Annotated in this window: 416 protein-coding genes, 11 tRNA genes, 6 pseudogenes and 3 riboswitches (2 of these 436 only partly in view); of the genes and pseudogenes, 319 read left to right on the top strand and 114 right to left on the bottom strand. The window is 40.2% G+C overall.

Annotated elements, in window-relative coordinates; genetic code table 11:
• Positions 1 to 1,135, bottom strand: the 5' portion of a protein-coding gene (locus CYCME_RS08600; protein WP_015005620.1) for a NarK family nitrate/nitrite MFS transporter. Its footprint begins 332 nt before the window's first position; 1,135 of the gene's 1,467 nt are visible here — the first part of the coding sequence; it begins with the start codon at positions 1,133 to 1,135; its stop codon lies beyond the left edge, outside the window.
• 304 nt (positions 1,136 to 1,439) lie between these two features.
• Between CYCME_RS08600 and nirB the strand changes: the two genes are divergently transcribed.
• The 14 genes from nirB (at position 1,440) to CYCME_RS08530 (ending at position 17,071) form a co-directional block, all read left to right on the top strand.
• The gene (nirB, locus tag CYCME_RS08595; protein ID WP_020932770.1) at positions 1,440 to 3,974 is read left to right on the top strand and encodes a nitrite reductase large subunit NirB; all 2,535 of its coding nucleotides are present in this window, start codon (positions 1,440 to 1,442) and stop codon (positions 3,972 to 3,974) included.
• An 8-nt stretch (positions 3,975 to 3,982) separates the two neighbouring features.
• The gene (gene nirD, locus CYCME_RS08590; RefSeq protein ID WP_020162008.1) at positions 3,983 to 4,342 is read left to right on the top strand and encodes a nitrite reductase small subunit NirD; all 360 of its coding nucleotides are present in this window, start codon (positions 3,983 to 3,985) and stop codon (positions 4,340 to 4,342) included.
• 13 nt (positions 4,343 to 4,355) lie between these two features.
• On the top strand, positions 4,356 to 5,270 hold the full coding sequence (locus CYCME_RS08585; RefSeq protein WP_015005623.1) for a PhzF family phenazine biosynthesis protein: 915 nt from the start codon (positions 4,356 to 4,358) through the stop codon (positions 5,268 to 5,270).
• Between the two features lie 17 nt (positions 5,271 to 5,287).
• Entirely contained in the window at positions 5,288 to 7,489 is a 2,202-nt protein-coding gene (locus CYCME_RS08580) for a molybdopterin oxidoreductase family protein (protein WP_015005624.1), read from the top strand.
• 5 nt (positions 7,490 to 7,494) lie between these two features.
• The gene (locus CYCME_RS08575) at positions 7,495 to 9,384 is read left to right on the top strand and encodes a DmsC/YnfH family molybdoenzyme membrane anchor subunit (protein WP_020932769.1); all 1,890 of its coding nucleotides are present in this window, start codon (positions 7,495 to 7,497) and stop codon (positions 9,382 to 9,384) included.
• A gap of 264 nt (positions 9,385 to 9,648) precedes the next feature.
• Positions 9,649 to 10,362 carry a thermostable hemolysin gene (locus CYCME_RS08570; RefSeq protein ID WP_016389570.1) on the top strand — a complete coding sequence of 238 codons (714 nt, stop codon included), beginning with the start codon at positions 9,649 to 9,651 and terminating at the stop codon, positions 10,360 to 10,362.
• Positions 10,362 to 11,825 carry an AMP-binding protein gene (locus tag CYCME_RS08565; RefSeq protein ID WP_016389569.1) on the top strand — a complete coding sequence of 488 codons (1,464 nt, stop codon included), beginning with the start codon at positions 10,362 to 10,364 and terminating at the stop codon, positions 11,823 to 11,825. The genes CYCME_RS08570 and CYCME_RS08565 overlap by 1 nt, the downstream gene beginning before the upstream one ends.
• Positions 11,826 to 11,830: 5 nt before the next feature.
• Positions 11,831 to 12,499 carry a TenA family transcriptional regulator gene (locus tag CYCME_RS08560; protein WP_016389567.1) on the top strand — a complete coding sequence of 223 codons (669 nt, stop codon included), beginning with the start codon at positions 11,831 to 11,833 and terminating at the stop codon, positions 12,497 to 12,499.
• Positions 12,500 to 12,650: 151 nt separating this feature from the next.
• Complete coding sequence (locus tag CYCME_RS08555) at positions 12,651 to 13,280, top strand: tetratricopeptide repeat protein (protein WP_020932768.1); 630 nt, start codon at positions 12,651 to 12,653, stop codon at positions 13,278 to 13,280.
• A gap of 16 nt (positions 13,281 to 13,296) precedes the next feature.
• Positions 13,297 to 13,956 (top strand): response regulator, encoded by a 660-nt coding sequence (locus CYCME_RS08550; RefSeq protein ID WP_016389564.1) that lies wholly within the window; start codon positions 13,297 to 13,299, stop codon positions 13,954 to 13,956.
• Positions 13,953 to 15,278, top strand: coding sequence for an ATP-binding protein (locus CYCME_RS08545; protein WP_020162014.1), 1,326 nt, complete (start codon positions 13,953 to 13,955; stop codon positions 15,276 to 15,278). Before CYCME_RS08550 ends, CYCME_RS08545 begins: the two co-directional genes overlap by 4 nt.
• A gap of 8 nt (positions 15,279 to 15,286) precedes the next feature.
• Positions 15,287 to 15,610, top strand: coding sequence for a cupredoxin domain-containing protein (locus tag CYCME_RS08540; protein WP_015005632.1), 324 nt, complete (start codon positions 15,287 to 15,289; stop codon positions 15,608 to 15,610).
• Between the two features lie 4 nt (positions 15,611 to 15,614).
• Complete coding sequence (locus tag CYCME_RS08535) at positions 15,615 to 16,391, top strand: FTR1 family protein (RefSeq protein ID WP_020932767.1); 777 nt, start codon at positions 15,615 to 15,617, stop codon at positions 16,389 to 16,391.
• The gene (locus tag CYCME_RS08530) at positions 16,388 to 17,071 is read left to right on the top strand and encodes a hypothetical protein (RefSeq protein WP_041932942.1); all 684 of its coding nucleotides are present in this window, start codon (positions 16,388 to 16,390) and stop codon (positions 17,069 to 17,071) included. Before CYCME_RS08535 ends, CYCME_RS08530 begins: the two co-directional genes overlap by 4 nt.
• Before the next feature lie 100 nt (positions 17,072 to 17,171).
• Here the strand turns inward: CYCME_RS08530 and CYCME_RS08525 are convergent, their stop codons facing one another.
• From CYCME_RS08525 to CYCME_RS08505, 4 genes are all read right to left on the bottom strand, one after another.
• Entirely contained in the window at positions 17,172 to 19,541 is a 2,370-nt protein-coding gene (locus CYCME_RS08525) for an ATP-binding protein (protein ID WP_020932765.1), read from the bottom strand.
• On the bottom strand, positions 19,525 to 20,481 hold the full coding sequence (locus tag CYCME_RS08520) for an ABC transporter substrate-binding protein (RefSeq protein WP_020162018.1): 957 nt from the start codon (positions 20,479 to 20,481) through the stop codon (positions 19,525 to 19,527). The genes CYCME_RS08525 and CYCME_RS08520 overlap by 17 nt, the downstream gene beginning before the upstream one ends.
• Positions 20,482 to 20,692: 211 nt before the next feature.
• A protein-coding gene (locus tag CYCME_RS08515) for an IS3 family transposase (RefSeq protein WP_420480295.1) occupies positions 20,693 to 21,819 on the bottom strand; the annotation gives its coding sequence in 2 pieces (ribosomal slippage) (positions 20,693 to 21,552 and positions 21,552 to 21,819; 1,128 coding nt in all).
• 457 nt (positions 21,820 to 22,276) lie between these two features.
• Positions 22,277 to 24,340 (bottom strand): TonB-dependent receptor plug domain-containing protein, encoded by a 2,064-nt coding sequence (locus tag CYCME_RS08505; RefSeq protein WP_020932763.1) that lies wholly within the window; start codon positions 24,338 to 24,340, stop codon positions 22,277 to 22,279.
• Positions 24,341 to 24,478: 138 nt separating this feature from the next.
• On the opposite strand from CYCME_RS08505, the gene cysM reads away from it, so the two are divergent.
• The 3 genes from cysM (at position 24,479) to CYCME_RS08490 (ending at position 27,254) form a co-directional block, all read left to right on the top strand.
• Positions 24,479 to 25,366, top strand: coding sequence for a cysteine synthase CysM (gene cysM, locus CYCME_RS08500; RefSeq protein WP_015005638.1), 888 nt, complete (start codon positions 24,479 to 24,481; stop codon positions 25,364 to 25,366).
• A gap of 67 nt (positions 25,367 to 25,433) precedes the next feature.
• Entirely contained in the window at positions 25,434 to 26,762 is a 1,329-nt protein-coding gene (gene rlmD / locus CYCME_RS08495; RefSeq protein ID WP_020932762.1) for a 23S rRNA (uracil(1939)-C(5))-methyltransferase RlmD, read from the top strand.
• Positions 26,763 to 27,254 carry a L,D-transpeptidase gene (locus CYCME_RS08490; RefSeq protein ID WP_016389551.1) on the top strand — a complete coding sequence of 164 codons (492 nt, stop codon included), beginning with the start codon at positions 26,763 to 26,765 and terminating at the stop codon, positions 27,252 to 27,254.
• A 1-nt stretch (position 27,255) separates the two neighbouring features.
• Here the strand turns inward: CYCME_RS08490 and CYCME_RS08485 are convergent, their stop codons facing one another.
• A complete protein-coding gene (locus CYCME_RS08485) occupies positions 27,256 to 27,642 on the bottom strand; it encodes a flagellar basal body-associated FliL family protein (protein ID WP_016389549.1) in 387 nt (128 codons plus the stop codon).
• A gap of 64 nt (positions 27,643 to 27,706) precedes the next feature.
• Between CYCME_RS08485 and nagZ the strand changes: the two genes are divergently transcribed.
• From nagZ to CYCME_RS08465, 4 genes are read left to right on the top strand one after another with little or no spacing between them, the layout of a single operon-like run.
• Positions 27,707 to 28,741 (top strand): beta-N-acetylhexosaminidase, encoded by a 1,035-nt coding sequence (gene nagZ, locus CYCME_RS08480; protein WP_020932761.1) that lies wholly within the window; start codon positions 27,707 to 27,709, stop codon positions 28,739 to 28,741.
• Between the two features lie 4 nt (positions 28,742 to 28,745).
• Positions 28,746 to 29,318 (top strand): hypoxanthine-guanine phosphoribosyltransferase, encoded by a 573-nt coding sequence (locus CYCME_RS08475; RefSeq protein ID WP_020932760.1) that lies wholly within the window; start codon positions 28,746 to 28,748, stop codon positions 29,316 to 29,318.
• A complete protein-coding gene (locus CYCME_RS08470; protein ID WP_015005644.1) occupies positions 29,306 to 30,058 on the top strand; it encodes an S-methyl-5'-thioinosine phosphorylase in 753 nt (250 codons plus the stop codon). Before CYCME_RS08475 ends, CYCME_RS08470 begins: the two co-directional genes overlap by 13 nt.
• A 37-nt stretch (positions 30,059 to 30,095) precedes the next feature.
• Complete coding sequence (locus CYCME_RS08465) at positions 30,096 to 30,803, top strand: DUF3581 family protein (protein ID WP_015005645.1); 708 nt, start codon at positions 30,096 to 30,098, stop codon at positions 30,801 to 30,803.
• 28 nt (positions 30,804 to 30,831) lie between these two features.
• Here CYCME_RS08465 and CYCME_RS08460 read toward each other — a convergent pair whose 3' ends face one another.
• The 3 genes from CYCME_RS08460 to CYCME_RS08450 form a co-directional block, all read right to left on the bottom strand.
• Positions 30,832 to 31,470: a CsiV family protein gene (locus tag CYCME_RS08460; RefSeq protein ID WP_020932759.1), complete on the bottom strand. Its 639-nt coding sequence runs from the start codon at positions 31,468 to 31,470 to the stop codon at positions 30,832 to 30,834.
• A gap of 5 nt (positions 31,471 to 31,475) precedes the next feature.
• Positions 31,476 to 34,871, bottom strand: coding sequence for a transcription-repair coupling factor (mfd, locus tag CYCME_RS08455; protein ID WP_020932758.1), 3,396 nt, complete (start codon positions 34,869 to 34,871; stop codon positions 31,476 to 31,478).
• 358 nt (positions 34,872 to 35,229) lie between these two features.
• Positions 35,230 to 35,532, bottom strand: coding sequence for a hypothetical protein (locus CYCME_RS08450; RefSeq protein ID WP_015005648.1), 303 nt, complete (start codon positions 35,530 to 35,532; stop codon positions 35,230 to 35,232).
• 115 nt (positions 35,533 to 35,647) lie between these two features.
• On the opposite strand from CYCME_RS08450, the gene CYCME_RS08445 reads away from it, so the two are divergent.
• Together CYCME_RS08445 and lolD are read left to right on the top strand one after the other, a co-directional pair.
• Entirely contained in the window at positions 35,648 to 36,895 is a 1,248-nt protein-coding gene (locus tag CYCME_RS08445; RefSeq protein ID WP_020162026.1) for a lipoprotein-releasing ABC transporter permease subunit, read from the top strand.
• Positions 36,888 to 37,568 carry a lipoprotein-releasing ABC transporter ATP-binding protein LolD gene (gene lolD / locus CYCME_RS08440; protein ID WP_015005650.1) on the top strand — a complete coding sequence of 227 codons (681 nt, stop codon included), beginning with the start codon at positions 36,888 to 36,890 and terminating at the stop codon, positions 37,566 to 37,568. Before CYCME_RS08445 ends, lolD begins: the two co-directional genes overlap by 8 nt.
• On the opposite strand, the gene CYCME_RS08435 is transcribed toward lolD, so the two are convergent.
• Entirely contained in the window at positions 37,536 to 38,057 is a 522-nt protein-coding gene (locus CYCME_RS08435) for a DUF2062 domain-containing protein (RefSeq protein ID WP_015005651.1), read from the bottom strand. The genes lolD and CYCME_RS08435 overlap by 33 nt on opposite strands.
• Before the next feature lie 136 nt (positions 38,058 to 38,193).
• Between CYCME_RS08435 and CYCME_RS08430 the strand changes: the two genes are divergently transcribed.
• The 7 genes from CYCME_RS08430 to CYCME_RS08400 all read left to right on the top strand — a co-directional run bounded on the left by CYCME_RS08430 (position 38,194) and on the right by CYCME_RS08400 (position 44,347).
• The gene (locus CYCME_RS08430) at positions 38,194 to 40,485 is read left to right on the top strand and encodes a DNA internalization-related competence protein ComEC/Rec2 (protein WP_041932940.1); all 2,292 of its coding nucleotides are present in this window, start codon (positions 38,194 to 38,196) and stop codon (positions 40,483 to 40,485) included.
• A gap of 87 nt (positions 40,486 to 40,572) precedes the next feature.
• Positions 40,573 to 41,181, top strand: coding sequence for a MotA/TolQ/ExbB proton channel family protein (locus CYCME_RS08425; protein WP_026362587.1), 609 nt, complete (start codon positions 40,573 to 40,575; stop codon positions 41,179 to 41,181).
• Positions 41,182 to 41,186: 5 nt separating this feature from the next.
• Positions 41,187 to 41,606, top strand: coding sequence for an ExbD/TolR family protein (locus tag CYCME_RS08420; protein WP_015005654.1), 420 nt, complete (start codon positions 41,187 to 41,189; stop codon positions 41,604 to 41,606).
• Positions 41,607 to 41,622: 16 nt separating this feature from the next.
• The gene (gene lpxK / locus CYCME_RS08415) at positions 41,623 to 42,621 is read left to right on the top strand and encodes a tetraacyldisaccharide 4'-kinase (protein WP_020932756.1); all 999 of its coding nucleotides are present in this window, start codon (positions 41,623 to 41,625) and stop codon (positions 42,619 to 42,621) included.
• Positions 42,614 to 42,805 carry a Trm112 family protein gene (locus CYCME_RS08410; RefSeq protein ID WP_015005656.1) on the top strand — a complete coding sequence of 64 codons (192 nt, stop codon included), beginning with the start codon at positions 42,614 to 42,616 and terminating at the stop codon, positions 42,803 to 42,805. Before lpxK ends, CYCME_RS08410 begins: the two co-directional genes overlap by 8 nt.
• A 1-nt stretch (position 42,806) precedes the next feature.
• Complete coding sequence (gene kdsB, locus CYCME_RS08405) at positions 42,807 to 43,565, top strand: 3-deoxy-manno-octulosonate cytidylyltransferase (RefSeq protein WP_015005657.1); 759 nt, start codon at positions 42,807 to 42,809, stop codon at positions 43,563 to 43,565.
• Positions 43,566 to 43,864: 299 nt separating this feature from the next.
• On the top strand, positions 43,865 to 44,347 hold the full coding sequence (locus CYCME_RS08400; RefSeq protein WP_035850431.1) for a low molecular weight protein-tyrosine-phosphatase: 483 nt from the start codon (positions 43,865 to 43,867) through the stop codon (positions 44,345 to 44,347).
• Here the strand turns inward: CYCME_RS08400 and CYCME_RS08395 are convergent.
• On the bottom strand, positions 44,344 to 45,171 hold the full coding sequence (locus CYCME_RS08395; protein ID WP_015005659.1) for a cytochrome C assembly family protein: 828 nt from the start codon (positions 45,169 to 45,171) through the stop codon (positions 44,344 to 44,346). The two genes, CYCME_RS08400 and CYCME_RS08395, sit on opposite strands and share 4 nt — an antisense overlap.
• Before the next feature lie 146 nt (positions 45,172 to 45,317).
• On the opposite strand from CYCME_RS08395, the gene ffh reads away from it, so the two are divergent.
• The 7 genes from ffh to CYCME_RS08360 all read left to right on the top strand — a co-directional run bounded on the left by ffh (position 45,318) and on the right by CYCME_RS08360 (position 50,558).
• Positions 45,318 to 46,685: a signal recognition particle protein gene (gene ffh, locus CYCME_RS08390; protein ID WP_020932755.1), complete on the top strand. Its 1,368-nt coding sequence runs from the start codon at positions 45,318 to 45,320 to the stop codon at positions 46,683 to 46,685.
• A 130-nt stretch (positions 46,686 to 46,815) separates the two neighbouring features.
• Positions 46,816 to 47,067 carry a 30S ribosomal protein S16 gene (gene rpsP, locus CYCME_RS08385; RefSeq protein WP_015005661.1) on the top strand — a complete coding sequence of 84 codons (252 nt, stop codon included), beginning with the start codon at positions 46,816 to 46,818 and terminating at the stop codon, positions 47,065 to 47,067.
• Between the two features lie 2 nt (positions 47,068 to 47,069).
• Positions 47,070 to 47,606: a ribosome maturation factor RimM gene (rimM, locus tag CYCME_RS08380; protein WP_020162031.1), complete on the top strand. Its 537-nt coding sequence runs from the start codon at positions 47,070 to 47,072 to the stop codon at positions 47,604 to 47,606.
• Between the two features lie 5 nt (positions 47,607 to 47,611).
• The gene (trmD, locus tag CYCME_RS08375; protein WP_016389535.1) at positions 47,612 to 48,373 is read left to right on the top strand and encodes a tRNA (guanosine(37)-N1)-methyltransferase TrmD; all 762 of its coding nucleotides are present in this window, start codon (positions 47,612 to 47,614) and stop codon (positions 48,371 to 48,373) included.
• 3 nt (positions 48,374 to 48,376) lie between these two features.
• Positions 48,377 to 48,721: a 50S ribosomal protein L19 gene (gene rplS / locus CYCME_RS08370; protein WP_015005664.1), complete on the top strand. Its 345-nt coding sequence runs from the start codon at positions 48,377 to 48,379 to the stop codon at positions 48,719 to 48,721.
• A 166-nt stretch (positions 48,722 to 48,887) separates the two neighbouring features.
• Positions 48,888 to 49,778, top strand: coding sequence for a site-specific tyrosine recombinase XerD (gene xerD, locus CYCME_RS08365; RefSeq protein WP_015005665.1), 891 nt, complete (start codon positions 48,888 to 48,890; stop codon positions 49,776 to 49,778).
• A gap of 78 nt (positions 49,779 to 49,856) precedes the next feature.
• The gene (locus CYCME_RS08360; protein ID WP_015005666.1) at positions 49,857 to 50,558 is read left to right on the top strand and encodes a DsbC family protein; all 702 of its coding nucleotides are present in this window, start codon (positions 49,857 to 49,859) and stop codon (positions 50,556 to 50,558) included.
• On the opposite strand, the gene mutS is transcribed toward CYCME_RS08360, so the two are convergent.
• Positions 50,559 to 53,129: a DNA mismatch repair protein MutS gene (gene mutS / locus CYCME_RS08355; protein ID WP_015005667.1), complete on the bottom strand. Its 2,571-nt coding sequence runs from the start codon at positions 53,127 to 53,129 to the stop codon at positions 50,559 to 50,561.
• Between the two features lie 64 nt (positions 53,130 to 53,193).
• Between mutS and CYCME_RS08350 the strand changes: the two genes are divergently transcribed.
• From CYCME_RS08350 to CYCME_RS08320, 7 genes are all read left to right on the top strand, one after another.
• Entirely contained in the window at positions 53,194 to 53,694 is a 501-nt protein-coding gene (locus tag CYCME_RS08350; RefSeq protein WP_015005668.1) for a CinA family protein, read from the top strand.
• Positions 53,695 to 53,808: 114 nt separating this feature from the next.
• On the top strand, positions 53,809 to 54,837 hold the full coding sequence (recA, locus tag CYCME_RS08345) for a recombinase RecA (RefSeq protein WP_015005669.1): 1,029 nt from the start codon (positions 53,809 to 53,811) through the stop codon (positions 54,835 to 54,837).
• A 56-nt stretch (positions 54,838 to 54,893) separates the two neighbouring features.
• The gene (locus CYCME_RS08340) at positions 54,894 to 55,295 is read left to right on the top strand and encodes a regulatory protein RecX (protein WP_016389527.1); all 402 of its coding nucleotides are present in this window, start codon (positions 54,894 to 54,896) and stop codon (positions 55,293 to 55,295) included.
• A gap of 17 nt (positions 55,296 to 55,312) precedes the next feature.
• Complete coding sequence (alaS, locus tag CYCME_RS08335; protein ID WP_020932754.1) at positions 55,313 to 57,928, top strand: alanine--tRNA ligase; 2,616 nt, start codon at positions 55,313 to 55,315, stop codon at positions 57,926 to 57,928.
• A 65-nt stretch (positions 57,929 to 57,993) separates the two neighbouring features.
• Positions 57,994 to 59,214 carry an aspartate kinase gene (locus tag CYCME_RS08330; RefSeq protein ID WP_020932753.1) on the top strand — a complete coding sequence of 407 codons (1,221 nt, stop codon included), beginning with the start codon at positions 57,994 to 57,996 and terminating at the stop codon, positions 59,212 to 59,214.
• 112 nt (positions 59,215 to 59,326) lie between these two features.
• On the top strand, positions 59,327 to 59,512 hold the full coding sequence (gene csrA, locus CYCME_RS08325) for a carbon storage regulator CsrA (RefSeq protein WP_015005673.1): 186 nt from the start codon (positions 59,327 to 59,329) through the stop codon (positions 59,510 to 59,512).
• Positions 59,513 to 59,527: 15 nt separating this feature from the next.
• Positions 59,528 to 59,619: transfer RNA gene (locus tag CYCME_RS08320), tRNA-Ser, on the top strand.
• A 205-nt stretch (positions 59,620 to 59,824) separates the two neighbouring features.
• Here the strand turns inward: CYCME_RS08320 and CYCME_RS08315 are convergent.
• From CYCME_RS08315 to ectA, 7 genes are all read right to left on the bottom strand, one after another.
• On the bottom strand, positions 59,825 to 60,919 hold the full coding sequence (locus CYCME_RS08315; RefSeq protein ID WP_020932752.1) for an endonuclease/exonuclease/phosphatase family protein: 1,095 nt from the start codon (positions 60,917 to 60,919) through the stop codon (positions 59,825 to 59,827).
• A gap of 402 nt (positions 60,920 to 61,321) precedes the next feature.
• Positions 61,322 to 62,206, bottom strand: a complete 885-nt coding sequence (locus CYCME_RS08310; RefSeq protein ID WP_020932751.1) for a TPR end-of-group domain-containing protein — start codon at positions 62,204 to 62,206, stop codon at positions 61,322 to 61,324.
• Positions 62,191 to 63,624 (bottom strand): aspartate kinase, encoded by a 1,434-nt coding sequence (locus CYCME_RS08305; protein WP_020932750.1) that lies wholly within the window; start codon positions 63,622 to 63,624, stop codon positions 62,191 to 62,193. The genes CYCME_RS08310 and CYCME_RS08305 overlap by 16 nt, the downstream gene beginning before the upstream one ends.
• A 285-nt stretch (positions 63,625 to 63,909) precedes the next feature.
• Positions 63,910 to 64,854: an ectoine hydroxylase gene (thpD, locus tag CYCME_RS08300; protein ID WP_020932749.1), complete on the bottom strand. Its 945-nt coding sequence runs from the start codon at positions 64,852 to 64,854 to the stop codon at positions 63,910 to 63,912.
• Positions 64,847 to 65,266: an ectoine synthase gene (locus CYCME_RS08295; RefSeq protein ID WP_015005701.1), complete on the bottom strand. Its 420-nt coding sequence runs from the start codon at positions 65,264 to 65,266 to the stop codon at positions 64,847 to 64,849. The genes thpD and CYCME_RS08295 overlap by 8 nt, the downstream gene beginning before the upstream one ends.
• A gap of 150 nt (positions 65,267 to 65,416) precedes the next feature.
• On the bottom strand, positions 65,417 to 66,709 hold the full coding sequence (gene ectB / locus CYCME_RS08290; RefSeq protein ID WP_020932748.1) for a diaminobutyrate--2-oxoglutarate transaminase: 1,293 nt from the start codon (positions 66,707 to 66,709) through the stop codon (positions 65,417 to 65,419).
• Complete coding sequence (ectA, locus tag CYCME_RS08285) at positions 66,706 to 67,224, bottom strand: diaminobutyrate acetyltransferase (RefSeq protein WP_020932747.1); 519 nt, start codon at positions 67,222 to 67,224, stop codon at positions 66,706 to 66,708. The genes ectB and ectA overlap by 4 nt, the downstream gene beginning before the upstream one ends.
• 467 nt (positions 67,225 to 67,691) lie before the next feature.
• Here ectA and CYCME_RS08280 point away from each other — a divergent pair, with 467 nt between their 5' ends.
• The 8 genes from CYCME_RS08280 to CYCME_RS08240 all read left to right on the top strand — a co-directional run bounded on the left by CYCME_RS08280 (position 67,692) and on the right by CYCME_RS08240 (position 75,656).
• Positions 67,692 to 68,192 (top strand): MarR family winged helix-turn-helix transcriptional regulator, encoded by a 501-nt coding sequence (locus CYCME_RS08280; RefSeq protein WP_015005704.1) that lies wholly within the window; start codon positions 67,692 to 67,694, stop codon positions 68,190 to 68,192.
• A 195-nt stretch (positions 68,193 to 68,387) separates the two neighbouring features.
• Positions 68,388 to 68,464 (top strand) — tRNA-Arg (locus tag CYCME_RS08275).
• 282 nt (positions 68,465 to 68,746) lie between these two features.
• Entirely contained in the window at positions 68,747 to 70,900 is a 2,154-nt protein-coding gene (locus CYCME_RS08270; RefSeq protein WP_020932746.1) for an adenosylcobalamin-dependent ribonucleoside-diphosphate reductase, read from the top strand.
• 28 nt (positions 70,901 to 70,928) lie between these two features.
• Complete coding sequence (locus tag CYCME_RS08265; protein ID WP_015005706.1) at positions 70,929 to 71,630, top strand: ribonucleotide reductase subunit alpha; 702 nt, start codon at positions 70,929 to 70,931, stop codon at positions 71,628 to 71,630.
• A 223-nt stretch (positions 71,631 to 71,853) separates the two neighbouring features.
• On the top strand, positions 71,854 to 73,344 hold the full coding sequence (locus CYCME_RS08260; protein ID WP_020932745.1) for a hypothetical protein: 1,491 nt from the start codon (positions 71,854 to 71,856) through the stop codon (positions 73,342 to 73,344).
• Positions 73,345 to 73,438: 94 nt separating this feature from the next.
• Positions 73,439 to 73,909, top strand: coding sequence for a bifunctional diaminohydroxyphosphoribosylaminopyrimidine deaminase/5-amino-6-(5-phosphoribosylamino)uracil reductase RibD (locus CYCME_RS08255; RefSeq protein ID WP_020932744.1), 471 nt, complete (start codon positions 73,439 to 73,441; stop codon positions 73,907 to 73,909).
• A gap of 314 nt (positions 73,910 to 74,223) precedes the next feature.
• A protein-coding gene (locus tag CYCME_RS08245; RefSeq protein ID WP_420480295.1) for an IS3 family transposase occupies positions 74,224 to 75,350 on the top strand; the annotation gives its coding sequence in 2 pieces (ribosomal slippage) (positions 74,224 to 74,491 and positions 74,491 to 75,350; 1,128 coding nt in all).
• A gap of 117 nt (positions 75,351 to 75,467) precedes the next feature.
• Entirely contained in the window at positions 75,468 to 75,656 is a 189-nt protein-coding gene (locus CYCME_RS08240; RefSeq protein ID WP_020932743.1) for a hypothetical protein, read from the top strand.
• Positions 75,657 to 75,682: 26 nt separating this feature from the next.
• Here the strand turns inward: CYCME_RS08240 and CYCME_RS08235 are convergent, their stop codons facing one another.
• The 5 genes from CYCME_RS08235 to CYCME_RS08220 form a co-directional block, all read right to left on the bottom strand.
• Complete coding sequence (locus CYCME_RS08235) at positions 75,683 to 76,408, bottom strand: Crp/Fnr family transcriptional regulator (protein ID WP_020932742.1); 726 nt, start codon at positions 76,406 to 76,408, stop codon at positions 75,683 to 75,685.
• Between the two features lie 410 nt (positions 76,409 to 76,818).
• Positions 76,819 to 76,995, bottom strand: a complete 177-nt coding sequence (locus CYCME_RS13100) for a hypothetical protein (RefSeq protein WP_015005723.1) — start codon at positions 76,993 to 76,995, stop codon at positions 76,819 to 76,821.
• A gap of 130 nt (positions 76,996 to 77,125) precedes the next feature.
• Entirely contained in the window at positions 77,126 to 77,290 is a 165-nt protein-coding gene (locus tag CYCME_RS12960; protein WP_016389497.1) for a DUF1328 domain-containing protein, read from the bottom strand.
• Positions 77,291 to 77,368: 78 nt separating this feature from the next.
• On the bottom strand, positions 77,369 to 77,569 hold the full coding sequence (locus tag CYCME_RS08225) for a CsbD family protein (protein ID WP_015005725.1): 201 nt from the start codon (positions 77,567 to 77,569) through the stop codon (positions 77,369 to 77,371).
• A gap of 239 nt (positions 77,570 to 77,808) precedes the next feature.
• Positions 77,809 to 80,223 (bottom strand): fatty acid cis/trans isomerase, encoded by a 2,415-nt coding sequence (locus CYCME_RS08220; protein ID WP_020932741.1) that lies wholly within the window; start codon positions 80,221 to 80,223, stop codon positions 77,809 to 77,811.
• Positions 80,224 to 80,225: 2 nt separating this feature from the next.
• Between CYCME_RS08220 and CYCME_RS08215 the strand changes: the two genes are divergently transcribed.
• Positions 80,226 to 80,894, top strand: a complete 669-nt coding sequence (locus CYCME_RS08215; protein WP_223253178.1) for a DUF502 domain-containing protein — start codon at positions 80,226 to 80,228, stop codon at positions 80,892 to 80,894.
• A 111-nt stretch (positions 80,895 to 81,005) separates the two neighbouring features.
• Here the strand turns inward: CYCME_RS08215 and CYCME_RS08210 are convergent, their stop codons facing one another.
• The 3 genes from CYCME_RS08210 to CYCME_RS08200 all read right to left on the bottom strand — a co-directional run bounded on the left by CYCME_RS08210 (position 81,006) and on the right by CYCME_RS08200 (position 86,111).
• Entirely contained in the window at positions 81,006 to 82,115 is a 1,110-nt protein-coding gene (locus CYCME_RS08210; RefSeq protein WP_015005728.1) for a ribonucleotide-diphosphate reductase subunit beta, read from the bottom strand.
• A gap of 35 nt (positions 82,116 to 82,150) precedes the next feature.
• A complete protein-coding gene (locus CYCME_RS08205) occupies positions 82,151 to 84,943 on the bottom strand; it encodes a ribonucleoside-diphosphate reductase subunit alpha (RefSeq protein ID WP_020932739.1) in 2,793 nt (930 codons plus the stop codon).
• A gap of 100 nt (positions 84,944 to 85,043) precedes the next feature.
• Positions 85,044 to 85,183: riboswitch (cobalamin riboswitch) on the bottom strand.
• 31 nt (positions 85,184 to 85,214) lie between these two features.
• Positions 85,215 to 86,111 (bottom strand): LysR family transcriptional regulator, encoded by an 897-nt coding sequence (locus tag CYCME_RS08200; protein WP_015005730.1) that lies wholly within the window; start codon positions 86,109 to 86,111, stop codon positions 85,215 to 85,217.
• A gap of 97 nt (positions 86,112 to 86,208) precedes the next feature.
• On the opposite strand from CYCME_RS08200, the gene metE reads away from it, so the two are divergent.
• Both metE and dmeF (CYCME_RS08190) read left to right on the top strand, forming a co-directional pair.
• Positions 86,209 to 88,500, top strand: a complete 2,292-nt coding sequence (gene metE, locus CYCME_RS08195) for a 5-methyltetrahydropteroyltriglutamate--homocysteine S-methyltransferase (RefSeq protein WP_020932738.1) — start codon at positions 86,209 to 86,211, stop codon at positions 88,498 to 88,500.
• A 190-nt stretch (positions 88,501 to 88,690) separates the two neighbouring features.
• Positions 88,691 to 89,614: a CDF family Co(II)/Ni(II) efflux transporter DmeF gene (gene dmeF, locus CYCME_RS08190; protein ID WP_020932737.1), complete on the top strand. Its 924-nt coding sequence runs from the start codon at positions 88,691 to 88,693 to the stop codon at positions 89,612 to 89,614.
• On the opposite strand, the gene CYCME_RS08185 is transcribed toward dmeF (CYCME_RS08190), so the two are convergent.
• A complete protein-coding gene (locus tag CYCME_RS08185; protein ID WP_016389488.1) occupies positions 89,611 to 90,267 on the bottom strand; it encodes a glutathione S-transferase in 657 nt (218 codons plus the stop codon). The genes dmeF (CYCME_RS08190) and CYCME_RS08185 overlap by 4 nt on opposite strands.
• A 258-nt stretch (positions 90,268 to 90,525) precedes the next feature.
• On the opposite strand from CYCME_RS08185, the gene CYCME_RS08180 reads away from it, so the two are divergent.
• The 8 genes and pseudogenes from CYCME_RS08180 (at position 90,526) to CYCME_RS08145 (ending at position 96,708) form a co-directional block, all read left to right on the top strand.
• On the top strand, positions 90,526 to 91,344 hold the full coding sequence (locus CYCME_RS08180) for a DMT family transporter (RefSeq protein WP_236886357.1): 819 nt from the start codon (positions 90,526 to 90,528) through the stop codon (positions 91,342 to 91,344).
• On the top strand, positions 91,345 to 91,623 hold the full coding sequence (locus tag CYCME_RS08175; protein WP_020932736.1) for a peptidylprolyl isomerase: 279 nt from the start codon (positions 91,345 to 91,347) through the stop codon (positions 91,621 to 91,623).
• Positions 91,624 to 91,644: 21 nt separating this feature from the next.
• Positions 91,645 to 91,887, top strand: a complete 243-nt coding sequence (locus CYCME_RS08170) for a hypothetical protein (protein WP_015005736.1) — start codon at positions 91,645 to 91,647, stop codon at positions 91,885 to 91,887.
• A gap of 46 nt (positions 91,888 to 91,933) precedes the next feature.
• A pseudogene (locus CYCME_RS08165) lies at positions 91,934 to 92,850 on the top strand (lysophospholipid acyltransferase family protein).
• Positions 92,851 to 92,886: 36 nt separating this feature from the next.
• Positions 92,887 to 94,413 (top strand): AbgT family transporter, encoded by a 1,527-nt coding sequence (locus tag CYCME_RS08160; protein WP_020932733.1) that lies wholly within the window; start codon positions 92,887 to 92,889, stop codon positions 94,411 to 94,413.
• Between the two features lie 63 nt (positions 94,414 to 94,476).
• Complete coding sequence (locus CYCME_RS08155) at positions 94,477 to 94,935, top strand: DMT family transporter (RefSeq protein ID WP_020162061.1); 459 nt, start codon at positions 94,477 to 94,479, stop codon at positions 94,933 to 94,935.
• A gap of 46 nt (positions 94,936 to 94,981) precedes the next feature.
• The gene (gene rssA, locus CYCME_RS08150) at positions 94,982 to 95,884 is read left to right on the top strand and encodes a patatin-like phospholipase RssA (RefSeq protein WP_020162062.1); all 903 of its coding nucleotides are present in this window, start codon (positions 94,982 to 94,984) and stop codon (positions 95,882 to 95,884) included.
• A 41-nt stretch (positions 95,885 to 95,925) separates the two neighbouring features.
• Entirely contained in the window at positions 95,926 to 96,708 is a 783-nt protein-coding gene (locus CYCME_RS08145) for a methyltransferase domain-containing protein (protein ID WP_020932732.1), read from the top strand.
• 277 nt (positions 96,709 to 96,985) lie between these two features.
• Here CYCME_RS08145 and CYCME_RS08140 read toward each other — a convergent pair whose 3' ends face one another.
• Genes CYCME_RS08140 through CYCME_RS08130 form a run of 3 tightly spaced genes read right to left on the bottom strand, consistent with a single transcriptional unit; the run spans position 96,986 to position 99,794 of the window.
• On the bottom strand, positions 96,986 to 97,885 hold the full coding sequence (locus tag CYCME_RS08140; protein WP_015005742.1) for a VOC family protein: 900 nt from the start codon (positions 97,883 to 97,885) through the stop codon (positions 96,986 to 96,988).
• A 28-nt stretch (positions 97,886 to 97,913) separates the two neighbouring features.
• On the bottom strand, positions 97,914 to 98,462 hold the full coding sequence (locus CYCME_RS08135) for a 3-phenylpropionate/cinnamic acid dioxygenase subunit beta (RefSeq protein WP_016389470.1): 549 nt from the start codon (positions 98,460 to 98,462) through the stop codon (positions 97,914 to 97,916).
• A gap of 15 nt (positions 98,463 to 98,477) precedes the next feature.
• Complete coding sequence (locus CYCME_RS08130; RefSeq protein ID WP_020932731.1) at positions 98,478 to 99,794, bottom strand: aromatic ring-hydroxylating oxygenase subunit alpha; 1,317 nt, start codon at positions 99,792 to 99,794, stop codon at positions 98,478 to 98,480.
• A 415-nt stretch (positions 99,795 to 100,209) separates the two neighbouring features.
• Here CYCME_RS08130 and CYCME_RS08125 point away from each other — a divergent pair, with 415 nt between their 5' ends.
• Positions 100,210 to 101,238: a S1C family serine protease gene (locus CYCME_RS08125; protein ID WP_015005746.1), complete on the top strand. Its 1,029-nt coding sequence runs from the start codon at positions 100,210 to 100,212 to the stop codon at positions 101,236 to 101,238.
• A 20-nt stretch (positions 101,239 to 101,258) separates the two neighbouring features.
• On the opposite strand, the gene CYCME_RS08120 is transcribed toward CYCME_RS08125, so the two are convergent.
• From CYCME_RS08120 to CYCME_RS08105, 4 genes are all read right to left on the bottom strand, one after another.
• Positions 101,259 to 101,486, bottom strand: a complete 228-nt coding sequence (locus tag CYCME_RS08120; protein WP_015005747.1) for a FeoC-like transcriptional regulator — start codon at positions 101,484 to 101,486, stop codon at positions 101,259 to 101,261.
• Positions 101,483 to 103,840: a Fe(2+) transporter permease subunit FeoB gene (feoB, locus tag CYCME_RS08115; RefSeq protein WP_020932729.1), complete on the bottom strand. Its 2,358-nt coding sequence runs from the start codon at positions 103,838 to 103,840 to the stop codon at positions 101,483 to 101,485. Before feoB ends, CYCME_RS08120 begins: the two co-directional genes overlap by 4 nt.
• Positions 103,837 to 104,085: a FeoA family protein gene (locus CYCME_RS08110; protein WP_016389466.1), complete on the bottom strand. Its 249-nt coding sequence runs from the start codon at positions 104,083 to 104,085 to the stop codon at positions 103,837 to 103,839. Before CYCME_RS08110 ends, feoB begins: the two co-directional genes overlap by 4 nt.
• Before the next feature lie 69 nt (positions 104,086 to 104,154).
• On the bottom strand, positions 104,155 to 105,021 hold the full coding sequence (locus CYCME_RS08105) for a CPBP family intramembrane glutamic endopeptidase (RefSeq protein WP_020932728.1): 867 nt from the start codon (positions 105,019 to 105,021) through the stop codon (positions 104,155 to 104,157).
• A 96-nt stretch (positions 105,022 to 105,117) separates the two neighbouring features.
• Here CYCME_RS08105 and CYCME_RS08100 point away from each other — a divergent pair.
• The 15 genes from CYCME_RS08100 to CYCME_RS08030 all read left to right on the top strand — a co-directional run bounded on the left by CYCME_RS08100 (position 105,118) and on the right by CYCME_RS08030 (position 122,747).
• Positions 105,118 to 105,202: transfer RNA gene (locus tag CYCME_RS08100), tRNA-Leu, on the top strand.
• A gap of 46 nt (positions 105,203 to 105,248) precedes the next feature.
• The gene (tig, locus tag CYCME_RS08095; protein WP_020932727.1) at positions 105,249 to 106,556 is read left to right on the top strand and encodes a trigger factor; all 1,308 of its coding nucleotides are present in this window, start codon (positions 105,249 to 105,251) and stop codon (positions 106,554 to 106,556) included.
• A 24-nt stretch (positions 106,557 to 106,580) separates the two neighbouring features.
• Positions 106,581 to 107,201, top strand: a complete 621-nt coding sequence (gene clpP, locus CYCME_RS08090; protein ID WP_015005752.1) for an ATP-dependent Clp endopeptidase proteolytic subunit ClpP — start codon at positions 106,581 to 106,583, stop codon at positions 107,199 to 107,201.
• Positions 107,202 to 107,325: 124 nt separating this feature from the next.
• The gene (gene clpX / locus CYCME_RS08085; RefSeq protein ID WP_020932726.1) at positions 107,326 to 108,603 is read left to right on the top strand and encodes an ATP-dependent Clp protease ATP-binding subunit ClpX; all 1,278 of its coding nucleotides are present in this window, start codon (positions 107,326 to 107,328) and stop codon (positions 108,601 to 108,603) included.
• A gap of 125 nt (positions 108,604 to 108,728) precedes the next feature.
• Entirely contained in the window at positions 108,729 to 111,140 is a 2,412-nt protein-coding gene (gene lon / locus CYCME_RS08080; protein WP_015005754.1) for an endopeptidase La, read from the top strand.
• 218 nt (positions 111,141 to 111,358) lie between these two features.
• On the top strand, positions 111,359 to 111,631 hold the full coding sequence (locus CYCME_RS08075; protein ID WP_015005755.1) for an HU family DNA-binding protein: 273 nt from the start codon (positions 111,359 to 111,361) through the stop codon (positions 111,629 to 111,631).
• 17 nt (positions 111,632 to 111,648) lie between these two features.
• Positions 111,649 to 111,724 (top strand) — tRNA-Val (locus tag CYCME_RS08070).
• A gap of 4 nt (positions 111,725 to 111,728) precedes the next feature.
• Positions 111,729 to 111,805, top strand: a tRNA-Asp gene (locus CYCME_RS08065).
• Positions 111,806 to 112,219: 414 nt separating this feature from the next.
• Positions 112,220 to 114,127: a SurA N-terminal domain-containing protein gene (locus CYCME_RS08060; RefSeq protein ID WP_020932725.1), complete on the top strand. Its 1,908-nt coding sequence runs from the start codon at positions 112,220 to 112,222 to the stop codon at positions 114,125 to 114,127.
• Positions 114,128 to 114,133: 6 nt separating this feature from the next.
• Positions 114,134 to 115,396 carry a dicarboxylate/amino acid:cation symporter gene (locus CYCME_RS08055; RefSeq protein WP_016389460.1) on the top strand — a complete coding sequence of 421 codons (1,263 nt, stop codon included), beginning with the start codon at positions 114,134 to 114,136 and terminating at the stop codon, positions 115,394 to 115,396.
• Between the two features lie 66 nt (positions 115,397 to 115,462).
• Complete coding sequence (locus CYCME_RS08050; protein ID WP_020932724.1) at positions 115,463 to 117,550, top strand: ABC transporter substrate-binding protein; 2,088 nt, start codon at positions 115,463 to 115,465, stop codon at positions 117,548 to 117,550.
• On the top strand, positions 117,547 to 118,524 hold the full coding sequence (locus CYCME_RS08045; RefSeq protein WP_015005759.1) for an ABC transporter permease: 978 nt from the start codon (positions 117,547 to 117,549) through the stop codon (positions 118,522 to 118,524). Before CYCME_RS08050 ends, CYCME_RS08045 begins: the two co-directional genes overlap by 4 nt.
• Positions 118,524 to 119,873 (top strand): ABC transporter permease, encoded by a 1,350-nt coding sequence (locus tag CYCME_RS08040; protein WP_020162070.1) that lies wholly within the window; start codon positions 118,524 to 118,526, stop codon positions 119,871 to 119,873. The genes CYCME_RS08045 and CYCME_RS08040 overlap by 1 nt, the downstream gene beginning before the upstream one ends.
• 46 nt (positions 119,874 to 119,919) lie before the next feature.
• Positions 119,920 to 120,747, top strand: coding sequence for a phosphoserine phosphatase SerB (serB, locus tag CYCME_RS08035; RefSeq protein WP_015005761.1), 828 nt, complete (start codon positions 119,920 to 119,922; stop codon positions 120,745 to 120,747).
• 5 nt (positions 120,748 to 120,752) lie between these two features.
• Complete coding sequence (locus tag CYCME_RS08030) at positions 120,753 to 122,747, top strand: dipeptide ABC transporter ATP-binding protein (protein ID WP_020932723.1); 1,995 nt, start codon at positions 120,753 to 120,755, stop codon at positions 122,745 to 122,747.
• 10 nt (positions 122,748 to 122,757) lie between these two features.
• Here the strand turns inward: CYCME_RS08030 and CYCME_RS08025 are convergent, their stop codons facing one another.
• Positions 122,758 to 124,356: a LysM peptidoglycan-binding domain-containing protein gene (locus CYCME_RS08025; RefSeq protein ID WP_020932722.1), complete on the bottom strand. Its 1,599-nt coding sequence runs from the start codon at positions 124,354 to 124,356 to the stop codon at positions 122,758 to 122,760.
• 58 nt (positions 124,357 to 124,414) lie between these two features.
• Here CYCME_RS08025 and CYCME_RS08020 point away from each other — a divergent pair, with 58 nt between their 5' ends.
• The 6 genes from CYCME_RS08020 to CYCME_RS07995 all read left to right on the top strand — a co-directional run bounded on the left by CYCME_RS08020 (position 124,415) and on the right by CYCME_RS07995 (position 128,216).
• The gene (locus tag CYCME_RS08020; RefSeq protein WP_015005764.1) at positions 124,415 to 125,200 is read left to right on the top strand and encodes a class I SAM-dependent methyltransferase; all 786 of its coding nucleotides are present in this window, start codon (positions 124,415 to 124,417) and stop codon (positions 125,198 to 125,200) included.
• Positions 125,169 to 125,606 carry a ribonuclease HI gene (gene rnhA, locus CYCME_RS08015; RefSeq protein ID WP_015005765.1) on the top strand — a complete coding sequence of 146 codons (438 nt, stop codon included), beginning with the start codon at positions 125,169 to 125,171 and terminating at the stop codon, positions 125,604 to 125,606. Before CYCME_RS08020 ends, rnhA begins: the two co-directional genes overlap by 32 nt.
• The gene (gene dnaQ, locus CYCME_RS08010; RefSeq protein ID WP_020162074.1) at positions 125,603 to 126,316 is read left to right on the top strand and encodes a DNA polymerase III subunit epsilon; all 714 of its coding nucleotides are present in this window, start codon (positions 125,603 to 125,605) and stop codon (positions 126,314 to 126,316) included. The genes rnhA and dnaQ overlap by 4 nt, the downstream gene beginning before the upstream one ends.
• 231 nt (positions 126,317 to 126,547) lie before the next feature.
• A complete protein-coding gene (gene gltX, locus CYCME_RS08005; RefSeq protein ID WP_015005767.1) occupies positions 126,548 to 127,966 on the top strand; it encodes a glutamate--tRNA ligase in 1,419 nt (472 codons plus the stop codon).
• A 42-nt stretch (positions 127,967 to 128,008) separates the two neighbouring features.
• Positions 128,009 to 128,084: transfer RNA gene (locus CYCME_RS08000), tRNA-Ala, on the top strand.
• A 56-nt stretch (positions 128,085 to 128,140) separates the two neighbouring features.
• Positions 128,141 to 128,216 (top strand) — tRNA-Glu (locus CYCME_RS07995).
• Between the two features lie 159 nt (positions 128,217 to 128,375).
• Here CYCME_RS07995 and dinB read toward each other — a convergent pair.
• Complete coding sequence (gene dinB / locus CYCME_RS07990; RefSeq protein ID WP_020932721.1) at positions 128,376 to 129,473, bottom strand: DNA polymerase IV; 1,098 nt, start codon at positions 129,471 to 129,473, stop codon at positions 128,376 to 128,378.
• Between the two features lie 536 nt (positions 129,474 to 130,009).
• Here dinB and CYCME_RS07985 point away from each other — a divergent pair.
• From CYCME_RS07985 to CYCME_RS07890, 20 genes are all read left to right on the top strand, one after another.
• Positions 130,010 to 130,303, top strand: coding sequence for a putative quinol monooxygenase (locus CYCME_RS07985; protein WP_015005769.1), 294 nt, complete (start codon positions 130,010 to 130,012; stop codon positions 130,301 to 130,303).
• 127 nt (positions 130,304 to 130,430) lie between these two features.
• Positions 130,431 to 131,501 carry an efflux RND transporter periplasmic adaptor subunit gene (locus CYCME_RS07980; protein WP_020932719.1) on the top strand — a complete coding sequence of 357 codons (1,071 nt, stop codon included), beginning with the start codon at positions 130,431 to 130,433 and terminating at the stop codon, positions 131,499 to 131,501.
• Entirely contained in the window at positions 131,494 to 134,577 is a 3,084-nt protein-coding gene (locus tag CYCME_RS07975; RefSeq protein WP_020932718.1) for an efflux RND transporter permease subunit, read from the top strand. The genes CYCME_RS07980 and CYCME_RS07975 overlap by 8 nt, the downstream gene beginning before the upstream one ends.
• 183 nt (positions 134,578 to 134,760) lie before the next feature.
• Positions 134,761 to 135,357 carry a TetR/AcrR family transcriptional regulator gene (locus CYCME_RS07970; protein WP_015005772.1) on the top strand — a complete coding sequence of 199 codons (597 nt, stop codon included), beginning with the start codon at positions 134,761 to 134,763 and terminating at the stop codon, positions 135,355 to 135,357.
• Between the two features lie 641 nt (positions 135,358 to 135,998).
• On the top strand, positions 135,999 to 136,913 hold the full coding sequence (locus CYCME_RS07965; protein ID WP_020932717.1) for a VOC family protein: 915 nt from the start codon (positions 135,999 to 136,001) through the stop codon (positions 136,911 to 136,913).
• Positions 136,914 to 137,009: 96 nt separating this feature from the next.
• Positions 137,010 to 138,257: an aromatic ring-hydroxylating oxygenase subunit alpha gene (locus CYCME_RS07960; RefSeq protein ID WP_335327542.1), complete on the top strand. Its 1,248-nt coding sequence runs from the start codon at positions 137,010 to 137,012 to the stop codon at positions 138,255 to 138,257.
• A 34-nt stretch (positions 138,258 to 138,291) separates the two neighbouring features.
• A complete protein-coding gene (locus CYCME_RS07955) occupies positions 138,292 to 139,116 on the top strand; it encodes an alpha/beta fold hydrolase (protein WP_015005775.1) in 825 nt (274 codons plus the stop codon).
• 16 nt (positions 139,117 to 139,132) lie between these two features.
• Complete coding sequence (locus CYCME_RS07950) at positions 139,133 to 139,618, top strand: aromatic-ring-hydroxylating dioxygenase subunit beta (RefSeq protein ID WP_015005776.1); 486 nt, start codon at positions 139,133 to 139,135, stop codon at positions 139,616 to 139,618.
• Between the two features lie 47 nt (positions 139,619 to 139,665).
• The gene (locus CYCME_RS07945) at positions 139,666 to 140,838 is read left to right on the top strand and encodes a Rieske 2Fe-2S domain-containing protein (protein WP_020932715.1); all 1,173 of its coding nucleotides are present in this window, start codon (positions 139,666 to 139,668) and stop codon (positions 140,836 to 140,838) included.
• Between the two features lie 12 nt (positions 140,839 to 140,850).
• Positions 140,851 to 142,173, top strand: a complete 1,323-nt coding sequence (locus tag CYCME_RS07940) for an aromatic ring-hydroxylating oxygenase subunit alpha (protein ID WP_020932714.1) — start codon at positions 140,851 to 140,853, stop codon at positions 142,171 to 142,173.
• On the top strand, positions 142,170 to 142,676 hold the full coding sequence (locus CYCME_RS07935) for an aromatic-ring-hydroxylating dioxygenase subunit beta (protein WP_020932713.1): 507 nt from the start codon (positions 142,170 to 142,172) through the stop codon (positions 142,674 to 142,676). The genes CYCME_RS07940 and CYCME_RS07935 overlap by 4 nt, the downstream gene beginning before the upstream one ends.
• A gap of 208 nt (positions 142,677 to 142,884) precedes the next feature.
• The gene (locus tag CYCME_RS07930; protein ID WP_016389441.1) at positions 142,885 to 144,489 is read left to right on the top strand and encodes a DUF1302 family protein; all 1,605 of its coding nucleotides are present in this window, start codon (positions 142,885 to 142,887) and stop codon (positions 144,487 to 144,489) included.
• Positions 144,490 to 144,523: 34 nt separating this feature from the next.
• The gene (locus CYCME_RS07925; protein ID WP_020932712.1) at positions 144,524 to 145,750 is read left to right on the top strand and encodes a DUF1329 domain-containing protein; all 1,227 of its coding nucleotides are present in this window, start codon (positions 144,524 to 144,526) and stop codon (positions 145,748 to 145,750) included.
• A gap of 80 nt (positions 145,751 to 145,830) precedes the next feature.
• Positions 145,831 to 147,048, top strand: a complete 1,218-nt coding sequence (locus CYCME_RS07920; RefSeq protein ID WP_016389438.1) for a Rieske 2Fe-2S domain-containing protein — start codon at positions 145,831 to 145,833, stop codon at positions 147,046 to 147,048.
• 62 nt (positions 147,049 to 147,110) lie between these two features.
• Entirely contained in the window at positions 147,111 to 147,947 is an 837-nt protein-coding gene (locus CYCME_RS07915; RefSeq protein WP_016389436.1) for an alpha/beta fold hydrolase, read from the top strand.
• Positions 147,948 to 148,023: 76 nt separating this feature from the next.
• Positions 148,024 to 148,350: a non-heme iron oxygenase ferredoxin subunit gene (locus tag CYCME_RS07910; RefSeq protein ID WP_016389434.1), complete on the top strand. Its 327-nt coding sequence runs from the start codon at positions 148,024 to 148,026 to the stop codon at positions 148,348 to 148,350.
• Between the two features lie 489 nt (positions 148,351 to 148,839).
• Positions 148,840 to 149,958 carry a hypothetical protein gene (locus tag CYCME_RS07905; RefSeq protein WP_020932711.1) on the top strand — a complete coding sequence of 373 codons (1,119 nt, stop codon included), beginning with the start codon at positions 148,840 to 148,842 and terminating at the stop codon, positions 149,956 to 149,958.
• Positions 149,951 to 152,326, top strand: a complete 2,376-nt coding sequence (locus tag CYCME_RS07900; RefSeq protein WP_020932710.1) for an efflux RND transporter permease subunit — start codon at positions 149,951 to 149,953, stop codon at positions 152,324 to 152,326. The genes CYCME_RS07905 and CYCME_RS07900 overlap by 8 nt, the downstream gene beginning before the upstream one ends.
• A 74-nt stretch (positions 152,327 to 152,400) precedes the next feature.
• Positions 152,401 to 153,162 (top strand): SDR family NAD(P)-dependent oxidoreductase, encoded by a 762-nt coding sequence (locus tag CYCME_RS07895; protein ID WP_223253177.1) that lies wholly within the window; start codon positions 152,401 to 152,403, stop codon positions 153,160 to 153,162.
• Between the two features lie 205 nt (positions 153,163 to 153,367).
• On the top strand, positions 153,368 to 154,264 hold the full coding sequence (locus tag CYCME_RS07890) for an NAD(P)-dependent oxidoreductase (protein ID WP_020932708.1): 897 nt from the start codon (positions 153,368 to 153,370) through the stop codon (positions 154,262 to 154,264).
• A 26-nt stretch (positions 154,265 to 154,290) separates the two neighbouring features.
• Here CYCME_RS07890 and CYCME_RS07885 read toward each other — a convergent pair whose 3' ends face one another.
• Positions 154,291 to 154,959, bottom strand: a complete 669-nt coding sequence (locus tag CYCME_RS07885; protein WP_016389428.1) for a Crp/Fnr family transcriptional regulator — start codon at positions 154,957 to 154,959, stop codon at positions 154,291 to 154,293.
• 89 nt (positions 154,960 to 155,048) lie between these two features.
• On the opposite strand from CYCME_RS07885, the gene hcp reads away from it, so the two are divergent.
• The 3 genes from hcp to CYCME_RS07870 all read left to right on the top strand — a co-directional run bounded on the left by hcp (position 155,049) and on the right by CYCME_RS07870 (position 158,871).
• Complete coding sequence (hcp, locus tag CYCME_RS07880; protein ID WP_020162084.1) at positions 155,049 to 156,719, top strand: hydroxylamine reductase; 1,671 nt, start codon at positions 155,049 to 155,051, stop codon at positions 156,717 to 156,719.
• A 285-nt stretch (positions 156,720 to 157,004) separates the two neighbouring features.
• Positions 157,005 to 158,333, top strand: a complete 1,329-nt coding sequence (locus CYCME_RS07875; protein ID WP_016389425.1) for an aromatic ring-hydroxylating oxygenase subunit alpha — start codon at positions 157,005 to 157,007, stop codon at positions 158,331 to 158,333.
• A 1-nt stretch (position 158,334) separates the two neighbouring features.
• Positions 158,335 to 158,871: an aromatic-ring-hydroxylating dioxygenase subunit beta gene (locus CYCME_RS07870; RefSeq protein ID WP_015005787.1), complete on the top strand. Its 537-nt coding sequence runs from the start codon at positions 158,335 to 158,337 to the stop codon at positions 158,869 to 158,871.
• A gap of 64 nt (positions 158,872 to 158,935) precedes the next feature.
• Here the strand turns inward: CYCME_RS07870 and CYCME_RS07865 are convergent, their stop codons facing one another.
• Entirely contained in the window at positions 158,936 to 159,655 is a 720-nt protein-coding gene (locus CYCME_RS07865) for a Crp/Fnr family transcriptional regulator (RefSeq protein ID WP_016389423.1), read from the bottom strand.
• Positions 159,656 to 159,824: 169 nt separating this feature from the next.
• Here CYCME_RS07865 and CYCME_RS07860 point away from each other — a divergent pair, with 169 nt between their 5' ends.
• Positions 159,825 to 160,328, top strand: a complete 504-nt coding sequence (locus CYCME_RS07860; protein ID WP_016389422.1) for a DUF411 domain-containing protein — start codon at positions 159,825 to 159,827, stop codon at positions 160,326 to 160,328.
• Positions 160,329 to 160,514: 186 nt separating this feature from the next.
• Here the strand turns inward: CYCME_RS07860 and CYCME_RS07855 are convergent, their stop codons facing one another.
• The 7 genes from CYCME_RS07855 to CYCME_RS07825 form a co-directional block, all read right to left on the bottom strand.
• Entirely contained in the window at positions 160,515 to 160,856 is a 342-nt protein-coding gene (locus tag CYCME_RS07855; protein ID WP_020932707.1) for a thioredoxin family protein, read from the bottom strand.
• Between the two features lie 48 nt (positions 160,857 to 160,904).
• The gene (locus tag CYCME_RS07850) at positions 160,905 to 161,330 is read right to left on the bottom strand and encodes a DUF3010 family protein (RefSeq protein ID WP_020932706.1); all 426 of its coding nucleotides are present in this window, start codon (positions 161,328 to 161,330) and stop codon (positions 160,905 to 160,907) included.
• 128 nt (positions 161,331 to 161,458) lie between these two features.
• On the bottom strand, positions 161,459 to 162,358 hold the full coding sequence (locus CYCME_RS07845) for a DUF481 domain-containing protein (RefSeq protein ID WP_020932705.1): 900 nt from the start codon (positions 162,356 to 162,358) through the stop codon (positions 161,459 to 161,461).
• Positions 162,359 to 162,456: 98 nt separating this feature from the next.
• Positions 162,457 to 163,038 (bottom strand): GDP-mannose pyrophosphatase NudK, encoded by a 582-nt coding sequence (nudK, locus tag CYCME_RS07840; RefSeq protein WP_016389414.1) that lies wholly within the window; start codon positions 163,036 to 163,038, stop codon positions 162,457 to 162,459.
• Positions 163,039 to 163,127: 89 nt separating this feature from the next.
• Entirely contained in the window at positions 163,128 to 164,552 is a 1,425-nt protein-coding gene (gene cls, locus CYCME_RS07835; protein ID WP_020932704.1) for a cardiolipin synthase, read from the bottom strand.
• 90 nt (positions 164,553 to 164,642) lie between these two features.
• Positions 164,643 to 165,263, bottom strand: coding sequence for a LysE family translocator (locus CYCME_RS07830; RefSeq protein ID WP_015005795.1), 621 nt, complete (start codon positions 165,261 to 165,263; stop codon positions 164,643 to 164,645).
• A 25-nt stretch (positions 165,264 to 165,288) separates the two neighbouring features.
• A complete protein-coding gene (locus CYCME_RS07825; protein WP_015005796.1) occupies positions 165,289 to 165,975 on the bottom strand; it encodes a class I SAM-dependent methyltransferase in 687 nt (228 codons plus the stop codon).
• A 251-nt stretch (positions 165,976 to 166,226) separates the two neighbouring features.
• Between CYCME_RS07825 and CYCME_RS07820 the strand changes: the two genes are divergently transcribed.
• Entirely contained in the window at positions 166,227 to 167,318 is a 1,092-nt protein-coding gene (locus CYCME_RS07820; protein ID WP_015005797.1) for a peptidoglycan-binding domain-containing protein, read from the top strand.
• A gap of 266 nt (positions 167,319 to 167,584) precedes the next feature.
• Here CYCME_RS07820 and CYCME_RS07815 read toward each other — a convergent pair whose 3' ends face one another.
• Entirely contained in the window at positions 167,585 to 167,893 is a 309-nt protein-coding gene (locus CYCME_RS07815) for a hypothetical protein (RefSeq protein ID WP_015005798.1), read from the bottom strand.
• 216 nt (positions 167,894 to 168,109) lie between these two features.
• Positions 168,110 to 169,291, bottom strand: a complete 1,182-nt coding sequence (locus CYCME_RS07810; protein WP_015005799.1) for an NAD(P)/FAD-dependent oxidoreductase — start codon at positions 169,289 to 169,291, stop codon at positions 168,110 to 168,112.
• A 162-nt stretch (positions 169,292 to 169,453) separates the two neighbouring features.
• Between CYCME_RS07810 and CYCME_RS07805 the strand changes: the two genes are divergently transcribed.
• Genes CYCME_RS07805 through CYCME_RS07780 form a run of 6 tightly spaced genes read left to right on the top strand, consistent with a single transcriptional unit; the run spans position 169,454 to position 176,225 of the window.
• Positions 169,454 to 170,437 carry an AAA family ATPase gene (locus CYCME_RS07805; protein WP_020932703.1) on the top strand — a complete coding sequence of 328 codons (984 nt, stop codon included), beginning with the start codon at positions 169,454 to 169,456 and terminating at the stop codon, positions 170,435 to 170,437.
• Complete coding sequence (locus CYCME_RS07800; protein ID WP_020932702.1) at positions 170,438 to 171,328, top strand: DUF58 domain-containing protein; 891 nt, start codon at positions 170,438 to 170,440, stop codon at positions 171,326 to 171,328.
• Positions 171,328 to 171,792, top strand: a complete 465-nt coding sequence (locus tag CYCME_RS07795; protein ID WP_020932701.1) for a DUF4381 domain-containing protein — start codon at positions 171,328 to 171,330, stop codon at positions 171,790 to 171,792. The genes CYCME_RS07800 and CYCME_RS07795 overlap by 1 nt, the downstream gene beginning before the upstream one ends.
• Positions 171,789 to 172,775, top strand: a complete 987-nt coding sequence (locus CYCME_RS07790; RefSeq protein ID WP_015005803.1) for a vWA domain-containing protein — start codon at positions 171,789 to 171,791, stop codon at positions 172,773 to 172,775. Before CYCME_RS07795 ends, CYCME_RS07790 begins: the two co-directional genes overlap by 4 nt.
• Positions 172,772 to 174,517: a VWA domain-containing protein gene (locus CYCME_RS07785; RefSeq protein WP_015005804.1), complete on the top strand. Its 1,746-nt coding sequence runs from the start codon at positions 172,772 to 172,774 to the stop codon at positions 174,515 to 174,517. The genes CYCME_RS07790 and CYCME_RS07785 overlap by 4 nt, the downstream gene beginning before the upstream one ends.
• Positions 174,492 to 176,225, top strand: coding sequence for a BatD family protein (locus tag CYCME_RS07780; RefSeq protein WP_015005805.1), 1,734 nt, complete (start codon positions 174,492 to 174,494; stop codon positions 176,223 to 176,225). Before CYCME_RS07785 ends, CYCME_RS07780 begins: the two co-directional genes overlap by 26 nt.
• A gap of 294 nt (positions 176,226 to 176,519) precedes the next feature.
• On the opposite strand, the gene CYCME_RS07775 is transcribed toward CYCME_RS07780, so the two are convergent.
• Complete coding sequence (locus tag CYCME_RS07775; protein ID WP_016390781.1) at positions 176,520 to 177,848, bottom strand: LLM class flavin-dependent oxidoreductase; 1,329 nt, start codon at positions 177,846 to 177,848, stop codon at positions 176,520 to 176,522.
• 284 nt (positions 177,849 to 178,132) lie between these two features.
• The gene (locus tag CYCME_RS07770) at positions 178,133 to 179,029 is read right to left on the bottom strand and encodes an alpha/beta hydrolase (RefSeq protein ID WP_016390780.1); all 897 of its coding nucleotides are present in this window, start codon (positions 179,027 to 179,029) and stop codon (positions 178,133 to 178,135) included.
• A 184-nt stretch (positions 179,030 to 179,213) separates the two neighbouring features.
• Between CYCME_RS07770 and CYCME_RS07765 the strand changes: the two genes are divergently transcribed.
• Complete coding sequence (locus CYCME_RS07765) at positions 179,214 to 180,704, top strand: flavin-containing monooxygenase (RefSeq protein WP_020932700.1); 1,491 nt, start codon at positions 179,214 to 179,216, stop codon at positions 180,702 to 180,704.
• A gap of 175 nt (positions 180,705 to 180,879) precedes the next feature.
• On the opposite strand, the gene CYCME_RS07760 is transcribed toward CYCME_RS07765, so the two are convergent.
• The 4 genes from CYCME_RS07760 to CYCME_RS07745 all read right to left on the bottom strand — a co-directional run bounded on the left by CYCME_RS07760 (position 180,880) and on the right by CYCME_RS07745 (position 183,816).
• Positions 180,880 to 181,494 carry a cation transporter gene (locus CYCME_RS07760; protein WP_015005809.1) on the bottom strand — a complete coding sequence of 205 codons (615 nt, stop codon included), beginning with the start codon at positions 181,492 to 181,494 and terminating at the stop codon, positions 180,880 to 180,882.
• Positions 181,495 to 181,574: 80 nt separating this feature from the next.
• Complete coding sequence (locus tag CYCME_RS07755) at positions 181,575 to 181,820, bottom strand: GlsB/YeaQ/YmgE family stress response membrane protein (protein WP_015005810.1); 246 nt, start codon at positions 181,818 to 181,820, stop codon at positions 181,575 to 181,577.
• Between the two features lie 168 nt (positions 181,821 to 181,988).
• Entirely contained in the window at positions 181,989 to 182,342 is a 354-nt protein-coding gene (locus CYCME_RS07750; RefSeq protein WP_020162102.1) for a DUF4870 family protein, read from the bottom strand.
• A 55-nt stretch (positions 182,343 to 182,397) separates the two neighbouring features.
• Complete coding sequence (locus CYCME_RS07745; RefSeq protein WP_020932699.1) at positions 182,398 to 183,816, bottom strand: diguanylate cyclase; 1,419 nt, start codon at positions 183,814 to 183,816, stop codon at positions 182,398 to 182,400.
• Positions 183,817 to 184,272: 456 nt separating this feature from the next.
• On the opposite strand from CYCME_RS07745, the gene CYCME_RS07740 reads away from it, so the two are divergent.
• The 5 genes from CYCME_RS07740 to CYCME_RS07720 are packed head-to-tail and all read left to right on the top strand — an operon-like array spanning position 184,273 to position 194,158.
• Positions 184,273 to 186,969 (top strand): PD-(D/E)XK nuclease family protein, encoded by a 2,697-nt coding sequence (locus CYCME_RS07740; protein WP_020932697.1) that lies wholly within the window; start codon positions 184,273 to 184,275, stop codon positions 186,967 to 186,969.
• The gene (locus tag CYCME_RS07735) at positions 186,962 to 190,342 is read left to right on the top strand and encodes a UvrD-helicase domain-containing protein (protein ID WP_020932696.1); all 3,381 of its coding nucleotides are present in this window, start codon (positions 186,962 to 186,964) and stop codon (positions 190,340 to 190,342) included. The genes CYCME_RS07740 and CYCME_RS07735 overlap by 8 nt, the downstream gene beginning before the upstream one ends.
• A complete protein-coding gene (locus tag CYCME_RS07730; RefSeq protein ID WP_020932695.1) occupies positions 190,335 to 192,476 on the top strand; it encodes an FAD-dependent oxidoreductase in 2,142 nt (713 codons plus the stop codon). The genes CYCME_RS07735 and CYCME_RS07730 overlap by 8 nt, the downstream gene beginning before the upstream one ends.
• A gap of 2 nt (positions 192,477 to 192,478) precedes the next feature.
• Positions 192,479 to 193,432, top strand: coding sequence for an arsenosugar biosynthesis radical SAM (seleno)protein ArsS (gene arsS / locus CYCME_RS07725; protein WP_020932694.1), 954 nt, complete (start codon positions 192,479 to 192,481; stop codon positions 193,430 to 193,432).
• A 33-nt stretch (positions 193,433 to 193,465) separates the two neighbouring features.
• On the top strand, positions 193,466 to 194,158 hold the full coding sequence (locus CYCME_RS07720) for a TIGR04283 family arsenosugar biosynthesis glycosyltransferase (RefSeq protein WP_020932693.1): 693 nt from the start codon (positions 193,466 to 193,468) through the stop codon (positions 194,156 to 194,158).
• Here the strand turns inward: CYCME_RS07720 and glnD are convergent.
• Entirely contained in the window at positions 194,151 to 196,787 is a 2,637-nt protein-coding gene (glnD, locus tag CYCME_RS07715; RefSeq protein ID WP_015005818.1) for a [protein-PII] uridylyltransferase, read from the bottom strand. The two genes, CYCME_RS07720 and glnD, sit on opposite strands and share 8 nt — an antisense overlap.
• Positions 196,784 to 197,587, bottom strand: a complete 804-nt coding sequence (gene map / locus CYCME_RS07710; RefSeq protein WP_020932692.1) for a type I methionyl aminopeptidase — start codon at positions 197,585 to 197,587, stop codon at positions 196,784 to 196,786. Before map ends, glnD begins: the two co-directional genes overlap by 4 nt.
• Positions 197,588 to 197,884: 297 nt before the next feature.
• On the opposite strand from map, the gene rpsB reads away from it, so the two are divergent.
• The 26 genes from rpsB (at position 197,885) to CYCME_RS07580 (ending at position 225,239) form a co-directional block, all read left to right on the top strand.
• Complete coding sequence (rpsB, locus tag CYCME_RS07705; protein WP_015005820.1) at positions 197,885 to 198,682, top strand: 30S ribosomal protein S2; 798 nt, start codon at positions 197,885 to 197,887, stop codon at positions 198,680 to 198,682.
• A gap of 78 nt (positions 198,683 to 198,760) precedes the next feature.
• Complete coding sequence (gene tsf / locus CYCME_RS07700; protein WP_015005821.1) at positions 198,761 to 199,645, top strand: translation elongation factor Ts; 885 nt, start codon at positions 198,761 to 198,763, stop codon at positions 199,643 to 199,645.
• Between the two features lie 4 nt (positions 199,646 to 199,649).
• Positions 199,650 to 200,363, top strand: coding sequence for a UMP kinase (pyrH, locus tag CYCME_RS07695; RefSeq protein WP_015005822.1), 714 nt, complete (start codon positions 199,650 to 199,652; stop codon positions 200,361 to 200,363).
• 14 nt (positions 200,364 to 200,377) lie between these two features.
• Complete coding sequence (gene frr / locus CYCME_RS07690) at positions 200,378 to 200,935, top strand: ribosome recycling factor (RefSeq protein WP_015005823.1); 558 nt, start codon at positions 200,378 to 200,380, stop codon at positions 200,933 to 200,935.
• An 85-nt stretch (positions 200,936 to 201,020) separates the two neighbouring features.
• Positions 201,021 to 201,764, top strand: a complete 744-nt coding sequence (gene uppS / locus CYCME_RS07685) for a polyprenyl diphosphate synthase (RefSeq protein WP_020162109.1) — start codon at positions 201,021 to 201,023, stop codon at positions 201,762 to 201,764.
• Between the two features lie 3 nt (positions 201,765 to 201,767).
• The gene (locus CYCME_RS07680; protein ID WP_020932691.1) at positions 201,768 to 202,589 is read left to right on the top strand and encodes a phosphatidate cytidylyltransferase; all 822 of its coding nucleotides are present in this window, start codon (positions 201,768 to 201,770) and stop codon (positions 202,587 to 202,589) included.
• A complete protein-coding gene (gene ispC / locus CYCME_RS07675; RefSeq protein WP_020932690.1) occupies positions 202,586 to 203,764 on the top strand; it encodes a 1-deoxy-D-xylulose-5-phosphate reductoisomerase in 1,179 nt (392 codons plus the stop codon). Before CYCME_RS07680 ends, ispC begins: the two co-directional genes overlap by 4 nt.
• On the top strand, positions 203,764 to 205,119 hold the full coding sequence (gene rseP / locus CYCME_RS07670; RefSeq protein ID WP_020932689.1) for an RIP metalloprotease RseP: 1,356 nt from the start codon (positions 203,764 to 203,766) through the stop codon (positions 205,117 to 205,119). Before ispC ends, rseP begins: the two co-directional genes overlap by 1 nt.
• 149 nt (positions 205,120 to 205,268) lie before the next feature.
• A complete protein-coding gene (bamA, locus tag CYCME_RS07665) occupies positions 205,269 to 207,497 on the top strand; it encodes an outer membrane protein assembly factor BamA (RefSeq protein ID WP_015005828.1) in 2,229 nt (742 codons plus the stop codon).
• 96 nt (positions 207,498 to 207,593) lie between these two features.
• Entirely contained in the window at positions 207,594 to 208,103 is a 510-nt protein-coding gene (locus tag CYCME_RS07660; RefSeq protein WP_015005829.1) for an OmpH family outer membrane protein, read from the top strand.
• Positions 208,104 to 208,128: 25 nt separating this feature from the next.
• Complete coding sequence (gene lpxD, locus CYCME_RS07655; RefSeq protein WP_016390766.1) at positions 208,129 to 209,151, top strand: UDP-3-O-(3-hydroxymyristoyl)glucosamine N-acyltransferase; 1,023 nt, start codon at positions 208,129 to 208,131, stop codon at positions 209,149 to 209,151.
• A complete protein-coding gene (gene fabZ / locus CYCME_RS07650) occupies positions 209,151 to 209,600 on the top strand; it encodes a 3-hydroxyacyl-ACP dehydratase FabZ (protein ID WP_015005831.1) in 450 nt (149 codons plus the stop codon). Before lpxD ends, fabZ begins: the two co-directional genes overlap by 1 nt.
• Positions 209,597 to 210,367 carry an acyl-ACP--UDP-N-acetylglucosamine O-acyltransferase gene (gene lpxA / locus CYCME_RS07645; RefSeq protein ID WP_020932688.1) on the top strand — a complete coding sequence of 257 codons (771 nt, stop codon included), beginning with the start codon at positions 209,597 to 209,599 and terminating at the stop codon, positions 210,365 to 210,367. The genes fabZ and lpxA overlap by 4 nt, the downstream gene beginning before the upstream one ends.
• A gap of 40 nt (positions 210,368 to 210,407) precedes the next feature.
• Positions 210,408 to 211,586: a lipid-A-disaccharide synthase gene (gene lpxB / locus CYCME_RS07640; protein ID WP_041932935.1), complete on the top strand. Its 1,179-nt coding sequence runs from the start codon at positions 210,408 to 210,410 to the stop codon at positions 211,584 to 211,586.
• On the top strand, positions 211,583 to 212,149 hold the full coding sequence (rnhB, locus tag CYCME_RS07635; RefSeq protein WP_015005834.1) for a ribonuclease HII: 567 nt from the start codon (positions 211,583 to 211,585) through the stop codon (positions 212,147 to 212,149). Before lpxB ends, rnhB begins: the two co-directional genes overlap by 4 nt.
• Positions 212,146 to 215,649, top strand: coding sequence for a DNA polymerase III subunit alpha (gene dnaE / locus CYCME_RS07630; protein ID WP_020932686.1), 3,504 nt, complete (start codon positions 212,146 to 212,148; stop codon positions 215,647 to 215,649). The genes rnhB and dnaE overlap by 4 nt, the downstream gene beginning before the upstream one ends.
• 42 nt (positions 215,650 to 215,691) lie before the next feature.
• Entirely contained in the window at positions 215,692 to 216,651 is a 960-nt protein-coding gene (gene accA / locus CYCME_RS07625; RefSeq protein WP_015005836.1) for an acetyl-CoA carboxylase carboxyl transferase subunit alpha, read from the top strand.
• 60 nt (positions 216,652 to 216,711) lie between these two features.
• Positions 216,712 to 218,040 carry a tRNA lysidine(34) synthetase TilS gene (tilS, locus tag CYCME_RS07620; RefSeq protein ID WP_020932685.1) on the top strand — a complete coding sequence of 443 codons (1,329 nt, stop codon included), beginning with the start codon at positions 216,712 to 216,714 and terminating at the stop codon, positions 218,038 to 218,040.
• A 96-nt stretch (positions 218,041 to 218,136) separates the two neighbouring features.
• Positions 218,137 to 219,783 (top strand): CTP synthase, encoded by a 1,647-nt coding sequence (locus CYCME_RS07615; RefSeq protein ID WP_015005838.1) that lies wholly within the window; start codon positions 218,137 to 218,139, stop codon positions 219,781 to 219,783.
• A complete protein-coding gene (kdsA, locus tag CYCME_RS07610) occupies positions 219,780 to 220,613 on the top strand; it encodes a 3-deoxy-8-phosphooctulonate synthase (protein WP_016390760.1) in 834 nt (277 codons plus the stop codon). The genes CYCME_RS07615 and kdsA overlap by 4 nt, the downstream gene beginning before the upstream one ends.
• Positions 220,614 to 220,634: 21 nt before the next feature.
• The gene (eno, locus tag CYCME_RS07605) at positions 220,635 to 221,915 is read left to right on the top strand and encodes a phosphopyruvate hydratase (RefSeq protein WP_016390759.1); all 1,281 of its coding nucleotides are present in this window, start codon (positions 220,635 to 220,637) and stop codon (positions 221,913 to 221,915) included.
• A 3-nt stretch (positions 221,916 to 221,918) separates the two neighbouring features.
• Positions 221,919 to 222,203: an FtsB family cell division protein gene (locus CYCME_RS07600; protein WP_016390758.1), complete on the top strand. Its 285-nt coding sequence runs from the start codon at positions 221,919 to 221,921 to the stop codon at positions 222,201 to 222,203.
• Entirely contained in the window at positions 222,193 to 222,909 is a 717-nt protein-coding gene (gene ispD / locus CYCME_RS07595) for a 2-C-methyl-D-erythritol 4-phosphate cytidylyltransferase (RefSeq protein ID WP_020932684.1), read from the top strand. Before CYCME_RS07600 ends, ispD begins: the two co-directional genes overlap by 11 nt.
• A complete protein-coding gene (gene ispF / locus CYCME_RS07590; RefSeq protein WP_015005843.1) occupies positions 222,900 to 223,376 on the top strand; it encodes a 2-C-methyl-D-erythritol 2,4-cyclodiphosphate synthase in 477 nt (158 codons plus the stop codon). Before ispD ends, ispF begins: the two co-directional genes overlap by 10 nt.
• 6 nt (positions 223,377 to 223,382) lie before the next feature.
• The gene (truD, locus tag CYCME_RS07585) at positions 223,383 to 224,429 is read left to right on the top strand and encodes a tRNA pseudouridine(13) synthase TruD (protein WP_020932683.1); all 1,047 of its coding nucleotides are present in this window, start codon (positions 223,383 to 223,385) and stop codon (positions 224,427 to 224,429) included.
• 9 nt (positions 224,430 to 224,438) lie between these two features.
• On the top strand, positions 224,439 to 225,239 hold the full coding sequence (locus tag CYCME_RS07580; RefSeq protein ID WP_015005845.1) for an undecaprenyl-diphosphate phosphatase: 801 nt from the start codon (positions 224,439 to 224,441) through the stop codon (positions 225,237 to 225,239).
• Here the strand turns inward: CYCME_RS07580 and CYCME_RS07575 are convergent.
• A complete protein-coding gene (locus CYCME_RS07575) occupies positions 225,236 to 225,784 on the bottom strand; it encodes a Smr/MutS family protein (protein WP_016390754.1) in 549 nt (182 codons plus the stop codon). The two genes, CYCME_RS07580 and CYCME_RS07575, sit on opposite strands and share 4 nt — an antisense overlap.
• Before the next feature lie 64 nt (positions 225,785 to 225,848).
• Here CYCME_RS07575 and surE point away from each other — a divergent pair, with 64 nt between their 5' ends.
• The 20 genes from surE (at position 225,849) to lysS (ending at position 244,844) form a co-directional block, all read left to right on the top strand.
• Complete coding sequence (gene surE, locus CYCME_RS07570; RefSeq protein WP_016390753.1) at positions 225,849 to 226,601, top strand: 5'/3'-nucleotidase SurE; 753 nt, start codon at positions 225,849 to 225,851, stop codon at positions 226,599 to 226,601.
• Complete coding sequence (locus CYCME_RS07565; RefSeq protein ID WP_020932682.1) at positions 226,598 to 227,254, top strand: protein-L-isoaspartate(D-aspartate) O-methyltransferase; 657 nt, start codon at positions 226,598 to 226,600, stop codon at positions 227,252 to 227,254. Before surE ends, CYCME_RS07565 begins: the two co-directional genes overlap by 4 nt.
• An 11-nt stretch (positions 227,255 to 227,265) precedes the next feature.
• Positions 227,266 to 227,841 carry a YqaA family protein gene (locus CYCME_RS07560; RefSeq protein WP_016390751.1) on the top strand — a complete coding sequence of 192 codons (576 nt, stop codon included), beginning with the start codon at positions 227,266 to 227,268 and terminating at the stop codon, positions 227,839 to 227,841.
• A 1-nt stretch (position 227,842) separates the two neighbouring features.
• Complete coding sequence (locus CYCME_RS07555; RefSeq protein WP_016390750.1) at positions 227,843 to 228,598, top strand: peptidoglycan DD-metalloendopeptidase family protein; 756 nt, start codon at positions 227,843 to 227,845, stop codon at positions 228,596 to 228,598.
• Between the two features lie 58 nt (positions 228,599 to 228,656).
• On the top strand, positions 228,657 to 229,520 hold the full coding sequence (gene rpoS / locus CYCME_RS07550; protein ID WP_016390749.1) for an RNA polymerase sigma factor RpoS: 864 nt from the start codon (positions 228,657 to 228,659) through the stop codon (positions 229,518 to 229,520).
• 110 nt (positions 229,521 to 229,630) lie between these two features.
• Entirely contained in the window at positions 229,631 to 230,815 is a 1,185-nt protein-coding gene (gene alaC, locus CYCME_RS07545; protein ID WP_015005852.1) for an alanine transaminase, read from the top strand.
• 64 nt (positions 230,816 to 230,879) lie between these two features.
• The gene (locus CYCME_RS07540) at positions 230,880 to 232,190 is read left to right on the top strand and encodes a homoserine dehydrogenase (protein ID WP_020932681.1); all 1,311 of its coding nucleotides are present in this window, start codon (positions 230,880 to 230,882) and stop codon (positions 232,188 to 232,190) included.
• Positions 232,191 to 232,198: 8 nt separating this feature from the next.
• Positions 232,199 to 233,341, top strand: coding sequence for a threonine synthase (gene thrC / locus CYCME_RS07535; RefSeq protein WP_020932680.1), 1,143 nt, complete (start codon positions 232,199 to 232,201; stop codon positions 233,339 to 233,341).
• A gap of 7 nt (positions 233,342 to 233,348) precedes the next feature.
• The gene (gene recJ, locus CYCME_RS07530; protein WP_020932679.1) at positions 233,349 to 235,109 is read left to right on the top strand and encodes a single-stranded-DNA-specific exonuclease RecJ; all 1,761 of its coding nucleotides are present in this window, start codon (positions 233,349 to 233,351) and stop codon (positions 235,107 to 235,109) included.
• A 111-nt stretch (positions 235,110 to 235,220) separates the two neighbouring features.
• Positions 235,221 to 235,520, top strand: coding sequence for a 4a-hydroxytetrahydrobiopterin dehydratase (locus CYCME_RS07525; protein WP_020932678.1), 300 nt, complete (start codon positions 235,221 to 235,223; stop codon positions 235,518 to 235,520).
• A gap of 3 nt (positions 235,521 to 235,523) precedes the next feature.
• Complete coding sequence (locus CYCME_RS13165; protein WP_020932677.1) at positions 235,524 to 235,877, top strand: transglutaminase-like cysteine peptidase; 354 nt, start codon at positions 235,524 to 235,526, stop codon at positions 235,875 to 235,877.
• A gap of 230 nt (positions 235,878 to 236,107) precedes the next feature.
• Positions 236,108 to 236,329, top strand: a complete 222-nt coding sequence (locus CYCME_RS07515; protein WP_015005858.1) for an RNA-binding S4 domain-containing protein — start codon at positions 236,108 to 236,110, stop codon at positions 236,327 to 236,329.
• Between the two features lie 164 nt (positions 236,330 to 236,493).
• The gene (locus CYCME_RS07510; RefSeq protein WP_015005859.1) at positions 236,494 to 236,964 is read left to right on the top strand and encodes an SUF system Fe-S cluster assembly regulator; all 471 of its coding nucleotides are present in this window, start codon (positions 236,494 to 236,496) and stop codon (positions 236,962 to 236,964) included.
• Positions 236,965 to 238,413, top strand: coding sequence for a Fe-S cluster assembly protein SufB (gene sufB, locus CYCME_RS07505; RefSeq protein ID WP_015005860.1), 1,449 nt, complete (start codon positions 236,965 to 236,967; stop codon positions 238,411 to 238,413). It begins immediately after the preceding gene.
• Between the two features lie 27 nt (positions 238,414 to 238,440).
• Positions 238,441 to 239,193, top strand: coding sequence for a Fe-S cluster assembly ATPase SufC (gene sufC / locus CYCME_RS07500; RefSeq protein WP_015005861.1), 753 nt, complete (start codon positions 238,441 to 238,443; stop codon positions 239,191 to 239,193).
• A 2-nt stretch (positions 239,194 to 239,195) separates the two neighbouring features.
• Positions 239,196 to 240,527: a Fe-S cluster assembly protein SufD gene (gene sufD, locus CYCME_RS07495; RefSeq protein WP_020932676.1), complete on the top strand. Its 1,332-nt coding sequence runs from the start codon at positions 239,196 to 239,198 to the stop codon at positions 240,525 to 240,527.
• The gene (locus CYCME_RS07490) at positions 240,524 to 241,765 is read left to right on the top strand and encodes an aminotransferase class V-fold PLP-dependent enzyme (protein ID WP_020932675.1); all 1,242 of its coding nucleotides are present in this window, start codon (positions 240,524 to 240,526) and stop codon (positions 241,763 to 241,765) included. Before sufD ends, CYCME_RS07490 begins: the two co-directional genes overlap by 4 nt.
• The gene (gene sufU, locus CYCME_RS07485; RefSeq protein WP_015005864.1) at positions 241,765 to 242,211 is read left to right on the top strand and encodes a Fe-S cluster assembly sulfur transfer protein SufU; all 447 of its coding nucleotides are present in this window, start codon (positions 241,765 to 241,767) and stop codon (positions 242,209 to 242,211) included. Before CYCME_RS07490 ends, sufU begins: the two co-directional genes overlap by 1 nt.
• 22 nt (positions 242,212 to 242,233) lie before the next feature.
• A protein-coding gene (gene prfB / locus CYCME_RS07480) for a peptide chain release factor 2 (RefSeq protein WP_096910748.1) occupies positions 242,234 to 243,332 on the top strand; the annotation gives its coding sequence in 2 pieces (ribosomal slippage) (positions 242,234 to 242,308 and positions 242,310 to 243,332; 1,098 coding nt in all).
• 3 nt (positions 243,333 to 243,335) lie between these two features.
• On the top strand, positions 243,336 to 244,844 hold the full coding sequence (gene lysS, locus CYCME_RS07475) for a lysine--tRNA ligase (protein ID WP_015005866.1): 1,509 nt from the start codon (positions 243,336 to 243,338) through the stop codon (positions 244,842 to 244,844).
• 30 nt (positions 244,845 to 244,874) lie between these two features.
• Here the strand turns inward: lysS and CYCME_RS07470 are convergent, their stop codons facing one another.
• Positions 244,875 to 245,471, bottom strand: coding sequence for a Yip1 family protein (locus CYCME_RS07470; RefSeq protein ID WP_016390741.1), 597 nt, complete (start codon positions 245,469 to 245,471; stop codon positions 244,875 to 244,877).
• 197 nt (positions 245,472 to 245,668) lie between these two features.
• Here CYCME_RS07470 and CYCME_RS07465 point away from each other — a divergent pair, with 197 nt between their 5' ends.
• Both CYCME_RS07465 and CYCME_RS07460 read left to right on the top strand, forming a co-directional pair.
• Positions 245,669 to 246,499 carry a cytochrome c oxidase assembly protein gene (locus CYCME_RS07465; protein WP_015005868.1) on the top strand — a complete coding sequence of 277 codons (831 nt, stop codon included), beginning with the start codon at positions 245,669 to 245,671 and terminating at the stop codon, positions 246,497 to 246,499.
• Positions 246,486 to 247,067 (top strand): SCO family protein, encoded by a 582-nt coding sequence (locus CYCME_RS07460; RefSeq protein ID WP_020932674.1) that lies wholly within the window; start codon positions 246,486 to 246,488, stop codon positions 247,065 to 247,067. The genes CYCME_RS07465 and CYCME_RS07460 overlap by 14 nt, the downstream gene beginning before the upstream one ends.
• Before the next feature lie 118 nt (positions 247,068 to 247,185).
• Here the strand turns inward: CYCME_RS07460 and CYCME_RS07455 are convergent, their stop codons facing one another.
• A complete protein-coding gene (locus CYCME_RS07455) occupies positions 247,186 to 248,067 on the bottom strand; it encodes a YgfZ/GcvT domain-containing protein (RefSeq protein ID WP_041932934.1) in 882 nt (293 codons plus the stop codon).
• A 136-nt stretch (positions 248,068 to 248,203) separates the two neighbouring features.
• Here CYCME_RS07455 and CYCME_RS12955 point away from each other — a divergent pair, with 136 nt between their 5' ends.
• Genes CYCME_RS12955 through CYCME_RS07425 form a run of 7 tightly spaced genes read left to right on the top strand, consistent with a single transcriptional unit; the run spans position 248,204 to position 252,436 of the window.
• On the top strand, positions 248,204 to 248,365 hold the full coding sequence (locus CYCME_RS12955) for a DUF1674 domain-containing protein (RefSeq protein WP_015005871.1): 162 nt from the start codon (positions 248,204 to 248,206) through the stop codon (positions 248,363 to 248,365).
• A gap of 30 nt (positions 248,366 to 248,395) precedes the next feature.
• Entirely contained in the window at positions 248,396 to 248,791 is a 396-nt protein-coding gene (gene sdhC, locus CYCME_RS07450) for a succinate dehydrogenase, cytochrome b556 subunit (RefSeq protein ID WP_020932672.1), read from the top strand.
• Position 248,792: 1 nt separating this feature from the next.
• On the top strand, positions 248,793 to 249,173 hold the full coding sequence (gene sdhD / locus CYCME_RS07445; protein WP_015005873.1) for a succinate dehydrogenase, hydrophobic membrane anchor protein: 381 nt from the start codon (positions 248,793 to 248,795) through the stop codon (positions 249,171 to 249,173).
• A gap of 6 nt (positions 249,174 to 249,179) precedes the next feature.
• Positions 249,180 to 250,973, top strand: a complete 1,794-nt coding sequence (sdhA, locus tag CYCME_RS07440; RefSeq protein WP_015005874.1) for a succinate dehydrogenase flavoprotein subunit — start codon at positions 249,180 to 249,182, stop codon at positions 250,971 to 250,973.
• A 20-nt stretch (positions 250,974 to 250,993) separates the two neighbouring features.
• Complete coding sequence (locus CYCME_RS07435; RefSeq protein WP_015005875.1) at positions 250,994 to 251,779, top strand: succinate dehydrogenase iron-sulfur subunit; 786 nt, start codon at positions 250,994 to 250,996, stop codon at positions 251,777 to 251,779.
• Positions 251,779 to 252,015: a succinate dehydrogenase assembly factor 2 gene (locus tag CYCME_RS07430; RefSeq protein WP_015005876.1), complete on the top strand. Its 237-nt coding sequence runs from the start codon at positions 251,779 to 251,781 to the stop codon at positions 252,013 to 252,015. The genes CYCME_RS07435 and CYCME_RS07430 overlap by 1 nt, the downstream gene beginning before the upstream one ends.
• The gene (locus CYCME_RS07425) at positions 251,990 to 252,436 is read left to right on the top strand and encodes a protein YgfX (RefSeq protein WP_223253176.1); all 447 of its coding nucleotides are present in this window, start codon (positions 251,990 to 251,992) and stop codon (positions 252,434 to 252,436) included. The genes CYCME_RS07430 and CYCME_RS07425 overlap by 26 nt, the downstream gene beginning before the upstream one ends.
• On the opposite strand, the gene nadB is transcribed toward CYCME_RS07425, so the two are convergent.
• Complete coding sequence (nadB, locus tag CYCME_RS07420; RefSeq protein ID WP_020932671.1) at positions 252,426 to 254,027, bottom strand: L-aspartate oxidase; 1,602 nt, start codon at positions 254,025 to 254,027, stop codon at positions 252,426 to 252,428. The genes CYCME_RS07425 and nadB overlap by 11 nt on opposite strands.
• A 172-nt stretch (positions 254,028 to 254,199) precedes the next feature.
• On the opposite strand from nadB, the gene rpoE reads away from it, so the two are divergent.
• From rpoE to CYCME_RS07310, 22 genes are all read left to right on the top strand, one after another.
• A complete protein-coding gene (gene rpoE, locus CYCME_RS07415; protein WP_015005879.1) occupies positions 254,200 to 254,769 on the top strand; it encodes an RNA polymerase sigma factor RpoE in 570 nt (189 codons plus the stop codon).
• 24 nt (positions 254,770 to 254,793) lie between these two features.
• On the top strand, positions 254,794 to 255,264 hold the full coding sequence (locus tag CYCME_RS07410) for a sigma-E factor negative regulatory protein (protein WP_020932670.1): 471 nt from the start codon (positions 254,794 to 254,796) through the stop codon (positions 255,262 to 255,264).
• Positions 255,265 to 255,380: 116 nt separating this feature from the next.
• Complete coding sequence (locus tag CYCME_RS07405; RefSeq protein ID WP_020162128.1) at positions 255,381 to 255,824, top strand: SoxR reducing system RseC family protein; 444 nt, start codon at positions 255,381 to 255,383, stop codon at positions 255,822 to 255,824.
• Between the two features lie 41 nt (positions 255,825 to 255,865).
• Positions 255,866 to 257,263, top strand: a complete 1,398-nt coding sequence (locus tag CYCME_RS07400; RefSeq protein ID WP_020932668.1) for a DegQ family serine endoprotease — start codon at positions 255,866 to 255,868, stop codon at positions 257,261 to 257,263.
• Between the two features lie 134 nt (positions 257,264 to 257,397).
• A complete protein-coding gene (gene lepA / locus CYCME_RS07395) occupies positions 257,398 to 259,191 on the top strand; it encodes a translation elongation factor 4 (protein ID WP_096910812.1) in 1,794 nt (597 codons plus the stop codon).
• Positions 259,191 to 259,964 carry a signal peptidase I gene (gene lepB / locus CYCME_RS07390; RefSeq protein WP_015005884.1) on the top strand — a complete coding sequence of 258 codons (774 nt, stop codon included), beginning with the start codon at positions 259,191 to 259,193 and terminating at the stop codon, positions 259,962 to 259,964. Before lepA ends, lepB begins: the two co-directional genes overlap by 1 nt.
• Positions 259,965 to 259,990: 26 nt before the next feature.
• A complete protein-coding gene (locus tag CYCME_RS07385) occupies positions 259,991 to 260,359 on the top strand; it encodes a DUF4845 domain-containing protein (RefSeq protein WP_015005885.1) in 369 nt (122 codons plus the stop codon).
• A 15-nt stretch (positions 260,360 to 260,374) separates the two neighbouring features.
• Positions 260,375 to 261,052 carry a ribonuclease III gene (rnc, locus tag CYCME_RS07380; RefSeq protein ID WP_020932667.1) on the top strand — a complete coding sequence of 226 codons (678 nt, stop codon included), beginning with the start codon at positions 260,375 to 260,377 and terminating at the stop codon, positions 261,050 to 261,052.
• Positions 261,049 to 261,951 (top strand): GTPase Era, encoded by a 903-nt coding sequence (gene era / locus CYCME_RS07375; RefSeq protein ID WP_020932666.1) that lies wholly within the window; start codon positions 261,049 to 261,051, stop codon positions 261,949 to 261,951. Before rnc ends, era begins: the two co-directional genes overlap by 4 nt.
• 43 nt (positions 261,952 to 261,994) lie before the next feature.
• The gene (recO, locus tag CYCME_RS07370) at positions 261,995 to 262,690 is read left to right on the top strand and encodes a DNA repair protein RecO (RefSeq protein ID WP_020932665.1); all 696 of its coding nucleotides are present in this window, start codon (positions 261,995 to 261,997) and stop codon (positions 262,688 to 262,690) included.
• 17 nt (positions 262,691 to 262,707) lie between these two features.
• Entirely contained in the window at positions 262,708 to 263,448 is a 741-nt protein-coding gene (gene pdxJ / locus CYCME_RS07365) for a pyridoxine 5'-phosphate synthase (protein WP_020932664.1), read from the top strand.
• Between the two features lie 10 nt (positions 263,449 to 263,458).
• Complete coding sequence (gene truA / locus CYCME_RS07360) at positions 263,459 to 264,268, top strand: tRNA pseudouridine(38-40) synthase TruA (protein ID WP_015005890.1); 810 nt, start codon at positions 263,459 to 263,461, stop codon at positions 264,266 to 264,268.
• Positions 264,269 to 264,276: 8 nt separating this feature from the next.
• Positions 264,277 to 264,906, top strand: a complete 630-nt coding sequence (locus CYCME_RS07355) for a phosphoribosylanthranilate isomerase (RefSeq protein WP_020932662.1) — start codon at positions 264,277 to 264,279, stop codon at positions 264,904 to 264,906.
• 7 nt (positions 264,907 to 264,913) lie between these two features.
• A complete protein-coding gene (trpB, locus tag CYCME_RS07350; RefSeq protein ID WP_041932933.1) occupies positions 264,914 to 266,125 on the top strand; it encodes a tryptophan synthase subunit beta in 1,212 nt (403 codons plus the stop codon).
• The gene (gene trpA, locus CYCME_RS07345) at positions 266,122 to 266,934 is read left to right on the top strand and encodes a tryptophan synthase subunit alpha (protein ID WP_020932660.1); all 813 of its coding nucleotides are present in this window, start codon (positions 266,122 to 266,124) and stop codon (positions 266,932 to 266,934) included. Before trpB ends, trpA begins: the two co-directional genes overlap by 4 nt.
• A gap of 20 nt (positions 266,935 to 266,954) precedes the next feature.
• On the top strand, positions 266,955 to 267,878 hold the full coding sequence (accD, locus tag CYCME_RS07340) for an acetyl-CoA carboxylase, carboxyltransferase subunit beta (RefSeq protein ID WP_020932659.1): 924 nt from the start codon (positions 266,955 to 266,957) through the stop codon (positions 267,876 to 267,878).
• Between the two features lie 12 nt (positions 267,879 to 267,890).
• Complete coding sequence (gene folC, locus CYCME_RS07335) at positions 267,891 to 269,165, top strand: bifunctional tetrahydrofolate synthase/dihydrofolate synthase (RefSeq protein WP_020932658.1); 1,275 nt, start codon at positions 267,891 to 267,893, stop codon at positions 269,163 to 269,165.
• 40 nt (positions 269,166 to 269,205) lie between these two features.
• The gene (locus CYCME_RS07330) at positions 269,206 to 269,730 is read left to right on the top strand and encodes an SPOR domain-containing protein (RefSeq protein ID WP_020932657.1); all 525 of its coding nucleotides are present in this window, start codon (positions 269,206 to 269,208) and stop codon (positions 269,728 to 269,730) included.
• Positions 269,731 to 269,738: 8 nt separating this feature from the next.
• On the top strand, positions 269,739 to 270,245 hold the full coding sequence (locus CYCME_RS07325; RefSeq protein ID WP_015005897.1) for a CvpA family protein: 507 nt from the start codon (positions 269,739 to 269,741) through the stop codon (positions 270,243 to 270,245).
• A 22-nt stretch (positions 270,246 to 270,267) separates the two neighbouring features.
• The gene (purF, locus tag CYCME_RS07320; RefSeq protein ID WP_015005898.1) at positions 270,268 to 271,776 is read left to right on the top strand and encodes an amidophosphoribosyltransferase; all 1,509 of its coding nucleotides are present in this window, start codon (positions 270,268 to 270,270) and stop codon (positions 271,774 to 271,776) included.
• A 17-nt stretch (positions 271,777 to 271,793) separates the two neighbouring features.
• The gene (locus CYCME_RS07315) at positions 271,794 to 272,984 is read left to right on the top strand and encodes an O-succinylhomoserine sulfhydrylase (protein ID WP_020932655.1); all 1,191 of its coding nucleotides are present in this window, start codon (positions 271,794 to 271,796) and stop codon (positions 272,982 to 272,984) included.
• A 209-nt stretch (positions 272,985 to 273,193) separates the two neighbouring features.
• Entirely contained in the window at positions 273,194 to 273,913 is a 720-nt protein-coding gene (locus CYCME_RS07310) for a YebC/PmpR family DNA-binding transcriptional regulator (RefSeq protein WP_020932654.1), read from the top strand.
• Between the two features lie 230 nt (positions 273,914 to 274,143).
• Here the strand turns inward: CYCME_RS07310 and CYCME_RS07305 are convergent, their stop codons facing one another.
• Positions 274,144 to 274,863, bottom strand: coding sequence for an NRDE family protein (locus CYCME_RS07305; RefSeq protein WP_236886356.1), 720 nt, complete (start codon positions 274,861 to 274,863; stop codon positions 274,144 to 274,146).
• A 203-nt stretch (positions 274,864 to 275,066) separates the two neighbouring features.
• On the opposite strand from CYCME_RS07305, the gene acnB reads away from it, so the two are divergent.
• The 4 genes from acnB to CYCME_RS07290 all read left to right on the top strand — a co-directional run bounded on the left by acnB (position 275,067) and on the right by CYCME_RS07290 (position 283,130).
• Complete coding sequence (acnB, locus tag CYCME_RS07300) at positions 275,067 to 277,664, top strand: bifunctional aconitate hydratase 2/2-methylisocitrate dehydratase (RefSeq protein WP_020932652.1); 2,598 nt, start codon at positions 275,067 to 275,069, stop codon at positions 277,662 to 277,664.
• Positions 277,665 to 278,054: 390 nt separating this feature from the next.
• Complete coding sequence (locus tag CYCME_RS07295; RefSeq protein ID WP_020932651.1) at positions 278,055 to 280,298, top strand: PAS domain-containing protein; 2,244 nt, start codon at positions 278,055 to 278,057, stop codon at positions 280,296 to 280,298.
• Positions 280,223 to 281,470 (top strand): response regulator, encoded by a 1,248-nt coding sequence (locus CYCME_RS13160; RefSeq protein WP_020932650.1) that lies wholly within the window; start codon positions 280,223 to 280,225, stop codon positions 281,468 to 281,470. Before CYCME_RS07295 ends, CYCME_RS13160 begins: the two co-directional genes overlap by 76 nt.
• A 37-nt stretch (positions 281,471 to 281,507) precedes the next feature.
• A complete protein-coding gene (locus CYCME_RS07290) occupies positions 281,508 to 283,130 on the top strand; it encodes an EAL domain-containing protein (protein ID WP_223253175.1) in 1,623 nt (540 codons plus the stop codon).
• Positions 283,131 to 283,370: 240 nt separating this feature from the next.
• Here the strand turns inward: CYCME_RS07290 and CYCME_RS07285 are convergent, their stop codons facing one another.
• The 7 genes from CYCME_RS07285 to sthA form a co-directional block, all read right to left on the bottom strand.
• Complete coding sequence (locus CYCME_RS07285) at positions 283,371 to 285,050, bottom strand: ABC transporter ATP-binding protein (RefSeq protein WP_015005905.1); 1,680 nt, start codon at positions 285,048 to 285,050, stop codon at positions 283,371 to 283,373.
• A gap of 10 nt (positions 285,051 to 285,060) precedes the next feature.
• Positions 285,061 to 286,212, bottom strand: a complete 1,152-nt coding sequence (locus CYCME_RS07280; protein ID WP_020932648.1) for an ABC transporter permease — start codon at positions 286,210 to 286,212, stop codon at positions 285,061 to 285,063.
• Positions 286,213 to 286,285: 73 nt separating this feature from the next.
• A complete protein-coding gene (locus tag CYCME_RS07275; RefSeq protein WP_016390719.1) occupies positions 286,286 to 287,677 on the bottom strand; it encodes a CmpA/NrtA family ABC transporter substrate-binding protein in 1,392 nt (463 codons plus the stop codon).
• A gap of 170 nt (positions 287,678 to 287,847) precedes the next feature.
• The gene (locus tag CYCME_RS07270; protein ID WP_015005908.1) at positions 287,848 to 288,426 is read right to left on the bottom strand and encodes an ANTAR domain-containing response regulator; all 579 of its coding nucleotides are present in this window, start codon (positions 288,424 to 288,426) and stop codon (positions 287,848 to 287,850) included.
• 50 nt (positions 288,427 to 288,476) lie between these two features.
• The gene (locus CYCME_RS07265) at positions 288,477 to 289,763 is read right to left on the bottom strand and encodes a hypothetical protein (protein ID WP_020932647.1); all 1,287 of its coding nucleotides are present in this window, start codon (positions 289,761 to 289,763) and stop codon (positions 288,477 to 288,479) included.
• A 307-nt stretch (positions 289,764 to 290,070) separates the two neighbouring features.
• Positions 290,071 to 290,760, bottom strand: coding sequence for an SIMPL domain-containing protein (locus tag CYCME_RS07260; protein ID WP_020932646.1), 690 nt, complete (start codon positions 290,758 to 290,760; stop codon positions 290,071 to 290,073).
• A 60-nt stretch (positions 290,761 to 290,820) separates the two neighbouring features.
• Positions 290,821 to 292,233, bottom strand: coding sequence for a Si-specific NAD(P)(+) transhydrogenase (gene sthA, locus CYCME_RS07255; RefSeq protein WP_015005911.1), 1,413 nt, complete (start codon positions 292,231 to 292,233; stop codon positions 290,821 to 290,823).
• Between the two features lie 86 nt (positions 292,234 to 292,319).
• On the opposite strand from sthA, the gene CYCME_RS07250 reads away from it, so the two are divergent.
• A complete protein-coding gene (locus CYCME_RS07250) occupies positions 292,320 to 293,141 on the top strand; it encodes a ferritin-like domain-containing protein (RefSeq protein WP_041933036.1) in 822 nt (273 codons plus the stop codon).
• 24 nt (positions 293,142 to 293,165) lie between these two features.
• Here the strand turns inward: CYCME_RS07250 and CYCME_RS07245 are convergent, their stop codons facing one another.
• Together CYCME_RS07245 and CYCME_RS07240 are read right to left on the bottom strand one after the other, a co-directional pair.
• Positions 293,166 to 293,891: a UDP-2,3-diacylglucosamine diphosphatase gene (locus CYCME_RS07245; RefSeq protein ID WP_020932644.1), complete on the bottom strand. Its 726-nt coding sequence runs from the start codon at positions 293,889 to 293,891 to the stop codon at positions 293,166 to 293,168.
• 3 nt (positions 293,892 to 293,894) lie between these two features.
• Positions 293,895 to 294,491, bottom strand: coding sequence for a peptidylprolyl isomerase (locus CYCME_RS07240; RefSeq protein ID WP_015005914.1), 597 nt, complete (start codon positions 294,489 to 294,491; stop codon positions 293,895 to 293,897).
• A gap of 198 nt (positions 294,492 to 294,689) precedes the next feature.
• Between CYCME_RS07240 and cysS the strand changes: the two genes are divergently transcribed.
• Entirely contained in the window at positions 294,690 to 296,081 is a 1,392-nt protein-coding gene (gene cysS, locus CYCME_RS07235; RefSeq protein ID WP_020932643.1) for a cysteine--tRNA ligase, read from the top strand.
• On the opposite strand, the gene folD is transcribed toward cysS, so the two are convergent.
• The gene (gene folD / locus CYCME_RS07230) at positions 296,078 to 296,932 is read right to left on the bottom strand and encodes a bifunctional methylenetetrahydrofolate dehydrogenase/methenyltetrahydrofolate cyclohydrolase FolD (protein ID WP_016390713.1); all 855 of its coding nucleotides are present in this window, start codon (positions 296,930 to 296,932) and stop codon (positions 296,078 to 296,080) included. The genes cysS and folD overlap by 4 nt on opposite strands.
• A 127-nt stretch (positions 296,933 to 297,059) precedes the next feature.
• On the opposite strand from folD, the gene CYCME_RS07225 reads away from it, so the two are divergent.
• From CYCME_RS07225 to CYCME_RS07145, 17 genes are all read left to right on the top strand, one after another.
• Positions 297,060 to 297,136: transfer RNA gene (locus tag CYCME_RS07225), tRNA-Pro, on the top strand.
• A gap of 18 nt (positions 297,137 to 297,154) precedes the next feature.
• Positions 297,155 to 297,231 (top strand) — tRNA-Arg (locus CYCME_RS07220).
• Positions 297,232 to 297,308: 77 nt separating this feature from the next.
• Positions 297,309 to 297,384: transfer RNA gene (locus CYCME_RS07215), tRNA-His, on the top strand.
• Positions 297,385 to 297,480: 96 nt separating this feature from the next.
• Complete coding sequence (locus CYCME_RS07210; protein ID WP_223253174.1) at positions 297,481 to 298,260, top strand: class I SAM-dependent methyltransferase; 780 nt, start codon at positions 297,481 to 297,483, stop codon at positions 298,258 to 298,260.
• Between the two features lie 163 nt (positions 298,261 to 298,423).
• Positions 298,424 to 300,718 carry a DNA translocase FtsK gene (locus CYCME_RS07205; RefSeq protein ID WP_016390711.1) on the top strand — a complete coding sequence of 765 codons (2,295 nt, stop codon included), beginning with the start codon at positions 298,424 to 298,426 and terminating at the stop codon, positions 300,716 to 300,718.
• A 3-nt stretch (positions 300,719 to 300,721) separates the two neighbouring features.
• On the top strand, positions 300,722 to 301,354 hold the full coding sequence (gene lolA, locus CYCME_RS07200; RefSeq protein WP_016390710.1) for an outer membrane lipoprotein chaperone LolA: 633 nt from the start codon (positions 300,722 to 300,724) through the stop codon (positions 301,352 to 301,354).
• Positions 301,354 to 302,652: a replication-associated recombination protein A gene (locus CYCME_RS07195; RefSeq protein ID WP_020932641.1), complete on the top strand. Its 1,299-nt coding sequence runs from the start codon at positions 301,354 to 301,356 to the stop codon at positions 302,650 to 302,652. The genes lolA and CYCME_RS07195 overlap by 1 nt, the downstream gene beginning before the upstream one ends.
• A gap of 64 nt (positions 302,653 to 302,716) precedes the next feature.
• Positions 302,717 to 303,061, top strand: coding sequence for a BON domain-containing protein (locus CYCME_RS07190; protein WP_016390708.1), 345 nt, complete (start codon positions 302,717 to 302,719; stop codon positions 303,059 to 303,061).
• Between the two features lie 10 nt (positions 303,062 to 303,071).
• Entirely contained in the window at positions 303,072 to 303,548 is a 477-nt protein-coding gene (locus tag CYCME_RS07185) for an FKBP-type peptidyl-prolyl cis-trans isomerase (RefSeq protein ID WP_020932640.1), read from the top strand.
• A 53-nt stretch (positions 303,549 to 303,601) separates the two neighbouring features.
• On the top strand, positions 303,602 to 305,002 hold the full coding sequence (locus CYCME_RS07180) for a mannose-1-phosphate guanylyltransferase/mannose-6-phosphate isomerase (RefSeq protein ID WP_020932639.1): 1,401 nt from the start codon (positions 303,602 to 303,604) through the stop codon (positions 305,000 to 305,002).
• A gap of 202 nt (positions 305,003 to 305,204) precedes the next feature.
• Positions 305,205 to 306,614 carry an undecaprenyl-phosphate glucose phosphotransferase gene (locus CYCME_RS07175; protein WP_020932638.1) on the top strand — a complete coding sequence of 470 codons (1,410 nt, stop codon included), beginning with the start codon at positions 305,205 to 305,207 and terminating at the stop codon, positions 306,612 to 306,614.
• 248 nt (positions 306,615 to 306,862) lie between these two features.
• Positions 306,863 to 306,951, top strand: a riboswitch (cyclic di-GMP riboswitch).
• A gap of 33 nt (positions 306,952 to 306,984) precedes the next feature.
• Positions 306,985 to 307,485 (top strand): hypothetical protein, encoded by a 501-nt coding sequence (locus tag CYCME_RS07170; RefSeq protein WP_020932637.1) that lies wholly within the window; start codon positions 306,985 to 306,987, stop codon positions 307,483 to 307,485.
• A gap of 101 nt (positions 307,486 to 307,586) precedes the next feature.
• A complete protein-coding gene (locus tag CYCME_RS07165) occupies positions 307,587 to 308,144 on the top strand; it encodes a polysaccharide biosynthesis/export family protein (RefSeq protein ID WP_051184139.1) in 558 nt (185 codons plus the stop codon).
• 11 nt (positions 308,145 to 308,155) lie between these two features.
• The gene (locus CYCME_RS07160) at positions 308,156 to 309,316 is read left to right on the top strand and encodes an outer membrane beta-barrel protein (protein WP_020932635.1); all 1,161 of its coding nucleotides are present in this window, start codon (positions 308,156 to 308,158) and stop codon (positions 309,314 to 309,316) included.
• A gap of 15 nt (positions 309,317 to 309,331) precedes the next feature.
• Positions 309,332 to 310,933: a GumC family protein gene (locus CYCME_RS07155; RefSeq protein WP_020932634.1), complete on the top strand. Its 1,602-nt coding sequence runs from the start codon at positions 309,332 to 309,334 to the stop codon at positions 310,931 to 310,933.
• A 31-nt stretch (positions 310,934 to 310,964) separates the two neighbouring features.
• The gene (locus tag CYCME_RS07150) at positions 310,965 to 311,792 is read left to right on the top strand and encodes a CpsD/CapB family tyrosine-protein kinase (RefSeq protein ID WP_020932633.1); all 828 of its coding nucleotides are present in this window, start codon (positions 310,965 to 310,967) and stop codon (positions 311,790 to 311,792) included.
• 103 nt (positions 311,793 to 311,895) lie between these two features.
• Entirely contained in the window at positions 311,896 to 312,687 is a 792-nt protein-coding gene (locus CYCME_RS07145; RefSeq protein WP_020932632.1) for an ExeA family protein, read from the top strand.
• Between the two features lie 148 nt (positions 312,688 to 312,835).
• Here the strand turns inward: CYCME_RS07145 and CYCME_RS12950 are convergent.
• Both CYCME_RS12950 and CYCME_RS07140 read right to left on the bottom strand, forming a co-directional pair.
• Positions 312,836 to 313,072, bottom strand: a pseudogene (locus CYCME_RS12950) (integrase core domain-containing protein); the annotation flags it as partial.
• A 41-nt stretch (positions 313,073 to 313,113) separates the two neighbouring features.
• Positions 313,114 to 314,198 (bottom strand): IS3 family transposase gene (locus tag CYCME_RS07140; protein ID WP_144276105.1). Its coding sequence is split into 2 segments (ribosomal slippage): positions 313,114 to 313,943 and positions 313,943 to 314,198, totalling 1,086 coding nucleotides; the frame shifts between segments, so codons are not numbered across the junction.
• Between the two features lie 69 nt (positions 314,199 to 314,267).
• Between CYCME_RS07140 and CYCME_RS07130 the strand changes: the two are divergent.
• A pseudogene (locus tag CYCME_RS07130) lies at positions 314,268 to 314,732 on the top strand (DDE-type integrase/transposase/recombinase); the annotation flags it as partial.
• A 74-nt stretch (positions 314,733 to 314,806) separates the two neighbouring features.
• Positions 314,807 to 315,192: pseudogene (locus tag CYCME_RS07125) on the top strand (transposase); the annotation flags it as partial.
• Between the two features lie 37 nt (positions 315,193 to 315,229).
• Here the strand turns inward: CYCME_RS07125 and CYCME_RS07120 are convergent.
• Positions 315,230 to 316,314 (bottom strand): IS3 family transposase gene (locus tag CYCME_RS07120; RefSeq protein ID WP_144276105.1). Its coding sequence is split into 2 segments (ribosomal slippage): positions 315,230 to 316,059 and positions 316,059 to 316,314, totalling 1,086 coding nucleotides; the frame shifts between segments, so codons are not numbered across the junction.
• Between the two features lie 69 nt (positions 316,315 to 316,383).
• On the opposite strand from CYCME_RS07120, the pseudogene CYCME_RS07110 reads away from it, so the two are divergent.
• Together CYCME_RS07110 and CYCME_RS07105 are read left to right on the top strand one after the other, a co-directional pair.
• Positions 316,384 to 316,848, top strand: a pseudogene (locus CYCME_RS07110) (DDE-type integrase/transposase/recombinase); the annotation flags it as partial.
• A gap of 74 nt (positions 316,849 to 316,922) precedes the next feature.
• A pseudogene (locus CYCME_RS07105) lies at positions 316,923 to 317,308 on the top strand (transposase); the annotation flags it as partial.
• Positions 317,309 to 317,345: 37 nt separating this feature from the next.
• Here CYCME_RS07105 and CYCME_RS07100 read toward each other — a convergent pair.
• Positions 317,346 to 318,430, bottom strand: a protein-coding gene (locus CYCME_RS07100; RefSeq protein WP_144276105.1) for an IS3 family transposase whose coding sequence is annotated in 2 segments (ribosomal slippage) — positions 317,346 to 318,175 and positions 318,175 to 318,430 — 1,086 coding nt in all. Because the reading frame shifts where the segments join, the coding sequence is not laid out codon by codon here.
• Positions 318,431 to 318,719: 289 nt separating this feature from the next.
• Here CYCME_RS07100 and CYCME_RS13095 point away from each other — a divergent pair.
• Complete coding sequence (locus tag CYCME_RS13095; RefSeq protein WP_020932629.1) at positions 318,720 to 320,624, top strand: Outer membrane receptor protein, mostly Fe transport; 1,905 nt, start codon at positions 318,720 to 318,722, stop codon at positions 320,622 to 320,624.
• Positions 320,625 to 320,767: 143 nt separating this feature from the next.
• Here CYCME_RS13095 and CYCME_RS07085 read toward each other — a convergent pair whose 3' ends face one another.
• Positions 320,768 to 322,867 (bottom strand): hypothetical protein, encoded by a 2,100-nt coding sequence (locus CYCME_RS07085; RefSeq protein ID WP_020932628.1) that lies wholly within the window; start codon positions 322,865 to 322,867, stop codon positions 320,768 to 320,770.
• A gap of 103 nt (positions 322,868 to 322,970) precedes the next feature.
• On the opposite strand from CYCME_RS07085, the gene CYCME_RS07080 reads away from it, so the two are divergent.
• The 19 genes from CYCME_RS07080 to CYCME_RS06990 all read left to right on the top strand — a co-directional run bounded on the left by CYCME_RS07080 (position 322,971) and on the right by CYCME_RS06990 (position 343,432).
• Positions 322,971 to 324,347: a hypothetical protein gene (locus CYCME_RS07080; protein ID WP_020932627.1), complete on the top strand. Its 1,377-nt coding sequence runs from the start codon at positions 322,971 to 322,973 to the stop codon at positions 324,345 to 324,347.
• Positions 324,347 to 325,708 carry an oligosaccharide flippase family protein gene (locus tag CYCME_RS07075; RefSeq protein WP_020932626.1) on the top strand — a complete coding sequence of 454 codons (1,362 nt, stop codon included), beginning with the start codon at positions 324,347 to 324,349 and terminating at the stop codon, positions 325,706 to 325,708. The genes CYCME_RS07080 and CYCME_RS07075 overlap by 1 nt, the downstream gene beginning before the upstream one ends.
• Entirely contained in the window at positions 325,705 to 326,604 is a 900-nt protein-coding gene (locus tag CYCME_RS07070; protein ID WP_041932929.1) for a glycosyltransferase family 2 protein, read from the top strand. Before CYCME_RS07075 ends, CYCME_RS07070 begins: the two co-directional genes overlap by 4 nt.
• 1 nt (position 326,605) lies before the next feature.
• Positions 326,606 to 327,676, top strand: a complete 1,071-nt coding sequence (locus CYCME_RS07065; RefSeq protein ID WP_020932624.1) for a glycosyltransferase family 4 protein — start codon at positions 326,606 to 326,608, stop codon at positions 327,674 to 327,676.
• Entirely contained in the window at positions 327,673 to 328,290 is a 618-nt protein-coding gene (locus CYCME_RS07060) for an acyltransferase (protein WP_041932928.1), read from the top strand. Before CYCME_RS07065 ends, CYCME_RS07060 begins: the two co-directional genes overlap by 4 nt.
• 665 nt (positions 328,291 to 328,955) lie before the next feature.
• Complete coding sequence (locus CYCME_RS12825) at positions 328,956 to 329,369, top strand: hypothetical protein (RefSeq protein ID WP_144276112.1); 414 nt, start codon at positions 328,956 to 328,958, stop codon at positions 329,367 to 329,369.
• Between the two features lie 100 nt (positions 329,370 to 329,469).
• The gene (locus tag CYCME_RS07050) at positions 329,470 to 329,829 is read left to right on the top strand and encodes a hypothetical protein (RefSeq protein ID WP_020932620.1); all 360 of its coding nucleotides are present in this window, start codon (positions 329,470 to 329,472) and stop codon (positions 329,827 to 329,829) included.
• A 96-nt stretch (positions 329,830 to 329,925) separates the two neighbouring features.
• Positions 329,926 to 332,061: an FAD-dependent oxidoreductase gene (locus CYCME_RS07045; protein WP_189244272.1), complete on the top strand. Its 2,136-nt coding sequence runs from the start codon at positions 329,926 to 329,928 to the stop codon at positions 332,059 to 332,061.
• A gap of 87 nt (positions 332,062 to 332,148) precedes the next feature.
• Positions 332,149 to 333,156 carry a Gfo/Idh/MocA family protein gene (locus CYCME_RS07040; protein ID WP_020932618.1) on the top strand — a complete coding sequence of 336 codons (1,008 nt, stop codon included), beginning with the start codon at positions 332,149 to 332,151 and terminating at the stop codon, positions 333,154 to 333,156.
• Between the two features lie 23 nt (positions 333,157 to 333,179).
• Positions 333,180 to 334,367 (top strand): glycosyltransferase family 4 protein, encoded by a 1,188-nt coding sequence (locus CYCME_RS07035; protein WP_020932617.1) that lies wholly within the window; start codon positions 333,180 to 333,182, stop codon positions 334,365 to 334,367.
• 103 nt (positions 334,368 to 334,470) lie between these two features.
• Positions 334,471 to 335,679 (top strand): glycosyltransferase family 4 protein, encoded by a 1,209-nt coding sequence (locus tag CYCME_RS07030; RefSeq protein ID WP_041932927.1) that lies wholly within the window; start codon positions 334,471 to 334,473, stop codon positions 335,677 to 335,679.
• Positions 335,676 to 336,398, top strand: coding sequence for a polysaccharide deacetylase family protein (locus CYCME_RS07025; protein ID WP_020932615.1), 723 nt, complete (start codon positions 335,676 to 335,678; stop codon positions 336,396 to 336,398). The genes CYCME_RS07030 and CYCME_RS07025 overlap by 4 nt, the downstream gene beginning before the upstream one ends.
• Positions 336,395 to 337,282 carry a glycosyltransferase gene (locus CYCME_RS07020; protein WP_081651244.1) on the top strand — a complete coding sequence of 296 codons (888 nt, stop codon included), beginning with the start codon at positions 336,395 to 336,397 and terminating at the stop codon, positions 337,280 to 337,282. Before CYCME_RS07025 ends, CYCME_RS07020 begins: the two co-directional genes overlap by 4 nt.
• 31 nt (positions 337,283 to 337,313) lie before the next feature.
• Positions 337,314 to 338,312, top strand: a complete 999-nt coding sequence (locus CYCME_RS07015; protein WP_020932613.1) for a glycosyltransferase — start codon at positions 337,314 to 337,316, stop codon at positions 338,310 to 338,312.
• Positions 338,313 to 338,399: 87 nt separating this feature from the next.
• Complete coding sequence (locus tag CYCME_RS07010; protein WP_020932612.1) at positions 338,400 to 339,287, top strand: hypothetical protein; 888 nt, start codon at positions 338,400 to 338,402, stop codon at positions 339,285 to 339,287.
• A 61-nt stretch (positions 339,288 to 339,348) separates the two neighbouring features.
• On the top strand, positions 339,349 to 340,269 hold the full coding sequence (locus tag CYCME_RS07005; RefSeq protein WP_020932611.1) for a glycosyltransferase: 921 nt from the start codon (positions 339,349 to 339,351) through the stop codon (positions 340,267 to 340,269).
• Positions 340,270 to 340,272: 3 nt separating this feature from the next.
• Positions 340,273 to 341,310, top strand: coding sequence for a methyltransferase domain-containing protein (locus CYCME_RS12820; RefSeq protein ID WP_144276111.1), 1,038 nt, complete (start codon positions 340,273 to 340,275; stop codon positions 341,308 to 341,310).
• Positions 341,307 to 342,350: a Gfo/Idh/MocA family protein gene (locus CYCME_RS06995; RefSeq protein WP_020932609.1), complete on the top strand. Its 1,044-nt coding sequence runs from the start codon at positions 341,307 to 341,309 to the stop codon at positions 342,348 to 342,350. Before CYCME_RS12820 ends, CYCME_RS06995 begins: the two co-directional genes overlap by 4 nt.
• A 38-nt stretch (positions 342,351 to 342,388) precedes the next feature.
• Positions 342,389 to 343,432 carry a Gfo/Idh/MocA family protein gene (locus tag CYCME_RS06990; RefSeq protein WP_020932608.1) on the top strand — a complete coding sequence of 348 codons (1,044 nt, stop codon included), beginning with the start codon at positions 342,389 to 342,391 and terminating at the stop codon, positions 343,430 to 343,432.
• A 41-nt stretch (positions 343,433 to 343,473) separates the two neighbouring features.
• Here the strand turns inward: CYCME_RS06990 and CYCME_RS06985 are convergent, their stop codons facing one another.
• The 4 genes from CYCME_RS06985 to CYCME_RS13320 all read right to left on the bottom strand — a co-directional run bounded on the left by CYCME_RS06985 (position 343,474) and on the right by CYCME_RS13320 (position 346,662).
• Complete coding sequence (locus tag CYCME_RS06985) at positions 343,474 to 344,013, bottom strand: ferric reductase-like transmembrane domain-containing protein (RefSeq protein WP_041932926.1); 540 nt, start codon at positions 344,011 to 344,013, stop codon at positions 343,474 to 343,476.
• Positions 344,014 to 344,351: 338 nt separating this feature from the next.
• Entirely contained in the window at positions 344,352 to 345,149 is a 798-nt protein-coding gene (locus CYCME_RS06980) for an acyltransferase family protein (RefSeq protein WP_236886368.1), read from the bottom strand.
• A 92-nt stretch (positions 345,150 to 345,241) separates the two neighbouring features.
• A protein-coding gene (locus CYCME_RS06975; RefSeq protein WP_420480295.1) for an IS3 family transposase occupies positions 345,242 to 346,368 on the bottom strand; the annotation gives its coding sequence in 2 pieces (ribosomal slippage) (positions 345,242 to 346,101 and positions 346,101 to 346,368; 1,128 coding nt in all).
• A gap of 57 nt (positions 346,369 to 346,425) precedes the next feature.
• Positions 346,426 to 346,662 (bottom strand): acyltransferase family protein, encoded by a 237-nt coding sequence (locus tag CYCME_RS13320; protein WP_020932603.1) that lies wholly within the window; start codon positions 346,660 to 346,662, stop codon positions 346,426 to 346,428.
• A 320-nt stretch (positions 346,663 to 346,982) separates the two neighbouring features.
• On the opposite strand from CYCME_RS13320, the gene CYCME_RS06965 reads away from it, so the two are divergent.
• Together CYCME_RS06965 and CYCME_RS06960 are read left to right on the top strand one after the other, a co-directional pair.
• Positions 346,983 to 348,416, top strand: a complete 1,434-nt coding sequence (locus tag CYCME_RS06965; RefSeq protein WP_020932601.1) for an oligosaccharide flippase family protein — start codon at positions 346,983 to 346,985, stop codon at positions 348,414 to 348,416.
• Positions 348,417 to 348,960: 544 nt separating this feature from the next.
• A complete protein-coding gene (locus CYCME_RS06960; RefSeq protein ID WP_189244271.1) occupies positions 348,961 to 349,773 on the top strand; it encodes a class I SAM-dependent methyltransferase in 813 nt (270 codons plus the stop codon).
• A gap of 208 nt (positions 349,774 to 349,981) precedes the next feature.
• Here CYCME_RS06960 and CYCME_RS06955 read toward each other — a convergent pair whose 3' ends face one another.
• The 4 genes from CYCME_RS06955 to CYCME_RS06940 all read right to left on the bottom strand — a co-directional run bounded on the left by CYCME_RS06955 (position 349,982) and on the right by CYCME_RS06940 (position 355,622).
• Positions 349,982 to 350,644: a ferric reductase-like transmembrane domain-containing protein gene (locus CYCME_RS06955; RefSeq protein ID WP_020932598.1), complete on the bottom strand. Its 663-nt coding sequence runs from the start codon at positions 350,642 to 350,644 to the stop codon at positions 349,982 to 349,984.
• An 87-nt stretch (positions 350,645 to 350,731) separates the two neighbouring features.
• The gene (locus CYCME_RS06950; protein WP_144276109.1) at positions 350,732 to 352,189 is read right to left on the bottom strand and encodes a hypothetical protein; all 1,458 of its coding nucleotides are present in this window, start codon (positions 352,187 to 352,189) and stop codon (positions 350,732 to 350,734) included.
• 290 nt (positions 352,190 to 352,479) lie between these two features.
• On the bottom strand, positions 352,480 to 353,442 hold the full coding sequence (locus CYCME_RS06945; RefSeq protein WP_020932596.1) for an IS1595-like element ISCza1 family transposase: 963 nt from the start codon (positions 353,440 to 353,442) through the stop codon (positions 352,480 to 352,482).
• Between the two features lie 218 nt (positions 353,443 to 353,660).
• The gene (locus CYCME_RS06940; RefSeq protein ID WP_020932594.1) at positions 353,661 to 355,622 is read right to left on the bottom strand and encodes an acyltransferase family protein; all 1,962 of its coding nucleotides are present in this window, start codon (positions 355,620 to 355,622) and stop codon (positions 353,661 to 353,663) included.
• Between the two features lie 295 nt (positions 355,623 to 355,917).
• Between CYCME_RS06940 and CYCME_RS06935 the strand changes: the two genes are divergently transcribed.
• The 5 genes from CYCME_RS06935 to CYCME_RS06915 all read left to right on the top strand — a co-directional run bounded on the left by CYCME_RS06935 (position 355,918) and on the right by CYCME_RS06915 (position 362,994).
• Entirely contained in the window at positions 355,918 to 356,853 is a 936-nt protein-coding gene (locus tag CYCME_RS06935; protein WP_020932593.1) for a UDP-glucuronic acid decarboxylase family protein, read from the top strand.
• A 105-nt stretch (positions 356,854 to 356,958) separates the two neighbouring features.
• A complete protein-coding gene (locus CYCME_RS06930; protein WP_144276108.1) occupies positions 356,959 to 357,822 on the top strand; it encodes a hypothetical protein in 864 nt (287 codons plus the stop codon).
• A 178-nt stretch (positions 357,823 to 358,000) separates the two neighbouring features.
• Positions 358,001 to 358,987 (top strand): glycosyltransferase family 2 protein, encoded by a 987-nt coding sequence (locus tag CYCME_RS06925; protein ID WP_041932924.1) that lies wholly within the window; start codon positions 358,001 to 358,003, stop codon positions 358,985 to 358,987.
• Positions 358,974 to 359,822 carry a sulfotransferase domain-containing protein gene (locus tag CYCME_RS06920; protein WP_020932590.1) on the top strand — a complete coding sequence of 283 codons (849 nt, stop codon included), beginning with the start codon at positions 358,974 to 358,976 and terminating at the stop codon, positions 359,820 to 359,822. The genes CYCME_RS06925 and CYCME_RS06920 overlap by 14 nt, the downstream gene beginning before the upstream one ends.
• 169 nt (positions 359,823 to 359,991) lie before the next feature.
• On the top strand, positions 359,992 to 362,994 hold the full coding sequence (locus tag CYCME_RS06915) for a Tn3 family transposase (protein ID WP_020932589.1): 3,003 nt from the start codon (positions 359,992 to 359,994) through the stop codon (positions 362,992 to 362,994).
• Between the two features lie 16 nt (positions 362,995 to 363,010).
• On the opposite strand, the gene CYCME_RS06910 is transcribed toward CYCME_RS06915, so the two are convergent.
• The 3 genes from CYCME_RS06910 to CYCME_RS06900 form a co-directional block, all read right to left on the bottom strand.
• Positions 363,011 to 363,355 carry a hypothetical protein gene (locus CYCME_RS06910; protein WP_020932588.1) on the bottom strand — a complete coding sequence of 115 codons (345 nt, stop codon included), beginning with the start codon at positions 363,353 to 363,355 and terminating at the stop codon, positions 363,011 to 363,013.
• 44 nt (positions 363,356 to 363,399) lie between these two features.
• Positions 363,400 to 364,857, bottom strand: coding sequence for a lipopolysaccharide biosynthesis protein (locus tag CYCME_RS06905; protein ID WP_189244270.1), 1,458 nt, complete (start codon positions 364,855 to 364,857; stop codon positions 363,400 to 363,402).
• Positions 364,858 to 365,439: 582 nt separating this feature from the next.
• Positions 365,440 to 366,996 (bottom strand): hypothetical protein, encoded by a 1,557-nt coding sequence (locus CYCME_RS06900; RefSeq protein WP_020932586.1) that lies wholly within the window; start codon positions 366,994 to 366,996, stop codon positions 365,440 to 365,442.
• A 200-nt stretch (positions 366,997 to 367,196) separates the two neighbouring features.
• Between CYCME_RS06900 and CYCME_RS06895 the strand changes: the two genes are divergently transcribed.
• From CYCME_RS06895 to CYCME_RS06765, 27 genes are all read left to right on the top strand, one after another.
• Entirely contained in the window at positions 367,197 to 368,129 is a 933-nt protein-coding gene (locus CYCME_RS06895; protein ID WP_020932585.1) for a UDP-glucuronic acid decarboxylase family protein, read from the top strand.
• A 204-nt stretch (positions 368,130 to 368,333) separates the two neighbouring features.
• Entirely contained in the window at positions 368,334 to 369,314 is a 981-nt protein-coding gene (locus CYCME_RS06890; protein ID WP_020932584.1) for a glycosyltransferase family 2 protein, read from the top strand.
• A complete protein-coding gene (locus CYCME_RS06885; protein WP_020932583.1) occupies positions 369,307 to 370,191 on the top strand; it encodes a sulfotransferase family protein in 885 nt (294 codons plus the stop codon). Before CYCME_RS06890 ends, CYCME_RS06885 begins: the two co-directional genes overlap by 8 nt.
• Positions 370,191 to 370,718, top strand: coding sequence for a serine acetyltransferase (locus tag CYCME_RS06880; protein WP_020932582.1), 528 nt, complete (start codon positions 370,191 to 370,193; stop codon positions 370,716 to 370,718). Before CYCME_RS06885 ends, CYCME_RS06880 begins: the two co-directional genes overlap by 1 nt.
• On the top strand, positions 370,715 to 371,713 hold the full coding sequence (locus tag CYCME_RS06875; protein WP_020932581.1) for a glycosyltransferase family 2 protein: 999 nt from the start codon (positions 370,715 to 370,717) through the stop codon (positions 371,711 to 371,713). Before CYCME_RS06880 ends, CYCME_RS06875 begins: the two co-directional genes overlap by 4 nt.
• A gap of 34 nt (positions 371,714 to 371,747) precedes the next feature.
• Positions 371,748 to 373,055 carry a Vi polysaccharide biosynthesis UDP-N-acetylglucosamine C-6 dehydrogenase TviB gene (gene tviB, locus CYCME_RS06870; RefSeq protein WP_020932580.1) on the top strand — a complete coding sequence of 436 codons (1,308 nt, stop codon included), beginning with the start codon at positions 371,748 to 371,750 and terminating at the stop codon, positions 373,053 to 373,055.
• Positions 373,056 to 374,096, top strand: a complete 1,041-nt coding sequence (locus CYCME_RS06865; protein ID WP_020932579.1) for an acyltransferase family protein — start codon at positions 373,056 to 373,058, stop codon at positions 374,094 to 374,096.
• A 100-nt stretch (positions 374,097 to 374,196) separates the two neighbouring features.
• Positions 374,197 to 375,075 carry a glycosyltransferase gene (locus CYCME_RS06860; protein ID WP_051184174.1) on the top strand — a complete coding sequence of 293 codons (879 nt, stop codon included), beginning with the start codon at positions 374,197 to 374,199 and terminating at the stop codon, positions 375,073 to 375,075.
• The gene (locus CYCME_RS06855; protein ID WP_020932577.1) at positions 375,072 to 376,304 is read left to right on the top strand and encodes a glycosyltransferase; all 1,233 of its coding nucleotides are present in this window, start codon (positions 375,072 to 375,074) and stop codon (positions 376,302 to 376,304) included. The genes CYCME_RS06860 and CYCME_RS06855 overlap by 4 nt, the downstream gene beginning before the upstream one ends.
• A 164-nt stretch (positions 376,305 to 376,468) precedes the next feature.
• Entirely contained in the window at positions 376,469 to 377,473 is a 1,005-nt protein-coding gene (locus CYCME_RS06850) for an acyltransferase family protein (RefSeq protein WP_020932576.1), read from the top strand.
• 254 nt (positions 377,474 to 377,727) lie between these two features.
• Positions 377,728 to 378,588, top strand: coding sequence for a WecB/TagA/CpsF family glycosyltransferase (locus CYCME_RS06845; protein ID WP_236886355.1), 861 nt, complete (start codon positions 377,728 to 377,730; stop codon positions 378,586 to 378,588).
• Between the two features lie 39 nt (positions 378,589 to 378,627).
• The gene (gene xrtD, locus CYCME_RS06840; RefSeq protein WP_020932574.1) at positions 378,628 to 380,151 is read left to right on the top strand and encodes a VPLPA-CTERM-specific exosortase XrtD; all 1,524 of its coding nucleotides are present in this window, start codon (positions 378,628 to 378,630) and stop codon (positions 380,149 to 380,151) included.
• A gap of 8 nt (positions 380,152 to 380,159) precedes the next feature.
• The gene (locus CYCME_RS06835; RefSeq protein WP_041932923.1) at positions 380,160 to 382,550 is read left to right on the top strand and encodes a tetratricopeptide repeat protein; all 2,391 of its coding nucleotides are present in this window, start codon (positions 380,160 to 380,162) and stop codon (positions 382,548 to 382,550) included.
• A 39-nt stretch (positions 382,551 to 382,589) separates the two neighbouring features.
• Positions 382,590 to 383,285, top strand: a complete 696-nt coding sequence (locus CYCME_RS06830) for an ElyC/SanA/YdcF family protein (protein WP_020932572.1) — start codon at positions 382,590 to 382,592, stop codon at positions 383,283 to 383,285.
• Between the two features lie 488 nt (positions 383,286 to 383,773).
• The gene (gene rfbA, locus CYCME_RS06825) at positions 383,774 to 384,658 is read left to right on the top strand and encodes a glucose-1-phosphate thymidylyltransferase RfbA (RefSeq protein ID WP_020932571.1); all 885 of its coding nucleotides are present in this window, start codon (positions 383,774 to 383,776) and stop codon (positions 384,656 to 384,658) included.
• Positions 384,658 to 385,233, top strand: a complete 576-nt coding sequence (gene rfbC, locus CYCME_RS06820) for a dTDP-4-dehydrorhamnose 3,5-epimerase (RefSeq protein WP_020932570.1) — start codon at positions 384,658 to 384,660, stop codon at positions 385,231 to 385,233. Before rfbA ends, rfbC begins: the two co-directional genes overlap by 1 nt.
• Entirely contained in the window at positions 385,226 to 386,113 is an 888-nt protein-coding gene (gene rfbD, locus CYCME_RS06815; protein ID WP_020932569.1) for a dTDP-4-dehydrorhamnose reductase, read from the top strand. Before rfbC ends, rfbD begins: the two co-directional genes overlap by 8 nt.
• Complete coding sequence (rfbB, locus tag CYCME_RS06810; protein ID WP_020932568.1) at positions 386,110 to 387,171, top strand: dTDP-glucose 4,6-dehydratase; 1,062 nt, start codon at positions 386,110 to 386,112, stop codon at positions 387,169 to 387,171. Before rfbD ends, rfbB begins: the two co-directional genes overlap by 4 nt.
• A gap of 188 nt (positions 387,172 to 387,359) precedes the next feature.
• Positions 387,360 to 390,113: a YdbH domain-containing protein gene (locus tag CYCME_RS06805; RefSeq protein WP_020932567.1), complete on the top strand. Its 2,754-nt coding sequence runs from the start codon at positions 387,360 to 387,362 to the stop codon at positions 390,111 to 390,113.
• Positions 390,114 to 390,129: 16 nt separating this feature from the next.
• Positions 390,130 to 390,333 carry a YnbE family lipoprotein gene (locus tag CYCME_RS06800; protein ID WP_016390705.1) on the top strand — a complete coding sequence of 68 codons (204 nt, stop codon included), beginning with the start codon at positions 390,130 to 390,132 and terminating at the stop codon, positions 390,331 to 390,333.
• An 8-nt stretch (positions 390,334 to 390,341) separates the two neighbouring features.
• Positions 390,342 to 390,674, top strand: a complete 333-nt coding sequence (locus CYCME_RS06795) for a YdbL family protein (protein ID WP_020162142.1) — start codon at positions 390,342 to 390,344, stop codon at positions 390,672 to 390,674.
• A gap of 327 nt (positions 390,675 to 391,001) precedes the next feature.
• Complete coding sequence (locus tag CYCME_RS06790; RefSeq protein ID WP_159430355.1) at positions 391,002 to 391,643, top strand: ATP-dependent zinc protease; 642 nt, start codon at positions 391,002 to 391,004, stop codon at positions 391,641 to 391,643.
• 3 nt (positions 391,644 to 391,646) lie between these two features.
• Entirely contained in the window at positions 391,647 to 393,170 is a 1,524-nt protein-coding gene (locus tag CYCME_RS06785) for an inactive transglutaminase family protein (protein ID WP_015005926.1), read from the top strand.
• Positions 393,167 to 394,129, top strand: a complete 963-nt coding sequence (locus CYCME_RS06780) for an alpha-L-glutamate ligase-like protein (RefSeq protein WP_020932564.1) — start codon at positions 393,167 to 393,169, stop codon at positions 394,127 to 394,129. Before CYCME_RS06785 ends, CYCME_RS06780 begins: the two co-directional genes overlap by 4 nt.
• Positions 394,130 to 394,217: 88 nt before the next feature.
• Positions 394,218 to 395,975: a CHASE domain-containing protein gene (locus tag CYCME_RS06775; protein WP_020932563.1), complete on the top strand. Its 1,758-nt coding sequence runs from the start codon at positions 394,218 to 394,220 to the stop codon at positions 395,973 to 395,975.
• 26 nt (positions 395,976 to 396,001) lie between these two features.
• A complete protein-coding gene (locus tag CYCME_RS06770) occupies positions 396,002 to 396,424 on the top strand; it encodes a response regulator (RefSeq protein WP_020932562.1) in 423 nt (140 codons plus the stop codon).
• A gap of 82 nt (positions 396,425 to 396,506) precedes the next feature.
• Entirely contained in the window at positions 396,507 to 398,222 is a 1,716-nt protein-coding gene (locus tag CYCME_RS06765; protein ID WP_020932561.1) for a GGDEF domain-containing response regulator, read from the top strand.
• Positions 398,223 to 398,473: 251 nt separating this feature from the next.
• On the opposite strand, the gene CYCME_RS06760 is transcribed toward CYCME_RS06765, so the two are convergent.
• Both CYCME_RS06760 and CYCME_RS06755 read right to left on the bottom strand, forming a co-directional pair.
• Positions 398,474 to 398,561 (bottom strand) — tRNA-Leu (locus tag CYCME_RS06760).
• A gap of 64 nt (positions 398,562 to 398,625) precedes the next feature.
• A complete protein-coding gene (locus CYCME_RS06755; RefSeq protein ID WP_016390669.1) occupies positions 398,626 to 399,273 on the bottom strand; it encodes a response regulator in 648 nt (215 codons plus the stop codon).
• Positions 399,274 to 399,339: 66 nt separating this feature from the next.
• A riboswitch (cobalamin riboswitch) is annotated at positions 399,340 to 399,547 on the top strand.
• Between the two features lie 110 nt (positions 399,548 to 399,657).
• On the opposite strand from CYCME_RS06755, the gene CYCME_RS06750 reads away from it, so the two are divergent.
• The gene (locus CYCME_RS06750) at positions 399,658 to 401,481 is read left to right on the top strand and encodes a TonB-dependent receptor domain-containing protein (RefSeq protein ID WP_020932560.1); all 1,824 of its coding nucleotides are present in this window, start codon (positions 399,658 to 399,660) and stop codon (positions 401,479 to 401,481) included.
• A gap of 37 nt (positions 401,482 to 401,518) precedes the next feature.
• Here CYCME_RS06750 and CYCME_RS06745 read toward each other — a convergent pair whose 3' ends face one another.
• The 4 genes from CYCME_RS06745 to CYCME_RS06730 form a co-directional block, all read right to left on the bottom strand.
• Positions 401,519 to 402,301, bottom strand: a complete 783-nt coding sequence (locus CYCME_RS06745; protein WP_015005946.1) for an ABC transporter ATP-binding protein — start codon at positions 402,299 to 402,301, stop codon at positions 401,519 to 401,521.
• Positions 402,298 to 403,299, bottom strand: coding sequence for a FecCD family ABC transporter permease (locus CYCME_RS06740; RefSeq protein WP_041933026.1), 1,002 nt, complete (start codon positions 403,297 to 403,299; stop codon positions 402,298 to 402,300). Before CYCME_RS06740 ends, CYCME_RS06745 begins: the two co-directional genes overlap by 4 nt.
• A gap of 22 nt (positions 403,300 to 403,321) precedes the next feature.
• Positions 403,322 to 404,167 carry an ABC transporter substrate-binding protein gene (locus CYCME_RS06735; protein ID WP_020932558.1) on the bottom strand — a complete coding sequence of 282 codons (846 nt, stop codon included), beginning with the start codon at positions 404,165 to 404,167 and terminating at the stop codon, positions 403,322 to 403,324.
• A 107-nt stretch (positions 404,168 to 404,274) separates the two neighbouring features.
• The gene (locus CYCME_RS06730) at positions 404,275 to 404,685 is read right to left on the bottom strand and encodes an MAPEG family protein (protein ID WP_016390664.1); all 411 of its coding nucleotides are present in this window, start codon (positions 404,683 to 404,685) and stop codon (positions 404,275 to 404,277) included.
• A 107-nt stretch (positions 404,686 to 404,792) separates the two neighbouring features.
• On the opposite strand from CYCME_RS06730, the gene CYCME_RS06725 reads away from it, so the two are divergent.
• From CYCME_RS06725 to CYCME_RS06715, 3 genes are all read left to right on the top strand, one after another.
• Entirely contained in the window at positions 404,793 to 405,641 is an 849-nt protein-coding gene (locus CYCME_RS06725; protein ID WP_020932557.1) for a fumarylacetoacetate hydrolase family protein, read from the top strand.
• Between the two features lie 194 nt (positions 405,642 to 405,835).
• Entirely contained in the window at positions 405,836 to 406,432 is a 597-nt protein-coding gene (locus CYCME_RS06720; RefSeq protein ID WP_020932556.1) for a LexA family protein, read from the top strand.
• 25 nt (positions 406,433 to 406,457) lie between these two features.
• Positions 406,458 to 407,738 (top strand): Y-family DNA polymerase, encoded by a 1,281-nt coding sequence (locus CYCME_RS06715; protein WP_020932555.1) that lies wholly within the window; start codon positions 406,458 to 406,460, stop codon positions 407,736 to 407,738.
• A gap of 110 nt (positions 407,739 to 407,848) precedes the next feature.
• Here the strand turns inward: CYCME_RS06715 and CYCME_RS06710 are convergent, their stop codons facing one another.
• Together CYCME_RS06710 and CYCME_RS06705 are read right to left on the bottom strand one after the other, a co-directional pair.
• Positions 407,849 to 409,084 carry an ABC transporter permease gene (locus tag CYCME_RS06710; RefSeq protein WP_015005953.1) on the bottom strand — a complete coding sequence of 412 codons (1,236 nt, stop codon included), beginning with the start codon at positions 409,082 to 409,084 and terminating at the stop codon, positions 407,849 to 407,851.
• A complete protein-coding gene (locus CYCME_RS06705) occupies positions 409,078 to 409,764 on the bottom strand; it encodes an ATP-binding cassette domain-containing protein (protein WP_033422337.1) in 687 nt (228 codons plus the stop codon). Before CYCME_RS06705 ends, CYCME_RS06710 begins: the two co-directional genes overlap by 7 nt.
• A 161-nt stretch (positions 409,765 to 409,925) precedes the next feature.
• Between CYCME_RS06705 and CYCME_RS06700 the strand changes: the two genes are divergently transcribed.
• On the top strand, positions 409,926 to 410,537 hold the full coding sequence (locus CYCME_RS06700) for a DUF3299 domain-containing protein (RefSeq protein WP_020162166.1): 612 nt from the start codon (positions 409,926 to 409,928) through the stop codon (positions 410,535 to 410,537).
• 11 nt (positions 410,538 to 410,548) lie between these two features.
• On the opposite strand, the gene CYCME_RS06695 is transcribed toward CYCME_RS06700, so the two are convergent.
• From CYCME_RS06695 to CYCME_RS13150, 7 genes are all read right to left on the bottom strand, one after another.
• Positions 410,549 to 411,553: a CobW family GTP-binding protein gene (locus tag CYCME_RS06695; RefSeq protein WP_020932553.1), complete on the bottom strand. Its 1,005-nt coding sequence runs from the start codon at positions 411,551 to 411,553 to the stop codon at positions 410,549 to 410,551.
• Positions 411,543 to 411,965, bottom strand: a complete 423-nt coding sequence (hisI, locus tag CYCME_RS06690) for a phosphoribosyl-AMP cyclohydrolase (RefSeq protein WP_020932552.1) — start codon at positions 411,963 to 411,965, stop codon at positions 411,543 to 411,545. Before hisI ends, CYCME_RS06695 begins: the two co-directional genes overlap by 11 nt.
• A complete protein-coding gene (locus CYCME_RS06685; protein ID WP_015005958.1) occupies positions 411,962 to 412,390 on the bottom strand; it encodes a MerC domain-containing protein in 429 nt (142 codons plus the stop codon). Before CYCME_RS06685 ends, hisI begins: the two co-directional genes overlap by 4 nt.
• A 19-nt stretch (positions 412,391 to 412,409) precedes the next feature.
• Positions 412,410 to 412,871 (bottom strand): Fur family transcriptional regulator, encoded by a 462-nt coding sequence (locus tag CYCME_RS06680; RefSeq protein ID WP_020932551.1) that lies wholly within the window; start codon positions 412,869 to 412,871, stop codon positions 412,410 to 412,412.
• Positions 412,872 to 412,880: 9 nt separating this feature from the next.
• Complete coding sequence (locus tag CYCME_RS06675) at positions 412,881 to 413,477, bottom strand: DUF2796 domain-containing protein (protein ID WP_020162168.1); 597 nt, start codon at positions 413,475 to 413,477, stop codon at positions 412,881 to 412,883.
• A 402-nt stretch (positions 413,478 to 413,879) separates the two neighbouring features.
• Positions 413,880 to 416,924, bottom strand: coding sequence for a Tn3 family transposase (locus tag CYCME_RS06670; protein ID WP_020932550.1), 3,045 nt, complete (start codon positions 416,922 to 416,924; stop codon positions 413,880 to 413,882).
• Positions 416,925 to 417,061: 137 nt separating this feature from the next.
• Entirely contained in the window at positions 417,062 to 417,292 is a 231-nt protein-coding gene (locus tag CYCME_RS13150; RefSeq protein WP_020932549.1) for a hypothetical protein, read from the bottom strand.
• Positions 417,293 to 417,578: 286 nt separating this feature from the next.
• On the opposite strand from CYCME_RS13150, the gene CYCME_RS06665 reads away from it, so the two are divergent.
• Positions 417,579 to 418,346 (top strand): SprT-like domain-containing protein, encoded by a 768-nt coding sequence (locus tag CYCME_RS06665; protein WP_020932548.1) that lies wholly within the window; start codon positions 417,579 to 417,581, stop codon positions 418,344 to 418,346.
• A gap of 127 nt (positions 418,347 to 418,473) precedes the next feature.
• Here the strand turns inward: CYCME_RS06665 and CYCME_RS13090 are convergent, their stop codons facing one another.
• The 3 genes from CYCME_RS13090 to CYCME_RS06650 form a co-directional block, all read right to left on the bottom strand.
• Positions 418,474 to 418,611 (bottom strand): hypothetical protein, encoded by a 138-nt coding sequence (locus tag CYCME_RS13090; RefSeq protein ID WP_189244269.1) that lies wholly within the window; start codon positions 418,609 to 418,611, stop codon positions 418,474 to 418,476.
• A gap of 57 nt (positions 418,612 to 418,668) precedes the next feature.
• Positions 418,669 to 419,244 (bottom strand): hypothetical protein, encoded by a 576-nt coding sequence (locus tag CYCME_RS06660; RefSeq protein WP_020932546.1) that lies wholly within the window; start codon positions 419,242 to 419,244, stop codon positions 418,669 to 418,671.
• A 645-nt stretch (positions 419,245 to 419,889) separates the two neighbouring features.
• On the bottom strand, positions 419,890 to 420,240 hold the full coding sequence (locus tag CYCME_RS06650) for a hypothetical protein (RefSeq protein ID WP_020932543.1): 351 nt from the start codon (positions 420,238 to 420,240) through the stop codon (positions 419,890 to 419,892).
• A 398-nt stretch (positions 420,241 to 420,638) separates the two neighbouring features.
• Here CYCME_RS06650 and CYCME_RS06645 point away from each other — a divergent pair, with 398 nt between their 5' ends.
• The 5 genes from CYCME_RS06645 to CYCME_RS06625 all read left to right on the top strand — a co-directional run bounded on the left by CYCME_RS06645 (position 420,639) and on the right by CYCME_RS06625 (position 424,645).
• A complete protein-coding gene (locus tag CYCME_RS06645) occupies positions 420,639 to 420,929 on the top strand; it encodes a hypothetical protein (RefSeq protein ID WP_041932921.1) in 291 nt (96 codons plus the stop codon).
• Between the two features lie 110 nt (positions 420,930 to 421,039).
• Positions 421,040 to 422,887 carry a copper resistance system multicopper oxidase gene (locus CYCME_RS06640; RefSeq protein WP_020932541.1) on the top strand — a complete coding sequence of 616 codons (1,848 nt, stop codon included), beginning with the start codon at positions 421,040 to 421,042 and terminating at the stop codon, positions 422,885 to 422,887.
• Positions 422,888 to 422,894: 7 nt separating this feature from the next.
• Positions 422,895 to 423,596, top strand: coding sequence for a copper resistance protein B (locus tag CYCME_RS06635; protein ID WP_223253173.1), 702 nt, complete (start codon positions 422,895 to 422,897; stop codon positions 423,594 to 423,596).
• 59 nt (positions 423,597 to 423,655) lie between these two features.
• A complete protein-coding gene (locus CYCME_RS06630; RefSeq protein WP_144276107.1) occupies positions 423,656 to 424,177 on the top strand; it encodes a cupredoxin domain-containing protein in 522 nt (173 codons plus the stop codon).
• 78 nt (positions 424,178 to 424,255) lie between these two features.
• Positions 424,256 to 424,645, top strand: coding sequence for a CBS domain-containing protein (locus tag CYCME_RS06625; protein ID WP_020932538.1), 390 nt, complete (start codon positions 424,256 to 424,258; stop codon positions 424,643 to 424,645).
• 185 nt (positions 424,646 to 424,830) lie between these two features.
• Here CYCME_RS06625 and CYCME_RS06620 read toward each other — a convergent pair whose 3' ends face one another.
• Positions 424,831 to 425,244: a MerR family transcriptional regulator gene (locus tag CYCME_RS06620; protein ID WP_020932537.1), complete on the bottom strand. Its 414-nt coding sequence runs from the start codon at positions 425,242 to 425,244 to the stop codon at positions 424,831 to 424,833.
• Positions 425,245 to 425,315: 71 nt separating this feature from the next.
• On the opposite strand from CYCME_RS06620, the gene CYCME_RS06615 reads away from it, so the two are divergent.
• From CYCME_RS06615 to CYCME_RS06575, 9 genes are all read left to right on the top strand, one after another.
• Positions 425,316 to 425,549 (top strand): GDCCVxC domain-containing (seleno)protein, encoded by a 234-nt coding sequence (locus CYCME_RS06615; protein ID WP_020932536.1) that lies wholly within the window; start codon positions 425,316 to 425,318, stop codon positions 425,547 to 425,549.
• Positions 425,542 to 425,937: a hypothetical protein gene (locus CYCME_RS06610; RefSeq protein WP_020932535.1), complete on the top strand. Its 396-nt coding sequence runs from the start codon at positions 425,542 to 425,544 to the stop codon at positions 425,935 to 425,937. The genes CYCME_RS06615 and CYCME_RS06610 overlap by 8 nt, the downstream gene beginning before the upstream one ends.
• A 14-nt stretch (positions 425,938 to 425,951) precedes the next feature.
• Positions 425,952 to 426,257 carry a heavy-metal-associated domain-containing protein gene (locus CYCME_RS06605; RefSeq protein WP_020932534.1) on the top strand — a complete coding sequence of 102 codons (306 nt, stop codon included), beginning with the start codon at positions 425,952 to 425,954 and terminating at the stop codon, positions 426,255 to 426,257.
• Positions 426,247 to 426,975, top strand: coding sequence for a hypothetical protein (locus CYCME_RS06600; RefSeq protein ID WP_020932533.1), 729 nt, complete (start codon positions 426,247 to 426,249; stop codon positions 426,973 to 426,975). The genes CYCME_RS06605 and CYCME_RS06600 overlap by 11 nt, the downstream gene beginning before the upstream one ends.
• A gap of 241 nt (positions 426,976 to 427,216) precedes the next feature.
• Complete coding sequence (locus CYCME_RS06595) at positions 427,217 to 427,477, top strand: hypothetical protein (protein ID WP_041932920.1); 261 nt, start codon at positions 427,217 to 427,219, stop codon at positions 427,475 to 427,477.
• Positions 427,478 to 427,568: 91 nt separating this feature from the next.
• Complete coding sequence (locus tag CYCME_RS06590; RefSeq protein WP_020932531.1) at positions 427,569 to 428,846, top strand: TolC family protein; 1,278 nt, start codon at positions 427,569 to 427,571, stop codon at positions 428,844 to 428,846.
• A 2-nt stretch (positions 428,847 to 428,848) separates the two neighbouring features.
• On the top strand, positions 428,849 to 430,081 hold the full coding sequence (locus tag CYCME_RS06585) for an efflux RND transporter periplasmic adaptor subunit (RefSeq protein WP_016390672.1): 1,233 nt from the start codon (positions 428,849 to 428,851) through the stop codon (positions 430,079 to 430,081).
• A 10-nt stretch (positions 430,082 to 430,091) separates the two neighbouring features.
• The gene (locus tag CYCME_RS06580; protein ID WP_020932530.1) at positions 430,092 to 433,283 is read left to right on the top strand and encodes an efflux RND transporter permease subunit; all 3,192 of its coding nucleotides are present in this window, start codon (positions 430,092 to 430,094) and stop codon (positions 433,281 to 433,283) included.
• Between the two features lie 9 nt (positions 433,284 to 433,292).
• A complete protein-coding gene (locus CYCME_RS06575) occupies positions 433,293 to 433,913 on the top strand; it encodes a cation diffusion facilitator family transporter (protein WP_020932529.1) in 621 nt (206 codons plus the stop codon).
• 296 nt (positions 433,914 to 434,209) lie between these two features.
• On the opposite strand, the gene CYCME_RS06570 is transcribed toward CYCME_RS06575, so the two are convergent.
• The 4 genes from CYCME_RS06570 to CYCME_RS06555 all read right to left on the bottom strand — a co-directional run bounded on the left by CYCME_RS06570 (position 434,210) and on the right by CYCME_RS06555 (position 437,914).
• Complete coding sequence (locus CYCME_RS06570; RefSeq protein ID WP_020932528.1) at positions 434,210 to 434,479, bottom strand: hypothetical protein; 270 nt, start codon at positions 434,477 to 434,479, stop codon at positions 434,210 to 434,212.
• 313 nt (positions 434,480 to 434,792) lie between these two features.
• On the bottom strand, positions 434,793 to 435,260 hold the full coding sequence (locus CYCME_RS12815; RefSeq protein WP_020932527.1) for a DUF2231 domain-containing protein: 468 nt from the start codon (positions 435,258 to 435,260) through the stop codon (positions 434,793 to 434,795).
• Between the two features lie 46 nt (positions 435,261 to 435,306).
• Positions 435,307 to 436,071: a copper resistance protein B gene (locus tag CYCME_RS06560; RefSeq protein WP_020932526.1), complete on the bottom strand. Its 765-nt coding sequence runs from the start codon at positions 436,069 to 436,071 to the stop codon at positions 435,307 to 435,309.
• Positions 436,064 to 437,914, bottom strand: a complete 1,851-nt coding sequence (locus CYCME_RS06555; protein WP_020932525.1) for a copper resistance system multicopper oxidase — start codon at positions 437,912 to 437,914, stop codon at positions 436,064 to 436,066. The genes CYCME_RS06560 and CYCME_RS06555 overlap by 8 nt, the downstream gene beginning before the upstream one ends.
• A gap of 250 nt (positions 437,915 to 438,164) precedes the next feature.
• Between CYCME_RS06555 and CYCME_RS06550 the strand changes: the two genes are divergently transcribed.
• Positions 438,165 to 438,458, top strand: a complete 294-nt coding sequence (locus CYCME_RS06550) for a metal-sensitive transcriptional regulator (protein WP_020932524.1) — start codon at positions 438,165 to 438,167, stop codon at positions 438,456 to 438,458.
• Positions 438,459 to 438,488: 30 nt separating this feature from the next.
• Here CYCME_RS06550 and CYCME_RS06545 read toward each other — a convergent pair whose 3' ends face one another.
• On the bottom strand, positions 438,489 to 439,064 hold the full coding sequence (locus tag CYCME_RS06545) for a recombinase family protein (protein ID WP_231580323.1): 576 nt from the start codon (positions 439,062 to 439,064) through the stop codon (positions 438,489 to 438,491).
• Between CYCME_RS06545 and CYCME_RS13145 the strand changes: the two genes are divergently transcribed.
• Together CYCME_RS13145 and CYCME_RS06540 are read left to right on the top strand one after the other, a co-directional pair.
• Entirely contained in the window at positions 439,013 to 439,168 is a 156-nt protein-coding gene (locus CYCME_RS13145) for a hypothetical protein (RefSeq protein WP_020932522.1), read from the top strand. The genes CYCME_RS06545 and CYCME_RS13145 overlap by 52 nt on opposite strands.
• Before the next feature lie 20 nt (positions 439,169 to 439,188).
• Positions 439,189 to 442,077 carry a Tn3 family transposase gene (locus CYCME_RS06540; RefSeq protein ID WP_020932521.1) on the top strand — a complete coding sequence of 963 codons (2,889 nt, stop codon included), beginning with the start codon at positions 439,189 to 439,191 and terminating at the stop codon, positions 442,075 to 442,077.
• On the opposite strand, the gene CYCME_RS06535 is transcribed toward CYCME_RS06540, so the two are convergent.
• The 3 genes from CYCME_RS06535 to dmeF (CYCME_RS06530) form a co-directional block, all read right to left on the bottom strand.
• Complete coding sequence (locus CYCME_RS06535; protein ID WP_051184137.1) at positions 442,045 to 443,784, bottom strand: FTR1 family protein; 1,740 nt, start codon at positions 443,782 to 443,784, stop codon at positions 442,045 to 442,047. The two genes, CYCME_RS06540 and CYCME_RS06535, sit on opposite strands and share 33 nt — an antisense overlap.
• 266 nt (positions 443,785 to 444,050) lie before the next feature.
• Positions 444,051 to 444,269 carry a GDCCVxC domain-containing (seleno)protein gene (locus tag CYCME_RS13270; RefSeq protein WP_073024910.1) on the bottom strand — a complete coding sequence of 73 codons (219 nt, stop codon included), beginning with the start codon at positions 444,267 to 444,269 and terminating at the stop codon, positions 444,051 to 444,053.
• A gap of 39 nt (positions 444,270 to 444,308) precedes the next feature.
• Positions 444,309 to 445,223, bottom strand: coding sequence for a CDF family Co(II)/Ni(II) efflux transporter DmeF (gene dmeF, locus CYCME_RS06530; RefSeq protein ID WP_020932518.1), 915 nt, complete (start codon positions 445,221 to 445,223; stop codon positions 444,309 to 444,311).
• Positions 445,224 to 445,331: 108 nt separating this feature from the next.
• Here dmeF (CYCME_RS06530) and CYCME_RS06525 point away from each other — a divergent pair, with 108 nt between their 5' ends.
• From CYCME_RS06525 to CYCME_RS06455, 16 genes are all read left to right on the top strand, one after another.
• A complete protein-coding gene (locus tag CYCME_RS06525) occupies positions 445,332 to 445,607 on the top strand; it encodes a metal/formaldehyde-sensitive transcriptional repressor (RefSeq protein ID WP_020932517.1) in 276 nt (91 codons plus the stop codon).
• Between the two features lie 165 nt (positions 445,608 to 445,772).
• Positions 445,773 to 446,207 (top strand): BlaI/MecI/CopY family transcriptional regulator, encoded by a 435-nt coding sequence (locus CYCME_RS06520; protein WP_223253172.1) that lies wholly within the window; start codon positions 445,773 to 445,775, stop codon positions 446,205 to 446,207.
• Positions 446,204 to 447,196, top strand: a complete 993-nt coding sequence (locus tag CYCME_RS06515; protein ID WP_020932515.1) for a M56 family metallopeptidase — start codon at positions 446,204 to 446,206, stop codon at positions 447,194 to 447,196. Before CYCME_RS06520 ends, CYCME_RS06515 begins: the two co-directional genes overlap by 4 nt.
• 10 nt (positions 447,197 to 447,206) lie before the next feature.
• Positions 447,207 to 447,551: a hypothetical protein gene (locus tag CYCME_RS12935; protein WP_020932514.1), complete on the top strand. Its 345-nt coding sequence runs from the start codon at positions 447,207 to 447,209 to the stop codon at positions 447,549 to 447,551.
• Between the two features lie 11 nt (positions 447,552 to 447,562).
• Entirely contained in the window at positions 447,563 to 448,537 is a 975-nt protein-coding gene (locus CYCME_RS06510) for a TolC family protein (RefSeq protein ID WP_020932513.1), read from the top strand.
• A complete protein-coding gene (locus CYCME_RS06505) occupies positions 448,534 to 449,772 on the top strand; it encodes an efflux RND transporter periplasmic adaptor subunit (protein ID WP_020932512.1) in 1,239 nt (412 codons plus the stop codon). The genes CYCME_RS06510 and CYCME_RS06505 overlap by 4 nt, the downstream gene beginning before the upstream one ends.
• 9 nt (positions 449,773 to 449,781) lie before the next feature.
• Entirely contained in the window at positions 449,782 to 452,913 is a 3,132-nt protein-coding gene (locus CYCME_RS06500; protein ID WP_020932511.1) for an efflux RND transporter permease subunit, read from the top strand.
• Between the two features lie 156 nt (positions 452,914 to 453,069).
• Positions 453,070 to 453,501, top strand: coding sequence for a hypothetical protein (locus CYCME_RS06495; RefSeq protein WP_041932918.1), 432 nt, complete (start codon positions 453,070 to 453,072; stop codon positions 453,499 to 453,501).
• Between the two features lie 143 nt (positions 453,502 to 453,644).
• Entirely contained in the window at positions 453,645 to 453,956 is a 312-nt protein-coding gene (locus CYCME_RS06490) for a DUF3240 family protein (protein ID WP_020932509.1), read from the top strand.
• Positions 453,953 to 455,125, top strand: a complete 1,173-nt coding sequence (locus tag CYCME_RS12930; RefSeq protein WP_020932508.1) for a HupE/UreJ family protein — start codon at positions 453,953 to 453,955, stop codon at positions 455,123 to 455,125. Before CYCME_RS06490 ends, CYCME_RS12930 begins: the two co-directional genes overlap by 4 nt.
• A gap of 221 nt (positions 455,126 to 455,346) precedes the next feature.
• Positions 455,347 to 455,697, top strand: a complete 351-nt coding sequence (locus tag CYCME_RS06480; protein WP_020932506.1) for a DUF3147 family protein — start codon at positions 455,347 to 455,349, stop codon at positions 455,695 to 455,697.
• 384 nt (positions 455,698 to 456,081) lie between these two features.
• On the top strand, positions 456,082 to 456,471 hold the full coding sequence (locus CYCME_RS06475; RefSeq protein WP_041932917.1) for a hypothetical protein: 390 nt from the start codon (positions 456,082 to 456,084) through the stop codon (positions 456,469 to 456,471).
• 157 nt (positions 456,472 to 456,628) lie between these two features.
• A complete protein-coding gene (locus CYCME_RS06470) occupies positions 456,629 to 457,150 on the top strand; it encodes a DUF411 domain-containing protein (RefSeq protein WP_020932504.1) in 522 nt (173 codons plus the stop codon).
• Between the two features lie 80 nt (positions 457,151 to 457,230).
• Positions 457,231 to 458,583, top strand: a complete 1,353-nt coding sequence (locus tag CYCME_RS06465; RefSeq protein WP_020932503.1) for a TolC family protein — start codon at positions 457,231 to 457,233, stop codon at positions 458,581 to 458,583.
• On the top strand, positions 458,580 to 460,142 hold the full coding sequence (locus CYCME_RS06460; protein WP_020932502.1) for an efflux RND transporter periplasmic adaptor subunit: 1,563 nt from the start codon (positions 458,580 to 458,582) through the stop codon (positions 460,140 to 460,142). Before CYCME_RS06465 ends, CYCME_RS06460 begins: the two co-directional genes overlap by 4 nt.
• 11 nt (positions 460,143 to 460,153) lie before the next feature.
• Positions 460,154 to 461,373: the 5' end (the start) of an efflux RND transporter permease subunit gene (locus tag CYCME_RS06455; protein WP_020932501.1), read on the top strand. 1,921 nt of this gene lie beyond the right edge of the window; the window shows 1,220 of its 3,141 coding nt (coding positions 1–1,220); it begins with the start codon at positions 460,154 to 460,156; the stop codon falls past the right edge of the window.

Raw genomic sequence — 461,373 nt, 5'->3', positions numbered from 1 at the left:
TAACTTGACCGAGTAATAAAAAGGTAACGCTAATACCTGAAAACAAAATAACAAGTGATTTTTTGCGGCCAATTTTATCACTCATCATACCGCCGCCAGGTCGAGCTATTAAGTTCATCACAGGGTAAATGGCGGCTAGTAGCCCAGCTGTTACAGGCGATAAGCCAAACATATCGATATAGAATAATGGCAACATAGAGACTAGGGCTAATTCAGAACCAAATGTCACCATATAAGCAAGATCTAAAATGGCAACTTGTTTAAATTGATAGCGAAATAAATCAGGCACTTCTTTGCTGAAAATATCTTTGTTAACTTTAATAATATGCATCGCTTGATACAGGTAGACAATGGCAATGGATGCATAGGTGATAATGACTACTTGCTCATTTAACCAGCCCATACCCTTTGGAGAGAGTTTCCATGTGAGCAATGCGAGTGCACCATAAATGGGCATGCTCATTATTAAGTAAAGCGTCAAATCAAGCTTACTGGTGACTTCCATTCCACCTACTTTTTTAGGTTTGAAATAGGTTGAACCTTTTGGTGTATCTGTGACACTTAAATAATAAAAAATACCATAGAAAAAAGCGATCACTGCGGTAGCTGTTAATGCATAACGCCAGCCATCCTCACCGCCTATCCATAAAGCTAAAGCGGGTAAAGCCATGGCGGAACCTGCCGAGCCAAAATTACCCCAGCCACCATAGATACCTTGTGCGATACCAGTTTGTCTAGCGGGGAACCACTCGCCGATCATACGGATACCAACAACGAAACCTGCGCCAACAAAACCCAGTAAAAAACGAGCTAAGGCAAGTTGTTCAAAAGTTTGTGCCCAAGCAAAAAATAAACATAAAAAACTAGAGAATATTAGTATGCCTGAGAACATGCGGCGAGGGCCAAAGCTATCCACCATCATGCCTACAATAATGCGTGCAGGGATTGTTAATGCAACGTTCAGGATGAGTAAAACAGACACTTCTTGAGCTGTTAAGTTAAAGACATCTCTGATAACAGACATTAATGGGGCATGGTTAAACCACACCATAAAGCTGATAAAAAAGGCAAACCAAGTTGTATGTAAAATACGAATATTGCCTTTGAACGATAATAAATTTAGTTTTTGCGACATTGCAATGTGTCTCCTTCAATAGATTGTGAGGGTAAGAGCAAAAGCTATGCCAGCTAAGTATTTACTTACTCTTAATGGTCGTTGTAGTTATTTGTTTGGGGTAATGTGCTTTTTTGCACCAAGTTAATGCGATTGGGGTTTTTATTGCACAGCACTAAAGCAAAAAACTGTTTTGACAGTCTTTTTTTATATGTTTTTAAAAATTTTCTGCTTAAAAATCAATTGTTAGAGAGGTGGTGGTTGATGTTGGCATGTTGCGTGCTATGGAGGTGTGACTATAAAGAATTTTGGATATACATAAAGCATGAGTAATAAAAAACAATTAGTTGTAATTGGTAACGGTATGGTTGGGCATAAATTCCTACAGTCCATGGTAAACAGCGATGAAATGCAAAACTACGATATAACAACGTTTTGTGAAGAAACGAGGTTTGCTTATGACCGTGTTCAACTATCGTCATACTTTAATGGTAAAACTGAAGAGGACCTGTCACTTGTTGAGCCGGATTTCTTTGAAAAAAATAATATTACCGTTCATATCGGTGATCGTGCAGCCCACATTGATCGTGACAAAAAAATCGTTACCTCCGAGAAGGGTCAACGTATTTCATACGATAAAATTGTTCTAGCGACAGGGTCCTTTCCCTTCGTTCCACCTATCCCAGGCCATGAAAGGGAAAATTGTTTTGTCTACAGAACTATTGATGACTTAATTGATATTGCGAAAGCAGGTAAGGAATCTAAGGTAGGCGTTGTTATTGGTGGTGGTTTGTTGGGTCTTGAGGCTGCTAAAGCGTTAAAAGACTTGGGGTTGAAAACGCACGTTGTTGAGTTTGCGCCACGGTTGATGGCCGTACAAATTGATGATGGTGCTGGCGCAGTGTTACGTAAGAAAATTGAAGAGTTAGGTGTTAGCGTACATACCCAAAAGAATACACAAGGCATTGTTGATGGTGAGCAGTGTCTGCATCGGATGAACTTTGCTGACGGCTCATATATTGAAACCGATGTTATTTTATTTTCAGCCGGTATTAGACCGCGTGATGATATTGCTCGTGATTGTGGTCTGACACTTGGTGAGCGAGGCGGTATTGTTATTGATGATCATTGTCAAACATCAGATAAAGACATTTATGCGATAGGCGAGTGTGCTTTATGGGATGGCAAAATATTTGGTTTGGTGGCACCGGGTTATCAAATGGCCCAAGTTGTAGCAGACCGGTTATCACTCAAGGAGAATAGTTTTACCGGTGCAGATATGAGCACGAAATTAAAACTGATGGGTGTGGATGTAGCGAGTATTGGTGATGCGCATGCAACCACTGAAAAGGCGAAGATTTACACTTATGTCAATGGTGCAGATGACGTGTATAAAAAGATCGTCGTCAGTGAAGATAATAAACGCTTATTAGGTGCGGTGTTAATTGGCGATACGGTTGATTACGGTAATTTGTTACAACTTAAACTGAACGATATTGCTTTGCCAGAGTATCCGGATGCATTAATTTTGCCACAACGAGATGGCTCAGGCGCAACAGGTTTAGGTGTTGAAGCTTTACCGGATGCTGCGCAAATATGTTCTTGTTTTGATGTATCCAAAGGTGCGCTTTGCCAAGCCATCTCTGATGGCGCTACAACGATGGCAAGCCTTAAAGAGTGTACCAGTGCAACAACAGGCTGTGGTGGTTGTACGGCACTTGTTGGTCAAGTACTGAATAAAGAGTTAGAGAAACTGGGTATGGATGTTAATACAGATTTGTGTGAACATTTTGCGTATACCCGCCAAGACCTTTATCACTTGGTTCGTGTCGGCAAGATTAAAACGTTCGATGAAATGATCGAAAAACATGGTAAGGGGTATGGCTGTGATATTTGTAAGCCAACGCTAGCGTCTATTTTTGCTTCTTGCTGGAATGATTATGTATTAGAAACTCCACATACTGGCCTGCAAGACACGAATGACCGTTATCTTGCCAATATTCAGAAAAATGGCACTTATTCAATCGTACCTCGGATTCCAGGTGGTGAAATTACACCTGACAAGCTGATTACTCTGGGTGAGGTTGGCAAAAAATATAATTTGTATACGAAAATTACCGGTGGGCAGCGTGTTGATTTATTTGGTGCGCACCAAGAGGACCTACCTGTTATTTGGAAAGAATTAATTGATGCGGGCTTTGAAACAGGTCACGCCTACGGTAAATCTTTACGAACAGTTAAATCCTGCGTCGGTAGTACGTGGTGCCGATATGGCGTTGCCGATAGTGTGACAACGGCGATTGATTTAGAGAATCGTTACAAGGGTTTGCGCACACCACACAAAATAAAGTTTGCTGTTTCGGGTTGTACTCGTGAGTGTGCAGAAGCGCAAAGCAAAGATGTTGGCGTGATCGCCACAGAAAATGGTTGGAACTTGTACTTGTGCGGCAACGGCGGTATGAAGCCGAGACATGCGGACTTGTTTGCAACAGGCTTAGATTACGAAACAATGGTTCAATATATTGATCGCTTCCTTATGTTTTATGTAAAAACAGCAGATCGATTACAACGTACATCTACATGGATGATGAACCTAGAAGGCGGCATTGATTATTTGCGTGAAGTGGTCATTGAAGACTCATTAGGGCTTGCTGAAACGTTTGAAACAGAAATGCAAAATGTTATTGATACGTATCAATGTGAGTGGAAGACAACAGTTGAAAACGAAGAAAAATCAAAAACCTTTAAAGCGTTTGTAAATTCTGACAAAGGCGATAGCCAAATTGTATTTGTTTCAGAAAGGGATCAAATACGGCCTGCGCGAAAAGAGGAAATACCAGCACAACTTGAAGAAGTTTAAACAAACGGATGAATACACGAATGGTTAATGAATTAAAAAGTAGTGAAGTGGATGTCTGTGCGTTAACAGATCTAAATGAAAATGCAGGTACAGCTGCTTTGATAGATGAGAGACAAATAGCTTTGTTTTATGTGAAAAAGACCGAACAAGTTTATGCGCTTAGTAATTACGACCCTTTTAGCGAGGTGAACGTTTTATCCAGAGGGATAATTGGCAGTATAGGTGATGAACTTGTGGTGGCATCGCCGATTTATAAACAGCACTTTAATCTAGAAACAGGGCAATGCTTAGAAGACGAGAGTGTTTGTATTAATGCATACCCAGTAAAAATAATAAATGGCCGAGTTGTCGTCGGTACAAACAGTTAATGAAGGCTAAATAATGAAAGTAACTTATTACACTCTCGATGTTTTTACCGATACGCTTTTTCAAGGGGCACAGGTTGCTGTTTTCCCAGATGCAGAGGATCTGCCAGAAGAGCAGCTTGGTCGTATAGCACGTGAAATAAATTTATCTGAAACGGCATTCGTTTATAAAGCAGATGAGGGCCGTAGTACCTTTAAAGCTCGAATTTTTTCGCCCGATGGCGAGAAGGATTTTGCAGGACATCCTATTTTAGCGATTGCCAATGTTTTAGTGGAAACTGGAAAAGTTAGCTTGGAAGGCGACTATACAAGCATTATGGTAAAGCAAAATAGCCAAGATGTTACCGCAAATATTTCTATGGATGCGAATGGTAAGCGGTATGTGCAATTTACATTAAGTAGTATGCCTGTTGTTGACCGATTTACACCCACGGATCAAGAGTTAGCAAAACTATTATCGATTGATGAGAAAGATATAGACCATTCAAGCTATTACACACGCCTTGTGTCGAGTGGCTTACCTTATTTAATTGTGCCACTGAAATCACAGACGGATGTACGTAAAGCATGTTTTGATGTGAAGGCTTGGGCTGAGTCGTCAGCACCCGCTATGGCAGCACAAGAAATTTTAATTTTTAGTGCAAAAACGGACCTAGACGATTGTAATTTCCACGGGCGTTTAATGGGCCCAAATATCAGCGATCGTGAGGACCCACCCCTTGGTTCGGTCTTGCCTACCTTTGCTGGCTACCTAGCTTCTCATGAGCATATACGGCTGGGTACTTATAGTTTTGCAATTGATCGTGGCACAGCAGAAACTCGCCGAAGTTTGTTACATGTAGAAATGGATAAACGAGAAGGCCGCCCAATAACTCTAAGGGTGGGTGGCGATTCATTGTTGGTCAGTAAAAGCGAACTGTTGCTAGGTTAAACGAGGGAGATAATAAGATGCTATTTGGTCGGAATAAAAAAAATCCCATCGCGATCGCGGATAAAAAAATTGAAAAATGGACCTATGCTACTTGTGGCTATTGTTCAACTGGCTGTGCCATTGAAGTAGGCACGGACAAAGATGGTGTGCCAGTAGGAAGTCGAGGAGTGGCTGATGCAGATGTTAATCGAGGCAAGTTATGTGTAAAAGGCCTTTTTGAACACGAATTGTTTGAGTCAGCAGGTCGCGGTGACGTACCGCTGATGCGCTCAAATATTCATGATGAATACCAAGAAGCGAGCTGGGACGAAAGCTTTGAAAAAATGGCCTCTGAAATTAAACGCATACAAGATACCTATGGGCCAGACTCATTTGCCATTGTATCGACGGGGCAAATTTTAACCGAAGGTTTTTATACCTTGGGCAAGTTGGCCCGCGGTGTGATTGGAACCAATAACTACGATGGCAATACCACGCTGTGTATGGCCTCGGCAGTATCAGGCTATAAGCGCTCTTTTGGTTCAGATGGCCCTCCAGGTTGTTATGAAGATTTTGAACATACCGATTGCCTGATTGCTTGGGGATCCAATTTACCAGAACAACACCCTATTATTTATTGGCGTTTTAAAGAAGCGCAGGAAAAACGAAAATTTCCTTTAATTGTTATTGATCCAAGAGTCACCATGCTGGCGCAAAATGCAGATATGCATTTGGCAATTACGCCCGGTACAGACGTTGTGTTAATGAATTCATTAATGCATGTCATTCTGGCTGAAGGATTGGAAGATCAAGACTATATAAAAGCGAATACTACTGGCTTTGACGAATTAGCAGCAGAAGTTAAAAACTATGACCCGATAACGGCATCTAAAATATGCGGTATTGATGAAGATACGATTCGCAATGTTGCTCGTTTGTACGCAAAAGCTGGCGCCGCAATGAATATTTGGACGATGGGTATTAATCAAAGCACGCATGGCTCAGATGGAGTGGTGGGTCTTAATAACCTTAGCTTGCTGACTGGCAACATTGGTAAAAAAGGTGGGACCAGCTTGTCTATTACTGGACAGTGTAATGCGATGGGAACACGAGAGTGGTCATCGTGTTCTGGTCTACCTGGCTATCGTTTATTAGAAAATGAACAAGACCGAATTGATATTGGAAAATACTGGGGCGTAGATCCAGAGTTTTTCCCAAAGAAACGGGGGCTTGCACAAACAGATATATTTCCTGCCATTGAAACCGGCGCAATTAAAGGTCTGTGGTTGGTGGGTACAAACCCAATGACATCAATGCCTAATACGGCGCGTATTCGTAAAACATTAGAAAAGCTCGAATGTTGTGTAGTGCAGGATTCTTACCTTGATGTGGAAACAACGCAATATGCACATATTTTTCTACCAGCGGCTATTTGGGCTGAAAAGGAAGGCGTTTTTACGAATACAGAAAGAAGGGTCAATATTATTCGTAAAGTAAAAGAACCCTATGGCCAGTCAAAAACAGATTTACATATTTTTAACGGCCTAGCAAAACAGTTTGAACAGGGTAGAAAGATGAACTTCCCTGATAATTTTCATGAAGTGTTTGATGAAATGCGCGAACTATCCAAAGGACGGCTGGTTGATATATCGGGTATGACTCATGATTTGATTGAGCAGAATAAGGGCATTCAGTGGCCTTATACGCAAGAGCAGGTGGATAAGGGTGAAAAGCCGCTTAAAGGTGGAAAACGCTTGTATACCGAACCAGCTACTTTTCGCCATCCCGGTGGTCGGGCTAAACTGATTCCGCTACCGTTTATCGATAATAATGAAAAACCAGACGAGCAATACCCGTTTTGGTTGAATTCAGGCCGGTTAGTTGAGCACTTTCACTCACGGACTAGAACTGGAAAAGTCGGTAATAACAATAAATACAGCCCAACGCCATTTATGGAAATGAACCCTGATACAGCAGCTGAACAGGGGATAGAGCATCAGTCCTATGTGCGTGTTATTTCACGTCGTGGTGATGCTGTTGTTATGGTTATGTTGACACAACGAGTACCTAGGACGATGGTGTTTATTCCCTTTCACTTTTTTGATTGCGTTAACCGACTTACATTAGGTCTATTAGACCCACATTCACGGCAACCTGCCTTTAAACAATGCGCAGTACGAATAGAGCATGTAAATCAGGAAGTTGCTGCACGATTAAATTTAGAAGCAAGAACATTTTAAGTCCCATGATTGAAACACGTAGTGATGAACAAAAATATGCTTTTTTAAGGACAGAAGAAAGCCGAGAAAAAAACCGATATGGAGACAATATTGAGCTCGCCGAGGAGGGTAATGCGTTAAGGGAGGTGAGCCTTAATATAAATGGTGATACAGGTATTAGCGAAAACCCAGATCGATATAAACAGCATGGGTTTTATTTAAATGCAGATAACTGTATCGGTTGTCATGCATGTGAAGCGGCATGCAGTGAAAAAAATGATAACCCTGCTCATATCTCATTCCGTTCGGTTGGTTATGTCGAAGGTGGAACGTACCCAGATTATCAGCGCCTTAATATTTCGATGGCCTGTAACCATTGTGATGACCCAGTTTGCTTAAAAGGTTGTCCAACAAGAGCTTACACAAAGTTTGCTGAATATGGTGCGGTGTTACAAGACCCAGATATTTGTTTCGGCTGTGGTTACTGTACATGGGTTTGCCCTTATAACGCCCCTCAACTTGACCCTGTTAAAGGTGAGGTTAGTAAATGTAATATGTGCGTTGATCGATTAGAGGTGGGGTTAAAACCGTCATGTGTATCAGCCTGTTTAGGTAATGCGTTGGATTTTGGAGTCATTGAGAATGTGCCAGAAAATAGGGAACAGGCTCAAGCTGAAATACCGGGTTTTCCAACAACAGATATTACGCATCCGAATATTCGTTTTCAGCAAACGCGACAAAATAAGCGTGAAATGACGCGTACCGACTCGATGCCGCTTAAATATCATAAAGATGAAGAAGTTGGAAAGTATAAACCGGTAGTAGATGAAAAGCATGGAGTCAAAAAGCAATGGAATTGGAAAGCTTTGCTGATGACGCATGAAAGTTCTCATGTCATTTTTACATTATCAACACAAGCCATCCTTGGCGCGTTTTTAATCATTGTGCTTGGCAGTTTTACGGGGGTTGAAGCGATAGTAGCGATTCAGTCGTCTGTTGCGTATCTGCCGTTATTAGTATTGATGAATGTATTGCTGATGTTTGGCTTCTATAAACTCAATATGCATTTGGGCAAACCACATCGTTTTTACCGTGGTTTTTATAATTTACGCCATTCACCGGTAAGCCGTGAAATTGCTGGGGTTAGTTTGTTCTTTAGCAGCTTGCTTGGGTTTAGTGTTTTTAGTTATTTTGAGATTAAGCCATTGATTGGACTGTTTGCCATTATGGGCGTACTCAGTGGTCCGGTAGGCCTGTTCTATATGTATAAACTGTATCGTATAAAAGCACGACCATTTTGGGATCACTGGCAAACAGCGAGTTCTTTTGTTGGAACATGTTTGAGTCTTGGGTCATTAACGATTGTTTTCGTTGCGTTAATAGCAGATGCTCTCAATACTACACAATATATTAGTTTGGTAGTTTTACTATTGCTGGGCTTGCTGCTTGAAGCCATAGGGCACGTCGCGCATGCCGCTGATCTTAAAAATAGTGAGGGAGAAGGTAGTGCTTCATGGTACTTACAAACAACCCGTTTTGCATGGCCTTATATTATTAGTAATGTATTGTTAGGCTCCTCAATTATTGTGTCTTGCTTATTGCTTGATTCTCCATCATCAACGCTGGGTTGGTTGATATTAGGGCTGTCATTACTTAGTACAGCCGTGATTAGGCGTTCTTTATTCTTTGCATTGGTTATTCCTACCACAATGCCGGGTGCATTCTTTTGGAAAAACAAAGCTTTTGAAGAACATGCAAAAGAAACTGGTTTAGCAAATATGCCTCAAGTGGGTGTGCGTTATGAGGAGCATAGAACCTTTAAAGTAGGTGAATTGATAGATACTATTAAAACCACAACCGCAAAAGAAGCGATTGACCAATTGAAAGAAATATTTTATTGGAAAAAGGTTAAATAGAAGCTCGGCTTGAAACTCACGTGACCTTGTTATTTAACAAGGTGTAACTTTTTAGAAAATCCTAATGTGCCTTAAATTTATCAATTCGTTAATACTTGTTTGTAGGCTACCTTAGGCCTACAGCATAAGCTGTAACGTATTAAAGGCGATGTTCAGGGGAATATAGGTTTTTATTATGTTTTTGCATTTATTCCAATTCTCTTAAGATTGGCTTAATTTTCAACAAGTACACTCGTAACCAGTCTATGAGAATAAGGATTGGTTATGAGTGCACTACAAAGTGAATCAGAGGGTAGCAAACAACGTGCTGATTCAGAAGCAAGCAAACGAGTTTTTTTACCTCACTTATCTGTTGTTTTAACAGGCCTTGAATCACCGCAACGAGCTAATGTAGAAGCATATATTACAAAGCAATTTTATAAAAACCATGCCGCGCAGATAAAGAGTTTTTTACCTTATTTATTATCTGCAGAAACCAAAAAAAATATAACATCAGTGCTTGGGTTCTATCCGGCTGAGATCGATAACCCAATGTTTTTAGAACAATATTTAGATGATAAGGCTGAGTTAGTGATTAGTCGGCTGATCAACCTTAATGTTGACCGGCAGAAGATAGCGGAAATTGGTAACTTAACATCGAGTTATCCTAGTACCAGTAAAATGTTGTTTGTTTTAATAGTGTCAACACTCTATCAATTAGATATTGATTGGGCATTATTTACCGCAACTAAGCAAGTTCAATCTATGATTTCGGAACTGGATATTGGGTGTATTGATATTTGTGATGCCCAAGCCGAAAGTCTTGCGTTTGATAGTGGTTCATGGGGCAGTTATTACAAAAACCAACCCAAAGTTATTGCAGGCGATATAAAAAAAGCTTATGCAATATTGAAAAGTCATCCGGTTTCAGGTTTTGTGATGACTAATTATCAGTCCACAATTGATCAGCTTGTATTGCGAGTATCTTTGGACCGGTAATGCTTTGGAACGAAATTAAAGAGCTTGCCAAACAGCGGCCAAGTGATATAGCCATTGTTGGCGAAAAAAAAGCATACACCTATAAAGAATTGCTGAATGGGGTTAATGTTATATCAAGGTTTTTAGTACGTTATCAGCATAAAGTATTGGCCTTGTTTTGTGATAATTCGCCGGAGTGGTTGTTAGTTGACCTTGCTGCTAATGTATCAGGGGTGGCCTTGTTACCCTTGCCGGCATTTTTTTCTCAGCAGCAATTAGCCTTTGCTATTGAAAAATCGGGCACATGTGCGCTGGTTCATAAACGCAATGATAGTTTATCGAACGTTATGGAGTTATTGAATACAGAGGTATTGATTGGGGATTTACTCTGTAGTGATTTGCAAAATATAGCGGATAGCGAATTACCCGTTTCTACTGCGAAAATAACGTTTACATCGGGTTCAACAGGAGAGCCTAAAGGTGTTTGCTTATCGAACAAGCAGCAGTTTGCGGTCGCGAAAGCTACTCATGATTCATTACAATTGCCAGTCGGGAAGCATTTATCAGTATTACCGTTTAGTACCTTACTTGAAAACACAGCGGGTTCGTACGTCACCTTGTTAAATGGTGGAACTATTATTGCCTTACCCAGCAATCAATTAGGCTTTAATGGCAGCAGTGACTTTAAGTTATCAACTTTGCTGGAAACGATTGAAAAATATCAGCCCGTTAGTTTAATTTTATTACCAGAAATACTATTGGCTATCGTTGGCGCTGTAAAAAAAGGTTGGACGCTACCCTCGTCCATAGCGTTTATGGCTGTCGGTGGTAGCAAAGTGTCTCAACAACTCATTCAGCAAGCGCAATCGTATGGCTTGCCCGTTTATGAAGGATATGGGCTATCTGAGTGTGCTTCGGTTGTGAGTTTAAATTCAGCTAAAAATAATAAAGCGGGGTCGGTTGGCAAGCCCTTGCCGCACCTTGAAGTACGCATTGTGGACGATGAAATTATTGTTTATGGAAACCCGTTCCTAGGTTACGTAGGAGAGCCTGCTTCATGGGGAAAAGCAGAAATTGGAACGGGCGATTTGGGGTTTTTAGACGAACAAGGGTATCTATATGTCAATGGGCGTAAAAAAAACCTTCTTATTTCAAGTTATGGTCGGAATATTAGCCCTGAATGGGTTGAAGGCGTTTTATTAAGCGATGGTTTGCTTAAACAGTGTGTCGTGTTTGGCGATCAACGGCCACACTGCATCGCACTAATATCCTTAAGGGACGAAGCAATGCCTGAAGAAATAATAAAGGATAGTATTATCAAAGCGAATCGCTCACTGCCTAATTATGCGCGGGTTAAAAAATGGACGGTACTACCACAACCGATGAGTTTTTCAGCAGGCACGATGACCTCTAATGGCAGACCCGTTAGGGAGGCTATTTTGAGGCAGTATCAATCAACTATACATCAATTATATTCGGAGTAAGGACAATGGCCTTTTTTCATCAATTGCAGCAACAAACCGAGCAGGAGCGTCATCAACTGTTGGCGGCCCCGATTATTAACAAAGCGGTGTCTGGAACAATCTCAAAAGAGGAATATATCGCTTTTTTAGAACAGGCTTATCACCATGTTAAACATACGGTGCCATTATTAATGGCAGCAGGTGCGAGAATTCCAGAGGAAAAAGAGTGGCTACGTAATGCATTGGCAGAATACATCGAAGAAGAGTTAGGCCATCAAGAATGGATTTTAAACGACCTTGCTGTGTGTGGGGTTGATAAAGAAAGAGTTCGGCATGACGCGCCAGCCTTTGAAACGGAATTAATGGTTGCGTATGCCTATGATGTTATTAACCGTGTTAACCCCTTGGGTTTTTTTGGTATGGTTCATGTGTTAGAGGGAACCAGTGTCACAACAGCCGATAGAGCGGCAGATGGCATTCAAGAGGCATTGAGTTTACCTGATGAGGCGTTTAGTTATTTACGCTCACATGGCGCACTCGATCAGGATCATGTTCAATTTTTTGAAAGCTTAATGAATAAAATAAATGAGCCAGCTGAGCAGCAGCTTATTATTCGTTGTGCCAAACAGTTTTATCGACTCTATGGTGATATTTTTTGTAGTTTAACTGAACAGCCTGAAAAGACATTAGCATAGAAGGTAAGCGTACTTATAAATATATAAAACAGCGTGACGAGTAGTGGTGCATTGGCTTATCAATGATGTTATTAAGCGCTGGCTGTTCAATCTACGGATAAACAGTGAGCAAACACTAAAGGTTGCTGAGTAACCTAAACTGGAGTTTGGTATGAAAAATATTGTGAAAATACTGTGTTACGTTTTGCTCTTATCATCAACTGCCGTATTGGCAGATGTTCAACAAGATGTGGCTCTCTTGGCAAAAGCTTGGGCAAAAGCTAACTACCAATTGAATGGGGCGCAGCAAGAAGAAGCGTTTGAGAGCTTAATAGAGCAATCTAACGAGGCAGTTAAGTTGCATCCGGCATCGGCGGAAGTGCTTATTTGGCGGGGTATTATTAAATCAAGTTTCGCAGGCGTTAAGGGTGGCCTGAGTGCGTTATCATTAATAAAAGAAGCAAAAAAAGATTTGGAAAAATCTATTTTATTAGATGATAAAGCGTTGTCTGGCTCAGCATATACAACCTTGGGAACATTATATTTTAAAGCGCCAGGCTGGCCTATTAGTTTTGGCAATGACGAACAAGCAAAAAGGTACCTTCAAAAGGGCATACTCCTTGATCCAAACGGCATTGATAGTCATTATTTTTATGCTTTGTTTTTGCTGGATCAAGGTGAGAAAAAACAAGCTCAAGCTAGCTTCATAAAAGCACTCGATGCTAAAGCAAGGCCAGGCAGAGCGCTTGCAGATAGCGGCCGCCGGCATGAAATAAATGAAGCATTGCATGAAATTAATTAGCATTTAAACTGAACAAGTGAATATTTTATTGGTTGAAGACGATGTAGCATTGGCTAACGCCTTGGTAAAGACGCTCACACACGAAGGTTTTGTGGTTAATCATTTGAAGCATGGCCAACAAGCGATAAACGTCGTTAAAACTGAGCCGACTGATATTGTGATTTTAGACTTGGGTCTGCCTGATATAGATGGCTTGGATGTACTGCGGGCCATTAGGCAGCATACAGCGCAGTTGCCGGTACTTATTTTAACGGCTAGATCATCGATTGATGACAAGGTGTCGGGCTTGGATTTAGGGGCGGATGACTATTTAGCAAAACCATTTGAAGTGGATGAGCTGTTGGCGCGTTTAAGAGTTGTTGAACGCCGTTCTAGTAGCTCCAAACATGCAGGCCTTCAGATCGGCGACGTTGAATTAGACACGGCTTGTTATGGTTTATCGGTTGCCAACGAAGCGGTGGATATATCGCGTCGTGAGTTTACCTTGTTAAAGGCACTGATGGAAAATGCTGGGCGTGTTTTAACACGCGAAAGCCTGGAGTCAAAACTGTATAGCTGGAATGAAGAGGTGGCGAGTAATACGATAGAAGTTCATATTCATCATCTTAGAAAAAAGTTACCTAAAGGTTTTATCAAAACACTTCGAGGTGTTGGGTATATAGTGAAGCCAGCATGAGGTCAATTCGTACCTTTTTATTGTTAACACTGTTAGCGACTATTACCGCGGTGACGTTTTTATCGTTATTGCTAGGCTACCGCTCGAGTCTTGCTAAAACGGATGCTTTGTTTGATGAGCGACTTAAAAACTTAGCCAGCATTATTGTACATGCTAATCATGATCTCACGCCTAGGGTTGAAAAAACACTCGACCTTAAGCCTTCGGTTTTTTTTCAAATTTGGTCGCATGATGGCGTACTTATTGCGCGCTCCGGTAATGCGCCTGAACACCAAATGTTTAACAGTCAATTGTCGGAAGGCTTTCATGATGAAAACTACGCAGACTTTCGTTGGCGTACTTACATATTACAAGACAGGCTTTTTAAACGCTGGGTGATCACAGGGGAACGTATCGACTTACGTTATGAAATAGCCGATAAAATTGTATTATCTGCCATCAAACCAACAGTGATGGCTATCCCATTGGCCGCCTTTATTATTTGGTTAACGGTGGGTTTTGGTTTAAAGCCTTTACGTGAATTAACCACGCAACTCGGTGATAAGAAAGCGGATGATCTGTCTGCAATTTCGATTAAACAACAACCCAAAGAATTAGAGCAATTACTTATAACAATCAATGACTTATTCAATCGCTTAAATGATGCATTCGTACGTGAGCAGCAATTTTCTGCGGATGCGGCGCATGAGTTGCGTACCCCTATTAGCTCCTTAAAAGTGCAGTTACACAACCTAATGTCTACTAAGGACATAACTGATGGCGATCTAGAACCTTTGAAAGAGGGAGTGGAACGAATGGGGCATGTGATTGAGCAGATACTGAGTTTATATCAACATTCAGCCGATCAAGCTGCTCAGCAAATGGAACCGTTAAACTTAACTGATATTGCTAAGATGGTGATTGCCAACGAATACATGCGGTTTGAGTCAAAGCAGCAAAGAATAAGTTTGAATGCAGAGCCTGTATGCCTTATCAAAGGTAATGAATTTGCACTAGAGAGTTTATTGCAAAACTTAATTCTTAATGCCAATAAATATACGCCAGCAAAGGGTGTTATTTCGGTAAATATTAAATCCAAAGACAATGCTGTGATGCTTTGCGTAGAAGACTCTGGGCCAGGCATCGTAGAAGAAGATCGGGTACGTGTTTTTGAACGGTTTTATCGGGTGGGTGGAGATAGACATGCATCCGGTATATTAGGGTGTGGGCTTGGCTTAGCCATTGTGCAGCATATTTCTACTTTTCATGGGGCTAAGGTTGAACTGGCAGTATCAGCTGAATTAGGTGGTTTAAACGTGATGGTAGAATTTCCAGCTATTTAAGGGCATCTATGCGTATATTTATATTACTCATCATCTGCTTAATGTTGACAGTAACCCCACTTTTCGCGGCACCTACAGTTAATATTGTTATTCGTCATCACCTGTTTTACCCGTCCACGGTTGAAATTCCCGTCGATACCAAAGTAAAGCTGTTAATTGATAACCAAGACCAGACAGCAGAGGAGTTTGAGAGTTATGAGCTTAACCGTGAGAAAGTTATTCCAGGACATTCAAAAGGCGTTGTTTTTATAGGTCCATTACCAGCGGGTGAATACCCCTTTTTTGGTGAGTTTTTTCCTAAAACAGCTCAGGGCAAGGTCATTGTAAAGTAACGTTATGCTTATCAATTCAGTCATTATTATCTTACGGGAAGTATTTGAAGCAGCGCTTATAGTCAGTGTGCTGTTAGTGCTATCTCAGAAACTGCAATTACCGCGTCGTTACTTTCTTTCCTCTTTGGGCTTAGGTGGGGTGTTATCAATTTTTTATGCTCGTCATATTGCATCTATTTCGATGTTTTTTGATGGTGTTGGGCAAGAAATTTTGAATGCGTGCATGCACCTAATGACGTTTATTTGTTTGTTATTTTTAATTTTTTCAATGGGTAGGCGACCTTATTACAAAACAACTGTATGGGCGATTGCTGGGTGTTTATCGGCCACTTTAGTGGGCGAAGGGTCAGAAATAATCATTTATATTCAAGGTTTTATAGGTAATGAGCAGCTATTAGAAACAGTGCTTGCAGGCAGCTTTATTGGAGCTGGAGTTGGCTTCAGTGTGGGAGTGTTTATGTATTATTTAATGATCAATTTGCGTCCTAGGAAGGGGGTTGCTGTTTGCTTAGTTGCCTTGGTTCTAATCAGCGCGAGTATGACCACTCAAGCATTTCAATTGTTAATTCAGGCGGATATTTTGATCAGTCAATCACCATTATGGAACACCTCATCATGGGTGAGTGAGGGCTCTGTTATAGGGCAAATTTTATATGCCTTGCTTGGCTATGAATCAACGCCAACGCCTATTCAAGTAGGTGGGTATTTTTTAAGTTTAATGCTTTCATCGGCCTTAGCTTTTAAGACGTTTAAAACCTTCGAGTGGGAAATGGACGAGTGAGAAAGGTAACCGTACTAACGTGTTGCCTAGCATTGTTATCCGTTAGTGTAGCAGCATCGGAATTTTCGGTAGATAAAGTGTATCACCCGTACGTCCAGCCTTTAGAAAGGGAGCTGGAATGGCGAATGTTATCAGGAGATGGGCAGCAACTTCACCGGCTTGGTATCGGTAAATCATTATCGGATAGCTTGTTCGTTGAGGGCTATCTTATTGCAGAAGATAACGATCGGCACTTTTCTTTAGAGGCCTTAGAGCTGGAAGTAAAATGGCAGTTAACTGAACAAGGTGAGTACGATGCTGACTGGGGTGTTTTGTTTGAACTTGAGCATCAGCAGCATGATGATACTTGGGGCTTATCCAGTGGTCTTTTAATGGAAAAAGAGTGGGGGAAATGGGTGGGTGCCGCCAATTTTATTATTGAGTATGAGTGGGGGAATGAAATAAAGAATGAGCTTGAATCGTCGCTAGCTCTTCAGGCACGCTACCGGTATTCAGAAAAGTTAGAACCTGCCATTGAGTTTTATAGTAATGAAAATGGCCAGGCGGTAGGCCCTGTTGTAATGGGTGATATTCGCTTAGCTCATGCGAAAAAAATGCATTGGGAAGTAGGCTCCATATTTGGCTTAGGTTATAAAGGCCCTGATAGTACGTTGCGCGTATTAATAGAGTATGAGTATTAATGCAGAGGGATTAAGGTTTTCTACTTAACTGTAATTAGGGTTTCTTGATTGATTAAAGCGCCATGTCATGGTTGCTATGGGCACGTTATAAGAAAGTTGTTTAAGTTTCTTGATTATTAGTAAGGGTTTGCAGCAAGGTAAGAATGTCGCTTTTTAATGTAAGCAATGTCTGTATTTCATTACAAAAAATCTTGTGGAACTTTTGAATATTATTTTTATCGTTTTCCCTCAATACAAGCTCAAGTTTTTTCGCTGCTGATTTTAATAAAGGTGTTCCACAATATGCTGCCGAACCGTGGATTTTATGGACTGCTTCTGCTGCATCCACTATGTTGTTTTGCCCAATCAGCTCTGAAATGTCTTCGCTTTGTTTAGGAAGTTCAGATAAAAACTTCTCAAGCATAATTAACATAAACGAATGGTCCGCATTCATGCTTTTTTTAGCTAAGTGATAATCAAACGGTTGACTGTTAGAGGCTGAATCGCCATTTGTAGTGGTTGATATAAAAGGCTGCGTATCAAAATCATGTTCGCTAAGTAATTGCTCAATTAAGGCGAAAAAGTGTACTTGATCAATAGGTTTTATTAGGTACCCGTCAAATGAACTGATGTGGTGTGCCTTCTCTTCACCTGAGGTAATGTGTGCAGTAATAGCAATGGCGGGTGTTTTATAGTTAGGGTTTTGTGAGTGGTTACGTATTTCAAAAAGTGCCTCATTGCCCATTTTTAAAGGCATCCTTAAATCAAATAGCATCAGGTCATAGGGGTGCTTGAAGGCTAGTTCAATGGCTTGTTGGCCATCGTTAACACAGGTTACATTAGCGTGTTGTTTTTCTAATAAATGACTCAACAATAAACGATTAATTTCGTTGTCGTCTGCAACTAATATATTTAAAGAACTTAGGTCGGGCAGAGGGTGTTCAATCGCTATGGGTTTATTAATAGCTTGGTAGCTATCTTTCACCTGTGTAAAGGGTAGACTAAAGGTGAAATTAGAACCTTCGCCTAAGGTGCTTTTTACCTTAATGCTACCGTTAAGTGCGTTTAGCAGGCGTTTAGTAATTACTAAGCCAAGACCTGTTCCCTGATCGCTAGTAGCGCCATCAAGTTGAGAGTATTCTTGAAAAAGCTGTTTGAGGTTATGTCCACTGATGCCGATACCGTGATCAATGATGCTAATATCAATAACATCCTGCTTGTAAGGGTTCATTTTTAAGCGAACGATAACAGATGATTGGTGGCTGAACTTAATAGCATTGCTAAGTAGGTTAATAAGTATTTGGCCAAACTTGACGTGGTCTTGATTAATAACCACAGGGACATTGGCATCGTGCTGATAGTTAATACTGACGTGATTTTCCTTTGCTTGGGCAGATAAAAGCAAGATGGCATCTTGTATTGCTTTTTTCAGTTCAAAATTTGTTTTATGAATAAGTACTTTGCCAGATTCAAGCTGGGTAAAATCTAAGACTTCATTAATAATGGTTTGTAAATTTTTTGATGATAAATGAGACGCATTGACCAATTTCAGTTGCTCATCATCAAGAGGGGTTTGTTGAATGATTTCAAGAAAGCCGATAATGCCATTTAACGGAGTTCGTATTTCATGACTTATATGTGAAATAAACCGTGATTTTGCATCGGCGGATTTGAGGATTTCTTCTTGGGCAGAAAAAAGCTTGTCGTTTTGAGATCTTAACTCTTGCGTTGCTTCAAGGACCCTCTGTTTCAGAATCCGTTGGTGATTATTAATTTGCTGAGCCATTTCATGAACACCGCTCTCGAGTGTGGCAATTTCATCTTTGCTACTGATATTTGGGGTGTTAGGTGGTGGAGTATAGTTGCCTTTAGTAATGTTTTTTACATCACGTGTTAATTTTAGAATGGGGCGACTAATTGTTGCGCTGAAGTATTTTGCAATAAGAGCGATTACCAATAGTAAAAATAAGGTGATGTAGATTGTGTTAGATAAAATATTATATTGCCGTTGTTGAATAGCCTCATATGAAAGCGTGAGTGTGACGTAACCAATGGTTTCATTTTTTTCAACCGGTGGGCCAACCAATAAGCTATCAAATTCATCCGTGTTTTCAATTGATTTAAGTGTGATTGGTTGAACAATTTCTTTTGATGGGTTGGATAGTAATGAGGGTGTTGCAATATCACTGTTTGCATAGGAAAGAGCCGTTCCCGCACTGTCTGTAATTTTAATAGAGAGGATATCTGGCTCATTAACTACTGAACGGACAACTGCATCGAGCGCCGCTAAATTCCCAGAAAAGACACCATTAACACTGGATTTGGCTATTGAAAGACATAAGTTCTCATTCGTTTTATGCAATAAATCGTACATGTCATTTAAACGCGTTGAGGTTAGGTAGGTGGCTAATATAATGGCTACGATGGCTGCTGGCATAACGCCTAGGAGTAGCAGCTTATCTTGTAATTGAAACCTACTTATCAAACTCATAGCTGATTAATTGCGCTTGTAATGCTTTATCGTTAGGGAAATGTAGGTTTAAACTTTTTGCGACATTTCTATTGGAAATAACGCTGAAATATTTAGGGTAAACAATACTGTTTGCCAGAGGCTTCTTTGCTTCCTCTAGGGCGAAGATTGTTTCGGTTAAATGCTTAGCCAACTGCTCGAGGCTACTGACTGTTCCTGCAATAGCCCCGGCTCTTATAAAGCCTTTAGAAAAACCTATGATGGGTGTTCCATAACGGTAACTGGTTAGTAGGATTTGTGAAAGAGACGTGGCGTTATAAATATCGGTATCGGCTATTGCGAGAATGATGTCCGAAGATTGTGAAACACGACCTATTTGGGAATTTACATTTTTTGAATTACTAAGGTGTTCGTTAATGGTTAATTTTTTATCCGCGGCAATTTTCTTTAAGTGTGTTAGCTGATCTTTTGATTGATGAGTGACAATAACACCAATGTTTTTAAATAAAGGGCTAAGACGTTGTATTAAATTTAATTGTCTAGCTGGTGGCTGATCCAAGACAAAGAAAAAGTGATTAGGCCGAAGCTCTCGGCATGACGGTAAGCATGGGATGTTCTTTTTAGCATGTGATAATGTTGTTAAGGCGTGAAATGTTGTGGTTTGTATATTCAATTCCACGAGTTTTTTTATGGCTTTATTATCGAGATTAATCAGGATGTCGGGTGAGTCTTTTATTAGCGTTTCGGTGCTTAATGAGCTGGTCGGTATGTTTCGTAATTGTATGCTGGGGTCTTGAGATAGCTGGTTCGTAATAAGTGTTTTATAGCTGGTTTGATAATGGCTAGCGTTATCAGAAATGATAGCCAAATTTTGTGCAAGTAAGGGTATAGGTATCAGCAGTAAAGCCACTGCTAGATAGACACTATAAAATTTTCTGGGCTGATGGGTGTTAATCAGCACGCTATTTTATCCTTTGATGCATTTGGTTATTGGTGACTACGTATTGATGAAGAGGCTGCTTTTTATTGGATGCTAATGATGAGCTAAAACGGATTCCATTAGTTAGCTTTTTCGATAGTTTAAAGTACAGTCGAATATTAGCAATGGTTTGATACGTAGAAGTGGTTCCACTAATTAGGACAACCTGCTTAGGAGTTATTTTCCCAGTTAATCATGCCGCGATTAACGGCATGATGGTTTCATAATATACCTGATCGGGTGTTGCCTTTAAAGTTTGGTGTTTGCGTTGTTGATTGTAGTAATTTACCCATTTTCCTAATGATGATCTGGCATGCGTCATCGACTCATATGCATTGAGATACACATCTTCATATTTCACGCTACGCCATAAACGTTCAACAAACACATTATCGCGCCAAGCGCCTTTACCATCCATACTGATTCTAATTTGGTGGTGTTTTAACACCTGTGTAAATTCACCACTGGTGTACTGGCTGCCTTGATCTGAATTAAAGATATCAGGGCAACCATAGTGGTGAATGGCTTCTTCAAGGGCATCTATACAAAAACTCACGTCCATACTGTTTGATAGTCGCCAGCTTAATACCTTTCGGCTGTGCCAGTCCATGATCACTGTGAGGTAGCTAAACCCTTTATCCATCGGAATGTAGGTGATGTCCGTTGCCCAAACTTGATTAGGTTGGTTAATACTCATGTTTCTGAGCAAGTATGGGTAGACTTTATGGTCAGGGTTACGTTTAGTGGTTCGTGGTTTTGGATAAACTGCTTGAATACCCATTAACTGCATCAAACGAATAACACGGTTACGCCCAATACGATCACCACCTTCTTTTAGGGTGTCGGTAAGCCTTCGTGAGCCTAAAAATGGTTTATCCAGATGAAGCTTATCAATTTTCCTCATCGTCGCCTGATCATCGTCTGAGATGGGCTTTGCACGGTAATACGTACTTGATCGATGAATATTGAGTAGTTGGCATTGCCGGGTACGTGACAACACGGAGTTTGGATTAATCATGACCTTTCTGTGCGCCCGGTCTAATGATCGAGCGCTTTGGACAAAAAATCATTCTCCATTGTCAACTGGCCTATCTTAGCCTGTAGACTTTGTATTTCAGCTTCTCTATCTGGCGCTAAACCTTTACCTGAAGCAAAGACTTCACTGCTTTGTGTTAATAGTAGTTTCTTCCACTTAACAATTAAGTTGCTATTAATCCCGTACCGCTGGGATAATTCAGACAGTGTTTGGTCGCCTTTTAATGCGGCTAATGCTACTTTTGATTTAAATTCTGGTGAATGGTTACGTCTTTTTCTGCTCATCTTCTGTGTCCTCTATTTAAATAATAATACAGAAAATAACTCCTTAACTAACGGCTTTTACTGTCCTAATGAGCGGAACCGCTTCACGTGGGGTTGCCTTTGGTGAGTAGTCTGTTCCTTTTTAGACGTTCTGCGAAAAATTGTTGCTTAACAACATAAGAGAATATGTTATGACTATGACTAAGTTTAATGCCGAAAGTTAGGCAGATAATTTTAGCTATCAAAAAAGCATTAAAAATTATAGTCATCATGTTATTAATAGCTTAGCTAAGGAGCATTGCTGTGTGAGGCTATTCAAAATTAGGTAGAAGAAGAGTAATCGAGGGAACATTGAAAATAGGTATTGATTCTCAACATAAGGAACATAAATAAAGCCGACCAGTAATAAGCTGGTTAGTAAATACCTAGAGTTTTTTGTGCAACATTCCATGTCTTAACTTGTATTACTGTCGTCCTTTTAGTCATACCTATAGGTTAGTTCGACAAATGCTCGGTTATCGAGTTCAAATTCATTCAGGAAGTCTTTGTTTTTATCAAGAGCCAGTTGTAGGTTAAAGCTAAGGTCTATTTCTTGGCGTTGTGATAGGTTAAATGATTTTCCTGTATTAATATCTAAGCGCCTTAACGGACCTTGTGGGTTACCCGAGTCTAAATACTCCATGCTACTAGTGTAGTAGAAAGCAATACTAGCCCATAAATTATTATCAAACGTATGGGAGACCAAAATATTAAAAACATCTTTTGGTACAGAGCTGCGAATATTTTCAATATCATTGTGAGTGATTCTCCCAACATTGGTATGGTTGTATGCATACCCTAGGTGAACTAAGTTATTTGCATCGGGTCGATAGTTCAGTTCAATTTCATAGCCGTTTATATTTGCATAATGCAGGTTGTCGACTGTTTGAACTTTGGTGCCAAGGTCAGCGGTAGCTATAGGGATGCCAAATAGTGACAGGGTCGCGTCAGTTGCTAGGCCCTTTACGTCAATCAGGTTGTCGTACTCATTTCTAAATAACTTAAGGTCTACGGTGAGTGCATTATTAAAAAACAAACCATGGTAGCCTGCTTCGAGTGAGTCTACTGTTTCAGGGTCAAGCCCAGCTTTGGTTCGTAATAAAGGTTGATTCAATACCAGCCCCGGTATGCTAATAGACTCTATTGACGCATCGGCATTTAAATTATTTTCAACTAAGACTGGAGCTCTAATGGAATGAGAGGCAGAAAACCTAATACTTTGTGAAGGCGTTAGCAGGTAGTTTACTGCCAACCGTGGTGACAGATCATCACCTGATAATTGAGAATGCTCCCAAAGTGCGCCCATGTTGATAATTAAATTATGTTCGGGGCGCCACTCAACATTACTAAAGATGCGCTGAATAGAATTATCAAGTTTCTGTGTAGAGTTTTGTAAAAGAGGTAAATAGACACGATCGATTCTACTGCCAAGGCCCCAAGAAACGCGAACTTGATCATTAAAATGAAATTGATGCTCAAATTCCATATCATATCGATCAAAGTACTCGGTGAAGTCGAGACGACTAACGGAGCTCCCCATAAAGCCTAAACCTATATTGTTGGCATCAAAGAAAGTTGTAAATTTGTCTTTGTGTAGGTGTCTGGTATAGGAAGCTTGAGTAATAAACAGTTGATCATCAGGTGTTGAATGTTCCCATTTAGCATGAATTGAATGCTGCGAGTCATCAGTGTTTCTAGGTGGGTCAAAAGGATCTAATAAAGTGCCAGGTGTATGTGTTTCCCTTAAGGTATTGATGATACCGAAATTCAATTGCAAGCTATCGAGATGAGTAATTTGGTAATCCAATCGCCCGGTCAGCGAGTCATGACGGCTATCGTCATCATTATTGGCGTAGCCGTTATCATCAATGTGTGAAGCGGAGAGTCTAACGTCGATATCTCCAAAGGAATGGCTACCAGTTAGGAGCGTGCGTTGATAGCCCCTTTCACCGAGCGTGCTTTTAACTTGAAAATCATTTGTTTGCACCGCATGTGATGTGGTGATATTGATGACTGCTTGGAATGCATTCGAACCAAAGGAGGAGCCGTTCGGACCACGGATAACTTCAATTCTTTCAATATCTTCCATCATGATAGGAAGATTTGACCAGTCAACACCACCAAAAAGGGGACTATAAACAGAGCGCCCATCAATTAATACTTGAACGCCTTGGGGGAATTCACCACTAAGCCCCTGATAAGCAACAACAGGTTCATTGCCACGAAAGTAAGCAACATGAAAGCCGGGTACTAATCTAAATAATTCGGGAATGGCTTTTGCCCCCGATAGTTTGATCAGTTGACGGTCAATGATGGTGATCGTTGCCGGTGCTTCGGTTTGTGGTTGTGCTAACCGAGTGGCAGATAAGACAATAGGAATCTCGGTATTAAAAAAAGATAAATCGTTTATATCATTTGCAACGGCAAAAGGTGTGATGAAGGCAATATAAAAAGCGAATAAGAGATTTTTTCTAGCAAAAAGGGGGCTTTTAACTATCTTCATTAGGCAACTATTTTTTTATGTAATTTTTAAAAAAATTTTAGCATAAGTCGATGGCCTTAAGGACATAACTCAAAATTATTAGCTACGTCGTAAAGGTATGATAGTCTTCTGTGCCAATTTTTGTTTTAAAGAGAGTAAATGACTTACCCAACCATTGAAGATTTTGTTGGAAACACGCCGCTCGTCAGGTTACAGCGGATGGACTCAACAACAAATACTATTTTGTTGAAGCTTGAGGGTAATAACCCAGCAGGCTCTGTTAAAGATAGGCCTGCCATTAACATGATTCAACAAGCGGAGTTACGTGGTGATATTAAGCCTGGAGACCGTTTGATTGAAGCGACTAGCGGAAACACAGGCATCGCTTTGGCAATGGCTGCGGCTATTAAAGGCTACAAAATGACACTCATCATGCCAGATAACATGAGTGCAGAACGGCGTGCATCAATGAAGGCTTACGGGGCCGATATTGTTTTAACACCGGCCGCTGGCAGTATGGAGGCGGCGATCGATCTAGCAAGGCAGATGGAGCAGCAGGGCAAAGGCACGATTTTGGATCAATTTGCTAACCCAGATAACCCTTTATCGCACTATAACGGCACGGGACCTGAAATTTGGCGCGACACGTCAGGAGAGGTAACCCACTTTATTAGTTCAATGGGGACGACCGGAACGATTATGGGTACCTCAATGTACTTAAAAGAAAAAAATAATGATATTCAGGTGATTGGTGTTCAGCCGGAAGGTGATTCTAAAATTCCAGGAATCCGCCGTTGGCCTGAAGAGTATTTGCCAAAAATTTATGATCGTTCACGTGTTGACGACATTCTTGAAGTTAATCAGCAGCAAGCCGAACAGACAATGCGAGCCTTAGCGCAGCGAGAAGGCATTTTTTGTGGTGTCTCGTCTGGTGGGGCCACTCATGTTGCTTTAGAGCTTTCAAAGCGTTTAAGCCATGCAACAATTGTTGTTGTTATTTGTGACAGAGGTGACCGGTATATTTCGACAGGAGTTTTTCCGGATTAAATTTTGTTTAACGTTTAAAATGTAATGCTTATTTAATTTAACATAGAAAGATGGTTTTAAAAGCAACATGGCTAGACGTAGAAATAGAAGAAAGAACTTACCGCCTGAAACGGCAACAGCAACAATAGAATCGTTAGCCCACGATGGTCGCGGTGTGGCACATGTAGATGATAAGGCGGTTTTTATCGCAGGTGCGCTACCAGGCGAAGACGTTGTTTTTGAATACAGTAAAAAGAAAAAAGATTTTGCCGAAGGCCGTGTTACTGAGGTGTTAAAAGCATCTGACGACCGTGTTGAGCCGGGCTGCCAGCATTACAGTATTTGTGGTGGCTGTAGTTTTCAACACCTTGATCCTGAGAAACAAATTCTTGCCAAGCAAGGCATTTTGCTCGATCAGTTTAAAAGCATAGCTAAACTCGAAGATGTTGAGTTATGGCCTGCGTTAACAGGGCCTTTTTGGGGTTATCGTCACCGGGCGCGTTTAGGCGTGAAAGATGTCGTAAAAAAAGGCCGAGTGCTGGTAGGGTTTAGAGAAAAAGCCAGCCCTTTTTTGGCTGAAATTGAAAAATGTGAGGTGTTACATCCCTCAGTTGGGCAACGCCTAATGGATTTGTCATCGTTGATTGGTAACTTATCGATTAAAGATAAAATTCCGCAGATCGAAGTGTCTATTTGCGATAGCCGAACAGCATTAGTTTTTAGAATTCTCGAGTCGTTAAGTGAAGAGGATATAGCGGTATTAAAACGTTTTGAAGTGTCTGCTGATGTAGATATTTATACCCAATCCAAAGGCCCAGATACCATTGTCCCATTAAGCGGTGAAAAAGCACCGCTCAGTTACCAATTGCCGAATAATGTAAGTTTGTTCTTTGGCCCTAGCGACTTTGTTCAAGTTAATGTTGATATTAATCGCTCTATGATTAATAGAGCGCTAGAAACACTAGCGTTAAATGAAAATGATAACGTGCTTGATCTATTTTGTGGTTTAGGAAACTTTACGCTACCAATGGCTCGAGTGGCAGGTCATGTAACCGGTGTTGAAGGCAGTGATGAGCTGATTATACGGGCAAAACAAAATGCCGATAAGAATGGCTTGGACAACGTGGATTTTTATACCGCTAATCTAATGGAAGCTGTCGCTGAGGAACCTTGGACGAAGAAAAAATACAATAAAGTATTAATTGACCCACCTCGTTTAGGCGCAAAAGAAATCCTACCTTATTTGCCAAAGTGGGGCGCTGAACAGGTGCTTTATGTGTCTTGTAACCCATCTACGCTTGCACGTGATTCAGCTATTTTAGTGAATGAATTAGGCTATACATTAAAAAAGGCCGGTGTCATGGATATGTTTCCGCATACCTCGCATGTCGAATCGATCGCGTTATTTGAAAAATAAATGAATCGCCCTAAACTGAACATAATAATCAGTATTAGCGATCAGTTATTAGCGTTATATGATAGTGATCGATTGATTAAGTCCTATCCGGTATGCACCGCAAAAAATGGTGCCGGTGAACTGTTTGGCAGTGAGTGTACCCCACGAGGGAAACATATCATTCGCGCAAAAATAGGTGCTGGTCAGTTGTCAGGCAGTGTGTTTGTAGGTCGCCGTTTTACAGGTGAAATTTACCAACATGGCTTTGCAAAAAGCCAGCCGAATAGAGACTGGATATTGACTAGAATTTTGTGGCTGTCTGGTTTAGAAAAAGGCAAAAATCGTTTAGGTCAGGTTGATACGATGCGGCGTTATATTTATATTCATGGTGCACCTGATGAACTGGTGACCTCTACACCCTCGTCACATGGATGTATTCGAATGTTAAATACAGATGTTATTGAGCTTTTTGATCGGGTATCGGTTGGGTCTAGTGTGTTAATTAATGAATAGTTTATTGAGAAACAAACTCAGTAAAAAAGACAGCTTCTACGCCTTCTTTTTTAGCGTATTTTTTTAGTGTGGTGTTTAGAACTTGCACTGCTCGGTTTTGTAATTCTATTTTATCGCTGCCGCTGGAAATATTTTCCACATAATTATTGCTTAGCAATACAATAAGTGCGTGGCGAATAGCAGGGTTATGAGCCTCTATCGACTCTTTTATTTCATCGTTACGTAGTTGTAATTGAATACTGGTGCGCAAATAATGATTGTCGCCCAATAGGTTTACAGTGAACTGAGGTGTCAGCGGTAGATAGATGGCTTCTGCAGAAGTTTCCTCATTGGCAACAGTGAAGGGGGAAATAAACATAAGGCCTAAAAGTAAAGCAACAAAACGCATAACAGCTCCAAATAACGATGTGTTTGATTTAAGAAAATTATATTGATAAGGATAGACTAAAAAAATGAAATCGCCTATGCCCCTTGGGCCTTTAATGATTGATATTGACAGTGTGGAATTATCGGCCGTTGATCGAGAGGTTCTTAAACACCCTCTAGTGGGCGGTGTTATCCTTTTTTCAAGGAATTATGACAGTATTGAACAAGTCTCAGTGCTTTGTGATGAAATTCATCGTTTAAGAGCAGAGCCGTTGTTGCTAGCTGTTGATCACGAAGGTGGGCGAGTGCAGCGCTTTAAAGAGGGGTTTACCCCCATCCCTTGTATGCAAATGTTAGGTGAGTGCTATCAGGAAGATAAGGAAAATGCTCTCAATTATGCGCGGCAAGTGGCTTGGTTAATGGCAATGGAATTGAGGCAGGTGGGAGTTGATTTTAGTTTTGCACCAGTGCTGGATATTGATTACGCTTGCAGCGATGTTATAGGCGATCGTGCGTTTTCGAGTGATAAAAAAATCGTTGCTGAGGTGGCTGAAGCATTCCAGCAAGGGCTGGCTGAGGCAGGCATGGCAAGCATCGGTAAGCATTTTCCTGGGCATGGTGCAGTAGCACCTGATTCTCATGTTGCGATTCCAATTGATGAGCGATCATTAGAAGACATTTTACAAGATGATGTGTACCCCTTTAGGCAGCTCATACAAGCAGGAATGAAAGGGATTATGCCGGCGCATGTGATTTATCAACAGGTTGATGAAATGCCAGCCGGTTTTTCTGAGTTTTGGTTGCAAACTATTTTGCGTCAGCAATTAGGCTTTCAAGGTGCTATATTCAGTGATGACCTGACCATGCAGGGTGCTAGTGTAGTTGGTGATATTGGGCAACGAGCGCAGCAGGCGTTAAAGGCGGGTGGCGATATGGCACTTATCTGTAATGATCGAACCGCAGCCGAACAGGTTATTGATCACTTAAATGGTGTTGAAATAAACACTAACTCGATCGAAAGGTTAAAAAAAATGCGACCGACAACAAGGCTTCCTGAAGGCCATCTTCAAGATTCTTTAAAGTGGCAACAATGCCGAAAAATCATTGACGGGTTTAACTAAGCTGATGATGCCTTTAACAGAAATAGAGTGGGTAAAGAAAAACAGTACCTGTTTGTTGGATGGCGCAGCTGTAGAGCAGATGTACAATGCACTGGCCGTTGAAATTACTGAAGAATGTGGGGATAAGAACCCACTTATTCTTTGCGTTATGACCGGTGCAATTGTAGCCGTTGGTAGCTTAATACCTAAATTGGATTTCGCATTAGAAGTTGATTATATCCATGTGACACGTTACCACCGTGATCTGGTTGGGGGGCAACTTGAGTGGAAACAACTTCCCGCCACGCCGATACAAGGTCGAACAGTTATTATTGTTGATGATGTGTTGGATGAAGGTATCACAATGGCGCATATAAAAGCGTATTGCGAGGAACAAGGTGCTGTCTCTTGTTATACAGCTGTTTTAGTGGATAAAGATTTAAACAAGCAAAAGCCCTTGCAGGCTGATTTTGTTGGCTACCATAGTGGTAAGCAATATTTGTTTGGTTTAGGCATGGATTACAAAGGCTACCTAAGAAACATAAATGGTTTATATGCCTGCCCAGAAAATATTGAGGAACTAGTATGTCAAAGCTAGCGATTATTGGCGGCACTGGTTTAAGCAAACTTGTTAATTTGGAGCGTGTCCGTAAGCGAGTGGTTAAAACCCCCTATGGTGAACCTTCATCACCGATCACTTTTGGTGAATTAAATGGCGTTGATATTGTGTTTATGGCACGTCATGGGTATGGTCATAATATTCCACCACACAGAATTAATTACCGGGCAAATATGTGGGCCTTGAAAGAAGTGGGTGTAACGGATGTTGTTGCAATCGCTGCTGTTGGCGGTATTAATCGATCAATGCCACCCGCGAGTCTTGTTCTGCCAGATCAGTTAATTGACTATACATGGGGGCGAGCCTCAACGTACTTTGAGGATGATCTAGAGCACGTTACTCACATAGATTTTACAACCCCGTATTCGGTGGAGCTGAGAAAAAAAATAAAGCGCGCAATGTATAAAGCGGAAATCGCTGTTTTCGACAAAGCTGTTTACGCTTGTATGCAAGGCCCAAGGTTAGAAACGGCAGCCGAAATAATAAAATTAGAGCGCGATGGTTGTGATTTAGTTGGTATGACAGGCATGCCTGAAGCAGCGTTAGCTAGAGAGTTGGCACTAAATTATGCCTGCTGTGCTTTGGTGGTTAATTGGGCGGCAGGTTTAGAAGGTGGTGAAATTAGTATGCGAGACATAGAAGGCCATGCAGAAGCGGGCATGATCAAAGTGGAGCATTTATTGAAAGTGCTGGTATATGAAATGAAAGTGGATGAATAACGTATAATTCTGTTGGTCTTAACGAAAAATCATAATCATGGATATAAAAAAGTTTTATAAAATAGACGATCAAAAAGTTAGTTTTACAAGGCAGCAAGCCAGCCTTTTTGCTAAATCAGTAGCTGGTGACTTTAACCCATTGCATGATGTTGAGACAAAACGATTTTGTGTACCAGGGGATTTATTATTTGCGGTAGCGTTAACGGAATTAGGTGTTAGCCAATCAATGCGTTTTAGCTTTGAAAGCATGGTGACCGAGCAAACGGTTGTTACTTTGCCTGAGAAGCTGAGTGAGCAGTTTATTTTGTCTGATCAAAATAATAAGTCGATGATGACGGTTCAGTGTTCTGGGGAACAGAGCAACAACGATAAGTTTATTTCGAGTTTGATTGAGAAATATGTTCAATTCTCAGGTCGAACATTTCCAGAAATACTTATCGATTTAATGCAAAAGAAAGGGGTGATGATTAACCCTGCTCGGCCATTAATTATTTATAAAGATATGGTCATTGAAATTCATTCGTTTCTAGAAGGTTCATTGGATCTCGAGTTTTCTGGTGCGTCGATGCGTGTTGATGGTAAAAAAGGCAGTGTGAAGCTTGAATTTAATTTGTTTGTGGATGGTCAAGCCATAGGGCATGGTACAAAAGATATGGTGGTCAGCGGTTTGAGGCCTTTTGAACAATCGGCGATTGACAGCATTGTAGATGAATATAATGCGGTTAAATTAGCCTATGTGAGCTAGCTGTATCAGTTAACTTTTGTTGAGTGGGTTAATTAGGCGAGTCAATTTTTTTCACAATAGCCAAAATACCAAAACGCGGATGATCAAAATAGTGTGATTCATCCGTTTTTATTCGCCGAGTTTCTGTTAATCGGTATAAGGTAACAGGTTCATGAAAACGTTGTGAAAGATTGGTTTGAGTTATCGCTAACGAGTTCATCTCACTCAACTGCAAATCAATGTCTAGGTGTAAAAACCGTCCACGGTGAAAAGTAAGTGTCCCCTCAAGTTGTAAAGGCCCAGTTTGGTGGCTAATTTGTACAGGCTTCCGCTCGCCTTTTTGTTGAAGTGGTTGAACCCACCCCGCATGAGCGATGGGTGTATATGAGGATAGCTTTTCTAACCGATTATAAACGCCGTAAAGTTGTTGTTGGTTGGGTGCTAAAGGCTTAAAGGCTGTATTGCTAGATACATTGCTCAGCCTGATGGCATTGTCAGGTATTTTGAAGGCTGCGCTTGTCCAAGGCTCTAACGTTTGGTTACTCAATGATTTGTTTTCGAAAATGAGGTACTCAATACTGTACCAAGTGCTTGGCTGAGATGAGCTTTCATTGTCGGCAAACGCCTGAATGTTGTATGAAAGCACAATAAGAATTAAAGCATATGAAAATAATCGTGTTGCTGTCATGTTTATTACTTGCTCAATGCGATAGAGTTAATGAGGTCGAGTATAAACTCAACTTTCTCTTCAGTGGTATTAAGTTTTTTACTAAAACGTAATTTTTGAGGTCCATCCAATTTAAAAATTTGTGGTTGTGTTTGGATCAATTCAATTATTTTTGCAGGGTCTATCGATGGGGCATTTGAAAATATTAATCGCCCATTGGATTTGGCAAAATCAATTTTATCAATACCAATACGTTTAGCCTGTTGTTTTATCTCGCTGATACCAAAGAGGCATTTTGTGCTGTCTGGTAGAAGGCCAAAACGATCTATCATCTCGACTTGTAAGTCCCTTAGTTCTTCTGCATCATCTGCACTAGCAATTCGTTTGTACAACACAAGACGTGTGTGAACGTCCGGTAAATAATCATCGGGGATTAATGCGCTGGCAGACAGGTCTATTTCTGGTCCTGTTTCGATACGTTCTTCAAGTTCTGGTTGCTTACCTGATTTTATTGCGGCTACTGCGTTATCCAGTAACTCGGTATATAAGGTAAAGCCAATTTCTTGGATTTCCCCACTTTGGTTGTCGCCCAATAACTCACCCGCACCACGAATCTCCATATCGTGCGTTGATAAGGTAAAGCCAGCACCTAGGTCGGCACTGCTTTGGATTGCATCAATACGTTTTTTTGCATCTTTAGTCATAACACCTTCTGGCGGTACGATCATGTATGCGTATGCACGATGATGAGAGCGGCCAACCCGACCTCTTAATTGATGCAATTGAGATAAACCGAGTTTATCGGCGCGGTTAATAATAATGGTATTGGCATTGGGTAAATCAATACCATTTTCGATAATCGTCGTAGACACCAGTACGTTAAATCGGGCGTGATAAAAGTCGAGCATGATATGCTCTAATTCGCTTTCACGCATTTGCCCGTGTGCTTTTCGAATATTGGCGTCGGGTACTAGTTCTTCAATGTCACGAATAACCCTATCCATTGTAGCAATGTCGTTATGAAGAACGAACAGTTGACCGCCGCGTCTTATCTCACGTTGGCAGGCCTCTTGAATCAGTCCACTATTCCATTCAGATACAAAGGTTTCGATAGCATGTCTATTCGGTGGTGGTGTTGCAATGATGGAAATATCGCGTAATCCAGACATGGCTTGATTAAGTGTTCTGGGTATTGGGGTAGCGGTGAGTGTAAGCATGTCCACTTCAGAGCGCATGGATTTTAAATATTCTTTATGGCGCACGCCAAAGCGTTGTTCTTCATCAATAATCACTAAACCAAGGTTTTTGTAGGTTAATGATTTTTGTAATAATTTATGGGTACCAATAAGAATATCAACTTTCCCTTCGGCGGTATCAGCAATAATTTGATTTTGCTTTTTGCTGCTGACAAACCGTGAAAGTACTTCAATGCGAATGGGCCAATCGGCAAAACGGTCGGAAAAATTCTGATAATGCTGTTGAGCAAGTAAGGTGGTTGGCACTAAAACGGCAGTTTGGTAGTGATTATTGGCACAGGTGAAGGCCGCGCGCATAGCCACTTCTGTTTTACCAAACCCCACATCACCACAAACAACACGGTCCATTGGTTTAGCAAGGCTCATGTCATGTAGTGTTTGTTCAATAGCGGTTGCTTGATCTTCGGTTTCTTCGAACGGAAATGCACGGGCAAAGTTATCGTACTCGGTTGATTCAGTAACCATTGGGCGGCCAGGTTTGGCGGCGCGTCGAGCATGGATGTCTAATAATTCTGCGGCGACATCGCGTGCACGTTTCAGTGCTTTTTTGCGTGCTTTTTCCCACTGATCACTACCCAATCGGTGTAATGGGGCGCTATCCCCTTGGGTGCCCATGTATCGACCAATTAAATTAAGCGATGAAACAGGCACATAGAGTTTATCGCTATTGGCATATTCTAAGGTTAAAAATTCGGTTTCAATCTCGTCTACAACTAAGTGCTTCAAGCCGATGTATCGACCAACACCATGTTCTTGGTGAACAACAGGGGAGCCGATTTCAAGGTCGGCTAAGCTGTTAAATACATTTTCAAGTCGTTGGTTAGAGGAGGACCGTCTGCGTCTACGTTGTTGAACACGTGTGCCTAATAGGTTGTTTTCCGTAATGATGCTGACGGTAGAGGAGCTAAGGCCTTCGTCTATCGGTGCAACGACAATGCAGGGGGATACATCGTTTTGAACAAACGTCGCCCAATCTTCAACGAGGGTAGGGCGTACATTTAGTTTTTGTAGTTGCTGACGCATTGATTCACGATGCCCCGCAGACTCCGCAACAAACAAAGTTTTATGTTTTTGTATGTTTAATAAGTCTAATAAAGGGTGTGCCTGGTCATTTTTATCGGTATTGATTAAGGCTGTTTTTTCTGTTTCATGGATGTCACTTTGTAATGAAGCAGAGGGGTAGTTGGCCATTCTTTGTTGCAGGCTCTCTAAGTCGTGAAACAGTAATTCTGGGCGTAATGCCGGGCGATCAATATCACGTTGCCTGTGTTGAAATCGCTCAATGACCTGTGTGGCAAATGTTTCTCCAGCAGCTAAGATATCACCGTGCAAGATGAGAGTGGCCTTCGGGATGTAATCAAAAAATGATTCGGTATGTTCTACAAATAAGGGCAAATAGTTTTCTATACCATTAGGGATATTACCTTTAGAGACTTGTTGATATAAGGTGTTCTTATCAGACACATTTGGGAACTGGTCTCTAAATTGTTGGCGAAAAAGTTGAATGCTTTTGTCATTAATAGGGAATTCTCTTGCGGGAAATAGTTGAATGGAGTCAACTTTATCAATGGAGCGTTGGGTTTCGGTGTCAAACGTACGGATGGACTCTACTTCATCATCAAACAAATCAATTCTATAGGGCTTTTTGCTGCCCATTGGGAACATGTCTAAAATAGCCCCTCGAACGGAGTATTCACCATATTCATGAACAGAGTGCACATTCTGGTAGCCTAATTTATCTAGATTTAGGCGGGTTTTTTCAATATTGAATTGTTGACCTGTTGAGAGTGAAAAGCACTCATTTAAAAGTTGATCACGTGGCGCTAGCCGTTGTAGTAAGCAAGCGGTGGTGACAATGAGTATGCCTTTATTTAGGCTTTGCAGTTTGTATAAAGTCGCTAGCCTTTCAGAAATAATTTCGCCTAGAGGAGAAAAGCTATCATAAGGTAAGACTTCCCAGTCTGGAAAATAAATAACCGGCAAAGGCGTGGTTAGAAAAAAAGGAACTTCTCGTTCTAATCTCAGTGCCGATTGGGTATCTGAACAAATAACCACCAGTAATTGCTCCGACTCCATTCCTGCGTTTGCGATGGTTAAGGCATCAGAGCATCCTTCGAATTTTCCCCAAGAAATGGATTGTGTGGATTTTGTAGGTAGGTTTGGCATAGCTGAGTAGACGTAAAAAATGGAAAAAATAAAAGAATTATTTTCTCATAAACAAAACAAGGGGTGTATTTCATTTGGCTTAAATAAAGCGCTAAGTGGAAATAGTTAGGTTGACTGGTTGAGACAGTGCCTTTTGATCATGCCAGCCAGTTAGTGGATGGTTAGCTCGTGTGTAATGTATAGAGTAGGGCTGTGTGTTCAATAAGAATAAGGGGTGTTATTGAGCACCTTAATCTAAAGCAAAGACGGTGAGACCACAGTGGTTATATGCTTTATGAGGGTTTTCTCGTACAGGTATAAAGTCAAATTACAATATAGGTAATTGATTTATAACTGACTTTAGCCTTTGCCGATTATTTTAAAGTGCTTTTTTTGGCTTGTTAACAACACTATGAATAACAAGGTTGTGTTCAAAATAAACAGAAAATTTGACATATTGCCATCGGGTAATCGGTGGTTCGCCAACAGTAGGGTATATTCTTATGGGGTTGCCAAATTGAGAGATCACGGTATCCATTGATTGCCCATTTTTGGGTCTCAATAAGCCGGCTGGCGTGTTCGCTGGTTCCTTGTTAATCACGTCAATAAGTAAAACGTCAGCATGAGTGATCAATGGTGTGAAACAAAAAATGCTGGCTAAAATGATTTTTTTAAACGTCATGTTGATATCCCTATATGTTTTCCAGCATTAATATATCACCTCTTGATGAAATGTTGATAATTCTCTAGACAGTAAGTTAGGTTTACAAATTAAATATATGATCTAATTCGCACCTATGTTTAAACCACTCGAAATTTTTATTGGCCTGCGTTATACACGAGCAAAACAACGTTCGGGGTTTATATCGTTTATTAGCATGACATCTATGCTGGGTGTCGCGCTAGGTGTGATGGCGCTAATTACAGTACTATCGGTGATGAACGGGTTTGAGGCGCAATTACGTGAAAAGATTTTAGGGATGGCGTCCCATGTTACCATTTCTGAATACTACAATGCATTGCAAGACTGGCAAGTCTTAGGTGATACATTAAGTGAAACTGATGATGTGGCTGGCTGGGCACCATTTGTAAGAGCGGAAGTAATGTTAAGTGCTAATCAACGAGTCAGCGGCAGCTTGTTAAGGGGTGTGTTACCCGGGCAAGAAGATCAAGTGTCTGATATTAACCAGAAAATGGTTGAAGGTCGTTTGGAATTATTAAAACCAAAGGAGTTTGGTATAGTCCTTGGGTCGGAATTAGCTCGTTATTTACGTGTGGGTGTGGGTGATAAAGTGACTGTCATCACACCACAAGTTACGCCGACGCCAGCAGGTATATTGCCTAGATTGCGTCGCTTTACGGTTGTCGGTGAGTTTGAAGTGGGCATGTATGAGTACGATCGAAATTTAGCCTTTATTCATCTTGATGATGGTTCAAAACTGTTACGTTTAAACAAAGGCGTGACAGGGGTTAGGGTGAAGTTGCATGACCTGTTTCAAGCGCCTGTTGTAACCGGCAAAATTGCGCAAACACTGACACCGAATTACAGTATTTCTAATTGGACGATGGAACACAGTAATTTCTTTAAGGCGATTAAAACTGAAAAGCGCGTGATGTTTATCATATTGATGTTAATTGTCGCTGTTGCGGCATTTAATATTGTGTCGACGTTAGTAATGGTCGTCACGGATAAACAGTCTGAAATTGCCATTTTAAGAACACTGGGGTTAACACCTCGCTCTGTGATGGGTGTGTTTATGGTTCAAGGTACATTAATTGGTCTGATTGGCACCCTTGTTGGCGTGGCTGCAGGTGTTGGTTTGGCGTTAAATGTTGAAATGATCGTGCATACCATTGAGCAATTCTTTCATGTTCAGTTCTTACCCGCTGATATCTATTACATTAGTGAGTTACCGTCAAAATTAGTTTGGTCGGATGTGACCACCATAGCGACGTATTCATTTTTATTATCTTTTGTTTCAACGCTTTACCCTGCTTGGCAGGCGTCACGAGTGAACCCTGCGGAGGCATTACGGTATGAATAATGACGTTTTTTTAAGTTGTTCAGGACTGACCAAAACGTTTGGTGAAAAAGACCTGATTGTACCTGTGCTCAAAGGGATTGATTTAAGCCTAAAGCAGGGCGATCGAGTTGCTATTATGGGGTCGTCCGGTTCGGGTAAAAGCACCTTGTTGCATTTGTTAGGGGGGCTAGATCAACCGACCTCAGGTGAAGTGATGATGAATGGCGTAAACCTGACCACACTCACAGAAGTGGAGCGTTCATCATTAAGAAATAAATGTTTAGGGTTCGTGTATCAGTTTCATCATTTGCTGGCAGAGTTTAGTGCCTTGGAAAATGTGGCGATGCCTTTGTTGATAGGTGGCGAGAGTGTTGCACTTGCCCAAGAAAAAGCAGACGAGATGCTCAAGCAGGTAGGCTTAGAAAGTAGGATAAAGCACCGTTATGGTGAATTGTCTGGTGGTGAACGGCAGCGTGTTGCTATTGCGCGTGCGTTAGTTACACAACCAGCTTGTGTCTTGGCAGATGAGCCAACGGGTAATTTGGATAAAAAAACAGCCGAGCAAATTTATGAATTAATGTTGGAGTTGAATCAACGCCTCAATATTAGTTTGCTGTTAGTGACACATGATCATGAGTTAGCAAATAAAATGGATAGGGTTTTAACGCTTGATGATGGAATGCTTACGAGCTAACCATTTTTTGATAACAGCAAGTCTCCAAATAATACGAGCAAGAACATAGCCGACGGCAGATGTTGCAGAACCCAATATAAAACAACCAAGTAAAAAAGGCTTCCAGCTAGCCCCCAAAGTGTCGAGAATAAAGGCTACTGAAAATGAAAATTCATGGGCCTCTATTGGGACTTCCATAAGGGTCGCACCAACCGAGTATGCGGCATAAAAAAGAGGGGGCATGGTGACCGGGTTACTGACCCAAACGGTGGCAACAGAAACCGGTAGGTTAACCTGTAAAAAAATGGCTGCCGCTGCGGCAATTAACATTTGTGTGGGTAAGGGAATAAAAGCAATAAATAGACCTGTCGCAATCGCCCCTGCAAAAGAGCGGCGGTTAAGGTGCCACAAGTTTTGATTATGTAATAAGCTACCAAAGACCTTTAGGTGTTTGTGTTCCTTTATCGATGTATTGTTGGGGAAGTATTTTTTAATGAATCTTTTTGGCATGTGACGATAAAAACAGCTTAAATTTAAGATACCTTTGTTTGATTGGGCTTAATAATCAAGGGTGGAAAAGTCATAACGATGGGTGCTTGTGAGTTGACCAAGCAAGCCAAGTGTAGCAGAGCATGGATGCGGCTAAATGAATAAATTTCAACAAATGACGTTGTTTTTTTGCATAGGCATTTTACCGGTGCAATTGTTAATCGCCTTACCACCAATATACATTTTAATTTTAGCCTTTTTTGTTGCATTAGGGGTATATAAGTGGGCCAAATGGTTGAGTTTTTTATTGTTTGGTTTTGTTATGGCTACTGGGTACGCTGCTTGGATAAACAATAATGGTTTGCCAAGAGACTTAGAGTCTAAAGAAGTACTGATAAGTGGCCAAGTCATTGGCCTGCCAATACAAACCGATCGCTCAACTGGCTTTTTGTTTAAGGTGGATAAGGTGCTAAGCCCTGCTAATATCGTTGCCTTCCCAACAAAAATTAGACTCAATTGGTATAACCTAGATAAACAAGTGCGCTCTGCTGAAAGGTGGCAGTTATTAGTAAAGCTAAAAAGACCGCATGGGTTGATAAATCCACATGGGTTTGATTTTGAAAAATGGCTATTTCAGCAACAAATAGGAGCAACCGGTTATGTTCGAAAAAGCACTAACAATCAACGGATGGGTGAAGCTTCTCGTTGGGTTATTGGTTACTGGCGAGAATCGTTAAAAAAATATTTAGAGGAGGCGCTTAATGAGCAACAACAGGCCGGTATTATCAATGCCTTAGTGTTGGGCGATAGGCAATCTATTACGGCTGGTGAGTGGCGCGTTTTTCGGCAAACTGGGACTTCCCATTTGATGGCTATCTCGGGTTTGCATATTGGTTTGGTAAGTGCTTTATTTTTTGGCGTTGTTCGCTGGTTTGTACTTAGACTGCCAACTCTACCTGGGAGCGCGACTCGCTGTGCGATTATTGTAAGCATAGCAGCAGCAACTGGGTATGCAGCGTTGGCGGGGTTCTCTATTCCAACGCAAAGAGCTCTCATTATGTTGGTGGTGATAATGGGAGGTGTTTTTTGGCAACGACATTACAATCCTTTCCATGTGATTTCAATGGCTTTGCTGGCGGTGTTAATTTACGACCCTTTGGCGCCTATGTCGGTTGGTTTTTGGTTGTCGTTTTGCGCGGTTTTTATCATTCTGCATGCTGTGGTAGGGCGTATGGAAAAAGTTGGTTTTATAAAACAGTTATTGTATGCCCAGTGGTGGGTGTCGATTGGTTTGATGCCATTGGTGCTGTATTTTTTTCATGAAGTTTCATTGGTTGCGCCGTTGGCTAATATTGTTGCCATACCGTTTGTAAGTTTTGCTATTGTTCCAATGTTAATTATTGCGTTGTTAATCGCATTGATAGCCCCATCTGCAGGTGCTTATGCCTTAAAGTTTTCAGCGTTGTTAATAGATGTTTTATGGCAGTTTTTAGAGGCCCTCGCTTCAGTAGACTATTCAACCTTAATGATGCCGGAGGTATCCATTTTTGCCTGTATTACCGCAATGGTGGGTGTTGTGTTTTTATTGATGCCTAAAGGTTTTATTCCTAAGTCTTTAGTTTGTGTTCTTTTTTTGCCGGTGTTGTTTCCAATACATGAGAAAAGTTTAGCTTATGGCGAGTTTAAGCTGGTTTTACTGGATGTGGGTCAGGGTTTATCGGCGGTTGTTCATAGCGCAGATAATACCTTGGTATTTGACACAGGTGCTAAATATAGCGAAAAGAGCGATTTGGCATCTCGAGTTCTTGTTCCATATTTGAATTCGGTTAGAACAAAACAAATAAAACAATTAATTATTAGCCATGGGGATAATGATCACGCAGGTGGCGCGCAAACCGTTTTAAATACCTTTGATGTTAATCGCCTTTATACCAGTGTTCCTGAACTATTTAAGGGGTATAACCCTTTGCCTTGTGAAAATACTATCAGTTGGCATTTGAATGGTGTTTTATTTGAATTTATAAACCCTTCTGCGGATAACTTATTTGAAGGGAATAATGCATCTTGCGTGTTAAAGGTCAGTTCAGTAAATGGCAGCGTTTTATTAACTGGCGATATCGAAAAAAGCGCGGAATATTCATTGTTGCAATATAAAGGGCATCAATTGAAGGCAGATGTAATGATTGCCCCTCATCATGGTAGTACTACATCTTCTAGTGAAAAATTTATAAAGGCTGTTGATCCTGATGTTGTTTTGTTTCCAGTTGGTTATAAAAACCGGTTTGGGTTTCCAAAGCAGGAGGTTATCGAGCGATATGAAAAACAAGGTAGTCGTCGATTAGATACGGCTCGTCATGGTGCAATTATAGTACGTTTCTACAATCATCAAGGTCCTCGAATAGAAAGTGTTAGAGAGCAAACGGCTAAGTTTTGGAATTGGAGACATTAAAAAATTTTAACGGGTTGTAAAGGTGAATAGAGTTTAAAAATACAGTAATATGACAGCGTAATTAAATTATTGAAAATTGAGGGTGCTGTGCTAGAAATTTTGATGTCAGGTGGTTGGTTAATGGTTCCAATTATTGCGTGTTCAATTGTTTCATTGGCGATAATTGGTGAACGTTTCTGGTCATTAAATAGTGAGAAAATACTCCCGCGTGAACTGGTTTCTTCTGTATGGTCTTTACATAAGGCTAACCAGTTGGATAACAGCAAAGTGAGAAGCCTCTCGAATAGCTCACCCCTTGGTCGTGTCTTAGCGGCGGGCATTATTAATCAATCTCATGGCCGCGAAATTATGCGTGAAAGCATAGAAGAAGTAGGGCGCCAAGTAGCACACGAGCTTGAAAGGTATTTAAACTCTCTTGGTACAATTGCGTCAATTACACCCTTATTAGGCCTATTAGGCACCGTTATCGGGATGATTAATGTTTTTGCTGCTATTACAGCAAATGGTGTGGGGGACCCTACTGTATTGGCGGGGGGTATTTCTCAAGCATTAATCACAACGGCTTCGGGGATGTCTGTGGCGATTCCTTCATTAATGTTTTATCGCTATTTTAGGGGTAAGGTTGATGAGTTGGTGATAAAAATGGAAAGTGAGGCGCTTAAGTTGGTTGAAATGATGCACGGGGAACGTGAGTAAACCAGATGAATTTTAAGCGTAAAAACAGAGAAGGTTTTGATCTTAATTTAACCCCTCTAATAGATGTCGTTTTTTTATTATTGATCTTCTTCATGGTCACAACAACGTTTGATCGTGAAACACAGTTAAAAATTGAATTACCGCAAGCCTCTGGTGAGCAAAAGCAAGCGACTAAAACCTTAGAGGTCAGTATTGATTCAAAAAGTCGTTTTTTTATTAACGACAAAGAGCTCGTCAACTCAGGCTTGGAGACTATCAAGAAAGCATTAAAGCAGGCTGCGGGAGATCAAAAGAACCCACCGTTGTTAATTAGTGCAGATGGTCAAGCGACACATCAATCGGTGATTACGGTATTAGATGCCGCTGGTCAGTTAGGTTTTGTAAACATTACGTTTGCGGCGAACCAGCCTGTGCCAAAGCAATAACGTAGTTTAACGTTTTATGAGTCATAAAATAAGTCGGTTTATTGATAGTATGTGGTATGGGCAACGCCCTGTTGCCCTATTGTTCGTTCCATTATCATGGTTGTTTGGGGGCATTGTTAAGCTACGTGCTTGGCTCTATAAAAAAGGCTGGTTAAGGTCAACTTGTTTAAATGTGCCGGTTATTGTGGTCGGTAATATTACCGTCGGTGGAACTGGTAAAACGCCTATCGTGATTTGGGTAGCCGAACTGTTAAAGTCTGCTGGCTATAAGCCGGGCGTTATTAGTCGTGGTTATGGTGGTATCGCATCTAGTTGGCCCCAGCAAGTACGAGAGGACAGCGACTCAAGAGTGGTCGGTGATGAGGCAAAAATATTAGCAAGACGAACGCAATGCCCGGTGGCGGTAGGGCCTAGCCGAGCGGATAGCGCACAAGCGTTAATAGACCACCATCACTGCGATATTATTATCTCAGATGATGGGCTTCAGCATTATGCATTGCAACGAGATATTGAAATTGCCGTAGTTGATGGGGAGCGTCGCTATGGTAATCGTTATTTACTGCCCGCTGGGCCATTGCGTGAACCTGTCGAGCGATTAGAATCAGTTGATTTTATTGTCTGTAATGGGCTTGCAAATAAGCATGAATACCCATTGAGGGTAGATGGCAGTGAGGCGGTAATGCTAGTGAATGAGTCTGAACGACTTGATTTGCAGAGCTTTAGAGCAGCAGAATGTCACGCGATAGCGGGTTTAGGTAACCCCTCTCGATTCTTTTCACATTTAAAGAAATTTAACCTTTCTTTTGAACCACATATTTTTCCAGATCACTATAAGTACACCGAAAAAGATATAAACTTTAATGATGAAAAGCAGGTGCTGATGACCGAAAAAGATGCTGTGAAATGTACGCATATGGCGACTAGAAAACACTGGTATGTGCCAATCAAAGCGCAAATGACACAGAATTTTGGCTTAACGTTATTATCATTGATAAAAGAGAAAATAAATGGATAAGAAACTACTGGAAATATTGGCGTGCCCCTCTTGTAAGTCGAGTTTGGTGTACGTACAAGAGGAACAAGAATTAGTGTGTATACCGTGCCGGCTTGCTTATACGGTCCGCGATGATATTCCGATTATGTTGATTAATGAGGCGAGGGAGCTGAGCGCTGATGAGGCTGACGCGCTGAGGTCATAAAATGGTGAATACCTTTAAAGTTGTAATTCCTGCCCGTTATGGTTCATCTCGGCTGCCCGGCAAACCACTATTAAAGATAGCTGGAAAAGAGATGATCTTACATGTTTGCGAGAAGGCCTCCTTAGCGGGAGCGCAAGAAGTTGTCGTGGCAACGGATGATGAGCGTATTGTCGACTGTGTTAAACAAGCCGGCTTTAATGCGGTGATGACATCTGCAAAACATACCAGTGGCACAGAACGTTTAGCCGAAGTCGCGAATACACTGCAATGGAAGGATGACACGGTAGTGGTGAATTGCCAAGGTGATGAGCCGTTAATCCCACCAGAATTAATCAAGCGAGCTGCAATAGCGTTAATGGAGCAAGAGGTGGCTCAAGTAGCTAGTTTATGCGCCCCTATCTTTGAATTGGCAGAAGTTTTTAACCCGAATGCGGTAAAAGTGGTTCGTGATGCAAAGGGGTATGCACTGTATTTTAGCCGAGCCCCTATTCCCTGGGATCGTGATGCATTTCCTGTTAAAGCAGGCAGTGGCCAAGGTGAGCATTTTAGACACATCGGTATTTATAGTTATACCGCCGGCTTTTTGAGGCGTTATATTACATGGCCTGTATGTGCACTTGAACAAATTGAATCGCTTGAACAGCTGAGGATTTTGTACCAAGGCGAGAGAATTATCGTGCCTGCGGTAGAGAAAGTGCCTGAAGCTGGAGTGGATACACAGGCTGATTTAGATAGAATTAATGCCTTATTGAGCGTGTAATAACAACGCATAATATTATACGTGGAGCTGTTTCTAGCTCTTGAGTGCCTAAAAAGGTTCAAATTTATAAGCCGTATACGCATGTTGTCGTGTAGTTCCAGATCAATCGCAAAACCGTGCTGATGTGTAACTCATTTGCTGGTTGAGAAGTAAACTGTCGTGAATTTTGGTCGATGACCATCTCAGTGCTAATATAAAGCGAATGGCATGCTTATTAGAATGATTGAATTTGTAACTAGTTAGCAATGTGTTTTCGCTATTTGTATAAATTTAAACGATTAATTAGTTTTCAAGGTGATATGGAAGCAATAAAAGTACTCTTTATTTGCATGGGTAATATTTGCAGGTCCCCGACTGCTCATGGTGTTTTTCGAGAAATGGTCAAGGCAAAAGGGTTTCAGCATTCAATTCATGTGGACTCGGCTGGGACGCATGCTTATCACATCGGTAAAAGTCCTGATCCAAGGTCAGTACAAGCGGCGCATGAACGTGGCATTGATTTGCACGATTTAAAAGCACGACAGTTAGATGATTATGATTTTGAAGAGTTTGATTATTTGCTGGTGGCAGACAAAGATAACTACTATTTAACTTTAGAATCGTGCCCGAAAGAGCACCGGCATAAGATTAAATTTATATTGGACTTTGCAACACGCACATCGCTTAAGGAAGTGCCTGACCCATATTATGGTCAAGGAAATGGTTTTGAGCGAGTATTAGATTTGATTGAGGATGCTTGTGAAGGTTTGATGCTGGAATTGGAAGAAAAGCTGACGCGTTAACCTTGATTTAAGAGCATTTGTAAGACGAACTTACTGCCAAAATAAGCTAACATCAAAGCAAAGTAACCACCATAGGTCCACTTAACTGCCTTTTGTCCACGCCAGCCAAAAAAATATCGGCCACCTAATAATGCGGCAAATAAAACCCAAGCAATAATTGATAGGAAGGTTTTATGAACTAAATGTTGGGCAAAAATATCATCAAGAAAAATAAAGCCACTTGCAAGAGCAAAGGTTAACAAAAGCATACCTAAAAAGATGGTTCTAAACAGTAGGCTTTCCATCAGTTGCATAGGCGGCAAACAATTGATTAATCGACTTGGGTGACGGTTATGCAATTGTTTTTCTTGAAGCGAAAGCAGAATGGATTGAAACGCGGCAACAGTTAATAAGCTGTACGATAAAACGGATAAAATGATGTGCGCTTGTAAACCACCATCTAGGTTGCTAGTTGGTAAGGGTGGTGATGCATTATTAAAGTTTAGTAAAACAGCGAGCGCAGAAAAAGGAAAAATAATAATCGATAGAGTCTCTATAGATTGATTTGCTGCTGAGATAATAAATAATAAACCGATCACCAAAAAAACCAATGAAAGCATGCTAAATAAATCGTTGGCAATAATTTGGTTGACGCTATAGCTATGGGCAACCAGTGATGTATGTATAACAATGGCTAAAATAGCAGAGATTAAGACCCATTGACGTTGGCTCTTAAACGTAGGCTCTGTGCTATTTAGATTAACAACAATAAGACAGGCGCCAATAATGTATAAAAGGGCGCTAACAACGGTTAAGGTATTAAAAATCGTAAGGGAAAAAAGCATAAACGATAGTGTGTCATAAAGCACCGTTTGGTAGAAGTACTGATGTTCAAAATTATCTCTTTATCTGACTTTTAAGCTATAAAATCAACTGCACAGGACGTAAAGACGTGCGAAAATACCACTAATACATTTTTAAGGTAATAATCATGTTTGATAACTTAACAGACCGTCTTAATGCCACCTTTAAAAATATCCGGGGGCAAGGGCGTTTAACAGAAGACAATATTCAAGACACAATGCGCGAGGTCAGAATGGCCTTGTTGGAAGCAGATGTCGCTCTTCCAGTCGTTAAAGCCTTTACTTATACAGTTAAGCAAAAAGCGTTAGGTCAAGAGGTGATGCAAAGTCTGTCACCTGGTCAAGCGTTGCTCAAAATTGTTAATGACGAATTAGTTAAAACGATGGGCGATGGCAATGAGTCATTAAACCTGTCGGCTACTCCACCGGTCGTCATTTTGATGGCTGGTTTGCAAGGGTCAGGTAAAACCACAACGGTTGCTAAATTGTCTCGTCTGTTAATGGAGCGCCACAAAAAATCAGTAATGGTAGCTAGTGCTGATGTGTATCGCCCTGCTGCAATTGATCAGCTACAAACATTAGCGACAGAAGTAGGGGCGGGTTTTTACCCAAGTTCAGCCGACCAAAAACCAGTTGATATTGTCAATAACGCAATTGCACAAGCAAAAAAGGAATTTAGCGATGTGTTGATTGTTGATACGGCGGGTCGTTTACATGTGGATGATGAAATGATGAATGAAATTCGTCAGGTTCATATGGCTGCTAATCCTGCTGAAACACTTTTTGTTGTCGATAGTATGACCGGGCAAGATGCCGCAAATACGGCAAAGGCATTTAATGATGTGTTGCCGTTGACGGGGGTCGTGTTAACTAAAACAGATGGTGATGCAAGAGGCGGTGCTGCCTTATCTATTCGTCAAATAACAGGTAAGCCGATTAAGTTTTTAGGAGTTGGTGAAAAAATAGATGCTTTAGAGCCTTTCCACCCTGATCGAGTGGCTTCACGCTTGTTAGGTATGGGCGATGCGTTAAGTTTAGTTGAAGAGATTGAACGCAAAGTTGATAAAAACAAGGCTGAGAAGTTAGCAAAAAAAATTCAAAAAGGTAAAGGGTTTGATTTAGACGATTATAAAGATCAATTAAGTCAAATGATGGAAATGGGTGGTATGAGTGCAATGATGGATAAAATTCCTGGTATGTCGAATGTTCCCCAAAATGTGAAAAGCCAAGTCAATGATAAAGAGTTTACAAGACAAATTGCATTAATTAACTCTATGACCAAAAAGGAAAAAATATTTCCAACTTTGATTAATGGTTCAAGAAGAAAGCGAATTGCGGCAGGTGCAGGCTTACAAGTTCAAGATGTTAATAAACTTATGAAACAGTACAAGCAGGCACAAAAAATGATGAAAAAAATGTCAAAAGGCGGCATGGCTAAAATGATGCGTGGATTGAAAGGCCAGATGGGGCAAGGGCAAGGTTTCCCTTTCCAATAACTGCAAAGGCATCGAATTTTAGTAATTATTAGGTGGAATAATGAAAAAAACTTCACCAAATTAAATAATTCGCGTAAAATTAACGAGTTAACCTAATTAAGATTTATAAAACAGAATTTAAGGAAAATAAATGGTAAAGATACGTCTTTCAAGAACTGGCGCGAAAAAACGTCCTTTCTATCACGTTGTTGTTGCAGATAGTCGCAGAAGTCGCGATGGTCGATACATCGAAAGAGTGGGTTATTACAACCCAAGAGCTACTGGTGGCGAAGTTCGTTTAACACTCGATACTGATCGTGTAGACCATTGGGTTGCTCAAGGCGCCCAAACAAGCGAGCGTGTTGCAAAGCTTGTAAAAGAGGCTGCTGAAACTGCCGCTTAAAGGTGACACAAGTAACAAAAAAAGAACAAATACAGAAAGAAAGCAGCTGGCTAAAACTAGGGAATATCTCTGGTGTGTTTGGCGTTAAAGGCTGGTTAAAGGTCTACGCAAACACAGATAAAAAAGAAAATATACTGTCTTACCAACCTTGGTATATAGAGCGAAATAAGGTTCGTAAGCAAGTTAAAATAAAAGCAGGTAAGCCACACGGAAAAACAATCATCGTCCAATTAGAGGATGTTGATGATAGAAATGAGGCTGAATTGTGGGTTGGTTCTGATATTTATATTAAGCCAGATCAGTTGCCAACCTTAGAGAAAGGTGAGTATTACTGGTCTGACCTGATTGGTTTGAAAGTTGTCTCAACAAAAGGAGATGATTTTGGAATGATTGATCATTTGCTTGAAACCGGAGCGAATGACGTTATTGTTGTTAAGGGAGATAAAGAGCGGTTAATCCCTTATGTTACAGGCCAGGTAGTAAGGTCTGTTGATTTGGAAGCGCAACAGATGGTTGTTGATTGGGAGTTAGACTTTTAACGTCCATGCGTTTTGATGTTATAACGTTATTTCCTGAGTTGTTTGAACAAGCGGCATCTATGGGTGTTGTTGGTAAAGCGATAGACGCTGGTAAGGTGCAGTTAAAAACGTGGAACCCTAGGGATTTTACGAAAGATGTACACCGAACGGTAGATGACCGCCCTTTTGGTGGAGGTCCTGGCATGGTGATGAAGGTCGAACCGTTGAAAAAAGCAATACAAACAGCGGTAAGACAGATTGATAAGCCATCAAAGGTGATTTATTTAAGTCCTCAGGGGCGAAAACTAGATCAACAAGGTGTTGAATATTTGGCTGAATTCTCACATCTAGTGTTGTTGGCGGGTCGGTATGAAGGTGTTGATGAAAGGCTGCTAGAAGATTATATCGATGAAGAATGGTCGATTGGTGATTTTGTACTGAGTGGTGGTGAGTTACCTGCATTGGTATTGATAGATGCAGTGTCTAGGAGCTTACCAACGGTGTTAGGGCACGAATGTTCGGCTGTTGAAGACTCGTTTGTTGAGGGTTTGTTAGATCACCCTCACTATACGCGACCAGATGAGTTTGAAGGAAAGTCAGTACCAAGTGTGTTGTTAAGTGGGCACCATGAAAAAATTGCTCAATGGCGAGAAAAACAGCGGTTAGGAAAAACGTGGCAAAAACGACCTGACTTATTAGACAAAATTGTCTTAAATAAGCATCAACAGTCGTTACTTGACGAGTTTATAAAAGAATCAAATAATCAAAGAGTTAAAACTAAGGAATAAAAAATGAGTAATATAATTGCACAAATTGAAGCGGAACAAATGACTAATGAATTGCCTGCATTTAGTTCAGGTGATACGGTCGTTGTGAAGGTTAAAGTTAAAGAAGGCACCACAGAGCGTATTCAGGCGTTTGAAGGGATTGTGATTGCAAAACGTAATCGTGGCGTAAATTCAGCATTTACAGTTCGTAAAATCTCACACGGCGAAGGTGTTGAGCGTGTTTTTCAAACATATAGTAAATTGATTGCTGGTGTTGAAGTGAAAAGACGTGGTTCAGTTAGACGTGCGAAACTTTATTATCTTCGTGAGTTACGTGGTAAAGCGGCTCGTATTAAAGAAAAGCTATAGCATTATATTTAAAGTAACTAAGTTGCTTTAATGACGATTAGTTAATCGTTAGCAGACACATAAAAAAAGGCCGATGTACTGGCCTTTTTTTATGCATGTGGTTTATGTGAATTAGCTGAGTTTTTATTGATATGATATGTTTTTTAATAGCTGAAAGGCCTGCTGCTTGAGTGATAAAGAATATATTGTTTCATTTCTTGATAACATATGGGTTGAATATGGCCTAAGTGATAATACTTTAGCGGCGTATAAAACTGATTTAACATCTTTTTCTAGTTGGTTACTTAAACAGCGTAAGAGCTTATTGACAATAGAGTCATCGGATATATCTTCGTACCTAGCCGATCGATTAGCCCAGGGGGTCTCGGCTCGCTCTTCAGCGCGTTTTTTATCTAGTTTAAAACGTTTCTATTCTTACTTAATACGTGAGGCTGTGATAATCGAAGACCCCACTGCGATAATTGATGCGCCAAAGCTTGCTAGAAGTTTGCCATCAACCTTATCTGAAGCAGATGTAGAGGGCCTGTTAAACGCACCAGATACTTCTACGGCGCTGGGGTATAGAGATCGGGCAATGCTTGAATTACTGTATGCAAGTGGTTTGAGGGTTACTGAGTTAGTGGGCTTGGCGCTATCAGAAATAAACTTTAGACAGGGACTAGTTAGAGTAACTGGTAAAGGCAATAAGGAACGTTTAGTCCCAGTCGGTGAAGAAGCGTTGGATTGGTTGCAAACGTTTATTGAGCGATGGCGTTTAGATATTTTGGGTGACAAAAAAGCGGACGTTGTGTTCCCAACTAATCGTGGCGGAGGGATGACGCGTCAGGCTTTTTGGTACATCATCAAACGTTATGCGGCGAAAGCAGATATTCATAAAGATATTTCGCCACATACGTTGCGTCATGCTTTTGCTACACATTTGTTAAATCATGGAGCAGATTTGCGAGTTGTTCAGTTATTGCTTGGTCACAGTGACTTGTCAACAACACAAATTTATACCCATATTGCTAAAGAACGTTTAAAAGATATCCACGAACGGTTTCACCCTAGAGGTTAAAAAGTTAACGCCGCTGGTATGCTTTTTATCTTTAAACGTGTTTAATACCATCACAGATGAATAAAGAAGGTGTTGTAGATGAATAAGGTTTTGCTTGGTTGGTTTTTATTAGCGTGTTGTAGTGCACCGGTTTTGGCAGATGAGGCTTCTGTTGTCACAGGCTTATCTAAAGTGATACCAAATATTATGGAGAACCATGTTTCTAAAACACCTATAGAGGGTCTGTATCAGGTATTGATAGGGGCTAGGGTTGTTTATGCATCTGAGGATGGACGGTATATTCTTCAAGGTGAAATGGTTGATTTAGTCAGTCGTGAAAATATGACAGATTCTGCGTTAAAAACTGCTCGTCAATCAGAGATGGCAAAGATAGATGAAAAAAAGATGATTGTTTTTCCGGCTAAAAATGAAAAACATGTTATTACCATTTTTTCAGATATTGACTGTGGTTATTGCCGAAAACTACATGCCGAAATCAACGATTATACGGATGCTGGAATGACCGTACGCTATATGTTTTTCCCACGTTCGGGTCCAAATACAGAGTCTTACCATAAAGCGGTGTCGGTCTGGTGTGCAAAGGATAGAAATAAAGCGTTAACAGATGCAAAATTAAACAACAAAGTGGTTGATAAAACGTGTGAAAACCCAGTTGATGAGCACATGAGAATCGCGCAAGTTTTCGGTGTTACTGGTACACCGGCTATCATTGCTGATGATGGCACCATGGTGCCAGGCTTTGTTCCGGCTAACGATTTGATTCAGCACTTAGGCTGGTAATTAATTCGTTAAAGACTTTAACTGATACAAGGCCTCTAGCGCTTCTTTGGGGCTTAAATCATCGGGTGACAGCTGTTCAATAAAATCAGTAGTGGCTTGGTTATTAGCCGTGTTGAAAATATCAAATTGCGTATGCGTTTGTGTGGGGTTTTCTAAGTTGCTTTGCTGGTTTTCAAGGCTTGCCAGTTTTAGGCGAGCATTGCTGATAACTGTTTTAGGCACGCCTGCTAAAGCGGCAACTTGTAGCCCGTAGCTTTGATTGGCTGCACCGTCTTTAACGGCATGTAAAAAGACAATGTGGTCGCCGTGCTCAATAGCATCTAAGTGGACATTTTTGGCTGTGGGGGCTGACTCGGGCAGAGATGTCATTTCAAAATAATGCGTGGCAAATAAGGTGAACGGTTGAGTTTTATTTGCCAGATAATCAGCACATGCCCAAGCCAGTGAAAGGCCATCAAAAGTACTGGTTCCTCGGCCAATTTCATCCATCAAAACTAAGCTTTTGTCACTGGCGTTATGCAAGATATTAGCTGTTTCCGACATCTCTACCATAAAGGTTGAGCGCCCACTGGCAAGATCGTCAGTTGCTCCAATACGCGTAAAAATTTGATCAATAGGGCCAAAATGGGCCTCTGATGCCGGAATGTAACACCCAATGTGTGCCATCAGCGTTAATAAGGCTATTTGCCTCATATAAGTTGATTTTCCGCCCATATTTGGCCCCGTAATAATGAGCATTTTTTGGCTAGAATTTAGTTCAATATCATTAGCAATAAACGGCGTGTCGATAACACTTTCTACAATAGGGTGCCGGCCTTGTTTAATTGATATGCCAGCAGTATTACTTAAAGAAGGTTGATTAAAATTTAAAGTGGCAGCACGTTCTGCGAAATTTGTCAGTAAGTCTATCTCAGCAAGCGCTTCAGCACATGATTGTAATGCGCTAAGTTGTGGGGCCATGCTTAAAAGTAGGGCGTTATATAGCTCTTTTTCATAAGATAAAGCTTGTTCTTTTGCATGCAATACTTTGTCTTCAAATGTTTTTAGTTCAGGCGTAATATAGCGCTCAACATTTTTTAGGGTTTGCTTTCGAATGAAGTAATCAGGTACCTTGTTGGCTTGAGAACGAGGCACTTCAATATAGTAGCCATGCACACGGTTATAGTTAAGCTTTAGCGTACTAATTTGACTAAATTCACGTTCCTTTAGTTCGATCTCTAGTAAAAACTGATCAGCATTCGCACTGATGTTTTTAAGTTCGTCGAGTTTCTCGTCATAACCATTGGCGATCACACCGCCATCACGTATTAAGACTGGGGGGTTGTCAACAATCGCCTTATCTAAGAGCTCGGCTAATGTTTGGTGGTTGCCAGTTTGATCAAGTAAGGTTTTTAGGCGTGGTGCATCGAGGTTAGCTAAGGTGTTTTGGATAGCAGGAACTGCCTTTAGTGTGTCACGTAAAACCACAAGGTCACGAGGTCTAGCCGTTAATAATGCGATTCGGCTTGTGATTCGTTCAATATCACCGGTTTGTTTAAGGCTTGCTTGTAGCTGGTCAATTATTGTTTGGGTTTGTAATTGTTCAACGGCTAAATAGCGGTGCTTTATGATGCTCTGATCACGTAATGGTAAATGAATCCAGCGCCGTAAAAGACGTGTTCCCATTGTGGTTTTGCAACGGTTAAGTAAACCAAATAAGGTGAAATGCATATTACCGCTTGGGTGATAGTCCAATTCAAGGTGCTGACGCGTTGCTGCATCAAGGGTAATGAAATCTGTTTGTTGAATGACCTTAATGGATTGTAAATGCGGTAGCGATGATTGATGCGTATCTTTTAGGTACTGTAGTAATGCACCGGCTGCACTTAGAGCAAGTGTCATCGCATGGCAGCCAAAGCCTTTTAGGTCCTGGGTGCCAAACTGTTTATTTAACAGTCGAGTAGCTGTTTGCTGATCGAAGTGCCAATCAGCCATTAAATTTAGGCCTTTATGCGTTGCTAACAGTGTTGATAAAGAGCTGTCTTCACTTATTAATATTTCAGCTGGATTAATTCGCGCTAATTCGGTTTTTAGCGATGCTTCATGATCTATTTCTTGTAATAAAAAACGCCCGCTAGCTAGATCAAGTGTTGCTAAACCGTATTGTTTTTTTTGTTCGAAAACGGCGCAAAGCAAACTATCGCAATGAGAGTCGAGTAGTGAGTCTTCGGTTAAGGTGCCTGGGGTAATAACGCGAACAACCTTGCGTTCAACAGGTCCTTTAGACGTGGCAGGGTCACCAATTTGCTCGCAAATTGCAACGCATTCACTGGCTTTTAATAGTTTAGCGATGTAACCATCGGCAGCATGATGAGGGATGCCAGCCATAGGAACAGGCTTGTTTTCAATTTGCCCACGACTGGTTAATGTGATGCCCAGTATATTAGACGCTTTGATGGCATCATCAAGAAACAGTTCATAGAAATCCCCCATACGGTAAAATAAAAGAGTATTGGGGTGATCCTCTTTGATGCGCAAATATTGTTGCATCATCGGAGTGATGGCTTTTTTTGTAGGGGTACTTTTAGGCATCGTGATAGTGTAACAACCTTGCAGGTATTCGGTAAATTGTAATAAAAAAATTAGGTAGTGGTGAATGACAGATTCGATATTAAACGAAGCAGGCTTATTAGCGGAAAAATTGGCTGGCTTGCTCATTGAAAAGAATAAAACACTGGCTGTTGCAGAATCCTGCACAGGTGGCTGGCTTTCAAAAATACTGACAGACTTAGCAGGTAGTAGCGAATGGTTTCTAGGCGGCGTGGTGAGCTATAGCAATGATTCAAAGCAGCGGTTAATCGATGTGAATAAAAAAAACCTTGATCAATATGGTGCGGTTAGTCAGGAGGTAGCTGAACAGATGGCTGAAGGTGTGATTGAGGCGTTTAACTCATCCATATCAGTATCTATTACTGGGGTTGCTGGACCATCTGGCGGCACACTAGAAAAACCCGTTGGTTTGGTCTGGTTTGGGCTTAAAGCATCGCCTTATGAGACATATTCAATAAAGAAAAATTTTGAAGGAACTCGAGATCAAGTCCGGCAACAAGCCTTGCTAACGGCATTAACATTATTGGTTGATCATCTAAGTCAATAAGCCACCATAAAATAGTGATTTCATTATGTGCTCATCTTAAGGATGTGTGATAATTCAAGATTATTGACGATAACTAGCTTTTACAGGATGTGGAAGCCTTTAAGGGGATAAAAAATGGATGAAAATAAGAAAAAGGCGCTGAGTGCGGCATTACTTCAAATCGAGAAACAATTCGGTAAAGGGTCAGTCATGCGAATGGGCGATGGTTCAACCATTCCTGATATTGGAACCTATTCAACTGGGTCAATTGCATTGGATGTTGCCTTAGGTGTTGGTGGCTTGCCACGTGGGCGTATTGTTGAAATTTACGGTCCTGAATCCTCTGGTAAAACAACGTTAACTTTAGAAACCATTGCTCAATGTCAAAAAGCAGGTGGTACAGCGGCCTTTGTTGATGCAGAGCATGCTCTAGATCCTATTTATGCCGATAAAATTGGTGTGAATATGGATGAATTGCTCGTTTCGCAACCTGATACGGGTGAACAGGCCTTAGAAATTGTAGATATGTTAGTACGTTCTGGCGCTGTTGATATGGTTGTTGTTGACTCAGTAGCGGCTTTAACACCAAAAGCTGAAATCGAAGGGGATATGGGAGATCACCATGTTGGCCTGCAAGCCCGCTTAATGTCTCAAGCGCTTAGAAAGTTAACAGGTAATATCAAACGCTCAAATACCTTGGTAGTATTTATTAACCAAATTCGAATGAAAATTGGCGTAATGTTTGGCAACCCAGAGACCACAACAGGCGGTAACGCCTTGAAGTTTTATTCATCAGTTCGTTTAGATATTCGTCGTATCGGTGCGATTAAGAAAGGTGATGAAATATTAGGTAATGATACACGTGTAAAGGTTGTAAAAAATAAGGTAGCGCCACCATTTAAACAGGCATTATTTGAAATTTTGTATGGTGAAGGAATTTCACGTGAGGGCGAACTGGTTGACTTAGGTGTGAGCTTAGACCTTGTTGAAAAAGCAGGCTCTTGGTACAGCTATGGCGGTGCTAAAATTGGCCAAGGTAAGGACAATGCCAAAAGTTTCTTTAAGGAAAACCCTGATAAATCAGCCGAACTAGAGGCAAACATTAGGGATGCTTTGTTACCTAAAAAAGAGCAGAAAGAAAAATTAATTGATGAAGGTGAGTAAGCCTGAGTGAAGATAAGAAAAGAGAGCTATCAAAGCTAAGAGCGAGCTGCCTTGCTATGCTGGCTAGGCGTGAACATAGTCAGCTAGAACTTATTCAAAAGCTCACAGGAAAAGGTTTTGCTGAAAATGATATTGAGCGCTTATTAGAAGAGTTTATTGAATTAAATTGGCAAAGTGATCAACGGTTTGCAGAGAGTTACAGTCGTTCAAGGGTTTATAAAGGTTTTGGGCCAACTCGAATAGAATACGAATTAAAGCAAAGAGGCGTTGAAGTCAATATTGACACCGTGTTTGATGAACCACCTGATTGGCAAGCGTTATTAAGCGAATTACATACTAAGAAATACGGGCATCAACCGCCAAAAGATATGAAAGAACGGGCAAAACGTACACGCTTCTTTCAACATAAAGGGTATACCAACGAGATGATTCGGCAATTGTTTAATCAATTGTCTTAATGCAGGTTTTAAACGAGATGAAAAATTTAAGCAGTGCTGAAATTAGATCAGCCTTTTTGACATATTTTGAAAAACGCGGACATCAGATTGTTCCGTCTAGCTCGTTGGTGCCTGGAAACGACCCAACGCTATTGTTTACTAATGCGGGTATGGTGCAGTTTAAAAACGTTTTCCTTGGAGAAGAAAAGCGTTCATACACGATGGCGACCTCTTCGCAGCGTTGTGTTAGAGCGGGTGGTAAGCATAACGACCTTGAAAATGTTGGTTACACGGCGCGTCATCACACCTTTTTTGAAATGCTGGGCAATTTTAGTTTTGGTGAATACTTTAAACGTGATGCTATTAAATATGCATGGGATTTTCTTGTTGAGGAACTTGGTATTCCTGCTGAAAAACTATGGGTGACCGTTTTTGATGAGGACACAGAAGCTGCTGATATTTGGCTAAATGAAGTCGGCGTCGATGCGGACCGTTTGTCAAGAATTGGTGCAAAAGACAACTTCTGGTCAATGGGTGAGACAGGTCCGTGTGGCCCATGTTCTGAAATATTTTATGATCATGGTGAGCAGGTTGCCGGAGGCCCCCCCGGCACACCAGAAGAAGATGGTGATCGTTACGTCGAAATATGGAATTTAGTTTTCATGCAGTACGATCGTAATGATAAAGGCGAGTTAACACCATTACCAAAGCCCTCTGTTGATACAGGTATGGGTTTGGAGCGTGTGGCAGCTGTTTTGCAAGGCGTCCACAATAATTATGATATTGAGCTGTTTAAATCTCTCATTAAAAATGCAGCAAGATTAACGGGCACAAAAGATACAAGTCATACTTCTTTACGTGTTTTAGTTGACCATATTCGCTCATGTGCATTTCTTATCGTAGATGGTGTGCAACCTTCTAATGAAGGTCGCGGTTATGTGTTAAGGCGTATTATTCGCCGAGCCATTCGACACGGCTATAAATTGGATATGAAAGAGGTCTTCTTTCATAAGCTCGTGCAACCCTTAGTGGAGCAAATGGGCTCAGCGTATCCTGAATTAACTGAAAAAGCGGATATGGTGAGTAATATCTTGCTAAAAGAAGAGCAACGTTTTGCTGAAACGTTAGAGCAAGGAATGAAGCTTTTGCAAGATGGTACGCAATCATTAAAAGATAAACTGATTACCGGTGAAACGGCTTTTAAACTCTATGATACCTATGGTTTTCCCGTTGATTTAACCGCTGATTATGCAAGAGAGAATGGCTTAACTGTAGACTTCGATGGTTTTGAAAAGGCCATGGACGCTCAACGTGAACGTGCAAGGTCAGCCAGTTCATTTTCTGCAGATGGCCCCGATTTGCCGCATTTAACACAAGCAACTGAGTTTATTGGCTATGAGTCGCTGCAAGCAGAATCCAAACTGGAAGCTATTTATAAAAATGGTGAACAAAGCTCGACAATTTGTGAGGGCGAAAGCGGTTATTTAGTGTTAGATAAAACGCCTTTTTATGCAGAGTCAGGCGGTCAAGCTGGCGATCATGGACAGATTACTACACCAACGGCAATATTTGATGTGATAGATGTTCAAAAAAAGGCAGATGCCTATTTCCATATTGGTCAAGTCAGCAAGGGTGAGTTTAAAAGCAAGCAGGTTGTACGCGCTGTAGTCGATAAGAATAATCGGCAAGCAACGGCCTCTAATCACTCGGCGACACACCTTTTACACGCAGCTCTTCGTAAAGTGCTGGGTGAACACGTAACACAAAAAGGCTCGCTGGTTGAAGCAAGCAGGCTACGTTTTGATTTTAGCCACTTCGAGCCCATTACAGCTGCTCAGCTTCAAGAAATTGAGCGTTTAGTTAATGCACAGATTCGCTTTAATGAAGAGGTGCAAACACAAGTCACCGATCAAGAAACAGCCATCGCTAACGGTGCTATGGCACTGTTTGGTGAAAAGTATGGCGATAAAGTCCGGGTCTTGAAAATGGGTGAGTTTTCCACAGAGTTATGTGGTGGTACGCATGTCAATCGGGTAGGTGATATTGGCTTAATTAAAATACTCTCTGAAACAGGGATTGCATCGGGCGTACGTCGTATAGAAGCTATCGCTGGAGAAGGCGCGTTATCATGGGTAGAGCAGGGTGATGAGCTACTGCAAAAAATTGCCAAAGTGGTTAAAGGTAATCGTGAATCTGCATTAGAGAAGGTTGTTCAAATTCAAGATAAAAATAAAGCACTTGAAAAAGAACTAGAACAATTAAAAGGTCAATTAGCAACAGCAGCCAGTGGTGATTTGCAAAACCAAGCAGTACAAATTGATGGGCTTAATGTGTTGGCTGCCAATATTGAGGGTGCAGACAATAAAACGTTACGTGATTTAGTAGACCAATTAAAAGACAAATTAGGCAATGCAGCGGTTGTTCTATCAACAACACAGGGTGAAAAAATCACGTTAATAGCGGGTGTTTCTAAAAATCAAACTGACCGTATAAAGGCGGGTGAGTTGGTTAATTCCGTCGCTTTACAGGTCGGTGGTAAAGGTGGTGGCAGAGCGGATATGGCACAGGCGGGCGGTAATGATCTTGCTGCGTTAGAGGGCGCTTTAAAATCAGTACCAACTTGGGTTGAGAAAAAATTAACGGATGCTAGTTAATAAGTATTAGGGTCTAACCTAGTAACGTTCAGACGATAAATTACGCAAGATATGATGAAGCAACGATGAGTTTACATGTACATAAATATGGTGGCACTTCCGTAGGCACTGCTGAAAAAATAAAAGGTGTTGCCAAAAAGTTAGTCCAAGAAAAAAAATCGACACAGCATGATTTAGTTGTTGTGGTGTCAGCGATGAGTGGTGAAACAAACCGTATGACGGAGCTTGCAAAGCAAATGCAGCGCAGCCCCTCTGCGAAACAAATGGATGTATTACTATCTACAGGAGAACAAGTGACCATAGCCTTATTGTGTATGGCGCTTGAAGAACTGGGTCAAGAAGCAACGTCTTATACGGGTGGGCAAGTCAAAATAGTGACTGATGACGCCCATGGGAAAGCTCGTATAGAGGAAATCCAAACAACGAGCATTCAAGCAGATTTAGATAACAATAGAATTGTTGTCGTAGCAGGCTTTCAAGGTGTAACGGCTAGTGGGGCAATAACGACCTTAGGGAGAGGGGGCTCAGATACAACAGCTGTGGCCTTAGCTGCTGCGCTAAAGGCTGATGAGTGTAGAATTTATACTGATGTAGATGGTGTTTATACCACCGACCCAAGGGTTGAACCAAAAGCAAGAAGATTGGACAGAATTACTTTCGAAGAAATGCTTGAAATGGCCAGCTTGGGTTCTAAAATTTTGCAAATTCGTTCTGTAGAGTTTGCGGGTAAATACAATGTTCCATTACGTGTTTTATCGACCTTTGTTGAGGGGGAAGGCACGCTAATTACTTATGAGGACGATGAAATGGAAAAAGCATTAATTTCTGGGATTGCGTTTAATCGTGATGAGGCAAAAGTAACCTTGGCTGGCGTGCCAGATATGCCTGGCGTTGCTTCAGCAATTCTAAAACCGATTTCAGATGCTAATATTGAAATTGATATGATTGTGCAAAATATTGCGGAAGATAAAACCACAGATTTTACCTTTACAGTCCACAGAAATGATTATGAAAAAACGATGCAGATATTACAAAATATTTGCGCTGAGCTAGGGGCTAAAAATGTTGACGGCGATAATAAAATAGTTAAAGTATCGATCGTGGGCGTTGGTATGCGTTCGCACGCAGGCATTGCCAGTCAAATGTTTACAGCGTTAGCAGACGAAGGGATTAATATTCGAATGATATCAACCTCAGAAATTAAAATTTCAGTTGTGGTCGATGAAAAATACTTAGAATTAGCGGTTCGTACGTTGCATGAATCTTTTGGTCTGTCAGGTGAATAATCATCACTTGAGAGCTGTTTGAGTTTAATTAGCTATGGTAGAATACGCCAAATAATAATAAATATATAAATTGGTTGGCAACGCTTCAAAGAAGAAGCAATAAGGAGCTAATATGCTTATATTAACGCGTAAAGTTGGTGAGTCCCTTGTGATTGGAGATGATGTCTCTATCATCGTTTTAGGGGTAAAAGGAAACCAAGTAAGAATTGGAGTTGACGCACCTAAAAGCGTTACTGTTCATCGTGAAGAGATTTATAATAAAATTCAAGATGAAAAAGGTACAGACGGTAACAAATAGTCAGTAATAAATTCCGGAGAGATGGCCGAGCGGCTGAAGGCGCTCCCCTGCTAAGGGAGTATGGGTTTTATAGCCCATCGAGGGTTCGAATCCCTCTCTCTCCGCCATTTGTGAGATCAATCAATAAAGTTCAATTTATTGGTTTCTCTTAGTTAATACATCATTGTTGGTGTGAATTCCCGTTCAAATCGACTTAATTAGCTTTGTTCATCAAAGCAAAATAGCCTAGTAGTTAGCGTACAGTGCAGATCGCTTGTGAAGCAATGAGCTGACTTTCTCTATGTGACTACTCAAAAGCAGCAACATTATTCTTCATTCACGAGATACTTCACCAGGCTTTGGTACATCGCCCTTATTAACGTGTTGTTCGGCAGAAATTTCACTAGCCCATTGATGATCAGCGGCGCGGGAATCTATACTACTTTGTTTGTTGTTTTCTAAAGGCGTTAATGAGAGCCTAGTTAGTAAAGGAAAGTGGTCAGAACCAATAGAAGGTAAGCACTGAATGGCCCGTAAAGTGAAATGTTTACTATGAAATAAATGGTCTAAAGGCCAACGCATAAAGGGGTAATCCACATGGAATGTGTTGAGCACGCCTCGTCCAACTCGCGGGTCTAATAAGCCGCTAATTTTTCGGAAAAGTCGGGTTGTTGCAGACCATGCAACGTCATTAAGGTCGCCAGCTACGATGACAGGCTGGTCACTTTCGGCCACACTTCTAGCTACAATAACTAGTTCAGCATCCCGTTCTGATGACTCAGGGTTTTCCGTTGGACTTGGAGGAGCGGGGTGAAGAAAATGCGCGCGAATTTTGTCACCCGTGCGTAGTTCTAGCGTTGCATGTATCGATGGAATACCTTCTTCAACTAAATAGCATATTTCTGTTTCTGCTAACGCTAAGCGTGAAAAAACGTGCATGCCATAAAGGTTGTCGAGAGGGCACTTAACACTATAAGGCATTTGCGTTGCCAACACTTGAAGCTTTTCTTCCCACCACTGATCTGACTCTAGCGTAACAAGGACATCAGGTTGATGTTTGTTGACCAACGCTATTAACGCATCAGCATTATGGTTTGATTTAAGTACATTAGAGGTCAGAACACTCAGTTGATTATCTGGACTATCATCAGTTGAAGTAAGGACCTCCTTAGGCCAAAAAAGGGTGTAGGGTAATATCCAGCATAATTGCCAGATTAAACAGATAAGCGTTATGCTTATTAAGCATTGAGTGATCAGCAATTGGCTGTCAAGAAAAAGAAAATGTGCTGCTAAAAGGATAATCGCCAACGTGGCAAACTGTAAGCGAGGAAAATCCATCGCTCTAATTAACCAATGTGAAATTTTTAATAAAGGCAGGAAAGTCACCAAAAAAATAAAAACTGTGGAGATTAAGAGTACGGATAACATTCTTCGACTACCTTTGTATGGTTAATAAAATCGTACGTATTTAGGCTCGAAATGGCCAATTTATCGTGGATAAGAATGCCATAAAAATTTATAAAGTGCAGCGTCAGTTGTTACTGGAGATAAGCTTTTGTGCCCAATTCTTATTTGGTAGCGCCATATGAAATAAAATTAGAAGCTTTAAGTCTAATTAAGGTGTGTCGTATATCTGCCTACAGCTTATTAGCTGAAGGCTGTTCCATCAAGTTTAGCAGCACAAGATCTTACCGTTTAAGTAAGCGATTTCGTTTGTGTTGCTGGTGCTGTAAAAATCAGCATGGTTTTTTATGACAGTTATAAAAAAAGGCGCCTTTAAAAACGCCTTTTAATATTTTTAACTGCCAAAAATTGATACTTATCGGTCTTTTAGCTGGTCTCTTTGCCCATTAGGCGAGGTAGTTCACTAAACACTTCATGGTTAACTAATGCTTGCAAGGCTGGGTCATCGTGAATACTCTCCAAGTAACTTTCTCGCCTATTAAGTGCTTCGATTAGAAAGTGAAGTGCTTCATCAAATTGCCTCATAGCGGTATATGCGCAGGCCAATTGATAAAATGCACGACTATTTTCAGGGTCTATTTTAAGTGCTTGGTGACATAAATTAGCCGCCCATTGAGGTTCGTTCAATTCAAGTACTGCATTGGCTTTATAGGTTATTGCCTCGCAATCATCTCGGCGTATTTTAAGAATTTCGTCATAAATGGTTATTTTGTTGGAAGGGGAGTCATCTTGTTGTGCCTGTAGCCAAAGTGATTGGAGTTCTTGTGTTAATTCGATTTCTTCACGGTTTTCATCAATATGTTGCGTTTTTTGCTGTAATTGCTCTTCAATCATTTCTAATCGAGCCTCATATTCATGAATCAGCTTTGATATTTCCTCATCGGCGAGAGAATGTACGCGTTCTTTGATGTCCCTTATTGAGGTCCAGCCGACCAATACTAAAACGGATGTTGCTGCAGCTATCAAATAAAAGAAGTAGGTAACGGTGTCGGTTGCATAAGCCACGGCACGGTCAACGGAGTTATGCTCACGATCTAAAATTTGTTGTAGTAATTCTTGTTTTGATTTGGCTTGATCGATACGCAATTGTTTAATTTCATCTAATACATAGCGTTCAACAAATGGGGAGTAGAGCGGTTTCTCTAAATTATCAATTTTTTCCGGTATAGGGTCATCGACAGTGGTGGCGGCCGCTAATAATATAGGAAACAAGCAACTTAATAGAATCAGATTTTTTATGATGCGAGACATATGGCCCTTCCGTGATCATGAACTTCTACCAGTGCGGCATGTAAGCTTTTCACTGTATTGTCATGGTCTGCTTCGTTGACAATAAATTGCATATCTACTTGGCGCATTGACTGGTGGACAGCCAAAACACTAATATTTTCGTTGGCCACTGCCTGCACCATTTTTGCTAATATCCCTGGAATTTGCATATCGCTGCCTATAGCAGAAACAATGGCTACTTTTTTATGATTTACATCGGCTTCTGGAAAACGTTCTTTAATTAAGTAAAGAATACGTTTTACGGTTTTTAAGTTTGTTGATAAGAAATGGGTAATAGCATTGGCATTGGTGTCCTTAGAGACGATATGTGCATTAAATCGTTTGATAATAGAGACTAATTCGCTATCGTAATTTGATAGATTTCCGGCCATATCTTGATCAAACACCTCAAGCGCATAGATTCCTTTACAACCAGCAATGATTTCAACGCAAGGCGACTCACTAACATAATCGCCAGTAATTAAGGTGCCCGTATGTACTGGCTCAAACGTATTTTTTATACGAAGTGGAATGTCATTTTGTCGTAAGCCTTTGGCTGCTTTTGGGTGAATGGCCTCCATTCCTAGGTTAGCCAGTTGGTCCGCCACGTCATAATTAGTACGGCCGATAGGAACAGCATTTTCTTCACCAACTAATCGAGGGTCAGCGCTGCTTAAGTGAAACTCCTTATGGATAATGGCTTCGCTAGCCCCAGTTAACACAGCTAAACGGCTGAAGGTCATCTCGCTATAGCCTCTATCAAAAGATGACATGAGGCCAGAATCACTGTGTGCGTAGCCGGTCACAATGGGGAGTTGTTTTTCAAGGTTGATGTGTTGGAAGCTTAAACGAATACGTTCGTCTAAAGAGATATGGTGGTCAGCTCGCCACCCGGTTAAATCAACAAAGCAAGCATCAACACCATCCCGGTTAAGTAGCTCGGCGGTGTTCCAAGCGCTATGTGCTTCGCCAATGCTGGCTAACATTTCTCGAACGGTTGCTAAATGCGCATCTAAGGCAAAATGGCCATGTTGGCATAGGCTTTGTAGGTCAGCTAAGCATTTTTTTGCGTCGTCCATCCGTTCGGCCAAGAAAGTGTTAGCCTTATCTAGCAAGGTCGTTTGGCCAAATAGTTCTAGATTAATAGCTTGTAATTGTTGGTGCAATTCGTTACATTTAGTCAGCCAGCTGTCATCTTCTATGCCGTTGGCAAATAGGCCGTAGATGCCCGGTTGGCCACTTTTTTTATGTTCCAGTAAGGCATCAGTAACACCGCCATATGCTGACACTACAAATATTCGTCGGTAAACGCCGTCTAGGTTTTGATTAAGAATGATGTTATCTCGAACGGACACATAATCGCTCATTGATGTGCCGCCGATCTTTTCTACAGTATGCATTTTATCCTCTATGTATTATGTTTAAAGCGCTGAGTTTCAGTGCAAGATGGGCACAATGGTGAGCTCAGTATAGTTATTAGTCTGGTTAATAGACTTTTAAGGTCACACATAAATAGTTCCCCGTATGCTCAGCTATGTATGGTTTAGTTATTGTTCAGAACGCTACTTTTTTCATGATTAATGGGTTTCTTCATGGTTACGCTCCTTTCCTTCGCAGTATCTAATTTGTAATTTGATGTGTTAGCTGGCCTATTGGCTTTTGATGTTTGCCTGTTTCCATAATGGTTAAAATGAACGAGAAGATGTTAATGGTTTGATGTTAGAACGTGCACAAAGATACTCAGGCCGAGGCGGTTGCTCGCAAAATGGCTTGGCAACTTTGTTGCTTAATGCGTTATATACAAAAAACACATTGGCTCTAGGGTGAGGGGTAATATTACCGTTTGAGCCGTGTAGCGTATTACAGTCAAATACAATAACGCTGCCAGGTTTACTGGTCACTGTGGTAATGCCCTGTTTTTCTACCAACATGCTCAGGTGCTCGTTAGAAGGTACGCCATATTCTTGTTTTTTTAGTGAGGCTAGATGATGTTGCCGAGGCGTCTTACCTTCGCAGGCAATAAACTTCTTGTGCGAACCAGGTATCAGCATCAAGGGTCCGTTATGTGTATGGTTTTCTGTCAGCGTGACCGACATACTCAAGGCGCGCATATTAGGCATACCGTCTTCGACATGCCAAGTTTCAAAATCAGAATGCCAGAAAAACTCTTTACCGATAAAGCCGGGTTTGTAATTAAGGCGTGATTGATGAATATATACTTGGTCGTTCAAAATGTACCTTGCGAGACCTGCTAAACGTTCATCCATCATTAGCTTTTTAAAGACCGTACTGTTTTCATGTAAACTAAATATTGAGCGAACTTCGTGATGCCCCGGCTCTGTATATGCTTTTTCAGATTGTTCGTCGTTGCTAGCTGTAGACCGGAGTCGAGCGGACTCATCTTGAAGGGCTTCGATTTCAGCACTTGAAAAGATATTGTCGAGCACAATAAACCCTTGTTGCTCGAACTGCTCAATTTGTGAAGGGTCGATAGGCGGTGTGCTGTTTTGGGGAGCATAAATTACTGGATCCTGCCGATCCGTTATGCTGCTTAGCCCTTTGCGTGATGGGTAAGTATCTTCAACAGCGTGGCTTTGATCAATAGAGTGCCTACTTGCTGTGTTATTCATCAGTGCTATTGTCCTCAATGCCTTGGTCGTTTAATTCATAAGCACCTTCTGCGTTATGCACTTCCTTACCATTAAGTGGCGGGTTGAATACACAAGCCAAAGTCATTTCTTTTGAAGCACGAAGGATGTGTTTATCATGCTTGTCCAAAACGTAAATAGTGCCGGGTTTGATTGGGTGCTTTTTATTGTCGGCTAAGGTTTCAACTTCGCCCTCGCCGGTAATGCAATACACCGATTCCAAGTGATTTTGATAGTGCATTTGAAAATCAGCGCCTTGGTAAATAGTCGTGATGTGAAAGGAGAACCCCATGTTGTCTTCCTTAAGAAGCAATCGGGTGCTTTCCCAGTTTCCATCGGGGGAAATAATTCTTCGGTTACTTTGATTGGCGTCAGATAAATTACGTACGATCATTAGATTATCCTTTGGTTAAGCTCTTTTTACGATGATTGATAAAAATAAGTGATTCAGTAAGCAGGGCTTTATTGCCCCGCTTTTACTGTGTTTTTATCGTTTAAATGGACGTTTAAACGTCACTAGGCCAGCAGTGAAAGCGGTTAAACCTTAACTGGCTTCGAAATACAGATTCTTTTCTGGAATATCTTGTTTTTCACATACTTCTCGAATAGCTTCTTCAATAATATCAATACCTTTTTTAAGGTTCTCATCAGAGATAACTAACGGGCACAAAAACTTGACGACTTGATCATCTGCACCACTGGTTTCAATGATGAGCCCTTTTTGGAAGGCGTGATGTGTAATTTTCCCAGCAATGTCACCATTAACACAGTTAATGCCTTGAAACATGCCGCGACCTTTGGCGGTAAACTGACCTTCACCATATTGGCTGACGATGTTTTCAAGTCGCTCGGAAACATACTGGCCTTTGCGTTTAATCTCTTGCGAAAATTGATCATTTGTCCAATAGTGGTCAATGGCTGCTTTAGCGGTTACAAAAGCAAGGTTATTGCCTCTGAAAGTACCGTTGTGTTCACCGGGTTTCCAGACATCAAATTCGGCTTTTATCAGCGCTACTGCAAATGGCAAACCATAACCACCAAGCGATTTGGATAAGGTGATAATGTCAGGTTCGATACCGGCTTCTTCAAAACTAAAATAGTCGCCTGTTCGGCCGCAACCGGCTTGTATATCATCAACGATTAACAGGATGTTGTGTTTACGGCAGACAGTCTGAAGGTTTTGCAGCCATTTAATACTGGCAGCGTTAATACCACCTTCACCTTGGACAGTTTCAACAATTACCGCAGCAGGGGAGTTAATGCCACTGCTTGAATCGGACAGCACTTTATCAAGGTATTCTGTTGTATCGATGTTATCACCTAAGTAGCCGTCATATGGCATACGGTGGGTACCGACTAAGCTAACGCCAGCCGCATCTCTATGATGTGAGTTGCCTGTTGCCGCTAGTGAGCCCAAGCTGACACCATGAAATCCATTGGTAAAAGTCACAATATTTTGTTGGCCAGTTACATTACGTGCAATTTTCATTGCTGCTTCAACAGCATTGGTACCGGTAGGGCCGGTAAATTGCACCATGTATTCCATATTTCTTGGTTTTAAAATATGGTCATTAAATGCTTGTAGGAACTCACCTTTAGCTTTGGTATGCAAATCTAAGCCATGGGTAATACCATTGCTTTTAATATATTTAAGCAGCGCGTGTTTGAATATAGAGTTGTTATGACCATAGTTAAGGGTCCCAGCTCCAGCGAGAAAGTCTAAATATTGGCGACCTTCTTCGTCCCACATAAACTCTCCTTTAGCGCGATTAAAAACGCGCGGGAAAGAGCGTGCATAGCTTTGTACTTCAGATTCTATTTCATCAAAAATTTTCATAGTAATTTGTTTGTTTGGTTAAGGTTAAAAGGACCGATTCGGACTAAATTCTCAGAATCATGTTGGCCGTCAAAGTGCGTTTGCTTGTCCATCCATGGGGCATGCTGCAACTGTGTCTCTAGACTTTTTGATAAGGCCTTAAAGAGATGCCAAGAGGGCTTGTTATCTTCGGTGATAGTTGTCTCTATGTAATGCACATCCTGACAAAAAGGGCGGTTTAAGATGTGTAGCAACATCTGTGAAGCAAGCCCCCGCCCACGGGCCTGTTCATTAACAGCAACCTGCCAGATAAACAAAGTGTTTGGGCTTTTAGGCAGTAGGTAGCCTGAAATGAAACCGACTATTTCATCGTTCATTTCTGCTGCGACAGAGGTGCTTGCGAAATGCTCACATTGAAGCAGATTACAGTAGCTAGAGTTGGTATCGAGGGGAGGGCAATTTTCGATCAATCGATAAACGGCCATGCCGTCTTCAAGGGTCGGTTCCCTCAAATAAATAGGTTTGGAATATGACAAATTTTTTTATTACGCTATATATTTAGTTAGTGTGCTAATTAATAAAATTTAAAAATAAAGGCAAATTTAGTTTTTTTTGGCTATAAATCCTTGTAAATTTAATATTTTATTTAATTAATCATTAGTACACTAAACATTGTAGCATGAGATCGTAGTTGATTTCCACCTGACCGCCTATGCATCAAATTAAGAATGGGCTAGGAGCTTGATAATTAAGTAGAATATTTTGACGCTAAGGTTTTAGAGAATGGAGATCCTGATCAGAAGGGCTTAAATTATTCATTCAAATTAACTGCTAATGGGCGAGCTGAAAACATGGGTGTTAACCAGTTGAAGGGAAAAACAATACGCAGGTCAGTATGTAGATGGTTTGGGTTAGGCGTTTATCTAGTGGTTTGGTTTTTTTACCATTAAAAATTATCGAAGATATAATGGACTTGAGTATTAATTAATCGAGAGGAGCCCAGTTGAATAACAGTCAAGAAGTATTGATGGCATTAAGGCGTGTAATTAGGGCAACTGACCTGCACTCTAAACACTTAGCGAAAACGACCGGCTTAACGGCACCTCAAATTTTGTTGCTGCAAACTATTCGAGATAAAGGCGAAGTGACCATTGGCGAACTTGCGAGTGAAATAAGTCTTAGTCAAGCAACGGTGACGACGATTTTAGATCGACTGGAAAAGCGTCAGCTGGTGTATCGTGAACGCTCTAAAGCAGATAAGCGAAAAGCGCATGCCTACCTTACAGAGCAAGCTATTGAGATTTTAAAAGACTCCCCAATTCCCCTGCAAGAACAGTTTGCGCGCCAGTTTGATCATTTGCATGAATGGGAGCAAACGATGATTATCTCTTCTTTGCAGCGTGTTGCTCAGATGATGGATGCACAAGATATTGACGCTTCCCCTGTATTGGATCTTGGTGTTTTAGACCGTCAGGGAACAGCGATAACCCCATCTGACGTATAAGCAATAATGAGGCTGCGGTTCCTGAGCTTTATTATTGAGTATTCTGCTGGGATAAATGATTGACGGCTTTGTTTTATTTTTCATTAAACGTTAATGTTTTTTTATGGAGCTGCTTTAATTAATTTAAGAAATTAACTTTCTTTAGTGATTTTTGCTTGACCTTTAGTTCAGTCCGAATACAATAGCCACCTCAAAGCGCCTGTAGCTCAGCTGGATAGAGTACTCGGCTACGAACCGAGCGGTCGGGCGTTCGAATCGCTCCAGGCGCGCCATACATGAAACCCTCCTTTTGGAGGGTTTTTTTGTGCCTGCCGATTAAGTATGGGCGCTTTAATGCCTTCATTTTTTAAGGCAATATTTGTAAATAGGGCCTAACAGGTTGATATATAAAAATATTTTTACAGTTAATTCATTTTGTTTGGAATACAATATATAGTTAATATTAAAATTATTTACACACTATCTTGTGTTTCTATGGGCTTTCTTATAATCTATCTCTACAGGGAATAGGGAGCGCATCCCGAAAACATTACATTAAGATAGATAGGGGAAATATGAGCACAGTCAACTTGAAAGTTATTAAAGAAAATCACGCTGAGATTGAGTTCCAATCGGCCTCGTTAGATATCTGGGATAAAAAATACTGTTTAAAAAAACAGGATGGCTCGCCCGTCGATAACAATATTGAAGAAACCTATGATCGTGTTGCAGCAGCAATTGCTGAGGTGGAAGAAAACGCAGATAAGAAAGAATATTGGCATGATCAATTTGTCTGGGCTCTAAAACATGGTGCGATTCCAGCAGGGCGTATTATTTCCAATGCAGGTGCTAGTGATTATAAACCAGCGACATCGACTATTAATTGTACTGTATCAGGCTCTATTTCTGATTCTATGGACGATATCTTAAGGAAAACACACGAAGCTGGTTTAACCCTTAAAGCGGGTTGTGGTATTGGTTACGAATTTTCTACGCTACGCCCTAAAGGTGCCTATGTATCCGGTGCAGGTGCTAATACCTCGGGTCCATTATCGTTCATGGATATTTTTGACAAAATGTGTTTTACCGTATCATCAGCGGGGGGGCGACGTGGTGCACAAATGGCAACCTTTGATGTTGCTCATCCGGATGTGCGCGACTTTGTTCGTGTAAAGCGTGAAGATGGCCGCTTGCGTCAGTTTAATTTATCGTTGTTGATTACAGACGACTTTGTACAAGCAGTTAAAGACGATGCCGATTGGCCATTAGTGTTTCCTTTGTCAGAAAAAGAATTGGCGTCAGGCGAGATTGATTTAAATGATAAAGACAAGGTGCTATGGCGTGAATGGCCTATTACCAAAGGCTACCTAGTAAATGATGTAGGCTTAGTTGCCTGTCGAATTTATAATCGAGTGAAAGCTCAACGCCTATGGGAAACTATTATGGCGTCTACTTATGATTATGCTGAACCTGGGTTTATTCTTATCGATAAAGTGAACGAGATGAATAACAATTGGTTTTGCGAAAATATTCGCGCAACTAACCCATGTGGTGAACAACCATTACCGGCCTATGGATCTTGCTTGTTAGGCTCCATTAATTTAACTAAGTTTGTATTAAACCCTTTCACCTCAAAAGCGTCTTTCGACTGGGAAAAGTTTCGTAAAACTGTCGGTATTTTCACCCGAATGCTGGATAACGTAGTAGAGATTAATGGCTTGCCTTTGGAAGGCCAACGTGAAGCAATTGAGCACAAGCGTCGCCATGGTATGGGCTTTTTAGGCTTAGGTTCAACCTTAACAATGATGGGTATTCCTTATGGTGAAGATGCATCGGTTGAATTTACTGAAGAAGTCAGTAAGCAACTAGCGGTTACCGGTTGGGAAGCCGGTTTAGAACTGGCTAAAGAAAAAGGGCCTGCACCCATCATGGATGAGGACTTTGAAGTAACTGGAGATATGCTGCGTAAACGCCCAGAAATGTTGGACGATGGTTATCAGGTTGGCGATACAGTAAAAGGCCGTGTTTTACATGCAAAGTACAGTCGTTATATGCAACAAATAGCCTCTGTTGCGCCTGAGCTCGTGGAGCAACTTGCTGAAACGGGTGCGCGCTTTACTCACCATAGCTCTATTGCGCCAACAGGAACTATTTCTCTATCATTGGCCAATAATGCCAGTAATGGCATTGAACCAAGCTTTGCTCATCACTATGCACGTAATGTTATTCGTGAGGGGCGTAATGCGAAAGAAAAAGTTGATGTATTCTCATTTGAATTATTGGCGTACCGCACATTAATTAATGAAAAAGCCATGCCGTATTCAGAGCAGGCAGATGAAAAACTACCTAGCTATTTTGTAACGGCAGAAACCATTACTCCAAAACAGCATGTGGATATACAAGCTGCAGCACAAAAATGGATTGATTCATCTATTTCAAAAACCGCTAATGTGCCGACAGAATTTCCTTTTGAAGACTTTAAAGATATCTATCTTTATGCTCACGAAAAGGGGTTAAAGGGCTGTACAACGTTCCGCTTTAATCCAGATGTATTTCAAGGTGTACTGGTAAAAGACTCAGACCTAGAAAACACAACATATCGTTTTAAGCTTCAAGACGGCTCGACGTTAGAGGTAAAAGGTAACGAGATGGTTGAATATGAAGGTGAATCACATACCGCAGCGAACTTATACGATGCCTTAAAAGAAGGTTATTACGGCAAGTTTTAAGGTTGACGGCAGCGAACAGGAGAAAAAAATGACACACAAAATTACACAAGCCATCACCGGTTACGACGTTGTAAAAGACGATGAACCAAAGGTTGAAGAAGTCGCTCTTCAGAGTGAAGAGAAAAGCAATATCATCCAAATGCACGAAAGCCTAAAAAGGCCAGAAATGTTATTGGGTTCAACCTATAAAATTAAAACGCCGTTATCAGAGCATTCGCTATATATAACGATTAATGATTTGATATTAAACCCAGATACAGATCATGAGCAACGGCGTCCATTTGAGGTGTTCATCAACTCTAAAAACATGGATCACTTCCAGTGGATTGTTGCGCTAACAAGAATTATGTCTGCCGTGTTTAGAAAAGGTGGCGACATCACCTTCCTAGTAGAAGAACTACGTTCCGTATTTGACCCCAGTGGAGGCTACTTTAAAAAAGGCGGTAAGTTTATGCCGTCGCTCGTTGCTGAAATTGGAGACGTAGTCGAATCACATTTAAAAATGATTGGGATGATCAAAACTGAAGAAATCAGCGAGCACCAACAAAAAATCATGGATGAGAAACGGGCTCAGTTTGAAGCAGAAAAACAGGTTAAATCCCCCGAGCATGAAACCACTAGCGAATTTCCAGCAGGCTCACAATTATGTACAAAGTGTAATGTGACCGCCTCCATCCAAATGGATGGCTGTATGACATGTTTGAATTGTGGCGATAGTAAATGTGGCTAGGCTGAAATTAAGCTGATTAACACCTTGGTTATTATTAAACGCTTGGATAGTGGTTGGAAAAAACTGACCTATTCTCTGATGGATTGCTGAAATAGGACATAACGTAAATTACAGCCCTGTTTTGTCTTGATTATCGTATTACAAGGAGTTTTAGCCCTTATAAGTAAAGAAATTACAGGGAAATTTTAGTTCCCTTAATAACTAGTTAAATCGAAGGAAAGCAATGAGTGCAGAGCAAGAAGAAGCACAGGGCGTGACAGCCTCAGAGCGTTATCTCGCTTGGCTAGGTAAAAATACCTTCCTAAGTCCCTGGTGTTATCCGAATCTGTACACAGACGAAGGGAAGAAAGCCGACAGTGGCGATGGTAAAGAACTTTGTGACCTTCTTGTTGTTTTCAAAGAACACGTGATCATTTTCTCTGACAAAGATATTGCCTTTAAAGATACCGGTAACTTGGAAGTAGACTGGGGGCGCTGGGTAAGAAGGGCAGTATTAAAATCCGCTCCACAAGTGTTTGGTGCCGAAAAGTTTATTTGCGAGCACCCTGATCGAATCTTTTTAGATCGTAAATGTACTCAACCCTTTCCGATTGCATTGCCTTCCGACGACCAAATAAGAATTCATCGAATATTGGTCTCAAGAAACGCAGTAGAAAGATTTAGAAAACATGCTTCGGGATCAGGGTCATTGATGCTCAACCCGGCAATAGTTGGTAAGGAAATGGAGAGAACTCCTTTCCAAGTGGGGTCGGTAAATCCTGAGAAAGGCTTCGTTCATGTGCTAGACGATTTAGCACTAGATACTTTGATGCGAGAGCTTGATACAGTTTACGATTTTACTAGTTATCTATCTGATAAGGAGACATTAGTTTCGTCGGGCCGTTTAGGTATTTCGGCAGGTGAAGAGGATCTTCTAGGGTTTTATTTATCGCAATCGAACAAGGATCGTGACCCCGGTTTCTATGTTAACGACGAGGACCTCATTGTTGTGAATGAGGGCGTCTATGACGAGATAAAGGATTTACCTCAATATAAGAAAGGCAAAGAGCTTGACGCCTCTTCTTACTTTATTGACGGATTCATTGAGTATTTCGGTAAGCATGCGAAAAACAATACGTGGCACTTCAGTAACGCTGAAGACTTCGACTCGGTTACCCTTGGCATTAGGGAGTTTGCTTCCGAGTCGAGAGTTGGACGTCGAATTTTAGCAGATTCGATACACGAAAAAATTAGGTCTTTAAATCCAAACGAGAGGGGCGTCCGTCTCCTGCTATCCCCAACCAATCCTGAGACCATGTATGTCTGGCTAGTACTACCTGTTTCCGGACATTTCGAGTCCTACCAGGAATATCGAGAATTTCGAGCTGGACTTTTAATCGCATACTGTCAGTCCGCAAAGCTGCTAAAGCCTGAACGGAGAGTCGTGGCTGGAGTCGCCACCGATCCCCCCGGTTCAAATGGCGGTAGTGAAGATATGATATACATTGATACAGATACTTGGTCTGAAGGTGACTACGCGGAAGCGCGAGACGTGCGTGAAAAACTTGGGCTGTTTAAAGAAAGTAATGTAATAGAGAAAAGCGAGAGGCACTACCAATATCCGGTAAAAAGAAAAATCACTGATGACGGCGCAAAGCGACAAAAAGAAAAAGAACGAAAAAAGAAAAGAAACAGTCAAAAGGGCGCAAGGCGAAAGAACCGGCGCCGAAAATGATTTAACCAGCGCATCAACGGGACCGGTTTTCCGCTGCGCTCCAAACCGGCCCGTTATGCAGGGCGTTATATGCCCGAATGAGGAATACGGAAAAATGTCAGAAAAATATATGCTTAGAGCGTTGGAAGTATCTAGGAAAGCATTACCTGATTGTGTTCCAAACCCGCCGGTTGGCTGCGTCTTAGTCAAAGATAACCTCGTCGTATCTGAAGGTTTTACACAAGTCATTGGTGGAAACCACGCTGAAGTCGAAGCACTAAGTGCGTACAAAGGTTCAATGGATGGTGTTACAGCTTATGTGACCTTAGAGCCTTGCTCTTTTGTTGGTCGAACTCCTGCTTGTGCAGATACGTTGGTGAAGTCGGGTATAAAGCATGTTGTTGTCGCATTAGTTGACCCAGACGAGCGTAATAGTGGTAAAGGTATTTCAATTCTCAAACAAAATGGTATTGAAGTAGGCGTTGGCCTTTGTGAAGAGCAAGTTGCCCGTTTTCTAAAGCCATATTTAGGTAAGTCGAAATCAATGGGGTCAGACTCGATTGATTTTAAAAGGGGGCTAGTTTAAGTCCAGACGTTGTGATTAAAAGGGCTTTATCATGGCGTAATTACTTCGTTGTGTTGTAATGGATAAACCCCAGCACGTTTTCGTTCGTGGTAACAACTCTAAGCTCTTGGTTTCTTAGTCGCGCCTTATGATCTAACCCACATCACTAGGGTACGGGGTATAAGCTTCAACGGCCCAAAGATAACGTATTACTAATAAGTAAACTCAATATTACTTCGTGATGAAATATGAAGCGGTTCCGCTCATTAGGACAGTAAAAGCCGTTAGTTAAGGAGTTATTTTCTGTATTATTATTTAAATAGAGGACACAGAAGATGAGCAGAAAAAGACGTAACCATTCACCAGAATTTAAATCAAAAGTAGCATTAGCCGCATTAAAAGGCGACCAAACACTGTCTGAATTATCCCAGCGGTACGGGATTAATAGCAACTTAATTGTTAAGTGGAAGAAACTACTATTAACACAAAGCAGTGAAGTCTTTGCTTCAGGTAAAGGTTTAGCGCCAGATAGAGAAGCTGAAATACAAAGTCTACAGGCTAAGATAGGCCAGTTGACAATGGAGAATGATTTTTTGTCCAAAGCGCTCGATCATTAGACCGGGCGCACAGAAAGGTCATGATTAATCCAAACTCCGTGTTGTCACGTACCCGGCAATGCCAACTACTCAATATTCATCGATCAAGTACGTATTACCGTGCAAAGCCCATCTCAGACGATGATCAGGCGACGATGAGGAAAATTGATAAGCTTCATCTGGATAAACCATTTTTAGGCTCACGAAGGCTTACCGACACCCTAAAAGAAGGTGGTGATCGTATTGGGCGTAACCGTGTTATTCGTTTGATGCAGTTAATGGGTATTCAAGCAGTTTATCCAAAACCACGAACCACTAAACGTAACCCTGACCATAAAGTCTACCCATACTTGCTCAGAAACATGAGTATTAACCAACCTAATCAAGTTTGGGCAACGGACATCACCTACATTCCGATGGATAAAGGGTTTAGCTACCTCACAGTGATCATGGACTGGCACAGCCGAAAGGTATTAAGCTGGCGACTATCAAACAGTATGGACGTGAGTTTTTGTATAGATGCCCTTGAAGAAGCCATTCACCACTATGGTTGCCCTGATATCTTTAATTCAGATCAAGGCAGCCAGTACACCAGTGGTGAATTTACACAGGTGTTAAAACACCACCAAATTAGAATCAGTATGGATGGTAAAGGCGCTTGGCGCGATAATGTGTTTGTTGAACGTTTATGGCGTAGCGTGAAATATGAAGATGTGTATCTCAATGCATATGAGTCGATGACGCATGCCAGATCATCATTAGGAAAATGGGTAAATTACTACAATCAACAACGCAAACACCAAACTTTAAAGGCAACACCCGATCAGGTATATTATGAAACCATCATGCCGTTAATCGCGGCATGATTAACTGGGAAAATAACTCCTAAGCAGGTTGTCCTAATTAGTGGAACCACTTCTTCATTCGACCAAATTCGTCAGCATGGTAAAAATGACATTGCGGTTGTAATCTGTTTATTACAAATGTTGAATAAGTTAATTCTACAATCTCAAACCAAAGAGCATATGGAGGCGTTGAAGGTTCAAGCTGAAGCCATCTCCTCAGTTAATACCGATGATGTCATTGCTCTAAAAGATAAGGAAGATATTAAAGAGTTATACGATGTGATTAATGTGTCGTTGAATACAAAAGAATCTACACTGCTAACTTAACCTTATTACACTATATTTCCTGCCCTTTATGCGTTTGGAAACCAGCTGGTGTCAATTTCAAAAAAACGATCGATAAAATTCAGGTCCTTCTTGAGCTTGTCCGGATCTAAGATAGTTATTCTTTTTCGATGGTTAAGGATTTTATTTTCTTGTTTTAATTGCGCAAATGCATTGCTGACACTGACATTTGTTAAGCCTAATGCGTCTGCAATAACATCTTGAGTTAACGGCATATTGAAGGTTGTAAATACCGTGTTATTGGTATGGATTTTTTGTCTTGAGTATAGCTCAAGCATGTAGTTTGCCACGCGGTTGACGGCGTTGTTCCTGGCTATCATGGTTATTCTGTCTAGTAAAATAGCTTCTTCTAACATGCCTAAGCTAAAAATGAGTGCCGTTAACCTTGGGGACTGGATAAAGACCTTATCAAGGTGCTTTTTTTGAAAAGGGCACAAGGTAACGTCTGTGGCAGTTGCAAGGTCACCGAATGTTTCGCACATGGCAATATCAGTAAGCCCGATAATATCACCAGGGTAATGAACACGTAATACCTGTCGTCTGCCGTCCTGTAAGTCAGCATAACGATAGAGCCAGCCACGCTTTAATATAAACAAATTGTTTTTTTGTTGTTGTAAATTAAGCGTTCTACGTGCTTTGTAATTAACCTCTTGTTTTTCAAGTTCTAAAACTAGCTTTTCATCATCTTCACTGATGTCTAGGTAGTAACGTAGTCGTGAAACTAAACAACTCATGATGGCCTGCTTGTTTTTGAGTGAGGTGTTGTTTAACGTTTAATGATATCAATGATGTTAAGAACCAATGACATAAACGATAAGCCTTGATCATATTACACCTTTCATCAGTATGCCGGTTAAAGTCTTTTAAGAAGGTGTGGGAAAGGATAATGGAACAAGTGCGTTAGCTGACAATAATGACGCGCTTTATGAAGCGATGGCTTATAACGCAAAAAAGAGGTTTATTACTGCGGCGCTAGAATAAGCTGAGCGACTTAAAAGTGGAAATAATAAGTACTTAGTGTGTCTAGATCGTTAGGCTTACCGTAGCAAGCCTAACGATTAGACCAATACTAAAGAGTATTTGGAAATAAAAACAATTAAAACTGTGGGGTTAATACACTATCTATTGATAGAGTAAATCAGTTTTAATTAACTTTCTCTTGTAGTTTCTCTCCAGCATTTTCGATGCTTTCAGCAGCATCTTCTGTCATGTTGTCGATTTTTTCACCAGCATTTTCAGCAGGGCCGTCTGGCTCACAACCTGACACCGTGATAGCAAATGCAAGTGTGATAATAATGGTAAACATATGTAGTAATTTCATCGTACTCCCTATATTTTTTATTTCATAATGGTAGTGCACTAAAGATACTAACAAAAATTAGGATTTTTGTGACACCTAAGTTTTATTCATTAGCCTTTAGGCTCACGAATTGTATGATTAGCCAAGGTATTTATATCTTTGGTTTACGCCCGGTAATCATAAAAATAATGGCTAAAACAATGCCAACGACGAATAATATCCAAGCTATATTGCTGGCAGTGCCTGCAATACCGCTAAGTCCTAGTACGCCCGCTACTATAGCTATAATCAAGAATATGACAGCCCAATTAAACATATTAGCTTCCTTTTTTAAGTAAACTTTAATGAGTAGCTTTAAGGATCAGTTGCTAGAAACCTTAACCCTTTAGATTAGTTAGTTGTATTTCTTAAACCAGGCCTGAACTTGTCTATCTGCTTCATCTTTTTCAATACCATAACGTTCTTGCAATTTTCCAGATAGTATTTCAGTATTGCCTTCAATAATATCTACGTCTTTATCAGTTAATTCACCCCATTGCTGTTGCGCCTTACCTTTGAGTTGCTTCCATTTGCCTTTTAAAATATCGGTATTCATTTGTTACTCCATTAATAGTTAAACTAACACACAAAATATTGTGCTTTTCGACTTACGGTTTAAACCATAACAAGGCTTGAAATGAAAAACTTTAAAGCAGATTAAAGTTTTCTATCTTTGGCTAAGAAGCTTGTCGGTATGCAGATAGTGAGCTTGGGTGCTCTTTAAAAACAATGACATGTGTTTATTTTTCAGGTAAATAGGGTGTCAGGCTATTTTTAGGTTGGCATTCATCATACCTACCATCGCCCATAACGATTTATGTCATATATTCCTGATTCTAATGGCCGCTTAGTATTAAGTGATGTGGTGAAATCATGCAAAACGTTCCAGAAATTTGGATTCATGCGTCGAATACCCCATTTATTAATCACGGCATCAAATGCCTCAGGGGTGTCTGCTTGAGATAAGGCAAAAACAAAATCATTTAGCTCTTTGATGCTAATAACAAACATTAGGTTAGGGTAGCTGCCAATTAATTCAGGGAAAATAGCTAAGGTATCTTGCTGATCTTGGTGCCTTAAAGATTCACCTAAAATAAAGGAGACACTACTGTGACGACGGTTTTTTAACATGCTGTAAGACAAAAACTGACCGTCTAGCTGTTCAATTTTAATAAAGCTGATTTCTGGTAACCAGTTGATTGCCTTTAATTGCGAAGCAGGGGTGCTGGCAAGCTTAGAGAGTAACTGGTTTATTTGAGTACCTTGATGTTCGAACGTTTCTTTTTTAAGGCTGGCTGCTTCATGACATTCAGCATCACAGCGGTTAATACTATCTTTTGCTTTGCTTAATGCTGGGTAGTCATTTAGTTGTGACGTAAGTAATTCTGAGTAAGGCTCTTTTGTCTCGTAGTTAATGGCTACCGGCGAATCTATATCTATATCATGATAGGTAAACTCGGTTTTAATATTGGCGAAGGTTGGGTACCATTTTTTATACAGTGGTTCTCGGTAATCAGCAGGCATTAAGCGCAAGAAATTAACTTCTGAACTATTACGAATTAAATCAAAATAGAGCCGAGTTTGTGTTTGATGAGAAGCGCTACCAAACACATTAAAACTGACTACTAATTCATAATAGGTTCTTTCGAGTAAGGGGTAATCCATTAGCCACGTGGTTAATGGTAATTCTCCCTTCCATCCCTTTGTAACAGAAGCGTTATCGTGGTGGCGAAACACGGTAAGGAAAGCATTGTCATTGACCTGTTCCCCATTCCATATATGTTCCTTGGTTGCACCTTGTGGAAATGTTTTTTGATAGGTGAGTTGACGCTGACCTATATATTGGTTTCGTTTGGTCTCATATTTCATCCATTGGCTACCAAAATCCAGTAAGGATGTTTTTTCACCTGGCAGCCCTAAGTAAGGATTCATTGCATGTTGGTAATCAGGGTTATTGGTGTAGACCTCATGTTTTGGGTTTTCAAACATAACCCAAAATTGGTCACGGATAACATTGGTTGCTATTTGCCCTCGGCAGACTGGGCCGCGAATAAAGTTGCGTATAAAAAATTCGGCGTTATCTAGTAGAAAACGGTAACGGGCTTTTGCTGGAATAGCCTGATAAGTGATAAAAGGGTTTGACCTTTCTAAATAAGAATAGCCGGGAAGTTTGTCGACAGACCACCCAGGAGTCATGAATAATTGTTTAAAGTGTTTTAAGCGTTGTTGATCAAACCTATATGGAATATGGGTTTTATGCACAATGGTTTCTTCAATAGCTTTTAAACGATAATAAAAAGCCTGATTTACATCGTCAAACGGCCTTGCTGTATTAACAGGCATAATTTTTTGACCGCTGGGAGTATAAGATCTCACCAGTGAATAAAACTGTATGCCTGCGTTGGGTGAGTTACCGGCAGATTGGTTGACTTGATCGAAATATAAATGGCCTAAGAAAAGGTGTTCATATAAATAGCGTGCTACCAATGCTGTACGTTTATCGTTACTGTTTAACCAAGTTTCCCACTGGACAATCATTGCCTGATGTTCTGGTGAAATATCGATGTTCTTTGTGACGATTTTAGCGCCCTCACTAAGCCAAGTGCTTAAGGTCTGTGCCTCGCTTTCATTTAGACCGGCAACAGCTAGCGGCATTCCTCCATGTGGGTTGTTTTTTGCGTAGTCAGAAAACTCACCGGGAGCAGGGCAGGTATTCTCTCGTTTTAAGCCAAGTTGAATATTTTTTGGGATCGGCTGATTAGGTGTTAGCGGGTTTTGTAAGGCTAAATCAATCATGTTTTTAAACAAGGACTGATTATTATTCTCTCCCCCGTGTTGTAGACGTTTTTCTAACACAGAAAAAAAGCCTTTTTCTCGCCATTCTTTTGCACTTTGAGCATCGATTGATAATCGAGTAGGGCTAGCATCATTTAAACGGGTAGCATCGTACACCGATTGCTTTGTTGCTCCACGCTCAAGGCCATCAGGTGACTGCATTTTTAGTTGACAAGGAGCGTCATAACAAGCATGACAAGCAATACATTTCTTTTCAAGAATAGGTTTAATGTCGCTGTGGTAATCGAAGGTTTGATGTTTGCCGATAACCCTTGGGGCCGTTCTATTGTCTTTTTCACAGGCTGCAAGAACTAAAACGAGTGAAAAGAAAACCATAAAGTTCAGGTTTTTGTTACGAATGGTGTTTGTATGCATGAGTGAAAAATTACTACATAATGTTGATTACCTTAAAGACCAACAAGTTTACTCGACAATCGCTGACTGAAAATTTAATTATGAAAAAATTATGGACGATATTACTGAAAGGCAGTGTTGCTGTTTTTCCTGCACTGTTCACTCTGTACTTTTTTTATTGGCTGGTGACGACAATAGAAAAAACGGTGAGTCCTTTAATTATGTTCATTATCCCCGAGCAATATTACGTGCCTGGCATCGGTTTGTTAGTCGGTATTTGCTTTTTGTTTTGTGTCGGTTTATTGGTTAATGCTTGGATCTTTAAGTGGGTATTTGGACTTGGTGAGAAACTGTTAGAAAGAATTCCATTGATAAAGTCAGTGTATGGCGCACTTCGCGACTTTATGCACTATTTTTCACCATCAGGCGAGCAAAAAGAGCTTAAAAAAGTGGTGATGGTTAGCATTAATAATATGCAATTAATCGGGTTTATGGTCAGTGAGGCAGGTGAGCTTCCTGGTGTTGATATGCCTGATGATAAAGTGGCCGTCTATCTACCCATGAGCTACCAAATAGGCGGGTTTACTGTGTATATATCAAAAGAGAATATTCAGCTCATCGATATGTCTGTAGAAGATGCTATGCGCCAAGTATTGACAGCCGGCTTGTCTAAAAAGAAAACAGCTCCATAGTTTATAAAAAGCATCAATCAAGTGTGTTTTTATCTAAGGGTGAAGGTTTGCCGCAACTATCATTGTCGGCAAACCTTTTATTGATAACACCTTTATAAGACGATTTTTAATTTACCAATTTAATGCACCACCAGTTTGATATTCGGTCACGCGTGTTTCAAAGAAGTTTTTTTCTTTACGCAAATTAGCTTGCTCATCTAACCATGCTAGGGTGTTTTTTGCGCCTGGAAAGGGCTCTTTTAATGCCAAGGTGCGTGAGCGTCGGTTGGCAATAAAGCGAAACTGCTCAATATGGTCAGCTTTGTTGTAGCCTAAAATGGGCTTCTCTAGCAGGTAGTTGGCATAGTCAAGCTCGGCGGCTTCAGCTTCCTCCCAAAGTGCTTGTACTGCCTGTGGGTCTAACTGGATATTTTCTTCAATTAAAATTTGTTTGATAACGCGCAGACCAAAAGAGCAGTGCATGACTTCATCGCGCATAATATATTGAAGTTGCTCGGCAGTTCCCTTCATTAAACCACGCCGTTGTAAGGCAAAAATGGGGCTAAAGCCGTTATAAAACCAAGTTCCTTCAAAAATGGCAGCAAAAAAGAAATACGCCATGACAAAGTTTTGCAGTTCATCTTTATTCGTTAAATCAATGTCGGGGCGCATAATTGAGCCCAGCCGTTGATTACACAATTGAATTTTATGATGTATTTGCGGCACAACGCGATAGCGGTTGTAAATCTCCGATTGGTCAAGCCCAATGGTTTCTATGCAATGTTGGTAGGTCCATGTGTGCATAGCTTCTTCATACACTTGTCGAGCCTGATAAATTTGTAGCTCGGGCGCACTCATCTTTTCCATCACCGCCAATCCGATATTTCTCATGGCGAGAATGTCCGAGGTGGTCAGGTAAGCTAAAACATTTTCATAAACATGGCGCTCTTCGGGCGTTAGTTTATGTTGATAATCATGAATATCTTGAGTCATATTGACATCTAACGGTGTCCAATGATTTTTATTCGCATTGATAAAGTAATTCCATGCCCAGTGATATTTAAAGGGGGCCAGTTGGTTAATGTCAGCCATGCCATTAATTACCCGTTTATCTTCTGGGTTAATTGGCGAGTTAGCTGGCCGTGAAGACGTAGCAGCTTGCGCTTGGTTGACAGTGGGTTTGTTGCTTGATGTGTTTTCTTTGCTTGAGTTTTTCGCAAATGGATCATTCCAATTTAGCATCATAATTCCTCTTAATTTACATGTTAGGTGATGGCCTACTGGCAGGCATCACAATCAGGGTCTAAGATAGAGCAGACCTGCGGTGCTTGTTCGGACGTCGCGTCGTTATGATTATCATTTTGTTCCATATGGGTCGCCCCTATGGAGCGCAAATAATAGGTACACTTTAGGCCTCTTGCCCAAGCGAGCATGTAGAGACTATCGAGTTTTTGGCCTGATGCTTCAGCCATATAAAGGTTGAGACTTTGTGATTGATCAAGCCATTTTTGTCGCCGCCCAGCCGCTTCAATGAGCCAGCGCGAATCTATTTCAAATGCTGTTGCATAAAGGGCTTTAAGTGCTTCAGGTACACGTTCAATGTGTTGCACAGAACCGTCGTAGTACTTTAAGTCATTAATCATGACCTCATCCCACAGGCCAAGCTCTTTGAGATCAGCCACCAAATGAGTATTGATAACAGTAAACTCACCAGACAGATTAGATTTAACAAACATGTTTTGATAGGTTGGCTCGATAGATTGCGAAACGCCGCAAATATTTGAGATCGTGGCCGTTGGTGCAATCGCCAAACAGTTACTATTTCGCATACCTGTGTTCATTACTTGCTGGCGTAAGCTGTCCCAGTCTAGGGTTTGACTTTGGTCAACTTGTAAATACTGGCCACGCAGCTCAGCCAGCGTTTTTAATGAGTCAATCGGTAAAATGCCTTTGCTCCATAAAGAGCCTTTGAAACTAGGGTAGGAACCCCGTTCAGCGGCTAACTTACAGGAGGCGCTAATGGCGTAATAGCTGATTAACTCCATTGATTTATCAGCAAACTCAACCGCTTGTTCACTGCTGTAGGGTATTTTTAATTGTTGTAAACTGTCTTGAAAGCCCATTATGCCCAGGCCAACTGGGCGATGCTTTAAGTTTGAGTTGCGCGCTTGCGGGACACTGTAATAATTGTAATCAATCACGTTATCGAGCATTCGCATGGCGGTGGTAATTGTTTTTTCTAAATGTACAAGATCCAGTTCGTTACCCTGTAGATGGGCGGGTAGATTGATAGAACCCAAATTGCAAACAGCAATTTCTTGCTCACTGGTATGTAAGGTGATTTCGGTACAAAGATTCGAGCTGTTAACAACACCGACATGCTGATTGGTATAGCGAATGTTACAAGGGTCTTTAAAGGTAATCCAAGGGTGACCGGTTTCAAATAACATGCCCAGCATTTTTCGCCAAAGATCTACTGCTTTGATGGTTTTATGTAATTTTATCTCGCCTTGCTGAGCTTTCTGCTCGCACAGCTGGTACGCCTTTTTAAAGGCTTCACCAGTTAAGGCATGAAGGTGGGGCACTTCGTCGGGTGAAAAAAGAGTCCAATCATCTTGTTCGATAACGCGTTGCATAAATAGATCAGGGATCCAGTTAGCGGTGTTCATATCGTGGGTGCGGCGGCGCTCATCACCGGTGTTTTTTCGAAGCTCTAAAAAGGCTTCAATATCAATATGCCATGTTTCAAGGTAGGCACAAACAGCCCCTTTACGTTTGCCACCTTGATTAACCGCAACCGCGGTGTCATTGGCGACTTTTAAAAAGGGAATCACTCCTTGAGATTGGCCATTGGTTCCTTTGATCTCAGCGCCTAAGGCACGAACTTGCGTCCAATCATTGCCTAGCCCACCGGCATATTTAGAGAGTAAGGCGTTATCTCTGAAAGAAGAGTAAATATCGGCCAAATCATCGTTAACGGTGGTGAGGTAGCAGCTGGACAGTTGTGGCCTTGGTGTTCCCGCATTGAATAAGGTTGGTGTCGAACTCATAAAGTCAAAAGATGAGAGTAATTGATAAAACTCAATCGCTCGTTCTTCTCGCTCAACCTCATTAATTGCTAAGCCCATTGCCACGCGCATAAAAAAGGCTTGTGGTAACTCAAAACGGGTGTCTTTTGTGTGAATGAAATAACGGTCGTAGAGTGTTTGTAAACCAAGGTAACTAAAATTAAAATCACGCTCACTTTGTAGCGCTTCGGCTAGCTTATCTAGGTCGAATCTTGATAATTCTTCATCTAATAAGTTTAATGAAACGGCTTTGTTGATATACGCTTTGAAATACTCAGGATAGTGGGTGAGCATCTCCGCTTGGCTTCGGCTGGTGGTTTGTTGGTGAGTAAAACTTAATGCCTCGGTGCGTAAATTATTAAGCAGCAACCTTGCTGCCAATTGGCTATAGTCGGGGTCTGTGTCAATCAAGCCTCTGGCACCCATAACAATGGCTTGTTGGAAGGCGGACTCGGGCATTTCATCAAAAAGGTTATTTTTAATTTCGTTGATTACTCGTTCGACTGAAATATCATTAAGCCCTTCGGCGCACTCTGATATTAAGTCGCTCAGCGATTCTTCGTTAAATGGCTGGAGGGACTGGTCAACTTGCTGGATGCTAATTTGCCAGCTGGATTGTTCAGCTGTTTCTTCGGCAGAGCGTTCAGCGGATCGTTGTTCACGATACAAAACATAGGCACGGGCTACCTTATGCAAATCGGCGCGCATCAGTGCTAATTCCACTTGGTCTTGTATGCTTTCGATATGAATGGTGTCACTTATCGATAGATGCCTAACAATAGCCTGTTGTACTTGGCTGCTTAGTTGAGTGGCAAGATCGTGAATATGACTAGATTGTTGTGTATGTTCACCTTCTACCGCCAATAAGGCTTTACTGATGGCAATATAAATTTTATTAACATCGAATTGGGTTAGTTGCCCGTTGCGGCGAATAACTTGATAGTTGACAGCTTGCGCAGCTGCTGGATGATCTGTTGTTAAAGCGACAGAAAGATCGTTCATTGTTAAATCCTCAGGTTGATTATTAGGCAAACCTCGAGGCAACAATGGGAAAAAGTGATATCAATACGGGGCTGATACATCACTGATTACAATCCTTAACGCGAGGCTTGGCAAAAAATAGAGGTAATCGGACTGAGTGAATATAAGATTCACAACACCGTTGCGCGACAGTTCTGGATTCTAACCAGATTCCCCTCAAATACTATATATAGTGCTTAACTATTTATTGGCTAACAAGATAATGTAAAATTAATGTATTTACAAGTGCTTGTTATTTTTTATTTTTGAACCCCCGTGCTAATTCAATAAAGGCACTAATGTAAGGTGTTTCAATATCTTGGTCACGGCAAGCAGCATGTAACATCCCATGCATGCCCTTAGCGCCCAGTGGTTTTCCAATTAATGACTGTGCTGTTGTTGGCGCATCCAATAACCAGTCGGGTAGGGCAGCCACCCCTTGGCCAACGGCAATTAATTGCATCATCATTGTGGTTAACTCAACCTGACGAACTTGCGCGGGTTCTACATTGGCAGGGTCTAGGTAGTGTCTAAATACATCAAGGCGACTACGCTCAACTGGGTAGGTAATAAGCGTTTGCTCGGCTAAGTCTTCTGCGTTAATGAAGGCTTTATCTTTCAATGGATGCTGATCATTCATCACTAACAAGGCTTGATACGGAAACAGCGTTAAGAATGAAAGACCTGGTTTATCAACTGGGTCGGTACTAATAACCAAGTCAATTTCACCACGACTCAGCGCCGGTAGCGGATTAAAACTCATACCGAGTTTGATATCAATATGGATGTCTGGCCATTGCTTGCGGTATTGCTCTAAGGTTGGTAATAACCATTCAAAACAGGCATGACATTCAATGGTAATAAAAAGCCTTCCTGCTTTGCCATTAGCAATTTGTTTAAGCTCATGCTCGGTGTTTTCAACCAACGGTAATACTCGCTCAGCTAGATCTAATAAGCGTTGCCCCGCATCAGTAAGCCCGAGGGGCTTGTGTTGGCGGAAAAACAGCGTCGTTTCAAAGTGGTTCTCAATTGTTTTTATTTGGTGTGATAAGGCCGATGGTGTCAGATGAAGCTTTTGTGCGGCTTGATTAAGGTTTTTACTGCGGGCAATGGTGTAAATGGCCCTGAGGTGTCGAATTTCTAAGATCATGGTGAATTTATTTCAACTTAATGGTGAAAATTATGAGATTGATTCAATTCTATGCTTGCTGGATACTTCTCGCAACATAAAAATAATGAGGTTAAAGATGATTCGTACACATAATTTAGGTTTTCCACGTATTGGCGCGCAAAGAGAGTTAAAAAAATCATTAGAGTCGTATTGGCAAGGAGAGATAGATTCGCAAGATTTGTTTAATAATGGCCAACAATTAAGAAAGAACAACTGGCAAACTCAAGCTGACTCGGGCTTAGACCTTATACCCGTGGGTGATTTTTCGTGGTATGACCATGTGCTAGATATGAGCGCCTTACTAGGCTGTATACCTGAACGATTTAAGCATGATGGTGGTGCAGTGGATATTGACACGTACTTTCGGATGGCGCGTGGCCGTTCTGTTGATGGTGGTGATGTTAGCGCTTGCGAAATGACTAAATGGTTTGATACGAATTATCACTATATCGTGCCCGAATTTCAGCCCGAGCAGTCGTTTAAGCTATCCACTGAAAAGTTGTTTGATGAGGTAAATGAAGCGCTTCAATTAGGCCATCGTGTTAAACCCGTTATTTTAGGCCCGCTGAGTTTTCTTTGGCTTGGCAAGGCAGAGGGCGAGGCGTTCGATAAGTTAAACGTGCTCGATCAACTGCTGGCAGCTTATGGTGAGATATTAAATCGTTTATCTGATCTGGGTGTCGAATGGGTACAAATTGATGAGCCTATTTTAGTCCTCGATTTGCCTGATCAATGGAAGTTAGCCTTTGAACAGGCCTACCATAAATTACAACGAGGCGATCTAAAGTTATTGGTGGCAAGCTACTTTGGCGAGTTAGCTGACAATTTAAAGCTTGTTTGCGATTTGCCCGTGGCAGGGCTGCACATCGATGCGATTAGAAGCCCCGAACAAGTCCAACAACTGATTGACTGGTTGCCCAGTTATAAGGTGTTGTCAGTCGGTATTATTGATGGCCGAAATGTTTGGAAAAACAATTTGGGCGCGACAGTCAGCGTGACACAAGCTATTCAACAACATTGGGCTGGCGAGTTATGGCTGGCACCTTCTTGCTCTTTACTGCATGTGCCTGTTAATTTGGCGTTTGAAACGTCATTATCGGATGATATTAAATCTTGGTTATCTTTTGCCACAGAAAAACTTACCGAGTTACGGTTGGTAAAAGCCGCGGTGTTAGATAATAACTGTTTATCAAGCGATGAGTTTTCACGTAATAGGGAAGCCATTAGCAATAGAGAAAATTCTTCGCTGGTGCATAATAAAGACGTTCAGCGATGTTTAGAGAATGTGAAAAGCTTAAGCTTAAAGCGAGGCTTAGATTTTAACGAGCGGATTAAACTTCAACAGCAGCATTTGCGCCTGCCTAATTTCCCAACGACGACCATTGGCTCGTTTCCACAAACCACCGATATTAGATCAAACAGGCGACGTTACAAACAAGGTGAGCTTTCTCAGGCAGACTACCAATCAGTCATGCAACAAGAGATTGCTGATGTCATTGCCAAGCAAGAAGCGCTAGGCTTGGATGTGTTGGTGCATGGTGAGCCAGAAAGAAACGACATGGTGGAGTATTTTGGCGAACAACTACAGGGTTTTGCCTTTACACAAAACGGTTGGGTGCAATCATATGGCTCGCGTTGTGTTAAACCGCCGATTATTTATGGGGATGTGTCTAGACCTCAAGCAATGACTGTGAATTGGGCTAGCTATGCACAATCGTTAACCGATAAGCCGGTTAAAGGCATGTTGACTGGGCCGGTGACCATTTTGAATTGGTCGTTTGTTAGAGATGATCAAGACCGTGCGACTACATGCCAACAAATAGCCTTAGCAATAAGAGATGAGGTACTGGATCTAGAAAAAGCAGGTATTCGCATTATTCAAATAGATGAAGCGGCTTTAAGAGAAGGCTTACCATTGCGAAAAAAACAATGGTCAGAATACTTAAACAGGGCTATTGAGGCTTTTTGTATTACCACCTCAGGGGTGAAAAATGAGACACAGATTCATACTCACATGTGTTATTCAAACTTTAATGACATTATGAGTTCTGTCAGTGACATGGATGCTGATGTGATTACCATTGAAACCTCACGATCAGACATGAAATTATTAGATGCTTTTGAACAGTTTCAATACCCAAATGAAATTGGTCCTGGAGTGTATGATATCCACTCGCCAAATGTTCCAAAAATTGAGCAGATAGAATATTTAATGCAGCAGGCAGCAAGGCGGATTCCATTGGAGAGACTGTGGGTGAACCCAGATTGTGGCTTAAAAACACGTGCTTGGCCAGAAGTGCAACAAGCGTTACGCAATATGGTCACAGCCGCTAAGCAATTAAGGCAGTCGGTTACAGTGGTTGAGTAAGGGAGCAGTGTTTTCATAGGATTTGTGTGTTACATCACCTAATCGGGTTGTGCCGGAACAAATAGTCATGGTTTGAAAAACATAGGACGTTTAAAATATGAGAAGGTCGGTGCTAGTCTTAATGGTTTAAGGCTGGCATTGATTTTTGTTTTAATACGCCATTGATTAAGTCAAAAATATGAGGGACTGTATGCACGAACGCACGTTAGATCATTTAAAACACAGTCATGATTTCTCGTTGAAAAATGAACGTGGAGAACGGCGCACACAATATGTGTTGATATTGACCGCTATTACCATGGTCGCAGAAATAGTGGCTGGTACTGTGTTTGGCTCAATGGCGTTGTTAGCTGATGGCTGGCATATGGCCACTCACGTAGCAGCCTTTTTAATCACTATATATGCCTATCGTTATGCACGTAGGCATGCAAAAAATAAGGCTTACACGTTTGGTACTGGTAAAGTCGGTGTGCTAGGTGGTTTTGCCAGTGCCGTTGCCTTGGCTGTTGTAGCATTTGTGATGGTGATTGACTCTATCCAACGCTTGATTGATCCTCAAGTGATACAATTTAATGCGGCGATTGGTGTGGCAGTTATTGGCCTTCTGGTAAATTTTATTAGTGCTTTTTTACTTAAAGAAGACCATCATCATGGCCACGCTCATGACCATGGTCATGACCACAATTTAGAAGCGGCTTATATGCATGTTCTCGCCGATGCATTAACATCATTACTCGCTATTGTAGCATTGCTATCTGGCAAGTATTTTGGTCTTAATTGGCTTGATCCAATGATGGGTATAGTAGGGGCAGTAATTATTACTCGCTGGTCTTATGGCTTATTAAAGCAGACGAGCCCTATTTTACTGGATGGCAGTGTTGATGAGAAATATAGGCTTGCCATTAAAGACAGCATTGAAAAAGACGCCGATAACCGTGTTTCAGATATTCATATCTGGAAAGTCAGTGCAAATCATTATGCCGCAATTATTTCTTTGGTCACACATGACCCGAAGCCGACAGAACACTATAAAGATCTATTAGCGGGCTTTCAGCAACTTTCTCATATTACCGTTGAGGTATATGAATGCGCTGATGAGGTTTGCGAAATTTAAACTTTACCGAATACAACGGTTGCTTGATTTTCTGTCCAAGGTTCGTGCTTGACCATTGCTTTTGTAAAAACAGCTTGTTGGTATTGGGCTGTTAACCATCGCTGTAGAGCGGGGTAAGGCGCTTGTAGATACCATTGCCGTTCAACACGAGAGAATTGCCTGATAAAGGGTAAAATCGCATAGTCGACTAAGCTGGGGTTATCGCCCATGATGAACTCATGTCGGTTAAGTCGCTGCTCAAGTTGTTTAACGTATTCTTCACAGTGCCCGCGGTAAGTGTTTTTCTCTTTGTCGTGATATCGAGAGGCCGCTTTATATTTTTTAAGTGAGTCTACGAAGGTGATATCGTTATGTTCAATGAACTTAAGCATATCCTCTAGCATGCTGGCTTGGTGCTTATAAAGTAAGTTACTAGGGTCATTTTTATTTAAGGCCCAAAGCATAATATCGATACTTTGATCGATGACTAAGCCATCATTTAAGACCAGTACGGGAACGGTTGCTTTTGCTGAAACAGATAGCATCTCTTCAGGCTTTTTTTTCATGTTCACTTCACGCAAAGTAACGACTTGTTGAGCCATTAATAAACCCATTCGTGCTCGCATCGCATAAGGGCACTGACGTAATGAATAAAGCGTTGGTAAAGAGGGCATAAAAGAGGTCGTTGTTTTGAATGTAATGGAAATGTCTTGAGTATAAGGGTGATTGTAGCGTCAAGTTGTGAGTGTCACATAGTTTTGATCTAATGAGGCTTAATAAATACCTCAGCATCAGAAAAGACTGCGTTAAACACTGTAAAATGCGGATTCAAGTTTTTTTACATATGCACTTCGGAGATAACCATCAACGCTTTTCTATCTATCCCTCTAGGTATTCGCTACATGATACTCAGTGCTTTTGCATTCAGCATCATGGCATTGTTTGTAAAATTAGTCGGTGATCACGGGATTCCTGTTTTAGAAATAGTTGCTGCGCGCTCGCTCATTTCATTGGTCATCAGTTACCTAGGGCTAAGGCGAGAAGGAATCGCAGTATTGGGTACACGTAAAGGCTTGTTGGCGGCACGCGGCTTAATTGGTTTTGCTGCCCTTATTTGTGTGTTTTATGCAATTACCCATTTGCCCTTAGCCGAAGCAATGGTTTTACAGTATCTGCACCCTATGTTTACTGCGTTATTAGCACTGTTTTTTTTAAAAGAGGTGTTAAGAGTTGGCACGCTGGTATGTATTGTTTTAAGTTTTTTCGGCGTATTAATTATAGTGCAACCGGACGTTCTGTTCTCTTCAACTACGGTTGATTTTGATTTTTTCACAGTGATGATTGCTATTGCGGGTGCGTTTGGTAGTGCCGTTGCCTATACCTTAGTTCGAGCCTTGGGGAAAACAGAGCATCCCTTAGTGATCGTGATGTATTTTCCGTTAATTTCCTTACCGGCTAGTCTGATTTTGCTATGGGGCGACTTTGTCATACCAGTAGGTATTGAATGGTTTTACCTACTAGCCATTGGGGTTGCAACCCAAGTAGGTCAGGTAGGTCTAACGAAAAGTATGCGCACTGAATCTGCCGGCCGTGCTACAAGCTTTGGTTACTTACAAGTTGTTTTTGCGATGTTATTAGGTATGCTTTTTTATCAAGAATATCCAAGTCTAAATACCTTATTGGGGGCCGGTTTGATTATCATAGGCGCATACCTCAATCTCACTTGGAAAGAAAAAGTTAAGGAAATATAAATGGCAAAAGCATGTGCACGACATATATTGGTTAAAACTAAGGAAGAGGCCGAGACACTGAAAAAACAGTTGGCTGGTGGCGCTGATTTTGCAAATTTAGCTAAAAAGCACTCACAGTGCCCTTCAGCAAAAAAAGGCGGGGATCTTGGTGAGTTTAGCCCAGGTAAGATGCTAAAAGCATTTGATAATGTTGTTTTTAAAAAAGCATTGTTAACTGTTCATGGCCCCGTTAAAACGAAGTTTGGCTATCATCTTATTGAAACCATTTACCGGACTTAATGATCAGAAAACTGTCAGATTATGAAAATATTATTTAGTAAACCTCAGCAGTTGAGCGAGGAAAAAAATGTTGAGCTGGTGGCGCAATTGAGCGGTGTCTTGTCATATAAAAACCTTGATGATATGCATACTCACTTCTTATTAGAGTTGGACAATGAAACTGTAGAGTTTGATTCTATTAAGCAGTTGTTTAGTTTATTTGAGCAATGGAATATTGATCAAAGCCCGCTTGAATCTTTATTGCAGATGGTTAATATGAAATAAAAAAATCGCACTGGCTGATAGTTTTAATAAAAAAAGAGGGTCACTCATGGCAACTCAAAAATTTAAATTAAGTTACCTGCATCCTAAATATTGGCTAGCGTGGTTAGCGGTTGGAGTGAGCCGATGTATGGCTATTCTTCCGAGGTCTTGGCAGTTTAGCTTGTCAAAATGGATTGCGAATAGGCTGGCGAGTAAAGAAAATCGTCGCATTAGCACTATTCGACGAAATATTGACCGCTGTTTTGCTAATGAAACAGATGCTTATCGAGAGGAACTTGTTCGCGCTAATATCAAGTCATCAGCCTTAATGTTATTTGATTTGTTTAATATAATTTGGCGGCCACCCGCTGATATGACCGCTAACATTAAGGTTGTTGGTGAAGAATATCTAGAACAGGCGTTGCGTGCAGATAAACCTCTTTTGTTAGTCATTGGGCATTTTACGCCACTTTTTCACGCCATTAGTAAACTGAGTACCTTGGCCCCCTTTGACGTGATTTATAGGCGTATGAATAATCCAGTAATGGAAGCAAATTTGTATCAACGGGGTGCTGGGAAATACCCAATAACCTTATTCCATCGTAAAGATATTCGTAAAATGCTAGAAAAATTGGCTGATAACGGGACGGTTTTTATTGCACAGACCAAGATTTTGGTGTCAGTCGTGGCGCATTCGTTTCTTTTTTTGGTATTCCAACAGCGACGATTACCACTATTCCACAATATGCCCAACAGACGAATGCGCAAGTGATGTTACTTAGCGCATATCGAGATGGTGAAAAAGGTTCTGTAATTGAGTTTGAGCCTGTTTTAGAGAATTACCCAACGGGTGATGATGTGGCGGATACGCAGCGCTGGACGGATTGGTTAGAAGAAAAAATACGTTTACATCCGGCAGACTATTTATGGATGCATAAGCGCTTTAAAACTCGGCCTAAGGGCGAACCTGGTTTTTATAAATGAATACTAGGATTATCATCACTAAAATAACGAGCAGCTATGCAACAAGCTAAACGCCGATTATCGCAACGATTGTTACGTAGAGTTGAGGCGTGGGGTAATACCTTACCTCACCCAACGATGTTGTTTATTTACTTATGTTTTTTAGTGATAGGGGTGTCATGGATAGGCCATTATCTTGGTTTGTCGGCTATACACCCTGTTAACGGTGAACAAATTAGCGTAGTAAACCTGTTTAATGCGGCTGGTTTGCATCAAATACTGGGCAAAATGGTTTCAAATTTTATGACTTTTGCCCCCGTTGGTCCTGTATTAGTCGCAATGCTTGGATTAGGTATCGCCGAACGATCGGGTTTAATTCAAACCGCTTTGCGTTTAATGGTGATGAAGGCGCCGACAAAGTTTTTAACGTTTATTGTTGTGTTGGCGGGGGTGCTATCTAGTATTGCAGTGGACTCTGGTTATGTAGTGATGATACCAATGGCGGGCGTTATATTTTTAGCCGCAGGACGGCACCCATTAGCGGGCATTGCGGCCTGCTTTGCTGGTGTTTCTGGGGGATTTAGTGCGAACTTATTAGTTGGCCCATTCGATGCTATTCTCGGTGGTATAAGCACAGAAGCTGCGCGCTTGATCGACTCGAATTATGACGTAACCGCTACTGCAAACTACTATTTTATCGTTGTTTCTACGCTGCTGATCTCTGTAGTGGCGACGTGGGTAACCGAGCGTTTTATTAGACCGATGTTAGGCGAATACCGTGGTGCAGAACAAGGTGATTTAAAAACGGTGTTAACAAGCGAAGAACAAAAAGGTTTAAAAGGGGCCTTTGTAGTTGGGCTGGTTATTGTCGTGGGTATTTTATGGGGGCTAATCCCTGATCAAGGGTTGTTAAGAGACCCTGTAACAGGCGGTATTATTAAGTCACCATTTATGTCTGGTCTGATTGCCTTAATTGCTTTAAGTGCCGCTCTTATGGGGATAACATATGGCAAATTGTCTGGCTGTTTTAAAACCAATGTCGATGTGATTAAGAGCATGGAAAAAAGCATGGAAATAATGGCTACTTACATCGTTTTGATGTTTTTTGCAGCCCAATTTGTTAATTATTTTAATTGGACTAATCTGGGGTTAATTCTTGCCATTAATGGTGCTGATACATTAAAAAATAGTGGGTTGGGTGCTGTTCCATTAATGTTAGGTTTTATCTTTTTTTGCACATTTGCAAATTTATTTATTGGTAGCGCATCAGCTAAATGGGCCATCATGGCCCCTGTTTTTATTCCGATGTTTATGTTGATGGGAGTGGCACCAGAGGTTGTACAGGCGGCTTACCGTGTTGGGGATAGCTCTACTAATATCATTACACCATTGATGCCTTATTTTGCTTTAGTGTTTGCTTTTATGAAACGCTATGATGATAAGGTTGGTGTGGGGACAATCATGACGCTGATGCTACCTTACTCAGTAGCCTTTTTATTAAGTTGGGGGTTATTGTTAAGTCTATGGTTAATGTTGGGTATTCCATTAGGCCCAGGAGCCTCATTGTTTTTAGCCATACCCTAGTGAACAGGGATCGTGGTGCACATTACTATCAGTATCAATAAATATAATAAAGGGGAATAAGAAGTGAATATAGTTGGTCAAAATTTTATCTACGCTGCAGTGATGTTTTTGGCGGGGGTAGGCATTCCTATCATGGGTGCGCTAAGTGGCGGTTTAGGCGCAAGGTTACAAAGCCCAGCGTTAGCAGCGGTTATATTATTTGTAGTTGGTTTTGTGATTGCAGGTGTTTATTTGTTTGTTGTAGAAGGCTTACCTAGTGGGTTACCTGATGCATCAATACCAATACAGTATTATTTGGGCGGTGTATTTATTATTTTTTACACATTAGGGATTACCTATATAGGCCCTAAATTTGGCATTGGTAATGCTGTGTGTTTTGTGTTGTTAGGTCAGCTTATTTCAATGACTGTGATTGATCATTTTGGTTTATTAAGCTCACTTCAGTATTCAATTACTATGCAGCGTTTGGTAGGCTTGTTATTTATGGCGACTGGCGTTTTTTTGGTAGTAAAGCGTTTTTAATTAAAAGGCTTTAATGAGCTGAATTAAACGTCTCAGGAGAGGTTAAGTGGCAGACATGAAAATAGGGTTGGCATTAGGAAGTGGGGCCTCTCGTGGCTGGTCACATATTGGGGTTATTAAAGCGCTGATTAAACAGGGCATAGAACCAGATATCGTTTGTGGAACATCAATAGGTTCACTAGTAGGCGCATCCTATGTATCGGGTCATTTAGATGATCTGGAACAGTGGGCGCTTTCGTTATCTAAGCTTAATACAGTTAAATTCTTTGAGATTAATCGTTCATTTAATGGGTTTGTTAATAAAGATCGGTTGCATCATTTTCTAAGTCAATATGTTGCTTCAGATAAAGCACTCATTGAAGAATTTGACAAGGACTATGCCAGTGTAGCGACAGACCTTAAGACGGGGAGAGAAATATGGCTGTCTGAAGGATCAGTGTTAGAGGCTGTGTGGGCTTCTATTTCGTTACCGGGTTTGTTCCCAGCGATACAGCATGACAATAAATGGCTGGTCGATGGAGGCTTAGTGAACCCTGTGCCTGTTTCTACTTGTCGAGCCTTAGGCGCGGATGTAGTGATTGCAGTAAATTTAAATGGAGACATTGTCGGTAAGCATATAGGAAAACAAGAGAAAACCATTAAACCATCCGGAAAAGTGGTCGATAAGCTCACCAATTTAGTCGCTGAATATACCGATTCAATTTTTTCATTTGATAGAAACCAAGAACAGACGCCTAGTTTATTTGAGGCGATTGCTGGCTCAGTTAATATTACCCAAGACCGAATTACCCGAAGCCGTATGGCAGGAGACCCCCCAGATATTATCCTGACGCCTAAGTTATCACAAATGGGTTTGTTGGAGTTTTATAGGGCACAAGAGGCAATAGATGAAGGGATGGACTGTGTCGAGAGGATGATGCAAGAGATACAATGTACTGTGGGTAAATAAAAAAATATTGGTATCTAAAAATAATAATAAGAGGGTAGACAATGGCAGAGGGTTTAAAATTTAATGATGAGGTAAGTCATGCATTAAAAATGGCTTATCAAACGCCGGATATTGTGTCAGCGAGAGGTCAAGTGATTGCTTCACTTAAACTACAAAACGGTTTAAAGGTGCTTGATATTGGCTCTGGTCCTGGCTTATTAGCTAAAGATATTAGCCAGCATATAGGTCCTACAGGGTCAGTGGTTGGTGTTGATATGGCAGACAATATGGTTGAGTCGGCTAAACAACTCTGTGCTGATGCTGTGAATGTGACCTTTGAGCAAGGTGATGCAATGTCCTTACCCTTTGCCGACAACAGTTTTGACTCGGTTGTTTCAACGCAGGTCTATGAATATGTTCCTGACTTAAATGCTGCTTTATTTGAGTTCGCAAGGGTACTTCGCCCAGGTGGGCGAGGGGTTATTGTTGATACAGATTGGGCGTTCCCGTACTGGAGCGCAGTGGATGTTGATTGTCGTGACCGTATTATTCATGCATGGAAGCAGCATTGTGCGCAAGAGTCTGTTCCTATGCGTTTGGCTGGCGCCATTAAATCAGCAAGCCTGCAATTAAGTAAGGTGGAAGCGTTGCCAATTATGAACATTGAATATAACGATAAAAATTTTAGTTATTGGTTATCTAAAATTATTGCCTCGTTTGCAATTGACCGTAATGGTGTGACTAATAAGGACTCTGAGGCTTGGTTGGCAGGAATCGAGTCACTTGAGAAAAAAGGGGAATACTTTTTTTGTATTAATCGTTACCTTTTTGAAGTGACAAAATGATTTTTTGTAATGGTATGTTTTGCACAGAAAATTAACGTGATTGCACTTATTTATGTAATAGGTTTATCAAGCGAAAACAATAGCTCATTTCTAATGATTAAACGAGTTAGTACGATGAGGTTGGCATTGGCTACTTCTATTCGATAGATTAAAAGAGGTAGTTTTTTTAATGCCTATGCTATTTAAAAAGAACGCCCACTTCAGTGGGCGTTCTTTACACTGAAACTACCAAAGTTCAGTAAGTGCTAATCAGTGATGGCCTGAATATAGTGCCTTGTTATATATCAATATCCATACCATAACCAGACGCTTCTACACCATGACCAAAAATGTCACCAGCATAATGCTCTTGAGTTTCTGGTTTAACATAATCACCCCAACCCAGTTCCATCAACCAACCAGAAGGAGTAGCTGAATAGAAGGTATACAGTTGATCATTAGCATGTTTACCTAACTGCATAGCAACATCAATACCTTGGTTGCGAATAATATCGTGAGATTGGCCAAAATCGTCTAAGTGACTGTATTGGATATGAAGGTGGTTTAGCCGCTCAACCATGCCATGGAAACCAAAAGCAATGGAATGTTGACGGCTGTTACAGTGCATAAAGCAAGGCTCAGCAAAGTTACCATCGGGCATTGGAATTCTATACTCTACCGAGCCAACTAAGCCTAATAATTTATAGAAGTTATACGTTTCTTCATCGTTATCTGAACGTACAAGTACGTGACCTAACCCTTGGTCGCCAGCAATAAAGTTGCCAAATAATGGGCGTCCCGGGTGAAAGGGTTTCATAACATCTACTTGAGGGCTGTAATAAATTTCATTCGCTGTGCCTGATGGATCTTTAAGTTTTATCAGCGCCAATACATGACGCTCACGCGCTTCTTCAGGCGTTCCAACTTGAAAATCAACGCCAGCATCTGTTAGTTGTTTTTGCATGGCTTTGAATTCTTCTTGCCCAGCGACACGCCAGCCCATATAAGCTAAATCATCACAATCAGCTGTTTCATGAACAGTAATACGATGATGCTGAAGGTCCATTCTTAGATGAAAGCGGTCATCTTGACCACTTTCAACAATTTGAAGACCAATGCATTCTGTCGCGTATTTCCGCCAAGCAGCAGCGTCAGTGACATTAAGACCTAAATAACCTAGTTCTATTACCTTTACCATTTTCTCTCCTCGTTAAGCTTAAAGATGTTTATAAAAATACGTTTAAACTTTTGTTCATAAAGATGTTTTGATCCAAAATAATTTTACGTTTGGCCAGTTTTAATTGCCCATCAACGCGACGTAAAATATCAGTACGATGTCCAACCATTAGGTGTTCTTCATCTTCATTCATATTTCGGTTGACCGTTGTTAATGAATACACTTTGTACTCATCTGGATTCTTTGTATGTTCAACCTCGATATTGCTGATAACATGAGAAGAGCGTGTGGCTGGGTCTTCAGACCAACACGTTCCGGTATCATTTCGTAGAACTCGCCTTTTTAAGTTATGCATATCATCATTGTAATAAGCCATACCCTTCACGGTTGGTTCTACATGGTTTTTACGATAGCGCTGATAACGATAAGGCATCCAGTAGTGAATATCGTCGGTTAGGATACCCAACCAAGCATGAAATTCTTCGGTATCTAGTAAACGAGCTTCTTTATACAAAAACTGCTCAACCTCAAAAGTAAGCTCCATAGAGGCCGGTACTGGTGCTGCTACTGCTGCTGTTTTTTCTGATAAATTTGTCATCGACCTAGCTCCTATTTAGTTGTTTTTTGTATGACGGGGTCTGTAACGTGTTGGTACGTCATTCCATGAATCAGCATTCATCAAGTCAGCCCAGCGGGTATAGAAATGTCGTTGATTGGCGTCGTTAAACTGGCCTTTGTAAATGATGCCCGGTAGCTCTTCGTGCTCAATTTCTCGGGTAATACCGCAGCCATAATGAAGTTTTTCTTGGCGAGTTAAATAACCCTTATTGACCTGTGTATTGCCTTCCCAGTTTTCCCCATCGTCCATCTCAAGAACACCGGCTGGGTTAAAGGTCATCATGCAAGCATTATTAATTTCTTGTTTGATCTCTTCGGGCATGTTTTTATTAACAATGGTGAAAACACGTAGTTCTAACTTTTTAGGCCCTCTAGGTAACCAAACACGAAATGTTTGAATGCCAGGTAAAAATGAAATATTGGGAAATAATGAAACGGAGGCTAATGAACCAAATATATTGGAGCGAAGCTCACCATATTTCTCTTTAATTTTAGGTTTAATGATGTCTCTGACATAATTAAGCCACTTTTCAGACCCACCAATCACTACATCTGCGTAGCCATCGGTTCCAAACTCCCAGCCATGTCCGTTAACACTAGCGTGATAAGAGTTTTCGGTAACCGCTGGGCCAAAGCCTTCACCTTTATTCATGGCTTTAAGACCGGAATCATGATTCCAAAGCGCATGGTAAGCATCACCAACAAAGTTTTCTACGCCAAATTTCCAGTTGGCATTAACATATGATTTAATGCCGCCATCAATGAATTCTGTTTCTCCATCGTTGTCAAACATCATGTCTAAGTACCAACGAAAATCACCGAGCCACTCATCCAGCGAAGGTGCATCTTGGTCAAATGTCGCAAATATTAAGCCCTTATAGGTTTCAACACGCGCTTGTTTTGGGCTCCATTTTTCTTTATCAATATCGCCTTCATCATAAACATGCTCGTTCGCTAAAGCGCCTAGCTTGCCGTCAATACCAAAACTCCAGCCATGGTAATTACATATAAAAGAGCGAGCATTGCCTTCGTCTGCAAAACAGAATTTGTTTCCACGGTGTGGGCATGAGTTTAAAAAAACTTTGACGCTACCATCTTTTTGTCGCGCCCCAATAACACCATCTTCGCCCATATAAGTGGTATAGAAATCATTAGCATTGGGAATCATTGAGTCATGAGCGATGAATTGCCATGATTTAGCAAAAATTTGTTTTAATTCTTGCTCATAAATTTCTTCTTCCCAAAAAATACGGCGGTCGACCCAGCCTTCGTCATTATCAATAAATTGATGGTAGTCGGTATTATTAGTCATAAAGTAGGTTCTCCTAAGTGACGAGTTATAAAATACAGTTGCTTTCAAGTAATATTTGTTTTTACTGTGGCGCAAATTCTAATGTTTAATGCCTATAACTACTCTGATGTAGATCAGGAAAATAAAAAGAAGGAAACCCTACTAAAGCAAGTTCTACTATTAAGTATTTACACAATAAAACTTGTTGAAAAAGCAGGATGAGAAGGGCCTGAAAGCCTTTGAATAATTGATGCTAACCATTGAGACCGATAATAAATTTAAAATTTGAGCTAGATTTTCTTTATCGACAAGGGGATTTTTTTAAGGTCAAATGATCACTGATACGACCATGAGGGCAGTGTTTACACTGATATAAATTATGCGTTTTATAATCACCTTAATAACAGTCTGCTTACTTTATATTCCAAGCACTTGTGTGGCGGAAATATTTAAATATAAGGATAAAGATGGGCATTGGCAGTTTTCTGATTCGCCTATCAATGAGGATGGGGCTACCGAGGTTCGCGCATATAAAAATTCAACCGCCTCTGTCGAGAGGTCGAATGATTTTATAACGCTGCTAAATAGTAAATACCCATTGACTAATCCTGTTCAGCAAGCAACGAAGGCTGTTGTTACTGTTAAAAGTAAACTTGGTTCTGGATCTGGCTTTTTTGTAACCGAGGATTGTTATTTAGTGACGAATAAGCATGTGGTTCGCCCCGCTAAAGGTAAGCAATGGGATGCGACGCAGGCAAAGATCAAAAAAAATAGTTTAATATTTAATAGTAATAAAATACGGCTTAATCAACAAAAAGAGCGGCTCTTTATTAATAAGCAAAAACTCGATGATTTTCGAATATATATAGACGGTTTGAGATCAGACAAAGAAAAACAAATCGCGTTACGCGAGTACGCGCTTTATGAGCAGCAATATCAGCAAGACCTGCAACAACTGAATGAAACGCAGAGGCGCCTGAGCTTGGATGAGGACATCTTTAATCGACAAAAATCTGACTTTAACTTCTCTAGCGCGGTGTCAAATGTTGCTCAGTCATTTGATATTGTTTTAAAAGATAATACTAAAGCAAGAGCCAAGCTAATTAAGGTGGCGTCGACAGATGACTTGGCTTTGCTGAAAGTAAATGCCTGTAAAGCGCCTTACTTAGAAATGGCACCTGGCTCAGTCGTACAGGGTACAACCGTTCATGCAATTGGAAGCCCCTTGGGGTTACGTGATCAGTTAACAGATGGGACGGTAACGCAGGTGTTGCAAAACCAAATAGTCACTGACGCACAGATTTTACCGGGTAACAGTGGTGGGCCATTGATAACCGATGATGGCTATGTGGTGGCAGTTAATACCATCAAAGTAGCAAAAGGGTCTGCGTTAAAGACTGGGTTTGGCGTTTCGATTCCAATTGCTAAGGTTAGGAAAAATTTTGCTGAGTATTTAAATAATTAAATAAAAGGTATTTATTAAGATTAGCGAGGGCCAGTCCATTCATAGATATCTATTGTCTCGGGGTCACAACTTCTACAACCACCTTGGCAAAGTGAGCCAGCTGGAAGTTTTTTTGCATAACCTTTTTTTACCCAGTGTTCGAGCATTGATTTGGCGTCATCTTGAGAGATTTTGAAATGTAAGGCCAAATCACGAACAGGAGCGCTTCGTGCGGCTTGTAAGTAATCACGGACCTCTAATAAAATCATGCGTCTTTAATCAGTGTTGGTTCAACAGCGAGTAATTTCTGGCCAAGTTGGCGAAGCGTAAGCCATATTCCTAGAAAGCCAGCAATGAATACACATAACCAAATCAGTGTTTGTGTTGGATGGCTTGAAAAGTTCGCAATTTGATAGAAAGAAGTCGCCATGCTGTATGCCAAATAAAGGCTCCAGAAAATAGAAAATAAGGCCCAACGTGTTCCTGTTTCACGTTTAACGGCGGCAATCGCAGCAACACAAGGGACATATAAAAGAATAAAGAGTAGATAACTAAAGGCACCAATTTTGCCATCAAAATATTTCACCAAGGTGCCAAAGAGAGCTGAGCTAACTTCTTGCTCAGTTGCGGCTTCATCAAGATTGTCGTTGGCATCAAGTGTCCTTAAACCAAGCGGGTCGCCCATGTTTTGGAACGCATCATTTAAATTATCTTTAGTTGTTGTCACAGCTTCTGAGAACTTATTTTTAAGGCTAAAGTTTTCGTCGTTATCGTCGGTGTTGCCTTCAATATTTGAATAAACTGCATCGAGTGTTCCAACAACCACTTCTTTAGCGAGTAAGCCACTAAAAATACCAACGATGGCGGGCCAATTTTCTTCTTGGATTCCCATCGGTTCAAAGGCAGGTGTGAATGTTTTACTGACTTCACTCAAGACTGATTTTGAACTGTTTTCATTACCAAAACTGCCATCAGTGCCAACGGAATTAAGAATATTGATCACCATGACCATCATGACGATAAATTTGCCAGCCTCTAATACAAAACCCTTTAGGCGTTCCCAAGTGTGGATTAGTAAGCTTTTGATGGCTGGTCGGTGGTAAGGGGGGAGTTCAATGAGAAAACTATCAGATTCACCCTCAAGCACGCTGCTTTTTAGTAACAGTGCGGTAAAAATAGCCGCTGCAATACCTAATAGATATAGTAAGAAAACAATATTTTGCCCAGATTGAGGAAAAAAAGCTGCAGCAAACAAGGCATATACAGATAACCGTGCACCACACGACATAAACGGCGCCATCATCACCGTCATAATGCGGTCACGTTGCTTTTCTAGGGTACGTGTAGCCATGATGGATGGGACGTTGCAACCAAAGCCAATAATTAATGGCACAAAAGCTTTGCCGGGTAGTCCAAGCTTACGCATAAAACGATCCATAACAAAGGCAGCTCTGGCCATATAGCCGGAGTCTTCGAGTATAGATAAACAGAAATAGAGAGTCGCGATGATGGGGATAAAGGTAGCAACAACTTGGATACCACCGCCTAAACCATCAGCGAGTAAGACTTGAAACCAATTGGGAAAATCCAAATTCTGGAGTTGAATTTTAAATCCATCAACAAACAGCGCGCTGGCGGTAATGTCAAAGAAATCAATAAAAGCGCCACCAAAGTTAATGGTTATACTGAACATTAAGTAGATGGCTAAAAAGAAGATAGGTAAGCCGAGATAGTCACTAAGAATGACTTTGTCTACTCGGTCAGACCATGTTTGTTGAATATTTTTGACTTGCTTGACTACCTGTGAGGTTAGCTGATGTGCAAATTCATAGCGGCTGGCAGCAATAAGAGTATCTGCATCTTCTCCAGTTGAATCTTTTATATAGAGCTGTCGGCTAGCACAAATTTCTTCGGTTTGCTGTGTTGTAGTGGGGGAGAAGTACCCCTCTAAGCATTGAAGCGCATGCCATCGTAGAATAAATGGGGAGTTGCGTTGTGTATTTAACGTCGGAATAATTTCATCAAGAGCTGAGGTAACGGCAGTCGGGTATTCAATGTTTAAGTGATGCTTAGGCTGCTCATCAATTACCGTTAATATGCTTTCTAAAAGTGAGGTGATTCCTTGGTTTTTACGTGCAACAATAGGAAAAACAGGGCAGCCAAGAGCGTTAGATAAAGCCTCTAGGTCGATGTTCATGCCACGAGATTTGGCAACATCCATCATGTTTAACGCAAGTACAGCTGGAATGCCGGTTTCAAGTAATTGACTGGTAAGGAACAGGCTGCGTTCTAGATTGGCTGCATCTGCAACAATTAAAAGTGCATCAGCCTCTTCGGATAAAATATATTGGCGAGCTATTTGTTCATCAAGAGCCTCGCGGTCACTATCAAGCGCATAAACACCTGGTAAGTCGACCAAAACAAGCTCTTGGTTGTTAACTTTAGTAAGCCCTTCACGACGGTCCACTGTAACGCCAGGCCAGTTCCCCGTTTTTTGTTTAATGCCTGTAATAACATTAAATAATGTTGATTTTCCGCAGTTAGGGTTGCCAATAACGGCAATGACAGGGCTTTTATTAGAGGGGCGTACGGGCATATTTTCTTCGCAACATTGCTTGGTCATAATGTTTCTATTACTACTTGTTTTGCGAGGGTTTCATTCAGAGCGATACGAGTATTTCCAATACTGACAATAATTCCACCTTTGCTTCTTTGAGTAACCTGAAGGGGAATTAATTTAGAAAAGCCTAGCGTTAGCAATTTTTTTTCTAACGAATGAGCCATTTGATTTTTACACAGCATTACTTCCTGGCCAATTTCAATATCAGCAAGAGTAGCGTACTGGTTTAATGCCTGGTTATTTGACATGTGATCTCAAACGTTAATGATAATGATTCCCATTCTAATCTATGATTGAGTCATGTCAAGGATGTGGAATTAAGAATGCGGTTGATACTTAGGTTTAATGACATAGATCAGGTAAGCAAAAATGATTACGCTAATCCAAATAAAACTAAGAATACCAATTATGCCATCGTATTGCCCAGTTAAGTAAGTCCAGCTTGATGCGGAGTTATGGTCAGTGAGTTCTTTAGTTATTTTTATGAGGAAAACCCAGCTAGCATGTAGACCAATGCAATAAGCAAGAGTACGTGTCTGAAGACGAACTAGGGCAAGGAAAGCGCCAACAACAAAAAGCGCTAGAAAGTCATCAAGCGGCATAAATGCAACTGCTTTAAATGCATTAACGATAACTTCAAAACCAGTGCCTATATATAAAAGGTTTTGATCAATATGTTCAATGGGTTTAATAAAGTGCAAAATGGCATAAAAAAAACTACTAACAACAACCGCCGTAAAACCGTTGTGCCATTGTTGGCTTAGCTTGAAGAATAGCCCTCTAAATAAGGTTTCCTCTATTAAAGCAACGACGATTCCGGCTAATAATGCTTTAGAAACAAGTTTCCATGTGAATTGAGCATCTTCTGACAGTACTCTAATATCAAGAACGATCAGCGTAAACACAACAACGCCAAGAATTAACAGACCAGAAATAAAGCCAAATGAAGTTTTTTTAAAGAAGTTGCTATAGGTATTATCGTGTCCAATGGCGTTTAAACTCAATTTAAAAAACTTAAAACATGGAATCAGTCCTAAGATTAAAAATAAAAGGGCGGCGCGCGTAACCCATTTTTCAAAACGATATTCATTTGTGCCAAACGCTAAAAATAATGGATAGGCGATTAAAGCAGCCAAAACAGAGGCTGTTAAGAAGTAAAAAACAAAAAATATGGTAGCTTTCATATGGTTTTTTTACATTTAAGTAAAATTGTATTCAAAAAGGAGTGCAAAAATGTTGAAAGAGTCGGTATGATACCGCACATTATTTCCAACCAAAATGCGAAAGTGGCGGAATTGGTAGACGCGCTGGATTTAGGTTCCAGTATCGTAAGATGTGAGAGTTCGAGTCTCTCCTTTCGCACCATCTATTTTTTTGAACAATCATCAATAAACTACACTAGAGAATAATTATGCAGGTTTCTGTTGAATCTATTTCTGATATTAAAAAAACATTAACAATCGTTGTCCCTCAAGAAGAGGTCGATACGGCGATCAATAAGCGTTATGACGATGTGAAACGAAACGCACGGATTGATGGATTTAGACCTGGTAAGGTTCCTATGAGCGTTATCAAAAAGAAATTTGGCGCAAGTGTGCGCGCTGAAGCGTTATCAGAGTTAACACAAAGCTTTTTTTATAAAGCAATTATGGAAGAAAAGCTAAACCCAGCCAGTGCGCCTGTTATTAAAGCTAATGAAACTGAGGTTGAAGGGTATGAGTTCTCAGCAAGCTTTGAAGTCTATCCAGAGATTACAGTTAACCCAGTTGAAGACTTATCACTGAATAGCCCAGTAGTGGAAATTGCAGAGTCTGATATAGATAATATGGTTGAAAAGCTGCAAAAACAAAAAGCAAGCTGGAAAGAAGTTAAGACCAAAGCTAAAGACGGTAACCAAGTAACAGTTAGTTTTGAAGGTAAAGTAGGTGATAAGCCTATCTCGGAAGAGCCTATTAAAGGTTTCCCTGTTGTTCTTGGCTCAAAAAGCATGATACCTGGGTTTGAAGAAAACTTAAAAGGCGTGAAAACTGGTGAGAAATTAAGTTTTGAAGTGACTTTTCCTGAAGACTATCAACAAGCTGACTTTGCCGGCAAGGTTGGGGTTTTTGATGTAGAAGTGGATAAGGTTGAAAAGAGCGAATTACCTGAAATAAGTGAAGAGTTTATTAAGGAATTTGGTTTGGAAAGTGGTGATGTGGCTGACTTTAGAGCAGACCTTGCTAAAAATATGGGCGGTGAGTTAACTCGTGCATTAGCAACTAAACGTAAAGAAATTGTCATGGATGCAATTGTTGAAAACAATGAAGTGTCTGTGCCAGAAGCACTTGTTGATAATGAAATTAATCAAATGCTTGCTTCGCTAAATGAAAAAGCAGCTCAGGCAGGTCAACCAGCACAGCCGGATTTACCAAAAGAGCTTTTTAAAGATCAAGCAGCTAAACGCGTTAAATTAGGCTTGCTATTGTCTGAAATGATCAAGCAAAATGATATCAAAGCGGATGCTGAAAAAGTACAAGCACGAATTGAAGAGTTTGCTCAAATGTATCAATCGCCTGAAGAAGTTATCAATTGGTATAACTCTAACCCAGAAGAGCGCAATAAAGTTGAAAGCGTTGTATTAGAAGACCAATTGGTTGATTGGGTGTTAGAAAAGGCTAAAATAACAGAAACTCAGTTAACGTTTGATGAGCTAATGGCACCTACTCAAGCAACTGGATAAATGACAGATAATAAGGGAGTTAAGATGCAAAATAAACTAGAGGCGCAAGCACTTGGATTAGTTCCGATGGTGGTTGAGCAGACTGCACGTGGCGAACGTTCATACGATATTTACTCTAGACTCCTTAAAGAACGGGTTATTTTCTTAGTAGGCCAAGTGGAAGACCATATGGCTAATTTGATTGTTGCTCAGATGCTATTTTTAGAGTCTGAAAACCCTGATAAAGATATCCACCTATATATTAATTCACCAGGTGGTTCAGTCACAGCAGGTATGTCTATCTATGACACGATGCAGTTTATCAAACCAGATGTTAGTACTATGTGTATCGGTCAAGCAGCCAGCATGGGTGCATTATTGTTGACAGGTGGTGCTGAAGGTAAACGATTCGCTTTACCACACTCAAGAATGATGATTCACCAACCGCTGGGTGGTTTTCAGGGTCAAGCATCTGATATTGATATTCATGCGAAGGAAATTCTATTAATCCGTGATCGTTTAAACAAAATTATGGCTTCACATACAGGCCAGCCATTAGATGTTATTCAGGGTGATACCGATAGAGATAACTTTATGGGTAGTCAACAAGCCGTTGAATACGGCCTGATTGACCAAGTATTAAAAACACGTAATATAGAAGAGTAGAATAGTTAGCGCTTGGACTGGACAGATTTATAATCTTTAGCATACTGTATATAGCATGTAACTAAAGATTAAGTGTAATGAAACAGTCAATCCTAATAATGAGTGTTAAAGAAAAGAGGTTTGTATGAGTGATGATAAAGACAATGGCGAGAATGATAGTAAGCTTTTGATTTGCTCGTTTTGTGGAAAGAATCAGCATGAAGTTAGAAAGTTAATTGCAGGCCCTTCTGTTTTTGTTTGCGATGAGTGTGTAGAGCTTTGTAACGATATTATTAAAGAGGAGCTTCAAGAGAATGAAGCGACAGGCGCAGGTGATAAATTACCTAAACCCTCTGAAATCAAAGAATCCTTAGATAAGTATGTGGTAGGCCAGCAACAGGCCAAAAAAATCTTATCAGTTTCAGTCTATAACCACTATAAGCGTCTAAATGCCTCAAAAGGTGTTGATGATGTTGAGTTGGCAAAAAGTAATGTATTGTTAATTGGCCCCACTGGCTCAGGCAAAACATTATTGGCTGAAACATTAGCAAGAATGTTAAATGTTCCTTTTACCATTGCTGATGCTACGACGTTAACTGAAGCGGGTTATGTTGGAGAGGATGTCGAAAACATTATTCAAAAAATCTTACAAAAATGTGATTTTGATGTCGATAAAGCTCAAAACGGCATCGTGTACATTGATGAAATAGATAAGATCTCACGGAAGTCGGACAACCCGTCTTTAACACGTGATGTTTCTGGTGAAGGTGTCCAACAAGCATTGTTAAAATTAATTGAAGGAACAGTTGCTTCAGTCCCTCCACAAGGTGGAAGAAAACATCCACAGCAAGAATTTTTACAAGTAGATACCAGTAACATCTTGTTTATTGTTGGTGGTGCGTTTGCCGGTTTAGATAAGGTTATTAAAGATCGTTCTCAAAAAAATGTCGGCATCGGTTTCTCAGCTGAAGTAGTAAGCGAGAATGAAGCGCCAGATGTTAGTGATGTTTTGCAAAATGTTGAGCCGGAAGATCTTGTTAAATATGGTTTGATTCCAGAATTTGTTGGCAGGTTACCTGTTGTAGCAACGCTTGAAGAGCTAGATGAAGATGCATTAATTCAAATACTCAGTGAACCTAAAAATGCATTAACAAAACAATATGTAAGGCTTTTCGAAATGGAAGGGGTTGAACTTGAATTTAGAGAAGAAGCCTTAAGAGAGGTCGCAAAGAAAGCGATGGCTCGTAAAACAGGTGCTCGTGGTTTAAGGACAATTTTAGAACATGTATTACTAGACACAATGTATGACTTACCTTCGCTAGATAATGTTTGTAAAGTTGTTATTGATGATAAGGTTATTCGGGGTGAGTCTGACCCTATGTTTATTTATGAAAATGATAAAAAAGTAGCATCATCGGAATAAAATAGACTTCAAAGAGAAAAAAAGGCGCTTTAAGCGCCTTTTTTTATGAGTTATGGCTTGAAAATAATGTTCGGTGCCCTGATATTCTTACTAATACTAAATTTAATTCTTTAAGGCGGTAACTAATGAACGAAAAACTAGATCTAACAAACTTACCAATTCTTCCGCTGAGAGATGTGGTTGTTTACCCACATATGGTGATTCCGCTTTTCGTTGGTCGTGATCGATCAATACAGGCGATTGATTTTGCGATGGAAGATAATAAAAAAATTGTTCTAGTTGCGCAAAAAAACCCAGATAACGATGATCCCAAAGAGGGTGACCTTTATCAAGTCGGTACCTTAGCCACTATTTTGCAGCTCCTTAAGTTACCTGATGGAACGGTAAAGGTTTTAGTGGAAGGTGAGCAGCGAGTTAATATTGATAAGATTTATACCAATGAAAAATTGTTTGGTGCAGATGTTAGTTTGCTGGAAGATGCCGTAGACCTTGAAGAGCAAGAAATGGATGTGCTAATTAGGACCGTTAGTTCCGCCTTTGAAAGCTATGTGAAGTTAAATAAAAAAGTACCACCTGAAGTATTAACCTCATTATCTGGTATTGAAGACTCTGGCCGTCTTGCAGATACTATGTCAGCGCACATGGTGTTGAAAGTTGAAGAAAAACAAAAAATATTGGAAACATATAACCTTCGCGAACGTTTAGAACATTTGCTGTTATTGATGGAAGGTGAAGTTGATATTCTGGAAATGGAAAAACAAATCCGTAGCCGGGTTAAGCAACAAATGGAAAAGAATCAGCGCGAGTATTATTTGAGTGAGCAAATGAAGGCCATTCAAAATGAATTGGGTGACATGGAAGAAGGTTCAAATGAAATAGATGAACTCGAAAAGAAAATAGCTGATGCAGGGATGTCAAAAGAAGCAAAAGAAAAAGCTGAATCAGAACTGAGCAAGTTAAAAATGATGTCCCCGATGTCAGCTGAAGCCAGTGTTATACGTAATTACATTGATTGTATGGTTAATGTGCCGTGGAAAAAACGTACGCGTATTAGGCATGATCTCGCTGCCGCACAAAAAGTGCTTGATGCTGACCATTATGGGCTAGAGAAAGTAAAAGAAAGAATTTTAGAGTACTTGGCTGTTCAACAACGGGTTAAAAACATGAAAGGGCCAATTCTTTGCTTGGTTGGGCCTCCAGGTGTTGGTAAAACATCCTTGGGGCAATCTATTGCTCGTGCGACGAACCGTAAGTTTGTAAGAATGTCTTTAGGTGGTGTGCGAGATGAAGCTGAAATACGTGGGCATCGTCGTACATACATTGGTTCAATGCCAGGTAAAATTTTACAAAACTTATCAAAAGTTGAAACAAAAAACCCTTTATTCTTGCTTGATGAAATAGACAAAATGGCAATGGATTTCAGAGGCGACCCTGCTTCTGCTTTACTTGAGGTGCTTGATCCAGAACAAAACAGTACGTTTAACGATCATTACTTAGAAGTGGATTTTGATTTGTCTGATGTTATGTTTGTCGCGACTGCAAATAGCATGAATATACCGGGTCCCCTGTTGGACCGTATGGAAGTGATTAACCTCGCTGGTTATACTGAAGATGAGAAAATTAACATCACGGAGAACTACCTCATTACCAAACAATTAAAAAATAATGGTTTGAAAGAGTCGGAATTGCATGTAAGCCAATCAGCGATTAGAGATACGGTGCGTTATTATACGCGTGAGGCTGGAGTTAGAAATATCGACAGAGAAATGTCTAAAATTTGTCGAAAAGTAGTGAGAGACATTTTACTGAGCAAACCTAAGAAGCGAATCAATGTTACATCGCGTAACCTTAGTAAATACTTAGGGGTTAGGCGATTTGACTTTGGTAAAGCCGAAGAAACTAATCAAATTGGGCAAGTAACTGGCTTGGCTTGGACAGAGGTTGGTGGTGAATTACTAACAATTGAATCAGCTATTAGCGAAGGTAAAGGCAAGTTAACACTTACCGGTAAGTTAGGTGATGTTATGCAAGAATCTATTCAAGCTGCTTTAACAGTGGTCAGAAGTCGTGCTGCAATGTTAGGTGTTCCAGCTGATTTTTATCAAAAGAACGATATACATGTACATGTTCCTGAAGGAGCAACGCCTAAAGATGGTCCAAGTGCAGGTATCGGTATGTGTACGGCCTTAGTATCATCCTTAACGGGTATTCCTGTGTTAGCTGATGTGGCTATGACAGGGGAAATTACGCTTCGAGGTGAGGTGTTACCGATCGGTGGGCTTAAAGAAAAATTGTTAGCAGCTCTTCGCGGTGGAATCACAACGGTTGTAATCCCACACCAAAATGAAAAAGATTTAATAGAGATGCCGGCTAATATTAAACAAAATTTAACGATAATCCCTGTCCGCTGGATTGATGAGGTGCTGGAAGTCGCGCTTGAACGGTCCCCGACACCATTGAAAGGAAGTGAAAAGTTAACAAAAAAAGATGACAAAAAAAGTAAACCTGCAAAAAATAAAACGGTAACCGCACATTAAGCTGAAGTGTTTGATTTAATTGAGGCAAGTAAATTAATTGAAGGTATGCTTTAAAAAAATATAGTCATAAAAACCTTCTGAAGCTTGACACTGGTGGGGGGGAAAGGATATAAAATCTCCTGTTGAGTGAATAGTGAGGTAGATATAGCCGCTCTAAACACCAGTAACAAAAAAAATTAACTTTAAAAATTATTTAATCATCCTATTGGGGAAAATTTATGAACAAATCAGACCTTATCAATGCAATCGCTGAAGAATCAGGACTTACTAAAGCTGACGCAGGCCGCGCATTAGATGCCACTATCTCTTCTGTTAGTAGTGCACTTAAAAGCGGTGACTCAATCTCACTTATTGGCTTTGGTACCTTCTCTGTAAAAGAGCGTTCTGCACGCACAGGCCGCAATCCACAAACGGGTGAAACGATTCAAATTAAAGCTTCAAAAATTCCTTCATTTAAAGCTGGCAAAACTTTAAAAGACTCTGTAAACTAGCGCCTCTTCTGTTCTTGGGGTGCTTAGCTCAGCTGGGAGAGCGTCGCCCTTACAAGGCGAATGTCGGGGGTTCGATCCCCTCAGCACCCACCATTTAGGAGTGGTAGTTCAGTTGGTTAGAATACCGGCCTGTCACGCCGGGGGTCGCGGGTTCGAGTCCCGTCCACTCCGCCATTGGTACAAAAAACCATTAATTTGAAAAAATTAATGGTTTTTTTTTGCTCATCGAAAATGTGAGTTAATTTAGAACGCGATGCAATTAATAGGATGTTTATAAATGTCCCCTATAAAGTGCTATCAGTTGTTTAATAAATGCAGTTGCCAGCAGTAACGCCGCTTAATATCGTTTTCTTGGCTAGTGTCCTTGTTGTTGTAAAGGATAGTTTGTTCAAACTAACGCACACTAGCCTAAAATATGGTTTAATTTCCTCACATATAGTGCAATAGTGAATTCCCCTTTAGGATGCTGCGGCCACTGTCAATAAACATTAAATTGTTAATTCAGTGGTTTTATATAAACTGAGAGTATTGTCTTTTGAAAGCACTGTTAAGCACTATTTTTTTAAATTTTTATGTGGATTATTTTTTATGTTAGATAGATTGCGGGTACACGTTAAAGGCTGGTTGGGTATGGTTATTCTTATAATGATCTCTATTCCATTTGCTTTGTTTGGCTTACAAAACTACACCAATGGTGGGTCCGAAAAAGCGGTCGCTGAAGTAGGGGATTATAAAATTTACCAAGCGGATGTTAATCAGGCTTATCAAAACCGTGTGGCTCAATTAAAAGAGCAATATGGTGATCAATACTCTGCTGACTTATTTAATCAAGAGGCAATACGCCAAGAGTCGTTGAATCGATTAATTCAAGAACAACTTGTTTTGCAAACAGTTAATAAAGATGGCTATGTCGCATCAAACAAGGCCGTTCTTGATGTAATTTCTAATATAGATGCCTTTCATAAAGACGGACGGTTTGATAAAACAACCTATGAGCAATTATTACAAGCAAGAGGCTTAACAACCACTGATTTTGTAGAAACGGTACGTGCAAGCATTGAACGAGAACAATTTATAAACTCTATTATAGGTACGACCTTAGTAGACGAGAGTGAAATAGATGAATTTCATCGTTTAACGAATCAAACTAGGGATATTAAGTATTTGTTGCTGCGTATTTCTTCAGTGGTTAATGAAGTGGTGGTAACAGATGAAGAGCTTAATGAACATTATTCACAAAATAAGCTTCTTTATAGATCACCTGAAGAAGCATCTATTGAATATATTTCATTAAACTTGTCTGACTTGATGTCGGAGGTTTCCCCGTCGAAAGATGAATTGTTAGCGTTCTATGAACGTGAGCGTCAGTCATTTACGGTATCCGGTCATCGAAGAGCGAGCCATATATTGATTGAAGCAACTGCTGATCTCGCAGATGCAGAGAGAGAGGAAAAGAGAGCAAAAGCCGACATGGTTTTAAGCCGACTTAACAAGGGAGAAAATTTTGCAAGCTTGGCTAAAGAGTTGTCTGAAGATATTGGTTCGGCTGAATCAGGTGGTGACTTAGGCATCATCACCGACGGTATGATGGGCGCAGAGTTTGAAAAAACGCTGGATTCTCTTGAAGAAGGCGAGGTTAGTAACGTAGTTCAAACTCAATACGGCTTTCATATTATAAAGCTGGTCTCAAAAGAGGCTGATAAGGTGCAACCATACGAAGCAGTAGAAGAGACAGTAACAGAACTGTTTAAATTAAATGTTGCTAGCGAAAGGTTTTATCAACTAGCAGAGCGTTTTGCTGAGTTAGCGTTTGAAAATCCAGATTCATTAAACCCTATCGCTGATGAATTAGGGTTAACGGTTGAACAACAAACGGGTATTACACGTACTAGTGATGAGGGCATTGCTGCCAGCACTAAAGTGCGTCAGGCTGTGTTTAATGAAGATGTTTTAGCGGGTAATAATAGCGATGCAATTGAAATAGGCTCTGAGCATTTAGTTGTATTACGTATTAATGACTATGTTCCTGAGGCAACAATGCCGTTAACTGCAGTAAAAGATAGAGTTGAATTGTCTGTTAAAAAAGATAAGGCTAATGAATTGTTAACACAGAAAGCGGCTGATTTACTGTCTCAGCTAACATCAGGGGTAACGATTAATACCTTGTCAACGTCAGATGATGTCCTGCTTGAAGATATTGGACCGGTGACAAGGCATGATAAATCGGTTCCAGTAAAATTATTAAACGATGCGTTTAGTATGTCTCACCCAACACAGGGAAAACCCTCTTTTAAATTAAGTACGCTAGACAATGGCGATGTTGCGATTATTGAGTTGAGTAAAGTAACTGATGGCGACCCAACAGAGATGACAGAGACTTCACGCCAAACATTTAAGCAGTTTTTATCACGTTTAACTGGTGAAGTAATGTTGGCCGCAACAATAGAAAATTTAAGTGTTGAGGCAGACGTGGTTTTAGCTAATCAAGCACAATAAGTTGAAATGAAACTACACTGGCAAATTTTTATTGCAATTGGCTTAGCGATTATTGCGGGTATTGCAACAGGAGAAGAAGCGGGTATAGGTTCATTCACTTTTTATGATGTGTATGTATTTTTAGGTACGTTATTTCTTAATGCACTAAAAATGTTGATAGTCCCATTGATCTTGTCATCGATTATTTGTGGAATTGCAAATATGGGTAACTTAGGTGGTTTAGGTCGTTTAGGTGGGAAGACAATTACGTATTATCTGTCGACCAGTCTGGTTGCTATTTTAATCGGTTTGGTTTTGGTTAATATCGTAGAGCCAGGCATCATTGCTGGCGAGCCAGTTCGTGATCGTGTTGGCTTAACGGAAGATATTACAGAGGTTGCTTCAAAGCTAGAAGGAAAAGGAGCTGCTGATATCACCGGTATATTTTTACGGATGGTGCCAACCAATATTGTCGCAGCAGCAGCCAATGGTCAAATGTTAGGGCTGATCTTTTTTGGACTATTATTTGGCTATTTTATGACTCAAATAATCGAACAAAGAAAAACAGTTTTGCTGACATTTTGGAATGCAGTATTGGATGTAATGATGAAAATGACCGATTGGGTCATGAAGTTTGCACCGATCGGTGTTTTTGGCTTAGTAGCTAAAGTAGTTGCTTCAACAGGCTTAGCTGCTTTTTTACCATTAGCCTATTTTTTCTTTACGGTATTAGGTGCTTTAGTTATTCATATGTTTGGTGTTATGCCATTAGTGTTGAAATACCTCGGTGGCGTTAAACCACTTCGCCATTACAAAGCGATGACCCCCGCATTGCTGACCTCTTTCTCAACAAGCTCGTCGTCAGCCACACTGCCCATTACGTTAGAGTGTGTTGAAAAAAACGCAGGTGTTTCAAATCGTACAAGTAGCTTTGTCTTGCCGTTAGGTGCAACTATTAATATGGATGGTACGGCGTTATACGAATGCGTGGCAGCTATGTTTATTGCTCAAGCTTATGGCTTAAGTTTAGGGTTTACTGAGCAGTTTCTTATTGTCCTAACAGCCTTGGTTACCTCGATTGGTGTAGCGGGTATTCCAGCGGCAAGTCTTGTTGCAATCAGTATTATTTTGGTAACAATAGGGCTTCCATTAGAGGGCATTGGGCTTATTCTTGCTGTCGATCGTGTTTTGGATATGTGTAGAACCAGCGTTAATGTATTTAGTGATTCTTGTGGTGCAGTTATTATTGCTCGAAGTGAAGGCGAAGATCAGGTTTTACAATCAAAATAAATCATCGTGAATAAGCCAGTAATTAAACTGCGTAGGGCAGCGGGTTTTCTCTTTTTAGTGCTATTAATGTCTGCTTGTACAGATAAGGCTTTAAATAACCCCTATGTTGAGGATCACGGAGAAGGCAAGGTCATATATTCGTCATTTTCTGAACGGCCTAAGCATCTTGATCCTGCGAAAGCGTACAGTTCAAATGAGTATGCCATTATTGCGCAGGTCTACGAACCTTTATTTCAATACCATTATTTAAAACGCCCTTATCAATTAGAACCGCTAGCGGCCGCTAAAATGCCTTCGGTCAGCTACCTAAATGCGAAAGGTGAATATTTGCCAGACGATGCTGATGTGGCCAATATTGCTTTTAGTGAATATCATTTAACAATTAAAAATGATATTAAATTTCAGCCCCACCCGAGTTTTAATCTTGAATTACATAAAACATTGCCCGAGGGTTGGGATACTCGGTCTTTATACGACTTACCAACGGCAACACGTACATTAACGGTAGATGATTTTATTTATCAAATAAAGCGTTTGGCTGACCCAGCAACACAATCACCAATAGCCAGCTTAATGGCGAACTATATAGTGGGTTTTAAAGAGTTTTCAGAAAAACAAACGGCATTACAAAATAAATCGCCTAGATTAAGTAAAACTCAACGTTTGCACTCTGAGCAAATGACTGGCATCAAAAAATTAACGGGTCAACACTTTACGATTCGCATCAAAGGGAAATACCCACAGTTTATAAATTGGTTAGCAATGCCATTTTTTGCACCAATGCCCTGGGAAGCAGATGAGTTTTATTCAAACCCTCTATTGGTAGAAAAAAACATAACATTAGATTGGTTCCCTGTGGGAACAGGACCATATTTTTTGCAAGAAAATAACCCTAATAGACGAATGGTTCTGGCAAAAAACCCTAATTTTCATACGGAGTATTACCCTTCAGAAGCATACCCTGGTGCAGATATTCAGACCTTATTGATGGATTCAGGCAAACCATTACCCTTAACAGATAAAGTGATTTTCTCGTTAGAAAAAGAGAGCATTCCTTATTGGAATAAATTTTTACAAGGTTATTACGATGTTTCCGGTATTAGTTCAGATAGTTTTGACCAAGCGGTTAGTTTTTCGGCGCAAGGGGATGTTGGTTTAACCGATAATATGATTGCACGTGGCATTGGCCTACAAACAGCGGTGACAACATCGACCTATTATTTCGCGTTTAATATGTTAGATAATGTTGTTGGTGGTGATTCTGACAAGACTAGAAAGCTACGTCATGCTATTTCTATAGTTATGGATTATGAGGAATATATTTCAATTTTTCAAAATGGTCGTGGTGTTCCAGCACAAAGTATTATTCCTCCAGGTATTTTTGGTCATGTTGCTGGTAAGCAAGGGATGAACCCTGTTGTTTATAACTGGCGTGATGGCTTACGCAGACGGACTGTGGCTGAAGCAAGGGAGTTGCTGGCTGAGGCGGGCTACCCGAATGGGTTAGACCCAGCAACTGGGAAACCGTTGGTTTTATATTTTGACACAATGGACAGTGGGCCAGATAGTAAAGCTAGACTAAATTGGTTACGTAAACAGTTTGATAAACTTAATATTCAACTGGTTATTCGTAGTACAGATTACAATCGCTTCCAAGAAAAAATGCGTAATGGTAATGCGCAAATGTTTATGTGGGGTTGGAATGCAGATTACCCAGATCCTGAGAATTTTTTATTTTTGTTATATGGCAAAAATGCCAAATCAATTCATGGTGGTGAAAATGCTTCTAATTATCAAAATAAACAGTTTGATCGTTTGTTTGAGAAAATGAGCGCCATGGAAAATACCCCTGAACGCCAAGCGATCATTAAACAAATGGTAGCAATCAGCCAACAAGATGCACCGTGGTTATGGGGCTTTCATCCAAAAGCTTTTTCACTACATCATGCTTGGTATAAAAATGCATACCCCAATTTAATGGTCAATAATAAAACTAAATACATCAATATTGACCCTGAGATGAGGGATGAATATCAAAAGAAATGGAATGCGCCGGTTTATTGGCCATTAGTGTTCGTTTTATTGGTGATAGCCTGTTTACTATTACCTGCTTACATTATCTATCGGCGAATTGAGCGTTCCACAGCCCTATGATTAATTACATTATCAGACGTTTGTTTTATGTATTACCTGTGTTGCTTGGGGTCAATATATTAACGTTTGTACTATTTTTTATTGTTAACTCACCCGATGATATGGCGCGAATGCAACTGGGTGATAAACATGTGACTCAGGCTGCGGTTGATAACTGGAAGCAACAACGTGGCTATAACTTACCGTTACTGTGGAACAAGCAAGAAGCGGGTGTTAAACAGTTTTCGGAAACAATTTTTTTTGAAAAATCAGTGGGTTTGTTTGTATTTGATTTAGGCGTTTCTGATAGTGGTCGTGATATTGTTGCCGATATTTCGCAACGGATGTGGCCCAGTTTAGCTATCGCTATTCCATCATTAATATTTGGGGTATTAGCAAATATTACATTTGCCCTCTTATTAATATTTTATCGAGGCAGTATTTTAGAGTTTGGTGGTTTGTTTTTATGTATAGCCTTAATGTCTATTTCAGGGCTGTTTTATATTATTGCTGGTCAATATTTTGTAGGCAAGTTGTTAGCGCTAACCCCCATTTCTGGATATGCTCCGGGTGTCGATGCACTTAAGTTTATTATCCTACCTGTGTTGATTGGTGTGGTGTCTGGTTTAGGCTCTGGTGTTCGCTGGTACCGTACGTTATTTTTAGAAGAGGCTGCAAAGGATTATGTTAGAACAGCAAAAGCAAAGGGGCTGTCTGATATCGAAGTATTATTTAAACATGTGCTTAAAAATGCCATGATTCCAATTCTAACCGGCATTGTTGTGATATTACCCTTGCTCTTTATGGGGAGCTTGATTACCGAATCGTTTTTTGGAATACCGGGTTTAGGCAGTTACACCATTGACGCGATCAGTAGTCAAGACTTTGCTATTGTTCGTTCAATGGTGTTTCTTGGTTCATTTTTATACATTATTGGCCTGCTTTTGACCGATATTTCTTACACCTTGGTTGATCCAAGAGTACGGCTAGATTAATGCTGACGCTTTTATGGACAGATATGGCTGTGTTTGCCCTTGTGATCAGTGGGGTATGGGCTGTTTGCTATTCTCGAAAAAAAGAACATTTACGCCGGCCTTGGTTAAAAGTAATGAACAACTCGGTTGGCGTTATATCACTAACCGTTTTATTGGTGTTTTTATTGATTGGTACGTTAGATTCTATTCGGCTTGAGCATCATGAAACATTAGCGAATGGACAAATAAATGAACATGCAGAAGTCGTCAGTGTGTTGGATATCATATTGACGCCTTTGCGCACAAAGGTAGAGAAAACGTACTCTAAGCCTTTTGCACATTTGGCCTATGCTAAAGAAATGCGTGTCGATGCAAGCGGTGTTACTCGCTGGGTTTATCCTCCGTTGCTTCATGGAGGGGCGCATTTAGCTAAACCATCTAATAAGCAAAAAGATATCCTGGTTAAAATCTTACAAGGACTAGCAACGGGGGTTTTGGTCTGGTTCTTCTTAATAGCTATTTTTAAGCTGATAAGTAAACGTGCATTATTTACTGGCTCTAATGGCCTCAAGAGTTGTCTCTTAACGCTATTGGTTATATTTTGCTTAGTGTCTGTTTTAACAATGTTAGCACCTCATTACCATGTTTTAGGTACAGACAAGGTGGGCGAAGATGTGCTTTATCAAGCGATAAAAAGTATTCGTACAGGCTTGGTTATTGGTGCACTGACAACCATTGTTATGTTGCCTATAGCGATTACTTTTGGCTTAACCGCTGGGTTTTTTCGTGGTTGGATAGACGATGTTATTCAATACCTCTATACCACCCTAAGCTCCATTCCTAGTGTGTTACTGATAGCTGCAGCTATCTTAATGGCGCAGGTCTATATGGCAAATAACCCTGAATTATTTACCACAGTAGAAGACAGAGCGGATATGCGGCTCTTGCTGCTGTGTATGATTTTAGGTATTACGAGTTGGACAGGGCTTTGTCGACTATTACGTGCGGAAACCTTGAAAATTCGCGAAATGGACTATGTTGTTGCTGCCCGAGCATTAGGTGTTGGAAAGTTTCAATTGTTGAAGCGGCATGTGCTGCCTAATGTCATGCATATAGTGATGATTACCATTGTGCTCGATTTTAGTGGATTAGTGCTGGCCGAAGCGGTTCTGTCTTATATAAATATAGGTGTTGATCCATCAACCTACAGCTGGGGCAATATGATTAATACATCGCGGTTAGAAATGGCGCGTGAGCCGATTGTTTGGTGGTCTTTAACCGCGGCGTTTATTTTTATGTTTACCTTGGTGTTAGCGGCTAATTTATTTGCGGATGTCGTACGGGATGCTTTTGACCCAAGATCAATATAATTGAAAGCGTAGATTAACTTAAATTAAATTTGTAACGTATTGAATAATGAATAAATATATTTTCCATGATGCTCTTTTTTCTGATCAAGACCTTTCTTATATCAGTAAGGTTTTTGATACAAAAGCTGAACCTAACGATGGGTTTTATAGCTTAACGAGTCCACAGCTTGTTGAGCTTTCAGCAGTACGCCAGGCATTAAACTGCGATGTAAGTCGGTTACCAGATCATTTCGATGGACAGCAAGTACGCTTAATAGTCACTGATATGGACTCAACATTAATTTCTATTGAATGTATTGATGAAATTGCTGATATGTTAGGTATCAAGCCAAAAGTGTCGAGTATTACAGAAGCTGCGATGCGTGGTGAGTTAAATTTTGAAGAGTCGTTGACTCAACGAGTTGCGTTATTGAAAGGGTTACCTGTCGGGGAGTTGCAGCGTGTCTATGATGAACGGTTAAAGCTAAACCCGGGTGCAGAGAAACTTAATGATTATTTAAAGCAGTCAAAGATAAAGTTGGCCCTAGTGTCAGGTGGTTTTACTTTTTTTACTGAAAAATTAAAAAACAGATTAAACCTAGATTACACACTAGCTAATACCTTGGAAGTTGCTGATGGTTGCCTAACCGGTGCAGTGGAGGGTGATATTGTTGGCGCACAATCAAAAGCAGATTTGTTATTAGCGTTGTCTAAGGAATTGGGGTTAGCGCAGCATCAAGTGATAGCAATGGGTGATGGCGCCAATGATTTGTTGATGATGAATTGTGCTGGTTTAAGCGTGGCTTATCATGCAAAACCAACCGTTCAGGCTCAAACGGATATTCAATTAAACCATCGTGGTTTAGATGCTGTGGTTGATCTACTAAAAGCTTAATTAAGATGCGCGCACCGATACTGTCCGTTGACGGACTGATGACTCAATTTAATCAACCGTCTGAAACGGTTAAAGCGGTTGATGGTGTAAGTTTTGACATTGCTGAAGGGGAGACCTTTGCACTGGTTGGTGAGTCGGGTTGTGGCAAGTCAGTGACTGCTTTATCAGTAATGAGGCTGTTGTCTAATAACGCGCAAATAACAGCAGGAAAGGTACTATATCGGGGCGTCGATCTATTACGGATGGCAGAAAAAGATATGCGTCAGGTACGTGGAGTGCGTATATCGATGATATTTCAAGATCCAATGACATCGTTGAACCCAGTGCTAAGTATTGGGGAGCAGATTGCAGAAGCAGTTTTAGTGCATAAGAAACAAGCCGCTGAGGATGTAAGAAAACGTGTCATAGGATTGATTAAACAAGTCGGCATACCGGATGCAGATGAACGTTATGCTGATTACCCCCATCAATTATCCGGAGGAATGAGACAGCGAGTGATGATTGCCATTGCGTTAGCAAATGAGCCTGATTTATTGATTGCCGATGAGCCGACAACAGCGCTAGATGTAACTATCCAAACGCAAATTCTACAGTTGCTTAAAGAATTGCAGCGAGAAATGGGCATGTCGTTATGGATTATCACGCATGACTTGGGCATTGTGTCTGATATGGCTGACAAAGTTGCGGTGATGTATGCAGGGCAGTTAGTTGAAATGGCATCGCGAGATGACTTTTTTAAAAAGCCAGTACATCCTTATAGTCAGCGTTTATTTGATGCTGTTCCTAAAATGGAAAAGCGCAAGGAGTCGTTGGTAACCCTGCCAGGCACAGTTCCTAAGCTATCGCAGCCATTTGCTGGCTGCCGGTTTGCAGATCGTTGTGATTTTAAACAGTCGTCTTGTGTAGATTCGACTATGGTTGAGTGGACCGAGGTATCTAATACACATCAAGTAAGGTGTATAAGAGTAGGCGAGCTTGAACTGGTTGAGAAACTAGGGACTACATTGGCTTCTTCAAATGAAGATGCGGTAAACCATTCATCGTTAACGGTTAATCAACTAAAAGTTTATTTTCCGATCAAGAAAGGCTTGCTAAAGCGCACGGTTGGGCAGGTTAAGGCGGTAGATGAGGTTAGTTTGGAATTAACAGCAGGCAGTACAACTGCGTTAGTTGGGGAGTCCGGTTGTGGCAAAACCACGTTAGGAAAAGCACTGTTACGATTGTTGCCTATTACATCGGGTGATGTTGTATATAAAGGGCAGAATATCGCAAAGCTCTCAGAAAAAGCTTTTCAAGCATACCGCCAGCAGCTGCAAATTATTTTCCAAGATCCATTCTCATCGATGAACCCAAGAATGCTGGTTGGTGATATTTTGGAGGAAGGAATTAGGGCGTTAAAACCTAATTTAAGTGATGCCGATGTTGTGCGTGAGTGCAACAGCTTACTGCTTAAAGTTGGCTTAACAACAGAGGTTAGATTACGTTATCCTCACGAGTTTTCAGGTGGGCAGCGTCAACGTCTTTGTATTGCCCGTGCTTTGGCGGTTAATCCGTCAGTAATTGTTTGTGATGAACCAACCAGTGCATTAGATGTTTCTGTGCAAGCGCAAGTTTTAAATTTGTTGAAACAACTGCAACATGAGCAAGGGCTTAGTTATTTATTTATTACTCATGATCTGTCAGTGGTGGCTTATTTAGCTGATAAGGTTGCCGTTATGTATTTAGGGCGAATTGTTGAATATGGCAAGGTTGAAGAGGTACTTAATCGCCCGGCTCACCCTTATACAAAGGCATTGATTGAAGCAGTTCCTAGCTGGGATAAAGATTTGGGGAAAAAGGTCATTAAACTACCAGATAATACGCCATCACCCGCTAATCCGCCAACTGGCTGCCATTTCCATACACGTTGTGATCAAGCGATGGCTGATTGTAGCCAAATCAAACCGACTGATGTGTTATTGAGTGAAAGCCATAAAGTAGCCTGTTTGTTGTATCGGTAAACGTAGCTTGTTATGTCCTGGTGACATCAACAATAATTTTTAGTTTTTGTCCTGGCTTCAGGTATTTCTTATTTAAGGTGTTCCAACGTTTCAAATCTATAATGCTAACGTTGAACTTCCTAGAAATAAGGTACAAAGAGTCACCGCTTTTTACGGTATAGCGAATAGTCTGGTTTTTACGTTTAGAGGCGAGTTGCGTACGCGGGCTTGGATGTGTTGGGTGCTGACTCCAAATAACCAGCTTTTGACCAATTCTTAAGGTATCTCTGGGGGCCATTGCATTCCATTTAGCTAAGCTGCGAACGCCCACTCCGTATTGTTTAGCAATACTCCAGAATGAATCGCCTGACTGAACGTAATACTCTACTTTTTGCCCCTGGCGCGAGGTGTTAATAATGTCACTTTTACGCATATCCGCATTACTAGCGTATAAACGATTATTGTAATTAGCCGTAGGTATAAGTAGATGCTTGCCAGCTCTGATCAGGTTGTTTTTAATAGGGTTAGCTTGTTTTATTTGTGTAACCGTCGTGCGGTAACGTCTAGCAATTTGTCCCAAAGTTTCGCCGTTTTTAACTTTATGGTGAACCCACTTTAAGCGTTGTGAGTCGGGTAAAGCAGCCAATTTAGTTTTAAAATCGGCAGATTTAGACACGGGAAGTAGTAGGTAATGGGGCCCTTCAGGGCTGGTTGCCCATTGGTTAAATGAAGGGTTAAGAATGTATAAGTCTTCAATGCTAATTTCGGCAAGCTCAGCGGCGCGAGCAAGGTCAAGTTGTTTTGTAATGTTTACTTTTTCAAAAAATGGCTCATTAGGGATATCGATGAGTGTTACATTGTACTTGTCGGCATTTGCAAGAATACTTGCAATGGCAATTAATTTGGGGACGTAATGTCGCGTTTCTTTGCGAAGGCTAAGTGCCCAAAAATCAGTTGGGCGACCGAGTCGTCTGTTCTTTCTCATTGCTGACGACACAGAACCGCCGCCTGCATTATAGCCAGCTAAGGCAAGAAACCAATCATCATCAAATCGTTTAGATAGTTTTGTAAGGTAAGTTAAAGCAGCATTTGTAGAAGCGTACACATCACGTCGCCCATCATACCACCAAGTTTGTTTTAAGCCGTATGCGACACCAGTAGAGGGGATGAACTGCCATAAACCAGCAGCTCTGCCATGCGAATAAGCAAAGGGTTTATAAGCACTTTCAACAATGGGTAAGAGGGCAAGTTCACCGGGAAGTCCGCGTTTTTCTATTTCATTAACGATATGGAAAAGATACGGTTTTGCATTTTGTTGAACGCGTATTAAATAGTCAGGGTGTTTGCTGTACCAGTCAATCTCAGCTTGGATGCGGTCGTTTTCAATGGTCGGGAATTGATACAATGAGAACAAACGAGACCAGAGATTTTTCGACAAATTGACGTTAGATGAAGGCGTTTTTTGAACAGCCTTTATAGTGCTTGAACTGGCTAGCGATTGTGCTTCAGTAGAAGGGTTTAGTTCAGCTGTTGGCGTCGGTTTAAGCTGTATCGGGGTACAAGAAATAAGTATAGTAAAGCTGGCAAATAAAAGAAAACTGATCGTTTTATTTGTGATTAAATATCGCATTGAATTGGGCTAGTTGTGACGGGTTAGTTTAATATTCTAATTATAGGTTGTTTAATTAATGGTAGACAGAAAAAACTCATTTATAGGCAGCACTAGCGAACTTCGTCATTGGTTTGAGTCGCCTATTGGGCAAATTTTTCGGCAAACGGAATCTGTTTTATTAAGTGAAAAACTCAAAGAGGGGTTTCACCCAGAAGTATTACAGCTTGATTTTATCGGTTGGGAAGACGAGCTTCATGAAGCAATGCGTTTTGCTCATTACACTATTTTGGACCATGAGTTAAACAAGACGACAAACTACCCATGCATCGTCGGGGAGGCCGATAGTTTACCGATAGAAACGCATAGTGTAGATGTTGTTATTATGCCGCATACATTAGAGTTTGAAGAAAACCCTCACCAAGTTTTGCGCGAAGTAGATCGAGTATTAAGGCCTGAAGGCATTATCTTATTGATGGGGTTTAATCCATGGTCTTTTTGGCATTTACCTCGATTTTTACCAAAAGTGATGAAAAAAACACCTTGGAACGGTCATTTTATTAGTCGTTATCGGGTGGTCGATTGGTTAAGGTTGTTGAATTTCGAGATTGAAAAAAGCAAAGGTTGCTGTTTGTTTCCATTGCATAAAAAAGAAGCGACGACGACACGACAAAAACTTATTGAAAAGGTACTGGCCTGTTTGCCCTTTTTGCCAGCCGCATATTTTGTAATGGGTGTTAAGCGTGTTTCAGGTGGCACGCCTATTTTTCATTTAAAAGATTTAAAAAAACGATTTATTTCACCTCTAACTGAACCAGCGACAAAGATAATACATGTTAAAAAAGAGCGTACAAATATACACTGACGGCGCATGCCGAGGAAACCCAGGAATAGGCGGTTGGGGCGCCAGTTTGCAGTACAACGGGACTAAAAAAGAAATTTACGGGGGAGAGCTAGAAACGACCAATAACCGTATGGAGCTAACCGCGGTAATTGAAGCGTTGAAACTATTAAAAGAACCAGCGGAATTAACCATCAATAGTGACTCTAAATATGTTTTAAGTGGCATTAATGAGTGGTTACCCAACTGGAAAAAAAGAAACTGGAAAACGGCGAGTAGAAAGCCCGTTAAAAATGTGGATCTTTGGCAACAATTAGATGCATTGGCTCAACCGCACACTATTAAATGGGTTTGGGTTAAAGGGCATAGTGGTAATGTAGGTAATGATAGGGCCGATGAGCTGGCAAATATGGGTATAGATTCATTATGAGACAAATTATTTTAGATACTGAAACCACTGGGCTTGAGCCAAAACAGGGGCACCGTATTATCGAGGTAGGATGCGTTGAGTTGGTTAATAGACGTTTAACAGGGAACAATTTCCATTATTACTTGAATCCGCAGCGAGATATTGATGAAGGGGCTGTTGAGGTGCATGGTTTAACAGCTGAGTTTTTAGCGGATAAACCGTTATATGAGAATATTGCAGAAGAACTTTTCGAGTATCTAAAAGGAGCCGAAGTGATTATTCACAACGCGGCATTTGACGTTGGCTTTATTAATCATGAATACAGTTTGATGGGTTCGGATCATACAGATATGGCATCGTGGTGTGAGGTGACAGACTCTCTGCATATGGCTAGAAAGATGTTTCCTGGCCAACGCAATAGCTTAGATGCGCTTTGCAAGCGCTTTGAGATAGACAATAGCCAACGAACGTTGCATGGCGCTTTGTTAGATGCTGAGATTCTAGCCGATGTGTATTTGATGATGACCGGTGGGCAGAACTCCCTGTTTGCTGATGAGCATCAAACGGATACTGTATTTGAGCCTAAAATGTTAGATAAGAATCGCCAGCTTTTACCAGTTATTAAGGCGAGCAGTGACGAGTTAGAAAAGCACGCTGAGCGAATGGAAATGATTAATAAGGCGTCCGGTGGCCAATGTGTTTGGGATAAAATTAACCAAACTGCTCAGTAGATATAAGGCGTGTAAATATTAAGAAAAGTCATTGGTTTTAAATAGAGACTATTTGTCGATCATGAGCAAATGACTTAATGCGATGTAACGAGCCATTACGGGGCTGCTAAAGCCTTAACGAAAGTTATTATTTTGTGATGGCTTCATTTAGTAACAGTTTTTTGCTGACTTCCATGAAACTTACCCTCGTTGAGTATAAAATATCGCTTTTATTTTATCTGGTGATTTTAAATGACAGTCCGTACACGATTTGCTCCTAGCCCCACAGGTTACCTACATGTTGGTGGTGCAAGAACAGCCTTATTTTCATGGTTATATGCTAAAAAAACAAAAGGGCAGTTTGTATTAAGAATAGAAGACACCGACCGTGAACGGTCTACAGACGAATCGGTGCAAGCTATTTTTGATGGTATGAAGTGGCTTGGACTGTCCCACGATGAAGGGCCTTTTTTTCAAACAGAGCGATTTCCCCGTTATCAAGAAATTATTGAACAGCTATTAGAACAAGGTGATGCTTATCATTGTTATTGTTCTGCTGAAGAAGTAGAAGCAATGCGTGAGCAGCAGCGTGCTAATAAACAAAAACCACGTTATAACGGGAAGTGCCGACACCGTACAGAAGCTGTTGAAGGCGTGTCACCCGTGGTACGCTTTAAAAACCCAGAAACGGGTATGGTTGTTTTTGATGATTTGGTACGCGGCGAAATATCCATTGCTAATGACGAGTTAGATGATCTGGTTATTGCCCGATCAGATGGCACACCAACGTATAACTTAACCGTTGTGGTGGATGACTTAGATATGAATATGACGCATGTGATACGCGGCGATGATCATATCAACAATACACCTCGACAAATCAACATTATGAAAGCACTTGGTGCTCAGGAACCTCGATTTGCACATGTGCCGATGATTCTTGGCGACGATGGCGCACGATTATCCAAACGACATGGTGCGGTTAGTGTTATGCAATATCGCGATGACGGTTTTCTACCCGAGGCCTTATTGAATTATTTGGTTCGTTTAGGCTGGTCTCATGGTGACAAAGAGTTGTTTACACAAGCTGAAATGATTGAGCTATTTGATATTAAAGATGTCAATAGAACCGCCTCAACATTCAATACAGAGAAACTACTTTGGATTAATCAACAATACATTATAAATAGTGACCCTGAGCGGTTGGTTGAGCCATTAAGTGAACAATTAGTAGCGCAAGGTTGTGATGTGGATAAGGGACCATCTATTATAGAGCTTGTAAAAACACAGCAAGAGCGCGCTAAAACATTAAAAGAAATGGCCGAAAAAAGTCTTATGTTTTATAATAACTATGAGGCGTTTGATGAAAAAGCAGCTAAAAAGAATTTAAAGGCAGCTAGTTTAGAACCCTTAGAAATGATGTTAGCAACATTTGAAGCGTTAGATGACTGGTCTAAAGAAAAGCTGCATGAGGTGATTATAAAAACGGCTGAAACTTTGGATTTAAAACTTGGAAAAGTTGCGCAGCCATTACGTGTTGCATTATCAGGTACATCAGTTTCACCAGCATTAGATGCAACGCTTTTCTTGCTGGGGAAAGAAACCTGTATAAAAAACATCAAAAGAGGGATAGATTACATAAAAAATAGAATTCTTCTGCAAGAAGGCTAGACACTTAGTTAATCATTCAGTACAATTCGCGTCCTGCCAAGAGGGGCCATAGCTCAGCTGGGAGAGCGCAACACTGGCAGTGTTGAGGTCAGCGGTTCGATCCCGCTTGGCTCCACCATTTTTTTGGTGATAAAGTGATTTAGACGATTCACTTTTGTAGTAAATATAGACTTAGTCCCCATCGTCTAGAGGCCTAGGACACCGCCCTTTCACGGCGGTAACAGGGGTTCGAACCCCCTTGGGGACGCCATTTAAAAAACCGCTTACAGAAATGTAAGCGGTTTTTTTATGCGCGTAGATATTTCTCAGGTTTAAACAGGCTAGAGTGCTTTAGTAGAAAGATTTTAATAAGGCAGTATTTGTGAGAAACAACAATAAATGCTGAAAGGAGCAGACCTAAAAGGAGGGGTTAGTTTAAATTAAACTCAAGTTGATCAGCGGGCCCATTTTTTGCTTTTTTATCGTTCATACTTTGTAAACCACTGGCACTGATGCCGACTAATCGAACACCTTGTTGACCAGCGTCAGTGCGAGAGAGTAATTCTGTGAGTATGTTGGGTATTTCAGGTAATTGAATAAAAATTTTAGTACTGCTGTACGAACGAGTCACTGATTTAAAATTTGCGTATTTTATTTTTACGGTGATTGTTTTAGCCATGAACTGCTGAGCTGCTAAATTTTCGAAGACCTTTTGCGCTAATTGATTGAGTTTTTCAAGCAGTAAGGTTTTATCATAAACATCCGTTTTGAATGTTTTTTCTTTACCTAATGATTTTCTAATACGTGTGCTGCGTACAGGGCGATGGTCGATACCACGCGCGATTTGGAAAAAGTACTCGGCTGATTTACCAAAATGCTTAGTTAATTCGACAGAGCTTTTAGAGCGTAAATCACGGCCTGTTTTAATGCCTAATTTATTCATTTTTATCTCTGTGGCAGGGCCAACACCGTAAAAACTTCCAATAGGTAGGGTTGCTATAAACGCTTCGCCTTGCTCTGGTCTTATAACATACAGGCCATCAGGCTTATCCATATCAGAGGCTATTTTTGCCAAAAATTTATTGTATGAAACACCCGCTGATGCAATCAGCTGCGTTTCGGCTTTAATGTCATGTTTAATGGCTTCAGCGATCCGCGTTGCTGAGCCTTTATATTCGCTGCTATGGCTAACATCAAGATACGCTTCATCAAGTGATAAGGGTTCAACGTCTGTGGCATAACGCCAGAATATTTCATGGATTATTTTTGATACGGCTTTATAGGCATCAAATCTAGGCGGAATAAATATAGCTTGTGGACAAAGTCTGTAAGCGCGTGAGCAGGGCATGGCAGAATGAATACCAAATTGGCGTGCTTCGTAGCTACAAGCCGCTACCACACCACGACTATTTGGCTGGCCACCGACAATAACAGGTTTGCCTTGTAGTTCAGGCTGGTCACGCTGTTCAACGGAGGCAAAGAAGGCATCCATGTCGATATGGATAATTTTTCGTTGCAAAGGGGTCATTAACTCACATTATGCCGAGTTTTCTTTATTTTAAGATAGGCAAGGCGCATTGTAATAAATAAGCCAGCAATAAAGATAGTGATGCCTGTTATAGAACTGCGATTAAAGGGCCCCCGGAATGGAGAAAGTGTCTAAAGAGAAAAAAATAATGGAAATTGTAACAGAGCCATTTAGTGACGGTGTCTGCAAAAATTAAATCTAGCTTGATGGTGCAGGTGAAATTAGTTTTATAATCGTCGGGCGCGTTATTATATGGCTAATTATGTATCTGCGGTTTAAGTAAATAAGCGTAGGGCTTGTGTGGTTTATCTGTACGTTTATTATAGCTTTACTAATTTTTCAGCTATACATGATGGTGTCAACATGCTTTAGTGGCTGTGAACAGCTAGGCGGATTACGGATGGCTAGTTATGAGAAGTTTTGCTTGCATCTGCCATGCATAGCTCACTTTTCTGTTAGTATTTTTGGCGTCAGGTTATGTTGACTGTTGACCATTGAAAGCAAACCAATAATGAAAATTAAAATAGGAGAAAATAATGTCTATAGATGTAACGCTGGATATGCACGTGAGTGCAGACAATCGTGAAACGTTATTGAATACACTGGAAGCTATTTTGCCAGATACACGGTCCTTTAAAGGTTGTCAGAGTATTGTTGTAACTTGCAATGATGATGACCCTTTAAATATTGTGCTACTTGAAAAATGGGAAACACGTGCAGATCATGAAAGCTATGTTGCTTGGCGTGGAGAACGAGGAGATCTAAAAAAACTGGGTGCTCTGTTAACAGCGCCACCGGCTTCTAAGTTTCTTTCAGCCTTAGATATATAAGCGTTATTAAAAAATAATAGACTGGAGCTAAAGAAGCTTCAGATAAATAAAAATGATACCTTTTCTAGGTATTAATACTCGATAGGGGCTGACCTTCAGCCCCAAACTTTAATAATAATAAAAATTTATGCATATTTTATCCGTTGCTCTGATTGCTATTTTAGCCATCACTCTTAGTGCTTGTGGTGATGTATCGAATAGTCAACCATTAAATAAGCTCGTTGATGTAACTACTTTTTCATATCAACCGGCGACTCGTATTATGGATTACCCGGGTCGTGTTCAAGCTCGATATCAAACTGAGTTATCATTCCAGGTAGAAGGTCGTTTGATTGAGCGCCTAGTTGAAGTTGGTGATGTAGTGCAAAAAGGTGACCTTATTGCAGTGCTTGATGCAAAAGACTATGCGTTGAGCAATGAAAGCTATTCCAATAAGAAAAAGGCTGCTGAAGCAGATTTACAAAGAGCTCAGCGTGATTTGGCTCGGGCTAAAGAATTACGTCAAAAGAAGTTTATTGGGCAATCCGAGCTTGATAAAGCGATTAATATTGAACGAGCCGCTTATGCTGAATTAAACGTGATGAAAGCGGAATATGCTCAACGTGTGAATCAGCATGGGTATACGCAATTATTAGCCCCAGCAGACGGTGTTGTTATTTCACTTGGTAAAGAAGTCGGTGATGTGGTTAAAGCTGGCGCAGCCATTGCTATGTTTGCCTGGAAAGATGGTTGGGAATTTGTTACAGCGGTAGCAGAAAAAGAGATTAATCAATTATCAATTGGTCAGTCAGTCAGCGTTACACTTTGGGCCTATGACGATAAAGAATATGCTGCATCAGTTCGTGAAATTAGCCCTATTTCAACCATTAACGCCCCCTCGTATAGAGTAAAACTGAGTCTTAATGAGCAACCCAACGGGGTAAAACTGGGTATGACAGGGCATGCGTTATTTTCAATAAAAGAGGATCGTGTAGGCTTGTTGCCAACGTCTGCTATTGTTAAGAATGATGGTCAAATGATGGTCATGACCGTTGATTCAACGACAAAACAGGTTCGTGCTAAGCAGGTTACTCTGGGTCAATCACTAGCAGACCATGTGAGCATTGTTGATGGCTTAAAGGATGGCCAATGGGTGGTGATTGCTGGCGCTAATAAAATCGAAGAAGGTAATACGGTTAGAGTTTTAACCAATGAGTGATAAAGAGCGCATAAACCTCGCACGATGGGGAATAAAGCACTCACAGGTGCTGATCTATTTTATGGTTGTTATTTTGGTGGCCGGAACGTTTGCCTTTTTCAAGCTAGGGCAGCGTGATTTACCCGTTTTTGCAATTAAAACTATTGTGGTTAATGTGAAATGGCCCGGAGCGTCGGCAGAAGAAATGTCGCAATTCGTGACAGACCCCATTGAAACAAAATTACTAGAAGTGCCTTGGCTTCGCGAAGTCAGCTCGTTTAGTAAACCGGGTGAGGCGTGGTTAATCGTTAATATTGAAGATTTTATGCCAAATGCCGCGATAGAGATGAAGGATCGTGCGTATGACATACGAAAAAAAATCAATGATATTCAACATCGGTTGCCTGAAGGTGTTCAAGGTCCTTTTATTAATGATGAGTTTGGCGATATTTTTTCAATGGTGTACAGCTTCAATAGTGACGACTACTCATTTGCGGATTTGAAAGATTATGCTGAGAAAGCGCGAAATGCTTTGGTGCGTATTGAGTCAGTGGAAAAAGCTATTTTATACAGCGTACAAAATGAAAAAATATTTGTAGAGATGGATGATAAGCGTATGTCGGCGCTGGGTTTAGATCCTTTGCAAATTGGTATTTTGTTGCAACAACATAATAAGGTGCAAACCAGTGGCCGAATAGAAGGCAAGCAGTCCTATTATAGGCTTAGCCTTAATGATCGTTTTCAATCCATTGACGATATAAAAAAACTGCCTATTAAGCTACAGGATAATAGCGTTATATATCTTGAAAATATCGCCACTATTAGCCGAGGTTACGACGATCCGCCTGTATTCAGGATGCGTGTTAATGGTAACCCGTCTATTGGGCTAGGTATTACGATGCGTAAAGGCTATCAATTACTGACCTTGTCAGATGAGGTTAAGGCCACCATGGCAGAGTTTACAGAACAGTTACCCGCTGGTGTGGAGGTCGTTTTGGTGAGCGATCAGCCTAAATCTGTGCAAGCACAAATTAATCGGTTTTTGCTTAAATTATTAATAGCTGTTTTTATTGTATTGGTGGTTTGCTATTTCTCACTTGGGTTTCGTACCGGCTTTATCGTAGCGCTAGCCATTCCTGTGGTTTTGGGTTTGGTATTTGTCATGATGTCTATATTAGGAATCCCCCTTACCCGTACCTCTTTGGGTGCCTTAGTCATTGCACTTGGCTTGTTAGTAGATGATGCGATGATCGTGGTGGAATTAGTTCATGTAAAACTCGAGCAAGGTTGGGATAGGTTAAAAGCTGCTACCTATGCATATACTGCGACATCGAAACCGATGTTAAGTGGTACCTTAATTGCGGCCGTAGGCTTTTTACCAGTTTATATTGTCGATGCAGCACCGAATGAGATATTGGGTAATCTTTTTGTAGTGATTGGTGTGGCGTTAATTGCCTCTTGGATAGTGGCTGTTTTGTTAACCCCTTATTTGTCTTTTAAATTGCTAAAGGTTGAACACCAGGGTAAGCAGCATATACAAACGGCTAATGTCGACAATTCGGCTATGTATCAGAGTGATTTTTATAATCGGTTTCGCCGCTTAATCGCTTGGTGTATGTGTCATAACAAAACGGTACTAGGGGTCACGGCACTCTCATTCGTTTTGACCATATTTGGAATGCAGCATGTAAAAATGGAGTTTTTTCCAGGCAATGATCGCCCTGAGGCACTGGTCGATGTCTGGTTCCCAGAGGGGACTAGCTACCATCAAATGGAGCGTCAGATCGCCGATGTTGAACGGTTGCTAGACGCACAAGATAATATTGAAAATTACCTTACTTATATCGGCGGGGATTCTTTGCGTGTACAGAATGATATGTACATAGAGCAACCTAATGCGAACTACAGCAAAATTATTGTGATTGCAAAGAACCTAGAGGCACGTGCACAAATAAAAACCTTGTTAAGCGACTATTTTGCAACACATCAACCCAATGTGCGAACCCGTGTGTATAACCTTGTATATGGTTTACCGTTCAACTACCCCGTTCAATATTTAATCACTGGAAATGATGCTGAAAAATTGTCTGATATTTCTGAGCAATTAAAAGACATACTCAGAAATAATCCACAAACAAGAGATGTGCATGATAATCGCCGAGAAAAACGGGTGGTGGTAGATATTAAGCTTGACTTGCCCCGTGTGGCAGCTAGTGGGACTGATCCGGCTCAGTTGAGCAAAACACTCGGTGTTATGCTTAATGGCTTACCGGTGACTCAATATCGCGAGGGTAATGACCATATTGATGTTGTGCTTCGTAATGAATCGGAGAATCGTTATAACCTAGATCGAATTAATTATTTACAAGTGCCCTTAGGCAACGGCACAACCGTTGCGTTGTCTGAGCTGGCAGATATCAGTTTGAAATTTGAAGAAGGTGTTATCTGGCGCTATAACGGATATCGTTCGGTGATTGTGCAGTCATTATTGGAAGAGGGCGTGTTGAATTTTGATGTGGTTAAAGCGTTAAAACCACAGATAGATGAATTACGTGATTCATTACCTAGTGGTTATCGGGTTGAAGTGTTTGGAGAAGTGGATATCTCCAGAGAAGTTGATACACAATTAGCGAAAACAATGCCTTTTATGTTGATTGCGATACTTACCTTATTAATGTTTGAGCTAAATAGTATAAAAAAAATGTTCTTAGTTTTAATGACGGTACCATTGGGACTAATTGGAGTTGTCTTTATTTTATTAGTATTGGACTTGTCATTTGGTCTAGTAGCACGGCTTGGCTTACTGGCCTTGGTGGGTATTATTATTCGAAATTCGATTATTTTAATGGATCAAATTGATCAAGATTTAGCATCGGGTTCATCACCTTGGAATGCGGTATTGGAGTCAACTGTACGACGTGCTAGGCCGATTATTTTGACAGCCTTGGCAGCTATTTTCGCGATGATACCGTTGATTACAGATTATTTTTGGGGTCCAATGGCGATCACTATGATGTCGGGACTGTTAGTTGCGACCTTGTTAACATTGCTGGTATTTCCAACGATGTACGTGGCGTTTTTTAAGGTTAAAGGTTAGTAAAGGATACTGGCTGTGCGCAAAAACTAATAACGATTATTCTGATCGCAGCGGTCTTAAAAGTATTGCTGTATTGAGGAAAGTTATAGGTTCTTGCACTTATAAACTGCTCTATATCAAGGTTGAAGTTCTTTTTTTTTATATTACTTGTATACTATTTCTTTTAGTTTAATAATTTTTGAAATGAAATTATCGAAAGGATTGGATAAGAAAAATAAAATATTTGATGTTGCGTTAACGCTATTTTCAAAATATGGCTTTAAGGCAGTTACTATGAGAGAGATAGCTGCTAAATCATCGACCAGTCTCGGTTCCTTATATATTCACTATAAATCAAAGGCAGAGTTATATGACATGGTTTTAGATAGTGCTTACCTTGAGCACGCTAAAGCATGGCGAGTAACCTCTGATCCTGATGAAACTTTAGAAAGTAAACTGTACCGATTTATAAATAACTTTTGCCACTTTATGAATGATAACGTTGAAGTGGCGAAGCTTTTTAAACGTGAACAACTGGATGCTGATCCTAAGCGTATTAAGAAGCTTGCAGAGAAGGTATTATCCGAAGAATATAATAATTTAAAAGAGCTAGTGATAGAGGCTAACCCTACATGTCATGCAGATGTCACGACGGTTTTGATTTTTGGTATGGCACTAAATTATTATGAAACGATGGAATTTAGAAAATACTTTCCTGGTTATGATGATTCCATCAATAGTCCAGATTTTATTGCAGAGCAAATATTTAATATGGCAATAGCGGGGCTTAAAAGTACGTAAGCGCCTAGTTATTCTTCAATATGTTTATGTTAATTGTTCTTAACAACTGTAAGCAAATTCGTTTAAATATCTAAATTATTTAAATTCCCAAGCTAATTCCAGACTTATTGCGTTGATAATTCCTACTAACGCATTCAGTGTATTGACCACCACGAGTGGTAATAACCTTCATTGTTTTAAGGAATTGATCAGTGAAATCTCATTAATAATCAGATCCATTTAAATGTAATGTGACTCTAAAAAGGGGATGGTTATTTATTTCCTAAGTTATTGATTAATGATGAGTTAGATCGGTTTCAATTATTTCCCTGTGCACACTCCTTATGTAAAGTACTTTAAATATGTATGAACAAATGTTCATTTTGATGTTGAAGTTATAAAAACACGCTGATAATATTTATGTGAACAATTGTTCATATTGATTTAAAAAACATTAAATCTAAAGAACGTGGGTTATGAACAAAAGTTCAAATAATTGTTGCGATGCAAAAAAACAGGTGGTAGGATTTAGTGAACAAGTGTTCATTTGAACCAGAAATGAAAAGGTAGATGTTAATTATTAAGACTAATTAATGAATAGTTAACGAAAAAAGTTTCAAAATTTTAACGTTAAACATTTAATTTATATCAGCAGAGGACGTATGAATTTAGATCAATTAACTCCATCCAGTTTGGGATATTTTGTTTTTAAATCCGATAAATTGGCGGAATGGAACACTTTTTTAAAGGACCTAGTTGGTCTGCAGCTTAGTGACAAAAGTAGTGACGATCAACTTGCTTTTCGTATGGATAAGCAAGAACAACGAATCATTATTGAAAAAGGGTCAGCAAATGATTTATCAGCAGTCGGTTGGGAATATGATAATGATCAATCGCTGAATGAAGTCGTTCTACATATCAAAGGAAAGGGTGTTGAGATTGTAAAAGCAGACCAGAAGTTTTGTGAAAGTAGGGGGATTAGGAAAGCCTATATTTGCACAGACCCGGATGGGGTTGATCATGAACTATATTATGGCGCATCGATTATCCCGATGAATGACAGTTTTAAATCGGATGTTTTGGTTGGGCAATTTTTAGCTGATCGTTTTGGTGCTGGTCACTATGTTGCTAATGCTGAAAATGTTGAGATGAGTCTTAACTTTTATAGGAATGTATTGTGTATTCGATTAAGCGATTATATCACCGGTGAGGTTTTTCCTGGTGGGCCAGTATTAGAAGCTACTTTTTTACATACAAAAACTGGCAGACACCATTCTGTCGCCTGTGCAAGTATCCCAATACCTAAAAAGCTACATCATTTTATGATCGAGTATGAAAATATGAATGACGTTGGTCTCGCTTTTGATCGCTTTAAAAAGGCTGATACACCTTTTTTTATGGAGCTTGGTCATCACCCAAATGATCAAATGTTTTCTTTCTATGTTCAAACACCCGATGGTTTTGGTTTAGAAATTGGTTGGGGCGGAATAATCATAGAAGAAGATAATTGGGAAGTTAAAACGTATTCCCAATTAAGTGATTGGGGTCATGTTGAACCTAGATCAAATGACAACTAAAATTTTTTCAAAAAATGAACGTCTGTTCATAAGTGTGTGAGTTTGGTAACAAATTTGTATTAAGTTCTTTGGAAAATAATGATGAGGGTGAATAAAGTGAATGAAAAAAATAAAGTAATTAATAGCTTGGATTGGAGTGACTCAACAAAAATTCCATTTGAAGTTTATACAGACGAAAGTATTTATAAGCTTGAACAAGAAAATATTTTTCGTGGTGAAACCTGGAGTTTCGTTGCGCTGGAATCTGAATTAGCAGAAGCATTTAGTTATAAGTCGACATTTGTAGGTGATGTGCCTGTTGTCGCAACCCGTGATGATAAAGATAACTTCTATGTATGGGTTAACCGCTGTTCTCATAGAGGTGCAGAAGTTTGTAGAGAACGACATGGGAAGTCTGAAGATGGCGTTTTTACTTGCGTTTACCACCAGTGGGCCTTTGATGCGTCAGGCGATTGTGTTGGGGTTCCTTTTCGTAAAGGCCATGGTGGAAAAGGTGGTTTTCCTAAGGACTTTAAGCCGAGTGACCGACCTTTACAAAAGTTAAAAGTTGAAAGATTGGGTGGGCTTATTTTTGCAAGTTTTGCTGATCAAGGGCCAACATTAGAGGAATACCTAGGCCCTCAAATGCTCAAAATGATGTTGAGGGTGTTATGCAAGCCGATCGAATACCTCGGCGTGACTCGGCAATATGTTAATGCTAATTGGAAGCTATATACAGAGAACACTAAAGACCCTTATCACGCCAGTTTACTGCATCTTTTTCATGCCACGTTTGGTGTTTACCGATCTACTATGGGTGGTGGTGCTGAAATAGGCGGGCCGTTAAATATGCATAGCCTTCTTAGCGCCTATGTTATTGAAAATGAAGATAAATCTGAGTACGAAAAAGGTGATTTAAGAACCTATGATACAGGTGTTAAGTTAGCTGATACCTCTGTTTTAGAAGTTACACCAGAATTAGACCCAGTTTTTACCAATCATATCCAATCTATTTTCCCTTCAATGGTGTTACAGCAAATTCATAACACCTTGGCGGTACGTCAAATTATTCCTAAAGGTGTCGACGAATTTGAGTTGGTGTTCCATTTTTTTGGCTATGAAGATGATACCCCTGAATTAAGAGCTGAAAGAGTTAGGCAGATGAACTTAGTAGGCCCAGCGGGTTATATCTCTATGGAAGATGGTGAAGCCACTGAATTGGTTCAAAACGCCATTAAGGGTGATCCAAGTCATCATTCATTGATGGCAATGGGTGAAGACGGAGATGAAGGTACGTTGTTAACCGAGTCGATATTACGTGCCTATTGGAAAGGTTATCAGCAAATTATGGGTGTGACTCAGTAAAGGTTTATTAATAATTAAATATAAGGATAAAGAGATGAACGAAGCAGATTTCGAAACAAAATATATTGATGTTAACGGTGTTAAGACTTGTTATATAGAAGAAGGGCAAGGTGAGCCGGTCATTTTAATTCATGGTGGTGGAGCAGGTGCCAATAGCTACGGTAACTGGTTTGCAAGCCTGCCTCTTTTCGGTAAGAAGTTTAGAGCGATTGCCATCGATATGATTGGCTTTGGTAAATCTGAAGGCCCTGCTGTCATTGGAGCGGACTGCTCACAAAAAACCCGCTATGACCATTTAGCTGGCTTTATTAAAGCCATGGGGTTTGAAAAAGCAACATTGGTTGGAAACTCTATGGGTGGAGCAACGGCTATGGGTGTTGCGATTGAGTACCCAGAGCTTGTTGATAAATTGGTGTTGATGGGAAGTGCTGGTCTCAATACAGAAATCTCAGAAGCATTGATGCCGATCTTGAAATATGACTTCACTAAAGAAGGTATGGTGAAAATGGTTCAAGCGTTAACCAATGATGATTTTGTTATTACTGATGAGATGATCGATTACCGTTTTGCCAACTCTATAGACCCGAGTAATAAAGAAGCTTATGGCAATGTGATGGAGTGGATTAAATCTCAGGGAGGGCTTTTTTACGAGGATGAATACATTGCGAAAATCACCCAGAAAACATTAGTTGTAAATGGCAAAAATGATCTGGTTGTTCCCTTAACTCACGCGCACAAATTTTTAGAATTAATTAATGATTCATGGGGTTATATAGTCCCTCATTGTGGTCATTGGGCGATGATTGAGCATCCAGAAGATTTTGCATCAGCGGTTAGCCAATTTATTGAATCTCACTAATTCGAAGGAAAATTAGATGCCTAATATACCCTTAACCATAGAATTAAAAAGCGAAGTAGAACAACTGCTTAATAGCTATGTCCAGTGTATTGATGATGATGACCTTGAACATTGGCCAGACTTTTTCACGGAAGATTGTTTGTACCAAATCATTCCTAGGGAAAACCATGAAATAGGCTTGCCAACAGCGGTGATCTGGTGCGATAGCCGTGGAATGTTAGCTGACCGTGTTACAGCTTTGCGTCATGCAAATGTATATCAAGTGCAGTGGTACCGTCACATTATTAGCAACCCAATGATCAGTACAGAAGACGGAGAGACCTTTCATGTGCAGTCTAATTATGCGGTCTTTAAAACATGTAACGACGGTGAAAGTAGCGTTTACAACGTGGGTCGTTATGTCGATGAAATAGTTCGTGATGAAGGGGTTCTTAAGTTTAAAAAGCGTTCTGCTATTTATGACACTCATCGAATTACGACTTTGATGGTTATCCCAATTTAAACCTAAGCATCACTTGTAATTTAAATTTAATTTAAAAGGAAAATGTTATGGATCAAAGTGAAAGAATTTTAGTCAACGAAGAGGTCGTGAAAAAGAACAAGTTATGGCCGAACTTTATTAAGGCCAAGCTGGGGTTTAGAAACCATTGGTACCCCGTCATGTTCGGTAAAGAAATAGAAGAGGGCAAGCCTGTTAAGGCGATGTTATGTGGTGAAAACCTATTACTCAACCGAATTGATGGAAAAGTTTATGCCATCAAAGATAGGTGTTTACACCGAGGTGTTGCCTTTTCTAAAAAGCCTGAGTGTTATACAAAAGAGACCATTACCTGTTGGTATCATGCTTGGACGTATCGATGGGACGATGGCTCGTTATGCGACATTATGACGGACCCTAAAAGCGATATGATTGGTAAGCATCGTCTTAAAACGTACACTGTGCAAGAAGCAAAAGGGCTTGTATTTATTTTTCTCGGCGATATTGAACCTACCCCTCTGATTAATGACGTACCACCTGGGTTTTTAGATGAAGGGCGTGCGATTAGAGGCATTAAACGAGAAGTTGGGTCAAACTGGAGAATTGCTGCTGAAAATGGTTTTGATTCAACACATGTTTTTATTCATAAAGACAGTAAGTTAATACCAAACAATGAGACCGTTATTCCATTAGGGTTTGCGACAGATCGTGAAGAAGAAGCAAAAGGCACCTTATGGGAAGTAGTTAATAACGAAGACGGACCTAAGGGTGTTTACGATAATATCGGCCAGCATGCGGTTCCCGTCGTTGAGGGTAAAGTAGATGGTGAAACAGTTCTTCGTCCGGTTATTGGTGGTGATAAACGCATAGCCAACCAAATCTCAATATGGATGCCAGGCGCCCTTAAAGTAGACCCCTTTCCAGACCCTTCATTGATTCAATTTGAATGGTATGTGCCAAGAGATGAAAACTCACATTGGTATATTCAAACGCTTGGTAAAGAAGTGGCTAATGAAGCTGAAGAGCTAGAGTTTGAAAAAGATTTTAATGAAAAGTGGGAAGACTGGGGGCTACGTGGCTTTAATGATGATGATATTTGGGCCCGTGAAGCGATGGAAGAGTTTTACAAGGATGACTGGGGTTGGATTAAAGAACAGTTATTTGAGCCAGATGGAAATATAGTCGCGTGGAGACAGTTAGCCAGTGAAGCAAATCGCGGTGTCCAAACACTAGAAGATTTATAACTGGGTGATCAAATGAGCACACTCAATAATGATGCTTTAGACGAACTGTTTGATAGGCGCCCCGACGACGGTATCTACAAGGTTAACCGACGTGTATATAACGACCCCGCTCTTTACGAGCGGGAGTTGGAGAGTATTTTTGAAGGGTCTTGGATATATGTCGCGCATGAAAGCCAACTACCGAATAAAGGGGACTTTGTTACAGTCACCATGGGTAGACAGCCTGTCATTATTAACCGCGATATGAATGGGCAAATTAATGGTTTCATCAATGCTTGCCCACATCGGGGCGCACGTTTATGTAGAACAGAACGGGGTAATACGAAAAGCTTTATATGCACCTATCATGGTTGGGCATTTGCTAGTGATGGTGAAGCAAAATGGATTCAGCGAGAAGAAGAGGGCTATCCCGAGCTGCTTGACCATAAGAATGACGTCGGCCTAAAACATGTTGAGAAAGTAGAAAGTTATCGTGGCTTTATCTTTGCAAGCCTATCTGCAGATGTTCCTACCTTAGATCAGCATTTATTGGGGGGTAAGGCTTATATCGATATGTTGGTTGACCAGGCGCCGAACGGGCTAGAAGTGTTAAAGGGCAGTTCGAGTTGTGTTTATAAGGGTAATTGGAAACTGATGCTTGAAAATGGCGGTGGTGATGGATTACACCCAGATTATGCACACAGCTCGCTATTAAAAGTAGCCGATCGAAAATTGCAAAGAAGCACTGCAGTTCAGACCATGCAGGTTTCAAAAATGTATGAGCAAGTTGGTGGGCAGTGGGCTTTTGGTAATGGCCATACTGGCATTTGGTTTAATTTTCCAAACCCTGAAGACAGACCGGCTTATAAGCATTTGGCTGAACTAAGTAAAGCGTACGGAGAAGACAGAGCTCATTGGATGACTGGTGTGTTTCGTAATCTATCTATCTACCCTAATTTACATTTGCTGGACCAAATGGCAACACTTATTCGCACCTTTAGACCTTTAGATGTAAACCGCACAGAAATAACGTTCTTCTGTATAGCACCGGTCGGTGAACCAGTAGAAGATAGGAAAAACCGTCTGCGTCAATTTGAAGAGTTTTTCGCTGGTAGTGGAATGGGTACCCCAGATGATAATGCTGAGTTTGAAGAATGTCAGTCAGGCTCCGAAGGGCGTAATTTAGCCACTAGCTATATTTCTTTTGGCCTACATTCACGTCACGAGGGTACCGATGAAGTTGCTAGCAGCTTAGGTATTGAACTGTCCCATAGTGGAGTCATCGGCTATGAGGGTTGCACAATGACGCAATATGACCGTTGGATAGAGCTGATGACGAAGGAAGACAAATCATGAAAACACAAGTTGTAGATTTTGATACGTGGAACTTATTGTCCGGGGTTTTATATGAAGAAGCGGCTGCTTTAGATGAACAGCGTTGGGAAGATTGGTTGTCCTTGTATACAGATAATTGCGTTTATTGGGTGCAAGCTTGGGATAGTGAACATGAGTTGTCATGTAATCCTGAGAACGATGTATCGCTGATCTATATGGATAACAAATCCATGCGAGAAGACCGTAAATGGCGTTTTACCAGTGGTACATCACCTGCTTCAGTGCCACTACCAAGGACTAATCACCTCATCGGAAATGTACAGCTTGTTGAATTCAGTGGTGAAAAGGCCGTATTAAAAAGCCATTGGCAAGTTGCTTCGTATAGGTTCCGAGAGCTTACCCAAATAGCTGGGCGTAGTCGATATATGCTGACGTTAGACAATGGTCTATGGAAGATCGAACAACGGCAGACAGTTCTTGTGAATGATCAGGTCCAAACAACCTTGGATTTATACCATATATAGATGTTCAACAGAGGTGTTTAAGCATTGAAGTAGGTTTTGGTAACAAAAAGGTGAAAGAAATATTTATTAAATTAACGAGTGATTTTGTACAGATATCTTTTATCCATAAAAAGCTAGAAATTAGTGAATGACAGTTAATGGATATGCAGTTATGGGGATAAGGATTTAAATAGTTTTAAATACTTTAAATGGGAAATAGGAGCATAAAATGCGCACAACTCAGACTATAAAAAAGCTGATAGCAATCGGCCTGACAACGTTGGTTGTCAGTCCATCGGCACAGGCAATTGACTATCTAAACGGAGATTTACGTGTATCCGGATTCGTTCGAGCACAAACCGCTATCTCCACCACCAGTGATAAAAATGCGGCCAACACAGCATTAGGCCAACAAGATAATCCCGACTTTAACTTAAACCGCGTCTGGGGGATTGCAGACTTTGATTACCGTCCATCAAGTTTAAGAAACGGCTTGTTTGATAGCGTTCGTTTATTTTCACGGGTCAAACTGGCGTATGACCTCACCGAAGATTTAAGCGGCGGCGTCGATAGCTACGATGCCTTCTCTGCCTCCAATAACCTTAAAGATCGCGGCACGATGATGAATGCAAGCAACGACACCGCATCAGCCGATATCTGGGAACTCTTTGTCGACATTAAAAAAGGCAAATTATGGACACGGTTAGGTCGTCAAAACATCGTCTGGGGAGAATCTGATGGGGTAAGACTGTTAGATATTGTTAACCCACTGGACAATGCCTGGCACCCATTTGAAGGCGGCGGTGAGCTCTTTGATCACCGTCGTATTCCATTATGGATGGCACGGTTTACCTACCAACTACCCATCAATGATATGAGCGTCGACTTCTTCTATAACCCCGGTGACTTTGTTCCCACAGTACAGGCGGATATCGGTTCACCTTGGAACGTAAACCCCTTACCACGTGATGGTGTTGGCGATCCGGCTGATGGGTTTTTAGTCGTAGGCAGCCCATTTGGACCCACCTTAGCACCCGGCACCACCTTCATCGTGGATGACGACACCAATGATTGGCGCGGCGAAGACCAATGGGGAATACGCTTATTAGGCTCACTAGGTGGGTTTAATTACACCTTAAATTACTTAAGCTTAATTGATCAAGATGGGGTGATTTCAGCGACCAACACACTCCCTGTGTTCACACCAACACCGCCAACAGCACCAGGTGCGCCAGTAGCCGTACTGCCCGTGCTACAAAACACCCATGAGCGCTTAGATATTGCAGGGGCTTCATTTAACTGGTATGCCGACAGTCTTGCCGCGGTGTTTAGAGGCGAAATGTCCTACACCTTTGATAAGCCGTTTGCAAAATCTGCCTCAAACCTACAGTTTGCTGGGCCGGTCCCGCTGAACCCGCAAGATGCACTCGGGGTCGCTCATCGAGATGAAATGAAAGTAATGTTAGGCATAGATCGACCTTCCTTTATTTTCTCAAAAACTAGAACGATGAACATCTCCGCTCAGGTGATCTATATCGAACGTGAAAAAATATCCCTTGATACAGATCTTAACGGGTTAGCGGCAAGAAAAGATGAAACACAACTCACACTGAACTTAAGTCAGCCCTTCGACAATGATCAGTTTTTCGTTGAATTCTTTGGCTTGTATGACATAGACGGCGGTTATTGGTTACAGCCCCAAGTCAGATGGCAGCCGGGTAATAACTGGCGTGTATGGGCTTACTACAACGCCTTTGGCGGAGAAGAAGAACGCAGTATCGCCGTGTATGACCACGCTGACGAAATGAATATAGCCGTGTCATACCAGTTCTAATCAATCATTCATAAAATTTTAAGAGGTCATGAAAATGAATATAAATGAAATAATGAAACATGCTTTGAGCGCACTCATTATCAGCAGTGCATCAACAATGGCATTTGCCAAGGTTCCGCAAGTCGGCGATGTGATTAATGCCAGCAATGTAGACCAATACAGCGAATACTTAATTGAATCAGCGATTGCACTTGTTAAACAAGGTCAGGTACTCAAAGTCACACCGACTTCTGAAAAGGGTACGTTAAGTAACCCAGAGTTTTTGCAAATCACTGAGGCAAACAAAGGTAAAGCCAGAATACTGGACGAATACGGGACATTGGGCCTTGAAGATGGCTCGCCATGGATCGGTGGATTGCCCTTCCCGGTTGCTGAAAAAGGTATCGAGGTGATGGTTAATTATCAGGTCGGTAACCTCGCTTTAGAGGGTGATGACTTTGGTCATGTGAATGGTCCTGATTTTCCGATTAGTCGATTAACCTATATCAATAGCGATGGTGATGTTTATAAAGAAGCGACCATGGGGATGACGCAAATCATGATGACAGGTCGAGTGGCCGCTGAACCAAAACCAAGCATTCCTGGTTATGAAGATGAAACCACAAGAAGGATTATCAAGTTTATTGAACCCTATGATGTGAAAGGTATTATTTCCTTAGATATTCAATACCGAGACCAAAGTAAGTTACCAGAATCTTATGTTTACTTACCATCGTTTAGACGGGTTCGCCAAGTGGCTACAGCGAACAGAACTGATTCGCTTGCAGGCTCAGAATTAACACAGGCAGATTTAAGTGGCTTCTCAGACCCAATGGGCCTGTGGAAATTCAAAATTATTAAAAAAGGTTTAATGTTGGTAAACACAAGGAGCATAACGCCTACGGTTCCTTATCCAGAGCCTATTACACTGCATAATAAGTTTTTCCCACAACCTCAACGTCAAATGGAATTGCGTGAAGCCTATGTAGTAGAAGCGATTCCAAGGTATGACACGGTTTATGGTAAGAAAATTATGGTATTTGATGCTGAGGTTTATCGATTGGGTGATGTGGCTATTTATGACAACGCCGGCAAACTTTATAAAGCTTTTCAGCAAGATTTTGGTGTAACAGATGGTAATCACCCCATACCAACATGGATGGTGGCACTTAACTTGCAAACAGGAAGCGGTACCGTATTTGGTAATTACGATATGGGGCTTAATTTAAACCCATCGGTCACTGTGACAGAAAAATCATCAATGAAAAACTTAGCGAGATAATCAAAATGCCCCTTGGGTGATGAATCGCCAAGGGGCATTAGGTGGCTCTATCCATATTGACTAAATATTAAGGAAAGCAAATGATAAATTTTGATAATGAAAACGATACAGTTGTAGATCAAGAGGTTGTCAAAAAACTTAAAGGTTGGGGCAATTACATCCAAGCAAAACTTGGTTTCCGTAATCATTGGTATCCGGTTGGGTTTAGTGAAGATTTAGAAGAAAACAAGCCCAAGCCAATTCAATTAGGCGGCGAAAAACTATTAATCAACCGCATTGATGGAGAGGTGTTTTGTATTGCCGATACCTGCTTGCATCGTGGTGTGTCCTTCTCAGAAAAAATCGAATGTTACAGTAAAGACACTGTAACGTGCTGGTATCACGGATGGACCTATAATTTTAATGATGGCAAACTTTGCGATATTTTAACCGACCCAAATAGTCAAATGATTGGGACTCGTGCACTACAAACTTATCCTGTAGAAGAAGCAAAAGGGATGATGTTTGTGTTTCTAGGCGATGTCGCAGAAGGCGATGAACCGCCTGCGTTAGGCTTAGATTTACCACCCTGGTTTTTAGATGAAGACCGATATGTCATGGGGATAGGCCGTGAAATTGAATCTAACTGGCGCCTTGGTGCTGAAAACGGTTTCGACACAACACATATTTTTATTCATAAAGACTCATCTTATTTAACAGCACGCGATGCACCTATTCCACTTGGTTTTGCAACTGAGCAAAAATTAGAATTAGGCATTCACGACAAAGATGGAGCACCTAAAGGGGTCGTTGACCCATTAATGGGCAATTACCGACCTGTATTTGATGCAAATATCAAAGGTGAATCCGTTTTATCAAGTGTTCGCCCTGAAGGTGAGCATTCAACTATTTATCAAGTGTCGTTGTGGATGCCAGGCATTCTGACGGTAGAAAATCACCCTGAACCCGATATAACACAGGTTGAGTTTTATGTACCTATTGATGAAAAAAGACATATGTATTTTCAAATTCTGAGTAAAAAAGGGGTCACTGAGCCTGAGCAAATACACCGTTATAAAGAGGAATTCACGTCATTGCATGAACCGTTAGCGCTACGTGGTTTTAATGATGATGATATTTGGGCCAGAAAAGCATCTCAGGCATTTTATGATGATGATTATGGTTGGTTAGAAGAGCAGCTTTTTGAACCGGACCATAATTTAATCGCCTGGAGAAAACTGGCAAGTGAACATTGCCGTGGAATACAACGAGCACCTCGAACAGGGGCCGCTAGAGTAGTTGCACCAAAAAAAGAGTAACGGTTTTAAGTAACGTACTTAAAAGCTAAGAACGTTTAAATTTTATATGAGAGGGCATAATTTTGAATATAGAAAATGAATCACTATATGAAAAGAAATATATTGATGTGGATGGTATTAACACTTGTTATATAGAAGCCGGCGAGGGTGAGCCATTAGTGTTAATACATGGTGGTGGCGCTGGCGCAAATGGCTACGGAAATTGGTTTGCTTGTTTGCCGTTGTTTGCCAAAAGCTTTAGAACCATCGCTGTTGATATGGTGGGCTTTGGTTTAACAGATAGCCCTGACCCCAGTGATTTTGAATATTCACAAAAAGCACGTTATGAACATATTGCTAACTTTATTAAAAAAATGGGGTTAGAGAAAGTCAACCTTGTTGGTAATTCAATGGGTGGAGCAACAGCCATGGGGGTTGCCGTTGAGTACCCAGAACTGTGTGAGAGGCTTATCTTAATGGGCAGTGCTGGGCTAAATACAGAGTTGGATATAGCAGCGCTTAAGCCTGTTTTAGGGTATGACTATACAAAAGAAGGGATGATAAGGCTGATAAAGGTTCTCACTAATGATTCGTTTCAAATTACCTCAGAAATGATTGATTACCGACACGCAAACTCAGTAGACCCAAAAAATGAAGCCTCTTATGCGGCGACTATGGACTGGGTTAGAAAAGCAGGGGGCTTGTTTTATGAAGAAGACTATATTGCCAGCGTGCAACAAAAAACACTGGTTGTGAATGGTAAAGACGACCAAGTGGTTCCTTTATCGAGTGCACATAAATTTTTAGAGTTAATGGATAACTCATGGGGTTATATCATGCCGCACTGTGGTCATTGGGCGATGATTGAGTACCCCGACGACTTTTCTAGTGCCGTGTCGGCTTTTATAAAATCGCACTAGTATGTTGAAGTGCTAATGAATTTTTTAACTAACCATATTATAGATGCCCTGAAAGCTAAGGGATAAAAGGAGTCTTATGTCTGAATTAATGATGCTTTGTAAAACAGCCGAGGTGACCGAAGATGCACCAATTCAAGTGGTGGTAGATGGTTTGCCCCCACTAGCGGTTTATGAGTTTAATAAAAGTTATTACGTTACCAGTGATATTTGCACACACGGAATGGCGTTTATGACAGAGGGTGAACAAGATGGAAATGAAATTGAGTGCCCTTTTCATGGTGGTGCATTTAATTTTGTCACAGGGGAAGTGGTGTCTATGCCCTGTCATATTCCATTAGAGACTTTTCCAGTCGTCATAAATGATGAATACGTGTGTATTGAAAAACCAGTACTTGAGAAATGATTTATTACTCTTAACGGCGAGAGTAATTGTCTGCACGAATACTGGATAAAAGTTTATATGAGCGGGAAGTTTTTAAAAAGTACGATGGATAATACGCAAGCAGTGCTTAGTGTTATTTGAGGGTGAAAAATCCTTAATGAAAAAGCAATGGTATTAAAACCAAATAGGTTTAATCAGATAATAATTTTATTGTGAGGGATTAGAAAACAGTTGTGTTTGTGTAAGTGAGGTGAGAATGGCAGTTTACTGCGAATCGGTTTGATAGATAACACTGGTTAAGTAGTAGGGTGAAGACTCTAACCTTTATTGAAAAACAGTTTAATGAAGAACACCACTCCAATGTCGGGGATACGGATACTTATCTTTTTAGGGTTTGCATAGTGTTTAGGCAATCCCTCATTCGATAAGTTTTAAACAAGTTAAATATCAAATTATTCAGTTGGTATGAATAGTTGATGGGCATTTAAATATCGTTTAAGGAGTGGTTAAGTGAAGAAACGTATTTGTACAAGAAGGGTTATTGCTAGCCTATTGGTTTTTGCTGGGTTCAGCCAGGCATCAGGCGTTTTGTGGGCAGTAGAAGCGCAACAAAAAGTGGACATCAGAAACGGTTCCATGGGGTTAGCCCATATAAAATCGAATCAATTGGATGATCTTGAAAACCCAGTCTTAAAGCCCAGAGATAGCTTATTTGATATCACTCAACTGGCTGATCAATCTTACCTAATGGTTGGAAATGATGGCTTGATCATCAAAGCATCAAAGAAGCAGGCGGCAGAAAGGCTAGATTCCAATATTAACCACGACCTGTTTAGTACGCACGCCACCAAGCAAGGTGACGTGTTTTTAGGTGGTGCAAATGGGTCATTGTATAAGTCTAAAGATCATTTGACTAACTGGTCAAAACAAATAATAGCACCCAATGAATCGATCTTTAACTTTATTGAGTTGAGCACCGCTGAAATTCTTTTATCGGGTAGTTATGGGCTGCTGATGTCAAGTAGGCCACCTTATCAGCAGTGGGAAGCCGTCAATATACCTTGGGCAGACTTTCTAAAAGAAGCGTGGAATGAGTTTGGCGAAGCAGCCCCTCATTTATATGCTGGTTGCACTAACCAACGCGATGAATTACTGGTAGTTGGTGAGTTCGGCTTAGCACTTAAACGTGATACTGACGGGCAGTGGAGCAAAATACATGGGGGGGCTATAGAACCGGCTATTTATGGCTGTCAGCTATCCAATAACGGCAAAAATATCATTTTGGTCGGGCAACAAGGCATGGTTTACCAAACCAGTAATGGCGGTGACACATGGGCTAAAAAAGATATTGCCAAAAGCGTTGATTTATATTCGGTCGAAAAGATCAAAGACCTTTTCATTATTCTGGGCGATAAAAAGAAAATATACACCTCATTAACTTCATCAGACTGGGTGTGTCAGCGATTTATTGGCGACAGGCCTTTGGGTTGGTTTGTTGATATGGCAGTGCAAGGGGAAGACATCGCCATTATCGGCAGTAATGGTGGTTTTAAAGTGACAAGTTATGCGTCATTTGTAACCGCAATAAATCAATTGAATAACTCAAAGGAGCTTGTTAGCTGTGAATAATTGGGCTGAAAAAATACTATCATTACGGATCATATTATTGGTAATAGCTGGCATCATTACGGTTATTGCTGGGTTTTATGCATCCACCATTTCATTTAAAACGGTGTACGAGGAGATTTTGCCTCAACACCATCCATACATTGATACACACCTTGCCTACGAAGGGCAATATGGTGGTCCTTTAACAATCAAGCTTATTTTCGAGTCTAAAGAAGGCTCCATTTATCAGGCTGATGCGCTAAAAAAGATTAAAGCCATTACCGAAGGGCTTGATGCAACGCCTTATGTCAATCATGACCAAGTGTTTTCAATCGCTTCTCGCAAAGTAAGGCGGGTAAAAATTGATGAGTTTGGTGCCAGCAGCATTCCGCTATTGCCGGGTGATGAACCACTACCAAAAACTGAAGAGCAGTTAAAAGCGTTTTCAGAACTGGTTGATAGCACGCCTGGGGTTCTTGGAACGTATGTCTCATTTGATAAAAGCTCTGCTTATTTTCAAGCCAGCTTAATTCCAGGTGAAATAGATTATACAAAGGTATTTAATTATTTAAACGCATTGTCAGAGCAATATAGCAATGAGACGTTCACCTTGCATATGTTTGGCCAACCCGTGTTAACAGGGTGGATCTATATGTACAACGCAGAAGTCATACAAATTTTATGTCTTTCTTTTCTGGTGATGTTAGCGATGCTTTTTTACTTCTCTAAAAACACAAGAATGGTTGTTTTAGCAGGTGTAACCTCTTTAATTAGTGCGGTATGGGGCTTGGGCTTTGTAGGCTTATTAGGTTGGTCTTTAGATCCCCTAATACTAGTGATTCCAATGCTAGTTATGGCACGTACCTTAAGTCATTCGGTACAAATGGGGATGCGTTATTTAGAAATAGCGCATGATCAGTTAAGTAAAATTGATGCCTGCGTTATCTTACTAAAAAAGCAATTTAAGCCAGGTGTTTTGGGGATCGTAACCGATGCAGCAGGTATCTTCTTAATTGCGGTAGCCGATATTCCTGTGATGCAAAAACTAGCCACATTTGCAGGTATTTGGTCGCTTAGCGTGATTGTGACAGTACTTATCTTAATACCGTTAATGTTCAGCTGTGTAAAGCAAGTTGGTAAGGTCAATCTGTCAGTCGAAGATGAGAGTTATTGTCTTACAAAGAAAATATTAAGCGGTATATTCTATCTGTCAGATCATAAAACAAGCCGTGTCATCGTTTGGGTTGTTTTTATTACGGTATCAGCCAGTTCATTTTGGATTTCAAAAGATCTAAAAGTAGGTGAGGTTGAACCTGGCACCAGTTTATTATGGCCTGATTCGCCGTATAACCAAGCGGTGTCACTTCATACCAAAAAATTTATTGGTCCAGATCAATTGCTGGTGGTTGTTGAAGCCACACCAGCAGAAGAAAACAATGGTGCTAAGAAGGCTGACCGTGTGGATATCCGTGAATTGAGTGTTATAAAGAAAATTCAAACCTTTCAGTATATGATGCAAAACACACCTGATATCAAAGGGAGTCTATCATTTGTGGATTTATTGCCCAGTGTAAAACGCAGTTTATCGGGTAACTATCCTAAATTTGAAACGCTTCCCGTGGACGGCCGTGAATCGGGGCAGTTGGTCAATTTACTGCAGGCAAATGCTTCACCAGGCGATTTTAGTTACTTATTTGATAATGAATATAAAAATGCCAGTGTGCGCTTTTTTGTTTCAGACCATAAATCAGAAACGGTTAATAATGTTATTGAAAAGACTAAAAAAGTTATCTCTGAAATAGAAGCCACTGATAGTAGCCCCGGCAAATTACGCATGGCCGCAGGCAGTATTGGGATTGCATCAGCAACAAATAGTGAGGTGTCAAAAGCTCAAGGTTTAAACTTTATCTTAACGACAATGGTTATTATTGTTGCGATATGGTTTGGTTATCGATCCTTGTCAGCGGTATTGATTTTAATTACCCCATTATTATTTACTGATGTGGTTGTCGCAGCCATTATGGTGAAACTCGGGATGAGTATTAATGTAAATACCTTGCCCATTTTGTCGGTTGGCATGGGTATCGGGATTGACTATGGTATTTATTTGCTAAGTCGCTCAATAGAAGAGGGTAAACGTGGAGTACATAGCAGCTTGAACGAGGCTGTGCATCATGCAATTTTAACCAGTGGTCGAGCTATCTTTATTACCGCTATTACGATGGTCTTTGCGGTTGGTATTTGGTATTTCATGTCTAACTTACGCTTCCAAGCTGATATGGGCCTTTTGCTTGCATTAGTGATGATTATCAATTGCTTAGGTGCACTTATTTTGATTCCTTTGGCGATACATACGTTTAAACCAAATTTATTAAAGGCCGATGCGTAATGTTTTGGTTAATAGATCGCACAATTAGTAATGCTTGTTAATATGAATATTATAGGTATGGTTATATTATGAGAATGAGTGGAAAAGTAGCCCTCATAACGGGGGGTGGTTCAGGCATTGGTGAAGCAAGTTGTCAGCGTTTAGCGCAAGAAGGTGCAACGGTTATCGTGACTGATATTAATTTAGACAGTGCCGAACGTGTTGCAGATGCGATAAATAATGAAGGAGGGCAGGCCTGTCCTAAGTATCACGATGTAACCAAGGAAAAAGCTTGGGTAGCTTTGATCGATGAGGTTATCGATCAATTTGCTGGTTTAGATGTATTAGTAAACAACGCGGCTATTGCACCCACAGGGTCGGTAGAAGACACCTCTTTGGACGACTGGCGAAGTGTTCAGCAGGTCAATGTAGAAGGCGTTTTTATGGGTACACGTGAAGCCGTAAAAGCAATGAAAGAGAAAGGAGGCTCAATCATTAATATTTCTTCTGATTTAGGTATTATTGGTGAACCTACAATGGCTGCGTACAGTACGAGTAAAGGGGCTATTAGAGTTTTTACGAAAGCAGCTGCCTTACATTGTGCCAGGGAAGGCTACGCTATTCGGGTAAATTCTGTACACCCAGGTTTTATTGATACACCCGCTGTAACCAGCACGGTAGCGGAAATGAGCGAAGATATGGCGAAGGCATTTAGAGAACGAATTTTAGCTGGAATTCCAATGGGGCGAATGGGGAGGCCTTTAGATGTAGCGAACGGCATTCTTTTCCTTTCTTCAGATGAATCTAGTTATATGACCGGTTCTGAGTTGGTGATTGATGGTGGTTTTATCGCTTAATGTTAAGTTTGCCAAACTGCTAGGTTAATCTGTATGAGGCAAGGCAAGCACTGACAGTTCGCCGAATATAATGCTTTTATTTAATTGCTTCCTTGATTAAAAGTTCATAAGGGATAAATCCCTGAGAATGATGCTGAGCAGTTACATTTATTTGTTATGTTAGACTTCTTTTTCCGTTATTAAAGACTGTGAAGAGGTTAACGAATTGACATTTAAAATTGCTTTTGTCGGGCTTGGTGCAATGGGGCAAGCTATTGTTTCTAGAATTATACAGGCTGGCCATAGCGTTACGGTTCATGACTTATCCGCTCAAGCTGTTAACGCGATGGTTGAGAAAGGAGCAACAGCGCTTGAACAAGGTGTGCCGTTAGGTTGCGATAAAAACCTCGTGTTTGTCAGTGTGTCTCATGCCGATATCATGGAAAAGTTGATCTGTGAAGAAGGTGGTTTGTTAGATGGCATGGATGAGGGAGGCATTATTGTTGATTTAGGCACAACGCCCAGCGGGCAGTGTCGGCAGTTAGCAAAACTGGCCAGTGCTAAAGGTAAAGTTTTTTTAGATGCTCCTGTTAGTGGTTCAACGCCTTGGGCTGATGCTGGTACCTTGGCCATGATGGTCGGTGGTGAAGAGCAAAGCTATCAGCGAGTGCGGCCGATCCTATCCTCATTTGCTAATAAAATTCACTATTTAGGTGGGTCGGGTAATGGGCAATTACTAAAATTGTGTCACCAGTTGACCTTTGTTTCTACCATAACAGGCATATCGGAAGCCATTGCTTTGGCCGAAGCGCACGGGCTTAAGGCTAAAATGGTTCTTGATGTATTGGCAGATTGCGTTGCGCCGAGGCATGTTATTGACTTTATGCTGCCGATGGCTGAAAACGAGCGTTTTGACCAAGGGCGTGGAACCTTAAAACTAGGCCATAAAGACCTACAAGCAGTTAAGCAAAGTGCCGAAGATGTCAGTTTAAAACTACCGCTCGCTGAAGAACTGTTGGGTTATATGGATAAGGCAATGAAAGAGGGTTGGCAAGATGCTGACTTGTTTGCTTTGGTTGATATGGCAAGAGATGAGTTTTATGCAACGATGAAAAGCCGCTAAGAAAAGACCTGTTTTAGATAAACAGGTTAAATGTTTATATGCTGACGTAAAGCCTCTAAATCTAGAATAGTAATTGTTTTGCCTTGTACCTCAATCAGGCCATCGCGTGTTAATTGTTTTAAAATTCTAGAAAAGGTTTCAGGCCGTACGGATAGGCGTGACGCTAGGGTTGCCTTTGGTGCTGTCCATTGTATTTTATAAGGGGATAGGGCATCGTTAGTGATGCCTTGGAGCATAAATTGAACAACACGCATGGTAGCATTTTGTAGGGTTAGCTGATCAATCTCCTGAATACTTCCATGTAAGCGTTGACTCATTTTAGCCAGTATTTTTAAACAAGTGGCGGGTGACTGATCGAGTAGTTTAAGAAACGTACTCATTTTAATTTGTATCAGTTGGCAGTCACTAATCGCTTGCGCATGCACTGGATAATGTTGAAAGTTCATAAACATTACTGCTTCAGCAAATGTTTGTCCTGGACGAATTAATTCGATCACTTTTTCCTCACCATTGGCAGAGAGGCGATACAGTTTAATCTCGCCGGCCTGTAAATAATAAAAGTACTTGGCCGGGTCTTGCTGGTGAAATAAATGGTTCCCATCGTTGAGTGAAAGCGTGCTAGTCGCCGTTTCAATTTGACTAAATTGTTGCTCATTAAAGCTGGCAAATAATAAATGTTGGCGTAATGAAGTCATGTTTTTTAGGTTTCTTGATGTAGGTCAATTACAACGGAAGGAGCGCTGCCTAGAATTCGCCACACATGTAAAAGACAAAGGAGACTAACATGTTTTGTTATCAATGCGAACAAACAGCACATTCAAAGAAAAATGGTATTGGCTGCCAAACAGCGCAAGGGGTTTGCGGTAAAGATGCCACCACTGCTGATTTACAGGATTTAATGACTTATAGCGTTAAAGGCATTGCGCAATATGCAAAGTTGGCTCGTGAGTTAGGCCACACAGACAATGAAGCAGATGTTTTTATTTTATATGGGTTATTTACGACCTTAACCAATGTTAACTTTAATGCAGATCGTTTTGTTGAGCTCATTGCTGAAGCTAAACAAATACGAGATCGTCTTAGGGAAGCGTATGAACATGCCGCCGTAGAACAAAATGTACCTATTGAAACGCCAGAAGGGCCAGCAGTGTGGGAGCCAGCGACGGTTAAAGCAGGTTTGTTGTTGCAGGTTGAACACGCAGCGATTGATAAAGACTTAGACATTGTTGGAGAAGATATTGTTGGTTTACGTGCCATGATGCTTTATGGCCTTAAAGGTGTAGCGGCATATTGCTACCATGCGCATGTTTTAGGTTACCAAAATGAAGAAGTTTTTGAGCGCATTGAAAAAGCGTTAGATTTGTTAGCGAACGAACCAACTGATGCAGAGCTTCTACTCGGAGGTTGTCTAGAAGTAGGGGCTATTAACCTAAAAGTAATGGAATTACTGGATGCGGCTAATACCGGTCAATTTGGTGCTCAAGAAGCGGGTGCAGCAAGAACAACGGCGGTTAAAGGGAAAGCCATTTTAGTCAGTGGGCATGATATGCAAGACCTTTATGACTTGCTTGAACAAACCAAAGATACGGGTATTAATATTTACACTCATGGAGAAATGTTGCCTGCTCATGCCTATCCAAAGCTAAAAGCATATCCTCACTTAATTGGTAATTATGGCACGGCTTGGCAAAACCAACATGTGGAATTTGCTGCCTTTCCAGGTGCCATCATCATGACATCAAACTGTTTAATTGAGCCACAAGATTCTTATAAAGATAGAATTTTTACTGCTGGACCGGTCGGTTGGCCTGGGGTACCACATCTGGAACATGGTGATTTTACCTTGGCGATTGAAGCGGCTAAAGCAGCCGAAGGTTTTACCGAAGATGAAGAAGAAAAATCAGTGATGGTTGGCTTTGGTCGTCATACCGTATTGAGTGTTGCAGACAAAGTGGTTGAAGCGGTTAAAAGCGGCGATATTAGTCATTTCTTTGTAGTCGGTGGTTGTGACGGTGCGGCCCCCGGTCGTAATTACTACACAGAGCTGGTTGAGCAAACACCCGATGATACCGTTGTTTTAACATTAGGCTGTGGTAAATACCGTTTCAATGATCAGGACTTAGGCGATATCGGTGGTATCCCTCGTTTATTAGATGTTGGCCAATGTAATGACACATACTCGGCTATTCAAATTGCCTTGGCATTGGCTAAAGAGTTTGACTGTGGCGTTAATGATTTACCACTATCTTATATGGTTTCATGGTTTGAACAAAAAGCGGTTGCGGTTTTACTGAGCTTGTTATCATTGGGTATAAAAGGCATTCACCTAGGGCCAACATTGCCCGGTTTTATCACCCCCAATCTTCTTAATATTCTTGTAGAAACGTTTGATATTAAACCGAATGGTGTGGCCTCAGAAGATTTAGCAAAAGCATTGGCTCAACAAGCCGCTTAATATTTAACTAATAACATTCTGATTAAAAAAGAGCGCCTAGAGCGCTCTTTTTTATATTAATAACCATTGATGTCACTGATGAATCGAGATGGCTTGTATAAGAAAAAATCACCAGCGGTGAATCTGATCTAGATCATTTAATAAGAAAATAGTGCTCTAAAACAAGGCTTGGCGAGAAAGCCAAAATAAAAAATTGATTAGGGTCAGTTTAATTAATAGGCGTAGCAGATAGAGTCACGTTTTTCGACATGATAATAAAAGTTAGATCATTTCACAGGAGATAAGATGAAGCCAGTTAATAAATTAATCCAACAAGACGGTGCGATTCAAGATCGTGCGATATTTTGGGATGAGGACATTTACCAAAAAGAGATGGAAGAAATTTTTGCTCGATGTTGGTTGTTTTTAACACATGAATCAATCATTCCCGATGAGGGTGATTATCAGTCGACAATGATGGGTGAGGACTCTGTTGTTGTTGCACGCCAGAAAGACGGCAGTATTAAAGCATTTGTAAACTCATGTACACATCGTGGTAATGCCGTTTGTTTTTCAGATGGTGGTAATGCTAAATCATTTACCTGCCCATACCATGGCTGGGTGTTTGGTATGGATGGTAACCTTGTTGATGTACCTTTAGAAAAACAGGCCTATCATAATGAAATTGATAAGGATGCCTTACACCTTAAGAAAATAAGGGTAGAGAGTTATAAAGGCTTTGTCTTTGGTACATTTGATGATGAAGCGCCATCACTAAAAGATTACTTAGGTGGAATGGCTTGGTATATGGATTCATTTATGGACGTGCCCGGTGGCTGTGAGCTAATCGGCCCTCCGATGAAATCTATTCTAGATTGCAACTGGAAAAACCCAACAGAGAACTTTATTGGGGATGGCTACCATGTCGGTTGGGCACATGCGTCCGCGTTAGAAATAGCAGGTGGCCCATTAGCCATTGCCAAAGGTAATGCCGTTTATGATGCTGAAACATCCGGGTTGCAAGTTACCGTACCTGAAGGTCATGGGTTCGGTGTTATTTGGGAAGGCGCGGCTGCGCTTCATGGCGGCCCTGTTTTTGAAGCCTATCAAAAATGGTTGGATGACAGATCGCCACTGATTAGAGAAAAAATGGGTGAGCACCGTGAGAAGTTTTACCGTGGGCACTGGGATGCTGCAATTTTTCCTAATTGTTCATTTTTATACGGCACAAATACTTTCAAAATGTGGCAACCACGTGGCCCGCATAGTATTGAGGTGCTGACATGGACCTTAGTTGAAAAAGAAATGCCCGATCAGCTTAAACAAATGATACATACCGATAATATGCTGACCTTTGGTACAGCGGGTATTCTTGAAAGTGATGATGGTGAGAATATGGAGCAATGCACACAAACTAATCGTGGCTATTCTACACGTCAAGGGACGCTTTATCTTGGTATGGGAAAAGGGCATGAATACCTTGATCCTGAGTTACCCGGTTTGGTTAGTAAAGGATGGGTTAACGAAGCACCTCAACGAGGCATGTATCGTCGATGGGCAGAGTTTATGGAAGGTAAACCTTGGAGTGAATTGTCAACGACGGCTCAATTAGAGCAAAAAAAAGTAGGGGGCTAAAATGAGCAATAAACAACAAGCAGGACAAAGCGTTGATCAATCTACTCACTTTGAAGTTGAGCGTTTTTTAGTACAAGAAGCAAGAGCCTTGGATGAAGAGCGATTTGATGATTGGCTTGGAAATATGCTATGTAAAGATATTAGCTACCAGCTACCAACTCAAGAAGTGCGCTATCGCCGTGACAACAAGGTATTGGGCAATTCCCAAACAACATATTTATATAATGATGACTACGGCATGTTGAGTATGCGTGTGGCAAGAATGGCGACAGGCATTGTATGGGCTGAGGACCCTAGGGTCCGTAATCGTCGTATTATCAGTAATATAGATGCTCAATGGTCTGAGGCCGACGACGAAATTGATGTGCGTTCTGCCTTTATTTTATTTCGTAGTCGTATGCAAAGGGACCAAGCAACACATTACGGTATTCGGATGGATAAATTAAGAAAAGAAAAGGGTAACTGGAAACTAGCATCAAGGGTGATTACCTTAGATCAACGTGTTGTGCTTGACAAAAATATTCACTGTTTCTTTTAGTAAGCCGCCCGTTTAATTCAACTTTACCAACCACCAGCCTAGTTAATATAGGCTGGTGGTTTTTTTAATAACTTTTTTTGGAATGCTCCATAGTAAGGTTAGAACATTCTTGCAAAGCCTCTAAATCTACAATGTGAATCTCTTTATTCATTTTATGAATACAGTTTTTATCAACCAGTTTAGTAAAGGCACGGCTGGTTGTTTCGTTGGCAAGTCCCAAGTAGCTTCCAATATCTTGACGAGACATCGGTAATTGAAAGTCTAATTGGTACTGATCAGATCGGCTGGTACGTTTGGATAAGGTTAATAGAAAAGTCGCTAATCTCGCAACAGCAGTGTGTTGAGACAGACAATTAAAAAAGTCTTGGCCAGAAGCCAACGACAAACTAAATAGGTTGATAGCCCAGTCAGACAAAGCGGGTGTATATTTTCTTAATTCGGCCAGCTCCTGATAATTTACCCTGCAAAGCCTACTGTCTGTGAGTGTTTTGGCGGTGTTTAGGTAGCGCCTTTTTGAAATACTTTCAAGACCCACGATATCTCCAGGCATGTAAAAACCTGTAATATTTTCATCCCCCTTAGAGTTAGTAATATAGGTTTTTAACGCACCAGATTTAACAATATATAAGGCCTGAAAGTTGCTACCTTGATGGTATATATTTCGATGCCGAGGGTATTGCTTAGTGGGCGATACAATTTTATCGAGTTTATGAATATTATGCTCAGCAAAGGCGCTGGGTATACAGGTGTTTGCTAATGAGCAATCCTTACAATCTTCAGGCATAAAAGTATACTGTTTTACAATTTGACAATGAATTTCATCACACTCTTGATCTATTAGCAATTGATAATATAGCTTGCTTATCTTTTAATCTCTATCTATTAACAATTTGTTTACAATAAGGTTATAACAAACATCAAAAACACTTCAGGTTAGAACAAGGAATGAAAATATGTTTAATATAGTAAGGCTACTTTTGCCGTTAGCATTTTTATTGGGGCTAACAGCTTGCTTAGAAACCGAGCAGCAAACACAAAAAAATAATGCCAATGAAGAGCTATCGTCCTTGGTTCAATTAGATGTTTTTAAAAGTCCCACCTGTCAATGTTGTGATGGTTGGGTAAGCCACGCAAAGCAACATGGTTTTATATCGACAACGCATCATCCGCTAGATTTAAATGAACTTAAATCAAAATGGGGAGTTGCCCCGCAGTACCAGTCTTGTCATACGGCGGTATCAAAAGAAGGTTATGTTTTTGAAGGGCATATTCCAGCGCAGGTAATACAACGTTTTTTAGCTGAAAAACCTGCTAATGCATTAGGTCTTGCTGTTCCTGGAATGCCGATTGGAAGTCCGGGAATGGAAATGGGTGACCGACGTGACGATTATGATGTTTTATTGCTGAAAAAAGATGGTGGCTCACAAGTTTATGCACGTATTCGTGCAAATAGTTAGTTTCAATGTATTCACGTCCATTAGGTGCTGCTGTGCTTATTTGTTGCCTTATGCTCACCTAGCGCCATACATGGGCGTTACTTGGACACAGGTGTACGGTAAAAGAGCAGATCATGCAAAAGAAGTTGGCTATCAGTTTTAATTGAATGATTAACGCAGTACTGATATATAGCTTAAATTAAAACTTTAGCCAGCAGACATTGATGAGAGTAATGCATTCACCTGCGCAGTAGACGTTGGGCGAACCACGCGAGCTAATTCCACACCATCTTTTAATAAAATTAACGTAGGCCAGCGTCTAACTTTAAAGGTGCGGCCTAAAGCCAAATCTTTACCGTCATAAACCTTAACGTGCGCAAATTGAAGCGGTTTTAAGGTTTGCTCAATGGCAGATTGTGCCGCTTTGCAATGCTCGCACCATGGGGCTCCAAATTCTAAAAAGGCATAGCCGGACAGTTGGCTAATGTCTTCTAAAATCGGGTTATCTTCAGCGTATAGAGGGTTAAACCCTATTTGACTAGCTTGCATAATGATGGCCTTTTTTAACGAGTTAGTCGAAAAGTTTAATTCTACACCTTATGCCAAAACATGCGCGGCATAAGCGGTGGTAAAGGCGGTTTCTTGAAACACTTTTAATCCAGTATCAGGAAAGCTTATTGGTAAACGGTTTTCAGATAGAGCTAACTTAATTTCTTTTTGAGATAGCATTATTACATCAAGTGTATCAATCAACTGAATAGTTGCTTCTAATTTAAAACCAATGGGGCCACCGGCAAATTTGCCTTTTAAAGCACGCTTTTTAATGGCCACCTTGTTAATGCCATAGTCGGCCATCAATTTAGCAAAAGTTTTTTGGAAGTGTCGTAAGTCATCAGTAGAATGCCCCTTTGGCAAACTTACTTTACGGACTCGACAATCGGGTAAATTAAACGTTTGCTGTTCAAATTGAAGGAAACAAATAACAGCATCATTAGCAGAGAGTTCTACACCACAAATTTTCATAAATAATTTTTAGTTGTTTGAAATAATGTGTGACAGATTAGCATTTTTAGCTTGTATGGTCTTGTTAGATACATACGTTGCAGGCGATTCATATCACGTTGATTGGCGTTATAGGTAAGGTGGTATGTTTAGATATCAAAGGCTAATAAAAGACGATATTGAAAATCATTTTCTTGACTCTCACCGTTCGCTAATGAGTCATAGTCATTAACAAACCCTACTTTTAGATTCAAATTATTAATATCTGCTAGGCCAATTTTCCAATTGAGTTCTGTTAAATTTCTAAACTCGCCTAATTTATCCAAATTTGGGTATAGGCTGTTTTTAAACTCTACCGAATGATGTTTACTAATAGCCCAAAAACTTTCAAGCCCCAAAAGTGCTTCTGGTGTCCAGTCATCATTGTCACCACCAAACTCTTTACTCACACCTAGGCCTGTTCTACCAATAAGTGACCAAGCGTCTTTTTTTATTAATTGGCTACCTACACCGGCCGATAGGTCAATTTGGTGATCCCAATCTTCGAACTCATCCCAGTCATATCGACCCTTTATAAAAGAAAAGTGGGGTGTTGATGGGTTAAGAAAATCTCTTGTAAATTGAGCAAAAAAATCACTTTTTGTCGTTTCAGTATCATCGCTACCATTGTTATATACACTGGATACCGACCAACGTCTTGTTGTGTTTGAAAAATCCCCATTCACACCAATATGAATATCCATATCTTGTGTATTACCTTCATTGCCATTAATCCCTAGTTCAGCGGATCTTTTCCAGTCTTTAAAAAAGCCGGTACCTAATAGGCCGTTATCTTTTTTATCGACTATTTTTTCTTCGCTCACTACAGCTGGTTTAATGTTGGACGAAGGGATAGTTACTAAGCCTAAAATAGGGTGAGAAAGGGTGACTTGTCCATTTTCTGTTTTAATAACATCACCGTTCAAGGTGTCGCCATTGAGTAATTTAATTTCAGTAGCGATTGCGGATTGGAAAAAAGCTAAGCTCAGCAGAAAGATAAAAGGCTTCATAAAATAATAATTAGATAGGGTAGAAAAACAGGTTAAACAAGAATAGTTTTGCTTGATAGGGGGCGCTATGGCCACGTGTGTTTATTGCAAACCGATTATTATAAACAAAGTTGATTTAGTTTTGCGTATTGGAGAAGCATAATAGTTTTGGCATCAACGATATCGCCTGTTGCGATCATTTGATATGCCGCTTCAAAATTAAGCTCTAAGACTTCAATGTTTTCTTGTTCATGCGCGAGTCCTCCGCCTTCACTTATTTTCATTTGCGGTGTGTATTCAGCAATAAAAAAATGCAGTATTTCAGTCACTGCGCCTGGGGACATATAGGCTTGAAAAATTTTCTTAACCGTTTTAACACTGTATCCAGTTTCTTCCTCAATTTCTTTTTTTATACATATTTCTGGTTCGTCGCCGTCTAACAAACCTGCACAGGTTTCAATGAGAAGGCCGTCATTATTGCCATTTAAATAACTGGGTAAACGAAACTGTCTAGTAAGAATAACGCTCTGTTTTGCTGCACTATAGAGCAGTACCGTAGCACCATTACCTCGGTCATAAACCTCACGCTGATGTTGCTCCCATTGACCGTTTTCTTTTTGGAAATCGAAGGTATATTTATTCAATGTATACCAGTTATCGGATAGTAATTTTTTACTTAAATTTTTAATACTCTGAATCATAATATCGAGGGGTATAGATATTTATTTGGCTGTTACTCATTATATTGCAATGTCGCAAGGTGTTCTTGCCGAGTAGGTAAGCTGTGAGTTTATAAATAAGGGGTAAAAAGCCACCAAAAGGCATCCCAAGCTTTTATTACAAAAGAGCGTTTATTGAGTTTTTGGGGCGTTATTTCAATGGCTTGTTGTTTATCGTTGTTTATAATTTTGGCCATTGATTGAGCAAAATCAGCATCAAATATTTCGACATTAAGTTCAAAATTTAATCGCAAACTACGAGAGTCAATATTAGCCGATCCAATTTGGCAATAATGATCGTCTATTAGTAACAGTTTTGAATGCACAAAAGGGCTGGGCTGATAATAAATTTTTACGCCATAGGCTAGAAAATGGCGCATGTTATTTCGCATCGCCCAATGTATATAAGGTTGGTTATTATGGACCGGCAATAATATTGAAACATCTACACCTCTAAGTGCAGCAGACTGTAAAGCAATAATCAGCCCATTAGGCGGTAAAAAATAGGGTGTCACCAGTGTAATACTCGATTGAGCACTGTTAAGAGCGCTAATCATTACTTTTGTTAATACATTTATATTAATGCCCGGACCATCACTGATAGCGCGACAGGATGATTGTCCGTATGTGTTAATGTCATAGTACTTGCTTGGTAGCTTTTCACCACAGGCGTAAAACCAGTCATTCTCAAATATTTGACCGATTTGTTGTACAACAGGGCCTTTCAAGCTAAACATAAAATCTTTAGTTGCCCTGTTAGGCTGGCACGTTTGTACTAAATGACATTGGCGGATATTCATTCCGCCCGTAAACGCATGTTTTCCGTCACATAATAAAATTTTGCGGTGGTTACGCAGGTTAAGTGTAAAGCGCGGTAACATTTTTCCTATGGGTAAAAAGGTAAGTGTCGTTACACCACGAGCAACTAGAGCCTTTCTAGTTTGACCGAGACTGTACCAAGAACCTACACCATCAAGTAACACACGAACATCAACACCACGTTCCACAGCATCAGCCAGTGCATCGATAAACTGTTCACCAACACCGTTAGACTCAAAAATGTACATGGATAAATAAACCCACTCAGTTGCTTCATGAATACTTTTTAACATCGCTGGGTAAGCATTCTCACCCTGACTAAGAATCTGTATTTGGTTGCCTTCGCTTAAGGGTAGTCCGGTAACAGCCAAACTAAGACGTTGATGAGGTGATAAAGGTCTGCTTTTTTTATCAACAGAGGTAATAGGTTTGGGAGTAGTGCTAAGTGAGGTATCAGCAACTGCGCCTAGTGATAAAACTTTATTGTGAGCGCGGTTTATTCCTAAAACAAGGTAGAGAATAGGGCCAACAAATGGAAGAGAAAAGCAGGTAATAATCCAAAGTAGTGATGACCTAGGATCGTTTTTATTCATCAGTGCATGTAAAGCCGTTGAAACCGACAACATAATTAGTAGCAGTTGGATCAGCCAGTTTAGAGTTAGCCAAAAAGTAATCATATTTTTCTTAACGAGAGGCGATGAAAATTAGCCGAGACTGATTAGTCTACGCTGATTTTTTAAAGTCACAAATCAACTTGCCGATGCTTACTAATCTTTAAAAATTAGGTAGCCCCCAGCGGCTAACATAAAACTACCGGCTGTTTTTCTAACCACGTTATCAAACTTATTAGCGGATGCAACAGCAACTATTTTAGCGGCTGAAAACGCATATAGAATTTTTACACTAGCCAGGCTAATAATCATAATAGAAATTAAAATTAGAATATCTGGGGTTTGAACGGTAGACAGATTAACGAATACAGGTAAGAAACTAGCGTAAAAAATAATGGCTTTAATATCGCCCAAAGTTAATATTAAGCCTGCAGCGAAACTAGCGAATAAATTTTGTTGTTTAACGCTTTTATCAACTGATATTGAGCTAGCACCGTTGGACGTGATGAGCGTATAACCTAACCAAAGTAGGTAAGCGGCTCCGAGGTATTTAATAACCATAAATAAGCTACCCAAGGTGTCAGCCACAACCGACAAACCAACAATAGCCAGTAGAATAAATATCAAATCACCCAGAATGATGCCGGCAGTTACAGCAACACCGTTGGCTACACCAAATGTGGCTGAGCGCGTAACAACTAAAGCAACACTTGCACTGGGTAAAGCTGCCAGCGCAACCATCATGCCGAATAGAGTAATAATCTCAATAATGCTCATTCTTTTTGCCTATTGATTGTGCTGGTTATTTATTAGCCGCCAACTGACTAATAAAGATGATAGAAACGGCTTCTTTTATATGTGAGTTTACAGGCTCAAGTATTTCAATAAGCTCAAGCTTATTAAGCTTAAACAGGGCTTTCCATGTTTCTAATGTTCTAAAGTACCAAGGTGGTGGGTTTGTAAACTGCTGATTAAAGCCAGCCCAAGTGCCTTTTCGCCACCCATCCTGGTATTTAACATGTCCGCAGCCGTTAATAGGGTGGATAGTTTGAATAATAAAATAACCTTGCTCATTTAGAACATGTGGTATGCAGTTAAAAACATGATTAACAGATTCATTACCTAATAATGAAAAGTTACAAACAGCCACATCAAATTTTTCTTTAATAACACGTTGGCTTAACTGCTCATAAGGTATTAGCTTAAAGATACCGCCGCCCAGTCTGTTAGCCTCATCAACAAGGCCGGGCACAACATCTATTCCAAGGGTGGTAATACCCGAATCACTTAGCCTTCTAGCTAACCAACCCTCGCCACAGCCAATATCTAATACAGTTTTAGGCTTTTTTTGTAAAATAGTGTCGGTGATTGCCTTATTTGTAAGCAGCGTTCTGCTTGCTATTTCATTATCACGAATAGCAACAACCCATGGTTTTGCATTTTGTAACCACGAATTAATGATATGTTTGTCAGAAAAGTTATCATCCATATTGAAAAGGGGTAGCGTTTCACCTCATTTATATTCTCATAGGAGAGCTAACATTGTGCTGTGTTACACAACACTGTCAATAGGTATTAGAAGCAGGGTGGTTTGAACGGGGGAATAATTGAAGAATTTGCTATACGTTGATTCCCGCATATTAATATGAGTGGGCCACAGAGACCGTTGAGGTCAGCCCAGCTTCAAGCAAACTTGTTGCTGTACCGGCCGTATACGGTACAGAGTCTGATAAAATAAAAATGAGCGATGAACAGCTTGTTTGGAGATTAGACCACAGCAACAATTCAACACCAGCTAGTAGCGAGCTTTTAGCATTAGCAAAAAAATACGGTGCTGATCTTGACTCTGCAACGCCTGGTATGTGCTTCCATGAACATACACTACCAGCTAAGTTTGAAAATTTGACAGAGCAAGTTTTAACAGCAGAGGCATCTGAAACAGTTAAAACAATTCCAACAACCTACCGTACCGTTGAAAAAACCGTTCTTGTTAGTGAAGCGTCAAGCAAAATCATTCAAGTACCTGCTATCTTTAAAACTGTATCAGAAAAAGTACTTGTTAAGCCTGCACACATCATCTGGAAGAAAGGCACTGGCCCAATCCAGCGTATTGATTCTGCCACCGGTGAGATTATGTGCTTAGTTGAAGTACCTGCAGAATATAAAACAGTCAGCAAGAGTGTACTTGCAACACCAGCCACCACTAAAACGGTTGAGATTCCTGCTCAGTATAAAACTGCCTCGGTCCAAGAAGTGGTTAAACCAGCATCAGAATTACGTACAGCAATACCTGCAAAATACGATACGCTAACAAAAACAAATCAAGTGACTGCTGCAACGTTCACTTGGCATGAGATTCATAATAAAAAGCATCCTACTTCTTCACGAACAGGACAAAAGGTATGTTTAACAAAAACGCCTGCTACGTTTAAAACAGTAACTAGACAAGTTGTTAAAACACCTGCAACAACTCGTGAAGTTACCATTCCTGCACAGTTTAAAACGATTAAAGTACGTAAACTAGCTTCACCAGCAACTGAAAAACGAATCGCCATTCCTGCGACATATAAAACAGTTACTCACCAAGAGTTAGTTATCGATGGCTTTATGCAATGGCGCTCTATCTTATGTGAAACCAACATGACTCAAGGTCGTATTTCAAAAATTCAATCTGCGTTAAAAGCAAAAGGCTTCAACCCTGGCAGAATTGATGGCGTGATTGGTGCAGAAACAATCGCTGCAGTTAATGCATTTCAATCAGCTAATAAACTACCCGTCGATAAGTATCTGAATGTTGAAACAGTAAAGGCGTTAGGTGTATCTGTAAAATAACAATGTAATATTAACGATAAAAAACCCGCTACGGCGGGTTTTTTTATACCTTTCTAAAATCAATGGATCAGGCTATATGGGGTTTGTCTGTAAACCGTTTATATCTCCCTTATTAATACTGTAGTTATAGCTATAAGTGATACAAAGAGCTTAATATTTCCACAGTACATTTAAAGTTACTAATAACTCTCCTGAAAAGCTAACGAAGCCAATAAGCAGATGCCAAAAGATGCAGAGCGAAGCGGCGCAGCTTTTGGCAGCCCGAGTTAATTTGCCTTGTTAAGTGATTGCTCTGCTGGGTTGGTTTGTAAGAGCACCAACCTAAACTCCCCATAATCTTTAGCCAAAATCATCTTGACTGGTACGATAGAAATTAGTAGTCCTATTATCATGCCGATTAGTGTTGTAATAAATTGTATGGTTTGACTAGAAACTCCCACAATTGCTAGTATGAATCCAATAATAAAGCCGATGACACCCCCAATTATCATTGCAACTATGATTGCAATGATATTTCTCCAGAGATACGCCCACCATACTTTTGCTGCTCGTTTCCAAGTTACTTCGAGTTCCATTCTTTTCTCCTTTTTGATTCACCTAACAGTGTTAATAAGCAAAACCAATTATCCGCGTATTACTTGCTCTATGCGGATAGTACTTCCATGTATTTTGATATTAAAGACATAAATATGGGTATTACCATGTGCACCAAATACCCTTAACTCAGAGTTTAGGGTGTTTACTCAAAGGGATCAATGTTTAAAATAAACTAATCAAAATAAGAAGTGGTTTTAAACCACTTGCCCTGCACACCAACCTGAAGACCAAGCCCACTGAAAGTTATAACCGCCCAGCCAGCCGGTAACATCGACTACTTCGCCCACAAAATATAACCCTGTTGAGTAATTTGATTCCATGGTTTTTGAAGATAACTCATCACAATTAACGCCACCCAGTGTTACCTCTGCGGTTCTATAGCCTTCGGTGCTGTTGGGTTTTATTTGCCATTGGTGTAGTTGCTTGCTAATAGTTTTAAAGCGATCGTGCGAGATGGATTGCAGCGGTTGGTTTAGGAGTTGTTCATCAAGTAAGGCGGCGATAAATCGTTTGGGTAAATGCTCAGCTAATATGGTTTTTAAATGTGTTTTGGCTTGTGTTTGTTGCTTTGTTTTTAGAAGTGTTTCTATGTCTACATCGGGCAGTAGATTAATGCTGAGCGTTTCGCCAGCGTGCCAGTACGATGATATTTGTAAAATGGCTGGGCCGCTTAAACCACGATGGGTTAGTAGGATATTTTCTCTAAAGCTGTTGCGCTCATTACTCACCACGCACTCTATGGCAATGCCAGAAAGCTCGGCTAGCCAAGCTTTATCGTCCGGTTGTAGGGTAAACGGTACTAGCCCTGCAGTCGTTGGGTGAACAGTATGCCCAAAACGTTTGGCTATGTTATAACCAAAGCCTGTTGCGCCCATTTTAGGAATGGATAAGCCACCGCTAGCAATCACGACCGATTCTGCACTGTAATCGTCTAGAGATGTGTTGATGATATAGTGGTCATTTTCTTTGTGAATGTTTTCTATACTGCAATTAAGGCGAATGTCTACCCCTGCATGAGCACATTCTGATAGCAACATATTGAGAATGTCTTTAGCGCTATCATCGCAAAATAATTGCCCGTGGCTACGTTCGTGATAGGGGATGTTGTAGTCGCACACCAGCGCAATAAAATCCCATTGTGTGTATCGACTAAGCGCTGATTTACAAAAGTGCGGGTTATGGGAAATATAATTGTCTGCACTGATATCCATATTGGTGAAGTTACAGCGCCCACCACCGGACATGAGTATTTTTTTACCCGCCTTATTTGCATGGTCTAATACCACCACATTGCGGCCACGTTTGCCGGCTTCTATTGCGCACATTAAACCAGAAGCGCTGGCACCAATAATAAGAACATCGACGGGTTTATTCATGATGCGAATAGAAAGGTTTAGTTAGAATGGAGAACATTTGTAATGTTGGTGGTTGAATCATGAGATGGTTGCCCCCAATGTTTATAACGGATTAGAAATAAATATTGGGTCCGGTAAACGCAATATTGTATAAAACTCAGCATTAAAAAGGATAAATAAACCATGGTAGAAAGTAGTTTACGCGATTCTAAAGCGGTTATTCAGCAACTTAAAGAGACGATCAGCAAGCAGATTATTGGCCAAGACGTATTAGTAGAAAGAATGTTAGTTGCCTTGTTAGCAGATGGCCATATTTTAGTTGAAGGGGCTCCTGGGCTTGCTAAAACGCGTGCCATTAATGTGTTGAGTAAAGGGATTGAAGCAGACTTTCACCGGGTTCAGTTTACACCAGATTTATTGCCCTCAGATTTAACCGGTACGGATATTTATCGACCACAGCAGGGTACGTTTGAGTTTCAAAAAGGGCCTTTATTTCATAATCTAGTATTAGCGGATGAAATAAACCGTGCGCCTGCAAAAGTTCAAGCCGCTTTATTAGAAGCTATGGCAGAACGACAAATTACTGTTGGTGGTGCCAGTTATCAGTTACCCAGTTTATTTATGGTAATGGCTACGCAAAACCCATTGGAACAAGAAGGCACTTATCCTTTGCCTGAGGCACAACTAGACCGGTTTTTACTGCATGTAAAAATAGATTACCCTAAGGCAGTACATGAAAAAGAGATTTTACATTTAGCCCGCCGCGAGGAAAAAGGCGGTGATACTAAAAAAGCAACAAGCGAGCCGATAACACAGCAACAGTTATTTGCAGCACGTCAGGAAATATTAGACGTGTATATGAGTGACGAACTGGAAGATTATCTGTTGCAATTGATATTAGCAACACGTGAACCGGCTGCTTATGGTGATGATCTAGCTGCTTGGGTTCAATACGGGGCTAGTCCAAGAGCGAGCATTGCGCTTGACCGTTGTTCTAGAGCCAAAGCGTGGTTGAATCAACGTGATTTTGTTACCCCGGAAGATATTCAAAATATTGCCTACGATGTATTACGACATCGTTTAATTATGTCTTATGAAGCCGAAGCAGAGGGCATTACAGCCGATAGGTTTATTAAAGAATTAATTAATAGAGTTGCTGTGCCTTAAATGAAGCAGGCTGTTTTACAAAACGAACGGGTTTCTGTTCAGTTAAAACCCATGGTCGATTTAGCGAAAAAGGCGGGGCTGTTAAAAACTCGTCGGCATCGTATACAGTCGGCCCAAAATGGCGGGTATGTGTCACGTTTTAAAGGCCGTGGAATGGAGTTTGATGAAGTGCGTTTGTATCAAGCAGGGGATGATATCCGTAGTATTGACTGGCGAGTGACTGCTCGTACGAATAAAACACACAGCAAAATATTTCGTGAAGAACGTGAACGACCCATTTTTATTTCTGTTGATTTACGACCCACTATGAATTTTGCAACACGCGGTGTGTTCAAATCGGTACAAGCGTCTAAAGTGGCTGCCTTAGTAGCGTGGGCTGCTCAGTTAAATGGCGATAGAGTAGGCGGTCAGGTTTTTAATCAGCACGGTTGCCAAGAGTTAAAGCCAGCCAATGGCCGCTCAGCTGTTTTACATTTTTTAAATGCGTTGGTTAAACCTACATTATCGATAACAGAGTCTTTCTCGTTAGAGCAAATTCTTAACCGCTTAATGCAACATGCCAGACCTGGTAGCTTGGTATATATTGTTAGTGATTTTCGTGGCTTAAATAATCATGTTGAAAAACAGTTATCTAAATTAGCTAAACACTGCGAACTTCAATTAGTACATATTTATGATCCGCTAGAAAGCTATTTGCCAAGCAGAGGGTGCTATCGTTTTACTAATGGTAAACAGGAAACAGTACTGGATACTGGCGATAACCAGCGGGTATTAGCCTATCAACAACATTTTAAAAACAGGCAACAACAGTTAACAACATTGTGTAAAAAATGGCGAATTTCACTGCTTGAATGTAGCACCGTTGATGATCCATATGAGGTGTTAAGTTAATGAATGAAGCACTGCCCTTAAAAGACATTCATTTACCCGCTGAGGTTAGCTGGTGGCCACCTGCTTTAGGTTGGTGGCTTGTTTTACTGGTTGTTGTTGTGGCTTTGGTTTGTGCTTGGTGGTTGTATAAAAAATTAACACGTCGTACGGCGATTAAAGCAGCATCAGCCTTATTGGTTGATATAAAGCAATCCAAATACAACGATGAATTAAACACACTTAAACAATTATCTATGTGTCTGCGTCGTGTTTCTATCAGTGTGAATCCGCGCAATAAGACGGCAGGTTTAACGGGTAAAGACTGGTTGGAGTATCTAGATCAATCGGTAGACGGTACGCCATTTAGTACCGGTATAGGACGTTATTTATCTGAAGCGCCTTATCGGCAGACAGCGCCAGAAGACATAGAAATAGATGACTTAATTGAATTGTGTGAATGTTGGTTAAAGAGGCAACACCAATGATTCATATCGAGTGGCCTCAATTATTTTTATTATTACCGTTGCCATTGCTATACCGCTGGCTTTTGCCGGCTTATACAGCAGATACACAAGCGGCCCTAAAAATCCCTTTTATAGAAGATTTTGGTGAGGCTAAGGCACGGTATAGCTCAGCAAAACAGCCTTGGCTTTTGTGGTTGGCTGTTATCGCGTGGGTGTTATTAGTGTTGGCGTCTGCTCGACCACAATGGCTGGGTGAGCCTATTGAACAAGCAGTGAGTGGACGTGACTTAATGCTGGCGGTAGATGTATCTGGCAGTATGAAAGAGGAAGATTTTGTTATTGAAAACACCCGTGTGGATCGCTTAACAGCTACCAAATATGTGGCAACAGACTTTATTGAGCGACGCATCGGCGATCGGTTAGGGTTAATATTGTTTGGCACTACAGCCTATTTGCAAACACCTTTAACCTTTGACCGTAAGACAGTTGCAACGTTATTAGACGAAGCATTTATTGGTATTACTGATGATGAGCCGGCAACCTCTATTGGGGATGCAATTGGTTTAGCTGTTAAACATTTGAAGGATGAGCAAGCAAACAGTCGAGTGCTAGTTCTGCTAACAGATGGAGCGAATACAGCGGGTGAAATTACCCCCCTTCAAGCTGCAAAATTGGCAGCTGACCAGCAACTTAAAATTTATACCATTGGGATTGGTGCAGATGAAATGTTGGTACGCAGTTTTTTTGGTAACCGTAAAGTTAATCCATCACGTGATCTTGATGAAAAAACCCTTACGGCCATTGCAGAGGCAACAAATGGTCAATATTTTCGTGCGCGCAGCAAAGAAGAGCTAGAGCAGATATATGAGCTGTTAGATCAACTAGAACCTGTTGAGAAAAATAAGCAATTTTATCGCCCCATGAGTGAACTATACCCTTGGCCATTAGCGCTAAGTTTATTGTTATTGGGCATTATTACTGTGATTCGTTTGAGGCTTATATGAACTGGGCAGACTTTCATTTTATAAGACCTTATTTTTTATTGGCGTTGATTCCGGCGCTGGCTTTAATGTTTGTATCGGTTAAAAACACACTGGCTAAAGGTGAATGGGCCGATGTGTGTGATGCAGCCTTATTGCCGTTTATTTTAGAAGATAAACAATCGTCTAAAAGTTATTGGGTAGTCGGGGCTTTATCAATGGCCGTTTTATTATCAATTGTTGCACTGGCAGGCCCAACATGGGAACGCTTAGAAACACCTGCATTTCGTAATGATGCGGCGTTGGTTATTGCCTTAGACCTTTCGCAAACCATGAATGCGACTGATATAAAACCCAGCCGTTTAGTGCGTGCCCGCTATAAAATTGCAGATATTTTAAGACAAAGAAAAGACGGACTGACGGCCTTGGTGGTGTATTCAGCAGATGCGTTTACCGTTACGCCATTAACTAGCGATGTGGCAACGATTGAGAACCAGCTGAATGCCTTAGAAAGCAGTTTAATGCCACGGCAAGGTAAAGATACACAAGCGGCTTTAACGTTGGCCGTTAATCTTTTACAACAAGCCGGTCAAAAGCAGGGTAATATTTTTCTTATAACCGATGGTATTAAGCAACCGGCAAAAACATTAGAAAAAGAGCTGGGCGATTATGTTGTCTCTATTTTGGGGGTTGGAACAGCTGCTGGTGGCCCGGTTAAACAAGCTGGTGGTGGTTTCTTAAAAGATAATCAAGGGAATATTATTATTGCCAAATTAAACGCTAAAGAACTTGCATCGTTAGCGAGCCGTTCAGGCGGGCACTACGGAACAATGACGGCTGATGATAGTGATATTAAAGCAATGTTATCTAGCCTAGAACGGCCGGTGTTAGATGAACTTGCTAATGATAATAATGGACTGATTGAGCAATGGAATGATAGGGGCGTTTGGTTGCTATTGTTGGTCTTGCCATTGGCTGCCTTTGGTTTTAGGAAAGGGCTACTAATAGGGTTGGTTTTTATTATTATGCCACTGGCCGAAAACAGTTATGCGGTGGAATGGGACGCGCTTTGGTTGAATAAAAATCAGCAAGCAAAACAGCTATTTGAAGAAAAAAAGTTTCAGCAAGCAGCAGAAAAATTCACCTCACCAGAGTGGAAAGCAGCGGCTCAATATAAAGCAGGTGAGTACCAACAAGCTGTAGAGCAACTTGAAGGAATTGAAACAGCAGAGAGTCTGTATAACAAAGGCAATAGCCTAGCAAAATCGGGTCAATTAAATGAAGCAAAACAGGCGTATGAGCAATCGTTAAAATTAAACCCTGATAATGAAGATGCACTACATAATTTGAAACTGATTGAAGAGGCTCAAAACAAATCACAGCCTAAAGGTGATCAAGGTCAAGACAAACAGCAAGAGGGAGAGGGTAACTCTAAAAACGCCGAACAAGCAGATCAGCTATCCAATACACAACCAGCCGATAATAAGGACGATTCGTCCAACGAGTCTAAAGAGGCAGCGCAAGATCAGGCTGCTGAGTCATCAACGTCAGCTAATCAGGAATCGTCTGCAGAAAATACCGAGGAGGAAAGCAGGCCGAACGACAGTAAAGAGGTGGGTGAGCAGCAGCAAGCGGCAACGGCAGAGCTTTCTAATGAAGAACAACAAGCGGCTGAGCAATGGTTAAAACGTATTCAAGATGACCCTGCGGCATTATTAAAACGAAAATTTAAGTATCAATATGGTCAACGACAGCTACAACGTTAAGAAAAAGGCAGCAATGATGAAAAATAACCTGTTGAAATACTTTGTTTTAATATCAGTTTTTCTAGTTAGCACGCATAGTATTGCGCTTGATATAAATGTCTCTGTTGATAGAAATCCAGTCAGTATTAACGAATCTTTTAAGTTAATTTTTAGTATGGAGGAGTCGCCTGATGATGATCCGGACTTTAGCCCATTGGATGATAAGTTTGAGGTGTTAAATCAACAAAAAAGCAGTCAATCTTCTTGGGTTAATGGCCGATCAACAAAGTCTATTTCTTGGACCTTAGATGTCATGGCAAAACAGACCGGTCCACAACAAATTCCGGCTATATCATTTGGTGATGATGTATCAAAAGCGCTGAGCATTACGGTTTTAGCAAACAGCACAAGCGATAAAGTGGACATTGATGATGACCTATATTTACAAGTAGAGGTTTCGCCAGAGCAGCCTTATGTTCAGTCTCAATTATTGTATACCGTACGTTTATTCCAGCGTGTGCAAATTTCAAAAGCATCACTTTCTGAACCAACAATCGACAATGCCATCGTTGAAAAAATAGGTGAAGATAAGCAGTATAACAAGCAGTTAAATGGGGTTAATTATTCGGTTTTCGAACGTAAATATGCCATTTTTCCTCAACAAAGCGGGCCATTAACAATTCCACCCACGGTATTAACAGCACAAGTGGTTACCGGTGCCGGTCGGTCATGGAATGGCAGTCTGTTTAATACTCAACGTACAAAAACTAAACGGGTTCAATCAAAAGCAGTTAATGTTGATGTGCAACCTGCGCCAGCAAGCTTTACAGGTGAGCATTGGTTGGCTGCCAAAAGTGTTCATTTACAACAAACTTGGTCAAACGACGAGTTAAGCGTAACAGTAGGGGAGCCGTTAACTAGAACGTTAACAATGTTGGCGAGAGGTGTAACGGCCAGTCAACTACCAGAGTTAAATACTGATACAGCGTCTTCGCAGCTTAAAGTGTATCCAGATCAGCCCTTGTTAAGAATCCAAAGCGAAGAAGACGGCGTTATAGCGTTGAGAGAACAAAAAGCAGCTATTATTCCTGCTAAGGCTGGGGACTATACATTACCCGCTATAGAGGTGCCTTGGTTCAATACAATAACAGGGCGTATTGAAACAGCCGTTATTCCAGAAATGACCATTACTGCCGTTGCGCTTGAATCGGTCGAAATACCGCAGGTTATAGCCACAGAGCCTAATCAAAAATTAGTTACTGAGATAGACAGGCTTGATCAGGCAGCAACGGTTAATACCACAGAGCATTATTGGAAATGGTTAGCTATTATATTTGCAATAGCTTGGTTAATTACTCTTGTGTGGGTGGTTATAAAGGGACGGTTTAGACGTTCTTCAAGCTCTTCAATAGACGAAGAAAATAGCTCAGTGAAAAAAGCGATTAAAGACCTGCAACAAGCCTGTAAAGCGAATGATCCTAAAGAGTCAAAAAAGGCGTTAATAACTTGGGGCTTTGTACAATTTAACAGCAAAGAACTTGATCAAATAAGCCGGTATTGCAGCAAAGAATTACAAGCAGAAATTGAACAGCTTAATCAGGCGCTGTATTCAAACAATGATATTGAATGGAAAGGTGAGGATTTGGCAGGCTTGGTTAATGAACATAGTCAGCGCTTGCAAAAAAGAGATAAAAAAGCCGAGGGTTTAGAACCGCTTCATAAACTATAGGTCTAATAAATTAAATATTTATCATATAGTTAAAAGATTTTTGTAATGTAATATATTATATTTATTTATTGTTAAAATTTAGAAAATTTGTTGACTGAATTAAGGCAAGGCTAAGTTTAAATGAGCGTGTATAAAGTTAAATTACTTACAACTTAACCACTTTTGCAGCTTAACCAGACTGCGGCTCTAATTAAATTATCTGCTATAAAAAAGGCCCCAGACGGGGCCTTTATATTGTTGACTCATCAGTCTAAATTTAACGGCTTAACAAGGTATTAACGTTGGATGAAAGATTCAATCACAGTACTGATTTTTTGGTCTTGGTAAGCCAAGGTTTTCACGTAAGGTATTACCTTCGTAGCTGGTTCGATAGACGCCACGTCTTTGTAGTTCTGGGACTAGTTTATCAACAAAATCATCTATGCCCTGAGGTAGGTAAGGAAACATGATATTAAAACCATCACAGGCATTAGAATTTAGCCACTCTTCCATTTGGTCCGCTATCATTGAGACGGTTCCTAACATTTCTAAACAGCCATAAGAGCCGCCTACATATTGGGCTAATTCGCGTACAGTCATATTGTCTTCTTTTGCCATATCAACAAGTTTTTGACGACCAGATTTAACTGCGTTGGTTTCGGGTATTTCAGGAAGAGGGCCATCAAGATCAAACTTGCTAGCATCACATCCTAACAAAATGGATAAAGAGCCCATGCCTGTGCTAGGGTCAACCATGCTATCTAGTTGACGTTTTTTATTTTTTGCTTCCTCTAAGGTATCACCAATAATAACAAAGCAACCAGGGAAAACTTTAAGGTGATCTGGGTTTCTTCCGTAGGCTTTAGCGCGTGATTTTATATCGGCATAATATTCTTGTGCGGTACTTAGTGTACTAGCGGCTGAAAAGACCATTTCTGCTACTTCTGAGGCAAACTGGCGTCCTGCTTCAGAGGCACCAGCTTGGACTATAAGAGGCCAACCCTGAACCGGACGTGCTACATTTAAAGCACCTTCAACAGCATAAAACTCACCTTTATGTTTAGGTGGGTGCAATTTATCAAGGTCTGCAAATATGCCCGTTTCAGTGTTTCTAAGAATAGCGTCATCTTCCCAGCTATCCCATAGTTTGGTTACCACCTCATAACACTCTCGTCCGCGTTTATAGCGCTCGTCGTGTTCTACTGCTTCTGGTAAACCAAAATTAAGGGCTTCTAACGGATTAGAAGAGGTCACAACATTCCAGCCAGCTCGTCCTTCACTGATGTGGTCTAGTGAAGCGAATTTTCGTGCAATATGGTAAGGCTGGTTGTAGGTTGTGGATGCGGTAGCAATTAGGCCTATATGTTCTGTAACGGCAGCAAGCGCAGGCAGTAGGGTTAGAGGTTCAAGGGATACAACAGTTGCACTTCGTTTTAATGCCTCATCGGGCATGTTTAACAATGAAACGTGGTCCGCCATAAAGATGGCATCAAAAAGCCCTTTCTCTAGGGTTTGTGCAAAACGAATATGGTGTTTAAAGTTAAAGTTTGCATCTGAAAATGCATCAGGGTAGCGCCAACTGCAACTATGGATGCTGGCTGGGCGCATAAAAGCCCCAAAGTGTAACTGTTTTTTTGTACTCATCGTTGCCTCATTCTTTGTAGTATTAAGTTTTTATTTTAGGTTTGGAGGTTCTTTCCAATTAAGCTACTTCGAGCTTTTATTGGTGTTCTGAGAAAATTTTTTATTGTTATTATATTTTTATATGCGTTGAATCTAACGTTTGAACTGCCCTATATATAAACCATAAAAGTGGGAATAGTCCATACAAAAGCTATATAAATGTCTGTCATTAATTACTCGTAGCTCGTTTAAATGGCACATAGTTGAGTCGTTTTATTAATGACGTTACGTTAATAATTAGCCCTTTAATCATCTATATGGGTTTTGATAAAAGTCCCTATCGAATGAATGGCTTGGTGCGCTTCTGGAATCAATCTGGACATTAACTGCCAGACATGAACTTGGCCATGCCAAACTTCAAGCGTTGTATCGACACCTGCTTTTTTTGCAAATTTGTTCAAACGGACGGCATCGTCCAGTAATACCTCATCACTGCCCACTTGAATTAATAGGGGAGGGAGTCCATTTAGCTCGGCAAAAAGAGGTGAAACTCGTCGGTCATCCGCGGCTACATCACCAAGGTATTGATCAGCTAACCATGTTAAGGATTCCTTACATAAAATTGCATCTGCCTTGGCATTCGTTTGCATCGAGTCACCAGAAAAGCTTAAGTCGACCCAAGGAGACAGGCAGATACCTGTAGCCGGTAATGGGATGGACTGCTCTTTTAAGGCAAGCATCAGTGAAATAGTAAGCCCTCCACCGGCTGAATCACCTGCAATAACAATTTTTTTCGGATCTTTGCCGTCATCTAACAAGGCTTTATATGCAGACACTGCATCGTCCAGTGCAGCTGGGAAGGGGGCTTCTGGTGCTAAACGGTAATCTAAAACAAATACCCTTGCTTGAGCTAAATTAGCTAACATGGCTGCCAAGCCTCTATGGCTGGTAGGCGATCCAACCACGTAGCCACCACCATGCAAATATAAAATAGTCGTTTCTTTACTGCCTAATTGCGCTTCATGCCATTCGCCGGGAACACCCCCTAAGGTAGTCACTCGCCCTCGTTCCGGTTTGACGCTCATGACTGCTAACTTGTCCATGTTATCGCGTTCTTGAACCAAATTACGACTGGCTGTGAATTTCCTTTTAATGGTCATTCGCAAAACCTTCGCTAATAACTGACTTCGTATGCTTGCCATTATTGCCTCCTTTATTTATTGATAGTAAACCATAAACCACTACGTAGTATTTATCAGATATTCTTCATCATTTTAGTAAGCGTATAACTTTTTGCTAATATTTAATATCATTAGCTAAAAAAGTTTTTATAATGAGTGTTAGAATTTGTAATATAAGAATTAAAACAATAACTAAGGGCTAGGCATGTCAACGATAAAAACAATTAAAGCGTTAAAGGATGGAGGCGTTAAGGAACCACGGGTGATTATTATGGGTGCCGGTATGTCGGGTATCTTAATGGGCATTAACTTACTAAAGGCGGGGCTAACAAATTTTAGTATTTATGAAAAACGTAGCACTATAGGTGGCACCTGGCGTGAAAACACCTATCCTGGAATTGCATGTGATATACCATCTTATTTTTATACGTACAGCTTCGAGCCTAACCCACATTGGACGCGGCGTTTTCCCCCGGGTTCAGAAATTCAAGCCTATTTTGAGCGAGTTTTTGAAAAGTACCAATTGGCAAGTTACACAACCTTTAATGAAGAAATAACCAATACCCAGCACAAAGATGGGCAATGGCATGTTGAAACGGCCAGTGGAAAAACAGATACCGCTGACTTTATTGTGGCGGCAACTGGGGTGTTACATAAGATCAACGAACCTAAATTTGAAGGTATTGAGGACTTCGAAGGCGATGTTTTTCATACGGCACGCTGGAATCATGACGTTGAGTTATCAGGTAAAAGGATTGGTGTGATTGGCGGGGGGTCAACAGGCACCCAAATGATCGATCCTTTATCTAAGGTTGCTAAAAAGTTGACTTTATTTCAACGTACGCCGCAATGGATTTTCCCGATTCCTGATAAGGCTTATTCTAAACTGTGGATTCGTTCGGTTAAACGGTTTCCTGTTCTTGGGAAGTCTCTTTACCGGCTTTATAAGTTTATGCAAGAAAGAACAGTCGGTGTTGCAACGGTTAAGCCTGGTTGGAATCGTTCAATACTCAATAAGTTGTGCGAATGGAATTTAAATCATGTGAAAGACCCTGTGTTGCGCGCTAAGTTAACGCATAATTATGAACCTGGCTGTAAGCGCCTTGTGATGTCCACCAGCTTTTATCCAGCCATTCAAAAACCGAACGTTGACTTAGTGACAGAAGGCATCGATAAAATTGAAGCAAAAGGTATCCGTACTAAAGATGGCGTCTTGCATGAGCTTGATCTTATCGTACAAGCGACAGGGTTTGATGGTTTTGCTTTTATGCGCCCGATGACCATGCAAGGCACGAATAACACAACATTATCCGAGGCATGGGAAAGCGGCCCGCGTGCTTTTCGTGCGATTACTATTCCAAATTTCCCCAATTTTTTTATGTTAAATGGCCCCAATAGCCCTATAGGGAACTATTCATTAATTGCCATTGCCGAGACGCAAAGCAGCTATATCATGAAATGTATTCAAAAATATATGGAAGGTGTTTTTGATTATATTGAGCCTAAACAAGAAGCTGTTGATGATTTTTATAAAACAGTTCATGAAGCGCTCCCGGGCACCATTTGGACGACAGGTTGCCAAAGTTGGTATTTAGATGATAACGGTGTGCCATTATTGTGGCCGTGGTCACCACAACGTTATGCAAAAGAAATGAGTCAACCAGACTTTAATAATTATCATTTGAAAAAAGCGTAGCTATTAAGTGGAGACAGCTGTCTGTTCTATAAGGTTTCACAACCTTTAGCCGATACTTAAATAATACTTGTTAAACTGTTTTGAGCCTTAGTCGTTGAGATGAGGCTCTTTTTTGAGGGCTAGACTTTAGGGACGGTTAGCTATTTTTGTATAAATAGGCCAGTTAAAACAACCTTTATGTGGGGTTTGATAATTCAGCCAAGGCACCTTTTATAACATGTGCAGACGATCTTAATAAAATAATGGCCAAGAAAGAGGCAATGATAATATCGGGAATCCCAGAATTAAAAAACCACACGCCAAGGGCTGCTAAAAGAACAGATAAGTTAGATGCGATATCATTTCGTGAGCACTCAAACACAGAGCTCATATTTATATCCTCGTGCCGATGTTGCCAAAGTAGTAAAAGGCATAAGCCATTGGCCAGTAGGCCGGCAATACTAAAAATACTCATTACTTCGTAAACTGGCAGGGTGGGCGTTACTAGTCGATATATTATCTGGGCGATAACAACACTCGCGGCAATAAAGATTAGCCCACCTTTGAAAAGTGCAATGCGGGCTTTTAGTTCGGGTCCTTTAGATACTGCAAATAAACTCAGAGCATAGGTTAGTGCGTCGCCTAGGTTATCTAAACTGTCAGACATTAACGCTGTAGATTGACCATAAAAGGCAGCAGCTACTATTACCACGAACATAATGGCATTTATCCAGAGCACCTTAATTAGCGTGCTACGCTGTCTACCTTCTTTTGCATCTAGTGTGCAGCTATTGTCGCAACATGATCCCATATGGTTACCTTAAAGAGCGAATGTCATGGGTAGAATTGAATTATGAACATTGAGTGTGGGCATAAAGTCACCGGTATTATTTATGCTCTTTTTTTGATTGAGCCGACAATAAAAAGCAGTAATACAGCGCCCACAGTTGCGGTGATGATTGAACCAATCAAACCACCCGCAGAAATACCTAACAAACCAAAGACAAACCCACCAAAGACAGCGCCAATAACACCAACGACAATATTGCCTAATAAACCAAAACCGTTACCTTTCATCAGTGTGCCCGCCAACCAACCAGCAATGCCACCAATGGCTAAAAAAATTAAAATGTCCATTGTTTTATCTCTTAATATATAACGTTTATATAAGTTTACCCTAGCATACGGGATATTAGTTGGCGAATGAAAATATCAATCCGTCACCGGCTTTATTTGGTAGGTAGACATTCTTTAGGCCATGTCGTTTTTAAAATAAGCAAGTTCATTATATTTATTTGAACGAGTTTAAAACAACCATGTTGTTGGGTTTGGGTACTCTTGTTGTTGCTCTATTAATTTTAGGCCTTTTATGCAGCGAATAATCAGCCATACCACAGAAAACATTAGTACTAAGTAACCGATTAGAACGGAGGCTAGTAGAGTGCCGACTAGGATAAAGAGAATACCAATCCAAAAGGTCCTAATCTGGAACCGATAATGGCTTTTTAACCATTCCGGTGAGTCGTTTTGGTTAAGGTAGGCCATGACGATGCCAATGATGCTAGTGATACCAAAAACAAGCCCTACCAGATACAGAATGTAGATAGTTTTAGCGGTTCGATCTGTGCTTGGCCCTAGTTGTGCGATTGGTTTATTCATAACTTTTGTCCATATTAGTTTTGTGGCTCACAGGTTCAACTTAGTTACCCTTATACTAAGGTGAGGGTGGTGCAATCATTACGCGATCTCGACCTTGTTGTTTGGCGTTGTACATAGCCTCGTCAGCGCGAGCTAAGAGGCTTTCAATGGACTCGTTGTTGTCAAACATGGCAACGCCGGCACTGATAGTTATCGTAATAAACTCTTCGCTGTTTAGCTTGACGGGGTGTAAAGCTAAAGTGTGTCTTAGTTTGTTACCAAATTCCTCTGCACGTTCTATGTTTGCACCAATTAGCACAAAGATAAATTCTTCTCCCCCGATTCGTCCACAAAAATCAGTTTTTCGGCCTATACCTGAGGCTATTTGTGCAAATTCTACCAATGCTTGATCGCCTGCGGCATGTCCGTATTTGTCATTAATACTTTTAAAATGATCAAGGTCTATTGACAGTACACAGAGTTTTTTGAAAAACCTATTGGATTGATCGATGAGTTGATGCAAACGCTCAAAGGTGGCACGTCGGTTAGGTAGGCTGGTTAACTCGTCAATTCTTGCTAAGGCTTCTAATTCTTCTTCTGATATTTTTTTGTATAACAGGTAGCTGAAGGTATCAGAGAGTAACTGCATCAAGATGTAGTCGTCCTTACAAAAAGGGTCAACAGGAGAGGAGCTGGTGAAATTTACGGTTCCATAGAGTTTGCCATCCAGTTTTAATGGCGTGCCGATGTACGATTCTAATTGGAAATTCTTGTAGCAAGGGTGGTTTTGAATTTGACTCTTACCTACAAAATGAAAGCCAACAGTTTTATTTTCTTTTAATGTGTGAACACAGTAAGTTCCCTCTAGGTCAAATTGTGTTTTTGGCTTTAATTGACCATTAAAATCGACGCAGTTTTCAACCGTATACTCATTGCCTTCAATATGAGACATTATGGCTGTTTCCAGACCAAAATGATTAAGGCCAATGGTCAATAATGATTCTATTTTTTGCTCATAACTTAAGCTAAGGTCAGAGGTTACATTGTGAATTTTTTGCAGGGCATCTAAAGATTGGTCGGCTGAGCGTGCAGGGCGGATAAGGCCTAAAAATCCAATGACCGCTCCATCAGAAGAATGCATAATGGTCCCTGTTGTTACGCCAAGGAAAATTTCTCCGTCCGAACGGCGATATAAAATCCTATAGTTTTCTGTAGGCTTTTCGCTTGCTAGGTTATAGCGATGCCGACCTTGTTCTGAAAAATCATTTTCATCGGCATAAAGTATTTGGGACACTTTTCCATACAGCTGCTGTTTCGAGTAACCAAATAAACGTTCTGCTGCCAAGTTCATATACACTAGGCGTCGATTGGTATCGGCAACTAAAATAGCTTCTTCAAAACCATGGAATATTTCGGAAAGCAGTGCTGATGAAATCGCACTTACTTCGTCCGCAGCTATCATTGATTGCATATTGTCTAACTTAAGTTCATTCATAATTTACCTCAGTAAAATCTATTGCGATAGTGCTAGCAAATAGTGGACCACGATAGAGACCGAAAAACGTGGCGTATTGTAGGTCAGTTACTTTGAACAGTTGTGTACTGTAAGTTTTGGTGTTTATTGAGACTTCCATAAGAATAACCTGATATAGAGTCCAATAGCCCAACCTAAACTTGCCAATAAATAATCATGGAAAACATCAAATAAGAGATCAACCAAGGGCTTCCTTGAGGGGCACAATACTGCTGAGAACCCACACTACTACAAGGATTAAGGCGGTTGCAAATAGAAAATGTAAATACTTGTGGTTTTTTTAATATGGATCATTTTTAAGGCAGTTTTTAGGCGTATTAAGGGAGAATTAGAATTCAATGATAATGGACTCATTAAGTAGCCTCATAATGAGGCTGTTGTTCTGATTTAATAGATGGATTTTGATACGCTAGTTAAATGAATTTTTCAGATTTTTTTAAAGCAATAAAACAAGGCGCAGTCGTGATTACCGTGAATCAGCGTTTATCACGACACTTAACAAGTTGGGTTGAACAAGCGCTAGTGGATGAAGGTGCGGCTGTCTGGGCTTCGCCTATGATTATGTCGTTTGATGTTTGGTTATTACAGTGCTGGCAACGACGGTTTGATCTGCAAAGCAATGAGGCATCGGCTTCGTTAGTGAATAAAACTCTATTAACACAGGAACAAGCGCTAGTTATTTGGGAACGTGTTATACGACAGACCTTGGGTGCTGAGTTATTAAACGTACCAGCAACGGCCAAAGCAGCCAGTAAAGCCAGACAACTTAGCCTGCAATGGATGATCGCTGAAAACGCAGTGAATGATATTTCTACCGGTGTTGATATGGCCTCGTTTAACCAATGGCATGATGCGTATAAAGATGAATTAAATAAATCAGCTTGGATAGATCGTGCGCAGTTAATAAAGACGGTTAGTGAATTGGTAGATCAAGATTGTTTGCTATTGCCAAATCAGATTATTTTTTCAGGGTTTGAAATTTATACGCCGACACAACAGTCATTGCATGCATTGTTAATAGAGAAAGGGCATCAACTTAGCGAGTTTTCTGCAGAGGCCGCTACAAACCAGACGCATGTGCTTAAAGCGATTGATCGTAAAGAAGAAGTGAAGCTAATGGCGCAATGGGCAAGAGAACGTTTGGATGAAAACCCTGACAATAAGATCGGTATAGTCGTGCCAGATTTGGAAGTCATGCGAGAATCGATTGAGTCAGCCTTTAAAACGGTTTTTTATCCCAGTGTTGTTTACCCAGTAGATGTACCTTTTGAAAAACCATATAACGTGTCGTTGGGCCAGTCTCTATTAAGCTATTCTCCCATTCAACAAAGCCTTCGGTTGTTACAATTTTGTAGCCAACCAATAACTTTTAGTGAACTGTGTCTATTGCTTCGTTCTTCTTTTATTACGGCGGGGCAAAAGGAATGGGGTCAGCGCGCACGATTGGAAGTTGTTCTACGTAAAAAAGGCATCTTGTCCTGCTCGGTCAAGCAGTTACGCAATAGTCTTCAGGCACCTAAAGACGATGAGTCTTTATGCCCGTTACTGCTTAAGTGTTTAAATCAGGTAATAGAGCTGCTAGAGGCAAAGCCAAACCGTGTGCTGCCGTCAGACTGGGTACAGCTGTTTAGGTCTTTTTTAGCCACCATGGGGGTGCAAGGCGATCGAGTATTAAGCTCCACAGAATACCAAGTATTCCAAGTGTGGGACGATGTGTTGAAAAGTTTTTCAACCTTGGATGAGGTGTATAGTGTAATCACCTTTGAAACGGCACTAAATGCATTACGAAAAATACTACTTGAACGTGTTTTTCAACCTGAAACCCCAACAGCAGCGATTCAAATAATGGGTTTAATGGAGGCATCAGGACATACGTTTGATGCGTTATGGGTGTGTGGTTTAGATGATAAAACATGGCCACAATCGCCAAACCCTAGCCCTTTTTTACCGCTTGCCGAACAGCGCAATAAAGGTTTGGTTCAATCATCTGCTGAACACCAATATCAACATGCGAAAATAATCACAAAAAACTGGGCTCGTTCAGCAAAAACAGTGGTGTTTAGTTTTTCTCATGTTAAGGATGAAGCAGTACAAACAAAGAGCTCACTGATAGAAGGTTACCCTGTGATAACAAAGAAGCAGTTATTACAACAACTACCCGTGAATCCAATTGAACACCGAGTAGGTAATAAGAATTTTAAATGGATTGAAGATGTTTCCGGGCCATTGCTAGAAAAAAGCGAAACAGTGCGCGGTGGTGTCAGCATATTGAAAGATCAAGCCGCGTGTCCATTTAAAGCTTATGTGCATTTTCGTTTGCAAACGAACGCTTTACAAGAGCCTGAGCCAGGAATAGATGCACGCTTACGCGGTAGTCTTGTACATCGAAGTTTAGAAGAACTATGGACGAAGATTAAAACGCATAAAGCCTTATGTGATTTATCAGTTGATGAACAATATGAGCTGGTCAAAGCGATTGTGACGGCTGTCGTTCAAACTGAAAGTAAACGGACCGCTATTTTAAAGAAAGCACTGGGTCAGCTAGAAACCGAAAGAATCACGCAATTATTAATGGCATGGCTGAACATAGATCGCCAACGAGAGCCGTTTGAGGTTATTGCAACGGAATTAAAGCAGTTGTTAAGCGTTGGAGAATTACAACTTAACACCATTATTGATCGTGTGGATAAGCTACCAGATGGTTCATTAGCGATTATTGATTATAAAACAGGTGATTGCAGTATTAATAGTTGGTTTGGTCTGCGGCCTGAAGAGCCACAATTACCACTGTATAGTGTATTTAGTGAAGGTAATGTAGGTAGCATCAGCTTTGCGCAACTTAAAAAAGGCCAAACTCAGTATCAAGGTTTAACGGATAGTGACGATCACTTTTCTACATTAAAAAACTTAGCGGATAAAAAAGTAAAAGCAGACTATGATCAATGGAATAATCAAATGGATCATTGGCGTACAGTGTTGGGTGGTTTGTCCGATGAGTTTGTTACAGCTAATGCACGTGTGAGCCCAACGGCCAAGGCTTGCCAATATTGTGATTTGACTAGTCTATGCCGTATTAATGAACAAATAACGCAAAGGGCTGCTGAAGATGAGTAAACCGCATGATATTGCTCAACGACAAGAGGTGCTGGATGTTAGTCAATCGTTTATCGTTCAAGCGCCTGCCGGTTCGGGAAAAACCAGTTTATTAACGCTAAGGTTTTTGCATTTACTAAGTATTGTTAATAACCCTGAAGAAATTTTAGCGATTACCTTCACGAAAAAAGCAGCGGCTGAAATGCACCTGCGTATCATAGAGTCGATTAAGCTAGCGACCAAGCCTTGTCCTGAGAATGAGTTTGAAGCACAAACATGGTTAGTTGCTGCAAAAGTGCTCGAGCGTGATGAAGCCTTACAATGGCATCTGTTACAAAACCCAAACCGTTTACGAGTGCAAACCATTGATTCATTGTGTGCGCACTTAGTGAAGCAAATGCCAATTACTGCACAGTTTGGTTCTTTGCCCAACATTCAACAAGATGCCAGTTCTCTATACACTCAAGCAGCTAGCAACTGTTTAAAAGAACTTGACAGTAATGACCGTGTTGGCGAAGCGATAAGGTTACTGTTAATTCATGTGGATAACCATTTGTCACGAGCTGAAGATTTAATTTCATCGATGTTAGCTTCAAGAGACCAATGGCTACGCCACGTCTTAATGAGTGACTCTGATGCAGCTAAACGTGAAGCATTAGAAAACGTTTTAACGCAAACGGTCGAGTCAACACTGGCTGATATTGTGCGGCATCTGAGTCAACAGCAAGCAGATGTTCTAAAAGATTTACTACAGTTTGCGGCAACTAATTTAAGTGATAAAACGTCACCTGTGTGTTACTTGGCTGAACACGTTGATGAGTTGGACACCTCGGCTGATTCATTAAATGATTGGTTAATCTTGAGGGACTTTTTGCTCACCGGTGCGGGAACTTGGCGTAAACAAGCAGATGCAAAAATGGGTTTTCCACCCGTCAGTCAAGCCAGTAATAAAGATCAAAAGGCTCTGTACACAGATAAAAAGAATGACTACAAAGCGTTGTTGTTGGCCTTACAAGAAAATGATGAATTAACCGAAGCGATGGCTTGGTTGCGTTACCTGCCAAGTCCAGGATATAGCGATCAACAGTGGCAAATTATTCAAGCTTTATTATTGATCTTGCCGCAAGCCGTTGCTCATTTACGATTGGTGTTTCAACAGATGGGTTGTGTTGATTTTTGTGAAGTGTCATTAAGTGCCAGTCGAGCGATTCATGATGCGAGCGGAATGACCGATGTTGGTTTAAAGCTAGATTACCAACTGCAACACATGCTTGTTGATGAGTTTCAAGACACGTCTGAAACTCAATTTATGTTATTAAAAGATTTAGTGGCAGGTTGGCAAGAAGGCGATGGGCGAACATTATTTTTGGTGGGTGACCCGATGCAATCTATTTATCGGTTTCGTCAGGCTGAGGTTGGCTTGTTTTTAAAAACTCAGCAAGATGGTTTGGGTGAAGTTAAGAATATTAAACCGGTTAATATTGCGGTTAATTTTCGCTCGCAAGAAGGGGTTATTAACTGGGTAAATGAGGCGTTTAGCCGGATTATGCCGCCAAGTGATAATATATTCAGTGGTGCTATTTCTTATAAAGCTTCAATAGCATTTAAAACAGCACAAGCTGCAACTAATGGCGTTCAATATTACCCGTATGAAAGCAGAGTTCAAGAGGGTAAAGGCTTATTAGCCTTAATTCAGCAGATTCAACAAACATCGCCTAATGAGTCAATCGGTGTGTTGGTTCGAGGGCGTAAGAGCTTAAGTGAGTTGGTTATCGCGTTAAATGAGGCATCTGTGGCTTATCAAGCCAGTGATATTGACCCACTTAATACACGACAAACAGTGATTGATTTAATGTCCCTGACACGAGCCTATTTACACCCGGCAGATCGGTTGGCGTGGTTATCCGTATTACGTGCGCCATGGTGTGTTCTAAGTTTGGTAGATATGCATTTGTTACTAGAAGGCGAAACGAATGAAACGGTCTGGCAGTTAATACAACACAGTGAACGGATACAGGAATTATCGCAAGACGGGCAAAGGAGTATTGCCCATGTGGTATCACATTTTAAGGTTGCACTCTCGTATCGAGAACAGATGAGTGTGACCGACTCAATACTTGGTTTATGGTCTGAGTTGTTAGGCCCTGAGGGTTTATCGTCTGCTGCTGATTTAGCCGATTGCGAACGGTTTTTTGAGTGTTTGCAAATGTTAGAGCTTGATAAAGGCAGTGTTGATATCACAGAGCTTGAAGAGCAGATTGATAAACTGTACGCAGCTCCAAACACACAAGCGCCTGATACATTACAGATAATGACGATACATAAAGCTAAAGGTTTGGAGTTTGATCATGTAATTTTGCCGGGCTTAGATAGACGCTCAGGGCGAGATGAGTCACGTTTGTTGTCTTGGCTAGAACGCCCTTCGGAGATAGCGGGAGGTAGTGAGTTAATGATTGCACCCCTTAAGGAAGTGGGGGCGAACGAGGATGATGCCATTGTTAATTATTTAAATAGGGTAGAGCAGGAAAAGGCCATTCATGAAAGTCAGCGATTGTTATATGTGGCGGCGACCCGTGCTAAAAAACAATTACATTTAAGTTTTTGCTTAACGCTTAACGAAAAAACACAAGAGGCTAAAACGCCTGCGAGTAATACCTTACTTGGTTTGCTTTGGCCGACAATTAAAGATGAGGTTGTTATTAAATTTTCAGATAACAAACTAGATGATAATAAGGCTCTAACAAATTGTTATTTAAAGGAAATAAATATATACGATATTGATAAAAAAGATTATTCAATGCTGGATTATCAGCATGGTTTAGATAATAGGATACGGCTACAAACAAATATCATTGAATATGATTGGGCCTCAGATTTAGCCGCATCGGTCGGGACTGTTTGTCATCAATGGATGCAAATAATGGGTGAGCAAGGCTGTTTAAAAGTTGATGATGGAATCATGCGAGTAAAGGTTCAACAGCAACTTGTAGAGCTTGGCGTCTTACCTCGGCACCTTGATGAAGCTACTAAGCGTGTTTTACACGTTCTTGATGTTTGTGTGAAAGATTCGCGTGGTCAATGGGTTCTTAATAATCAGCATGAAGATAGTCAGTTTGAATTATCGCTGTCAGGAGTAGTGGATGAAGCGATCATTCATTACCGATTAGACAGAACCTTTGTTGATGAGGGTAAACGTTGGATTATTGATTTTAAAACAAGCCGCCATGATGACGATGATAAGGAGCAGTTTTTGGACGCTGAAGTGACACGATATAAGGCTCAACTTGAACGTTATGCCCAATTGATGAGCAAAAAGGAGTCGCGACCTATTATGTTAGGGCTTTATTATCCAGAATTTGCTGGGTGGCGAAGCTGGGAATATATGGATGTTTAAATCGCGAAAAGTTTGCTTAATAGGCCTTGTAGCGTTGTTGTTTGTAGGTTTTTATTGGTTAGGTTTTGATCAATATATCGATTTAACTGTTTTAAAAGAAAAAAACGATGAATTAGCCGCTTATTACATTGCAAACCCCTGGCAAACTTCCGCTTGGTTTTTTGTTTTTTATATTATTTCAACGGCTATTTCTATACCGGGAGCTAGTATTCTGACCTTGGCGGCGGGTGCAATTTTTGGTTTGTTTTGGGGCGTTATATTAGTTTCATTTGCATCAACAATAGGGGCGAGTTTAGCTTTTTTATTGTCTCGTTATATTTTGAAGGAGACAGTGCAGCTAAAATTTTCCGATAAACTTACCGATGTAAATGCCGGGATCAAAAAAGAAGGGGCTTTTTACCTTTTTACATTACGTTTAATTGTGCTGTTTCCATTTTGGCTTGTTAACCTGTTAATGGGGCTGACACCTATTAAATTAAGGAGCTATTTTTGGGTTAGTCAAATAGGTATGTTGCCAGCCACAATATTGTTTGTTAATGCAGGTACGCAATTAACTAAGGTTGAACAGCTGTCAGATGTTTTATCGCCAGCAGTCGCTATTTCATTTGCGTTACTGGGGCTATTTCCCTTATTCGCCAAAACCGTGCCGACTATTATTCGACGTTATAAAATTTTAACGTCCTATAAAAAACCTAAGGTTTTTGATTATAACTTAGTTGTAATCGGTGGTGGTTCTGCGGGGTTAGTAAGCGCTTATCTTGCAGCAGCAGTAAACGCTAAAGTCTTGTTAATTGAAAAAAATAAAATGGGGGGCGATTGCCTCTATAGTGGTTGTGTGCCCTCAAAATCACTGATTAAGTCTAGCCGTTTTTTAGCAGAATTAAGCAGAAGTAAGCACTATGGTATAAACAGTGCTTCGGCAGAATTTGATTTTGCTGAGGTTATGGAGCGTGTATCGTCGGTTATCAAGCAAATTGAACCGCATGATTCTGTAGAACGTTACACTCAATTGGGTGTTGAGTGTATGCAAGCTGAAGCGCGTGTGTTATCACCTTGGGAAATAGCCGTTGGCGATCGAATCATTAGCAGCCGACATATTATTGTTGCGACCGGTGCTAAACCACGGATACCAACGATTGAAGGGGTTGATCAAGTTCCTTATTACACATCGGACACAATATGGTCATTGCGTGAACAACCGAAACACCTTCTTGTTGTTGGGGCTGGGCCTATTGGTTGTGAATTGGGTCAGAGTTTTAGTAGATTAGGCAGCAAGGTAACCCTTATTGATAACGCCGATCGCATTATGCCGTCTGAGGATGAAGAGTCAGTCGGTGTGTTAATGACTCATTTGGAACACGATGGTGTTGAATTAAAACTACAATATTCGGTTGATTCCTTCGCAATGGACAATAATCAATGTGTCGCCACGCTTAAATCGGCACAAGGTAAGCCGTTAAAACTTATTTTTGATGCGGTACTCTTTGCTGTTGGACGAGAGGCCAATGTTGCTGGTTTAGGTTTGCAAGAGCTTGGGGTTCAATTAACACAATCGGGTACGATAAAGGTCGATAAATACATGAGAACCCATGTGCCCACCATATACGCTTGTGGAGATGTCGCTGGGCCTTACCAATTTACCCATACCGCTGCACATTTTGCTTGGTATAGCGTTGTGAATAGTTTATTTGGTGATTTTTGGCGTTTTAAAGCAGACCGAAGGGTGATCCCAAGGGTGACCTTTACAGAGCCAGAAATAGCCAGTGTGGGTTATAACGAGCAATCAGCAAAAGCGGCGGGCTTGCAAATAGAGACAACAAAATTTGAGTTTAATGAACTTGATAGAGCCATTGTAGAGGGTAAAACAGAAGGGTTTGTTAAAGTGCTAACTGCAGCAGGAAAAGATCATATTTTAGGCGTTACCATTGTTGGAGAACATGCTGGTGAAATACTGCCTGAGTTTGTTTTAGCCATGAAGCATGGGTTGGGCTTAAATAAAATATTAGCAACGATTCATGTGTACCCAACATGGGCTGAAGCAAGTAAATATACAGCGGGGGTCTGGAAAAAGAACCATCAGCCTACAAAATTGCTAAAAATTTTAAAACGCTACCATTTAGCTAGGCGGAGTTAACTATGCACCCAACGTTAGCTAAGCTAGTGGATACAAACTTCCCTGCGATAACACGAACTAAACTTCACACGTTACAAGTAAACATGGGGTATTTGTGTAACCAGTCCTGCTTACACTGTCATGTTAATGCTGGTCCGACACGTAAAGAAATAATGGCGAAAGAAACTATCGATCAAGTCTTTAATTTTATAGATCAGCAGGCTATTAAAACACTCGATTTGACCGGCGGTGCGCCAGAAATGAACCCTTGTTTTCAATATGTCGTTATAGAAGCGAGAAATAGAGGAGTGGAGGTCATTGATCGCTGCAATTTAACGATTCTTGAAGAACCGGGTTATGAATATTTGGCTGATTTTTTAGCATCTAATAAAGTACAAATTGTTGCCTCCCTACCATGCTACTCCAGTGATAATGTAGATGCACAACGTGGTAAGGGGGTCTTTGAAAAGAGTATCACTGCGTTAAAAAAACTAAATACCCTCGGTTATGGGGAAGCATTAGAACTAAACCTTGTATATAACCCACAGGGTACTCAAGTGCCGCCAGATCAGTCGGCTCTTGAAGCGGATTATAAAGACCATTTATTTGAACACTTCGGCATTGTGTTTACGCGTTTGTTCACGATAACAAATATGCCCATTAAGCGGTTTGGTAGTTGGCTGATTTCAACAGGTCAGTTTGACGAATATATGAACGTACTTAAAACGGCGCACCAAGCGGTTAACCTTGATCAAGTGATGTGTAAAAGTACTTTAAGTGTTGATTGGGCAGGTTATGTGTACGATTGCGATTTTAATCAAATGCTAGGCTTGCCTGCTGGCCAGCTTAAATCAAAGAGGCATATTAGCGAGTGTTTAGGGCTTGATTTTGAATCACAAGCCATTACGGTAGCCGATCATTGTTATGGTTGCACGGCGGGTAGTGGTTCAAGCTGTGGTGGCGCCTTGAAGCAGTGATTATAAAATATCCTATAGAAGGGGCTGTTATTAATGCCTGAGCTATCTATTATTATTCCCACGCTGAATGAGGAGACGGCCTTACCGGTAACGCTGGCATCGTTACAATCGCTTAGAAGGGAAGGTGTCGAAATTATAGTGGTAGATGGCGGCAGCACCGATAAGACGGTCTGCTGCACAGAAGGCCTTGTTGAACAGCTGGTGGTCTCTTCAGCAGGACGTGCGGTGCAACTTAATAAAGGTGCACAAGTAGCACGTGGAAAGGTATTGCTTTTTTTACATGCAGATACCCTGCTAGCAGACAGGGCCATTAAAAAACTATTAAAGCAACCGAAACAGCCAACTCTTTGTTGGGGACGTTTTAAGGTCAAGTTGGACGATACAGCAATTGTTTTTCGAATAATTGAAACGATGATGAATTGGCGCTCTTGTTTGACCGGTATCGTAACAGGGGACCATGCAATGTTTGTTTCAAAGCACTTGTTTGAACAGGTAGGCGGCTACCCGTGCATTGAGCTTATGGAAGATATTGCAATAAGCAAAAAACTAAAAAAAGTTTCAAAGCCGATATGCCTTAAAGAAACTGTTACCACATCCTGCCGGCGTTGGCAGGTTAATGGGGTCGTGAAAACAGTCCTGTTAATGTGGTTTTTAAGGTGGGCATATTTTTTTAATGCGGAACCTAAAGTATTGGCGCAGAAGTACCGCCAAATTAGAATCAAGTAGTACTGTTTTGCGACGAAGTCAGTTTTTCAATTAAGCTTTCTTTTAGCTGATCGATGATCTCGGAATCTTCAATCATTTTGTTATCGCTATCGGTAATATAGAAAATATCTTCAGCGGTTGAACCTAAGGTGGTAATTTTTGCATTTCGCACGTTAACTTTACAGGCACTAAAGCATTGCCCAATGGTGGATAAAACACCGGGTTGGTCTTGTGTGCGTATTTCTAAAATGGTGTAGCGTTTTTGATAATCACTTTTAAAGCTGATAGTCGTTTTAATGTTGAAGTGTTGAGATTGGCGAGGCCTATGCCTATCAACCGATAAAACTGATTGGTCTGGCGCTATTAAATTAGCACGTAAGACGTTGACGATAGATTGTTCACGAGTAAGGTCGGGAATAGGGCTGCCGTTATCTTCTAAAACATGGAAACTAATCAATGCGAGGTCTTCATTAGTGGTAATGATTCGAGCATCTAAAATATTAAGGCCAAGCTGATCGAGCGTTGCTGTGCAGATAGCAAATGTGCCAGCGCGATCATCTACGTAAATAAAAATTTCTGCGCCACCGCGATGTGTTTGTGGGCGTAGTAAGACCAGTGGCATCTCTTCTTGACGACAAGATGATATGGCCAATGTGTGCCAAATACTATCTTCAACAGAAAACCGTGAAAAATAATCCTTACTGATTGTTCGCCATACTCGATCAATTTTATCATCACTTAAGCCACGGATATTAAGGCCTTGTCTAGCCTGATACTGCATGTCTTTGATTTCGTCACTTAATTCATCAGTGACCGTTTGTAATCCGCGACGTAAAAGTTGCTGAGTGTTGTTGTAGAGTTCTTTTAATAACGAGCCTTTCCAGTCGTTCCACAGCGTTGGGTTTGTTGCTCTAATATCTGCAACGGTTAGTAGGTAGAGGTAATCAAGGTACTCAAGACTGCCAATTTTAGAGGCAAATTTATGAATAACAGCGGGGTCATTAATATCCTTACGCTGCGCGGTCATTGACATGATTAGGTGGTTTTGAACCAGCCAACCGACAAGGTTGGTGTCATAAGAATTGTAGCCATGCTGGCGGCAAAATTCGATGGCATCATGCATGCCAAGTTCTGCATGGTTGCCGCCGCGGCCTTTAGCAATATCATGAAATAAGCCAGCTAAATAAAGTAACTCAGGTTTGCGAATTTCTTGAAAGACATCGAAACAATGCGGCAGGTCGTCACGGTGCTTTTCTAAGGCAAACCGTCTTAGGTTTCTAACGATAAATAGGGTGTGCTGATCAACGGTATAGGCATGAAATAAGTCATACTGCATACGCCCGATAATATCGTCAAAGGCTGGAATATAAGCCGCTAATAAACCGTAGCGATTCATCCGACGAAATTGATGGGTGATGCCATGCGGTTGGCGAAGAATATCTAAAAATAAACGTTTAGCCCGAGGGTTTGCCCTGAACTCATCATCAACGAGGTGTAAAGACTCGCGTATTAAGCGGATAGTTGCTGATCTGATCCCCTTTACATCTTCATGTTTTTGTAATTGAAGGATAATATCGAGTAGAGCAGTAGGTGTTGTTTTAAAGGTATCTGGATGCGTCACCTCGATATAATCATTAATGATCCTAAAAGATTCATTGATAGGGGTCACATCCATGACTTTATTTTCTAACGCCTCATTAAATATTTGCAAGACCAGTTCATTAATGCGCTCAAGGTCCATCACAGTACGGTAGTACAGCTGCATAAATGATTCGACAGCAAGGTTGTTATCGCCATCTTCAAAACCAAAGGCTAAGGCAAGGTTTTTTTGATAATCAAAAAGCAGGCGGTTTTCAGGTCGATTCGCTAAAAGGTGTAATTCGAAACGGACTTTCCAAAGAAAGCGTTGCCCTTTTACCAGTGAGCGATACTCATTTTTAGTAAGAAACGCATGATTTACCAATTCACCAAGTGAATTGGAACCAAAATAACGCTGGGTAATCCATTGAATCGTTTGAATGTCTCGTAACCCACCTGGCCCTTCTTTCATATCAGGTTCTAGGTTGTAAGCGGTATTGCCAAACTTCAAGTGTCTGTTGTGTTGTTCTGCTACTTTTTCGCGAAAAAATGCAACCGGCGACCAAAGATTATCGATACTGATCTGATCTTGCATGTCAGAAAAGAAAGCCTCTGAACCTGTGATGAGGCGAGCTTCCATAAGGTTTGTAATAACCGTAATATCTAACTTAGATTGTTCTAGGCAGTCTGAAATTGTTCGTACACTTAGGCCCGGCTTAAGACCAATATCCCATAGGAATGTCGAGAACGATTCGAGTTCTGTTTTGTAATTGTCGAGCTCGGATTCATCAAAGATAATGAGTAAATCAATATCGGAAAAAGGGTGCAGTTCCGCGCGGCCATAACCACCGGTGGCAATTAAGGCCAGTTGGTTAGAATAGGGGCCTAATATTTCATTCCAATAGTTGGTAAGTAATTGATCGATAAAATCACTACGAGCTTTTAGAAGTGTTTCTACCGTTTCACCAGACTTAGCGCGTGTATGTAATTCATTATTAAAGGCTTGAATTAGCGCTTTAATATCAGCAATTTTATGCGCGGCTGGTTCATTTTCAGTAGGAAGAGATGTCATGATTTATATAACTCTGGTGGAATATGGGTTGCTTCAATGGCCTCGTTATCTCGAACGGTAAAAATTTCAAACCCAGTGGATGTGACCGTTAAGGTGTGTTCAAACTGTGCGGATAGGCTGCGGTCTTTAGTAACCACGGTCCAATCATCTGCCAGTGTTTTTACATTCCTTTTGCCAGCATTAATCATCGGTTCTATAGTAAAGGTCATGCCCTCTTCTAGTGTGGTACCGGTATTAGGTTCGCCGTAATGTAAAACTTGGGGCTCTTCATGAAAAACGCGCCCAATACCATGACCACAATACTCTCGAACAATAGAGTAACGCCTGCTTTCTGCAAATTTTTGAATAGCATGGCCAATATCACCAAGTCTTGCGCCGGGCTTAACCATGCTAATGCCTAGGTATAAAGCTTTTTGTGTGGTATCGATAAGACGCTTGGCTAAAATGCTTGGTTCACCAACAACGAACATTTCACTGGTATCACCATGGAACTCATCTTTAATAACGGTGATATCAATATTGACGATATCTCCTTTTTTAAGTTTTTTATGGTTGGGGATACCGTGGCAAACAGTTTGGTTAACCGAGGTGCAGATTGATTTTGGAAAGCCATGGTAATTAAGCGGGGCGGGGATTGTTTTTTGGGTGTTAACCATGAAGTCGTGACAACGTTGGTTAAGCTCCTCTGTAGTGACACCTGGAACAACATATTCCCTGATCATCTCGAGAACTTCAGCAGCTAAACGGCCAGCGACACGCATTTTTTCAATTTCAGGGGGTGTTTTTAAAGTAATACTCATATTTTAATAAATAAAGTGGTTTCAGAATGTCAAACAAGTGACAGATTATAACGCTTAATAGATGAATTTAAGGTTTTTTTACAGCTTAGGCATAACACTAATATTTTAGGTTTAAATTGCCGTTTAGCTCTAGATATGGTATAAAGCGTCGCCACTTTTGGCAACAACGATCACATGCATCAACACATCCGGTAGGGTGCTTGAATTAAATCAGGTTACCGTTTGGGATGCGTGGTAGTTATCAACCCGAGTCATGTCAGATTATCTGGCTGGCTATAACATAAGGAATTAAAAGAAATGTCTAAAATCACAATGCGTGAAATGCTCGAAGCTGGTGTCCATTTTGGTCACCAAACGAGGTACTGGAACCCTAAAATGGCCCCTTACATCTTTGGTGAGCGTGGCAAAATTCATATCATTAACTTAGAGAAAACCTTACCTCTTTTTAATGATGCATTAAATTTCATCAACAAACTAGCAGCAAACAAAGGCACTATCATGTTTGTTGGAACAAAAAAAGCAGCTCGTAAAACAGTTGCAGAAGAAGCAAAACGTTGCAGCATGCCATATGTTGATCACCGTTGGTTAGGTGGCATGTTGACAAACTTCGGTACCATCAAAAAATCAATTAATCGTTTAAAAGAACTTGAAACGATGCGTGAAGACGGTAGCTTGAATCGTTTTAGCAAAAAAGAAGGTTTAAAGTTCATGCGCCAGCTGGAAAAACTAGAGCGCAGTGTTGGCGGTATTAAAGATCTTAAAGGCCCACCCGATGCTATTGTAGTAATGGATGTAGGCTATGAAAAAATCGCAGTTAAAGAAGCGGCTAAATTAGGTATTCCAGTGATTGGTATTGTTGATTCAAACAATAAACCTAATGATGTGGATTATGTAATACCAGGTAACGATGACTCAATCAGAGCCTTAACATTATATTGCCAAAGTTTTGCCGGTGCGATTCTTGAAGGTAAAGCCAGCGTAATTAAAGAATTAGTTGATAATAAAGAAGTGGCTAAATCAGTTTCTAAAAAACCGGCTGTGAAAAAAACAGCGGTAAAAAAAGCAGCAACTGAAGAAGTAAGCAAAGAAGGTTAATCGCTACAGCTTAGAAGACAATGAACGCCTCCTGTTGGGGGCGTTTTTATGATTAATTAATATAGACAGAGGTTTAGAATGAGTGTAACAGCTGCAATGGTCAAAGAATTACGTGAAAGAACGGGTTCTGGCATGATGGAGTGCAAAAAAGCATTAGTAGAAACAGGTGGTGATTTAGAAGTTGCGATTGAAAACATGCGTAAATCAGGCATGGCAAAAGCAGATAAAAAAGCAGGGCGTATTGCTGCTGAAGGTGTTTTAAAGGTTGCAACATCCGGTGATGGATCAGCAACAACGATTGTTGAAATTAACAGTGAAACTGACTTTGTTTCAAAAGGTGATGATTTTGTTGAGTTTGCTACAGTGGTTGCAAACACGATTGTTAATAATGACGTCGCTGATGTTGAAGCATTAAATAATGCAACGATTGACGGTGAATCTGTGACAGTTGATGAAAAACGACGTGCATTGATTGCTAAAGTTGGTGAAAACATTAATGTTCGACGTTTTCAAACCATTAAGCCTGAATCAGGCGTTGTCGGTTCATATTTGCACGGTATCCGTATTGGGGTGTTGGTTGAATTGGAAGGTGGGTCTGTTGAATTAGCAAAAGATATTGCTATGCATGTTGCTGCGACGAATCCTTTATGTATTTCTGAAGCAGAAGTACCTGCAGAGGCTATTGAAAAGGAAAAAGAAATTTTTAAAGGGCAAGCTGCTGAAAGTGGTAAGCCACCTGAGATTGTTGAAAAAATGATCGTTGGTAAAGTTAAAAAATTCTTAAAAGAAGTCACCTTATTGGGTCAACCATTCGTTAAAGATGGTGATGTTACGGTTGAGCAATTATTAAAATCTAATAATGCTAAAGTCGTATCTTTCGTACGCTTTGAAGTAGGTGAAGGTATCGAGAAGAAAGAAGAAGATTTTGCATCTGAAGTAATGGCTCAAGTACGAGGCGATTAATTTAATGAGCGAGTTGACATATAAACGAATATTGCTAAAACTCAGCGGGGAAGCCTTTATGGGCGACTCCGCTGGTGGTATTGATGGTAATACAGTTTTAAGGCTAGCAGAAGAAGTTAAGCAGCTATGTGACATTGGTGTTCAAGTTGGTCTTGTTATAGGTGGTGGAAATATTTTACGTGGTTCTGAAGTAGCTTCAGATGTTATGAATCGTGTGACCAGTGATCATATGGGTATGTTGGCGACAGTCATTAATGCCTTAGCGATGCAAGATTCATTAGAGTCTCTTGGTCAGGATGTTCGCGTTATGTCAGCGCTTCAAATTAACCAAGTATGCGAAAGCTTTAAACGTAGAAGAGCGGTTAGACATTTTGAGAAAGGCCGCGTGGTTATTTTTGCAGCAGGGACCGGTAATCCATTTTTTACCACTGATTCGGCAGCGAGCCTCAGAGGTATTGAGGTTGAGGCTGAATTGCTGATTAAAGCAACAAAAGTGGATGGCATTTATTCTGATGATCCGGTTAAAAACCCTGATGCCACGCTGTATTCACGTATTAGTTTTGATGAAGCCATTGATCAGCGTTTAAATGTTATGGACGCAACAGCATTGGTACTTTGTAGGGATCATAAGTTACCATTAAGGGTCGTTAATATTTTTGATAAAGGTGCTATTAAACGTCTTGTGATGGGTGATGATATTGGCACACTTGTAGAATAACGGTAGAGATAATTATGATTGAAGATATTGTTAAAGATGGAAACCTAAGAATGGGTAAATCCGTTGAGTCTTTTCAAAAAGCATTGACAAAAATTCGTACAGGTCGTGCGCACCCAAGTTTGCTAGAGCATATTGTTGTGTCTTACTACGATGTTGATACACCCTTAAATCAAGTAGCAACAGTTAATATTGAAGACGCTAGAACATTGTCTATTATGCCGTGGGAAGCAGGTATGATTGGCCCAGTTGAAAAGGCTATTATGAAGGCAGATCTAGGGCTTAATCCAGTGACTGCTGGTAATGTCATTCGTGTACCAATGCCACCATTAACAGAAGAAAGGCGTCGCGATCTTGTTAAAGTGGTTCGTGGTGAGGCAGAAGCTGCGAAAGTTGCGATTAGAAACATTCGTCGTGACGCAAACTCTGAGTTTAAAGAGGCGTTAAAAGAAAAGATGATTACTGAAGATGAACTTCGCTCTGGTGAAGAAAAAATTCAGAAAATCACCGATCAGCATGTAAAAGATATTGATAAGCACCTTGAGGTAAAAGAAGCTGACTTGATGTCAATGTAGGCAATGAACCAAACATCGTGTGCTGTCGTGTTTAACCTTGATCTAAGTTTTTACGACGTTGTCAAAAGAGATAAAAAGGATTCTTGTGACTGACAACCAAGTTAAAAAAAATATAAAAAAAAGCCCTAAGCACATTGCCATCATAATGGATGGCAATGGGCGTTGGGCTACCGCTCAGGGTAAACCTCGTACAGCAGGCCATAAAGCGGGCGTAGATGCATTAAGAACCACTATCGAAACGTGCGCAAGCTACGGTGTAGAAGTGTTAACAGTGTTTGCATTTAGCAGCGAAAATTGGCGTCGCCCAGCGAAAGAAGTTAATGTGCTGATGGACTTGTTTATGTTGACGCTAAAAACACAAGCAAAACGATTACATAACAATAATATTCGTTTGAAAATAATTGGTGATAAAACCAAACTGTCCCAGTCGTTACAACAAAAAATTATAGATGTTGAGTTATTAACAGCTAAAAATACTGGTTTATTGCTGGTCATTGCAGCAAATTATGGTGGCCAATGGGATATTACGCAGGCAAGCCAATGTATGATGGCACATGCCGTCAGTCAAGACATTCCTTTAACAGACCTGAACATAGAAGACTTTTTATCCACTGCAGCTATACCAGACCCTGATTTATTCATAAGAACAGGTGGTGAACAGCGAATTAGTAATTTTTTACTTTGGCAAATAGCTTATAGTGAACTTTATTTTACAGACACACTTTGGCCAGATTTTGATAAGAATGCTCTTGATGTGGCCATTCAGTATTTCTCTTCTCGTGAGCGTCGGTTCGGACAGACAGGTGAGCAACTTGATGAAGATGGTTAAGGAATGACTAGTCTCGCTAAGAGGCTTCTAACAGCCATAGTATTGATTCCAGCTGTGGTCTGGATTGTAATGTATTCTTCTGAACCATTTTTTATAGGGGTTCTAAGTCTAATTGTTTTGATAGCTGGCTATGAATGGGCTGCTTTAAGTGCTGTAAAAAGCAAGCTATATAAATCTATATTTGCGATAACTGGCTTGCTGTTTTCGTTTGGTTTAACGCTTTTAAATGAACCTTTTTTAAGTGGTTTTTTTTACGCTAGTTTAATATTTTGGTTATTGGCGATCGTGTTGCTGATAACTAAAGCGCAAGATTTACTGGCAAATAAAGTAGCGCGCCCTGTGATGCTTTTAATTGGCTATTTATTGCTTGGTTTAATATTCATATCGCTTTACCAGTTGAGGCTCAATTTTGAACAAGGCCCTGAGCTTTTAATGTACCTATTATTGTTGATGTGGGTTGCTGATAGTGGAGCTTATTTTGCTGGCCGTTCATTTGGGCGTCATAAATTATCACCTCTTATTAGTCCTGGAAAATCTATAGAAGGCTTCATTGGTGGTGCATTAGCTTGTTTATTGTTGGCTTTTTTTGCAGATCAATATTTTGAAATTAACAACGGTACCATGTTTATAAGTGTGTCGGTGTTTGTTGCCTTTGTCTCGGTTTTTGGGGATCTATTTGAAAGCCTTATGAAGCGACGTGTAAACGTTAAAGATAGTGGGGCAATTTTACCGGGTCATGGTGGCGTTCTTGATCGTATTGATAGCCTTATTGCGGCAGCTCCTGTTTATGTTGCTTGTCTGTTAATGACAAAACTGTTCACATGAAAAATGTTTGCTTGCTTGGCTCAACTGGCTCAATTGGAGTTAGTACGCTTGATGTTATAAGACTCAATAAGAATGCTTACAGAGTAGTTGCACTGACAGCTAATAAAAACATTGGGCGGTTATTAGAGCAATGTATAGAATTTAAGCCAACTTATGCAGTGGTTCCAGATGCTGAGCTTGCAGATGCGTTTAGAGGGAAATTGGAACGCTCTGACGCATGTGAAACCCAAGTGTTATCTGGCATGGATTCTTTAGAGTTTGTTGCTAAACATTCAATGACTGATATTGTGGTGGCAGCCATTGTTGGAGCGGTTGGTTTATTGTCAACTTTAGCGGCTGCTAAGGCAGGTAAAACAATTTTACTGGCGAATAAAGAATCTTTAGTTGTATCGGGTGATTTATTGATGTCTGTAGTGAAACAAAATGGTGCCACCTTGCTACCGTTAGACAGCGAACATAATGCTTTATTTCAATGTATGCCCGATGCATACAAGGCTGGGCAACGTGCTGAGGGTGTTAGAAAATTAATTTTAACGGCTTCTGGTGGGCCTTTTTTGAATCTTAATGCCAGTGAGTTGGATAATGTAACGGTCGAGCAGGCTTGTGCACACCCAAACTGGTCAATGGGGCATAAAATCTCTGTTGACTCAGCGACTATGATGAATAAAGGTTTGGAGTTAATTGAAGCGAGTTATTTATTTGATATGCCCGCTGAATTAATAGATGTGCTGATACATCCTCAAAGTATTGTTCATTCGATGATTGATTATGTGGATGGGTCTGTTTTAGCGCAACTTGGAAACCCCGATATGCGCACACCCATAGCACATGCATTAGCATGGCCAAAAAGGCATGAGAGTGGCGTGTCAGCGCTGGATTTTCTAGTGAATAATCAATTAACATTTGAATCAGCCTCATATGAAAAATTCCCTTGCTTACGTTTAGCTTATGAAGCTTTAGATGCTAAAGGAACAGCACCAGCGATCTTAAATGCAGCAAATGAAGTCGCCGTTGAAGCATTTTTGGCAAAAGAATTAGCGTTCACTGGTATTTCCACATTGATTGAGCAGGTGTTGAGTATTACAACAGTGAGCCCTGCTGACTCAATTGAAAGCGTTTTAAGCGCAGATGCACAAGCACGTCAGGTTGCAAAAAATTGTTTGGAGAACGGTTAATGAGCATTATTATTTCAATGGCCTCTTTTATCTTGGCCTTAGGTATTTTGGTTACCGTTCATGAATTCGGCCATTTTTGGGTGGCGCGTAAATGTGGTGTGAAAGTATTACGTTTTTCTGTCGGTTTTGGTAAACCGTTAATTAAATTTAAAAGGAAAAATGACGAGACAGAATATGTCATTGCAAGCATACCGTTAGGCGGTTATGTGAAAATGCTCGATGAGCGTGAAGGAAACGTCGAAGAGAGTGAGAAAAAGCTAGCCTTTAATAATAAACCTCTGCTAAGTCGTTTCCTTATCGTTTTAGCGGGCCCTGTTTTTAATTTGGTGTTTGCCTTCTTGGTTTTTTGGCTAATTCTAACAGTTGGCGAAAGAGGTTTGAAGCCTGTGGTTGGTAAACTAGACCCGGCTGGTGTTGCTATTCATTCAGGTATTGAAGTTGGTGATGAAATTCTTGCTGTCAATGATCGTCCAGCAACTATATGGCGTGTGGCCATTGGCTTAATTGCCAGTGAAATGATTGATAATGGCTCGGTTGATCTCACCGTTGAGACACCTGGTGGACAAACAAAAGACATTCAATTTAACGTCCAATCGGGAGATATTCCTGAGCCAAACGATATTGTTAATGAGCTTGGTATTGAGCCTTTTTTGCCGACATTAAAACCGATGATTGGCAATATTGTTTCTGCTGAGCCAGCTGATTTAGTGGGGTTAAAGAGGGGTGATTTGATTCTGTCTGCCAATAATGAAGAGGTCGATAGTTGGCAACAATGGGTCTCAGTTATTCGTGCAAACCCAGAAAAAAGCATTTCTATAATAGTGCTAAGAAATAATGAGCGCTTAGCATTACGCCTTATTCCGCAAAAAATCATAGAAAATGATAGCCCGATTGGAAGAATTGGTGTGTCCCCATGGGTCGATGAGGTGTCAAATGACTTTTATACTACGTATTCATTGAATGGTTTTTCAGCGATAGTAGAAGCGGCCACTCAAACGGTTCATTATTCAATATTAACTGTTAAGTTAATTGGCAGAATGCTGATTGGAGAGGCATCTGTGCAGAACTTAAGTGGGCCTATTAGTTTGGCTCAATATGCAGGTAAAACGGCCACAATAGGTCTAATACCATTCTTAAAATTTTTGGCATTTGTCAGCGTTAGTTTAGGTGTTATGAATTTATTGCCGATTCCTATGTTAGATGGCGGTCATTTGTTTTTTTACCTCATTGAAGCGGTTAAAGGGAAGCCTGTTTCTGAAAAGGCTCAAGGTCTGTTTATGCGTGTGGGTTTATTTGTCTTACTTTGTATGATGGTGTTGGCCATTTTTATCGACATTGGTCGAATAATTGGTTAAATAAAAATACGTATTGAGTCAATGGATTGTTTTATCTATACTTGCTCGATACGCCTTAAACGAACATAACATTAAAACGCATTGTGATAAAAAAAATCAGAACACTATTTCTTCCAGTTTTTATACTATTTGTTCTATTCAGCTCAAATGTGGCATTTGCAGAAGAACCGGTGCTGGTTAAAGATATACGGGTTAATGGATTGCAGCGGATCACGGCGGGTGCTGTTTTTAATGCGCTAAGTCTGAAAGTAGGTGATCAATTTGAAGAGGAGACCTCTGGGGAGATTATCCGAGAGCTCTTTGAAATGGGCTTTTTTAGCGATATCAATGTGGACCTGAATGATGACATAGTCATTATTAATGTAAAAGAACGTCCAGCGATTACCAGTATCGAAATAGAAGGCAACGATGATATCGAAAACGAAACATTGCTTGAAGCATTTGGTGATGTTGGTATGGAAGTAGGACGGGTATTTAACCCACTAGTTCTCGATAAAGTTAAAAACGAATTACTTCAGCAATATTACAATAACGGTAAATATTCAGCAGAGGTTAGCAGTAAAGTGACAACACTTGAGCGTAATCGAGTGGCTGTATTAATCAGTGTTGTAGAAGGTTCAGCAGCAAGTATTAAGAAAATTAATATTGTTGGTAATAAGTCTTTTTCAGATGAAGAGATTTTGTCGGTATTTGAGTTAACAGGTCCAACTCTGATTAGTTTTTATACGAATAGTAATCAATACTCAAAACAGAAATTATCGGCTGATTTAGAACGTTTGAACTCATTCTATCAAGATCGTGGTTACATCAATTTTAAAGTTGAATCCACACAGGTTTCAATTAGTCCTGATAAAAATGGAATTTTCATCACTATCAATATCAATGAAGGGAAAGTGCACACAGTTAGTGAAGTAAAACTGGCCGGTGAGTTGATTGTTAATCCTGATAAGTTAATCCCTTACGTGATTGTTCAGCCAACAGATGTTTTTTCTAGGAAAAAAGCAACGCAAACATCAGAATACATTACTACCATTCTTGGGCAGGCGGGCTACTCGTTTGCAAATGTCAATATGATTCCTGAAATTGATAATGAATCATCAACAGTCAAAGTGACGTTTTTTGTTGACCCTGGGAAACGTGTCTATGTTCGACGTGTGTTGATGGAAGGGAATACTAAAACACGTGACGAGGTTCTAAGGCGAGAAGTTAGACAAATGGAAGCGGCATCCATTTCAACCAGAGCGGTTGATCATTCTAAAGCTAGGTTGTCACGATTAGGCCACTTTGATGAAGTGGACGTGGAAACATTACCCGTTGCTGGTACCAGTGATCAGGTTGATATTAAATACACGGTTAAAGAAAAGTCATCGGGCAATATTTTAGCCGGCGCTGGGTTTTCTCAATCACAAGGAATTGTGTTAAATGCGAGTATTAGTCAAAACAACTTCTTAGGCACTGGTAAGCGGATGAGTGCTAGCTTTAATAATAGCTCAGTTAACACTATTTATAGTTTGGGTTATACCAATCCGTATTACACAGTTGACGGCGTGAGCCGTGGCTATAACATCAGTTATAGAACAACCGACTATGATGAAGCCAACAGCTCAAATTACGAAACTGAAACATTTAATATGGGCGTTAATTTTGGCTTGCCATTAAATGAAAGTGATAAGATTGGTCTAGGTTTGGATCTAGAGTTCACTGATATTCAGTTAGACAATAATCTGTTTTTTGGTGAAATAAATAAATTTATTGTTGAAAATGGTAATTCTTTTACTAACTTAAAAGCTTCTGCTTCATGGGGCACTGATACAAGGAATCGTGCTGTGTTTGCAACGCGAGGTGGGTCAAAACGTTTATCTGGCATCATTACAGTACCGGGTTCCGATCTTGAGTTTTATAAGTTGTCATATAATCAAGAGCAATATTTCCCAATCAGTACTAATACAACACTCTATTTGAATGCTGATTTTGGTTATGGTGATTCATATGGCGATGCTGAGAGCTTACCGTTCTTTGAAAATTATTATGCCGGCGGTAAAGGCTCTGTCAGGGGCTTTACAGATAATACACTAGGTCCTCGGGATATTTTTGACGATCCAATTGGCGGCAGTGTTAAATTAGTGGGTAATGCAGAATTCATCTTTCCTGTACCCTTTATGCCAGATAATAAAAGCGTCAGAATGAGTACTTTTGTTGATGCTGGTAATGTTTATGATGATGAGATAGACGTAGGTGAGTTACGTTACTCTGTTGGCGTGTCAGCAAAATGGTTGTCTCCATTTGGCGCATTATCCTTCAGTTTAGCAATGCCTATTAATGATGGAGAAGATGATGAGGTGCAAACATTCCAATTTGCCTTTGGCTCAGGGATATAAAATCGGCTAAAACCGAGGCTACAGGCACCACTTCAACTTAACGAAATATACCTTGATGGGTATTGATAATAGTAATGTAAACAGTAGGAGAACACATTGAAACTTTTTAACCAGATCTTAATTGCTAGCATATTAACAGTAGGACTTCTAAGTACCGCGCAAGCTGCCGACATCAAAATTGGCTTTGTTAACGTAGCTAGGATTTTAGAAAAAGCACCTCAGGCAGAAAAAGCAAAGGTGGCTTTGGAAAAAGAATTTTCTCCAAGAAATAAACGCTTATTAGCGAGTCAAAAGGAAATCAAAAAACTAGATGAAAAACTTGCTCGTGATGCCAAATTAATGAGTGAGTCTGAAACACGACGCTTACAGCGTGATGTGCTAGAAAAGAAACGTGCACTCAATCGTGACCAAGAAGAGTTTAGAGAAGACTTTAATTTAAGACGTAACGAAGAGTTAGCCAAGTTACAAAAATTGGTTTTCGAAGCAATTAAAGGGCTTTCAGAAGCTGAAAAATATGATTTAGTGCTTCATGATGGTGTTGTTTTTGCGAGTGGCGCAGTTGATATAACCAATAAAGTTCAAAACCGTCTATCTACTGGTAAATAGCGTTAACCAAAATGGCTGTTGATTAATGCTGACTTTACAAGAATTAGCGGTCGCTATTGATGCTGATTTAATCGGTGACCCAAACTATCAAATCAGTAGTTGTGCTACGCTTGAATCAGCTAGATCTGATCAGCTATCGTTTATCTATAATAAAAAGTACATTACAGATTTACAGACAACCAATGCGGGCGTTGTTATTTTATCGGATGCTTTTTTAGCAGGATATGATGGCAATGCATTGATTGTTAAAAACCCATATTTAGCGTACGCAAAAGCAGCAAATGTGATTCATGCCGCCCCTCCAAGAGTGGGCAGTATTCATGCTTCGGTTGTAATTGGTGATAATGCAAATATTGCTGAGGATTGCGTGCTGGCTCCTCATGTTGTTATTGGTGATGATGTCACCATTGGTAAAGGTTGTTATATAGGACCTGGATGCGTCATTGCCAATAAAGTAGTGATTGGTAATAACCTTAAGTTAGTCGCCAATGTAAGTCTTGGAGAAGAGACGAAAATAGGCGATAACGTTACGATTCACCCAAGTACTGTGATAGGTAGTGATGGCTTTGGCTATGCACCATACAATGATAAAAAAGGTTGGTGTAAAATACCTCAACTTGGACATGTTGTTATTGGTAATGATGTTGAAATAGGGTCTAATACGTCGATTGATTGCGGTGCTTTAGATAATACAGTTATTGGTGATGGCGTTAAAATTGATAACCAAGTTCAGATAGCACATAACGTTGTGATTGGTGACCATACAGCTATAGCCGCTTGTACTGGTATAGCCGGTAGTACGAAAATTGGAAAATATTGCACATTTGCTGGTGGTGTTGGCCTAGTAGGGCATATATCAATAACAGATGGTGTGCATGTAACCGGCATGACAATGGTTACGCATTCAATTAATGAAGCCGGTGTTTATTCATCGGGTACACCGTTTCAAAAAAATACAGATTGGCTTAAGAATGCAGTTCGCTTTAAGCAACTTGATAAATTAACCAAAAAAATCAATTATTTAATAAAGTTAAAAAAGGAAAATTAATGTCGCTTGATGATGTAAGAAAAGTAATGGAATTCTTGCCACACCGTTATCCTTTTTTAATGATTGATAGAGTTGTTGAGTATGAGGCCGGCGAAAGGTTGTTAGCCGTTAAGAATGTCACTTACAACGAACCCCAGTTTACCGGTCATTTCCCACATAACCCGATTATGCCAGGCGTATTGGTTATTGAAGCATTGGCACAAGCAACGGGTCTGTTGTCGATGAAAACATTAACAGATCGTGGTGAAGATTTTGGCGAATACTACTTGGTAGGTATCGATAAAGCGCGTTTTAAACGGTCTGTTGTACCCGGCGACCAATTAATGATAGAAGCGGTTTTCAAAAAAAATAAACGAAATATTTGGTCTTTTTCAGCGTCCGCAACAGTCGATGGAGAATTGGTTGTGTCTGCTGAGATTATGTGTGCCTCAAAGGAGTCGACTAAATGATCCACCAAACGGCTATTATCGACCCAACAGCGTCTATAGATGAGAATGTAAAAATTGGTCCTTATACGGTTATCGGAGCGAATGTTTCGATAGGCACTGGAACGGTTGTTTCTTCTCACGTTACGATTAATGGAACAACAACAATAGGCAAAAACAATCGAATTTATCAGTTTTCGTCTATTGGTGAAGACCCTCAAGATAAGAAGTATGCTGGTGAAGAGTCATTCTTAGAAATTGGTGATAATAACGAAATCCGAGAATTCACAACAATCCACAGAGGCACAACACAGGATAAAAATATTACGAAAATTGGTAGTAATAATTTATTCATGGCCTATACGCATGTTGCTCATGACTGCGTGATTGCCGACGATGTTATTCTTGCTAATGCTGCTTCATTAGGTGGTCATGTACATATTGGCAATAATGCTATCTTGGGCGGTTTCTCCATCGTTCATCAGTTTTGTCATTTGGGTGATCATTGTTTTTCAGCTATGGGTAGCGCGATTACAAAAGATGTGCCGCCTTTTGTAATGGTTGGTGGTCGACCTACCAAACCTCATGGGATCAATACGGTTGGATTAGATAGGCGTGGCTTTTCAGCGGACACTATTTTGCAGGTTAAACGAGCCTATAAATTGCTTTATAAATCAGGCTTAAAGTTAGCTGATGCTAAAGCAGAATTAGTCAATGTTGTAAAAGATCACCCCGAGTTAACCATCATGTTGGATTTTTTAGAGAATTCTAACCGCAGTATTTTACGATAGTTAGACAGGTAAGCTTCATAAGGATTACCGTGCGTTTACTATGATGTCTACAATTATTGATAAACCTATAAAAATTATGCTGGTTGCCGGTGAGCACTCTGGTGATATTTTGGGTGCTGGTCTAATAAAACGATTGAAAGAAAGGTACCCTAATGCAACGTTTTCCGGTATTGGCGGACCAAGAATGTTAGCCGAAGGTTTTCAATCGTATTATCCGATGTCTAAATTATCTGTTTTTGGCTTATTTGAAGTGATAAAACATTTACCGGAATTACTGGGGATTAGAAAGCACTTAAAAAAAATCATAATCAGTGAGAACCCAGATGTTTTTATTGGGATAGATGCGCCTGATTTTAATCTAAAACTAGAACGCGAGCTCTATAAAAAAGGCATTAAAACAGTTCATTATGTCAGCCCAACCGTCTGGGCATGGCGGCCAAAACGAATTAAGAAACTAATTGGTTCGTTAAATGCCTTGTTATGTATTTTTCCTTTTGAAGAAACTTATTTTAAAGATACTGCTGTCCCAGCTTATTTTATAGGGCACCCATTAGCCGATAAGCATCAACATCCTATCAATACACAGGCGGCTAGACAGTCTTTAGGATTACACAGTGAACAACCGGTATTAACAATAATGCCCGGTAGCAGGCTTGGTGAGCTTGAACGACATAGTTTTTTATTTTTACAGACCGCCTATAATTGCTCAAATAATATTTCTGGACTTAAAATTTTAGTACCAATGCCAGATCAAGTGGTTGCAGATAAATTTCAAGAATATTATAGAGCGTCGGGGTTGACGCTCGATTTAGAGATAAAAGTAAGGGCGACTACGGAAATGATTGCAGCTGCCAATATGGTGTTAGTGGCTTCTGGTACAGCAACGCTTGAGGTGATGTTGTTTAAAAAACCGATGGTGGTTGCCTACAAATTATCGGCACTAACTGCATGGGTCATTAAAACATTCGATTTACTAAAAGCCCCCTTCGTATCGATGCCAAACTTAATAGCAGGCAAAGAATTGGTTAAAGAATATTTACAAGATGATATTAATATCGCTACGTTAACTGAAGAATTGGTTAGTTTTTACCAAGATAAAGATAAGACTCAAACTATAGTGAATGAATTTAATAAAATGAAAATAAAATTGACACGTCAGGCTGATATTCAAGCTGCAAACATTGTGTCGGGCGTAATTAATGGTGATGTTTCATTTTGAACAAGGTGGTTGTTGGCTTAGATGAGGTAGGTAGAGGTTGTATTGCAGGGCCTGTTGTTGCAGCGGCTGTCATTCTGGATGATGAAAAACCAATTGATGGCCTGATGGATTCAAAAAAGTTGACAAAAAAGAGACGAGAGGTGCTTGCACAACAGATCATCGAGTCTGCTAAAGCATGGTCAATTGGTCGAGCAGAGGTGGCTGAAATTGATGAAATTAATATTTTACAGGCAAGTTTATTAGCCATGAAACGGGCATTTGATGGCTTGGATATTAAGGCAGGTTATGCCAAAGTTGATGGGACATTCTATCCAGATATTGATCTGCCGGGTAAATGTATCAAAGGCGGTGATAACCTTGTGGCTGAAATCTCCGCGGCTTCGATTATCGCAAAAGTATATAGAGATGAGCAGATGGCCCTGCTTGATGTGTTATATCCCGGTTATGGCCTATCAAAACATGCCGGTTACCCGACCCCTGATCATAAAATGAAACTTGCCCAGCAGGGTGTTATTTCGATTTACCGACAATCATTTTCCCCAGTAAGAAAATTATTACCATGAGTGAGGCCATCAAGTTTATCCACCTTAGGAACCATACCGAATATTCATTGGTAGATGGCATTATTCGTGTAAAACCATTGGTCAAACGTGTAGCTGAACTAGCTATGCCAGCTATCGGGGTGACCGATCAGTCTAATTTATTTGCCACGGTAAAGTTTTATCGTGCTGCCTTAGCTGCTGGCATCAAACCTATTATTGGGGCGGATGTACAGATAAGAGATTCGGTGGCGCAAAAAAAGCCATATATCATCACCTTACTGGCCCAAAACCAACAAGGTTATTTAGCACTGTGTGAATTAATTTCTGAGGCGTATCTTAATGGGCAAGATAAAGGTGTCGCCTATCTAACCAGTAAAAAAATACTGGAGAAAAATGAAGGTTTAATTGCCTTATCTGGCTGTTTGGACGGGTTGTTCTCAACACCGCTTCAGTCAAATGATACAGAGCAAGCAGATACTATGTTATCTACTTGGTTGCAGGTTTTTAAGGATCGTTTTTACATAGAGCTTCAACGTATTGGTCGATCAGGTGAAGAGGGGTTAAATAATCAGTTATTAGCCTTAGCTAGTAAGCATCATGCACCTATAGTGGCTACTAATAGTGCATGCTTTTTAAAACCAGAGGAGTTTGATGCGCATGAGGCGCGAGTCTGCATTAATCAAGGGCGTGTATTATCTGATACTAGGCGGGTCAAAACGCATACCGAACAGCAGTATTTAAAAAGTCAGGAAGACATGTTGGCGCTTTTTTCTGATTTACCTGAAGCGCTTGAAAATACAGTAGAGATTGCAAAACGTTGCAATGTTGAACTTAGTTTAGGGGAGAACTTTTTACCTGACTTTCCCGTTCCAGAAGGTATGACCATAGATGAATATTTCGCAGATTTATCACAAAAAGGGTTAGAGAAACGAATTCAAGAAACTTCTCATCGAATTAAGTTTGATGATGAAAAAAGGGCCCAGTATCAAGCCAGATTAAAGCGCGAATTAGACGTTATTTGTCAGATGGGCTTTCCTGGTTATTTTTTAATTGTTGCTGATTTTATTCAATGGGCAAAAGATAATGGCGTACCCGTTGGCCCGGGTCGTGGTTCTGGTGCGGGATCTATTATTGCGTATGCATTAAGAATTACTGACCTAGACCCGCTAGAGTTTGATTTACTGTTTGAGCGATTTTTAAATCCTGAACGTGTGTCAATGCCTGACTTTGATGTGGATTTTTGTATGGATGGGCGTGATCGGGTGATCGATTATGTCGGTGAGAAATACGGACGAGATAAAGTGTCGCAAATTATTACCTACGGGAGTATGGCTGCGAAAGCTGTTATACGTGATGTGGGGCGTGTATTAGGCCATCCTTATGGTTTTGTAGATCGTTTAGCAAAAGCAATCCCCTTTGAAATTGGTATGACCTTAACAAAGGCACTTGATGAAAGCCCTGATCTATTGAACGCATATAAAGAATCAGACGAGGTTCGTGAGCTAATAGACTTAGCTCTAATGCTTGAAGGGGTGGCAAGAAACGCGGGTAAACATGCGGGTGGTGTTGTCATCGCTCCGAGTAAGTTAACTGATTTTTCACCCTTATATTGCGAGGAAGGTGGTGCAAACCTGGTGACGCAGTTTGATAAAGACGATATCGAAGCTGTTGGTTTAGTTAAGTTCGACTTTTTGGGGTTACGAACATTAACAATTATTGACTGGGCCTTACAAAATATAAATCAACGCTTAGCCGCAAAGGGCGAAAAGGCCGTTAATATTGACCTGTTACCTCGCGATGATGAATTAACGTACGAGTTATTAAAAAATTACGCAACAACAGCTGTTTTTCAGCTTGAGTCTAGGGGCATGAAAGATTTGATTCGTCGTCTGCGCCCTGACACCTTTGAAGATATTATTGCTCTAGTGGCTCTCTTTAGACCAGGGCCATTGCAGTCTGGCATGGTGGATGATTACATTAATGTTAAGCATGGTCGCAAAAAAGCAGAATATCCGCACCCAACCTTGATACCAATTTTAGAGCCAACTAATGGGGTTATCTTATATCAAGAACAAGTGATGCAAATTGCTCAGGATTTAGCTGGCTATAGTCTTGGCTCAGCTGACTTGCTGCGTCGAGCGATGGGCAAGAAAAAGCCCGAAGAAATGGCCAAGCAGCGTGAGATGTTTACCACAGGAGCGGTTGCTAATAATGTCGAAGAAAGTGTAGCGACCTATATTTTTGACTTAATGGAAAAATTTGCAGGCTACGGGTTCAATAAATCTCACTCCGCTGCGTATGCATTAATTGCCTACCAAACCGCTTGGTTAAAAGCGCACTACCCATCAGAATTTATGGCCGCAGTGTTGTCTTCAGATATGGACAATACCGATAAAGTTGTTTTGTTCATCGATGAATGTCGTGATATGGGGCTCAATATTCTTCCGCCTGATGTTAATAGCTCTTACTATCGATTTACGACAAATGAAGAAGGCGACATTATCTATGGCTTAGGGGCGCTTAAAGGTGTCGGTGAAGGAGCTATTGAATCAATTATTCAACAAAGAGAACTTAACGGCCCTTATTCTAGTCATGAAGACCTTGCCAATCGTATAGATTTAAGAAAGGCAAATCGTCGTGTGCAAGAAGCTCTTATCAGAGCGGGTGCATTAGATTGTTTTGACACAAACCGTGCACAGCTGATGCAGCAATTAACGAATGTACTTCAAGTGGCTGAGCAGCAGGGGAAAAGTGCGATGGCTGGGCAAAATGATTTGTTCGGCGTAAGCCTTGTTGAAACAACTCAAAAATCTAATGCTGTTCGTGTAAAAACTTGGAGCGAGCATGAGCGCCTTAAACATGAAAAGACAATACTTGGACTGTATTTAACCGGGCACCCATTTGATACAGTTCGAGATGAAATGAGCAATATTGTTTCAGGAAAATTGGCAGCCTTACATGATATGGAGTTAAGCTCCCCGGGGGGAGGCCAGTATCGGCGTGCAAAAGGAAAACCGATTACCGTCTCTGGTTTGGTGTTAAATATCCGTACACGTCCAACAAAAAGTGGTGCTAAAATTGCCACCATTATTTTAGATGATGGAAGCGCTCGCATGGAGGCTGTGGCCTATAGTGAGGTTTTTGAGACCTATAGCGAACAATTACAGGTCGAGCAAATTGTTGTTATTGAAGGCAGTATCTCTTTTGATGACTTTGCCGGGCAAAATAGAATTAGCATTGAGTCAGTGATGACAGTTGAGCAAGCACGTAAACGGTTCATAAAAGATGTATTGATAGAGTTAGACGCTGATGTTCTAAAACAAGACAATAAAATTAATCAATTACATACTGTTTTAAGTAAATACCGTGGTGGTGATTGCCCGGTTAAAATAAAATTGATGCTACCCGGTGCTTCATCCGCGCTTTTATTGCCGGATGAATGGAATATTAAACCTGAAGATGCATTGTTGACAGATTTACATAATGCATTGCCAGAACAACAAGGTTTTATTCGATATTGAATTTTGCTGGCTGAATTCATCGACTCAAGATAAAATAAGCTTATGAACTTAGATTACTTAGATTTTGAACAACCGATTGTTGAACTTGAAGAAAAGCTTGAAGAGCTTCGTCGAGTTGGATCGGATAATGAAATTGATATCCAAAAAGAGATCGATAGGCTGCAAGAAAAAAGCCTGTCTTTAACGGAGTCGACGTTTGCAAAATTATCTGATTGGCAAATATCAAAACTCTCGCGTCATCCTAAACGCCCATACTCTTTAGATTATATTGATGGTGTTGTTGATAACTTCATCGAATTACACGGTGATCGCCATTATGCTGATGATGCGGCTATTGTTGGTGGATTGGCAAAACTAGATGGGATGCCTGTTATGGTGATTGGGCACCAGAAAGGACGAGATACAAAGGAAAAACTTAAACGTAATTTCGGTATGCCAAGACCTGAAGGCTACCGGAAAGCGCTACGTTTAATGCATATGGCAGAACGTTTTAATTTACCAATTATTACGTTTATTGATACACCCGGTGCCTACCCCGGCGTTGGTGCTGAAGAACGTGGGCAAAGTGAAGCGATTGCAAGAAATCTTTTTGAAATGTCTAAACTTAAAACACCTGTTATCAGTATTGTAATTGGCGAAGGTGGTTCTGGCGGTGCGTTAGCATTGGGCGTATGTGATAAGTTGTTTTTATTAAAATATAGTACGTACTCGGTAATATCTCCCGAAGGCTGTGCATCGATACTATGGAAAAGCTCAGAAAAGGCATCTCAAGCTGCTGAAGCGATGGCAATCACCTCAACGAAGTTATTAGCAAATGGCTTGATCGATGGTGTGATTGAAGAGCCGTTAGGGGGTGCGCATAAAGATTTAGCGTTAATGAAAAAAAGAATCAAAGAGGTTTTACTCAAAGAGGTCGCTGAGCTCAATAGTAAACCCATAGAAACTCTTTTAGCTGAGCGTTACGATCGTTTAATGAGTTATGGAAAATTCACAGAATCCTAATTCTATTTAGCTTCTTTATCACCTTAAACAACGCTAAACTTTATCAATTAAGGTGCTACATTGGATGACCTTGTTAACACTGTTAAGCAGCACCTCGATTCAATAGAGGGTGTTACAAAGGTCGTTGTTGCTTATAGTGGTGGTGTGGACTCACATGTTTTGCTGCATGCCTGTTCAATATTAAGGCAGCAGTTAAAACCACTATTTTTTTCGGCTGTGTATATTGATCATGGTTTACACGATGATTCTGTGCATTGGTCTGAGCATTGTAAAAAAATAACGGCTGAGCTTGGTTTTCCTTTTCATTCTATACAGGTGAATGCACAGGACAAGCACGGTGATGGCCCAGAACAAGCGGCGAGAGTGGCAAGGTATGCTGCATTATCAACGTTTATAGATAAACACAGTGTTTTATTAACCGCCCAGCATGAGGATGATCAAGCTGAAACGCTAATGCTTCAATTACTTAGAGGTGCGGGTGTGGATGGTTTGGCTAGCATGCCCTCGTTTAATCAATTTAATGCAGGTTTTATTTCAAGACCCTTATTAAGGGTGAGCAAACAACACATTTTGCACTATGCAAAAAACAAAGGTTTGAAATGGGTTGAGGACTCAAGCAACTATGATGTGTCCTATGACCGCAATTTTCTACGCCAAGAAGTCATCCCTTTAATACAAAGCCGATGGCCTGCTTTTTCAAAAACCACTGCACGATCTGCTTCCCACTGTGCCGAAGCGTCTAAAGTCCTTGCTGAACTAAGTAAGGAGCTGTTGAGTGATTCGGTAGGACATGAGTTAAGTATACAGTTACTTGCAGGCAATAAAGAAGAAACACAGCGTTTAATGATTCGGGAGTGGCTTAAAACACAGGGTGTACGTCTACCGTCTAAGAAAATCTTGCAACAAATACAGTCGATGCTAAAAATTGATAGTAATAAACCAACGCTGATTGCTTGGGCAGATCATCAAGTAAGACTGTTTGATAACCGTCTTTTTTACACACCAAAAACTGAACAGTTAATATTGCATAAAGTTAAATGGTGTGGAGAAGTCTTAACCTTGCCTAATTTGCTAGGGATACTCACAAGAACGACGGCTGTTGGAGAAGGGATTGATAAGGCATTATGGGACTCATCAACTACCTCGGTTCGTTATAGGCTAGGTGGTGAACGGATTAAATTAGTAAAAAGATCTGGCAGCAAGGCATTAAAAAAACTTCTTAATGAGGAAAAGATTTTTCCGTGGGTTAGAGATTCAATACCGTTGATTTATTTGGATGATCATTTAGTAGCTGTGGCTAATTTATGGTTGGATGAAAGGTTTTTAGCTAAAGAGGGCGAGCAAGGTTATGTTATTGAATGGGATCATCCTGACTGGCGAATTAAATAAGCGTTAAGTTTTACTTAATTATATCTTGCGAGTGCTTTCTTATTATTTGATTCGCGTATAATACTTGGCATTCAATTTTTCACTTCATAGGTTTGTATGGCTAAGTTTATTTTTATTACGGGTGGTGTTGTGTCTTCTTTAGGGAAAGGCATTTGTGCATCCTCATTAGCAACTATTCTTGAAGCTCGTGGTTTAAAAATAACCATGACAAAGCTCGATCCTTATATCAATGTCGACCCTGGCACAATGAGCCCATTTCAACATGGTGAAGTGTATGTAACAGATGATGGCGCTGAAACAGACCTAGATTTAGGTCATTATGAGCGATTTAGTAACAGCATTATGTCTAAGGCTAATAACTTTACGACAGGCCAAATTTATGAAACGGTTATTAAAAAAGAAAGACGTGGCGACTACTTAGGGGGAACAGTTCAGGTTATTCCTCATATTACTGATCAAATTAAAAAGAATATTATAGACAGTGCAGAAGGCGTTGATGTCGCGCTGATTGAGATTGGTGGAACGGTTGGTGATATTGAATCATTACCCTTTTTAGAAGCTATCCGTCAAATGCGAGTCGAGCTGGGTGATGATCGCTGCCTGTTCATGCACTTAACACTGGTGCCCTATATTGCTTCCGCAAAAGAAATTAAAACAAAACCAACACAGCACTCTGTTAAAGAGTTAAGGACTATTGGGATTCAACCCGATGTGTTGATTTGTCGATCAGAACGCCCAATCCCATCCTCTGAGAGAAAAAAGATTGCACTGTTTACCAATGTTGAAGAAAAAGCGGTTATTACGGCGTTAGACGCAGACAGTATTTACCGCATCCCAATGATGTTGCATGAGCAAGGTCTGGATCAAATTGTCGCTAAAAAATTACATTTAGATACGGTTCCTGCTGATCTATCAGATTGGCAAGCTGTTGTTGATGGGTTATTTGCACCGACCGACACCGTGAAAATAGCGTTAGTGGGTAAGTATATTGATCATGCTGATGCATATAAATCTTTAACGGAATCGTTGATTCATGCTGGTATACATACAAAAACACAGGTGGAAGTGGTTAAGGTTGACTCCGAAGATATTGAAAATCAGGGTACCTCTGCATTAGATAACGTGGATGCTATTCTTGTACCTGGCGGTTTTGGTGAAAGAGGTGTTGACGGTAAAATTGCAACCATCCGTTATGCGCGTGAAAACGATGTGCCGTATTTAGGTATTTGTCTTGGAATGCAATCGGCTGTTATTGAGTATGCACGCAATAAAATAGGCCTTGAAGGGGCAAATAGTACAGAATTTATGCCTGATTCACCTTTCCCTGTTATCGGTTTAATTACCGAATGGTTAACCGAGGAAGGGCAAATTGAGACACGTGATGCAAGCTCAGACTTGGGGGGGACGATGCGTTTAGGTAGTCAAAAATGTCAATTAACTCCTGGCTCATTAGCTCATAAGGTTTATGGCAAAGATGTTATTACTGAACGACACAGGCATCGGTACGAGTTTAATAACACCTTTATAGAGCAGTTTGAATCAGCAGGGCTTAAAATTTCTGGTAAATCAATGGATGGCCGCTTAGTTGAGATTGTTGAAGTGCCAGGGCATAGATGGTTTTTGGCTTGTCAATTTCACCCAGAGTTCACCTCAAAACCAAGAACAGGACATCCATTATTTAGTAGTTTTGTTGCCGCAGCCATTGAGTATTCAGGATCAACCGACAGAGTAAAAAAATCATGAAATTATGCGGGTTTAATGTAGGTATAGATCAACCGTTCTTTTTAATAGCAGGGACCTGTGTTGTAGAAAGTGAGCAAATGACGATTGATACAGCCGGTCAATTAAAAGAAATAACTGATGAGCTGGGTATCCCTTTTATATATAAATCATCGTTTGATAAGGCTAATCGCTCATCTATTGATGGTTTTAGAGGTCCTGGCATTGAAGAAGGCTTACGTGTTTTGCAGTTGGTAAAAGACCAATTAAATCTCCCTGTTATTACCGATGTGCATGAAGACACGCCGATGGATGAAGTGGCCTCTGTTGTTGATGTGTTACAAACGCCTGCTTTTTTATGTCGTCAAACTAATTACATTACTAAAGTGGCGGCAACAGGCTTGCCGGTTAACATTAAAAAAGGCCAGTTTTTAGCGCCTTGGGATATGAAGCACGTAGTTGATAAAGCACGTTCGACCGGTAATCAAAATATCATGGTGTGTGAAAGAGGGGCATCTTTTGGCTATAATAATTTAGTCTCTGATATGCGTTCATTAGCCGTAATGCGCGAAACAAATGCACCAGTGGTTTTTGATGCAACTCACTCGGTTCAACTACCCGGGGGGCAGGGAAGTTCTTCTGGCGGACAACGTGAATTTGTGCCGACATTAGCGAGAGCCGCAATGGCAGCTGGCGTGTCCGGCGTATTTATGGAAACACACCCTGATCCGGATAAAGCGTTAAGTGATGGTCCTAATTCGGTGCCATTAGAAAAAATGAAAGCATTACTCAGCATTATGAAAACAATCGATGACGCGGTTAAACAAGCCGGGTTTATTGAAAACGAATTTTAAGATAATTTATTTGAGGAAGTTATGGCAGAAATAGTTGATATTAAAGCGCGTGAGATTCTTGATTCACGCGGTAATCCAACCTTGCAAGCGGATGTGACGTTAGCCTCTGGCATTATTGGCAGTGCAATGGTGCCCTCAGGTGCGTCAACCGGGGAACGTGAAGCGATCGAATTACGTGATGGCGATAAAAGTCGTTATGGTGGTAAAGGCGTACTGAAAGCTATCGGCCATGTAAATGGCGAGTTAAAAGATGCTTTATTGGGCATGGATGCAAGCAATCAGGCAGCGATTGATAAGACAATGATTGAGCTTGATGGGACTGAAAATAAGGCTCGGTTAGGTGCAAATGCAACACTTGGTATTTCGTTAGCTACAGCACATGCTGCAGCAAATGAAGGTGGTTTGCCACTGTTTCGTTATTTAGGTAACAGCGAGTTTACGTTACCAGTACCGATGATGAATATCATCAATGGCGGTTCACATGCTGATAACAGTGTTGATCTGCAAGAATTTATGATTTTACCTGTCGGCGCACCTAACTTTAGTGAAGCGATGCGTTACGGCACGGAAGTTTTTCATGCCTTAAAATCGGTTTTACTAAAAAAAGGCTTAAGTACGTCGGTAGGTGATGAAGGGGGCTTTGCACCTGATTTGTCATCAAATGTTGAGGCAATTGAGGTTATTTTACAAGCCATTGAACAAGTTGGTTTGAAGATTGGTGATGATATTTCGTTGGGTCTTGATGTGGCAAGTTCTGAGTTTTGTGAAAACGGAGAATACTTCTTAGCGTCGGAAAATAAACGCTTTAACTCTACCGAAATGACCGACTTTTTAGCTGGCTGGGTTAATCAATATCCAATTATTTCTATTGAAGATGGTTTAGATGAAAACGATTGGGACGGTTGGAAATACATGACCGAGCAATTGGGTCATAAAGTTCAATTGGTTGGGGATGATTTATTTGTTACAAATCCTAAAATATTTAAACAAGGTATAGATAAAAATATCGCCAATTCGATTTTGATTAAAGTTAATCAAATTGGCACGTTAACAGAAACATTAGCGGCCATTAAAATGGCGCATGATTCAGGTTATACATCAGTCGTATCTCATCGTTCTGGTGAAACAGAAGATACCACAATCGCTGATTTAGCTGTTGCAACCTGCTCAGGCCAAATTAAAACAGGCTCGCTTTGCCGTTCTGATCGTGTTGCTAAATACAACCGTTTACTGCGGATAGAAGAAGAGTTAGGCGAGCAGGCTGTTTATGCGGGTAGAAAGGCATTTAAATACCTTCGCTAATCTGTGAAAGCGCTTTTGATCATTCTTGTTATTGTCTTCAGTTATTTGCAGTATAAACTATGGATAGCTGAAGGCAGAGTTCAAGACTCATGGTCTTTAGAGCAACGAATAAACACCCTTGAAGCAGAAAACAAAATTCTGAGCGAGCGCAATAACGCCTTACAAGCCGAAGTTTCCAATTTAAAAAGTGGTTTAGAGGTCGTCGAAGAAAAAGCTCGAAATGAATTAGGGTTTGTAGGTAAAGACGAAACGTTCTTTCAGTATATTGAAGCTGGCGATGGTAAATAAACCAGAAAAAGTTTGGTGTGTAGTGGCAGCCGCTGGCATTGGTTTAAGAATGCAATCAGCAGTTCCTAAACAATATTTACCACTTGGTTCATCAACTGTTTTAGATGCAACATTGGAACGACTAATGTTATGCGAAAAGATTGAGCATATTGTTGTTTGTATTCATCAGAATGATAACTACTGGCAACACAGTAAATTTGCACAGGATGACCGTATTAGCATAACGTTTGGTGGAAGTGAACGAGCTGATTCTGTTTTAAAGGGTGTGTCTTTAGTCAAAGAGCATGCTGATTTAAATGATTGGGTTCTTGTTCATGATGCCGCACGACCCTGTGTTAGATGTAGTGATATAAACGTGTTAATTAACACTGCATTAAAACAGCAAGTTGGTGCTATTTTGGCGACACCAATACACGATACGGTTAAAAAAGTAGTCAATAAAAAATCCACACAAACGCTCGATAGGTCAATATTATGGAGAGCGCTGACACCACAAATATTTAAACTCGACATGCTAAATAATGCCCTAATCAATGCGATCGAGTCTAATCGTGTAATCACGGATGAGGCCAGCGCTATTGAGCAGATGAATCAAGCTGTACAAATAGTAAAAGGACATGCTGATAATATCAAAATCACTTCGCCATCAGATTTAGATTTGGCTCGTTATTATTTAGAACAACAAGAGAGGCAAGTATGCGCATAGGCCACGGCTATGATGCACATCGGTTCGAAGCAGGGAAACCTCTCGTATTGGGTGGTGTGAAAATTTCTCATGACTATGGCTTATTAGCGCATTCAGATGGTGATGTGCTGTTACATGCGTTGTGTGATGCGCTGTTAGGTTCAATAGGTGAAGGTGATATTGGGCAACATTTCCCTGACAGCAGTGATGATTATGCCAATATCGACAGTCGTGTTTTGTTGCGGCATGTATATGCTTTAGTCCAACAAAAAGGTTTTAAGCTAGGAAATGCTGATTTAACAATTATTGCGCAAGCCCCGAAGTTATCTCCTTATTTAAATAAAATGGCGTTATATATAGCCAAAGATTTAAATTCAGACGCATCGCAAATAAATATAAAAGCAACCACTACAGAAGGAATGGGCTTCGCCGGAAGAAAGGAAGGTATTGAAGCGCATGCTGTGGTTATTGTCGTTTCTGCGCGTTAAATTAAGATGCTGTTTGAGAAACATATTGATGAGTTGGCTTATGCCCATGGTGGCACAGTTGGGGCTGGCCAACTAAAGCAACAAGCAGAAGATTTTATCGTAAACGAGCGCTTAACATTTACCCCGTCTGGCGAGGGAGAACATGAATTTGTGTATGTGCAAAAAAAAGGGCTCAATACCGATGAGGTGCTAAAAAAACTTGCTGTTCATGCAGGTGTAACCCGGCGTTCAGTCTCTTATGCGGGTATGAAAGATAAACATGCGGTTACCAAACAGTGGTTTAGTGTACATTTGCCAGGCCGAGCAGCACCGGATTGGCAGTTATTAGAAGATGATTCAATTAAAATCAAACGAAGTACTCGTCACCTTAAGAAATTAAAAAGAGGGGTTATTCAGTTTAATGAATTTGAGATTGTTATTTCACAGTTAACAGTTGATCATGCCTTGCTGCAGCAACGTATTGAACAAATAAAAATGTTTGGTGTGCCTAATTACTTTATGCAACAACGTTTTGGTTACTTATGCCAAAATCTAGATCGTGCGTATGGACTGTTTTCTAGAGGCGAGAAAATTAAGAATAAGCAGTTAAAAGGCCTATTGTTATCTTCAGCCAGATCGTTTCTGTTCAACCAAGTGCTGTCTGAGCGAGTGAAGGCTGAAAATTGGGATAAGGCGCTACCCGGTGATGCATTTATGCTCAGTGGAACGCGTCAGTATTTTACAGATGAAGCCAACTCAACAACGACTCATACACGTTTAATGGAACATGATATTCATCCAAGTGGTCCATTATTTGGAGTAAATGATAAAGTGGTTTCTGCTTCAGTTGAGCAGCTGGAAGACACAGTGTTTACGGCTAACAGTGTATTTTGTAAGGGTTTATTGAAGGAAAAAGTTGACTCTGCTAGACGCGCTTTAAGGGTTGTGCCGACAGATTTTAAGGCAGAGTTGATATCCACTGATAAACTTCGATTATCGTTTAAACTCCCTTCCGGCAGTTATGCAACCGCTGTTATTCGTGAGTTAATTAACACAACAAGTCATGTTAACTAGGGTTTATTAATGGATTTTGAACATATCTTAGGCTTAGGGTTATTACAAGGGTTAACAGAGTTCCTGCCGATATCAAGTTCAGCACACTTAATTTTATTGCCCACTCTTTTAGGTTGGAAAGACCAAGGTTTAGCTTTTGATGTTGCTGTGCATGTGGGAACATTAATAGCAGTAGTTAGCTATTTTCAACACGATTTGAGGCAAATTATTAAAGGTTGGTTTGCATCTGTCTTCAAAAAAAATCATACGCAAGACAGTCGTTTAGCTTGGATGATAATCATAGCGACAATTCCGGTTGGTTTGGTTGGTTTATTAGCGGGTCATTTAATTGAAATTTACCTTCGCTCGCCCATAGTTATTGCAATAGCGACGCTCTTTTTTGGCTTGCTTCTTTGGTATTCGGATACTAAGGCACAGCGACATAAAGATGAATATGCAATATCGATTAAGACAGCCATTATTATTGGGTTATATCAGGTGTTGGCACTTATTCCTGGAACATCAAGATCGGGAATTACCATGACTGGAGGCTTGCTGCTAGGGTTGACGCGTGAGGCAGCCGCAAGGTTTTCTTTTTTACTATCCGTCCCATTAATCTTTTTAGCAGGAAGTTTAAAGTCAGTTGAGTTGATGAGTAGCCCAAGCCAAATTGACTGGTTCTCTATTATTATGGGTGTATTTATTTCAGCGTTAAGTGCCTTTGCCTGTATTTCAATTTTCCTAAAGGTGCTAGAAAAAGTAGGGATGCTGCCTTTTGTGATTTACCGTTTAATACTGGGTTGTTTTTTATTGTATTTATATGCAGTTTAGCGTTTTTGTCGTAACAAAACGTATAACGCCCCGGTTCCACCATCTTTAGGCTGGGCAGAGGCAAAAGCTAATACGGCAGAGTCATTTTTTAGTAGATTAACACAAAGGTTTTTTAAAACAGGCGATTGATTGAGTGATCTTGTTCCCTTGCCATGTATAAGCAATAGATAACGCTGCTGAAGCTCAAGCTGTTCTCTAATACACTCTCTAATGTAATGTTGTGCTTGTTGTTTATCTAAACCATGTAAATCAATTGTTTCATTAATTGTTATCGCGCCTCGTTTTAATTTTTTTATCGTTTTAGCTTGAACAGAGCTGTGGGCAAAGAAAACGTATTGCTCTGATGTAATGTCATTTGTGTGATCAACAATATATTCATGATCCGCTTTTAGAGGTGGAAAGCTTTTTTTTATTGGTTTTGGTTTCGACGTATCATCATAGAAATGCCGTTCTGTGTTCGAGAGTATGTTTACCTCGCCAATAAACTCACGGAATAATTGAGAATCATTATCGGAACTTAGGCGTTTTTTTTTATCTTCAGGCATAATATGAGTTTATCAAATTTGAGCGCTAATTTTTTTTATAAGTAACGGTATCTAGATAAACTTAATGCATATTTTAGTAAGTAATGATGATGGGTATTTAGCCCCTGGTTTGTCGGCATTGGCGAATAAACTATCTGAAGTAGCTCGTGTTACTGTGGTCGCGCCGGATAGAAACAGAAGCGCGGCGAGTAACTCTTTAACACTGGATATGCCGCTGCGAGTACAGCAAATGGATAATGGTTACTTTAGTGTTGATGGAACCCCCACAGATTGCGTTCATTTAGCGATTACAGGCTTGTTAAAAGAAGACCCCAGTATTGTATTCTCTGGCATTAATAACGGAGAAAATATGGGTGATGATGTTTTGTATTCCGGTACGGTTGCTGCGGCAACTGAAGGGCGCTTTTTAGGCTTACCGTCAATTGCTATTTCAATTACCTCTAGTAAGCCAAGATACTTTGAAACAGCGGCAAATATTGCTGTGCTGTTACTCAATCAATTGATAGTTAAAGAGCTTCCGGCCGATACAATTTTAAATGTTAATGTCCCTGATTTGCCATTAACAGAGATAAAGGGTCTTAAAGCAACAAGGCTTGGTCAACGACATCGTTCAGAGCCGGTAATAGAGGGGCGTGACCCAAGGAATAAAAAAATATACTGGGTAGGGCCGCCTGGCGCGCAGCAAGATGCTGGTGAAGAAACAGATTTTTATGCTGTTGAAAATGGTTATGTTTCGATTACGCCGTTAAAAATTGATTTAACCAACTACCAGCGTTTAAATACATTAAATGATTGGCTTGAAGAGCTCGTTTTATGAAAGACTTAACAGGCATTGGGATGACTTCGCAGCGCACCCGAGACAGGCTTATTGTTCATTTAAAAGAACTAGGTATTAAGGATGAGCGGGTGTTATCGGTAATGAGAAAAGTACCGCGGCACTTATTTATGGCTGAAGCCTTATCAAGTCGGGCTTATGAGAATACCTCGCTACCAATTGGGCATGGTCAAACCATTTCGCAACCGTATATGGTTGCGCGTATGACTGAACTATTGATTGAAGATGGTTTGCCTGAAAATGTCTTAGAAGTTGGAACTGGTTCGGGCTATCAATCTGCTATTTTGGCCAGTTTAATACCCAGAGTATTTTCAGTTGAAAGAATCAGGCCGTTGCAAGAACAAGCAAAGAGAGTGTTGGCTGATATAGGGGTTAGAAATATAAGTTTCAAACATTCAGATGGCGGTTGGGGGTGGAAGGCATGTGGGTCTTATCAGGCTATTTTGGCGGCCGCCGCACCTGCTGAGATTCCTATGAAATTATTAGAGCAACTAACCATTGGTGCTAGGCTGATTATTCCTGTTGGTAAAGAAGGGCAACAAGTTTTACAGCGAGTGACTAGAACAGAATCGGCTTATGAAGTTGAAACGATTGAAGAAGTTAGTTTCGTACCTTTTTTAAAAGGGCGTGCCTAGGAGGCGTTAGATTGTTTAAACGTTTATATCAGCAGGTTTTATTTTGGGCGGAGCACCCAAAAGCTAACTGGTACCTTTTTACTTTAAGTTTCGCAGAATCTTCATTTTTCCCCATTCCCCCAGATGTTATGTTGGCACCAATGTGTTTAGCAAAACCGTCGAAAAGTTTTTATTTTGCAATGATAACCACTATTGGTTCAGTTATTGGCGGAGTATTTGGTTATTTAATTGGAATGTTTTCGTTTGAGTTGATAGAACCGATTATTGAAATGTTTCACTACCGTGAGAAATTGGAACATGTAAACGCGTGGTTTATAGATTGGGGCTTTTGGGCAATTTTAATAGCTGGCTTCTCACCGATTCCTTATAAGTTGTTTACGATTGCTGCAGGCTTGCTCGGTATGATGTTTATCCCCTTTGTCCTTGCCTCTCTAGTCGGTCGTGGGGCACGGTTCTTTTTAGTGGCTTTCCTGGTGTCGTTAGGTGGTAATAGTTTGAAAAACAAACTCAATGACTACATAGAGGTAACTGGTTGGATCGTGACAGCGATGATTGTTATGGGGTTGTTAATCTCTAGATTTTATTAACGTGTTTAGCTTAAAAGCCATTAAAGATACTGTTACTTTAATAAGTGTTTTGCTCGTAATCTGCACGCTCATATCTTGTGGTGGCTCTAGTGTTCATGCGCCAGTCTATAATAATCATTTACCTACGAAATCAACTTCATCTAAAGTACATATCGTTCGTGCTGGCGATACCTTGTATTCAATTGCTTGGCAAAATGGTAAAGATTACCGAACATTAGCTCAATGGAATAATATCTCATGGCCTTATACAATTTATAAAGGTCAGAAATTGACCTTAATTGGTAGCAATTTAAAAACAAATGATAAGAATAAATCATTAAAACCAGCCAAAAAAACACTTAAAAAACAAAAGATAACGAAGAGTACTTCAAATAATTATCAAAAAAGGTTAAAGTTAAATTGGCAGTGGCCGATAAACGTTACAAGCTTTGAGAAAGGCCTTGTTAAATCTGGTCTGGTGTTATTTGGAGAAACCGGTGAGCAGGTTAAAGCAAGTGAAAGTGGTAAGGTTGTTTATGCAGGCAGTGGTTTAAAGGGCTATGGTAACCTCATAATAGTGAAGCATAATGAAGAGTACCTAACGGCCTATGGTTATAACAAACGTGTGTTAGTCAGTGAAGGCAGCGTTGTTAAAAAAGGTGAGGTTATAGCAGAAATAGGTGTCGACAATAAAAACCGTCGGGTTCTTTTTTTCGAAATGAGGCGTCACGGTAAGGCAGTTTCGATACTAGAGTATATGCCAGTATTAAGAAAGTAAATGCAAGGAAATGCTAACTAATAAATCATCTGATAAAAAATCAGACTGAGAGAATACTATGGACGATAATAAAAAATCAAAAACAACTACTAACGACCCAACTCAGCTGTATCTAAATCAATTAAGTGAATCTACCTTATTAACCGCTGAAGAAGAGGTATTTTATGGTCGTCTTGTGCAAAAAGGGGATCACCCAGCAAGACAGCGAATGATTGAAAGTAATTTGCGGTTAGTGGTTAAAATCTCACGACGTTATATGAACCGTGGTCTTCCTATGCTGGACCTAATAGAAGAAGGAAACTTAGGGTTGATTCGTGCGGTTGAAAAATTTGACCCCGAAAAAGGTTTTAGATTTTCAACCTATGCAACATGGTGGATTAGACAAACAATTGAAAGAGCGATTATGAATCAAACCAGAACGATTCGTTTGCCAATTCATATTATCAAAGAGATGAATATTTATCTCAAAAAAGCCCGTGAACTCAGTCAACAACTCGATCGTGAAGCCAGTGCTGAAGAAGTGGCTGAAGTAACAGGTAAGCCTGTAGAGGTCATTGAAAAAATGTTTCGTATGCACGCTGATAATGTTTCATCACTGGATGCGTCTCTTTCGCAAGACTCTGACCAACAAGTCTTAGATACGGTTGTTGATCAAGATGCTAAAGAACCTACTGATATTTTACAGTCTGAAGAAGTCCGAGAGAACCTGACAGTTTGGCTCGAACTGTTGAACGATAAGCAAAGAGAGGTGATCTCTCGTCGTTTTGGTGTTCGTGGCTACCATGCATCTACTTTAGAGCAAGTAGCTAATGAAATGGGGGTAACTCGAGAGCGTGTTAGGCAGATACAAATGAATGCACTTAAATCATTGCGCTCGATTCTTGAAAATGAAGGAATGTCAGCATCTGTTCTACTACATTAGTGATGCAGGGCCTTGATTGGGTCCTTTGTATTACATTAATGTTGACAGTTAAAATGCAGATGAGTACTGTATCGCGCTCATCTCGTCTTACATAATGGCCCTGATACAATATGCATGATTTCGCTAGAATACAACGTCTCCCACCGTATGTTTTTAATATTGTTAATGATTTAAAGGCACAAGCGCGTGCAGCAGGCGAAGATATCATCGATTTTGGTATGGGTAACCCTGATCAGCCAACTCCTCAACATATCGTTGATAAAATGACCGAAGCCGCTCAACGTGGTGATACTCATCGATATTCCGTTTCACGAGGTATCCCTCGTTTAAGAAAAGCTATTTGTGGTTGGTATAAAACAAAATATGACGTAGACCTAGATTTTGACTCAGAAGCCATTGTTACCATTGGTTCTAAAGAAGGTTTGGCGCATTTAGCAATGGCGACTCTTGGCCCCGGTGATGCCGTGCTGGTTCCCAACCCAGCTTATCCAATACACCCTTATGGTTTTGTTATAGCGGGGGCTGATATTCGACATGTTCCAATTAGCCCTGAAGTAGATTTTTTTAGTGAACTTGAAAAAGCAATAAAAACGTCGTATCCAAAACCCAAAATGTTGGTATTAAACTTTCCGGGTAACCCAACAACGCAGTGTGTTGATTTAGAGTTTTTTGAGAAAGTAGTAAAAATGGCTAAAGAGCATGACATTTGGGTCGTGCATGATAATGCCTATGCAGAAATTGTATTTGACGGTTATAAGGCGCCGTCTATTCTTGAGGTTCCAGGCGCTAAAGATATTGCTGTTGAGTTTTATTCGTTGTCAAAAACGTACAACATGCCTGGTTGGCGAGTGGGCTTTATGTGTGGAAACAAAGAATTGGTGGGCGCATTAGCACGTATAAAGTCTTATTTGGATTATGGGATGTTTACACCTATTCAAGTAGCGGCAATTGCTGCACTAGAAGGTCCGCAAGATTGTGTTGATGAGATACGTACCTTATACAGAGAGAGAAGGGATGTGTTGTGTGACGGGCTTAATGCAATTGGTTGGGCGGTTGAAAAACCTAAAGCAACCATGTTTGTATGGGCAAAAATCCCTGAACAATATCGCTCTCTTGGTTCTTTAGAATTCTCTAAAAAGTTGCTAAAAGATGCAAAGGTGGCGGTATCTCCGGGTATTGGTTTTGGTGATTTTGGTGATGAATATGTGCGCTTCGGGTTAATTGAAAATACTCACCGAACACGTCAAGCTGTTCGGGGTATTAAACAAATGTTTCGAAACGATAATCTGGCATAACTGCTTTTTCGTCCGAGGTTAAATCCTGTATAATCGCGCCCTTAATTGAACGAAGGGGAATCGCTTGAAAGTTGTAAAGGTTGGGCTATTAGGTCTAGGTACGGTAGGCGGCGGTACAGTTAATGTTTTAACTAAAAATGCTCAAGATATATCACGTCGCAGTGGTTGTGAAATTGTTGTTAGTTCAGCAAGTGCACGGGATATAACGCGCCCACGAATTTGTAATACCGATACGCTGCACCTAACGACAGATTCGCAAGAGATTATCAACGACCCTGATGTTCAGATAGTGGTCGAGCTTATGGGTGGTATAGAACCAGCGAAGTCTTTAATTCTTGAGGCTTTATCTAAAGGTAAGCACGTAGTCACAGCAAATAAGGCGCTTATTGCGAACCATGGTAATGAGTTGTTTGTTGCTGCTGCTGAAAACAAAGTAACGCTGGCTTATGAAGCTGCTATTGCTGGTGGTATTCCAATTGTAAAAGCGATGCGTGAGGGACTCAGCGCAAATAGCATAGAGTGGCTAGCCGGAATTATTAACGGAACGGGTAACTTTATACTGACCGAAATGTTTGAAAAAGGCAGTGTATTTTCAGATGTATTGAAAGAAGCGCAAGAGCTAGGCTATGCTGAAGCAGACCCAGAATATGATGTTGAAGGCATCGATGCCGCACATAAACTGTGTATTTTGGCCTCATTAGCTTTTGGTATGCCGCTTAATTTCGAGCGAGTCTATACAGAAGGTATTTCAACAGTCACCCCATTAGATATTGCCTATGCTGATGAGCTGGGCTACCGTGTTAAACATTTAGGTGTTGCGAGAAAAACAAAAATGGGTGTGGAAATGCGTGTTCACCCAACGTTAATTCCAGAAAAAAGGCTTATTGCCAATGTGGATGGTGTGATGAATGCCGTTGTAGTGAAAGGCAATGCAGTTGGACCAACATTATATTACGGAGCAGGGGCCGGTGCAGAGGCAACAGCGTCAGCTGTTATCGCAGATATTATCGATATTTGTCGAGACTTAGATACGCCTGCAGTAAATGCTGTGCCTGCATTAGGTTTTGCAACCTCAGGGCTGGAAGAATTACCGATTCTTCCGATTGAAAGTATTACAACCGCATTTTATTTGCGTTTGTCTGTCGAAGATAAACCCGGTGTTATGGCAGCAATTACGAAAATCTTAGCAGACCATGGTATTAGCATCGAAGCAGTTCAGCAAAAAGAGCCAGAGCAACATGGTGATAAGGCTCAAGTAATTTTACTGACAGATAGCGTTGTTGAAAAATCACTGATCAACGCGTTAACAGAAATTGAATCACTTGATTCAATCAATCAACCAGCGGTTCGTATTCGTGTCGAATCGTTACAATAGGAATGACTATGCCAACAGGAAATCGTTATATCGGTCTAATAGACAAATTTAAAACTGTGTTGCCAGTGTCTGACAGCACACGCTTGATTAGTTTAGGTGAAGGGAATACGCCGCTTATTCAATTGCAGAATATTCCGGCGTTGATTGGTAAAAATGTCGATATTTATGTTAAGTATGAAGGCTTGAACCCAACGGGTTCTTTTAAAGACCGTGGCATGACGATGGCGGTAACAAAAGCAGTCGAAGAGGGTAGTAAGGCTATTATTTGTGCATCTACAGGTAATACCTCGGCATCAGCAGCGGCCTATGCTGCTCGTGCAGGTATTAAAGCCTTTGTATTAATTCCTGAAGGAAAAATTGCGTTAGGTAAATTGGCGCAAGCAATGATTCACGGCGCAGAAATAATACAAATTAAAGGTAACTTTGATCATGGGATGCAATTGGTTAAAGAGGTTGCAGAGCACGCGCCTGTAACCATTGTTAACTCTATTAACCCTTATCGTTTGCAAGGCCAAAAAACTGCCTCCTACGAAATTGTTGAGGCCTTAGGTAAAGCGCCAGATTATCATTGTTTACCCGTCGGTAACGCTGGAAACATTACAGCTCACTGGATTGGGTATAGTGAAATGGCACAACCAGCCGGTGAGCACGTAACCGATTCATGTGCATTTTGTGAAGGTGGTTGCGAATATGATCGTACGCAATATGCAACCGCTAAGCGCCCTGTGATGGTGGGCTATCAAGCAGCTGGCGCAGCTCCTTTCTTAAAAGGTGAAATGATTGATGAACCAGAAACAGTAGCAACAGCAATTCGTATTGGGCGACCACAATCTTGGGATCAAGCGTGGGCGGCACAAAAGGAATCAGGTGGTTGGTTTGACTTGCTGACTGATGAAGAAATTCTTGCAACACAAAAGTTACTCACTGAAAAAGAAGGGATTTTCTGTGAACCTGCGTCTGCTGCTTCTGTTGGCGGTGCTATTCGTGATATAAAAAACGGCAAAATCCCTGAGGGCAGTACGGTTGTTTGTACCTTAACTGGACATGGGCTGAAAGACCCCGATACGGCCATCGCGCAGTGCGCGGTAAATTCTAACGCCATTGAGGCGTCATTGGATGCTGTTAAAGCGGCTATTTTAGACAAGTTATAATGCCGTAATGGCGGGCGAAACCGAATTAGCAAGCTCATCTATTGTTATAAAACATCGTGAGTCAACTGGCCATGATTCAGACGCTTTGCCAGATTTACATCCTGTTTTACGGCAAGTGTACTTAAATCGTGGGGTTACCCATGAGCAACAACTTGACCGTACATTAAAGAACTTACCGAATTATCAACGCCTTTCAGGTATTGATAAAGCTGTCAGCCTTATTAAGACGGCAATTAAAACAGATCAAAAAATACTCATTGTGGCTGATTTTGATGCGGATGGTGCCACTTCGTGTGCGGTAGCTATTAGAGGTTTACGGATGTTGGGTGCAACTAATTTAGACTTTGTTGTACCCGACCGCTTTAAATTTGGTTATGGCCTAACGCCTGAAATTGTTGATGTTGCACTAGAGTTAAAGCCAGATTTATTAATCACGGTAGATAACGGTATTTCTAGTGTGGAAGGGGTTGCGCATGCTATCAAGAAAGGCTGCCAAGTCATTGTTACCGATCATCATTTACCACCTAAAACACTACCAAATGCAGATGCAATCGTTAATCCACAACTACAGGGTGATGAGTTTCCTAGTAAATCCTTAGCGGGTGTTGGCGTCATCTTTTATGTTTTATTGGCACTGAGAGCCGCCTTAAAAATTGAAGGTGTGTTTGATAAGCAACCAGTGCCTAATCTTGCAAACCTACTCGATATTGTAGCGCTTGGTACGGTGGCAGATGTGGTACCCCTAGATGAGCTTAACCGTAAATTGGTCTATCAAGGCTTGCTTAGGATACAAGCAAAAAAATGCGTTCCAGGGATTATTGCCTTACTTAATATTGCTAAGCGTGAACCAGAGCGTGTTGTTTCTAGTGATTTAGGTTTTGCTATTGGTCCACGGTTAAATGCCGCCGGGCGACTTGATGATATGTCTCTCGGTATTCAATGCTTGCTCACCGATAGTGAACAAGAGGCACGCGATATGGCTGAGCAATTGGACATGTTGAATATAGAGCGTCGTTCAATTGAAGAGGATATGAAACAAGATGCATACAAGATTTTGGCTTCGTTAAAACCAAGTCAGCATCAACATGATCAATGGGGTGTTTGTTTGTTCGATGAATACTGGCATCAAGGTGTGATAGGTATACTGGCATCGCGAATTAAAGAAAAACTTAATCGACCAGTGATTGCTTTCGCAAAGGGTGATGGTGAAGATGTAAAAGGCTCAGCACGTTCGATCCCCGGTTTACACATAAGAGATACGCTAGACGATGTGGCTAGTTTACACCCTGGGTTATTAAAAAAATTCGGTGGTCATGCAATGGCGGCAGGGATGACGATTGATGAAAATAATTTAAGCCTATTTATCGAGGCATTTAATGTAGCCGTTAAAAAACGTCTTAATAATGAATTGCCTGATGATGTGTTATTAGTAGACGGAGAGGTGCCTGATAACGATATTAATTTAACATTTGCTGAAACACTTCGACAAGCTGGACCTTGGGGTCAAAACTTTCCGGAACCGGTTTTTGTTGGTCGTTTTAAGGTAAAGCAAGCGCGAATTTTGTCACAAAAACACGTGAAGTTATCTTTTGAGACGTTAAGTAACAACAGAGTGATAGACGCGATTTATTTTAATGTAGATAATCCAGGCAGTATTATTGGTTTAAATGAGGTGGTTGTTGCTTATCAATTAGATGTTAACACCTATATGGGGCGCTCAAGGGTGCAATTATTAGTTAGGCATCTAGAAGAAGTGAAGCAATTTTAAATGCGTTTAGCAGTAGAGAAGAAAATGATTAACGGCCTTTGTTTAGCTCCTAATTATTTGAATCATATTTAGATCTTTTGCTAATGATGTATCACAAATTCGGAGGATCAGATGGTTGAACAATATTCAAAGTTAGAAATTGACGGGGAGCTTGCTCTTTTAAATCAGCTTACATCTGTTCATTGGATCTTGAAGAGTGGAAAGTTGGCTAAGACATTTACCTTCTCAAATTTTATCGAGGCGTTTGGCTTTATGACAAAGGTGGCTCTTTATGCTGAGAAACTTGGTCATCATCCGGAGTGGTTTAATGTTTATAAAACAGTTAATGTGAATTTGATAACACATGAAGTAGGCGGGTTATCAAAAAAAGATTTTGAGTTGGCCAAAATTATGGAAATACTCAGTCATTAATTGATGAAAGCTATTTTTAAACATTTCTTCGTCATAGTAGTTATTAATTCACTAATAGCTTGTGCTGGTGCACCGAAAAACCCTCATTCAATAGATGGAATTAACCCTGAAACTCGACAGCGTATTGAGGCATGGAAAACGCTGATAGAGCAAGGGGCTAAAAAGCCAGATATTGATAAATTGAATGCAGTTAATGATTTTGTTAACAAAGTTGAGTTTGTTTATGATATTTATCACTGGGGAAAGCAAGACTATTGGGCAACACCTTTACAAACTCTGGTGACTAAGGCCGGTGATTGTGAAGATCTATCAATTGCAAAGTATTTTGCTTTAACAGCGATGGGCATCTCAGCGTAATGATTTACTACCGGTGTATAGTTTTAATGCAAATGGTTTATGGCTTACAAAACGTAATGCAACGGCACGCTATGCAGGGAGCAGTGATCGCGTGGGGCTGTAGCAAGAATTGCTTCAAAGTATGAACGTCGAGGCTTCAAATGAACCTGCCATGATTTGTTTGTATCAGTATTATGATTTGCCAGACGAAAAAGCAAAAACATTTTGCCCATAAAGAGTTAATAATAATTATGATTGACGTTGAAATTCCAAAGGAACCAGTAGAGTTGTATAAAGTGTTGAAGTTTGAAAATCTGGTTGCCAGTGGTGGCGAGGCAAAATTGGTCATCAGTGAAGGGTTGGTCTTGTTAAATGGTGAGATAGAAACAAGGAAACGTAAAAAAATTGTTTCAGGCGATGTTGTGGAGTTTGCCGGTGAAACGTTGCGTATTAAATTAGGGTCAGCAACGTAAGGTTTATCATTTGGCACGTTTAGTTTTAGAATTTAACTGATTTCAATAATTAAAAAACAGGGCGCTAGCTTGTTGTTTTTAGGTGCATAACTGGCTCAGACTTAAGATTTTAGGTGTACATTGAACCTATATAGTACTAAAATAGTCCTATATATGAGGTTATTATGTTAAGAGTCAGTAAACTTACAGATTACGCGAGCGTTATTTTGACGCATATTGCTCATCATCCAGATGCGCTTCATGCTGCTTCTGACTTAACCAATGCAACAGGTGTTGCGTTACCCACCGTGAGTAAGATTCTTAAATTGTTAACAAAAAATAACATTTTAGTCTCTCACCGTGGATCTAAAGGTGGTTACGCATTAGTAAACTCCCCCAGTGAAACAAACGTGGCTGACATAATTACCGCGATAGAAGGCCCAATTAGTATGACTGAATGCAGTACGATTTCAGGTCTATGTGAACAGGAAGCCTCGTGCGAAGTTAAGGGTAATTGGCATTTAATAAACAGAGCCGTCTATACCGCTATTGAGGCGGTTAGTCTGGCAGATATGATTACCCCGGTTAGGCAGCAAACAGTTAATTTTAGTGTGCCAGAAATGGTCAAAACAAGTGATTTAAAAGTGGAGAGCTAGATGTCAGCATCTAATGAAAATTTAAAAGATAGGATAGGTCAAGCGTACAAAGATGGTTTTGTGACGGATATTGAATCAGATTCTTTTCCGCCAGGCCTAAATGAAGATGTTATCAGAGCCTTGTCAGCAAAAAAGGAAGAGCCTGAGTTTCTGCTGGAATGGCGATTAGAAGCATATCGACATTGGCTAACAATGGAGCACCCCGAGTGGGCGTTTGTTGAATTTCCTAAAATAGATTTTCAGGATATCAGCTATTACTCAGCGCCAAAAAGTATGGAAGATGGGCCTAAGAGTTTAGATGAGGTGGACCCTGAACTTATCAGTACCTATAACAAATTAGGAATTCCACTGGAAGAGCAAATGCGTCTTGCCGGTGTGGCCGTTGATGCTGTGTTCGATAGCGTATCTGTCGCGACCACGTTTAAAGATAAACTAGCTGAAGCGGGTGTTATATTTTGTTCATTCTCAGAAGCGGTTAAAGACCACCCAGAGTTGATTAAACAGTACTTAGGCACTGTGGTTTCACAGTATGATAATTTTTATGCAGCGTTGAATGCTGCGGTGTTTAGTGATGGCTCATTTGTATACATTCCTAAGGGCGTTCGCTGTCCAATGGAACTGTCTACTTACTTTAGAATTAATGCGGCTAATACCGGACAGTTTGAGCGAACCTTAATTGTCGCAGATGAAGGTAGCCATGTCAGTTACCTAGAAGGTTGTACAGCGCCTATGCGCGATGAAAACCAATTGCACGCAGCAGTGGTTGAATTGGTGGTTTTGAAAGATGCTGAAATTAAATATTCAACTGTTCAAAATTGGTATCCGGGTGATGAGAACGGCCTTGGTGGTATTTATAATTTTGTAACAAAACGCGCTGATTGTCGTGAAGACAATGCCAAAGTGTCTTGGACACAAGTTGAAACAGGTTCCGCGATTACGTGGAAATACCCCAGTGTTATCTTGAAGGGTGATAATTCTGTTGGCGAGTTTTATTCAGTTGCGTTGACAAATAATTACCAACAAGCAGATACCGGCACAAAAATGATCCACCAAGGAAAGAATACGAGTAGTACAATTATCTCAAAAGGTATTTCGGCGGGGCATGGGCAAAATACGTATCGTGGTCTTGTTAAAGTAGGTCGAGGTGCTGAAAATGCTCGAAACTATACACAATGTGACTCGTTGTTAATGGGTGACCAATGTGGCGCGCACACCTTTCCGTATATAGAAACAAAAAACCCTACTGCGACCATCGAACATGAGGCGTCGACCTCTAAGATCAGTGAAGACCAATTATTTTATTGCATGCAACGAGGCATTTCTGCCGAAGATGCTGTCTCGATGATTGTGAACGGATTTTGTAAAGAAGTGTTTAAAGAATTACCGATGGAGTTTGCGGTTGAAGCGCAGGCCCTACTTGGCATTAGTCTTGAAGGCAGTGTTGGTTAATAAATAAAATAGTTAAGGAATAAAGATATGTTAAAGGTTGAAAATTTACACGTCAGTGTAGAAGGAAAAGAAATTCTTAAAGGTATTAATTTAGAAATTGGCGCTGGTGAAGTACATGCGATTATGGGTCCAAATGGCTCTGGTAAAAGTACCTTGTCATACGTGCTCTCTGGTCGAGAAGGCTATGAAATAACCGAAGGCCGTGTATTATTTAACGGTAAAGACTTGTTTGAAATGAGTGTAGAAGAGCGTGCTTGGGCAGGCGTATTTCTGGCTTTTCAATACCCGGTAGAAGTCCCAGGCGTGAGCAATATTTATTTCCTAAAGGCTGCACTTAATGGTGTGCGTAAATTTAACGGCTTACCAGAGCTTGATGCGATGGATTTTATTTCCATGGTAAAAGGAAAAATGAAAGAGCTCGATATGGATGAAAAGTTTCTATACCGCGCCGTTAATGAAGGGTTCTCTGGTGGCGAGAAAAAGCGTAATGAAATTCTTCAGATGTCAGTATTAGAGCCGTCATTATGTTTGTTAGATGAAACAGATTCTGGTTTAGATATTGATGCGCTTCAAGTCGTTGCTAAAGGCGTTAACCGCCTACGTAACCCTGAACGTTCATTTGTTTTAGTGACTCATTACCAGCGTTTGCTAGATTATATTAAACCTGATTACGTTCATGTATTAGCTCATGGACAAGTCGTTAAGTCAGGTGGTCCAGAACTAGCATTAGAACTTGAAAAGCAAGGCTATGCTTGGGTTGACGAAAAATTAGCGAGTTAATTATGTCTGTTACGCATTTACCAAATACTCATTACACTGGCTTAGTGCTAGATCAAAAAAAACAGCTTCTTGGTGAAGGGTTTGATTGGTTAGCTAATCTACGTAAACAAGCGGCAGAGCAATTTTCTGCTAGTGGTTTTCCAACGTTTCGTGAAGAAGAGTGGCGATATACGAATATTACGCCGATAGAAAAGAATCAATTTACACTGCCCGATGTCGCTGGACAGGTCGATTCTGCATTTGTCGATAGTGTCTTGTTAGATGACTGCCATCACATCGTGTTTGTTGACGGCTTTTATCAAGCTGAGCTTTCTTCGCTTAAGGATATACCGAATGGTGTGATTGTTTCCGCTTTGAGTGATGGCCTAGTCGATAACGAAGCGCTTATTAAGTCATTATTGGATTCTGTAGTAGAAACACCAGCGTTAGGGTTCATTAATTTTAATACCGCTCTTTTTTCTGATGGTGCGTTGATTTGTATTGAGGAAAACACGGTGGTCGATAAACCGATTCAGGTAGCGTTTATCTCATCAAAACAAGGCGCATTAACACTGAGTAATACAAGAAACTTAATACTTGCTCAAGCATCATCAAAAGCACAAATCATTGAAACCTATCATGCAGTTGATGACAGCTGTTATCTTACAAACGTTGTCAGCGAAGTGGTTGTTGAGCCGAATGCAAACTTATCACACCACCGTTTACAATCTGAATCTACAAGCGCCTATCATATTGGTGGTGTTTATTCACGGCTTGAGAAAAATGCAATATTTAATCAGAACAGTTACACTTTTGGTGCAAGTATCTCGCGCACGGAGGCTCATGCAACCCTAGGAGAAGCCTCTGACTGTACTATGGATGGTTTATATGTTGGACAAGATCGTCAGCATATGGATCAACATACGCGCTTAAATCATGCACAGCCGCACGCTGTTAGTAATGAGTTCTATAAAGGAATTTTAGGCGACCATTCAACGGGTGTTTTCCAAGGGCGTATTATTGTTGCGCAAGATGCTCAAAAAACTGATGCAGCAATGAATAACAGAAATTTATTGTTATCCGATCGTGCCGAAGTTGACACCAAGCCACAATTGGAAATTTATGCTGATGACGTTAAATGTGCTCATGGTGTAACGGTTGGTCAGCTTGATGATGCAGCTGTTTTCTATTTGCAGTCTAGGGGCGTTGACAACCAAACTGCAAAAAATATGTTGACCTTCGCGTTTGCCAACGAAATGATTGAGCGAGTTAGTTTTGAACCATTAAGAATGGCCTTGTTAGCAAACTTGCTTAAACGCTTCCCACAGGCCGGTATGAAAAAAGAGTGGTTATGAATCAATCAGTAGAAAATTTAGCCGCGTATGATGTTGATAAAATCCGTCAGGACTTTCCTGTCTTAGATCAGCAAGTTCGGGGTAAACCATTGGTATACCTTGATAATGCAGCGACAAGCCAAAAACCTAAGCAGGTGATAGACAGTATCGTTAACTATTATGAAAACGATAATGCTAATATCCATCGAGGTGTTCATACATTAAGTGAACGGGCTACTTTATCGTATGAGAATGCGCGTAAAACTGTTCAACAGTTTTTGAATGCAGCATCAGAAAAAGAAATTGTTTTCACCCGTGGGGCGACAGAAGCTATTAACTTAGTCGCCAATGGCTTAGCAGAAACAATTAAACAAGGCGATGAAATATTGATCACCGCGATGGAGCACCATTCCAATATTGTTCCTTGGCAGATGTTATGCAAAAAAACAGGGGCTAGCTTAAAGGTGGCACCAATTAATGAGCATGGTGAGCTGATGCTGGAAGAGTTTGAAGCATTGATAAGCAACAAAACTAAGTTTGCGGCTATATCGCACATGTCCAATGCGTTGGGAACAATTAACCCAATTAAGCAACTAATCGACCAGCTTCATCAGCATGATGTTCCTGTTCTTGTGGATGGCGCTCAAGCAATTCCTCATATTTCAGTTGATGTGCAGGCGCTTGATTGTGAATTTTATGTGTTTTCTGGGCATAAATTGTACGCACCAACCGGTATTGGTGCTCTGTATGGAAAAATGGAGCAACTTGAACAAATGGCGCCTTATCAAGGTGGTGGTGACATGATCAGTGTTGTTACATTTGATAAGACGGTCTATAACAAAGTACCGTATAAGTTTGAAGCGGGAACACCAAACATTGCTGGAACGATTGGTTTAGGCGCAGCAATAGACTATGTAAACAGCATTGGGGTTGATGAGATAGCAGCGCATGAAAATGCATTATTAAACTATGCTGTAGTACAAGCTAAACGTATTGATAAATTAAGAGTTATTGGTACGGCTAAAGAAAAAGGAGCGATTATGTCGTTCGTTTTAGACGGTATCCACCCGCATGATATTGGTACGATGATGGATCATCAAGGTATTGCAGTTAGAGCAGGGCATCATTGTGCAATGCCTGTGATGGATTTTTTTGGAGTGCCTGCCACTGCGAGAGCTTCATTTGCAATGTATAATACGCATCAAGAAGTCGATGCTTTGATGGCTGGAATTGAAAACTTAATAGAGATGTTTGGCTAATGTTGGATGATTTAAGAGATCTATATCAAGAAGTTATTTTTGATCATAATAGAAACCCAAGAAATTTCCGCGCGATGGACGATGCAGATCGTCAAATAGACGGCTTTAATCCATTATGTGGAGACCGATTAACGCTTTTTATAAAATTTTCAGACGGTAAAATTAGTGATGCTAGCTTTCAGGGTCAAGGTTGCGCAATTTCAACAGCCTCCGCATCATTGATGACAGATATCGTTAAAGGGCAAACCGAAGAAGAAGCTCAACACCTATTTTCATTGTTCCATAAAATGGCAACGGGTGAGCATGTTGAAATGGACGAGCTTGGAAAACTAGCCGTATTAGCAGGTGTCTGTGAATATCCTGCACGTGTTAAATGTGCAACATTACCATGGCATACGTTAGATGCTTTGTTACAAGGGTCAGAAGAACCGGTAACAACCGAATAACCACCTTTAGTAACTTTTAGCCATGCGTGAGCTTAACCCAATCATTAATAAGATTAGTGACCTAAAAGAGCGTACTTTATCGCTTAGGGGGTACCTTTGACTTCGAAACAAAAGACGAGCGTTTAACCGAGGTTTTACGCGAATTAGAAGACCCTGACGTATGGAATGATCCTGATCGAGCACAAACATTGGGTAAGGAACGTGGCCAACTAGAACTTGTTGTCAATACTATTAATGAATTAACTAGCGCGTTAGCAGATGCAAGTGATCTGTTGGAAATGGCTGTTGACGAAGATGATGATGAGACAGTCGCGACAATAGAAGAAGACTTATTATCTTTTGAAAAAAAAGTAGCGGCACTTGAATTTCAACGCATGTTTGCAGGTGAGATGGATGCAAATAATGCTTTCTTAGATATTCAAGCAGGCTCAGGTGGCACAGAGGCCCAAGATTGGGCTGAAATGATTTTGCGTATGTACCTGCGGTGGGCGGAGCAACATGATTTTAAGACAGATATCATCGAGATTTCAGCTGGTGATGTGGCCGGTATTAAAAGTGCAACAGTGTCTATTCAAGGAGATTATGTATTCGGTTGGTTAAAGACTGAAATTGGTGTGCATCGATTAGTGCGGAAATCACCATTTGATTCAGGTAACCGTCGTCATACATCTTTTGCTGCTGTTTTTGTATCACCAGAAATTGATGATGATATTGATATTGATATCAATCCAGCTGATTTGAGAATTGATGTGTATAGGGCCAGTGGGGCAGGTGGGCAGCATGTTAACAAAACAGAGTCTGCTGTACGCATTACACATGAACCGACCAATACGGTTGTTCAATGTCAAAATGATCGATCGCAGCATAAAAATAAAGCCACAGCAATGAAGCAATTAAAAGCTAAGCTGTATGAGCTAGAAATGCAAAAGAAAATGGCTGATCAACAAGAGCAAGAAGAAAGCAAATCAGATATTGGCTGGGGAAGCCAGATTAGGTCTTATGTATTAGACCAATCAAGAATTAAAGATTTACGTACAGGTGTCGAAACTGGCAATACACAAGCAGTCCTCGATGGGTCGTTAGACCAATTTATTGAAGCCAGTCTAAAAAGTGGAATTTAAGTGATGAGTGAACAAAAGAACAATAACCCAGAGCACGATGAGAATAAATTAATTGCGGTTCGTCGTGAAAAACTCGCTGAGATAAAAAAATCAGGCAATGCTTACCCTAATGATTTTAAGCGCCAACACTATGCTGAAAGCTTACAAGCCGACTATGATCAATTTGATAAAGAAACATTAGAAACTAAAGCAGTTAACGTTTCTTTAGCTGGCCGCTTAATGGGTAAACGCGTTATGGGTAAAGCGAGCTTTGCTCACATACAAGATATGACTGGGCGTATGCAACTATTCGTTCAACGAGACAGCCTGCCTGAAGGGCATTATCAAACATTTAAAAGTTGGGATATCGGTGACATTCTAGCGGTTGAAGGCGTTTTATTTAAAACCAAAACGGGTGAGTTATCAGTTCGCGTTGCATCAATTAGATTGCTAACAAAGTCTTTACAGCCCTTACCTGAAAAATTTCATGGGCTCACAGATCAAGAACAACGTTATCGCCAGCGGTATGTTGACTTGATTATGAACGAAGAGTCACGAAAGGTATTTCAAACACGTAGTAAAGTGGTTAGTTATATTCGTCAATACCTCGTTGATCATAACTTTATGGAAGTTGAAACCCCAATGATGCATGTCATTCCAGGTGGTGCAACGGCTAAACCATTTGCAACGCATCACAATGCCTTGGATATGGAGTTGTTTTTACGTATTGCCCCTGAATTGTATCTAAAACGCTTAGTCGTTGGTGGTTTTGAACGAGTTTTTGAGATTAATCGTAGCTTTAGAAATGAGGGACTTTCAACACGTCATAATCCTGAGTTTACAATGCTTGAGTTTTATCAGGCGTTCTCAGATTACAAAGATATGATGGATTTAACTGAAGATATGCTTCGTTCACTGACAGAACGTGTTCTTGGAACCAATATCGTTCATTATCAAGGTGAGGATTATGACTTAGGTAAGCCTTTTAGGCGTATGTCGGTTATTGAGTCTATTTTGCATTATAACAACGATATAACTCGGGAAAACTTGGCAACAAAAGAAGCTGCATTAGAAGTGACTAAACGCTTAAAAATTCCAGTTGAAGACAGTTATGGACTAGGGAAAATTCAAATTGAGATATTTGAAAAAACGGTTGAAGAGAAGCTTCATGAACCAACGTTTATTACTGAGTACCCAACAGAAGTGTCACCGCTTGCCCGTAGAAGCGACAAAGACCCGTTTGTAACCGATCGGTTCGAGTTTTTTGTTGGCGGGCGTGAAGTAGCTAATGGCTTTTCAGAGCTTAATGATTCAGAAGACCAAGCTGAACGTTTTAAACAGCAAGTAGAAGATAAGGAAGCAGGTGATGATGAGGCTATGCATTACGACGCAGATTACATTCGTGCACTAGAAGTGGGTATGCCCCCAACCGCAGGTGAAGGAATTGGTATAGACCGTTTGGTTATGTTTTTAACTGATTCGGCTTCAATCAGGGATGTAATTTTATTCCCTCATATGAAATTAGAAAACTAACCGTTTTACTCGATTTCTAAGGTGTATTTCTTAGGCATGGATTGGTGCTAGGCCCATTGCCCAAAGACTAACTGTCGCAACTAAAATTCCAACGATGGTTACTAAACCGATAGTAAGGACAGCACTGGCAAATAGAAAACCTCTTTCTTGATTAATGCCCATTACAATGGGAATGCCGGTGTATAAAAGATAAACGGCATAAGCAATGGCGATAAGCCCCATAATAAAAATAAGCCAAGGGATGGGTGCGCTGGCAAAAATACCACTCAGGAAGAAAGGTGAAAGTATCGTAATGCTTAATAACATACAGGTCGATAGATCTTTACTTGCCCCATATGTTGCTGCCATCCAATGGATTGCTTTACCTATAATCGCGGTGCCAATTATGCAAGCCAAATAGAAAGCGACGGCAAGTGGAATGGTGCTTTGATAAGTGAATCTAAAATTTCTGTCGCCAATATCCCAGCCAATTACTGCAGCACCAATAAAAGCAGATACTGCAGGGATTGCTGTCAATAAAAGGATATATTTATAAAAGCACTCAGCAATACTGATTTTTCTATCACGGATCTTAATCCATTCTTTATCTGATCGTATGAATTTACCGGTAAGGTGTTTAAGTATCATTTGAATTCCTTTTTAAATTATTGGCTGATATCTCAGTAATAAGTATGAACTAATCTAAGTCTCTATCTCTAAATATTAATACTTTCTTGATCTAGATCATTATTAATTTAATTGTTGTGCAATGAATATTTATGAAGCTAATGCAGTACCGGGTAACACCTTTGTTATAATCTTGCTTTTTTACAATATTCATTTCAATGCATTTACTTGATTTCCTTAAACCATGGGAGTTTTCACCTGTCTTAATGGTGTCATTCTTATTGCTCTTTTGGTTATATACGCGTGGTTTTATGGCGATTAAGAGGGTGGATAGAACGGCTAAAACGTATTGGCAGGCAGTCAGTTTTTATATTGGTTTGTTCTCAATATATATTGTTTCTCATACCTACATTGATTACCTGTCTCAGTATATGTTTTGGGTGCATCGTTTCCAGCATTTAGTTTTGCATCATTTAGCACCCATGTTAATGGTTCTGGGTGCTGTGGAAATTGTGCGTAAAGGCTTGCCGAATTACTGGCCGTGCTGGTCGTCTGTGCCAACACTTATTAGGTGGCCTTGTGAGCGTCTATACCACCTTATTCAACACCCTGTGTTAGCCCCTATTTTGTTTGTTGGTTTAATTTATTTGTGGCTAATACCCGACATTCACTTTATAGCGATGCTCAGTAAGAAGTTGTATTATGTAATGAACTGGTCGATGCTTCTTGATGGCTTTTTATTTTGGTGGTTGGTATTAGGCCCCGAATGGCGTGGGGAAGGGAAGGGGTTTAAAACGCGTATCATCATGATGTTCGTCGTTGTTGTTCCTCAACAATTATTAGGGGCTTATTTAACCTTTAGTACCGATGTTATTTATGATGTATATGATGTGTGTGGCCGTGCATGGCCCATTAGCCCTATAGCTGATCAAATTTATGGTGGTATTATTACGTGGATTCCAGCTAGCATGATGAGTGTTTTAGGGCTTGTTTTAGTATTACGTCGCCGTTTGAATTATCAAAAAAATGAAAATTATGAAAAAAATTAAGTCCATTGCCGCTATAGCTATCCTTATCACATTATCAGCATGTGCTGAAGACGAGCCGACACGTTTAACTAATGTCAGTGGTTTAATACCAGACCTTAGTTTTGAACTTATTGATGAAGATAATAAGGTGGTGACAGCAAGTGATTACCATGGTTACACAGTAGCGTTATTTTTTGGTTTTACCAATTGTCCAGGAATCTGTCCAACGACCATGCACCAACTATCACAGGTGTTAGCCGACGTTGACCCTGAGGGCTCTTCGATGAAAGTTTTATTTGTCTCGGTTGACCCTAAGCGCGACACGGTAGAAAAACTTAAAAAATATACGGATATTTTTGGCCCAGCGTTTATTGGGCTTCGTGGCGATGAATCAGCGGTTAAAGAAATGACAAAAAAATACCGTGTGACGTTTGGTTATGGTGACTCTGATGCCCAAGGCAATTACGAGGTTTCGCACAGTGGAGCGGTTTTTGTTTTTGATTCAAAGGGTGAGGCAAAGTTATTAGCAACTCAGTCATCAACGACAGAAGACATGATTTATGATGTGAAAAAACTCGTTAATTTATAAATTAACGAGTTTTTTAGTCACGATGCTCTGGCTGATTTTGATCGTCTGGTATCAGGGTTGATAAAAAGCAGCTTGTAAATATAGCCTCTTATCGTTACGCACTACATTATTGCAAACTTTATTCCCCTAAGCCGTAAGTTGGTTTATGTAGAGTTAGCTCACTTTTATCATCTAACTGCAGTGCTTCATCATTAATAAACGATGTTTTAAGGACGACTAGTCCGGTGTTGGTTTCACCACCTATATTAAGTGAATTTAATATAGTCCCAACACTGTTAGGGTCGTCAGGACAATGGATGCTTTCACCTGCGGCGCGATCTTTTTCTGTGTGAAATTGAACCAACCGCCTTTTAACGGTGCCTTTATAATGCATTCTAGCGACAACTTCCTGCCCCGTATAACAGCCTTTTTGAAAATTAATTCCATTCAAAAGGTCCATATTTAACATTTGTGGGATAAATAACTCGCTTGTCTCTGTTGTTATTTCTGGAATGCATTCATTAATCAATAGTAGCTGCCAATCTGTCTCGTTGCTCTGTAATGCTATTGATGGGTCTGTCTTAGCAGTCGTGTATTGTTGGGTTGCAACGATTAATAAGGAAAGCTCGCTATCAGATTGATATTTAATGCTTTTTAAAGGCGCTAATAAGCTGCTCATTGCTGGAGGGAGAGGCTGGTTTATGCCAAATACTTTGTAGTCATTTGATGCGTCAGTAATCTCAACCTTTGATCGAAATACAAACATTTTCATACGTTTGATAATAATTGAGGCCATATCACTAGATAAAACCATGTAATAGGTTTCGTCGTGTTTTATTAGGTGAAATAATGTAATTACTCTGCCTTTTGGGTTACATACGGCTCCAAAAACAGCGTCAGAGTTTTTTAAAGCCAATACGTCACAAGTTGTTTGGCCTTGTAAAAAATGAGCTGCATCCTCTCCTGAAAAAGCAATAATTTTCTTACTACTTGAAAGGTCATATAGGGTAGTTGTATTCATATGCTTAGACTTACAATTCATGAGAGACATATTGTAACGTTAAAAAATTATGTTGCGGCACAAAAACCGTCAGTATATCCTTGAATATAAATGACTGATGTTTTAATCTAACGAGCTTCTGAATTGAGGTGTTTTAATGCGCAAAGAACTGGAACCAGCAGAGCAATTAAAAAAAAATAATGCTGAAAAAGACAATAAGCCTACACCGGAATTAACAAAAGAAATCAATGGTCGTTCTGGTCCAGAACCAACTCGCTACGGGGATTGGGAAAAGAACGGAAGATGCATTGATTTTTAATATATTTTTTACATCATCAAGAGGGTTTACATGAGTAGTAATAACAGACCACTATCACCGCACCTAGATGTTTACAGGTTGCCATTATCAGCATTGCTTTCAATCGTTCATCGCGGTACAGGGGCTTTTTTAACGCTTGGGACTCTTGTTCTAGTTTGGTGGTTAATGGCGTTAGCCGGCGGTGAAGAATCGTTTATCTCTGCACAACAGTTTATGGGGAGTTTTATAGGGCGATTGGTTTTGTTTGGTTGGACATTTGCTTTGTTTTTTCATTTATCAAACGGCATTAGGCACTTGGTTTGGGATGCTGGTTATTGTTTTGAAAAAGCTGACGTTGAAAAAACGTCTTATATTGTCTTAGGGTTATCTGCTTTCTTAACAATTGTTGTTTGGATTGTTGCCTTTTCATCTGGAGCGGGAGCATAACATGAGTTTAAGATCACCACTTGGCCAGGCTAAAGGCCTAGGTTCAGCAAAAGACGGTTTACACCACTGGTGGGCTCAACGTGTAACGGCCGTTGCCCTTATTCCATTAACAATTTGGTTTGCGTTTAAAGTGGCTGTACTCAGCATGGCTGATTACACAACCGTTGTAGACTGTATTGGCACGCCTTGGTCTGCTGCTTTGATTGTTAGTTTAGTTGTTGCTGCTTTCTATCATGCCGCATTGGGTATGCAAGTTATTTACGAGGACTATATTGGTGCTAAGGCTGTACGAATTGCCGCCATTATGGGGACTAACTTATTATTATTTTTATTGGCCGCTGCAAGCATTATTGCTGTGGTACGCATTGCTGTGGGAGGCTAGAGCTGTATGAGTATTGAAGATTATAAAATAACCGAACACAAGTACGATGTTGTGGTGGTCGGTGCTGGCGGTGCTGGTTTACGTGCAACCTTTGGGATGGCGCAAAAAGGCTTAAAAACAGCGTGTATTACTAAAGTTTTTCCTACGCGTAGTCATACTGTTGCTGCGCAAGGTGGTATTAGTGCAGCGTTAGGTAATATGGGTAAAGATGATTGGCGCTGGCATATGTATGACACCGTCAAAGGGTCTGATTGGTTGGGTGACCAAGATGCTATTGAGTATATGTGTCGTGAAGCGATTCCTGCAATTGTTGAGCTTGAACATTATGGTGTGCCATTTTCTCGTACAGAAGAAGGCAAAATCTATCAGCGTCCTTTCGGTGGGATGACCACTAATTATGGTGAAGGGACTGCACAACGTACTTGTGCAGCGGCTGACCGAACAGGTCATGCAATCCTTCATACGCTATATCAACAATCTTTAAAACATGATGCAGAGTTCTTCATTGAGTACTTTGCGCTTGATTTAATTATGGATGACGACGGTGTATGTCGTGGTGTATTAGCACTTAAAATGGACGACGGTACGCTTCATCTGTTCCGTTCACACATGGCTGTCATGGCAACCGGTGGGTACGGGCGTTCATACTTCTCTTGCACCTCTGCGCACACCTGCACTGGTGATGGTAATGCTATGGCGTTAAGAGCTGGCTTGCCTCTACAAGATATGGAATTTGTTCAATTCCATCCCACAGGTATATACGGCTCAGGTTGTTTGATTACTGAAGGTGTGCGTGGTGAAGGTGGCTATTTAACTAATTCTAAGGGTGAGCGCTTTATGGAGCGTTATGCGCCGAACGCTAAAGATTTAGCCTCTCGCGATGTAGTGAGTCGCTCCATGACGATTGAAATTAATGAAGGGCGTGGCGTTGGTCCAGATGGGGATCATATTAACCTTCATCTGGAACACTTAGGTCCTGAAGTTATTGAAGAACGTTTACCGGGTATTGCCGAAAGTGCAAAAATATTTGCAGGTGTAGATGTCAGCAAGGAACCTATTCCTGTTCTACCAACCGTGCATTACAACATGGGTGGTATTCCAACCAATTATAAAGGTGAAGTTGTTACTCTTGATGGCGATAACCCAGATAAAGTTGTAGAAGGGTTGATGGCTATTGGTGAGGCTGCTTGTGTGTCTGTTCATGGTGCGAATAGATTAGGGTCAAACTCACTATTAGATTTAGTAGTGTTTGGTCGTTCTGCAGCTATTAGAGCCGCTGAAGTGGTTAAACCTGGTACGGATCATCCAGACTTGGCAAAAACTGCCTGCGATAAAGCATTAACTCGCCTAGATAAGTTTAGAAATGCAAATGGTTCTAAAAGAACCTCAGAAGTTCGCCTAGATATGCAAAGAACCATGCAAAAGCATGCGGCTGTGTTTCGAACAGGTGAGTCTATGCAAGAAGGTGTTGAAAAACTTAGAGAAGTTCAAGAATCATTTAAAGACGTGTCGATCTCTGATCGTTCACTAATTTGGAACACTGATTTAATAGAAACACTGGAACTTGATAACTTATTGTCTCAAGCAGCGGTAACGATTGAAGGTGCTTTAAATAGAGAAGAAAGCCGTGGTGGTCACGCACGTGAGGATTTCCCAGATCGTGATGATGATAAATGGCATAAGCATTCAATTATGTGGTTTGACGATCAAAATAAGGTCAGTATTAAGTTCCGCCCTGTACATATGTATACATTGTCGGATGATGTGGATGTTGTTCCGCCTAAAAAGCGTGTCTACTAAGATTTAACGAGGATAAATAAATGGCTGAATTTACACTTCCAAAAAACTCTGTAGTACAAGAGGGTAAAACTTACCCTGCACCTGAAGGTGCTACCAATATTCAAGCAGTTGAAATTTATCGTTGGGACCCAGATAGCGGTGAAAACCCACGCGTTGATAAATACTTTCTTGACCTAGATACTTGTGGCCCAATGGTATTGGATGCCATTATCAAAATTAAAGATGAGGTTGATTCAACATTAACTTTTCGCCGTTCTTGCCGTGAAGGAATTTGTGGCTCTTGTTCGATGAATATTAATGGTAGAAATACCTTAGCCTGTACCAAAGATATTGGTGATATTGATGGGCCTATTAAGATTTACCCATTACCGCATATGCCCGTTGTAAAAGACATTGTGCCTGACCTAACGCACTTCTATGCTCAATACGCCTCTATCAAACCTTGGATTCAATCAACAACACCACCTCCACCTGATAAAGAGCGCCTACAGTCAAAAGAAGACCGCGCACAACTTGATGGTTTATATGAATGTATTCTTTGTGCATGCTGTTCAACATCATGCCCAAGTTACTGGTGGAATGGTGATCGCTACCTAGGTCCAGCTATCTTGCTGCAAGCTTATCGTTGGTTAGCTGATTCGCGTGATGAAAATGCAGGTGAGCGTTTGGACGAACTTGAAGATCCTTTCAAATTGTATCGTTGCCATACCATTATGAATTGCACTGAAACCTGTCCGAAAGGTTTGAACCCAGCAAAAGCCATCGCTGAGATTAAAAAACTATTAGTTGAACGAAAGATTGCTTAATGTCTGATAAATCAAAGCTCCTTTGGCGCTGCCGACGTGGCGTGAAGGAGCTTGATGTTCTTTTTACTCGTTTTGTAGATACTTCTTATGATGCGCTCTCAGCAGCTGAAAAAGAGGCTTTTAATAAACTACTAGAAATTGAAGACCCTGAAATATTAGGTTTCATGCTCTATGGTGATATTCCAAAGGATCAAAACGTAGCCCGTATCGTTGAAAAAATTTGTACCGACCTTTGAAATAAATATACAACCATCGAATAGAATTAGGTGGTTTGCTTATAGCGTCTTTATATTCGCACTGATGGCTTGTTGGTTAAATGCCTTGGCTTTTCCAGCCCAAGTTATGTTGAGCGTATTTGTCATATTGATGATTTCCCATACCGTTCACATTGGTGCTTTAAATGTTGCTCAAGTCAAAAAAATACGCTGTAAGGAAAATGCTGATTGGCTGATAGAGAGAAATCATGTTAAACCTCATGTGTATCGTCTTAAAGAAACCACAAGACTCTTAGGTCCGCTTATTTTTCTACATTTCCAGTCAGACACCAAGACCTTATATTTGGCATTAAGCAGTGACTCTATGACTAACGAGGAGAATAGAAAACTGCGTGTTGCGTTAAGGGTATATAAAAACCAGCTGCTAAACCCTAAGGTTTAAGGATTGTATCTTTTTTAAAGTGCTTATCATCTAGGTTAGGATAATCTCGTGTGTAATGTAAGCCACGGCTTTCCTTACGTAGAAGCGCACTATCGATAATAAGTTCTGCGGCGGTAACGAGATTCCTTAATTCGAGAAAGTCACTGGTTACATGAAATTTACCGTAATACTCTTGTATCTCTCGTTTTAATAGCTCAATACGATTTTTAGCTCGCTGTAACCGTTTGGTTGTTCGAACAATACCCACGTAATCCCACATGAACTGGCGCAATTCAGCCCAGTTATGTGAAACGACAATGGCTTCATCTGAATTAATGACTTTTGAATCGTCCCAGGCTGGAATGTTGGGCTGTTTTTTGGTGTTTTTTAAGAAACGAGTGATATCAACACTGGCCTGTTTGGCGAAAACTAAACATTCAAGAATAGAGTTGCTGGCCATTCTATTAGCACCATGTAACCCAGTGAAAGCAGTCTCTCCAATAGCATATAAACCGGTAATGTCGGTTAGTCCGTTTTTGTCAGTCATTACGCCGCCACAAGTGTAATGCGCCGCAGGAACAACGGGTAACGGTTCTTTGGTCATATCAAAACCGAAATCAAGGCACCTCTCGTGGAGCATGGGGAAGTGTGATTTTGTAAACTTAGCGGTACGATGGCTAATGTCTAAGAACAAGGAAGAAACCCCTAAACGCTTCATTTCATGATCAATCGCACGGGCAACAATATCACGAGGGGCGAGTTCTGCACGTTTGTCAAAATTTGGCATAAAACGTGTGCCGTCTGGCAATAATAAAAGTCCACCTTCTCCTCTAACCGCTTCGCTGATTAAAAAAGACTTGGCTTCTGGGTGAAATAAACAAGTCGGATGAAACTGCATAAATTCCATGTTAGCGACTTTACAACCAGCGCGCCATGCCATAGCAATGCCGTCGCCAGTTGAAACATCGGGGTTACTGGTATACAAATAAACCTTGCTGGCTCCGCCTGTTGCAAGCGTAATGCAAGGTGCTTTCATGCTAAATACGATATCTTTTTTAGCGTCCAGCACATAACAACCGATGACTCTTTTTTTACCGCTTAGTGTGTCTGTTTCTGTGACTAAATCAATAACATTATGGTGTTCAAAAATCTTAATATTCGGCTTATTAAGCACTTGTTCGTTTAGTGCAAGTTGCACCGCTTTACCCGTTGAATCATCTGCGTGAACAACACGCCTATAGGAATGACCACCTTCTTTAGTAAGGTGCAATTGACTGTTTGATTGCGTGCTCTTATGAGTGGAAAACGCGACATTATTCTTCATGAGCCAATCAATACTGCTTTTACCGTTTGATACAACTAATTCAACAACATCGTTATGGCATAAGCCAGCACCAGCACGCATGGTATCTAGGCGGTGAGACTGTAATGAGTCAGCGCTGTCTAAAACGGCTGAGATGCCACCTTGGGCATAATAAGTACTGCCTTCAGACATATTTAGTTTTGAAAGAATAGCAACTTGAAGGTGGTCAGGTAATGAAAGGGCAAGTCCTAGACCAGCGGCACCGCTACCTATAATGATAACGTCATAAGAAAGTGAATGATCAGGCATATTAATTTATTTGATTAGACTTACTCTTAAGGGTCATAATGGAAAAACTTTGTTACTTTACACGGAATAATTAATAAATTGCTTTTTTCTTCTAAACAATTGAACTCCTTCTTAATACGACTGTCTTTAGGGCAAGCGTTAGAGTTATCTGTACAAGTTTATGTGAGCAGGTATGTCTGACCAAGATGATCAGCAATTAATCGCTCTTGTTAAAGAGGGTGATAAGAAGGCGTTTGATAGATTAGTTATTAAATATCAGCAGCGTATTATTCAATTGGTGAGCAGGTATATTAGTGATGCAAGTGAGGCTCAGGATGTGGCGCAAGAAGCATTTATTAAAACGTATAAAGCTTTGCCGAATTTTAGGGGAGATAGTGCTTTTTATACATGGTTATATCGTATTGCCGTTAACACAGCTAAAAATCACCTTGTTTCTAGAGCACGAAAATCTTCTGATCATACGGTGGATGTCAATGATGCAGAAAATTTTGAAGGCGCATTTCAACTTAAAGAAGGCGACACGCCTGAACACCTGTTACTTAGTGAAGAGATTAGAAGCACTATTCAACAGGCCATTAACGACCTGCCAGACGAATTGAGAAATGCGATCAGCTACCGAGAACTAGATGGAATGAGTTATGAAGAAATTGCACAAAAGATGAAGTGTCCGGTTGGTACAGTTAGGTCACGCATATTTAGGGCTCGTGAAGCCGTGGATAAAATACTAAAACCATTGCTCTAATTAGGTTATTGATTAGGAAAAAAAATGAATGACACGCATAAACAACAACTCTCATCGCTGCTTGATAATGAATTAAGTAATTATGAGATGAAAGAGTTATTAGCCGAAATACAAAGTGATCACGAGCTGAATCAAACCTTAGATCGTTATGCGCTTATTAGAGAAGTATTAAGTGAAAAACCAGATGTTCATCAACAATCATTTTTAAAGCAAGTTCAGGCGGCAATTGTTGCGGAGCCAACAGTTTTAGCCCCCCAACGTAATAAATCAGACAGTAAAACATATATAACGGCAGCCATAGCGGCCTCAGTGGCCATTTTCGCAGTCATTGTTTTTAATATAAATAATGTGCCCTCCGTGTCCCCACAACAACAATCTATTGCATCACTTGACCCTCAAAAGGAAGAACATTTAGCCCTAGAAGAGCCCGTTGATGATGAGTTAATAGTTAATGAAAATACATTACGTCCTCAGTTAGTTACCTTTGGACGGTAATTGATTAACTCTCCGGTTTATCAGGATAACGTGGTGAATAATTTGTTGTTTAATAACAGGTTTCAGTATTTTCTAGTAAAAGCACTTAAAACTAATATAACCAAGTGGAAATAGATGTGATTGAAGAAATAGCCGTCGTACAATCGGTAGACCATTCATGGGTTAGTGTTGAAACCACCCAAAGCTCTTCATGCCAAAGTTGCAAAGAAGCGTCTTCTTGCTCGACTTCAACGTTATCAAAATTTTTTGGGTCCAAAAAAATTCAACTTAAAATGCAATCAACGTTACCACTAAAAGAGGGTGATGAAGTTGTTATTGGTATTAGCGAAAAAGTGTTTTTGGGACTAACCGGTTTAATATATTTTGTACCCTTATGTGCGCTATTTCTCTTTGCAATAGTTGGCCAATACCTAACCGAACAATTCAATTTAAATAATGAATTATTGACTATCGTTCTAGCACTTATTGGTTTTGCTGGTTGTTATCAATTTATTAAAAAATTAATTGAGAGTTTTTTTGAAGTACAGAAAATTAACCCGGTAATCTTGAAAAAAATTTAATGCTCCCCATTTATTTTGAATCGTTATAAAAAGGAAAACTTATGTATACACGTTTGAGCCGAAGTATTATTTTTATAGTTATGTTATCGGGGTTGTTTACGAATGCTGTAGCTAATGGTTTGCCTGACTTCACGGACCTAGTAGAGAAAAATAATAAAGCCGTTGTAAATATCAGCACAACGCAAAAAGCGCAACAGCACAGTGTCTTGCCTGAAGGTTTCGAGTTTCCAGAAAACCAGCCTTATAGTGATTTGTTAAAACATTTTTTTGGTGGCCAAGGGCAAAGGCCACGCCAACGCGAGTCTCGTTCATTAGGGTCAGGGTTTATTATTTCAAATGATGGGTTTTTGTTAACCAATCACCATGTTGTTAAGAATGCAGATGAGATTTTCGTTAGGCTTCAGGACCGTAGAGAGCTTAAAGCCGAATTGATTGGTAGTGATGAGCGTACCGACGTTGCGTTACTAAAAGTAGATGCTAAAGACCTCCCTGTTGTGAAATTAGGTTCATCTAAATCACTTAAAGTAGGGGAGTGGGTATTTGCGATAGGCTCACCCTTTGGTTTTGATAGCTCAGTGACGGCGGGAATTGTTAGTGCTAAGGGTCGAAGTTTACCTAAAGAGAATTACGTGCCTTTTATTCAAACGGATGTTGCGATTAACCCCGGCAATTCTGGTGGCCCCTTATTTAATCTAGAGGGCGAAGTGGTTGGTATCAACTCACAAATTTATAGTCGCTCTGGTGGCTTTATGGGCTTATCATTTGCAATTCCGATTGATGTTGCGCTAAATGTAAGTAACCAATTGAAGGAATCTGGTCATGTTATTCGCGGCTGGCTAGGTGTTCGTATTCAGGATGTCACTCGTGAACTAGCAGAATCCTTTGAGATGGATAAACCTCAAGGTGCCTTAGTGGCTCAAATTGTTCCTGATAGCCCAGCAGAAAAAGCAGGTATTCAAGTCGGCGACGTTATCATAAGTTTTAACGGTGAAAGTATAAGTCGCTCATCCTCTTTACCTCCTTTAGTAGGTGCCGCTAATATCAAAAATAAGGCACGAGTAACCGTTATTCGCAATAAGAAAACTAAAGTGCTTACGGTCACGCTAGAAAATTTACCAGAAGATGAACAAGCATCAGCTACCGATGTAACTGAGTCAAAGGGTAATAGTATTCTTGGCATGTCTATAAAAAACTTAACAAAACAGATGCGTGATGAGCTAGGAATTAAGCAATACGGTGTTCTTGTTGCCTCTGTTGATAATGGGAATGCATCAAATGCGGGTATTCGTGCCGGTGATATTATTATGCAACTTGATGGCCAGTCAGTTAAAAATACCCAGCACATGAAAAAGTTGGCTTCTAAAATAAAAGAAGGAAAGTTTATTTCTGTGTTAATAAATCGACAAGGGAACCCAATTTTCCTCGCATTGAAAAAATAATAGGTACAATACACGCTATAAAATTAAACGCCTCTTTTGAGGCGTTTTTAACTATGTGAATCGGATGATTTATATACGATTTAGCCTACATTTACGGTCTATGACCCCGATTGACGAGTAAAAACGTGCCTGATATTAGCTTAACAAGAAATTTTTCTATCATTGCCCATATTGATCATGGGAAATCTACTCTTGCAGATCGCTTAATCCATATATGTGGTGGTTTGAGTGAACGTGAAATGGAGGAGCAAGTCCTTGATTCAATGGATATTGAACGTGAACGTGGTATTACCATTAAAGCGCAAAGTGTTACCTTGCATTACAAAGCAAACGATGGAATAACCTATCGATTGAATTTTATTGATACACCTGGCCATGTAGACTTTTCATATGAAGTTTCACGTTCTTTAGCAGCCTGTGAAGGAGCTTTATTGGTGGTTGATGCCGCGCAAGGAGTTGAGGCGCAAAGTGTAGCGAACTGTTATACCGCTATTGATTTAGGGCTAGAAGTTCTACCGGTACTAAACAAGATAGATTTACCCTCTGCAGAGCCTGAGCGTGTTGCAGAAGAAGTAGAAGAAATTATAGGTATTGAAGCAATTGATGCGCCTCAAATTAGTGCTAAAACTGGATTGGGTGTTGAATTGGTTTTAGAAGATATTGTAAAGAATGTGCCTGCGCCTAAGGGGGATCCTGATGCCCCTTTACAAGCGTTAATTATTGATTCTTGGTTTGATAATTACCTGGGGGTTGTCTCTTTGATTCGTGTTGTTAATGGCACGATAAAAAAGAAACAGAAAATCAAAATGATGTCTTCAAATAATATTCATCTAGTCGATCAAGTTGGTGTTTTTACGCCCAAAAGGGAGGTGCTTGATGCGCTGTACCCTGGAGATGTGGGGTTTATGGTTGCTGGCATTAAAGATATTTATGGGGCTCCAGTTGGTGACACGATCACCTTTTCGAGCCAGCCTGCGGAAAACTCATTGCCGGGTTTTAAAAAGGTTCAAGCACGTGTGTTTGCCGGCTTGTTCCCTTCAAGTTCTAATGATTATGAGAACCTTCGAGAAGCATTAAATAAATTAAAGCTTAATGATGCCTCTTTAAATTATGAACCAGAAACGTCTGATGCACTGGGTTTTGGGTTTCGCTGTGGTTTCTTAGGTATGCTGCATATGGAAATCATTCAAGAACGCCTTGAACGTGAATATGACTTGGACCTAATAACCACCGCACCAACGGTTGTTTATGAAGTGCTATTACATAACGGCGATATTATTGAGGTAGATAACCCAGCAAAGCTGCCTGATATTTCAACAATTGCTGAAATTCGTGAGCCGATAATTGAAGCCCATATACTGGTTCCTCAAGAGTATTTAGGGAATGTGATTACGTTATGTATTGATAAACGTGGCGTACAAACAAAAATGCAATACATGGGTAAACAAGTGTCATTAAGCTATGAGATGCCTATGAGTGAAGTGGTATTAGACTTTTTTGATCGTTTAAAATCTGTCAGTCGCGGATATGCATCGTTTGAATATGAGTTTAGACGTTTTCAAGCTGAGCCCTTAGTAAAATTGGATGTGCTTATTAATGGCGACAGGGTCGATGCCTTATCCCTAATTGTACATCGAGATATTAGCCAAGGGCGTGGCCGCGAGTTGGTTGAAAAAATGAAAGACCTTATTCCAAGGCAGATGTTTGAAATTGCCATTCAAGCCGCTATTGGTGCGAAAATTATTGCACGCTCCTCAGTCAAAGCACTTAGAAAAAATGTGACGGCTAAATGCTATGGTGGTGATGTTTCTCGTAAACGTAAACTATTAGAAAAGCAAAAAGCCGGGAAAAAACGTATGAAACAAGTTGGTAATGTTGATATTCCACAAGATGCCTTTCTTGCGGTGCTTAAACTAGGAAGTGACTAATGCATTTTGACTTTTCTGCCGCACTAACGCTCGCCACCTTTATAACTGGGTTTATTGCCGCTATTTATTGGCTTATAAAACGGTTGAAAAAAAGCCAAACCGCCCGTAAAGAGCCACTGATTGTTGAGTATTCAAAATCATTTTTCCCAGTGCTTTTATTCGTTTTGGTTTTGCGCTCGTTTATTGTAGAGCCATTTAGAATCCCATCCAGCTCGATGATGCCAACATTACTAATAGGTGACTTTATTTTGGTTAACAAGTTTTCCTACGGCATACGGTTGCCTGTTGTTGATACAAAAATAATTGATATCGGAAAGCCAGAACGAGGTGACATTATGGTTTTTCGTTACCCCCAAAACCCCTCATTAGATTACATTAAACGCGTGATTGCCTTACCTGGTGATAAAGTCGGCTATTTCGATAAACATATTTTTATTAATGGTGAGAAAATAATACAAAAACCCTTAGGTCTGTACAAAGGTGTTGGCCAAGGGGAGAATATGACAGGTGCCTTGTTGCAGCATGAGCAACTACAAGCAAAAGAACACGAGATACTTATTATGCAACAACGTCCGTCAGTTGAAGGTGAAATAATAGTGCCTGATGGACATTACTTCATGATGGGAGATAACCGTGATAACAGTAATGATAGTCGATACTGGGGTACGGTCCCTGAAGAAAATATAGTCGGTAAAGCGTTTATGATTTGGATGAACTGGGATGCTGATAATAAAGGTGTCGATTGGTCAAGATTAGGTTCAATAATACAGTAGGGTTAATTATAAAAAGGAAACATGGTATGAATTCATCAAAGCAAAAAGGGTTTACTCTTGTCGGGTTAATTTTAGTTTTCGGCTTAATAGGCATTATTACATTAAGTGTTTTGAAGGTATTCCCTGTTTATATGGAACACCTTGCCGTTAAAAAGGCAATGGAAGCGATCGAGATGGACCAAGACTTAAGTAAAATGAGTGTTGGACAGATAAGGGGCTTGTTTCAGAAAAAACTCGATATGAATCAGGTTAACAGTATTAACGCCAAAAACGCCAAAATCAACCGTTCTCTTAGCGACATTACGATGAAAGTTGACTATGAGGTTCGTAAAGACTATATCGGCAATGTTGATTTAATCCTCTCATTTAGTGATGAGTTTGAAGTACCTATTTAAAGTAAATTAGATGATATGTTGAGCTTTGATGCTAGCAGGCTGCAAAAAAAAATAAATACAATATTTGATGATCATGCTTTACTCGAACAGGCATTAACGCATCGAAGTATTAGTAAAAATAATAATGAGCGTTTAGAGTTTTTAGGCGATGCTATTTTAGGGTTTATTATTGCCGATGCAATCTATGAGAAATTTCCTGCGGCTGATGAAGGCGTGATGAGTCGGCTTCGTGCGCATTTGGTTAATGGAGAATCGTTAGCAAATATTGCTAAAATGCTGCAGTTAAGCGATGAATTGGTACTGGGGCCGGGCGAGATGAAAAGTGGTGGTAAACACCGAGCTTCGATTCTTTCTGATGCTGTTGAAGCATTAATAGGTGCCATGTATAAAGATAAAGGGCTCAACGAAACGAGATCTTGGGTGTTGACGATATTCAAAACACAATTAGATTCATTAAGTTTAGATACCGCTTCAAAAGATCCAAAAACTCAATTACAAGAATATCTACAAGCGCGTGGTATAGCGGTGCCTCGCTATAGTGTAATCTCAACCACAGGACTGGATCATAATCAGCAATTTAAAGTTGAGTGCCAGGTTGACGGTGTGGAAGAAGTGGTATGCGCAACAGCTAGCTCTCGGAAAAAAGCCGAGCAAAAGGCTGCATCAAAAATTTTAGAGGGTTTATTATCATGACAAAAAAATCATTCAAAAGTGGTTTTGTTGCCCTTATAGGTGCACCAAATGCCGGTAAATCAACCCTTTTAAATAATATATTAGGGCAAAAGATCAGCATTACTTCTAGACGACCACAAACGACGCGTCATCGGATATTAGGCATTAAAACAACAGAAGCATCGCAAGTTGTGTATGTTGATACGCCAGGTATGCACTTAGGTGGTAAAAGGGCGTTAAATAAATACTTAAACAAAACCGCAGACACCAGCCTAATGGGGGTTGATGTGATTGTTTGGGTTAAAGATGATATGCAATGGGATGCTATTGATATCTCTATTCTTGAGAAGTTAAAAAATGAAGGAGCACCTGTCGTTTTAGCGATTAATAAAATTGATAAGGTTGCTGACAAAGAAAGCTTATTGCCATTTATTCAGAAAATTAGCCTCGAACACGATTTTCAGTCGATTATCCCTATTTCTGCTTTAACAGGTAAACAATTAGGTGAGTTTGAACAGCTGCTTCTAACGTTACTTCCTGAGGGTGAGTTGATGTTTCCGGAAGATCAGGTGACCGATAGCTCTGAACGATTTATGGCAACAGAAATTATTCGAGAAAAGCTTATACGTCGTCTAGGGCAAGAAATTCCTCATTCATTAAGTATTAGTATCGATCAATACAAAGTGGAAGAAAAAATAACCCGTATTCATGCTGTTATTTGGGTGGAAAGGGATGGGCAAAAGAATATAGTCATAGGCGATAAAGGCGTAGGGCTTAAAGAGGTTGGTAAGCAGGCTCGTCTGGATATTGAGAAAATGCTCGAATCAAAGGTTTATTTGAATTTATGGGTAAAGGTTAAGAAAAACTGGTCGGACAATGAACGAGAATTGATCAGTTTAGGGTATCGGGGTATCGAATAACTGACTATATAAGGAACAGCGTTAATTCGTTTACACAAATGCGATGAATAGAGTTGAGCATCAGACGGGCTTTATTTTAAAAAGTCAGGGGTTTAAGGAAAACAGTTCAATTCATCAAGTGTTTACGCGCGATTATGGTGTTTTGTCGATTCTTTCCAAAGGCTCAAAAAAAAATAATTCTAAATACGGTTCTTTGTTGCAAGCCTTTCGAGCATTATCGCTGTCTTGGATTGGTAAGAGTGATCTTAAAACGCTTATCTCTACCGAGGACCCTGAAAATATACCTCAATTGAAAGGAGCTGCTTTGTATTGTGGCTTTTATGTTAATGAATTAATTCTATGTTTACTTCATAAACACGATGCGCACCCTTATTTATTTGATGCATATAGAGACGTTATTGTTTTGTTGTCAAAGGGCCTATCGCTGGAAGTACACCTGAGAGAGTTTGAAAAAAAGTTATTTGACGCAATCGGCTATGGGCTCATGCTGGAATATGACAGTGAATATCAACGACCGATAGACCCTAGTAAATATTACATCTATCATCCAGGGCAGGGGCCTCGGTTGACTAATAATGAAAATCATCCTGATGCCGTTCTTGGTAGTACTCTAATTAACCTTAACAATAATAACCTACAAGGCAAAACAGAGCTAAAGCAAGCAAAACGTCTTATGCGACGGTTAATCGATAACCAGTTGGATGGTAAAATACTTAAAAGTCGCGATTTGTTCGCTTAATTTTCTACTTTATAACTATGCATAAAAATTCTCTCTTTTTAGGTGTTAATATTGACCACGTTGCCACATTAAGAAATGCACGAGGCACAGACTACCCGTCCCCACTTGATGCCGCCTTTATCGCTGAGCGAGCTGGCGCCGATGGCATCACTATTCATTTACGAGAGGATCGCCGCCATATTAGAGATCAAGATGTATACGACATCGCGTCCAATATACACACGCGATTAAATTTAGAGCTGGCTATTACCGATGAGATGATTGATATTGCTTGTAGAACAAAGCCAGCGTCTTGTTGTTTGGTGCCTGAAAAACGTGAAGAATTAACCACGGAGGGTGGCTTAGATGTTTCTGGGAACTTTGAGCGATTAAGACAAGCTTGTTTATCACTATCATCAGCTGGCATTTTGATCTCCCCTTTTATCGACCCAGATAAAGAACAAATAGACGCTGTAAAAGAAGCGGGTGCCTCGATGCTTGAATTGCATACCGGTTGCTACGCAGATGCAAAATCATTATCCGAGCAAGAAGCAGAATATAACAGAATTGTAACGGCTGCTAATTATGCCGATAGTTTGGGTTTGCAAGTTAATGCGGGCCATGGTTTGCATTATCATAATGTAGAACCCATTGCTAAAATTCCAGAAATTGTAGAGCTTAATATTGGTCACTCAATTATTTCAAGGGCGCTAATAACGGGACTTGAGTTAGCCGTACGTGATATGAAAACATTGATGCATAACGCACGTTTTAACTAGGCTGTATTAAATGATGAAATTTGCTGTTGGGGTTGAGTATGATGGAAGTTGCTACCATGGTTGGCAACGGCAAAAAAACACTCCTCAGACGGTTCAAGAGAAACTAGAGTCTGCCTTGTCTGTGCTAGCATCGAGTCCTGTATCTGTTGTTTGTGCAGGGCGGACCGATGCTGGCGTGCATGCTTTAGAGCAAGTTGTACACTTTGAAACCAGTAAGCAACGAGAATTACATCAATGGGTATTTGGTACAAATGCTAATTTACCCGACGATATTCGTGTTGTGTGGATTAAACCGGTTACGGAAGATTTTCATGCTCGTTTTTCAGCGGCTGCGCGTTACTACCGGTACGAGATTTTAAATCGTTGGGTAAAATCTGCCTTAAGTCGACATCATGTCACCACTATTTTTAACCCCTTAGATGAAAACTTAATGCAGAAAGGGGCTAATTATTTATTGGGTACTCATGATTTTACTTCATTTCGTGCACAAGCTTGCCAAGCAAAATCTCCGGTTAAACATATTCATTCGATTGTTATTAAACGTATCGATGATAAAATCATCATCGATATCATCGCCAATGCTTTTTTACATCATATGGTGCGAAATATAGTTGGCACCTTATTACCTGTTGGGACAGGGGAGCGACCTCCCGAATTCGTACATCACGCACTGAAGGCTAAAGATCGTCGACAGGCAGGCGTAACTGCTTTGCCTAATGGTTTGTATTTTAAAGGCGTGTACTACCCTGAAGCGTTCGGTTTAGATAATCTTGAGGCGTTTTCGCCTTTTAGTGATGCCATTGAAAAAAAACAGAGCTAAGTAAAAAAATGCCATTTAGAACACGTGTGAAAATTTGTGGAATTACTCGGCCTGATGATGCCTATGCAGCGATAGAAAATGGTGCAGATGCGTTAGGTTTTGTCTTTTATGATAAAAGTCCAAGAAGTATAGAAATACAAAAAGCTGAAATTATATTTTCTAATATATCGCCATTTATCAATAAGGTAGCGCTTTTTGTTAATCCAGATTATGATTATGTTAATCACGTCTTAAGTAAACTTCCGGTTGACCTTCTTCAATTTCATGGTGATGAAGATGAAGTATTCTGCTCATCTTTTAACAAGCCCTATTTAAAAGCGATTAGAATGCGTAACAGCATAAATTTAGATGAGGTAGCTGATACTTATCACTCAGCATCTGGGTTATTGCTTGACGCTTTTGACAGCAGCCAATACGGTGGTACTGGACAAACATTCGATTGGGATCTAATACCAAAAAAATGTAAATTACCTATCGTATTAGCCGGTGGGCTTAATCCGAGTAATGTCTCTAAAGCCATACAGAATACTAACGTATTTGCCGTAGATGTTAGTAGTGGGGTTGAAAAAAGCAAAGGGGTCAAAGACCACCAATTAATAAAACAATTTATGCAAGAGGTTAAACGTGCCAACGAGTGACAAAAAAATGCAAGCAGCTGTAACACATTATGACTTACCTGATGAACGTGGTCACTTTGGCCCTTACGGGGGGCTGTTTGTTGGTGAAACACTAATGGAATCGATTGAAGAGTTGCATGAGGCATATGCTAAATTTATGCAAGACCCCGATTTTCTTGCAGAATTGGATGCTGATTTGCATGACTATGTCGGCCGTCCATCTCCTATCTATCATGCAAAACGCTTAAGTGAAGAAAATGGTGGTGCGCAAATTTATCTTAAACGAGAAGATTTAAACCACACCGGCGCGCATAAAATAAACAATACAATTGGCCAAGCGTTATTAGCTAAACGCATGGGTAAAACACGAATAATTGCAGAAACAGGTGCTGGTCAACATGGTGTTGCGACGGCTACTGTAGCTGCACGGCTAGGCCTTGAGTGTGTTGTTTACATGGGCGCTGAAGACATTCAGCGTCAATCACCTAATGTATATCGTATGAAATTGCTAGGTGCCAAAGTGGTGCCAGTTACTTCTGGATCACAAACGCTTAAAGATGCTCTAAACGAAGCGCTTAGGGACTGGGTAACCAATATAGATGATACGTATTATATTATCGGCACAGTAGCCGGGCCGCACCCTTATCCTGCAATGGTCAGAGACTTTCAAACGGTTATTGGGCGTGAATCTCGTGAGCAAATGATTGCTAAAACGGGCCACTTACCCAATGCGCTAGTGGCCTGTGTTGGTGGTGGTTCTAATGCCATCGGGCTTTTTCACCCATTTATAGAAGATCAATCAGTCTCTATTTATGGCGTAGAAGCGGCTGGTTTAGGTGTTGAAACAGGGCAGCACTCAGCGCCTTTATGTGCAGGTAAACCAGGTGTGCTGCATGGGAACAGAACGTATTTGATGGCCGATGACAACGGTGAAATTATTGAAACGCATTCTATTTCTGCTGGTCTTGATTACCCTGGAGTAGGGCCAGAGCATTCCTGGTTAAAGGATATAGGGCGTGCAGAATATGTCAGTATTAAAGATGATGAGGCGTTAGCGGCTTTTCATCAATTAACCCGAGTAGAAGGTATTATTCCTGCGCTGGAATCTAGCCATGCAGTTGCTTATGCGACCAAACTAGCGAAAAAAATGAACAAAGATGAAACCATTTTAGTGTGCCTATCGGGTCGAGGAGACAAAGATATATTTACTATTGCGAAACTTGAAGGTATTGAACTATGAGTCGTTTAGACAAGTGTTTTAAAGGACTCGAAGGTGCCAAGCAAAAAGCTTTAATTCCCTTTATTACTGCGGGTGATCCAGATGCTGATTTTACTCTATCTTGCATGCATAACATGGTTAAAGCTGGAGCCAGCATTATTGAACTAGGCGTTCCTTTTTCTGACCCGATGGCCGATGGCCCTGTTATTCAACAAGCCAGTGAAAGGGCGTTGGCAAATGGCATGTCTTTAAAAGGGGTTATAGAGATTGTTCGGGCATTTCGAGAAACTGATCAAGTTACACCGGTTATTTTAATGGGCTATTTAAATCCGATTGAATTTATGGGTTATGAAACCTTTGCCAGTACTGCTGCGAAAGCTGGTGTTGACGGCGTGTTAACTGTTGATATTCCTCCTGAAGAAAGCTCCGATTTAATAGCAACGTATAAACAGCATGGTTTAGCGCCTATATTCCTCTTATCACCAACCAGTAATGAGAGTCGTATCAAAAAGGTGTCAGCTGTTGCGCAAGGTTATATTTATTATGTGTCTTTGAAAGGCGTAACCGGTGCGGGGCACCTTCAACTAGACGACATTAAAACAAAAATACAAAATATCAAACAATACACATCATTGCCTATAGCCATTGGTTTTGGTGTTAAAAATGCCGATATCGCCGCGAATATTGCTAAAATAGGTGATGCTGTCGTGGTGGGGAGTGCGTTGATTAACTGCATTACCGATCACTCTGAGAATCAATCGAAAGGGCAACAAGCCATTTCTGGTTTATTAAGTGAAATGCGAACGGCGATGGACGCTGTCACAAAATAATTATAAAGGTTAGGTGATTTATGAGCTGGTTTGAAAAATTAATACCGTCTGGCATCCAATTAAGTGGTAAGAAAAAAGGCTCTGTGCCTGAAGGTTTATGGTGTAAATGTGATAGTTGCCATAGCGTTTTATATAAAACGGACTTGGAAAGCAATTTACATGTATGCCCAAAATGTGATCACCATCAGCGTCTAAGTGGTCGAGCACGCCTAGAGTCTTTCTTAGACGAAGCTGGCCGTGTAGAAATTGGTGGGAACGTCAGATCGCTTGACCCATTAAAGTTTAAAGACAGTAAAAAATATAAAGACCGCCATGCCTCTGCCGTCAAAGCTACAGGGGAAACTGATGCGCTTATCGTGATGAAAGGCAGCGTTCTTGATATGGAGCTTGTTGCAGCAGCCTTTGATTTTTCATTTATGGGTGGGTCTATGGGTTCAGTAGTCGGTGAGCGCTTTGTGCGGGCTGTGAATCAATCCATCGAATCCAATATTCCATTGGTATGCTTTTCAGCAAGTGGTGGAGCGAGAATGCAAGAGTCCTTGTTTTCTTTATTCCAAATGGCTAAAACCAGTGCCGCCTTAGCACAATTGGCTGACAAAAAAATCCCCTTCATATCCGTTTTAACAGACCCAACTATGGGTGGTGTGTCGGCTAGTTTAGCAATGCTAGGAGATGTACATATTGCAGAACCCAATGCATTAGTAGGCTTTGCAGGACAGCGAGTGATAGAGCAAACGGTTAGCGAAAAACTACCAGAGGGCTTTCAACGCAGTGAGTTTTTATTAGAGCACGGCGCAATAGATATGATTGTTGACCGCAGAGATCTACGTCAAACGATCACAGATATTCTTTCCTTATTACATGCGGGCCATGACAACTTGAAAGCACTCAATGTGCCCGTGGCTGAAGTAGTGCCCGATGACGAACTGGACGACGATCAATAATCAATAGTTAGCGTGCAATCTGGTTTATCAGCGTTATCTTCTATTGACGAGTGGCTGGCTTGGCAGGAACAGTGTCATGTTAAAAATATTGATCTGGGTCTGGAGCGTGTAGCAAGCGTATACAAAGCATTAAAGCCAACACATTCACGGTCTATTTATACCATCACGGTGGCGGGCACCAATGGTAAAGGCTCTTGTGTTGCTATGCTAGAAGCAATTTTTATTGCCGCTGGCTACCGTGTAGGCGTTTATAGTACACCGCACCTTAAACACTATAATGAACGGGTTAGAATTAATGGCACGCCCGTGCTTGATTCCTCACTAGCCTCATCTTTTTATAAAATAGACCTCGCACGAAAAGAAACCAGCTTAAGTTATTTTGAATTTGGCACGCTGGCAGCCATAGACGTATTTGATCATTATAAAGTGGATATTCAAATTCTCGAGGTTGGTTTGGGCGGGCGACTTGATGCAGTTAATATCGTCGATGCTGATGCCGCACTTATTACGAGTATCTCTATTGATCATATTGATTGGTTAGGTGATGACCGTAATCAAATTGCGTTAGAAAAAGCAGGTGTTTTCAGAGCCAACCAGATCGCTGTTTGTGGCGATTCGACGGTGCCTAACAGCTTAATTGATTATGCAAAAAAACTAGGCACACAATTATCGTTAGCAGGTAAAGACTTTGATGTTAATAAAAACGCTAATGACTGGTCTCTAGTGGCGAATCATGTGTTTGCAGGGCATTACCCAATGCCAGTTTTACAAGGTTATCACCAAATAAAAAATGCTGCTGCCGTGGTTAGCCTATTAGCAAACATACAGCACATTAAACCAGTAAGTAAAAATAATATTGACATTGGCCTTCGACACACCTCATTAAAAGGTAGGTTGCAACAGGTTAGTTCAGCGCCTGATATTTTTTTAGACGTTGCACATAATGCTGAATCAGCTCAGGTGTTATCGGACTTTCTTAAAAGTAAAAAGACTAATGGGCAAATCCATGCCGTCTTTTCTGTACTGGTGGACAAACAGTTAAATGAAGTGCTTAAACCTTTTATTGGGCTAATTGATAATTGGCATATTGCTCCATTACAGGCTCCCAGAGCGTTATCAGTGGCTGATTTATATAAATGCTTGGTAGATGATAATTCACAACAATGCTTTAAATATTCATCAATACAGCAGGCATTGAAAAATGCGCAGCTTGCTGCAAAGCAAGATGATTTAGTTATATGTTTTGGTTCTTTTTATGTGGTAGAAGCGTGTTTAGAAGCGTTATAATGCGCTCAAATACTCCCTAATAATAGTCTCTTAAATTTATATGGAACAACCTTTAAAACAGCGTTTAATTGGTGCCACTATTGTTATTTCTTTGGCTGTTATTTTTTTACCAATGTTCATCGGTCAAAAGCCAGCGGATACAGATATTATTACAATAGATATTCCTACTGAACCGAGCGAGCCAACGCCGAACATTCAGACATTGCCCGAACAAAAAGAAGAAATAGTGGCTAAGGTTTCAATCTCTAAAGAATCCGGTGTCAAAATTTCTGAACAAGTCCCGCCAACTATCCCCAGCCCACCAGAGGTTAAAACGGTTGAAGGTATTTCTGCATGGGTTGTTCAAGTTGGTAGCTTTTCAGACTCAAAAAATGCAAACAGCCTAGCAAGTAAACTTAAAAGTGCTGGTTTTACAGCATTCGTTGAACCGTCATCTGTTAAAACTGGTGATATTTTCCGCGTAAGAGTTGGGCCGGAATTAGACAAAGAGAAGGCAGAAGCTATTAGTGTAAAGCTTCAAAAAGAACAGAAGCTTTCAAATACCATCGTTATCCAATATCCATAGGTTTGTCGGTGAATGTTTTAAATAATATGATTTGGGTAGATTATGTCATCCTTGGCATTATCTTCATTTCGGCACTCATTGGTTTATTTAGAGGTCTAGTAAAAGAAGCCTTTTCGTTAGGTACGTGGGTAGTTGCGATTATAGTTGGTATTAGGTTTAGCCAACCATTCTCATTTTACCTAACCGATTATATTGAGGTTCCCTCCGTCAGAATCGCTGCGGCGTTTATTATTTTATTGTTATTAACACTGATATTAGGCGCTATGTTGTCCTATTTAATCAGTCAAATAGTTGATAAAACAGGGTTAACGGGTACCGATCGATTTGCTGGCCTGCTTTTTGGTATAGCACGTGGCGTGGTCGTTATGGCCGTGTTAGTTTTATTGGCAGGTTTAACACCTTTACCTCAAGATCCTTGGTGGGTAGAGTCAATGCTTATTGGGCCTTTTCAGGAATTATCTCTTTGGTTAAGAGAACAAATTCCCGATGGTGTTAGTGAGTACTTTTCATATTAAGTTTTTAAAAGGTTGAATCAAAATGTGTGGAATTGCGGGTATCGTTGCTCATCACAACGTTAATCAAGAGTTATATGAAGCGTTAACTGTTTTGCAGCACCGCGGTCAAGATGCCGCTGGTATTGTCACTTGTGAAGGCAGTCAGCTGCATCTTCGTAAAGCAAACGGCTTAGTTCGAGATGTTTTTAGAACCAGTCATATGCTAGAACTGAAAGGAAATATGGGTATTGCTCATGTTCGTTACCCAACAGCAGGCTGCTCAAGTTCTGCAGAGGCTCAGCCATTTTATGTCAATTCACCTTTTGGCATTACCTTGGCGCACAATGGTAATTTAACAAATGCCGCTGCGCTGAAAAAAGAACTGTTTATCGAAGATCAGCGCCATATCAATACTAATTCGGACTCGGAAATCTTATTAAATGTATTAGCCCATGAGCTGCAATCTTTAGGCAAATTAAAACTTAATGAAAATGACGTTTTTAAAGCGGTAGAAGCCCTACATAAACGTTGTGAAGGAGCCTATGCAGTCGTAGCAATGATTACAGGTTTTGGCGTTGTTGGTTTTCGTGACCCTAATGGTATTAGACCCATTTGTTATGGTGTGCGTGAAACTGATGAGGGTAGTGATTATATGATTGCTTCGGAATCAGTTGCCATGGATGCTCAAGATTTTAAATTAATTAGAGATATTGCACCGGGTGAAGCTGTTTTTATTAAAAAAGGCGGGGTAATACACACCAAACAGTGTGCAGAAAACCCTCGTTTAACACCTTGTATATTTGAGTACGTATATTTAGCTCGTCCAGACTCAATTATGGACAATGTTTCGGTGTATAAATCACGTCTAAGAATGGGTGAGAAATTAGCCGAAAAAATCATGAGAACTCGTCCTGATCATGATATCGACGTGGTAATCCCTATCCCAGATACTAGTCGAACCTCTGCTTTACAGCTTGCTAATATGCTAGATGTCAAATATAGAGAAGGGTTTATTAAAAATCGCTATATTGGCCGCACGTTTATTATGCCGGGGCAACTAGAACGTAAAAAATCGGTTAGACGCAAACTTAATGCCATTGATCTAGAGTTTAGAGGTAAAAACGTTTTATTGGTCGATGATTCCATCGTTAGGGGGACAACTTCAGGTCAAATTATTAAATTAGCGCGTGAAGCCGGGGCTAAAAAAGTTTATTTTGCATCGGCTGCCCCAGCCGTTCGCTACCCAAATGTCTATGGTATTGATATGCCGGCTGTTGAAGAATTAGTTGCGCACGATAGAACAACGGACGAAGTACAACAAGCCATAGGCGCTGATTGGTTGATCTATCAAGAGCTCGATGATTTATTTGAGTCGGTTAGAAAACGTAACCCAGAAATTGTTGATTTTGATGCGGCTTGCTTTAATCAAAATTATGTTACCGGAACGGTTAGCGATGAATACCTTAGAGAGCAAGGGTTAAGTCGATCAGATGATCAAAAAGCGATCAACGATTTGGATCCTACAGTGATTGAACTGCATAACTCTCACTAATTATAAAAGGCGCATATATGTCAGATATTGATTGGCAAGATTACTCCATTGAAACGCAGGGTGTTAGAGCAGGTCAGAACAGAACGCCAGAAAATGAACATAGTGATGCAATTTTTCCAACGTCGAGTTATGTTTTTGGTAGCGCACAAGAGGCCTTTGAGAGATTTTCAGGAAAAGCTGCGGGTAATATTTATTCGCGTTTTACAAACCCTACAGTTAGAGCTTTCGAAAATCGCCTTGCTGTAATGGAAGGCGCCGAACGTGCAATGGCAACATCGTCAGGCATGGCGGCGATTAATGTTGTTTGTTTAGGCTTGTTAAGCGCCGGTGATCACGTCATTTGTTCGCGTAGCGTTTTTGGAAATACTGCATTGATGTTTAAAAATATCATGCAAAAATTTGCCGTAGAGACCACCTTTGTAGATCTCGATGATATCAACGCATGGGCGTCAGCAATAAAGCCAAATACAAGGTTTCTTTTTTTAGAAACACCATCTAACCCTCTTGGCAATGTAGCAGATATAAAAGCACTAGCCGAATTAGCACATGCCAATGGTGCGTTGCTTATCGTTGATAATGTTTATTGTACGCCGGCCTTGCAAAAACCACTGAGCTTAGGCGCTGATTTGGTTGTTCACTCGGCGACTAAATATATAGATGGTCAAGGTCGCTGTATTGGTGGTGCTGTTGTTGGCAATAACGCACTGATAGAAGAAAAAATTTATCCAATTTTACGTACCGCAGGTCATACGATGAGCCCATTTAATGCATGGGTATTTCATAAAGGCTTAGAGACTCTATCGTTACGGATGGAAAAACATTGTTCCAATGCACTGATTGTTGCGAGATGGTTAGAACAGCAATCGAATGTTGAAAAAGTCTATTACACTGGCTTAGCTAATCATCCACAACATGAGCTTGCTAAGCAGCAACAAAGCGGTTTTGGTGGCATTGTTAGCTTTGAAGTAAAGGGCGGTAAAAACAATGCTTGGAAAGTTATTGATATGACGCAGATGATTTCGATAACCGCTAACCTAGGTGATGTAAAAAGCATGATTACTCACCCATCGACCACAACACATGGACGTCTAACCGAAGATGAGCGTAACAAAGCTGGTATAACAGACGCCTTAATACGCTTAGGCGTTGGCTTAGAAAATGCTGGCGATATAACAGCAGATTTACATCGAGGTCTGTCATCCTTTTAATGTTTTCTATTGGCATCTAAAAAACCAAAGACGTTGAAGTTTATCGGTTTCTTTAAATCACAAAAAAGTTGTCTTATGCAAGCAGACTAACTAAGACATTCTAATGATCGGTTGATCATTAATCGACGTAAGCGCACTTTCAACATTCACATGTATTGCGCTTAGCTTTAAAATAAACAGTAAATAAATTAATTCGGAGTATCAATCGCATGGGTAGAGCCTACCAAAACCGCAAAGAGTCTATGGCTAAAACGTCTGATATGAAGGCGAAGGTTTATAGCCGTTATGGGCGTGAGATTTATGTTAGCGCAAAGTCAGGTGGTGTTGACCCTGAAGGTAATTTGGCACTTCGTAGCTTAATTGACCGCGCGAAAAAAGACCAAGTGCCTGCTCATGTTATTGAAAAGGCGATTGATAAAGCAAAAGGCGGTGGTGGCGAAGATTATTCTCCCGCACGTTATGAAGGGTATGGGCCTGGTGGAAGTATGGCTATTATTGATTGTCTAACTGATAACCCAAATCGTACATTTGGTGATGTTCGCCAAGCGTTTACTAAAACAAAATGTAAAATTGGCACGCAAGGTAGCGTAAGCCATATGTTTGATCATTCTGCCATTCTAGTGTTTAAACACGATAATGAAGAAGCGGTTTTAGAGATACTAATGGATGCAGACGTAGACGTAACAGATATTGAAAATGAAAATGGTAAAATTTCCGTTTTTGCGTTACCTACCGACTACTTTAAGGCAAAACAAGCATTGCTTGATAAGCTAGGAGAAATTGATTTTGAAGTAGATGAAATCCAGTTTATTCCACAGGCATTTACTACTATGACAGGCGATGATGTAGAACTGTTTGAAAAGTTTCTTGCCATCTTGGATGATTTAGATGATGTGCAACAGGTGTATCACAACGTTGAGCTCAACTAGAAAGGACGGCCTAGTTATTAAGTAAGGGAATGCAGCAAATTGTTCTCAATTGAGATAGTCAGAAGGATGCTTGGATAAGCAATTTGAGCACTCAAAAATAACTGCCTAATTAATGAAGACCGCATTAAAACCCAAAATTTAAATGCTGTGTAGCAAGTTGGTTACGCGTATCGTTTAGTGCTTGATTAGTCTGCTGTCATGTTTATGTTTTTTGATAAAAAAGTTATAGTTTATCTAGTTATTAGCTCAATTTCTTCTTTTACATCACCTGTTATTTCTCCACTCGAGTCATAACTTATTTCTAGAAACTTAACACTTAGTTCATCAACAGTTAGTAATGTGGTGCATCGTGTACCGTAATCTTTCCCTTGAATAAAAATAGGTGATAAGAAGCGCTCAAATTCGAGGCTAATCCCGGTGTTAGGTAAATCTTGGTCATTAGCTTGGGTTCGCGACTGCATCGTACTTAATAACTCAAATGGGTCGATTTTGTTGCTTGCTAACGATTTTTCTACAGCCGCGGTAGCGGTAGATAATTTTGGCCACGGGGTATTTAAAGAGGCATTACAAAGCCCATGAATACCAGCAGGTACTTGTTGAACATGTAACGAGTCATTAGAGTAATACCACAAGCCAGTGTGATCCATTAATAATAAATTGAATAAACCGTAATCAGCACGCCGTTTTTTTAGTTTTTCTATGAAGTCTGGAGCTGTGGATTGTTGAGATAAGAAATCCCGCACTAAATGGCCGCGAGATAGTTTTGTATTTTCTATAAAGGGAGGTTTCCGCACATTAGTCAGTGCTGCTAGTCGCCCTGAGGTATCGGTACTTAACCAACTACCGCCAGCAACATGGTCTATGCCACCGAAAATATGCGGCTGATCTGGCCAATAACCAGCGGCTTGTGTTGCACGCTGATAATATTCGTCACGGTTAGCAACTAGCACTAATTTATAGAGGTCGTTTGGTTGGTATTTAAAAATGATTAGGCACATTGATAATTGTGATATTTGTTTTAAATAACCGCATGAGTATATAAAACACCTTATCGCTAAACCTGTCAATTTTGAGTGCTAAATGCTAAAATATTCACCCTGATTGGTAAGTATTGCTTGCTTAAAGCCCCAAATTTTAAACCTAGGAGTGATCTGTGTTAGAAGAATATCGTAAACATGTAAAGGAACGAGCTGCTTTGAGTATTGTTCCAAAGCCACTGGATGCCGAGCAAGTTGCTGGCCTTGTTGAGTTATTAAAAGCGCCGCCAGCAGGAGAAGAAGAGTTCTTGCTTGATTTGATCATTAATCGCGTACCAGCAGGAGTAGATGAAGCTGCTTATGTAAAAGCAGGTTTTTTAGCGGCTATCGCAAAAGGCGAAGCATCTTCTCCATTAATCGACCGAGTTAGAGCCACTGAGTTGTTAGGCACCATGTTAGGTGGCTACAATATTATGCCATTGGTTGAACTTCTTGATGACGCAGAACTTGCCGAAACAGCTGCAGATCAGCTGTCTCAGATTCTACTCGTGTTTGATGCTTTTCATGATGTTCAAGAAAAGGCAGAGGCTGGCAATGCTGCTGCTAAACGTGTGATTCAATCATGGGCAGATGCCGAATGGTTTACCAATAAAAAACCGCTTGCCGAAAAGTTAACCGTTAAAGTATTTGAAGTCACTGGTGAAACTAATACTGATGACTTATCACCAGCCCCTGATGCATGGTCTCGTCCTGATATTCCTTTACACGCGCTTGCGATGCTTAAAATGCCACGTGAAGGCATTCAACCAGATGTCCCAGGTGAAAGAGGACCAATCGCTCAAATTGACGAAATGGAAAAAGACGGTATTCCTCTCGCCTATGTAGGTGATGTTGTCGGCACAGGCTCCTCTCGTAAATCTGCTACTAACTCAGTGTTGTGGTTTATGGGTGATGATATTCCTTACATCCCTAATAAACGTGCGGGTGGTGTTTGTATTGGTGGCAAAATTGCGCCAATTTTCTTTAACACAATGGAAGATTCAGGCGCATTACCGATTGAAATGGATGTGTCTAAATTACACATGAATGATGTTATTGATATTTATCCATATGAAGGAAAAGTCACTAAAAGTGGCACCGATGAAGTGTTGGCTGAATTCAAATTAAAATCAAACGTGATTCTTGATGAAGTTCAGGCTGGTGGCCGTATTCCTTTAATTATTGGACGTGGTTTAACATTACGCGCACGTAAATCACTTGGCTTGGAAGCATCAGAGATATTTAGAACTCCAGAAGCTCACGAAGATAGTGGTAAAGGCTTCACCTTAGCGCAAAAAATGGTTGGTAAAGCCTGTGGCGTAAAAGGGATTAGAGCTGGCGTTTACTGCGAACCACATATGACCACTGTTGGTTCACAAGATACAACAGGCCCGATGACTCGTGACGAATTGAAAGATTTGGCTTGCTTAGGTTTCTCAGCAGACCTAGTGATGCAATCTTTCTGTCATACTGCGGCTTACCCTAAGCCAGTTGATGTTACAACTCACCACACCTTGCCAGACTTTATTATGAATCGTGGTGGCGTGCCGTTACGTCCGGGCGATGGAATTATCCATTCATGGTTAAACCGTATGTTGCTTCCAGATACTGTGGGTACAGGTGGTGACTCTCATACACGTTTCCCATTAGGTATTTCATTCCCTGCTGGTTCTGGTCTAGTAGCCTTTGCTGCAGCAACAGGTGTTATGCCATTGGATATGCCAGAGTCTGTTTTGGTTCGCTTTACTGGTGAAATGCAACCAGGTATTACGCTACGTGATATGGTCAATGCTATTCCTTTAGCGGCTATCGACAAAGGTTTACTAACGGTAGCGAAAGAAGGCAAAATTAATGCTTTCTCTGGTCGTATTCTTGAAATTGAAGGCTTACCTGATTTGAAAGTTGAGCAAGCATTTGAACTATCGGATGCTTCTGCGGAGCGTTCAGCGGCCGGCTGTACTATTAAGTTAAACAAAGAACCTATCATTGAATATCTGAATTCAAATATCACCATGTTGAAATGGATGATTGCTGAAGGTTATGGTGATGTTAGAACGATTGAACGTCGTATTACTTCAATGGAAGAATGGCTGGCTAATCCAGAACTAATGGAAGCCGATGCCGATGCTGAATATGCAGAAATCATTGAAATTAACATGAGTGATATTCACGAGCCTATTCTTGCATGCCCTAATGACCCAGATGATGTCAAAACATTATCAGATGTTGCTGGTACTAAGATTGATGAAGTTTTTATCGGTTCTTGTATGACAAATATTGGTCATTTTCGAGCAGCGGGTAACTTATTGCAAGAGTATGGCGGTGTAACCCCAACTCGTTTGTGGATTGCACCTCCAACTAAAATGGATGAGGCGCAATTGACAGCAGAAGGTTATTACAATATTTATGGAACATCAGGTGCACGTACTGAAATGCCAGGGTGTTCGCTTTGCATGGGGAACCAAGCACGTGTTGCAGAGAAGTCTACAGTTATTTCAACCTCTACACGTAACTTCCCTAATCGTTTAGGAAATGGTGCTTTTGTCTACTTAGCGTCGGCAGAACTGGCAGCAGTGGGGGCAATATTAGGTAAGATTCCAACTAAAGAAGAGTATATGGAATACGCCAATAAAATTGATACCATGGCGGATGAAACATACCGATACTTAAACTTTGATCAAATTGAAGAGTATCAAAAATCAGCGGATACAGTGAAGATTGCTGCTAAAGCTTGATATTGCTAGATAGTTAGGTAAGAAAAAAGGCGCTGTTTTAACAGCGCCTTTTTTTGTGATATTGTTTTGTCAAATGATTTTAAATTCATCTAAAAAAATGATGCGTGAATTTTGCAGTATGAAAGGCTCTGGGGTTATTCAAATCAACTTATTATTTAATGTACCCCAGTCATAGATGGGTGAATGAACTGAATAAAGTTGTTTATCAATAATTTAATGATACAGTTATATATAAATTCCCGCTGTTTTACTTAGTTTCAAGTTTCGGGCAATATACCAATAAATATTATTATTTTGGTAAAAGTGAAACTCCATATGAATACTAGATAAGGACTATGTTGATTTAGAAAAAAGGAATATTTTCGATTTTATTAACTTGGAGCGTTCTTAATGAGACTAAGTACCCGTTTATCCATTATTGTTTTTAGCCTTGGCTTAACAATAACTGTGCTTAATTTATATGCTGTAAGACATGAGGTCCTCCAACAGCAAACACACACACACAGAATATTTGCTGAAACGTTAGTTCGCACCATGGCGAGTGTGGTTGCCGATGGTGTTATTACTGGAGATAAGGAGCAATTAACGCAAATGCTGCAGGTTGCTCAAAACTACAAGAATAACTCGATTGAGTATTTGTATGTTATAGATAGGGAGGGTCATCTTTTTGCCCATTCATATGATACAGACTTTCCTGAATTTTTAAATAAACAGATTGCTAAGTACCCATCAGCACTGAATGGTTCGAGACCAATTAATCTCGTTGCTCAATATAATATTGAAAATCGGGGGCTTATTTATGAATATGCTGTTGCACTAACGCCCAGCCTTTCGGGGCAAATGCACCTTGGATTAAACCAAACGAAAATTCAGGTAGCTGTTAATACGGCTAGTAAAAAAACACTCTTCTTCGGTATGGTGTTATCTATGCTATTTACATTGCTAGCATGGCTCGCTACTCGCTATGTAGTTCGTCCAATTGAACAAATTTCCACTACGTTACAGAATTATCAACCTGGGGGAAGTATCGACTTTTCATTTAAGCAATCAGACGCCCTAGATATTCAAACACTTAAGTACTCGTTAAAAGAAGCTTTCAATTCTCGTGATTACTATGAAAACCTTTTAAAGCAACGAGAACAAGACTTAGAGGTGACATTGAGTAGTATTGGAGATGCGGTTATTACTACTGATGAACAGGGACATGTGACTCGAATGAACCATGTTGCAGAAACGTTAACTGGCTGGTCAATAGAAGAAGCGCAAGGGCAGACAGTCAAAACAATTTTTCCTATTATCAATGCGTCTACAAAAGAGCCAATACCAAACCCTGTGGAAAAGGTACTTGAAACCGGTGAGACAGTTTATTTAAGTAATCATACGACCTTAATATCAAAAGAAGGTGATGAATACCAAATTGCAGATTCAGCAGCAGCTATTCGTGATGTAAATAATAATATCTTGGGCATGGTGTTAGTGTTTAACGACGTAACCGAGCAGTATGAGTTACGCCAAGCAGCGCTTCAAGCTCAACAGCAAGTTGAAAAAGCATTTAATGATATGCAGACGATGGTCGCTGTCCTAGATACTGATTTTAGAGTTACTTTTATCAATAATACGCCGCTAGAATCTCTCAGTCTTAAAACAGAGGATGTTATTGGGAAAGAATTTTGGATGAATGACTGGTTTACTTATGACTCAGCTCTCCAAAAGGCTATTCAGAGTGATTGTATCGAAGCCTTTAATGGGCGAAAGACGCTACGCGATATTGAGATAATGACTAATAACGGTGTACTGGCTCTTCAGATAGGCTTTCACCCTATACGCGATGAGAATAATAGCGTCATTCAATTAGTCGCTGAAGGTGTTGATGTCAGTGTACGTAAGCATCTGGAAACTGAGATGCGTGCATCAATGCAGCACCTACAGCTATATCGCGAACAAACGCCATTGGCAGCTATAGAATGGAGCATCGATTTTGAGGTTGTTAATTGGAATAAAGCGGCAGAGTTAATGTTTGGTTACACACTCAAAGAAGTCGAAGGGCGTAACTTTTCCGACATGATATTACCAGAAAGTGCAGTGATAGATGTCGATAAAATATGGCAGGGCTTGATGACGAATACGGGTGGTAAAAACAGTAGAAATGAGAATGTTACAAAAGAAGGCAAGATCATCTTATGTGAGTGGTATAACAACCCGCTGATTAATGAGTCAGGTCAGGTGATTGGTGCAGTCTTGCTGGTTCGAGATATAACACATGAACATGCTTCGCAACAAGCATTGATGAAAAGTGAACAAGAGCAACGCGATATTCTGGACACACTCAGGGACGGCATTATTACGCTTAGTGAGACGGGGGTCATACAGTCCTTTAACCGCGCTGCCGAGCATTTATTTGGTGTAAGTAGCGTAGAAGCAATTGGTCAAAATATATCGATATTAGTACGTGAAAAAGATGAAGGTCAGCCTGAGGGTTATAGTCAAGCAAACGCCATGTGTCTTTTAGCTGGTTCTCGTGAAGCTGTTGGTGTATACAAAAAAACACCACATTCCCTATGCGCCTTACCCTTGCAGAGTTGCCAGTTTCAGCTAATGGACAACACCGATTTGCCTGTTCATGCCAAGACTTAACTGAAATAAAGTCTCAGCAAGCTCAGATTCAACGGGCACAGAAAATGGATGCTTTAGGCAAACTGGTGGGTGGTATAGCGCACGATTACAATAATATGTTGGGGGTTATTTTAGGTTATACCAGTCTCATGGAAATGAAATTTTCCAATGTTAAAGGTTTGCAAAAATACATTGGAAATATAAGCCAGGCAGGGGAACGAGCAAGACAGTTGACTAAGCGGATGCTTGCTTTTTCTAAGCAAAAGAGCACAGAGGCTGAAGCCGAAGCGGTTGATGTTAATAGTCTAGTGGATGATCAAAAAGATCTAATTAACAAGTCACTAACAGCAATGATCACAGTTCATTACCAACTGTGTGACTCACTAGGGCTTATATGGATTGATAAAAGTGAACTTGAAGACACGTTGCTGAATTTAGTGATCAATGCTAAACATGCCATGCCAGATGGAGGGCAACTAACGGTTAGTACAGGTGCCGTGCACCTTTCTCAGATAGAGGCAGAGACGCTTGGATTAACTGAAAATGATTATATAACATTATCGGTTAAAGATAATGGCTGCGGAATAGATAAAGACATTGTAGATTTCATCTTTGACCCATTCTTTACGACGAAAGGTATTGATGGAACAGGGCTTGGTTTAAGCCAAGTATATGGTTTTGCAGGGCGATCTGGCGGTACGATAAAAGTATATTCAGAAAAAGGCCTAGGCAGTGAGTTTACCTTATATTTCCCTCTGTATCGTGGTGAGGAAAGGAATGATACTGGCCCTATTGAAGTAAAACCATATCGTCAAGGTGAAGGGCAAGCAATTTTAGTCGTCGATGACGAACCTGCTTTACGAAAGCTAGCTCTAGAAATTTTAACGTTGGCTGGCTATCAAGTGTTGCTAGCAAGAAATGGTAACGAGGCTATAGAGATGTTAGCAACAACGAAATTTGACTTGGTTTTAAGTGATGTCATTATGCCTCAAATGGATGGTTATCAGCTTGCGAAGCATATCAAAGAAAATTATCCGAGTATTAAAGTTCAATTGGCTACGGGCTTTAGCAGTAATCGTCACTCAGCAATGAAAGATAAAAGTTTGCAGAACAACATGATGTATAAACCGTATCGTACAGGTGAATTGCTAAGGCGAGTTTCAACGTTGATCTATGGTAATGATGATGATTGAAGTTAAAAGTTATGAGCTATGGCATTGGGCTCCAGAGATGAGTGTAGGGATAGATGCTATTGATAAATATCACAAACGCTTATTTCAGTTATTTTATGAAGCTCATGTGATAGCCGAGAATGGGGGTGAGAGGGCGCTGCTAAATAAATTAGCAATGGGCCTTCTCCTATATGGAGAATCATATTTTACGCGTAAAGAAGCTATTATGCAGTCATTGAGTTACCCGTTTGCTGATAGTGAAGTCGCTCTTCACCAAATGATAAGTCAAGAATTACACCAGAAATTCAAAAATACCGTTAAAGCAAATGGGGACATTGCAGGGTTCATTGTGTATCTAAAAGACTGTTTTATAGAGTATCTAAATAAAACGAATCAACATATTAAGCGGTTTAGCAAGGAGCATGAACGAGAAATTGAAGACGCTCTAAATGTAGATGGGTTTCTTACGCTACCAGAGGAAATTATTATTTATGTGGTAGATGATGAGCCGCAACAAGTTGAAATGCTTAAAGAATTGATTGAGGTAGCTGGGTTTTCTGCAAAAGGTTTTACATCGGCAGTTGAGTTTATCAATCAGCCTGTTAGTAGTGATGATATTGTTGTGCTTGATTTAAATATGCCAGAAATGGATGGTATCGAAGTGATGAGGCACCTTCATGCAAAAGGAAGCGTGCCAAGTTATGTACTGATTAGTGGATTTGATGAGAAAGTGTTACATTCCGCTAGACAATTTGCTGATGCAAAAAAAGTGGTCGTTGCTAGAACATTAACAAAACCACTGGAGCCATATAGTTTTATTGATGAAATAAAGCAAATATATACCCATAAGAAGATCATGCTTGATAAAACTGACCTTTCTCCATTAATCTCAACATCTAGCACATCATTATTTACTCTGGCAGATTTACAGCACGCAATTGAGTCTCACTATTTGATTATTTTTTATCAACCACAGATTGAATTAAGGTCAGGGAAAGTAGTTGGTTTTGAAGCATTAGTTCGTTTGCAACACCCCGAGCGTGGCATGATATTTCCGGATCAATTTATAGGTCTAGCAGAACAAAATAATCTGATTTCAAGTATTACCAATGAAGTGATAGATTTGGTCATCACTGATTACGGCTTATTTTGTGAAAAAGGTATTGAACCAAACATTTCAATTAACATTTCTGCACAAGATTTATTGGATTTATCTTTACCAGAGCAATTAAGTACGAGGCTAGCTAATGTTGGTATCCCAACAGGAGCCATTACTTTTGAGTTAACAGAATCAGCAGTTTTAACATCTATTTCTGACTCGCTAGATATTATGAATAGACTCCGAATGAAAGGCTTTGCCTTATCAATTGATGATTTTGGTACAGGTCACTCATCACTTGTGCAACTTTACCAAGCACCCTTTACAGAGCTGAAAATTGACCGTAGCTTTGTGATGAAAATGTTAGACGATGACGAAGCAATGTCTATCGTCAAAGTTTGCATTTACCTTGCTAAAGAATTAAAAATGGAAACGGTTGCTGAAGGTGTTGAAACAGAGGAGATATGGAATAAACTAAAGGAGCTAGGCTGTGACATTGCGCAAGGCTTCTACCGCGCAAAACCAATGTCATTAAAAGCGTGTTGTGATTGGTTAACGACAGAGTTTAATATCAAGAGTTAGCGTGAACCATGTTTAGCGGCTTGATAGCAAAAACAATTCGAACATAATGATATTAAACCGAAAGAAAGTCTCTATAAGGTTTAACTAAAAATGTAAATAATAAGCGCCTTTAAAAGGTTTGAGGTTAGCAGAAATTTGTACGAAGGAGCGTTTTTGAAAAATGGACCAATCGGCTGGTTTGTTAGATAAAAAGGCGCTGTTAAAACAGCGCCTTTTAATGGCTTTAGCGTTTCTAATAGCTTAGTGATTATCACACTCTGCTAGGAAGGTTAGCAGCTCTTCCCTGTATTTATAATAATCAGGGTGCGATACCAGTGCCTTACGTGTTCGAGGACGTGGTAAATCCACTTTCATAACTTTACCAACCTTAGCATTAGGTCCATTGGTCATCATCACAACACGATCAGCCAGTAAAATAGCTTCATCAACATCGTGTGTCACCATAATGGCAGTGACTTTAGTCCGTGTCCAAACTTCCATTAACACCTCCTGAAGCTCCCACCTTGTTAAAGAATCTAACATACCAAATGGTTCATCGAGTAACAGTAATTTAGGGGAGAGGGCGAAGGCACGTGAAATACCGACACGCTGTTTCATACCATTTGAAAGTTCAGCGGCTTTCTTATTGAAGGCTTCACTTAAGCCCACTTTACTTAAATAGTACTCAACAATGCTATTTCGTTCTGCTGGGGTGCAATGCGGATAAACTCGCTCGACGCCTAAAGCAACATTTTCTTTCGCACTTAACCAAGGAAAAAGGCTAGGGGCTTGGAAAACAACTGCTCTGTCAGGGCCCGCGGCACTGACTTCTTTCTTGTCCAAAACAATACCGCCATCGCTGATGTCGGTTAACCCTGCGGTCATAGACAATACAGTCGATTTGCCACAACCGGAATGGCCAATAATTGAAATAAACTCGCCTTTTCCTATATTTAGTTCAAATTTATCGACTACTGTTAAGGGACCTTTCGGTGTTGGGTAAACCTTGGTTAAATTAAAATACTCTAAGTATTTTTTATCACCCATATTATTTGAATAAGGTTTCAGTGCATCAGGCTTCTCGTCGTCACTAAGACCAAAGTCACTGGCTGTATTAGGCTGGACATTGGGTAATTGATAAACATTACTTGTTGAATCAGCACTATCACCGATGCCGACACTCATTAAATATTGAGTAATATCACTACGTAATTTTTTAAAATTTTCATCATGGTTCATGGCTGTTCTATCGCGCGGCCTTGGCAGATCAACAATGAATTCGGGACCAAACGTAGCATTTGGCCCCGGGTTTAATGGAATAATCCGGTCGGCCATTATCAACCCTTCATCTACATCATTCGTGATGAGTACCACGGTTTTTTTCTCTTGTTCCCAAATTCTAATGATTTCATCTTGTAGGTTCGCGCGCGTTAATGCATCTAGTGCGCTGAGTGGCTCATCTAATAATAAAACATGTGGGCTTGCCGCCAAAGCTCGTGCAACATTAACACGCTGTCGCATACCACCAGATAGTTCAGAAGGGTGCCTATGCGTCGCATGCGACAATCCCACCATATTGATGTATTTTTCTATGCGTTCTGTTCGTTCAGAAGCAGAAAGATCACTAAAGACAGAATCAACAGCTAATGCAACGTTTCCAAAAACAGTTAACCAAGGCATTAAGGAGTAGCTCTGAAAGACAACACCGCGTTCTGAACTGGGGCCAGTAACTTTTTTACCTTCCATTGTCACTTCACCACTATCAGGTTTAATTAAACCTGCAATAGTGGAGATAAGGGTAGTTTTACCTGTGCCCGAGAACCCAACAATAGCAACAAATTCACCTTCTTTAATATCAAGGTTAATATTGCTCAGAACGTCACTTTTATTGTGACCACTACCGTAGGATTTACTAATATTTTTAAGTGCTAAAAATGACATATCTTTTCTCCTACATTGCGTCGCCGTATGAAAAATATTTTTGCAGCGTCAACATGATACGGTCGAGCATAAAACCGATAATACCGATAGTAAACACAGCAACCATAATTTTTCCTAACGATTGAGAACTGCCATTTTGGAATTCATCCCAGACAAATTTACCTAAACCTGGGTTTTGCGCTAGCATTTCTGCAGCAATTAATACCATCCAACCGACACCAAGTGATAGACGTAAGCCTGTAAAAATTAATGGCAGCGAACTAGGTAAAACAATTTTAGTGACTGTTTTCCACCACCCGAGTTGTAAAACCTTTGAGACATTCATTAAGTCTTTATCAATAGTAGATACGCCGACGGCTGTATTAATTAGAGTTGGCCATAATGAACACAATGTTACTGTGATGGCCGATACAAGAAAGGACTTGCTAAATGTAGCGTCCCCCTCAACCACATACAGTGCACTAACAATAAGTGTGACTATAGGTAACCAAGCCAATGGAGAAACAGGTTTAAATATTTGAATAATCGGGTTAATGGCAGCATTAAAAGCAGGGCTTAATCCGCAAATAACACCCAGTGGAATAGCCACAACAGAGGCTAATAAAAAGCCTGCGAAAACAGTCCATAAACTGGTCATAATTTGTTGCGGATAGGTTGCTTTGCCAGTGTAATCACGAATTTTAATAACCGCATCTGGGTTCTTTTCAAGCTTTTTAGCATTACGAACTTCCTGACGTTTGTAAAAAGCGACTTCTTTTTCTTTCTCTTTGTAGTGGTCGGCGGCAAGGCTTTTTGTTTCTTGCCATACCGCAGCAGGGCCAGGAATAGCGCCTAGGCTCGTTTGGATTTTCGCAGCGCCCCAGTCCCAAAACCCAATAAATATCAACATGGCTAATACCGGCACACCAATAACTTTTATCGCTTCTTTTAGCTGTACAACAGGGTCTTCACCAGCCAACAGTTTTACGATGGGTATAAACCAAGTAAAGCCAATTAGTTCTAAAAAATTATTAATTTTTACGGAAATTTTAACGCCTTCATTGGCGACCTTTTTTTCAGGCTTATTGGCAACAGACTCTTGTGAGTCTGCTGATGAACTTGTAGTGTTACTCGCTTCTTGATTTTTCATATTTTTATCTTCTAATGCTGTATCAACAGGCATAGTGTTACCTCTAGTTTTTTTGTTAAATAGGTACCCGCATCATCACGGGTACCTATCATTGTCATACCGTTATTTACTTAACAGTGTCTTTTCCTTTTAAACCAATGTTGAACTTCTCTAGGTAAGCATTGGGTGTGCGGCCATCAAAGGTGATGTTATCGATAAAGTGAGTTTGTGGTTCGCGGTAACCATCGGTATCCCAAGGCATATCTGCTTTAGAAATTTTCCCTTCTTCTAACAACTCTTTAGCGGCTGCTAAATAAATGTCTGGACGGTAGACTTTTTTTGCAATGTCGTGGAACCATTGATCTGATTTTTCGTCGGTAATTTGACCCCAGCGACGCATTTGGGTTAAGTACCAAATAGCATCTGAATAATAAGGGTAGGTAGCAAAGTAGCGGTAGAAAACGTTGAAGTCTGGTAAGTCACGTTTATCGCCTTTTTCATACTCAAATGTGCCTGTCATGCTGTTAGCGATCACATCGTAGTCAGCACCAACATATTCAGATTGAGACAGAATTTTTACCGCTTCTGGACGGTTTGCATCGTTGTTAGCATCTAACCATTGCGCTGCACGAATTAATGCTTTAATAACGGCTTTATGTGTATTGGGGTTCTTTTCTGCCCACTCTGCACTAACGCCAAATACTTTTTCTGGGTTATTTTTCCAAATTTCATAATCTGTCACAACAGGAACGCCAATACCTTTAAAGACGGCTTGCTGGTTCCAAGGTTCCCCAACGCAATAGCCATAAATAGTACCGGCTTCAAGCGTTGAAGGCATTTGAGGAGGAGGGGTAACCGATAATAAAGCATCCGCATCAATTTGACCGGTGATATCCGTTTTTGAATAATAGCCCGGGTGGATTCCGCCTGCAGCTAACCAATAACGTAGCTCATAATTATGTGTTGATACGGGGAAAACCATGCCCATATTAAAAGGCTTACCTTCAGATTTATATCGATCAACAACTGGCTTCAGTGCGGTCGCACTAATAGGGTGCACTGGCTTACCATCAGCACCTTTGGGGATATTAGGTTTCATTTCTGCCCAAATATCATTTGAAACAGTAATCGCATTACCATTTAAATCCATACTAAAGGCAGTAATAATATCCGCTTTAGTGCCAAAACCTATGGTTGCACCAAGTGGTTGCCCGGCAAGCATATGTGCACCGTCTAGCTCGCCATCAATCACACGGTCAAGTAACACCTTCCAATTCGCTTGTGGTTCAATGGTGACATACAGGCCCTCATCTTCAAAAAAACCTTTTTCATAGGCAACCGCTAACGGTGCCATATCTGTTAATTTGATAAAACCAAACTTAAGTTCATCTTTTTCAAGTTCTTCAACGGCATGTGCAGCCGTTAAACTACCTGCCATTGTTAACGCTAAACCAGCCAGACAGCTTTTAAACATGCCTCCGATGTTTCGTTTACTGAAAGTCTTACGATTTTTTTTCATTTTTTTTCCTGTTTACGTTTATAAAATGCAAAAAAAACGCCCGCCGCTTATTTTCGTTTTAAAGAAAACAAGCTAGCAGACGTCTTTGTCTTGTGACCTTATAAGGTCTATTAAGTTTTAAGCCCCAAGTTCGGGGGTGGTACTATTCGTTAGAAATTAAAAAGCAATACCTATGCCAATATTTCACTTGCTGAGATTATGCTTTCTGCTAGATCTACCATTTTGATATTTTTATTCATCGCCATTTTACGCATTGCTTTATAAGCTTCATTTTCACTAATTTTAGAGCGTTGCATAATAATGCCTTTTGCTTTATCGATAATCTTACGTTCACTTAACGTATTTTTCGTTCGCTCTAACTCTTCTTTAATAAGCTGTTGCTCGTTAAAACGAAAACAAGCGGTATCAATAATAGACACAATACGTTTGGCCTGAAGGCCATCTACAATATAAGCACTTACACCTACTTTAATGGCTGCTTGAATAACATCTCTACTGTCTTCGTAGGTAAAGACAATAACCGGAATAGGGTTTTGCACGTTAATTTGTTGTATACAACTAAATAATTGATCAAAACGTTTTTCCGTTACTGCCATCACAATATCTATAGAGCCAGTAAGAGCAGCACGACTAATGTCGCTTAACTGTGATGTAACGGCTGTTACCTCGTAAATAGAGTCAGATAAATGCCCCTGAACATCTAGGAGGTCATCAGCCGTTGTATTAAATAATAGGATTCTAGGTTTCATTAAGTGTCGATTAATGCTTCTTTAAAAAAAGGCTTATATCAATGCCATGACTAGAATTTTGCGCTTACAAAAGCCCACAATTTAGTCGTATCAACGGCTGTTGGGCCGATATTTAAAGCATTATTGTCAGCATTGTAATCTGCATACTTGAGACCAACGGTGTAGTTTTTACCTACTTTTTTAGTAGCCATCACATCAAACTCAGTACCGTAATCGTAGCTATTATTATCTGAACTAAAGTCATGATAAGCTGCCACAAATTTTATGCCATAAGCAGTCGTCACAGCTGTTAAGTAAATATCTTCAACACCATCACCTGGGGTTACTAAGAATTTATCCGCCCAGCCTTGGTAAGCGTGATTTGTTCCAAGAATTGTTACAAAACGGTCAGCGCCGCCATTACCTTCTTGTAATTCATAACTGGCTTTTACCAACAGCATGTTGATAGGCCCATTAAATGATATTTTTGTGCCGAGTTCAGCCAAAATATAATCAGCATCTATTGAGTTAGGGTTATCAGCGGCATCTGATTGGGTGGCGTATTCAGCTGTATAAATAACCTTAGTCGCATCACTGATAGGCTTAGCACCGCTAAGTCTTAGACCATATGTATTGGTTGAAAAAGCATCTGCATTTTCAAAGTCATATAAATATGCGTAAGCTTCAATTTTTGCAGTTTTAAAACCACTATATTGGATATTAAATAAATGTGAATCACTGTCAAAATTATCAAGTGGTTCAGGCGCATCTTCACCAAAGATACGATTTACATTCCATACATAAGCATAATTAATGGTTGTATCACTAAGCGACTGATTAGAAATAGAGAATGCATCCAGTGTTTGCCAATTTTGACGCCAAGCAACCGTACCGATATGCCGATGAAAGGGTGCACCACGATATGTCAATGCTTGTCGCCCCAATTTTACAGACGTGTCTTCAAGCCCTGTGTAAAACAAGTAACCTTGATTAAGCTCTGTTTCATTAGGATCAGCAATAACAGGGTATTTAGCACCCTTGGCCTGAGATGGATGTGCATAATTGTTACTAAATAAGCTATGAACACTTTCTACTTCACCAAAAAGCCCAAACCCATAATACGTTCCTGTTTTATAGGCCGCCGTTAATCTAGCGGTATAAGCGTTTGCTTCTTCAGATAAGTTTTCTTGATCGACATTTTCATAACGTAGTCTAGCGCTGTAACTGGCTTTACCACTGGATAGGGCATTTATTATAGATTCCTCCGCCTGCGCTAAAGGAGCTGTTGTCATTAGTATCGTGCTAGCAATAGCGCCTACTATGATAGGGTTTGAGTGACTTTTTTTGTTGCTTTTCATATTAACTCTCTACGTTAAATTTTTTAAAAAAAACATAAAACCTAAAGCAGCCAACACGAATATACCGAGTTAGCGCCTGTGCTTTATAAATTAAGATGTTCATGACTGCGCCGTTACAGTGTGTTATGACTTAATCGAAAGAAATAACAGCTACAAGTAGTGCAATGGTTATGCCAAGTTTAATTTATTGACAATACAGTGATTGATAGAGGCTTATGAGGCAAATAAATGCTGCGTCGCATCCTTTAGGTGCTGATATGATAGATGGGCACTAAAATGGTGCGAATGAGAATTAAGCTTGTTAGCCTTAGTCTACTAGGCGAATTGAGCCATTAACATTGACTTGGATAGTTGACGTGTTCTGTTGTAAGTTAGCAGGAGCAGCTTCATCAGTTGCACTGCTTGAAAGCATTCTTGATTTGGCGTAATACACTGGGCGATGCTGATTGTTCGAATGGATATTAATTTGATGAACAAGATACTTATTTTTATCGAACTCGTTAGTGATCGTTTGTGCTTGCGCCTTAAAGTCTGCAATAGCTTGTTTTGTTAATAATTGTTTAGTGGCATTTAATTTTTCTTCTGAGACTTGGTAGCGCAAGGATTTAATTAGTAATTCTTTTTGTAATAAGCCAATCAGCTTGCCTAAGTCCTCACTGTCTTTACTTTCTAGCGTTATAGTTTGAATACCACGCCAAGCTTTAAAAATACGTTTGTTATAAAGTTGATGAGATGTGTATTGCCCACCTTTAACTTTAACGGTTTTAAAGGGGGCGGCTGTTTTAAGAGCCCAAGACATTTTTTGGTTGATTTGTTCAGCCAAAACAGCGGGGTCGTAATGTTCAGCTTCAACAGCAATACTGGCCAGCATCGTATCGGTTTCAACCTCTAAACTAGCAGAAGCTTGTAAATTAACAACTCCATCAAACGGCTTATCATGAGCCATTAGAGGGCTGGTTAAAAATATTAAATTAAACAACAAAATCCATTTATTCATCTTTAACTCATTATTTTATTGGGGTGTAACTTACTATACGGGCCTAAGCTGAATACTATCTTAATGGTTATCTAGTCGGTTTAAACCATTTAAAGCAGCCACTCGATAAGCCTCAGCCATTGTTGGGTAGTTAAAGGTTGTATTAGTAAAATACAGCAGGGTATTTGCTTCGCCTTTTTGCGACATAATCGCCTGCCCAATATGTATAATTTCAGCCGCTTGGTCACCAAAGCAGTGCACACCTAATATTTGTAATGTTTCTGAGTGAAAAATTATTTTTAATAAACCCTGAGTTTCACCAGAAATTTGCGCTCTTGCCAGTGAATCGAAACGTGAATAACCGGTTTCATAAGGTACTTTTTGCTCGGTCAATTCTTTTTCTGTGTAGCCAACTGAACTAATTTCCGGATTAGTATAAATGCCTGTTGGAATGTCTTTAACCAGAGTAGCATCACAAAAACCATCAACGATATGGGTTGCGGCAAAACGGCCTTGATCATAAGCGGCGCTGGCTAAACTTGGATAGCCAATAAAATCTCCAACCGCATAAATATGTTCTTTACCTTCCACTTGGTAATTCTCGTTAACATTAATTTGACCGCGAGAGTTAGGGGTGATGCCGACTTTGTCTAATGCTAGGTCATCAAAGTTACCGGTCCTACCATTGGCCCATAGAAAAATATCAGTTTTAATCTTTTTTCCTGAAACCAATTGGGTAACAACGCTTTTATCGTCAGGTATTATTGAATCGTATTCTTCACTAGAGCGGATAACAACACCTTGGTTTCGCATATCATGGCTTAAGGCATGTACGATTTCTTCATCTAAAAAGGCCAGCAAAGTAGAGTGCGTATTAATAAGGTTAACTTTAACCCCTAACCCTTGAAAGATAGAAGCATATTCGGAACCAATAACGCCCGCTCCATAGATTGTAATTGAGCGTGGTGTGAAGTCTAAGTCTAAAATAGTATCGCTATCAAAAACATTATGATGATTAAAATCCACATCATCAGGACGATAGGGGTGAGAGCCAGGCGCCAACACAAATACCTTGGCAGTTATTTTTTTTACTTTACCACCGGCATTAGGTTTAACCTGCATTGTATTTTCATCAACAAAACTAGCTGTGCCGTATAGCAAGTCAAGATTGTTGCGTTCATAAAAGCCATCTCGCATATCAACCTGTTTTTTTATCACGTCGGTAGCAGAACTTAAAAGTTGAGGAAACGTTAAGTGAAGTCGGCCACCGCAGGCTTCTTTAAACCATCTATTGCGATTAAATTGAATAACACGCTGAACCGCTTGACGTAATGCTTTTGAGGGAATTGTTCCCCAATGAGTACAGCCACCGCCAACCTCTTTATATTTTTCTATGATGGCAACTTTTTTACCTTCTTTACAAGCCTTCATTGCGGCGCCTTCACCTCCTGGGCCTGTGCCTACAACAATTACATCATAGTCATATGTACTCATTAATTGTTCTCATAATTATTTATAAACGTCTGAGCAAGTATACAACAGATACGATAAAATCTGCTTTTCGCCAAGAGTATTTATTAATGCCTGATTTTTTTAATTCGCTCGAAAATGCCTTATTGAGCTCATCGGTTAACGAAACGATTGAGATGACACGGCAAGCTTTTGAGTTGTGCCATCAAAATAGCTCTTTTATTGAGCCAGTAAACCGCATTATTAAACCAATAGACTTCGTACGTTTTCCTGACAAGCCCATCTGTGTTGCACCCAGAGATTTACCACGTAGGCGGCTAGGAACAGAAGCAGGCAAGCGCTCATTTATACACGCTATCGCACACATAGAGTTTAATGCGATTAAATTAGCCCTAGATATTGCTTATCGTTTTAAAGGTATGCCGGCACAGTTTTATAAAGACTGGGTCTATGTTGCTAATGATGAATGTAAGCACTTTCAATTACTATGCAATCATTTAGCGACCTATGATTGTCAATATGGTGACAATCCATCGCATGATGGTTTATGGAGTATGGCCGTTAAAACAGACGATAATTTACTTGCTCGTTTATCATTGGTTCCACGTTACCTAGAAGCTCGTGGGCTTGATGTTACTCCAGCCATGTTGGAAAAACTATATGCCCAAAAAGACATGGACACAGCGGCCATTTTAGAAATTATTTTAGAAGATGAAGTGACACATGTTGAATTTGGTACAAAATGGCTAGATTTTGTTTGTGAAAACGAAGGAGTCGAGCGTGAAGATGTGTTTTTCGAACATGTTGAACGCTTATTAAAAGGCCAAATACTCGGCCCATTTAATAAGCCTTTACGGCTCCGGGCCGGTTTTACGCCCAGTGAGTTGTTAGAGCTTGAACGCCTTGATAAACGTAAATTAAAGCAAACATAATATTCAGAATTAGCTACGTTAAGACTAAGAAAGTTCGATGAGCTGATAACCGTCTTCACTCCAGTCGAGAACACTGCCGCTATGATCCCATTCTGCTAAAACAAAACGTTCAATCTCTTCCCCCTCCGCAATATGCGAGTGAATATCTGGTCTGTGTGTATGCCCGTGAATAAGACGTTTTACCTGATGTTTTTTAACATAATTAACAACGGTAGAGGTATTAACATCCATAATCTCCATCGACTTGTTTGCTTTATTTAAATGACTTTCTTGCCGGTAGTGTTGAGCCATCGCCAAGCGTTCTTGAAGAGGTTTAGATAAAATGCTTTGTTGCCATTCAGGCGTGTGCGTTAAGTCTCGAAATTTTTGGTATTCGACATCATCACTACACAACAGGTCGCCGTGCATTAATAAGGTACTCGTGCCAAATAAATCAATAATATATTCGTCCTCTAAGCTGACCACCTGAGTATCAGCAAAAAACTTTTTGCCGACCAAGAAGTCTCTATTGCCCGCCAAGAAGTACACCTTAACTCCCTTGGAAGTAACTTTGGCTAAGTGTGTTTTAACTGCTTCATTAGGCGGGGTTGGGTCATCGTCACCAACCCATACGTCAAACAAGTCGCCCAAAATATATAAAGCTGACACATCACTACTTAAGGACTCAAGATAGGCTAAAAATCGCTGCGTATTTTCAGGCCTATCTTGGGTAAGGTGTAAGTCAGAAATAAAATGTATGTGCTGAGTCACGAATTACTTAATAACCTCAGCTTTCTCAATAATGACAGTTTCTTGAGGAACATCCGTTGGGAACATACCACCAGAGCCAGTAGGAATAGCGGCCATTTTATCAACAACATCCATACCGTCAGTTACTTTGCCAAAAACAGCATATCCCCAACCTTGTTGTGTTTTTGAACTGTGGTTTAAAAAGTCATTGTCAGCCAAGTTAATAAAAAATTGTCCTGTTGCTGAGTGCGGGTCACCAGTTCGTGCCATTGCAATCGTGCCACGGTCATTAGCTAAACCATTATCGGCTTCATTTTGTATAGCACTGTTGGTTTCTTTCTGTGCAAAATCAGCGGTAAAACCACCGCCTTGTGCCATAAAGTTAGGAATGATTCGGTGAAAAATAACGCCTTCATAAAAGCCTTCTTCAACGTAAGTGACAAAGTTTTTAACAGTATTAGGTGCTTTTTCGGCATCCAACTCTAGAGTAATATCGCCTTGGTTTGTGGTTAGTTTAATAGTTGTCATGCTCATATTTTTATCCGTTGCGTAAGTTGCAGTTGCGAAAAGTAGGGCGCTAGCAATAGATACCTTTAAAAATTGGATTAACTTTTTGGTCATCAGTAAAACTCCTACAATAAATTAAGCTGTGTATCTTATCTTCTTAGCTGGTTTTGATAAAGCTCACACATTCGTTATTTTAAAAACTCGAGCTTTAAACAAAACAGGGCGGCTTAATATGATTAATATCGCATGCTAATCATGCCGAGATTCAATGAATCGGTTATTATTCGCCCTTAAATAATGTTGGTTATAAAAATGAGCGCACTAAAAATACACAATACCTTAACAAAGCAGAAAGAAACTTTTGTTCCAATCAACAAAGGAGAGGTTAATTTATACGTATGCGGTATGACCGTTTATGATTTTTGCCATATCGGACATGCGCGAGTTATGGTCGTTTTTGATGTTGTTTCAAGGTACTTAAAGTACTTAGGGTATAACGTTAAGTATGTGCGCAATATTACTGATATTGATGATAAAATTATTACTAGATCGATTGAATCGGGTGAAGATTTCAAGCAATTAACTAAACGCTTTATCGATGAGATGCATCAAGACGAAGCTTCATTAAACGTCCTTTCTCCCGACATCGAACCGTTAGCAACCGACTCGATGGAGGCTATTATTACTATGATCGAACAGTTGATTGCTAATGATAATGCCTATGTTGGGCCAAATAATGATGTGTATTATTGCGTTGAATCGTTTGAGAACTATGGCCAATTATCAGGCCGAAAACTAGATGATATGAATGCAGGAGAGCGGGTAGATGTTGATAGCAGTAAACGCAACCCCTTTGATTTTGTTTTATGGAAGTCTGCTAAGCCTGACGAGCCTTCATGGTCATCGCCTTGGGGTAATGGTCGGCCTGGATGGCATATAGAGTGCTCTGCAATGGCAACGTGTTGCCTTGGAAACCATTTTGATATTCATGGAGGTGGAATGGATTTACAGTTTCCTCACCATGAAAATGAAATTGCTCAATCAGAAGCAGCAACAGGTGAAAAATACGTTAACACTTGGATGCACAATGGTTTTGTGCGTATTGATGATGAAAAAATGTCCAAATCACTGGGTAACTTTTTCACCGTGCGAGATGTGTTGAAAAAATACCGCGGGGAAGAAATTCGCTTTTTCGTGCTATCAAGCCATTACCGTAGCCCATTGAATTATTCAGACGATCAGTTAAATGAGTCACGTTCCGCATTAGAACGGCTTTATACAGCGCTACGTGATGTCACGCCTGTAAAAAATGAGGTTAAATCAACGTATATCGAACAATTTGAAAATGCGATGAACGATGATTTTAATTCTGCAAAAGCCATTGCCGTACTGTTCGAATGCGCAAACGAATTAAATAAATTAAAACATACACAACCAGAGCAGGCGGCAAAAACCGCAGCTGACTTATTAACAATGGCCGAACCGCTGGGTCTTTTGAGCCAAGACCCGGATCTGTTTTTAAAATCAATGGCGGGACAGGATGCCAGTATCAGTAATGAAGAGATAGAAGCTCAAATTAATCAGCGCCTTGAAGCTAAAGCGAATAAGAACTGGAGCTTAGCTGATCAAATTCGCGATAGCTTAAAAGAACAAGGCGTTATTTTAGAAGATAAGGGGCCTGAAACAACTTGGCGCAGGGGTTAACTGCTTTGTAATTCAGCTGCTTGTAAGGTGTTTTCAAGTAAAGAAGCGATGGTCATGGGGCCAACACCACCTGGTACGGGTGTTATCCAACTTGCTTTTTTTGAAGCCGTTTCATAATCAACATCCCCAACCAGCTTACCTGACTCTAGACGGTTAATACCGACATCAATAACCACAGCGCCTGGTTTAACCCAGTCACCCTTTACAAAACTTGGAATCCCAACCGCGGCAATAATAATATCTGCACGTTTAACATGCGCCTCAAGATCAACTGTACGACTGTGACAAGTGGTTACGGTACAACGAGCCATTAATAATTCTAATGAAACAGGGCGACCCACAATATTAGAGGCGCCAATAACAACAGCTTCTTTGCCCTCAAGGGCAAGCCCAGTGCTTTTAAGTAAGGTCATAATGCCTTTAGGTGTACAAGACCTTAAAACCGGCATACGAAGCGCTAAGCGACCTATATTATAAGGATGAAAGCCATCTACATCTTTAAGCGGGTCAATCGCTTCGATGATTCTTTCCTCATTAATATGCTCTGGTAACGGTAGCTGGACAAGAATCCCGTTAATAGCCGAATTATTATTTAGGTCATCAATTAAATTAAGGAGCTCCTCCTCAGTAACACCATAAGGAAAGGTCTTTGATAAAGAATAGAAGCCGACTTCTTCACAGGCATTACATTTATTACGTACATAAACTTCAGAAGCAGGGTTTTCACCTACCAAAATGACCGCTAAACCTGGTTTTGATAAACCACGAGAAATTCGACCATCTGTTTGTTTTTTTATTGCAGCTCTTAGTTCAGCTGAGATTTTTTTTCCATCAATCGTTTGAAATGTCATATTTTTTAAATTTTTTAAGGTTCTTTGTTAAATTTGTTAAAGAAGCGTTGACCAAAATTACCGTGTGCCGTATTATCGCCCACCTACAGACTTATTGCATTATTTATGCATTTTTTCTGAAGGAAGTCGGGGTGTAGCGCAGCCTGGTAGCGCAACTGCTTTGGGAGCAGTGGGTCGGGAGTTCGAATCTCTCCACCCCGACCAATTTTTACTTATGCTGAAGCGCTTGTAGCTCATCTGGATAGAGCATCGGCCTTCTAAGCCGAGGGTAACAGGTTCGAGTCCTGTCAAGCGCGCCATTAAGGCTAGGTTAAGTTGGTTATACCCTTTAAGAGATAAAAATTGTAAATTTAAGTTCTGTTTAAAATCGTCGATGGTGGGTGTAGCTCAGTTGGTAGAGCCCCTGACTGTGACTCAGGTTGTCGAGGGTTCGAGTCCCTTCATCCACCCCATTTTACGATTATTCTTTCCGTTAAATATGCCTAGTCATTTCACTGTTTTAGTTTTTAAACTAAAATTCGGTGTTATTTTCCTTACCGGGCCATATTTTGCCATTTAAACCATTTCCCATCTTGCTCACTGAGCCAAGCGAACCACCTCCTGAGATCAAACACCTTATTAATAAGGGTGATTATCGACTCATCGACACCGACGATACCTCTGAAGCTTGTTTGTTAATCTATAACGATAGACGCCTTAACCTTCACCTACGAACGACTAATAAACCTTTGCAGCTATGCATTGATTTCATCAATGGCAAAGCTAAGCACCGTAGACAATATGGTGGAGGTAAAAATCAGCCTCTGGCAAAAGCGTGCGGGCTTAATAAACACCCAGATTGGAGTATTTTAGATGCCACTGCTGGACTTGGAAAAGATGCCTTTGTTTTAGCTAGCCTGGGTGCGCAAGTCACTTTATGTGAAAGACACCCCGCCTTATATGGTTTATTAGCCGATGCCCTTGATCGAGCCACTCATGATAGTAGCGTTGCAGATATTGCTGATCGGATGAAATGCATTTATCAAGACTCAATAACTCACTTAAATACTTACCAACATATTAATAGTAAATTACCGGATATAATTTACTTAGACCCCATGTATCCAGAAAGAAAAAAATCGGCAAAAATAAAAAAAGAAATGCAAGTATTACAATATCTTGTCGCACATAATTCAAATAATAATGAGCTTTTAGAGACGGCACTGAAAACTGCCATGCATCGTGTTGTAGTGAAGCGACCAAAATCTGCAGCTCCACTCAATGAGTGCTTTCCGAGTTACACTATTAATAGTGTGAATACACGATACGATGTGTATGTTAATTCATAGATTATGCCTGTCGAGAAGATCCCTTCTTTAAGCTCAACATTTGTTATGAAAATGATAAGATAGCACATGAGAATAGTCGCCTATCAGTCTTAAAGTAGCCTGTATATTGCAATTAATCAGTCGGAAAAAAGCACACAATTAACCAGTTTAAATAAATTATTACGTGAATCAAAAAACGACAACTTCAACGCCTTCGCCCGCACATTTACAGATTGTAAAGCTGTTAAAAGAGTCGGCTTTTTTGGTATTACTTGCTGTCAGCTTATTTTTGCTGGGCTCACTTTTTAGTTATCACGTGGACGATCCTGGTTGGACGCATAGTGGCACGGGACAGGCTGTATTAAATATCACCGGAGTTGTTGGCGCATGGATAGCAGACTTCATGTTATCTATCATGGGGTTTATGGCGTTTGCTCTTCCTTTTATGTTAATGAGCAGCGCATGGAAGTTCTTATCTGAAGCACGTTCCAAACATGTTGATACACTCACGCACCAAGTCATTCGTTGGGTTAGCTTTATTGTATTTTTAGTTGCCGGAGCTGGCTTGTTAGACATGCATTATTACCAACGTTGGCTCACCATTCCTGGTTCACCGGGAGGCATTATTGGCTTAGAGTTAACAGATTTTCTAACACATCTGTTTGCTTTTCAGGGCGCAACACTTATTCTCTTGAGCTTCTTCCTTATCGGTATCACACTTTCTACTGGGCTTTCATGGCTAGGTCTGATGGATAAACTTGGTGCCTTATCAATAAAAGCATTTCGCCTGTTAAAAGCCTACATTGAAGATAGCAAAGAACGTAAAACGTCTGTTACCGTCAAAAAACAACGTAGTGATTCATTCAAAAAGCAATCGAAAATATTTGCAGCCAAGCCGAAAGCACGAATTGAGCCTGTTATTAGAGAAATAAAAAGCAGTGAGCGTGTTGAAAAAGAGCGACAAGTAGCGTTATTTGATGAGCCTGCAGGTGCCTTGCCAGGCTTGGCATTATTAGATAAGGCTACCGAGCAGGTTGAAGGGTATTCTAAAGCAGCGCTTGAAGCACTGTCGAAATTGGTTGAATTAAAACTGCAAGATTTTGGTGTTGAGGTCGATGTAGTCGCAGTTAATCCGGGCCCTGTTATTACACGGTTTGAAATTCAACCCGCGCCGGGCATAAAAGCCAGTCGAATTAGCGGCCTTGCTCAAGACTTGGCGCGCTCGATGTCCACACATAGCGTACGTGTTGTAGAAGTTATTCCTGGCAAATCTGTGATTGGTTTAGAAATACCCAATGAAGCACGTGAAATGGTGAGGCTTAGTGAAATACTCTCTTCTCAAGCGTATGAAAAATCAAACTCTCCTTTAACATTGGTGTTAGGTAAAGACATTTCCGGTCAACCTACGGTTGCTGACTTGGCTAAAATGCCGCACTTATTGGTTGCTGGCACAACCGGTTCGGGTAAATCTGTTGCCATTAACGCGATGATTTTAAGCTTGCTATATAAAGCAACACCGGAACAAGTTCGAATGATCATGATTGATCCAAAAATGCTTGAGCTATCAGTCTACGAAGGTATTCCACATTTATTAACCCCTGTTGTAACTGATATGAAAGAGGCCTCCAATGCATTGCGTTGGTCTGTTGCCGAAATGGAAAGGCGTTATAAATTAATGTCCTTATTGGGTGTGCGAAATTTAAGCGGTTATAACAAAAAAGTAAGAGATGCAATAAAAGAGGGGAGCCCTTTAGCTGACCCATTATGGGAGCCAACACCCTTTATTGATGAGGATGAGGCTGGCACACTGACTGAGTTACCTCAAATAGTCATCATAATAGATGAGCTTGCCGACATGATGATGGTGGTTGGTAAAAAAGTTGAAGAGTTGATTGCCCGGCTTGCGCAAAAAGCACGGGCCTCTGGCTTACATTTAGTGTTGGCAACACAACGCCCATCGGTTGATGTGTTAACTGGCCTAATTAAAGCCAATATTCCTTCAAGAATAGCCTTTCAAGTGTCATCAAAAATTGACTCGCGTACGATACTCGATCAGTCCGGTGCAGAATCCTTACTAGGTAATGGTGATATGTTGTATCTACCCCCAGGTTCTGGTTTGCCACAACGTGTTCATGGAGCATTTGTGGATGATCATGAAGTGCATAAAGTTGTTAAACAACTTAAAAAATCAGGCAAAACAAATTATATAGATGGCATTTTGACCGCCTCTGACCCGGCTGAGTTTGACGGGGGAGGGTCTGGTGGTGGCTCGGAAGATTCCGATGAACTGTATGATCAAGCCTTAAAAATTGTAACAGAGACACGCAGAGCATCCATTTCTGGTGTACAGCGCCAATTAAGGGTTGGTTATAATCGAGCCGCACGAATGATTGAAGAAATGGAACGCTGCGGCGTTGTCGGTCCATTACAATCGAATGGTTCACGTGAAGTATTGGCCCCACCACCACCTGAGTTATAAATTATGAATACACTTCGTAGCGTTTTTTGCTGTTTTGTCTTATTTGCTTTTACTTTACCAAGCGTCGCAAAAAGCAGCGAAGATAATCTAGCGCTTCATTTGCAACATTATGTAAATCTTAGCGGTCAATTTACTCAGGTGATTAGCAGTGAACAAAGCTCTTTTATTCAATCATCAACCGGTGAGTTCTGGATAAAAAAGCCCAATCAATTTCGTTGGCACTACACAACGCCTTATGTGCAAAAAATTATCTCAAACGGGGATAAGCTTTGGGTCTACGACGAAGACCTTGAGCAAGTTACCATCAAAGATGCGTCGCAATCGGTTGGTTCATCGCCTTTAGCAGTAATTCTTGGCTCTATTGAACTTGATACGCTTTTTAATATTACTCAGTTGGATAACAGCGAGCAATTAGAATGGTTAATGCTAACGCCTAAAGAAGACTCAAGTGGTTTTGAATTTATTAAGGTGGGTTTTAAAGATGGCCTACTCAACAAAATGCGTCTGCATGATAGTTTTGGCCAAACCACCGATTTATTATTTACTGATGTGACCATTAACGAGCCTATTGTAGACGAAACCTTCGAGTTTATTGTGCCAGATGGCGCTGATGTTTTTGAAGAAACGCCGAACTAATGAAACCCACTGAACCGCTGGCCGATCGCCTTCGTCCCACCTCGTTACAGGAATTTTCAGGTCAAAAACATCTTTTATCTGAGGGTAAACCCCTTTATGAAGCAATTCAATCAGGGCAATTACACTCGCTCGTTTTATGGGGCCCTCCAGGTGTTGGTAAAACAACCTTAGCAAGAATCATTGCGCAACAAGCCGAGGCCGACTTTATTTCACTTTCAGCTGTTTTAGCCGGCGTTAAAGATATTCGAGGCGCTGTTGAGCAAGCAAAAAAAAATCGTATAGATAAACAACAAAACACGCTTCTTTTTGTTGACGAAGTACACCGTTTTAACAAATCACAACAAGATGCTTTTTTACCACATGTAGAGGCCGGAGTTTTTACGTTCATTGGCGCGACCACTGAAAACCCTTCTTTTTCGCTCAATAATGCATTATTATCCAGAGCGCGTGTTTACACATTAAAATCACTTGAAGAAGACGATTTGCGCGCTATCCTTAATCATGCTTTAACGGATAAAAACAAAGGGCTCGATAGCCAGTTTACTATCGACAATGAGGCCATTCAATTGTTACTGAATGCCTCAGATAAAGATGCCAGACGGTTATTAAATTTTATTGAATTAAGCGCTCAACTGGCTTCTGCAAACGAACATAAAACCATTACAGCCAATATAATTAATGAGGTTGTTCAAGACGGAGTGCGGCGTTTTGATAACCACGGTGAAGACTTCTACAATCAAATATCGGCGTTACATAAATCCGTTCGTGGTAGTGACCCAGATGCCTCGTTATATTGGTTAAAACGCATGCTTGATGGCGGATGCGATCCGTTATATGTCGCACGACGTATAGTACGTATTGCCTCTGAGGATATCGGTAATGCAGACCCACGTGCGTTACAAATAGCTTTAAATGCCTGGGAAACACAAGAAAAATTAGGCAGCCCTGAAGGTGAGTTAGCACTTGCGCAAGCAGTAATTTACTTGGCCTGTGCAGCAAAAAGTAACGCCGTATATAGCGCTTTCAATGCAGTTGACAGCGTTATAAAAAAAACAGGTAGTTTGGATGTTCCTTATCACCTTAGAAATGCGCCAACAGCCTTAATGAAACAAGAGGGCTATCATGAAGGTTATCGTTATGCACACAATGAGCCCAATGCCTTTGCTGCAGGAGAAAATTATTTACCAGAGGCGCTTATTGGTTCAACTTATTACGAACCAGTTGATCGTGGACTTGAAATAAAGATTGCTGAAAAACTACGATACTTAAGAGAACTTAACCAACAAGCAAAAAAATAAAATATTCCGCTATATTAAAAGGTATTATTAACACTCATTAACTGGCACATTATTTGATTTAGCAATGAATAAATTTATTACTCTGCTTATTTTACCCCTTCTGCTTTTCCTAAGTGCTTGCACAACCGTGTTAATTGGTGGCGCTGGTGCTGGCGGTTATGCAGTTGGTACTGACGAGCGACCTGTTGGTGTTATATCAGAGGATATTTCTATAACCACTCGAGTCAAAACTACATTAATCAAAGATAAGCAGATTGATGCTTTTGATATTAATGTTGATACCTACCGTTCCGTGGTTACCTTATATGGACATGTTAAGAGCTCAGCTCAATTAAATCGAGCCATAAGTCTTACAAGCTCGGTAAAAGGGGTTAGTAAAGTGATTTCAAAATTGACGGTCATTCAATAATAGAGCTGCTATGAAAATTTTACTTATTATTGTTGTCATTGCAGCCGTTTTTTATCTGGTTCAGTATTTTTTAAATGGTAAAGCAACGTTAAACGCTAAAGAAAATATTCAAGCTGGTGAAGAGTTCTTAGCAAAAAACGCTGAACAAGAGGGCGTTATAACCACCGCATCAGGTTTACAATACAAAGTTCTTTCACCAGGTGATGGTGAAGTGCACCCAACTTCGACCGATAAAGTGACCGTTCATTACCATGGTACTTTGTTAGATGGAACGGTCTTTGATAGTTCTGTAGATCGAGGTGAGCCCATTGCCTTTGGCCTAAACCAAGTCATTAAAGGCTGGACTGAAGGTGTGCAGTTAATGGTAACAGGTGAAAAAACACGTTTTTTTATACCCAGCAAATTAGCGTATGGCAATCAATCCATGGGGGCCATAAAAGGCGGCTCAACGCTAATTTTTGATGTTGAGTTGATTGCTATAAACTAACGATCTTAAAAACACACCCCCCAGTTACTAAAATATATTAAATTAGGAAATTTATGATTCCAGTTATTATGTCCGGCGGCAGCGGCACACGTCTTTGGCCATTATCTAGAAGACACAGGCCCAAACAATTTATCGCGTTATTTGGCGAAAACACCATGTTTCAAGAGACACTTAATCGATTAAATGGCCTTGAGTCTCTTCAGCCGCCCATTGTTGTTTGCAATAATGATCATCGCTTTATGGTAGCAGAGCAATTACATGAACTAGATATTACTTCACCTAATATCATTTTAGAGCCCGTTGGTCGTAATACAGCTCCAGCCATGGCTATCTCAGCGTTAGTAGCTGAAAAAAATGGGGATGACCCTACTTTATTAGTGTTAGCTGCAGATCATGTGATAGAAGACCTTGCTGCGTTTCATAAAGCCATTGAAGCAGCAAGAACACAAGCAGAAGACGGTAAGTTGGTTACGTTCGGCATCGTTCCCACCTCACCAAATACGGGTTATGGCTATATTCAGGCTGATCAAAAAAACACCATCAGCCCCGTAAAAGCTTTTGTAGAAAAGCCAGACTTACAGACTGCTACACAATATGTCGAATCAGGTAATTTCTATTGGAATAGTGGGATGTTTATGTTCAAAGCATCTACACTCATTTCTGAATTAGAAAAATATTCCCCTGACATTTTATCTAGTTGCCGAGAGGCTTTATCTAAAAGTGTGAAAGACCTCGATTTTACTCGGTTGGATATTACTTCATTTGAAGCGTGTTACTCAGAATCAATTGATTATGCCGTGATGGAGCATACTAGCAAAGCCGTTGTTGTACCGTTAGATGCCGATTGGAGCGATGTTGGTTCATGGTCCTCCTTATGGGAGTGTGCACAACAAGACAGCGATAATAATGTTTTACAAGGCGACGTGATGGTTGAGGACGTGCAAAATGCTTATATCCATAGTGAGCACCGTTTGGTTTCTGTTATAGGGTTAGAGGATGTTGTCGTTGTGGAAACCGCAGACGCTGTGATGGTTGCAAGTAAAAAGTCAGCACAAAATGTTAAAAATATTGTTAACCGATTGACACATGATCAACGAGCAGAAGCTGAAAACCATCGTTTATGTTATCGACCTTGGGGGTATTATGATGCTATTGATGTTGGTGAACGGTTTCAAGTTAAACGAATTGCTGTTAACCCTGGTGCCTCATTGTCACTTCAGATGCACCACCATCGAGCAGAACATTGGGTGGTAGTGACTGGAACTGCCGAGGTGACTTGTGATGAGAAAGTCATGCTAGTTTCAGAAAATGAGTCTACCTATATCCCAATTGGTACAAAGCACCGTCTACATAACCCAGGGCGAGTTTTACTTGAAATGATTGAGGTACAGTCAGGGTCTTATTTAGGTGAAGACGACATTATACGTTTTGAAGATGCTTATCATCGTAATTAATGGCTGAGTGACCTATACATTAGATCATATTAATAGATAAGAGTAGTTAAGGTGCTTATCTTAAAATACCAAAATTGATCACTCTTTCTTGTTTTAGCTTTTTATTTGTAAATATATCAAGAATAACAATAAATATCTAAAACTGTACTAAGCTTGCTTGTATCAAGCGCAATATGGATAAAGTTTTTAGGTTGATCAAAGAATGAAACGTCAAGGGAAAATCAGGCAATATGATACAAAAATAAATGCAATTGCGCGTTTAATTGATAATGCTATTATTTTATTAACTTTTTTGTCGATCGCAGATTTAATGGCTATTGATTGGGGGAGGCTGTATTTACCAGCAATTTTGATATCAATCGTACTTTTTGATTTTTTTGCAGAATCACAAGAAGTTTATCGTTCCTGGCGAGGCGCAAAAATTCGTGAAGAAATTGGTGCAATTATTTTTTCATGGTTTATAACAGTAAGTATACTCGTGCTTTCAGATTTATTGGTGTTCAGGAGCAATACATATAATACAACTTATATGATTTTGTCAGTTTTAATCGTTCCAATTCAATTGCTTGCATGGCACGCAGCTGTGCGTATTATACTAGGTTATTTTAGGTCCAGAGGTCACAACTCACGTAATGTAGCCATTGTTGGTGCGACTCCGTTAGGTAATCAATTAAAAATGGCATTCCATGAAATGCATTGGAGTGGCCTTAATTTTAGCGGCTATTACGATGATCGAACATCCACTTGCAATAAACGTCGTTTAAAAAGTGAAGAAGCAGTCGTTGTAGGAGGGATTAATCAACTTATAGCGGACTGTAAATGTGGTAAAATAGACGCAGTATATATTACACTTTCGATGTCAGCTGAGCGGCGTATAAAAAAAATTACTGATTTGTTAGCAAATACGACAGCATCAGTTTACTTCGTACCTGATTTGTTTACCTTTAATTTACTTCATTCACGATGGGTTGATTATCAAGGTATTACTGCTGTTAGTATTTATGATACACCTTTTGCTGGTCTGGACCGTACTATAAAACGTATAGAGGATGTAGTATTAAGTATTATAATTTTATGTATAGTATCTTTACCTATGATTTTAATTGCAGTGCTTTTGAAATTAACTTCACCTGGACCGGTGTTATTTAAGCAAACACGTTATGGAGCTGATGGGCAGAAAATAAAAGTATTGAAATTTCGTTCAATGACCGTCAGAGATGATGGTTTAGTAATAAAACAAGCCACTAAAGATGATACCAGAACAACCGCATTTGGTGCGTTTCTTAGAAGGACTTCTTTAGATGAACTGCCTCAGTTTTTTAATGTTTTAAGGGGAAGCATGTCAATTGTTGGGCCTCGACCTCATGCGGTAGCACATAATGAGGAGTATAGAGAAAAAATACCTGGGTATATGCTTAGGCACAAAGTTAAACCGGGTATTACAGGTCTAGCGCAAGTCAAAGGTTTTAGAGGAGAAACAGACACACTTGATAAAATGGAGAGTCGTTTATATTACGACCTTAAGTACATCCAAAAGTGGTCAATATTCTTAGATTTAAAAATTATATTCCTGACGTTTTTTAAAGGATTTATTAATAAAAATGCATATTAAATAAACATCGAATAAGATTTGATGCAACTTTATTGGAATAAAGTTAAACTCTTAACATAAAAGGGTGTGACGTTCCATTCTAAATAAATGTATAATCATGTTAGATCTAGACGAGACATATAATTTTTTGATTTTTGTACTAAAGTACAATAGATGTAGTATAGAATTTGTGTATAGTGATATTGTCTGGATAGAATAGTTAACTACTATTCATGTAGACATTGGGGTTACTTGTTAATTTTTAGCAAGTAATTTTAGGCCAAACTTGATGTGAGTCGAGGACGGAAAGCAACAGATCTTTAATGCATGAGAATCTAAAGATGGCTGAGCTGCATTACTTGAGAATATAAATTAATTTAAAGGAAAAATTATGAAAAAAGTAATGTTTTTATTAATAGGGTTGATGTTTAGTGTAAGCGTAAACGCTGCGTCCCTTACATTGACTGATCTAGATGGCTCATTCACTGCGGATGGAGGTAGTATTGTAAATAACGGATCAGATGCGGTTCATGTTAATTCAGGTACATTAAATACTTCATTCATTCACAATATCAGTGCAACTAACACAGGCTCTCAAACTTTTAGGCTATGGCTTGACGGTACAGCATCCTCATCTACATTTATCTCAGCTTTTAGTGTATTAGTTAATGGTGTTGAGACAGCTGTTTTAACAGCTCCGTCCTACACAGTAGGTGTTTATAACTCATTACTACTGGCAGCAGGGGAAACAGTTAATTTGATTATATCTGGAACTTTCGATACTGCGTCATATGGATTAACAGCTCAAACTCCAATTCCTGCAGCACTGTTTTTATTGGCCCCAGCGCTACTAGGATTCTTCGGTCTACGTCGTAAATCCAATATTGGGTAATAGTACAATAATAATATTTTAAAAAAGGGAGCCTATAAGGCTCCCTTTTTTATTTATTAAGCTAAAATAAATATGATAACTATGAAAAAGAGATTTTGATTATGAAGAATACAATTAGACTTGCGAGTATGCTGTTCTTATACACCGTATTCATGTGTAGCGTGACCAATGCATCGGATAAATATTTATTAAATGCAGGAGATATTCTAGATATTTCTGTATGGAACGAGAGCAATCTGCAAAGGTCAGTGGTTGTGTTACCTGATGGAAGCATTTCATTTCCATTAGCAGGTGACTTAACTGCAAAAGGAAAAAGCGTAACTGAGCTTGAAGCAGAACTCACGAAAAAACTTTCTAAATTTTTAAATGAACCCGATATAACTGTGGTAGTAAGTAAAGTAAGTGGTAATACTATTCATATTTTAGGTAAAGTCTCAAACCCCGGTAGTTTTATAATGAATCAACGATTTACAGTTATGCAGGCATTAAGTCTTGCGGGTGGGCTGTCTCCATATGCCGAAGAAAATAACATTACGGTTCTTCGGACAAGTGGAGGGTCAGAAAAAGCTATCTCTGTACATTATGCAGATATAAAAAAAGGTAAGGACTTATCAACAAATATCAAACTCCAAAGTGGAGACGTAATTGTAGTTCCGTAGAGTAGCGTAAAATGATCAAATTAGCATTAACAGGAATATTATTTATTATCTCTATAATAAACGTACAAGCTGCGCAATGGTCGTTAACAGGTTCATTAAATCCATCATTTGAATATGATGATAATATTTTTATGCGTGATACCAATAAAGTTAGTGACTTTCATTCACAAATAACACCGACTTTAAAAACGTCGTATGGATTAGAGAATGTCGATATTACTTTAAGCACTGGATATACAGTAGATCGATATGATAAATCACGTTACTTGGACCAAGAAAACCCTTTTTATAGACTAAACTCTATTTATCAGACAGAAAGAAGCAGTTGGGGGCTTGATTTAAGTTACATAGAAAGCTCAAGTCGAAGTGAAGCAGTTGAGGATACTGGTGATTTTGAAACTAACTCTACATCATCTACTAAAATGGTATCACCTTCTTTTAGTTATCAATTATCAGAGCGTGATTCTATATTTATAAGTGGAAGTTATTATGAAAGGAAATTTTCAACCATAGATTTTAGTGACAGTGAATCTTTCATAATAACTACAAATTGGCAGCATCAATTTACAGAACGTTTTAATGGAGGGATTAGTATTTCAGCAGGTAATACTAAATTTAATGAGGACAAAAGTAATACAGATGATGATAGCTATAATATTTCTTTTACCTCAATGTATAACATTTCAGAAATATGGGCAATAAATGGTAGGATTGGGCTCCGCCAAGTTAATAGTGAAAAAACTGGCACTTTGGGCGATATTGATAAGAGCTCGGATGTAGGTTCTTCACTTGATTTTAGTGTTAGTTATTCACATGATGTTGACACAGCTAATTTTTCGATTGCCCGTTCAATATCTCCATCAAGTACTGGGGATATAAATGAACATGATACAATTGATTTGAGTTTATCTAGACAACTGAGTGAAACATTAACTGCCAGTATTTCAAGTTCTTATCAAGAAACAAGGTCAGCATTTGATAATCTATCTGATAACCGAAAATATTTTAGTGTAACTCCTTCTCTTAATTGGAATTTCCGTCATAACACTAGCCTTGGATTATCGTATAGATACCGTAATCAGAAAGAATCATTTGATGGGACAAATGCTGATAGTAATACACTAATGCTTACACTAAACTATAATTGGGATGGACTTCATGTCTCTCGATAAAATAAAGAGCAAATAATGGAAGAGGTTAAAGGACTAAAAGATTATTTAGAGATACTTAATCGCCATAAAAAAATTGTAATTTACCCCGCTGTGATGCTCATTTTAGTTTCATCAGCTTTAGCTTTATTATTACCAGCAACCTACAAATCAAGTAGTTTGATTTTAATCGAATCTCAAGAAATACCTAATGATTTAGTACGTTCAACAGTCACAAGTTATGCTGACCAACGAATTGCAGTTATCAAACAAAAATTGATGACCACTGAAAGAATAATGGCAATCGTTAATAAATATAATCTATATCCTGAGGATACTAAAAACTCTCCAGCATCTGTTATTGTTGAATTATTTCGTTCGCATATGTCTGTTGACATGGTCCAGGCCAATGTGACTGACCCCAATAGTGGACGCTCTAAACGAGCAAGCATAGCTTTCAATGTCTCTTTTCTTGATAAAAAACCTTTATTAGCACAAAAAGTTGCTAATGAATTAACAACTGAATTTCTAACAGAAAATGTCAAAACACGAACCGCACGAGCTAATGAAACCAGAGAATTTCTAAAAGAAGAGGGTGATAAATTTCAACGTAAAATTCAATTACTTGAAAAGAAGATAGCTGATTTTAAAGAAAAGTTTAATGATAGCTTACCTGAACTGCTCCCTTACAATTTATCTATGGTTGAAAAACTTCAAGACGAGTTAACAAAAGATCAAAACCAAATAATTATTTTAAATGATCAGATTTTAACCATGAATATTGAATTGGCTAATCTTGATGCTCTATTACCAGCCATAGGATCAGTGCAAGCATTAACACCATCACAAAAATTGGCTCAAGCAAAAGCCAAGCATGCTTCTCTTAAAGGTAAGTATTCTGAAAGCCACCCTGACCTTAAACGATTGAAAAGAGAGATAGAGAGCCTTGAAAGTGAACTAAGGTTGGAAAAAAACATCAATAATGGAAAGCCTGATGAACATTATAAAAGCCCTTTATTCCTTAAAATTAATTCAAAAATAGCGTCAGCTGAACGAGAAATAAAGCGTCTTTATGCGCGTAAAAAGGAAATTAATAATAAACTATCAGTATTTCAAAAAAGGGTCGCTGAAACTCATCAAGTTAAACGCGCATACGAGGACCTAATACGTGATTATGATAACAATCTTGCAAAATATAAGGAGTTGCGAGCAAAAGAATTACAGGCTGAGTTAGCGCAAAATTTGGAATCTGAAAATAAAGGAGAAAGTTTTACTCTGATTGAACCGCCATTAGTACCTAGTCACCCTGAAAAACCAAACCGCTTCAAAATATTTATAATGGGAACAGTAGCCTCCGTTGGTGTCGGTATTGGCCTGGCTTTGTTGTTTGAAATGTTAGTCGGTGGTGTAAGAGGTTACAATGAAGTAAGTCGAATTACCGGTTCATCTCCTTTGGTTGTTGTTCCACTTCTTTCTGTTAAAGGAGATGATGTTATCGATACAACTGGTCTTAATGTAAAACTCTATTGGATCATTGGTTTTTTTGTGGTTGTTACATTAGTCATCGTTGGGTTTCATTATTTAGTTATGGACCTCGAGGTGCTATGGTTTAGGCTTCTACGTAAAATAAGTTTGTTGTAATTATTCAGGTTTAATTTAAGAAGATATAATAATGGATAGAATTCAAAAAGCACTTGAGAAAGCAAAGGCGTTACATCAAATCAAACCTGGGGACTCACAGCAAGCTGAATTTGAAAGTACTCAAGAAAATATTAGTGAAATAAATACTAATCTAAGCGATATTAGTTATAAAAACACCAAAGTAATTAAAGTTTCTGAAAATGCGCTAGCAAGCAATGGGATTATTGCTTCACAGTATAGCAATACCCAGTCAGGAGTTTTTAGAATGTTGCGTACGCAAGTTCTTCAAAAAATGCGTGAAAATAATTTGCAAACAATTGCTGTTTCCTCACCAACAGCGGGTGAGGGTAAATCACTCATCGCTTCAAATTTAGCTGTTGCAATGGCAATGGAGACAAATCAAACTGTTTTGTTAGTTGATTTGGATTTACGTAACCCATGTTTAAGTAACTATTTTAATCTTGATGTCACCATTGGTCTAAAAGATTATTTGGAGACTGACATCAAACTCTCTGAGATACTTGTAAATCCGGGGATTAAAGGGTTAGTTATATTGCCTGGCAAGGGTCGTGCGGAAGACTCTGCTGAGTTACTATCTGGTGCTAAAATGAAAAATTTAGTCTCTGATTTAAAAGCAAAATACGACTCTAGACTCATTATTTTTGATATGCCTCCGGTACTTCAAACTGATGATGTGTTACTAGCTTCAAACTATATTGAATCTACACTGATGGTCATAGAAGATGGCAAAAATAAAGAAGCAGAAATCATTAAATCATTACAATTGTTAAAAGACACGCAACTAATTGGTAGCGTTCTTAATAAGTCTGAAAAACCTCCCATGCATCAAAGTTACTAGTAATATGTATACTGAACATTATGGCTTAACTCATAAGCCATTTAATCAGGTACCTGATCCCAAATTTCTATATCTTAGCCCTAATCATAAAAAGGCATTAACGATGCTTGAATATGGAGTGGTAAGCCATGCAGGATTTACAGTGGTTACAGGTGAAATTGGTGCGGGTAAAACAACTCTTATAAGAGTGCTTCTTAATAAGATAGATGATGATTGTATTATAGGTTTAATAAATAATACTCATGAGTCTTTCGGTAACCTTATGGAGTGGGTTCTCGATGCTTTAGATATAAAGTCTGACTCATCTGATAATGCTGGACGTTATAGGGATTATATTAACTTTGTTGTTGAAAAACATGCTCAAGGAAAGCGTGTTATTCTGATTATAGATGAGGCGCAAAACCTAAGTGTAAAAGCACTCGAAGAATTACGTCTCTTATCTAATGTAAATATTGATGCTGATATATTCCTTCAGCTCATATTAACTGGTCAACCTGAGTTAAAGGATAAACTGAATGACCCTGCACTCCAACAGTTTGCTCAGCGGATAGGTGTTGAATTTCATTTGCAAGCTTTAGATTACCGTCAAACAGAGAAATATATTACTCACAGATTAAAAACAGCTGGTGCTAAAGATTTAATTTTTACCCATGAAGCCTGTGCTGCTATATTTTGTTATAGCGAGGGGGTGCCAAGACGAATCAATAATTTGTGTGATTTTGCATTAGTTTATGCTTTTGCTGATGATGAAAAAACAATAAAAATAAATACCATCTTAAGGATGATGAAAGATAAAAGTTCATCACGTATTATAAAACCCTCTAATAAAGTAAACCCATACGTAGATAGTGTTAAAAGTCTCTTAAAGGAAAAGTATAATATTACTCTTGCATAGATTTTTTATTATCCACTTCTTAATGATAAGTCTAGTAACAGTTTTAACTTTTTATACTCTATTTATATTCCCTCCACGATTTATGACTTTGATTCATGTTATAAGCAACTGTAATCCCCCCATTTATAACCGAAGTTAAAAGTAGAGGTTAAGCTGCATCCAGTAACTGTCTAGGTGGTATGCCTCCAATTGCCGTATGCGGACGTTCATTATTGTATGTCCAAAGCCACTGCGTTGCCAATAATTGAGCTTGCTCAATGGATTCAAACAGATTTAAATCTAACCATTCATGTCGAGCTGTCCGATTAAATCGTTCGATATACGCATTTTGAGTGGGTTTGCCAGGCTGAATGTAAAGTAACGTTATTTGCTGTTTTATTGTCCAGTTGTAATCCCCCCATTTATAACCGAAGTTAAAAGTAGAGGTTAAGCTGCATCCAGTAACTGTCTAGGTGGTATGCCTCCAATTGCCGTATGCGGACGTTCATTATTGTATGTCCAAAGCCACTGCGTTGCCAATAATTGAGCTTGCTCAATGGATTCAAACAGATTTAAATCTAACCATTCATGTCGAGCTGTCCGATTAAATCGTTCGATATACGCATTTTGAGTGGGTTTGCCAGGCTGAATGTAAAGTAACGTTATTTGCTGTTTTATTGTCCAGTCTTTCAGGGTTTGGCTGATATATTCGGGACCGTTATCACAGCGTATAGCTAATGGTTTACCTCGCCATTCGATGATGTGTTCGAGCGAGCGTATAACCCTTACGCTTGGCAATGAAAGATCAACATCAATGCCGAGCCCTTCACGGTTAAAATCATCAATAACATTGAAAGTACGGATGCTACGGCCATCATTTAATTTGTCACTCATAAAATCCATCGACCATACTTGATTGGCAGCATCAGGTACGCTTAAGGCCTCCGGCTTGTCTCTTTTAATGCAACGCCTTGGCTTGATGCGCAAGTTCAATTCCAACTCCCTGTAGATGCGGTATACACGCTTATGGTTCCAGCCGTAGCCTTTGATGTTACGGAGGTATAAAAAACACAGGCCAAAGCCCCAGCGCTTGTGAGTGGTGCTTAACCGCAATAACCAATCGGCTATTTCGGCATTTTCATCAGATAGTTTGGCCTGATAGCGATAACAGGTTTCACTGATAGAAAATACCGCACACGAAATTCTGATATTAGCCTTGTTCTGAAATACTGATCTTTGCGCCATCTCTCGTCTTCGGGATGGCTTTACCACTTTTTTTCAATGGCCTCTCTGGCAATCTCAGCCTTGAGTTTTTCTTCAGCGTACATCTTTTTGAGGCGCCGATTTTCATCTTCAAGCTCTTTCATTCGTTTCATCAGTGACGCGTCCATGCCACCAAACTTGGATCGCCATTTATAGAACGTCGCATTACTCATGCCGTGTTCGCGGCATAAGTCTGGCACCAGTGCCCCTGCTTCATTTTGTTTCAAGATCGACAGGATTTGGCTGTCTGTATATCGTGATTTCTTCATAGAAAACTCCTTTATTTCATTATAAGAATTTTCTACTTAAAACTCCCTTGGTTTTTTGGGGGGATTACAAAACTATCTGATGAAAATGCCGAAATAGCCGATTGGTTATTGCGGTTAAGCACCACTCACAAGCGCTGGGGCTTTGGCCTGTGTTTTTTATACCTCCGTAACATCAAAGGCTACGGCTGGAACCATAAGCGTGTATACCGCATCTACAGGGAGTTGGAATTGAACTTGCGCATCAAGCCAAGGCGTTGCATTAAAAGAGACAAGCCGGAGGCCTTAAGCGTACCTGATGCTGCCAATCAAGTATGGTCGATGGATTTTATGAGTGACAAATTAAATGATGGCCGTAGCATCCGTACTTTCAATGTTATTGATGATTTTAACCGTGAAGGGCTCGGCATTGATGTTGATCTTTCATTGCCAAGCGTAAGGGTTATACGCTCGCTCGAACACATCATCGAATGGCGAGGTAAACCATTAGCTATACGCTGTGATAACGGTCCCGAATATATCAGCCAAACCCTGAAAGACTGTGTAATCCCCCCAAAAAACCAAGGGAGTTTTAAGTAGAAAATTCTTATAATGAAATAAAGGAGTTTTCTATGAAGAAATCACGATATACAGACAGCCAAATCCTGTCGATCTTGAAACAAAATGAAGCAGGGGCACTGGTGCCAGACTTATGCCGCGAACACGGCATGAGTAATGCGACGTTCTATAAATGGCGATCCAAGTTTGGTGGCATGGACGCGTCACTGATGAAACGAATGAAAGAGCTTGAAGATGAAAATCGGCGCCTCAAAAAGATGTACGCTGAAGAAAAACTCAAGGCTGAGATTGCCAGAGAGGCCATTGAAAAAAAGTGGTAAAGCCATCCCGAAGACGAGAGATGGCGCAAAGATCAGTATTTCAGAACAAGGCTAATATCAGAATTTCGTGTGCGGTATTTTCTATCAGTGAAACCTGTTATCGCTATCAGGCCAAACTGTAATCCCCCCATTTATAACCGAAGTTAAAAGTAGAGGTTAAGCTGCATCCAGTAACTGTCTAGGTGGTATGCCTCCAATTGCCGTATGCGGACGTTCATTATTGTATGTCCAAAGCCACTGCGTTGCCAATAATTGAGCTTGCTCAATGGATTCAAACAGATTTAAATCTAACCATTCATGTCGAGCTGTCCGATTAAATCGTTCGATATACGCATTTTGAGTGGGTTTGCCAGGCTGAATGTAAAGTAACGTTATTTGCTGTTTTATTGTCCAGTCTTTCAGGGTTTGGCTGATATATTCGGGACCGTTATCACAGCGTATAGCTAATGGTTTACCTCGCCATTCGATGATGTGTTCGAGCGAGCGTATAACCCTTACGCTTGGCAATGAAAGATCAACATCAATGCCGAGCCCTTCACGGTTAAAATCATCAATAACATTGAAAGTACGGATGCTACGGCCATCATTTAATTTGTCACTCATAAAATCCATCGACCATACTTGATTGGCAGCATCAGGTACGCTTAAGGCCTCCGGCTTGTCTCTTTTAATGCAACGCCTTGGCTTGATGCGCAAGTTCAATTCCAACTCCCTGTAGATGCGGTATACACGCTTATGGTTCCAGCCGTAGCCTTTGATGTTACGGAGGTATAAAAAACACAGGCCAAAGCCCCAGCGCTTGTGAGTGGTGCTTAACCGCAATAACCAATCGGCTATTTCGGCATTTTCATCAGATAGTTTGGCCTGATAGCGATAACAGGTTTCACTGATAGAAAATACCGCACACGAAATTCTGATATTAGCCTTGTTCTGAAATACTGATCTTTGCGCCATCTCTCGTCTTCGGGATGGCTTTACCACTTTTTTTCAATGGCCTCTCTGGCAATCTCAGCCTTGAGTTTTTCTTCAGCGTACATCTTTTTGAGGCGCCGATTTTCATCTTCAAGCTCTTTCATTCGTTTCATCAGTGACGCGTCCATGCCACCAAACTTGGATCGCCATTTATAGAACGTCGCATTACTCATGCCGTGTTCGCGGCATAAGTCTGGCACCAGTGCCCCTGCTTCATTTTGTTTCAAGATCGACAGGATTTGGCTGTCTGTATATCGTGATTTCTTCATAGAAAACTCCTTTATTTCATTATAAGAATTTTCTACTTAAAACTCCCTTGGTTTTTTGGGGGGATTACAAAACTATCTGATGAAAATGCCGAAATAGCCGATTGGTTATTGCGGTTAAGCACCACTCACAAGCGCTGGGGCTTTGGCCTGTGTTTTTTATACCTCCGTAACATCAAAGGCTACGGCTGGAACCATAAGCGTGTATACCGCATCTACAGGGAGTTGGAATTGAACTTGCGCATCAAGCCAAGGCGTTGCATTAAAAGAGACAAGCCGGAGGCCTTAAGCGTACCTGATGCTGCCAATCAAGTATGGTCGATGGATTTTATGAGTGACAAATTAAATGATGGCCGTAGCATCCGTACTTTCAATGTTATTGATGATTTTAACCGTGAAGGGCTCGGCATTGATGTTGATCTTTCATTGCCAAGCGTAAGGGTTATACGCTCGCTCGAACACATCATCGAATGGCGAGGTAAACCATTAGCTATACGCTGTGATAACGGTCCCGAATATATCAGCCAAACCCTGAAAGACTGTGTAATCCCCCCAAAAAACCAAGGGAGTTTTAAGTAGAAAATTCTTATAATGAAATAAAGGAGTTTTCTATGAAGAAATCACGATATACAGACAGCCAAATCCTGTCGATCTTGAAACAAAATGAAGCAGGGGCACTGGTGCCAGACTTATGCCGCGAACACGGCATGAGTAATGCGACGTTCTATAAATGGCGATCCAAGTTTGGTGGCATGGACGCGTCACTGATGAAACGAATGAAAGAGCTTGAAGATGAAAATCGGCGCCTCAAAAAGATGTACGCTGAAGAAAAACTCAAGGCTGAGATTGCCAGAGAGGCCATTGAAAAAAAGTGGTAAAGCCATCCCGAAGACGAGAGATGGCGCAAAGATCAGTATTTCAGAACAAGGCTAATATCAGAATTTCGTGTGCGGTATTTTCTATCAGTGAAACCTGTTATCGCTATCAGGCCAAACTGTAATCCCCCCATTTATAACCGAAGTTAAAAGTAGAGGTTAAGCTGCATCCAGTAACTGTCTAGGTGGTATGCCTCCAATTGCCGTATGCGGACGTTCATTATTGTATGTCCAAAGCCACTGCGTTGCCAATAATTGAGCTTGCTCAATGGATTCAAACAGATTTAAATCTAACCATTCATGTCGAGCTGTCCGATTAAATCGTTCGATATACGCATTTTGAGTGGGTTTGCCAGGCTGAATGTAAAGTAACGTTATTTGCTGTTTTATTGTCCAGTCTTTCAGGGTTTGGCTGATATATTCGGGACCGTTATCACAGCGTATAGCTAATGGTTTACCTCGCCATTCGATGATGTGTTCGAGCGAGCGTATAACCCTTACGCTTGGCAATGAAAGATCAACATCAATGCCGAGCCCTTCACGGTTAAAATCATCAATAACATTGAAAGTACGGATGCTACGGCCATCATTTAATTTGTCACTCATAAAATCCATCGACCATACTTGATTGGCAGCATCAGGTACGCTTAAGGCCTCCGGCTTGTCTCTTTTAATGCAACGCCTTGGCTTGATGCGCAAGTTCAATTCCAACTCCCTGTAGATGCGGTATACACGCTTATGGTTCCAGCCGTAGCCTTTGATGTTACGGAGGTATAAAAAACACAGGCCAAAGCCCCAGCGCTTGTGAGTGGTGCTTAACCGCAATAACCAATCGGCTATTTCGGCATTTTCATCAGATAGTTTGGCCTGATAGCGATAACAGGTTTCACTGATAGAAAATACCGCACACGAAATTCTGATATTAGCCTTGTTCTGAAATACTGATCTTTGCGCCATCTCTCGTCTTCGGGATGGCTTTACCACTTTTTTTCAATGGCCTCTCTGGCAATCTCAGCCTTGAGTTTTTCTTCAGCGTACATCTTTTTGAGGCGCCGATTTTCATCTTCAAGCTCTTTCATTCGTTTCATCAGTGACGCGTCCATGCCACCAAACTTGGATCGCCATTTATAGAACGTCGCATTACTCATGCCGTGTTCGCGGCATAAGTCTGGCACCAGTGCCCCTGCTTCATTTTGTTTCAAGATCGACAGGATTTGGCTGTCTGTATATCGTGATTTCTTCATAGAAAACTCCTTTATTTCATTATAAGAATTTTCTACTTAAAACTCCCTTGGTTTTTTGGGGGGATTACACAACATTGTCTATAACGCCTAAACTCTAATTGATGCCATTTAAGCATTCTAAATATTCATCGAGCATTAAAAGTGTGACCTGCCTCATGTTTTAACTTTAAAGCTGATCTATAGTTCGTTAAAGAGCGTGAAGATGGTAGTTGAATTAAATATTGAGATTTATGAATAACATTAAAGAATTAAAGTACTCATGTTGAACATTATAAAGGATCAGGAAAGTATGAATAAAAGAAATACAAAAAAGTTATTATTAACCCTGATATCTGTCACAGTATTGATGTATGGCTGCTCATCTATCAAACCCAATCATAATATAGTTAATGAAATTAATGCCGATTTTAAAAATAACCCTACCGCAGCTGGGGGAAAAATATATTATGCATGTGATTCAGGCGATGACAATAATTCAGGTACATCACATCTGGCCCCTTTTAAAACAGCCTCTCGTGCTTTAAATGAATTCAATAAAATGAACGGTGGTGATAGTGTTTTGTTTTGTAGAGGAGGCAAGTTTCCTTCGCCGAATCGAAACACGCTCTTTAATCAAAAATGTAGCGCAAACTCAGTGTGTACTATTGCTGCGTACGGAAACGGCAATAGACCTGAAATCATTTCAACAGGTAGCCCTGCAGCAATAAATTTCACAGATGGGGGTGCACCGTCCAGAAGCAGTGGTTACTTGGTCAAAGATTTGGTTTTAATGTCGGATGGGACAACCTTTGCGGGTGTCAAATTCTTTAATGACGTTGATGATGTGACACTTGAAAACTTGCACATTCAAGGGTTTGAAATTGGTGTATATTCTGCGGGAGCTAATGGTACAACGTCTGATGCTAATGGTACAAACGATAGAATAATTCTTAGAGACTCTACGATAATTAATAATAGTGCTCAAGGTTGGCTCGGTGGTGGAGTTAATGTGCTTATTGAAAACAATATTTTTGAAAATAACGGTTTCGCTAGAAATATATTGAACCATAATATTTATCTTTCAGGTAAAGCACCATTTGTGACCTCAGATGTAGTGGTTCGAGGCAATTCATTATATAAATCGGCTGTTGTGAATGGCAAGTGTCAAGGCGTGTCGTTAGTTGGCCATGGACTAATGAATAATGTTCTCATAGAAAATAATATAATTATGGAAGATGAAGGTACTGCGGGGCTAGGTTGCTGGGGAATATCTATTGATCCAGGCTACTCATCAGAAGAGGAATTTAATGGTATTACTATTAAGAGCAATACTATCTTGAACCTCGGTGGGAAGGCCATCGGTTGTGCATCATGTGTAGATCTGTTAATTACTCAGAATACAATCATTGATCCCTCTGGTTCTTTAAGTGCAGGTATACATGTACCTGTTAGATCGGAGGATGCAGTAAAATCTAGAAACGTTACTATTTCAAACAATAACGTCTTGCTTGGTGGGAGTAATGCTTCAGGGGTTCTAGTACAAGGAAGTAATCAATTTAATGTGACAAATAATAGAATAGATCAACCCTCTTCTTCTTCTGCTGCTTGTGTAGCTAAAAGAGATGCTAACGAAAATATAGATGTATCTTCAAATACCTGTGAAAAACGTACATCTTCTTCGATTATTGATGCTGCTGTGGCAAATGTTGTAGTATATCCTCGGCCAACAACTGAACCAATAACTGAACCAACAACTGAGCCAACTCCTGAGCCAACTCCTGAGCCAACTCCTGAGCCAACTCATGGGCCAACTCCTGAGCCAACTCCTGAGCCAACTCCTGAGCCAACTCCTGAGCCAACTCCTGAGCCAACTCCTGAGCCAACTCCTGAGCCAACTCCTGAGCCAACTCATGGGCCAACTCCTGTAGATGATAGTGCGTCTGACCAAAGCTTGGTTGATAGCACCTCAAGACCTGATACTGTGATTGTCGATGATTCAACAGCTGGAAGTGATTTAAACGGTACTGTTGTCCCAACTACTGGAGAACAACAACCCAGTGAGATAGCGTCTGTTAACTTAGATGATTATCAATGTACTACAGCTGACTCTCTTGGGCATAAAAAGTGTTCTTATGTAAATAGAGGTACAGCTGATAAAAAATTCATTAGAAAGTGTCGAGCTGTATCACATGATGGACGTTGTTTGTTACGGTAGATTTTGACGTATTTCTATTCTAGAGCTGCAAAAGCAGAGATAGAATAAATCAATCTGGATCGAAAGGCATGTCTTTAAAGACATGCCTTTTTTATTATGGGGGGATTACATTAGAGGAAATGCAGTGATTATTAAACAGTGCTCTATTTTAAAATCAACCATGGTGAGATGATTTTTTCGTTTAGAGTAATCGTATACTCATTTTTTATATAATACGTTTTCAAAGGATTATGATGCGAGTCGGTGATCTCAAATAACCTAAGTCCAGCTTTGGCTCGAATTGTTATCTTGCCAATAATTGGTTCCGATATAAAAGGGAATGATTTCTGTTTTGTAGGGGAGCTACGTGCAACCTTTGATATTAATATTTTATTAGATTGATCTAAAGATAGGTCGTCAATGCTTTGAATCGCAATCACCGCCTGTTCAGTATTTATACTAAATGAGGTATCCTTTAAAGTAATCAATTGGCCACCAATTTTCCCTGATGCAATCTGAGACTTTTCAGTATTAACTAAATGAATGCCGTTGCCCCAATCCCTTGATAATTCGTTTGTATCAGATATAACAATATTTTGCTCTGAGGGTATAAAGTCTATATCAAGGTCACTTATAACATGCTGTGAACTAGATTGTTTATTGTAACTAGCCTCCATTCCCTGTTCGTATTCTTTCAACCAAGGTAGAGATGAGCCATAAGGTAGGTCAATGTTTATTTTGCTTTTTTCAACCAAGGTGCGCAGAGTTTTGGAGGTTGAAGGGTTAATGGGTTTGCCAAAGAAAGTGTTTTTTTGAAGTCTAATATGGAATGTATTTTTTGCTTCCGAAACATGTTGTTGGCGATACAATAAAGCACTTGCCGGCATCATTGCCATAAGTGCTGGATCATTATACGTAGAGTAATTATGTCCTTTTCCAGCGGTGTTGAGAGGGGATTGCCCATAGCCGTATAACATTAGTGAATCCCAGCCTTGTAAAGAGGCGACACTGGCTAGCCAAACTGGAATAGTGAAGCGATCAACAACAGGAAATTTTTCAACATTCCATTCAGTTACTGATAGGGGCTTGTTGGTTACTTGCGCTGCACCGATCCAAGATAGCAACCCGGCTTTATGTCGAGGGTTGAATGATAGCTCTCCTTTTCTTCCGTAGCTATGAACATCAATAATGTCTCCATTGGTTAAGGAGGGTAAGCTAGCCAAACTCATATGGCCCCAGCTACTGCCAGTAACAAGTGTGTTTTTAAGGCCTATTCCCCGTAAGTGGTTTAACATTTTTTGGTTATAGCGGTGCTCGGCGTCATTTAGGTAAATCTTTGGTGCGCCATATTCCCAAGCGCGCCAAGCTTTTTTGGGGTCAAGCCCCAAACGTTTAGACGCAAGGTTAACGTCAGTATTATAAAGTTTATTATGATTCGGAGTTTTTTTATCTGGTAGTAAGGCGTTACCAAAATGATGTGTTAAATCATTTTCGTTAATAAGAAGGATAGATACAATAGCGGGATCATCTTTATAAGCAAGTTTAGTAAATGGGTTTACATGGCTTAAGTAGGTCGTATTGAAACCCATCATCCTTTGTTGAATTGATTTATTGTAGTAATTAAAGCCTCTAAGTTGATGGGAAGGTTTTTTTTTGGCTATTTCAGCAAAGTTATCTATGCCATCATTTTGGGTATAATGTCTACCTACTTGTAGATCTAACCAAATATAAATGCCTTCTTCTTTTAGGCACTTTATCCACCAATCAAGCTTTTTAAAGGACTCGGCATTAAGAGACAAGGTGCTGTGATCTGCATGTTTAAAAATATTAGGTTTAACCCACTTAGAGTCATGATGGTGAAAACGTATCAAGTTAAACCCAAGACGTGAGATTCGTTTGGCTTGCTTTTTTATATTAGAATCACTGGTTCTAAATAAAGTGTGGGCTTGAATATTTGCACCCCAAAATTTCACAGGGGTACCATCTTTAAATACCAGTGAATCACCTGCAGAAGATAAAAATCCGTGTTTGCCCGCGGGTATGTTGGGTGAATTCAAGAAAGAAATATCAATAGGTGACGAATTCCAACGAAGTTGGTTTTTATACCATTTTGGTCGTGAAGCTTTTGGGGTTTGAGCTGTAGGGGGTAATGTGTTTATACTAGGAAAATCTCCTTTTCCACCAACAAACTGCTCAGCAGCAGCTACACTTGGGGGGTGAGTAAATAAAATAAAAATCAAGGCGAGAAGAATGGGGTTTTTCATAGTGATATTTAGAACCAAAATATAGTGAGTAAGGCATACTTTAAGCTATCATACTGCGTTTATCGTAATCTATCGATTAACGCTCAGAGGTATTAAACAGATAATGGGAAATGGATTTGCCTATGGTGTATTAGCGATATGGCCATTGATCGCTATTTATTTATATCGGGTCAAAAGTATTCAGATTGCCACTTTGTGGACAATATTGGGTGGCTTTATGTTCTTGGCTGTTAAAACGGAAGTTGATCTCCCTATGATTCCTCCATTGGGTAAACATACCGTCCCAGTTGTTTCTGCTTTGCTCGGTGTTTGGTTTGTAAAAAATAAGCGGATATCCTTTTTTAAAGGGCTTGGTAAAATAAAGTACCTTGTGATTTTGTTTGTCTCAGTACCGTTTATTACTGCTGGGCTCAATGGAGAGGCGATTGTAATAGGCGGACGTTTTTTTCGAGGATTGAGTTATTACGATGGTTTGTCAGCAGTTATTAACCAATGCTTATTAGTGATTCCTTTTTTCATTGGTCGAGCATTTTTTAGAACATATGATGATCAATTAATAATGTTTAAGGTGCTCCTAGTTGCGGGGTTACTTTATTCATTACCTATGTTATATGAAGTAAGAATGAGCCCCCAGTTACATAGGTTGGCATATGATTACTTTCCACACAGTTTTCTACAACAAAAACGTTTTGGTGGGTTTCGTCCTGTTGTTTTTATGGGGCATGGCTTGCTTGTTTCTTTCTTTGCTTTTGTTGTGCTAACTTCTGCCGTTACATTATGGAAAAATAGGGTGAGGGTTCAAAATCTTTCGCCTGCGATCTTAAGTTACTTTTTTGTTGTAGTTTTAATTTTGTGTAAAAGCGTTGCTTCTATTTTCTATGGTTTATTTGCCTTTATTGCAATTAAGCGTACCAGTTTCAGAACTCAATATAGAGTAGCGATTTTTTTGGTGATTTTGGCAATGCTGTACCCTACAATGTCCATTTTAAAAGCTTTTCCACATCAGGCATTAATTGATGTGGCTACATCAATAGATAGTGGTCGAGCAGAATCTTTGCAGTTTCGCTTTGATAATGAAACTACTTTATTGGAGCATGGGCGAGAAAAGTTCTTCTTTGGGTGGGGAGGTTGGGGCCGTAACCGTCTACACGATGAAAATACTGGAAAAGACATATCAGTGACTGATGGGCGTTGGATTATAACTTTTGGACAGTTTGGGATTATGGGCTTTATTGCTGAATTTGGGCTGTTAGCTGTAACTGTCTTTCGCGCCTATGAGGCATCAAAATTACTAAAACATGAGTCAGAAAAAATACTGCATGCGAGTCATGCTTTATTGGTTGCGATAATTATGATTGATCAGCTGCCAAATGCTTCGTTGGCACCATGGTTATGGCTAGTGGTAGGTATTTTATTAGGCAGATCTGAAGAAATTATTTCTAAGGATAAAGACAAGTTAGTAACACTGCAAACCAAATAATGGTGGTAACACTAAAACAGCGTGCTGTTCGCTCAGGTAACTGGGTCGTTTTTGGGCATATAACATCTCAAGCTCTTCGTTTAGGGGGTAACTTGGTTTTAACTAGGTTGCTTGTGCCTGAAATGTTCGGAGTCATGACAATTGTAACCATAATTATGGGTGGCTTATCGATGTTCTCTGATGTCGGGTTGTTGCAGAATATTGTTCACAGCAAACGAGGAGAAGAGCGGGAGTATTTAAATACAGCTTGGGCAATTCAAATAATCAGAGGCTTTCTAATTTTTGTAATTGCTTTGTCATTAAGTTATGGCTTATTTTTTCTAGGAAAAGCAGGGTATTTGTCGGCAGATACGGCATATGCAAATGTTGATCTGCCTTTTATATTAGCGATTGTCTCTGTGACCGCTGTTATCTCGGCATTTAATTCAATTCATATGCTGTTATTAAATAGAAAGCTTGTGATGGGGAAGCTAATTGTTATTGAGTTAATTAGCCAATTAATAGGGCTTGTTTTTATGCTTGTTTGGGCCTGGTATAAACAGGAAATATGGGCCTTAGTTTTTGGTGGTATTGTAAGCGCAATTGTAAAAATGGCCTTGTCACATGCTCTAAAGCTAGGGTTTCGTTGTCAATTGTGTTGGGAGAAAGAAGCAGCGCATGAGATTTTCCATTTTGGAAAGTGGATTTTCTTATCATCAATCCTAGGTTTTCTGTTGGCACAAGGTGATAGGATTTTACTTGGTCTATGGATAACACCTGATGCTTTAGGTGTTTACAGTATCGCATTTTTTTTGGCAATGGCCTTAAAAGAGATACTTAAAAAAGTGGTAGCTTCTGTTTTTTATCCTATGTTGAGTGAAGTTGCTAGAAATAATCCAAGTAAATTAAAAGGTATTTATTATAAAATCCGTTTGAAAATAGACTTTATATCAATGTCAGCTGCAGGCCTTATGTATAGCATGGGGCATGTAATAATTGATGTGCTCTATGATGATAGGTATCAAGAGGCGGGATGGATGATTGAGGTGTTGTCGCTTTCAATTATTTTTATTGGTTATAGCATGGCGGGAGTCTGCTTAATGGCTAAAGGATATGTGAAAAGTACAACCTGGCTAATATTGATTGCGACAGTATTTTTATATATTAGCGTGCCCATTGCCTATAATTATTATGGGATTTATGGAGCCATTTTAATGATTTCTTTAAATTATGTTATCGATATACCAAGTACTTTTTATATGTTGAAAAAACATCAGTTATTAGATCTTAAAAATGAATTTAGGATGCTGCCTATTTTATTATTGTCGTATGCTCTTGGAGAATATTTAGTGTTTTTTTTTGAAGCTTGGGGTTTACAGTGATTAGGCCTACCGTTTCAGTGCTAATGCCTGTCTACAACACCGAAAAATATTTGAAGGAAGCAATAGATAGTATTTTATCGCAGTCATATAGAGATTTTGAGTTTTTGATTGTTGATGATGGCTCTACTGATGGTTCACTGGATATTATTCAAAATTCTGCAAATAATGATCCGCGAATTAAATTTGTTAGTGAACCAAACAAGGGAATATGTGCTACTCGAAATCAGCTAACTACTTGGGCAAGTGGCCAATACCTAGCATGGATGGATTCAGATGATATTTGTAATTTAACTAGACTTGAAAGACAAATTGAATATTTAAAAAATGATACTAGTTGCAATGTAGTTGGTTGTGGGTCTTACCTTCTTGATGACGATGGCTTTAAAATTTGTCGTTGGATAACTCCTCAATCACATGATGAAATAGATTCCTGGCATATAAGTGGTAATGGAGGTGCAATTATCTTCGCTTCGACAATGATGCTTAAGTCTAGTGTTGAGCAAGCAGGTGGGTTTAATGAACAGCTGACTGGAGCAGAAGATCTTTGTTTACTCTTGCGGCTTGCTGAAATAGGGAAAATTGAGAATATTAGTGATGAGCTTTATTTTTACCGTCAGCATATTGAAAGTATTTCACATAGTGCCAAAGTAAAAATCAAACTTGATACGCAAACAGTAGTAGATGCGGCAAGGGAGCGGCGCGGCTTGTCTTCTTTTACATTGCCCTGTAATGATAAAGAAAACTCACGTTTCGATACTTATATTAAATGGGGGTGGTGGGCATTGGCTGGGAAAAATATATTAACGTCTAGGAAATATGCAAAAAAAGCAATTTTATTAGCACCTTATAAAGTACAAGCGTGGAAGTTACTTCTTTGTAGTGTTAGAGGGTATTGATATGAAAATTACTTTTGTTGTTCCAGAGTTGAACTTAACTGGTGGACTTAGGGTTATTTCAATTTATGCCGACCTATTATCTAGGCGGGGGCATGAGGTAACTGTTGTGTCACCAAATGAAAGAGCCCCAACTTTAAAAGAAAGAATTAAATCCTTCTTAAACTGGAAAGGATATAAGTTTAAGAGAGGGTTTGATCAGTCATTTTTTGAGGGTGCAAATCACACAGTAAAAGTAATAAAAAATGCTGGAGAGGTAACGGCGAATGATGTTCCTGATGCCGATATTATTATCGCAACATTTTGGATTACCGCTGAATGGCTAGCTAAGTACCCCGAGTCTAAAGGAAAAAAAATATATTTTATACAGCATCATGAGGTTCATGAGTGGCTACCAGTTGAACGTGTTAAAACTACATTTAAGTTGCCTTTTAAAAAAATAGTGGTCGCACAGTGGTTAGCGTCTACGTTAGAAAATGAGTATCAGCAGAGTAATGTTGCTGTTGTAACTAATGCCGTAGATCATAAACTCTTCCATGCGCCAGCACGACAAAAGAATATGAAAGTGACATTTGGTCTAATGTATTCTGGCCGGGAATATAAAGGTAGTCGCATAGCGTTTAATAGTTTAAATCAATTGAAAAAACAATATCCATTTATAAGGGTTGTGGCTTTCGGTTTAGAAGCTCCTGAAAAAGTTATAGGGCTGCCTGAAAGTGCAGAGTATTTCTCGCAACCAAATCAAAATCAGATTCGAGACATATATAGTCAATGTGATGCTTGGTTATTTACCAGTAGTTCTGAAGGGTTTGGCCTGCCAATACTTGAAGCTATGGCGTGCCGTACCCCCGTTATAGGAACTTGTTGTGGTGCTGCTCCGGATTTATTAAGTTCAGGGGGAGGGATATTGGTTGATATCGGAGATCATGTTGGGTTGCAATCTGCGATGGAGGAGATTTGCGATATGAAGCCAAAAGATTGGTCAGTCATGTCCAATAGGGCATATAAGGAAGCGCTTTCTCACGACTGGGGAGAGAAGGCTGCACAATTTGAACAAGCGATGTTAGTAGAATGATAAAAAAAGTAATTAGATGGTTTGCCTTTAAGACAGGTAAGTTCAAAAGTATTTACATTAAGTTTTGTAATCCATCAGGATCGGAGTATGCGGAGTTTGAGAAAAAGTGGGGGTGCTTTTATTCTATAGGCTTAAATTGTACCTTTTGGCCATATACAAATATCACAAATCCTGAATATACGAAATTAGGAAATAACGTAATGTTAACAGCGTGCACAATTCTAGGTCATGATGGTTCTATTGCTGTATTAAATGAAGCTTATGGTAAGAAATTGGATAAGGTGGGGAAAGTTGATATTAAAGATAATGTTTTTATTGGACATGGTGCAATCATCTTACCTGATGTAACAATTGGCCCTAATGCAATTGTAGCAGCGGGTGCTGTAGTGAATAAAAATGTTGCTGAAGGTTCTATAGTTGGAGGAGTGCCAGCTAAAGAAATTGGTAAGGTAGAAGATTTAGTGCAACGTCTAGAGGAACAAACAAAATTATTACCGTGGGCAGAACTTATTAATAACCGAGAAGGTGCATTTGATTCAAAATTAGAGCCAGCTCTTAAAAAAATGAGAGTTAAAAGTTTTTTTGGAGGGGAGGAAAAAAACCTACGAAAATGAAGGGGCTAGTAAGGGAGTAGTGAAGAGATATAAGAATATGTGGAAAATTAATTTGTATTGAGGGAAGAATGATAATTGTTTATTCTGATAATGGAGTGGGCTGGGGACCATTACTTATATGGTAAACCTAGCAACTCGTTTATTACATGCAGATTTAATAGTGATGAACTATGAAGAGCCAAGCTTTATCTCGAAGCTAGCAGCCATAGGACTTTGATCAAAAAATAAAAATAATGTTGGGTATGAAAAGCTTCTGCTGATTTGTTCTACTCCGCGTGAATTGAGTTTATTGTTGCAGTTGAAATGTTTTAGAAAGCGATTTAATTTTATTGCTGCTTGGGTTATAGATTCTTTTTGGGTGGATCGGATACCAAGATTTGCAAAATCTTCATCTTACTTTGACCATATTTTCATTACAACAGAATAAGATATTGAAAGTTGGAGTCGTATTACAAACACTGCAGTTACATGGCCACCATGGGGGTTCTGATGTGCTTCACAGAGGTAGTAAAAACTCCGCACGGAAATGGGATTGAGTTCGTATTGGCCGACAACCAATAGAATGGGATGATGATGTCACGTATAGGTTGTGTGCTAATAGACAGATTAACTTTCATGGACGGCCTGAAATGATTAATGACCCTCTTTGTAATCAGGAAGCATTAATGACATTTAACCGACAAGCAAAATTTATTCTAGTATTTTCAAATCTGAAACATATCAGCAGTTATACGCACCAAACTCGAGCCTATCTAACGGGGCGCTGGATGGATGCTCTTGCGTGCGGAGCTATAGTTGCGGGTATTGTCCCTAGTGAGCCTAGCATAGCTCGTCTTTTCTGGGATGGGGCAACCTTGGATCTAGAATCGACAGAAATTGAGAAGGGCCTAGGTGTAAATGAGAAAGAACTTAGTAATTGGACCGCTGAAAAAGCAACCTATAATTATAAGCAGTCACTAGAGTGTTTATATTGGCGTTGGCGTTTTATTGAGATAGCGAAGGTATTTCAAATTACACCGAAAAATCTACTAAACGAAATCTACTTGGTCGAGCATAAACTTAATGAGCTAAAATTTTAGATAGCTACTTTTTAGCTAGCTGCTATACTAATAATTCCATTGCTCTACAGAGCAGTGATAGGCTTTAATTCGCAAAATTAATTATTGTAGGAAGGGTGTTATGGCAACCGAATTAGATTTAAACGAGAGCATAGTTCTAAATGCAGTTTTTGCAAAAATTGATAAAACGGCTTTTTCATTATCTTTAGGTATTATTTTCTTTCTTTCCATGTTTTTGGTGACTGCAATTTCTATTATTAAAGGTAATGCATCAAACCCAATTGCGGGACCTGAGTTAGCAGCTCTAAATTATTATCTACCCGGCTATAACCTGTCATGGTATGGGAATATAATTGGCTCAGCATACATGAGCGTGATTGGAGCGATCTTAGGTTGGTTTTTCGGAGCTCTATGGAACCTTACCCATTATTTATATTTAGCGATATTAATGAATAAAATCAATTTATTCAAAATTGATTGATTCTTAACTTGGTTTTATATATTCAAAAATGACTTGACTATATATTTAGTCATTTTTTGAATTATAAACTAATATTTTATGGAGTTTGTTAAAGAAATGGATGATCAAAAAGAAAATTTAAACGTTGCCTTTCTGAATGCAGCAATTAGATTAAATTTAAAATTATTAAGTGTTGTTTTTGGCACAGTCTCAGGTTTATCCCTTTTTGTTGCAACATTAATATCTCATTTGAACGGTGGCGGGGACCTCTTAGGCTTATTAAGTGTTTTTTTTATTGGTTATTCGGTTTCTATTCCCGGTGCTTTTATTGGTTTTGCTTGGGCGTTTTTTGTTGGTGGACTATTTGGTTCTTTTCTTTATTTCACTTATGCCAGGTCCCTTGGTACTAAGATCGCTGATGTAATAAATGATAATCAAGAATCTAATATATTCTTTAAACCACAAATATTAAAGTTAGAAAGTCATTCAATCGCATTAGCTATAGGTTGTAGTGTCTCTTTATTATTAATTATATCAACTAATTTTCTAGTTTTTAGAGGTACTGCTAATGAAAGTGTCCATGCTAGTTTATTATCTTTTTACCTGCCTGGATACTCTGTCAGCCTTTTAGGAAGCCTTGTTGGTGCGCTTGGGTTGTTTACTATTACATATCTAATTTTTAGGGTTTTTTGTCTTGCGTATAATAAAATTTCAAATTATAGAAACAATGAAACACCAAGGCTGGTTTACTATAAACCAAAAACAAAAGAGCCCGAGAGACTAGAACCAGCTAAACATGTTTGTATTTTAGGTGCTGGTCCCGCAGGTTTGGCGACAGGTCACGAATTGAGTTCAAATGGAACCCAAGTTACAGTATTAGAAAGAAATGACTATGTCAGTGGTTTATGCAGGACAGTCGAAGTTGATGGGTATCGTTTTGATTTAGGTGGGCATCGCTGGTTTACGCAAAATGAAGAACTAAATAACTGGTTCCGTCGTTTAATGAAAAATGAAATTGTTATGGTAAATAGGGTTAGCCGAATTTACTATGGTGGGAAGTATTTTAATTATCCATTAAGTATCTCCGATGTAGTTACAAAAGCAGGTCCTTTAACCATATTTATTGCAGGTATTACCTTTTTTAAATCACTTATTGTTTATTCAGTATTTGATAAGCCCGTAATAAACATGAAACAAGCTTACACAAAGCAATTCGGCAGTAAACTTTATGAGATGTTTTTCAAAATCTATACAGAAAAAGTCTGGGGAAAGCCCTGTGAAGAACTATCTTCTGACTGGGTTAGCCAACGTAGCAAAGGATTAAATATTGTAACCATTGTTCGTGAAGCAATAATCCACAGCAAAAATAAGGTGATTAGTTTAGTCGATGAATTTATGTATCCTAAGAAGGGTTTTGCTAGGATTTGTGAAAGGCTTGCGGAGGATATCCTTGAAGTCGATGACAATAAAATTTTGTTAAATTCAACAGTTACCGAGGTCGTTTACCATGGGCCTCGTGACTTTGAAGTGATCTACACAAAAGATGGCAATAATTCATCGGTAAGGTCTGATTCAGTTGTTTCTACTATTCCGCTTGGTGTTTTAGCACAAATTATTAGGCCAGAAGCTAACCAAAAAGTCATTGATGCTGCCAAGAGCATGGAATTTCGAGACTTGATTACTGTTAATGTAATGTTTAAAAAACAACAGGTTTCAAAAGATACGTGGCTATATCTTCAAGACCAGGATTTGATTTTTGGTCGTTTACATGAGCCTAAAAATTGGAGCATCGACATGGTGCCTGATGATGACCACACGTCTTTAGTTCTTGAGGTTTTCTGTTCGGCTGGAGATGAACTATGGTCGTTAAGCGATGATGATGTTGCAAAACGTTGTGTAGATGACTTGGTTGATAAGTTGAACTTTGTAAAACGTGAAGAAGTCGATGGATGGGCGGTTATTCGCACGCGACAAGCATACCCAGTTTATGATTTACAATATGGTGAGAAAACAAAAATTGTAAATGATTTTGTTGCTAAATTTGAGGGCTTACATATTGCTGGTCGAGGTGGATCGTTCCGTTATAACAACTCTGATCATTCGATTGAAATGGGTTTAATGTTGGGTCGTAAGTTACTTGGTTTGCCTGTTGATCATATGGCAGTTAATACTGAATCGACTTACCATGAAGAGAAAAGCATGAGTGGTCCTCAACGAGATCACTATAAATCAAAGAAAATAGTTGTAGATTGATGTATTGCAGCATGTGTTTTTCGTTAACACTTCGTGACAGTAAGGGGTTGGTAATGTGTTGGCTTCTTGATTTCTTGATTTGACGAAATGGTATCTGAAATACGCGAAACCCTAAACGTTGCTATTGTTGGGGCAGGGTTGATGGGATGTTGGCATGCACAATATGCACTAAGCTCAGGCGCAAATATAGTGGCAGTCATTGACACTAATCTTAGTAATGCCAATAAATTAATTAAGAAAATTAAGCAAGGCAAGGCATATGCTGATATTGATTCGATGTTGCTTGAAGTTGTGCCTGATGTAATACATATTTGTGTACCTGTTGGAAATCACTTAGAATTAGCAGTTAGGTCTATTGAGGCGGGGCTTCATGTTTTAATGGAAAAGCCATTAGTGATTACATCTGCAGAAGCTATAAAAATACATAAGCTTGCAGAGAATAACAATATCCTAATTTGTCCTGTTCATCAGTTTTGTTTTCAGAATGGTGTGACGCAAGTTGTTAACCAGCTTCAAAATTTCGGGAAACCTCTTAGGATTGACTTTAATATTACTTCTGCAGGAGCAAATTCGAAAAGTCAGTTAAACGAGGTGATTGAAGATATCCTTCCTCACCCACTTTCTATTCTGCGCCAGTTATGGCCTGAACAATCTTTTAATTGTCATAATTGGGTGGTGCGACAAGTAAACGATGGAGAGTTGGTTATTCTGGGAGAATATAACAATATTATTCTGAATATTTATATAAGCATGTCAGCTCGGCCAACTATCTGCCAGTTTTCTATACAGAGTACAGTAGGGACTCTCCATGTTAATTTATTTCATGATTATCTAGTCAAAGAATTTGGGGGTGTTTCCAAGATTAAAAAGATTACACAGCCAATTTTCCTTTCTTTTAAAATGTTTAGTACAAGTGTCATTAATTTGATTAAACGTATTTTTATTCGCCAGCCTGCTTATCCTGGTCTGCAAACGTTAATAGAGGAATTCTATTTTGCTGTTATGGGGCGCAAAGTTATTCCCATAAATAGCACAGATAGCATTGATGTATCAAAAGCAAGAGATGAGCTGATATCAATGATGTCAGATAAATAAACCGATTATATAAGGATGTATAAATGAAAATTGGTATTGATGCGACTTGTTGGTGGAATCAACGTGGCTTCGGACGTTTCACTCGAGAGTTGTTGAAGGCAATCTTTACGAGTCCTGATAATCATCAATATTATCTTTTTGTCGATCAAGCTCCCGTTCCTGAAATGGTCAGAGATAATATTCATATTATTCAAGTCCTGCAGTCTAAGAATTTAACTGAAGCTGCAACCTCTACTAGCAGTCGCTCTATAAAAGATATGTGGATGTTTCGGAAAGCTGTTAAAGACTCGAATATTGATTTAATGTTTTTTCCAGCAGTTTACTCATGGTTTCCCACACCTTTTTCAGTTCCAGTTGTTGTTACATTTCATGATGCTATAGCTGAACACTACCCTGAACTTATTTTTCCTGATTGGAAAGGTAAGCTTTTTTGGGATTTAAAAGTTCTTCTTGCACGGTGGCATGCTAGGCGTTTTTTAACAGTTTCCCATGCGGCAAAAGAAGAGATAACGCGTTATATTGGAATTTCTGCTAACAAAATTGATGTGATTAGTGAAGCCCCAGATCCACATTTTAGGCCTATCGTGGATACCCCGCTATTACAGCAGGCAAGAAAAAATAACGGATTAAAAGATGATGCACGTTTGTTGTTGTATGTTGGTGGGCTGGCACCGCATAAGAATCTTTTAGGTATGTTAAAAGGATTATCAATAGCACTTCAAAATAGAGAGCTAGATGATATTCATCTAGTTTTAATTGGTGATTTGGAAGGTGCCGGTTTTCATTCGCATTATGAAGAGTTATGTGTCGCTATTAAGGATGACTCACTTTTACAGGACAGAGTACATTTTACAGGCTACATTAGTGATGAAGATTTAGTTGCATTATATTCAGATGCGCTAGCAGTTGTGATGCCTTCTTTTTCTGAAGGCTTTGGTTTGCCAGCTATAGAAGCAATGGCTTGCAATACGCCTGTTTTATCGAGTACTAGTGGTTCCTTGCCTGAAGTGGTTGGGGATGCTGGGCTTTATTTTGATCCTCATCAGCCTACTGAGATTGCGGATGCAATTGAGCGCTTGTCTACGGATAAAGACTTACAAAATGAGCTTAGGGAAAAAGCTAAATGTAGGGCATTAACCTTTACTTGGGACAATGCAGCAAAGTTAGCGCTTAAATACTTAGATGCGGTAGTTCATGACCACCAAAAATAAATTATTGAGCTGTTTACTCCTGAGTTTTGTTGGTAATGTAAATATGCTAAAAATTTCTTATCTAAGAAAATTTAATTAAGGTGTATTAGTTGTGCGTTTTTGTATGATTACAACTTTTTATCCTCCCTATCATTTCGGTGGTGATGCAACTTATGTTCGTGCATTAGCTCGTGGGCTTGTTGCTGAGGGGCATGAAGTTGAAGTAATCCATTGTGAGGATGCTTACTTGATACGTGGAGAAGCTCCTTCACATAGCATTGATAATGAGGATGGTGTTGTAGTACATAGGTTGCGTAGTCACTTTGGTATTTTGTCACCTTTAATAAGTCAGCAAACTGGGCACCCAGGTCTAAAAAAAACGGAGCTTGAGAAATTATTAAATAATAATTTTGATGTTATTCACTTTCATAATATTTCTCTAATGGGTGGGCCTGCCATTTTAAAAATGAGTGCCGCTCCTGTAACGCTTTATACACTCCATGAACATTGGTTGGTTTGCCCGACTCATATATTGTGGAAAAATAAAACCATGGCTTGTGATGTGCCAGAATGTATTAATTGTTGTTTGAAGTCTGGCGTGCCGCCGCAATTGTGGCGTTATACATCATTGCTTGAAAAGAGTATTGATAATGTTGACTGTTTACTGTCGCCAAGCAAGTTTACGGCTGAACAACACAAAAGCATATCAAATGGGGCGCGGATTGAGGTATTACCACTTTTTTCATACTTGGATCCAAAGAATACGGTAGATGAGGTTAACCATAATCGTCCACAGTTTCTATTTGTAGGTAGAGTGACAAAGTCTAAGGGCATAATTGAGTTGCTTGCATTCTTTGCGAAACTACCAGAATATGATTTGCTAGTTGTTGGAGCGGGTGAGTTATTAGCTGAGCTGAAGCTGGAGTATGCTCGGTTTTCTAATATCAGTTTTGTAAATCAGCTACCACAACAGGAATTGGTTGAGTTATATCAACAATCTATGGCACTTATTTTTCCATCACTTGCCCCTGAAACATTTGGGCTAACGATTGTTGAGGCCTTTGCATGCGGAACGCCTGCAATTGTTCGAGATGCAGGAGCAAGCCGCGAACTGATAGATCAAACAGGGGCCGGTTTTGTCTACAATAATGATGAGGAGCTTAAAAGTAGCATTGTCACGTTGGTTGAAAATCAAAAATTACGTGCGTCACTTGCGCAAAAAAGTCGAGAAAGTTATGAAAAATACTTTACCGCCAAAATCCATATTGAGAATTACCTTAATATAATTAAAGATATCCAATTGACTCATAATACAAAGGCCCAATGTTTATGAAAGCGATTATTACATTTCATAGCATTGATACTACTAACTCAGTACTCTCATTCCACCCAAGTGATTTTTTGCACTTGATTCAATCGTTAGTGGAATCTGGAATGCCGATTGTTACATTAGATAATTTGTTAGATGAAAATTGTTCAAAGGGAGTGGCGATAACTTTTGATGATGGAATGGCATCTGTTTTCACAGAAGCTTTACCTGTATTAAAGGACTTTTCCGTTCCTGCACATTTGTTTTTAACAACAAGTGTAGTTGGGGGAGACAATTATTGGCAAACACAGCCGAAGAATGCACCTAAATTTCAAATGATGGACTGGGATCAAATTGCTGCATGCCAGTCTGCGGGGGTTTCTATTGAAGCGCATACACATACACACCCTAAGCTAAGTGTGCTAACAGCCGAGCAGGTTCAAGACGAATGTTTATTGTGTGACGAAATAATAGAAGAGAAACTCGGTAGAAAACCGAAGTACTTTGCTTACCCATATGGGGCATATGATGAAAAGACGCAAAAGTTTGCATCAAGTCAATACAAAGCCACTGTCACTACATTTATGGGCTCATTAAGCAAGAATGATGATCATGCATTGCTTCCAAGGTTAGATAGTTACTATTTGCAGTCTAATTGGATCCACTCAAAGCTAAATAAACTAACTGGGAAGGCATATATAAAAAGCCGGAGTATTATTCGTTCGATTAGAGGGCATCAATGATGGCCCGTGTGGATCTGAGTATCATCGTTGCTGTTGAATATGCGCAGCAAAATATTTCAGCAATTGTTGAGGAAATAAATTTAGATTTGCACAGCAATGTTGAATTAATTATTTGTTATACCGATGTAGATAAAGGTGTGCCAACTCTGCTGAGTCGGCATGACAATATTCATCTAATACACAGTGAAAATGGATCTCGCATTCCTCATATGTGGAGAGATGGTATTTATGCAGCTGTGGGTGATCAAGTGGCTGTTACAACTGCGCATTGTGTTCCTTCCGCTGACTGGGTAGATCAATTGTTATCATTAAAACAGTCAACCGAAGTTGCAGGGGTCGGTGGGGTTATCATTAATGACTCGGCGGCTTCAGCAAGGGATTGGGCTATTTATTTTATCCGCTATATTAATTATGCACCCCCTAAAAAAGCAATTGTGGCCGATGATATAGCTGCTGACAATGCTCTTTATCAGCGAACTGATATTATGAAACATACTGAATTGCTGAAATTAGGATTTTGGGAGCCTTCCTTTCATGCGGAATTTAGGCATGATGGGAAGTGTTTGAAAATTGAGCCTGAATTACGGGTTTTTCATCAAAACACGTATACAACACGGCAGTTCTTTAACCAGAGGTTTGAGCATGCTAAAGAGTTTGGGCTGGCTAGAGCGAGCTCAAAGTCTTTGTTGCTTAAGTTGGTGTTATTGTTTTTGTCACCAATTTTACCGTTTGTATTTTTAAGTAAAATACTCCGAGCGATCAGGATAAATGGACATTATACAAAACGTATTATTCCAGCCTCACCATGGCTGATGTTATTTTTAATAGCTTGGGGTAGTGGTGAAGCACTTGGTTACTTCAATGCTTTAAAAACAAAAAACTGATTATATCTGTATAGGAATTTAAGGACTCATAATGGCAAATAACAAAAATAACCCGACTATAAGCATCATTATGCCTGTTTATAACGGGATAGGGTTTCTTGAAAAAAGCTTGCCACCTCTTGCTGATATGTTGCAAAAAGGTGAAGTTCTTGAGCTTATTGTTATTGATGACGGATCATTGGATGAATCAATGGTATTGGCTAAAGAATTTGGTGCGAGGGTACTTGAGTCAGGTGGCCGAAAAGGGCCAGGTGCAGCACGGAATATAGCTGTTGAACAGGCAAAGGGTGACATTGTTTGGTTTGTAGATGCTGACGTTGTTGTCAGCAGTGATGCGGTTGTTAAGCTTAAGCAAGGGTTCGAAAATGAGGAGATAGTTGCTGTGTTTGGTTCATATGATGATGCGCCCCCTGCTCAGAATTTTTTATCCCAATATAAGAATATGGTTCACCATTATTATCATCAGCAAGCAAGCCAAGATGCTTCAACCTTTTGGTCTGGGTGTGGTGCGGTTAGGACAAAAAAGTTTTTAGAATTAGGTGGCTTTGACATTGAACAGTTCAAACATCCTTCTATTGAAGATATTGAATTAGGTTATCGACTGAGGGCGGCTGGTGGGCGTATTTCATTAATACCGGAGTTACAATGTAGTCACCTTAAAGTGTGGCGTTTTATTAACTTGGTTCATACCGAGTTTTTCCGCCGCGCAATCCCATGGTCGCGTCTTATGATTAGGCAGGAGAAGTTGACAAATGACCTAAATGTTGGTGTAGGTGAGCGTATTAGAGCAGTACTGGCGATGTCGTTAGTATTGGTGGTGCTAGCATCACTTTTTGGTTTATTAACGTGGTGGGTGGCTGTAGGAATGCTTATTGTTGGGCTAATAGCGAATAGTAACTTTATAAGCTTTTTTAATCGAAGAAAGGGCTTTTTATTTACCTGTGGTGGGTTTTTATACCATCAGTTCTATTACCTATATAGCTCGACCGCTTTTGCTTTTGCGGTACTAGAAAAAGCGGTTAAAAAATGAATGAGCTAGTTAGCTCCTCAGGCATGCTTTATAAGCAAGTTTAAAAAGCAGGTATCTTTTGAAATCATTACTGGTAGGGATGTTAGGGTGCTAAAAGTAGATATTGTTGTTGCGGCAAAAGGCACGTATGACGCAGATTTATTTGTTGCAGCACTAATGGACGATGGCTTGGTTGATAATGCAGATGTGGCAATTCATATTGCCTATGATCAGGTATTTCCATTAGATACGGCGTCGCTGCCAAGTAATATTTTTTTGCATCAATGTGACAAAGGAACATCTATTTTGCAATTATGGGGTGCCGCTATTGCTAAATCCCAAAGTGATTATATCGCTGTTTTAGATATCAAGTGCCCCCCTGAAAAAGGCTGGAAAGATCGAGTTTTAAGTGAAATAAATGATCAAACAGAGTTGTTCTGTGGTGATGTTGAGCCGGGTTGGGATTTAAACGATAAACGAATCATTGGTTATTTAATAGAATATGCCCAATTTATGAAACCAACACCAGTCATTCTTAATGAAGTTCCTGGTAACAATATAGTTTTTAAAAGAAGCTTGCTAGATGACAAAGTGGATATTTCGAGACAGGGGTTTTATAAAACGTTTATGGTTTGGCGTGCTGAAAAAGAGCTAGGAATTACAGTTCACAAATATAATGATATGGCTGTGTGTTATTACAAGTCATTTGCATATAAGCATTATATGCACCGTCGTTATGTTCATGGTCGCTGTTTTGCTGCAACTAGGTTTGATAATCGGGGCCAGCCACCAAGGGTACTCTGTTTGTTGCTTGTTTTTTTACTACCCTTTTTACGCATTTGGCGAATTTTTAAAGGTGTTAAAAGAGACCCTGAGCTTAAAAAGAGCTTCTTTCGTTTCTTTTTTTTTATTGTTCAATCTGAAGTGGCTTGGTCTTTTGGTGAAATGATGGGCTATGCTGTAGGTGGAAGGCAATATTGTGAAAGTCTTGATTAGTCGTTACAGACGTAAGTTTCACAAAGTGAATAACGACAACTAACTTTATTTTAAAAAAATTATGAAACTAGATAACCCAACTTTTTCTATTCTTATTGGTTTAGTAAGTACCGAAGATGCTGATAGGGTACTTGAGGCAATTGATGTTTTAAGCAGCCAAGAAGGTAATCACTCATACGAAATTATTATTGCGGATCGGATGCATACAACCGTGAGTGATACTATCCGGAAGAACTATCCACAGATCACTTTGTTACCTTGCCCACCAACAATGTCATTACCGATGTTACGCACGTTGGCTTTTGACAAGGCAAAGGGGGAGTTTATTGTGGTTATTGAAGACCATAATGTGCCTTCAAAAAATTGGTTAGCTAGCTTTTATGATGCATTTCAGAAAGCTTCTCCAGATACAGTTGCGGTTGGCGGGTGTGTTGAAAATGGAGTCACCGCAACCCCATTAGACTGGGCTACTTTTTTATGCGAATACAGCTTCTTTCTTTCGCCAGTTCAAGAAGGTGAATCGGATGTTATTCCAGGAATGAATGTCTGTTATAGGCACAGTGTACTTAAGGGCTTAGATAGGAATCTGTTGACGAGTGGTTTTTGGGAGACCACCGTTCATCCCGTATTACTTCAAAACGGGAAAAAACTATATTCAACCAATGATATAAAATTATTCCATTCTAAAGAGTTTAGTTTTGCTTTATTCGCTAAACAGCGATTCATTTATTCTCGTTATTATGCTGGATTGAGGTTTAAGAAAAGTGATTACTTGCATCGTATAAGTGCATGTGCAGCAACGGTAGCCCTTCCTCCATTATTGCTTTTTAGAATGTATAAACAAATGCGTTCAAAGGGACGTTTTTTTTCAGAATTTAAATCCGCACTTCCCACCTTGTTTGTTTTTACAATTATATGGGCTTTGGGAGAAATGCAGGGTTACATTTTTGGTCCGGGCGATGCTTTGGCAAAAATTGAGTAACAAGTGACTGACGTATCGCTAGTTGAGAGCCATGTTTTGGATTTGTTAGTTTGCCCAAAATGCAAACTAGGTCTTAATGAAATGGAACAAGCATATCAGTGCACGGCATGCGATATGACTTTTCCTGTGTTATTCGGTATTCCTGACTTTAGGCTGCGTTCGGATAAATACTTAACGCTACAGCAAGAAAGAGACAAAGCTGAGCGCTTATTTGAAAAAAGTAAGGAACTCTCATTTAATGAGCTTGTTGAGTTTTATTATCAAATTACGGATGATGTTCCTATTGAATTATCAAGGCGTTATACTGCTTATGTTTTAAATGCTCCGTTCCAGGCCGGCCCATTAATTGATAGTTTAGAGCCAAATAAATCAACAGTGTTGCTTGACGTTGGATGTGGCTCAGGGGGGCTGTTACAGGCTGCAAATGGTATTTACGTGGCTACTATTGGTGTTGATATCGCTTTACGGTGGCTTGTGATTGCAAAAAAACGTTTGGATGAGGCAGGTGTGCAATCTACTTTGATATGTGCGGATGTTGAAAATCTACCATTCAAGGATAAAAGTATTGACCATGTTGTTGCCAATGATGTGCTTGAACATGTTTACAATATAAACGCAGCACTTAAAGAAATGAGCCGGCAGTTAAAAAATAATGGAAAATTATGGGTGTCAGGCTCAAATCGATTCTTTATTGGCCCAAATGCTACAACAAGGCTTTGGGGGATAGGGCTCTTCCCTAAAGGAATTCGAACGTGGTTATTGGTGAAAATAAGGGGTATCGACTCTCTTCGATATATTCATTTGATTTCCCCGTTAAGGATTAGAAAAATGCTGTTAGGTCATTTTAGCTTGCTTAATGCAGGGCCGAAAAAGGTAATACTTTCATCTACAAAAAATTATCCGTTTCAAGATAGAATATTGATTTCGATATATCAGAAATTAACAACATTTGGGCCGTTGAGGCATTTATTGTTTCTACTGGGGCCAGCATTTGAAATGACATTTATTAAAAATAATATCAAAACAAAGGATGGAATATGAGATTTGGATTAATAGGTGTTGGTGGTATTGGGCGTGTTCGAATCAAGGCGCTTGAGCAATCAGCCAACTGTTCATTTACAGCAGTTTATGACATAGATAAAAGTATAAAAGATACTGTCGGCAAAGATGTTCAAGTTTTCGATTCGTTTGAAGCGCTGGCTATGTCCGATGCATGTGATGCAGTTATTATTTCTACACCACCAAATTTTCACCTAGATCAAGCAGTAGCTTGTTTAGAAGGCGGCAAACACGTGATTGTGGAAAAGCCGATGGCCAGCTCACTTGATGAATGTAAAAAAATGTTGGAGACGGCAAGAAAAGAAAATAAAACACTAACAGTCGGTTTTAACCACCGATATTTTGATGCAATTAAAACGGTTCGAGAAGCTATTCAGTCAGGGGATATAGGTGAATTAAGTTATATCCGGGCATATGGAGGGCACACCGGGTTATCAGAGTTTAAAGCGCCTTGGATGTACGATAAAGATATTATGGGTGGTGGAACCATGATGGATAATGGTATACACGTTTTAGATTTAACGCAGCACCTGATGGGGGGCGTTAAAAGTGTTTATGGGTTTGCTCTTACCGATATTTGGAAGCTTGATCGATCTGAAGATAATGGTTTTGCCTTATTACGTGGAAATAATGGTGTCGTAGCTAGTCTTCACAGCAGCTGGACAGAATGGAAAGGCTACCACTTTTCGATAGAGGCCTATGGTAGTAAAGGCATGGCTAGGGCATATTATGCTCCTATGATGTCTACCGTCATAACTATGGAACATAAGGGTGGCCCAAAAAAGACAAAACGAAATTTTTATCTACCCGCTATCTTTAGAGAAAAATTCAAGGGTTGGCAAACTACCGTAATACAAACGTTTGTTGATGAATTGGATGATTTTATAGCCTTAACGAATGGCAAATCAGAGGGCGCAGTTATTGCTAATGCAGAAGATGGATATCGTGCAATAGAAATTGTTAATGGTATTTATGAAAGTTCAAAAACAGGCTCTGCTGTTGTATTAGATGAAAATATTTAATTGAGACGGAATTTGACGTTTGATTAAAGGAGAAATTAATGTACAAAATAGCAATTGCTGGCTTAGGTGAAGCGGCAAAAAAAATACATATACCAGCATATTCAAAACTACCTAATGTAGAGATAGTTGGTGGTTACGACCCTTATGCAACGAAGTCCGAATTTTCTTTTCCTGTTTATGACTCATTAGAAGAGTTACTTAATGAAACGCGCCCAGATATATTGACAGTTGCAACTCCAACGGACTTCCATTTTGAGCAAACAAAACTTGGGCTTGAGTCTGGTTGCCATGTTTTTTGTGAAAAACCATTTACTGTTCGCATTGACGAAGCCGAAGAAATCATCGCTTTAGCGAAATCAGTCGATAGACAAGTAGTGATTAATCAGGAGTTTCGCTTTATGAATATTCATAAAGCGGCTAAAGAAAAAATAAATACGGCAGACTTTGGTGAACTATTGTTTTTGACAGCACATCAAACTTTTTATGTATCCGATGAAACGGAAGCTGGTTGGCGTGGCGATGATGTGCAGCGGACATGTAAAGAATTTGGTATTCATGTACTAGATTTGTGCCGTTATTTTTTTGATGAAGAACCAACTTCTATTTATGCAAGATTTCCAAAAGGTAATAACCCGAATGGTCCCGACCATTTAAATTTAATACAGTTAGAGTTCTCGGGTGATCGTGTGGCGCACATCATTCTTGATAGATATTCAAAAGGGCGACATCGCTATTTAGATATGCGACTTGATGGTAGTGAAGGTACAGTAGAGACAAGTTTAGGGGGTAATATTGAATTAAAAGGTGGTATTAAAGGAGGTACAAGAAAGCCTTATATAAATTTAGATGTTTCTTTAGGTGGGAATGCATTTCTTCATAAAGGAGAAAAGGCTACTAAAATTGCATCAGACCCCCTCGATTTATTTCCAAATGCTACAAGCCACCTTCTTAAACTGTTTTTGGATGCTCTGGAGCAAGGCGCTACACCACCTTGTAGTGCAGAGGATAATTTGAAAACGTTAGCCCTTATGCATGCGGCATATCAGTCGAATGAAAGAAAAGGACCGATTAAATTGGTGTAATGCCAATTTGTTGTCTAGCTTGAAATTTGACTAATAGATACTTATAGTTTACTGGCATTTTTTTGTAAGACCTTCTTATAGCCTAAGTATTGAAACACTATAATCAATAGTGAGACTGCTGAGAAAATAGCGATAAACCCTAAATTTCTATTAGCTATGATTAATAGAATGAGATTATGTAATAAGGTCATGCATATAGCTATGTAACTAAATCGTTGGAGTTTTTTCCACTTACGAACACCGAATTTTTTGATTGCTTTATCTCTAGATAAATAAAGTAGCATTATAATTATTAAGGTTGCACCAAGCCCTAGGTAGCTTGTAAGTCCAAAAGCATCGATACGTAATGGGAAACTGTATTTAGCCTCCGGAGGGGCTATGAAATAGTACCAAAACTTTCCTCCGACATGACCCTGAAGACCAAAAAAGACATGTAGTAGTGCGATAATTCCTGCCCAAATACCAATATCTCGTCGTAGATAAATTGATATTGGTAACGATTTATTGTTAATGAGTAACTTTATTGGGCCAATTATTGCGGATACGCCTAGAAGAATTAGAGCAACATATGCTGTAGACATACTCCATAAAAACCGCTCTCTTTCCTCGTCGATTTGTGTATAGAACAAAGTAATTAACCCAATACTAATGAGGCATAATGTTATGTGGTTGTATACTCTAGTTGATGAAGGCATAAGTATTAATTAGTTATAATGTGCTGGTGAAAAGTATTGTACTGCAGTTGAGTAGAGGATGGCCTACGTGTAATTAAGTTTAGCCTAAAATACTTAGGCTTGTTGTATGTAATCCCCCCCATAAGTAACCGAGATGGATTCAACCGGTTACTGCAACACATCAATAAAACCACAATAAAAGGTTGATGTGATGTCAGACGTTCGTGAACGTGAAATAAATGGTTTTACCATCCGATAATATAACTACTTCTTTTTTTAAAGATGAGTTTGATGAGGCCGGCAACCAATATGCTACCCAAAACAGCACTAGTTGTTATTATGATAAATATAACGAAGCCTGGTAAAAATAATAGGTACTCATAAATAGCGGAGTATTTTATAAAAAATGTGATCCAAGGATGTATGAAAAATATCGGGAAACTAAGCGAAGCAAGGTATTTCAACACTTGAATCTGCTTATTGGCAAATTTTTGCAATAAAGCAATGATAAAAAAGATTAATAATATTTTTTGAATAATGATTCTGTCAATCCCATGGTATGAAAACATGTCCATTTTATGGTAGTTCCCATATGAACCGTGAGATTTGATTTGTAATAATGCTAAAGACACTACACCAATACCTAACAATATGATTTTTCCTTCTAAAAAATGCAGGGCTTTATCTTGGTGTATTGAAAAAAATATCCCTAGTAGATAAATAGGAGTGAAATAAATAAATGAATGAAATGGTGATAAATTTGCTTCTGGTCGGTGTACTAGCATTGAAAAAAATAATAGAGTTAATAAAGTAAGAAGCTGTTTATTTTTTTTTAGCTCGATAAATTTAAGAAATATAGGAGATAAAGCAAAAGTAAGCATTATAAATGGGATGTACCAATATGCAGTTAAGACTTTCCCTGTCCATAGGTACTTGAAATATAAAGTAAAATAATTTAAAAAGCTGTTTAAGTTTTTGGCTTGTTGAAAAAAATCATCACCTAAGATAATTACAACTACCAAAAATGCTAATGTTGAGAGAATTAAATATGGAAATAATACATTTTTTATTTTTTTCTGGAAGAAGTGGTTCCACTAATTAGGACAACCTGCTTAGGAGTTATTTTCCCAGTTAATCATGCCGCGATTAACGGCATGATGGTTTCATAATATACCTGATCGGGTGTTGCCTTTAAAGTTTGGTGTTTGCGTTGTTGATTGTAGTAATTTACCCATTTTCCTAATGATGATCTGGCATGCGTCATCGACTCATATGCATTGAGATACACATCTTCATATTTCACGCTACGCCATAAACGTTCAACAAACACATTATCGCGCCAAGCGCCTTTACCATCCATACTGATTCTAATTTGGTGGTGTTTTAACACCTGTGTAAATTCACCACTGGTGTACTGGCTGCCTTGATCTGAATTAAAGATATCAGGGCAACCATAGTGGTGAATGGCTTCTTCAAGGGCATCTATACAAAAACTCACGTCCATACTGTTTGATAGTCGCCAGCTTAATACCTTTCGGCTGTGCCAGTCCATGATCACTGTGAGGTAGCTAAACCCTTTATCCATCGGAATGTAGGTGATGTCCGTTGCCCAAACTTGATTAGGTTGGTTAATACTCATGTTTCTGAGCAAGTATGGGTAGACTTTATGGTCAGGGTTACGTTTAGTGGTTCGTGGTTTTGGATAAACTGCTTGAATACCCATTAACTGCATCAAACGAATAACACGGTTACGCCCAATACGATCACCACCTTCTTTTAGGGTGTCGGTAAGCCTTCGTGAGCCTAAAAATGGTTTATCCAGATGAAGCTTATCAATTTTCCTCATCGTCGCCTGATCATCGTCTGAGATGGGCTTTGCACGGTAATACGTACTTGATCGATGAATATTGAGTAGTTGGCATTGCCGGGTACGTGACAACACGGAGTTTGGATTAATCATGACCTTTCTGTGCGCCCGGTCTAATGATCGAGCGCTTTGGACAAAAAATCATTCTCCATTGTCAACTGGCCTATCTTAGCCTGTAGACTTTGTATTTCAGCTTCTCTATCTGGCGCTAAACCTTTACCTGAAGCAAAGACTTCACTGCTTTGTGTTAATAGTAGTTTCTTCCACTTAACAATTAAGTTGCTATTAATCCCGTACCGCTGGGATAATTCAGACAGTGTTTGGTCGCCTTTTAATGCGGCTAATGCTACTTTTGATTTAAATTCTGGTGAATGGTTACGTCTTTTTCTGCTCATCTTCTGTGTCCTCTATTTAAATAATAATACAGAAAATAACTCCTTAACTAACGGCTTTTACTGTCCTAATGAGCGGAACCGCTTCAGGATGAATATTTGATATTTAAAGTTTTTATAGAATATGTGATGAAAAAAAAAGCCCGATATAAATACAAAAAGAGATGTTCCACCAGTTATTATGTTTGCCAGTACCTTTTCGGGTAAAGTATCTATAACCCATAACGAGAACGAATGGCCCGCTACAATGATGATTATTGCTATAGCTCTAAAGTAATCAAAATAATTTAGTCTCATGAATATGAAAATCCCTTTAATTACCTAATAATGTAAGTGCAATAAACGCTACCCGTATTCATACTAACGTTTTACACAGAATCGTCAACTCACTCATAAATGTGTGTCAGAAAGAGGATTGGTTGTTTGTTTGAACAAGCTCAATTATTGGCCACACGGTGGCTCTGGTCATACAATGCTGAGCGTTCTTATAAGGTAGTTGGCGGAATGCGATCAAAGCAATTACTAAAAGTGGTTTAGTATCTACTTTTTTTCGGTTGTTACTAAGGGATTATATTATGAGGGTACTTAATTTTGAAAAGTGACAGAAAAATATAGATATGTTTACTCATAAAGATACTCTGAAGGTAATTCTTTGGAAAGGGGCGGAATTTATTGGTCTTTTTCTCTTTCTTGCATTGATTCCAAGAATGATGGGACCTGAATTATACGGGGATTTTGCAATAATGCTTTCTATTTTAGGTGTGTTTATTCTATCCAATGCACTAGGTGGCTTACCTATATTTGGGCGCTTTATACCTGAGTTTAAAGCAAGCAAGCAAACCATCCGCATACAAGGCTTATTTACCCAGTTTTTTATTTTTCGTTTACTTATTTCTTTGGTGCTATTCGCCTTTTTATTTTTTTCATTGGCCCATTTTCGTCCCGATTTTGATATGAATACCATAATCGTATTGTGTGCCACATGCGTTTTAGCAACGATTTCACTTTCGTGTACACATCTTTTCTACGGGTTAAATAAAATGCCATCATATTTGTTTCATGATAGTTCTTCCAGGTTACTACTTGTGCTAATCATGGTTGGGTACTTGAGTAACTTGAGTTTACAAACTTCAGTGTACGCACTAGGAGTAGTTGAGGTTATTCTAGTAGTTGTGTTGTTATTTTTAGCGCGTAAATATTTTTCTTTTTATGCGGCAGTAGACCAGTTTCCAGACTTTTATAAGCACCTTAAGTTTGGCCTCGCATTCTTTGCTTCTAATTTAATATTAATGGTTGTTTTTCGTACTGGCGAAATTCTTATTTCATTTTTCACCTCTGCTTCAGAAGAAGTTGCTTATTACCACTTATCTAATGCTATGTTTTTAGCGTTATATGCACTTTTTAGCCAAGTGTCGACTGTATTGATCCCATCAATAAATACGCTGCACTCACTGGGTGAGTATACAAAACGAGATAAATGGTTAGGAATAATGTTTGTCTACCTTACAGTTATAACAGTGCTAACGTTAATAATGATTAATTCTGTTGGTGAACCGATGCTCCTGTTATTGTTGGGGCAAAGTTTTTCTGAGGTAGCAGTCAATTTTTGTATTATTTCGATTAGCTTGATTCCCCTTAATGTTGTGCGTTTGGGGCATGCAGTGGCAATGGTAAATTCTAAAACGAAAGAGAACCTTCTAGTGGCAAGTATTGCCATGTTGTCATTTCTTTTAAGTGCTGTAATTCTAATTCCAACAATGGCTGCAAAAGGAGTCTCTTTTTCGGTTGTTATAAGTTCACTAATTGCAGCGGTTTTTTCTTATTATCATTTTAAATTATGGACGATAATAAACACTACAAAAGTTTTGAAAATCTTTGGTGTAGGTGCCATCTGTATTGGCTTGATCGAGTTCAGTGGTTATTCTCGAATTGAAGTTGGTTTTTTCTCATTAGTGTTTTTTATATCAATGATGTTTTTACTCCAGGTGGTTAAGGTCTCAGAAGTACAGGCTATGGTCATAGGACAAAATAAAAAAAAAGGAAAGGTATAAGTTAGACGGGGTGCATTTCAGTTTAAGAGCATATGCTTTACGCTGGATCAATAAAATGAAAAGAATTTGCTAATGTAATCCCCCCCAATAAATAACCGACGTTTTGATGGTCATTTTAATGCAGCTTAACCTCTACTTTTAACTTCGGTTAGTAAAGGGGGGATTACACTTGCCTGAATATAATATGACGTTTATACTTCCTATACTCTTGGTTTACGATTTAAGAACTTAATCAGTTGTAAAACCTCCGTTTGTTTGTAGCCTATCGGGAGTCGCGAATTGTGACGCCAGTTGGTGCAAAGATCGTGTTTTATGATTAAAACTGTCAGGATTTATTAGAACTTTTGGTAAGTGCAGGAGAGGAATTATGTTTTGGTGCTGCCCTAACTGTCACGCGGACTTGGAAGAGTCGGCTGATTTGATCAGATGCACAGGGTGCAATGATGAATTTCCGATCATTGCTGGAATTCCAGATCTTCGGGTTAAAAAGCCTTCTTGGATCGATTATGAAACTGATCGTCTGAGAGCTCTTCAAACTGAAGCATTGGTTCACTCACACGGACTGGAGGCTGCAATCCTCGGGGTCTTCAAAGTCTCTAGGCAGTTTGATGATCAGAAAGCCGAATTTCGCTTGAAGCAGGTTCTATCTGGCGTAGACAAATGTGAAGCCAGTATTGAAAGCTGGTTAAAACCCTTTGTTGAAATGGAAAGTCCTGTGTTGGAAATCGGCTGTGGTCCTGGTCAACTAATGGCCGCGGCGGCCCGCCATAACGTGCCAGTCATCAGTGTCGACATTTCTGTTGAGTGGCTTGTCGTCGCAAAGCACCTCACGCAACGGGAGGGCAGAGATGCGAATTTGGTGGCTGGCCATGCTGAACACTTGCCGATCAAACCAGATTCCATAGGGTCCGTAATATCGCTGGATGTTATCGAACATGTTGGAGATCAATTTACTTACATATCAGAAATAGAGCGCATCCTTGAACCTGAAGGGGTTTTTGCGTTGACCACACCGAATCGATTTAGCATGTCACCCGAGCCGCATGTGGGCGTCTGGGGTGTGGGCTACTTGCCGGTTTTTTTGCAAGATCACTGGGTTAAGTTGGTCAGCGGCAGAAGTTATGATTTTACGCGACTACTTTCAGTATTTGAGGCTCGAAAGCTATTCAAAAGGTGCCGGCATCTTGAAATACAGATTAAATTCCCCCCCATCCCAGTTTCGGAATTAAATTTGTTTTTCGGGGTAAAGTCGCGCTTGGCTAGGATCTATAACTCGATGATAGATTGGCGGCTAGTAAAGCCGCTGATGCCATTTTTCGGCGCCTATTATCGCCTTACCGGTATCAAAAAGTCATAAGTCACTGAAGGAACGATCGCTGAACGTATTTAGAAAAGGGATCAGAAACGATGGTGTACTGGTCAAGCAAAACAGGACACATTAATAAGAGAATTTTCATAATTAATCGGTGCCATATCTCCATTCGAGGTATGCAACCGATCAAGGTTGTAATATTCATGTATAAGGCTCTTGTTGGCTGATGAACTTTTAATATCCAGTCGTGTGACTAAATTCGCTTTCTATGATTAATATACCCGTATAACTGGGCAAAACACGTGATTAGAAAAACGGTTAAAAAAATTAGAACCAGCGTCATATTTCTTTTTTCAAGAAGTTGATAAATGACGCCATGGATTATAATGAGTCCGGCACCAAGGTAACTAAACCGCTGGGTTTTTTTCCATTTTTTTACCCCTAGTTTTCTTAGCGAAAAATCACTAGATATAGCCAATAGAACGATCATTATTAACCCAGATATTAGACCAGTGTGATTAGCTAACCCAAATAAATCATATCGTATCGGTAATATATGTTGTTCATTGGGTGGATAAATAAAATAGCGCAAGAACACCCCGCCAAAATGGACTTGTAAGCCAATGACAATATGAATGATGCCAATTATTCCAGCCCAAATTCCGATGTCTCGACGGGGATAGCTTGAAAGAGGGTTTTTGTTTTTTGCATAAATGTTCCAAGGACCAATCAGTAAGGTAATGGATAATAAAATCATACTGGCATACGCGGTGCCAATGCTTAATTTAAATATTGTTTTCTCGCCTGGCGCGATAATAAAGAAAAATGTTATGAGTGCGACACTGGTAAAAAAAATCGCGCTATGCCAAATGAGACGCGATGGCTTTTTTAATCTAGCGTTGTATGTATTTGACATTTAAGCTATAGCCAATGAAATAGTTTTCTTCATAGATATAAGTGTATAACAAGAAGACTGGTTTTTAAAATATTGATTTAGCTGTTCTTATTTGTTGTTTGTTAAATAGTAGACCCGAAAAGTATCATTATCGAAAACCAGTTGTAATTCGTCAGGGTATTTTTCCAGGAGTAAATCAAATATTTTGTTATAGCTAGGTTCATAGGGGCGAGGAACCGCAATAAGGTAGTTCGTATTAATGACCCGCAGGTACTTCATAAACTCTTCCGGGTTGCTTTTGGACGTAGGATATGTAGATGCATGACGTCGCGTAAAAAAAGCTAAAATTCTGGGGTCTCTTGCGACGAAAGTATCAGTTGGCAGGGTATTATTAGATACATAAGAAAAAAGTTGATCATTTTTAGTGCTGAGTGTATTTGGCCCCAGGAAAGTAGATTCTTTATCCGAGAAACACAAAGAGTTAGCATACACGAACATTAATAGCAGTCCTGTCAGTGCTGTCTTTTTCAGGAGGTGATTAAATGATATGAGTTTTAATATTCCGACGAATAAGTAAAAAATATAAAAAGGTAAGATAGGCAATAAATACCTAAAACCATCAAATCCAGCAAAAAGCAAAAGCGCACACAAATATCCTGCAACATATATTTCAGTAAACCTTATTTTTTCAATTAATACCGTTATATACCCTGTTAGTACGAAAATATTTACGAATAAATAAAAATAACCACTAAAAGGTAGGTGTCTTAGCTGTAGAAAGCGATAAATACTCCAAAAGTACCTTTGGCCCTGTTTTATAATATTTTCAGGGTCTAAGTTTATATAACTAAAAGTAGTAGGTGGGGTTGCTCCTGCTTCAATCAGTAAATCGAGTTGCTGATCAAATTCAAAGTGAGTGGGATCGAATACGAAAAAGTATCGTTGCGCTAAGACAAGTAATGTAAAAAGGCTTATGGCGAACATTGAGTGCGTAGTTAGTTTTCTATAATGCCATAATTCATAAGTTATGAGGGTTAAAGGTAAAATAAGAGCGATTTCTCGAATACCGTAAGACAGGTACATGAGCAGGCTGAGCATTGCTGCGGAACTGTATGTTTGGTTAGAGTCATTTCGCTGCATTAAGTACAGGGCAGTTAATGAAAAAAAGAGAAATGGAAATTCGGATAGTATGCGATCTTTAAAATCCCAAAACTCAGGATTTAGCCCTAAAAAAAGGATTAGGCACAGCGTTGTAATAGCTGAAATTCGCTGTTTAAAAATAGCCTTCAGGACAACTAACGCACCGATGAAAAAACCAATTAATACTACTTTCATAGCGGCAAAGTTAAGCCCAAATATGGCGTAAATTACGAATAAAATGAGTGGGAAAATGGGTGGGTAAGCCGAGGGTGCAACAGATGCTAATGCATTATTAATGTAGAGAGGGTCAATATACGGTTTGCCTTCAATTAAATTTATCGCATGCCGAATATATTGCAGGTCATCTCCAACCCAGTAATGCCCAGGGCGAAGGGTCAGAATATAAAATGCAGCAATCATAGCCACGACAAGCCAAAACAGCCAGCGGGCGTCGATGTTAAATAAGGTATTATTTTTTGTATTTGACCGTATTTTTGCCGACTTTAAATGGGTGTTTACAATACCTTTTGTAGCTTCCTTGTTACGAACCATAAACCATACTGTTATCTAGCGATGGCCTTGAAGATACACTAAATTTAAAAAAAATTATATAAGCAACTAAATTATGGCCAGGTCAGTTGGTGATAAGGTTTCCCTTCCACTAGGTTTTTCGCATGATGGATGTATTGGCTATAGTCCCCGCCCCATTTATAAGGCTATGTCCTAGAGAGCTGTTGCGGAACTCTACCAAGTGCTTCAAGCAAGCATAATTCGGGTGTCAGTGCTGACTGGTGTCGCTCCAGTAGTAACCGCCATCCTAAATAGTGCCCTAAGTATTTTGTTGCTACGCCATTAAAGCGGCGCATCCATGTTTTTAACCGGCTGCCGTAGGCATTTACATTTTGGACATGAAACACACCAAGGGCTCGCGGCCGCTTGGTATGGATAACTTCATGTGCTATCCCTGTCTTTTTAGCAAAGGCAGAGTACACAGCGGCGCCGTCAGTACAAAGTACGGCCTGTTTATCAATAAGCGGTTGAAGTGCTTGGCGAATGGTCTCAGCATTAATACGTTTTAAAATAAATTTGGCAGTAGCTTGATGCCTGTCTCTAACAATCAGAACGGGTATCTGATCACCGCCGGTGCCACGTGTTTTGCCAACACCGCCTCTTCTTCGAGACGCTCTGTGGAGTTGCCTTTGACCTTTAAATGATTCTAAAAAGAACGTTTCATCGGCTTCGACGATGCCTTGTTCGTGTGTGGCTTGGTGCTGACTGATGACATGAAGAAAGCGATGTCTCCATAACAGTGCTGTATCTTTGTTGATTCCGCATTGCTGAGCGGCAGCTCTAATGGAAAGCCCGCCTATCAAGGCATTCATATACGTCACCCAATGCTCACGCTTATGCAGTTTGGCTAACGGGGTTCCGGTGAGCGCGTTAAATGTTCTCGAACATTCGGTGCAACGATAGCGCGGTAGCCCGTGGCTAGACCCCCAGGGTTTGAATTGCTCAGTGTGGCAATGTGGGCAGTGTACTGGTGCTGCTTGGGTTGCCAGTAGGTCAAACGCTGTGATGTCATGTGTTTTGAAATACTGGTGAAGACGCTGATGCTGATGCTGACTTGGGGATAGATCGGGAAGCTTCTGTAATAACCCACTGAAATCATGTTCTTTCATGACGATAACCTCACAATAACCATACTCAGTTATTAGAGTCCTACTTTTGCAACAGGTTCCTCTGACATAGCCATTTATAACCTGTTCGTATGGTAAGTAAATAAAATAATGCAATAGCAATGAAAACCAGCGAGTACAGTAAACAGTAACTAATGGTTGTTTCGTTTTTTTTGAGACCAACGAGTCGAGTTATAGCCGTTCTCAGTTGGTTGTTTAGACTATTCATTGCTATTTCCGTCGTTATATTTTGGGGGCTGGTTTAAAACAGACTTCAAAAGAGGGTAAAAGAGAAGGGCTCCTGTACGACTTACGTGGTTATCGTCAGTATACAGCGGTTTATATGCGTCATACATTTTGCAGCGTTCTGTAGGGCAAAAAATATTAATCGGGTCAATGATCTCCACAAGTGGTAATTTATTTAGTGCCTTGTGTAGGTATAGCCTTTTCTTAATAAATTCCGTCCGGGGTACATCTTTTCTTTCACGCCAGCTATTAATAAACAGATTAAGTTTAGGTGGCGGTTCTATAATGATGGTTCGTATTTTTAGAGCGTTAAAAAAATTCACAGTACGGCGTAACGCCTTTAGTAAAACCTTTGAGCTATCAGCAGCGTTTTCGCTACGCATATCTTGATCGGACAGAAAATGGGTCTCATTTAAAAGGCGACCATTTTTGAACGCCCCTTTTTCATATATAGGCCATCTCGCTGTCAAAAAGACAGCTTCAATAAGCTCTTTGTTGTTGGTTACAAATGTTTTAACATTGTCGGCATAAACTCCGGAACAATTTGATGCAGTACCAATTCCATCAAGCCTGAAGATACCAAATAATGGCGGGCAACCATCGATAGAAGCTATGATACCTCTCCATTTTTCATCAAGCGCCAGCTTGTGAAAAGCTGGATACATAGCGGCGGCATGAGAATCCCCAAATAGAAGAAATATACGATTGGATTTAATGTCACCGAAGCTGCAATTTTCACTGCTCTTTATGGTTTCTTCGTCTTTAAAGCAGTCTTTATTCATTGGGGTAGGTTTAATGCCTTGATCTATGGCTCTGAAGAAAATGAACAATAAGATTATTATTGCTATAGCACCTAAAGAGCCCAAAGCAATTAAACCTGATTTGATGTGAAGAGTTTCTTTTAATCGTTGGTTCGTTCTAAACGGTTGTTCAACGAAACGATAGCTTAGTGCAGATAAAACAAAGGTTAAGGTAAGTGCCGATAATTTTGTTGTTATAGTCAATTCGCCAAAAATAACATTCTTCAGTAGAGCAATGATGGGCCAATGCCAAAGATAAAGTGAAAAAGAAATCAAACCAATGTATCTAATAAGACCTATAGATAAAAAAGCGGCGATTAGAGTCTTGTCACCTTTACCAGAATGTATGATCAACATTGCGCCTACAACGGGGTATAAGGCATTTATGCCTGGAAATAGGCTCTTGTAGCTTAACAAGGTAGCTCCAAGGGCGATTATCAGTAAGCCCATTAGAGCGGCTGAATTTTTTAGGTAAATATTATGAAGATTGAATCTACTAGGAATGAAGGCAAGTGTTGTCCCAGCTAATAATTCCCAAAATCGTGTAGCAGGAAGGAAAAAGTTGGCTGATGGGTGCTGCGCTGCAAGTGGTGAAACACCCAAAGCAAAAGAGCTGGCAAGTAAAATTAAGACGATAAATAATATGCTATTGTTTTTTAAATTAACCGTTAAAAACATGAAAACAGGGAACAAAAGGTAAAATTGTTCTTCAATACCTAAAGACCAAGTGTGTAACAGTGGTTTTAGGTCAGACACGGTAGAAAAGTAATCGACATGCTGCCAGAAGAATATATTTGATGTGAATGTAGCTACACTCACTATACTGGCTAATAATTCTTTTAGTTCATTTACGGGTAAAATGTAAAGTGAGATGATTAAGGTCGTTAACGTCGTTACAAAAAGAGCGGGAATGATTCTGCGTATACGTTTTACATAAAAGCGAGTGAATGTGAATTTGTCAGCACGGATATCCTGCTGAATGGTTTTAGTAATGAGAAAACCAGAGATCACAAAGAAAACATCTACACCAATAAAACCGCCGGAAAAAAGGCTAAAATCCAAGTGGTAAAAAATAACGATAAGAACGGCTATTGCCCTAAGGCCATCAATATCGCGCCGATAATTTATTTCCGGCATGGGCTGGAGAAACTATTGATAGAAGCAAATTTGCTGACCATAACTATCCGTGTTATTTGGCTTTAGGCGCTACAAAGGTGAAAAAATATAGCAGTCTTCGATTATAAAACTCGTTGTATTCTATATTTAAAACATAAAATTCTTTATACTGCAAGGAAGGGCAAGCTCACGCTCACGCTTGCCAATATAGTTTGGTGTAGGCTATTTGGCCTTATACTCGATAAGAAAATTTTTCTAGTGGCTGCTTGTTGCATGAAGAATCTAGATTTTACTGATTTCAAGGAGGAGATGTTTGATGCGTAAGAAAATCTTAGTGACAGGTGGCGCTGGTTTTATTGGGTCCCACTTGTGTGAGAAATTGTTGGAATTGGGACATGATGTTCTATGTGTGGATAATTACTTTACAGGCAATAAAGATAATATTAGGCATTTAATGGGGAATACATCATTCGAATTAATGCGTCATGATGTTACGTTCCCACTGTATGTTGAAGCAGATGAAATCTATAATTTTGCATGCCCTGCATCACCAGTCTATTACCAAAAAGACCCAGTACAAACGACAAAGACGTCGGTCCACGGGGCCATCAACATGCTTGGTTTAGCGAAACGTTTGAATGCTAAAATTTTGCAAGCATCTACTTCTGAAGTGTATGGTGACCCTGAAGTTCACCCTCAAACTGAAGCTTACTGGGGGAAAGTAAACCCCATTGGCATTAGAAGCTGTTATGACGAAGGAAAAAGGTGTGCCGAAACACTCTTTTTTGATTATTACAGGCAGCATCAGTTAGATGTAAAGGTGATTAGAATTTTTAATACCTATGGACCTAAGATGCAACCGGATGATGGAAGAGTGGTTAGCAACTTTATAGTTCAGGCCTTAACGAATAAAGAACTAACAATGTATGGTGATGGGCAGCAAACACGGTCTTTTTGCTTCGTGAGCGACTTAGTTGAAGGCATTGTTCGAATGATGGATTCTCCAAAGGGTTTTACTGGCCCCGTTAATCTCGGCAATCCCACTGAATTTACAATGTTGGAATTAGCAGAGATGGTTCTTAAGTTAACGGGGTCGAAATCAAAGATAGTTTTTAAACCTCTCCCAGCCGATGATCCACGACAAAGAAAGCCTGATATAAGTCTAGCAAAACAAAATTTAAGCTGGCAACCAGGCGTTAACTTGGAAGATGGTTTGAAACAAACTATTAGTTATTTTAGGTCAACAATTTAAGATTTTCGGTAAAAGAAATACTTATAAGATCTGGGATTTTTAAAGCGATTGTTTCGTGAAGTTAAGAAATTTAAATAATTTAAGAAAATAATGGACAGACCTATATTGAGTGTTGTTATTGCAGGGTCTCGTGCTATGGGCCCGGCAGATAAGTTTTTAGATCAAATAAAGCTTAATCAGCATAAAGTGGAATACATTCTTGTTACAGCAAATCAAAACTTAAACGTGTCTCCATTTGAAAATGCAGGTGCGAAAGTATTGATTGAAGCGGAAGGGACAATGGTGCCCCATCTCCGAGCAGTGGGTTTTAAATATGCGACTTCTGAACTTGTTGCTATGACAGAAGACTTTTGTCTACCATCAGATAATTGGGTCGAATCCATTATTAATGCGCACAAAAAAAATCATGCTATTGCTATTGGAGGCCCGGTTAAAAGGCAGAGCGGAACGGCAGGCGAGTGGGCGCTATCATTTTGTGAATACGCGAGATTTATGCCTTCGAACAATTTGAATGTTAAAGATTTACCAGCGGTTAATATTTCATTTAAAAAAACAAAAGTAACAGAAGCCTATGGAGGTGTTCCAGACGAAATTGAAGAGTTTAAAATGCTACCTTTTTTGGTAGATCATGGTGCTTCTTTGGTATGGGATGAAAGAATATATATTTATGATGTAAATGACCAACCAATGAGACGATCGTTGCCCTCTTTCTTCTTTCATGGGCGTTACTTTGGAGGCATGCGTGTTAAGGGAAGTGGCTTTACCACAAAATTAATACGCGCATTTTTGTCACCTTGTATTCCATTTATGCAAGTTTTACGGGTAGGGAAACATGCTTTAAGCGCAGGGTATTTAAAATATTTTTTGAGATCATTTGTTTTTATTTTTTTATTGTCTACTTACTGGGCTTTAGGAGAAGGGATCGGTTCAATAATGGGTGAAGGAAATAGTAAAAAACACTGGGTTTAGAGATTATTTTGAGCAATTTTGAAGCGTTGGTATGTCAACTTAACGGTGAGAAAGATAACAATAAAAATTAGATTGTCGGTATAGCTTTTTCGATTTATACACTTACTTTTATTTGGGTCGGTTATTGAAAGAGGTTTTAATTGAATAGTTATAGAGTGAATGTTTGAAAACTAAAGTAATGAGAAAAAATATATATAAACTTTCTGTGGTGATAGTTAACTATAGGACTCCTCAACTGACGATAGACTGTCTAATATCCTTAATACCCGAGTTAGAAGGTGTAGATGCAAAAATTGTTGTTGTTGACAATGCATCGAATGATGGATCGTGTAAAAAAATCCAAAATTGGATAGATCAAGAATCAGTCTCTGAGCTAATAGATTTACTCTCATCTCCTGATAACACGGGCTTCTCTGGAGGGAATAACCTTGGTATAAAGCATGTGGAAGCAGAATATTTTCTATTATTAAATAGTGATACCTTGGTTCGAAAAAATGCTATAGCAACCTTATTGGGTGTGGCGGATAAAGATGAATCTGCAGGTTTGATTAGCCCGCGACTAGAATGGCCAGACACTACTCCGCAAGAGAGTTGCTTTAAATTCCATACAGCAATGAGCGAACTGATCTCGTCTGCTTCTACAGGCGCGATAACTAAATTGTTGCAGTCTTTTGTAGTTGCGCAAACCATCCGTAACGAAAAGAATTATTATGACTGGGCAAGTTTTGCCTGCATTTTAATTAAGGCGGAAGTTTTTCATGACATAGGTTTATTAGACGATGGTTATTTTATGTATTACGAAGATGTGGATTTTTGTTTCAGGGCAAAAAAAAAGGGCTGGAAAATACTGAATACCCCAAGTGCTAAGGTCGTCCACCTAAGGGGAGGAAGTTCTCCCGTTAAGTCGCAGGCTAAGCTTCGTAAGCGATTGCCCCGTTATTATTATGAGTCCAGAACGCGATGTTTTTATCGGTTGTATGGCTTTTTAGGCTTATTAACCGCAAACATACTGTGGACTTTTGGCTGGTTTGTTTCTTCATTTAGAGGCTTGCTTTCTTCTTCCTACTGCCCGAATGTCTCACAGTTTCAGTGGTGTGATATTTGGACTAATTTCTTTTCACCTGAAAGAGCATTTATTCATCCAGATAATTATGACAAAACCTGATTTTATTATTATTGGCGCTATGAAGAGTGCAACGAGCACGCTACATTCTCAGCTTGCGTTGCAGCAGGGCATCTTTATGATGACACCTAAAGAACCAAATTATTTTAGTGATAATTCTGAATACGGGAGGGGAGAGGATTGGTACAGTAGCCTGTTCACTGACGCAAAACCTCATGACATATGTGGTGAGTCAAGTACCCATTACACTAAGTTACCAGATTACCCGCTTACAATTGAGCGTATGGCTAAGTGCGTTGAAAGCCCCAAACTTATTTATGTGATGCGCCACCCAATTGATAGATTAGTGTCGCACTATATCCACCTGTGGTCACAAAATATTATTAAATGCGACATTAATCAAGCAATTGAAAAATATGATGAGCTAACAGAGTACAGCTGTTACGCGAAGCAGTTAGCGCCTTATTTTAAACAATTTGGCAATGCTAATGTATTACCAATATTTACCGAAGCTATTCGTTGTTATCCACAAAAGCAGCTAGAAAAAGTGGCCAACTTTATTGGCTATGAAAACGAGGTTCTTTGGCATACTGAAGAAGTATCTCAGAATGTTTCTAAAAATAGAATACGAGAATTTCCTGGCTACAACTTCTTAATTAACTCTAAACTGATGACTCAATTGAGGCGGAGTTTAGTGCCAGAAAATTTACGGAACAAAGTGAAAAGTAAACTGAGTATGCAAAAAAGGCCTGAAATTGATAATGCACATCTTGAAGATTTAACTATACTCTTTGATAAAGATATGGCTGAGCTAACAGATTGGCTTGGAGTGCAGTTGACCTGCAGTACTTATCGTGAGTCTGTTATAAATTATTAATAACATAAACTATATTAGTTATTTTCATATGGGGTTCTGGGGACATTCCGTCATAATGTAACACTTATCGCTACAGCCTAGGTATCATAAGTCCTACAGAGGCACATTAACCTTCAAAATCGCTGTAATATTCAATTCATAGTAGTATTTCAGGTTTTGCGAGAAGCCCATGTCTTATAAAGAACGCCTAACCATACTCCACGAATCAGAAATTAACGATTTATATGGTGTTCCCAGCCTGTCACTTGAAGAAAAACGTGTCAGTTTTGCGCTGAATGACCTAGAGCAGGACGTCATTAAATCCATCAGGGATCGTAATCATAAATGCTATGCCATCGTTCTTCTGGGCTATTTTAAAATCAAGCCCATTCAACTTAACCTGACTTACAAGGTGCTACAGGCAGACTTGGCTTTTATTGCTGATGAGTATTTCTCCAAGTTTAAAGCCCCGCGTTTCAGTGTTAGCCGTATGCAAAAAACGCGCATCTACGACAAGATTCTCAACCTGCAAGGCTTCAAAAAATGGGATGCGGAACAGCATCAAAAACCTCTCATTACCTACTTACAACAAGTTGCTAAATCCTGGATTGAACCACGTTTTTTATTTGATTCCTGCACTGAATACCTTGCCCGAAATCATATCGCTATCCCTAGATATAGCGTACTCCAGCGAATTATCAGTCAGGTCATAAAGCAGGAACGTAAGCGTATTTCAGACACATTAAAAATAACGATATCAGATGAATTGACTGCTAACCTAGCCGATTTGGTTGATGGAGAAAGCCCACTAACGATCAAAGAACTGAAACAGGCAGCGAAAAGTTTTAATGGCTCTGAATTAGAAAAAGAATTGAACGTCAACAAGCTCATTCAGCCCTGGATGAATGAAGTGAATCAGGTGGTACCTGCTCTGTCACTATCGCAACAAAACCAACTGCATTATGCGACGATGGTTGATTACTACTCTATTACCAAACTTAAACGCTTCGACCGAGGCACACAGCAGCTGTATTTACTTTGTTACCTTCAAGAGCGGGCACAAATCAATATTGAGCGATTAGCCGATGGTTTTATCTATCATCTTCGCAAACTGCGTGAAAAAGCCAAGACATACGCCAAAGAAATGGCCTATAAAGATTGGGAAGGCGCTGCGGCGAATGTCAGCAAAGCCGCTGAGCTACTATACTTTTTTATTGATGCTACCATTGATGATCAAGTGTCATTTAAACAAATAAAACAACGGGTAAAAAGCTTACTTGGAGAGCGAGAAATAGAATCACTGTGCTTGTATCTGAAAAAGCAAAAGCGCACAAAAGATGATTATATCTGGGAGTACTATGATCAACATGAGAATCTGATTGAGCAGTTGATACGCCCCCTTTTTTTATGCCTGACATTTGAAGGATCAGACAATACACAGGCTTTAGCTGCACAGCTTGGGGCAATGCAGAGCGAGTGGTTAGAGTCTGGTGAATTAGCGTCGTCAGATCGACGATTAATTCCAACTAAACATCAATTATATGTGATAGATACGGATAATAACGTAATTTTTAAACGTTACGAGATGCTACTGTATTTATCCGCTCAAACTAAATTGAACGGTCAGCTCTTTATACCGACAGCCATTAAATATCGGGCATTACACGATGATCTTGTTGGTGATATTCCTTGGGAAGAGAAAGACAAATTGCTCAAAGACTCCCTGTTAGATAGCATGAATACTGAGTCTGCCCAGCTTATCAAATCAATGGAACAGGCGATGCGTGATAAGTTACAGCGAGTCAGTCAACGTATTGATGAGGGTGATAATCGAAACGTAATATTACGCAATCGCTCCGGAAAAACTCAATGGCGGTTGCCGTATTCAGGCACAAAAACGGCATTAAACAATCCATTTTTTGATCGCATGAAGTCGATCAATGTTGCTGATGTGCTGCGCTTTGTTCATCAGGAAACAGGCTTTCTAAAGCACTTTGAGCATGTTCGGCAAGTGCGGTCAGGGCAAAACAATCATTTGAATGATTTACTGGCAGCCATCATTGGTAATGGAACCTATTACGGTTTACATGGCATGGCCAGCATATCTGATCGCTCATACGATCATTTACGCACAGTACAAGCCAATTATTTGCGTCCTGAAACGCTAAACCTCGGCAATGATGCCATTAACGATGCGACAGCAAAGTTAGCTATTTTTAGGCATTACAATATTCAAGAAGGACTCATTCATGCCAGTGCCGATGGGCAAAAATTCGAATCCCGGTTAGAGACGTTTAAAACCCGATATTCATCGAAATATTTTGGTACGAACAAAGGCCTGACATCGATGAACCTGATTGCCAATCATGTCGCTTTGAATGCTAGGATTATTGGTTCTAACGAGCATGAATCACATTTTATTTTGGACTTACTTCATAACAACACTTCAGAAATTAAACCGGATATATTATCAACGGACACACATGGGGTTAATCATGTGAACTTCGCCCTGCTGGACTTGTTTGGCTATACCTTTGCTCCGCGCTATGCACAGTTTGGAACGGTGATATCTGATCTATTTAATGTCAATGAAGGAAAAGATAATAAGGTGACACTTTCATTGAAAAAGCCTATCAATACAGCACTGATCATCGATGAATGGGATACAATTCAACGCATTGTGATCTCGCTACAGCAGAAGACGATCACACAGGCAACACTCGTTAGAAAGCTATCTGGTTACAGTCAAAACCATCCTTTATTGAAAGCTCTGACGGAGTATAATCGCATGCTCAAGGCTATGTATTTATTGGACTATATTGATGATGCTAGTTTAAGAACTTATGTGCAGCGAGCCTTGAATCGCGGGGAAGCTTATCATCAACTACGCCGCGCCATTGCGCATGTGAATGGTAATCGTTTCCGAGGGAAGTCAGACGACGAAATTGTTTTGTGGAATGAATGTGCCAGGCTATTAACCAACGCCATTATCTATTTTAATTCACTCATACTGACGCGATTGCTTGAGCATTTTGAGGCCGAAGGAGATGATAAGAAGTCCGAAATTATCAAGCAGGTTTCCCCAGTGGCCTGGCACAACATCAATTTGAACGGAACTTATAGCTTTAGCTTTGAAAAAAACCCACTTGATTTAGATGAGATTATGCAATCAATCGTGCAAAATGATAATTAAGGTTCCTCTGTAGCCCCTATAATACATAGGATGTAGCGATAAGTGTTACATTAGGACGGAATGTCCCCAGAACCCCTAACTGCTTACGATGGATTACTGGACGCCCAAGTTGCTGTGTAAGTAGATTTGAAATAAAACCAATATTACTTTTTAGCCCAATAACCGTAATATTATCAGGATGAGTAATATCTACAGGTTTTACATTCGACAACGTTGAGAATGCGTCAACATCATGAATAACTGTAATCTGGTGACCTAGTTTCGCAATAGCTGTTGCTAGTCGCTGTATACCAATTGCGTCACCTCCAAAACTATAAGGAGGATAAAAGGTGGTTAACATAGCAATTTTGAGTTTTTTCATAATGATGACGCGCTATTTTTATTCTTTATACATAAAGTATATTTTTAAAAGCTGTTCGATTTTTCACGTAACAATATAAGTGATTTGAATAATTCCCGAACTTGAGTACGCATGGTAGCCCAGAGCACAATACAATAAGTGGAGAGCCCAACTAATACTGAACTAGCAAGTAAGGTGAATGTGGAAAAATTTGCTCCCATCAATTGTTGCCAAGCAACTGTTATAAAAGTCATTATGATCGCATTAATTAAAGGTAGAACTAATACCTTTAAGTACTGAAGCAGACTTCTATCAGCATAATTACTTACAATAATAAAACGAAATGGCCACATAATATAATATCGAGCAGCAAATGCGATAGCAACACCCATAATCCCATAATCAACGAACGTTATTATCAATAATATACCAAGTAATGCCTCAGCAAATGATAAGTAAAAAAGCGCACTAACTTTTCCTAAGGCCAAACAATACGCTTGCTGTATTCTTTCTATTGATAAGTATATACCCACAAAACAAAGAATTTTGTGGGCAGTTATAGCGCCTACCCATTCATCACCAAAAAGAAGTTCGACCAATGGTGCACTAACCACTACCATACCTAGAAAGCTAGGGAAGCTTACTAGAGCCGAAATTTTGGTTATCTTAGCCAATAAATCACCTGCCGCCTCGCTAGCCCTATCTAAATGAGCAAATGCTGGCTGTGCAACATACTGGATAGGTGTAATTAAAAGAAAAGACAGTACCTCAACAATGCGCCATGCAATAGTAAATTGACCAAGCATGCCAGGTCCAAGGTAGGCACCGATGACAACCATCGGTGTATTTATAGATATTAATTCAGTAATTCTAAGGCCCACTATTTGGCCACTAAAGCTGAGAACATCGTGGAAATGTTTCTTTTTAGCTCGCCACTTTGGGGTCCAGGGGTTTGCTGTCCAAACGAGGGCATTATTAACGAATACTTTCACAACGTGTTGTACAATAAAACACCATACACCGTAATCCATAAACGCTAAAATCACGCCTACTATACCTCCTGTAACAATACCTACAGTTGCCCTAACTGCCAGAACACGAAACTCTAGTTTACGCTTAAGAAGAGCAACAGGAACACCAGATAATCCAATAAACAAAACAGTTGGAGACGCCCAAGTCAAATAATCAGCAACCCTTGGTTCTGAATATATTTGAGCAATTTGTTCTGCCAAAAGAATTAATAAGGCCACTAAAACAACTGAAAGCAAAGCGAGTAAATAGAAAATCGCATCAAGATGACCATCTTCTAAATTTTTCTGCTGTACAATGGTTTCTGTGAGAGTTTGTCGAACAAGAAATTCAGAAAAAACTACGAACACCATAGCCATCGTCGCTAAGCCAAAGGCTTCAGCCCCAAGTATTCGAGCCAAAAGAATAAATACCAAGAAGTTAATTATTTGCTCAGACCAGTTTCCGGCAAACATCCACGTTACCCCGACCAACAGACGCTGTTTTATACTCACAAAAGTTCTACTATGCATTGTTGATCAATCAAAACAATATAGTCCAATAGTTGACTGTACTCCCTCACTATTATTATTTTCCATTAAATACCGGTAGATTTTTCACGTAGGCACATTTGTCATGCTATTTAAAAATATTTAAATGCTAATGTATATTTCTAGTTTACGCAGTGCCAATTAATTACTTCCTTTATAATTACCTAACGTATCCTATTTTCCAAAAAAACTTCTTAGACCTTAAAGTAGTGGTTCCTTAACTTATGAGATAATAGTCTATTCTTGTTCGTAATAAACTCGAAAAATTAAACACCCCCCCGAGTTCCGAAAAAAAGAACAAGCTCTAATAAAATGCTTTTCTAACCATCCATTAAGTTATATTCACTAGCAGATGCCCGCCTTATTAATCAAACAATGACTGTCAATATCATTCATAACAAAGACAATAGTACAAGTTGCACGTAAGAATACAAACCTACAATAATTTTTTAAACTTTAGGTTTATAGTATCTAGTGCGTACGTGATTGAGCGAAGGAACATCTCTATTACTATACAAGATTATCTTAGAACCTAGCTTATTGAATTTACCTTATGTTTGCTTTTTGACTTTCTATGTTAAAAACCTTGAAAGTTTCATTATCAAAAACTAAGAACAGTTCGCTATCGTGATGAGTTAAAACCCAATCAACTTCTTTAGTATTTTGTGGTTTCTGTAAAGATGGAGAAGTAACTAAGTATTTAGCCTGAATAGCTCGCAAATATTTCATAAACTCTTCTGGTTTATGCCCTGGATAAGTAGATGCCTGGCGCTGTGTAAAAAAAGCGATTACTCTTGGTTGCATAGCGACGATAACATCAGTGGCCTGTGTATGCTCAGAGATAAATGAAAAAAGTTCGTCAAGCTTAACATCATACGTAGGTTGGCTAACAAAGTTTGATTCTTTCTCTAAGAAACCTGCTATGTTAATGTACGTAATAAGTAGTAACCCAACCAATGATAATTTTAATGTATGGTTACAAAGTGATGCTAGTTTCAAGAAACCAGTGAACAAATACATAATATAAAACGGTAGAATCGGCATTAAATATCTAAATCCATCATAACCGGCAAAAAGTAATAATGCGCAAAGGTAACCTACAAAATATATTTCTATAAACCTGATTTTTTGAAAAAGCGCTTTCAAATATCCTGTCAGCACACAAATATTAACAATTAAATAAAAATATCCACTGTAGGGTAGGAACCTAATTTGCAGAATGTGGTAAAGGCTCCAAAAATACTTTACCCCTTGTTTAAAAATATTCTCAAAGGATAAGTTTACGTAACTAAATGTTGTTGGTGAAGCCGACCCAGAATCAACAAGCAAATCAAGTTGTTGATTCAATTCTACGGGTATTGGAACAAGTCCTAAACTTAACTTTTGCACGATAACTAACAATACAAAAATAATCATTGCGAGAATCGAATATATCGTTACTTTTCTATAATGCCATAACTCATAAGTTATAAGAACTAGAGGCAAAATTAGCGCTATTTCTCGAATACCGTATGATAAATACATTGTCACACCAAGCAATGCCGCATAAGCATAACTCTGCTTTAAATCGCTTATCTGCATTAAAAACAAGGCTAATAATGAAAAACAAACAAACGGGAACTCGGATAATATTTGATCTTTAAAGTCCCAGAATTCCGGGTTGAAGCCTAAGTAAAGAATGATAAAAATAATTGTAATCGTAGAAGCATATTGCTTTAGGTTAGCTTTTAAAATGCTCAAGGCACTTATGAAAAAACTAATAAGCGCTACCTTTATCGCTATAAAATTAAGGCCAAATAAAACGTAAATAACAGACAAAATTAATGGGAAAATTGGTGGGTAGGCTATTGGGCCAACAGAAGCAACAGCATTAGAAATATAGAGAGGGTTTATATAAGGTTTTCCTTCAACTAAGTTAATGGCATGTTGAATATATTGAAGGTCATCACCAACCCAGTAATGTCCAGCACGTAAGGTTAATACATAAAATATGGTAATAACAACAAGAGTAATTCTAAATAACCATATATCACTTATACTACGACTTAGTGTTTTTTTTAAGGTACATAATAATCGACTGCTTAAATTTAAATTAATCTGCATTGAGTTCCATCCTTCCTAGAGAAAAGGTCTTTTTTGAAGGTATTATTAAAATATCGTAAATCAATAGTAACCTGATATGATTTTTTTTAACTAGAATTAAACTTGCGATAAAATCGATTGGAGTGTTTTGCATGAACTTTTACAATACGTTCTAATACTTAAATAGAATAAAATGGATTAAAATCAAGGGATATTTCAATATGCGTAAAAAAGTATTGGTGACTGGTGGCGCAGGTTTTGTTGGTTCTCACTTATGCGAGAAACTATTAAATCTTGGACACGATGTACTCTGTGTTGATAATTATTACACAGGTAGTAAAGAAAACATTAAGCACCTTATGAACGATAACTCTTTTGAATTGTTAAGGCATGATGTGACTTTCCCCCTATATATTGAAGCAGATGAAATCTATAATTTTGCATGTCCTGCTTCACCACTTTATTATCAAAAAGACCCGGTTCAAACTACGAAAACATCAGTGCATGGCGCCATCAATATGCTAGGTTTAGCTAAACGATTAAATGCTAAAATTTTGCAAGCATCTACCTCCGAAGTATATGGTGACCCTGAGGTTCATCCTCAAACTGAAGATTACTGGGGAAAAGTCAACCCTGTTGGCATTAGAAGCTGTTATGACGAAGGTAAACGATGTGCTGAAACGCTATTCTTTGACTACTTTAGACAGCATAAACTTGATATAAAGGTTATAAGGATTTTTAATACTTACGGACCTAAAATGCAACCTGATGATGGCAGAGTTGTCAGTAATTTTATAATCCAAGCACTTGGCAACAAAGACATTACGATTTATGGTGATGGGGAGCAGACACGATCTTTTTGCTACGTAAGCGACTTAGTTGATGGCATTGTCCGTATGATGAATTCCCCTCAGGGTTTTACAGGTCCAATTAACCTTGGTAATCCGACTGAATATACCATGCTGGAATTAGCTGAAACTATTCTTAAATTAACTAACTCGAAATCAAATATCGTTTTCAGGCCTCTACCATCTGATGACCCTCGGCAAAGAAAACCCAGTATAGACTTGGCAAAACAAAATTTAGACTGGCAACCAAGCGTTAACCTAGAAGAAGGTTTAAAAGAAACTATAAAATATTTCAAAGCGCTATAAATCATCTCTTACACCCACGAGTTGCTTAATATACCTTTCATAATTGAAGTAAGAGTTTACATATGCAGCGATTCACATATAAGTTACTGAATTTATTCAGTATGTCTTACTCTCAAGAATGATGTGGATAATGAGTAATTAATTTTCTCTTGCATATAGCAGTTCTCCTATTAACAAGAGATTGGTATTTAAAATTTACAGATAATGAGTGAAAATATATATAAACTTTCTGTTGTGATAGTCAACTACAAAACCCCACTATTAACTATAGACTGCCTGGCCTCCTTGCTGCCAGAATTAGAACATATTAATGCAAAAGTTGTTATTGTTGATAATGCATCTAATGACGGTTCATACGAAAAAATACACCAATGGGTAAAACTACATGATAACTTTGGGCGTATAGATATGATACGTTCATCTGATAACACTGGGTTTTCTGGGGGAAACAACCTTGGCATTAATCACGTCGAAGCTGAGTATTATTTGTTACTAAATAGTGATACGCTTGTTCGAAAAGGCGCAATAAGAATTCTACTAGAATCGGCGAATAAAGATAAATCTGTCGGTCTAGTTGGCCCTCGACTTGAGTGGCCAGATTCTACCCCCCAAGAAAGTTGTTTTAAATTTCACACAGCAATAAGTGAGTTAATAATATCTGCTACCACATCGATGGTGACTAAATTACTACAATCATTTGTAGTTGCTCAAGCCCCCCAAAAAGAGCTGGAATATTATGATTGGGAAAGCTTCGCATGTATTCTCATTAAAAAAGAAGTTTTTAAAAGCGTAGGTTTATTAGATGAAGGTTACTTTATGTATTATGAGGATGTGGATTTTTGCTTTCGTGCAAAAGAAGTTGGCTGGAAAATACTGAATGTTCCCGACTCTAGGGTAGTACATCTAAGGGGTGGAAGTTCACCAGTTAAGTCTCAATCTAGGCTCAAGAAGCGCTTACCTCGTTATTACTATGAATCTAGAACAAGGTATTTTTATAAAAGGTTCGGTTTTTTTGGACTTATGATGGCCAATATATTCTGGAATTTAGGTAATAGTATTGCCATTTTACGTTCTTTTTTTTCATCATCATTTCACACTAAGGCATCGGCCTATCAGTGGCGAGATATTTGGATAAATTTTCTAGACCCACTTAAGCCTTACGTTCACCCAAATAGTTATGACTAAACCAGACTTTATTATTATTGGCGCCATGAAAAGTGCAACCAGTACCTTACATACTCAATTATCATTACAACCCGACATTTTTATGTCAACACCAAAAGAACCTAACTTCTTTAGTGATGATGATGTATATAAAAGAGGTGCTAGGTGGTATATGTCTCTGTTTTCTTTGACTCCTAAAGGGCATTTATGTGGCGAATCAAGTACACATTACACTAAGCTGCCAGATTATCCATTAACAATTGGACGCATGTCTAAACTATTAAAAGAAACTAAATTCATCTATATAATGCGCCATCCAATAGATAGATTAGTGTCACATTACATTCATCAATGGTCACAAAATATTATCAAATGTGATATTAATGAAGCGATAAATAAGCACCCCGAATTGATTAACTACAGTAAATATTCAATGCAGCTTCAACCTTATTTTGATGAGTTTGGTATAAATAATGTTCTACCTCTTTTTGCTGAAAAGTTTAAAAAATCACCCCAAAAGCAACTAGATCTAATTAGTAACTTTATTGATTATCATGATGTCATGCATTGGAACTTTAATTTAAAACAACAAAATATTTCAAAAGAGCGTATTCGACATTTCCGAGGCTATAAGTTTTTTGTAGACTCTAATGTAATGGTTTTTTTAAGGCGGCGGCTAATACCTCAGTTTTTTCGTACTAGAATAAAAAAGAAATTAACAATAAAAAATAGGCCCACTATTAATGAGATACAATTGAAAAGATTGACTGAAATATTTAATGAGGATCTCAAGCAGTTAGGCACTTGGTTAGGAGTTGATTTAAGTTGTGAAAATTATAAGGAAAAAATCATCAACAATGACCTCATGTGGGGTGGTATTAAGCAGGCAAAGAATTAATGATTTCTGCGGACAAAGCTGATTGGCAGCGAGAAACGCCTCGTTTTTTTTGGGATCCTAGTAGAAAGTTATTATCCTCGATCAGAGGCTATCAAAGTTCTAAGAATAAACAGAACTTATACACTTATTTTCATTCTAAGCTAATTGTACTAAGGTATCGATTTTGGTCCATTATCACTGGAGCAGAAATTCCTATTAATGGGAACTTGGGTGGAGGACTTTTAATCCCACACCCAAATGGAATTGTTATTCACCCTGACGCTTATATTCGCGTAAATTGCCTGATTCATCAACAAGTAACTATTGGTGTTAACCGTAAGAGTTATAAACCTTCCACAATAGCTGGCCACGTTGATATCGGTGCTGGTGCAAAAATTATAGGATATATAAACATTGGAGCGCATGCATTGATTGGTGCAAATTCGGTTGTCATAAATGATGTAGAAGCCTATGCAATAGTGGGAGGCATTCCAGCTAAAGTAATCGTCCATACAAATAAAAATGTAAGTAGTAAAAAATTTAGATGATATACCACCTAGCTGAAGATGATGTAGCTGTTATAATTATTGGTCGTAATGAAGGTCAACGCTTAGTTACATGCATTGCTTCCGTATTAGGGTTCACCAAATCTATTGTATATGTCGACTCCGGATCAACTGATGATAGTATTGAAAATGCGAAGTCTTACAATATAGATGTTGTTAAACTTAATTTATTAACACCTTATACTGCAGCAAGAGCTCGCAATGCAGGTGCCGTTTATCTTCTCAATAAAAACCCCAGTATCAAATATTTACAATTTGTTGATGGAGATTGTGAAATTCAAAAAGGGTGGCTGGTTTCAGCTAAGACCTTCTTAGATGAAAATCCGGATTACGCTGTAATATGCGGTCGAAGGCGTGAGAGACACCCCGAACATTCAATATATAACACTTTATGTGATATAGAATGGAACTCACCGATTGGTGATACCACCTCTTGTGGAGGAGATGCCTTGATTAGAGCAAGTTCTTTTTCTCAAATTAATGGTTTTAATAGCTTTTTAATTGCTGGGGAAGAACCAGAGATGTGTTTTCGTTTACGCCAGAAAGGCTGGAGAATTTATAGGATAAACGAAGAAATGACACTTCATGATGCAAACATGACTCATTTTTCACAATGGTGGAATAGAGCCAAACGAGCAGGATATGCCTATGCTTTATCAGTTGATCTACACGGTAAGTCCGGAGAAAGGTTCAGGGTTAAAGAACTAAGAAGTATCATTGCTTGGGGTGCTTTTTTACCAACTTTAATATTCTGTCTATCATTTTTCCATATCAATGCTATATCCCTAATATCTCTATATCTAGTACAAATAGTTAGATTATTTCTTAAATTAAGAAAATTAACTATGCCCACGCGAGTTAGGTTTTATTATGCACTTTTAACCATGGTTGCAAAATTCCCTCAATTTATGGGGATTACACAGTTTATGATCAATAAAAAATACGGCAACACAGCTAGTTTAATTGAATATAAATAATTAATAACATACTAATTAAGAAAGGGAATTTATAATGACTTCTGAGATTCATAATGCAAAAGCTATTATTACAACAAAATATAGTATTGGAATAATTGGCTTAGGTTATGTTGGGCTACCATTAGCGATTGAGTTTGGCAAAAAATTCCCTACGATAGGATACGACATTAATGCTACACGTATTAATGAATTAAAATCTGGTAAAGATATAACACTCGAGGCTAACTCCTGTGAAATTGATGAGGCAACTTTACTTAAGTTCACGTGTGACTCATCCGAACTTGAAAAGTGCAATATTTATATTGTTACTGTTCCAACACCTATAGACGGAAGTAAAAATCCTGATTTATCTCCAGTTATTTCTGCTAGCCACATAGTAGGTAAACACCTTAGTAAAAATGATTTAGTTATTTATGAGTCCACTGTCTACCCTGGCGCCACAGAAGATGTTTGTGTTCCCATCTTAGAAATGGCATCTAAACTAATATTTAACAAGGATTTTTACTGTGGGTATAGTCCCGAACGCATTAATCCTGGTGATAAGCATCGTAAACTGACCAATATATTAAAAATAACTTCTGGGTCTACACCTGAGATTGCAAACACGGTTGATCATTTGTATCAGTCAATTATTACAGCAGGTACGTTTAAAACCACAAGTATAAAAGTAGCTGAAGCAGCAAAGGTAATTGAAAATACCCAGCGTGATATTAATATTGCCTTGGTTAATGAACTGGCATTAATTTTTAATCGTGTTGGCATTGATACAGAAGAAGTGTTAGAAGCGGCGGGTACTAAATGGAATTTTTTACCCTTTAGGCCGGGGTTAGTGGGGGGGCACTGCATTGGTGTGGACCCATATTATCTTGTGCATAAGGCTGAAACACTGGGCTATCATCCTCAGCTTATTTCATCAGGACGGCGTATTAACGATAATATGGGGCACTTTGTAGTTAGCGAGGTAGTTAAGCTGATGGCCAGAAAAAAATTGAATATCGTCGATGCAAAAATTTTAATGCTTGGCCTAACGTTTAAAGAAAATTGCCCCGATTTAAGAAATACCCGAGTAGTAGAAATGATTGATGAGTTAACCAATACCTATAACGCAATAGTTGATGTGTTTGACCCTTGGGTGAATAAACAAGAGGCACAGGCTGTTTATAACTTGAACTTAATAGATCAACCGACCACTGGGCACTACGATGCAATGATTGTTGCTGTTTCGCATGACCAATTTAAAGAACTTGGTATTGAGGGTGTTAAGTCGTTAGGCAAAGAAAAGCATGTTTTATATGATATTAAGTATTTGTTTCCTTCGGATGGAGTTGATGGGCGACTTTAAATGGACTGCCAACGCGCCTTATTTTTCAAAGCAAAAAAGCTTAAAACGATTTTTTATCAGTTAGTTTCTGTTAGAGAAACGACAAAGGCACATTATTTTCATGTGCTTGATGGATGGCGTGGGTTGAGTATTTTATTTGTATTGGCAACACATTTGCTACCATTAGGGCTAAAGGCATGGAAATTGAATGAAACATTCGGTCCGATGGGGATGGCTATATTTTTCACCTTATCCGGGTTTTTAATCACAAATTTTTTGATACACAGGCCTAAGTTATACGATTTTATTATTCGACGTTTTTTTAGAATTATTCCATTGGCCTGGCTGTATTTGATTGTTGCTTTGCCTATTCTCGGTGCAAACTTTAGTCAGGTGCCAGCGCATTTCTTTTTTTATGCAAATTGGCCGCCCATGGACTTTATCACGGGTTCATCACACTTTTGGAGTCTGTGCCTAGAAATGCAGTTTTATGTTGCTATAGCGATACTCTTTTTTTTGTTTAAAGAGCGGGCGTTTTATTTAACAATGGCTTTATGTTTGTTTTTTACGCTTTACCGAGTGCATTCAGGTGTGCATATTGCAATTAATACCTATTATCGAATAGATGAGATACTGGCAGGTGTTATTGTTGCAATGGCCTATAATAATAAAGCAGGGAATGGATTAATAACCTTTTTTAAATGGGTAAATCCTTATTATATGATGGTGTTGTTTGTACTATCTTGTCACCCAGATAGTGGGGTTATGAATTATTTTAGGCCATACTTTGCAGCGATACTGGTAGCATCAACACTTTATGAGTCAACATCAAAATTAACGCGATTTTTAAACTTAAACGTATTGGTTTATTTGGCGAGTATATCTTATGCACTTTATGTTATTCACCCATTACTTGCTCATACTTGGCTGGGTAGTGGTGAGCTAATTGAGAAATATGCAAAACGACCTTTGTTGTTTATTATTCTTTTTGTACTAGCCCATGCATCCACTTTCCACTATGAAAAGTATTGGATTGCGTTGGCAAAAAAAATTACTAATTGAGGTGGCAATTAATTGTGATGAATAAATTTAAAACAACAAGGAGCGTTGAGTGTTGGCGAGTTATGTAATTATTTCCCCGTGCCGTAATGAAGCAAATTTTATGAGAAACACGCTTGATAGTGTGGTGAAGCAGAGTGTATTGCCTGCACTGTGGGTGATTGTGGATGATGGCTCCACCGATGATACCGCTAACATTTTAGCTGAGTATGCGCAAAAACATTCTTTTATTCGTATTGTTAGTCGTGAGAACAGAGGGCATCGCAGTGTTGGCCCTGGCGTAATACAGGCTTTTTATGAAGGCTTGGAAACTATTGACCTTAAGCAGTATGATTTTTTATGTAAGCTCGATTTAGATTTAATTATGCCAGTTCGCTACTTTGAGACATTGATCGCAAAAATGAACGAGAACCCTCGTTTAGGTAACTGCAGTGGTAAGCCTTACTATATTGATAAGGTAACTGGGACGTTTGTTAGTGAGGGATGTGGAGATGAGAACGCCATTGGTGCTTCTAAATTTTACCGCCGTGAGTGTTTTGAAGAAATTGGTGGTTTTGTAAGGCAGGTGATGTGGGATGGTATTGATGGTCACAGGTGTCGGCAATTAGGTTGGATTGCGATGAGCTGGGATGAGCCGGATATTCGTTTTACTCACCTTCGCCCAATGGGGTCCAGCCAGCAAAATATTATTACTGGGCGTATACGACATGGTTTTGGTCAATATTTTATGGGCACAGGCATGGTTTATATGTTGGCATCGGGCTTATATAGGATGTCTCGGCCGCCTCTGTTAATAGGAGGTTTAGCGATGATGTGGGGTTATATTAAAAGTGGCTTGACAGGTGTTCCGCGTTTTGAAGATAAAACTTTGTCTGCTTTTATTAAGCGGTATCAATGGGCCTGTTTATTAAAAGGGAAAAAGAAAGCAACAGCTCAATTGAACGACAAACAAGCAAATGTTTGGTTTGATAGGCGACTATGAAGATTGCCTATTTAGCACCTGAGTTGCCTGCGCTATCGGCAACTTTTGTTTACAACGAAATTTTACAGCTGGAAGCTTTAGGTGTGCAAGTGGTTCCATTTTCGGTGCACACTCCAAGTTCAAAGGTTAATGAACCAAGGGTTGAGGCTTTAGCGAAACGTACGTTTTATCTCTATGCGCAGTCTAAACTTAATGTATTAAAAGATAATTTGCTTTGCTTACTGAAAAGTCCAGTATGTTATTTAAAAACGCTGATGATGGTGGGGCGTGATATGTGGCAAGTTGGGCTGTTTAGTCGTATTGGTTTAGGGTTGGTTTATCGTTTCTTTTTTGCTGCCAGTTTAGCGCGCCAGTTACAAGCGAATGGTTGTGATCATTTGCATGTTCACTTTGCACATATACCGACTGATATTGCAATGTATGCATCTTCTTTATCAGCAGTTCCTTTTAGTGTTACGGCACATGCTAACGATATATATGAACGTGGATGGCTACTGAACGAAAAAGTTGAGCGATCGGCATTTTTTGCGACTATTTCAGAATTTAATAAACATTACCTTGAAGATAAAGGTGTTGATGCGAGCAAAATGTTCATTGTACGCTGTGGTGTAGAGCCTAATCTTTTTTCTAAAAGAACGGCTGTCTTAGAACATAAGAAAACTAGAATAGGTGCTATTGGCAGACTGGTCGAGAAAAAAGGCTTCGATACTTTAATTAAAGCCGTGGCTATTTTAAAAGCACAAGGCGAGACAATTGAGCTGCAACTTGCGGGTGATGGCCCGTTGTTTCAACAATTGCAGGCTTTGGCGCTGAGCCTTGATTTAAGTCCGCAAGATATAACTTTTATGGGTGCAATTGCCCATGCTGAAGTAGCTTCATTTATTAAATCGTTAGATGCCTTTGTGTTGCCTTGCAAGCAAGATGAACAGGGTGATGTAGATGGGATACCTGTAGTATTAATGGAAGCCATGTTATCAGGGGTGCCGGTTGTTTCTACAAAATTGTCGGGTATTCCAGAGTTGGTTGTGCATAAAGAAACGGGCTTGTTGGTTTCCCCAGATAATGAGGACGAACTAGCCGAAACAATTTTAATGTTAATAAACTCACCTGTGTTAAAAAACCAGATGATTGAATGTGCTGCCTCTAAAGTAAAACGGGATTTCTCACTTGAACACAATGCAAATAAGTTGAAGGATATGTTTAATTGCGTTATCAATCATATTGTATAGTTTAAAATAATTGTCTGTGTCTAGGCTATATTAAGGACTGTGTGGTTTTATACGACGAGTGTTATTTAGTAAATAAAGAGCTTTTATGAGAGTGAATAATAAATTAAGCCATCGAGGGGTTAGCGTTTTGTTGGGTATAGAAAGATGATAGATCGTACCTGTTAATGAAAACGTCCAGTTCGACACAATATGAATGGGTGAATTACGCTAAAGGCATCGGAATTATTCTGGTGGTTTATGGGCATGTTGCTAGAGGTGTTTTTAATGCGGGAATAACTGAAGATGAGAAGCTTTTTAGGCTTGTTGATGCTGTCATTTATTCATTCCATATGCCTTTGTTTTTTTTTATATCAGGCTTGTTTTTTCTCAATTCGTTAAATAAAAGAGGTGTAAAAGGGTTAGTTAGTAGCAAGTTAGGTACCATCGTATACCCTTATATCCTGTGGTCACTTATTCAAGGTGGGCTTGCATACTCATTACAAAATATCACTAACTATAAGACGACAATTAGTGATGTATTAAGCCTGTTGTGGTTACCCCAGGATCAGTTCTGGTTTCTGTATGCCTTATTTGTTGTTTTTATTTTTTATGCTCTTGCCTATAGTTTGCTTCGAAATGTTATTGCTCTATTTGTTTTGTCTCTTTTGCTTTATATTTTTAAAGCTGACTTGAGTATTGGTTGGTCTGTTGCTAATGCCGCTATAAACTTTGGTATTTATTTTTGTGCGGGTATGTTGTTTTCCCATTTTAAGGCTAATGAGTTTAAGGTGAGTTATGGTTGGCTATTAGCGAGCTTGCTTGTGTTTGTCATATCTCAATTTTGCTTTCATAACCAATTTTACACCGGAGATTTGGCAAAGTTGATGATGGCTTTTGTTGGTGTTGGTATGGTGATATTGCTTTCTAAACTTCTTGATCAGCATTTTCATTTATTGGGGTTACTAGGACGTTGTTCGCTTGAGATATATTTGGTTCATGTGATTTTTGGGAGTGGCTTTAGAATTTTTATGCAATATTGCTTTAATATTGAAAACAGTGTTTTCCACTTAGTTTTGGGTACCTTGATTGGGGTTTTTATCTCGTTGTTGTTTGCTGAAGCGGTTAAGAGAATGCAGTTCAACTTTTTATTTTCTATGCCTAAACATAGTGTTCACCAAAATAAGACTTGAATGGGCCTAATATAAACATGTTAAAAAGTAGAGATACATGGGCAGTTCTAGGCTTACCATTTGATGTTGTTGATTTAAATCGTTCAGTTACCTTAATTGAAGAGGCAATAGAGCAAAACACTCATTGCTTTCTTTCTACCCCAAACCTTAACTTTGCTATAGCCGCTCAATCGGATACGGAATTTTTTAATTCAGTTGTTGAGAGTGACTTAAGTGTGGCCGATGGTATGCCATTGGTTTGGGTGGCCAAACTATTGGATCTACAAATAACGGAGCGAGTTGCAGGCTCTACATTATTTGATCAGTTATCAAACAAGCCACGTAAAAACAAAATAAAAGTTTTCTTTTTTGGAGGGCAAAAAGGAATAGCTGAGCAGGCACATCGACAGTTAAACACAACAAGTCTCGGTATGCTCAGTTGTGGCTTTTATGATCCAGGTTTTGTATCAATTGATCAGATGAGCAGCACAAAAATAATAAATCAAATTAATGAGGCTAATCCAGATTTTATATTAGTGGCACTTGGAGCAAAAAAAGGTCAACAATGGATACAAAATAATCGACAACAATTGACTGCCCCTGTAATTAGCCATTTAGGCGCTGTTATTAATTTTGTTGCCGGTAATGTATTGCGAGCACCTAGCTCTTGGCAGCATTTGGGCCTTGAGTGGCTTTGGCGAATTAAACAGGAACCAACCCTATGGAAACGATATTTTTTTGATGGGCTTACATTCACTTATATATTGCTCACAAAAGTTTTGCCATTAAGTGTGTATGATCGAGTATTACAACGTTATTCTTTTATTAACAAATCTTACACTTTAAGTAGGGCTAATAATTTAAAAAACCATATTGAATTAAGTGGCACATTCAAACACCCAAAACTTAAACAAGCAAAAATCTTTTTATCCAATATACTTGATACACATGGCTCTAATATAATGATGGATTTTTCCGAAGTAATGTATATTGATGCCGCCTTTATTGGTACGTTACTACTGTTTCAAAATGAGTTAAAAAAGAAAGGTAAAAGCTTATTTTTAATTAATTTACCAAAAAGAATTAAGAGAATAATGATTTTAAACATGGTGCAAAGTCGATTTAAAATCAAGTAGTCATACCGTTATTAAAATAAATATTAAAGGTTTTAAGACATGACAAAAAAAGGAATTTTAATAGTTATATCACTGTGTATAACTGCTTGGGTCTACTGGAATGGATTATCTGAAGCTTTTTTACGCTGGGGAAAACAGGAAGAATATAGCCACGGGTACTTAATTCCTCTGGTTAGTTTGTATATTTTGTGGGAAAAAAGAGGGCTCATTTTATCAGCTGCAAGTCAGCCGTTGTGGTCAGGTGTTTGGCTAATAGTTATCGCATTGCTGTTACTTCTTATCGGAGAAGTCAGTGCTCTTTATCTGTTAATTCAATATTCATTTATCTTAGCTCTCATTGGTTTATCGTTAGTTACAATTGGTAAAGGCACTAAATACACATTAGCACCGATCTTACTGCTTTTATTCGCCATTCCATTACCATATGTCATTGAAGTATTATTAACAGCTAAATTGCAATTAATTTCTTCTTCATTAGGAGTAGACATCATTCGTTTTTGCCGAATCCCTGTTTATTTGGAAGGTAATGTAATTGATTTAGGTGTTTATAAATTACAAGTTGTTGAAGCTTGTAGTGGGTTAAGGTATTTATTTCCCTTAATGAGCTTAGGTTTCATAACAGCTTATTTTTACAAAACGTCCTTTTGGAAAAAAGCGCTAGTTTTTTTAGTTACTATTCCTATAACCATACTTATGAACAGTTTTCGTATCGGTGTGATCGGTGTTCTAGTTGATTATTGGGGTATTTCAATGGCTGAAGGTTTTTTGCATGACTTTGAGGGTTGGATTATCTTCATGGCATGCGCAATTATTTTGTTTTTATTAATTTGGACGCTTGAAAGGTTAACAAATAAAGGGGGGAGCTTGGCTTCGGCATTTGCTGTTGATGAGGTACCTATTGCCTCTAACAGAAGTACCACTAACATTAGAAACTTGAGCTTTAAACCTTCTCTTGTGTTCATTCTATTGTTGATAACGACCGGTGTAGGCATACAGTTTTTGGATAAAAGGCCAGAATTATACCCTGAGAACACTCCTTTTGTGAACTTTCCACTACAATTAGGTGAATGGAAAGGGAAGCATGAAAAACTTGACCGTAGTGTTATTAAAAAACTCGGTATGACAGACTATTTATTAGCTAACTACGAAAATACTGAGCAAACATCTTTTTTAAATTTTTATGTGGCTTATTACGAATCACAACGTAAAGGGGTTTCTCCACACTCACCTCGAGTTTGCATACCTGGGGGAGGGTGGGAAATTGCTGAATTTAAACGTATTGAAGCACTAGGGCACCCTGTCAATAGAGTTTTAATTAAAAAGGGCGATCATCGTCAACTTGTCTACTATTGGTTTCAAGGACATGGACGAATTATTGCTAATGAATACATTAATAAATGGTATTTATTTGTTGATTCAATTTTTAAAAACAGGACAGATGGCTCCTTGGTCCGAATTGTTACTAATATTAAACCAAATGAGAGCCTAAAAGAGGCAGACACAAGAATATTAAGTTTTATGGCTGAGTCAGAACCTCAGCTTAATAAGTTTATTGAGAATTAGGTGAAATAATGAGTAAATTAAAATTTGTAATCGTTCTTATGGTTGCCATGGTAAGCGTTTCTGCTTGTGGGTCAGCAAAAGACAGTGCTGCTGCCTATATTGAAAGTGGTCAGGAGTTATTAGCTGATGGAAAAATAGATAAGGCTAGGGTAGAGTTTAAAAATGCACTACAAATTGAGCCTAAATCAGCGGAAGCTCATTACCAACTAGCACTTTTAGATGAAAACGCTAAAAATTGGAAATCAATGTTTGCTCGCCTAACAAGAGTTGAAGCATTAGATCCTAAACACTATGAGGCAATATTAAAGCTTGGTCAACTCTATGTGATGAGCGGAGATACTACATTAGCTTTAGAACAAGCGAATAAGGTATTTAAAGATACCCCTAAAAACACTGGGGCTTTAATTCTCAAATCGAGCGCATTATTCAAGCAAGATAAATATGTTGAATCCTTGACTGAAGTTAATAAAGCCCTCTCTATTGAACCTTCAAATATTGAAGCATCTTCATTAAAAGCAGTTGTGCTAAATAAGCTAGGCAAACCACAAGAAGCCTTAGCAATATTAACAAAAACAATAAAACTAAAACCGGATGACCTATCACTGAATATTTTAAAATTAACAATTTTAGAACAACAACAGAAATACAATGAAATGGAGTACCTTTATGAACAGCTAATCGCTAAAAACCCAACTCAAAAATGGATCTATATTTCATTAGTTCAATTATTTGACAAGCAAGGTAAATATTTAGAGGCCAAAGAAACTCTAGAGGCTTTGGTTGCCTCACAACCAAACACCGAAGAAACTAAATTATTTCTAGTATCTTATATACAAGATAAAGAGCCCAATAAAGCTTTGGCTCTCTTGAATGACTATATTACATCAGATAACGAGAGTTTTGAGCTTCGTTTTTCTAAAGTAGATTTATTGCTTTATTTAAATAAAAAAGATGAAGCTATTGTAGAACTTAAAAAAATAACTGAGCTTGATAATGAAACAGGTGAATACGCTAATAAAGCAAATGTCATGTTAGCTTATTTTGACTTGCAGAATAATCAACAAAAAGCAGCTCTTAATAAGATCAATAGCGTACTTGAAAACTCACCCGAGAATGAAAATGCGTTATTGACATTAGCTAAAATTGAACTAAATAATAATAACTTTGACCCTGCAATCACACATTTACGCATCATATTAAGAAACAACCCTGAGTCTGAGGAAACATTAGTATTATTAGCACAAGCCTATTTAAATAGTGATTCAGAAGAACTAGCAGAAGATAGTTTTCGCCAAACATTAACAATCAATCCAAGTAATAAAGCAGCTGCTTTATTTGTAAGTAAAAAGTTAATCGAATCTAATGATTTAGAGCGGGCAGAACTTGTACTAACGAAGGCATTAAACGCGAAACCTGAAGATGATGACTTATTGGATACATTAGCCCAAACTAAATTATTGAAAAAAGATTGGCTTGGTACGGAAACAATTGCAAACAAATGGCTAGAAGACAATGAGAATTCTGTAAAAGGGCTTTATTTATCCGCCCGCTTGCTTCAAGCACAAGAAAAACATTTAGATGCAATAGAAGCCTACAAAAAAGTACTAGAAAAAACCCCTGAATTCATTCCTGCCCTTCAGGGATTGGCTTTTAGCTCAATAGAGATTAACCAAAAAAATGAATTATTAACATTCTTAGACAGTTTTATTGAGTCAAACCCAAGACAAGTAGCTGCCTATGCGATTCAAGCAAATATTTATAAACGTGACAAACAGTTTGATGAGGCTGCAACGGTATTAAATAAAGGATTAAAAACTGAAGCTCAATGGTTACAAGGATATAGTGCATTGGCATCAATATATATACTTCAACAGCAGATAGATAAAGCGGTTAATGTTTATAAAACAGGCTTAAATCTTGCCCCTGACAATAATGAGCTTTCAATACGTTTGGCTTCACTGTATGAACAAAATAATGAATTTTCCAAAGCAAAAGCGTTATATGAAGAAGTTTTAGAGCGTGACTCCAATATTGAACCGGCGATTAACAACTTGGCAAGTTTATTAACAGATCAATTCCGTTCAGAAGAAAACTTGAACATAGCCAGTACCATGACAGAGGCTTTTAAAGATTCGAAACAACCGCATTACTTAGATACTTATGCTTGGGTTCTAGTTCAGCAAGAACAATTAAATATTGCTCAACCTGTTTTAGAACGCGTTGTTTCTTTGTCACCAAATGTTGCTGTATTTAATTATCATTTGGGTGTGCTTTATGCCAAACAAAAAGCATGGGAAGATGCAAGAACGCACCTTGAAGCTGCTTTAGGTCTTTCGCATGAAGAGCGAGATCAACTCATGATTCAAAAAATAAAAGACTTGTTATCAAGCATAGAATAAAACTGATGTCGTATCAAAAATTAAATTGCTTACAAAGAAATGACAAAGTTTTCACTTTTTAAACAGCATAATATTTGGTTACCAAGTTGGTGGGTAGTTTTATTATTATTTTTGGTGAGTTCATTTGTGGTATTTTTTTGCCTAAAAAATTTGGCTTTTTACTTAGCAACAACAACACCAAAGCATGGGCACTACCTAGTTATTGAAGGTTGGATAAATAATGCCAGCTTAGACCAAGGATTAAATATATTTCGTAACAGCTCAAATGAATACCAATATATTATTGTGACCGGTGGCCCTGACATTCGGGATGGCAGTAATCCTCCTAAAACTTATGCTGAATTGTCAGCAAAATATTTGCTGTCAAAAGGTGTCTCAAAACAGAAAATTATTGTCATTTCTAGCCCTGCATCAGCTCAAGCCAGAACTTACTTAAGCGCTGTTATGGTACGTGATTGGTTTATAGACGAAAACATTAATAATCCAAATATTGATGTTTTTACAGAAAGTGTACATGCTAGAAGAACTCGTTTTCTGTATAACCTTGCCTTTCATGCCTCTAACGATATTGGAGTGCATGCATCAACGCCTTCAAGTTATTCTTTATCGACTTGGTGGAAATCAAGTGAGGGTGTCAAATCAGTCATTACTGAATTACTTGGTTTGATTTGGGCAACATATATTTTTGATTCTGCAGAATATCATTCCCCTGAGGAAAAGTGGGGCATGATATAACTGGAACTGTGATTACAAAATACCGTACCTTATTCATCAATTGAATAAGTTGTAATACAGAAAGTCTTGCATTTTGACAGCTGTTATTTAAAAAAATTTAATTAAATAATTCCCTAGATATTCATTATTATTGTTCCCATCTATTCATCACCAAAGCTACTGGGAATAACTATATTCATAATATTTGAGGTATTACTAACTTTAATAGAACTAGCATATAAAATGTACTATTAACATTTTTCTAACTTTAAAATTTAACTTCTTAATAGCCTCATTCGTTAAAACTTCAGCAAAATGCTATTCCAGTAAGCGGTACTCTAAATCTTTATTCATCAGATCAATTCCATTATATTTTTTTATACTTATCTTTCTAGCTCTATTCATTACAATGTAAACTATATACACCAATGTACTAACATTAAGTTTTTCTTCTCCTATTCTTCTTTAAATTATCATTTATCACATTAATAAAATACTAGGGATTGTCAATGAAAGGAATTGTACTTGCTGGAGGTAGCGGAACACGCTTATACCCCATAACTCGAGGTGTATCTAAACAACTAGTACCTCTTTACGATAAACCGATGATTTATTATCCATTGTCAGTTTTACTACTCGCGGGCATTACAGAAATTCTAATTATTACCACCCCTGAAGACCAACCGAGTTTTCAACGTTTATTAGGTGATGGGGTAGAGTTAGGTGTTTGCTTTGAATATGTTGTTCAACCTTCACCTGATGGTCTGGCTCAAGCGTTTATCTTGGGTGAGAGCTTTATTGGTGATGATGATGTCTGCCTGGTTCTCGGTGATAATATTTATCATGGCCACGATTTAACGCGTATGCTTGCCAATGCTGTCGCCAATGTGACTGAGCAAAACTGTGCGACGGTATTTGGTTATCGTGTTGCTGACCCTGAACGTTATGGTGTTGTCGAGTTTGATATACAAGGTAAGGTCATCAATTTAGTTGAGAAACCGAAAAAGCCTAAAAGTAACTATGCGGTCACCGGTCTATATTTTTACCCAAACGATGTAATAGAAAAAGCGAAAGCAGTAGAGCCCTCGAATCGGGGCGAGCTTGAAATCACATCGGTGAACCAGCTGTACTTAGACGAAGGACGCTTAAAGGTTGAATTAATGGGGAGGGGTTACGCTTGGTTAGATACCGGCACCCATGAAAGCTTACTAGAAGCCGCCCAATTCATTGAAATTATCGAGAAGCGACAAGGTTTGAAAATAGCTTGTTTGGAAGAAATTGCTTTTGAACAAGGCTATATTAATAAGCAGCAGCTTATAACATTGGCCCAGCCATTGGCGAAGAATCAGTATGGCCAATACCTACTACGTTGTGCGGAAGAGGCAAGTGATTAATGAAATTTGTTAAGCAATGTATCCCCGATATAATCGTTATTGAACCGAGTTTACATGGTGACACACGTGGTTATTTCATGGAAACGTTTCGGCAGGATCTGTTTGAAGCCGCGGTTGGGCACACCGTTAATTTTGTACAAGATAATGAATCCAAATCGTCTGAAGGTGTATTAAGAGGTTTGCACTTTCAATTAGCTCCACACGCACAAAGCAAATTAGTACGAGTAATTGAGGGTAGCGTACTGGATGTAGCTGTAGATATTCGTATAGGAAGCCCTAACTTTGGAAGATATGTAACTGTTGAGTTAACAGCTGAGAATAACAAACAATTGTTTATACCACGCGGCTTTGCTCATGGTTTTGTTGTGTTAAGTGAAACCGCGACATTTTCTTACAAAGTCGATAATTATTACTCACCAGAGTCTGACCGAGGGATAGCCTTTGATGATCCGCTGTTAAACATCAATTGGCGATTATCAAATGAGCAATTGGTGTTGTCTGATAAAGACACCAAGCAACCAAATTTAACACAGTTGCCTGAATGCTTTAATTATTCAACAAACTATTATGCCTAAGACAATTCTCGTCACCGGCGGAAGCGGTCAGTTGGGGCGGTCAATACGCGTTTTAGTTAAAAATGACTCAAACTTTCAGTATTTATTCCCGGATCGCGAACAATTAGATTTAAGTAACTCTGCAAGTATTGATGCTTTTTTTAAAGCAAATACTGTTGACCTAATTATTAATTGTGCAGCTCATACAGCGGTTGATAAGGCTGAATCTGAACCTGAATTAGCGGATCAAATTAACCATCTCGCCGTTAAGAAGTTAGCTAAAATCGCATCCGAGCATCAGGCAAAGTTAATCCACATTTCAACTGATTATGTGTTCGCCGGTGAAAACTTTAAACCGTATGTTGAAAACGATAAAGTTGCACCTAAAGGTGTATACGGTTTGAGCAAATTGAAGGGTGAACAAGCCATTGGATTACTCATGCCGACGAATGCAGTAATTATTCGCACAAGCTGGGTGTATTCCGAATTTGGCAATAACTTCGTTAAAACAATGCTCAAACTGGGTAAACAACGTAACGAATTAAACGTCATATACGATCAAGTTGGTACGCCAACCTATGCAGGTGATTTGGCGAATACAATTCTTCAGCTGGTTAGGTCCAATAAGTTTAACCAATCTGATTTTCAGACGGCTATCTATCACTACAGTAATGAAGGCATTTGCAGTTGGTATGACTTTGCCATCACCATATTTGAGTTAAGTGGTATTGATTGCCATGTGCACGCTATTGAAAGCAAAGATTACCCAACGCCTGCAAAGCGTCCACATTATAGTGTGCTGAATAAAGCTAAAATAAAACAAACATACGGGGTAACTATTCCCTATTGGAAAGAGGCTCTGCAACGCTGTTTGTCAGCCTTACAGGAAATTAGTTTATGAAAACAATCTTGGTGACCGGTGGTGCCGGTTTTATTGGTTCAGCGGTTATTCGACATTTAATTAACGACACAGATTTTAATGTTATCAATGTTGATAAATTAACCTACGCAGGAAATTTGGAGTCGTTGAATTCGGTAAGTAATAACAACCGTTATACTTTTGAACAGGTTGATATTTGTGATGCGCTTGAGATCCGACGTGTTTTTAAGCAGCACCAACCAGATATCGTGATGCATCTTGCAGCAGAGTCGCACGTTGATCGCTCAATTGACGGACCAGGTGAGTTTATTCAAACAAACATTGTAGGCACCTACAATTTATTGGAGCAAGCAAGGCATTATTGGACAGCCTTAGAGCAGAGCAAAAAAACAGGGTTCCGTTTTCACCATATTTCAACAGATGAAGTGTATGGTGACCTAGAAGGTACTGATGATTTGTTCACCGAAGAAACACCTTACGCACCGAGTTCTCCGTATTCAGCAAGCAAAGCGAGCTCAGATCATTTGGTAAGGGCATGGCAACGCACGTTTGAGTTTCCAGCCCTTATTACCAATTGCTCAAATAATTACGGTCCTTATCACTTTCCTGAAAAATTAATTCCATTGGTCATTTTGAATGCTTTGGCTGGCAAACCGTTACCAGTTTATGGCAAAGGGAATCAGATTCGAGATTGGTTATATGTTGATGATCATGCCCGTGCGTTAGTTTTAGTGGCTACAAAAGGTGTGTTAAATGAAACATATAATATTGGTGGCCATAACGAAATGCAGAATATAGACGTTGTGCTAAACATATGTGACCTACTTGAGGAGTTAGCACCAAATAAACCAACTAATGTTGGCTCCTACAAAGACCTCATTACATATGTAACTGACAGGGCAGGGCACGATATACGTTATGCAATTGATGCAAGCAAAATTCAAAATGAATTAGGTTGGACCCCTCAAGAAACGTTTAAAAGTGGGCTGCGTAAAACGGTTCAGTGGTATTTAAATAACCAAACTTGGTGCAATCATGTCTTAGATGGTAGTTATAAATTACCATTAGCAAATAAGTAAGCAGGTCCGCTAAAGCTCATGTTTCCTTAGCATTAGCGTATAAAATTATCGGGCACTGTTAAACGTTAAAAGGTCAGACCTGTATTATCTCTTACGATATTGATACACTCGCAATATCTATTTTCTACTAATACGCTTACTAACCATTGTAATGTTTAATACCTCCCTAGGACGATAGATTGTCTTTCATGCCCAAAAAACGTGGTGTACTTATAGCGTTTAGCGCTATAGTTTTCTTATTCCTTCTCTCATACATCGCGTTACCTTGGCTTGTACAAACAGCACTGACATCTTCATTAAGCAAGTACGACATTGAAGTTACAAACATTCAGTTCGATCGCCCATCGTGGAAACAACTTTCTTCACGCTCATTTCAGTTAAAGTCATTATCATTAAGATTTGAAGAGCAGGTAGACGTTGATATAGCAAATACATTCATCAACTTTAATACACCTTCCGCATACTTGGTTTTGGTTAACATCGACTCTATTGATATACGGATAAATAAACCTTCTTCGAATAACACTGTTACTGACATTAATTTATTTGATGTTTTGCCAAGTGCTTTAATCGATGATCTACCTCAAGTGCGTCTGCTTGTTAACTCGTTAACGGTCCATCAACCTCATTTAGAACTGAAGGCGTTCAGTATTGATTTATCAAATGAATTATTAACCGTCCAAACCATATTAGGTGACGGTTTTTTTAACAAAGGTTCCAAAGTATTTAAGCAGTTAATCGACACCAATATTTTATTAAAAATAAATGCACAAAATGAACTTGAATTAAACATATCAGATACCGCCGCTAATCCATTACTAGCGTTGAGCCTTAAGTTAACAAAACAAGGTGATCTACTGAAAGGGGACGTGCAGCTTAACAGTGAATTAAATGCTTTCGAGTGGCCAACAATTAATGGTAGTGCGATAAGTGTTAATAGCAATCAATTGGTCAGTAGCAACCAATTCACATTACCTGCCACACAACGGTTCTCTATAGATGAGATTACACAACTTACCGGCGTTACTAAGATACAAAATACCAGTCATTTTTCTAACCAACACACAGCAGCAACGACTAAAGTCACCACCGACACAACGCTAAGGTTTTCATTAGACAAAGGAAAATTTCGTTTAACGCTCGTAGACCCTAAACAACCTATTGTAGAAATAAACGGCTATCTAAAACGTTTCCTTATGCCAGATAACAACTACAAAATGATGGATGAAATGGGCACTTTGCTTGCCAATCTAAAGGAGCCTCTCACCATCGAGTATGATCTATTGGCTGATTTGAATAACCCTTTCTCAATTATTGATGGCAGCTTCACCCTAGAATACATTGAAAAGAACAAAAAGCTGATCGATGTACAGTTTTCTAACATGGAGGTTATTACCCCAGAAAACAGTCACAGAAGCCATTATCAGTTTCAGCTCAAAGGTAATCTACACCTTGCTAATATTTATCGTCCACTCGATATAGAAAACCTCTTTATTAGCAAACTAAGAGGTGAGGTTAACAGCCGAGTAAGCATTCAAGATCATCACTTGATGATTCAGCCGTTGTCGAAAAATCGTTTTGAAATACATTCTTTACGTTTTAATGAATACAAAGCCAAAACACTTTTCGTAAACATTCCAAACCAAACGCTTTCTATTAATTTAAACACGCAAGATGTTTCCGCTATGAAATTTGCATTAGGTGGTCAAAACCTTGATAGCAATCAATTAAACATTAAAAAATGGGGGCTTACAGCAAACGCAAGCCTCCAGCAGCATAAGATGAGTATTCGTTCTTCAATTGACGCAATGAATCTGGCGTTGTTAGATCAGACATACTATATCCCACCCATGATTATTAAAAACCAACTCTGGTTTAAAGACTTAAGTGCAACTAAAGCATCGCTTAAACTCGCCAATATTTGTAACGACCCCATCCTTTTCGCAAACTGGCAACCTAAAAACAGTACAGAGCATTTAATTGATATCCATTGGCAGCAGACTTTTTCAACACATAAGACATTCAGAAAATGGCTTAACACACCAATACTTCCATTTGACATGACTGGAGGGAGCTTTGCGGGAGACGCGGTTATTGAATTAAACAAGGGTGAAACTGAATTTAAGCAATTCAAGGTCTCATTACACGAAGCTCAAGGCGTTTATCAGACAGGTACATTTAAAGGGGTTCAGCTTCAGTTAAGTTCACCCTCGCAACAATTGGGGTCATATAAAACACAACAGGCGGTTACGTTTGACTCTTTTTATGCTGAACTTAACAGCCACATTAATGAATTAAATATGGGTATAAAGGCAAACAATATCGATCTTAATGGCTTACTTTATAATCAACTAAACGAGTGGCATTTTAAAACCCCGTTAAGCAAAGCGACCGTTTTTTCAGGTTTAGTAGAAATTCAAAATGAAGACATTAATTTTAACGATGCTATACAACTGGAGTTGATCGTAGATCGCTTGGATTTATCTGAATTGGTCAGAACGCAAAACATGGATGGCTTATATGCCAGTGGCAAATTATCAGGACGTATTCCTGTGCACTATATAAACGGGCAATTCAACGTATCGGATGGCCATATGAATAGCATCGATGGCGGGAAAATACGTTACACCACACCTTTAAGCCAAAGCACAAATATAAATGATCAACTCAAATTAACCTTCGATGTACTGGAAGACTTTAACTACACAACGTTAAACAGCAAAATAATTTACGATGATGATACGCTATTGTTTAAATCTGCTATTTCTGGGCGTAATCCAACTGTTGCCAATGGCCGTTTAATCAACTTAAACTTAAATACTGAAGTCGGCTTAAAAGGGGCTCTTGAAACAATGCGCATTCAATCAGGTATTGATTTAAACATAGAAGCGTTTATACGCTCTAAAATAAAGCATTCAAATAATCAATATTATTGCCAATAAAAACATGAGGTTTTGTATGAAAAAAATAGCCCCCATCGCATATATAACATGTATTGGCTTGTTGCTAAGCTCGATATTTGGATGCACGCCAACCGTCAAAGTAGAAGCGTCAGACAAGCCCATTACAATCAATTTAAATGTAAAGATTGAACACGAAATTCGAGTCAAGGTTGATAAAGAGCTAGACTCCATACTGTCTGAAGATTCAGGCTTATTTTAAGAGGAACGATGATGAAATACGTACAAATTTTATTAACTGTTTTTATGCTCACACTATCAACAGTTTCTTTAGCCATTGATCTACATAGTGCAAAAGATCAAGGTTTAGTGGGAGAAACGCCGAACGGGTATTTAGCCAGCCCCGTTAGTGCTCCATCAGCTGACATTAAAGCACTCATCAGTGATATTAATGCCAAACGGAAACAAAAATATGCCCAAGTTGCAGCAAAAGTTGCTAAGCCATTAAGCGTCGTTGAACAACTGGCAGGGAAAAAAGCTATTGAAAAAACAAGCAAAGGGCATTTTATTCAATTTCCAGATGGCCAATGGGTCAAAAAGTAACGACAAACGCTTATCCCTTTAACTTTGAAACTATTTGGCTTTTAGCATTAAGCGCTTGTACATGCCTGAGTAGTTAAAGTTTATTGGCATCAATTTCTTCAGTGACAGGCATAACATATTATCGAATACTACGGAGTAGTATCTGTCTACACTGTACGCTGCTGAGCAAGAAGTTAAATTAAATACTGTGTTATATTAGGCTCCAGCAAATACTCGGAATTCACTTCTTTATTCATTTTTTTATGCTCTAACCAGCACAAAAATAGCGTGATACCATAATGGACACGGCTATACCTAAACTTTCAATCTACTTTGTCGGTGACGTTTGTGAGCACACTGTTTTATCCCATCCAACTTCTTCGTTCTACAACAAGCTTTATTTACACCTTATTTCTATTAAGTGTTTTGTTTATTAGCGGTTGTAGCACAATACCACCGATCGATAAAAAGGAACCAGTAATAACTGCACCGGTATGCCCTGTGTGTAAACCAACGACTTGCCCTAAAGTTGCTGAACCCATAAAAAAAGTAGCTAAAAAAACAAGAGGGGAGTTAAATCTACCCGTGATAGGAGGCGTTGAAAATGTTGTTGTTGAGCCTCTAAATTTAAAATTTGAAGCACGTATAGATACCGGAGCAAAATCCACCTCGATACATGCAGAAAACATCCAGCTCATTGAACGTGAAGGCAAGCGCTTTGTGCGCTTTTCATTATACGATAGTAAAACCAAATCACTCGTTGAGGTAGAACGTCGTTTTCGTAGGCGAGTAATTATCAAACAGCAAGATGGAAATAATGAAATGCGATACGTCGTCACATTATGGTTAACTCTTGGCAAGAATAAAGATGAGGTTGAAGTGAACTTGACCGACCGATCTGCCTTTGACTATCAGCTATTAGTTGGGCGTAATTTATTAACTGACCGAGCTATAGTTGATGTTAGTTTACGTCATACCTTAAGGCCTTAAAACTTGTCATCTACACATAAAATCACCATCATCGCGCTATTTATGATCCTGCTCGGTCTTGGCTTGACCTTGTACAAAAATATAGTGTTAGGGTTCCCGCTTTTACCGGGTATTAGAGAAGATGTTTGGACAATAGAATCCAAAATAAACCTTAAACCCCTACATGAAGGGCCTGTTCAAATAGCGCTAACCTTACCTGAAGAAGATGCTGGTTGGGTGTCTTTAGACGACCACTTTGCCTCATCTGGCTTTAATTTTTCAGTGACTGAACAAAACGGTCATAGACGAGCACATTGGACACGTGAAACAATGGAGCGGGCTACGACCTTGTTTTATAAAAAACAAGTTTATCGTATGCGAGACAGGGCGCTCACAGACCGAGTTGTCCCTAATGTTGAGCTGCCTATTTTAACCACCACGAATGAAGAGGTGATGGAAAAGGTGGTCGAATCCTTAAAGACAAAATCGACAACGCCCGCAGAGTTTTCCACTTTATTATTCGACAGTATCAACCTGCCGCAACCCGACCCAGACATGAGCTTTCTTTTGTCGAGCTATGGTGGCGTACATCTAGATGTGGTTATGGATGTTCTAGCTTATGCCAACATTCCAGCACAACTCATTAAAGGCATTTTCTTGGAAGATGGTCGACGTCGACAACGTATCAGCAGCCTTGTTGAAATAGTCGCTGGCGATCGCTGGTTAATTTTTGACCCTACAACAGGTGCTGAAGGGCTGCCGGATAACTTTTTTGTTTGGCAACACGGTTCCACCTCAATATTAGACGTCATTGGAGGGCGCAACTCGTCCATTGAGTTTGCGTTAGTAAAAAACACATTACCTCTTAAATCCATCCTTTTCATGGAAGGGCATCTTGAAGAACAACCCTTATTAGATTTTTCAATTTATGCTCTACCTGTAGAGCAACAAGGTATTTTTAAGGGCTTATTACTGATACCAGTGGGTGCTTTAATCATCGTTTTACTGCGAATACTGGTTGGCTTAAAAACATCTGGCACCTTTATGCCTATTCTGATTGCACTCGCCTTTATTCAAACCTCACTCTTAGTGGGATTGGGTATTTTCCTTACCGTGGTCGGCTTCGGCTTATGGATACGCTATTATTTGTCTTACCTCAATTTATTATTAGTAGCACGAATAACCGCTGTGGTCATCGTGGTTATTCTATTAATGGCAGGTTTAAGTATTATTAGTTATAAACTTGGCTTTCACCAGGCTTTAACAATCACCTTTTTCCCAACCATTATTCTTGCTTGGACTATCGAAAGAATGTCACTTTTATGGGAAGAAGAGGGCGCGCACGAAGTCTTAGTACAAGGAGGCGGGAGCCTATTAGCGGCCATTTTGGTTTACTTAACCATGTCAATGTCGATGGTAGAGCACCTTACCTTTAATTTCCCCGAGTTAATGATCAGCCTACTGGGCATTGTTTTATTATTAGGTAAATACACTGGTTATCGCTTGTTTGAACTGTATCGTTTTCGTGCTTTTGGCCACACTGAATGAAGTGGGTATCGCCTAAAAAACTAAGGGAACTTGGCATCCTTGGTATGAACAGCCGAAACATTGATTATATCGGCCGTTCAAATGACAGGCGTCTTTTTCCATTAGTAGATGACAAGCTAAAAACTAAAAGACTCGCTGAAAAATTTGGCATGTCTGTGCCTCGACTTTTTGCTGTTATTAATAATCAACATGACATACAAACATTAGAAAACCAACTTAGTGGGCGAGACCAGTTTGTTATTAAACCAGCGCAGGGCAGTGGTGGAAAAGGCATTTTAGTCATAGCCGAACGTGTAGACGATCAATACATCAAATCCAGTGGCCCCTCGCTTAAACTAAGGGACTTAAAACATCATGCCACCAATATATTAAGCGGTTTGTATAGTTTGGGTGGCCGCCCCGATGTTGTCATGATCGAAGACATGATTGTTTTCGACCCTATTTTTTCACCGTACAGCTATGAAGGCGTTCCAGACATAAGAGTTATCGTTTATAAAGGATACCCTGTTATGGCCATGCTTCGTTGCTCAACCCATGCATCAGATGGCAAAGCGAACTTACACCAAGGTGCCGTCGGGGTAGGGCTTGATATAAACACAGGAAAAAGCCTTTTCGCAGTGCAAAATAATATTAAAATTGAAAAGCACCCAGACACTGGGTTTAGCTTTGATCAGCTAGTAATTCCTAACTGGGACCATATTTTACAGCTCGCCTCTCATTGTTATGAAATGGTCGGCTTGGGTTACTTTGGCGCTGATATTGTATTGGATAAAAATAAAGGCCCTATGATCTTAGAACTCAATGCTCGCCCAGGCCTCGCTATTCAGGTTGCAAACCAAACCGGTTTAACCAAACGACTTCAACATATCGATCAACATATATTAGCTATGACACATGACGTTGAGGCGCGCATCGCGCTAGCAAAACAATGGTTTGCTAACTCCCTACGCAACGCCTAACCCTGTACTATATATTTAAAAACAACAGGTAATGACATTGAAGCACCCAGCAAATAACTAATATGTAACCATTACAGAGTTTAAATAAATGGTAGAACCCGAAAAAAAAATCATACAAAGAGAGAAGTTAATACAAGCAGGGCAAATGCATTTAGTGCATTGGTTAATTGTATTGCTTTCTATTGTACTAACTTTTACAGCTTGGCAATTTTCTAGGTTGCAACTTAATCAAAAACTTGAAACTAAATTTCATCGTAATGCAGAGCAAGTTGTTAACTCAGTAAAAGAAAGAATGAAGCTTTATGAAAATGCACTTTGGAGCAGTGTCGCATTCATTGATGCAGTTGACACACCGATTACCTACAGAACATGGCTATCTTATTCACGGAGCCTTAAAATAGACGCTACCTATCCTGGCATTAATGGGATTGGTGTTATTTATAATATCCAACCACCTCAACTGGATAGTTATCTACTAAAACAGCGAGAACTTAGGCCGCATTTCAGCATACACCCTAAGCATCATGAATCTGAATATTGGCCCATTACCTATATTGAACCCGCATTACCGAATCAAAAAGCGATAGGCCTCGATATGGCTTTTGAGAAGAATCGCTATGTATCCATTCAAAAAGCACGTGATTCAGGGCAGGCTCAGTTAACAGGACCAATTACCCTAGTACAAGACGCAAAAAAAACGCCCGGGTTTTTATTCTACACACCCTTTTATGAAAATGGTGCTAAGCCAGACAGCCTTGAAACACGAAGAGCGTTAATTGAGGGTGTGACGTACGCCCCGTTCATTATGAAAAACCTTATGCAAGGCACCTTGGCTGAAAAATATAGGCATGTCAGTATTCAAATACATGATAACGGACAATTGTTATTTGACGATCATGCTGATAGAAACCTCGATGATGTAGATCAGGATCCGCTGTTTAGCAAAGAAGAACATGTCGAGTTATATGGCCGAGTATGGACTTTTTCAATTCAATCAAATTTGGCCTTTAGGAATGAATTTTCGTCAAACCAATCCGCATTCATCTTAATTGGCGGCTTAGTAATCGATGCCTTATTACTTACACTCTTTTTATTATTAACTAAAGCTAATCGCGAAGCACTAGCCTATGCCGATAAAACAACTCAAGCCCTAAAAGAAAAAACAATTAATTTAGAAAAATCAAATAGTGATTTAGAACAGTTCTCATATGTTGCCTCACATGACCTTAAATCGCCTCTCAATGCGATCACAAACCTCGTAGAATGGATAACTGAAGACTGCCAAGATATTATTCCTGACGAATCAAAAAAGCACTTGGCGTTATTAACTCAGCGTAGTGGCCGTATGATGAGGTTACTGGATGACCTTCTTGAATACTCACGTATTAATCGCAATAAATTTAAAAATGAGCCTGTAAACTTAAAAGATATCAGCACAGATGTGTTTTCAATGCAGGATAAGACAGAGGGATTTACATTATCTGCGCCAGATGTAGAAATAACTATCCCTAAAACACCCTTAGAAATAGTACTCAGAAACTTGATTTCAAATGCAATAAAACATCATGAAAGTAAAAGTGGTGCTATTAATGTCTTATATGAAAGCAATCCAGATTACCATATTATTATCGTTGAGGATGATGGCCCGGGCATTCCATTAGAATTACATGAAAAAGCACTGGAAATGTTTCAAACATTAAAGCCGAGAGATAAAGTGGAAGGCAGCGGTATGGGATTAGCGATGATTAAACGAATTGTCGAACATTACAAAGGCAAGATATTAATTACTTCTGATGGTAAACACGGAACAAAGATATCTATTTATTGGCCACTATCAAATTCATAAATATTGACATTATGGAAGGATAAACTATGAAGACTAACTCAAAAGACGTAACCTTATTATTAGTTGAAGATGATGATATTGATGCCATGACAATTGAGCGGGGCTTTCTTAAACAACGCATCGCCAACCCAATCGTTAGAGCTTACGATGGTATAGAGGCATTAGAGTTATTAAGAAGCAATAAAGTATCTCGCCCATTGATCATCTTACTGGATTTACAAATGCCAAGAATGGGCGGTATTGAGTTCTTAAAACAGTTACGTGCAGATGAAACTTTGTCTGATTTAGTTGTTTTTGTATTAACAACCTCTAAATCTGAAGAAGATATGTTATCAAGCTACAAACAACATATCGCAGGATATTTTATAAAAGGCGATTCAGGCGAAAAGTTTTTAGACATTGTGAATGTTTTAGATAGTTATTGGAAAATTGTCCAATTACCTAAATGAAAAACAATAAAACCAAATAATATAAAACTTAGCAACTATACTGATTTTAATAGCTGGTTAACTTTGGAAAGCGTGTCAAGATATGAATATACTAATAGTTGATGATGATATTGTTGACAGAGAACTTATTACAAGGACTTTAAAGCGCAGCAATATATCGTGTGAAATTTCGGGTGTAGAGTCAGTAGATCAAGGACTTGAACAATTAAAAAAAACGGAATTTGATGCCGTTTTACTCGATTATAACTTACCAAAACGTAATGGTATTGAGTTATTAGTTGAACTGAGAAGCGTCCATGAACGACATGACATCCCAGTTATAATGATGAGCACGTCAAAAGACGACGAACTAGCGCTTAACTGTATTAACGCAGGCGCGCAAGATTTCCTTGTGAAAACTGAAATAAACGTTTTTCGATTACAAAGAGCCATTGTTAATTCACATGCGAGAGCTGATCTAGAAAAACGTCTCTATCAAAGCTATCAACACACTAAAGAACTTGCAGAACAAGATAGTTTAACTGGCATATCCAGCCGTTATCATTTTGATGAATCTTTGAGTAATGATTTAAAAAGTAACGAAAGAAATAAAACAACGCTCGCGTTATTATTAATTGACCTCGACCATTTCAAATACGTTAACGATAATTATGGACATGACATTGGTGACAGCTTATTAATAGAAGTAGTCAACCGAATACATCGTTGCTTAAGAGGAAATGAATTATTTGCTCGTCTTGGTGGTGACGAATTTGCAATAACCTTAACCAATATAAACTCAGCTAATAATGCCACGCATGTTGCACAACGTATTATAGATGCATTAAGTGAGCCATTTACGATTGATAATCACATCATCACTTCAGCAGCGAGTATTGGTATTTCCATTTCTCCAGATGATAGCGTTAACCCAAAAGAACTATTTAAATACGCTGATATAGCAATGTATAAAGCTAAAAGCAAAGGGCGTAATCAATTTTCGTTTTTCGAAGAAGCAATGCAAGTAGAGTTTTTATCGAATTTTCATATTGAAAATCAGTTAAAAGAAGCGCTTAAAAATAAACATTTTAACCTGCATTACCAACCTGTTATGGATCCAAAGACTCAACAGTTAACAGGGGTAGAAGCATTAATTCGCTGGGAAGTCGATGGTGTAGCAATAAGCCCAGATAAGTTTATACCTATTGCTGAAAAATCTAGGTTAATTTTAGATATTGGTCAATGGGTGATTGAACAAGCGATAAAACGATTAAGTGATTTAAATCTAAACCATTCGCAATCAATTACTATGGCTATTAACTTATCAGCGGTACAGTTAACAAATGACAGTGTAATCGACGTCATTCACGACTGTATAAAACAATATAATGTCGATGCCAATTTAATTGAATTTGAAATAACAGAAACAGCCTTAATTGTTGAACCAGAAAAAACGGTGAAAATAATACAAGCAATCAGTGATTTAGGTTGCAAAATATCACTGGATGACTTTGGTACTGGCTTTTCTTCATTGTCGCACTTACATAGCTTTCCTATTGATATTGTAAAAATAGACAAATCTTTAATGCCTAGTTATTTCTCAACAGAAAAAGTGAAAAAATTATTATCAGGTTTAATTGTCATGCTTAAATCTTTAAAGCTTCAAATTGTTGCCGAAGGTGTTGAAACACAGGATGATTTAGATTTATGTATAAATTTAGGCGTTGATAAAGTTCAAGGCTACTTTTTTGATAAAGCACTGCCAGTTGATGTGTTTGAACGGAAATATTTACAACTAAATAACAAAAAAGTGCTGTAAAACTTTATACCGTCATTAATTAAACATCTTAAGCTTTTTGTACTCAGCAAAAGTTTTAATTCAGGAAGTACGCTTTCATCAAACGGGCTGAAGTCATCATAGTCTTCTTACTTAGCCTAAAGAATAATTTTAAGTAATATATATATTTACGCACCTGCTAGGGTGTTGACTATCTTTTTCAATAGAGTGTTTATCCGAAACTGCAATAAAAAAGCCCCAGCACGATTAAATGCTGAGGCCTTGTTATTCAATGGTGCCTGGGGCCGGAATCGAACCGGCACGACTGTTAAGGTCGCGGGATTTTAAGTCCCGTGTGTCTACCAATTTCACCACCCAGGCAATCAAATTGAGCGCGAATTTTACCCTATGATGACGATAATGACGAGTGGAAATTATTATAAATTTATAAATTTTTTAGCAGACCTTCATTAATGGCCAATTTAACAAGTTCGATATCGTTAGAAACGCCTAGTTTTTCGTGTGCTCGATAGCGATGCGTGTTAACTGTTTTGGGGCTGATCGATAATGAATTCGCAATATCTGCAATTCTATGGCCATCAACAATTTTTGTTACTATTTGTAACTCTCTACTGCTTAACTGGCTAAAAACATTCTTTTCTGGTTCTTGCCCACTGAAGATTAAGTTGGTTGCCACTGCAGAGGACAGGTAGTTTTTACCTTGGTAAACCGACATAATCGCGCTTGTCATTTCATTAACCGCGCAGCCTTTATTGATATAACCTTTAGCACCTAACTTTATAGCCTGATGCGGGATAGGGCCATCGTCATACACACTTAGGGCAATAATTTTAGAACTGGGTTCGCGCCTTAATATTCGTTTCAAAGCTTCGGCGCCACCTATACCCGGCATATTTAAGTCCATTAGGATAACGTCTGGCTTGAGTTGTTCGGCTAATTTAACGGCTTCTTCACCCGATGAGCCAATCGCCACAACTTCAATATCCGGGTCAGATTGCAAGATGTGCTCTATACCACTTCTAACTAACTCATGATCGTCAACAAGTAGAACCTTAATACTATTCGAATTCATTAGATATTGATTTTCTTCAATTAATTAACCTAGCGCTCATCTTGACTAGCATAGACTAAATCAAAGATAATGCCCACGCTTTTTGGTATTAGGCCTTAGCCTAATTAAAAGGGAAGTTGGTACGATTTAATCAAACCCAACGCTGCCCCCGCAACGGTATATAAGTAACATGTATCAACAGCCACTGTGTCAAAACATGGGAAGGCGATACATCGGTTAACAGAACATTAGCCACTTATGAGCCCGGAGACCTGCCAAAGGCAAACCGGTACGTTGCGGGTGGGCAACTGGGCTGACGTTGGTTTCCTTTATTCAACTTCATCACATTTCCTCACGTGCGTCTTTTAACTGGCGCGGGGCTGCGCCTTCTAACGAGGAAATCTCATGAAAAAAACCCTTTTGGCTGCAAGCGTTGCCGCCGTTATACCTTTTACTCCTTCAATTGTATTCGCCAGTGATGATGCGCTTATTGTGACGGCTACACGTACGGCTCAAACGGCTGATGAAACATTGGCCTCTGTCTCGGTTGTGACCAAAGAAGAGATCGAAAAGTATCAATATAAAACGGTTGCAGAGGCTATTTCAGGACTTCCTGGTGTAACGATTGCCAACACAGGTGGTTTAGGCAAGCAAACGTCATTATTTTTACGCGGTACAGAGTCTAACCATACCCAGGTTTTATTAAACGGCGTTAAGTTGGCAACGAATGCATTTGGTGCGCCTCAAATTGAGCATATTCCACTTAACCAAATTGAGCGTATTGAGTTGGTTCGTGGGCCGCAATCAAGCTTATATGGCTCTGGTTCTATTGGTGGAACTATTCAAATTTTCACTAAAAAGGGAAGCGGTGAGCTAACACCTCATCTTTCGGTTGGTTTTGGTACGCATGATACGAAAGAAACCACGTTTGGCATTTCTGGTGGAGATGCATCTAATTGGTATAGCTTAAGCGGCGGCTATACAGAAACAAATGGTTTTAACAGCTGTGATGGTCGAAGTGGCACATTATTTATTGGTTGTTTCGCTACCGAGCCTGACGACGATGCTTATAGAAACACTAATGCCTCTATACGAGCAGGGCACCGCTTTGCAAACTCTGCTGAGCTAGAGTTTTTTAGCTTATACAGTGAGGGGCAAAGTGAATACGATGGTTATTTCAACACAACGGACTTTTTGCAACATACCTTTGGTGCTAAGTTGACGGCTGATGTGTCAGATAGATGGACTGTAAAAGCAACCTTAAGCCAAGGCAGAATTGAGGCTGATAACGAAGGAGCATTTGCAGCCAGTTTTGCTGATAATCAACAAGACCATTTTAGCCTGCAAAATGACTTTCAAATTAATGATGAACACGTGTTGGTGTTAGGTTATGACTACGAAGATGACAAAATAAAAGAATCGGGTGGCTTCACAGAAACCAATCGTCATAGCAATGCCGTTTTTGCTCAATTATTAGGTGAATATGGTGCGCATTCTTACCAATTAGCCGTTAGAAATGAAGATAATGAGCAGTTTGGTAGCAATACCACGGGTAACATTGCTTGGGGTACGTCGCTTTCTAATAATTTACGCTTAAACGCATCGTTTGGAACAGCTTTTGTTGCGCCAGCCCTTGTTGATCTTTATTCTCCATTTGGTGCAAACCCTAATCTAGATGCTGAGCGCTCTAAGTCCTTTGAACTAGGTTTAGTGGGCAAACACGCAGATATTACGTGGTCGGCAAGTGCTTACCGTACAAAAATTAAAGACTTGATTGCACTGGATAGTTTATGGGTTCCTCAAAATATTTCCGAGGCATTGATAAAAGGGCTTGAGCTTCAAGCAGCCACTGATATTGCTGGAATAAATGTCGATGGCCAGTTTTCTTGGATTGACCCTGAAAATAAAAGCGGCGGCGTAAACGATGGTAATGTGTTGGCTAGACGTGCTGAACAAACCTTTACCTTGAATGCCAATAAAGCATTTGGTGATTTTAGTTTTGCAAGTAAGGTGTTTGTGTCGGGCCGTCGCTTTGATGATGTTGCAAACAATCGCCGTCTTGCCGGTTTTACCACCGTCGATTTAGTGGGTGCTTATAAAATAAACAAGGACTTAACAGCACAAGTAAAAGTTGCTAATTTATTTAATGAAGAATATGAAACAGTAGCGGGTTACAACACAGATGATGCGAATGTATTTTTCTCATTAAGCTATCAACCGGCTAATTAGTCTCGTTAGCAGTTTTTAGATGGACTAGGGGGAGGGCCTATGCCTTCTCCCTTTTTTTATGCTGCCAAGGTAAAACCCATTGGCTCCCTTGGTGCTCGCCAAAAATTGCATCAACACCATAAACAGCCTGCATGTTTTCAGTCGTTAGTACTTCGTTGGCGATACCTTCAGATGTTTTTATCCCGTTATTCAGTAAAACAAGATTCTCACAATACCTCATCGCTAAGTGCAGTTCATGTAAAACAATAATGACTGTTTTTCCTTTTTTCGCCAGCGTTTGCAATAACGCCATTACCTCAATTTGATGCCGTGGGTCGAGCGATACGATCGGCTCATCTGCTAGTAAAATAGGGCTCTCTGTGGCCAGCGCTCGGGCTAACATAACCCGTGCTCGCTCACCGCCAGATAGCTCATTAACCGAGCGGCCGATTAGGTGTTCTATATCCACTTCTTTAATAGCTTTTTCTACTGCCTGTAAACTCAAATTGTCTGCATGATGGCCATCATTATGCGGGTGCCTGCCTAACATAACGACCCGTTCAACGGTTAACGGCCAATGGCATTCGCCGAGTTGCGGCAAATAGGTTATTTCTTTCGCTAATTCAAGCGCTTGCAAGGCGTGAATGTCTTTGCCTGCCAAACGTATTACACCCGATTCAATCGGCAGTAAACCAGCTAAGGCACGCATCAGCGTGGATTTACCGGCTCCATTAGGGCCAATTAATCCAGTGAGTTTTCCTGCTGGAAACTGAATACTCATATTTTTTAATATGCTGTGGCCGGATAAACTAACAGCTATGTTTGATGCCACTAAACTCATGACAGCCACTCTCGTCTGGATTTTAAAATTAAATGTAAAAAGAAAGGGGCGCCTAATAAGGCGGTTAATACGCCAATTTTAAGTTCTTGTTGCGTCGGTATTAAACGAACAAGCATATCGGCTGCTAATAGTAATATAGCACCACCCAGTGCGCTGCATATTAATAGCCGCCCGGGTTGGTAGCCCACATATGGCCGCAGTAAGTGGGGGACTACTAAGCCTACAAAGCCAATACCACCGCTTACCGATACCGCAGAACCAACTGCTAAGGCAACGCCTAAAATAATACGTCGATTAAGCTTTGCCAAGTTAACACCCAAGGATTGGGCGGTGTCTTCACCGAGTGAGAGTACATCTAAATCGCGCCGTCCTTTTAACATTAACCACCAGCCTAATAGGGTTGGCAGCAAAATTAACCAAACGTGTGTAAAGCTTCTCTCGGCTAAGGAGCCCATTAACCAGAAAAATATTTCAAGAGAAGCATAAGGATTAGGCGATAAGTTGAGCGCTAACGCTGTTAAGGCCGCTGCAAGGCTACTAACAGCGACGCCCGCCAATATTAGGGTGAGCATGCTGCTATTTTTACCGGTTAATAAGTACAGAAAAACAACCGCTAATAAAGCACCGGCTATCCCCCCGAGCGGTAATGCCATTGGGAAAACAGCGCTTAAGCCAAAGTAAAAAACAATCACTGCGCCCAAGGCGGCACTGCTTGATACACCGATAACACCGGGTTCGGCTAATGGATTTCTAACCATGCCTTGTAAGGCCGCGCCGGATAAACCTAATGACGCGCCAATCAGCACAGCGAGTAGGGTGCGGGGTAAACGAATTTCTTCAAATACAATAGACTCTAATGTGGAATTGTTATTAAGAATGCTTTTTAAGCTATTGATAATACTTATATTTAATTCACCTATTATTAATGAAAATGCCATTAACACTAACAGGCCCATTGATAAGATTGCTGTTAAACGGGTTTCGTTATGGTTAGTCATTAAGCGAGTTTGCATGGGTGTATTAAAGGGGTTGCGCTAATAATTGCTGCTGTAGGTAACTCGCTGCAGCGAAACTAGACGGTCCTGCACAACTCCAATATCTATCAGGAATGGTTATTCTTTTTACCTGTTTGAGCGCTGCATACCGATGGATGGCCTGGTGCTGCAAAATTTGGTGCGCTAAGCTGTTGGTGTTGTTATTGGAGCGTCCTAATAGAAGAATGTCTGGCTTTGATGCCAGTAGAGATTCTAGCGATAGCGGGGCAACATAATCTAAATTCAACTCCGCAGCAATATTTCTTAGCCCCGCCATTGTTAAAATTTCATTGACGATAGTCTGCTGGCCTGCGGTAAAGCCATTGGCATAGTAAACAGCTGCTCGTTGAGATCTGTTATCTTGTGCCGCAATGATGTTAGCTAACTGTTTGCGCATAGCCAGAACAAGCGCCTCGGCACGAGCAGGTTCGCCAATTTGCTGACCTAAAAAGCGCACTTGCTGAAAAATGCCGTCACTGTTAATAGGTAAGCCTAACTTGATCACCTTATAACCTAACTCTTCAAGTAGCTGGTTAGTTGGTTGGGCGGTAAATTCACCAGCAACAATTAAGTCTGGCTTAAGTGCCATAATCTCTTCAATACGGCTACTATGTTGATGATATTGAGCCGCTTTTTGGTATAAATAAGAGGCTTCTGGGTTCGCTGCTAATGGCGTAATAGCAATTAACCGCTCGGGCGGTAATAGTGCCATTAATAGCTGATCGGCACATAGGTTTAACGAAACAATTCGCTGAGGTTTTGCTAGTACATTAGCGCTGATCAATAAGCTGATAAAAAAGGCGATGAGTCGCTGTGTTTGTTTCAATTGCATGCCAGTAATTATACGGCTATTTAACAAAAAACAAGGGATATAAAAAAGGCTAAACCTGAAGATAAGGTTTAGCCTTTTTGTTGACTCACTAAAAAATGTAACCTTTCTTACATAACAATCTGCCAGATATAAGAGATTAATAATGCAACTTGAACAACAAAGAAGATACCGCGAATCAGCACAGCAATAGCTGAAGTAGAAATCAGATGTACGATAGATTGAGCCACTCTAGCATACAGAATGTACATAACGGTTGGTTCCAATAAAGCCATTTGACCCGCCAAAGAGGCCGTTAATACGACGGCAGCAAAAACCGGTAGCAGTTCAAGGCTGTTTAAGTGTGCACGGGTTAATCGTTGACCAAATCCGGGTACATCTGAGCCATCCGGTTTAAAGCCGTTTATAGGAATACCGCGCTTAAGAACAAGGTCACTAACCGCACGAAATGTGGCTATCGATAAAACAAGAATTAAGGTCCAAAACGCGAACCCGCCTAGGGCTACAACTGCATTACTCATATTTATATCTCCTAAACTTATTATTAGTTTGTATCACTGTTCACCAACATAGTGATTCAGATATAGTATCAGAGTATTTAATTAACCCTTAATGAAAAGGCTCCTCTATGAAATTACTCAATGTTGGTTTACTCGGTCATGAAATTCCTTGCCTATTAGACAGTAACAATAGAATTCGCTCTTTAGAGGGTGTGTGTGATGTTATTTCATCTGATTTTTTAGCCAACGATGGTTTACAGGCACTGAAAAACCTCGATGTTGATAGTCTGCCCATTATAGAAAAGCCTGACCGCATTGCTGCGCCGTTATTAAACCCAGGCAAGATCATTGCTGTTGGTTTAAATTATGATGAGCACATTAAAGAAACAGGGGGCAAGCAGCAAGACGAGCCGGTGCTATTTACCAAAGCAGTTAGTGCTTTAAGCGGCCCCTTTGATCTTATTGAACGACCTAAAGGCGCGACACAAGTGGACTGGGAGATAGAGCTTGTCGTTATTATTGGTAAGCCAGCTCGGTATATTTCAGAAGACGATGCAGAAGCGCATATTGCTGGTTTCTGTACGGGCATTGATGTATCTGAGCGATATTTTCAAAAAAGTCGAAGTGGCCAGTGGCTTAAAGGTAAAAGTGCAGATACCTTTGCACCTATTGGGCCATATTTTGTGACCTTGGATGAGTTTAAACAGTACCAATCATGCGCTGTGAGCTTAGATGTTAATGGTAAACGGATGCAGGCCAGCAATACCGATACGATGATACATTCGGTTAAGAAATTGGTGAGTTATATTAATGAGTTTATGAGCCTTCAACCGGGTGATTTAATTTTTACCGGCACGCCAGAAGGAGTAGGGCTTGGTATGAACCCACCACAGTTTCTTAAAGCAGGCGACAAAGTGGTTGCCGAAGTCGAAGGACTCGGTACTCAACAGCATAACGTTGTTGATTATAGCGCTTAGAAACTAGCAAAATATTATGGCTGGTCAAAATTAGACCAGTTTTTATAAGTAGTCGCCAGCACTACCTTTTTTTCGCTTTACGATACTTCTTCACAAAGTTATCCACAGTTTTAGTGGATAACTTTTAAAAGCCCTTTTCATTCCAACTTGATTTACGTACACTATTCAAGTGTCTTATAGAAAAGAGTTTTATCATGATCGAAAAAGTAACAAAACATGGAGGAGCGCGTGCTGGAGCAGGTCGCAAAAAAGGCTCTTCAAGCTATGGCGAACCTACCAAGGCCGTTAGAATACCAGAAAGCCTTATGGCGACTGTTAGCGAATTACTGGAACACAAAAAGCAAAAAATTAACGCTGAAAAAATACCTTTTCCTAATATTTTTTTACCCGATTTAGATAGCCCCGTACCATCTATCCCACTCTATGGTGTCAGTGTTGCCGCTGGTTTCCCGTCACCGGCCGATGATTACATAGAAAAAAGACTTGACCTGAATGAACTCCTTATTAACAAGCCTGCGGCTACTTTTTTTGTTAGAGCAGAAGGGGAGTCTATGCTGGGCGCTGGTATTCACCCCGATGATATCCTTGTGGTTGATCGATCCGTTCATGCGGGCGTGGGTAAAATAGTTGTTTGTGCTCTAGATGGCGAGTTAACTGTTAAACGGCTGCGCTCAAAAGAAGGTAAATTGGTGCTTGCTCCCGAGAACCCAGATTACCCGGATATACCCATAAAAGAGGAAGTGGACATGGTTATTTGGGGTGTGGTAACGAGCGTTATCCACAATGTATAAAAACCTATAAAAACGCTAACTTACCGTGAAATACCCCGCAAACATTGCACTGGTTGATTGCAATAATTTCTACGTCAGTTGTGAACGATTATTTCGCCCTGACTTATTGAATAAACCAGTGGCTGTGCTCAGTAATAATGATGGTTGCATTGTTTCTCGTAGCCAAGAGGTTAAAGACTTAGGCATAAAAATGGCCGTCCCTGTCCACCAAGTCAGGCAGCTGGTTAGACAGCACGATATACAACTGTTTTCTTCTAATTACCCTTTGTATGCAGATTTATCCGCGCGCATCATGCATAGCCTGACTGCTTTTTCGCCCTCGGTAGATGTTTACTCGATAGATGAGGCTTTTATCGATTTGGAGCGACATAACGTTAACGCAACTGACTTAGGCCTAGAAATAAAAAACAGCCTAGCACGCTGGGTTGGTATACCGGTTGGGGTAGGGATAGGCCCAACAAAAACGCTGGCTAAACTGGCAAATTATGCGGCAAAGAAATGGCCAAGTAGCGGTGGGGTAGTAGATATTAACGAACCCATTAGGCGCCAGAAAATAATGCAAATAACGCCGGTTGGCGAAGTGTGGGGCGTTGGCCGCCGATTAAACGAAAAGCTTAATACGTTGGGTATTGAAACTGTATGGGATTTGCAATCTCAACCCATCAATTCAATAAAAAAGCACTTTAATATTACCTTGGCTCAAACAGTGCAAGAATTGCAAGGGACTCCAGTTATGTCTTTTAATGAAGAGCAAAAACCAAAGCAACAAATTATTTGCTCTAGAAGCTTTAAAGATAAAGTGACTGATCGGCAAGAACTTGAACAAGTATTGAGTGTTTTTTGTCTTAAAGCAGCTGAAAAACTAAGAGCCCAGAAAGGTGTTACGCTGCAAGTGAGTGTTTTTATTCGTACCAGCCCATTTGATAAAAAACCGTTTTATTCTGAAAAAGCGACTTATAAATTAAAATCGGGCACACAAGATAGTCGGGATTTAATTAAAATCGCCAAAAAACTATTAGCGGGTATTTTTCTCCCAGGCTATCAATATCAAAAAGCGGGTGTAACGTTAGGAGATATACAGCTGGCTCAAAGCAGTGTGATCCATCAGCAGGATATATTTAACAGTCAGTCGACAGGCAATGAAAAAAGCGTAACTCTGATGAAAACGATGGATGCCATTAATTCACGATTTAATAACAGCCTTCGTTTTGCTGCAGCAGGTAATAAGTCATTACAGCAGTCAGTTCCCATTAATAGGTCTAGCCTTTATACAACAAACTGGAAAGAAATAGCGCGGGTTAAATAGATTCTATAAAGCATCTATATTTCAATAAGTTGCAATTAATAAGAAACCTAATTTATTATTATTTAGCTACTACTCTCTACCGGATTTGTTTTGCTTACCAATTAGACCAGCTATCCTCTAGCTTTTCGGTAACTGCTCAACGCAGGAATGATGGCGGCAAAAATGGACGTAATGATTAACGCAGCCATCAAATACAGGCTATTTTCGGTCAATAAATTTAATTGAATAGGTAGCCCGAAATGCGATATTAAATAATCCTGTAAGAAAAATAGGCAAAGAGCCAAAAGAGCGATTGCTAAAACACAACTTAGCAGTGTAATCAGTAGGGCTTCTAGCTCAATGAGTAAAAACAAAATATAGGGCGGTGCGCCAATAACACGCAGTAAGTGGATTTCACGGCTGCGCTCGCGAATCGATGCCAGTAGCATTGCGCTAACCCCCAAGCAGGCAGCAATAAAAACCAATGCAGAGACTAACAGTAGCGTATTTTCTAAAACACTCATCATTTGCCAGAGTTCTGATAAAGCAACCCCTGGCAAAATAGCCAGTAAAGGTTCTTGTTTGTATTGATTGATCATCCTTTGAAACTGGAATGTGGTCATTTTTGATTTAAGACCCAGCATAAAAGCATTAAGGCTTTTGGGTTTTAAATTGGTTTGTTCTAGTTCTGCTTGAGTGAGTGTATTGTTATGTGTTTTCACGCCTTGTTGCCAATCGGTATGAATGGCTTCAATACCTTGCAAGCTAACATGCAAGGTTTGATCAACCGGCGTTCCGGTAGCTGCTAAAATCCCAACCACGGTAAAGGGTCGATCATCGTGCATACTAAAACTAGTGGCGGCAAGACCATGAGCCAAGGTGATTTTATCACCCAATTGATAACCGAGTTGTTGTGCGACATTGGAACCCAATACGACATCAAACAACTGACCAAATGCCTGTCCTTGAGTAAATGCTAAACGATGCTGTTTGCCATAGCTGAAATAGCGAAAATAGTCTGTCGAGGTGCCCAGCACACGATAGCCTTTGTGTGAATCACCGAGAGACATCGGGATCGCCCATTTCACTTTTTCATTGCTGGCAATATTGTCGTAGGTTTCCATACGGATATTGTTGGTCGGCGAGCCGATTCTAAAAACAGAATATAACAGTAAGTTGAGACTGCCTGTTCTAGCACCAACAATCAGGTCAACACCGGACACGGTATTAGAGAAATTCTCTTTAGTTTGTTGACGAATTTGCTCGACACCAAGTAACACAAAAATACTCACTGTCATCGCCATCAATGAGAGCATAACTGAGCCTTTACGGTCGAGTAAGCTTTGCAGGGCCAGTTTGGCTAGCATGAGGCTGAACCCCCTAATTGATTGATATCATGCAAAGATTCAACATTCTCAAAATAACTGGATAAGCTAAGGTCATGGCTGACGAACAGTAATGTCATGTTGTTATCAGCCACTATCGTCATTAACAAGTCCATAAAGGCGTCTCTATTTTTCATGTCTAGCGAAGAGGTAGGTTCATCAGCCATCAGTAAACGCGGTTTGTTGATCAAAGCGCGGGCAATGGCAACGCGTTGCTGTTGCCCAATACTTAGCTCGCGGGTAGGGCGGTACCATTCTTTCTTGGCGATGTGCAATGCATTTAATAGCTCTTGAGTTTCTTCGTTTAGGTCGATTGAGGACTGTCGTTTTGCAAACCGAGTCGCCAACAAGATATTGTCGACTGGACTGAGGTAGGGAACCAAATTAAACTGCTGGAATACATAACCGATATGCGCAGCACGGAAGCGATCACGCTGTCGGCCGCTCATTTTATCTAAAGGTTGGCCAAGAACGTTCAACTGTCCATCGCTCGGCGGAAGTAAACCACTCAACAGGCTCAGTAAAGTTGATTTGCCACTACCTGAAGGGCCGTGTAAAAATATCCGCTCTTCGCTAGCTAAAGACCAATGGGGAATATTTAATATATTCTGCTCAGGCTGTGCCGGGTAGTGAAAGCGGATATTGGTGAGCTCAATGGCCATTAAACGCCTCAACAATGCATCAATTAAAGTGCTATAAATGATATAATGTAACATTGTAGAATGAAATCAATTTTTAAAATTTTTGAGTGCTTAACATAATGCCTAAACTATTAAACGTAACGTTTTTTATATTCGCCACATTGACGCTCTTAGCATGTGAGATGCCAGATAGTGAGGTTGTTAACGAAGCAATAGATCCAGTATTGAGGCCAGAAGTAGTAGAGTCGCCAACTAAGCAACCGTTAATAACTGATAAGCCTGAACAGGCAACACTGTCAGAATCGAGCTTCAAAACCATTGAATGGACGAAGTTGATGCCGAAAGAAGACTTAGAAATACTTCTTAATCCGCCTAGCTACATAAATGATATTGAAGATGGTTCATTTGAAGATCAGATTAGTAGCCAGGTTGCTAATGCCCTTGCTGCTGCCAGCGATGATCCCTATCAACAGGCACTCTCTTCAACACGGATTGTTCAGGAAATGGATGGGCAAGCGATTCGTATTCCAGGCTTTATTGTGCCCTTGGAATTTGATGATGAACAAACCATCACTCAGTTTTTTCTAGTACCTTTTTTTGGTGCCTGCATTCATGTGCCGCCACCACCACCTAATCAAATTATTTTTGTAAACTACCCAAAAGGCTTAAAAGTAGAGGCTTTGTATGACCCTTTCTGGGTATCGGGTATTGTAAAAACATCGCTTGTTGAAAATGAGGTGGCAACAGCCGCTTACAGCATGCAGATGCAATCATTTGAGCTTTACTCAGAATAAACCATTAAAAATCAATCGGCGATACAAGCCATTAGCTGCGGTTCTAAGGCGTCATCGAGGCGGTCAGAAATAATTTCAATACGGCTTTCCAAGCACTCGTCCAGTCCAATCTCTGTTAACGTATCGTTAGCAAGGTTATAAGCAAAAAAACCAGCCTCAGTTATAAAAACGGCCTTCATTCGTTCGACTTGCAAGCCGGTTAAAAATACCAGTAATTTTTCGCACTGAAAAACCTTATGAGGAGAAAAGCGCCAGCCGATACTTTTATATCCTTCACCCTCATTGATGGCCTTTAAGAATCCGCAAGCCGGTATGTCAGCCTCTGAAACAAGTGGTTTTGAACCCGATGCGTGATGATGGGGAAGGGACGCTTGGTATGAACTGGAGGTTGAGCCCTGTAATGCTGAAAAGGGTATTTCCCCATGCTGGATAAAAATAACACGTGTGTTGGTCTGTCCTCGTTGTTTCACGTAAGCAATTAAGTTGGCCTTATCAGTGTCTTGATATAAGTCCAACTTATTTCCAACAACGGTATCGGCAATTGCAATTTGCTGGTTAAACGTTTCATGCTGGGTATAGCGTGAGTCAGACAAGTTTCTTGCATCCACCAAGGTAATAGTTTTCTGCAAGCACAAGACCTCCTGATAATACTCCATAGAAAGCGCCTGCAATACTTCTTTAGGGTGTCCGAGCCCGGTGGGTTCAATCAGTAAATGATCTGGTTTAGCTTTCGCTAAGAGTTGGTTTAAGGCAGTTTGCATAGGTAAGCCGGCAGCACAACACATGCAGCCTCCGGGTACTTCACGAATGAAAATCCCCTCGTCGGTTGAATGTTGACCGGCTACAACACTGCCGTCGACACCAATTTCTCCAAATTCATTGATTAATACCGCCCAGCGTTCATCGTTTGGTTTGCATTTAAGTAAATGCAAAATTGCAGAGGTTTTTCCAACACCTAAAAAGCCTGTAATGATGTTGGTGGGAACGGCTTGAATGTTACCGCTTTCAAAGCTCATTGCTGTCAGTGATCCTAACGTGCTGATTATCAACATCAACGTGTAAATAAAAACACGATTTGCGGCCGGTATGGCAAGCAGCTCCTTGTTGCTCGACTTCACAAAGAATAACATCGCCATCACAATCGAGCGACATGGCTAGCAATTTTTGCCAGCTACCACTGGTTTCACCTTTAATCCAAAGCTGCTGACGGCTTCTCGACCAGTAGGTCATGCGCTGAGTTGCAATTGTCTGTGCAAGTGCCTCTTTATTCATCCAGGCGAACATTAATACCGACTGGGTGTTTGCATCTTGAGTAATAACAGGAATTAAACCTTGCTCGTTAAAAGCAAGTTGCTCTATAACTTCAGGTAATGCTAATAAACTGTTGTTACTTTTTTGCTCTAAGGCGATAAAGTAGTCGCGTTTCAATTTACACCAGAATCTTTATCGTTAGGGCAGGCGCAGTTTTCATGGTCTAGTGCATTACAAAGGCGGTAATTAAACCAATGGCCAATGGCAACGAAGCAGGCGCCTAAAACTGTCAGTGTCTTTTCACCTGACTCACCAATTCGCTCTTCTCCTAAAGCTAAGGCCAAGATGAGTAGCGCCACTCCAATTGCGCCTAAATAGAACAGTTGATAGCGTTTGTGCTGTTTGCAGCCCAAGGTTAAAGCGTAAAGACTGCTTGGAATGACAGCCACAACCATCCATAGATGGAAGTTCTCATTATCTAATCCCAGTGCCGCCATACTGGGTAGTAAAACCAATAAAATCGGTAGGGCTAAGCAATGGAAGGTGCATAATAATGATAAACCAATCGCTAGTTTGTCTGTCATCACTTGTGTTGTTTTCATTAAATAGTTTCCTAGGTTGTTAGGCTGTATGTGCTAAACAATCAGCACAAATGCAGTTCATTTCAAATTGGGGGCTTATAAGCTTGAATCCGGCTTTGTCAACGGTCGTTTGAAGTTCCGCCATAGTAGCTGGCTTAATGTTGATTTCTTTAACTTTATTACATTGCCCGCAAATCAAAAATTGCGACACACCATGAGCATGGTCGCAGCTAATATGCTCGCAAGCGATGTACTTATTTGCTAATTTGAGCTTATGAACCAGTTTTTCACTTTCTAGAAAATCTAAAATACGATAAACCGACATGGCGGCAAGGTCTTGATTGTATTGTTTCTTTACCTCAGCGATTAATTCATAAGCGGAAAGAGCCATCTCAGACTGTATAAGCCCCGTTAAAACTAGCTTTCTTTTTTCCGTCAATCGGGTGCCGTGATCTTTGCAATGACGTTCTGCAGATTGAAGGATGCTATCTGTGTTATCCATAAATGTGGCCTAAAAGTTAATAGTACGGTTATTGTGTCGGAGTGTTATCCCACCTTGCCCTGTTTGATTAATCCACATGGTATTTATTTCTTCAATACCCGTAAAAAACTCAAATAAATTCACGGTTATTGAGGGCAGGGAAGTGCTGTCCTGACAGTGGTATTTATAGGTGACCATTATTTCACTGTGGTTCTCATCATGATGCTTCCCATTATCGTTATGTTCATGCTTATGGTTACTTGAACTTCTGTCATGATCATTATCCTGATGGTCTATGTCGATAATTTTGGATAGGTCGACAGACATATTAATCAGCTTGCAATGGGCATCAGACATTAAGAAAAGAGCCTCAGGTTGACGAAGCGTTGAAGCAGCTTTATCAACCGCCTTAAGGTCTTTTGATGATTTCGCCTGATGCTCAAAACCAACGAGGTTCATAGCGGGTGATTTAAATTGAATTTCAAGCGCATTCTCTTCGGCCACTACCATTAGCTCAGATACGCCATGAACATGTGCATCTAAGTTCGTCCTTGCTTCCTCAGCCTGTATTGCAGCGCTTAGGAAAACTAGATTAAAGCTAACGAACTTAAGTAATGTGTTCTTCATTCTAGTGACCCTCTAGGTAATAGTTTTTTTTAATCTTCAATCTGCCAGAATGGTTAAGCGGTATATCGCTTTAGATATCGAGATACCTGATATTATTAGTATCGATTACATCATTGAGATAGCATGCATCCCATGCGATGAAAGTTATGATACAACATAACATTTATATCGTAAAGGCTACACGTTTAAGCCAAAAATCAAAACGTGACCAAAGGGTTTCGACATAACTTTGTCTTAAGCCTGTACCTTGGCCGAGCAGATAATAAATAACCTCGCTAATTCACACATTGGGTAAGTTAGGATATTTACTCTAAACAGTTAAGAATAAGATCTAAGTTACTGTTTAAACGAAATATTTATTTTTATTTCGGCACTTTAAAAGCAGAAAAAACAATATCCTTTTTAAGTGGGAACCTTAAATTTACGTATTGTATTAATATCTGCTTTTATGCTCGATTTGTAACGACTTGAGTAATCAAATTCACCAAACATATTGATGTGAGCCCAAGAGAGCACGGATCCTTTGCTAATAGATTCAATTAAAAAGCGTTGCTCATTGGGTGGGGCATCAATAATAATGTCCGATAGCACTATATAATTCCAACAAATGATGATGTTCCTGATAAGTGTTGTACATAAAATAACTCTTTCCATATCTTCCGGCTCAGACTGATAAAGCTTGCCTTGTCTACCATGAAAAACAGCTCTAAATAGCTTCTGTCCCAGCTCAACGAGCGAAAGCATTTTTTCAATTCTTTGTCTTAATTCGATATTATCAAAGTACTCTAGCAGGAAGATTGTTTTGTTGATTCGTCCATATTCTTTAAAAGCACGATAAAGCTCATTTTGCTTTTCACTTCTTGCCAGCCTATCAAAAGTCTCTGATGCAGATGCGCGTCCAAGACTTATCGACGCAATAGTTCTTAACATTTCCTTCCAATTACGTTTTATAAGTTTTGTATTTATAACACCCGTAGGAGCAATTTCATGACTGTTTCTTTTTTTGACTTGCGAGCGGCTAAAACCTCTTAGGACTTGTCTACCTGCATTTGCAATTCTAGGTGCTAAAGAGATCTTGAACATATCAGTTGCGCCAAATATTGCATCAGTGTAAACATGAGAATCACCGGAGTGGCTAGGGTTGTTGCTTTTAACAACTGAGTTACCAGAATATGCATCGAGCATATATAGAGCTTCTCGATCTGTCGAGCTTTGAATATTTGCATGAAAAAAAGCAGATTTTTCATTGATAAAAGAATTTGCGACAACTCCAGATTCTTTACCGTAATACTTGAATGAAAAATTGGCTAAAATCGAATTGACGGCAACAGTGATCTTAGCTCCATCACTGCTGGCATGGTCGGTATCAGGATTTAATTTGAAAATATTTGGTAATGATAAAGAATTAATTTCTTCTACTATTAGGTTGTTTGCATTTTTTATGCATTCCTTAGAGAATAGCCAGTCATTTGCATGCTGAAGCTTACTTTCAGTAATTGATGACCCACATGCATTCGCCATTTGGCGAAAGCTGATATTGCAACCTAGGCTGACAATGACAGCATACATTAACTCACTAGGTACTTTTTTCTTGCTGCCTACAATATGAGAATGCTTAAAAAGTTCAGAGAAACCTATAAATTCATCTACTTCGCGTATGACTTTACTCAAAGTTACTGATCCATTATCGCCAAGTAAACCGGGAATTACTTTGGTGATATCATAATCAGTTTTAGGCGTATTAATATGCCAGTAACCTTTCTTCGTAAATTTAAGGTGAGGGTTTTCACCATTAATTAAACCCTCATTAACATTTTTGAACGCAGCATCCACAGCTTCCCTTTTCTTTTTAAGTATGCCGCCTATATCTTTAAAGCCTTCTAAGTTTGCCAGCTCTAGGATATGATCTTCGTCTTCCTCGAACTCACTTCTAGTAATACCATAATGCTCTTCTGGTAAGTGATTAAATGAATATTTTAAGCATAATCTCCTAGACCTTAGCGCTTCACACACTTCAACCATAAACAACATGTTATATAGCTTCATGTTTTTTATATTATTTTCAAATAGCTGTGTTTTTTCACTTTTCTTCAAGAAGTAGAGGGGTAGGTCTTCGGTATATTTACCATTTGATTGGTTGTAATGTTTAATTGCCTGGATGATGTTGTTATCCGAGTACTTTTCGTCAAACTCAATAACCTTTAACATTGATCGATATTTTCTTAATACTTTTTCTGCATCCTTTTCTAAGGATAAATAGTAATTTATAGATGCCGTATTGCCTGTTAATTTATTATTTAGCCGGTCTGTTGTAGTCATTATTTCAGGGTTTATGGCTTCCAAATAACGATCTATGTGATCTAATGTTTGAGTATGTTTTTCAGCAAAACTCACTGAAGGGTTTTTTTGCACCTTATAAACAAGCTTTATAATTGCGTCTGCTGTTTTTGCGTAGTCAATAACGGTTATTGCTTGTTCAGCAAACGCTTCTTCTTGCTCCTCGTTCTCAATTTTTTGGCTTCTTTTTCCCCTCGTAATACAGCTTTTAATTTCTTTAATGAAGGAGTAACAGGCGTAATCATTGCGTTGATAATATTCCTCACGTATAAAACAGAGTACCCTCAGTGATGCATTGCCTTTTTTATGCATGGACAAAATTTGTCTCAAGGTAGCTTCTTTTATCCATTTAGCGAAAAACCTGAACGACTCATCATAAAGATTTAATTTTGACAGGGTAGGTAATACCGCAGCATGATAGGCTCGATAATTTTCAAGCAGACTTATATTTTTCCAAAAGTGTCGAGTGCTATCTGAGTGGTCATATTTTTTATTCAGTAATATCTTGGCATCATCAGCGGTTTGACAGATATTACTAACCAGTTGTTGTTGATTATCATCAAAATGTGTCGAGAAAGAGGCAATAAGCCTTGATTCAAACTTTAGATAACCTTCGTTTATGTAGTTTTGAAGTGTTTTAAAATTCGGAATATCAAATTGACGTTTCCAGCATATACTGACTAACTGAAAGAATTGTTGCTCAGCAGGCATGCGCTTATTAGCGAAATTAAATGCGTGATCTTGCAGTGCTAACCTATCTTCAGGTGTAGCAATATGCCAGTTAAATAACGTTCTAATCTTAGCTCGGTGTTGCTTCTGAATTGATTGGGTGTATGACGATAAATCGACAGGAGTTTTAATTCCCAACATTTTTTCTATAAAACCTTTATCTTTATTACGTACATGTTCGGTACTATAAAACTGTCTTGTGGCTGAAAAATAACCCAATTGAAGAACAAACCCAACTTTGTGAATAGCTGATTTCCTCGGTAAGACCTTGCGTATTGCTGGAGTGATAAAAAAGAATGCGCGCCTTTCTTCTGCTGTAAATTTGGGAGGGCGTTGAAATCTACTGCTAATAGAATAGGGAATGATTTGAGTTGTTGTCATTGTTATAGTCGCTATTTATCAGACTGCGTTAACTTGAAGTACGCAATCATTGTCTAAATCATAAAGTTTACTCGTTATACTGGATGAATCTTGTATTTTGTAACGCGGATTAAAATCTAAAGTGCATCACACCCCCCCTATGGTCGTTCTTTAACTGCGCTCGAGTTTTGAAGCCCAGGCCTTTTCTTGGGCAAGAGTTCAATCGATTGACTGCTCTTCAAACAATTTATATCTGTATGTAAGATGTTGATGGCTTTACGCGTATCAGCGTCAATCAAAAAGTAGCTGTGTCGTGCATTAGAGGATAGCTTAGGTGCATCTTTAAATGTACGTCTGCGAGTGGTAGAAAGAATTTTAAGATTGGGCATAGGCTTTTGCTCTTAATTTGTTATTATTGAAATCGTGCCATATCTAATCGCGTAATACCGTTTCTATAACTTTTTATACAGTATTAGCCACTTGATATAACCAAAAGCGCAAATATTTGTAGTGTACACTACACGTTTTCGTGATTATGGTTATAAGAACAGTCTTTTTAATTCCTTTTTGTTATTTAAGTAACAGTCCTCTCTATCTTCAAAATGCAATAAATTGCTAATCCCTGTATTATTTATTGTTGTACAGCGAACATAATTCAATATTATTGAGCAATTAATGAACCCTACCTCTGAACTTTATACATCACTGTTGGATGCCTATGAGCATTTCAATACAGCTTTATTTGGAGGTAAATTACCGAGCGTAATTTTTACAGTACAACGTAAAAAAGGGGTCATGGGCTATTTTGCACCTGAGCGTTGGGGAGATATTAACGGTACTAAATGCAGCGAAATAGCAATTAATCCAGCGTATATTGCCAATTCAAGACTGATTGAAGTGATGCAGACATTGGTCCATGAAATGGCACATTGCTGGCAGCACTGTTTTGGTCATCCCGGCCGTGATTATTACCATAATAAAGAGTGGGCTCTAAAAATGATTGAAGTTGGGTTGATGCCTTCCTCGACAGGAGAGCCGGGTGGACGAATTACTGGCCAGTTTATGAGTGATTACATTATTGAAGATGGGCCATTTATCCGAACTTTCCAACAGCTATCTGATGAAAAAGGGTTTCAGTTGAAGTGGATGGATAGACGCTCATTGCCACGTCTATTCGAGCCGGTAATAGCACCCATGGTCAATTCAAATGGGACTGAGCCTGACAAAGTCTTAACTTCTGTGCCTGTTAAAGCAACGCCAACACTGTCGGAGTTAGTTAAACCCACTGATTCACCCATATCAGATTTTTTGATTCCTGAAGCGGCGAAGCGTCAAACCAGGTATCGTTATATCTGTTCGGGTTGTGATACTAAAGTTTACGGTAAGGCGCAGTTAAATATCCGCTGCGAAGACTGTGATAGGGTGTTTGAATGCAATGAGTAATGCTTTTGCGATAAACCTGAAATATAAAGTTGAATAGTTTTTTATGGCATGTTTGCCCATGAACCGCCCATTTTAATGACTCGTCTTAGGGTGTCAGGCAATGTGATGTCGACTTCAACCCATTTTTTTACTTCAATAGGGGGGGGCTGATTCGGGCGCCTTTATCGTCTAATTGAACGGTGGTCACAAAGGCATATTGTTTACCCATGCTCACACGCCAGCACACATCGATGACTTCTAAATCCTTTTCTACTATTCCTTCCATGTTTGCTTCCTTAGTATCATCATTATGGCGCATAAAATTGCGCTTCCTTTTTAGGTCCTATTTGGCAAGCAGGAACGAAACAACACCACTACTGACAACGCCAACTAAAAACGAAATAACAACTTCTTTAGTTTTATATTTTGATTTAAAGCGTGTTAACTTCGCTACCTTTTCAGGATCTATCAATGTAATTATTTCACTAAAGAGCTGAGCGGCTTCATAGTATTCAGAGATAGAAGCTGATGGGTCATTGCCTGTATTGTTTAGTTCTTTCTTCCTAGCACTTCTCGCGGTTTGTTCGGCTTTTTGAAATTTTGTAATGAGTTCACTTTCAGAAGCTTTAGATGCAAATGCTCGCATGTCTGGGTCTAGAATGATTTTTTCGGACCTTTGTCTATACTCAAGCCACATGATTTTTACAGCATCCAAAGATGCTCGTTGCAGATGGCCATAAGCTTTTTCAATATTTTTTTCATAAAGCTCATCATTCGTCTTCGCAACAGCAATATGAGATAAAGCGGCCTCAAGCTCAAAAGCGATTTGTTCAGGTTTACTTCCTAAGATGGCAATTAAGTCTGCATATATAGGTTTAAACGTTTCCTCATGAAATTTATATAATTCTAGTTCCTTCATAGTTTTATATTGTTAAAAAAAAAAGCTGGGTAGCCCCAGCTTCTTGTATTAATTTATTGAGTAGTTATATAGAAAGGTAAGAATCTATTTTTTCATCAAGCTTATCGTCCCGTTTACGGTACTTAAAAATGTTGCCGCGTGTAGGAACTGCGCTCGACTTGTATGCGCGTATGTGGAGTTTTTCATCCTTTATGGATTCAACTTCCTTATTCACTTCCTCTAAGTTAGCTTGAGAATCGACACTTTTGCCAATTAGCCTACTGAAAAAGCTTCCATAAATATTATTAGTCATATCTCTCAAAATATTAACGTTGAAATTGAGCAATTTACATCAATATGTAGAGTGTTGCTCAATTTTTAGCTTGTTTGCAACCTAGCATAATTGCTAAGCGATTGATATAAAAGGTGTTATTTCCTTTAACTTTGGGCAGTTTAACTTTATGATCAAAGCCTGTCAAGGACCGTGTAAATAAGGAATATTTGATGACCTCTAAAAATCAGGGGGGGGGAGTAAGTAAGAAAATTCTTATATCCAAATTAAAGGAGTTTTTTAATAAAAAACCGAAACTAGGCCTTATGGGGGGCTCGTATGAATTGGTTGTTTTTACTTTTTTTTCCGAATTTAGTCGACAGTCTTGAGTAAGTTTAATTCTCAATCACAGTTTTCATTTGATCCAATGTCTGTTTAAAACCTTCGAGGCCATTATCAATCTCGTCCATATAATCTAGTTTGTACTTACTCATACTGGCTGTGACATGAGGATAATCTTTCACCATAAGACGGCGTAAAATTAAAATGTTTTTTTGCAAGTACCTTGCCTGCTTTTCCAAACTCTCGAATTGTTCACTCTGCTTGTTGAGTTGTTCAAATTCGCTTTGAACCGACGATAGTCGATTCTTATTCTTGTTTAATTCCTTTAATGGGTCGGCACCGCTATGCGCAGAAGCAAAAGCAGAAAAAAGTAAAAACGTTAAGGTAACAGTTAATTTGCCCATATGGCTTCCTCTTAATTAATTTGAATAGGACTTCAAACCTATCACTGAAAATAAATTACTACTTATTTAGAATAAAGCTCTACAACTAAAGATATCATTGATATCCGAAGGTAAATCACTACGTGTCAGCATTGTGTTAAATGTTCCTTCAAATTAGGCATGATTAACACTTATTCTAATACGAATAATAATCATTCTTATTTATATTTGCAAGAGCAAGCAATGAAGAAGGTGGGTATACAGTATTTGCGGATTATTGATAACAACCTAATAAACAAGTGCCTCCTGTAGTTTTTTGGTGTACTATTAAAACAGCTATGAAGATAAATCGTCACATCGTTATCCACTGTTTACTGGCTTTATGCTTGTTTATTCTGCCGTTGCAAAGCGCATGGGCAATGACGAGTATGGCTTCGTTTGGCATGGATATGGGGCCTCATCAAATGTCTGATATGGATATGAGCGATCATCATGACATGATGAAAACATCTTCTGTAGCTGATATGGGTGTATCTAGTTTGAACTGCGATGAAAACCATTGTGATAAGTGTTTTCATGTGGCATCTTTTATTCTAACAACCGTAGTGCTTACTGATGACCAGCCGCATCAGCAATTTACGGCTCCTTCGATGGAGCATTTTTCCAGTTTTCTTGTTACGTTAGATTCTCCTCCCCCCATTTTTTCCTGATTTTTTTAATACTGTCGTTGAGTCAGCTGTTTCTGCTATAAAACGATAGAACCCTAAAAAAAACATTTTAGTCGAGCCGCCCGTGGCTGCTCAATAATCAGGAATTTACAATGTTAATTAAAAAATTATCCCCCCAGGGAAACATCAATTTACCTCGCCGTCGTTTTGTCACCGGAGTTGCAGCTGGTAGTGCGCTTATTGGCTTAGGTATTTCTCCAGCGGTGGTCGCTGAAACACGAATTAAACAACAGTCGAAAATATTGCGTGGCAGACAGTTTGACCTGACCTATAGCCCAATACCGGTCAATTTTACCGGAAAAAACCGTTTTGCTACGGCGATAAATGGCTCTGTTCCAGCGCCTACGTTACGCTGGAAAGAAGGTGAAGAGGTCACTCTAAATGTCACCAATCACCTAGCAGAAGACACCTCTATTCATTGGCATGGGATTATTTTGCCAAGCAGTCAGGACGGTGTACCTAATATTAGCGAAGGCTTTTCAGGTATTAAACCGAGTGAAACCTTTCAGTATAAATTTCGAGTCAACCAAAGTGGAACCTACTGGTATCACAGTCATTCTGGTTTTCAAGAACCCACGGGTGCCTATGGTGCCATCATTATTGACCCCATTGAACCGGAGCCATTTAACTATGACCGCGACTATGTGGTGACACTGTCTGATTGGAGTGATGAGAAGCCTGACAATATTTACGCAAAACTTAAGAAGCTATCGCATTACTATAATTACCAAGAGCGAACGGTTTTTGATGCGCTAAGCGAAGTTGGTGAAAAAGGCTGGGATGGTTTTTGGTCCAGTCGTGGCATGTGGAATGAAATGCGGATGTCGGACAGAGACATATCAGATGTCACTGGATACACCTATACCTATCTAATGAATGGGCAAACGCCCGAAGATAATTGGACAGGAATTTTTAAACGCGGTGAGAAAATTCGTTTGCGTTTCATCAATGCAGCAGCAATGTCATTTTTTGATATTTCTATACCGGGGTTGAAAATGACGGTGGTTGCAGCAGACGGCCAGTACGTACAGCCGTTTAGCATAGATGAGTTCCGCCTAGGTGTCGCTGAAACCTATGATGTGATCGTAGAGCCTAGCGCTGAGCAGGCATACAGCATATTTGCTCAATCGATTGATAGAACAGGATTTTCAAGTGGCACACTGACACCTAATGCAGCAATGAAGGCAATACCACCTGCAATGGACGCATCACCTATTCTTGGTCATGGTGATATGGGCATGAGCATGGCCGGTATGGATCATGGCAAGATGGCTGGCATGGATCACAGCAAGATGGCGGGTATGGACCATAGCAAGATGGCGGGTATGGACCATAGCAAGATGGATCATAGTGGTCATGATATGTCTAATATGACGCCTAAGCCTGAATATGGCTCAGGGAAAGCGGGTTTTGGTAGTAATAGGCCGGTTATTCATAAAAGTACTGAATTTGGGCCACATGTTGATATGCGTGCCGATTCGCCGGAGTATCGAATTGATGACCCAGGTATTGGTTTACGAAATAACGGGCGCAAAGTACTGACTTATGCTGACCTCAGAAATTTACATAAAACGCCTGACCCAAGAGAGCCTGGGCGCGAAATTGACTTACATTTAACCGGTAATATGAGCCGTTATATGTGGTCGATGAACGGTATTAAGTTTGCGCATGCAAAACCATTAAAATTTAAATATGGTGAGCGTTTACGAATAAATTTCATCAATGACACGATGATGAATCACCCGATGCATTTACATGGTATGTGGAGTGATTTAGAAACAGGGGATCCTGATTATATTCCTCGAAAACATACCGTTATAGTGCAGCCAGGTTCTAAAGCGAGTTATTTAGTGACAGCAGACGCAATGGGGGGCTGGGCATTTCATTGTCATTTGTTCTTCCACATGTTGGGCATGTTTAGAAAAGTTGAAGTGAGTTAAGGAGGCTATGATGAAAAAATTATTCTTAATTATCTGTATTTCTCTTGTATCAATGGCATCCCATTCAATGGGTCGTGACGACCCTCTACTAACTAAGGTGATGGTTGGTCAATTTGAACTACGTAATACAGAAGGAAGTGATCCAATTGTTTTAGAGGCACAAGGCTGGGTAGGTAAAGACCTCAATAAACTTTGGGTGAAGGTGGATGTTGAAAACGTCAGCGGTAAAACAGACGAAGCTGAACTGCAGTTTTTATACAGCAAAGCTATCGCCCCATACTGGGATGTTCAAGTGGGTTGGCGTCATGACAAAATGCCAACTCCTAATCGAGACTGGTTCGCGGTTGGTTTTCAAGGTCTTGCACCGTATTTCTTTGAAATTGATGCAGCCGCCTTCATTGGAAATAATGGTCAAACCGCGCTTCGCCTTGAGGCCGAATATGAAATTATGCTAACGCAAAAGTTAATTCTCACGCCTGAAGTTGAAATCAATGCATACAGCAAAGATGACGAAGCAACGGGTGTGGGCTCAGGTCTGTCTGATATTGAGCTAGGCTTACGACTTCGCTATGAAATACGACGTGAATTTGCACCGTATATAGGGGTGAATTGGAACAAGACATACGGTGATACAGCAAATTTTTCCCGAGATGAAGGAGAAGATGTAAGCGACACTCAGTTTGTTGTGGGAATACGAGCTTGGTTCTGAAATTAAATTTTAAAAGTAAAAAGGAAAAAATAATGTTTAACAAAATAATCTATATCTCAATGTGGCTAGTACTCGTAGCCTTTACAACAACATCTATAGCGGGCGGTGAGTCTACACATGTTCATAAACACGGTGCTGATGAGTCGGTAAGCAAACCTATGCAAATGCCATCCGAGGAGCATTCTGGGCATCAGCATGATTCAGAAGGCAGTGCGGTGGGTCAACCAGCTACCGAATCTGCAGCGACAAAAACCATTGCCGTAACCACCTTAGACACAATGCGTTTTACGTTTTCATCACAGCCCGATCTGAAAGCGGGGGATATCGTGAAGTTTGTCATTACCAATAAAGGAAAGCTTCCTCATGAATTTTCCATAGGAGATGAAAAAGAACAGCAAGCACATCGGAAGATGATGCGTCAGATGCCCGATATGATTCATCAAGATGGCAATACGGTAACTGTTAAGTCAGGGGAAACAAAAGTACTGACGTGGGAATTTAAGAGCGGGGATGTAGTTTTTGCGTGTAATGTGCCAGGTCATTTTGAAGCAGGTATGTTTCACAAAGTATCCTTAAATTAACTAAATATGAGTGGGATATGCATTGAGCTGCCGAGTAACAAGGTAATCGGTTTTTAATATGAAGCGGGAGTTAACCAGATGATTGTTGAGGATATTATGACAAAAGCCGTTATTTGTGGGCAAATGACGGATTCCGTTGGAATGCTCGAACAACTAATGAACAAGGCGGGCGTACAGTGCTTGCCGATTATTGATAATGCAGCTCAGTGCATAGGTGTAATAAGTGCCATTGATTTAATTCAGCTACATGCTATTCAAGCATCACTAAGGGGTGATGTCCAAGCGTGGGAAATTTGTACCGAACCTGTTGTGGAAATTAGTCCTTACCAATCCCTTACAGAAGCAGCAGAATTAATGGTGAGTAACAAGTTACATCATCTGGTTGTCACCGGCGCTGAGGGTCTCTTGGGTATTGTTTCGTCAATGGATATTTTAGAAAAGAAGGTATTAAGGCAGGGGGCTCGTTAATTCAACAGTTATATTTATTACATGCTCACAATCATGACCTTATGTAATCAATAAAAATTACGGCTAAGAAATGATCTTAAAAAAAGGGAATTACCATGAAAGAACATATGGATAACGACCGAGCAACAAATTATCAAAAAAACAGCATGTCGCCTATAGAGGGGATTACAATGCCATAATGTAAGCTATTTTTTTACATATAGCGCATCAATAATCGAGCATTCTGCTACAGAGCTATCGGCCCCTTTGCATTGAGAGACCATTTCATTGAGTGCTAACTTGAGTTTCTGCAAGTCATCAATTTTTTGCTGAACCTCAGTTGCATGTATCATTGCCAGTTCTTTTACCTCGCCACAATAATGATTGGGCTCATCAATAAACGTAAGTAGTTCCTTAATTTGCGCAATGCTAAAGCCAAGTTCACGACAACGGCGGATAAAACAAAGTCGTTTGATAAGCTTTAGATCATAAAGCCGATGGCCTCCTTCTGTACGTGGCGGGTCTGGCATCAGGCCCGTTTTTTCATAGTAGTGCACGGTTTCTATTTTGCATTTTGCTCGTTTAGCGAGTTGGCCGATTGAGAAAAGGGTTGTTTCCATAACAAAAACCTCTTGAACCTGTAGTAACTACAGGTTGTATGATAACAAATGTAAAGAACAAGGAGGTGTAGATGAAAAAGGTCATTCTTGATTCAGAACTAATATGTCCTGAGTGTGGACATAAGGAGCTTCTTGAAATGCCAACAGATGCATGCCAATGGTTTTATGAGTGCCCAGCTTGTGAAGTTTTGTTGAAACCAATACAAGGAGATTGCTGCGTGTTCTGTTCTTATGGAAGTGTTGCCTGTCCTCCCATTCAGTTACAGCAGATGGGCGAAACAACGGAGGGCCCATGTTGTGGATAAGCTTAAATGGCAATCTAAGACAAAACTACGGTGGTTAACGCTGTTTATAACCAGTGGCACCCTATTGTGTTGTGCTTTGCCGGTTTTGCTTGTGTCACTTGGTTTTGGCGCGGTAGTAGCCAGTTTGAATTACAACATTCCAGGGCTATTCTTTCTTGCAGAACATAAATTATGGGCACTTAGCATATCCGGATTATTATTAACCTTTCTCGCATGGGTTATCTGGCGACCTGATCAAGCCTGCCCCATTGACCCTAAAGGAGCGGCGGCTTGTAGACAGTCAAAAAAATGGAATAAACGTATTTTTTGGTTAAGCGTGGGCATTTGGATGATTGGCTTTTTCTTTAGCGTTTTATTGTTACCGCTGCGTCAATTATTGAATTTGTAGAGGAGATAAATGAGATGAAAAAAATATTTAATCTTACCCTTGCGATGAGTTTAGTGGTCGTTTTGGGGATGCTGCAAAGTGTTCAGGCCAGAACTGTAGAGATCGAGGTTTATGGTATGACCTGTGCCTTTTGTGTGGATAGTTTAGAACGAAAATTTGGCGAAATGCAAAGTATTTCAAACGTTGAAGTAAGTCTGAAACAGAAAAAAATACGCCTTCAAACTGAGGGCAACCAGCCCAGCATTGAGAGTATTAAAAAAGCCGTATTAGACGCAGGCTTTACCCCCGTAAAAATTACGATACTGGCAGATGAAAAATAACAATATTACCGCGCAGATAGCGATATTGTTATTAAGTTTTGGTATCAGTAATACCGTATATGGCATGGGGCTGCGCTCATTTGTTGCATTACCGGTTGAAAAAGACGGGGCAGTGGTGCGGCTAGCATTTGAACATACAAAGAAGTCAGATATAGATAGCATTACGACTAGCCTGGCATACGGTTTAAGTGCAAACCAAACTGTATTACTAGGCCTGCCTTATCGGCTTTCACCAGCTGGTAAAGATAGACAAGGGGATGTGTCAGTTTTGTATCGCCATATTGCCTGGAAAAACGATAGTTTTATGGGCACGGATCGTTTTGGTGTTTTGGCAGGGCTTGTTGTGCCAACTGAAAATGATAGGGATACTGCAGTTCAGGCGGGGTTTGTATTTACACACTTCAAAAACCGTAATGAAATTGATGTCGATTTTTTGTATCAACTAGGAATTGATAATCGTCTCGACAGTGGCCGCTATGATCTGTCATGGCAATACCGATTATTTCCCGTAGATCGGCCTAATTGGGGCTTCGCATCAGAGCTAAATACGGTGGTGGAATTAAATGGTCGTTGGGCTGAAGATAATACCGTGACTCATCAATTGACCCTAGGTTTGCAGTGGATTCATCAAAAGGTAGTCATCGAGGGTGGAATGGTTAACGACCTAAACAATGCTAATGAAACACGCTTCATACTGAGTACTCGGTTTCATTTTTAACTGCAAAATAATTTCTCAATGGAAAAGCATCGACACTAATTAAAGATAACCAAGATATAGATAAATATATTCAGGCCTGACCCAACCAAACCATTTGGTTTAGCAATAACACTAATTTGACAACCTATAATTCAAAAGGTTAGACTGTCGAGAATGTTTCCAACACCCCTTCATTGTGCTTAAACACGTAACCATACTATTACTGATTCTTAGCTCGCTAAGCTATAGCAGCGTTTGGGCAATGAACAGCCATGATGATATTGCTGGGAAACACCAACAGGCCATGTCACAACAAGCTGATTTACACAGCATTGATCTAACTAGTGATCAAGACAACCACCTAGATGATGATCACTGCTGTCATGCAGGCGCTCATTTGTTAGGCTTGATTGGTCTCTATACAAAAGTTTCGCCTCACGTGACTAAGCGTGACACCTTGACATATAACTCACTTTTTCAATCACACCAAACCAGTCCGCTCCAACGTCCTCCCCTTAGCTAATTCCTAATAATTTTGTCGGTTCTAACCGGCTATACCTACACGATTCATTAATTTAGATCGTCTATGTTTTATTTTATTTATAGGAATTTCCATGAGATTTTTAAATGTCATTAGCCTTTTTGCATGCGCCTTATTGTTACCTTCAACAGTTGGCGCTAACGAGCAACAGAAGCTCGAAAGTTGGCTAAACCAAGTTGTACAACATCATCCTAGATTACAAGCAGCTCAAGCTTCTGCTGATAAGGCATCAGCTGAGCTTCGTGCTGCCAATCAACCTTTGTTCAACCCAGAACTTGAATTTGAGTATGAACGAGCAGGTGTTGACACAAAAACAGCCGGCATCACTCAGACCATTGACTGGGGTGATAAACGATTAGCGCAAACACATCTTGCAGATTACAAATTGCAACTTAGCCTTACCGAATTAACTGTCGCACAGCAAAAATTAACTGCTGAAGTTTTATTAGCATTGGTTACATATCAAGCCAGTATTGATACGCTGAAAATAATTGAAAAACGTTCAAATTCGATGTCACAGTTTTTCAGTATTGCCAAACAGCGTTATCAAGCTGGAGACCTTACCGAAGTTGAACTGGCTCTAGCCCAACTAGCAAGCAGCGAAGCGAATTTTGAGTTAGCTGATGCTCGTTCTGAGTTAATTATCAATAAACAGAATCTTTACGTGGTATTAGGGAGCGGGAGTAACTCTTTACTAATGTCATTACCAGTAATGAGTGACATACCTACCAGCTCAGAATATCCGGTAAAAGATTCAAATCAAACACTCGATCGCTTACCAGAGATGCGTCTTGCCCTTACTCGAATGAACATTGCTCGTGCAGAAATTAAATTACGTCAGCGCGAACAACGCCCTAACCCAAGTATTGGAATAAAAGCAGGTAAGGAAGGCAACGATAATTTAACGAGCCTTAGTTTCTCAATGCCTCTGTTTGTACGAAATAATTTAAGCGCTGAAGTAGAAGCCGCCCAATTACTGCTTATACAGCGTGAATATGAAGCAACAAGTACGAGACAAGCATTACTCGCTCAACTGACTTCAGCAGAACAAACACTTCAGGTTAATCGTCAAGCATGGGCTCAGTGGGAAGCGACCGGAGGTCAGCATTTATTACGAAAAGAAAAACTGTTAGGCCGTCTATGGGAAGCAGGTGAATTAAGTACGGCCGACTATTTGGTGCAACTCAAACAATCACTTGATACCGAAGAAAGTGTCATTAGGCAGCGCGCTCAACTATGGCAGTCGTGGACGCAATGGCTCATTGCCTCTGGCGATATTGCTAAATGGATAAGCCCCCAAAGTAGCCTACAAACAAACAGCATCCCTAAGAAATTAGGCAGTGGAGAATAATAATGAATAAGTTTAATACCATTTTTTTGATCACTCTTTTAACTCTATCAAGTGCTCAAACCATCCATGCATCAGAAGATGACCATGACCACAAAACCGCACATACTGAAGAAGATCATGATACGCATGAAGAAGACGGTGATGCCCATGAAGAAGATCATGATACGCATGAAAATGACGGCAAAAAACATGAAAAAGGCGGTGATGCACATGAAGAAGAGGAAGGAATTCATTTAACAGCTGCTCAACAAAAAGCAGCAGGCATAACCACTACGCCCCTCCAGTTAACGAATATAGACCTCAGCATTAGTGCACCAGGCGAAATAACCCTAAATGCTTATGCAACCAGTCAGGCTGTATCACTCATTAATGCTCAGGTTGTTAAAAGACATGCAAAACTAGGTGATTTAGTGTCTACGGGGCAGCCATTAGTCACGTTATCTAGTGTTGAAATGGCACAGGCACAGGGCGACCTTTTAGTAGCTGCTCGAGAATGGACCCGTGTTCGAAAGTTAGGACAAAAAGTAGTTTCTGCGGCTCGATACATACAAGCCAAAGTAAACAATGAACAGGCTCGTGCAAAAGTGCAGGCATATGGCATGAACCAACAACAAGTTGAGGCCATTTTAAAAGCGGGTAATGCCAGACTGGCCAACGGTCGCTTCCAACTATTAGCGTTGCAAAGTGGCACCGTAATTCAGGATCAATTTACATTGGGTGAAGTAGTTAATGCAGGTCAAATGTTATTTAAAGTTAGTGATGAAACGAAACTTTGGGTAAATACTCGACTAACCGCAAAACAAGTTACAGACGTGCAAATAGGAGCTATGGCCAATGTCATTTTTGGTAAAAAAACATTAAAGGGAACCGTTATTCAACGTCATCATTCTTTGGATGAAAGCACACGTACTATTGGTATTCGTATCGAAGTAGCAAACCCTGATGACGTATTACACCCAGGTGTTTTTGTTGACGTAAACATTGCTGCAAATAACGCAGAAAAAGTACTGTCTGTTCCTGCCGATGCGGTTCTACGTAGCCCTGATGGCGATTGGATGGTATTTGTTGAGCACGAAGACAACCAATTCGAGCCTAAAGAAATCAATGTATTACGAACAAATAATGGAGTGACGGTAATTGATGGTATTGATGCAGGCACTCGCGTCGTAACTCATGGTGCATTCTTTTTACAATCAGAATTAGCAAAGTCTGGTTTTAACATTCATAACCATTGAGGCCACAACCATGTTTAATAAAATTATTGACCTCGGTATTAATAATCGTCTGCTGGTAGTGCTTTCACTGCTGGCGACTCTTGTTGGCGGAACATTAATATTACCTTCACTTAATCTTGATGCCTTTCCGGACGTAACCAATGTTCAAGTACAAATTAATACTGAAGCTCGTGGTCTTGCTTCGGAGGAAGTCGAGCAACTAATCACCTTCCCTATCGAATCCGTGATGTACGCCTTGCCTGATGTTGAAGAAGTTCGCTCAATATCTAAAACAGGGCTATCTGTTATCACTGTCGTTTTCAAGGAAGGAACCGACATCTATTTTGCCCGGCAACTTATTTTTCAACGCCTGCAATCGGCACGTGAGCAAATTCCAGATGGTATTGGAACCCCTGAAATGGGGCCAAATACTTCAGGGCTTGGGCAAATATATCAATATATTTTGCGTGCTGACGATCCTGAAAAATTTGATGCTATTGCCTTGCGAAGTCTAAACGATTGGGTGGTCAAGCTGCTATTAATGCCTGTTAGTGGGGTAACCGAAGTCTTATCATTCGGCGGTGAAGTTAGGCAGTACCAAGTGCAAGTACATCCCAGTAAATTACTGTCTTATAAACTAACCATTAAAGATATTGCTGAAGCTATTGAAGAAAACAACCGTAATGCAGGTGGCTGGTATTTAGACAGAGGTGCGGAACAACTCATTATTCGTGGTGTAGGCTGGGTACGAAGCGACAAAGAGGGTTTACGTGACATCGGTAATATTCCGTTAAAAAATATTGACGGCGTATCAGTACGAGTCAGTGATGTGGCAATAGTCGATTTTGGCCCTGAAATTCGTCAAGGCGCTGTGACCATGTCAACTCGAGATGCTAAAGGAAACCCAGTTGCAATGGGCGAAGTAGTAGCAGGGATCGTAATGAAACGCTTAGGCGCTAATACAAAAGCGACTATCGACGGTATTAAGGCAAGGCTACCCGCGATACAAACGGCGTTACCGGACGGTGTGACTATTGAACCTTTTTATGATCAAGCAGCCTTGGTCGATCAAGCTGTTAACACCGTAAGCTCAGCATTATTACAAGCATTCGTGTTGATTATCGTTGTCTTAATGCTGTTTTTAATGAACATCCGTGCCGCCTTTTTGGTGCTCATCTCAATGCCAATATCGGTTGGTTTAGCACTCATGTTTATGGCCTATTGGGGTATTTCAGCGAACCTGATGTCGTTAGGTGGTTTAGCCATAGCTATCGGTATGATGGTCGATGGTTCGGTTGTGATGATGGAAAATGTTTTCAGTCATTTAAGTAAGCCTGATAGGGAGCACGAGCAATACGCTCAAACAGTGCTAGCGGAAGGTGCACCCGATCCATATAACGTAGCTCAAGACCATCATGGGATTTCGCTTCGAATTCTAATAGCTGCCCGTGAAGTCGGCAGGCCGGTGTTTTTTGCGGTGATGATTATTATCATCGTATTTGCACCGTTATTTACGTTGGAAGGAGTCGAAGGCAAGTTGTTCCAACCAATGGCTATTTCAATTGTATTGGCTATGTTAGCTTCGTTATTGGTTGCGCTTATTATTGTGCCTGCGCTGGCAACATACATGTTCCGTCACGGGGTTAAAGAAAAAGACAATCCAATTGTTACCTTTTTTGACAATATGTACCGCCCGCTGTTATCACGGGCTTTAGGTGCACCTCGTAAAATTGTCTTCGGCGCCGTCATCTTGTTTATTGGTTCACTCGCTTTAGTGCCTTTTCTTGGAACAGAGTTTGTGCCTGAATTGGAAGAAGGCACCTTAAACATTCGTGTCACACTAGCGCCTTCATCTAGCTTAGAAACTTCATTAGAGGTATCTGGGAAGCTTGAAGAACAATTAATGACCTTCCCTGAAGTGCTATATGTTTCCAGTCGAGCTGGACGTGCTGAAATTGGCGGTGATCCTGAACCTGTATCCAACGTTGAGATATTTGTTGGCTTGAAACCTGTAGATGAATGGACAAGCTCATCCAACCGTCAAGAATTACAAAAATTGATGGAGGAAAAGATGTCCGTTCACCCCGGCTTGCTGTTCTCATTTTCACAACCTATTGCTACTCGCGTAGATGAATTACTGTCAGGTGTGAAAGCACAATTAGCTATAAAGCTGTTTGGCCCAGATTTAGCCACGCTTGCAAGCACCGGTAAAAAAATAGAAGGCTTGGTGCGCAAAATTGAGGGTACTCGCGGTGTTGAAATGGAACAAATTGCGGGTGAAGCTCAATTGGCTATTCGCCCTAATCGCGATTCATTAGCTCGTTATGGAATCCCTGTTGCGCAAGTAATGGATCTAGTCGCTAATGCCATTGGGGGCATGGAAGCAGGTCAAGTCATTAACGGCAACGAACGTTATGATATTACCGTTCGTTTGGATGCGGGTTATCGCAACAGCATGGAAACCATTCAAAACATCACCTTACAAGCACCAAACGGTGCATGGGTTAAATTGGCTGATGTAGCTGATGTAAAAATCGAATCCGGTCCACCACAAATCCGTCGAGATGATGTACAACGACGAGTGGTTATCCAATCCAATGTTGAAGGTCGAGATATGGGTGGTCTTGTAGCTGAAATAAATCAGCGAATCAATGACGAAATTGATTTACCCGCTGGTTATACCGTTGTGTTTGGTGGGCAGTTTGAAAACCAAAAACGAGCACAAGACAAGCTGATGATTGTTGTTCCCGTTTCACTGGGAATGATATTTTTAATGCTGTACTTTGCATTCAATTCTGTCGGGCAATCCTTATTGATTATGTTGAATGTGCCACTGGCAATGATTGGCGGTATCGTTGCATTATTTATCTCTGGCCAATACTTGTCTGTACCGGGTTCAATTGGCTTTATTGCCTTGTTTGGTGTCGCGGTATTGAATGGTGTGGTGATGATCAATGCCATTAATCAACGCATTGAAGATGGGCTATCTTGTGAACAAGCCGTGTTTGAAGGTGCTGTGTCACGTTTACGACCCGTGCTCATTACCGCCGCAACCACGGCTCTTGGGCTTATCCCAATGTTACTAGCGACAGGGGTTGGCTCAGAAGTACAGAAGCCACTGGCAACGGTTGTTGTTGGCGGGCTTTTCTCAGCGACATTGTTAACGCTGGTGGTAATACCTGCGTTATATGCGTATTTCTCAAAGCAACATAATGAAGGGTAGGAAATAGAAATGGCCGGATGTGATAGCTGTTCCAGCGATAAAATAGAAGCGGCAACGAAACAACAAAAGCGCGTATTGATCTTAGTTTTATTAATAAATGCGGTGATGTTTGTCGTTGAATTTATTGCTGGTATGTTAAGCCACTCCACCGCATTAATGGCGGACTCATTAGATATGCTGGCCGATGCTTTGGTGTACGCTCTAGGGCTATTTGCCCTAGGGCGTGCAACTCATTGGAAGAGTCGTGCGGCATTAACTAGCGGTATATTTCAGATGATATTGGGCTTAGGAATTTTAATACAACCAATCTACCTACTAAGCACTAACAATATACCTGATGCCTTCAATATGGGGGTTTTTGGCCTATTGGCACTTATTGCCAATACTATATCTTTTCTCTTGTTAATGGCGTATCGAGACGGGGACATCAATATGCGAGCCACATGGGTATGCACGCGTAACGATATGATAAACAACATCGGTGTTCTAATTGCGGCCGGCTTGGTTTATTGGTTCTCCACGCCGTTACCTGACATTATTATTGGCTTGATCATCGCTGTGATAGTTATGCATTCTGCTTGGGGTGTTATTCGTGAGGCTAAGAGCGCTTTAAATAAAGACTTAGAGTAGCTTTCAGAGGGAAGGCATCAATATGAAATTGATGCCTGACGATAATAGGGTTTCTGGTCATATAATTAGCCGCTAAAATTTCGCAATTATCTCAGCTACTCGGTCATTGTCTCAACGCTGATGGTAATACCGCTGTTATATACAGCTCTTCTCAAAGAGCCATCATCAACAAGATAGTCAAAAAAATAGGCCAGTAATAAAGGTTCAAGTCACCTTAAAGTACTTCAATACCAACATATCCTGAACCTTTCTAAAATAAAATATTGACCTGTTTTATTGTCAAAAAATTGACCTTATCAAACTCCTCCGTTGCGATTCTTTTGATTATCCCTAATGATCATAATGCTAGCCAATATCAACATTAGACATTGGAGTGCCAGACCTTGGTAGTTCGGGTAAATCCCAAGTAACTCTACACTTGGCAAGTCAACAGGATCCAAGGGGATTTTTCCAGCTTCTTGCAATGCTGACATGCCTTTACCCGCAAAAACAATGGCCAGAATAAACATGAAGCCACCACTAACGGCAAAAAATTGTCGCAATGGTAAGCGTGTACTGTATTTCATAATAAGCCATGCCAATAGGGGTCGTTTGCGGGAGAGGGCGAAATGACACCCGAAGGGTAGCGTCTATTGCAGAAATTCAATTAAAAAGGATGCCCTCAGTAGTTATCTTTTTTAGACATCCAAATGGAATCGGCCATAGGACATAAATGTAAGCCAAATTGATATTCAGCCCCCTCTCTCAATGGTCAACACAGCTCACAAGTATTGTCTGTGAGAAAGGACTCGCCCTCTTAGGTGACTAACAGGTTCCGCATATCAGTGAACGCGGACAATAAAGTCCAACCATTTAGACTCATGCCCCAACCAAAACAGTCTAAAGTCCCGACGGCAACGAAACACCGACGCCGAATTCATAGACGAGTTGACCACCAAAATAAGCAGTTGTGACGATCAGTCCTGCAATCGCCAGCTCGAATACCACTGCACCCCAGCAGAGGCGCCTCGATAGAACGGTGCCTCGCCACCAAATAACTGCGCGTAGCAGCCCCCAAGCAACTAAGACACCTGCTGCAATGTGTCCGAACTCCTCATGCGTTTCTAATATCGCAAGGGACGTACCGTTGGCCAGCGCGACATCGAGCGCAAGGTCACCAAAAACAAAAGCTACTGCGGCGGCCAGCCCCGCGCCTAGCCCGAGTCCAGCCGAGATATTAGCAATAGCGCCACGACCATCGAGGGACAACCCTCGAAAAACAACGACCAAATCGAACATTGCGAGCAATAGTGCAAAGACGATTGGGAAATGCACGACCAATGGGTGGATTTGTTCAATCGGTAACATTGGGTACAACTCCCATCAAATAATTAGAATGTTCGGTATGCACGAGTTAGAACCACACTCTAAAGCCGGCAACCAATGCCAGATTATCAACGTCTCCGCCTTCAGCGCGTGTCAGATCAGCCGTGTCGCCATATTGGCGCTTCCAGCTGACGCCGATATATGGAGCGAATTCTCGACGAACTTCGTAACGTAATCGCAGACCTAGTTGCACATCATTCAACCCGCTACCGACGCCAAATCTAGGTACTGAACTGGCTGCAATATTGGTTTCAAATCGAGGTTGCAGTATGAGGCGTTGCGAGAACAACAGGTCGTAAGTGCCTACTAATCTAGCCGAGACGTCGCCATCCTCGCTGATAAAGAGGGCGGGCTCGACTTCGAATCGATAAGGCGCTAAACCTTGGACGCCCAGCACCGCAAAACTGCGATCCTGATCGGGGCCAGAGCCATACTGTCGGTCATAGCGCAGGCCGACCTGCAAATCCCAAAACGGCGCGATCATTCGGCTATAGAGCGCTTGAAGTTCCAACTCGCCACCGTTTGCTGATGTTTGGTCGTCACCTTCAAATTTCATCCACAGTTTGTTGGTGTCGGTGCCATACCAGCCCTGCATATCCCAGCGAAGCGTATCGGCGCCGTCGTTGTCGCGATACTCGAACTGGTCTGCGATGATCATACCCAGCGGTAAGTTGTCTTCAACGGGTTCCGGCCAACCGGATTCCTCAGCGAAAGCAAAGCTATTGATAATTATCAAAAAGCTGCCTAGCACAATTCGAATCGAGGGGGATGTGGTGAGCAATTGATTATCCATTGCGGTTCTCCGATGACACTGCATCATTGGTCACCGACACCACTCGAAACATACCCATGTCCATGTGATACAACAGGTGGCAGTGGAAGGCCCAGTTGCCGGGGGCATCTGCACTGATCAGCGCGGTCAGCCGCTCACCAGGCTTCACGTTGAGGGTGTGTTTGCGTGGCCGGTATTCACCGGCGCCATTCTCGAGTTCCATCCACATACCGTGCAGGTGAATCGGATGTTCCATCATGGTGTCGTTGACCAGCACCAAGCGCAGGCGTTCGCCATACTTAAAGTGGACAGGACCATCCACTTCAGAAAACTTTTTACCATCGAACGACCACATGTACCGATCCATCACGCCGGTCAGGTGCAATTCTACTTCGCGTTCCGGAGGCCGTTGATCGGGATACGGCGACAGGCTGCGTAAATCGGTGTACACCAACACGCGACGGCCATTGTTCTCCAGTCCGTTGCCCGGTTCGCTCAGGCGATTACTCGGAAATTCAGCAACCATTGTGTTGCCTTTACCGTGACGGTCCGGGCCATGCTTTACTGGCGATGATGCTGTTGACATGCCAGTGCCTCTATTGCGTGACATGTCCATACTGTCCATCGTCTGCTTCTTAGCAGGCATTTCACCCGGCATCGCCATAGTCCCATCTTTCATGTTCATCGCAGGCACGCCATCTTTGGGTGCCGACGTCATACCCGGCATGGCCATCGCACCCATGCCCATATCCTTCATTGTGCGCACCGGAGGATTGCCTAGCGGCGGTATTGCTGCCTCGAGCCCTGCTTTGGATGCCAGGGTTCCGCGCGCAAAACCGCTGCGGTCCATGGAGGCTGCGAAAATCGTGTATGCCGCCTCGTCGACAGGCTCGACAATGACGTCATAGGTTTCCGCCACGCCAATTCGAAATTCATCAACAGCGACCGGCTGAACATTCTGCCCGTCTGCTTGTACCACGGTCATTTTCAGTCCCGGGATGCGGACATCAAAGTAACTCATCGTTGCGCCGTTGATAAACCGCAGGCGTATGCGCTCTCCCGGCCGAAACAAGCCTGTCCAATTGGAATCTGGCGCCATTCCGTTCATTAAATAGGTATAGGTAGCACCGCTAATGTCGGCGATGTCTGTCGGCGCCATCCGCGATCGCGCCCAGACCATGCGTTCTCGAACCGTTTTACCCCAACCGTTCTCTTCAGCATCGTTAAACAACTCAGGTACCGTGCGCCGTTGATAGTTGTAGTAATCGCTTTGCTTCTTCAGTTTCTTCAGAACGCTCATTGGGTTCTCAAACGTCCAGTCAGAAAGCATGACCACATATTCGCGGTCGTATGCAAACGGTTCGGGGGCAATCGGATCAATAATTAACGGCCCATAGTGACCTTGCTGTTCCTGCAATCCAGAATGACTGTGATACCAGTACGTGCCACTTTGCTTTACCGGAAAGGCGTAACGAAACGTCTCACCTGGCTTGATACCCGCATAGCTGACACCGGGGACGCCATCCATTTCATAGGGGAGCAGTAAGCCATGCCAGTGAATGGAAGTGTCTTCATCCAGTTGATTTGTGACCCTAATAACTGCGTCCTGCCCTTCTTTTAGGCGAACAAGCGGACCGGGAATGGAACCACTGATCGTCACCGTATCGCCCATTCGCCCGCCAATATCAAGGGGCTGACGGGTAATATTGAGATCAATCGGGCCGGTTGCTTGTTCGGGACTTAAGCCTAAGGTTTCTCCGGCAAAAGCCGGGACCAAAGAATTGAGCCCAAGGATTGCACCTGTAGCACCCGCTTGCGTTATAAAGCGGCGTCTTGATTTCGAATACATCGTTTGGTTGTTCATTGTTCGCTCCAACAAATAATCTTGGTTGCTTGCGCGCTATCCCGGCGTAAAAAGCACGCCCTGGCGGAATAACTTAGTTTTGGAAATTGGCAATATACACTACCCGGTAGTATTTAACAAGACCAAGCGATTAGGGTTAAAATCATTCAATCTTGGCTGCGCATCAACGGTCACGTGAGAACTCGAGACTGATATCAAGCTGATGGTCGTTGTATACTCCTAAGGAGTATGTCGACCGAGTGATAACACCATGTCCAACCTTGAAAAATCAGATTTGCCCGCCTCTCGAAAAGCGATTTCGAGGCGCCTTAAGCGAATCGAAGGTCAAGTCCGCGGCGTAGATCGAATGCTGGAACAAGGTCGCTACTGTGTCGACATCTTGCAACAAATTCAGGCCACGAAAGCCGCGTTGAAAAAAGTTGAAACCGAACTTCTACGTGATCATGCAAATTCCTGTATTGAAGGTGCACTTAGAGAAGGCTCTTTGGATGAGCAAAGAGATAAGATCGTTGAACTCGTCGATCTGTTTGAACGAGGTCGCTGAGGGTCTGGTACCGAGAAAAAGTGCCTGCGTCTAGGCCGCCTCGCGTGAGCGTTTTACAATCTCAGAGACCGTGTTCTTGCTAATACCGAGATCCCGTGCAATCCATCGATAGCTCTTACCTTGTTCAATGAGGTGAAGCACTTTAGGTGAAAGTTTGTCGGATTTTGGGCGGAAGCCCTTCTTTCGGCCCAGCTTTTTGCCGCGAGCTTTTGCTGCAGCAAGACCGGATTTTACGCGTTCACTAATTAAATCACGTTCAAATTCTGCGATGCCGGATAGAAAGGTTGCCATCATCCGACCATGGGATGTCGATAGATCAAAGGTCATGCCGCTTATGGCGACCACCGAGACTTTCCAGTTTTCCAGGTCGCGGAGCGTGTTGAGCAGGTCGATGGTTGATCGACCCCATCGAGACAATTCTGTCACGACTACCGCATCGATTTCCCGGCGTTGCGCCAAGGCCATAATTTTCTTTCGTTCTGTGCGATCCAATTTCGCACCTGACCCCGTTTCCTTGAAAACTCCAATGACGTCGTAGTTCGCTCGTTTAGCGAATGCTCGAAGATCGCGTGCCTGCCGCGCACACGATTGATCAGCTGTCGACACTCGACAATAAATGGCTACCCGGTGTCCCAATTAAACCTACCTCTCTTCATGGCTTGCAAAGCCGCATGTTTACTGGCTGGATTGGTGTCCTGTTTAGCCTTTAGTTTAACTGGGACAGTATCGCATGCCAAGACGCACCATTCTGACCGAACGACAACGGGAAGCACTGTTCGGATTGCCAGCGGATGAAGACTCGATGCTCCGCCACTACGTGTTGAGTGACGAGGACATGCAGCATGTCAAAACAAGGCGACGCCCCGGCAACCGATTGGGTTTCGCATTGCAGCTATGTGCCTTGCGGTATCCCGGTCGACTACTCCAACCAGGCGAATTCATCCCAGACCCAATTATCAAATTTATTGGGGCGCAACTGGGTTTGTCGAAAAGCGACCTTGCCGACTATGCGGAGAGACGGCAGACACGCTATCAGCATTCGGTGTCGCTCCAGAATCTATACGGCTATCGAACTTATCAGGCTTCTGACCTAGATTTCGCCCAGTGGCTGGCATCAGCCGCTGAACAGGCCCACTCTAACGAAGGGTTGGCACGCGAAGTGGTCGCCCAAATGCGCCTTCGGCGCATTGTTGTACCGGCACCTTCAACGGTTGAACGATTGTGTGCAGATGCTCTGGTCGCCGCCGACAATCGTATCTCTAGGCGCATCGCGGATCGTCTCGACAACACCACAGTGGACAGACTCACCGCATTGCTCAGCGAAACAACGGTGACAGGCGTCACCCGATTCGTCTGGTTGCGCCAACACGAACCGGGCAGCAACTCACGGGTGGTCAATGGGTTGCTCGATCGGCTGGAACGGATCGTTGATTTGGAACTCAGCCCTTCTTTGCTTCAGGGTGTGCCCTCGCACAGAGTAGCCCGCCTTCGTCGCCAGGGTGAACGCTACTATGCCGATGGCATGCGTGATCTACCTACGCATAGAAAACTGGCGATACTAGTCGTCTGTGGTGTTGAATGGCATGGCGCAATCGGTGACGCCATCGTCGAAACCCATGATCGAATTGTGGGTCGGCTGTACCGTGCTTCTGAGCGTGTTAGAGATGATCAAATTAACGATCAACGTGCGCTCATCCAACAAACACTCAAAACTTTTTCCGAAGTAGGCGCATCGATCATCGCGGCGCGAGAAGCCGGCGAGCCCGTCGACACAGCCATTGAACAGGATTGCGGCTGGGAGGTATTCAATCGCCTGGTCGAAGATGCCACCGCTGTGAATGCCAAAGTTGGAGCCGATCCTCTGGATTTTGTGAACAGTGGCTACGCTAGATTTCGTCGCTATGCACCACGGTTTCTGAACACACTCGCGATCGAAGGTGCGCAGTCAGCAGGACCGATACTCAAAGCAATTAACGCACTCCAACAACTGAACCGATCGAATAATCGGGGGTTACCAAACAATCTACCGATAGCCTTCGCTAGACCCAAATGGCGAAAGAGGTTGCAGCGCACAGACCGTCGAACTTGGGAAACTGCGATTCTTTTCGCTATTCGCGATGCATTTAGGGCAGGCGACATCTGGTTAAAAAATAGCCGTCGATATGCAGAGCCATCGAAAGAGTTGATACCGGTTAACGCCGTTGCAACGTCATCAGCACTGGCAGTACCGTTGGACCCTCTCGACTGGTTAACGCAACGGAAACAGGTGCTGGCTCAAGCATTTGAAGCCACAGGCGAAGCCGCACGCCGTGACCGGCTACCAAACGGGCTAATTCAAGACGGCGTACTCAAACTCTCCAAATTGGAGAAACAGGCGCCCGACAATGCCCATCAGCTAGTCATGGATTTGTACCGGCGTGTACCGCAAACACCGGTCACTGACATTCTGTTGTCAGTAGATCGTGATATCGGGTTTACAGAAGCTTTCACAGATTTGCGAACAGGAGCGCCGTGTCGTGACCAAATCGGGCTTTTAACGGTGCTCCTCAGTGACGGCGTGAATTTGGGCCTTCGCAAGATGGGTGCCGTATCCACAACACATTCTTTCTGGGAGTTGCTTAGAATTTCTCGGTGGCACGTACAAGACGATGGCTATCGGCAAGCACTCGCCATGATCGTGGACGCGCAAAGTCAACTGCCTATGTCCAGACTTTGGGGCGCCGGAGAGTCTGCGTCGGCCGATGGTCAATTCTTCCGAGCCTCCGGGCCTGGCGAAGCCATGAATGTGGTGAACAGACGCTATGGCATTGACCCAGGGATAAAGGGGTATACCCATGTCTCCGATCAATATGCTCCGTTCTCGACGCAAGCGATTCCGGCAACAGCACACGAAGCGCCTTATATTCTCGACGGACTGTTGTCGAATGACGCCGGACGGCGAGTGAAGGAACAATATGCAGATACCGGTGGGTTTACCGATCATGTGTTCGCCATGTGCTCACTGCTGGGCTACCGTTTTGCACCTCGTATTCGCGATCTACCGGCGAAACGCTTGTATGCATTTAATCCAAGCGAGGTACACAAGACACTGAGGCCGTTGGTTGCGGCCAAGATCAACGAAGATCTGATCGTGCGGAATTGGCCCGACATTCTCCGGCTATCAGCAAGCGCAGCGGCAAACACAGTGAAACCCAGTCAGCTTTTGAAACGACTATCTGCCTACCCGCGACAGAATGAACTGGCTGTCGCCCTACGTGAGATCGGTCGAGTTGAACGATCGTTGTTTATGATGCAGTGGATGTTGGACGCTGAGTTGCAACAGCGCGTACAGATGGGGCTCAACAAAGGTGAGTCACACCACGCCCTAAAGCGCGCAATCAGTTTTCATCGTCGAGGTGAGATTCGTGATCGATCCTCTGAGGGACAACACTATCGAATTGCTGGGATGAATCTCATTGCGGCAATCATTATCTATTGGAACACCAAAAAGCTGGGGGAAATTGTCGAGACACTCACCAATGCCGGTGAGGCACCAAATCCCGATCTACTGCCCCATGTATCCCCTCTGGGGTGGGAGCATATCAATCTAACTGGTGAATACCATTGGCCCGATGCTTAGGGTGTCATTTCGCCCCCTCCCGCAAACAACCCCCAATAGGCTTAAAATTGCTGTGGCAAGAAGAAGTCCGTATACAATCATACCTTGCCCATTTTGATCAGTTTGCACCCACAAAGCTTGATAAAACAACACACTCTCAAACACTTCACGGTACACCGCAATAAAAGACAAAGCTGCGATTCCCCACAACGTTTCTTTATTCAGTGCCTTTTTAATACTACTCTCTATAAAGTGCTTCCATTGCATAGCACTGGTTTTATTATGCATCCAAAAACCTACATAAAAGAGTACTAATGCTGCGGTTATAGCAGCTATACCTTCAGTTAACTCACGACTTGCCCCACCTATTTGAATCAACGTCGTTGAAACAACCCAAGTAACTCCACCCATTAACAGAGCAACAACAAGTCCACCATAGAGATAAATCAAGCCTTCACGTTTACCTGTCTTTATCAAAAAGGCTGCTAGCGCGGCAATAACTAATAATGCTTCTAAACCTTCCCGTAGTAAAATAATCATTGCGCCCACAAATGCCGTTTTGCCCGACAGTCGCTTTTCACTTAGTGAAGATTGCGCCGCTTCTAATAACAACTTAATGCTGTTGTAGGCGCTGTTTACAGTAGCTTCTCCTTTATCTTTTCGAATCAAGTTCCTATATGCTGTCATCTCACTTTCTATCTGGCGACGTAATGTCGGGTCAATAGCATCAAGACTATTTTCGATCAACTCAAAACCTTCTAGATATGCATTTATAGCTAAATCATATGCACCAGCTCTATCACCAGAGGAATAAGCAGTCCTACTTTCTTCTAGAACCTGAATGCTAAACTCCAAAGGAGATTGCTTCGTCTTTTTCATTACTTCGTGTGGATTACGGCGTAAATAGGTTGTTATAGCAACTGCATCACCCCCTGAAGAAATTTCTACCTGCTTAGGAGAGGTAGTCGTTAACCGTTCTAAAGAAAAATCTGAATTACTCTTTTTAGTTTTCCAGAGGGCAGAACCGGCCTCAACTTCATTCGCTTGAACAGCCATTTGACCAACATAAAAAGCCAACGACCAGCGATCACGTTCTGACAACTGACTAAATGATGGCATTCCCGTACCTGAAACACCTTGCGTAATACTATTAAAAAGACCATAAAGTGTTCTTTCCTTGTAACGCTCTCTATCGAGAAAATTCGTCGGTAATGGCTCCATTGTTTTCGCCAACGGTCCACCTCCATTACCTTTCACGCCATGACAGGCTATACAGTTTTTCTCATAGAGTTGTTTTGCAATCAAAGTATTCGGTACTGCACGAGGCACAACTAAGATGTCATAGTCAGCAACCATTTGACTATGCATATCGGTAGTTAACTTAGCTACCTCGTCAGGGTCTGCTTTCGAATTAACTAGTGACTCTAGCATAGCGACTTGATTTATAAGCTTCTTATCAACACCTTCCAGCTGGAGAATATTTTCACGGACTGCTAATGCGAAATCTTTCATCTCACCGTATTCTTCTGTGTTAATCACCTGACCATCTTTTATGGCCTCACGATAATCAACGCCAATATAGTCAATTAACTGCAGAAGCCTTTGAATTGGCATTGATGCATAAGCTGAGTATGAAAAAAAGAATATGAATAAAAGAAAACCTATTTTTTTAACCATATTTTTAAAAAACCAAAGTGAGAATAGAATACAAATGATAATCATTCGCATCTAATAAATCAATTAACTTTTAATGTCTTTATTGTTGATACAATCAAACAACTAGATTTTGTCCCGCTTCCACAGACTTGGCACTTATCACCAATACTGTCTCTTTCTTCTTATTGATGGCCTATCGAGATGGCGATATAAATATGCGACAACATGTGTTTGTACGCGTAACGATATGACAAACAACGTCGGTATTCTCATTGCGGGGACACCCAAGTCTCCAGAATCACCCCACAAGCCTAACAGCCTATACGTTTTATGCGCTTTTATGACGATGTACAACAAGAACTTGTGCCTTGCTGAATAGGAGGGCACGGAACAGAACCGTAAGAACAGAAAACACAACAATCTCCTTTCTTTGGCTTGAGCAGAACACCACAACCCTTGCATTCGTAAAACCATTGGCAAGAATCTGTGGGCATTGCTTCTGTTTCTTTATGACCACATTCTGGGCAATAGAGGGTAGATTTCAAAATAATTTCAATAACTAAACCTCGCTGTTGCTGCTGTTAATAGTACACTTTCTATTGGGCGGCGACATTAACCTCAATCGATATATGGGATAGCCGAGGTAGGTGTTGCTTTAAGATCCGTTTGTAAAAATAAGGCTCAAGCGGTTCTTCAGTAACAACTGAAAGGATGGCGGCTTGATGTGATGTTCCAACTTTCCAAATGTGTATATCGTTAATAATGGCATTATTTTCCTCCTTCATATTTTTTGCTATGTTGGCAAAAGAATTAGGGCTGACAGTTTTATCGAGCAGTACATTACTTGATTCTTTAATTAGTCCGTAAGACCACCGCAAAATAACAGCCGCACCAACAATACCCATAACTGCGTCCATCCAAATCCAGCCATAATATTTACCGGTAAGTAATGCAATAATGGCCAGCAGTGAAGTCAAGGTGTCAGCTAGAACATGAAAATATGCTGCTTTCATATTATGATCGTGGTGGTGATCATGCTCTTCACCGTGATGGTGATGATCGTCATGCAAAACGAAGACTGAAACTATATTGACTACAAGCCCAATTATGGCAACGATAATTGCTTCATTGAATAAAATCACCTGGGGCTCAATTAGTCGCTGGACGGATTCTATTGCCATCATCAAAGCAACGATTGCAAGTGCAACAGCACTAGCAAAGCCACCAAGGTAATTAACTTTTCCGGTTCCAAAGCTAAAGCTTTTATTGTCAGCATGTTTCTTAGCGTAAGAGTACGCAAAAATTGTAATCAGGAACGCTGCGGAATGCGTTCCCATGTGCCACCCATCAGCAAGTAGGGCCATTGACCCAGACGTCGTACCAACGGTAATCTCAAGCACCATAATGATGGTCGTCAACCAAAAAACTATCTTTACTTTATTTTCACGATGCTTATTATCAATCCCAAAATCATGCGAATGGTCCCATTGAATACTGTTATCGTCTTGCATTGATGTTCCTAAATAGAATTGTATTTTCAACACCCTATAAATGGCATTGCTTGGATTATTGGTTATACTATACCCTAGTATAGTATTAATCAAGAAAGAGGAAATAATATGTCTCATACAATCATAGGGAAAAGAAAGTTATTAACCCGTGTTCGAAAGATTAAAGGTCAGACGATAGCTTTAGAAAACTCATTAGAGGGTGAGCCAGATTGCATGAAAGTTTTACAGCAGATTGCGGCTATAAAAGGCGGAGTCAATGGATTAATGAAAGAAGTATTGGAAGGTCATTTGCGAGAGCATTTAGGTGCGGAAGATATGACCCAGCTGCAGCGAACGGAAGAAGTAGAGCAAGTGATCTTGATTTTAAAAAGTTATTTAAAATAACAGAAGGGTTTTTAGAGGGTTAAAGCTATGACTAACACTTAACTTTGTAGCCTTAAATTTGAAATTTCACCACTGGTTCAAATACTATGTTGCTTGTTGCTTGTTGGTTTTGACAAAGTATTGAGAATACACCTTAAAAACCGATTGACGGTCGGTTTTTAAGGTGTGAGAATACGCTCTTCTTATAAATTAGGGTTAGTAATTCGCTTAATGCAACTCGGTGAGCTTGAAAAGCAAGTATTGCAATACCTTTGGGAGACCGAAGTGGCGGACGCCAAGCAGGTGTACGCCTACTTTGAGAAGCGTCGTGGCGGCTCGCTTAACACCATTCAAAGCACGCTAGATCGTCTCTTTAAAAAAGGTTTACTAAAAAGAGATAAGCAGGGACATGCCTTTCAATATCAGGCTGCTATCGAACGCGACACGTTTATCGGTCAGTTAATCAAAGGTTTGACGAGCGAATTTAATGCGGATAAAGGGAACAGCCTGTTGGCTGCTTTTACCTCGGTATCGCCTGAATTCAATGAAGATCAACTGGAGCGATTGGAGCAGATAATCGAAGATCAGCGTGATAAAAATAAGTCGGACGGCTCAGTATGATTCTTGGAAAGCTGGCCTTTTATCTTAACGTATTCACTGTTGGTGTATTGAGTTTATGGCTATCCCTTATTTTTATTGGCATTACTTTTCGGTTATCGGGCAGTGTCCTTTCCACATTTACAGCAAAGGCTAAACGTAGGATTTTATGGTTTATCGTACTAACGCCTTGGCTAATTGCGGTAATAGTGACGCTTGTACTTATGATGCCTGCCAGGTTAGATTCTTACGCCAACGGCTTCATTGCAACGTTGGTACATTGGCATCATGCCTATACGTTTAGTCTAACCAGCTGGCATGCGTTGACGATGGCATTATTTTCCAGTGTTTTTATTTTTGGTGTCATCCACAGGGTGCTTAGTGTGCGCAAAAACCTTCATCGTTTGGATTTGTTGGCACAATTTTCGACGACGGATGAGCAGGCGAGTGAGATATTGGAGAGCAATTGGTTATCGACCATCGAATCGAAGCTGCCTCAGGCATTTACAGCTGGATTGTTTCAGCCCCGGTGTTATGTCACAACCGGACTACGGGATAGCGTCAGTACCAATGAGTACACTATCATTCAGCTCCATGAGCAAGCACATAGGCGACGTTTTGACCCACTTAAAAAATTGCTGTTTGCTTTTTTTGGCTCTTTTTTCTCGCGAGTTATTGGTGAGCAACTAAACGTAGCAATGGAATTGGCTATGGAGCAGTGCGCTGATGAAGCAGTGCTGAATACAGGTAAGGAAGCGTCGGCCATTGCGAAAACCCTGCTCAAAGTTACTCGTTTAACGATGGCGCATACTCCAAAGCAAGCATCTGTGCAGCCCGCTTGTGACTTTCTTACACCGCAGTTGGATGAACGGGTTACCTATTTGATGCGTGAGCAGAAAGGTAGGGCTTTCCCTGTGCTGATAACATCGTGTTTATTCGTGCTGGTCACAGTGGTTTGCCTTTTATCCGTCGATACACTACACCACGTTACCGAACAATTTTTTATACATTAAGGGTTCAATAATGCTTTCAGAAGACAAGATTTTTACGAGTAAAAAACCGATTTCAAGTCGGTATTTTGTTGTATTAAGATATTACTCAAAGCTGTTTACTTTGACTTGTTTTGCATGGATTTCAACCATCAGCCATGCAGATAACACAACTATCGAATCACTCAGTTTTAGAGCGGCTATTCAACGAAGCACTAACCATCATCCAGAATTGCGTGCTTACGCTGACCGCATGAATAGTCAACAGGGCTATTTGACTCAGGCTGGTGTTGCGTCGCCCCCCGAAATTGATTTAACCGTAGAAGATGCGCTGGGAAGCGGTGAATTTAATGGTATGGACAATGCGCAAACACGTTAAGTATTAGCTGGGTGTTAGACAGTCGTATCGTAGGCAAACGGGTAGATGCTGTTGCATCAAGACAGTCGATTCTTGAGATTGAGCGTGAAATAAAGCAACTGGATATAGCTGCGCAAACGGCCCGCTATTTTTTAACTGCTTTGGCTCACCAAGAACGTCAGAAAATTGCAAAGCAGGCGCAATCACTATCCGCGCAGGCGCTAGAAGAAATAAAAAAACGCGTAGAGGTAGGAAAATCGCCTATTGCCGACCAATTACGCGCTGAAGTTAACCTTGCTCGGCGAACGCTGCAAATAGAAGATTTAACGCATGAGGTTGACTCTTCAAAGCGTCAACTGGCTGCACAATGGGGTGATAAAACGCCTGAATTTGGTCGGTTAGCCGGCACGTTGGCTCAAAAAATTTCCGTGATCGACCCTACATCACTGGAAGAGAGCTTACGTAACAATCCTGACCTTAAGATATTTTTAACGCGAGAACGTGCGGCACAGACGGACATTGCCTTAGCCAAGGCTGAAGCAAGTAAACGTTGGCGTATATCCACAGGTGTTAGGCGCTATGAAGCTACAGATGATTATGCGGTGGTCGCAGGTATATCCGTTCCGTTAGGCGACTCAAGTCGAAATAAAGGCCGTATTACTGCCTTAACGGCTGAACAAAGCCGTTATCAATCAGAAGCTGATGCATTGAGCATTAAGCTTCAAACGCAGCTTTTTGTTCTATACCAGCAATTACTGCACAGCATTCACGTGAGCGAAGCGTTGAGTAATGACATTATTCCACGCTTGGAGCGCGCGGTGCGAGAAACAGAAAAAGCGTATCAACTGGGAAAATACAGTTATTTGGAATGGTCGGCTGTTCAGCAGGAATTATTTGAAGCACAGTCAGATCAATTAGATGCGTATTTTACGGCGCATATTAATACGGTAGAAATTGAACGATTAACTGGTTTAACGCTAACTCGATTAGGTGAGGAAAAAGAATGAAGAGTAACTACTGGCAACCCCTGCTAACCGGAATATTGCTCAGCATTGTTCTGGGGTTGAGTCTGCCGACCTATGCGGTGGAATCTGAAGATAGTGCGCAACAAGAAGAGCCTCAAAAAGGCCCCCACAACGGTCGTTTATTAATAGAGGGGGAGTTTGTGGTTGAGCTAGCCATTTTTGAGAAGGGTGTGCCGCCAGAATTTCGTGTTTGGGTGACGCAGAAAGGGCAACCCGTAAAACCAGAAGAGGTTTCTTTGAAAGTTGTATTAACTCGACTGGGTAATGTTGAAGACAACATTACCTTTTCACCAGAAGATGACTTTTTGCGAGGCAGTATGGAAATTTATGAACCCCACTCCTTTGTTGTATCTATTATGGCTGAATATGGGGGGCAACAGTTTAATTGGCAGTATGACAACTTTGAGGGCCGAATTAAAATCGGCCAAGAAATTGCCGATGCAATGGCCATTAAAACGGCAATAGCAGGCCCGGCAACATTAGTTGAAACGGTAAAAGTTTACGGGAAACTGGCAACGCCAGTGGATGCTCAGCGCAGTATCCGTGCTCGTTTTGAAGGCCAGATCGAAAAAGTGTATGTCTCGTTAGGACAAACTGTCGCGCGTGGTGATCTGTTGTTGACCATCCAGAGTAACGAAAGCCTTAAATCTTATAATGTTGTATCGCCTATTGATGGTGTTATTTCCCACCGTAATGCAAATTCGGGAGAGCAATCAGGCGATCGCTTATTATTAACAGTTACCGACAATCGAACGCTAGTAGCTGAGTTGTCCGTTTTTCCTATGGATCGTCACAGAGTGAGAAAAGGTGCTCAGGTTTTGTTGACAGCCAATGGTAATTCGGTGACTGCAACAGGGGTAATCGATGCCATTGATACCCGCACGCAAGCCAATCAGGCCACTGTGATGAGAGCAACCATCGATAATAAAAAGGGGTTATTGATGCCCGGCTTATTTGTTACCGCTGATGTTGCTCTAGCTAAATATGCTGTACCACTGGCGGTAAAGCGCAGCGGGCTACAAAGTTTTAGAGACTTTACTGTGGTGTACGCAAAAATTGGCGAAGAATATGAAGTGCGTATGCTCGAATTGGGGCGTATTGCCGGAGAGTGGGTTGAGATTCTGGGGGGCTTGCCAATAGGTGCAGAGTACGTGACTGAAAACAGTTTCGTTATCAAAGCTGATATTGAAAAATCTGGCGCCTCACACGACCACTAAGGGATACTCATGCTTGAAACTATTATCAGATTTTCAATACAGCGCCGTGTTTTAATTATGGTCGCAGTGTTGATGCTTAGTGGCTTGGGTCTCTGGAACTTTAACAAGCTGCCAATCGATGCTGTACCCGACATCACTAATGTGCAGGTGCAAATTAACACTGAAGCGGCAGGCTATACGCCTCTGGAAGTTGAGCAACGGGTAACGTTTCCCATCGAAACAGCGATGGCGGGATTGCCCAATCTGGAGTACACCCGCTCGGTGTCACGTTATGGATTGTCTCAGGTCAGCATTATTTTTAGTGATGATACTGATACCTATTTTGCTCGACAATTGGTCAACGAGCGTCTTGCTAGCGCTAGATCCAACCTACCTACGTCACTGGAACCTGAACTGGGGCCTATTGCCACCGGTCTGGGCGAAATATTTATGTTTACGGTGGATGCTGAACCGGGGGCTAAAAAAGAAGATGGATCGGCGGTCACACCTACTGATTTACGTTCAGCGCATGACTGGATTCTTCGCCCGCAATTGTTGCGCGTGCCAGGTGTGGTGGAAGTCAATCCAATCGGTGGTTATAAACGCGAGATTTTAATTGCCGTAAACCCTGAGAAGTTACTCGCTTTTGAAGTTACCCAAGCCGAGTTACTAGAAGCCATAAGCCTGAACAATGAAAACCGAGGCGTAGGCTATGTTGAGCGTCATGGCGCGCAGTGGTTATTGCGCGTGCCGGGGCAAGCTGAGAGCCTTGCTGCACTCGGTAATATTGTCGTCAAAACCCTACAGGGTGTGCCCGTCAAAGTTAGTGATGTAGCGACCGTCGAAGAGGGTAAAGAGTTGCGCTCAGGCGCGGCGACGCAAAATGGCCGTGAAGTTGTGATGAGCACAGTTTTTATGCTGGTCGGTGAAAATAGCCGGACGGTTGCCAAGGCTGTTGGCGACAAACTGGAGGAGATAAAAAGTAGCCTGCCTCAGGGTATTACTGCAACTGCTGTGTATGACCGAACAGGTTTAGTGGATAAAACTTTGCAAACGGTCCAAAAGAATCTGTTCGAAGGCGCGCTGTTGGTCATTGTCATTCTGTTTTTTCTTCTTGGTAATGTACGGGCGGCAATCCTTACAGCCGCAGTCATCCCGGTTGCTATGCTAATGACCATTACAGGTATGGTGCAAGCAGGTGTGAGTGCGAATTTAATGAGTCTTGGTGCGCTGGATTTTGGTTTGCTGGTGGATGGTGCCATCATTATTGTGGAAAATTGCTTGCGCCGGTTAAGTGGGGCTTCGAAAAGCGGTCAACCGCTGAATATTAAGGAGCGCTTTCACGTCGTCTTTACGGCAACTCGTGAGGTTATTCGACCAGCGCTGTTTGGCGTTTTTATTATCACCGTTGTCTATGTCCCCATTTTTGCCTTGTCGGGCGTAGAAGGGAAGATGTACCACCCGATGGCATTGACAGTTGTCATCGCTTTAATCAGCGCGATGGTGCTTTCTATTACTTTTGTTCCCGCTTGTATTGCACTGCTGTTTAAAAAGCCCATCGTGGAAAAAAATAGTGCCATCATCAAAGCCGCAAGCTCAGTCTATCAGCCGTTATTAAAAACTGCTGTGAATGCACGATGGATTGTGGTGTCCGTAGCCTTGGCGATCGTTGTCGGCTCATCCTTTTTAGCCACTCGTTTGGGCTCTGAATTTGCGCCTAATCTTGATGAAGGTGATATTGCGATGCATGCCTTGCGTATTCCAGGTACCTCCTTAGGTCAGGCTGTTGCAATGCAGGCAGCATTGGAAAATAAAATAAAAGAGTTGCCTGAAGTTGAGCGAGTCTTTGCAAAAATTGGTACTGCAGATGTCGCAACGGATGCTGTTCCGCCGAGCGTTGCTGATAATTTCATTATTCTTAAACCCCGGTCACAGTGGCCTGATCCGAATAAAACAAAAGAGCAAGTAGTATCAGATTTAGCCGAACTGGTCGAGCCCGTACCGGGGAGTCGATATGAATTCCTACAACCAATCCAGATGCGGTTTAATGAGTTGCTAGCGGGAGTGCGTGCTGAGTTGGCCATCAAGGTATTTGGTGATGACTTTGAACAGCTCGATGCGATTGGGAAAAGCATAGAAAAAGAAATACAGTCAGTAGAGGGCGTTGCGGATATCCAAATGGAGCAAACCACAGGCTTGCCTATTTTTACTATACGCCCTAAGGGTGATGCGTTAGCACACTATGGGATTGCTGTAAGTGTTTTGCAAGATCAGCTGGAAGTGGCCCTTGGTGGACGTGTGGCTGGGCAGTTGTATGAAGGCGACCGGCGCACTGATATTGTTGTGCGGCTGGCGGAGGATAAACGTAGTGATATCGATGCCTATAGTCACTTGCCGGTGCGGCTGCCATCTGGAAGTTATGTACCCCTGCAGGAACTGGCAGAGTTAGAACTAGTCAACGGCTTTACTCAGGTCAACCGGGAGAATGGTAAGCGTCGTGTTGTTGTTACTACTAATGTGCGCGGCCGTGATTTAGGTGGGTTTGTTGCCGACATACAGGAGCGTGTCGAAGCTTCAGTGGAAATCCCACCAGGATATTGGGTAGAGTACGGTGGCACCTACCAAAAACTTTTGTCGGCATCCCAGCGACTACAGTTAGTGGTTCCTCTCACCCTGTTTTTGGTTTTTGGATTGCTTTTATTAGCTTTAGGGTCAGTGAAGGATGCGTTGATAATTTTTACCGGCGTGCCTCTTGCATTGACCGGTGGCGTGTTGTTTCTTTTACTAAGAGATATTCCGTTTTCAATATCCGCGGCGGTGGGGTTTATTGCATTATCAGGCATCGCTATTTTGAATGGCTTAGTCATGGTTTCGTTTATCCGCCAGCTACGTGATGAAGGCCGCCCATTAGAGCAGGCAATACACGAAGGAGCCTTAACGCGTCTGCGACCGGTAATTACAACCGCATTAGTTGCTTCATTGGGTTTTGTTCCTATGGCCTTTAACATGGGGATTGGTTCAGAAGTACAAAGACCGCTGGCTACAGTGGTTATTGGCGGTATTCTATCGTCCACTTTATTAACGTTGTTTGTCATTCCTGCACTTTATCGAATTTTGCATGCAAAAGAGCAGGGTGAAAGCACGGCACAAACGACGTCATAATGAATTGGTTCAATCAACACAAAGAGAAAAATATGTTCAAGCTTAGTCTGATTTTAATACTAATATTGGTCAGTACCACAGCAATGGCTCATGGTATGTCTGCGGAGGCTAAATTAATCGTTGTGTGCAATTCGCAAAGAAATTAGGCTGCTTGGAATGCATTTTTTTCAGAAAAAAAATAAAAGTATGCAACTTTTGTGGATGGCATTTCTTTCTATTGCATTAATGTGTAGTCAGGGAATGAAATTTCATTTACATGGTCTTGATCATGGCGATGACGACCTGCATCGTGCTCATCAATCCGTTGCTGTAGAGCATGAGCACATGACCCTGTCTAACCTGCATTCTTTAAATGATCTGTCTCATGTCGATCATCATCATGAAATTGTTTTTGAAATTGATGCCAGCAAGAATGTGCTCCTAAAAAATATTGCCGGCAAAGTACCCGCACTGGCTTTATTGGTTTCTATATTTTCATTACTTCTTACAGTTTTCATACGAGATATAAGCTTTCGCTCCCCTAGAAGTGATGTTGAAGCTTATTGGTCGCATCACTTATCACCACCACTGCGCGCCCCACCACCCTAAATTCGTATACCTATAATTGTATTGTTGAATGCACCAGGTTTTACTGCTTATGTATTCGCAATGTATATTTTTTGACCTGCTATGTCTTTTGATAATCAATTGGTAGGTTAATAGAGGATTCCATTTATTACGGAGTAATACGAATGAAATTATTGACACTTATTGTGCACACGAATGTACAACAGGAACTATCTGATTTATTACATACGATGGATCAGGTAACTGGGTTTAGCTTCTCTAGAGTAGAAGGGTATGGCACAGAAAAAGAAAATGATCCTTACCTTTTGGCACGAGATGAAGTGATTGGCTGCATACCTAGAATACAGGTAGAGATTTTACTAGAGGATAAAGATGTAGAGGGGGTGCTCGGCAGATTACGCGACAAAGATAACAATGTCACTGGCCAAGGTGTTTACTGGGTCATGCCCGTCGAAAACGGAGGGCATATACTGTGAAATATTCAAAAGTTAATCATATCGACACAATAAAAGCAGCCTTCAAGGGTAGTAACGAGAACTACTTTAAAGGAAACCACATTTTTTTAGTTGTGAGCATTTTTCTCTTAATGTCTTTGTCTAACTTCGCCAATGCACATGGCATGTCAGAAGCCGAAAAACTATCCATTATTGAAGGTGGTAACTTGCGCTATATGTGGCTTGGCGCAACACATATGTTATCTGGCTATGATCATTTAGCCTTTGTTTTCGGGATCATCTTTTTTCTTACCAGTTTTCGTGATATTGCAAAATATGTCACTGCATTCACGGTTGGCCATAGTGTCACGCTAATTTACGCTACATTTAATGGCATACAACTTAACTACTTCCTCATTGATGCAGTTATAGCCCTGAGTGTTTGCTACATTGCTTTTGCCAATATTGATGGCTTTCGTAAATACCTGAATATTAATACACCAAATATGCTGGTGATGATCGTTGTTTTAGGGTTGATTCATGGGTTTGGCTTATCAACCCGATTGCAAGAACTCCCACTTAGTGAAGACGAGTTATTGCTTAACATTATTTCATTCAATGTTGGTATTGAACTCGGACAAATTAGTGCGCTTCTAGTGATGTTACTTCTGATTGCGGCTTGGCGTAATAGCGACTTCTTCAAGACATTCAGTAAGATCACTAATTATGGCCTGATTATGGCTGGTGGTTTGCTCTTTCTTATGCAAATGCACGGTTACGAACACGCGGTAAATGCTGATGAGTTGAATGTTAGCGAGGTATCTACTCCTAAGCTAAGTACGGTAAGTGAAATGAGTGATAGCGCTACCGCTACCGTAGGTGATAAATGGAGAGACACTATTAATATAGTTATTCCAGCGAGAGATGGAAAAGAATACAAGCTTATGGTGAATAAAGATGACGCTTTTACATTCAAATGGGAAACGAGTGGTGAATTGTTGTTTTTCGACTTTCATGGAGAACTGGCTGGTGATACCTCAGGTGCTTTTCAAAGTTTTGAAGTGGGGACAAAAAGTGAGTCTAGTGGTTCGCTAACCGCAATATTTACAGGTACTCATGGATGGTATTGGAAAAACAATACATCTTCACCAGTAGCGATAACACTTAAAGTAAAAGGTGATTACATAGCCGCAAATAACTCAGGTAAATAACACAGAATTCGACTTGGGGTTATTGGCAATAAATCCATACCAGCTATTGATGTACTAATTTGCTGGTATGGGTTATTCATTAATGAAGAAATTATCAGAGGAAACTAGTAGATGATTAAAGAATGTATAAAATTTATTTCAACTAACCCCCATTTGAATATCGAGAAAGCGTCAAAAGTAGCGGTGTCAAAGGAGAACTGGGCTCGCTCCAACGTACTAATATGACGTACTATATTGTAAAAATCGTAATAACGACGGTATTAATTGTCGCCATTGCTGAAATTTCTAAGCGAAGTTCTTTTGCAGGAGCGATACTTGCCTCAATTCCAATTATTTCGGTTCTTGCGATGACATGGCTCTACGTTGAGAGTAAGGATGTTACTAAGGTTGCCGAGTTATCCACTAGTGTTTTTTGGTTGGTTATCCCTTCTTTGGCTTTGTTTTTGTCATTACCTGTTTTATTAAAACAAGGCGTGAATTTTTATCTTAGCCTTAGTATTTCCATAATGCTTACAGTTGCTTGCTATTGGTTTATGATTTCTGTTCTAAATCATTATGAAATTGATCTTTGATTAAGTGATAACATTCGTTCTGTGTCATTTTAAGCGCAATGTTTGTTAGCTCTCATTTAATGTAAATTTCGCCCATTGATTTTATTAGATTTTTCAATTTACGCGGCGACCAAAAGCCATACTCTCATAGTGTCTGGCTGAAATACCCTTTTTTCTCAAAAAATGGGAACTACTTATAATTCAAATAGCCATAAGTTCGGTTACTTTAGAATAAGAAATTAGTTTTATATGCGAACCCAACATAGTAGTATTTTTTGATAAGCAGGGTCTCATCGATAATTATTGATGTGGATCAATTTGAAAGTACAAAGAGTTATATTTTTGTGGAACTTATATAAAAAAGTCGTAGTATGTACATTGTCATAATGAAATTTGGTTAAGAATTTGTCTTTAAATAAAAGCAAGGTTATAGCGCTTATACTGTTGTTATTGGTCTTTGTCGGCCAATCAATGGCGTCTGCTGTTATGCCTTACCAAAAAGAGATGAATAACGCGAATAATCAGTCACATCATATGACAATGGATGGGGAGGATGACTCGACTCATCTTATGCACGATATGGATAATGCTGATTTAGCATCTGAGCCAAACTCTTCTGGTTGTGCTGAATCTAGCTGCTATTGTGCAATGGGCGGCTGCTCATCTGCGATGTTACCTACTACAGTGCACGATACGGCAATACTTCTGGGCTCCTTTCAAAAAAATTCCCAACCCCCGTCTTTGGCTATAAGCCAAATTCCTACTTCACTCTACCGTCCTCCAATTTCTCGTTAATACAGGATAGATCTGCCTGAAATTTGGCAGTGCTATCAAGTTTGATCTGTATTTGGCGGGAGAATTTAGCTCCCAAGGTTTTATTAGCTGATGTTATTTAATCAGCGCTGATCACTTACTGTTATTCAGTATATTCAGCACCCATAAGGGGCGCAATATGTTTATTTATCAACGCTTGCTTAGGCGATTAATATTTATTTCTATGGTGGTATTTGCCATCGTTTCTTTCTACTCAATGAGTGTAATGGCTGATGGGGGAAGTGTATCAACTGACCTCGGCCCAACTGAGCTAACGGTATATAAAAGTCCTAGCTGCAAGTGCTGTAGTAAGTGGATCAGGCATGTCAAAAAAAATGGCTTTGAGGTAAATGCGCTCAATGACCGTAATTTGTCGGCTCTAAAAATAAGCCGCGGTATACAAAAACCTTATCAATCTTGTCATACCGCTATTTCAAAAGACGGCTATGTATTTGAAGGCCATGTTCCATCCAAATTTATCAAGAAATTCTTACGGGAAAAACCTAAAGGGTCGATAGGCTTATCGGTACCTGCGATGCCTGTTGGAACTCCGGGTATGGAGTACAGAAATAAATTTACGGCTTATAAGGTGCTTTTGCTTAAGTCAGATGGTTCTTCAGAAACCTATGTTTCGGTTAATTCACAAGAGGAACAGTATTAATGGCAAATTGTAAATTTCACCCATATTCCATGTGCAACGTTAGGTCTGTACTAGTGTTGGGTATATTGGGTATAAGCTTAATGTCCGCCAATGCTGCGGAACTAGTAAAAAAAGGAAGTCACGAATTTACTATGGAAGAGGCCGTCAAGGCGGCAAAACTAAACGACCCCTGGTTGGCTGGGAATCAGCACTCACAAAATGCGGTTGAATCAATGAGTGTTGCGGCCGGTACGCTACCCGATCCGAAGGTGTCGCTCGGTTTGGCTAATTTGGCGACGGATACTTTTGACTTTGGACAGGAGGCAATGACCCAGTTCAAGGTGGGTGTATCACAAATGTTTCCACGAGGAGACAGTCTGGCGATCAGGAAAACGCAGCTTGAATTGATGGGTACTCAATACCCCTATCAACGCCAAGATCGGAAGGCCAAAGTGACTGTGACGGTGAGTCATCTGTGGCTTGATGCCTATAAAGCACAAGAAAGTATTGCCTTGATCAATAACAAGCGCGCCCTGTTTGAGCAATTGGCAGACGTTGCGGAAGCCAGTTACTCGTCAGCATTGGGCAGAACTAGGATGCAAGATATCGTTCGTGCCCAACTTGAACTGACGCGCCTAGATGATCGGCTTACAAAGTTGAACCAGCAACAGGATATGTTCAAGCAGCGGCTTTATGAATGGCTGAGTGACTATTTTGTTGATAATTACTCGCAGAATAGTCTGATTGAAAATCAAGTGCTGTCGTCTGATTTGCTGCTGGCACGACGACTACCAGACACCGCGTTAATTAATCCGCAACTTTATAATGGGACAAAGGAAACTGATCCACAGATATTATTTGATTACTTTACTGATCATCCGGTGGTGATGGGGCTGGATCAGAAAATCAAGGCAAGTCGCAGCGGTATTGAACTGGCGCAACAAAAGTACAAACCCGAATGGGGGGTTAATGCCAGTTACGGTTATCGTGACAATGATCCAATGGGAAATGATCGTGCCGATCTTTTTTCAGTGGGCGTGACCTTTGATTTACCACTTTTCACTGATAACCGACAGGACAAGCAGGTTGAATCTGCAGTATCCCAGACAGAATCAGTGAAAACCGAGAAGTGGCTTCTGCTCAGAAAGCTGATCGCTTCTTTTGAAACAGCGAAGGCACAGTTGCTTCGGTTAAATCAACGGCAGCAGCTGTTTCAGCAGGAATTACTGCCGCAGATGTACGAACAGGCGGAAGCTTCGCTCACCGCTTATACCAATGACGACGGTGATTTTGCCGAAGTGGTTCGTGCTCGCATTGCGGAACTAAATGCCGAGATTGATGCATTGAGCATTGATGTGGACAGGCAAAAAACCATTATTCAATTGAACTATTTTTTTATACGGAGCGCTGATGTAGCTATGGCCAGTAATCGTCGCCCAGGAGAGAACAAATGAGCAAGAAAATTAATACGACAGGCGCGCTGGTTGTGGGTGCCGTTATGGGTGCAGCGCTTGCGATAGGCGCTTATAGTTTTTTAGGTCAGCCGACCGGAATTTCATCAGATAAAGCCTCGGCGGGTGGCGAGAAAAAACCTTTACATTGGGTCGCGCCGATGGATCCAAACTACAAGCGTGATAAGCCGGGTAAATCCCCGATGGGGATGGATCTGATTCCCGTGTATGCAGATGAAGGTGGTGGCCCAGATGCGGGACCTGGAACCATCAAGATTTCCCCCGAGGTGGTTAATAACCTCGGGGTGCGTACTGTAAAGGTGCAGCGTAAAGGCCTGCATATGGAAATAAAAACGGTCGGTTATGTGCAATATGATGAGGATCAATTGGTTCATATTCACCCAAGAGTGGAGGGTTGGATCGAAAAGCTTTATATCAAGGCTGCAGGTGACCCAGTAAAACAAGGTCAGCCACTTTACGAAATTTACTCGCCGGCGCTTGTCAATGCTCAGGAAGAGTTGATTATAGCGATGGATAGAAAAAATCAACGCTTGATTAAAGCTGCAGAAGAAAGATTAAGCGCCTTACAACTGCCAAGGAGTGCGATCAGGGAATTAAAGAGAAGCAAAAAAGTTAAGCAATTGATTACCTTTTTTGCGCCGCAAAGCGGGGTGATCGACAACCTAAATATCCGTCAGGGTTTTTTCGTTAAGCCCGGTACAACCTTAATGTCAATCGGTACCTTAGACCAAGTATGGGTGGAAGCAGAAGTATTTGAACGCCAGGCATCTGGCGTTGTCGTAGGCGACCTTGTCTCCATGTCGCTTGATTATTTGCCAGGAAAAATGTGGCAGGGTGCTGTGGATTACGTGTACCCCACATTAGATCCTAAAACTCGGACGGTAAAAGTCAGGCTGCGTTTCAACAACGAGAATGACATGTTAAAGCCGAATATGTTTACCCAGGTCGTTATTCACGCGAAAAACACAGAAAACACCTTGCTTGTTCCTACAGAAGCCGTTATTCGCACGGGTAATGTTAATCGCATTGTACTTGCGCTTGGTGAAGGTCGTTTTAAGTCCATAAAAGTCAAGCTGGGGCGTTTAGATGGTCAGTCTGCTGAGATTCTGGAAGGGGTGAAAGAGGGTGAGCGTGTCGTGACCTCGGCACAGTATCTTCTCGATTCTGAATCCAGCAAGACATCTGATTTCAAGCGCATGAATAATCAAAGTAATGATGATGTGACAGTTAAAGACGTTTCAGCTTGGACAGAGGCAAAGGTTAATAGCCTGATGGCAAATCACAGAATGGTAAATGTGACGCACGGAGCGATACCTGAATGGGATTGGCCTGAGATGACGATGGATTTTATCGTTTCTCAATCAGTTGATTTTAGCCGATTAAAAGAAGGAATGAACTTGCAAATAGAGATCCAAAAGGTAGCAGGAGGCAATGTTGAAGTTGTGAATGTGCGCCTGCCTGATGCTGAAACACCGGCTCCAATGGATCACAGCCAACACCAGATGCCTGCCGAACCATCCAGCAGTCATGTGAATAACTAAGGGTCATACAGATGATAGCTTCAATAATTCGTTGGTCGGTCAGTAACCGTTTTTTCGTATTGCTCGCGACTGCTATTCTGGTTGGCGCTGGTTTGTTTTCATTAAAAAACACACCGGTTGATGCCTTGCCTGATCTTTCTGATGTTCAGGTGATTATTAAAACAACGTATCCTGGGCAGGCACCTCAGGTGGTGGAGGACCAAGTTACCTACCCGTTGACGACGGCGATGTTGTCGGTGCCTGGCGCAGTAACCGTTAGGGGCTATTCGTTTTTTGGAGATTCCTTTGTGTATGTGATCTTCGATGAGGACACTGACCTTTATTGGGCGCGTTCTCGTGTACTGGAGTACCTCAGTCAGGTCGCTCCATCGTTACCCGCGAATGCGAGGCCACAATTGGGGCCAGATGCGACGGGAGTAGGCTGGGTTTACCTGTATGCACTGCAAGACAAAACCGGTAAGCATGACATTAGCCAACTGCGCAGTTTGCAAGACTGGTTCTTGAAATATGAGCTGCAAACGGTTCCTGGCGTTTCCGAAGTCACAGCTCTGGGCGGTATGGTCAAGCAGTACCAAGTAAAAGTTAATCCCGATAAGTTACGCGCGTTTGGTATTCCGCTTTCTTTGATTCAGACCGCCATCAAGCGTGGCAATCAGGAAATCGGTGCGTCAGTGGTTGAGATGGCAGAAGCCGAATACATGGTGCGGGCCACAGGATATATAAAAAATGTTAGCGACCTTGGCAATATTCCGTTAGGCGTTAATAAAAACGGAACACCCTTGTTACTCAAAGATGTTGCCGAAATTGGTACAGGTCCGCAAATGCGTCGTGGAGTTGCTGAACTCAATGGTGAGGGTGAAACTGTCGGCGGCATTATTGTGATGCGCTTCGGTGAAAATGCACAAAAAACCATCGATGGCGTAAAGGCGAAACTGGAGCAGCTTAAAAAAGGCTTACCCGAAGGCGTAGAGGTCGTCACTGTTTATGATCGTAGTGGCTTGATAGAACGTGCAGTCGAAAATCTAAGCTTTAAGTTGTTGGAAGAATTTGCTGTCGTTGCCCTAGTTTGTATCATCTTTCTATTTCATGTGCGCTCATCACTGGTAGCTATTTTCAGTTTACCCGTTGGTATTTTGGCAGCCTTTGCCGTTATGTATATGCAAGGCTTGAACGCCAATATCATGTCTTTGGGTGGAATTGCGATTGCTATAGGAGCCATGATTGATGGCGC

The sequence above is a fragment of the Cycloclasticus zancles 78-ME genome (genome assembly GCF_000442595.1).
Taxonomy (GTDB): Bacteria; Pseudomonadota; Gammaproteobacteria; order Methylococcales; family Cycloclasticaceae; genus Cycloclasticus; species Cycloclasticus pugetii.
Note: the sequence above shows the minus strand (reverse complement) of the source record. Positions and strands in the feature narration are given on the sequence as shown.

Excerpts from the sequence above, each read along its gene's own strand:
- nirB (WP_020932770.1), top strand. The coding sequence starts at position 1,440 with ATGAGTAATAAAAAACAATTAGTTGTAATTGGTAACGGTATGGTTGGG.
- nirD (WP_020162008.1), top strand. The coding sequence starts at position 3,983 with ATGAATACACGAATGGTTAATGAATTAAAAAGTAGTGAAGTGGATGTC.
- CYCME_RS08585 (WP_015005623.1), top strand. The coding sequence starts at position 4,356 with ATGAAAGTAACTTATTACACTCTCGATGTTTTTACCGATACGCTTTTT.
- CYCME_RS08580 (WP_015005624.1), top strand. The coding sequence starts at position 5,288 with ATGCTATTTGGTCGGAATAAAAAAAATCCCATCGCGATCGCGGATAAA.
- CYCME_RS08575 (WP_020932769.1), top strand. The coding sequence starts at position 7,495 with ATGATTGAAACACGTAGTGATGAACAAAAATATGCTTTTTTAAGGACA.
- CYCME_RS08570 (WP_016389570.1), top strand. The coding sequence starts at position 9,649 with ATGAGTGCACTACAAAGTGAATCAGAGGGTAGCAAACAACGTGCTGAT.
- CYCME_RS08565 (WP_016389569.1), top strand. The coding sequence starts at position 10,362 with ATGCTTTGGAACGAAATTAAAGAGCTTGCCAAACAGCGGCCAAGTGAT.
- CYCME_RS08560 (WP_016389567.1), top strand. The coding sequence starts at position 11,831 with ATGGCCTTTTTTCATCAATTGCAGCAACAAACCGAGCAGGAGCGTCAT.
- CYCME_RS08555 (WP_020932768.1), top strand. The coding sequence starts at position 12,651 with ATGAAAAATATTGTGAAAATACTGTGTTACGTTTTGCTCTTATCATCA.
- CYCME_RS08545 (WP_020162014.1), top strand. The coding sequence starts at position 13,953 with ATGAGGTCAATTCGTACCTTTTTATTGTTAACACTGTTAGCGACTATT.
- CYCME_RS08540 (WP_015005632.1), top strand. The coding sequence starts at position 15,287 with ATGCGTATATTTATATTACTCATCATCTGCTTAATGTTGACAGTAACC.
- CYCME_RS08535 (WP_020932767.1), top strand. The coding sequence starts at position 15,615 with ATGCTTATCAATTCAGTCATTATTATCTTACGGGAAGTATTTGAAGCA.
- CYCME_RS08525 (WP_020932765.1), bottom strand. The coding sequence starts at position 19,541 with ATGAGTTTGATAAGTAGGTTTCAATTACAAGATAAGCTGCTACTCCTA.
- CYCME_RS08505 (WP_020932763.1), bottom strand. The coding sequence starts at position 24,340 with ATGAAGATAGTTAAAAGCCCCCTTTTTGCTAGAAAAAATCTCTTATTC.
- cysM (WP_015005638.1), top strand. The coding sequence starts at position 24,479 with ATGACTTACCCAACCATTGAAGATTTTGTTGGAAACACGCCGCTCGTC.
- rlmD (WP_020932762.1), top strand. The coding sequence starts at position 25,434 with ATGGCTAGACGTAGAAATAGAAGAAAGAACTTACCGCCTGAAACGGCA.
- CYCME_RS08490 (WP_016389551.1), top strand. The coding sequence starts at position 26,763 with ATGAATCGCCCTAAACTGAACATAATAATCAGTATTAGCGATCAGTTA.
- CYCME_RS08485 (WP_016389549.1), bottom strand. The coding sequence starts at position 27,642 with ATGCGTTTTGTTGCTTTACTTTTAGGCCTTATGTTTATTTCCCCCTTC.
- nagZ (WP_020932761.1), top strand. The coding sequence starts at position 27,707 with ATGAAATCGCCTATGCCCCTTGGGCCTTTAATGATTGATATTGACAGT.
- CYCME_RS08475 (WP_020932760.1), top strand. The coding sequence starts at position 28,746 with ATGATGCCTTTAACAGAAATAGAGTGGGTAAAGAAAAACAGTACCTGT.
- CYCME_RS08470 (WP_015005644.1), top strand. The coding sequence starts at position 29,306 with ATGTCAAAGCTAGCGATTATTGGCGGCACTGGTTTAAGCAAACTTGTT.
- CYCME_RS08465 (WP_015005645.1), top strand. The coding sequence starts at position 30,096 with ATGGATATAAAAAAGTTTTATAAAATAGACGATCAAAAAGTTAGTTTT.
- CYCME_RS08460 (WP_020932759.1), bottom strand. The coding sequence starts at position 31,470 with ATGACAGCAACACGATTATTTTCATATGCTTTAATTCTTATTGTGCTT.
- mfd (WP_020932758.1), bottom strand. The coding sequence starts at position 34,871 with ATGCCAAACCTACCTACAAAATCCACACAATCCATTTCTTGGGGAAAA.
- CYCME_RS08450 (WP_015005648.1), bottom strand. The coding sequence starts at position 35,532 with ATGACGTTTAAAAAAATCATTTTAGCCAGCATTTTTTGTTTCACACCA.
- CYCME_RS08445 (WP_020162026.1), top strand. The coding sequence starts at position 35,648 with ATGTTTAAACCACTCGAAATTTTTATTGGCCTGCGTTATACACGAGCA.
- lolD (WP_015005650.1), top strand. The coding sequence starts at position 36,888 with ATGAATAATGACGTTTTTTTAAGTTGTTCAGGACTGACCAAAACGTTT.
- CYCME_RS08435 (WP_015005651.1), bottom strand. The coding sequence starts at position 38,057 with ATGCCAAAAAGATTCATTAAAAAATACTTCCCCAACAATACATCGATA.
- CYCME_RS08430 (WP_041932940.1), top strand. The coding sequence starts at position 38,194 with ATGAATAAATTTCAACAAATGACGTTGTTTTTTTGCATAGGCATTTTA.
- CYCME_RS08420 (WP_015005654.1), top strand. The coding sequence starts at position 41,187 with ATGAATTTTAAGCGTAAAAACAGAGAAGGTTTTGATCTTAATTTAACC.
- lpxK (WP_020932756.1), top strand. The coding sequence starts at position 41,623 with ATGAGTCATAAAATAAGTCGGTTTATTGATAGTATGTGGTATGGGCAA.
- CYCME_RS08410 (WP_015005656.1), top strand. The coding sequence starts at position 42,614 with ATGGATAAGAAACTACTGGAAATATTGGCGTGCCCCTCTTGTAAGTCG.
- kdsB (WP_015005657.1), top strand. The coding sequence starts at position 42,807 with ATGGTGAATACCTTTAAAGTTGTAATTCCTGCCCGTTATGGTTCATCT.
- CYCME_RS08400 (WP_035850431.1), top strand. The coding sequence starts at position 43,865 with ATGGAAGCAATAAAAGTACTCTTTATTTGCATGGGTAATATTTGCAGG.
- CYCME_RS08395 (WP_015005659.1), bottom strand. The coding sequence starts at position 45,171 with ATGCTTTTTTCCCTTACGATTTTTAATACCTTAACCGTTGTTAGCGCC.
- ffh (WP_020932755.1), top strand. The coding sequence starts at position 45,318 with ATGTTTGATAACTTAACAGACCGTCTTAATGCCACCTTTAAAAATATC.
- rpsP (WP_015005661.1), top strand. The coding sequence starts at position 46,816 with ATGGTAAAGATACGTCTTTCAAGAACTGGCGCGAAAAAACGTCCTTTC.
- trmD (WP_016389535.1), top strand. The coding sequence starts at position 47,612 with ATGCGTTTTGATGTTATAACGTTATTTCCTGAGTTGTTTGAACAAGCG.
- rplS (WP_015005664.1), top strand. The coding sequence starts at position 48,377 with ATGAGTAATATAATTGCACAAATTGAAGCGGAACAAATGACTAATGAA.
- CYCME_RS08360 (WP_015005666.1), top strand. The coding sequence starts at position 49,857 with ATGAATAAGGTTTTGCTTGGTTGGTTTTTATTAGCGTGTTGTAGTGCA.
- mutS (WP_015005667.1), bottom strand. The coding sequence starts at position 53,129 with ATGCCTAAAAGTACCCCTACAAAAAAAGCCATCACTCCGATGATGCAA.
- CYCME_RS08350 (WP_015005668.1), top strand. The coding sequence starts at position 53,194 with ATGACAGATTCGATATTAAACGAAGCAGGCTTATTAGCGGAAAAATTG.
- recA (WP_015005669.1), top strand. The coding sequence starts at position 53,809 with ATGGATGAAAATAAGAAAAAGGCGCTGAGTGCGGCATTACTTCAAATC.
- CYCME_RS08340 (WP_016389527.1), top strand. The coding sequence starts at position 54,894 with ATGCTGGCTAGGCGTGAACATAGTCAGCTAGAACTTATTCAAAAGCTC.
- alaS (WP_020932754.1), top strand. The coding sequence starts at position 55,313 with ATGAAAAATTTAAGCAGTGCTGAAATTAGATCAGCCTTTTTGACATAT.
- CYCME_RS08330 (WP_020932753.1), top strand. The coding sequence starts at position 57,994 with ATGAGTTTACATGTACATAAATATGGTGGCACTTCCGTAGGCACTGCT.
- csrA (WP_015005673.1), top strand. The coding sequence starts at position 59,327 with ATGCTTATATTAACGCGTAAAGTTGGTGAGTCCCTTGTGATTGGAGAT.
- CYCME_RS08315 (WP_020932752.1), bottom strand. The coding sequence starts at position 60,919 with ATGTTATCCGTACTCTTAATCTCCACAGTTTTTATTTTTTTGGTGACT.
- CYCME_RS08310 (WP_020932751.1), bottom strand. The coding sequence starts at position 62,206 with ATGTCTCGCATCATAAAAAATCTGATTCTATTAAGTTGCTTGTTTCCT.
- CYCME_RS08305 (WP_020932750.1), bottom strand. The coding sequence starts at position 63,624 with ATGCATACTGTAGAAAAGATCGGCGGCACATCAATGAGCGATTATGTG.
- thpD (WP_020932749.1), bottom strand. The coding sequence starts at position 64,854 with ATGAATAACACAGCAAGTAGGCACTCTATTGATCAAAGCCACGCTGTT.
- CYCME_RS08295 (WP_015005701.1), bottom strand. The coding sequence starts at position 65,266 with ATGATCGTACGTAATTTATCTGACGCCAATCAAAGTAACCGAAGAATT.
- ectB (WP_020932748.1), bottom strand. The coding sequence starts at position 66,709 with ATGAAAATTTTTGATGAAATAGAATCTGAAGTACAAAGCTATGCACGC.
- CYCME_RS08270 (WP_020932746.1), top strand. The coding sequence starts at position 68,747 with ATGAGCACAGTCAACTTGAAAGTTATTAAAGAAAATCACGCTGAGATT.
- CYCME_RS08265 (WP_015005706.1), top strand. The coding sequence starts at position 70,929 with ATGACACACAAAATTACACAAGCCATCACCGGTTACGACGTTGTAAAA.
- CYCME_RS08260 (WP_020932745.1), top strand. The coding sequence starts at position 71,854 with ATGAGTGCAGAGCAAGAAGAAGCACAGGGCGTGACAGCCTCAGAGCGT.
- CYCME_RS08255 (WP_020932744.1), top strand. The coding sequence starts at position 73,439 with ATGTCAGAAAAATATATGCTTAGAGCGTTGGAAGTATCTAGGAAAGCA.
- CYCME_RS08240 (WP_020932743.1), top strand. The coding sequence starts at position 75,468 with ATGTTGAATAAGTTAATTCTACAATCTCAAACCAAAGAGCATATGGAG.
- CYCME_RS08235 (WP_020932742.1), bottom strand. The coding sequence starts at position 76,408 with ATGAGTTGTTTAGTTTCACGACTACGTTACTACCTAGACATCAGTGAA.
- CYCME_RS13100 (WP_015005723.1), bottom strand. The coding sequence starts at position 76,995 with ATGAAATTACTACATATGTTTACCATTATTATCACACTTGCATTTGCT.
- CYCME_RS12960 (WP_016389497.1), bottom strand. The coding sequence starts at position 77,290 with ATGTTTAATTGGGCTGTCATATTCTTGATTATAGCTATAGTAGCGGGC.
- CYCME_RS08225 (WP_015005725.1), bottom strand. The coding sequence starts at position 77,569 with ATGAATACCGATATTTTAAAAGGCAAATGGAAGCAACTCAAAGGTAAG.
- CYCME_RS08220 (WP_020932741.1), bottom strand. The coding sequence starts at position 80,223 with ATGCATACAAACACCATTCGTAACAAAAACCTGAACTTTATGGTTTTC.
- CYCME_RS08210 (WP_015005728.1), bottom strand. The coding sequence starts at position 82,115 with ATGCTAAATTGGAATGATCCATTTGCGAAAAACTCAAGCAAAGAAAAC.
- CYCME_RS08205 (WP_020932739.1), bottom strand. The coding sequence starts at position 84,943 with ATGAACGATCTTTCTGTCGCTTTAACAACAGATCATCCAGCAGCTGCG.
- CYCME_RS08200 (WP_015005730.1), bottom strand. The coding sequence starts at position 86,111 with ATGATCTTAGAAATTCGACACCTCAGGGCCATTTACACCATTGCCCGC.
- metE (WP_020932738.1), top strand. The coding sequence starts at position 86,209 with ATGATTCGTACACATAATTTAGGTTTTCCACGTATTGGCGCGCAAAGA.
- dmeF (WP_020932737.1), top strand. The coding sequence starts at position 88,691 with ATGCACGAACGCACGTTAGATCATTTAAAACACAGTCATGATTTCTCG.
- CYCME_RS08185 (WP_016389488.1), bottom strand. The coding sequence starts at position 90,267 with ATGCCCTCTTTACCAACGCTTTATTCATTACGTCAGTGCCCTTATGCG.
- CYCME_RS08180 (WP_236886357.1), top strand. The coding sequence starts at position 90,526 with ATGGCATTGTTTGTAAAATTAGTCGGTGATCACGGGATTCCTGTTTTA.
- CYCME_RS08175 (WP_020932736.1), top strand. The coding sequence starts at position 91,345 with ATGGCAAAAGCATGTGCACGACATATATTGGTTAAAACTAAGGAAGAG.
- CYCME_RS08170 (WP_015005736.1), top strand. The coding sequence starts at position 91,645 with ATGAAAATATTATTTAGTAAACCTCAGCAGTTGAGCGAGGAAAAAAAT.
- CYCME_RS08160 (WP_020932733.1), top strand. The coding sequence starts at position 92,887 with ATGCAACAAGCTAAACGCCGATTATCGCAACGATTGTTACGTAGAGTT.
- CYCME_RS08145 (WP_020932732.1), top strand. The coding sequence starts at position 95,926 with ATGGCAGAGGGTTTAAAATTTAATGATGAGGTAAGTCATGCATTAAAA.
- CYCME_RS08140 (WP_015005742.1), bottom strand. The coding sequence starts at position 97,885 with ATGGTAAAGGTAATAGAACTAGGTTATTTAGGTCTTAATGTCACTGAC.
- CYCME_RS08135 (WP_016389470.1), bottom strand. The coding sequence starts at position 98,462 with ATGACAAATTTATCAGAAAAAACAGCAGCAGTAGCAGCACCAGTACCG.
- CYCME_RS08130 (WP_020932731.1), bottom strand. The coding sequence starts at position 99,794 with ATGACTAATAATACCGACTACCATCAATTTATTGATAATGACGAAGGC.
- CYCME_RS08120 (WP_015005747.1), bottom strand. The coding sequence starts at position 101,486 with ATGATTTTATTAGAGGTCCGTGATTACTTACAAGCCGCACGAAGCGCT.
- feoB (WP_020932729.1), bottom strand. The coding sequence starts at position 103,840 with ATGACCAAGCAATGTTGCGAAGAAAATATGCCCGTACGCCCCTCTAAT.
- CYCME_RS08110 (WP_016389466.1), bottom strand. The coding sequence starts at position 104,085 with ATGTCAAATAACCAGGCATTAAACCAGTACGCTACTCTTGCTGATATT.
- CYCME_RS08105 (WP_020932728.1), bottom strand. The coding sequence starts at position 105,021 with ATGAAAGCTACCATATTTTTTGTTTTTTACTTCTTAACAGCCTCTGTT.
- tig (WP_020932727.1), top strand. The coding sequence starts at position 105,249 with ATGCAGGTTTCTGTTGAATCTATTTCTGATATTAAAAAAACATTAACA.
- clpP (WP_015005752.1), top strand. The coding sequence starts at position 106,581 with ATGCAAAATAAACTAGAGGCGCAAGCACTTGGATTAGTTCCGATGGTG.
- clpX (WP_020932726.1), top strand. The coding sequence starts at position 107,326 with ATGAGTGATGATAAAGACAATGGCGAGAATGATAGTAAGCTTTTGATT.
- lon (WP_015005754.1), top strand. The coding sequence starts at position 108,729 with ATGAACGAAAAACTAGATCTAACAAACTTACCAATTCTTCCGCTGAGA.
- CYCME_RS08075 (WP_015005755.1), top strand. The coding sequence starts at position 111,359 with ATGAACAAATCAGACCTTATCAATGCAATCGCTGAAGAATCAGGACTT.
- CYCME_RS08060 (WP_020932725.1), top strand. The coding sequence starts at position 112,220 with ATGTTAGATAGATTGCGGGTACACGTTAAAGGCTGGTTGGGTATGGTT.
- CYCME_RS08055 (WP_016389460.1), top strand. The coding sequence starts at position 114,134 with ATGAAACTACACTGGCAAATTTTTATTGCAATTGGCTTAGCGATTATT.
- CYCME_RS08050 (WP_020932724.1), top strand. The coding sequence starts at position 115,463 with ATGTCTGCTTGTACAGATAAGGCTTTAAATAACCCCTATGTTGAGGAT.
- CYCME_RS08045 (WP_015005759.1), top strand. The coding sequence starts at position 117,547 with ATGATTAATTACATTATCAGACGTTTGTTTTATGTATTACCTGTGTTG.
- CYCME_RS08040 (WP_020162070.1), top strand. The coding sequence starts at position 118,524 with ATGCTGACGCTTTTATGGACAGATATGGCTGTGTTTGCCCTTGTGATC.
- serB (WP_015005761.1), top strand. The coding sequence starts at position 119,920 with ATGAATAAATATATTTTCCATGATGCTCTTTTTTCTGATCAAGACCTT.
- CYCME_RS08030 (WP_020932723.1), top strand. The coding sequence starts at position 120,753 with ATGCGCGCACCGATACTGTCCGTTGACGGACTGATGACTCAATTTAAT.
- CYCME_RS08025 (WP_020932722.1), bottom strand. The coding sequence starts at position 124,356 with ATGCGATATTTAATCACAAATAAAACGATCAGTTTTCTTTTATTTGCC.
- CYCME_RS08020 (WP_015005764.1), top strand. The coding sequence starts at position 124,415 with ATGGTAGACAGAAAAAACTCATTTATAGGCAGCACTAGCGAACTTCGT.
- rnhA (WP_015005765.1), top strand. The coding sequence starts at position 125,169 with ATGTTAAAAAAGAGCGTACAAATATACACTGACGGCGCATGCCGAGGA.
- dnaQ (WP_020162074.1), top strand. The coding sequence starts at position 125,603 with ATGAGACAAATTATTTTAGATACTGAAACCACTGGGCTTGAGCCAAAA.
- gltX (WP_015005767.1), top strand. The coding sequence starts at position 126,548 with ATGACAGTCCGTACACGATTTGCTCCTAGCCCCACAGGTTACCTACAT.
- dinB (WP_020932721.1), bottom strand. The coding sequence starts at position 129,473 with ATGACCCCTTTGCAACGAAAAATTATCCATATCGACATGGATGCCTTC.
- CYCME_RS07985 (WP_015005769.1), top strand. The coding sequence starts at position 130,010 with ATGTCTATAGATGTAACGCTGGATATGCACGTGAGTGCAGACAATCGT.
- CYCME_RS07980 (WP_020932719.1), top strand. The coding sequence starts at position 130,431 with ATGCATATTTTATCCGTTGCTCTGATTGCTATTTTAGCCATCACTCTT.
- CYCME_RS07975 (WP_020932718.1), top strand. The coding sequence starts at position 131,494 with ATGAGTGATAAAGAGCGCATAAACCTCGCACGATGGGGAATAAAGCAC.
- CYCME_RS07970 (WP_015005772.1), top strand. The coding sequence starts at position 134,761 with ATGAAATTATCGAAAGGATTGGATAAGAAAAATAAAATATTTGATGTT.
- CYCME_RS07965 (WP_020932717.1), top strand. The coding sequence starts at position 135,999 with ATGAATTTAGATCAATTAACTCCATCCAGTTTGGGATATTTTGTTTTT.
- CYCME_RS07955 (WP_015005775.1), top strand. The coding sequence starts at position 138,292 with ATGAACGAAGCAGATTTCGAAACAAAATATATTGATGTTAACGGTGTT.
- CYCME_RS07950 (WP_015005776.1), top strand. The coding sequence starts at position 139,133 with ATGCCTAATATACCCTTAACCATAGAATTAAAAAGCGAAGTAGAACAA.
- CYCME_RS07945 (WP_020932715.1), top strand. The coding sequence starts at position 139,666 with ATGGATCAAAGTGAAAGAATTTTAGTCAACGAAGAGGTCGTGAAAAAG.
- CYCME_RS07940 (WP_020932714.1), top strand. The coding sequence starts at position 140,851 with ATGAGCACACTCAATAATGATGCTTTAGACGAACTGTTTGATAGGCGC.
- CYCME_RS07935 (WP_020932713.1), top strand. The coding sequence starts at position 142,170 with ATGAAAACACAAGTTGTAGATTTTGATACGTGGAACTTATTGTCCGGG.
- CYCME_RS07930 (WP_016389441.1), top strand. The coding sequence starts at position 142,885 with ATGCGCACAACTCAGACTATAAAAAAGCTGATAGCAATCGGCCTGACA.
- CYCME_RS07925 (WP_020932712.1), top strand. The coding sequence starts at position 144,524 with ATGAATATAAATGAAATAATGAAACATGCTTTGAGCGCACTCATTATC.
- CYCME_RS07920 (WP_016389438.1), top strand. The coding sequence starts at position 145,831 with ATGATAAATTTTGATAATGAAAACGATACAGTTGTAGATCAAGAGGTT.
- CYCME_RS07910 (WP_016389434.1), top strand. The coding sequence starts at position 148,024 with ATGTCTGAATTAATGATGCTTTGTAAAACAGCCGAGGTGACCGAAGAT.
- CYCME_RS07895 (WP_223253177.1), top strand. The coding sequence starts at position 152,401 with ATGAGTGGAAAAGTAGCCCTCATAACGGGGGGTGGTTCAGGCATTGGT.
- CYCME_RS07885 (WP_016389428.1), bottom strand. The coding sequence starts at position 154,959 with ATGACTTCATTACGCCAACATTTATTATTTGCCAGCTTTAATGAGCAA.
- hcp (WP_020162084.1), top strand. The coding sequence starts at position 155,049 with ATGTTTTGTTATCAATGCGAACAAACAGCACATTCAAAGAAAAATGGT.
- CYCME_RS07875 (WP_016389425.1), top strand. The coding sequence starts at position 157,005 with ATGAAGCCAGTTAATAAATTAATCCAACAAGACGGTGCGATTCAAGAT.
- CYCME_RS07870 (WP_015005787.1), top strand. The coding sequence starts at position 158,335 with ATGAGCAATAAACAACAAGCAGGACAAAGCGTTGATCAATCTACTCAC.
- CYCME_RS07865 (WP_016389423.1), bottom strand. The coding sequence starts at position 159,655 with ATGCCTGAAGATTGTAAGGATTGCTCATTAGCAAACACCTGTATACCC.
- CYCME_RS07860 (WP_016389422.1), top strand. The coding sequence starts at position 159,825 with ATGTTTAATATAGTAAGGCTACTTTTGCCGTTAGCATTTTTATTGGGG.
- CYCME_RS07855 (WP_020932707.1), bottom strand. The coding sequence starts at position 160,856 with ATGCAAGCTAGTCAAATAGGGTTTAACCCTCTATACGCTGAAGATAAC.
- CYCME_RS07850 (WP_020932706.1), bottom strand. The coding sequence starts at position 161,330 with ATGAAAATTTGTGGTGTAGAACTCTCTGCTAATGATGCTGTTATTTGT.
- CYCME_RS07845 (WP_020932705.1), bottom strand. The coding sequence starts at position 162,358 with ATGAAGCCTTTTATCTTTCTGCTGAGCTTAGCTTTTTTCCAATCCGCA.
- nudK (WP_016389414.1), bottom strand. The coding sequence starts at position 163,038 with ATGATTCAGAGTATTAAAAATTTAAGTAAAAAATTACTATCCGATAAC.
- cls (WP_020932704.1), bottom strand. The coding sequence starts at position 164,552 with ATGATTACTTTTTGGCTAACTCTAAACTGGCTGATCCAACTGCTACTA.
- CYCME_RS07830 (WP_015005795.1), bottom strand. The coding sequence starts at position 165,263 with ATGAGCATTATTGAGATTATTACTCTATTCGGCATGATGGTTGCGCTG.
- CYCME_RS07825 (WP_015005796.1), bottom strand. The coding sequence starts at position 165,975 with ATGGATGATAACTTTTCTGACAAACATATCATTAATTCGTGGTTACAA.
- CYCME_RS07820 (WP_015005797.1), top strand. The coding sequence starts at position 166,227 with ATGAGCGATGAACAGCTTGTTTGGAGATTAGACCACAGCAACAATTCA.
- CYCME_RS07815 (WP_015005798.1), bottom strand. The coding sequence starts at position 167,893 with ATGGAACTCGAAGTAACTTGGAAACGAGCAGCAAAAGTATGGTGGGCG.
- CYCME_RS07810 (WP_015005799.1), bottom strand. The coding sequence starts at position 169,291 with ATGAATAAACCCGTCGATGTTCTTATTATTGGTGCCAGCGCTTCTGGT.
- CYCME_RS07805 (WP_020932703.1), top strand. The coding sequence starts at position 169,454 with ATGGTAGAAAGTAGTTTACGCGATTCTAAAGCGGTTATTCAGCAACTT.
- CYCME_RS07800 (WP_020932702.1), top strand. The coding sequence starts at position 170,438 with ATGAAGCAGGCTGTTTTACAAAACGAACGGGTTTCTGTTCAGTTAAAA.
- CYCME_RS07795 (WP_020932701.1), top strand. The coding sequence starts at position 171,328 with ATGAATGAAGCACTGCCCTTAAAAGACATTCATTTACCCGCTGAGGTT.
- CYCME_RS07790 (WP_015005803.1), top strand. The coding sequence starts at position 171,789 with ATGATTCATATCGAGTGGCCTCAATTATTTTTATTATTACCGTTGCCA.
- CYCME_RS07785 (WP_015005804.1), top strand. The coding sequence starts at position 172,772 with ATGAACTGGGCAGACTTTCATTTTATAAGACCTTATTTTTTATTGGCG.
- CYCME_RS07780 (WP_015005805.1), top strand. The coding sequence starts at position 174,492 with ATGGTCAACGACAGCTACAACGTTAAGAAAAAGGCAGCAATGATGAAA.
- CYCME_RS07775 (WP_016390781.1), bottom strand. The coding sequence starts at position 177,848 with ATGAGTACAAAAAAACAGTTACACTTTGGGGCTTTTATGCGCCCAGCC.
- CYCME_RS07770 (WP_016390780.1), bottom strand. The coding sequence starts at position 179,029 with ATGGCAAGCATACGAAGTCAGTTATTAGCGAAGGTTTTGCGAATGACC.
- CYCME_RS07765 (WP_020932700.1), top strand. The coding sequence starts at position 179,214 with ATGTCAACGATAAAAACAATTAAAGCGTTAAAGGATGGAGGCGTTAAG.
- CYCME_RS07760 (WP_015005809.1), bottom strand. The coding sequence starts at position 181,494 with ATGGGATCATGTTGCGACAATAGCTGCACACTAGATGCAAAAGAAGGT.
- CYCME_RS07755 (WP_015005810.1), bottom strand. The coding sequence starts at position 181,820 with ATGGACATTTTAATTTTTTTAGCCATTGGTGGCATTGCTGGTTGGTTG.
- CYCME_RS07750 (WP_020162102.1), bottom strand. The coding sequence starts at position 182,342 with ATGAATAAACCAATCGCACAACTAGGGCCAAGCACAGATCGAACCGCT.
- CYCME_RS07745 (WP_020932699.1), bottom strand. The coding sequence starts at position 183,816 with ATGAATGAACTTAAGTTAGACAATATGCAATCAATGATAGCTGCGGAC.
- CYCME_RS07740 (WP_020932697.1), top strand. The coding sequence starts at position 184,273 with ATGAATTTTTCAGATTTTTTTAAAGCAATAAAACAAGGCGCAGTCGTG.
- CYCME_RS07735 (WP_020932696.1), top strand. The coding sequence starts at position 186,962 with ATGAGTAAACCGCATGATATTGCTCAACGACAAGAGGTGCTGGATGTT.
- CYCME_RS07730 (WP_020932695.1), top strand. The coding sequence starts at position 190,335 with ATGTTTAAATCGCGAAAAGTTTGCTTAATAGGCCTTGTAGCGTTGTTG.
- arsS (WP_020932694.1), top strand. The coding sequence starts at position 192,479 with ATGCACCCAACGTTAGCTAAGCTAGTGGATACAAACTTCCCTGCGATA.
- CYCME_RS07720 (WP_020932693.1), top strand. The coding sequence starts at position 193,466 with ATGCCTGAGCTATCTATTATTATTCCCACGCTGAATGAGGAGACGGCC.
- glnD (WP_015005818.1), bottom strand. The coding sequence starts at position 196,787 with ATGACATCTCTTCCTACTGAAAATGAACCAGCCGCGCATAAAATTGCT.
- map (WP_020932692.1), bottom strand. The coding sequence starts at position 197,587 with ATGAGTATTACTTTAAAAACACCCCCTGAAATTGAAAAAATGCGTGTC.
- rpsB (WP_015005820.1), top strand. The coding sequence starts at position 197,885 with ATGTCTAAAATCACAATGCGTGAAATGCTCGAAGCTGGTGTCCATTTT.
- tsf (WP_015005821.1), top strand. The coding sequence starts at position 198,761 with ATGAGTGTAACAGCTGCAATGGTCAAAGAATTACGTGAAAGAACGGGT.
- pyrH (WP_015005822.1), top strand. The coding sequence starts at position 199,650 with ATGAGCGAGTTGACATATAAACGAATATTGCTAAAACTCAGCGGGGAA.
- frr (WP_015005823.1), top strand. The coding sequence starts at position 200,378 with ATGATTGAAGATATTGTTAAAGATGGAAACCTAAGAATGGGTAAATCC.
- CYCME_RS07680 (WP_020932691.1), top strand. The coding sequence starts at position 201,768 with ATGACTAGTCTCGCTAAGAGGCTTCTAACAGCCATAGTATTGATTCCA.
- ispC (WP_020932690.1), top strand. The coding sequence starts at position 202,586 with ATGAAAAATGTTTGCTTGCTTGGCTCAACTGGCTCAATTGGAGTTAGT.
- rseP (WP_020932689.1), top strand. The coding sequence starts at position 203,764 with ATGAGCATTATTATTTCAATGGCCTCTTTTATCTTGGCCTTAGGTATT.
- lpxD (WP_016390766.1), top strand. The coding sequence starts at position 208,129 with ATGCTGACTTTACAAGAATTAGCGGTCGCTATTGATGCTGATTTAATC.
- fabZ (WP_015005831.1), top strand. The coding sequence starts at position 209,151 with ATGTCGCTTGATGATGTAAGAAAAGTAATGGAATTCTTGCCACACCGT.
- lpxA (WP_020932688.1), top strand. The coding sequence starts at position 209,597 with ATGATCCACCAAACGGCTATTATCGACCCAACAGCGTCTATAGATGAG.
- lpxB (WP_041932935.1), top strand. The coding sequence starts at position 210,408 with ATGATGTCTACAATTATTGATAAACCTATAAAAATTATGCTGGTTGCC.
- dnaE (WP_020932686.1), top strand. The coding sequence starts at position 212,146 with ATGAGTGAGGCCATCAAGTTTATCCACCTTAGGAACCATACCGAATAT.
- accA (WP_015005836.1), top strand. The coding sequence starts at position 215,692 with ATGAACTTAGATTACTTAGATTTTGAACAACCGATTGTTGAACTTGAA.
- CYCME_RS07615 (WP_015005838.1), top strand. The coding sequence starts at position 218,137 with ATGGCTAAGTTTATTTTTATTACGGGTGGTGTTGTGTCTTCTTTAGGG.
- kdsA (WP_016390760.1), top strand. The coding sequence starts at position 219,780 with ATGAAATTATGCGGGTTTAATGTAGGTATAGATCAACCGTTCTTTTTA.
- eno (WP_016390759.1), top strand. The coding sequence starts at position 220,635 with ATGGCAGAAATAGTTGATATTAAAGCGCGTGAGATTCTTGATTCACGC.
- ispD (WP_020932684.1), top strand. The coding sequence starts at position 222,193 with ATGGTAAATAAACCAGAAAAAGTTTGGTGTGTAGTGGCAGCCGCTGGC.
- ispF (WP_015005843.1), top strand. The coding sequence starts at position 222,900 with ATGCGCATAGGCCACGGCTATGATGCACATCGGTTCGAAGCAGGGAAA.
- truD (WP_020932683.1), top strand. The coding sequence starts at position 223,383 with ATGCTGTTTGAGAAACATATTGATGAGTTGGCTTATGCCCATGGTGGC.
- CYCME_RS07580 (WP_015005845.1), top strand. The coding sequence starts at position 224,439 with ATGGATTTTGAACATATCTTAGGCTTAGGGTTATTACAAGGGTTAACA.
- CYCME_RS07575 (WP_016390754.1), bottom strand. The coding sequence starts at position 225,784 with ATGCCTGAAGATAAAAAAAAACGCCTAAGTTCCGATAATGATTCTCAA.
- surE (WP_016390753.1), top strand. The coding sequence starts at position 225,849 with ATGCATATTTTAGTAAGTAATGATGATGGGTATTTAGCCCCTGGTTTG.
- CYCME_RS07565 (WP_020932682.1), top strand. The coding sequence starts at position 226,598 with ATGAAAGACTTAACAGGCATTGGGATGACTTCGCAGCGCACCCGAGAC.
- rpoS (WP_016390749.1), top strand. The coding sequence starts at position 228,657 with ATGGACGATAATAAAAAATCAAAAACAACTACTAACGACCCAACTCAG.
- alaC (WP_015005852.1), top strand. The coding sequence starts at position 229,631 with ATGCATGATTTCGCTAGAATACAACGTCTCCCACCGTATGTTTTTAAT.
- thrC (WP_020932680.1), top strand. The coding sequence starts at position 232,199 with ATGCCAACAGGAAATCGTTATATCGGTCTAATAGACAAATTTAAAACT.
- recJ (WP_020932679.1), top strand. The coding sequence starts at position 233,349 with ATGGCGGGCGAAACCGAATTAGCAAGCTCATCTATTGTTATAAAACAT.
- CYCME_RS07525 (WP_020932678.1), top strand. The coding sequence starts at position 235,221 with ATGGTTGAACAATATTCAAAGTTAGAAATTGACGGGGAGCTTGCTCTT.
- CYCME_RS13165 (WP_020932677.1), top strand. The coding sequence starts at position 235,524 with ATGAAAGCTATTTTTAAACATTTCTTCGTCATAGTAGTTATTAATTCA.
- CYCME_RS07515 (WP_015005858.1), top strand. The coding sequence starts at position 236,108 with ATGATTGACGTTGAAATTCCAAAGGAACCAGTAGAGTTGTATAAAGTG.
- CYCME_RS07510 (WP_015005859.1), top strand. The coding sequence starts at position 236,494 with ATGTTAAGAGTCAGTAAACTTACAGATTACGCGAGCGTTATTTTGACG.
- sufB (WP_015005860.1), top strand. The coding sequence starts at position 236,965 with ATGTCAGCATCTAATGAAAATTTAAAAGATAGGATAGGTCAAGCGTAC.
- sufC (WP_015005861.1), top strand. The coding sequence starts at position 238,441 with ATGTTAAAGGTTGAAAATTTACACGTCAGTGTAGAAGGAAAAGAAATT.
- sufD (WP_020932676.1), top strand. The coding sequence starts at position 239,196 with ATGTCTGTTACGCATTTACCAAATACTCATTACACTGGCTTAGTGCTA.
- CYCME_RS07490 (WP_020932675.1), top strand. The coding sequence starts at position 240,524 with ATGAATCAATCAGTAGAAAATTTAGCCGCGTATGATGTTGATAAAATC.
- sufU (WP_015005864.1), top strand. The coding sequence starts at position 241,765 with ATGTTGGATGATTTAAGAGATCTATATCAAGAAGTTATTTTTGATCAT.
- lysS (WP_015005866.1), top strand. The coding sequence starts at position 243,336 with ATGAGTGAACAAAAGAACAATAACCCAGAGCACGATGAGAATAAATTA.
- CYCME_RS07470 (WP_016390741.1), bottom strand. The coding sequence starts at position 245,471 with ATGATACTTAAACACCTTACCGGTAAATTCATACGATCAGATAAAGAA.
- CYCME_RS07465 (WP_015005868.1), top strand. The coding sequence starts at position 245,669 with ATGCATTTACTTGATTTCCTTAAACCATGGGAGTTTTCACCTGTCTTA.
- CYCME_RS07460 (WP_020932674.1), top strand. The coding sequence starts at position 246,486 with ATGAAAAAAATTAAGTCCATTGCCGCTATAGCTATCCTTATCACATTA.
- CYCME_RS07455 (WP_041932934.1), bottom strand. The coding sequence starts at position 248,067 with ATGAATACAACTACCCTATATGACCTTTCAAGTAGTAAGAAAATTATT.
- CYCME_RS12955 (WP_015005871.1), top strand. The coding sequence starts at position 248,204 with ATGCGCAAAGAACTGGAACCAGCAGAGCAATTAAAAAAAAATAATGCT.
- sdhC (WP_020932672.1), top strand. The coding sequence starts at position 248,396 with ATGAGTAGTAATAACAGACCACTATCACCGCACCTAGATGTTTACAGG.
- sdhD (WP_015005873.1), top strand. The coding sequence starts at position 248,793 with ATGAGTTTAAGATCACCACTTGGCCAGGCTAAAGGCCTAGGTTCAGCA.
- sdhA (WP_015005874.1), top strand. The coding sequence starts at position 249,180 with ATGAGTATTGAAGATTATAAAATAACCGAACACAAGTACGATGTTGTG.
- CYCME_RS07435 (WP_015005875.1), top strand. The coding sequence starts at position 250,994 with ATGGCTGAATTTACACTTCCAAAAAACTCTGTAGTACAAGAGGGTAAA.
- CYCME_RS07430 (WP_015005876.1), top strand. The coding sequence starts at position 251,779 with ATGTCTGATAAATCAAAGCTCCTTTGGCGCTGCCGACGTGGCGTGAAG.
- nadB (WP_020932671.1), bottom strand. The coding sequence starts at position 254,027 with ATGCCTGATCATTCACTTTCTTATGACGTTATCATTATAGGTAGCGGT.
- rpoE (WP_015005879.1), top strand. The coding sequence starts at position 254,200 with ATGTCTGACCAAGATGATCAGCAATTAATCGCTCTTGTTAAAGAGGGT.
- CYCME_RS07410 (WP_020932670.1), top strand. The coding sequence starts at position 254,794 with ATGAATGACACGCATAAACAACAACTCTCATCGCTGCTTGATAATGAA.
- CYCME_RS07400 (WP_020932668.1), top strand. The coding sequence starts at position 255,866 with ATGTATACACGTTTGAGCCGAAGTATTATTTTTATAGTTATGTTATCG.
- lepB (WP_015005884.1), top strand. The coding sequence starts at position 259,191 with ATGCATTTTGACTTTTCTGCCGCACTAACGCTCGCCACCTTTATAACT.
- CYCME_RS07385 (WP_015005885.1), top strand. The coding sequence starts at position 259,991 with ATGAATTCATCAAAGCAAAAAGGGTTTACTCTTGTCGGGTTAATTTTA.
- rnc (WP_020932667.1), top strand. The coding sequence starts at position 260,375 with ATGTTGAGCTTTGATGCTAGCAGGCTGCAAAAAAAAATAAATACAATA.
- era (WP_020932666.1), top strand. The coding sequence starts at position 261,049 with ATGACAAAAAAATCATTCAAAAGTGGTTTTGTTGCCCTTATAGGTGCA.
- recO (WP_020932665.1), top strand. The coding sequence starts at position 261,995 with ATGAATAGAGTTGAGCATCAGACGGGCTTTATTTTAAAAAGTCAGGGG.
- pdxJ (WP_020932664.1), top strand. The coding sequence starts at position 262,708 with ATGCATAAAAATTCTCTCTTTTTAGGTGTTAATATTGACCACGTTGCC.
- truA (WP_015005890.1), top strand. The coding sequence starts at position 263,459 with ATGATGAAATTTGCTGTTGGGGTTGAGTATGATGGAAGTTGCTACCAT.
- CYCME_RS07355 (WP_020932662.1), top strand. The coding sequence starts at position 264,277 with ATGCCATTTAGAACACGTGTGAAAATTTGTGGAATTACTCGGCCTGAT.
- trpB (WP_041932933.1), top strand. The coding sequence starts at position 264,914 with ATGCAAGCAGCTGTAACACATTATGACTTACCTGATGAACGTGGTCAC.
- trpA (WP_020932660.1), top strand. The coding sequence starts at position 266,122 with ATGAGTCGTTTAGACAAGTGTTTTAAAGGACTCGAAGGTGCCAAGCAA.
- accD (WP_020932659.1), top strand. The coding sequence starts at position 266,955 with ATGAGCTGGTTTGAAAAATTAATACCGTCTGGCATCCAATTAAGTGGT.
- CYCME_RS07330 (WP_020932657.1), top strand. The coding sequence starts at position 269,206 with ATGGAACAACCTTTAAAACAGCGTTTAATTGGTGCCACTATTGTTATT.
- purF (WP_015005898.1), top strand. The coding sequence starts at position 270,268 with ATGTGTGGAATTGCGGGTATCGTTGCTCATCACAACGTTAATCAAGAG.
- CYCME_RS07315 (WP_020932655.1), top strand. The coding sequence starts at position 271,794 with ATGTCAGATATTGATTGGCAAGATTACTCCATTGAAACGCAGGGTGTT.
- CYCME_RS07310 (WP_020932654.1), top strand. The coding sequence starts at position 273,194 with ATGGGTAGAGCCTACCAAAACCGCAAAGAGTCTATGGCTAAAACGTCT.
- CYCME_RS07295 (WP_020932651.1), top strand. The coding sequence starts at position 278,055 with ATGAGACTAAGTACCCGTTTATCCATTATTGTTTTTAGCCTTGGCTTA.
- CYCME_RS13160 (WP_020932650.1), top strand. The coding sequence starts at position 280,223 with ATGCGCCTTACCCTTGCAGAGTTGCCAGTTTCAGCTAATGGACAACAC.
- CYCME_RS07290 (WP_223253175.1), top strand. The coding sequence starts at position 281,508 with ATGAGTGTAGGGATAGATGCTATTGATAAATATCACAAACGCTTATTT.
- CYCME_RS07285 (WP_015005905.1), bottom strand. The coding sequence starts at position 285,050 with ATGTCATTTTTAGCACTTAAAAATATTAGTAAATCCTACGGTAGTGGT.
- CYCME_RS07280 (WP_020932648.1), bottom strand. The coding sequence starts at position 286,212 with ATGCCTGTTGATACAGCATTAGAAGATAAAAATATGAAAAATCAAGAA.
- CYCME_RS07275 (WP_016390719.1), bottom strand. The coding sequence starts at position 287,677 with ATGAAAAAAAATCGTAAGACTTTCAGTAAACGAAACATCGGAGGCATG.
- CYCME_RS07270 (WP_015005908.1), bottom strand. The coding sequence starts at position 288,426 with ATGAAACCTAGAATCCTATTATTTAATACAACGGCTGATGACCTCCTA.
- CYCME_RS07265 (WP_020932647.1), bottom strand. The coding sequence starts at position 289,763 with ATGAAAAGCAACAAAAAAAGTCACTCAAACCCTATCATAGTAGGCGCT.
- CYCME_RS07260 (WP_020932646.1), bottom strand. The coding sequence starts at position 290,760 with ATGAATAAATGGATTTTGTTGTTTAATTTAATATTTTTAACCAGCCCT.
- sthA (WP_015005911.1), bottom strand. The coding sequence starts at position 292,233 with ATGAGTACATATGACTATGATGTAATTGTTGTAGGCACAGGCCCAGGA.
- CYCME_RS07250 (WP_041933036.1), top strand. The coding sequence starts at position 292,320 with ATGCCTGATTTTTTTAATTCGCTCGAAAATGCCTTATTGAGCTCATCG.
- CYCME_RS07240 (WP_015005914.1), bottom strand. The coding sequence starts at position 294,491 with ATGACCAAAAAGTTAATCCAATTTTTAAAGGTATCTATTGCTAGCGCC.
- cysS (WP_020932643.1), top strand. The coding sequence starts at position 294,690 with ATGAGCGCACTAAAAATACACAATACCTTAACAAAGCAGAAAGAAACT.
- folD (WP_016390713.1), bottom strand. The coding sequence starts at position 296,932 with ATGACATTTCAAACGATTGATGGAAAAAAAATCTCAGCTGAACTAAGA.
- lolA (WP_016390710.1), top strand. The coding sequence starts at position 300,722 with ATGAATACACTTCGTAGCGTTTTTTGCTGTTTTGTCTTATTTGCTTTT.
- CYCME_RS07195 (WP_020932641.1), top strand. The coding sequence starts at position 301,354 with ATGAAACCCACTGAACCGCTGGCCGATCGCCTTCGTCCCACCTCGTTA.
- CYCME_RS07190 (WP_016390708.1), top strand. The coding sequence starts at position 302,717 with ATGAATAAATTTATTACTCTGCTTATTTTACCCCTTCTGCTTTTCCTA.
- CYCME_RS07185 (WP_020932640.1), top strand. The coding sequence starts at position 303,072 with ATGAAAATTTTACTTATTATTGTTGTCATTGCAGCCGTTTTTTATCTG.
- CYCME_RS07180 (WP_020932639.1), top strand. The coding sequence starts at position 303,602 with ATGATTCCAGTTATTATGTCCGGCGGCAGCGGCACACGTCTTTGGCCA.
- CYCME_RS07175 (WP_020932638.1), top strand. The coding sequence starts at position 305,205 with ATGAAACGTCAAGGGAAAATCAGGCAATATGATACAAAAATAAATGCA.
- CYCME_RS07170 (WP_020932637.1), top strand. The coding sequence starts at position 306,985 with ATGAAAAAAGTAATGTTTTTATTAATAGGGTTGATGTTTAGTGTAAGC.
- CYCME_RS07165 (WP_051184139.1), top strand. The coding sequence starts at position 307,587 with ATGAAGAATACAATTAGACTTGCGAGTATGCTGTTCTTATACACCGTA.
- CYCME_RS07160 (WP_020932635.1), top strand. The coding sequence starts at position 308,156 with ATGATCAAATTAGCATTAACAGGAATATTATTTATTATCTCTATAATA.
- CYCME_RS07155 (WP_020932634.1), top strand. The coding sequence starts at position 309,332 with ATGGAAGAGGTTAAAGGACTAAAAGATTATTTAGAGATACTTAATCGC.
- CYCME_RS07150 (WP_020932633.1), top strand. The coding sequence starts at position 310,965 with ATGGATAGAATTCAAAAAGCACTTGAGAAAGCAAAGGCGTTACATCAA.
- CYCME_RS07145 (WP_020932632.1), top strand. The coding sequence starts at position 311,896 with ATGCTTGAATATGGAGTGGTAAGCCATGCAGGATTTACAGTGGTTACA.
- CYCME_RS13095 (WP_020932629.1), top strand. The coding sequence starts at position 318,720 with ATGAATAAAAGAAATACAAAAAAGTTATTATTAACCCTGATATCTGTC.
- CYCME_RS07085 (WP_020932628.1), bottom strand. The coding sequence starts at position 322,867 with ATGAAAAACCCCATTCTTCTCGCCTTGATTTTTATTTTATTTACTCAC.
- CYCME_RS07080 (WP_020932627.1), top strand. The coding sequence starts at position 322,971 with ATGGGAAATGGATTTGCCTATGGTGTATTAGCGATATGGCCATTGATC.
- CYCME_RS07075 (WP_020932626.1), top strand. The coding sequence starts at position 324,347 with ATGGTGGTAACACTAAAACAGCGTGCTGTTCGCTCAGGTAACTGGGTC.
- CYCME_RS07065 (WP_020932624.1), top strand. The coding sequence starts at position 326,606 with ATGAAAATTACTTTTGTTGTTCCAGAGTTGAACTTAACTGGTGGACTT.
- CYCME_RS07060 (WP_041932928.1), top strand. The coding sequence starts at position 327,673 with ATGATAAAAAAAGTAATTAGATGGTTTGCCTTTAAGACAGGTAAGTTC.
- CYCME_RS12825 (WP_144276112.1), top strand. The coding sequence starts at position 328,956 with ATGACATTTAACCGACAAGCAAAATTTATTCTAGTATTTTCAAATCTG.
- CYCME_RS07050 (WP_020932620.1), top strand. The coding sequence starts at position 329,470 with ATGGCAACCGAATTAGATTTAAACGAGAGCATAGTTCTAAATGCAGTT.
- CYCME_RS07045 (WP_189244272.1), top strand. The coding sequence starts at position 329,926 with ATGGATGATCAAAAAGAAAATTTAAACGTTGCCTTTCTGAATGCAGCA.
- CYCME_RS07040 (WP_020932618.1), top strand. The coding sequence starts at position 332,149 with ATGGTATCTGAAATACGCGAAACCCTAAACGTTGCTATTGTTGGGGCA.
- CYCME_RS07035 (WP_020932617.1), top strand. The coding sequence starts at position 333,180 with ATGAAAATTGGTATTGATGCGACTTGTTGGTGGAATCAACGTGGCTTC.
- CYCME_RS07030 (WP_041932927.1), top strand. The coding sequence starts at position 334,471 with ATGATTACAACTTTTTATCCTCCCTATCATTTCGGTGGTGATGCAACT.
- CYCME_RS07025 (WP_020932615.1), top strand. The coding sequence starts at position 335,676 with ATGAAAGCGATTATTACATTTCATAGCATTGATACTACTAACTCAGTA.
- CYCME_RS07020 (WP_081651244.1), top strand. The coding sequence starts at position 336,395 with ATGATGGCCCGTGTGGATCTGAGTATCATCGTTGCTGTTGAATATGCG.
- CYCME_RS07015 (WP_020932613.1), top strand. The coding sequence starts at position 337,314 with ATGGCAAATAACAAAAATAACCCGACTATAAGCATCATTATGCCTGTT.
- CYCME_RS07005 (WP_020932611.1), top strand. The coding sequence starts at position 339,349 with ATGAAACTAGATAACCCAACTTTTTCTATTCTTATTGGTTTAGTAAGT.
- CYCME_RS06995 (WP_020932609.1), top strand. The coding sequence starts at position 341,307 with ATGAGATTTGGATTAATAGGTGTTGGTGGTATTGGGCGTGTTCGAATC.
- CYCME_RS06990 (WP_020932608.1), top strand. The coding sequence starts at position 342,389 with ATGTACAAAATAGCAATTGCTGGCTTAGGTGAAGCGGCAAAAAAAATA.
- CYCME_RS06985 (WP_041932926.1), bottom strand. The coding sequence starts at position 344,013 with ATGTCTACAGCATATGTTGCTCTAATTCTTCTAGGCGTATCCGCAATA.
- CYCME_RS13320 (WP_020932603.1), bottom strand. The coding sequence starts at position 346,662 with ATGAGACTAAATTATTTTGATTACTTTAGAGCTATAGCAATAATCATC.
- CYCME_RS06965 (WP_020932601.1), top strand. The coding sequence starts at position 346,983 with ATGTTTACTCATAAAGATACTCTGAAGGTAATTCTTTGGAAAGGGGCG.
- CYCME_RS06955 (WP_020932598.1), bottom strand. The coding sequence starts at position 350,644 with ATGTCAAATACATACAACGCTAGATTAAAAAAGCCATCGCGTCTCATT.
- CYCME_RS06945 (WP_020932596.1), bottom strand. The coding sequence starts at position 353,442 with ATGAAAGAACATGATTTCAGTGGGTTATTACAGAAGCTTCCCGATCTA.
- CYCME_RS06940 (WP_020932594.1), bottom strand. The coding sequence starts at position 355,622 with ATGCCGGAAATAAATTATCGGCGCGATATTGATGGCCTTAGGGCAATA.
- CYCME_RS06935 (WP_020932593.1), top strand. The coding sequence starts at position 355,918 with ATGCGTAAGAAAATCTTAGTGACAGGTGGCGCTGGTTTTATTGGGTCC.
- CYCME_RS06925 (WP_041932924.1), top strand. The coding sequence starts at position 358,001 with ATGAGAAAAAATATATATAAACTTTCTGTGGTGATAGTTAACTATAGG.
- CYCME_RS06920 (WP_020932590.1), top strand. The coding sequence starts at position 358,974 with ATGACAAAACCTGATTTTATTATTATTGGCGCTATGAAGAGTGCAACG.
- CYCME_RS06915 (WP_020932589.1), top strand. The coding sequence starts at position 359,992 with ATGTCTTATAAAGAACGCCTAACCATACTCCACGAATCAGAAATTAAC.
- CYCME_RS06910 (WP_020932588.1), bottom strand. The coding sequence starts at position 363,355 with ATGAAAAAACTCAAAATTGCTATGTTAACCACCTTTTATCCTCCTTAT.
- CYCME_RS06900 (WP_020932586.1), bottom strand. The coding sequence starts at position 366,996 with ATGCAGATTAATTTAAATTTAAGCAGTCGATTATTATGTACCTTAAAA.
- CYCME_RS06895 (WP_020932585.1), top strand. The coding sequence starts at position 367,197 with ATGCGTAAAAAAGTATTGGTGACTGGTGGCGCAGGTTTTGTTGGTTCT.
- CYCME_RS06890 (WP_020932584.1), top strand. The coding sequence starts at position 368,334 with ATGAGTGAAAATATATATAAACTTTCTGTTGTGATAGTCAACTACAAA.
- CYCME_RS06885 (WP_020932583.1), top strand. The coding sequence starts at position 369,307 with ATGACTAAACCAGACTTTATTATTATTGGCGCCATGAAAAGTGCAACC.
- CYCME_RS06880 (WP_020932582.1), top strand. The coding sequence starts at position 370,191 with ATGATTTCTGCGGACAAAGCTGATTGGCAGCGAGAAACGCCTCGTTTT.
- CYCME_RS06875 (WP_020932581.1), top strand. The coding sequence starts at position 370,715 with ATGATATACCACCTAGCTGAAGATGATGTAGCTGTTATAATTATTGGT.
- tviB (WP_020932580.1), top strand. The coding sequence starts at position 371,748 with ATGACTTCTGAGATTCATAATGCAAAAGCTATTATTACAACAAAATAT.
- CYCME_RS06865 (WP_020932579.1), top strand. The coding sequence starts at position 373,056 with ATGGACTGCCAACGCGCCTTATTTTTCAAAGCAAAAAAGCTTAAAACG.
- CYCME_RS06860 (WP_051184174.1), top strand. The coding sequence starts at position 374,197 with ATGAGAAACACGCTTGATAGTGTGGTGAAGCAGAGTGTATTGCCTGCA.
- CYCME_RS06855 (WP_020932577.1), top strand. The coding sequence starts at position 375,072 with ATGAAGATTGCCTATTTAGCACCTGAGTTGCCTGCGCTATCGGCAACT.
- CYCME_RS06850 (WP_020932576.1), top strand. The coding sequence starts at position 376,469 with ATGAAAACGTCCAGTTCGACACAATATGAATGGGTGAATTACGCTAAA.
- xrtD (WP_020932574.1), top strand. The coding sequence starts at position 378,628 with ATGACAAAAAAAGGAATTTTAATAGTTATATCACTGTGTATAACTGCT.
- CYCME_RS06835 (WP_041932923.1), top strand. The coding sequence starts at position 380,160 with ATGAGTAAATTAAAATTTGTAATCGTTCTTATGGTTGCCATGGTAAGC.
- CYCME_RS06830 (WP_020932572.1), top strand. The coding sequence starts at position 382,590 with ATGACAAAGTTTTCACTTTTTAAACAGCATAATATTTGGTTACCAAGT.
- rfbA (WP_020932571.1), top strand. The coding sequence starts at position 383,774 with ATGAAAGGAATTGTACTTGCTGGAGGTAGCGGAACACGCTTATACCCC.
- rfbC (WP_020932570.1), top strand. The coding sequence starts at position 384,658 with ATGAAATTTGTTAAGCAATGTATCCCCGATATAATCGTTATTGAACCG.
- rfbD (WP_020932569.1), top strand. The coding sequence starts at position 385,226 with ATGCCTAAGACAATTCTCGTCACCGGCGGAAGCGGTCAGTTGGGGCGG.
- rfbB (WP_020932568.1), top strand. The coding sequence starts at position 386,110 with ATGAAAACAATCTTGGTGACCGGTGGTGCCGGTTTTATTGGTTCAGCG.
- CYCME_RS06805 (WP_020932567.1), top strand. The coding sequence starts at position 387,360 with ATGCCCAAAAAACGTGGTGTACTTATAGCGTTTAGCGCTATAGTTTTC.
- CYCME_RS06800 (WP_016390705.1), top strand. The coding sequence starts at position 390,130 with ATGAAAAAAATAGCCCCCATCGCATATATAACATGTATTGGCTTGTTG.
- CYCME_RS06795 (WP_020162142.1), top strand. The coding sequence starts at position 390,342 with ATGATGAAATACGTACAAATTTTATTAACTGTTTTTATGCTCACACTA.
- CYCME_RS06780 (WP_020932564.1), top strand. The coding sequence starts at position 393,167 with ATGAAGTGGGTATCGCCTAAAAAACTAAGGGAACTTGGCATCCTTGGT.
- CYCME_RS06775 (WP_020932563.1), top strand. The coding sequence starts at position 394,218 with ATGGTAGAACCCGAAAAAAAAATCATACAAAGAGAGAAGTTAATACAA.
- CYCME_RS06770 (WP_020932562.1), top strand. The coding sequence starts at position 396,002 with ATGAAGACTAACTCAAAAGACGTAACCTTATTATTAGTTGAAGATGAT.
- CYCME_RS06765 (WP_020932561.1), top strand. The coding sequence starts at position 396,507 with ATGAATATACTAATAGTTGATGATGATATTGTTGACAGAGAACTTATT.
- CYCME_RS06755 (WP_016390669.1), bottom strand. The coding sequence starts at position 399,273 with ATGAATTCGAATAGTATTAAGGTTCTACTTGTTGACGATCATGAGTTA.
- CYCME_RS06750 (WP_020932560.1), top strand. The coding sequence starts at position 399,658 with ATGAAAAAAACCCTTTTGGCTGCAAGCGTTGCCGCCGTTATACCTTTT.
- CYCME_RS06745 (WP_015005946.1), bottom strand. The coding sequence starts at position 402,301 with ATGAGTTTAGTGGCATCAAACATAGCTGTTAGTTTATCCGGCCACAGC.
- CYCME_RS06740 (WP_041933026.1), bottom strand. The coding sequence starts at position 403,299 with ATGACTAACCATAACGAAACCCGTTTAACAGCAATCTTATCAATGGGC.
- CYCME_RS06735 (WP_020932558.1), bottom strand. The coding sequence starts at position 404,167 with ATGCAATTGAAACAAACACAGCGACTCATCGCCTTTTTTATCAGCTTA.
- CYCME_RS06730 (WP_016390664.1), bottom strand. The coding sequence starts at position 404,685 with ATGAGTAATGCAGTTGTAGCCCTAGGCGGGTTCGCGTTTTGGACCTTA.
- CYCME_RS06725 (WP_020932557.1), top strand. The coding sequence starts at position 404,793 with ATGAAATTACTCAATGTTGGTTTACTCGGTCATGAAATTCCTTGCCTA.
- CYCME_RS06720 (WP_020932556.1), top strand. The coding sequence starts at position 405,836 with ATGATCGAAAAAGTAACAAAACATGGAGGAGCGCGTGCTGGAGCAGGT.
- CYCME_RS06710 (WP_015005953.1), bottom strand. The coding sequence starts at position 409,084 with ATGCTAGCCAAACTGGCCCTGCAAAGCTTACTCGACCGTAAAGGCTCA.
- CYCME_RS06705 (WP_033422337.1), bottom strand. The coding sequence starts at position 409,764 with ATGGCCATTGAGCTCACCAATATCCGCTTTCACTACCCGGCACAGCCT.
- CYCME_RS06700 (WP_020162166.1), top strand. The coding sequence starts at position 409,926 with ATGCCAGATAGTGAGGTTGTTAACGAAGCAATAGATCCAGTATTGAGG.
- CYCME_RS06695 (WP_020932553.1), bottom strand. The coding sequence starts at position 411,553 with ATGAGCTTTGAAAGCGGTAACATTCAAGCCGTTCCCACCAACATCATT.
- CYCME_RS06685 (WP_015005958.1), bottom strand. The coding sequence starts at position 412,390 with ATGAAAACAACACAAGTGATGACAGACAAACTAGCGATTGGTTTATCA.
- CYCME_RS06680 (WP_020932551.1), bottom strand. The coding sequence starts at position 412,871 with ATGGATAACACAGATAGCATCCTTCAATCTGCAGAACGTCATTGCAAA.
- CYCME_RS06675 (WP_020162168.1), bottom strand. The coding sequence starts at position 413,477 with ATGAAGAACACATTACTTAAGTTCGTTAGCTTTAATCTAGTTTTCCTA.
- CYCME_RS06670 (WP_020932550.1), bottom strand. The coding sequence starts at position 416,924 with ATGACAACAACTCAAATCATTCCCTATTCTATTAGCAGTAGATTTCAA.
- CYCME_RS13150 (WP_020932549.1), bottom strand. The coding sequence starts at position 417,292 with ATGCCCAATCTTAAAATTCTTTCTACCACTCGCAGACGTACATTTAAA.
- CYCME_RS06665 (WP_020932548.1), top strand. The coding sequence starts at position 417,579 with ATGAACCCTACCTCTGAACTTTATACATCACTGTTGGATGCCTATGAG.
- CYCME_RS13090 (WP_189244269.1), bottom strand. The coding sequence starts at position 418,611 with ATGGAAGGAATAGTAGAAAAGGATTTAGAAGTCATCGATGTGTGCTGG.
- CYCME_RS06660 (WP_020932546.1), bottom strand. The coding sequence starts at position 419,244 with ATGAAGGAACTAGAATTATATAAATTTCATGAGGAAACGTTTAAACCT.
- CYCME_RS06650 (WP_020932543.1), bottom strand. The coding sequence starts at position 420,240 with ATGGGCAAATTAACTGTTACCTTAACGTTTTTACTTTTTTCTGCTTTT.
- CYCME_RS06645 (WP_041932921.1), top strand. The coding sequence starts at position 420,639 with ATGACGAGTATGGCTTCGTTTGGCATGGATATGGGGCCTCATCAAATG.
- CYCME_RS06640 (WP_020932541.1), top strand. The coding sequence starts at position 421,040 with ATGTTAATTAAAAAATTATCCCCCCAGGGAAACATCAATTTACCTCGC.
- CYCME_RS06635 (WP_223253173.1), top strand. The coding sequence starts at position 422,895 with ATGATGAAAAAATTATTCTTAATTATCTGTATTTCTCTTGTATCAATG.
- CYCME_RS06630 (WP_144276107.1), top strand. The coding sequence starts at position 423,656 with ATGTGGCTAGTACTCGTAGCCTTTACAACAACATCTATAGCGGGCGGT.
- CYCME_RS06625 (WP_020932538.1), top strand. The coding sequence starts at position 424,256 with ATGATTGTTGAGGATATTATGACAAAAGCCGTTATTTGTGGGCAAATG.
- CYCME_RS06620 (WP_020932537.1), bottom strand. The coding sequence starts at position 425,244 with ATGGAAACAACCCTTTTCTCAATCGGCCAACTCGCTAAACGAGCAAAA.
- CYCME_RS06615 (WP_020932536.1), top strand. The coding sequence starts at position 425,316 with ATGAAAAAGGTCATTCTTGATTCAGAACTAATATGTCCTGAGTGTGGA.
- CYCME_RS06605 (WP_020932534.1), top strand. The coding sequence starts at position 425,952 with ATGAAAAAAATATTTAATCTTACCCTTGCGATGAGTTTAGTGGTCGTT.
- CYCME_RS06600 (WP_020932533.1), top strand. The coding sequence starts at position 426,247 with ATGAAAAATAACAATATTACCGCGCAGATAGCGATATTGTTATTAAGT.
- CYCME_RS06595 (WP_041932920.1), top strand. The coding sequence starts at position 427,217 with ATGAACAGCCATGATGATATTGCTGGGAAACACCAACAGGCCATGTCA.
- CYCME_RS06590 (WP_020932531.1), top strand. The coding sequence starts at position 427,569 with ATGAGATTTTTAAATGTCATTAGCCTTTTTGCATGCGCCTTATTGTTA.
- CYCME_RS06585 (WP_016390672.1), top strand. The coding sequence starts at position 428,849 with ATGAATAAGTTTAATACCATTTTTTTGATCACTCTTTTAACTCTATCA.
- CYCME_RS06580 (WP_020932530.1), top strand. The coding sequence starts at position 430,092 with ATGTTTAATAAAATTATTGACCTCGGTATTAATAATCGTCTGCTGGTA.
- CYCME_RS06575 (WP_020932529.1), top strand. The coding sequence starts at position 433,293 with ATGGCCGGATGTGATAGCTGTTCCAGCGATAAAATAGAAGCGGCAACG.
- CYCME_RS06570 (WP_020932528.1), bottom strand. The coding sequence starts at position 434,479 with ATGAAATACAGTACACGCTTACCATTGCGACAATTTTTTGCCGTTAGT.
- CYCME_RS12815 (WP_020932527.1), bottom strand. The coding sequence starts at position 435,260 with ATGTTACCGATTGAACAAATCCACCCATTGGTCGTGCATTTCCCAATC.
- CYCME_RS06560 (WP_020932526.1), bottom strand. The coding sequence starts at position 436,071 with ATGGATAATCAATTGCTCACCACATCCCCCTCGATTCGAATTGTGCTA.
- CYCME_RS06555 (WP_020932525.1), bottom strand. The coding sequence starts at position 437,914 with ATGAACAACCAAACGATGTATTCGAAATCAAGACGCCGCTTTATAACG.
- CYCME_RS06550 (WP_020932524.1), top strand. The coding sequence starts at position 438,165 with ATGTCCAACCTTGAAAAATCAGATTTGCCCGCCTCTCGAAAAGCGATT.
- CYCME_RS13145 (WP_020932522.1), top strand. The coding sequence starts at position 439,013 with ATGCTCGAAGATCGCGTGCCTGCCGCGCACACGATTGATCAGCTGTCG.
- CYCME_RS06540 (WP_020932521.1), top strand. The coding sequence starts at position 439,189 with ATGCCAAGACGCACCATTCTGACCGAACGACAACGGGAAGCACTGTTC.
- CYCME_RS06535 (WP_051184137.1), bottom strand. The coding sequence starts at position 443,784 with ATGCGAATGATTATCATTTGTATTCTATTCTCACTTTGGTTTTTTAAA.
- dmeF (WP_020932518.1), bottom strand. The coding sequence starts at position 445,223 with ATGCAAGACGATAACAGTATTCAATGGGACCATTCGCATGATTTTGGG.
- CYCME_RS06525 (WP_020932517.1), top strand. The coding sequence starts at position 445,332 with ATGTCTCATACAATCATAGGGAAAAGAAAGTTATTAACCCGTGTTCGA.
- CYCME_RS06515 (WP_020932515.1), top strand. The coding sequence starts at position 446,204 with ATGATTCTTGGAAAGCTGGCCTTTTATCTTAACGTATTCACTGTTGGT.
- CYCME_RS12935 (WP_020932514.1), top strand. The coding sequence starts at position 447,207 with ATGCTTTCAGAAGACAAGATTTTTACGAGTAAAAAACCGATTTCAAGT.
- CYCME_RS06505 (WP_020932512.1), top strand. The coding sequence starts at position 448,534 with ATGAAGAGTAACTACTGGCAACCCCTGCTAACCGGAATATTGCTCAGC.
- CYCME_RS06500 (WP_020932511.1), top strand. The coding sequence starts at position 449,782 with ATGCTTGAAACTATTATCAGATTTTCAATACAGCGCCGTGTTTTAATT.
- CYCME_RS06495 (WP_041932918.1), top strand. The coding sequence starts at position 453,070 with ATGCATTTTTTTCAGAAAAAAAATAAAAGTATGCAACTTTTGTGGATG.
- CYCME_RS06490 (WP_020932509.1), top strand. The coding sequence starts at position 453,645 with ATGAAATTATTGACACTTATTGTGCACACGAATGTACAACAGGAACTA.
- CYCME_RS06480 (WP_020932506.1), top strand. The coding sequence starts at position 455,347 with ATGACGTACTATATTGTAAAAATCGTAATAACGACGGTATTAATTGTC.
- CYCME_RS06470 (WP_020932504.1), top strand. The coding sequence starts at position 456,629 with ATGTTTATTTATCAACGCTTGCTTAGGCGATTAATATTTATTTCTATG.
- CYCME_RS06465 (WP_020932503.1), top strand. The coding sequence starts at position 457,231 with ATGTCCGCCAATGCTGCGGAACTAGTAAAAAAAGGAAGTCACGAATTT.
- CYCME_RS06460 (WP_020932502.1), top strand. The coding sequence starts at position 458,580 with ATGAGCAAGAAAATTAATACGACAGGCGCGCTGGTTGTGGGTGCCGTT.